This is a genomic window from Ruminococcus sp. AF17-22AC (assembly GCF_003460065.1).
Lineage (GTDB): Bacteria > Bacillota > Clostridia > Lachnospirales > Lachnospiraceae > Blautia_A.
In genome coordinates, this window is the sequence record NZ_QRXT01000001.1 from 55852 (window position 1) to 517224 (window position 461373).

The following is a 461373-nucleotide window of genomic DNA, read 5'->3' on the forward strand; positions in this document are numbered from 1 at the left end:
ATTATTCTGGAAAATGAGACGGACTGGTTATGGGATAACATGACATTTGACGAGTCAGAGATGAAAGACCGGGCCGGACATTATCAGATTAAGCAGGTACAGCCGAAGTACGACACGAAACCACCGGCGCTGTACCTGTCACTGGAAAAACTGGTGCACCCATTCAAAGACGGGAGGGATTCTGGTGGCGGTTAAAATTGGAGATCTGGCCAAGGCTGTCATGAAAGAGCTGGACGATTATGGCGTTGCGGTTGGCCTGGAGGTTGAAAAAGTATCCAAGGAAGTTGCCGAGGATACGGCCAAAATGCTGAATAAAACATCTCCAAGGCTGACAGGAGACTATGCAGCGTCATGGACTTACGGGACAGGAGAGACCAAACGGACAAAGCATACAATGGTTGTCCATGCGGAAAAACCGGAATACGCTCTGACACATCTCCTGGAAAAAGGCCACCAGAAGCGAAGTGGCGGAAGAACCAAGGCCATAGTGCATATTGCACTTGCAGAGGAGGCAGCAGTAGATGAGCTAGAAAAGGAGCTGAGGACGAGACTATGACAAAAGATCAGATTGAGCAGATGCTGGGAGAAATGGGAATCCCGTTCAGATATCATCATTTCACACAGAAAGAGATGCAGGACATCCCGCTCCCTATTGTTGTATGGCTGACACCGGGAACAGATAATTTTTTCGCAGATGGCAAGACATACAAAAAGATAACGAAACTGGATATTGAACTCTACACAGATGACAAAGACTGGGAGCTGGAGAAAAAGTTGGAGGAAATCCTGGACAAACATGACATTGCCTGGGAGCAGACAGCCTCTGAGTGGCTGGAGTCGGAGAAAATGTGGGAGTCGCTATATGAAATGGAGGTATAGAAAATGACTGGAACAGAGAATAAAGTCAAGTACAACATTAAAAACGTCCATGTGGCCAAGCAGACAGAAAAGACTACAGAGGGAACAACTACATACACGTATGATAATCCGAAAAGTATTCCTGGAGCGGTCAGCATCAGCCTGGACGCACAGGGAGAGATTTCCAAGTTCCACGCAGACGGAATCGCGTACTATGTGACAAGCGCAAACAACGGATATGAGGGAGATCTGGAAATGGCACTCATTCCGAGCTGGTTCCGCGTGGAAATTCTCAATGAAGAACAGGACAAAAATGGCGTCCTTGCGGAAAATGCAAACAAAACAACAAATCCGTTCGCTCTGCTGTTTGAGTTTGATGGAGACGTGAAAGCAATCCGCAGATGCTTATATAACTGCACATGCACAAGACCGTCTATTGCATCCGAGACAAAAGAGGAGACAGTAGACCCTGGAACAGAGACACTGACAATCACAAATAGTCCGAGAAAAGACGGTTTGGTAAAAGTACAGACAGGACCGGACACAGCAGATGGAACATATACAGGTTGGTACAACAAAGTATATGAGCCGGTTGCCGCGACAAGCGAGGTGGCACAGGCAGCTGGAACAAAGAAATAGGAGGGATAGATTATGCTGAGAAAAAAGGTGGAAATTGATGGCAGAGAGGTGGAGTTCAAGGCGTCAGCAGCGGTGCCGAGAATCTACCGGATGAAATTCCGCAGAGATCTTTTCTTGGATTTGCAGAAAATCGCAAAGTCTGTGAAAAAGAAAGGCAAAAAAGAGGATAAGGAGTCAAGCGAGATTCCGATTGAGGACCTGGAAATGTTTGAAAATATCGCGTATATCATGGCACAGCACGCGGATCCGGAGAATGTACCGCCGGATATCATGGACTGGCTGGAACAGTTCAACACATTTTCCATTTATCAGATCCTGCCTGCCATTCTGGAACTCTGGAATATGAATGAGGAGACGAAAAGTCAGGCAAAAAAAAACTTAGACCGAGTAGCCGGGAGTTAAATACTCCACTGTTCCTCCTGAGATGCTGTCAGGTCGGAATCTCTATCCGGGATCTTGATCTGCTAACGGTCGGAATGGTCATGGATATGTTTACTGAGCAACAGAATGATTCATACAAATATCCGAAGATGGCAACACAGGAGGATTTTGACAAGTTCTAAGGAGGTGGAACAGGATGGCGGCAGGCCGGAATATCAAAGGAATAACGATTGAAATCGGCGGAGATACCACAGGCCTGCAGAAAGCCCTAAGCGGTGTAAACGACAAGCTGAAAAATACTCAGGCACAGCTGAAAGACGTGAACACTCTGCTGAAATTAGATCCATCAAATACGGTGCTGGTAGCGCAAAAACAGGAATTACTGAAAAATGCGATAGCAGACACAGCAAGCAAATTGGACACGCTGGAGGCGGCACAGAAAGATGTGACAGCAGCTCTGGAGGCCGGAAAGATTGGCCAGGAGGAGTACATGGCTTTCCAGCGAGAAGTTGAGGCAACCAAGGCAACATTGAGCCGATATCAGTCAGAACTGGACGGATTGAACACCGAACAGGACAGACTGGCTACAAATACCGAACGTCTCAGCAAATTATTTGATGCTCTGGGAGCGGACGTGGATGATTATGCGGACGTCCTGGGCAGTAAGTTGGTAACAGCAATCAAAAACGGATCTGCATCATCAGATCAGTTGAAACTAGCCATTGAAAAGATCGGAAGATCAGCCACAGACGGAAAAGCTGACATCAAACAGATGACAGACGCTCTGGATACGGTAGACGATGGACAGGCAATCAAGAACCTCATCCAGGACTTGAAAGAAGCAGGAACACAGGCAGACAACACATCAGAACAACTGGACGAGATGGGGAAAACCCTCTCAGCAGGGGCATTGATGGAGGCTGCCGATCAGCTTTCTGGACTGGGGGATAAAATAACAGAATTAGGAGACAAAGCAAAGGACGCTTTTCTGGAGACACAAGATGCCACAGTAAAAGCGTCCACTTATTTTGGAGAAACCGGGAAAGCGGCTGAGGAAACAGCCGGAGTCATCAAGGACGTATATGCTGAGGGCGTGGGAGATTCCATGGACTCTGTATCAAACGCGGTCATTACGGTCAAAAAGAACCTGAAAGATCTGGATGAGACTACACTGACACATCTGACAGAGCAGGCAATCACGCTGGATGAGCTGTATGGAATTGACATGAATGAGACTCTCCGAGGTGTCAACAGCCTCATGGAGCAGTACGGACTCACGGCACAGCAGGCCATGGACTATATCGTAAAGGGTACACAGAATGGACTGGATAAGACAAACGAGCTGGGGGATAACCTCTCAGAGTATTCTGGAAAGTTCGCTCAGGCCGGTTATTCCGCTCAGGAGTATTTCCAACTATTGCAGAACGGACTGGACAATGGAGCGTATAACCTGGACAAGGTAAACGATGCCATTAACGAAGTCACGACCAGACTGGTTGATGGAACAATAGCGGATTCCCTGAGCAAAATTGATGAAAAGACCGGGGAGGTACAAGCCGGAACCGGAGGCTGGAGCAAAGAAGTTGAGGATGTATTTAAACAGTGGCAGCAGGGCGGAGCTACACAGAAAGATGTTATTGATGCCATTGTGACAGATATTCAAAACACAGAGAACCAGCAGGACAAACTGAACAAAGCAGCGCTGGCATTCGGTACAATGGCCGAGGACGGCAATGCGAAGTTCATAGAATCGCTCACATCTGTGGGAAACACATATGATGACGTGGCTGGATCAGCAGAGAATATGTTCGACCAGTCCACGACAGACTCCCAGACGTTTGAGGCAAGCATGAGACAGCTGGAGCAGAGCCTGATTCCGTTGGGAGAGGCACTGATGAACCTGGCAAACAATATCATTCCACCGATAGCAGCAGGATTGAAACAGGTGGGAGAGTTTTTCGGAAAACTGCCAGAACCGGTACAGAATTTCGTGGTTATACTGGGGGCTGTGATTGCCGCCTTTACCACTCTAGCCCCTGCCATATTGGCCGTGATAAATATCGTAAGTATTTTAGGCGTGGCAACATTGGGGCCGATTATCGGAATCATTGCCGGTGTAGCTGCAGCAATTACCGCAATCATAGCCATCGTGAAAAACTGGGGCGCTATATCGGAGTGGTTCGGAGATTTATGGGTAAAAGTGAAAGAGAAATGCTCACAAGTGTGGGAATCAATCTGCTCATTTTTTACCGAAACGATACCGCAGGCATGGGACAGTCTGGTGTCAAAATTCCAAAGCATTCCGGAATGGTGGTCAGGAATCTGGCAACAGGTCGGAGATTTCTTTTCTCAGATCTGGCAGTCAATCTGTTCATTCTTTACGGATACAATACCGCAGGCATGGCAGAACGTGGTTTCATGGTTCCAGGGCATCCCGGAATGGTGGTCAGGAATTTGGCAGCAGGTGGCTGATTTCTTCTCAGGAATCTGGCAGTCCATGATGGAAAACCCTGTGCTGTCATCAATCGTAACAACCATACAGGAATTGTGGCAGAATGCAGTCACTACGCTGCAGGGCATCTGGTCCGGTCTGACGGAGATTGCATCAGGAGCCTGGGAGTTGCTGAAAAATACGATACTTGCACCGGTGCTTTTGTTGATCGACCTGGTAACAGGAGATTTCACTCAGTTGGCGTCCGATGCACAAAATATCTGGCAGAATATCCAGGACGCTGCATCACAGATCTGGTCTGGAATACAGCAGGTGGTCACATCATTTGCAGAGGGATTGGTCACTCATGTGGTCACTCTGGTTACAGGATTTATGGACACCCTGTCAAGTTTGTGGGACATGATAAAGCAGACGGCGCTCAATACCTGGGAAAATCTGAAAAATTCTGTGGTTCAAACAGCAACAAATTTGAAAGATTCTGCAATCCAGGCGCTCCAGAACCTGAAAGAATCTGCATACCAGAAGTGGCAGGAAATGAAGCAGAACGCACACGACAGCTGGGAGAATTTAAAGAGCAGTGTGGTTCAAACCGCACAAAATCTGAAAGAGTCAGCGGTGCAGGCGTTCCACAACATGGTTTCCGGAATTGGAAACGCACTGAGCAGCCTGGGATCAACTGTGCAGAACGGATTTTGGTCAGCAATCAGCTTTATCACATCACTGCCAAGCCAGGCGGTACAGTGGGGACGCGATTTCATAGACGGAATAGTTTCCGGAATCCGGAACGCCATTGGCAGAGTCAGAGATGCCGTGTCAGACGTGGCATCTACAATCCGATCATTTCTGCATTTCTCAGTGCCTGATGAGGGACCACTGACAGAGTATGAGTCCTGGATGCCGGACTTTATGCAGGGATTAGCTAAAGGCATCGAAAAGAGTAAATCAGTGGTGGCTGATGCAATCGAGGGCGTGAGCAAAGACATGACCATCAATGCAAACGCAATGATGGATCAGAGCAACGCAAAACAGACAAACGCCATCATGAATATCACATCATTGCTGGCTCAGTATCTGCCATACCTGGCCAAGAGCTTAAACATCGAATGGGATACCGGAGGTGTAGCGGCTAAACTGGCAAGAGATATGGATAGAGAGCTGGGTATCCTGGCAGAGGAGGGAGGATTCCTATAATGGACGCAATTACAAACGGAGCCACGATTGAGATCGTGGCCACCGGCGAAAGATTCCACACTCTGAATGACTGGGGACTGGCAATAGGAAACAATGATTATATTGGAGATGTGGAACAGGAAAACTATTATGTGGACGTGCCTGGAGCGGATGGCTTTCTGGATTTCTCAGAAGCCATCACAGGCCGCCGCATATTCAAAAACCGTCCGATCAGCATCGAGCTGGGCGGTAAGAAACCAAGAGACAACTGGGATATTTTTATTTCAGACCTTAGAAACCTTGTAGAGGGCAGAGAAATCAAGGTCATTTTCGACAATGACTCTGGGTTCTACTGGACAGGCAGAGCATCTATCCAGGGATACGACAGAAACAGGGAGATAGGCACATTCACATTGGCCATTCCGAAAGCTGACCCATACAAGTACAATGTGGCGGATTCTACAGAGGACTGGTTGTGGGATTCGTTTGATTTTGAAACCGGAATCATAGACGAGGGTACAGAAATAACGGTCAAGGCCGGAGAGACAAAGACGTACACAATCGTTCCAGATCAGATGCCGTTCGTTCCGACCATATACGTGAGCGTTCTGGGATCAGCGGGACTCAAAATGACAGCAAATGGGGAAACCTACACACTGATGAAAGGAAAGAACCGTTTTGCGGATATCACAGTCAATACAGAGGACGTGGTGCTCAGTTTCACTGGAACGGGCACACTCACGATCCGGTACAGGAGGGGGTCACTGTAATTGTATAAAGTTAAAATGGACGGTCAGACCCTCTACTATCCAGGAGATAAAGAGGCGGTACTGACCAATCCAACGCTAAACCTGCAGACGGGATATGCGGGAACCTTTGAGTTTTCGGTACCGCCAAACAACCCACTGTATGACAAGATCAAGAACCGGAGCAGCATGGTCAGTGTGTTCCGCGATACAAGAGAAATATTTTACGGAGAGGTCCGGAAACAGCCAAAAGTAGACCGCTACAGAAACAAAAATGTCTATTGCGCCGGCGCAATGAGTTTCCTGGCGGACTCCATACAGCCGCAGGCTGAGTACCATGATATGACACCACGGCAGATGCTGGAGACGTTTCTGGATATTCACAACAACCAGGTAGAGGATAGAAAAAAGATCTATCTGGGAAAAGTGACCATTACAGATGCAAACGATTCCTTATACAGGTACACCAACTTTGAGAACACGCTGAAAGCGATCAGAGAGAAACTGGTGGAGAAACTGGGAGGATATCTGAAACTCCGGCATGAGAATGACAAGCTATATCTGGACTGGATCACGCTGGAAGAATACGGAAAGTATTGCAGCCAGCCGATTGAGTTCGGACTGAATATGCTGGACTACTCACTGAGCAGAACGGCGGAAAATATTGTCACAGCGTTGATTCCACTGGGTGCACGTCTGGAGGGAGAGTCAGAGATTGACGCTCTGGAGAAGTATGTGGACATTACCAGCGTAAACGGTGGATCAAATTACATTTATAACCAGAGCGCGGTGGAAAACTTTGGGTGGGTGTGGATAACTAACACCTGGCAGGACGTAACAGAGCCATCAAACCTGCTCAGAAAAGGAAAAGAGTGGCTGGAGGATAACCAGTTTGAGGATTTAACACTGGAACTGACAGCGGTAGACCTGTCAATGATGGATAGTGACTATGATGCTTTTGAGTGCGGAGATAGGATTCAGTGCAGAGCCAAGCCATACGGCATGAACAGAGTTTTTCCGGTCATGGAGATGCAGATTCCTCTACAGAAACCAGACGGAGCAACACTGACACTGGGAGAGAACAGAAAGCTGACCTATACAGAACAGCAGAGCAGAATCTACTCCGGAGTCACAGCAACAGCCGAGGAACGCCGGAAAATCCAGAATCAGGAAGTCCGGGCGGCCATTGATAACCTGACAGCAAAAATGACAGGAACGGCCGGAGGATATCATCTGGAAGAATTTGACGAAAATGGACTCTGGCTCAGAGAGCTATACATGGACGCTCCGAGCAAAGAAAAGGCCACAAAGATTCTGCAGATAAACAAGGAGGGCATCGGAGGCAGTCACAACGGATATGCAGGACCGTACACAGTGGGAATGACACTGGACGGACAGATTATAGGCGAACGGATCACGGCCAACTCTGTCAGCTCAGAAAAGCTGACGGTTGAGTATAAATCCGAACTGGAGGGGAAATTCTCACAGGCCACAAAGAATGCCAATGATTATACAGACAAGCGGGAAACCGCTGTGAAAGAAATTATCACAACTAGCATCAAGTCGATAGAGGACAAGATACAGCTGGCGGTTACGGATCAGAAAAGCATCACGAACCGGTATGATTATATCAAAGGCGGAGACAACCAGAGTCTGGATGTTTCAAAGTTCACGGCATCAACCAATGCCACAGTGACAAAGAGCACAGCCGGGAATATGAACGCCATCCTGATGACAAAAACAGACGGAAACACAGCATCAATCCAGCAGAGCCTGGGAACATTGCCGGCAGGCACCTATGAGATAGAGGTTAAGGTGTACACACCTACTGGAAAGAAACCAGGCTATTGTTATTTTGGCTTTTCCGGAAATACAATCTCACAGTACTTGTCAACGGTAAACTGTGATAAATGGTATACATTGAAAAGAACTGTTACCTACACAAGCGCCGGCACAAGATCCTTCTATCTTTCCATCACGGGATCATCCGGACAGCAAATCTATCTGACGGATATCCGCATACTGAGAAATGTGAAAGAACTGATTGACGATGTGGACGCAAGAATCACGGTAGAGGCCGGAAAGATCACTCAGCAGGTATCTGAGATGTATGAGAGCAACAGTCATAACTACTGTACAAACGGATCTTTTTCCGATAGCGAAGATAAGTTCACTGGCTGGTACCGGTCTAACAATACACAGGTTACACAGAACACGTTTTCCGGAAAATCATGTGCTCAGATCACGAATACGACAAGCACCTATTATCTACGATGGCATCAGAAACCGTTCGACAAAAAGGGAAAAGTCAGAGTAAGGTTCAAAGCGGCCTGTGCATCAGGGCAGGAGAAAACAGCCAGAATCAGAGTGACAATAGATGGAACGTCACACTATACAAATGCAGGAGACTTGAGCACATCCTGGAAAACATTTGAATTTGAGAATGATGCAACACCGCCATATTTTTATACATATTTCTACAATAACGTGGCCAATACAACGGTATACATCACAGACGTGGAAATCATGGGATATGCGGCGGCCTATACTGAGTCTCAGTTGAAACTGACAGCCAACGATATCACGGCGGAAGTCACAAGAGCGAAAAAAGCAGAGGATACACTGAAAAGCAGTATCCAGGTCAATGCGGATGCTATCAAGCTGAGAGTGTCAAAAGGAAAAATTTCCTCAGAGATCAGTGCAGAGTCTGGCTCTATTTCAATTAAGTCGAACAGAATCAGCATCAGTTCCACAAACTTTACGCTCACGGCATCTGGATATGTAACCATGAAAGGTGCAAGTTGTCAGGGAAGTTTCGAGGCGAAAAATGGAGACTGGTGGATAAAAATGAGCTATGGAGAAATCACTGGAGGATACAGCGGTTCGACCTATGGATACATTGATTTCAACGGAGCTTACAACAACACCAACGAACACACGTTGAGAATCATGGGAAACACTTGCGTGGATATCAAAGGAAAGCTGTGTACAGCTACCAGCTGGAACGCTGGAACAGTATACACGACTTACACCGGAACGCGCAGAAAAATCACGAATATAAGAGACATCGGAAACGGAGCTATAGAATGGTCGTGGACAGATGAAACCTATAGAAATGGATTATTGATGGGATAGGAGGAGAATCATGAACGTAGGAGCAATTTTGGATAATGTAGCAGGAGAACTGGACGCACAGGTGCTGGCATATATGCAGGAGTACGCAATTCCACCGAGTCTCATGGATAAGGTGCTGGATAGAATCCAGTCACACATGAGGCAGATGAAGTCAGAAGAATACGCCCAGGAATTGATGAAAACACAGATTGATCTGGCGGTAGCCAATACGGAGCAGACCGGCACAGAAGAACAGCAACCAAAATCAGGAACAGAGGTGGATGATATCGAAGATTTCAAGAAAAAAGTTGGAATAAAGGGAGGAGACAAAAATGCAGACATTCTCAGCGAAGAAAAACAACAGAGCAACAATGATAAGACCGTATGAGTTAGCGCTGTATTGCGTCCAAGGATATGATATCTGGCAAGAGACACCGGAAGAAAAAAGGCTTGCGAGACCAGGACATCCGGAGGATCTGGAAACGGTAGCTCTGGAAGATACAGCCCATACGATGAAGTTAGGAGGTTAAACATGGCAAACGTAAGGAAGTACACGGAACAGATTGCCAGCGCCAAGAAAGGAAAGGACGTCAGAGCTGCGATTGTTTCTGCAATCAATGAGGTGTCTGATGAGAATAATACATACAATCAGACAAAGGCGGACATCCAGGCGGCACAAAAGTCAATCAATGCAGACGTGACAAAAAACCAGCAGACACAGCAGGCATTTAACAGTAATTTGCAGGAGGCCAAGGAAGTCCAGAAAGACCTGACGGCTAAAATGAACAAAGGGACTACACTGGCGGAAAACCTGGAAAAGAAGAACACAACAGCAACCTCCCTGGACAAGAGCCTGGGAGAAAAAAATACAGCAGCCACAAAGACGGTGCAGACATTGGAGGCAGACATCACGGCGGCTAACACGGCGGCCAAGACACTGGAGGCAGATACCGCGGCGGCCAACAAGGCAGCTCAGACATTAGAGGCGGATACCACAGCTGCAGGAAAAGCAAAGCAGAGCCTTGAGGCAGACATCACGGCAGCAGGACAGGCAGAAAGAAGTCTGGAGGCAGATGTGACAGCGGCTGGAGAAGCCAAAACAAAACTGGACGCAAGTATCAAAAAATCCGGAGAAAACATCACAACCATGCAGAATCTGGTCCAGAATGCTGACCAGATCAAAACAGGGCTGGAGACTGACCTGAACAATGCACAGCAGGCGTCAAAAGATCTGAAACAGAATACAGCAGCCAGCGTCACGAAAATTGAAACAGCTGGACAGACACAGATTGATCTGATTAAGCAGAACGGAGGGGGCGTTGAAAATGCACTCTCCAATTATTTTGCACTCAGGAGAAACGGAAAGGTATTCACAACGAAAATTTATAAATGGGAGACCTCCACAAGCCCTGTAGGCGTGAAAATGAATGCCAATGAGAATATGGTTGCGGAGCCATCTGTGGGAAGAACAGAGGGCAGAGATGATTATGCTCAGTATGGCCTATTTCATCATTTTACCTGCAATTTTTCTGTAGACGAGAATGGTTTCAACCATGTAGATGCCCTGGAGGGCCAGATTGGATTTACCAAGTACGGAAAGGTGCAGGTCGGAGAGGTTACAATGAGCGCCTGGTTCGGCATCGAGGACACTACCGAGGCAGCCCTATATCATTATTCTGACAGCCAGACAGAGCTGACACCGTATCCGATGAAAGAATCTATCAATCCGGACGGAACAATCAGCCCATTCATGATACATGCCAAGTATGCGGCGGGAGACATTGATGGAGTGCCGTATTCATCAAAAGGCCTGGCACCGGCCAATGGCTGCCAGGCAACACAGGCGAGAAATCCGGTCAGCTACACCGGAATGATAACCTATATGCACAAGCTGGGCGGTCACTATTGCGGCACGACAAGCTGGGATCTGTTTTATAGACAGCTTATGATGATTATTAAATATGCAACCACACACAGCCAGAGCATCATGGCCGGATGTACCTCATACAGTAATCAGAACCAGAACCTGGTAGAAGAAACCGGAGTGATGAGAGTGGTACTAACAAAGGCACAGGCGGCTGGTTATGTGATCGGCTCATATGTTTCCATCGGAGACGTTGGTTCAAACACAAACAAAGACCGGTATTATTCCTATATGCACAACAAAGCATACAGCGTCAAAGTTACAAAGATTGAGGACGTGGATGACAGCAATGCAGCAGTATATGTGGATGCTCCGGAGGCATTCGATACGACATTGACCACATGGATCACAACAATGCCATGGCACAGTGGAGCAACTGATGAGGTGGCTGGCTCAGACGGATCTCCGAACAGCAACACCAATGGGAAAGATCCGTACAAGATCCAGGGAATTGAGACCTGTATCGGAGCCTATGAGGTTCTGGGGAATGTGGTCATGGATATTGTTACCGGTCCGGACGGGAATCCGGCCAGAGATGTCTATGTATGCGAGGACGCCAGCACACTGTCCAGCAACATTGCGACAGTGCGGGCAAATTATAAAAAGGCTATCGCACAGGTGGCCTATACGGCAGCATCCTGGAAATATATCACGGAAGAAACAACAGATCCAAACCTGGGAATCATGATTCCTACGAAAGTAGGCGGAGGCTCAACCACTGGATTTGCTGATGGACTGTATACAGATACAGGAGCATCTGGACAGAGAGAGTGGCTTGCGCTGGGCTATTTGAGCACTGGCGCGACTGCTGGCCTCTGGTTTCTGCTTGCGTACCTTGGCTGGTCGGGCACGAGCTGGCATATCGTCTCTGGCGTTTCTCCAAACGGCACCAGGGGTGAATGGCAGGCAACAGCCTGACAGAGGGGCTTTCCCATTATAAATAAATAACGGACTTGTAACGCTAAACGGGCGGTTTCCTCTGTGGCTTGCGCTGGGCAATTTGAACAATGGCGCGAATGCTGGCCTCTGGATTCTGAATGCGAACAATGGCTGGTCGAACACGAACTGGAATATCGTCTCTGGATTTTCTTGAAATTTATTTGAATTTCAGCGTTACATTTCGCTCTGTAGGAACGGAGCCACCGGAAAGCAGGTGCGTGGGGCATATCCCCAAAATATGATTGAAGCCACACCGCCCAGCTGGGAGCCGAGGAGCCTGACTGGACGGGCACATGGCGCAGTAGGCCATGATGCGGAGTGAGTAGAAAAACCGGAAACTCCTGTATCAAGAAACGAGGACTCACAGTTGAAACGATACTGTAAAAATATACAACTGGATAAAGACTGGATTATGGCCTGTATGCTGGAATGTTTTTCAGATAAATGGAAACGGCGTGATGTGGCAGGGTTCCTGGCCGGATACCAAACCGGTCAACCACTGTCCGTCAGGGCTGTGAGCAGACTGATCCAGGAGAAAAGGAGCAATGTGGACCCGTTGCTGGAAAGAGCAGCGGAAGATCTGGCAAGGGAAATCAAGGAGCGTGATGTTCATTTCCCGGAAATACACTACTCCATGAGGTATGACGGAAACTCCGGAAAGCTCAGGGAGATAGGCGTGGAGAGTATAAAACAGCAGATATACAATTATGTAGCTGTCAATGCTCTGAAAGAATTATTTGAAAGAAAGATAGGAAAATATCAATGCGCCAGTGTGCCAGGCCGTGGCCAGGTATACGGAAAGAATGCAATAGAGAGATGGATTCGGAAGAATCCGGACAAAACGAGGGCAGGAGCCAAGGCAGATGTGCGGCACTGTTATCCGTCAATCAACACAAGAAAGCTCATGAGATTTTTGAGAAAGCAGGTCAAGAACGATGACCTGCTTTATTTAGTGGAGACGCTGATCGGATCCTATAAACAGGGCCTGTCAATAGGTTCATACCTGAGCCAGTGGCTATGCAATTACTATCTCAGTTTTGCCTACCACTATGCACAGCAAAAGCTCTTTAAGGTGCAGAAAAGACGTGGCCAGGAGAAACGGACAAGACTGTTCTATAAAATTATCTTTTATATGGACGATATCCTGATCCTGGGACCACGAAAGGTAGACGTCAAAAAGGCCATGCTCATGCTGATCCGATTTTTCAGAGAGGAGTTGGGCCTGGAGATAAAACCGAACTGGAAACTGTTCCAGGTTGACTATATCGGAAAAGATGGAAAGCATCACGGAGATTGCATTGATATGATGGGCTACAAAATTTATAGGGACCACACAGAAGTCCGCCGGAGCATATTCCTCCGGGCAAGACGGGCATATCTGAGATTGAGGAAACAGGTGCAGCGGCGTATGGAGATAGCACTAGATCTGGCGTACCGCTGCATTTCATATTATGGGTGGTTCAAAAATTCAGATTCCAATCACTTCAAAAAGAAGTATGGAATAGAGCAACTGATGAAATACGCGAAAAGGAGGGTAAGCATTGAAAGCAAGATTCACAACAGAACAGCCGGCAGTCAGCTGGCAGCCGCTTGATAACGGAATGGTGGACGTGACAATCTGCCTCAATGGGCAGGAAGTTACAGAAGAAAATCAGCAGATGGTAGAAAAAGAACAGTATATCACTGTGACAGATACGTTCTGGGAATATGATTTCCACCAATTCCGGGAAAAAGCGGAAAACGTAAACCGTGAAGCTGTGGAGAAGAATCCGGAGAAATATCTGGAATATGAGCCACAGAAAGAAAAGACACTGGAACAAAAGGTTCAGGAGCAGGAGGAAACAATCAGGATGCTGAAATCATGCCTGCTGGAAATGTCGGAGGCGGTTTATGCGTAAGTTACTAATCAATTTATTTTTATTATGTACAGGAAAGGATGGTATTGCAATGATGGCAATGTTATGGGCACAGGAAATTATGAACCAGGAGACAGTAGAGGATGCAAAGAAAATGTATGAAAGAGTTCCACGTCTCTTAAAGACAAAAGTGAAAGATATTCTGGTTAGATCCGGAATGGGAGAGATCACAGAGGAATGATGACTAAGCTGAGAATTATATCAAGGCTATGGTCGCACATCACGGACTTGCGGTTGTATATCAGAGGACAGAGCAGCAAGACGCTGGAACAGATTGAGGACGAGCTGGATATAACGGAATACTACTGCAGGCCATACGCTGATGTGGACGATGTGGATGATGTATGAGGGCAGAGGGGAGGTGTAGAAAGATGATGAAAGAGCAGTTATGCACCACGGTTGGAATGGTCGGCGGATTCATAGCAGCACTTTTGGGTGGTTGGGATACAGGATTGCAGACACTGATGATTCTGATCGGCATAGACTACCTGACTGGCTTGATTGTGGCCGGAGTGTTCCACAAGTCTACAAAGACGAAAAACGGAGCACTGGAAAGCAAGGCGGGATTCAAAGGACTCTGCAGAAAAGCCGTGATTTTGTTGATCGTGCTGATGGCGTACAGGTTCGATATGCTGATTCATGTGAAATACATACGTGACGCCGTGATTATCGGATTTATTTCTAATGAGGCTATCAGCATCGTGGAGAATGCGGGTTTGATGGGGATTCCGATGCCGCCGCAGATAACAAAGGCAATAGAGATTTTAACAAAGAAATCAGAGGAGGAACATAGAAATGAAGAAAATTGACTGGGTAAGAAAACTGACAAGTAGAAAGTTATGGACTGCAGTTGCATCATTCGTGAGCATGATGATTGTGGCCACTGGTGGAGCTGAGAACACAGCAACACAGGTCACAGCATTGATTATGGCAGGAGCATCCGTGGTGGCGTACATCATTGGAGAGGGACTGACAGATGCAGCGTGCATTGAGGACGAGACAGAAAAATAACAGGAACAGGGGACGGGAAACCGTCCCTTTTTCTTTGATTGGAGGAAGATCATGGACAAAAAGCAGCTTGAAATTTTGACGAATATTATCGGAGCAGTAGAGTCTGGCGGACAGGTATATGGAAAACGAAGATATGAAGCATACGCCGGAAAGGGAGCAAACTCAGCGAATGAAAAAACCTGCACGTTGGGCTGGGCACAGAATTATGGCAATGAGGCCAGAAAACTCTGTCAGATGATTCTGAAAGAAGATCCGGGAGCATTTCGCGGAGCTGACACTGCAGGAATTGAGTCCAGACTGAGCCAGGACTGGGAGGCAATCGGCTGGAATCCATCTGCAACAGAGAAAGCGGCGCTGATCGCAATCATAACGACACCGAGCGGAAAGAAATGCCAGGATGAGCTGTTTGAACAGCTGATGGAGACATACATCAAACAGGCCGTGGCATACGGAGTCAATACTGTACCAGCTCAGATGATGTGGTGCGAGATTGAACACCTGGGAGGCCTGAAACCGACAAAAAGAATTTTCGGACGTGCGGCCAAACCGTACACGCCGGATAGCGTCTATGCATCATTGATCCTGGATCAGCAGGATACATCAAACAACAACCAGGTTGGAGACAAGATGTATCAGTCCAGACATCAGTGCTGTGTGAAATGGATCAAGCAGTATGTAGGAGAAGAAAAGGAGAGCGCAGGAATGACAGAGAATGAATTGAGACAGATGGTAGCAAACAACATGAGGGGATGGATCGGACTGAAACGGTCAGATAGATCACACATGGTCATTATTAACTTATACAATAGCTACCTGCCATTGGCCAGAGGGTACAAAGTACAACCAACAGATGACTACTGTGCAACAGGAGCATCTGCAGCGGGAATCAAGGCCGGACTCACGGACATTATTCCAAGAGAGTGCAGCTGTGGATATATGATTCAGCTGTTCCAGAAAATGGGCCGGTGGGTTGAAAATGATGCATATATCCCAGATACTGGAGATTTCGTGTTCTATTATTGGAAAGATGGAACGAATTATGCAACAACGGATTGCACAAGCTGGCCGGATCATGTTGGAATTGTTCTGAAGGTCAATAAGAACACCAGAGAGATTCTAATAGGAGAGTGCAACATGGGCGGCGGATTGGTCGGAACAAGAAAGATCACAATTAACGGCAGATATATCCGTGGATACGGAATACCTGACTATGCATCCAAAGCAACCGGTAAAGGAAACAGTTCTAATTCTGGAACGAACTCCGGAACGACTTCCAGCGGATCAGCATCCGGAGGAATCAATAAGACTCCGAAGTGGGTGGGAGAAATCACACAGGACAATGTTCCGGTTAAGACCTGGGCAGGCAGCTCCACAAGCATCAAGTCCTGGCCGGTACTGGGAGCAGGAAACCTGGTGGATATTTGCGATACGATCAAGGACAACAGCGGCCATGATTGGTATTATATCCTGATTGCTAAAAAGGTTTATGGTTTTGTAGACTCATCGTATATCAGACAGGCTGGATCAAATTCCGGAAACAGCTCCAGCGAGGCGCTGACCTATAAAGTGGGAACGGTGTACACTCTGCAGGTTGAACTGAAAGTGAGAACAGGAGCAGGAACAGGATGCCCAACCAAGAGCTACAGCCAGCTGACACTGGACGGACGGAGACATGATAAAGATCATGATGGATGCCTGGATGCAGGTACTCAAGTAACGTGCCAGGCTATCAAGAATGTAGGCAGTGATATCTGGATTCTGGTACCGTCTGGATGGATTGCAGCATACTATGATGGAAATGTATATGTGAAATAATATCAGACATGTGACAAACAGAAAGGCCCCGGCAAAATGCCGGGGCCTTTCTGTGATTTCTTTAAATGTTAAGCAACTGGGCCTTTTTGGCTTCAAATTCCTCATCTGTGATTGCTCCAATATCAAGCAACTCTTTAAGTTTTCGTATTTCATCAAGATTAGAGGCTGTAGCGGAACCAGCGGAGCGCTCATGGATATAATTTTCGATATATTCTTTTATTTCAAGGATCAGATGATCCTCTTTTTTAGAGAAAGTGATGGAATTTTCATCTTTTACAGCTCCGGAGACACCGTTTCGTGCATCTCTGCCGCCGATGAGAACAATCTGCAAATATCCAGTGGTAAATCCGGGTTTTTTGTATTGTACACCGGAAACATTATTGAGATCATAGGTCTTTTGCCCGATCAGTCCCTTATTAACAGCATTAGTGAAACCACGCGGCTCTACCGTAAGAAAGTTATCGTGAATAGTTACATTGAATTTTCCGTTGCTTTTCAAATGTATAAGAACGGTATTACTATCAGGGAACTCTTTTTGCTTATCAGCTTTTGTGAATAAATCCATAGTGCATCCTCCTAGATAAATGTGAAAATTATAGTCATGCTGACCTTTAACACAATTATGCTTTTGAAATGTGGTAAAGTCAAGAAAAATTCTGATTATTAACACGTGATAGGGGCGTACCGGATGAAGATATACGCATACAAGGGAAAAGATAACTTGTGCGGGGAACGCATAAGGTTGGCGAGAGCAAAAAACAGAATTACACAAAGTGATTTAGCGGCGCGTATGCAGGTGGCCGGAGTTGCGATAGAACGAGATTCAATAAGTCGCATAGAAAGAGGCACAAGAATCGTAACAGATTATGAATTGAAAATATTTTCTAAAGCACTGGGCGTGAGCATGGAATGGCTGACTGATGAAAGTGGGACACTGTAACAGTATGTTGCGGTGTTTTTTCTTGTAAAAAAATACACCCAATGAGTAGAAAAAGATTGACAAATACACTCAATGGGTGTATTATATAATTGTAGCAAGGGAGCAGCAGGAAAGGAGTTAAAAATGGAGAACGAAATGAGTAAAGCAGATCTGATAGCAATGTTAGTATCAATAAGAGAAGTAGCGAGAACAAACGGAGAAACACATACAGTAGAACATATTGAAAAAATCCTTGAAGAGGTAAGAAAGTAAAATAGAATAAAGGGAACACACGAGGGGCGGATACCTAAACAATCCTGCTAACCGCCCCAAGTGCTATAATGTAAATATAGCAGGAACAAAGCAGAAAATCAAGGGGCGTGATAAAATGACGATTGAAGAAGCACGCAAACAAAAGGGAATGAGTAGGCGTGAGGTGTCAGAGTGGTTAGAAATACCATATAGAACACTGTCGAACTGGGAGACTGGAGTGCGGAGCTGTCCGCATTACATTGAAAAGCTGATAGTAGATAAAATAATACAAGGCAAATGATAAGAAGCACATAACAACCCGCAGGACACCGATGCCTGCGGGTTGTTTTACGAAAGAGGCGGGAGTATGGCAAATCAAAAAGGAAGTAGACAATTAAAACACAGCGATAGAATCAGACTGGAGGCTTTATATAATGCTGGCCATAAAGTTGTGGAAATTGCTGAGATTTTGCACGTACACCGCAGTACAATCTACAATGAACTTAAACGAGGCCAATATGAACACTTAAACAGCGACTATACCACCGAAATGCGATATAGTTCAGATCTGGCACAACGAAAATGTGATGAAAACCTGAAAGTAAGGGGAACACAGCTGAAAATAGGAAATGATATCAAGCTGGCAAATTATATTGAGGATAAAATAATAAATGAGGATTACAGTCCGGATGCAATCATAGGAGAATTGACAGCATCAGGCCGATGGAGCGAGTTCCAGACCAAAATATGCACAACCACTGTATACAGTTATATAGATAAAGGAATTTTTCTGAGAGTAACCAATAAAAATCTGCCTGTAAAAAAGAATAGGAAAAGAAAATATAATAAGGTAAAGAAGCAGAAGAGAGCAGAGGCGGGCGAAAGCATAGAAAATAGACCGGAGATCATAAACAGCAGAGAGGAGTTTGGCCACTGGGAAATGGATAGCGTTCTGGGGCGCCGAGGAAAATCTAAAAATACATTATTAACACTTACAGAAAGAAAAACAAGAGCGGAAATCATATTCAAATTGAATAACCATAGTGCTGAGGAAGTGGTGGCAGCAGTGGACCGGTTGGAAAAACGCTGGGGAGAATTATTCAAAACGGTATTCAAAAGCATAACTGTAGACAATGGGACAGAATTTGCCTATTGTGAAGAACTGGAGAGATCCGCAATAGGAGCAGGAAAGAGAACAAAGATGTATTACTGTCATCCATATAGCAGCTGGGAAAGAGGGACAAACGAAGTCACAAACAAAATGGTGCGGAGAAAAGTCCCTAAAGGAACGAATTTTGATGATCGAACGGCTGAGGACATCCAGGAGGTTGAAAACTGGATAAATCAATACCCACGGCGTATCCATGGGTATAAATCTGCAGCGGAAATGTTTGAGGAGGAATTGCAGAGAATTAGCTAATATATTTCAGCTACAGAATCTCAGACGGCCGGCATGAACCTGGCGGCCTTATTAGAATGCTATCACAAAAGAAAGAGGATATGATAGGAAATAGAAAAGAAACAAATTCTACAAAGAACACGCACCTGTTTTGTGCAAAATAACGATATTGAATTTTTGTCGAAAAAAAGGTTGAAATTTTTAGAATTTTTTAAAAATGCGAAAAAATCTTGACATCAGCGGTTAGAAGATATAAACTTTCGATAGATAAAACAAACTAAAGTTACTAAAGGCAAAACACAGTAACATGAAACGAACTGACCGGATCAGGAGGAGCAAAAATGGAATTACTGCAAGAAGAAATATATGATCATACATCAGATTCTGCTCAGGAATCCTTCCGTAATCAACAGTATCAGAGAAGCAGTATGCAGCGAAGCGTCATTGTGGACAGACTCAGACGTGAGGGATGCAGAATTACAAAACAGAGAAAAATCATACTCGATATCATTCTTCAGGAAGAATGCGCATGTTGTAAGGAAATTTATTTTCTTGCATCGAAGAAGGATCCGAATATCGGAATGGCAACAATTTACAGAATGATCAATCTTCTGGAAGAGATTGGGGCATTGAAAAGAAAGAGTGCTTACCGGCTTTGTGATGAGCAGGCAGGAGTACCGATTTGTTGTGTACAACTGGATGATCAGACGAACATCCGCCTTGATAATGAAAAGCTTTGTAAAATTATTGAAAAGGGTATGGAATCCTGTGGTTATCTTCAGTCGAGAAGAGTAAGTAAAGTACTGGTAGAAAGTGGTAACAAACCGATTTCTGCCGAAAAAAATACAAAGAAGCGAAAACCCTCTGATTTTGGATGATATTGAGAAAATTTCTCATTTGAACAAGTTAGTCTGGACTTTCGTTTTGAAGATTTTATAATATGTGTAATGCCAGAGTGATGAGTCAGTGAAAACGATAAAAAATAAATTATATACAGGAGGAATTTACCATGATTAAATTTGATAAGAAACACAGCGGAGTATTTGCAGCAGGAGTATTATTTGGCACAGCAGGAATTAAACTTCTTTCCAGCAAAGATGCAAAAAAAGTTTACACAAACTGTACAGCAGCAGTTCTTCGTGCAAAAGACTGCGTAATGAAGACTGTATCTAAAGTTCAGGAAAACGCAGAAGACATTTACGCAGAAGCACAGCAGATCAACGAAGACCGTGCAGCAGCTGAGGAAGTATTTGAAGATACTGCTGAGGAAGAGTCCTTTAAAGAAACAGAGGAAACTGCAGCAGAAGAGGAATAAATAAATAAAAGACACCTGTGGTCAAGCACTGCAGGTGTTTTTATAACTAAAGGTGATGATAATATGAGATTTAAAATAGAACATGAGATCAGAGGCAGAGTCAGGCTTCATATCTGTCAGAAACGAATGACCTGCAGACAGGCAGATCAGCTTGAATATTTTTTGACAAATCTTGAGGGAGTAACAACTGCAAAGGTCGTGGAACGAAACCAGGATGCTGTGATCAGCTTTTGGGGAAGCAGAGAAGAAATCCTGAAAGCAGTGCAGGGATTTTCTTATGAAAAGGCAGAGGCACCTGAGAGCTATCTTCAGAATTCCGGCAGAGAAATGAACGGGGAATACTGGGAAAAAATGGTCAACCATGTGGTACTTCATTATGGAAAGAAAATTTTCCTTCCTCTTCCGATCCGTACATTCCTTACCACACTTAAATCCGTAAAATACATCTGGAAGGGTGTCTGTACACTTGCAAAATGCAGAATCGAGGTACCGGTACTGGATGCAACTGCAATTGGTGTGTCTATCTTAAGAGGTGATTTCAGTACAGCATCTTCCGTCATGTTCCTGCTTGGATTTGGTGAGATACTGGAAGACTGGACGCATAAGAAATCTGTGGATGATCTTGCGCGAAGTATGTCCCTGAATGAAAGTAAAGTATGGCTGGTTACGGACGACACAGAAGTTCAGGTCGGCACAGATACGATCAAACCGGGTGATCGGGTACGTATACATATGGGAACTGTGATTCCGTTTGACGGTGTTGTTACAGATGGAGAGGCAACGGTCAATGAGGCTTCCCTGACAGGTGAATCCATGCCGGTTGCCAAACATACAGAAAGCTATGTTTATGCAGGAACTGTTCTCGAAGAGGGCGAACTTACCATCCGTGTAAAAGAAACATCCGGATCTACCAAGTTCGAAAAGATCGTGACAATGATCGAAGAAACAGAGAAACTGAAATCTGCGGTAGAAAGTAAGGCAGAGCATCTTGCAGACAGCCTTGTTCCGTATACACTTGCCGGAACTGCACTTACCTATGCACTTACCAGAAATGTGACGAAGGCACTGTCTATTCTGATGGTTGACTTCTCATGTGCACTGAAACTTGCCATGCCGATTTCTGTACTTGCAGCAATCCGCGAGGCAAATGCGCATCATATCACGGTAAAAGGCGGTAAGTTCATGGAAGCAGTGGCAGAGGCTGATACAATCGTATTTGATAAGACGGGTACGTTGACAAAAGCGCAGCCGACAGTTGCAGATATAGTATCTTTCAACGGCGACTCCAAAGAAAATCTGCTGAGACTGGCGGCCTGCATGGAAGAACACTTCCCGCATTCTATGGCGAAAGCGGTTATGGACGCTGCGAAAGAACGTGGCCTGACACATGAAGAAATGCACTCAAAAGTTGAATATATCGTGGCACATGGTATTTCTACAACTGTAAACGGACGAAAAGCAATCATTGGAAGCCATCATTTTGTCTTTGAAGATGAGAAATGCGCGATTCCGACAGGAAAAGAAGAGATTTTCAAAAACCTTCCGGAAGAATATTCTCATCTGTATCTTGGTATCGAGGGAGAACTGGCAGCGGTAATCTGTATTGAAGATCCGCTCCGCCCGGAGGGACCGGAGGTAATTAAGGCATTAAGAAAAGCCGGATTTACCCAGATCGTTATGATGACCGGCGACAGTGATCGTACTGCAAAAGCAATCGCAGCGAAAGTCGGTGTCGACAAATATTATTCAGAAGTTCTTCCTGAGGATAAGGCAAAATTTGTAGAAGAAGCAAAAGCACAGGGCCGCAAAGTGTTGATGGTAGGGGATGGTATCAATGATTCACCGGCTCTGTCAGCAGCCGATGTCGGTATTGCAATCAGTGACGGGGCAGAACTTGCAAGAGAAATTGCAGATATCACGATCGGTGCAGATGATCTGAGTGTTATGGTAACACTCAAAGAAATCAGTAATGGTCTGATGGACAAGATCCACAAGAATTACAGGCGTATCGTTGGCATCAACGGAAGTCTGATCGCGCTTGGTGTGACCGGAGTGATCCAGCCGACAATGTCTGCATTGCTTCATAATACATCAACGCTTTTGATTGGCATGGATTCCATGAAATCTGTACTTTGATCCGATAATAAACTATAAAAAGTTAATCACAAAAAACTCTTGACAGCACGCGGAAAATATTGTACTATCATACCAGTTAGAAATAACTAACAGATAATAAATTTACGGGTATGGAAACATATCCGTAAATTTAAAACCGATAGTTAGATAAAACTAATTCACAAGGGGATCTGAGGATGTTAGAAGCTGAAATCATAGCACACTGCGCGCCTACGCTGGCAGGAATCAAAACTGCAAACATGTTTACTTACACACCTGAGAACAGGGATGGCTTTTATAAAGAAATTGAAGAGGAAAATAATAAGCTGAATAGCAGAGGTGTTTTTGTGGAAGTACTTAGAATGAGTGAGTACAAAGCTCTTGTTTATGTATACCGCAAGAAAAAACTGCAACAGGATTTAAGCTGTGAAGGTGCCTGCACATTGCTGAATAACTGTGGCTATGAGTGTCAGGAAGCTGACTGCTGTATCAGAAAGCTTCAGGAGCGCTTCTTTGAAAACGACTGTTTCCCTCATGAAGTGGGGCTGTTCCTTGGATATCCGTTGGATGATGTGACTGGTTTTATCGAACAGAAGGGTAAAAATTATAAGTGTTGCGGAATCTGGAAAGTATACGGGGATGAACAGCAGACCCGGATCCTTTTCCGTAAACTGAAGAAATGTTCAGAAATCTACAGACGTTTGTTTGCAGATGGACGTTCAATCCTTCAGTTGACTGTTGCAGCATAAATAGAAAGGATAAGGTAAAGTAAGATGAGTAAAGTAGCAGTAGTTTATTGGAGCTCCACAGGAAACACAGAATCTATGGCAAATGCAGTGGCAGAAGGTGCAAAGGCAGCAGGCGCAGAAGTGACAACTTTTGAAACGTCCGATTTTTCCGCTGATAAAGTAGATGAATTTGATGCAATCGCATTTGGCTGTCCGGCTATGGGCGATGAAGTTCTTGAGGAAGACGAATTTGAACCAATGTTCAGCTCCTGCGAAGCAAAGCTTTCCGGCAAAAAACTCGGACTTTTCGGTTCATATGGATGGGGAGACGGAGAATGGATGCATAATTGGGAAGACAAATGCAAAGAAGACGGTGCAGTTCTTGTATCCGACGGTGTCATTTGCCAGGATGAGCCGGATGACGATGCAGTAGAAAGCTGCAAAGCACTTGGCAAAGCACTTGCATAATCTTATAAAATTGAATATAACGATGCGAAAAGAAGTCGGGAACCGGTATCTGGTTTCCGACTTTTTGACGATTTACCTGAAATTTCCGTAATACGTTCACAAAACCTACATAAATCTCTGCTAAGATAAAGAAAATGTAAAACTATTGATGGAGGTAAGAATAATGGAAGCCCCGAAGATTCTTGTAGTAGATGATGAAAGCCGTATGCGCAAGCTTGTAAAGGATTTCCTTGAGAAGAAAAATTTCCACGTACTGGAAGCCGGTGACGGTGAAGAGGCAATGGACATTTTTTATGAAGAAAAAGATATTGCGCTGTTGATACTTGATGTAATGATGCCGAAGATGGATGGGTGGGAAGTGTGCCGTGAGATCCGCAAAAACTCTAAAGTGCCGATCATTATGCTGACAGCCAGAGGAGATGAGCGTGATGAACTTCTCGGGTTTGACCTGGGCGTGGATGAATATATTTCAAAGCCGTTCAGTCCGAAAATCCTTGTTGCACGCGTGGAGGCAATCCTTCGAAGAACCGGTCAGGATGCCGGTAATGATGTACTTGCCGCCGGTGGAATCGTAATCGACAAATCTGCACACCAGGCGACGGTGGATGGAAAACCTATGGAACTCAGTTTTAAAGAATTTGAACTTCTGACATATTTCCTTGAAAATCAGGGAATTGCCCTTTCCAGAGAGAAAATCTTAAATTCTGTGTGGAACTATGATTATTTTGGTGATGCACGTACCATTGACACCCATGTCAAGAAACTGCGAAGCAAAATGGGCGATAAAGGAGAATACATTAAGACTGTCTGGGGAATGGGATACAAATTTGAGGTAGATGCACAATGAAAAAACCACAGAGATCTGGCGTGAAAGTAAAAAAGAAAAAATTTCACCCACTGCGTCTGCAGATCTCGGTCTGGTTTATCGGGCTTTTACTTCTTTCCATGGTCATAACGACTGTGATCAATGGTCTGTTTCTGGAGCATTATTACATCAGCAAAAAAACGGAGGTGCTGCAGGAAGCGGTCGAGAATCTGGAGGATCTTAAAGTAGAGACTACATCGGATGGAAGCTGCAGTGCAGAAGTTTCAGATGCAATGTTTAAGGACAGTTCAGAGAATAACCTGACCTGGATCGTGATTACTGCGGACGGACAGACTGTATGTGCGGTAGGAAGTAACGAAGATCTTCTGGAGGCGCGGCTGGTAGGATATGTGTATGATCTTGATAAGAAGAACGACCATGCAAAAGTTATCCAGCAGAATGACAATTATGTTATCCAGCAGGTGAGTGACCGCTTTGCAGGCATGGAATACGTGGAGAGCTGGGGAGAGATGGATAACGGTTGTTATTTCCTGATCCGTACACCTCTGGAAAGCATTCGTGAGAGCGTCTCCATATCTAATAAATTCTATTTCTATGTCGGCATTATGATCATCGTTATCAGCGGCCTTGTAATCTGGTTTGTGACGAAACGTATCACGCGTCCGATCAGTGAACTGACGCTTCTTTCTACAAAGATGAGTGATCTGGATTTTGAGGCAAAATACCAGAGCCATTCCGGCAATGAGATCGATGAACTGGGTGAGAATTTTAACCGGATGTCAGAACAGCTTGAAAAGACAATCTCTGAATTGAAATCTGTCAATAATCAGCTCCAGAAAGATATTGAGAACAAAGAACGGATCGATCAGATGAGACAGGAGTTCCTGAATAATGTATCTCATGAGTTGAAGACGCCGATCGCACTGGTACAGGGCTATGCAGAAGGTCTGAAAGAAAATATTTCCGAAGATCCGGAGAGCAGGGAGTTTTACTGTGATGTCATTATGGATGAAGCCGGTAAGATGAACAAGCTTGTCCGTAATCTTCTCACTTTGAATCAGCTGGAATCCGGAAGGGATGAGATGACAGTAGAACGTTTTGATATTGTCAGTGTGATCCGAGGTGTCCTGCAGTCGATGGATATCATGATTCAGCAAAAAGAAGCAAAAGTAAGTTTCAATGCTGATAAACCGGTTTATGTGTGGGCAGATGAATTCAAGATTGAAGAAGTTGTAACGAACTATACAAGTAATGCACTGAATCATCTGGAGGGAGACAGGGAAATCGAGATCCGTGTACTTACGGAAGATGACCATGTGAAAGTTACTGTATTTAATACCGGTAAACCTATACCAGAAGCAGATGTTCCGAATCTCTGGAACAAATTCTATAAGGTAGATAAGGCGAGAACGAGAGAGTACGGCGGAAGCGGCATTGGTCTGTCGATTGTCAAGGCAATCATGGAAGGACTCCATCAGCAATACGGTGTCAAAAACTACGACAATGGCGTTGAATTCTGGTTCACATTAGATAAGAAGAATCAGTAAAACCATACAAAATAGGACAGATGTGAAGAAATAGCTTTGCATCTGTCTTTTTTTGGGTTATACTTGAAGATATTCGATAAAGACAGGATGTGAGAGACAATGATTGGAATTATTGATTATGACGCAGGCAATATTCGCAGTGTGGAAAAGGCACTTTCATATCTTGGAGAGGAGACTGTTGTTTCCAGAGATCCGCAGGTGCTTTTAAAAGCAGACAAAGTGATCCTTCCGGGTGTCGGAAGCTTCGGACAGGCAATGGAGAATCTTCATAGATATAATCTGGTACCTGTAATTAAAGAAATGGTAAAAAATAACACACCGTTCCTGGGAATCTGCCTGGGACTGCAGCTCCTTTTTGAGAGCAGTGAAGAGACTCCGGGAGTAGAGGGGCTTGGTATCCTTAAAGGTCGTATATTAAGGATTCCTCCGTCTGAGGGGCTTAAGATTCCGCATATGGGATGGAATTCACTTCATCTTCAGAATGATGGCAGACTGTTTCGTGGTATTCCGGAAGAGACGTATGTATATTTTGTACATTCTTATTATTTACATGCAGAAGAGCCGCAGATTGTCAAAGCGGTGACAGATTACAGTACAACGATCCATGCATCTGTAGAAAAAGACAATGTATTTGCATGTCAGTTCCATCCGGAAAAGAGCAGTAAATACGGACTGAAAATACTGGAAATTTTTGCAAAGCTTGAAAAGGAGGGGAACTGAGATGTTTACAAAGAGAATCATTCCCTGCCTGGATGTCAACAAGGGCCGTGTCGTGAAGGGAGTAAATTTCGTAGATCTTAGGGATGCCGGTGATCCGGTTGAGATTGCAAAAGCATATGATGCTGCCGGTGCAGATGAACTTGTTTTTCTTGACATTACTGCATCCTGTGAGCAGCGTGAGACGGTAGTTGATATGGTACGCAAAGTTGCTGCCTGTGTATTTATCCCATTTACAGTAGGCGGCGGGATTCGCACGGTTGATGATTTTAAGATGCTTCTCCGTGAAGGTGCAGACAAGATCTCGGTAAACTCCGCAGCAATAGACCGTCCGGAACTGATCCGTGAAGCGGCGGAGAAATTCGGCAGTCAGTGCGTAGTGCTTGCGATTGATGCAAAGAGAAGACCGGATGGAGGCTGGAATATTTATAAACATGGCGGACGTCTGGATACCGGTCTGGATGCCGTAGAATGGGCAAAGAAAGCCGAAGCACTCGGTGCCGGTGAAATCCTTCTTACCAGTATGAACTGTGACGGAACAAAAGCCGGTTATGATATCGAGCTTACACGTGCGATCGCGGATGCAGTCAGCATTCCTGTCATTGCTTCCGGCGGTGCAGGAACACTCGAACACTTTTATGATGCACTGACAGAAGGTGGTGCGGATGCGGCGTTGGCAGCGTCTTTATTCCATTATAAAGAACTGGAGATCCGTCAGGTAAAAGATTATCTGGCAGAGAGGGGAATCTCCGTAAGAAGATAAGAGGTGAAGGAAAATGGCTCCTTTATCAGGAGAATGGCTGGAAGCATTAAAAGGTGAATTTCATCAGCCATATTACACAAAATTATATAAAACCGTCATGCAGGAGTATCAGGCACGGAAGATTTTTCCTCCGGCAGATGATATGTTCAATGCATTTCATTTTACACCGTTAAGCCAGGTCAAGGTCGTGATACTTGGACAGGATCCGTATCACAATGACGGACAGGCACATGGACTTTGTTTTTCTGTAAAAAAGGATGTAGAGATCCCGCCGTCACTGGTGAACATTTATCAGGAGCTTCATGATGATCTTGGCTGTTATATCCCGGATAACGGTTATCTGGAAAAATGGGCGAGACAGGGCGTGCTGATGCTGAACACGGTACTGACAGTACGCGCACATCAGGCCAATTCACACAGAGGAATCGGATGGGAGCAGTTTACAGACGCGGCAATCCGTATCCTCAATGAGCAGGACAGACCGATTGTATTTCTTCTGTGGGGACGCCCGGCACAGATGAAAAAATCCATGCTCAATAACCCGAAACATCTGATCCTGGAAGCACCTCATCCGAGCCCGCTTTCTGCATACAGAGGTTTTTTCGGATGCAGACATTTCAGCAAGACAAATGAATTTTTAGTTCAGAACGGTTTGGAGCCGATTGACTGGCAGATCGAAAATAAAACACAACAGGAAATCAAGGAGTAAACATGGGTCAGAAGAATAATCTTGTAAAAAATGCATCTTTTCTGATGATTGCGGCGATGATCTCGAAGGTCATTGGTCTTCTCTATAAGAGTCCGCTTTCATCGATCGTAGGCAATATGGGAATGGGATATATCAGTCTTGCCCAAAATGCCTATATGATTCTTCTGATGATCGCCTCTTTCAGTATTCCGCAGGCGGTGTCCAAATTGATTTCAGAACGAATAGCTTTAAAAGATTACAAAAATGCACAGAAGATTTTTCACGGTTCCCTGATCTATGCAGCAATCGTAGGCGGAATCGTGGCGCTGGTGTGCCTGTTTGGGGCGAGATTTATTATCCCAAGTAATCAGCCAAATGCGATACTTGCACTTCAGATTTTATCACCGACAATCTTTCTGTCCGGTATACTTGGAGTGTACAGAGGATATTTTCAGGCATATCGTAATATGATGCCGACCTCGATCTCACAGATTCTGGAGCAGATATTTAATGCGGCAGTTAGCCTGATCGCTGCATGGCTGTTTATCAGATATTTTACAGACGGCAGTGACGGAAGTGTGGCAAAATGGGGTGCAGCCGGTTCGACAGTAGGTACGACTGCGGGCGTTGTTATTGCGCTTTTGTTCATGTTGATGGTATATGGTGTTAACCGAAGGGCAATAAGAAGAAGAGTAGACAGAGACCGTGTCCATAAAGAAGAATCTTATGGAGAAATTCTGAAACTGATCATTCTTATTGTTTCCCCGATCATCTTAAGCTCTTTTATTTACAATATTAACGGATATCTGAATGGCGTCCTGTATTCCGAGATTATGGGCAATCATGGTATGGATGCAGATACGATCAGTATGTTATATGCAGAATATGCGACATATTTTATGAGCATTATCAATATCCCGCTGACACTTTCCAGTGCGGCACCGACTTCCATGATTCCGGAAGTTTCCGCATTGTATGCGACCGGGGATATCGATGAGACAAGCAGAAGAGTAGATCAGACAGTACAGCTTTCTATGTTCATTTCTATCCCATGTGCGGTAGGTCTTGCTGTACTGGCACAGCCGATTGTGTCACTTCTTTTTCATGGAACGAATGGTGTGGCAGGACAGCTTCTTATGCTGGGTTCATTTACTATTCTTCTGAATGGTATGTCCAACATTTCAAACGGTGTTCTTCAGGGAATCGGTAAACCGAAGATTCCGATGATAACAGCAGCCGTGGCACTTGTGGTTGATGTAGTTGTCGTGGTAGCACTTCTGATGTTTACGAACCTTGGGATTTATGCACTGCTGGTTGCGATGATCGTTTATGCAATCGTGGTATGTGTGCTGAACGATTTCTTTATGAAAAAATATCTGGATTATAAGAATCCGTGGAAAGCGGCATACGTAAGTCCGATCATTGCATCTGCCGTGATGGGTGTTGTGGCAGCTGGTGTGTATTATGGACTACATGCACTGCTTCCGTCAAATGTCATCTGTCTTGGTGTGTCGATCATTCTGGCAGCTATGGCATATTTTCTGGTATATATTCTCGTGGACAAAACAGCATCCGAGAGACTTTCCAGAATGCCGGGTGGCGCTTATCTCGTCAGAATTGCCCAGAAGATCAGACGATAGGTGGAAGATGACCTGATAATAAGAAAAAATAAGGAATATCTGCTGAACAGAGGGCAGATATTCTTTTTATTTGTAAAGTTTGATAATCAAACAAAGTTATGCCGTGGGATGTGAGACAAATTGTGAAAGTTGGTCATTGTCATTTGTAAAACTTTGTCGTATAATGTTACGGAATTGGATTTTGAAAAATACTTTTAATAAGAAGAAACACGTTATATTCATATCTGAAGATACAGATTTATGACGAGGAGGTCGATTTATTGAATACATACACATTGGGAATTGACATCGGATCTACGACAGTAAAGATCGCGATTCTTGATGAAAATGAAAAGCTGTTATTTGCAGATTACGAACGACATTTTGCAAATATTCAGGAGACACTGGCAGATCTTCTGGAAAAAGCACATGCACAGCTGGGAGAGATGACACTCAGTCCGGTAATCACTGGCTCCGGCGGACTGACGCTGGCAAATCATCTGGAGATTCCATTTGTGCAGGAGGTAATCGCTGTATCTACATCCTTACAGAAGATTGCACCGCAGACAGACGTTGCAATCGAGCTTGGTGGTGAGGATGCAAAGATTATTTATTTTGAAGGCGGAAATATCGAGCAGCGAATGAATGGTATCTGTGCCGGTGGTACAGGTTCCTTTATTGACCAGATGGCATCACTTCTGCAGACAGATGCTACCGGTCTGAACGAATATGCAAAGAATTACAAGGCACTTTATCCGATCGCTGCACGATGCGGCGTATTTGCAAAGACAGATATACAGCCGCTGATAAATGAAGGCGCAACGAAGGAAGACCTTTCAGCATCTATTTTTCAGGCAGTTGTCAATCAGACGATTTCCGGTCTGGCCTGTGGTAAGCCAATCCGTGGACATGTAGCATTTCTGGGCGGTCCGCTGCATTTCCTTTCTGAGTTAAAAACTGCGTTTATCCGTACTTTGAAACTGGACGATGAGCATACGATCGTGCCGGAGAATTCTCATCTGTTTGCAGCAATCGGTTCTGCACTGAATGCAAAAGAAGATGTCAAAGTTTCTCTTATTGAATTGAAAGACAGACTTCGTCATTCTATTAAGCTTGACTTTGAAGTAGAGCGTATGGAGCCGCTGTTTGCGACAGAACAAGATTATGAAGAATTTAATAAGAGACAGTCTTCCTACAAGGTTACGACTGGAGATCTGGCTTCCTATAAAGGAAACTGTTACCTTGGTATTGATGCAGGATCAACGACGACAAAGACTGCACTGGTAGGAGAGGACGGAAGTCTTCTGTATTCATTTTACAGCAACAACAACGGAAGTCCGCTCAAGACTGCAATCCGTTCCATTCAGGAAATCTATTCGATACTTCCTGAAGGTGCAAAGATCGCCTATGCATGTTCTACCGGTTACGGCGAGGCACTGATCAAGGCTGCACTTCTTCTTGATGAGGGCGAGGTTGAGACGGTTTCCCATTATTATGCTGCTGCATTTTTTGATCCGGAAGTAGACTGTATCCTCGACATCGGTGGTCAGGATATGAAATGTATCAAGATTAAGAACCAGACCGTAGACAGTGTACAGCTTAATGAAGCATGCTCCTCCGGCTGCGGTTCTTTTATTGAGACATTTGCGAAATCCCTGAATTACAGTGTACAGGATTTTGCAAAAGCCGCTCTTTATGCAAAACATCCGATTGATCTGGGAACACGTTGTACCGTATTTATGAACTCAAAGGTAAAACAGGCACAGAAGGAAGGCGCAGAGGTATCAGATATTTCAGCAGGTCTGGCTTATTCTGTTATTAAGAATGCTCTTTACAAAGTTATCAAAGTTTCCGATGCGACTGAACTTGGCAGACATATCGTTGTACAGGGTGGTACCTTCTACAATGACGCTGTTCTTCGTAGCTTTGAACGTATTGCCAACTGTGAAGCTATTCGTCCGGATATTGCCGGTATTATGGGAGCTTTCGGTGCTGCACTGATTGCGAGAGAGCGTTATGAGGAAGGCAAAGAAACCACAATGCTTTCCATTGACAAGATCAATGAACTGAAATATACAACATCTATGGCAAATTGTCGCGGATGTACAAACAACTGCCGTCTGACAATCAACAAATTCACCGGCGGACGTCAGTTTGTCAGCGGAAACCGCTGTGAACGAGGCATCGGTAAAGAAAAGAACAAAGATCATGTTCCGAATCTTTATGAATATAAATACAAAAGACTGTTTTCCTATGAGCCGCTCAGTGCAGATCAGGCGACCAGAGGCCAGGTGGGTATCCCGCGTGTTCTGAATATGTTTGAAAACTATCCGTTTTGGTTCACTTTCTTTACGAAGCTGAAATACGAAGTCATACTTTCGCCGACTTCCACACGTAAGATCTATGAGCTGGGTATTGAGTCCATTCCGAGTGAATCTGAATGTTATCCGGCGAAACTGGCACACGGGCATGTGAGCTGGCTGATCAAAAAAGGTGTGAGATTTATTTTCTATCCCTGTGTACCATATGAACGTAATGAGTTCCCTGATGCAGTCAATCATTACAACTGCCCGATCGTCACTTCTTATGCAGAGAACATCAAGAACAATGTAGATGAGCTGAAAGATCCGAGCATTAAATTCATGAATCCGTTCATGGCATTTACGACGGAAGCAATCCTTACAGACCGTCTGGTTGAAGTATTTAAAGATATTCCGGCAGAAGAAGTCAAAGCAGCAGCCCATGCTGCATGGGAAGAACTTGCGCAGGCGCGTAAAGATGTTCAGAAAAAGGGCGAAGAGACCATTCAGTATATGAAAGAGACAGGAAGACGCGGTATCGTACTTGCAGGTCGTCCGTATCACATCGACCCGGAAATTCATCATGGTATTCCGGATCTGATCAACAGCTACGGTATTGCGGTACTGACTGAAGATTCTGTTTCTCACCTCGGGGAAGTAGAACGCCCGATTCGTGTCAATGACCAGTGGATGTATCATTCACGTCTGTATGCGGCAGCAAACTATGTCAAAACACAGGATAATCTTGATCTGATCCAGCTGAACTCCTTTGGTTGTGGTCTGGACGCTGTTACTACAGACGAGGTTTATGAGATTCTTGACAGAAGCGGTAAGATCTATACATGCTTAAAAATCGATGAGGTTAATAATCTCGGTGCGGCACGAATCCGTGTACGTTCCCTGCTGGCTGCACTCCGTGCAAAAGATGCACAGCACAAAGAGCGTGAGATCAGACCGTCCTCTATCGAAAAAGTTGTATTTACCAAACAGATGCGTAAGGATTATACGATCCTTTGCCCGCAGATGTCTCCGTTCCACTTCGGAATCTTACAGGCGGCATTTAATACCTGCGGTTATCACCTGGAAGTACTTCCTAATGACAACAAACATGCGGTAGATGTCGGACTGAAATATGTAAACAATGATGCATGCTATCCTTCTCTGATGGTAGTCGGCCAGGTTATGGATGCCCTTCTTTCCGGCAAATATGATTTGAATAAGACAGCTGTCATCATGTCACAGACAGGCGGCGGATGCCGTGCATCCAACTATATTGCGTTTATCCGCCGTGCATTAAAGAAAACCGGTATGGAACAGGTTCCGGTTATTTCCATCAACTTAAGTGGTCTGGAAAGCAATCCGGGATTCAAACTGACACTTCCGCTTATCAAGCGTATCTGCTATGGAGCAGTATTTGGTGACATTCTGATGAAATGTGTTTATCGTATGCGTCCATATGAGGCAGAGCCGGGAATTGTCAACCGTAAACATAAAATCTGGGAACAGAGGGTAATCTCTTTCCTGGAAGGAAGCAGTGTCAGCCATGGTCAGTTTAAGAAGATGTGCCGTGAGATGGTACATGAGTTTGATATGATCCCGATCACCGGAGAGAAGAAGCCAAGAGTTGGTATCGTCGGAGAGATTCTTGTCAAATTCCTTCCGGCAGCAAACAATCATCTGGCAGAACTTCTGGAAGCAGAGGGTGCCGAGGCAGTGTGCCCGGATCTGATAGACTTTATCAATTACTGTTTTTATAATCAGAACTTCAAATCTGAGTTCCTTGGATTTAAGAAAAATAAAGCAACGATCGCAAACTGGGGAATCAAAGCTATCGAGTGGCTAAGAGGAACTGCAAATGAAGCACTTGCACAGAGCCGTCATTTTACACCGTCTGCAAATATTGCAGATCTGGCAAAACTGGCAGAGCCGATCGTATCACCGGGTAACCAGACTGGTGAAGGATGGTTCCTGACCGGTGAAATGATGGAGCTGATTCACGGTGGTGTACCGAATATCGTCTGCATCCAGCCATTTGCATGCCTTCCGAACCATATCGTAGGAAAGGGAGTTATCAAGGCAATCCGCAGGGAACATCCGGGAGCAAATATCGTTGCGATCGATTATGATCCGGGTGCAAGTGAAGTAAATCAGCTGAACCGAATCAAACTGATGCTGTCCACAGCACAGAAGAATCTGAATAAAGAGGTTTAATATGGCAAAATATATATTAATGAAGACTGAGGGTCGTGCGAAGCGTGCGCAGTTTGAGACTGTGCATGGCACGATTCAGACTCCTGTGTTTATGAATGTAGGAACAATTGGCGCAATCAAAGGGGCGGTTTCTACACAGGATCTTTATGAGATCGGAACACAGGTGGAGCTTTCTAATACGTATCATTTGCATGTCCGCCCAGGCGATAAGATCGTCAAACAGCTTGGCGGCCTGCATAAGTTTATGAACTGGGAGAGACCGATATTGACAGATTCCGGCGGATTCCAGGTGTTTTCCCTTGCAAAACTACGCAAGATAAAAGAAGAAGGTGTGCATTTCCAGTCGCACATTGACGGCCACAAGATTTTTATGGGACCGGAAGAAAGTATGCAGATCCAGTCCAACTTAGGATCCACGATCGCGATGGCGTTCGATGAATGTCCGAGCAGCGTGGCAGACAGAGATTATGTACAGAAATCAGTAGAACGTACGACACGCTGGCTTGCACGATGTAAAAAAGAGATGGCACGGCTCAACAGTCTGCCGGACACCATCAATAAAGAACAGCTTCTGTTTGGTATCAATCAGGGGGCTGTATACGAAGATATCCGTATTGAACATGCAAAAGAGATTGCAAAGATGGATCTGGACGGATATGCAGTCGGCGGACTTGCAGTTGGCGAGACACATGAAGAAATGTATCGTATCCTTGATGCAGTCGTACCGTATCTTCCACAGGATAAGCCAACCTATCTTATGGGTGTCGGAACCCCGGCAAACATTCTGGAAGGTGTCGATCGAGGCATTGATTTCTTTGACTGTGTATATCCAAGCCGCAATGGCCGTCATGGACATGTATATACCAACCATGGCAAGATGAATATGTTCAATGCAAAATATGAACTGGATACCCGTCCGATCGAAGACGGCTGTGGATGTCCGGCATGCCGCCATTACAGCAGAGCTTATATCCGCCACCTTCTGAAGGCAAAAGAAATGCTTGGTATGCGCCTCTGCGTATTGCACAATCTGTATTTCTATAACCATATGATGGAAGAAATCCGTGATGCACTGGATGAAGGCAGATTTGCCGAATATAAGAAAATGCGTCTGGAAGGATTTGCAGCAGGAGAGCAGAAATAAGAGAAAAGCTTTAAATCGTATAAAAAATCGAAAAACACTTGAAGTTACGGGCTTTTTTGTGTATGATGGTATATAGTGTTCCTGAACAGCAGGAATGTAAGTCAGCAGACAGGAGGAATCTGAAATGAACGAAAGTACCGCGAGTATGGGTATGATGATTTTATGGATGGTAGTTATCTTTGGAGTTATGTATTTCCTGATGATCCGTCCTCAGAAGAAAGAGCAGAAGAGACTTCAGGCAATGCTCAACAGCATGGAAGTCGGTGACAGTATTGTCACAACAAGCGGCTTCTATGGCGTGATCATCGATATGACAGAAGAAGATGTGATCGTAGAATTCGGCAATAACAAGAACTGTCGTATCCCAATGAGAAAACAGGCTATTGCAGAAGTGGAGAAAGCAGAACAGGCATCCGCATAACTGCAAATAAGAAAGTAAGTGCTGCGCCAGATGCGGCACTTCTTTTTTTATAAAATTTCTTTGAAATCAGATAATGATTTATGCGCATTTGTAACACGTTCAAACTTTTACGTAGTAAAGGGTTGAAAAGTATAAAAAAGTGCGTTATTATAATAACAATATCCATAAGGAAAGGGCTCTGCGGTTTTTGTGTGGTGCAGAGAGAGGAAATGAAGAAATGGAATACAAGATCGCATTGATTCCGGGAGACGGTATCGGTCCGGAAATCGTAAGTGAAGCAAAAAAAGTTCTTGATAAAGTATGTGAAAAATATCATCATACATTTACATATTCAGAGGTGCTTCTCGGTGGAGCTTCTATTGATGTTCACGGTGTACCGCTTACAGATGAAGCAATTGCAACAGCAAAAGCTTCTGATGCAGTTCTGATGGGTTCTATCGGTGGTGATGCCAGGACATCTCCGTGGTACAAACTTGAGCCGTCCAAACGTCCGGAAGCAGGACTTCTTGCAATTCGTAAAGCATTGAATCTTTTTGCAAACCTTCGTCCGGCATACCTGTATAAAGAACTCGAGGAAGCCTGCCCGATCAAGAAAGAAGTGATAGGGGAAGACGGATTTGATATGATCATTGTCCGTGAGCTTACCGGCGGTCTTTATTTCGGAGAAAGAAAAACAATTGAAGAAGATGGTGTAAAGAAAGCAATCGATACACTTTCCTATAATGAAAATGAGATCCGTCGTATTGCCATCAAGGCATTTGACATTGCAATGAAGAGAAGAAAGAAAGTCACAAGCGTTGACAAGGCAAACGTACTGGATTCTTCCAGACTCTGGAGAAAAGTTGTAGAAGAAGTCGCAAAGGATTATCCGGAAGTAACACTGGAACATATGCTGGTTGACAACTGTGCAATGCAGCTTGTACATGATCCGGGACAGTTCGATGTTATTCTTACAGAGAACATGTTCGGTGATATCTTATCTGACGAGGCCAGTATGGTAACTGGTTCCATCGGAATGCTTTCTTCCGCAAGTCTGAATGAAACAAAATTCGGTCTGTATGAGCCAAGTCACGGATCTGCGCCGGATATTGCAGGACAGAATAAGGCAAACCCAATTGCTACGATCCTTTCCGCAGCAATGTTACTCCGGTACTCACTGAATCTTGATGAGGAAGCAGATGCAGTAGAAGCGGCTGTACAGAAAGTTCTGACAGACGGATATCGTACAGGTGATATCATGTCAGAAGGATGCAAGGCAGTTGGAACAAAAGAGATGGGCGATCTGATCGCAGCAGCCTTATAACGAGAGTTTTAAATAAAGAGGAGACAGAAAAATGAGAAGTGATTCAGTAAAGACGGGTTCACAGCAGGCACCTCACCGTTCCCTGTTTAATGCCCTTGGATTAACAAAAGAAGAAATGGAACGTCCTTTAGTAGGTATTGTAAGTTCTTATAATGAGATCGTACCGGGTCATATGAATCTTGACAAGATTGTTGCAGCTGTGAAACAGGGCGTTGCAATGGCTGGCGGTACACCAATTGTATTCCCGGCAATCGCTGTCTGTGACGGTATTGCAATGGGACATGTCGGAATGAAATATTCTCTGGTAACAAGAGATCTGATCGCTGATTCTACAGAGGCAATGGCAATGGCTCATCAGTTTGATGCCCTTGTTATGGTCCCGAACTGTGACAAAAATGTACCTGGACTTCTGATGGCTGCTGCCAGACTGAACGTTCCCACCGTTTTCGTAAGCGGCGGTCCGATGATGGCGGGCCATATACACGGACATAAGACAAGCCTTTCCAGTATGTTCGAAGCTGTCGGATCTTATGCAGCAGGTAAGATCACAGAAGACGAACTTACAGAATTTGAGAACAAAACATGTCCTACATGTGGATCCTGTTCCGGTATGTATACTGCAAACTCTATGAACTGTCTGACAGAGGTTCTTGGTATGGGACTTCGTGGAAATGGAACCATTCCTGCTGTATATTCCGAGCGTATTCGTCTTGCAAAACATGCGGGTATGCAGGTTATGGAAATGTATCGCAGAAATATCCGTCCGCGCGACATCATGACAAAAGAAGCCATTCTGAACGCACTGACAGTAGATATGGCACTTGGATGTTCTACCAACAGTATGCTTCATCTTCCGGCAATCGCTCATGAAGTCGGTATGGATTTTGATATCAGCTTTGCAAATGAGATCAGTGCAAAGACGCCAAACCTCTGTCACCTAGCACCAGCAGGCCCGACTTATATGGAAGATCTGAATGAAGCAGGTGGTGTTTATGCAGTTATGAACGAGCTGAACAAAAAAGGACTTCTTTATACAGAATGCATGACAGTAACAGGCAAAACAGTAGGCGAAAACATCAAAGACTGTGTAAACCTCAATCCGGAAGTTATCCGCCCGATTGAAAACCCGTACAGTCAGACAGGCGGCCTTGCAGTACTTAAAGGAAATATTGCTCCGGACGGTGGTGTTGTTAAACGTTCCGCAGTTGTAGAAGAGATGATGGTACATGAAGGTCCGGCAAGAGTCTTTGACTGTGAAGAAGATGCGATCGCAGCGATTAAAGGCGGCAAGATCGTAGCAGGAGATGTTGTTGTTATCCGTTATGAAGGACCGAAAGGCGGCCCCGGAATGAGAGAGATGCTGAACCCGACTTCGGCAATCGCAGGAATGGGACTTGGTTCTTCTGTAGCTCTTATTACAGACGGACGTTTCAGCGGTGCATCCCGTGGTGCTTCTATCGGACACGTTTCACCGGAAGCAGCTGTAGGCGGTCCGATCGCTCTGATCGAAGAAGGCGACATTATCAGCATCAATATTCCGGAACTGAAACTGGAAGTTAAAGTTTCTGATGAAGAAATGGAAGCAAGAAAAGCAAAATGGCAGCCACGTGAGCCACGAGTTACAACCGGATATCTTGCAAGATATGCTGCAATGGTTACCTCAGGAAACAGAGGAGCAATCCTTGAAGTTCCGAAAGCAAAATAATATAAAGTAAAGATTCATACAGGAGGAAATACAATGCAGCTTACAGGTGCAGAGATTATCATTGAATGCCTGAAAGAACAGAAAGTAGATACTGTTTTTGGTTATCCGGGAGGTGCGATCCTCAATGTCTATGATGCTCTCTATAAACACAGTGATGAGATCCATCATGTTCTGACATCTCATGAACAGGGTGCTTCTCATGCCGCAGATGGTTATGCCCGTGCTACAGGAAAAGTCGGAGTATGTCTGGCAACCTCCGGCCCTGGGGCAACAAATCTGGTTACAGGTATTGCAACCGCATACATGGATTCTGTTCCGGTGGTGGCAATCACCGCGAACGTAGGAAAACCACTTCTTGGAAGAGATTCCTTCCAGGAGGTTGATATTGCCGGTATCGTAATGCCGATCACAAAACACAGTTTTATCGTAAAAGACATTTCCATGCTGGCTGATACGATTCGCAAGGCTTTTTATATTGCCAAAAGCGGACGTCCGGGTCCGGTACTGGTAGATGTAACAAAAGACGTGACAGCAGCCACTTATGAGTATTCCGTTCGCCGTCCGGCTACGATTAATCGAGAAGTCGAGACGATTCGCAAAGAAGACCTTGAGGTTGCAGCACAGATGATCGAGGAAGCACAGAAACCGTATATCTTTGTCGGAGGCGGTTCTGTTATTTCCGGAGCATCAAAAGAAATCAGTGAACTGGCGCACAAGATTCAGGCACCGGTTTGCGACAGTCTGATGGGTAAGGGAGCGTTTTCAGGAGAAGATCCTCTGTATACCGGTATGCTTGGTATGCATGGAACAAAGACTTCCGACCTTGGCGTGACACAGTGCGACCTTCTGATCGTACTCGGCGCTCGTTTCAGTGATCGTGTAACAGGTAATGCGAAGACTTTTGCAAATCAGGCAAAGATTCTTCAGATTGATGTTGATGCGGCAGAAATCAATAAGAATGTTGTGGTAGATGCGTCTGTGATCGGAGATGTAAGAGAAGTTCTCCGCAGACTTCTGGAAATGATTCCGGAAGAAAAGCATCCGGAGTGGATCGAACATATTCAGGAGATGAAAGCAAAATATCCACTGAATTATGATCATTCACAGCTTACCGGACCATACATTATAGAGAAACTTTATGAAATCACCAATGGCGATGCAATTATTTCAACAGATGTCGGTCAGCATCAGATGTGGGCTGCACAGTACTTCAAGTACAAAGAACCACGTACTTTCCTGACTTCCGGTGGTCTCGGAACAATGGGATACGGACTTGGAGCTGCAATCGGCGCAAAAATGGGCAGGCCGGACAAAACAGTGGTCAACATTGCAGGAGACGGCTGTTTTCGAATGAATATGAATGAGATCGCAACCGCAGTACGATGCCGTAAACAGCTGTTACAGATTGTTTTGAACAATCATGTACTTGGTATGGTTCGTCAGTGGCAGACCTTATTCTATGACCACAGATATTCACATACCGTTCTTGACGACGCAGTGGATTTTGTGAAAATATCTGAGGGCATGGGTGCGAAGGCAATCCGTGTTACGAAGATGGAAGAAGTAGAACCGGCGATCCGCGAGGCGCTGGCTACAGAAGGACCTGTGGTACTGGACTGCTGGATCGATCAGGATCTCAGCGTGTTCCCGATGGTGCCGGCAGGTGCAAGTCTTAATGATGTATTTGACGAGGAGGATATGAAGAACAATGAGCAGAGTGTATAATTTTTCTGCAGGACCGGCCGTACTGCCGGAACCTGTGCTGAAAGAAGTCGCAGCAGAAATGATGGATTACCAGGGAAGCGGCATGTCCGTTATGGAAATGAGTCACAGAAGCCCTGAGTTCCAGAAAATCATTGATGATGCAGAGCAGGATTTAAGAGATCTGATGAACATTCCGGACAACTATAAGGTATTATTCCTTCAGGGCGGTGCATCACAGCAGTTTGCCATGATTCCGATGAACCTTATGAAAAATGGAGTTGCTGACTATATCGTTACCGGTCAGTGGGCCAAAAAAGCTTACCAGGAAGCACAGAAATACGGAAAAGTAAACAAAATTGCATCTTCCGAGGACAAAACCTTCTCCTATATTCCGGACTGCAGCAATCTTCCGATCAGCCCGGATGCAGATTATGTATACATTTGTGAAAATAATACAATTTACGGAACAAAATTCAAAACACTTCCGAACACAAAAGGCAAAACTCTGGTAGCAGATGTTTCTTCCTGCTTCTTATCTGAGCCTGTAGATGTAAGCAAATATGGCATTATCTATGGTGGCGTTCAGAAAAATATCGGACCTGCAGGTATGGTTATCGCGATCATCCGTGAAGACCTCATCACAGAGGATGTTCTTCCGGGAACACCAACCATGCTTACATACAAAACGCATGCAGATGCAGGCTCCCTTTACAATACCCCGAATGCTTACTGCATTTATGTATGTGGCAAAGTCTTCAAATGGCTGAAAGCTATGGGCGGTCTGGAAGAAATGCAGAGAAGAAATATTGAGAAAGCAAAAATTCTCTATAATTTCCTTGATCAGAGCAAACTCTTCAAAGGCACAGTAGAGCCGGCTTCCCGTTCTCTGATGAACGTTCCTTTTGTTACAGGTGACAAAGACATGGATGCCAAATTCGTAAAAGAAGCAAAGGCAGCAGGTCTTGTAAACCTCAAAGGACACAGAACAGTAGGCGGTATGCGTGCAAGTATCTATAATGCAATGCCAAAAGAAGGCGTAGAAGCTCTCGTTGCATTCATGAAAAAATTCGAGGAGGAAAATGCATAATGTTCCAGTATAAATGCCTCAATCCAATTTCCCAGACAGGTCTCGGACTATTTGGAGAAGAATACAAACAGACAGAAGACCTGAACAATGCCGATGCAGTTTTGGTAAGAAGTGCAAAAATGCATGACATGGAACTTCCGGAGCATGTCAAAGTCATCGCACGTGCAGGTGCTGGTGTCAACAACATTCCTGTTGACGCGTGTGCAGAAAAAGGTATTGTTGTATTTAATACACCGGGAGCAAATGCAAACGGAGTCAAAGAGCTTGTCCTTGCAGGTATGCTTCTTGCTTCACGTGATATCGTTGGCGGCATCGAATGGGTAGCACATGAAGAAGATAAAGAACATATCGACAAACTGGCTGAAAAACAGAAAAAACAGTTTGCAGGATGCGAGATCAGCGGTAAAAAGCTTGGTATCATCGGTCTCGGTGCAATCGGAGCCATGGTTGCAAACTCTGCAACACATCTTGGTATGGAAGTTTACGGATATGACCCTTTTATCTCCATTGATGCAGCGTGGAACCTTTCCAGAACCATCAAACACAGCAAATCTCTGGATGAGATCTACAGCCAGTGCGATTACATCACCATCCATGTACCGCTTACCGATAATACTCGCAAGATGATAGACAGAGAGGCTTTCACAAAGATGAAAGACGGTGTTGTACTTTTGAACTTTGCGAGAGATCTTCTTGTAGATGAAGAAGCATTGATCGAAGCACTTGACAGCGGAAAGGTTAAGAAATATGTAACAGACTTTGCAAACCCGCTGGTTGCAGGAAGACAGGGAATCCTTGTAACACCACATCTTGGTGCATCTACAGAGGAATCCGAAGAAAACTGTGCAGTAATGGCAGTGAAAGAAGTAAGAGATTTCCTTGAAAACGGAAATATCAAAAACTCTGTAAACTTCCCGAACTGCGATATGGGAACCTGTGTAGCAGTCGGACGTATTACCATTGCTCACAAAAATATCCCGAACATGATCAGTCAGTTCACAAAGATTCTCGGAAGTGAAGGTCTGAACATTGCCGACATGACCAACAAGAGCCGTGGCGGATATGCATATACCATCATTGATCTGGAAAGTGCAGCATCCAAAGAGGCACTGGATGAACTGAGAGCAATCGAAGGTGTATCCAAAGTACGTGTGATCAAATAATCAAGAGGAGTACCCCGTAGCCATAAAAAGTCCCGGACATAATTGTCCGGGGCTTTTTTGCTGTCTATATAAGTTTTACTTACGGCTTGCAATAAAGTTTTCGACTTCTTCGCGTGTCGGCATGACTCTCAGAGCACCTTTACGTGTGGTGATCAGAGAAGCAGCAGCGTTTGCAAAGGTAAGCAGTTCTTTTAAGTTTTCTTCGGTCAGATCCTCAAGGCCGTGGTCAAGTACATAATTTAAAGTGCTTGCGCAGAAGGTATCGCCTGCGCCGGTCGTTTCAATCGTGTTTTCCTGAAGGAACGGAGCAACTTCTACACGCATATTTTTATAATAAGCACGGCTTCCGTCTTTTCCCATAGTGACAAGAATAAGTGGAATGTTGTATTTTTCCTGAATCATGGCAGCGCCTTTGTCGTAGTCTGTGGTTCCGCACATAAATTCCACTTCGTTATCGGAAATTTTTAAGACGTCGCATTTGGACATGCCATATTCAATCTCTGCTTTTGCATCATCCAGAGATTTCCAGAGTGGCGGACGCAGATTTGGATCAAAAGTGATGATGCATCCGGCATCTTTTGCTAGTTCGATGGCATGGCGTGTAGCCGCGCGCACACCTTCATGAGTTGAAGAAAGTGTACCGAAATGGAAAATACGGGAGGACTGGATCAGATCTCTCTGTACTTCCTCTTTTGTAAGCATCATATCGGCACCCGGATCACGGTAGAAAGAAAAGTCGCGGTCACCGTCCGGATATGTATGAACGAAAGCGAGTGTTGTGTGGTAGTTTTCGTCAAGAATCAGATTACGCGTATCGATACCGACTTCCTCCACCGCCGATTTTAACTGATTACCAAACATATCTTTACCGACTTTGCCGATGAAAGCTGTTTTTTTGCCAAGACGCTCCAGCATGGCAAGTACGTTGCAGGGTGCACCGCCCGGATTGGCTTCCATCAGAGGATTTCCCTGAGAACTTTCTCCATTTTCTGTAAAGTCGATCAGCAGCTCACCGAGAGCTGTTACATCAAACTGTTTTTTTTCCATAGGATTAAAACCTCCTTAAGTAACTGTAGTTTTTCTTTTTAGAAAGAAAGATACTATCATCAATTTATCGTAGTAAGGTTGTTTTGTCAAACTAATTTCGTTCTTTTCTTTATTTTTTACAAAAAAAATGCTAAACTAAAACAGAGGATTGCAATTCAGGAGAAAATCCTGATGAAATAGAGACAGGAGGGACTTTATGGAAAGCAAAGTATATAAATATATGGATTGGCCGGAGATTGAAGCGGTTGTTTACGGGGAAGAGGCAGCACCGCGTGATCTGATGGCACCGCGAATGACAGCCGATGGAGTATTGGTACAGGGATTCTTTCCGGATGCAGACAGTGTGGAAGTACTTGTAGATACAAAGACTTACACGATGGAAAAACAGGATGAGGCGGGATATTTTGCAGTAATGCTTCCTATGCGCAAGATTCCGTCATACCAGTACCGTATCACGAAAAGCAAAGAAGTCCGTACGGTGGCAGATCCATATGCATTTCCTGTACAGATTACCGAGGACGAAGAAAAGGCTTTCTGTGCCGGTGTGTATTACCATGCATATGAAAAACTGGGAGCGCATCCGAAAGAGATAGACGGAGTGACAGGAACCAGCTTTGCTGTATGGGCACCGAATGCACTTCGTGTCAGTGTAGTCGGAGACTTTAATAACTGGGATGGCAGATGCCATATGATGCACCGTATGCCGATGTCAGGAATCTACGAGCTGTTTATTCCCGGAGTTGGGGATGGTGCAGTTTATAAATACGAAATGAAACTAAAAGGTGGTACGATCCAACTGAAATCGGATCCGTATGCAGTATGTACGGAACTCCCGCCGGCATCTGCATCTGTTGTCAAAGACCTGCGTAATTATGTGTGGGATGATGCTACGTGGATGGATGCACGTGAGAAATATAAAGACCGTCATCAGCCGGTATCTATTTATGAGACAAGCCTGACCGCCTGGGAAAATGCGCAGGAACTGGTCGATTATGTAAAAAAACTGAAATATACCCATGTGGAACTTCATCCGGTGATGGAATATCTGAATGAGGATTCCGGAGAGTACAGCACCTTTGCTTACTATGCACCGGATCGTCGGTTCGGAATGCCGGAAGATTTTCAGCAGCTTGTCAATGCACTTCACAAAGAGAATATCGGTGTAATTCTGGACTGGACACCGTCACACTTCCCACGTGAGGAAGGTGGACTCGAACTTTTTGACGGTACACCGCTTTATGAAAATCCAGATCCGTCCATGGCAATTCATCCGATGTGGGGAACTCTGTTATTTAATTTTGACAGCCCTATGGTTAAGGATTTCCTTCTTTCCAATGCGTTTTACTGGATGGAATTTTATCATGCAGATGGTCTGAGACTGGACGATGTCGATTCTATGCTGTATCTTGATTTTGGCAGAGAATATGGACAGTGGAGACCGAATATCTACGGAACAAATGAAAATCTTGAAGCAGTAGAATTTCTGAAACATCTGAATTCCATACTGCAGAAAAAACTGCCGGGAACGATGACTATCGCGCAGGAGGACGGTCTCTGGTCAGAACTGACAGGAAGCGTGGAGGATGATAATATTGGTTTTTCTTATAAATGGAACAACAACTGGGCAGGAGATTTCCTGAATTATCTGTCCAAAGATCCGATTGAGCGCCAGTATGTCCATGACCAGCTGACATTGTCTATGCTGTACACGTACTGTGAGCACTTTGTGCTTCCACTTGGAAGCCGCCAGACCGGCGACCAGGAAAGCTTTATGGCGAAACTTCCTGGGGATAATGCGCAAAAGATGAGTCAGATCCGTGCGGCATATTCTTATATGATGCTTCATCCGGGATGTAAGATGATGGCACCGGATAAAGAAGCACCGGAAGAACTTCAGAAATTTATTCATGATCTGAATGAACTGTACGTTTCACAGCCGGCTATGTATCAGATGGATGGTGATTATGAGGGATTTGAATGGATCCAGCTTATGAAATATGAAGAAAATGTCCTGACATTCCTTCGTAAGACGGAAAACCCGGATGAAACACTTCTGGCAGTTTGCAACTTTGCGGCAGTTCCATATGAAAATTATCAGGTGGGAGTTCCTTTCTATGGAAAATATAAAGAAATCTTCAACAGTGACCGCAAAGAATATGGCGGACAGGGAATCGTTAATCTGCGTGCAAAGACCTGCAAGCAGGCAGAGTGCGATGAGAGAGAGTATTCTGTTACATTTAAGATCCCGGCACTTGGTGTAGCTGTATTTTCCTGCACACCGGGAAAGAAACCAGAGAAGCTTGCAGTAGCTGCGAAGAAGCCGGAAACAGCAAAGAAAACAACCCGAAAAGCAGCCGCGAAGAAAGACAGCACAAAGAAAGCAGCCGCAAAGAAGGTTGCTGCGAAGAAAATACCGGCAAAAAAGACAACAACAGCCCAAAAAACAACAGCGAAAAAGAACATAAAAAAAGATATTGCAGTATAATAAAACAGCCGTCAGTTTGAAACTGGCGGCTGTTTTTGGAAAAAAAATAAAGCTGAAAATGGGACTCGAACCCACGACCCCTTCATTACGAGTGAAGTGCTCTACCAACTGAGCTATTTCAGCTTATGTTTAGACACAAAATATATTATACCGTATTTCAGCAAAATTGCAAGAAAAAGTTTTTCAGTGGGCATGCATTTTTTTCAGTGCTTGCAATGAGTAAAATTTATGTTATGATAGGAGAATATGAATATATTATTTATATAACGTATTAACTCATAAAAGCGTTGCGAAATGAGAAGCATCTACAGAGGGAGATGAGTTGAATGATAGATGAAACCGAGAAATGTATTCTCGAACGAATAGATGCGCACAGAGAACAGATTATTGCATTTGCAGAGGATATTGCTGCACATCCGGAGCCAGGGTTTGAAGAAGTACGGACGGCCGGAAAAACGGCAGAGTTTTTGAAATCTCTCGGTTATAAATTGACAGAGAACCTTGCCTTTACCGGGGTAAAAGGTGAGACGAGGCGAAAAGACGGTCCGACGCTGACTGTGATTGGCGAGCTGGATGCGATCGGATGCCATTCTCATCCGATGGCTGACAGACAGACCGGGGTTGCTCATGCCTGCGGACACCATGCACAGATGGCAGCGATGATCGGCTGCGCGATTGCAATGGCTGATCCGGAAATACAGGAAGAGCTGGATGGCAATGTGAATTTTCTTGCGGTTCCGGCAGAAGAATATATTGATGCAGATAAGCGTACCCGCCTGAAAGAAAAAGGAATCGAATTTTGTTGTGGTAAGAGTGAGATGATCCGAACAGGGGTATTTGATGATACAGATATTGCACTTACGACACATGTGCATATGGTCCCGGTAAAAGAAGATTTTTACCTTGGAAATCCTCCATGCAACGGCTATACGGCAGAGCAAGTGACAGTACGGGGAAAGGCAGCACATGGGGCGATTGATCCGTGGAATGGAGTAAATGCCTTAAGCATCACGACCAGTGCAATCCAGATGATGGGGCTGATGAGAGAGACTTTCCGGGAGGAAGATCATGTGAGACTTCACAATGTGATCCGTAAGGCAGGCGATGTGATCAACAGTGTGCCGGATGAGGCAGTCATTGAGACGAAGGTACGTGCGGCATCATTGGAGCGGATCGAGCAGGTTATGGAGATGGTAAACCGTGCGTATGCCGGCTCAGCCTATGCTTTTGGTGGGAAAATAGAAAGAGAAGTCCTTCAAGGCTATATGCCGATTCTTCCTCGTGAGGCAGATGAAGCGCTGATTGAGGCGGCAAATGATCTGGGACTCGATTATCGCACAGTACAAAAAGGCGATTTCAATAATGCCTGTACCGATGTAGGGGATCTGAGTCACCTTCTTCCGATCGTTAATTTTACTTTTAAAGGATTTGAAGGTAAACTACACGGGGCTGACTTTAAGATCACCGATCCGGAAAAAGCTTATATTTTGCCGGCGAAGCTTCTGGCACTGACTGCATATAAGCTCCTTCGAAATGGCGGAGAAAAGGCAAAAGAAATCAAAGACAGCTACACACCGTTTTTTGATAAAGACAGCTACATACAATATGTAAAGAAAATCACAGAGAAAAAGGCTGATTAATATAATAAGAAAAACAGCAGGAGGACAGACAGAAGAAAAATGACAGAAAAATGTTTGGAATTAAAAGAGATAAAAAAGTCGTTTTCAAAAGAAGAGACCGTATTGAAGGAGATCAGTCTTTCGATTGATAAAGGAGAGTTTATCACGCTCCTTGGATCTTCCGGCTGCGGAAAGACGACAACACTGCGTATTATAGCAGGACTTGAAACACCGGATTCCGGGAGAGTATTCCTTGATGGCAGAGATGTGACCGGCCTGGCACCGGAGGCGCGTGATGTCAATACAGTATTTCAGAATTATGCACTCTTTCCGCATATGACAGTTGCAGACAATATCGGATATGGACTGAAACTGAAAAAAACACCGAAAGCGGAGATTAAGAAACGTGTATCGGAGATGTTGGATCTCGTGCAGCTTCCGGGATTTGAGAAAAGAAAGCCGTCCGAGCTATCTGGAGGACAGAGACAGCGTGTGGCAATCGCAAGAGCACTGGTCAATAATCCGAAGGTCCTTCTTCTCGATGAACCTCTTGGTGCTCTGGATCTCCAGCTTCGCCGTGCCATGCAGCTTGAACTGAAGAAATTACAGAAAAAACTTGGTATTACTTTTATCTATATCACGCATGATCAGGAAGAGGCCATCAATATGTCTGATCGTATCGCAGTTATGAATCAGGGTACTTTCGAGCAGATCGGAACACCGGATGAGATTTATAATCATCCCCAAACGAGCTATGTAGCGACATTCGTTGGAAATGCCAATATCCTGAAAGGTACAGTGGAAGGAAGAGAAGGTGCAGACCTTAAGATTGCCATTGCCGGAGGCAGCGTTCTTGTTGTATCTGAAGGCAGAGAACTTAAGGTGGGTAAGCCAGTTACTCTGGCTGTTCGAAGCGAAAATCTGATCTTTGATGAAAACTGCGGAGAGGGCCTTCCGGCAGAAGTTATTGAAAAAAGTTTTGCAGGTGGTCTTCTTCGTGTGGTACTGAAACTTGCAGACGGAACAGAAGTTGTTGCAAACAGACATGGCATTGATGCAGGTGTGGAGCCGGGACAGAAAGTAACCTGTTCCTTTGCAGCAGAAAATGCGGTTCTGGTTGATCTTCCGGACGAAGCAGAAAGAGGGGCAGAAGTATGAAAAAACAGAAATCCGGCTCTGTCTGGATGATCCTGCCACTGTATATTTTTACGCTGATCTTTGTTGCGGGTCCTCTGCTTTATATGGTTGCCTTAAGTTTTGCACAGCCGAAGGCAGGACATGGTGTAGAATGGATTTTTACCCTTGATAATTATCGTAAAATCCTTGATCCGGTATATATGAAGACATTTACAGGATCCTTTCAGCTGGCGGTAACCAGTACACTCATCATTTGTCTGCTCGGTTATCCGTTTGGATATTTTATGGCAAAGCTGTCTGATAAATGGAAAAAACGTGCGATGATCTTTCTGATGCTGCCGTTCTGGGTAAATTCACTGATACGTCTTTATGGATGGATGATAATCCTGCAGACAAAAGGACTTTTAAATCACGTATTAAAAAGTCTGGGACTGATTGAAAAGCCTCTGAGGATCTTGTACAGTTATCCCGCAATCGTAATCGGTATGACTTATGTACTTTTGCCGTTTATGATCCTTTCTGTATACTCGAGTGCAGAGAAACTGGACTGGTCACTTGTAGAAGCAGCAAGAGATCTCGGCGCAAGTCCGATGAAGGCTTTTTGGACGGTGTCTTTTAAACTGACACTTCCGGGGCTTTTATCCGGGGTGATCCTGACATTTATTCCGTCCATGGGACTGTTTTTTATTGCAGATATCCTCGGAGGCAACAAAATCGTCCTTGTCGGAAGTCTGATTCAGGAGCAGATGACAAAAGGAAATAACTGGCCGTTTGCAGCAGCACTGGCAGTTGTTCTGATGGTTCTGACAACTCTTATGATCATGTTGTATCGTAAAATAACAAATGCAAAAGAATTGGAGGGTGTGGGATGAAAAAGAAAAATTCAAAACTCTCCGGATTTTATCTGGGTCTAATTTTTGTACTGATGTATCTGCCGATCGCGGTCGTCATTGTATTTTCATTTAATGAATCAAAATTCCCTGTAAGATTTACCGGATTTTCACTGAAATGGTATCAGGAACTGATTCATGATGATGCGATGCTGGAAGCACTGGGCAACAGTTTATTCCTTGGTGTGATAAGCTGCTTTGTCTCCGCAGTGATCGGAACTCTGGGTGCGGTCGGCCTTTCCAGAATCCACTGGAAAACAAAAGGCATTTTGGAATATATTTCCATTCTTCCGCTCATGATTCCGGAAATCATTCTCGGTATGGTCCTGATGGCATTTTTCTATATGATGAATCTGCCGTTTGGTATGCTGACACTGTTGATCGGCCATACGGTATTCTGTGTGCCGTATATTCTGATGGAGGTCAAGGCAAGACTTGCGGGTATGGATCCTTCGCTTGAAGAGGCGGCCAGAGATCTTGGAGCCGGACCGTTTCGGGCTTTCTGGGACATCATTCTTCCGCTTATTATGCCGGCAGTTATGTCCGGATCACTTCTGGCATTTGCTATGTCCATGGATGATGTCGTAATCAGCATTTTTATTAACGGACCACGTCTGGCAACTCTGCCGATTAAAGTGTATACGCAGATCAAGACAGGAGTTACACCGGAGGTAAATGCCCTATGTACAATCATGCTTGTCTTTACGGTTCTGATTTTATTCGTTTATACAATGATAGGCAAGGTGACAAAGGGAAACAACAAAAACAGCTAATAAACTCTTTTCAATAAGGGCAAAGTAAGTTATACTGAACATGTCTGGACTTTGTAAAGAGGTTATCTAGAGACAAGAAAGACTAGAAGAGGAGAGACGAATATGAAAAAATTGTTAGTATGTGCATTATGTGCAGCAATGGTAGTTCCTGCATTCAGCGTATCTGTAAGCGCAGATTCCAAGGAACTGGTACTTTACACATGGGAAAACATGTTTCCGCAGGAAGTACTGGATGGCTTCGAAGAAGAAACTGGAATAAAAGTGGTATATTCCAACTTTGATACAGATGAAAACATGCTGGAGAAGCTTTCCATGGCAAAAGGCGGAGATTATGACGTCGTTGTTGCAGATGACTATATTATCGAAACAGCAATCCAGGAAGGACTTGTAGAAAAACTTGATACTTCCAAATTATCCGGATGGGACAACATCAATCCATTGTATCAGGGCCAGTTCTATGATCCGAATGATGAATATACCGCTCCGTACGGCGCAGGAATTCCGCTGATCGTTTATGATCCGGATATGGTAGACATTGACATCAAAGGTTATAGAGATCTCTGGGATGAATCTCTTGAGGACAGCATTGCACTGACAGCAAACTATCGTGTTATCAATGGTATTACAAATTTGGCGCTTGGTCAGGATTTCAACGATCAGAACCTGGATGATATTGCAAAAACAGGCAAAAAACTTCTCGAGCTTGCTCCGAATGTTCGTCTGATCCAGGATGACAATACACAGGATTCTCTCCTTAATGGAGAAGCAAGTGTGGCATTCCTTTATACATCACAGGTAACTGCAGCCCTTCAGGAAAACCCGGACCTTAAGGTCGTATATCCGGAAGAGGGTCTTGGATTTGGTGTAATGGGTATGTTCATTCCGAGTGAAGCACCGGATAAGGATGAAGCATATCAGTTTATGGATTACATCCTTCAGCCGGAAAATGCAGCAAAATGCTTTGATTACATTGGATACTACTGTACAAATAAAGCAGCAGATTCACTTCTGGAAAACCAGAATCTCGTTGTACCGGATTCTGTAACAGAAGGTTCCGCAGTAGAAAATATCAGCGCAGAAGCAGAAGAAGCTTACAATAAGAACTGGACAGAATTTAAGGCAGCCTGCGACTGATAAGAACAAGGGGGAAGCAGGATGGAAATCTATAAAGGTATTGCTACCTTTTCAGGAATAGCCATCGGCAAAGTACTGTATTACAGCAGAGGGGAGTACCAGATACGTCAGTGTCTGGTCAGCAACATTAAAAAAGAAATCAGCGATTTTCAGGAAGCAAGGCTTCAGGCAGTTCATAAATTACACGAACTGTATGAAGCCAGCCGGCTCCTCAATGAGCAGGAGGCACATGTTTTCTTAAGACAGATCAAACTTCTGGAATCAGAAAGTTATCAGAATGCAATCGAAAGCAGCATTGCCCATGAAAAGGTGAATGCTGCTTATGCAGTTATGATCAATAGAGATGAGCTTGTTGAGACATTCCGTAATCTGGAAGAACCGGTCATTCGCAGACGAATCAACGATATGCAGGAGATTTCCAATCGCCTGATTCAGATCCTTGGTGGTGCGGCAATCCGCATCAACCTCGGGGATGAGCCGGTGATCCTTGTGGCGGAGGCGCTGTCTCCGACGGAAATCATGGAAATGGATAAAGATAAACTTCTCGCAGTGGTCATGCACCATGGTTCTACCGTTTCGCATGCATCGATCATGGCGAAGACAATGGAAATCCCGACGCTGGTTGACATTGCCGCTGATGATGAGTGGGATGGAATGACTGCAATTGTAGACGGATATACCGGCACATTTTATCTGAATCCGGATGCGGAGATCCGACGGGAATATGAAATTCGCCTCGAGGCAGACCACAGGGAGCGAGAGGCTCTTCTTGAATTAAAAGCCCAGAAGGATGAGACAAAAGATGGAAGAAAGATCGGACTTTATGCAAATATCGGCAACATGAGTGACCTGAGCAGCGTGCTTTATTACGGTGCGAAGGGTATCGGACTTCTTCGAAGTGAATTCCAGTACCTCGGTCGTGAGAATTATCCGAGAGAAAACGAGTTGTTCCGTGCGTATAAGAAAGTGGCTGAGACGATGGGAGAACGGCTGGCTGTGATTCGTACTGCAGATCTTGGCGCAGATAAGCAGGCACCTTATCTGGACATTCCGCAGGAGACCAATCCGATCATGGGTAACCGCGGAATCCGTCTCTGTCTGGATCGAAGAAGAATGTTTAAGGCACAGCTTCGCGCAATCTATCGTGCCAGTGCTTACGGCAATCTCGCGATGATGTTTCCAATGATCGATTCCGAAGAAGAAATGGATGAGATTGAGATGATTATCGGGGAAGTGAAGGAAGGCCTGCGCGAGAAAGATATTCCATTTAAGGATATCATGACAGGAATCATGATCGAGACACCGGCAGCAGTTATGATCAGCCGTGAACTTGCAATCAGAGTAGATTTTCTGAGCATCGGAACGAATGATCTTACACAGTATACGCTGGCGATGGACCGTCAGAATCCGCTTTTGAAGGACAAGTACAATGACCATCATCCGGCCGTCCTTCGTATGGTGCGAATGGTGGTGGAATCAGCACATAAAGAAGGAAAGCGCGTTGGAATTTGTGGGGAGCTTGCTGCGGATACAGCTCTTACCGGTAAATTCCTTGAAATGGGAGTTGATTTTCTTTCAGTTGTACCGGCGTGCGTACTTCCTGTCCGTAAAGCAATTCGGGAAACAGATCTTAGTGGAGTATCTGCACCGGAAGTAAATGAGGATAATAATGAATAAAAAAAGTAAAGTAATTCTTCTTCCCTGTAGTTCATACAGGGAAGAAATTGTTTATGAGAATCTTGAAATCGGCCTGGAGCTTCTGGGCGGAATTGAGAAGATTGTAAAGAAAGAAGAGTCTATTCTGCTGAAACCCAATCTGCTCAAAAAAGCAGAAGTTGACAAAGCAGTCATCACGCATCCGTCTGTAGTCGGTATGTTTGCCAGATTGATGAGAGAAAAGGGATATCAGGATCTTTCACTTGCTGATTCCTGTGGTAATGGTACGACAACCAGAGTGATTCATGGTACCGGAATCGACAGGTATCTGGAAAAGTATGGGATTACGGCAATTGATTATTCGAAGGGAATACGTGTAGAATATCCGGAGGGGATTCAGACAAAAGAATTTATCCTGCCGAAAGAACTTCTGGAAAAAGACTGTGTGATTTCTCTTTGCAAGATGAAGACGCATGCGTTGGAGAGAATTACCGGCGCAGTAAAAAACAGTTATGGCTTTATCTATGGATTCCATAAGGCGAAAGGACATACCCTTTATCCGAGTGCAGATAGTTTTGCGAGAATGCTTGTCGATCTGAATCAGTATGTAAAGCCAAGGCTTTATATTATGGATGGCATTGTTGCGATGGAAGGGAACGGACCAGGTTCCGGAGATCCGGCACCAATGAATGTGATGTTGATGTCGCAGGACCCTGTAGCACTGGACAGTGTGTTTTGTAACCTGATACATCTTAAGCCGGAAATGGTACCGACCAATTATCATGGCGAAAAGATGGGACTTGGTACCTGGAAAAAAGAAGAGATAGAGATCATGACTCCTGCCGGAATGATCAGTATGGAAGATGCTGTTGCCCAGTATGGAAATCCGTATTTTGATGTAGATCGGCGTGTGGCGCGTTCGGGTATGTGGGAGCGGCTTGCAAAAGCGCTGAATATTTTCCAGAAGAAACCGTACATTGAGCCGGAGCGATGCATTCGTTGCGGAATTTGCGTAAAGAGCTGTCCTGTACCGGATAAGGCTGTGGATTTCCGAAAGGGCAGAGAAAATCCACCAGTTTACGATTACAGGAAATGTATCCGGTGTTTCTGCTGCCAGGAAATGTGCCCGGAGAAGGCAATAAAAGTAAAATAATATAAAAAACCAGGGCATTGTTTCACGGGTGATCGTACAACCATGAAGCAATGCCCTTTAAATGTGAGGCTTATCTTATCGCATCGTGCAGAGCCTTGATGAATGCAGGAGTGGTGCCGCAGCATCCACCGACTACGGAAGCTCCGTTTTCAACCAGAACCTTCATGTGGCAGGCGAAGTCCTCAGCATGCATGCTGTAGACTGCATTGCCGCTGTCGTCGATGACCGGCATACCTGCGTTTGGTTTGGCAATAACCGGAATTGATACATTCTCCTGGATGTTTCGAACGACAGATACAAGCTGATCTGGTCCGACAGAGCAGTTAATACCGACTGCATCTGCACCGGCGGCTTCCAGAGAAATGGCTGCTTCAATTGCATTTCCGCCACTGAAGATACTTCCGTCAGCTTCAACAGTCATGGTGCACATGATCGGAAGATCGCAGACAGAAGCAGCAGCGTCCACGGCTGCAAGAGTTTCTTCGATGTTAATCATGGTTTCTGCTGCAATCAGGTCGATGCCGGAATCAGCCAGAATACGAATCTGCTCCTGATACATATCAAAAGCCTCTGCGTAGGTATAATCACCATCTGCTGTGATAAAGGAACCGGAGGTTGTAATATCACCGGCTACATAGACACCGTTTCCGGCAAGTTCCTTAGAATAACCTACAAGTGTACGGTTGATTTCTTCAATACGGTCAGCGAGACCATGTTTTTCGAGGTTAAGACGATTTCCGCCAAATGTCGGAGCATAAATCACCTGACTGCCGGCCTTTATATAAGCACGCTGCAGATTCTGAATGATATCTTTATGATCAATGACCCATGTCTCTGTGCAGATACCTCGAGGCATACCGCTCGCCATCAGATTGGATCCGGTTGCCCCGTCCAGAATAAGCGTTTGTTCAGTCAGCTTTCGAAATTCTTCTTTTGTCATTAGATAGTTGCCTCCTTGATGAAAAATAAAATACATAAGCAACTTGCCTGTAAGCTTCGCATTCCTGTCGGAAAGTGCTTATTTCAGTTTTTTATTATAACATGTCGCCATCTGCAATGGAAGACAGGATTCGCCAAAACTCGAAATTGCACTTTGGGTGGATCTGTGCTATTTTTAATGTATATTCTATACCGGCGGTTCTGTCGGATGATTTCCCAAATACAATATTTATATAAGTAGTTAATTTTATGGTGCAGGAGGTAGATGAATTGAATTTGTTTGATTATACGTACTGCGGAAATTATAACCGGCAGATACAAAATCTTTCCCGGGTCGTTCCGGAGAAATGGAGTTTTGACGGTGCAGATGATAATGGCATACTGAAAGGATATCTGGAACACACTTTTCAGAGAGTTTATGAAGAAGGAAAAATACTGGAAACAGCTGAATATGCGATTTTTAATACCGGATTATTTAACCGATATTATCAGCCGGTATATGCATATTTTATCCCGAATCTCGTCCCGGACAGGCAGAGATGGTATCTGGAGGGATTTTATACGGAGTATTATTTACTGAAATCAGGAATTGTCAGTCTTCCGAAGCGGGCGGAATATGTCAAAGATCCCGCGGAACTTGTCTTTGATACAACCTTGGATATTCTTCCGCAGTACGAGCATATCTTTGAAGAGGCAGAAAACAATATGCGGCTTCCGGAATGTATCCGCAACAGCGGGATGAAGGTACAGATTTTTGATGGAGCACTTCGCCAGACGAAACATATGCTGGAAGCAGATTATCGTACGGCTGTTCCGCAATATTATAATCACAGCATTCAGTTTCTGGTACCGGTGTGTCTGCAGAATCCTGCAAACGCTGATCTTGCACTTGCCTGTGTAAAGACAGAAGACGGTAGAAAATATCTTGGAAGGACATGCCTGACATTAAAAATGGCATATCATAATGCAAGACTTCTGGCAAAAATACACAGTAGCTGGCTTCATCCATGATAACTTTATGTTAAATATCATAAAACATATTGAAATCAGGAGATTTTTGTGATACAAAAGTAAAGCTACTATTCATATGTTTTTTTACAAAAGAGGGGATTTTTAGGGAGGAACAGCCAATGAGCAATAAGCTGATCGACTTGATCGACATTTCTAAATCTTATGGAATGCAGACCGTCCTGGATGAGTTGAATCTGTACATCAGAGAAAACGAATTCCTGACGCTTCTTGGGCCGAGTGGATGCGGAAAAACAACTACACTTCGTATTTTAGGCGGATTTGAGACACCTGATAAGGGACGTGTGATCTTTGATGGACAGGACATTACGAATCTTCCGCCTAATAAACGTCAGCTTAATACCGTATTTCAGAAATATGCATTATTCACTCATATGAATATTGCAGATAATATTGCCTTTGGATTAAAGATAAAAAATAAAAGCAAGCAGTATATTTATGACAAGATTAAATATGCGCTGAAGCTTGTCAATCTGGACGGATTCGAAAATCGTATGCCGGATTCTTTGAGCGGAGGCCAGCAGCGTATTGCGATTGCAAGAGCTATTGTAAATGAGCCGAAAGTGCTGCTTCTTGATGAGCCGCTTGGAGCACTTGATCTGAAACTTCGGCAGGATATGCAGTATGAGCTGATCAGGCTTAAAAATGAGCTTGGAATCACATTTCTGTACGTTACACATGATCAGGAAGAGGCGCTTACTATGTCTGATACGATTGTGGTCATGAACCAGGGATACATCCAGCAAATCGGTACCCCGGAAAAAATCTATAACGAACCGGAAAACGCTTTTGTTGCAGATTTCATCGGAGAAAGTAATATCATCTCCGCGACTATGGTGCAGGATCGTCTGGTCAAGATACTTGGCGTTAATTTCCCGTGCGTGGATGAAGGATTCGGTCAGAACAAACCGGTTGATGTAGTCATCCGTCCGGAAGATATTGATCTTTTGAAACCGGGACAGGGAAGTATTGATGGTGTTGTCACACATATGATCTTCAAGGGCGTCCATTATGAGATGGAGGTCATGGCGAATAATTACGAGTGGCTGGTACACAGCACAGATATGTTTCCGGTAGGAACGGAAGTCAGTATCCATGTAGACCCGTTTGACATACAGATTATGAAAAAACCGGAATCCGAAGATGAGGAGGCGGTAAATATTGAAGAATAAGCGTATGCTTGCCGGACCTTATCTGTTCTGGTCAGTATCCTTTGTCGTGATTCCATTACTTGTGATCGTGTATTATGCGTTTACGAGTGATGAGGGGACATTTACCTTTTCGAATCTTGCCCAGATTACGACACCGGAAAATCTGAAGGCTCTGGGAATGTCCCTGCTTCTGTCATTTTTGAGTACACTGATCTGTCTGGTTCTTGCGTATCCACTTGCAATGATCCTGAGCCAGAAGCAGGTCAATCAGACAAGTTTTATTGTTCTGATTTTTATTTTACCGATGTGGATGAACTTTCTTCTCCGTACACTGGCATGGCAGACACTGCTTGAAAAAAACGGTGTCATCAACAGTGTACTTGGATTTTTGCATTTGCCGGCACTTGAGATCATCAATACACCGTATGCCATTATTCTTGGTATGGTTTATAACTTCCTGCCATTTATGGTGCTTCCAATCTACAATGTTCTTATCAAGATTGACCGAAACGTGATCAATGCAGCGCGTGATCTGGGAGCAAACTCAGTACAGACATTTTGCAAGGTTATTTTTCCATTGAGTATTCCGGGTGTGATCAGCGGTATTACGATGGTATTTGTACCGGCACTGACAACATTTGTTATTTCCGACCTTCTGGGGGGCGGCAAGATTCTGCTGATCGGAAACGTGATTGAGCAGTCCTTCAAGCAGAACAGTAACTGGCATGTAGGAAGCGGACTGTCTCTTGTACTGATGGTATTTATCATTGCAAGTATGGCACTTGTTGCAAAATACGATAAAGAAGAAGGAGGGTCAGCATTTTGATCAGAAAATATTTACAGAAGATATATCTGACCCTGATTTTTATTTTGTTATATGCACCGATCGTTACGCTTGTCGTACTTTCTTTTAACCAGTCAAAGACGAGGGCTAAGTGGGGCGGCTTTACCCTGAAATGGTATAAGGAATTGTTCCAGAATGAACAGATCATGAGTGCATTCTATACGACGCTGATCATTGCATTTATTTCGGCAGCAGCTGCCACACTTATCGGAACGGCTGCGGCGATTGCGATTCAGGGTATGAAGCAGAAATGGAAGACTATGTATATGGGACTTACCAATATTCCGATGATGAATGCAGAGATCGTTATGGGGGTTTCCCTGATGCTTCTTTTTATCGCGTTTCGTATGACACTTGGATTCGGAACAATTCTGATTGCACATATCACATTTAATATTCCGTACGTGATTTTAAGTGTGGCTCCGAAGCTGAAGCAGACAAATCGCTATACTTATGAAGCGGCACTGGATCTCGGTGCTTCTCCGTTGAAAGCGTTTTTTAAGGTCGTTTTTCCTGATATTGTACCAGGCGTTCTTTCCGGATTTATGATGGCATTTACCATGTCACTGGATGATTTTGTTATCACACATTTTACGAAGGGTCCGGGTATTGATACACTTTCTACCAAAATTTATACTGAGGTACGAAAAGGCATCAAGCCGGAAATCTATGCACTGTCTACGATTATGTTCGTGGCAGTTCTTGTCCTTCTGCTTCTGGTAAACTATTCTCCGAAGGAAGAAGAGGAAGTTCCGGTTCGAAAGAAAGTGCGCAGACCATCCAAAATCAAAAAAGTACTTATTCAGCGTGTGATCCCGGTAGTAATCTGTATCGTATTTATCGGCGGCGGTTTCTACTATGCAAAAGAAGGCGGCGTCATGGGTGGCGAGGAACTGATCGTTTATAACTGGGGTGAGTATATCGATCCGGATGTCCTGACGATGTTTGAAGAAGAAACCGGCATTCATGTAGTTTATGAGGAATTTGAGACAAACGAGATCCTTTATCCGAAGGTAAGCTCCGGCGCAATCGCATATGATGTGGTCTGCCCGAGCGATTATATGATCCAGCGAATGATAGAGAATGATCTGCTTTCCGAGATTAACTTTGATAACATTCCGAATCTGAAAAATATCGGCAAACAGTACCTTGAACAGTCCAGACAGTTTGATCCGGAAAATAAATATTCCGTGCCATACTGCTGGGGAACCGTTGGTATTCTGTACAATAAGACAATGGTTGATGAACCAGTCGACAGCTGGTCTATCCTCTGGAATCCGAAATACAAAGATAATATCCTGATGCAGGATTCTGTGCGTGATGCGTTTGGCGCGACGCTGAAATATCTTGGTTATTCACTGAATTCTACGGATCTTGATGAGCTGAATGAGGCGAAAAATCTGCTAATCGAGCAGAAACCGCTGGTGCAGGCGTATGTTATTGATCAGGTGCGTGACAAGATGATTGGAAACGAGGCGGCTCTGGGTGTTATTTATTCCGGTGAGGCAATTTATACGAAAAAAGAAAATCCGAATCTTGAATATGTGATTCCGAAAGAAGGTTCCAATATCTGGATCGATTCCTGGGTGATTCCGAAGAATGCAGAGCATAAGGAAAATGCAGAAAAATTCATCAATTTCCTCTGCAGACCGGATATTGCACTCAAAAACTTTGAATATATCACTTATTCTACACCGAATGAGGCCGCAAGAGAGCTGATTGAGGATGAATCTATCCGTAACAGTGAAATCGCCTTCCCGGATCTGTCCAGGTATGATAATCTGGAAACATTCCAGTATCTTGGTACCGAGGCAGATCAGGTATACGGTGATCTCTGGAATAAAGTAAAATCATCATAATGTATGTAAGAGACTTTCTATAGAAAATATTTCTGTGGAAAGTCTTTTGGTGCAGAAAAATATCTGCCAGGGGTATCATGCAAAGGACAAAAGTCTGATGATGAAATTATGTAAGGAGAAAAATTTTGAAAGAGGAAAGAGTATCTAATTATATAAAACTCTGCGATGAATGGGCAGAAAAATTTCTCCGGATGGATAAAGCGGAGCTGATGAAAAAACTTCCGGAACTGAAGCAGGAGGACGGCTATCTGAAAATCATACATTTCGGTGTGCCTTTTGGAGTCCGGGAATCAGATGGCAAGATCGAACGGCTGGATGGAAAGACCGAGGCCAATGCGACGGAAATGCTGAATATTTATACATTGTTCGGCTATGTAAAGAAACAAGCTTTTTTTATGGATAAATGGGTGCCGTTTGCGGATCTTCGAAATGCGAGGCCGTTTGCACCGGCATATAAGATTGGTGTGACGGATGTGTTTGCAGAGACTTTTTCCGGACATGCAGAGGAACTTCGGAAAGCGTTTATGAAGTTGAACGGGACAGAACTTCCGCAGGGCGATGTAGGCTATCAGATCAATGCGTTTGCATGTGAACCGATGCGTTTTTATTTCTGGGACAGAGATGAGGAATTTGAAGCACAGGGAAATATTTTGTTTGACTACAGTGCAACCGATTATAATCATGTAGAAAGCGCTGTATCAACAGCAGAGATGGGAGTGCGACGGCTCGCAGAAGTTGCGGGACTTCCGCTTAAAGGAAAATCGTTTGGAATGAACTGAAAGGAGGAAAGGCCGAATGAGGTGTGAGGAAGCAGAACAGTATCTGTACTATGCAATGACAATTGGAGAACAGCTTCTGATCAGTGGTGCAGAGGTTGGTCGTGTAGAAGATACCATACGGCGTATCTGTATGGCATATGGGGCAGAGAGGGTAGATGTATTTTCTATTACTTCCAGTATTGTGACAACGATGTATGGCAATTTTGGCATCTGTACGCAGACAAGGCGCGTGCGTGGAATGGCGAATGATCTTGGCAGACTGGAAGATCTGAATCAGCTTTCGAGATATATCTGTGAATACAGGCCGGAACCGGCGGAAATCGGTTCACGGTTGAGTGAGATAGACCGGAGACCGACATATTCTTTGCGGATGCAGATTCTTATTTATGCTGTTATTTCCGGATCTTTTTCTGTGTTTTTCGGGGGAGACTTTCAGGATATGATTGCGTCGGCTTTGATTGGAATCGTTCTGAAACTTTTGGAATCATTTCTGAAAAAGAGTTCGCTGAATTCGCTGATAACGGTATTTTTGTGCTGCGGAGTGGGTGGCATTCTGGCTAACTTCGCGGTTCTTATCGGCCTGGGACATCGTGCAGATCTGATCAGTATCGGAAATATCATGCTTTTGATACCGGGAATTGCATTTACGAATTCTCTGCGAGATCTGTTTTCAGGTGATACGATCACAGGATTGATACGCTGTATGGAATCCGTATTGCTGGCATTTGTGGTTGGGCTGGGATTCACGGCAGCGAATCTTTTGTTTTAGACAAAGGAGAAAATTATGCATGAGATGATACAATTGCTGGTTTCCTTTACGGGATCGCTTGGATTTGCAGTATTATTTAATATACATGGAAAAAAACTCTGGTTTGCGGCTCTTGGCGGGTGCCTGTCATGGGCAGTTTATCTTATAGTCGGGATATGGACATCCAGTCCATATATCTGTGGTTTCTGGTCAACGGTGACAATTACTTTGTATGCAGAATGTATGGCACGGATTCACAAGACTCCGGTTACAGTGTTTCTTGTCTCGGCAACGATTCCGCTGATTCCGGGAGCTGCCCTGTATCGGACCATGAACTGGATGATGATGCAGGAGTGGGATAAGTTCTGCGCAGATGGAACCTATACAATTCTTTTTGCGGCAAGTATGGCAGCAGGAATGACACTGACGACGATTCTCTTTCGGATGGTCTGGAGCTGGAAATACCGCCAGCGGTGGATGTGAGAGAGGGTGTGGTAAAAAAATCAATTCAGGTCAGCCAAAATGAAGCATTGTACTGAAAATGGATGACCTGAACTTCAATTTATCTCTTTCGGACATGTTTTTCGATGAGATCCAGTGCGGCATACAGCCCCATTGCGATCATGCACAGGATCACGATGGACATGAGCACCCAGGTGAGTTTAAATGTCTGCGAACCGTAGATGATCAGGTAACCGAGTCCCTGTCTTGCACCGATAAATTCTCCGATGATCACACCAACCAGGCAAAGACCGATATTTACTTTCATTACGCTTAAAATAAGTGGAACAGAAGACGGAAGGACAATTTTTGTCAGTTCGTCTTTTTTACTGCCACCGAGCGTTTGGATGAGCTTCTGCTTTTCGGGATCGACTTCACGGAATCCTGTATAAAGATTAATGATGGAGCCAAAGATTGCAACGGAGATTCCGGCGACGATGATCGTTCGTATATTTGCACCCAGCCATACGATGAGGAGAGGAGCAAGTGCAGATTTCGGAAGACTGTTCAGTACCACCAGATATGGTTCAAGAACATGTGAAAGTCTGGGACATGTCCAGAGAAGGACGGCTGTGCCGATACCAAGAAGAACCGTGAATACAAAACTGACGAGCGTTTCGGCAAGTGTGATCCCAATATGTGTAAACAGAGACTGGTCTTTCAGCATCTTAAGAAAAGTTATCCAGATCTCCGACGGACTGCTGAAAATAAAGGAATCAATCCATCCGAAACGGGCGGAAATCTCCCATAAAATCAGAAAGCCCAGAAACAGAAGGATTCTGGACACGTGAATCAGATTTTTTTCACGTTTTACACGGAGAAGATACTGCTTTTGTGCAGGTGAATGCTCAGACATATTGATTCAGCTCCTTCCAGATAAGATTAAAATAAGATTTGAATTGCGGAGCGTTTCGGGAAGAAAGTGGTGTCCGGTCGGTAAGACCGAGATCGATGGTCACAATACGAGCAACAGTTGCCGGACGTTTTGTCAGGATGATCACCCGGTCTGCCATGCTGATTGCTTCAGAAATATCATGAGTGACCAGAATGGCAGGTTTTCCCTCTTTCTTCAAAATCCGTCCAATATCGTCACTGACATTCAGGCGAGTCTGATAATCCAAAGCGGAAAAAGGCTCGTCAAGCAGGAGAAGTTCTGGCTTCAGGGCAAGCGTGCGGATCAGTGCCGCACGCTGACGCATGCCACCAGATAACTGAGAAGGGCGTGCATTTCGAAATTTGTCAAGCCCATAAGTGCAGAGCATTTCTTCAATATATTCCAGCTTTGCGGAAGTGAGTTCCCGACGGATCTCAAGACCGAGGGTTACATTCTGATAGATTGTACGCCATTCGAGAAGATGATCTTTCTGAAGCATATATCCGATTCGTGGATCACCGGGAGAGGGAACTGTATCATTCATCAGTATAGTGCCTTCTTCTGCACTTAAAAGTCCGCAGATCAGATTCAAAAGAGTGGATTTTCCACAGCCGGACGGACCGACAACCGCCAGAAATTCTCCGGGCATCAGATCAAATGTCAGGTGGGAAAGTGCGGGTGTTTCTCCGGCAGATGTATGATAAGAGAGCGAAACGTCTCTGATTTCCAGAAGGGGTTTCATAAATATACCTCCGAGAATCTATATTTTAAGATATGCGAAAAACATTTCATGTGCTATGATATATGACAGGACTTGTAACTGTGAGGGTACTGAACAGTTACGATTTACAGATATCATTGAAAAGAAGGTAACAGAATTGAATAAACGAAATTATCAGAAAGAGCTGGATAAGCTTATCGAAAATATTAAAAAAGAAAAAAAAGTCCCCCGTCTTTTTTTGCACAGCTGTTGTGCACCATGCAGCAGTTATGTACTGGAATACTTATCTCAGTACTTTGAGATTACTGTATTTTTTTACAATCCTAATATCTCATTAGAAGAGGAATACCATAAGCGAGTTGCAGAGATCCGTCGTCTTGTATCAGAAATGTCTTTTACACATCCGGTACACATTGAGGAGGGAAATTACGATCCCCGGATTTTTTATGATATGGCAAAGGGGCTGGAAAAAGTGCCGGAGGGCGGCGAGCGCTGTTTCAAATGTTATAGACTCCGTATGGAAGAAGCGGCCAGACTGGCACAGAAAGGCAATTATGACTACTTTACTACGACACTTTCCATCAGCCCGCTGAAGAACGCCGAAAAGATCAACGAGATCGGGGAAGAACTGGCAGAAATCTATAAGGTTCCGCATCTGCCTTCTGATTTCAAAAAGAAAAACGGCTACAAACGTTCCATCGAATTATCTCATGAGTACGATCTGTACCGGCAAAACTATTGCGGCTGTGTGTTTTCAAAGCGGGAACAGGAAGAAAAAATGAAACAAAAACAGATTTCAGAGAGTTCGGCTATTTGATTTTTCACTGGAATGTGGTAAACTGATAGAAACTTATGCATCTTTGGACGAAAGTTCAGTGGAATGCAAACTTTACCGTACAACAAGGAGGAAATTATGGCACAGTTATGGGGAGGACGTTTCACAAAGGAAACGGACAAACTGGTATACAATTTTAATGCGTCAATTTCATTTGATCAGAAATTTTATAAACAGGATATCCGCGGAAGCAAGGCGCATGTAAGAATGCTTGCGAAGCAGGGAATTCTGACAGAAGAAGAGAGAGACCAGATTCTGGAAGGACTGGATGGTATCCTTGCCGATGTAGAATCCGGAAAGCTGGAGATCACAGCAGAATATGAGGATATCCACAGTTTTGTAGAGGCAAATCTGATCGACCGTATCGGGGATCCGGGTAAGAAGCTTCATACCGGAAGAAGCCGTAACGATCAGGTTGCACTGGATATGAAACTTTATGTACGTGATGAAATCGAAGAAATCGATGCAGAACTTAAGAAACTTCTCGAAGCATTGCAGACTATTATGGAAAACAATTTTCATACATATATGCCGGGATTCACCCATCTGCAGAAAGCACAGCCTGTTACACTGGCACATCATGTCGGGGCATATTTTGAAATGTTCCGCAGAGATAGAAGCCGTATGGCAGATATCCGTAAACGTATGAATACCTGTCCGCTTGGTGCAGGAGCACTTGCGGGAACTACTTATCCGCTTGACAGATTTTATACAGCAGAGCTTCTGGGATTTGATGAGCCGACAAGAAACAGTATGGACTCCGTATCTGACAGAGACTATGTGATCGAGCTCCTTTCCGCAATGTCCACAGTTATGATGCATCTGAGCCGTTTCTGTGAGGAAATCATTCTCTGGAACTCCAATGAATATCGTTTTGTTGAGATTGACGATGCTTACAGTACCGGAAGCAGTATTATGCCACAGAAAAAGAATCCGGATATTGCCGAGCTTGTAAGAGGAAAGACCGGTCGTGTGTATGGCGCGCTGACCTCCATTCTTACTACAATGAAGGGTATTCCGCTTGCATACAACAAAGATATGCAGGAAGACAAAGAGCTGACCTTCGATGCCATCGATACTGTAAAGGGATGTATCGCACTGTTTACCGGAATGGTTTCTACTATGGAATTCCGTAAAGATGTAATGGAGGCAAGTGCAAAGAACGGCTTCACAAATGCGACAGATGCAGCGGATTACCTTGTAAATCACGGGGTTCCGTTCCGTGATGCACATGGCATTGTAGGCCGTCTGGTCCTTACCTGTATTGATAAGGGAATCTCTCTTGATGAGCTTCCTCTGGAAGAATACAAAGAGATTTCTCCGGTATTTGAGCAGGATATCTATGAAGCGATCAGCATGAAGACCTGTGTCGAGAAGCGTGAAACTTATGGTGCTCCGGGACCGAAGGTTATGGAGCAGATTATTGCGGCAAACAAAGAATATCTGAAAAATAATTAAAAACATCTTGCAATTTCTGATGAAGTGGTATAGTATGTACAAGGAAAACAGATGTATGCTGTACAAAGACATATATGAAATAAAAGAATGAGGAGAACATTGTTATGAGCGAAAAACTGAGAGTCGGCATTTTAGGCGCTACAGGTATGGTAGGACAGAGATTTATTTCTCTTCTGGAGAATCATCCGTGGTTTGAAGTGGTTACCCTTGCAGCAAGTCCGAGAAGTGCCGGAAAAACTTATGAAGAAGCAGTAGGCGGCAGATGGAAAATGGATACTCCGATGCCGGAAGCAGTAAAGAAAATCGTTGTTATGAATGTCAACGAAGTAGAAAAAGTTGCATCTACTGTAGATTTTGTATTTTCCGCAGTTGATATGTCTAAAGACGAGATTAAAGCAATTGAAGAAGAATATGCAAAGACAGAGACACCGGTCGTATCCAACAACAGCGCTCACCGCTGGACACCGGATGTACCGATGGTAGTACCGGAAATCAACCCGGAACACTTTGATGTTATCAAATATCAGCAGAAACGTCTTGGCACAAAGAAAGGTTTCATCGCTGTAAAACCAAACTGCTCCATCCAGAGCTATGCACCGGTCCTTACTGCATGGAAAGAATTTGAGCCATATGAAGTAGTTGCCACTACATACCAGGCAATCTCCGGAGCAGGAAAGACATTTAAAGACTGGCCTGAAATGGAACACAACATTATCCCGTACATTGGCGGAGAAGAAGAAAAGAGTGAAAAAGAGCCACTCAGACTGTGGGGCAAGATTGAAGACGGTGTGATCGTACCGGCTACAGAACCTGTTATCACATGCCAGTGTCTGCGTGTTCCGGTACTGAACGGACATACAGCAGCTGTATTTGTAAAATTCCGTAAGAAACCTACAAAAGAACAGCTGATCGAAGCCCTCCGAAACTTCAAGGGACTTCCGCAGGAATTAGAACTTCCGAGTGCACCGAAGCATTTTATTCAGTATCTCGAAGAAGACAACCGTCCGCAGGTAAGCGAGGATGTTAACTATGAAAATGGCATGGGCGTATCTATCGGACGTCTTCGTGAGGACAAAGTTTACGATTACAAATTCGTAGGACTTTCCCACAACACTGTAAGAGGTGCTGCAGGCGGAGCTGTTCTCTGTGCCGAAACATTGAAAGCAAAAGGCTACATCACTAAGAAATAGTATGCTCTGAATAATAAGAAACTGCCCGGGTAGAATTCGCCCGGGCATTTTTTTAGCGCTTTTTCTATCAAAAAAGACATGGAGAAAAAAGAAAAATTATGTTATCATAGATGAAAAGGATTAAGACAGAAAGGAAATTCGGTAAAATGGAAAAGGTATATCTTACAAAACTTGCGCCAAACTGTGGCTGTGCCGCAAAAGTCGGACCGGGAACGCTTGCCGGTGTACTCTGCGGGTTGCCGAAATTTCAGGATCCTCATCTTCTGGTCGGAACAGAAACTTCAGATGATGCGGCTGTATATAAGATTTCAGATGAGCTTGCCATGATCCAGACACTGGATTTCTTTACACCGGTTGCGGATGATCCTTATGATTTCGGACAGATTGCGGCGGCGAATGCCTTAAGTGATGTGTATGCAATGGGCGGAGAACCAAAGACTGCACTTAATATTGTTGCGTTTCCAAAGGACATGGACACAGCAATTTTGGGTGAAATCCTTAAGGGCGGTGCAGACAAAGTTCTGGAGGCAGGAGCAGTACTTGCAGGAGGACATACGATACAGGATGATACACCGAAATACGGGCTGAGTGTGACCGGTTTTGTTCATCCGGATAAATTCTGGAAAAATTATGGCGCACAGACCGGTGATAAACTGATCCTGACAAAACCGCTTGGTGCCGGAATCATCAATACAGCAATCAAAGCAGATCTTGTTTCGGAGAGAGCACGGGAAGCTGTACTGAAATCCATGAAGACTTTAAACAAGTATGCATGTGAGATTCTTAAGAAATATACGATTCATGCGTGTACGGATGTTACCGGGTTCGGTCTTGGCGGTCATGGAACAGAAATGGCGGAAGGCAGCAACAAGACACTTGTGATAGATACACAGGCACTTCCGGTTCTTCCGGATGTGGAAGAATATGCATCTATGGGACTGATACCCGGTGGCGCATATCGTAACAGAGAATTTGCAGCAAAAACAGGCTATGTAAGTACTGCGAAGCTCTGGCTCGAAGACCTTGTGTTTGATCCACAGACTTCCGGCGGACTTCTGGCAGCAGTTCCGGCAGAAGAAGCAGATAAAATACTGAGGGAACTGAAAGAATTATCACTTTCATGTGCAGTGATCGGGGAAGTAATTGACAGGGAAAAGCATACATTACTGATTCGATAACTGACAGTTATCAAAAAGGAATGTAAAATTGTCATAAAAATATCAAACTTCATACTATATGTATTGAGAATTTTTATCGAAAATGATATAATTCAAGAATACAATATGTGGAGGGGACAAACGTATACAAGAAACGATGTTCCCGGGAAAGGGAGGTCTTTTTTATGAATCACGAGGATGTAGAAAAACTGTCAAATGCGGCAATCGCAAAGAGCACTTTATTGAAGAACAATTTCTTCAAGTATTTTGTGCGGGCAATCATGGCGGGCTTTTTTATTGTAGTTGCCATGATCTTTTCCAATGTGGTCGGAAATGTTTTTTCAGGTGCTGAGGAACCGGCATGGGGGAAATTCCTCGGGGCACTGGTGTTTTCAATCGCAGTTCTTCTGATCTCGCTGGTAGGCGGTGAATTGTTTACTGGAAACAATCTTGTTATGGCATTTGGAGCTTATGACAAAAAAGTAAGCTGGGGTGAAGCCGGCAAGGTATGGCTGATCAGCTACATTGGAAATTTTGTCGGATGTCTGATTCTTTCCCTGATTTTTGTGTGGGCGGGAGCATCAGGAACAGGAGATTATTTTGCCGGATTTATCGGAAACAAACTTGCAATTCCGGCAGGACAGATGTTCTTCCGTGCAGTTTTATGTAATTTCTTTGTATGTTTAGGGGTTCTTTGTGGCATCAAATTGAAAAGTGAAGCAGCGAAATTTTTGATGATCGTTATGTGTATTTCCGGATTCGTTGTCAGCGGATTCGAGCACTGCGTGGCAAATATGGGTATTTTTGTTACCGCAGCGTGCCTTGTACCAGGACTTTCCATTGGGGCAATGATCAAGAGCATGGTGATCGTCACTTTAGGAAATATGGTAGGCGGTGCAGTTTTACTTGCATGGCCTCTCAGAAAGATGAGTGCAGATAAGTAATATGGGTAAATCCTTATACATAGCTGAGAAACCAAGTGTTGCTCAGGAATTTGCTAAGGCATTAAAAATTAACGGACAGAGAAGGGATGGCTATCTGGAATCAGAAGATTCTGTAGTGACCTGGTGCGTAGGGCATCTGGTCACTATGAGCTATCCTGAAAAATACGATATCAAGTACAAAAGGTGGAGTTTAGATACCCTGCCTTTTTTGCCGCGTGAATTTAAATATGAAGTGATTCCGGGAGTTCAGAAACAGTTTAACATTGTTAAGGGGCTTCTGAACCGTCCGGATGTAGAGACAATCTACGTGTGTACCGACTCCGGGCGCGAAGGAGAGTATATCTACCGCCTTGTGGCTCAGATGGCAGGTGTAAAAGATAAGAATCAGCGGCGTGTCTGGATCGATTCCCAGACAGAAGAAGAAATCCTGCGTGGTATCCGCGAGGCAAAAGAACTTTCTGCCTATGATAATCTGGCAGATTCTGCGTATCTTCGTGCAAAAGAAGACTATCTGATGGGAATTAATTTTTCCAGAGTACTGACGCTTCGTTATGGGAACAGTGTTTCCAATTATCTGAACAGTAAGCATCAGGCAATTTCTGTCGGCAGGGTAATGACGTGTGTACTTGGCATGGTCGTGCGAAGAGAACGGGAAATCCGATCTTTTGTAAAGACTCCGTTTTACCGTGTACTTTCCAGTATTGCACTGGAGGGAGAGCATTTTGAAGGAGAATGGAGAGCCGTAGAAGGCAGCAGATATTTTCAGTCTCCGTACCTGTACAAAGAAAACGGATTTAAAGAAAAGAAGCATGCCGAGGAATTGATCGGTATGCTTCAGGCGCAGCACCCACTGAGCTGTCGTGTCGAAAAGATTGAACGCAAAAAAGAGAATAAAAATCCTCCGCTTCTATTCAACCTGGCGGAGCTTCAGAATGTATGTTCCAAACTTTTTAAGATCAGCCCGGATGAGACACTTCGGATCACGCAGGAACTGTATGAAAAGAAACTTGTTACCTATCCACGAACTGATGCGCGAGTATTATCGAGCGCAGTAGCAAAAGAAATCTACAAAAATATCTCCGGTCTGCGCCGCTATCCGGCTATTGATAACGCTGCCGAAGAAATTTTACAGATGGGTTCATATAAGTCAATAGCAAAGACCAGATATGTTAATGACAAACAGATCACAGACCACTATGCAATCATTCCGACCGGACAGGGGATGAACGCGCTGAACGGACTTTCTCTGACGTCTCAGAGAGTATATGAGACGATCGTGCGTCGTTTTCTGTGTGTATTTTGTCCGCCGGCAGTTTATCAGAAAGTCAGTCTGACTACGGAGATGCAGGGTGAGAAGTTTTTTTCCAGTTTCAAGGTGCTGCAGGAAGAAGGCTACCTGAAATATGCGACCAACTCTTTTGCGAAGAAATCTCTGGCAGAAAAGGAAACAGAGAAAAACGATGAGGAGGATGTGTCCTGCGATTCACAGCTTCTGAACGCATTGCAGGCACTCAAAAAGAATGATATACTAACGGTAGATGCGCTGAATATCAAGGAAGGCGAGACTTCACCGCCGAAACGTTACAACTCCGGATCTATGATCCTTGCGATGGAGAATGCCGGTCAGCTGATCGAAGATGAAGAACTTCGTGCGCAGATCAAAGGAAGTGGAATCGGAACCAGTGCGACAAGGGCGGAAATCCTTAAGAAACTTGTTTCTATTAAATATCTGTCTCTGAATAAAAAGACGCAGGTGATCACACCTACACTTCTGGGAGAGATGATCTTTGATGTGGTAAACTGTTCAATACGTTCCCTCCTGAATCCGGAGCTGACGGCAAGCTGGGAAAAGGGGCTGACTTATGTTGCGGAGGGAAGTATTACTCCGCAGGAATATATGGACAAGCTGGAACATTTTGTCAGGGTGCGTACAAATCAGGTAGAGCAGAGTAATTATCAATATGCACTGCGACAGTTTTTTGATGCCGCGGCAGCCAATTATACAAAGAAACCGACAACTGTGAAACGAGGAGGAAAAGCATAATTATGTTAAAAGATTTTACAATTTCAAATCTTCTGGATCTGAATGAAACAATTGCAGCAGAATTATTCGAAGGAAAAACATACCCGTGGGAAGTGCTTCCGGAGATCGGAGAATTTATCATGAAAATTGGTCCGACACTCAGCACGTCTGAGTATGAGTGCCATGAAGGCAATATCTGGATCGCTAGATCAGCAACCGTTGCACCGACTGCTTATATTCATGGACCGGCGATCATCGGAAAAGACGCAGAAGTACGTCACTGTGCATTTATCCGTGGCAATGCAATCGTAGGAGAGGGCGCCGTTGTAGGAAATTCCACAGAACTTAAAAATGCGGTACTCTTTAATAAAGTACAGGTTCCGCATTACAATTATGTCGGTGATGCTGTTCTTGGCTATAAATCTCATATGGGTGCAGGCTCTATCTGCTCTAATGTGAAGTCTGACAAGAAACTGGTTGTTGTCAAAGACGGAGAAGAAAAAATCGAGACAGGTCTTAAGAAATTCGGTGCAATGCTGGGTGATCATGTAGAAGTCGGTTGTGGTTCTGTACTGAATCCGGGAACTGTGATCGGCAGAAACAGCAACATTTATCCGCTTTCACCGGTAAGAGGCTGCATTCCGGCAGACAGTATCTACAAAAACGCAGCCGAGATTGTTAAGAAAAATTAAACAGATTGAATCTGCTTTAAGAAAGAAAATACAGGTTCCTTATGATCACGAGAATCGTGATATGTAAAGGATAAAATAAATAGAAGAAATATTTCGCGGCTTTTCCATGGATAAAGCCGCGTTTTCCATTATACATGTTAATAGAAATAAACGCGAAACAGGCCTTCCATTCATAGCTGAGCCAGCAGCTTCCGACGATTGCCTGAGAGACCTTTTCGTTTCGGAGAAGATACATCAGGACAAGAAAGATAAAACCACGCCAGCCGTAATCTGCATGGAGTACGATAGAGATGCCAAGCAGTGCCAGAAGAGAGGCAAGCTGCATCCATGGTGTTTCCCAGAAATATTCCAGCGCACAGAATGCCAGATATCCGAGAAAGAGTGTAAAAAATACATTTTGTTTATCAGTATAATGCCAGGAGTTGGCAAACATATAGTTCCACGGAATTTCGGAAATCAGTGCGAACAACAGGAGATTTCTGCCGTATTTCCGGCGGTCATGTGTATGCAGGAAACCTTCTACAATAAGGAAACAAAAGATTGGAAAGGCGCAACGTCCGATATCGCGTACAATGCGGTATGCGGAGATACCCCTTCCATTAATATAAAATAGATTTGTGAGAGCTGGCTGATATTGGCTGAGGACAATAGCACCGGTATGGTCGATCAGCATGGCGATACATGCGATCACTTTGAGCATACTGCCGCTTAAGATCTGAAAACGTGCCGGAAAAATGCTGGGTGGAAGTTTGCTGGACATCGTTAAAGCTCCTTTGACTTTTTTCTTTGATTTTACCATAAAGACGTCACAACAGCAATTATGTGTATAATAATGTCAAATCTTCGCATTTTTGATTTAAGTTTGACTGGACTAACAGTAGGACTTTGTGAGAAAATACTGTCAGGTTGTTAGTAGTCTATCTTTTTAACAACATTATAAGTAAATCTATACTTGAAAGGAGTTTTAACATGATTTATTCACGCGAAGTAGAAGAAATGTGCCCAGTTGCACAGGGTGTGCATCACGGAGCTGCTCCGATTCCGGAAGAAGCAAAATGGGTTCAGGCTAAGGAAGTAAAGGACATTTCCGGTTTCACACATGGTGTAGGCTGGTGTGCTCCTCAGCAGGGTGCTTGTAAGCTGTCCCTGAACGTAAAAGAAGGTATCATCCAGGAAGCACTGGTTGAGACAATCGGATGTTCAGGTATGACTCATTCCGCAGCAATGGCTTCTGAGATTCTTCCGGGACTTACTGTTATGGAAGCTCTGAATACAGACCTTGTTTGTGATGCTATCAATACAGCTATGAGAGAACTGTTCCTTCAGATTGTTTATGGACGTTCTCAGTCTGCTTTTTCTGAAGACGGACTTGCAGTAGGTGCAGGACTTGAAGACCTTGGTAAAGGACTTCGTTCTCAGGTTGGTACAATGTACGGAACACTCAAAAAAGGTCCTCGTTATCTGGAAATGGCAGAAGGCTATGTTACAGGTATCGCTCTTGACGAAGATAATGAAATTATCGGTTATCAGTTCGTAAGCCTTGGCAAAATGACTGATTTCATCAAAAAAGGTGACGATCCGAACACTGCATGGGAAAAAGCAAAAGGTCAGTATGGCCGTGTTGCAGATGCTGTTAAGATCATCGACCCACGTAAAGAATAATTATACCGATTATAATTTCAGGAGGATAAGTAAATGGCTTTATTTGAATCATATGAGAGACGAATTGACAAAATCAATTCAGTTTTAAACAGCTATGGAATCGCTTCTATCGAAGAAGCAGAAAAAATCACTAAAGATGCAGGTCTTGACGTATACAACCAGATCAAAGGCATTCAGCCGATCTGTTTTGAGAACGCTTGCTGGGCATACATCGTAGGTGCAGCTATCGCAATCAAAAAAGACTGCAGAAGAGCAGCTGATGCTGCAGCAGCTATCGGTGAAGGTCTTCAGGCATTCTGTATTCCTGGATCCGTTGCTGATACACGTAAAGTAGGTCTTGGACATGGTAACCTTGGTAAAATGCTTCTTGAAGAAGAGACAGACTGCTTCTGCTTCCTTGCAGGACATGAGTCTTTCGCAGCTGCTGAGGGTGCTATCGGTATCGCAGAAAAAGCAAACAAAGTTCGTAAAAAACCTCTTCGTGTTATCCTGAACGGTCTTGGAAAAGACGCTGCACAGATCATCTCCCGTATCAACGGCTTTACATATGTAGAGACAGAGTATGATCCGTACAAGAACGAAGTTAAAGAAGTATTCCGTAAATCCTACTCTGAAGGACTTCGTGCAAAAGTTAACTGCTACGGCGCAAACAGCGTTCCGGAAGGTGTTGCTATCATGTGGAAAGAAGGCGTTGACGTTTCTATCACAGGTAACTCCACAAACCCGACACGTTTCCAGCATCCGGTTGCAGGTACATACAAGAAAGAATGTAACGAAAAAGGCAAGAAATACTTCTCTGTTGCATCAGGTGGTGGTACAGGACGTACACTTCACCCGGACAACATGGCAGCAGGTCCTGCTTCCTACGGTATGACAGATACTCTTGGACGTATGCATTCTGACGCTCAGTTCGCAGGATCTTCTTCCGTACCGGCTCATGTAGAGATGATGGGTCTTATCGGCGCAGGTAACAACCCGATGGTTGGTATGACAGTTGCTGTTGCAGTAGCGGTACAGGAAGCTGCAGATGCAGGCAAGTTCTAAATAATCCAGTAAAATCAAGGGTTTAAACAGATGTACAAAGCGGCTGAAATCTTTCGAAAGTAAGCCGCTAGTACATTATTAGTACATTACTTCTACACTTGTATTCCTACACTGAATACAAGTTATTTTTTATTTTTTATAAATTTCTAGTTTTTCAGATACTTTCATTCATCATCTTTTATCCCGGGCTGTTCTGATAACCATTCTACGATTCACACAGGCAATTAATTTTGTGGCAATCCTGATATTTTTATATTTGTAATTTGAAATAACATTTTCATATGAAATATTGAATATTTACAGGCTGAATGTTTTTACGATTGACATTGTCATTTGTACTTGTTATTATTATATTAATTTAGATAAATAACTATTATATAATATGGAAAATGTTATAAATAATATCATTTGGAGGGCAGCTATGAAAAAATTATCTATGACCAAAATGGCTGATACTATAATCAGCAAAAGAAAAGAATTAAAAATGACTCAGGTTCAGCTTGCAGAAGCTACCGGAATTAACAGAGGCATGATCAGCCGCCTGGAAAGCTGTGATTATACTCCTTCTATCGATCAACTTCAGGCTATCGGTGAAGTACTTAATTTTGAAGTTGTTGATTTGTTTGAAGATGATAAAGCGGATTTGCAAAAGTCAGTTATTGATAAAAAGTATAATATTGCTGTTGCCGGTACCGGTTATGTGGGATTATCCATTGCGACGCTTCTGTCTCAGCACAACCATGTAATGGCAGTTGATATTATTCCGGATAAGGTGAATCTTATAAATAACCGAAAATCACCTATTCAGGATGAATATATTGAAAAGTATCTGGCAGAAAAGACACTTGATCTGACAGCAACGCTTGATGGTGAAACAGCTTATAAGAATGCGGATTTCATTGTTATAGCAGCTCCGACCAATTATGACAGTAAGAAAAATTTTTTCGATTGTTCTGCAGTAGAAGCAGTTATCGAGTTAGCTTTAAAAGTTAATCCGAACGCTACTATGATTATTAAATCAACGATTCCTGTTGGATATACAGAATCTGTCAGGAAGAAATATAACACTAAAAATATTATTTTCAGTCCTGAATTCCTTCGCGAATCAAAGGCGCTTTATGATAATCTGTATCCATCAAGAATTATTGTGTCATGTGATGAAGAGTCCAGAGAAAGAGCAGAAATTTTTGCAAAACTTCTTCAGCAGGGAGCAATCAAAAAAAATATCGATACATTATTTATGGGCTTTACAGAAGCTGAGGCAGTTAAACTTTTTGCAAATACATACCTTGCGCTTCGAGTATCTTATTTTAATGAGCTTGACACATATGCGGAATCAAAAGGGTTAAATACGCAGGAAATTATTAATGGTGTATGTCTGGATCCACGTATTGGCTCTCATTATAATAATCCAAGCTTTGGATATGGTGGATATTGTCTGCCAAAGGATACGAAGCAGCTTCTGGCCAATTTCAATGATGTGCCACAGAATATGATCTCTGCTATTGTAGAAAGTAATAGAACCAGAAAGGATTTTATTGCTGATCAGGTATTAAATATGGCAGGATATTATGACTATTATAATAGAGGTGATTTTACTCCGGATCAGGAGAAAGAATGTGTTATCGGTGTATACCGCTTAACTATGAAATCCAATTCAGATAACTTCAGACAATCCTCTATTCAGGGGGTTATGAAACGAATCAAAGCTAAGGGAGCTACTGTTATCATCTATGAACCGACTCTGGAAAATGGTGAAACATTCTTTGGTTCAGTTGTGGTAAATGATCTTAAGAAATTCAAAAAGAAGAGTCAGGCAATTATTGCAAACAGATATGATTCCTGCCTCGATGATGTGAAGGATAAAGTATATACTCGTGATATTTTTAAACGTGACTAATTTCAAAAAGAGATAAAATGGTAAACATAAATCATTTAACTAAGGAGGTTATTATGATTTCTATTATCGTTCCCTGCTATAATGAACAGGAGGCGCTTCCTCTTTTTCACAAAGAAGCAACACGTATCCTGCAGGAAATTGGTGAGGAATATGAGCTGCTGTTTGTAAATGACGGGTCAAAAGATGAAACACTGAAAGAGCTGAAAGCACTTTCTGCAAAAGATTCTCACGTGATTTATCTGTCGTTTTCACGTAATTTCGGAAAAGAAGCTGCGATGTATGCAGGCTTTTGTAATGCAAAAGGTGATTATATTGCGGTTATGGATGCAGATCTTCAGGATCCGCCGGCGCTGTTGCCTGAAATGCTTAAGATACTTAAAACAGGCGAATATGACAGCGTGGCAACGAGAAGGGTGAGCCGTGAGGGCGAGCCAATTATAAGAAGCTGGTTTGCAAGAAGATTTTACAGTATTATGAACAGAATATCTGAATCAGATATTGTGGATGGAGCCAGGGATTTCCGTCTTATGAAAAAGAGTATGGTAGAGGCAATTGTTGCCATGGGTGAGTACAACCGATTTTCCAAAGGTCTTTTTGGCTGGGTGGGATTTCGGACTTACTGGATGCCATATGAAAATGTGGAGAGAGTAGCTGGGGAAACGAAATGGAATTTTTGGAAATTGTTTAAATATGCGATTGATGGAATCATTAATTTTTCACATGTTCCTTTGAGCATAGCGTCCTGGTTTGGAACAACGATGACATTCTTTTCGTTTTTGGCGCTTGCGGTCATCATTATCCGTCGGCTGATATTCGGAGACCCGGTTGCAGGCTGGGCTTCTATCATCTGTGTAGTTATTTTTATCGGAGGAATTCAGCTTTTATGCCTGGGAATTATGGGGCAGTACATATCCAAGACGTATCTGGAGACAAAACACAGACCCCATTTCATTATAGCAGAGACGAATGATGAGTCGGCAATTAAATTAAAATAGAAAACTATAGCAATGTAATTCTGGTACAATCAAACTCCCGGTATGTGGCATTTATTCCAAATTGGACTTTGGATGTGTGGCATATACCGGGAGCTTTTTTGATATAAGTTGTGTTTACAGACGACAACGCACAGCATTAATACATCGTTTTGTCTGTCGTTTGAGATAAGTCACAGGTGTTACAGGTTTGAAAGAGAATGCCTGTGGAGAGAGAGAAAGATAATAGGATTTTTTGCCGAGGCGGAAAATCTTTTCTTTTTTGGTAATTGGGAACTCTGGTTTCCGTTTCAGTTTATGAAACCTGATCACATGGTCTCCGGAAAGCATGCACAATTCAACTGTTGTTTTCGTTTTGAGAAGCTTATACGGAATAGAGGCTGTAAAATATTCTGTTACAGACAATTGGTGTTCATTAAAGGCGGCACCTTTACTGCGGTCTTCCTCTAAATTACAGTCTAAAGTCTGTGTTCCCTTCTCGGAGGTAAGTCGCAGAAATAACTTAGAAGGGGTCGGAAAACGCGTATAGACTTTAAAAAAGCCATGCATTGTCAATTCATTTTCTGCGAAGTCAAGCGCTTCAAGGTTTACAGGAAAAGATCCGCTGGAGCGTGAATCGAGATCACTGTAATGAAAATACTGATCTTCAGCATCCGCATCATAAACAAAAGTACCGGAATCCGGTGCTTTTTTTATACTTAATAAGTAATCACATAATTCCGGAGAAAGATTATGCTGCTCCATGACGATATGATCGTCGATTCGCTGTAACGCACGAAATAACATACTCAGAAAAGATTCTTTTTCATGTGAAGTCATCACATCATCCGGAAATTTTTTCATCCGGAAACGTGCCAGAAGATCATACATGATCGTATACTGAACAAAATCCGGGATATATCCCAGTCGACGCTCAGATTCATCCAGTGCCCAGAATGTATAATATTTAAGGCTGTCAATATACCATTCTTTACGGTGCTTGGAAACATTTAACGCAGAATCCAGCGCATTTCGGGTACGGTACATATAACGGCCGGAAGGTACGATTCCATATTGTGGATAGTCAAGGAGGATATCCATGATCAGTTTTGCATCTTCTGCATATTTTAAAGTTGTGTCAAAAGAACGATCCTGAAGGATTTTGTGTCTGAAAAACGCAGATGAGGCAGACATTTGAACAAATGAATATTCATGGGCAAGATCAATGATACGGGAACTTTCGCATTCGTATTTGTAATTGAGACGGTGACCGAAATCTCTTTTTTCAAAGAAATAAATAGGTACAGATACAAACGGAATATTTGCATCACAGGTGCTGAAAAAGCCATATACATCGGATAAAGTACTGGAAGTCAGTCTGTCATCAGCGTCCATAAAACTGATATACTGTCCTTCGCAATGGCTGATTCCGGTATTGCGGGCACATGCAGCGCCACCGTTTTTTTTGTGTATTACTTTAATATTGTTTGGAAATTTCTGCTGATATTCATCACAGATTGCACCGGATCCATCTGTAGAACCGTCATCTACAAGAACCATTTCCACGGATTCTTCAAAACCGATATCCTGAGCCAGGATGCTTTCAATGGCTTCGGCAAGATATGGTTCAACATTATAAACAGCTGTGACAACAGAAAATTTAAAACGATAGTCAGAAACTGTCTGATTCATATCGATACTCCTTTGCTGATATTGTATTTATCATATCATAAAAAGGGAGTGACAGAAAGTCTTTATTGATCTGTTTACGAAAAACAGGGGTTATGCTATACTGAGACAAAAAGATCTGATCGAGGGTATTTGGATGGAAACATATACAAATAATAATAAAAAAACAGAGATAACAGTCATTATCCCTTCTTATAATGTAGAAGAGTATATTGGAGAATGTCTGGAAAGTCTGAAAAAGCAGACATTTACAGATTTTGAAGTTCTTTGTGTGGATGATGGTTCGGATGACAGAACAGTCGATATCATTAAGGAATATGCAGTATCTGATCCACGTTTTCAATATGTAGGAATGGATCATTGCGGAAAAGCCGGACTGATGAGAAATGAGGGAATCAAAAGAGCAAAGGGAGAATATCTGCTGTTTCTGGACAGTGATGATTTCTTTGAATCGGAACTTATGGAACACAGTCTGAATAAGATCAAAGAAGATCAGGCAGATGTCTGCATGTATGATGCAAGGCTTTATTTTGGTGATACCGGAAAATACAGAAAAAGTAATGTTATACAGAAGAAAGAATATATTCCGCAGACGATGCCGGTAGAAGGAAAGTCATTTCCATACGTTTTCAATATTGGTACGGGATGCCCATGGACAAGCTTGTTTAAAAAGAGCCTGATCGATGAAAATAAGCTTGAATTTATGGCGCTTTCACGTTCGAATGATATTTACTTTGTAAATATGGCACTTGTCCTTGCAAAAAGAATCACGATGATTCAGGAAGTTCTTGTCAATTATCGCCAGAGAAGCACCAGCCTTCAGGCAAATAATACGAAAACTCCATGGGACTGGTATGAGGCATTAAAGGCAATCCGTGATAAATTGAAAGAACTGGACTTATATGATACTGTAGAGACGAGCTTTAAAAACCTTGCTTTTGGAGTGAGCATTTACAATATGTGTTCACTTAAAGCAGGAGAAGCATTCTGCCAGATTTATGAGCGACTGAATAATGAAATATTTGCAGAATTTGATCTGGATGATTTCACGGAAGAAGAATGTTACTCTTATAATGCTGCAAAATATCAGATTTATATGCAGATGAAAGAATGCAGTGCGGTGGAATATCTTTTCAGACAGGCGCAGGAAATGAAAGAATGGCAGTCGAGAGCAAAAAAAGCAGAAAAAGAGCTTAAGAAACTGAAATCCAGCACAACATTAAAAGCCGGTAAAGCATTATTGTATATTCCTAAGAAGCTGAAACATATGGCTGGCAAAAAATAGAAATTCAAGATTACGTGTGATTTTATATGGATGCTATAATAAAACACAAAATGTATTCATAAATTTACACTACAGCAGATACGAGGAATAAATTATGGGGAAGAAATTCAAGGTAAGCAGGAAGACAAAGAAGATCATACTGGGTGGATGCATCGGTGCGATGGTGATCCTGATCGCAGGACTTTTTATTTACCTGTATATTGCAGATACGAATACACTTGGAAGAAAGATTTCTATCTATGGTCTTGATGTTTCCACACTCACTGTTGATAAAGCTGAGCAGAAGATTCTGAAAGATTTCCGTGAACGAAAAGTTGCTTTTCAGGAAGATGGTGAAGTCGTATATAAAACGACTCTTGGAAATCTTGGTTATGATCTGAATGAAGATGCGCTTAAGACACAGCTTACTGAACTTCAGAAGACCAGAGAAGCCAACCGAAAACTGTTTGCGACACAGGAAGATCAGAAGATTCCTTATGAAATCCAGAAGGATGAAGAACAGGAAAAAACAGCACTTCAGAAATCAAATTTTGGGGATAAAGAACGAACTGCATCAGTAGATGCAGCAATTCAGTACAATGAGAATCAGAAGCAGTTTACCCTGATCAGTGATGTACAGGGAAATCAGATTGATGAGTCTCGTTTGCTGGCATATGTTGACCAGTCACTGGAGTCTCTTTTTCCGTCACAGCTTCTTGGAGGCGAAATCAAGCTTGTTATGGGAACAGATGTATATCAGCAGCCATCTGTGACAGTTTCAGATGATATGCAGAACAAGCTTTCTGGACTAAATGAGAAGCTGAATAAATACCGCAGTTCGACAGTTACCTATACACTTGGAAATGAAACTCAGGTGGTTGATACGTCAACGATCGAGTCATGGCTTCAGATATCTTCTGACAGTATCAGTGTAGATCAGGATGCGGTAAAGACATACGTACAGGATCTTGCAACGAAATATAATACGATCTATGTACCTCGTACATTCCATACTTCTTATGGCAATGATGTGACAGTATCAGACAATGAATATGGATTTCAGATCGATCAGGATGGAGAACTACAGCAGCTTCTGAAGGATATTGCCAGTGGCAGTGAAGTAAGCCGTGATCCGGTTTACAGCATCAGTGCCATGCAGCGAAATGGCAGTGATGATCTTGCCGGAAGTTACATAGAAGTAAGCCTTGATAATCAGCATCTTTGGCTTTATAAAGATGGAGCACTGGTGACAGAGACAGATATTGTAAGCGGTGCACCGAAAGCCGGACGAGAAACTTACCGCGGAGCATGGCCGATTGCATATAAGGCAAGCCCGTATAATCTTTCGAGTTCGGAATATGGCTATAATGTAACCGTAAAATACTGGATGCCTTTTGTATATGGTCAGGGACTTCATGATGCATCCTGGCAGTCTTCTTTTGGCGGAAACAGATACAAATCCGGCGCAGGAAGCCATGGCTGCATCAATCTTCCTACAGATCAGGCGGCTTTGATCTACAATACGATAGACGGAGGATATCCGATCATTATTTATTAATTTTGGCAGTCAGGAATCATCAAATCTGATGATATTTGGTTAGTTTGGGAGACTTATGGAAAAATTATATGTGATCATTCCAGCCTACAATGAGGGAATGAATATTGAACAATGTATAGACGACTGGTATCCGATCGTTGAGAGACACAATGGAAATGGTGAGTCAAGACTTGTGATAATCAACGATGGAAGCAAAGACAACACTTACGAGATTATGCAGAAACTGGCGAAAGATAAACCGCTGTTTACACCATTGACAAAAGCAAATGGCGGACATGGAGATACGGTACTGTATGGTTATCGATATGCAATCAGACACGATGCGGATTATATTTTTCAGACAGATTCCGACGGACAAACAGATCCGGCAGAATTTGAAGAGTTCTGGGAAGCAAGGGAAAAGTATGATGCAGTGATCGGAAACCGTATTGAACGTGGAGATGGGAAAGACCGCAAATTTGTAGAGAATATTGTCTGTCTGCTTCTTCGGATGATTTTTGGCGTAAAAATCGAAGATGCGAATGCACCGTTTCGGCTGATGAAGACATCGCTGGTTGAAAAATATATAGGAAAACTTCCGAAAAATTTCAATATTCCGAATATCATGTTTACGACCTATTTTGTGTATCATCATGAAAAAGTCATATTTATTCCGATTACTTTTAAGCCGAGACAGGGTGGCGTGAACTCTATCAATATTAAGAAAATCGTAAAGATTGGATGGAAAGCTGTAGGTGATTTCCACAAACTTCGAAGAGAAATCAATGATGTATAAAACATCTGAAAATTTTATGCTTGCAATGAAAGCTGAGTCTATTTAAGATTCAGCTTTTTCGTCATACTGCCGCATAAAGATTTCCTTTCATTGACAAGTTTTTGGCAAAATAATATAATAATTAAGTATGTAATAAGGAGGATTTTATGGAGCACAAAACAGGACTGGAAGATTTTTATGTAATCAAAAATAATAAAAAACTCCGAATGGGTTATACGACCGGTTCCTGTGCTGCAGGAGCCGCAAAAGGAGCTGCTGAAATGCTTCTTGGCGGCAGTATCATCCGTGAAATTTCTCTTATGACACCAAAGGGAATACTTCTTCATCTGGAATTACATGATATTACCATTGAGAATAATGCAGTGACATGTGCCGTCCGCAAACAGGCTGGGGATGATCCGGACACAACGGATGGAGTACTTGTATATGCAAAGGTTGAGAAGGTTTCAGGAAAGAGAGAATGGATCGTCGATGGTGGTATCGGTGTTGGCAGAGTGACAAAACCGGGACTTTCACAAAAAGTCGGCGAGGCGGCGATCAATCCGGTTCCTCGTTCCATGATATGCAGGGCGCTGGAGGAAGCAGCGGACAGATACCAGTATGAAGGCAATCTGAAAGCTACAATCTCTGTGCCGGATGGAGAGAAGATTGCGGCGAAGACGTTTAATCCGCGGCTTGGAATAAAAGGAGGCATTTCGATTCTCGGAACTTCCGGAATCGTGGAGCCGATGAGTGAGAAGGCACTGGTTGACAGTATACGGGTAGAAATGTCACAGCGTCTTGCACAGGGTGAAAACTACTTATTGGTCACACCGGGAAATTATGGAGCGGATTATCTGAGAGCACATATGGATCTTCCCTTTGAAAAAAATATGAAATGCAGTAATTATGTCGGTGAAACAATTGATATGGCAATCAATATGGGAGCAAAGGGAATTCTCTTTATCTCGCATATCGGAAAATTTGTCAAGGTGGCTGCCGGAATCATGAATACACATTCTCACAATGCGGATGCGAGAATGGAAACACTCTGTGCAGCGGCAATCCGTTGCGGATGTACACTTGAGTGTGCGAGAGAAGTTCTTGATTGTAATACGACAGATGAGGCACTGCAGGTGTTGGACAGTAATCAAATTCTGAAAAAAACGATGGAGGAGATCATGCGGCAGATCCAGTTTTATCTTGATCATCATTCCTATCATCAGATATTGCTCGGAGCAGTTGTTTTTTCGAATGAATATGGATATCTGGGACAGACAGCAGATGCCGGTGAACTGATAAATAAGATAAGCAAAGGAGAAAAATAATATGATTCATTTTGTAGGAGCAGGACCGGGATCACCGGATCTTATCACAGTAAGAGGAAAACAGTATCTGGAAGAGGCAGATGTGATTATTTATGCAGGATCTCTGGTAAATCCGCAGCTTCTGGAATACAGCAAAGATGTCTGCACAATTCATAACAGTGCAAAAATGACACTTGAAGAAGTTATTGCAGTTATGGAACGTGCTGAAGCAGAGGGCAAAATGACAGTAAGGCTTCATACCGGAGATCCGTGTATCTATGGCGCAATCAGAGAGCAGATGGACATTCTGGATGAAAAAGGCATTGCCTATGATTACTGTCCGGGTGTCAGTGCGTTCTGTGGGGCAGCCAGTGCTCTGAATCTTGAATATACACTTCCGGATATTTCCCAGAGTGTGATCATTACAAGAATGGAAGGCCGTACACCGGTTCCATCCAGGGAAAGTATCCAGTCTTTTGCGGCACATCAGGCAACGATGGTTGTATTTTTAAGTACCGGTATGCTGGAAGAACTGAGCAGAAGACTGATCGAGGGCGGATATAAGGAAGACACACCGGCTGCAATCGTTTATAAGGCAACATGGCCGGATGAAAAGAAATTTGTCTGCACAGTAGGCACACTTGCAAAAACAGCAGCAGAAAATAATATCACGAAAACCGCTTTGATGATCATTGGAGATTCTGTGAGTGCGGCACATTATGACCGCTCTAAGCTGTATGATCCGGGATTTACGACGGAATTCAGAGAAGCAACAAAATAAGAATTAAGCTAAAGGAAAAGAAGATGCAAATTTCGATCATCTGTTTCAGTCTGACTGGCTATACTACGGCAGAGCAGCTTCAAAAAGGACTGCTGCAGTGTGGGTTTACGACCAATCTTTTTAAGAAAAGTAAATATCTGGAAGATTCCATTGCAGAGAATACAGCAGTCTGGACAGGACATCATTTCAAGACAGATGACGGACTTATTTTTGTCGGTGCATGTGGAATCGCAGTGCGCAGCATTGCCCCTTATGTTGCAAGTAAGAAATCAGATCCGGCAGTGTTAGTGGTCGATGAATGCGGAAAATTCGTCATCTCACTTTTGTCCGGACATCTTGGCGGTGCAAATGCACTTGCGCTTAAAACAGCAGAAATACTTGGGGCAGAGCCGGTGGTGACAACGGCAACGGATCTCCATGACCGATTTGCGGTGGATGTATTTGCAAAGAATAATCACTGTGCGATCTTTAATATGAAAGCCGCGAAAGAAGTATCTGCGGCAATACTGGCAGGTGAATCTGTCGGGTTTTACAGTGAATTTCCATGGGCAGGGTCACTTCCGAGAGGACTGAAAGTATGCACTCCGGAAGATTCAGGTAAACCAGAGGCAGGGATTGCCGTGACAGTGCATCGTGCATGTCTGCCTTTTACATCTACAGTGCAGATCGTGCCAAAGGCTGTTGTTCTTGGTCTTGGATGTAAAAAAGATAAAGAAGCAGAGATCATCCGGCAGGAAGCGGAAGCCTGTCTGGAGTCAGAAAGTATTTATCAGGAAGCAGTCAGTCAGATCGCAAGTATTTCCCTGAAAAAAGAGGAGCAGGGAATTCTTGCACTGGCGGCAGACTGGAACATTCCTTTTTGTACATTTGGCGAGGCAGAGCTGCAGAATGCAAAAGGGACATTTGAAGAATCAGAATTTGTAAAAAAGATCACAGGTGTAGGAAATGTCTGTGAGAGAAGTGCGGTCCTGGGCGCGGAGCAGGGCAGACTGATAAAAAAGAAAACAGGGCGTAACGGCGTGACTACGGCGCTGGCGCTCCGGGACTGGGAGGTACATTTTGAATAAAATATATGTTGTAGGAATCGGACCGGGAGGCTGTGACCAGATGACCGGAATTGCCATGCAGGCATTAAAAAACAGTGATACCATAATCGGTTATACAGTTTATGTAGACCTTGTAAAAGATACATTTCCGGATAAAGAATTTCTGACGACTCCGATGAAAAAAGAAGTAGATCGCTGCGTTCTTGCTTTTGAAGAAGCAATGAAGGGCAAAAGTGTTTCCATGATCTGCAGCGGAGATGCAGGTGTATATGGAATGGCTGGTCTAATGTATGAAGTTGGTACAAAATATCCGGAAGTTGAACTTGAAATTGTACCGGGCGTAACAGCCGCTCTTGGGGGCGCCGCTGTTCTCGGAGCACCATTGATTCATGATTTCTGCCTGATCAGTTTAAGTGATCTTCTTACTCCATGGGAAAAAATCGAAGCAAGACTGCTTGGTGCATCACAGGCAGATTTTGTGATCTGTCTCTATAATCCGTCAAGTAAAAAACGACATGACTATCTTCAGAAGGCATGTGATCTGATGATGCAGTACAAGTCCCCGGAAACCGTCTGCGGAACTGTCTGCAACATCGGACGTGAAGGGGAAGAATATCATGTTATGACACTGAAAGAACTGCGTGATACAAAAGTTGATATGTTTACAACCGTATTTATCGGTAATTCTCAGACAAAAGAAATTAACGGTAAGATGGTGACACCGAGAGGATATCGCGATGTATAAGGCAATTGTTTTTGCCGGTACAACGGAAGGATATGAAATCTGCCGTTTTCTTTCTGCAAATAAAATTTCTGCCCTTGCGTGTGTGGCAACAGAATACGGTTCTCATTCACTAGAGGCAGGAGATTATCTTAAAATACAGGCAAAGCGTCTGGATGAACAGGAGATGACAGAACTTTTTCATAAAGAACTGCCGGAGTTTATTCTGGATGCGACACACCCCTATGCAACGGAAGTAACAAAAAATATCAAAAGTGCGGCACTTGCATCCGGCATTTCGTATATACGTGTCTTAAGAGCCGAAAGTCAGTCGCAGAATGCTGTTTATGTAGAAACAGCAGAACAGGCGGTAGAATACCTTCGAGACAGAGAGGGAAGAATTTTTCTTACGACCGGAAGTAAAGAACTGGCAGCTTTTACGACGTTACCGGATTATCGGGAAAGAATCTATGCGCGTGTACTTTCACTTCCGTCTGTGGTTGAAGCCTGTCAGAAACTTGGCTTTGAGGGAAAACATCTGATCGCCATGCAGGGACCGTTTTCGAAGGAAATGAATGAAGCAACGCTCCGGCAGTATGAATGTCAGTATCTTGTTACGAAAGATTCCGGTAAAGCCGGCGGTTTTCAGGAAAAAATCGATGCTGCGTTTGCGTGCGGTGTAATTCCGGTGATTATAGGAAGACCGGTGCAGGAGGAAGGTATTTCTCTTACCGAGTGTAAAAGAATGCTTGCAAAATATTTTTTCTGTGAGGGAAATCATCATATTACACTTCTTGGAATTGGTATGGGCAGTGAGGATACGCTTACCATACAGGGAAAAAGAGCTGTAGAAAAGGCGGATCTCATCATTGGTGCCAGACGGATTGCAGATGCAGTGGCACTTCCGGGGCAGGAAGTGTTTTATGAATACAGAAGCAGGGAAATCGTAGATTATATTCAAAATCATCCGGAGTATAGCAATATAGTGGTTGCACTTTCCGGGGATGTTGGTTTTTACAGTGGCGCCAGAAAACTTCTCGAACTATTTGGAGAGGCATCCATACAGCCGGAGATCATTTGTGGGATTTCATCTGTTGTGTATTTTATGTCAAAAATCGGACTTTCCTGGGACAACGCGAAGATCGTCAGTGCACATGGAAAGAACTGTAATCTTATTTCACTGATTTATTCATATGAGAAAACTTTTGCAATTCTCGGAACCGCAGATGGTGTGGCGGAACTGACAAAGAAACTGACCGGATATGGCATGGGTGAGGTTATAGTGTATGTTGGAGAAAAACTGTCATACCCGGATGAGAAGATCTTTGCAAAAATGGCGCGTGAACTGACTGATTACAAGGCAGATCCGCTTAGCGTCGTCTGTGTATACAATCCGGAGGCAGAACCGCTTCCGGCGACACATGGAATGCCAGATGAGGTATTTCTGCGAGGTAAGGCACCTATGACAAAGAGTGAAGTGAGAAGTGTATCACTGACGAAACTGAAATTAGATCAAAATTCTGTATGTTACGATATAGGTGCTGGTACAGGTTCTGTATCGGTAGAAATGGCGCTGAGGGCTTCACAGGGACAGGTTTATGCAATCGAAAAGAAAGAAGATGCACTTAATCTTCTGAAAGCAAATAAAGAGAAATTTGCACTGGATCAAATGCAGATCATAGCGGGAACCGCACCGGAGGCTATGGAAGACCTTCCGGCACCGACGCATGCATTTATCGGAGGCTCATCAGGAAATCTTGATAAGATCATAGATCTGTTACTTACCAAAAATCCACAAGTGCGGATCGTAATTAACTGTATTACACTGGAAACGGTTTCAGAGGCGATTTCCTGTATACGAAAACTTGAGGAATTTGGTGCAGATAAGGAATGGGAATCGGAAGTGGTTCAGCTTGCTGTATCAAGAGCCAAAAATATCGGCAGGTACCATATGATGATGGGAGAAAATCCAATCTATATTATCACAGTACAGGCACACAAAAAGGAGATGAGCTTATGAGAATTCCCAGAATCCTTCTGGCAGCAGGCGCAAGTGGAAGTGGAAAAACGCTGATTACCTGCGGGCTTTTGCAGGCACTGTTAAACAGAAATCTTACTGTGGCATCTTTTAAATGTGGTCCGGATTATATTGATCCAATGTTTCACAGTCGTGTGATCGGTGCAAAATCTGCAAATCTGGATACATTTTTTACATCTCCGGAAGTTACGCGGTATCTTCTTTCAGAAAATGCTGCAAATTGTGAGATCGCGGTGATGGAAGGCGTTATGGGATATTATGACGGAGTTGCAGGAACGACAACACAGGCGAGCGCTTATGATCTCGCTTCTGTTACAGATACGCCGGCTATTCTGATCGTAAACAGCAAGGGAATGAGCATGTCACTCGCGGCTTATATCAAAGGTTTTGCCGAATACCGAAAGGACAGTCACATTAAAGGTGTGATCCTGAATCAGATGTCTCCGATGCTTTATCCGAGAATGAAAGAACTTCTGGAAAAAGAGACCGGACTTTCGGTTCTGGGTTATGTGCCAAAAGTTGAAGACTGTGTAATCGAGAGCAGACATCTTGGTCTGGTACTTCCTGATGAGATTCCGCAGCTTCGTGAAAGATTACAGAAACTTGCAAGAATACTGGAAGATACACTGGAGATTGATGAAATACTAAAGCTTGCCGCAGATGCACCGGAAGTTCAGGCAGCAGAGCCGCAAATTTCTTTTCATCTGGAAAAACCAGTACGAATCGGTGTTGCTGAGGATGAAGCATTTTGTTTTTATTATAAAGATAATTTCCGGCTCCTTAAAAGTATGGGAGCAGAGCTGGTAACTTTTTCACCAATGCGAGATGTACATCTTCCGGAGAACCTTAAAGGGCTGATTTTGGGCGGTGGTTATCCGGAACTTAATGCCAAAGAATTAGAAGCGAATGCGAGCATGCGGGAGGATGTACGCCGTGTATTGAATGATGGAATGCCGTGTCTGGCAGAATGCGGTGGCTTTATGTATCTTCATGATGAGATGGAGGCCATGGATGGAAACAGCTATCATATGGCGGGCGTGATTTCCGGCAGAGCTTATTGTACGCAGAGACTGAATCGTTTTGGTTACGTGACTCTGACACAGAAGAAAGAAGTTTTTGGAATGAATGACATGGGTGGAATACCTGCACATGAATTTCATTATTTCGATTCTGAAAACTGTGGGGACGATTTTGATGCGAAGAAACCACAGAGCCACAGGAAATGGAATTGCATTCATGGCACAGATACCATGATGGCGGGATTTCCGCACCTGTATTTTTATGGCAATCCGAAGGTGCCGGAGGCTTTTCTTCGTAAGTGCAGCCAGTACGGTCGTCAGGATGCCAGATAAAGAACAAACGTAACTGAGAAGGTACTGAACAGTTATGAATAAATGAAAAAGAGCAGAGATGTTTTGGAATATAAAACATCGGGAAGGGAGAAACACTTGATATACCACACCATAGCGCTGGCAGCAGGATTTATACTTGATCTGATATTCGGAGATCCGAGATGGCTGTACCACCCGGTCTGTCTGATCGGTAATCTGATCTCTTTCCTTGAAAAAAGAATTCGAAAGATCTTACCGAAAACAAGCTCCGGGGAACTGACCGGCGGACTGATCGAAGTTCTGCTTGTCTGTATTCTTTCATTTGGAATTCCGGGAGTGATTCTTTATTCATTGTATCCGAAGGTTCCAGGGCTTGCGTTGCTTCTGGAAAGCTTTTGGTGTTACCAGCTTCTGGCAACCAGATCTTTAAAAGATGAAAGTATGAGGGTTTATGATCGCCTGAAATACGGAACGCTGGAAGAAGCACGTAAGGCGGTATCCATGATCGTAGGCCGTGATACAGCGGCACTTACGGAAGAAGGAGTGACGAAAGCGGCGGTTGAGACCGTGGCGGAAAATGCTTCAGATGGTGTCATTGCACCGATGCTTTATATGGCAATCGGTGGTGCGCCTCTGATGTTTCTTTATAAAGGAATCAACACCATGGATTCCATGCTTGGATACAAAAACGACCGTTATCTTTATTTCGGACGATGTGCGGCAAAGCTTGACGACGCGGCGAATTATCTGCCATCCAGAATATCAGGCGGATTGATGGTTCTGGCTGCATATTTTAGCGGCTTTGATGGCTGGAATGCCTGGAAAATTTTTCGGCGGGACAGCCGTAATCACGCAAGTCCGAATTCTGCACAGACAGAATCTGTAATGGCGGGTGCTTTGGATGTCCAGCTTGCAGGTAATGCATATTATTTTGGAAAATTATATGAAAAACCAACGATTGGTGATCCGATCAGATTGATTGAATCGGAGGATATTCGTCGTGCAAACCGACTTTTGTATGCGACAGCAATTACCGGAGTCGTTCTGTTCCTGTTCATCAGAATCGTACTTATCTTGTGCTGGAGCTGAATATTGAATTTGATTTTTATATTTTGATGCCGAAACAGGCAGGAGGAAACTGAAATGACGAAGCACGTACATGGAGGCAATATATATACTTACAAAAACTGCCTTGACTTTTCGGCGAACTGTAATCCGCTTGGAACTCCGGAAAGTGTGAAACAGGCAGTACGTGACAGTCTGGAACAGATAAAAGATTACCCGCAGGTCGGATATCAGCCGCTCAAAGAGGCAATTGCAGCATATGAGGAGGTAGAATCAGAGCATATCATCTGTGGAAATGGTGCGGCGGAAATAGTATTTTCTCTGTGCCATGCGCTGAAACCGAAGAAAGCACTGCTGCCGGGACCGACATTTGCAGAGTATGAGCAGGCACTTGCGAGTGTGGACTGTAAAGTCGAACATGTTCTTTTAAAAGAGGAACATGGTTTTGCGCTGCAGGAAGATTTTGTGAACTGGCTGCACAAAGATCTGGATATAGTTTTTCTGTGTAATCCAAATAATCCTACCGGAATTTCCATAGACCGGGATCTTTTGTTCCGAATTTTACGTATATGCAGGGAGATGGAGATTTTTCTTGTTGTAGATGAGTGTTTTCTGGATTTCATAAAAGAACCGGAGAAACATTCACTGAAAGCCCAGCTATCAAGGTATCACAATCTTTTTCTTCTGAAAGCATTTACAAAGCGTTATGCGATGGCGGGTGTCCGTCTTGGTTACGGAATCTCGGAAAATACAGAATTACTTGAAAAAATGACGATGGTCACACAGCCCTGGAATATTTCTGTGATGGCACAGGAAGCAGGAATTGCGGCACTGAAAGAAAAAGAGTATGTCGAAAACGGTCGGCAGATGGTATTTGAGGAAGCGAAGTACCTCAAGGAAAAATTACAGGAACTAGGAATGGAAGTTTTTCCGTCTGAGGCGAATTATATTTTCTTTAAAGGACCGGAGAATCTGTTTGAAAAATGTGTAGAGCACGGTATTCTGATCCGTGACTGTAGCAATTATTTCGGACTGAAAAGAGGATATTACCGGGTTGCTGTCCGCACACATGAAGAGAATGAAAAGCTTATACAGTCCATGCAGGAGGAATCATAAATGGCAAAAACGATCATGATACAGGGTACGATGTCCAATGCAGGAAAAAGTCTTCTTGCGGCAGGACTGTGCAGGATTTTTCATCAGGACGGGTATCGGGTAGCTCCGTTCAAATCCCAGAATATGGCATTGAATTCATTTATTACGAGCGAAGGTCTGGAGATGGGAAGGGCGCAGGTCATGCAGGCTGAGGCGGCAGGGATAGAACCATCAGTCCTTATGAACCCGATCCTTTTAAAACCAACCAATGATGTTGGCTCTCAGGTAATTGTCAACGGGGAGGTCCTCGGAACGATGAGTGCCCGGGATTATTTCAAATATAAGAAAAAACTGGTGCCGGATATTATGAAGGCATTCAACAAACTGGCAGAGGAAAATGACATTATCGTCATTGAAGGTGCGGGGAGTCCGGCTGAGATCAATCTGAAAAGCGAAGACATTGTCAACATGGGAATGGCAAAGATGGCAAAGTCTCCGGTTCTTCTTGCGGGAGATATCGATCGTGGCGGCGTTTTTGCGCAGCTGTACGGCACGGTGGAGCTTCTCGAAGAAGATGAGCGAAAGATGATCAAAGGTCTGATCATCAATAAATTCCGCGGAGACAAGACTATTCTGGATCCGGGAGTTGCCATGCTGGAAGAGAAATGTGGCATTCCGGTTGTTGGTGTTGCACCGTATATGAACATTCAGGTGGAAGATGAGGACAGCCTTACAGAACGTTTTGAGCGTCCGCAGGAAGTTGGACAGATCGATATGGCTGTTATCCGTATACCACGTATTTCAAACTTTACAGATTTTAATCCGCTGGAAAGTATTCCGGGAGTATCACTTCGGTATGTACAGCATCCATCAGATCTGATGCATCCGGATGTGATCTTTTTACCGGGAACCAAAAACACCATGGAGGATCTGAAGTGGCTTCGCGAAAGTGGCATGGAAACATTAATTTTGAAGGCGGCAGCATCAGGTACGCTTATCTTCGGAATCTGCGGGGGTTATCAGATGCTTGGTGAGACTTTAAGTGATCCGTATGGTGTCGAAGCTGGTGGAAGTATGCGTGGAATGGGACTTCTTCCGATGGATACGGTTTTTGCCGAGAAAAAAACACGCACACAGGTAAATGGAAGATTTTTGGAGATGGATCAGGAATTCGAGACACTTTCTAATGTGGAATTTACCGGTTATGAGATCCATATGGGAGAGAGCAGACGAAAAGACGGTGCGACTGCAAGTACCTTTACCTGCGACAGTGTGACAGGAACAGAAAAAACAGAGGGTACCTTCCGAAAGAATGTATGTGGTACCTACGTGCATGGTATTTTTGATAAAGAAGATGTGGCAATGGGGCTTGTGCGTGCAGTTGGAGAGAAAAAAGGCATCGATGTCTCTGATATGGCAGGAGTGGATTTTGCGGCTTTTAAAGAAACACAGTATGATATTCTTGCTTCGGAGCTTCGCAAACATCTGGATATGAAACGGATTTATGAAATCCTGGAAGAGGGAATCGAGACAGAAGGAGAGGCACAGGAATGAAAGTAGAACTTGAAAATGTAAAGCCGATGGAGATCGAAAAGAGAAGCTTTGAGATCATTACAGAGGAGCTTGGAGATACACAGCTGGTGCCGGGAACGGAGTTGATCGTTAAAAGATGTATCCATACAAGCGCAGACTTTGATTATGCAGAAAACCTCTGTTTTTCTGAAGGAGTCGTGCAGCGTGCGCTTGAGGCAATCAAAGCAGGAGCCTGTATAGTGACAGATACACAAATGGCAAAAGCAGGGATTAATAAACGTGCACTTGCCCGTTATGGCGGCGAAGTATACTGCTTTATGTCGGACGAGGATGTTGCAAAAATTGCAAAAGAGAACGGAACGACCCGTGCGACAGCAAGTATGGATAAGGCTGCTTCCCTGGACAAAAAACTGATTTTTGCGATTGGAAATGCACCGACAGCACTGGTGCGTCTCTATGAACTGATTGAGGACGGTAAACTGGCTCCGGAGCTGATCATCGGTGTACCGGTTGGTTTTGTCAATGTAGTGCAGTCAAAAGAGCTTATCATGGAATCCGGTGCTCCGTATATTGTTGCAAGAGGCCGTAAGGGCGGAAGTAATATCGCCGCCTGCATCTGTAATGCACTGCTTTATATGATTGATAATCGAAGAGATTAATTCAGAATGTTCTTCAGAAGCCGACATGACGGTACAAATTCATCTGTTGCAATCGAAGAGCAGGAAAGCAGAAGTGTAATCGTATCTGCATTTTCTTCGAGAATCAGGATGGATAGCCCGTTCATGCGGGCTTCTTTTTTTAGTTCAAGTCCGGTACGGGTATACGGAACAGTCAGTGCAAGGCTGGTTCCGGCAGCACCGGTCTGAATTGTACAGTTTTCACCAAACATATTTTGAACTACAGTTTTAAGTTCTTTCAGTTTTTGAGCGTATAACTTTTTTAATTTTTTTGTCTGTGACGTCAGATGTCCGTCACGTATAAACTGACAGAGCGCAATCTGTTCAACTTTAGAAGCTGTCTGACTGTATCTTTCTGCGACAGCAGCGTATTTTTCGGACAGAGAAGGCGGCAGGACCATAAAACTTAAGCGAATAGACGGAAGCAGCAGACGGGAAAAAGAGCCTATATAAACTACTCCGTGTCCGCCTGCAAGATTAAAGAGTGAAGGTGTCGGCCGCTGAAAATAGACAAATTCATTTTCATAATCGTCTTCAATGATCAGACTACCTTTTTCGGCAGCATGATGCACCAGTTCCATACGACGGCTGACCGGCATGATTTCCCCCCATTTGGTCATATGTGCAGGAGAAACATAAATGACGTCACAGTTTTTATTGCGGTAACGTACATCAAAATCATAATCTGCAAAGATCGTACTTCCCTGTACGAAAGAAGCGTTCGGAAAAGAAACGGTCTTTTTGTGACGGATAAGAGGGCAGAGAATATTAAGAAGGCTCTGAACTCCGGCTCCGATAACTATATCGTCGGCAGAACAGTTTACATTTCTACGCTGACGGATATAGTCGGCAAGTACCTGGCGCAGATCGGCTTCTCCCTGTGGCTCCCCATAGGAAAGGAGACGTTCACTCTGGCGAAGGGCGCTTTTAAGATAGCGCTGCCACAGATCAAAGCGAAAACTTTCATGGTCTACCCCATTGGAGGCAAAATCATATTTTACCGGTGGAAAACTGGGATGACGAGATACGGGTGATACCGGATCCTGTGAGGCAATGTCGGTCACATAGTATCCACTCTGCGCGCGTGCAATGATGTAGCCGTCGGCAGCAAGCTGCAGATAGGCATTCTCGATCGTGGTACGGCTGAGTTTTAATTCAGCAGCACATTGGCGGAGAGAAGGCATACGGCTTCCGGCCGGAAGACGGTTTTCCATGATAAGATTTTTATAATGATCATATACCTGCAGATACAGGCTTTCTTTATTTGAATGAAATGCTAAGCTCATAAACTGTCCCCTGAAAAATGAGTAAAAGTGGTTATTTTTCTAAATACACTTAGGTGCTATTCTAAACCAGAATGTGACAAAATGCAAGATAAGGAGAATTGAGATTGAAAAAAATTGCGGTGTTAAATGATCTTTCAGGACTGGGAAAATGTTCTCTTACAGCGGCAATTCCGGTGATCTCTGTGATGGGAATCCAGGCATGTCCGCTGCCGACTGCAGTGCTGAGCTGCCAGACAGGTTTTCCGTCCTATTTTTGTGATGATTATACAGACCGTATGGATAAGATTATGGATGAATGGAAGAAACTTGACTTTCAGCCAGACGGAATCTATACGGGGTTTCTTGCGGATGCGGCACAGGCGGATAAGGTTTTGTCGTTTATAGCACTGTTCGGGGGAGAGAATGTGAAGATTCTGGTGGATCCTGTAATGGGAGACGACGGAGAGGAATACCCGATTTATACAGAGGAGCTTTGTGAGAAGATGCGTTTTCTGGCGAAAAAAGCAGCTGTGATTACGCCAAATCTGACGGAGGCGCTGTTGTTGCTTTATGGCAGGGAGCGTGCACATGAAGTATGGACAGAACTTTGTGATTTTGAAGAAAATGATCTGGTGAGATTTGTAGAGGAGACGGGATATAAGCTTGCGAGAGCGTATGAGACGGAAGTAGTCATTACCGGGATTGATCTGCCGATAAAAGATGACGTGCAGGAGATGGGAAATCTGATCTGCAGCCGGGATTCTGTCCAGTGGATAAAAGCACAGAAGCATGGCGGAAGTTATTCCGGAACGGGAGATCTGTTTGCGTCGGTGTTAAGTGCCGGGATGGTGAAAGGAACGGATACGGTGGAGTCTGTCCGAAAAGCAGTAAATTTTCTTGCAAAAGGGATACGCGATGCGGTTGAAGAAGAGACAGACCGCAATGAAGGAATTTGTTTTGAGAAGTATTTGTATGAGTTAGCCCGCTGATTTTAGGCGTTGTTGAAATTACGGAAAGCTTCGTAAGATCTGTTCAATCACAGGCTTCGGAGTCCGGAAGTGAACTCACAGATCGTACGAAGCTTTCCTGTTTTTTCAACAGACAACAAATCAGCCGCAAATTCAAACTAGCGAGGGTGTTCCGCTCGGAGCGAGTCTACTGCGCCTGCGGCTACCGGAATCCTTGTAAGGTATAATGGACAGAAAAGGCTGCATGTGCCTTTCCTGGCTGACTTTTATTATGACAGCAGCTAAGTTCAGCAGTAGATTCAGAAAAAGAACAGGTTCTACGCCGTCAGCGAGGCTTTCGTAGCGAAGAACATGCCAGCTGCGGCCATCAAGCCCATTGTTTGAGCCGCAGGCGAGTTTGGGCGACTGGCAGCAAACAGGCGCATGTTCTGAGTAGAAAACGCAGCTTTGGCACAGAACCTGTCCTTTCTTCTGAATGACTGCGTGAGCAGTCTACTGTCAAAAACTCTGAAGCCTGTGGCAGAACAGATACATGTAGCCTTTTCGTAAATAATACCCTTACAGATTCTTCTTTTTATATATAAACCACGATGCAATCGCAGTAAACACCACGAGATATGCCCCCAGTACGGCGATTCCCGTCATCTGAAGGCCTTCCCCTGCGGAAATACTTCGGATCATATGGCTGGTCTGTGAAAGCGGAAGCGCAGACACAAACTTTCCGAGAATCCCAGGCAGTTTTTCCGTAGAGAAAAACGTATTACAGAGATATGCCATCGGCATAATGATATAATTCGAAAAACGCGGCACATCTGCATGGTTCTTTGCAAGGAAAGAAACCACAACTCCGATTGCAGAAAAGACAGCGCCATTCAAGAACATGATCAGAAAAGACCATCCATTAAAGATCAGACCTGTATCGATCGGAAGTGTCAGAATCAGGATTACTCCACCGGCATAAAAACCACGAAGACTTCCACCGATGATCTGTCCTGCAATAAACTGCCACAGAGGTGTCGGTGAGATCATAACTTGATCAAAAGCTTTTTCATAAAGACGCTGTACATTCAGATTCTGCGCGATTGCATTAAAACTTCCATTCATGGTGGTCAGTGAGACGACACCCGGAATCAGGAAATTCAGATAAGGCTGACCGTGCGAAACCGTCTGGATACCCATTCCAAATACGACAAGATACATCAGGGGTGCAATCATCGCAGCCAGAGTGATCTTATAGAAATCTCTTCGAAATTCTACCCATTTTTCCCATAAAATCGTAATAATTCCCATACTCAGTCCCCCCTATGATGGCATCAGATGTCTGCCGGCACGTTCGACAAAAACATCCTCCAGCGTTGTTTCACGTAAGGAAGCCTGACCGGAAAGACCGGAGAGATAGGCAATCGCTTCTTCACGGGTGTGGAAATAGTGACTTTTTGTTTCATCACCTGAAAATTCATCTACAGTATAATTACCAAGACTGTTTATCAGGGCAGATGGCGTGCTGACCTCTTCGAGTCGGCCATGATCCATCAGTGCTACACGGCTGCAGAGATTCTGTGCTTCCTCCATATAATGTGTTGTGAGCAGGATAGTCAGATTTTTGCCGTTCAGTTTGCGGAGAAGATTCCACATCTGACGACGGGACAATGCATCCATACCGGCAGTCGGTTCATCAAGAAGCAGAATTTCCGGATCTGTCAGAAGTGCACGACAAACCATCAGCTTACGTTTCATACCGCCGGAAAGTTTACGCACAGTACGTTTGCGGAATTTGATCAGATCACAGAATTCCAGCAGCTCTTCCGTGCGTCGTTTGATCTCCTTACGAGGCATAAAATAAAGCCGGCCCTGATATTCCATGATTTCATCCATATTCATATCCTGACGCATGGAATATTCCTGCGTGATCACACTGATCTTGCGCTTCAGATCCGGACGGTTTCGGGTAAGTTTCTGACCATCGATCAGAATCTCGCCCTTTGTAGGAAGCAGGAGGGTTGAGAGAAGACTGATCGTTGTTGTCTTACCGGCACCGTTGGGACCGAGGAGACCGAAAAACTCTCCGGTCTCAATTTTCAGATCCAGAGAATCTACGGCCGTGAAATTGTCAAAAGTTTTTGTCAGATTTCTGGTTTCGATCATTTGTGCTCCTTTGCAATGATCAGAGAATAGTATCCAGCATCATCCGGGATTTCTTCTACGCTGTGGTAAATATGCTCATCCGGCATACCACAGTTTTCAACCATCAGAACATCCTTACCGCTTCGTGACAGGATTTCCTTTACCTGATTCATTTTTTTGCCGGATTTCATCAGAATATAATTTCCGGATTCTGTCAGTTCATTGTCCAGACGGTGAACGGCTGGAATGATATGAAGCTGTTCATTCCACTCGGACAGAGAAATATTCAGGCGAGCTGCGGCTGCACAAAAAGAAGTGATTCCGCTGACAAGTTCTGTATGATATCCGTCTGCTTCCACACGATGCTGCAGATAGGAAAATGTAGAATAAACACATGGATCCCCGAGAGTCAGGAAAACAATATTTTTTCCCTGATCCAGATAAGATTCAAGAGTCTTGGCTCCTTTTGCATGATTGAGTTCCAATTCTTCGGCATCATGGGTCATCGGCATGTAGATTGGAAGAAGTTCCTTATCTGCAAGCTCCGGTACTGCCTGAACAGCAATTTTATAAGCAACGGTTTCTCTGACATCAGCACCCGGTACTGCAATGACCTCGTTTTCACGGATCATACGTACTGCTTTCAGTGTCATTAATTCCGGATCTCCAGGTCCGACGCCAACTCCAAATAAAGTTCCTTTCATTATAAAAATCCTCCTGATAATTTTAAGATTAATTTAAATCACATTCTTTTTATTATACTAGAAGTGTATAGTGTTTGCAATGTAAGATTTGCTGTGTTATATTAGGTGAGAAAATGAGAAAATGGAGTAATAAATTATGAAGAAAAAAATTACCTGGCTGCTTGCGGCGGCATTTACAGGGATTGTAGCTTTTTCCGGTGTATGTCAGGCGGACGGAATGTCAGTCGATAAAGAGGACGGGGAATATTCCATACAGGTAGATCTTGAAGGTGGAAGTGGTAAGGCAAGTGTAACTTCCCCGACGATCCTTACGGTAGAAGACGGGAAGGCATATGCCCAGATTCAGTGGAGCAGTTCCAATTATGATTACATGATCGTGGACGGAGAGAAATATCTTCCGACAAATGAAGAGGGAATGAATTCCGTCTTTGAGATTCCGGTGCTTTCTATGGATGAGGCACTGCCTGTAATCGCAGATACCACTGCAATGGGAGCACCACATGAGATCGACTATAATCTGACGTTTTATTCAGATTCTATCGGATCTAAGAGTCAGCTTCCGCAGGAGGCGGCCAAACGTGTCGTAGCAGTGGCAATGGTGATCATTGTCGGAGGCGGAATCCTTAATTATTTCGTAAACAAAAGAAATCGTTGCTAAAAGTTACAGGAGTAAAAAATGATTATAACAGTAACCATGAATCCGGCAATCGACAAGACGGTGGAGGTTGACAAATTTCAGCCATACGCTCTGAATCGTATCCGGCGGATCGAGTATGATGCCGGCGGCAAGGGAATTAATGTTTCCAAAACGATCCATGCGCTTGGAGGGGAAAGTCTTGCTATGGGGTTCCTTGGAGGAAATACCGGCAAGACAATCGAAAATGTATTAAATGCCCGGAATATCCGTCATGATTTTATCTATGTGGATGGAGATACGAGAACCAACACAAAAATTTTTGACTGTGTCGGAGGTGTGACTGAACTCAATGAACCGGGACCGGCAATTACGGAAAATCAGACAGAAGCACTGATTCAGAAAATCTGTACGTATACAGACAATGAGACACTGGTCGTTCTTGCGGGAAGTGTTCCAGGCGGAGTCAGAAAAACTATCTATGCAGAGATTACAGAATGTGTCCATAAAAAGGGCGGCAAAGTTCTTTTGGATGCAGATGGAGAATTGTTTCGGCTGGCATTAAAGGCAGTTCCGGATATAATAAAACCAAACCGATCGGAACTTGAAGAATACACTGGCACAGATCATGTTCTGACTGTTCACGAAATTATTGAAACCGCAGAAAACTTCCACGAAAAAGGGATACAGACAGTGGTAGTTTCTATGGGAAAAGACGGAGCTGTTTTTGCAGGAGAAAACTATAAGATAAACTGTTCTGCTTTGCCAGTGAAAGCACATTCCACCGTTGGTGCCGGAGATGCGATGGTGGCTGCACTTGCATATGCCCATGACAGAAAGCTTTCTGAAAAAGAAATGGTAAGACTTTGCATGGCTGTGTCAGCAGGTGCTGTAATAACTGTCGGTACGAAACCGCCGGACAGAGCGTTGATAGAACAACTGATGCCGGAAGTCAGGATGCAGATGTTATGACAGAAAGAGATTTAAAACAACGGGAGAAATAATGAAAACATCTTATAAAAGAACGATGTATGCCTGTTTTGTAGGATATATTGTGCAGGCAATCGTCAATAACTTTGTACCATTATTATTTGTAACGTTTCAGAAGACATACCAGATTCCGCTGTCAAAGATTACACTTCTGATCACGATCAACTTTATAATCCAGCTTCTAATTGATCTTTTGTCTGCAGGATTTGTAGACCGAATCGGATACAAAGCATCGGTGACGATCGCACATATTTGTTCAGCAGTCGGCCTTTTGGCATTGACGTTGCTTCCGGAGCTTACAGCAGATCCTTTTGCCGGAATCCTGATTGCTGTTGCCATTTATGCAGTAGGTGGAGGCTTGCTTGAAGTACTGATCAGTCCGATCATAGAGGCATGTCCGACAGATAATAAAGAAAAAGCAATGAGCCTTCTGCATTCGTTTTATTGTTGGGGACATGTCGGAGTAGTACTGATTTCAACTATTTTTTTCAGTATGATGGGAATTGAAAACTGGAAGATCCTTGCACGTATCTGGGCAGTTATTCCGGTTCTGAATGGAATCGTCTTTCTGTTTTCACCAATCTATTCGCTGCATGAAGAGGGTGAGAAAGGGCTTACGATCTGTGAACTTTTTGGTAAAAAGATTTTCTGGGTGGTAATGCTGATGATGACCTGTGCAGGAGCCAGTGAACAGGCTGTCAGCCAGTGGGCATCTACTTTTGCGGAAGAGGGCCTGAAAGTAAGTAAAACTGTGGGAGATCTCGCAGGTCCGATGTCATTTGCTTTTTTGATGGGGCTGGCAAGGCTTCTTTATGGTAAATACGGTGAAAAAATCGATTTGAAGAGATTCATGACATACAGTAGTATACTTTGTGTGATTTCCTATCTTTGTATTTCTTTTGTACCGAATCCTCTGCTCAGTCTGTTGGGCTGTGCAATCTGTGGATTTTCTGTAGGAATTATGTGGCCGGGTACATTCAGTATTGCATCGGCATCGATACGGGGCGGCGGTACAGCAATGTTTGCACTGCTTGCGCTGGCGGGGGATCTTGGATGCTCCGGAGGTCCGACACTGGCAGGATTTGTTTCAAGTAATCTTGGAAATAATCTGCGAATGGGAATTTTTGCTGCAATCGTATTTCCGATTCTGCTTCTGGCGGGAATACAGATCTGCAAAAAGAGTCGGCAGGATACCTGAAATTGAATCAAATAAGAAAAAGACAGAAAAAGGTCTGGATCATCTGATATATTCAGAGTCCGGACCTTTTTGTGTACTGATAATTAATAAAGTGCAGAGATTGCTTCTTTTACATGTTCTACAAAGAGCGCACGTATGCCTGGGTACTCACCGAGACCTTTCAGGACGGGACATACTTCAAAGCCGGCAGAGCTAAACTGACTGACCCATGAATCCGGAGCATCTCCTGCCATGTCATTATGTGCGTGATCTCCTGCAACGATCATAAAAGGTGTCAGATAAATACCGGTTGGATGGAAGGCAGTTACTTCCTTCACAAGATTATGAATAGTCGGATCGGCCTCGACAGTTCCGATAAAGACATTGGAATGTCCAAGTGATTTGAAATGCCGGTCAAGTTCTGCATAAGCAGTATTTATCTGATGAGTGGTGCCATGTCCCATAAGGACAAGAGCGTCCGTTTCTTTTAAGTTTTTAAATTCAGAAGTTACAGCTGCAATCGCACGTGTTTCGTCCTCTGAAGTGGCAAGAAGTGGAGCACCGAAAACAATCTGATCAAAAGAATCTTTATAAGAAAGAACTGCCTCTTTCATAACGTTGTTTTCAATGCCATCCAGAATATGTGTGGGCTGAACGATGAGTGACCGAATGCCATCATGAATCATCTGTTCCATTGCTTCACACACAGTAGGAATGGAAATATTGTCTCTTTTTTTCAGAATAGAGATGATAAATTTACTGGTCCATGCATGATAGATTCTGTGATCGGGAAATGCATCTGCAATATCCTGTTCGATTATTTCTATCGTTGCTTTTCGTGAAGCTTCATAACTGGTGCCGAAGCTGACAACCAGAATTGCTTTTGGGGATTGATGTTCCATAATAAATGTATTCTCCTAAAATAAATTTTCGCGTAATCAGGATTATACTATAGCATCGAAAAAAGTTCAATTTTTTTCCAAAACCTATTGACAATTTATTAAAAATAGAATAACATACTAAACATATCAAAGAGGTATGTTAATAAAACAAGATGAAAATATAGGGAAAGGTGGTAACTATTATGGCAAACATTTATAAAGGAACCCTTGGACTGATCGGCAACACTCCACTGGTAGAAGTAACAAATATAGAGAAAGAGCTTGGACTGGAAGCAACAGTACTTGTAAAGCTTGAGTACTTCAATCCGGCAGGAAGCGTTAAGGACAGAATTGCAAAAGCTATGATCGAAGATGCAGAAGCAAAAGGACTTCTGAAAGAAGGTTCCGTAATCATCGAGCCTACTTCCGGAAATACAGGTATCGGACTCGCATCCATCGCAGCAGCGAAAGGATACAGAATCATTCTTACAATGCCTGAGACAATGAGTATCGAACGTAGAAATATCCTGAAAGCATACGGAGCAGAGCTGGTTCTTACAGAAGGTGCCAAGGGAATGAAAGGTGCTATCGCAAAAGCAGATGAACTTGCAAAAGAGATTCCGAACAGTTTTATTCCTGGACAGTTTGTAAACCCTGCAAACCCGGCAGCACATAAAGCTACCACAGGTCCTGAGATCTGGAATGATACAGACGGTAAGGTAGATATCTTTATTGCAGGTGTTGGTACAGGCGGAACACTTACCGGAACAGGTGAATACCTGAAAGAGAAAAATCCGAATGTCAAGATCGTAGCAGTGGAGCCGGCAACTTCTCCGGTACTTTCCGAAGGAAAAGGCGGACCACATAAGATTCAGGGCATCGGCGCAGGATTTGTTCCGGAAGTGCTGAATACACAGGTTTATGATGAGATTATGCCGATCGATAACGAAGTATGCTTTACAACAGCGAAACTTCTTGCAAAGAAAGAAGGTGTCCTGGTTGGTATTTCCTCAGGTGCGGCTCTCTATGCAGCAATTGAGCAGGCAAAACGTCCGGAAAACAAAGGTAAAACAATCGTAGCTCTTCTTCCGGACACAGGTGACAGATATTATTCAACAGCATTGTTTACAGAGTAATCTTGCTGCGAAGCATTTCATAATGTATATATAGCGGACATAAATAATAATAAAAAACGTAACTATTCAGAAGGTAGTATCCCGCGAGGCGTTTTGGCATATTTTTTGCCAAAATCCCGAGACATATAAGGCAAAATGCCATCACCGAAGGTGATTTGGAATGCATTTTGACTCGTAACTGTGAGGGTACTGAACAGTTACTAAAAAACAGAAAAGAGGATTAGATCCATGGGTGAAAAAATTACAAGAGAAAATAGAAAATTTAAATTCGAAACACTTCAGCTTCATGTAGGACAGGAACAGCCGGATCCGGTTACTGATGCAAGAGCTGTTCCAATCTATCAGACATCTTCATATGTATTCCGTAACTGCGACCATGCAGCTGCACGTTTCGGACTTGCAGATGCAGGTAACATCTACGGACGTCTGACAAACCCGACAGAAGATGTATTCGAAAAGAGAATCGCAGCTCTTGAAGGTGGCAGCGCAGCACTTGCAGTAGCTTCCGGTGCAGCGGCAATCACATACACAATCGAAAACCTTGCACAGAACGGGGATCATATTGTAGCAGCAAAGAATATCTACGGTGGAACAACAAACCTTCTGGAGCATACACTTCCAGCTTACGGAATCACAACAACATTTGTTGATATCTTTAATCTTGAAGAAGTAGAAAATGCAATTCAGGACAATACAAAAGCACTTTACATCGAGACTCTTGGAAACCCGAACTCTGACGTAGTTGATGTTGAAGCATGCGCAGAAATCGCACACAGACATCAGATTCCGCTTGTTGTAGATAACACATTTGCAACACCTTACCTTGTAAGACCGATTGAGTACGGTGCAGATATCGTTGTTCATTCTGCAACCAAATTCATCGGTGGACATGGAACAACTATCGGTGGTGTAATCATAGAAGGCGGTAAATTCGACTGGGAAGCTTCCGGTAAATTCCCGTCCCTGACAGAGCCAAACCCGAGCTACCATGGAATCAGCTTCACAAAAGCATGCGGACCAGCAGCGTTTGTTACAAAGATTCGTGCAATCCTTCTTCGTGACACAGGGGCAACAATCTCTCCTGTAAGCTCCTTTATCTTCCTCCAGGGACTTGAAACACTGTCTCTTCGTGTAGAGCGTCATGTAGAGAACGCACTGAAAGTTGTTCAGTACCTCAACAATCATCCGCAGGTTGAAAAAGTTCATCATCCGTCAGTAACAGATGATGAAAGCCAGAAAGCTCTGTATGCGAAATACTTCCCGAATGGCGGTGGATCTATCTTCACATTCGAAATAAAGGGAGATGCACAGACAGCCAAAGATTTCATCGATAATCTGGAACTGTTTTCATTGCTTGCAAACGTTGCAGATGTTAAATCACTGGTTATCCATCCGGCAACCACCACACACAGCCAGTGCACAGAGGAAGAACTTCTGGATCAGGGTATCAAACCGAACACTATCCGTCTCTCCATCGGAACGGAAAATATCGATGATATCATTCAGGATCTGGATGAAGCTTTCAAGGCAATCCAGTAATTGAAATTCGGTAAAAAAACCAGATATGGTCTCACTGCGTTGGTGGATCTGGCAGCACAGCCGTCCACCACACCGGTAGCCCTGAAAACCATTGCTGAAAGAAATGACATTTCTTTACAGTTTCTGGAACACATATTTGCCTCGTTTCGAAGAACAGGTATCGTAAAAAGTGTCAAAGGCTCGCAGGGAGGATATAATCTGGCAAAAGATGCTGATAAGATCACTGTTGCATCCGTGGTAGAGGCCCTGGAGGGAAGTTATCATCTTGAAGATGAGGATGCTTTGGCGGAAAACAGTTACAAGGGAATCTCCGATACGATCCAGAAACTGGTGGTGGATTCCGTCAATCAGGAACTTGATCAGATTCTGTCAAATCTTACTTTGGCACAGATGACCGGTTATTATGCCGATCATTATGAAAAACAGGAAATGTACTATATCTGAATATGACCGGAGGTTTCAGGCGGCTCTGTCGCTCTGGCTTCCGGTTATTTTTATATACGCAGCGTATGTCTGGCAGAAAGAGGAAATACACATGTCAATCAAAAAAATCGCAGAAAAAGCAGGAGTATCGGTATCAACCGTTTCCCGTATCCTGAATAAGCCCGATTACAGATGTTCCGTACCGGGTCTCAGAGAAAAAGTTTGGTCCATTGCAATGGAGTTGAATTATGTCCCAAATGAAGCGGCACGTAACCTCAAAAAAGGAACACAGGCAAAAGAAAGCAAAATCTGGCATATTCATGTTCTGATGACTAGAACAGATGAGTCCAGAACGGATCCTTTTTTTACAGAGCTTCTTCATATTATAGAAAGTGAAATTCATGGACAGAACTGTATCCTTTCAAAGGTGTGGTACAAACCGTTCTTTTCAGATGACCGAAAATGCCGGAGAGAAAATCTTGACCAGATCATTCAGGGCATGTATACTGAGACAGAAGAAAAAAAGGATGGTCTGATCATTATCGGGCGATGTAATCCGCTTGCCCTGAAAAAACTGAATCAGAAATACCGGAGCGTGGTTTCGGTAAACCGAAATTCAACGAATTATGAAGTAGATGAGGTCCTTTGCGACGGCAAAAAGATTGCCGCGATGGCAGTAGAGCATCTGATCTCACTGGGACATCGTAATATCGGTTATGTGGGTGGATGCAGGAATGAAGACCGTTATAACGGATATCTGGATACATTGAAGCAGAACCATCTGGATGTGATACCGGAATATGTTGTAGAGTCGAACCAGACCGAGATTGAAGGTTTTGAGGCAATGGAGAAACTTCTGAAATCTGAAGACTGTCCAACCGGAATTTACTGTGCGAATGATATTACAGCTGTGGGAATGCTAAAATGTCTGCGGCGATGCAGAAATCTCTATTTTACTCCGTCGATAATAGCGAGTGATGATATTGAAGAGGCACAGTATACGAAACCGATGCTGACAACTGTTGGCCTTCCGAAAGAGGAAATGGGACGTTTTGCGCTGTATCTTCTTCTGGACCGGATGAAGGGCGGACACAGTGGTGTTGTGAGGATGGAACTGTCAGGAAAACTTCTTGTGAGAAACAGCTGTTCACATGTTTCGGAAAGTTTCTGGAGTGATTACTGTATATAGTAGTTACTGTGAACGGAATGAACAGTAACATTACAGCCGGGGAATATGTGAAAAGATAAAGGAAGATTGATATGTGTATAAGAACGATTGAAGAATTAGAAAAGGATACAAGGGAAAAACAGGTAATAGATATCCGTGATAAGGCTGACTTTGAAAAAGAGACTTATCCGGGTGCAGTCAATATATACTGGGAAGAGCTTGAAGAGCATATGGATGAGATTCGCAGGGACTGTCCGGTCTATCTGGTTTGTTATACCGGGCAGAAGAGTGAGGAGATCGCGGAAGAACTGACGGAACAGGGATATGAGATCTACAGTGTCAAAAACGGCTATCGTGCATGGCTGAAGCTCAAACTCGGCAGACTGATGGCAAATCACAATGAAGCAGAGCAGCGTACAAAGGATATTGAACGTAGTATTATCAAGAAATTTCGTAAACCGATCTGGAGACGTTTTACAAAGGCAATCCGGGAATATGAACTGGTACAGGATGGAGACAAGATTGCGGTCTGTATTTCCGGAGGCAAGGATTCCATGCTGATGGCAAAGCTTTTTCAGGAGCTTTCCCGTCATGGAAAGAAAAATTTCGAAGTTGTTTTTCTTGTGATGAATCCGGGTTATAATGAAATAAACTATCAGACTATCAAAGATAATGCAAAGATTCTAAATGTGCCGATTACAGTGTTTGAATCAGACATTTTCAATATTGTAGCCTCTGAGGAGCAGTCTCCGTGTTATCTCTGCGCACGTATGAGAAGGGGATATCTTTATAGTAAGGCAAAAGAACTTGGATGTAACAAAATTGCGCTTGGTCATCATTATGATGATGTGATCGAGACGATTCTTATGGGAATGCTTTATGGCGCACAGGTGCAGACCATGATGCCGAAACTTCACAGTACAAACTTTGAGGGTATGGAGCTGATCCGCCCCCTGTACTTAATCCGTGAGGCGGATATCATTCACTGGGCAAATTATAATGACCTGCATTTTATCCAGTGTGCATGCCGCTTTACAGAGCACTGTGCATCCTGCGGCGGTACAGAAAAAGGTTCAAAGAGGGCTGAGATTAAAGAACTGATCCATGAACTTGCCCAGAAAGATCCGGTTATTGAATATAATATTTTTCGAAGTGTGGAGAATGTCAACCTCAACACCGTTATCGGATATAAGCAGGATGGGGTACGACATAATTTCCTTGATACCTATGATGATGTGAAATAAATACAGGAATATTGAGCAGCTGCTGTCGAAATGACAGCGGCTGTTTTTTTCTGAAATTTCAAGCTGTGCAAACGTTTTCTAATAAACATATTTAAAAGATATGTTTATTGGTATATAATGCCATTAACATAAAACATATCATTTGCGTATGTTATAATAATCTACAGGGAGTGGCACAAATGAAGAAAAAGAAATTTCGAAACCTCTGTCTGGCAGCAGTTCTTGGAATCGCCGGATTTGCCGGCATCTGTTCCTACGATGCCGGAGCAGGAACGAATGTACATATTATTAATGTTTCTTATGATCCGACAAGAGAACTGTATGAATCCTATAATAAAATATTCAAAGAACACTGGAAAGAAAAAACAGGACAGGATGTCGATGTCATCCAGTCACATGGAGGTTCCGGCAAACAGGCACTTGAAGTGATCAATGGACTTCAGGCAGATGTTGTGACACTGGCCCTTGAATATGATATCGATGCAATCGAAAATTCAGGGATGATCAGAGACAGATGGAAAGAGGAACTTCCTGATGACAGCGCATCTTATACATCAACGATCGTATTTCTTGTAAGAAAAGGTAATCCGAAAAACATTCAGGACTGGAATGACCTGATTCGGGATGATGTGGATGTCATTACCCCAAATCCAAAAACTTCCGGTGGTGCCCGCTGGAATTACCTTGCGGCATGGGCATATGCACAGAAACAATACGATGGTGATGAAGCGCAAATGGAAAATTTTATCAAAAATTTATATCAGAATGTTCTTGTGCTGGATTCCGGTGCAAGAAGTGCAACAACCTCTTTTGTAGAAAATGGACAGGGAGATGTCCTGATTGCATGGGAAAATGAAGCTTTTCTCTCTGTGACAGATGATCCGGATGAGTTTGACATTGTGAATCCGAGCATCAGTGTACTTGCACAGCCATCTGTAGCAGTTGTTGACGAAGTGGCAGAAAACCGCGGTACGGAAGAGGTTTCAAGAGAATATCTGAATTATCTGTATTCTGATGAGGCACAGCGCATTGCCGCACAGAATTATTATCGCCCGGTAAATAAACAGGTCTTAAACGAATATAAAGATGTTTTTGACCTCAGCATGGAATTGAAGACCATCAATGATCTCGGAGGATGGCAGGAAGTTCAGCAGAAACATTTTGCAGACGGCGGAGTATTTGACAAAATTTACGGCAACTAAAAGATGAGGAGCGGATACTATGAAAAAAAGTAAAAAAAGAGTGATTCCCGGATTCGGACTGACAATGGGCGTGACGATCACGATGCTGAGTATCATAGTCCTGATTCCGCTGGCAACACTTGTAGTATATTCTTCACAGCTTGGACTGAAAGAGTTTTTCGAAGTAATCACAAGAAAAAGAGTATTGTCCAGCTTTTACGTAAGTTTTATCACAGCACTTGGTGCATCACTGGTCAACGCTGTGATGGGACTGATTCTTGCCTGGGTGCTGGTGCGTTATGAATTTCCTGGCAAACGGATCATGGATGGGATGATAGAGCTTCCTTTTGCACTGCCGACAGCAGTAGCAGGCATTTCGCTCACATCTCTTACAGCAGACCAGGGACTGATCGGAAGTTTTTTTGCAAAATTCGGTATCAAGATCGCTTATACCAAACTGGGTATTACATTTGCATTGATTTTTGTAGGAATTCCGTTTGTAGCAAGGGCAGTACAGCCTGTGCTTGAAAAACTGGATGGTTCTTATGAAGAAGCAGCACGTGTCATGGGTGCAAAACCGGGGCTGATTTTTCGAAGAGTAATTCTTCCGGAACTTCTGCCTCCGCTTCTGACCGGAACAGGGCTTGCATTCGGGCGCTGCCTCGGAGAATACGGAAGCGTTGTGTTTATTGCAGGAAACCGACCGTATGAAACAGAAATCACACCACTGATCATCATGTCGGAACTGCAGGAATTTGATTACCAGAGTGCAACATCCATTGCACTGGTCATGCTCATTGCATCGTTTTTAATCTTATTTCTGATGAATCTGATGCAGGCACGTAATTCAAAAAGATTGAGAGGAGGAGCCATCTGATGGAAAATAATAAAACAGAATCAAAAGCAGTAAAATATCTGCTGATTGGAATCAGCGTCCTCTTTCTTTTCGTGATGCTGGTGCTGCCGTTGTTTGTTGTTGTTACGGAAGCATTAAAAAAAGGCTGGCAGATTTATGTCGAAGCAGTGACAGATTCTTATACAATCGATGCGCTGATGCTGACTCTGAAGGCAACAGTCATTGCAGTTTTATGTAATACATTTTTCGGATTGTGTGCGGCATGGGCAGTGACGAGATTTCAGTTTAAAGGTAAAAAAATCCTGACAACACTGATCGATGTACCGGTTACTGTTTCTCCAATCATCGCTGGTCTGATTTATCTGCTCGTATTAGGAAAACAGAGTATTTTTTATCCGTATCTGCAAAAAGCCGGGATTCAGATTGTATTTGCAGTGCCGGGAATTATTCTTGCCACAGTATTTGTGACGTTTCCATTTGTTTTCCGTGAACTTCTTCCGGTGCTGGAATCCATCGGGACAGATGAGGAAGAAGCAGCAGCACTGATGGGAGCGAAAGGCTGGACTATTTTTTCAAAAATCACATTTCCACATATCAAATGGGCGCTTCTGTACGGAATAGTTTTATGTACAGCAAGGGCAATGGGAGAATTCGGTGCCGTATCGGTATTATCTGGGCACCTCAGAGGTCTGACAAATACGCTGCCACTGCATGTGGAAATTTTGTTTAATGAATTTCAGTATGTGCCGGCATTCGCAGTATCGTCAATTCTTGTGATTATGGCGGTGATTCTTCTGATTATACGAAGCATCATGGAGCACCGGGGCAAAAAGGAGGAAGCATAATGTACGTGGAATTAAAAGATATCAATAAGACTTTTGGAGATTATAAAGCATCGGATCATGTTTCCTTCGGAATTGAGAAAGGAAAACTGATCGGACTTTTAGGACCAAGTGGAAGCGGAAAAACAACGATCCTGCGTATGATTGCCGGATTGGAACAGCCGGACAGCGGAAAGATCGTCATCGACGGAAAAGTAGTAAATAACATTCCGGCAAGTGAGCGCGGCATCGGTTTTGTATTCCAGAGCTACGCGCTGTTTCGTTATATGACTGTTTATGACAATATAGCATTTGGCCTGAAAGTACAGAAAGCTGACAAAACTTATATCAAAAAAAGAGTAACGGAGCTGATAGAACTGATCGGCCTTAAAGGACTGGAAAAAAGATATCCGAGCCAACTGTCCGGTGGTCAGAGACAGAGGGTTGCTTTTGCAAGGGCGCTGGCGCCTAATCCGCAGCTTTTGCTTCTGGATGAACCATTTGCCGCTATTGATGCAAAAATTCGACAGGAACTTAGGACATGGCTGAAAGACATGATTGAAAAACTCGGTATCACCAGTATCTTTGTCACACATGACCAGGATGAGGCGATTGAAGTTGCAGATGAGATCATTATTACAAACAAAGGTCACATTGAGCAGAAGGGAAGTCCGGTGGAAGTATATCAGCGCCCGGAAACTGCTTTCAGCGCATCTTTCTTTGGTCAGGCAGCAATTGTGAAGGATTATCACATTTTCAACTATTTTGAAGATATTGCCGGAGCAGAGCATGCAATCGTCCGTCCGGAATTTGTCAAAGTGACCAGAAAAAATGAAGTGCAGAAATACAAAAGTTCTGCATCAGAAGCGGTGGTAGAACGTGTCGCCTTCCGCGGCAGTTATTTTGAACTGGGACTGAAAGTAGGAGATATTCAGTTGAGCGCGCGAAGGGGACTGGATGAAACGCTTGTACATACAGGGGAGACAGTAGACGTTTTTGTACAGCGCATTTTTGTTATAAAAGAAAACAAAGTTTATGCGTTGGAAAACCGTTCAGCAAGAGAAGATTATCTTGTGATTTGACGATATTACTTGTTTTCCCTATAACCTTGTAGTATAATAGGTATATATGGAGGGATTTACATGAAAATATCAACAAGAGGACGTTATGCACTTCGTGTTATGCTGGATCTTGCAGAGCATAACAATGGAGAATATATTCCATTAATGGACATTGCGAGAAGACAGGAGATTTCAGAAAAGTATCTGGAATCCATTGTATCTGTACTGAGTAAACAGAAGTTTGTAAAGGCATTACGCGGAAAAGGAGGCGGATATCGTCTGGCCAAAACTCCGGCAGAATATACGATCGGCAGTATTTTAAGAATTACAGAAGGCTCAATGGCACCGGTAGCATGTCTTGATGATCATCCGAATCAGTGCGAGAGAGCATCATCCTGCAAGACATTACAGATGTGGGAAAATTTTTACAAGTTGATCAATGAATATTTTGACGGAATCACACTGGAAGATCTGCTTGAACAAAATGCAGATATGGGTGATTATGTAATCTGAGACAGGACGAATTTTGCAAGTATAACGAGTCCGTAAAAGAAGTAAAACAGGACAGATTTGTCATTGAACTGATCTGGTCCTGTTTTTTAATGTTTGTGTTATCCTGAAAAAGGAAAAACTGGAAAAAACATATAATACATATTGACATGGTATGTTTATGGGTATATAGTAATAGCAACAAAAAGAAAGGATATAAGGGAGCACAGGAATGAAAGAATACGGTTTTAATACAACTTTGCTTCATGGGACAGAGGAGACAAATCCTTTTGGCGCGACACAGGTTCCGGTCTACCAGTCCAGTGCATTCCGTCACGATACAGCAGAGGAACTCGAAAAGATTTTTGCAAATAAACGGGCCGGATATTCATATACAAGAATCAACAATCCGACAGTTGAAGCTTTTGAGAAACGAATGACGAAGCTTGAGGGTGGAATAGGAAGTGTGGCATGCGCGTCAGGAATGGCGGCATTGACTATGGCTCTTATGAATATCCTGCAAAATGGTGATCATGTAGTTGCAGCGGCAGGATTGTACGGCGGCACAGTAGAACTTCTGGATGAACTGAAAGCTTACGGGATTACGACAACTTATGTACGAGAGAATACACCACAGGCTTTTGAAACGGAGATTACACCTCAGACCAAAGCTGTTTTTGCAGAAACAATTGGCAATCCGAAACTGGATGTAACGGATATTCAGGGAGTGGCGGAAATTGCACATAAGTATGGGGTTCCGTTTCTGGTAGATAATACAGTTGCAACCCCATATCTGATCAATCCGTTAAAGCTTGGAGCTGACATCGTGATTCATTCCTCCTCAAAATATATAAACGGGAGCAGTGATGCAATCAGTGGAATTTTGATCAGCGGCGGCGGTTTCAAATGGAATGCAGAGAAATTTCCGGGTATGGCAGAATTTAAGAAGTTCGGTCCATTTGCATATCTTGCAAAACTGCGAAACGGTTTATTTCGAAGTATGGGCGCCTGTCTGGCACCGCAGAATGCATTTTTGAATACACTCGGACTTGAAACACTTGGACTTCGAATGCAGCGCCACTGTAGTAACGCCATGGAGCTGGCGGAGTTTTTGAAAGAACTTGGTCATGGAATTACTGTTTCCTATCCCGGTCTTTCGGAACATCCATATCATAAGATTGCGGCACAACAGTTCCATGGTGGGTACGGAGCAATCATTACATTAAGAGCAGGAAGCAGAGAACGTGCTTTCCGAATCCTGAATGAACTGAGGATCCCATGGCTGGTATCAAATATAGGAGATACGAAAACACTTGCGATACATCCATCCAGCACAATTGCGGCACATCTGACACAGGAAGAAAAAGAACTTTCCGGTGTATATGATGATATGATTCGAATCAGTGTGGGAATAGAAGATATTGAAGATTTAAAAGAAGATTTCAGAAGAGTAATAGAAGGAGAGGACAAAAATGGCGAAAGTTGATTACGCAACATTAAAAAAAGGCGGCTTTATGCGTCAGAAACAGAAAAACAATTTTTCTCTGAGACTTGCCTGCGTCGGTGGTGCACTTACCGCTGAAAACCTCAAAAAAATTGCAGAGGTTGCAGAGAAATACGGAGATGGCTACGTACATCTGACATCCAGACAGGGTGTAGAGATTCCTTTTATTAAATTAGATGATATTGATGATGTGACAGTAGATCTTGCTAAGGGCGGATGTCGCCCGGGTGTCTGCGGACCACGCGTTCGAACAGTGACAGCATGTCAGGGAAATGCAGTCTGTCCGAGTGGAAATATCAACAGTTATGATATAGCTGTTAAATTAAATGAAAGATATTTCGGACGTGAGCTTCCGCATAAATTCAAATTTGGTGTAACAGGCTGTCAGAACAACTGCCTCAAAGCTGAAGAAAATGATGTAGGAATCAAGGGCGCTGCACAGATCAGCTGGAAAGAGGATACCTGTATTCACTGTGGTGTCTGTGAAAAAGCCTGCAGGGAAGAAGCAGTTACTTTTCAGGATGGCAAGCTCGTAATCGACACTCAGCTATGTAATTACTGTGGACGTTGCGCAAAATCTTGCCCGGTTGATGCATGGGACGTAAATAAAGCATTTCTTGTATCATTTGGCGGTACTTTTGGAAACCATATCAGTAAAGGAAGAGAATTCCTTCCGCTGATAACATCCGAAGAACAGCTTTTCCGTGTGACAGATGCGGCAATTCAGTTTTTTGCAGATCATGCAAATGCAGGAGAGCGATTCAAATTTACAATTGACAGAGTTGGAGAAGAAAAACTGTACGAAGTACTGAAAGGAGCTTATGATGGCTGATTATAAGATTGATGATACTGTAGATATTACAGATGTTGTCTGCCCGGTAACATTTGTAAAAGCAAAGGTTGCACTTGAGGAACTGGACGATGGACAGATCCTTGCAGTCCGTATGAATAACGGAGAACCGGTACAGAATGTACCGCGAAGCATTAAAGAAGAAGGACATCAGATTCTGAAACTCACTGACAACGGGGATGATACATTTACCCTGATCGTTAAGAAAGTAGAGGATGAATGATATGGCACTCAGAATCAATGCAGAGAACTTTGAAGAAAAGGTGTTAAAAGCAGACAAGCCGGTTCTTGTGGATTTCTATTCTGATAGCTGCATCCCGTGCAAACAGATGGCAGGAATCCTCGGAGACATTGAAGACGAGAATGAAGATAATATTTACATCTACAAAGTAAATGTGAATTATGACAAAGAACTGGCTGAGAAATACAAAGTCATGTCAGTTCCGACAGTGATCTGCTTCGTAAACGGAGAAGCAAAAGGAAAGACTGTAGGACTGAAAGAACAGGAAGAAATAGAAGAGTTGTTTGAAAAATACGTTTGATAAGTTTACATGTGTCAGATAAATATTTCATCGAAGATACGCTCTCGCTGCCTTCGACTGGCAGCAGTACGTAAGAAACCAAAATACGGTTTCTAAGTACTGGCCGTCTCAGAGCATCTTCTCCCGAAATATTTATCCGCACACTGGAAATTATCAAGACGGTGGGTAGCCAGCCTGCCGGCGGGAAGCACGACAATGGTTGAGAAATTCCTGTGAAACGGTTAATTATTCTTGTCAAAGCTGTAAAATTATTTAAGAACTTGTTGGGGATATTCAGGGGATTCATAAACATTTTCACAAGAAGATGATCTGACAACCAATTTCACAAATTTTGAGTATAAAAGGAGATAAGAGATATGTTTATTAAAGTTGAAGGAGAGAAGAAGGAATACCCGGAAGGACTTACCGTAAAGGAACTGATTGAAAAAGAAGACGTAGAGACACCACAGTATGTTACCGTAACAATCAATGACGAATTTATAGAAAGTGGTGCTTTCGAATCTACAGAAGTTAAAGATGGTGATGAAGTTGAATTTCTGTACTTCATGGGAGGAGGCGCAAGATAATGGCATTTACAAACGAACAGTTAGAGCGCTATTCCCGCCACATCATCCTCAAAGAGGTTGGTGCGAAGGGACAGAAGAAGCTTCTGAATTCCAGTGTACTGATCATTGGCGCAGGCGGACTTGGAGCACCGGCAGCTATGTATCTGGCAGCAGCCGGAGTTGGAACCATTGGAATTGCAGATGCCGATGAAGTTGATCTTTCCAATCTTCAGAGACAGGTCATCCATACAACGGCAGACCTTGGTAAGGCGAAAGTAAAATCTGCAAAAGAAACCATGCAGGCAATCAACCCGGATGTCAAAGTTAATACATACCGTAAGTTTATCACATCAGAAAATATCATGGACATCATCAGGGATTATGATTTCATCATCGACGGAACAGATAACTTCCCGGCAAAATTCCTTATCAATGATGCATGTGTCATGGCACAGAAGCCATTCTCCCATGCAGGAATCATTCGTTTCAAAGGTCAGCTTATGACGTATGTGCCGGGAGAAGGACCATGTTACAGATGCGTATTTAAGGATCCGCCGCCGAAGGATGCAGTGCCGACCTGTAAGCAGGCCGGAGTTATCGGAGCCATGGGCGGAGTCATCGGAAGCCTACAGGCAATGGAAGCAGTGAAATACATCATCGGAAAAGGAGATCTCCTGACAGGCAGACTTCTTACTTATGATGCACTGACAATGACTTTCCGTACGATCAAACTTCCTAAGAACCATGACTGCCCGGTATGCGGCGATCACCCGACCATCACAAAACTGATCGACTACGAGCAGGCGGAATGCGACATGCATATGTAATGCTGCGATAGTGGGAAAATGCGAGGACTACGTGTGTTGGATAAGTATTTCATCGAAGACACGCTCTCGCTGCCTTCGACTGGCAGCGGATACTAAGGGATTAAAAAACAATCCCTAAGTACCGGCCGTCTCAGAGCGTCTTCTCACGAAATAATTATCCACACACTGGAAATTGCAGACAGGACGTAACGCAGCCTGACATATGGCATGTACCGGAAAGAAAAGGCTTATATTTGTATATTGCAGAAGTACTTATAGAAATTCTTAAATACAGATACTTGCTGGTTTGCAATTATGAACGTAACTATTACTGCGGCCCACACGACAATTGTACGACGAACATATTTCGAGAAACAGTGTGTGAATAATAATTCATAAGAAGATGCTCTGAGACGGCCAGTACTTAGTGACCGTATTCTGGTCACTTATGTACTGCTGCCAGTCGAGGGCAGCGAAAGCGTATCTTCGTTGAATTGATTATTGCACACACGTAACTTGACAACATCGAGGAGTTTTATTATGAAACTATATTTGAAAAAATCCGATTACACCACCATCCTGGAACACTGTACTGCCGGCCTCCCGAACGAGTCATGCGGCCTCCTCGCAGGAACCAAAGAAGATGAGGAGATCACCGTCACAAAAGTCTATCTCCTCACAAACGTAGATGCCAGCATAGAACACTTCTCCATGGATCCGAAAGAACAGCTTAAAGCACTCAAAGATGCCAGAGCAAACGGATATAAAATCATAGGGAACTTCCATTCCCATCCTGAATCCCCTTCCCGTCCGTCAGAGGAAGACAAACGACTGGCATTTGATCCGACCATCGAATATCTTATCCTTTCCCTTATGGAGGAAGGAAATCCGGTGCTGAAAGCATTTGGAATCGACAAAGAAAAAAATGTTACGACCCACGAAATCGAGATTACAGAATAAAGTCAGGAAGAAAGAACCATGAGCAAACCCTTACAGGTAAAACAGATAGATACAGATGTCCTGATTATCGGCGGCGGTACCGCAGGCTGTTACGCGGCACTTACAATCAGCAGAAATTCAGATGCTTCTGTTCTGGTAGCAGAGAAAGCAAATATCAAACGAAGCGGCTGTCTGGCAGCTGGTGTTAACGCCATCAATGCATATATCGTCAAAGGACGTAAACCTCAGGATTATGTAGACTACGCAACAAAAGATGCAGCAGGCATCGTCAGAAATGACCTGCTTCTGACGGCAGCCGAAGAATTTAACAATGTAACAGCAGACATGGAAAGCCTCGGTCTTGTAATTCTCAAAGATGAAAACGGAGACTATGTGGCGAGAGGTAACCGCAACATTAAGATCAATGGCGAGAACTTCAAACCACTTCTTGCAGATGCTGTATACAAAAGCAAAAATGTAGACGTTCTAAATTACGTAAATATTACAGATCTTCTTACAGAAAACGGAAGTGTTTATGGCGCAGTCGGTTTTTCCATTATGGAAGAAACAGCCTATGTGATTCATGCAAAGGCAGTCCTGATCGCAACAGGTGGCGCTGCAGGCATTTATAAACCAAACAACCCGGGATTTTCCAGACATAAAATGTGGTATCCTCCTTTTAACACAGGAGCCGGATATGCGATGGGAATCCGTTCCGGTGCAGAGATGACAACCTTTGAGATGCGTTTTATTGCACTGAGATGCAAAGATACAATTGCTCCGACCGGAACCATTGCGCAGGGTGTACAGGCAAAGCAGGTTAATTCAAAAGGCGAAGTTTACGAGCATATCTATGGCCTGACAACCAGCCAGAGAGTTTATGGAACAGTCAGAGAAAACCAGCTGGGACATGGTCCGTGTTATCTTCAGACTTCCGGTATCACGTCCGAGCAGGATCGGGATCTTCTGAAAGCATATCTGAACATGGCACCGAGCCAGACCCTTAAATGGATTGAAAACGGCAAAATGCCGAGTGAACAGGACGTAGAGATTCAGGGAACAGAGCCATATATTGTAGGTGGTCATACGGCAAGTGGTTTCTGGGTAGATACAAAGAGAAAAACGACCATTCACGGACTGTATGCGGCCGGTGATGTTGCTGGCGGATGTCCGCAGAAATATGTAACTGGTGCTCTGGCTGAGGGCAAGATTGCCTCTTTTGCAATCATCGAACAGCTGAAAAGTGATTCTGATGAAACAACGTCCACAATCGAAAAACAGGCACAGGTGATTTTGAAAGATTACGAAAAAATCCGCAGTACACAGAACGGATTATTTACAATTGATGATCTGGAAGAAGCCATGCAGAAAGTTATGGACGAATATGCAGGCGGAATCGCAAGCAATTATCAGTTTAATGAAAAACAGTTAAAACTTGCAGAAGAAAAAATCGCGCGTTTAAGTGAACTGGCAGAGCAGATCGGGGCAGAGGATATGCATGAGCTCCTTTTTGCTTACGAGTTAAAAGAAAGACTTCTTGTCTGTCAGGTTCTGATCGAACATCTCAAAAACAGAAAAGAAACACGCTGGCATTCATTTAACGAAAATCTTGATCATCCGGAGACAGATGAAAAATTTGAAAAATATGTAAATTCCAGAATGGAAGACGGCAAGCTCCATATTCTGTTCCGGGATCTGATAAAGGGGGATACTTATGAGCATACAAATTCGTAAAGACCGCTGTATCGGCTGCGGAAAATGTCAGGAAGTATGTCCAGGCACCCTCATTCAGATCATAGATAAAAAGGCAGTCATGAAATACCCGAAGAATTGCTGGGGCTGTGTTTCCTGCGTAAAAGAATGCAGGGCAGGAGCCATTGAATTCTATCTTGGTGCAGACATCGGCGGCATGGGTGGAACAATGAATGTCACACAAAAAGGTGATCTTCTCAACTGGAATATCACCAGAGCAGACGGCAGCGAACTTGTGATCAGTGTTGACCGGAGAAATTCCAATAAATATTAAGACAGGAGACCAAATATGAGCGGATTATCACATTTAGATGAACTGGAAGCAGAAGCAATATATATTATCCGGGAAGTGGCAGCAGAATGCGAAAAACCAGTAATGCTTTATTCCATCGGAAAAGACAGCTCAGTAATGCTTCATCTTGCACTGAAAGCTTTTTATCCGGAAAAACCGCCTTTCCCGTTTTTACATGTCAATACAACATGGAAATTTAAAGAAATGATTGAGTTTCGTGATAAGACAGCAAAAGATCTTGGAATCGAGATGCTGGAATATATTAACGAAGATGGTGTAAAGCAGGGAATCAATCCTTTCGATCACGGTTCAGCTTATACAGATATCATGAAAACACAAGCTCTGAAACAGGCTCTGAACAAATATGGTTTTACAGCAGCTTTTGGCGGCGGCCGTCGTGATGAAGAAAAGAGCCGTGCAAAAGAACGTATTTTTTCTTTCCGCAACGAAAATCATGCGTGGGATCCGAAAAATCAGAGACCGGAAATGTGGAAACTTTATAATACTGAGATCAATAAAGGCGAGAGCATTCGTGTTTTTCCAATCTCCAACTGGACAGAAAAAGATATCTGGCAGTACATACAGAGAGAAAATATTCCGATCGTACCTCTTTATTTTGCAAAAGAACGTCCGGTGGTATATCGTGACGGAAATATCATTATGGTGGATGATGAGCGTATGCGTCTGAAACCGGGAGAAAAACCGGAGATGAAAAAAGTACGTTTCCGTACACTGGGCTGTTATCCGCTGACCGGAGGTATCCTTTCAGAAGCAGATACACTTGATGCAATCATTGATGAGACATTAAGTTCTGTGGAATCCGAAAGAACCAGCCGAATAATCGATTCTGACGGTGGTGCAGCGAGCATGGAAAAGAGAAAGAGAGAGGGGTATTTCTAAATGAGTGGTTTACTGAAATTTATTACCTGCGGAAGTGTGGATGATGGAAAGTCCACACTGATCGGACACATACTTTATGATTCAAAACTGCTTTATGCAGATCAGGAAAAAGCCCTGATCCTTGACAGCAAAGTTGGATCCAGAGGTGGTGCAATCGATTATTCACTTCTTCTCGACGGCCTGATGGCAGAAAGAGAACAGGGTATCACAATCGACGTGGCTTATCGTTATTTTACTACAGATAAAAGAAGCTTTATTGTTGCAGATACACCTGGTCATGAAGAATATACAAGAAATATGGCAGTTGGTGCTTCCTTTGCACAGCTTGCAATCATTCTGGTCGATGCAAAACAGGGTGTTCTGGTACAGACAAGACGCCACAGCCGTATCTGTGCGCTGATGGGAATTCATCACTTTGTATTTGCAGTCAACAAAATGGATCTTGTGGACTATAGTGAAGAGAGATTTAATGAAATTATAAAAGACATTAATGAGCTTTCTGAAAGTCTCGGACTTCAGGATGTTGTGATCGTTCCGGTCAGCGCGACTGAAGGTGACAATGTGACTGTCAAATCTGAAAATATGCCATGGTATACAGGAAAAACACTTCTGGATCATCTGGAAACGGTTGATGTGACAGAGACTGAGAGCGAAGCCGGATTCTATATGCCAGTACAGCGTGTATGCCGTCCAAATCATGAATTCAGAGGATTTCAGGGACAGATTGAAAGTGGCAGGATCAAAGTCGGACAGACCATAACCACACTTCCGAGCAATGAAACTGCAACAGTCAAAACATTACTGAATGGAAGTACATCCGTAGAGGAAGCAGTGACAGGCCAGGCAGTGACAATCCAGCTTGACAAAGAAGTGGATGTCAGCCGTGGATGTGTTCTGACAGATCAGGCACAGCTTTCCGTTGCAAAAAGCTTTACAGCAACGCTTCTCTGGATGGATGACAGCAGACTGACTCTCGGAAAAGAGTATCTGGTAAAACTCGGTACTAAGAGGATTCCGGGATTTATCCGCAGTATCAAATATAAAATCGATGTCAACACAGGAGAACATATTTCTGCTGATTATATCGAAAAAAATGAAATTGCACTTTGCGAAATCGAACTGGCAGAAAAAATTGTGCTGGATGAATTTAAGAAACATAAAACACTTGGTGAAATGATCCTGATCGACCGTGTCAGCCATATGACTTCTGCATGCGGTGTACTGGAAACGGTAGAAAATGACAGCGAAAAACCATATTTCCAGAAGGACGATATCAAAGTCGGCGGTTATGTGTTTGAAGAATTTTACTTCAATCTGGAAAATGCTATGATGTCCAAAACAGGATCTGATAGGAAAACCTATCATGTAGGAGATGAAGTGCCGGTTTCCGGTGACAGCTTCAAATATCCGGAATACTTTGATATTTTGTCCGTTGAGGACGGTGCAGCTGTCCTGATTCGTGACGGTAAAGTTGAAGATATTCAGAAGATTGAAGATTATCGCTACATGGGACTGCCGGTAGTGGATGAGCGTGGAATGGCGCTGCTTGTGAAAAACAGAGCAGAATTGGACAAATTCCTCGAAGAAGCGAAAGCAGCAACTGCAGAAAACAGATCCGAATTGCATAATAAATGGTTCAGATTTGAGTTGTACAGGAAAGTGGTTTGTACGGATAATTTTTGGGTGATCTAAGGGAACTTCCTTAGGAACCTTCGGGGGTGCCCCGAAACCTTGATATTTGAAAAAGATTCTGAGGGGGAAGAGCTCACAGTTGCGAAGGCCGCACTTCCCCCTCAGACTCCCCCTTGTTGGCCACGCGGTCGTATATGAGCATATTATTTATACGTGAGCAAATATTATTTAGTTATAGTATTGTCTTTAAAAGAACAAGACGGGAAATACCAAAGACAGGCAGGAATTTTACAGAATTCTTACCTGTTTTTGTTTGTTTATCAAAAATGAATATGATATATTAGAATATATAGAATACCAGGTGGTTGTAGATAATGGATTTATGACCAGAGAAAGGGCATGGAATGGAACAGGAATTTTGGGATGCGGTGGAGGACAATCCGATCATTGCGGCAGTAAAAAGTATGGATGATCTGGAAGGATGCTGTAAGCTGGAGGACATACGAGTTGTCTTTGTTTTGTTTGGGGATATATGTTCGATTGGAGATATTGTAAAGAAAATCAAGGCTGCAGGCAAGATTGCCATGGTGCATGTAGATCTGGTCGGAGGATTAAGCCCACGCGAGATAGCAGTTGAATATCTGAAAAATAATACCGATGCCGATGGAATTATTACCACAAAACCATCATTGATCAAAAAAGCAAAAGAACTTTCGCTGTATACGGTACTGCGTTATTTCCTACTGGATTCAATGGCTTACGAGAATATTCTGATACAGCAGCATATCGTCCATCCAGATTTTATAGAAGTCCTGCCTGGTGCAATGCCAAAAGTCATTCAGAAACTTTGCTCTGAAATCAAAGTACCCGTAATCGCCGGAGGTCTCATTATCGACAAAGAATCCGTTATGGGAGCCCTCACCGCCGGCGCCACCGCCGTATCCTCCACCAACCACAACGTATGGAAACTGTAATTCCATTCCCTGATAATTTATCTGATTATTATAGAATTGTATCCTGAGAAGTCGATATCCTATTGACTAATTATAAAAGATTTTGTTTAATAAGATAAATAAGAGGAATATAAAAACGATATTATAAAAGAAACTCTTTTATGAGGGAGGCTTTTTATATGCAAAAATATGTAATGGCGCTGGACGCGGGTACCACCAGCAACCGATGCATTTTATTTAATGAAAAAGGTGAAATGTGCAGTGTGGCACAGAGGGAATTTCATCAGTATTTCCCGAAGCCCGGCTGGGTGGAACACGATGCAGATGAAATCTGGGCAAGTATGCTTGGTGTGGCAGTAGAAGCTATGAATATGATTGGTGCAGAAGCACATGATATTTCTGCAATCGGTATTACAAATCAGCGAGAGACTGCAATCGTATGGGATAAAAACACCGGAGACCCGATCTATCATGCAATTGTCTGGCAGTGCCGCAGAACATCCGAATACTGTGATTCACTGAAGGCAAAAGGTCTTACCGATAAATTCCGTATGAAGACCGGTCTTGTGATAGATGCCTATTTTTCTGCAACAAAAGTAAAATGGATTCTCGACAATGTGCCGGGAGCCAGAGAAAAAGCAGAGCGTGGAGATCTGCTTTTTGGAACAGTTGAGACCTGGCTGATCTGGAAACTGACGAAGGGTGCGGTTCATATTACGGATTATTCCAATGCATCCCGTACAATGCTTTTCAATATCAATACTTTACAGTGGGATGAAGAAATCCTTGAAGAATTAGATATTCCGAGATGTATGCTTCCGACACCGAAACCGTCCAGCTGTGTTTACGGTATGGCAGATCCGTCATTTTTAGGCGGTCCGATACCGATTGCAGGTGCAGCGGGAGATCAGCAGTCCGCATTGTTTGGGCAGACCTGTTTTCAGGCCGGTGAAGCAAAAAATACATATGGTACCGGTTGTTTCCTGCTTATGAATACAGGTGAGAAACCGGTGTTTTCCGAGAATGGCCTTGTTACAACAATTGCCTGGGGGCTTGATGGAAAAGTAAATTACGCGCTGGAGGGATCTATCTTTGTGGCAGGGGCTGCAATCCAGTGGCTGCGTGATGAGATGCGCCTGATTGATTCTGCTGAAGATTCTGAATATATGGCAAAGAAAGTAAAGGATACAAATGGCTGCTACGTTGTTCCGGCATTTACTGGACTTGGAGCACCACACTGGGATCAGTATGCGAGAGGTACGATTGTCGGAATCACCCGAGGCGTAAATAAATACCATATTATCCGTGCAACTCTGGAATCTCTGGCATATCAGGTAAATGATGTATTACAGTCGATGAAAGCCGATTCCGGAATTCAGCTTGCTTCACTGAAAGTCGATGGTGGCGCGAGTGCGAATGATTTTCTGATGCAGACACAGGCTGATATCATCAATGCACCGGTAAATCGTCCGCAATGTGTCGAGACTACTGCGATGGGTGCAGCTTATCTGGCAGGTCTTGCAGTAAACTACTGGACGAGCAAGGAAGATGTACTTAAGAATTGGGCGATTGATAAAACCTTTACTCCCCAGATCGCGGATACAGAGAGAGTTAAGCGAATCAAAGGATGGGAAAAAGCAGTCAAATATGCCTATGGCTGGGCAAGAGACGAAGAAGATTAATGATTAGGAGTCACTTTCAAGTGACTGAATTCAAATTAAATATTTAGGCAAGAGAAAAGAGAGCCTGACAGTAAATCCATAAGACATGGGTTTATTTGTCAGGCTTTTTACGATACAGGAGGATATAAATATGAAAAACTATGATGTGATTATTATTGGTGCAGGAGTGACAGGTACAGCAATTGCACGGGAACTGTCACGTTATCAGTGTAAAGTCTGCGTGCTGGAAAGAGAAGAGGATGTCTGCTGCGGTACCTCAAAAGCAAACAGTGCGATCATTCATGCAGGGTATGATGCAGAACCAGGCTCATGGAAAGCCAGATTGAATGTGAGGGGAAATGAAATGATCGAATCACTTTCAAGAGAGCTTGACTTTCCGTTTAAACGGGATGGTTCACTTGTGCTTTGTCTGGATGAAAAAGCTTATCCGGATCTTAAAAAACTTTATGACAGAGGAATCGAAAATGGGGTAAAAGATCTTCAGATCCTGAACAGAGATGAAGTACTTTCGATGGAGCCAAATGTTTCCGATAAAGTCTATGCGGCTTTATATGCACCAACAGCCGGAATTGTATGTCCGTTTCATATGACGATTGCTTTTGCAGAAAACGCATATACAAATGGTGTGTCATTCCATTTTAATACGGAAGTGCAGCAAATTGAACGAGAGGCAAAAGGATGGAAAATCACAACCGGTAAGGGAGAATACAATGCGAAGTGTATTGTCAATGCAGCCGGTGTATATGCGGATAAGATCCACAATATGGTAAGTGAAAAGAAACTTCATATCACCCCGAGAAAAGGAGAATATTGTCTTCTGGACAAAAGTGCCGGTAATCATGTAGGAAGGACGATTTTTACTCTTCCCGGTAAATTTGGAAAAGGCGTTCTAGTGACACCGACGGTTCATGGAAATCTTCTGATCGGACCGACGGCAGTGGATATTGAAAATAAAGAAGGTATAAATACAACACGGGACGGACTACTGCAGGTTCTTGAAAAATCTGCAGACAGTGTAAAAAATATTCCAACACGGCAGGTGATTACTTCATTTGCCGGTCTGCGTGCACACGAAGACGGAGATGATTTTGTTATCGGTGAAACAGAAAATGATTTTATAGACTGTGCCGGAATTGAATCACCGGGACTTTCCAGTGCACCGGCGATAGGTGAAGTTATTGGAAACCTTGTACAGAAAAAATATGATCTGAAAGAAAAAACAGATTTTATTTCCACGAGAACAGGAATGCCTGATCTGAATGCAATGACGATTGAAGAACGAAACGAGCTGATTCAACAGAATCCTGCATATGGAAATATTATCTGCCGTTGTGAGATGGTGACAGAGGGAGAAATTATAGATGCGATCAGAAGACCATTGGGAGGCAAATCACTGGACGGAGTCAAAAGACGGACGCGTGCCGGCATGGGACGCTGCCAGTCAGGATTCTGTGCACCTAAGGTTATGGAAATTCTGGCTCGTGAGCTTGAAAAATCAATGGAAGAAATTACGAAATCCGGCGGGAATTCCAGAATTATAGAAGGAATTAATAAGGATGTATTTTGAGGAGGAAAACAAAATGAAAAATTATGATATTGTGATCATCGGCGGAGGTCCGGCAGGACTTTCTGCAGCTGTGGCAGCCAGAAAAAACGGAACAGAAAGTATCCTGATTCTTGAGCGTGATGATAAGCTTGGTGGGATTCTGAACCAGTGTATTCATAATGGATTTGGCCTGCATACGTTTCAGGAAGAACTGACAGGTCCGGAATATGCCGGAAGATTTATCGCACAGACAGAGAAACTTCGGATAGAATACAAATTACATACTATGGTTATGGATATCAGCGCAGACAAAGTCGTAACAGCAATGAACCAGGAAGAAGGAATGTTTCAGATTCAGGCAAAAGCCGTAATTCTTGCAATGGGCTGCCGTGAACGTTCAAGAGGAGCACTGAACATACCAGGCTATCGTCCGGCAGGGATTTTTTCAGCAGGAACGGCACAACGTCTGGTAAACATTGAAGGGTATCTTCCGGGGCGAAAAGTTGTGATCTTAGGTTCCGGTGACATCGGTCTGATTATGGCAAGGAGAATGACGCTGGAAGGGGCAGACGTGCAGGTGGTTGCAGAGCTGATGCCTTATTCCGGAGGCCTGAAACGAAACATTGTGCAGTGTCTGGATGATTTTGGGATTCCGTTGAAATTAAGCCATACGGTAATTGATATTAAAGGTAAAGAACGTGTGGAAGGAATCACTCTTGCCGAAGTCAATGCAGAGGGCAGACCGATTCCGGGTACGGAAGAAGAATATGAGTGTGATACATTACTTCTTTCTGTCGGGCTGATTCCAGAAAATGAATTATCACGCGGCATGGGTATAGAAATGAATCCTGTGACATCCGGTCCGAAAGTCAATGAAAGTCTGGAGACAAATATAGAGGGTGTTTTTGCATGCGGAAACGTGCTTCATGTACATGACCTGGTTGACTTTGTATCGGAAGAAGCGGCTATGGCTGGACGAAATGCCTCACTTTATGTACAGAATGCATGCAGAAGCCAGGAAAATACAAAAAATCTGACAGAAAAAGAAATCATTCTGTTTTCGGAAAAGGGGGTACGTTATACGGTTCCGTCTGTAATACGTCCGGATCATATGCCGGAAGAACTGACTGTTCGATTCCGCGTCGGAGGTGTATACAAAAACTGCTATATAAGCTGCTATCTCGATGGAGAAAGAATCCTTCACCGCAAACGTCCGGTCGTAGCTCCGGGGGAGATGGAGCAGATCAAACTTACCAGAGAACAGATAATGAAGAATCTTTTATTGCAGAAAATTACATTAAAAATCGAGGAGGAATAGATATGGAAATCAGAAATCTGACATGCATCGGCTGCCCGATGGGATGTCCTCTTACTGTGAAACTTGAGGACACAGAAGTCATAAGTATAGAAGGAAATAGCTGCAAAAGAGGTGCCGTATATGGAAAAAAAGAGGTTACGAATCCGACCAGAATCGTGACAACGACCGTTCGTGTAAGTGGTGGAACGGAACCTGTGGTGTCTGTTAAAACAAAAGAAGATATTCCGAAAGATAAAATTTTTGCCTGTGTTCGTGCAATGAAGGAAATTACTGTACCGGCTCCTGTACATATCGGAGATGTGATTCTGCGTGATGTCGCACACACAGGGGTGGATATGATTGCAACAAAAAATGTAGAGATTTAAAGATATTGTTTTTCTTTCAAAACACACAGGAAAACCCCATGTAAATTTTATTGACAACTTTTCTCGAACATACTATTATTAAAATAGTATGTTTTCCTGAAGGATCCACGCGGATATGGTATATCCCATTCAGGAAAGGATATAGTCAGACAAAGGAGAAACACAATATCATGACAATATCCATGATAGGAATTGATCACGACAGAGCACCCGTAGATATTCGGGCTCTGTTTGCGTTTACAAAGAAAAATGCGGGAGAAGCAATGGAAAGACTTAAAGAGACGGCAGGAATTTATGGCTGTATCATTTTGTCGACCTGCAACCGACTTGAAATATGGACCAGTCACGAAGAAGAACAGGAAATTTCCATGTATGAGTGTCTGTGCCGTCTGAAGGGGATACAGGATACTTCTTACGAAAAATATTTTATCACACGTAAAGATAAAGAAGCTGTAGAGCATCTTTTTTATCTTGCCGGAGGACTGAAATCTCAGATTCTCGGTGAAGATCAGATTCTAACGCAGATTAAGGATGCTCTAAATCTTGCACGTGAGCATTTTACAACAGACAGTGTGCTGGAAGTACTGTTTCGTATGGCTGTAACCGCTGGAAAAAAGATCAAGACAGAAGCTCCTCTTGCACATGGGAATCCTTCTGTTATTCATCAGGCAGTCAGCCATTTGAAAGAACAGGGTTATGATATGTATGGCAAAACATGTATGGTCATCGGAAATGGTGAAATGGGAAAAGTTGCCGCACAGACGCTTCGCGATGCCGGAGCCAATGTAACAGTCACAGTCCGCCAGTATCGAAGCGGACTTGTCAGTATTCCGATTGGATGCAGCCGTATTCATTATGGAGAGCGAATGAGATTTTTGCCGAACTGTGACGTTGTAGTAAGTGCTACAGCCAGTCCGAACTTTACTCTGAGGGATGAACTTTTTCAGGATGTTGTATTGGAAAAACCGCTCCTGCTTCTTGATCTTGCAGTTCCGAGGGACATTGATCCGTCTCTTGGCAGCAGGGACGGAATTACGCTTTATGATATGGACAGCTTCCGTACAGAAAGACTTTCGCCGGAGGCACATGAGAGTCTTATAAAAGCAGCTTCGATCGTAGAAGAACAGATGGCAGAATTTTTTCAGTGGCTGGATGGCCGTGACGTTATTCCGAGAATTCAGGAAATCCGTGCGGAAGCAGTGCAGGATCTGAATCTGCGTATCGAAAAAATTCTCAAAAAAACACCGATGCAGGAAGAAGACAGGGCAAGTCTTCTTGAGGCAGTAGACACCGCAGCTGGAAAAGTTGTTAATAAAATGATTTTCGGTCTTAGGGACAGTCTGAATCAGGAAGCTTTTCTGGAATGTGTTGCAGGATTGGAGAAGGTATATGAAGACTAAACGATATTTTCCAATGTTTATTGATCTGTCAGACAAAAAAATCGTCGTTGTAGGCGGTGGCAATATTGCGACCAGAAGAGTACGGACACTTTTGCAGTTTACAAGAAATATTACTGCAATTGCACCGAAGTGTACGATGGAACTGCAGGAACTCGGAAAGACAGGATATGTTCATCTGATCACACGCACGGTCAAACGTTCGGATTTTGACATGGCATATATGGTGATCGCAGCAACAAATGACTGGAAACTGAATGATGAGATTTACCGTGTCTGTAAGGAAGAGGGCATCTATGTAAATGTTGCCGACGATAAGAGTAAATGCGATTTCTATTTCCCGGGTATTTATATGAAGGATGAAGTGGTTGTCGGAATTACAGCAAGTGGGCTGGATCACAGCCGCGCAAAAAAAGTCCGTATCGCAATTCAGGAAGCAATGGAGGCATCAGATGGTGAAGACAGAAGTGCAGAATAAAGTGATCATTGGAAGCAGGGAGAGCCGTCTGGCAGTTTTGCAGAGTGAGATGGTGCGCGATTACATAAAAACACAGCATCCGGAGCTGGATGTTGAGATTCTGACAATGAAAACGACAGGTGATAAAATTTTAGACCGGACACTTGATAAGGTCGGAGGCAAGGGCCTCTTTGTAAAAGAACTGGATAAAGCACTGCTGGAGGGCAGAACCATGTTGTCGGTTCACAGCCTGAAAGATATGCCGATGGAAGTTCCTGGAGAACTTCCTCTTCTTGCGTTTTCAAAGAGAGAAGATCCGAGGGATGTTCTGGTGTTCCCGGAGGGAGTCGGTGAACTGGATCCTACGAAACCGCTGGGATGTTCAAGCCTTCGGCGTACGCTTCAGCTTAAAGAACTATATCCGGAAATGGAAGTAAAAAGTATTCGTGGAAATCTTCAGACCCGTTTACAGAAACTGGACAATGGAGAATATTCCGGTCTGATTCTTGCTGCAGCAGGCCTGAAACGCCTTGGCTTAGGAAATCGAATCTGCCGGTATTTTTCAGAGGATGAGATTCTTCCGGCTGCAGGTCAGGGAATTCTCGCGGTACAGGGAAGACAGGATCTGACATATGATTATCTGGAAGGCTATCGAGATGAAAAAGCATGGATTGCAGGCAGCGCAGAGCGTGCTTTTGTAAAATATCTGAACGGAGGCTGTTCTTCGCCGGTTGCCGCTTTTGGTGTGGTAGAGGGAGATGAACTCTTTCTTCGCGGACTCTATTACAGGGAATGTGACGGTCGTTATTTTAAAGACAGCATCCGGGGACCGAAATCAGAGGCAGAAAAACTGGGCAGAGATCTTGCCAAACGGATGCAGGATATGTATGACAATATTAAAACAGGAGGGACTTCATTATGAAAAAGGGAAAAGTATGGCTTGTTGGAGCCGGACCTGGAGATATCGGTCTATTTACTTTGAAGGGAATGGAAGTCCTTAAAGCAGCAGATGTTGTTGTTTATGACAGTCTTGTAGGTCAGGGTGTTCTGGCAAAAATTCCGACAGAGGCAAGATTAATAAATGTAGGAAAACGTGCAGATAAACATACGATGCCACAGGAAGGTATTAATCAGTTGCTTCTGGAGGAAGCCCTGAAGGGAAACCGTGTTGTCCGCCTCAAAGGTGGTGATCCGTTCCTTTTTGGACGTGGCGGAGAAGAACTGGAACTTCTGACAGAGAATGAAATTCCTTATGAGATCGTTCCGGGCGTCACTTCTTCTATTGCGGTTCCGGCATACAACGGAATTCCGGTTACACACCGGGATTTCTGTTCTTCGGTACATATCATTACCGGTCACCGGCGAGCAGGCAAAAAATATGACATTGATTTTAAAGCGCTGACAGATACGAAGGGAACGCTGGTTTTTCTTATGGGAATTGCAGCACTTGCAGATATCTGTCAGGGACTGCTTGATGCAGGAATGGATCCGGATATGCCGGCGGCAGTTCTCCAGAAGGGAACGACAGCTGATCAGAAGCGCGTTGTAGCAACCGTTTCCACTCTGAAAGAAGAGGTAGAAAGGCAGGGGATCGAGACACCGGCAATTATTGTAGTCGGTAAAGTATGTAAGCTTGCAGCGGAGTTCGGATGGTATGAAAAGCTTTCTCTTGCCGGATGTAAAGTGCTTGTAACCAGACCGAAGGGACGCAGTTCCCGTACCGCAGATGAACTTCGTAGAAGAGGAGCAGAAGTGCTTGAACTGCCGTCTATCAGAACTGTTGCACTGGATGAGCAGACGGAGCTCTGGCAGGCATTTGACAGAATGGATACTTATCAGTGGATTGTTTTTACAAGTCCGACAGGTGCAGAGATTTTCTTTGAAGAATTAAAAAACGCGCACAAAGATATCCGTAGTCTGGCAGGAATACATATTGCGGCAATCGGTCAGGGAACTGCGAAAGTATTGGAAGAAAGAGGTATTCTCGTAGATCTGATTCCGGAAATTTATGATGGCGATTCACTGGGGGAAGCCCTTGCGGCAAAACTTACAGGCGGAGAGAAAATCCTCCTCCCAAGAGCAAGAAAAGGAAATGAAAATCTTGTAAAGATTCTTAGAACTCATGGTGCCAGGGTGGATGATATTGCAACATATGATACCGTCTATGAAAAAAGCCGTCTGATCAATATCGGAGAAGAAATCCGTACAGGTTCTATCGACTGTGTGGTATTTACAAGTGCATCAACTGTAAAAGGATTTGTCGAAAGTACAGCACTTGCAGATTATTCGGGTGTTGTGGCAGCATGTATCGGCAAACAGACAAAAGCTGCAGCTGATGCATATGGCATGCAGACATTTGTGGCAGAAAAAGCAACAATTGAGGCTTTGATCGAGCTCGTTGTGAAGATAAAAAACAAATAACATTTTTAAGATAAGAAAGAGGTGCAGCAACAATGGATCTTATTCAGAGACCAAGAAGACTTCGCGGAAGTGAAACACTCCGTAAAATGGTGAGAGAGACCAGAATTGACAAATCTTCTCTGATCTATCCGCTTTTTGTAAAAGAGGGTACAGGTGTTGAGGAAGAAATTCCGTCTATGGAGGGACAGTACCGCTACAGCGTAGATCGTCTTCCATATGAACTGGAACGTCTTCAGAAGGCCGGTGTAGGTAATATTATGCTTTTCGGAATTCCGGACCACAAAGATGAATTGGGAAGTGGTGCTTATGATGAAAACGGAATTGTACAGAAAGCTTTAAGAGAAGCCAAAAAACACTTCCCGGATCTTTACTATATTACAGATGTGTGCATGTGCGAATATACTTCGCATGGACACTGCGGTGTTCTCTGCGGTCATGAAGTAGAGAATGATGCAACACTTGAATTACTTGCAAAAACAGCACTTTCTCATGTAGAAGCCGGTGCAGATATGGTGGCTCCTTCTGATATGATGGACGGCCGTGTACGTGCAATCCGTGAATGTCTGGACAAGGCAGGGCATAAAGAAACTCCGATCATGTCTTATGCAGTCAAATATGCATCTGCATTTTATGGTCCATTCCGTGATGCGGCAGGTTCTGCTCCATCTTTTGGTGACCGTAAGAGTTATCAGATGGATTTCCATAACCGCCGTGAGGGAATGAAAGAAGCACTGACAGATATCGAAGAGGGCGCAGACATTATTATGATTAAACCTGCAATGTCTTATCTGGATATGGTTTCGGAAGTTTACCATGCAACAAATGTTCCGATTGCTACTTACAGTGTAAGTGGTGAATATGCAATGGTCAAAGCAGCCGCTAAGATGGGATGGATTGAAGAAGACAGAATTGTCTGTGAGATGGCTGCAAGTGCCTATCGTGCAGGAGCTTCTATTTATCTGACTTACTATGCAAAAGAGCTTGCCCGCTTTATCGATGAAGGGAGAATCGGCTAATGGGAAGATCAGAAGAATTATATGAACGTGCAGTAAAAAAAATTCCGGGCGGCGTCAACAGTCCGGTCAGAGCGTATGGTGCAATCGGAATGGCTCCGAGATTTATCAAACATGCAGATGGCTGTCACATTTATGATGTAGATGGCAATGAATACGTAGATTATATCGATTCCTGGGGGCCTATGATCCTCGGACATAATTTTCCACAGATCAGGGAAGCAGTAGTTGAAGCCTGCGCAGACGGTCTGAGCTTTGGATGTGCTACAGAGATAGAAGTAGAGATGGCGGAATTTATCTGTGAACATCTTCCGCATGTTGAGATGGTGCGTATGGTCAATTCCGGCACAGAGGCTGTCATGAGTGCAATTCGTGCGGCCAGGGGCTATACGGGGCGTGATAAGATCATTAAATTTGCCGGCTGTTATCATGGACACAGTGATGCACTTCTGGTAAGCGCCGGATCCGGTGTTATGACAAGTGGAGTACCGGACAGTGCCGGTGTACCGAAAGGCTGCACACAGGATACGATGACTGCAGTTTATAATGATCTGGACAGCGTAAAAGCACTTCTGGAACAGGCACCGGGACAGGTGGCGGCGGTGATTGTGGAACCTGTTGCAGCCAATATGGGTGTGGTTCCGCCAAAGAAAGGTTTTCTGGAAGGTCTTCGCAGTCTCTGTACCGAGCACGGAACATTACTGATCTTTGATGAAGTTATTACAGGATTCCGTCTTGCATTTGGCGGAGCAGCAGAATATTTTGATGTGATACCGGATATGGTTACTTATGGTAAAATTATTGGTGCAGGTATGCCGGTTGGTGCATACGGCGGCAAAAAAGAAATCATGGAGATGGTTTCTCCGGCAGGCCCGGTTTACCAGGCAGGTACATTGAGTGGTAATCCGATTGCAATGGCTGCAGGTCTGACACAGCTGAAATATCTGTATGAACATCAGGAAGTTTATAAGGAACTGGAAGAAAAGGGCGAAAAACTTTATGGTGGAATCGAACAGATTCTTAAAGAATATAAAAAGCCATACCATGTAAATCATGTTTCATCTTTAGGAAGCCTTTTCTTTACAGAAAATGAAGTGGTCGATTATACAAGTGCAAAAACATCCGATACAAAGGCATTTGCAGATTATTTTCTTGCAATGCTGAAATCAGGAATTCATCTGGCACCGTCTCAGTTTGAGGCAATGTTCCTTTCCACAGCGCATACAGATGCTGTGATTGAAAACACACTTTCTAAAGTACGAGAGTACTTTATGAAGTAAAGTATGTAAGAAAATACACATTCAACGTAGAATGTCAACTTGTTCTTATAAATGGAATGTGCTATAATTAGGACACCAAATGCGGATAGAGCTTTCGCACATATTCATCGAATTTTAGGAGGCAGTATAATGGGGAACAAGAAATATGTGGCTTATGTGGGAACATATACCCATGGCAACAGCAAAGGCATTCAGGTCTATGATGTAGATGTAGAGAACGGCAAACTGATCGAGCGAGGCGAAGTGAAGGTCAGCAATGCATCACACACAGCAGTTTCCAAAAACGGTAAGTTCCTGTATTCCATAGAGGATGAGGGTGTTGCGGTATTCCAGCGTGACGAGCATGGAGACCTCACCCGTATCAACAGTGTGGGAATTGATGGAATGAGAGGCTGTTTTCTTGCCACAGACGTAGACGGCAGATATTTGTATGTAGCAGGATATCATGATGGTAAGGTGACTGTTGTACATACGCATAAAGATGGAAGTCTTGGACGTATTATGGACGGCGTGTTCCATAAAGGACTTGGAAGTGTCGCTGAGCGTAACTTCCGTCCACATGTAAACTGCGTACGACCGACACCGGACAATAAATATCTCTGCGCAGTTGACAATGGTATTGATCAGGTCAAAATCTATCGTATCAATAAGAGACGTCACAAGCTTGAACTGGTTGATATTCTTCGTTGTCCGAGAGAGAGTGGACCGAGGATCATCCGTTTCAGTGCGGATGGCAAATATGCGTACATTTTGTTTGAATTGAGCAACGAGATTAAGGTATACAGGTATGATGGCAGCGGAGTCAATCCGGAATTTGAGCTTTTACAGAGTGTTTCCACGCTGAGTAAAAAGCATGATAAAGATGCGATTCATAATGCAGCTTCCGGTCTGGCTCTTGCACCAGATGGCAAGCATCTGTTCTGTACAACAGCAGGAGAAAATACAGTTTCTATGTATGAGATTGATGCGGAAACAGGACTTCTCGAAAAGAAGTTTACACTGCCAATCAGTGGAGATTATCCGAAGGATCTTGTGATCTTTCCGGATAACCAGCATATTGCTGTCGCAAATCATGCAAGCAATACTATCACTACTTTCAAAGTTGACTATGACAATAACATCATCGTTATGAATGATAAACCCCATAAAGTTGAGACTCCAAACAGCATTCATATGTGGCCTGTACCTCAGGATTTTGAAGCTGTCAAGCCGTTATCTGATGAGGAAGATGATGAGCAGTAATAGTTTGTGCTAAAATATCGATAATTTAAAAAGATCCCTCAGTTTTAAGCTGTGGGATCTTTTTATGGCTATTTTGAGTAAAATTCCTGAATTTTATCAAGTCTTGAAGTCATATTAGCAAATAATGCATCTGTAATGGTGAGGGCACACATGGATTCGACAACAACAACTGCTCTCGGGACAATGACAGGATCATGTCTGCCATGTATTTCAAGGGAAATCTGTTCACCCTGGCTGGTGACCGTCGGCTGAGGCTGACTGATTGAAGGTGTTGGCTTGATGTAGGCGCGAAGGATGATCTCGCTGCCGTCACTGATTCCGCCCATAATACCACCGGCATGATTGGAAGTTTTAGTTATCACGTTGTCTTTGATTAAAAATCCGTCGTTATCTTCTGAACCTTTCATATGAGCAACCTGAATACCATCACCAATCTCAACAGCTTTGACTGCACCGACAGACATGACTGCCTGAGAGAGCATGGCATCAAGCTTTTCAAAAACAGGATTTCCGAGACCGGCAGGGACACCGCCGATGCGGCATTCGATCACACCACCCGCGCTGTCCTGATTTTTCATACATTCCTCAAGATAAGTACCTGCCTTGGCAGCAGCATCTGCATCCGGCATATAGAATGCATTGTTGTTTATTTCTTCAGGGTTATATTCTTTAATAGAGACCGGTCCGATAGATTTCGTGTAGGTGCAGAACGAAATACCCAATGATGCAAGGAGTCTGGATGCAACTGCACCGGAAGCAACACGTCCGATCGTTTCACGGCCTGAAGATCGTCCACCGCCACGGTAATCACGGAAGCCATATTTCGCATCAAAGGTATAATCTGCATGTCCCGGACGATAAGAATAAGCAATATTACCGTAGTCACGGGAGCGCTGGTCAGTGTTTCGCACCATCAGGGAAATCGGAGTTCCGGTTGTTTTTCCTTCGAAGACACCGGAGAGGATTTCTACGAGATCGCCCTCCTTACGTGCGGTTGTATAGCGGCTTTGTCCTGGTTTGCGTCTGTCCAGAAATTTCTGGATATCTTCTTCTGAGAGAGAAAGCCCCGCAGGACAGCCGTCAATGACTGCACCCAGAGCTTTTCCGTGGGATTCGCCCCATGTAGTTACGGTGAAATGTGAGCCGAAGCTGGATTTATTCATAAGTATTGAGTCCTCCCTTATTAACTGTAGTTAATCTTAACATATTAAATATAGAAAGTCTACAATTTGCACTATGTCACTTTAACGTATAAATTGAATGAAATTTTTGTAAATACAATTCAGTTGGAATTGACAAAAATTATACGGCATTTTATAATTGACCATATGACCCAAAAAGAGAGTGGAAGGGGAGTGTAATCGTGGTTAGAATGTTTCGGACATCAGACGGTGCCATTCATGAAATTCAGGAACCGCAGGATGGATGTTGGATTGCCCTTACAAATCCTACAGCAACAGAAATATTTGAAATATCTGAACAGTTCCAGATCGAAGTTGATGATCTGAGGGCTCCTTTGGATGAAGAAGAACGGTCACGTATTGAGGTGGAGGATACTTACACTCTGATTCTGGTTGATGTTCCTATGATCGAAGAGCGAAATGATAAAGACTGGTATGGTACGATCCCACTTGGTATTATTGTTACTGATAAAATGATCTTTACGGTATGCCTGGAGGATACACAGGTTCTGACACGTTTTATGGAGGGCCGTGTACGTAATTTCTTCACTTATATGAAGACACGTTTTATTCTGCAGATTCTTTACCGCAATGCCAGTATGTACCTGCGTTATCTGCGTATCATAGACAAAAAGAGTGAACAGGTGGAGGAGAAGCTCCATTTTTCACCACGAAATCAGGAACTGATAGAGTTACTTGAACTGGAGAAATCACTGGTATACTTTACGACTTCTCTGCGTTCGAATGAGGCTGTACTCGAGAAACTGATCAAGGTTGAAAGTATTAAGAAATATCCCGAAGATACGGAACTACTTGAAGATGTCATTATCGAGAACACACAGGCGATCGAGATGGCAAATATCTACAGTGGTATCCTGCGTAGTATGATGGATGCTTTTGCATCTGTTATCTCGAATAATCTGAACGATGTGATGAAGATACTGTCGGTGATCACGATTGTCATGAGTATTCCGACGATTATTTTCAGTGCCTATGGAATGAATCTTGCTCCGTCAGGTATGCCTTTTTCAAGCACAACACTGGGATTTGCAATCGTAATTCTGATTTCTATCGGTGCGAGTATTGTTGCGGCAATGTTCCTGTCCAAGAAAAAGTATTTTTGATTTATTTGGCAACAAATACAATTCATCTTTCCGGACTGTATAAATCAACAGAAAAAGGAGAAAAGTGTCTTATGAATTGGATCGATAAAATGGAACGTAAATTCAGGGGAAGAGGAATTCCGAACCTGACAGTCTATGTGATTATCTGTTATGTGGTTGGGTATCTGCTGAGTTATATGAATCCTTCGATGCTCAGTATGATGAGCCTTGATGTATCCAAGATTCTTCAGGGGCAGATCTGGAGACTTGTGACCTGGGTCATCTATCCGCCGAGTACCGGTAATTTCTTTTTGTTTGTAATTTCTATTTTGTTTTTCTATTATCCGGTAGGTACGTCACTGGAACGTACATGGGGCAGTTTTCGTTATACCCTGTATATTTTTTCAGGACTTTTGTTTGTGCTGATCGCAGCATTTATTACCTATTTCATTACAGGTGGTTTTGTAGTGATCGATGGTATGACCTATATGATTGGTGGAGGCGTGTTTACGACTTATTATGTCAGTCTTTCCGTCTTCCTGGCATATGCGATGAGTTATCCGGATATGCAGATTTTGTTATGGTTTGTGATTCCGATCAAGATGAAATGGATGGCAGGTGTGTACGGCGCAATTATTCTGTACAACATGATCTCCTATATCCGTGTCGGATTGTGGGTGATGGCAGTGCCGATACTTGCATCACTGCTTAACTTTATTCTGTTTTTCTTCAGCACAAGGAATATGCAGCGTTATAACCCGAAAGAAGTGCATCGCCGCAGAGAATTTAAGAAAGCCATGGCACAGAGTCGGGTGAATCCGGCAACAGGAGGAATTACAAAACACAAATGTGCAATTTGTGGACGCACAGAAAAGGATGATCCGAATCTGGAATTCCGTTTCTGTTCAAAATGTAATGGCAATTATGAATATTGTCAGGATCATCTGTTTACACATCAGCATGTGAAATAATGCTATACGAGGAGATAAATATTATGAAAAAAAAGCCGTTTGTAACACTGGAAAAACTGCAGGAAATCACTGAGAAATTCCCTACACCTTTTCACCTTTATGATGAGAAGGGAATCCGTGAAAACGCCAAAGCATTAAAAGAAGCCTTTGCATGGAATAAAGGATTTAAAGAATTCTTCGCAGTTAAAGCAACACCGAATCCATATCTGATCCAGATTCTTCAGGAGTACGGATGTGGATGTGACTGTTCCTCTATGACTGAACTGATGCTTTCCAAAGCAATCGGCTGCAAAAAAGGTGATATCATGTTTTCATCCAATGATACACCGGAGGCAGAGTTCCGCTATGCAAATGAGATCGGTGGGATCATCAACCTTGATGATATCACACATATTGAAGCTGTAGAGAAAGCTGTCGGTTATATTCCGAAGACGATCAGCTGTCGTTATAATCCAGGCGGACTGTTTAAAATCAGTAACGACATTATGGATAATCCGGGTGATGCCAAATATGGTATGACAACAGATCAGATCTTTGAGGCGTTCCGTACACTGAAAGCAAAAGGCGCCGAAGAATTCGGTATCCATGCTTTTCTTGCAAGCAATACAGTAACAAATGAATATTATCCTATGCTTGCAAAAGTTATGTTTGAACTTGCTGTAAAACTTCAGAAAGAAACCGGAGCCCATATCGGATTCATCAATCTTTCAGGAGGTATTGGTATTCCTTACAGACCAGAGCAGACACCAAATGATATTCGCGTGATCGGAGAAGGTGTACGTAAGGTATATGAAGAAGTTCTGGTTCCGGCAGGAATGGGCGATGTTGCAATTTATACTGAGCTTGGCCGCTTCATGATGGGACCGTATGGATGCCTTGTTACAAAAGCAATCCATGAGAAACATACACACAAAGAATACATCGGTGTAGATGCGTGTGCAGTTAACCTTATGCGTCCTGCAATGTATGGTGCATACCATCACATCACTGTTATGGGTAAAGAAGACAAGCCGTGCGATCATCTGTATGATATTACCGGTTCCCTTTGCGAAAACAATGATAAGTTTGCGATTGACCGCTATCTTCCGGAGATTGGGATGGGAGATCTGCTTGTAATTCATGACACCGGTGCACATGGGTTTGCTATGGGATATAATTACAATGGTAAGCTGAAATCCGCAGAGATTCTTCTTCACGAAGATGGAAGCTTTGATATGATCCGTCGTGCAGAAACACCAAGAGATTATTTCGCAACATTTGACTGCTTCCCGATCTATGAAAAAATGCTTGAAGATGAAGACAAATTATAAAAATAATTTGCAATTATTACATTAAAATGCTTGCAGTGAACTGAAAATTGTGGTAATATAATTTTCGGTTCATTTGCCGCTGTGGCGGAATTGGCAGACGCACTTGACTCAAAATCAAGCGGGAAACCGTGCCGGTTCGAGTCCGGCCAGCGGCATAAGGGTTCTCTGGTTTACAGAGAATCCTTTTTTGTATTTAATTGAACAGGATATATACAGAGCTTTATGAAAAGTTTATAATATTTCATTTTATTTCACAGAAAGAACATTGAATATGTACCATAAAAATGGTATGGTACATGACATAAATGATTTTGGAGGAAACATATAAATGAAGTTTAATCGCAAAAAGCCAGAAAAGATACCAATGTATGTCTATTACATTATTGCAGGTATTATTATTATTATTTTGAATATGCTTGTGGTTCCGGCTGTACAGGAAAGAAGTGTGCAGAAGACCGATTATTCTACTTTTATTGAAAATGTGGAGAAAGGCAACGTCACCAAAGCAACTGTAGAAGAAAGTTATATTTATTATGAAATGAAAGCTGACGATACAGATGGAACTGTTTTATGCAAGACAGTCAAGATGGATGATGCTGATCTGGTCAATCGTCTGCTGGATGCGGGTGTAACTATGGATGAAGTTCTTCCGGAAAGTCCATCAATCCTTATGACACTTCTTTTGAGCTATATCGTTCCGATCGTAATCTTTATCTTTATCGGACGCTGGCTGAGTAAGAAGATGATGTCCTCTATGGGCGGAGGCCCTGGTGGGGCAATGTCTTTCGGAAAGAGCAATGCAAAGGTTTATGTAAAATCCTCCACAGGAATTAAATTTTCCGATGTTGCCGGAGAAGACGAGGCGAAGGAGCTTCTTACTGAAATCGTAGATTATCTGCACAATCCTCAGAAATATACAGAGATTGGTGCGTCTATGCCGAAGGGAGCTCTGCTTGTGGGGCCACCTGGTACAGGTAAGACACTTCTTGCAAAAGCAGTTGCAGGTGAGGCGGAAGTTCCGTTTTTCTCAATCTCCGGTTCTGAATTCGTAGAAATGTTTGTCGGTATGGGTGCTGCGAAAGTACGAGATCTTTTCAAACAGGCAAATGAGAAGGCTCCGTGTATTGTATTTATTGATGAAATTGATACAATTGGTAAGAAACGTGACGGTGCCGGTTTTACAGGCGGAAATGACGAGAGAGAGCAGACCCTGAACCAGCTCCTTACAGAAATGGATGGATTTGATGGATCTAAGGGTGTTGTAATCCTGGCAGCAACCAACCGTCCGGATTCACTTGATCCGGCACTTCTCCGTCCGGGACGTTTTGACCGCCGTATTCCGGTAGAACTTCCGGATCTGCAGGGTAGAGAAGAGATTCTGAAAGTTCATGCAAAGAAAATTAAAATTGCAGATACTGTTCGATTTGATGATATTGCAAAGGCAGCTGCCGGAGCTTCTGGTGCGGAACTTGCCAATATTGTCAATGAAGCAGCACTTCGTGCAGTTCGCGACGGACGTAAATTTGCTACGCAGGCAGACTTTGAAGAAAGCATTGAAGTAGTTATTGCAGGATACCAGAAGAAAAATCGTGTTCTTTCTAATAAAGAGAAACTGATCGTATCCTATCATGAAATTGGACATGCACTTGTCGCAGCCAAACAGACAGAATCTGCTCCTGTTCACAAAATTACAATTATTCCACGTACATCGGGTGCGCTGGGCTACACGATGCAGGTTGATGATAATGAGCATTACCTGATGTCAAAAGAAGAACTGGAAAATAAGATTGCTACTTTTACAGGCGGGCGTGCAGCGGAAGAACTTATCTTTCATTCTATTACAACAGGTGCTTCCAATGATATTGAACAGGCAACCAAGATTGCAAGAGCAATGATTTCACGCTACGGCATGAGTGATGATTTTGATATGGTTGCCATGGAAAATATCAGCAACCAGTATCTAGGCGGAGATTCCAGCCTTGCCTGCTCTTTTGAGACGCAGACACTTCTCGATAAGAAAGTTGTAGAGCTTGTAAAGAGACAGCATGAGAAAGCGCTGCAGATCCTTCAGGACAATATCGGCAAACTTCATGAGCTGGCAAAATATCTGTATGAGCATGAGACGATCACAGGTGATGAATTTATGAAAATACTCGAGGCACCGGAAGAAACTCCGGCTGCTGTAACAGAAGAATAGCAGGACCTTATATATGAAAGAGGTGCTTCCGACGAAACGGTCGTTGTGAAGTACCTCTTTTTGTGCTATACTACAAAGAAGTGAAAACAGGGACAGGAGGAAGAAAGAATGCCGGATATTGAATGCAGAACCGCTGAGAGCATGGTGACCAAATACATCAATCATAGCTTAAGCGTCGATGAACTTGAAGAATTTCTGGATCATATCAGTCATTGTTCGTCCTGTTATGATGAACTTGAGACATATTTTATTGTGCATGAAGCAATACAGCAGCTGGATGAGCCGGAAGATGGTTCTGTACTTGATTTTCGTAAACTTCTGGATCAGGATATCCGAAAATCACGCAGATATATCCGTAAGAAACGGTGGTTTCATTTCCTGACAGGTCTTTTGCTGGCAGTATTTGCGATTCTGTTGCTTATTTTTATTATATTTTTTATCATGGATATAGCGCATTTCCTATAAATAGATACAGGGGGAACACATTTTGAGTGACAAAATTTTACTGATTGATGGACATAGTATTCTGAATCGCGCATTTTACGGACTTCCGGATCTGACAAACTCCGAAGGCAGACATACAGGCGCGGTTTATGGATTCCTTAACATTCTTTTTCGTATCCTTGAGGAGGAGAAGCCAAAATATCTGACGGTTGCTTTTGATCTTCACGAGCCTACATTCCGTCACAAAATTTACAATGCATACAAAGGGACCCGTAAACCGATGCCGGAAGAATTAAGGGAACAGGTGCCGCTGATCAAAGATGTGCTTACGGCAATGGGCATCAAGATTGTTTACAAACCGGGATTTGAGGCGGATGATCTTCTAGGAACACTGGCTGTACGAAGTGAAAAAGCTGGCATGGATGTAACGATTCTGTCCGGTGACCGTGACCTTCTCCAGCTTGCAACAGAAAAAGTCCTGATTCGCCTTCCGAAGACTTCGAGAGGAAAGACAACCATCGAGAACTTCCATACACAGGAAGTTATTGAAAAATATCAGGTAACACCACCGCAGATCATTGAGTTAAAAGCCCTGATGGGAGATTCTGCTGACAATATTCCGGGCATCCCTGGAGTTGGTGAAAAGACAGCAACAAAGATGGTCGTAGAGTTTGGTTCAATAGAAAACGCCTATGCGCATCTGGAGGAAGTGAAGCCGAATAAAGCAAAAGAATCACTGCGTGAACATTATGATATGGCTGTTTTAAGTAAAACACTTGCGACAATCAATACAGATAGTCCGATAGATTATTCTTATGAAGAAGCAGAACTGAAGAACCTCTATACGCCAGAGGCATATCAGCTCTGCAAACGACTTGAATTCAAAAATCTTCTTTCAAAATTTGATACAGCGGTTGTGCCGGAAAATCCAATCGAACAGAACTTCTTTGTCTGCAATGACCTTTCCGGTGCAGATGCATTATTTAAAAAAGCAGCCGGTAAGGCATATGTCGGAATTTCGCTTCTTGCAGATAAAGAAAGTGTTTATGGCCTTGGGATTGCCCTTGAAAAAGAAGAAATATACTATATGCCAGTGGAGGGACTGCTTACCGGGGATTTTCTGTGCGCATCCCTGAAAGATCTGGCAAAAACAACAGTTCTTTGTGCGCTGGATATCAAACAGTTTTTGAAACGTGTGCCGCTCGAAGATGAAACGCAGGTCTTTGACATCGGAATCGGAGCATATCTTCTGAATCCGCTGAAATCCACATACACATACGATGATGTTGCGAAGGAATATCTGGACGGAATACTTCTTCCTACACGGGAGGATCTGCTGGGTAAAGATTCCCTTAAAAAGGTGTGGGAGGGTTCGTCGGACGGTTTGATGCCATATGGCTGTTATATGGCATACACCGCGCTTACTGCACGTATTCCACTCGAAATCTCGATGAAAGACAGTGGTATGTGGCAGGTTTATCGGGAGATTGAACTTCCATTGATTTTTACGCTGGATTCTATGGAGAAATATGGAATCTGCGTAAAAGGTGAAGAATTAAAAACATATGGAAAAAAACTTCAGGTGCGTATTGAAGAACTGGAAAAACAGATTTATGAGGAGGCCGGTGAAAAATTTAATATCAATTCTCCGAAGCAGCTCGGAACGATACTTTTTGAAAAAATGGGACTTCCCGGAGGCAGAAAAACAAAGACCGGTTATTCCACAGCAGCCGATATCCTTGAGAAACTGGCACCAGAGCATCCGATCGTCAAAGATATTCTGGAATATCGACAGCTTGCAAAACTGAAATCTACTTATGCAGATGGTCTTGCGGCAGTCATTGAGCCGGATGGAAGAATCCATTCCACATTTAATCAGACGATTACAGCCACCGGACGAATTAGCAGTACGGAACCGAACCTTCAGAACATTCCGGTACGTATGGAACTCGGTCGTCTGATCCGTAAAGTTTTTGTACCGGAGGACGGATACGTATTTCTGGATGCCGATTACTCACAGATCGAACTCCGGGTACTTGCACATATGTCCGGAGATGAGACTCTGATTCAGGCATACAGGGAGGCGCAGGACATTCACCGTCTGACTGCGTCGCAGGTATTTCATGTTCCGTTTGAAGAAGTAACGTCTCTTCAGCGACGGAATGCAAAAGCGGTAAACTTCGGAATTGTGTATGGAATCAGCTCTTTCGGACTCAGCCAGGACTTAAGCATTACCCGAAAAGAAGCAGCAGAGTATATTGAAAAGTATTTTGAGACATATCCGAAAATAAAAAGTTTTCTGGATGGTCTTGTTGCCGAAGGAAAAGAAAAAGGATATGTGACGACCATGTTCGGACGGAGACGTCCGATACCGGAACTGAAGTCCGGCAATTTTATGCAGCGTTCTTTCGGTGAACGTGTAGCTATGAATTCTCCGATACAGGGAACTGCAGCGGATATTATTAAAATTGCGATGAACCGAGTCTATAAGAGAATCAGGCAGGAAGGGCTGAAATCGCGGCTGGTGCTTCAGGTGCATGACGAACTGCTGATTGAGACAAAGAAAGACGAGCTGGAGATTGTGTCCCGAATTCTGGAAGAAGAAATGAAAGGTGCGGCAAATCTTTCTGTAGAACTTGAAGTAGACATGCATGAAGGCAGCAACTGGTACGAGGCAAAATAAGATGAAAATTCTGGGAATTACAGGCGGTGTCGGCGCCGGCAAAAGCACAGTGCTTGATTTTCTGAAAGAAAAATATCATGCATATGTGATTCAGGCGGATCTGGTCGGACATCTTGTTATGGAGCCTGATGGGATCTGTTATGACAGTGTGGTTGCATTATTTGGAAAACGAGTCATAAAAAATGACAAAACCATTGACCGGAAGATGGTTTCCGATGTAGTATTTGGCAGTGAGGTAATGCGTCAGAGTCTGGATGCGATTATTCATCCGGCTGTTCGCCAATTTATATTGAACCAGATTGAACAGCAAAGGGAAGCCGGCTGTTCTCTGGTCGTAGTAGAGGCAGCGCTTCTTCTGGAAGAAAAGTATGATGCTTTCTGCGATCAGGTCTGGTATGTACATACGGATCAGGAGACACGTATAGAACGTCTTATGAGCAGCAGAGGTTACACGAGAGAAAAAGCTCTGAGCATCATAAAGAGACAGGCTTCCGAGGCGTTTTTCCGGCAGAATACGGATTATATGATTACAAATAACGGTCTGCCAGAGGAAACATGGCGCCAGATAGAAGAAGGGATTAAGAAATTATGAGATTTTGCAGTATTGCGAGTGGAAGTAGCGGAAACTGTATTTACGTAGGCTCAGAGAATACGCATGTACTGGTTGATACCGGAATCAGTGGCAAAAAGATGGAAGCCGGTTTAAACAGTCTTGATCTTACCGGACGTGATCTGGACGGAATCCTGATCACACATGAACATTCCGATCATATCAAAGGGCTGGGTGTTATATCAAGAAAATACGGAATTCCGATCTATACGACAGGAGGCACTGTGGATGCCATGGTCCGTACCAATGCACTTGGCAAGATTCCGGGCGAGATTTTTCATGAAATCAAAGAGGATGAATCGTTTGAAATCGGAGATCTTACGGTAAAACCTTTTTCTATTCCACACGATGCAGCACAGCCGGTCGGTTATAGACTGGAATGTGAAGGGCGTTCTGTGGGAATTGCGACCGACCTTGGAAAATATAACGATTATATCATTGAAAACCTTCAGAATCTGGATGCGCTTCTTCTGGAAGCAAATCATGATATCCGGATGCTGCAGGTAGGCAGATATCCATATTATCTGAAACAACGTATCCTTGGAGAACGGGGACATCTTTCCAATGAAAACGCAGGCAGACTGTTATGCAGACTGCTTCATGACAACATGAAATCGATTTTTCTGGGGCATCTAAGCAGAGAAAATAATTATGAAGAGCTTGCGTACGAGACTGTTTGTTCAGAGGTAACACTGGGAGACAACCCTTATAAATCAAAAGATTTCAGAATTCAGGTAGCGAAACGGGATTTGATTTCCGATGTAGTTACCGTATAAAAGAAAGGATAAAAGTCATGAAAAAAACAATCATTACAGTAGTAGGAAATGACACAGTAGGCATCATCGCAAAGGTATGTACGTATCTTGCAGACAACAATGTAAATATCCTGGATATTTCTCAGACTATCGTACAGGGATATTTTAACATGATGATGGTCGCAGATACCAGCAAATCAGAAAAAGACGCAGCAGCTCTTTCAAAGGAACTTTCTGAAATCGGTGATAAGATCGGCGTAGTGATCCGCTGTCAGCACGAAGATATCTTTAATGTAATGCATCGTATTTAATCGTATCATACAGAAAAGGAGAGTTGACATGATCAATATTTTTGAGGTTAATGAGACAAATAAGATGATCGAGCAGGAAAATCTGGATGTGCGTACCATCACAATGGGAATCAGCCTTCTGGATTGTATTGACAGTGATCTAGATATCATGAATGAAAAGATATACAACAAAATCACAACCAAAGCAAAAGATCTGGTTGCTACAGGAGACAAGATTGCAGCAGAATTTGGTATTCCTGTTGTGAATAAACGTGTTTCCGTGACACCGATCGCTTTAATCGGCGGTGTGGCATGCCATACGACAGAAGATTTTGTATCTATAGCTAAGACGCTGGATCGTGCAGCAAAAACAATCGGTGTGAACTTTATAGGTGGGTATTCTGCTCTGGTATGTAAGGGTATGACACCGGCAGAAGAACTCCTGATTCGTTCTATTCCACAGGCACTTGCAGTGACAGAACGTGTATGCAGCTCCGTTAATGTAGGTTCCACAAAGACTGGTATCAATATGGATGCGGTAAAACTAATGGGTGAGATTGTTCTTGAAACTGCAGAAGCATCCAAAGAGCAGGATTCTCTTGGCTGTGCGAAGCTTGTAGTATTCTGTAATGCACCGGATGATAACCCGTTTATGGCAGGTGCTTTCCATGGTGTGACAGAAGCAGACTGCATTATTAATGTCGGTGTCAGCGGCCCTGGTGTAGTCAAAACAGCACTGGAATCTGTTCGCGGTGCTGATTTCCAGACCTTATGTGAAATGATCAAGCGTACAGCATTTAAAGTAACGCGCGTGGGACAGCTTGTTGCACAGGAAGCGTCAAGGCGTTTGAATGTACCGTTCGGAATTGTGGACCTTTCTCTTGCACCGACACCGGCAATTGGCGACAGTGTGGCAGAAATTCTCGAAGAGATTGGTCTTGAGAGAGTAGGAGCACCTGGAACGACCGCAGCACTTGCACTCTTGAATGACCAGGTCAAAAAAGGCGGTGTTATGGCAGCACAGGCAGTAGGCGGTCTGAGCGGTGCATTTATTCCGGTCAGCGAGGATCAGGGAATGATTGATTCTGTAAATCTAGGTGCACTGACACTAGAAAAACTCGAAGCAATGACCTGTGTCTGCTCTGTAGGTCTTGATATGATTGCAATTCCGGGTGATACAAAGGCATCTACAATTGCGGGTATCATTGCTGATGAATCTGTGATTGGTATGATCAATCAGAAGACAACAGCAGTACGTGTAATCCCTGTTATCGGTAAAGGAGTAGGAGAGACAGTAGAGTTTGGCGGACTTCTCGGATATGCTCCGATCATGCCGGTTAACAAGTTCTCCTGTGATGCGTTTGTAGAGCGCGGTGGACGCATCCCGGCACCGATCCACAGCTTCAAGAACTGATGCGAAACAAGAAAATGTCTGATTTTTACTGGACGATGTTATAATAACGAATCCCCTGAAGGAGATATTTCCGGAAATCCCGGAGAATCCTCTGTCAGGGGATTTTTTGTGCAAAATTATTGAAAATCCTTTATTTAACATAATAAATATGATATAACATTATATATGTTATAATACAATTTCTGAGTTATAAATATATATGGGAGAATAACAGAATGGAATATCTGGAGAAAATGCTTGGTGTGTCAGTGAAATATCATCGTTGGAAAGGTGAATTGGAGTTACCATATTACATTACCGAACGATATGAAATGCGGCTTGTGGAACTTGATAAAATGAAATGTATTTTCCTATGGCCCAAAGATAAACTAAGTCAGATTGGCTCTTTGAAGAAGCAGCTTCGTCGTATCCAAATGGAAGAAGCACTGCCTGTAGTTTTCATTATGGATATGATAGACGCATACAGAAGGACTGCATTCATAAAAGCACATATTTCATTTATAGTGCCGGACAGTCAGATTTATCTTCCGTTTATGGGTACCTGTCTTGAAGAAAAGTATCGAATGGAAATACAAAGTACGGAAACGTTACAGCCGTCCACACAACTACTGCTCTTCTACTGGTACTATGCTAAAGAAAACTGTATCTATATGCATGGTGCAGTAAAAGCGCTGGGGTGTTCTGCAATGACGATAACACGTGCTTTTCGCCAGCTTGAAAAGACCGGGTGTTTTGAAACAGGAAAGACCGGTGTACAGAAATATCTGAAGGGAAAGAGTTCACCGGATGAGATTTTATATAAACTGGAACCGTATCTGATTTCACCGCTGGCAGACATAATTTATCTTGATAAAGATGTTATAAAAGGCGGCATAATAGCAGACACAGAAGAAGGAAAAGGTTATCCATCCTATGCAGTAAATAAAAAGGACTTTCATTATACAGGCGGCCACGAACTTTTGAATGCAGAAACACAGTCGGAAATTCAGCTCTGGAAATACGATCCGGCAATACTTGCAGTCAATGGTCATGTGGATCCTCTGTCACTGGCACTCAGTCTGAAAAAACCTTTGTTCAGTTTTATAAAAAATGATTGACATTCACAATTTCCTGTGGTAAAGTAGAAAACAGCAAAACCGATGAGAAAGAAGAGTAAATAATCCTGAATCATTTCAGAGAGCAGGTAGTGGTGGAATCCTGTATGAGGCAGATTATTGAATGGCCTTTCGAGGGCAGCCCGAAATGATGATCATAAGAGTAGGCGCTGACGGGAACCGAACCCGTTATCAATCAGGAGTGTATGTTTGTACATGAGAAAGTGGACGATACGTCAATTTGAGTGGTACCGCGATAATAAGAAATTATTACCGTCTCAAGCATAGCTTGGGACGGTTCTTTTTTTCTCATGGCACATAAAATGTAGAAAGAGAGAGGAAAAAGACTATGAAAAAAAGAATGTTAGTAATCGCAGCAGCAGTAGCAACCAGTATGATGATGGCTTCCCCGGTAATGGCAGATGATTTTAAAGTAGGCATCTGCAATTATGTAGATGATGCTTCCCTGAATCAGATCGTAGACAATATTCAGTCCCGTCTGGAAGAGATCGGAGAAGAAAAAGGTATTACTTTTGATGTATCTTATGATAACTGCAATGCAGATGCCAGTGTTATGGAACAGATCATTTCCGATTTCCAGGCTGACAATGTAGACCTGATGGTTGGTGTAGCTACACCGGTAGCAATGCGTATGCAGTCTGCAACAGAAGGAACAGATACACCGGTCGTATTTTCCGCTGTTTCCGATCCGGTTGGTTCCGGCTTGGTAGATTCTCTGGAAGCACCGGGAGCAAACATTACCGGAACAAGTGATTATCTGGATACTTCTTCGATTATGAAACTGATCCAGGCACAGAACCCGGATGTAAAGAAAGTCGGACTTCTTTATGATGTCGGACAGGATTCTTCCACAACAGCGATTCAGGAAGCAAAGGATTATCTTGATGAAGAAGGTATCGAATACGTAGAGCGTACCGGAACAACAACAGATGAAGTTCAGCTTGCAGCAGAAGCACTCATCGCCGATGGCGTGGATGCAGTTTTCACACCAACAGATAATACCATTATGACAGCAGAGCTTTCTATCTATGAAAAATTCATTGAAGCAGGCATCCCTCACTACACAGGAGCTGATTCTTTCGCACTGAACGGTGCATTTGTAGGATATGGTGTTGATTATGCAAACCTTGGACAGAAAACAGCTGATATGATCGCAGACATTCTTGTAGATGGAGCAAAACCATCCGAAACAGCTGTAGAAACATTCGACAATGGTACTGCAACTGTAAACACAGAAACATGTGAAGCACTTGGTCTTGATTTTGATACTGTTAAGACAGCATTCAAACCACTCTGCACACAGGTAAATGAGATCACCACTGCAGAGAGCTTTGATGATGTAGAAGCAAAATAAGGTTGTTATAACTAATAAAACCAATTGGAGGAAATCACCGTGACGATTGCAACAATGCTCTCTCTTGGAGAGACTGCCCTGAAACTCGGACTGATCTGTTCGCTGACAGTTCTTGCCTTGTTTCTCAGTTATTCTATGTTAAATGTCTGCGACCTTTCTACAGATGGATGCTTTACCTTTGGCGCCGCTGTGGGAGCGGTAGTAGCTGTTAGCGGACATCCGTTTCTGTCCATTGTAGCAGCAATGGCTGCCGGAGTTCTTTCTGGTTTTGTAACTGCAATCCTGCAGACAAAACTCGGTGTGGACAGTCTGCTTGCCGGAATTATTGTAAATACTGCTTTGTATTCCGTAAATATTGCAGTCATGGGCGGCTCGTCCCTGATCAATATGAACCGTACAACGACGGTATTCAGTATGATGAAAGATACACTTTCAGAAACTCCGTTAAAAGGCAGAGAAGATATCATCATTGCAGCAATCGCGGTGATCCTCGTAATTATATTTCTTGTATTTTTTCTGAAAACAAGACTCGGTCTTGCGATCAGAGCAACAGGAAATAACTCTGATATGGTAAAATCTTCTTCCATCAACCCGGTATTTACAACAGTCATCGGTCTGTGCGTTGCAAATGCTTTTACCGCACTTTCCGGATGCCTTCTGTCTCAGTCGCAGAAATCCGTTGATATCAATATCGGACAGGGTATGGTCACCATCGCACTGGCATCCCTTCTGATTGGAGGTACACTTCTCGGACATGGCGGCATCTTTGCAAGAGCAGTGGGAATGGTACTTGGTTCCTTTATTTTCCGCCTTGTATATACGATCGCGCTCCGGTTTAATATGCCGGCATTTATGCTGAAACTTGTATCTTCTGTTATTGTTGTTCTTGCAATTTCCGGTCCATATCTGAAAAAACAGTGGCCGCAGATCCGACGCAGGATGACACACCAAAAAGGAGGCAGATGATCCATGTTAAAAATCAGCCATATTTCAAAAACATTTAATCCGGGCACTGTAAATGAAAAAAAGGCTCTGGAAGATTTTTCGCTTGAATTAAAAAAAGGTGATTTTGCCACGATCATCGGTTCTAACGGTGCCGGTAAATCTACATTTTTTAATGCGGTCTGCGGGGATTTCCTTACAGATTCCGGCTCGATTATTCTGGATGGAGAAGATATTACATTTACTCCGCAGCATGTACGTGCCAAAAGTATCGGACGCCTGTATCAGGATCCGATGAGGGGAACTGCTCCGGGAATGACGATTGAAGAAAATCTTGCGCTTGCAGCCGGCAGAGGTGTCTGGCTTTCCCATACGACCAAACAGGAAAAAGAGCGTTTCCGTGAAGAATTAAAGAAACTGGATATCGGACTGGAAGAACGCATGAGTCATCCGGTCGGACTTCTTTCCGGTGGTCAGCGACAGGCGCTGACACTTCTTATGGCAACAATGAATCCGCCGAAACTGCTTCTTCTGGATGAGCATACTGCAGCACTTGATCCGGGAACGGCAGAGAAAGTCCTGTCTCTGACCAGACGTATAGTAGAAGAACATCAGCTTACCTGTCTGATGATCACGCACAATATGCAGTCCGCAATTGATCTTGGAAACAGAATTTTAATGATGGATTCCGGTAAGATAGTTCTGGATATCGGTGGCGAAGAGAAAAAGAACATGACAGTTGAGGGACTTCTTAAGAAGTTCAGAAGCGGAGCCGGAAAGGCTCTTGATAATGACAGAATCCTGCTGTCAGAATAATATCAAATAGCAGAACAGCCATCATCGAGAGGGAAGAGATAATATTTCCAAGTCGATGACGGCTGTTTTTGTTTTACATATTTAGTTATAAAATAACTATCTGTTTCTGATATTCGTGAATGAATTTCTGCCCGTTCTTTTTGCAGAGAAGCTTTTCGTAAAGGTTGGATGCTGCTGTTGTCTCGCTCAGGAGGCGTTTCCCTGTCTCATCGAGGAGTGCATCCGAATCGGCAAGTTTTGTAAGCACTGGAAGGGTACTGTTCTTTTTGATTTCTTTCAGAAGTGGACTGCTTTCTTTGCGAAATCCGAGTACGCGTGAATAAGGAACTGACAGAGGAGCTTCGAGTATCTGTAAGATTGAGTGAAGCAGTGCGCGCTGAATGCGTGTCTGGGTAAGCTCTTTTGTTTTCAGAAGAGAAGCGGCCTGTGTGAAACCGGAGATTTCATTTCGACAGTTTATTATGCGCTCTGCAAGATCTCCCGAAACATCCAGATATTGTGAAAGAGATTCTGCGTCTGTATACATGATTCGATAGATAAGAAGATCGTCCAGAACCTCTTCACTCAGGTATCCATTATTTCGCAGAGAAGAAACAAAGAATGCGGAAGCCTCATCCGGAACCTGTGCAGAAATCTGTGCAATTGTTTCCTGCGTGAGAGTGGAAGTTAAAAGTTCACGAATAGCAGAAGCAGAGGCGAAGGGGAGATTTTTGCCGGAAATGTCAGCAGATACGGCATGAGCAGAAGAAGCAACGGTAAGCGTATCGTGATACCCCATCCCCTGGCGTTTCAATGTAACTGGTTTTATATTACTTTTCAGCCGATTTAAAGCCTTACAATATTCAATTCCGAGAATGTTGTTGGGTGAATTTAAAATTTGTGTGATCTGATTCAAAAGCGGAGTCAGAATGCCGTCGAAAGTATCTCCTTCGAAGTTATGAGGGTTTTTGAAATATTCCACCAGTGCCTGACTGCGTGCTGACGGGAAAGAGCAGCCAGCGCTTAAAAATTTTTTCAGAAACAGACGGTATTCTTTGGGCTCACTGACAAGAACAGCAGCCAGTTCCCGCAAAGCAGAAACTTTCCCATATTCACTACCGAAACAGAGATGGTCTATAACACGTAGTCCATCCAGCATAGAGACAGCACCCATAGCAAAGGCTTCCGCACTGGCTGTGCTCACCGATACCGGCAATTCAAGCACGAGATCCGCGCCACATCGAAGTGCCATTTCTGCCCGAGCATGTTTTGAGAGAAGCGCCGGTGTACCTCTCTGTACATAATCGCCACTCATGGCAACGACCACATAATCTGAATGTAGCTCTTTTTTGCAGTAATCTATCTGGTATTTATGTCCTCTGTGAAAAGGGTTATATTCTGCTATGATTCCAGTTACTTTCATATTGCCTTCCTACTTCTTTTTGTATATTTTTGCTGATTTCGATATTGTAACACAGTGTTGGAAGCGTGACAATATTATCACTAAAATACGGAACGCAGAATTTTTCGTCATTCTGTCAGGATTGCACGTCAAAAAATACCACTCTTTGGAAGAATCTCCTTGTCAACTACTTGAAATGCGCGAAAACAGGGGGTATAATGATTCTAGCTGTGAGATCATGTTTCAGACTCTCACGCGGTCATTTGACCGAAATAACGAAAGGAGCCATTTAATCATGGGATTTGTTGATTTACTCAAAGAAAGAGCAAAAAAAAGCATCAAAACTATCGTACTGCCAGAGACAGAGGATATGAGAACTATCGAGGCAACTGATAAGATTCTTAAAGAGGGAGTTGCCAAGATCATCCTCATCGGTAACGAAGAAGAAATCAATAAGAAAGCTGCTGAAGGCGGATTCGATATCTCCGGAGCAACCATCGTTGATCCAGAGACATCTGACAAAACTCAGGCATACATTGACAAATTTGTAGAACTGAGAGCTAAAAAAGGTATGACACCTGAAAAAGCAAAAGAGATCCTTCATACTCAGTACCCATACTATGGTGTAATGATGGTAAAAATGGGTGATGCAGACGGTATGGTATCCGGTGCATGCCATTCTACAGCAGACACACTTCGTCCATGTCTGCAGATTCTGAAAACAAAACCGGGAACAAAGCTTGTATCCGCTTTCTTCCTGATTGTAGTTCCGGATTGCGAATACGGTGCAAACGGTGCATTTGTATTTGCTGACTCCGGTCTGAACCAGAACCCGACTCCGGAAGAACTTTCTGCAATCGCAGCTTCTTCTGCTGAATCCTTCCAGCTTCTTGTTGAGGAAGAGCCGATCGTTGCCATGCTTTCACACTCCACAAAGGGAAGTGCAAAACATGCTGACGTAGATAAGATGGTAGAAGCTACAAGAATCGCAAAAGAAGAGCATCCGGAACTCAAACTTGACGGTGAATTCCAGCTTGACGCAGCAATCGTACCGAGCGTTGGTGCATCCAAAGCTCCGGGCAGCGAAGTTGCAGGTAAAGCAAATGTTCTGGTATTCCCTGACCTTGATGCGGGAAACATCGGATACAAACTTGCTCAGCGTCTTGGTAAAGCAGAAGCTTACGGACCTGTTACACAGGGTATTGCAAAACCGGTCAATGACCTTTCCAGAGGATGCTCTGCAGATGATATCGTTGGTGTTGTTGCAATTACAGCTGTACAGTGTCAGGCTGAAGACAAATAAGATCTACATATCTGAATCATATCGAATAGGAGAATATTAAAATGAATGTATTGGTAATTAACTGCGGAAGTTCTTCACTGAAATATCAGCTGATCAACTCTGATACAGAAGACGTTCTGGCAAAGGGTCTTTGCGAAAGAATCGGTATCGACGGAAGACTGGTTTATCAGAAAGCCGGACTTGACAAAGAAATCACAGAATGTGCTATGCCTACTCATAAAGAAGCTATCCAGTTCGTTCTGGACGCTCTTACAAATGAAAAAACAGGTGCAATCAAGAGCCTTAAAGAAGTAGATGCAATCGGACACCGTGTCGTACATGGCGGTGAGAAATTTGCAGCTTCTGCAGTAATCACAGATGAAATGATCGCAGCAGTAAAAGAGTGCAACGATCTTGCACCTCTTCACAATCCTGCAAACCTGATCGGTATTGATGTCTGCTCCGAACTGATGCCGGGTGTACCGCAGGTTGGTGTATTTGATACAGCTTTCCATCAGACAATGCCTGCAAAAGCATATCTGTACGGACTTCCGATTGAATACTATAAGAAATATAAAGTAAGAAGATACGGCTTCCACGGAACATCCCACAGCTTCGTATCCAAACGTGCTGTTGAATTCCTCGGACTTGACAAAGACAACTCCAAAGTTATCGTCTGCCACCTTGGAAACGGTTCTTCTATCAGTGCTGTAAAGAACGGTAAATGCATAGATACAACTATGGGTCTTACACCACTGGAAGGTGTTGTAATGGGAACACGTTCCGGTAACATTGACCCGGCAATCGTTGAGTTTATCGCAAAGAAAGAAAATCTTGACATCGCAGGTGTTATGAACGTCCTGAATAAGAAATCCGGTCTTCAGGGTATGTCCGGAGTCGGCAGTGACATGCGTGATATCAGAGCCGCAATCGCAGACGGAAACGAAGATGCAAAGAATGCTTATGATGTACTTTGCTATGGCATTGCTAAATTCGTTGGCGGCTATGTAGCAGCCATGAACGGCGTAGATGCAATCGTATTTACCGCTGGTATCGGTGAAAACGTAGGTGCACTTCGTAAAGACATCTGCAACTACTTCGGATATCTTGGTGTTGAGATCGATGACAAAGCAAATGATACGTTCAGCGAAGAAATCGTTATCTCTACTCCGGCTTCCAAAGTTAAGGTTGCAGTTATTCCTACCAATGAAGAACTTGCAATCTGCAGAGATACAGTAGCTTTAGTAAAATAATAAGTTATAAATGGATTAAAAAGGGCTTGTCACTGGCAGGCCCTTTTTTTCACTACTGTCAGTCATATAGTAATATGAAAATAAATCATAATCCGATTGAAAGAAATGGGGGAATTTAAGAAATGAAAGTATTAAATTTTGGTTCTCTTAATCTGGACTATGTGTACCAGGTGGAATCCATTCTGATTCCCGGAGAGACACAGGCATCAAAAAGCAGACAGACCTTTTGTGGCGGTAAAGGTCTGAACCAGTCCATTGCACTGGCAAAGGCCGGGATTCCTGTATATCATGCCGGACTGATCGGAGAAGGCGGCGAACCATTGCTTGAAGTATGTAAAGAGAACGGTGTAAATGCAGAGTTTATCAGGCAGATTCCGGGGCCATGCGGTCATACAGTCATTCAGGTTGACCGGAATGGTCAGAACTGTATCCTCCTTTTTGGAGGCTCAAACAGAAGTATGACAAAGGAATTTGTAGATTCAGTTCTGGATTCTTTTGATGAGGGTGATATCATCCTCCTTCAGAATGAAATCAATGAACTGGATTATATCATTGACCGTGCATACGAAAAGAAAATGATGATCATTCTGAATCCATCACCTTTTGACAGTGCACTTGAAAAATGTGATCTGTCGAAGATAAGTCTTTTCCTGATGAATGAGATCGAAGGATTCCAGATTACCGGAGAAAAAGAACCTGACAGAATTCTTGCGAAAGTGAAAGAACTTTATCCAAAGGCAAAAGTCGTTCTGACACTTGGGGGCGACGGTTCCGTATATCAGGATGAAACAGGAATTTATCGTCAGGGAATCTTTAAGGTAAAAGCTGTTGATACGACAGCAGCAGGCGATACCTTTACCGGATATTTTATTTCTTCTGTTATTGATGGAATGCCTGTTCAGGATGGACTTAAGCTTGCGGCAAAGGCATCGGCCATTGCAGTTTCCAGACCTGGCGCGACTGCATCCATTCCTGTACGGAGCGAAGTTGTGGAGAAATAAAATGACGGAAAAATATAGAAATAAAAATAAAAATTTCGTTGACAAACAGGTACCTTCTATGTATAATTGATAAAGTGTGAATAGGAGAGAACTATGCAGATTCATTTATCAGATATTACAGACAGTGAAGGAAAACACATACAGCTTCAGTTGGATCTTGATTTAGATAAGATTTCATTTCAGATGGGGGATTATCCGATTCTGGAGAAAACACCGATAGAACTTGGTATTACAAACACAGGTAATAAGGTTCTTGAAATGAAAGGAACCGGTGCTGTTGTTGTAGGTATTCCGTGTGACCGTTGTCTGGAACAGGTTGCTGTTAAAATTCCTTATGAGATTGATCAGAAACTTGATATGAAGAAATCTGATACCGAAAGAGTACAGGATCTGGATGAGAACGACTATCTCACTGGCATGGACCTGGATGTGGACCGGTTGGTCTATCTTGAGGTACTGATGAGCTGGCCTTTGAAAGTCCTTTGCAGAGAAGACTGTAAGGGAATCTGCAGCCGATGCGGTAAGAACCTGAACAAAGGTTCCTGCGGATGTGCTGAGGAACCAAAGGATCCCCGTATGGCAGCTATCAGTGATATATTTAGTAAATTTAAGGAGGTGTAACCTATGTCCATATGTCCAAAGAACAAATCATCTAAAGCTAGACGTGATAAAAGACGTGCAAACTGGAAAATGAGCGCTCCGAATCTGGTAAAATGCAGCAAATGTGGTGCCCTGATGATGCCTCACAGAGTTTGTAAAGAATGCGGAAGCTACAACAAGAAAGAAATCGTGAAAGTTGAAGACTAATCACAGATTATGAGAAACAGAATCCTGGTTCGGGGTTCTGTTTTTTTGTAGTCATTTATGCGTTTCAGATGCAGATTGCTTTTCAGACTTACCTCTGTTATACTTGTATAGATGAGGAATTCTTACAAATTATGGAGGGTTTATATGGAACAGAAGAATCAGATCACGGAGGGTGTGATCTGGAAACAGCTTTTGATTTTCTTTTTTCCGATTGTAATCGGAACGTTTTTTCAACAGATATATAACACGGCCGACAGTATTGTTGTCGGTCGTTTTGTAGGTAAAGAGGCACTGGCAGCTGTTGGTGGGTCTGTAAATCAGATCGTAATGCTGATTGTCGAGGTGTTTGTCGGACTGACTTCGGGAGCATCCGTTATTATGGCACAGTTTTATGGCGCCAGAGACAGGCAAAATCTTAATAAAACATTACATACAGCCTATGCATTTGCAATTGTGACAGGTGCAGTGGTCAGTATCATGGGGTTCATGATTTCACCGAATGTACTGGTTATGATGAAAACACCCTCGGAACTAATGACAGATTCCATTACCTATCTGCACATTTATTTCTGTGGTATGATTTTTAATATTATTTATAATATGGGGGCTTCGATCCTGAGAGCAGTCGGTGATTCAAAAAGACCATTATACGTACTGATCATGACCTGTGTGTTAAATATCGCGCTGGATATTCTTCTTGTCGTAATCTTTCATATGGGGGTAATGGGTGTCGCACTTGCAACGGTGACCTGTCAGGGTATCAGTGCAGCTATGGTGACATGGATTCTGATGAAGGGAAATGATCTGTTCCAACTGAGATTTCGGGAAATCCGTTTTTACAGAGTATCCCTCCGGGCAGTTCTTAGAATCGGCATTCCGGCAGCACTGGAAGCAACGATGTACACGATTGCAAACCTGATCATTCAGGTGTTTGTCAACGAACTTGGTACCGATACGGTGGCTGCCTGGGGAACCTTTGCAAAGATCGATGCAGTTTACTGGATGGTTGTCAATGCCTTTGGAATCTCGATCACAACCTTTGTCGGTCAGAATTTTGGTGCAGGGAAAGTGCGCAGGATGCGAAAGAGCGTGGGTGTATGCATGGTGATGGCATATGCAGGAGCGTTTCTGGTAAGCGGTGTCCTGTATGCACTGGCAGGTCCTCTTTACCGTCTGTTTACGACGGACGAGGGAGTTGTTCGGATTGGCGTGGATATGATGCATTTCCTGCTTCCGTCATATTTTATGTATGTTGTGATCGGTATTTTGTCCGGTGCACTCCGTGGAGCAGGACGGGTGCTGGTTCCGATGCTGCTTACATGTGGCGGTGTATGTTTGATCCGTATTATATGGATGTTCGGTGTCTTCCCGACTCATTCCGGAATCAACACGATCATGCTGAGTTATCCGGTTTCGTGGGGAATTACCGCTGTTTTGTTTATTATTTATTATTTTATGAAATTTCCAAAAAAAGAATCACAGATTTAACGGCGAGGAGAAAAAGACATGAATGTTTTAAACCTGGAACATATCAGTAAAATTTATGGAGATAAAGTGATCTTTGATGATATTTCCTGCGGAATCCATCAGGGAGACAAGATAGGAATCATCGGAATCAATGGAACAGGAAAGACAACATTTCTGCGTATCCTTGCAGGACTGGAAGAAGCAGATGACGGTCAGGTGATCATGCAGAATGGCCTGCGTATCAGTTTTCTTTCTCAGCATCCGACTTTCCCGGAAGGGGCTACGATTCTTTCCTATGTGACACAGGGTCAGAGAGAACAGAGCTGGAATCCGGAGACAGAAGCACATATGGTCCTGAATAAACTGGGAATCGAGGAGCACGAAGAAGAGATCGCACATCTTTCCGGCGGACAAAAAAAACGTGTAGCGCTGGCTGCCGTGCTTGTAAATCCCACCGATGTGCTGATCCTTGATGAGCCGACCAACCATCTGGATAATGAGATGGCGTCCTGGCTTGAAGATTATCTTAACCGCTTTAAGGGAATTGTGATCATGGTTACACATGACCGTTATTTTCTTGATCGCGTTACGAATAAGATACTGGAGATCAGCCACGGTAAACTTTACAGTTATGAAGCAAAGTATTCGGAATTTCTTGAATTAAAAGCTCAGCGTGAAGAAATGGAAATGGCTTCTGAGCGTAAAAAACAGAGTATCCTCCGTATGGAGATTGAATGGGCAAAACGTGGATGTCGCGCGAGAAGCACAAAGCAGAGAGCACGTCTTGACCGTCTGGAAGAAATGAAAAATTTGTCAGCACCTGTACGGGATTCCAATGTTGCAATCGATTCTGTCGAGACGAGAATGGGCAAAAAAACAATTGAACTGCATCATATTTCAAAAAGATTCGGTGACCGTGTATGCATCAGGGACTTTGATTATATTGTTCTGAAAAATCAGCGTCTCGGTATCATAGGGCCGAACGGCTGCGGAAAATCCACTCTTCTTAAAATCATAGCAGGAATCATTCAGCCGGACAGCGGAGAGGTTGAAATCGGTGATACTGTAAAGATCGGATATTTTTCACAGGAAATCGAAGATATGAATACTTCGCAGCGCGTTATTGATTATATCAAAGACGTTGCAGAGTTTATTCCGACAAAGGATGGACTGATCAGTGCATCAAAACTTCTTGAGCAGTTTCTGTTTGATGCTGCCATGCAGTATGCACCAATCGAGAAGCTTTCCGGTGGTGAAAAGAAGCGCCTCTATCTTTTGAAAGTACTCGCATCTGCACCAAACGTGCTGCTGCTTGACGAGATTACCAATGATATAGATATTCCTACACTGACGATTCTGGAAGATTATCTGAATTCTTTTGCAGGTATTGTGATCGCCGTATCGCATGACCGTTATTTTCTTGATAATCTTGCAGACCGTATTTTTGAGTTTGACCGAGAAGGAAATCTCACACAGTATGAAGGCGGCTACACAGATTACCTTGAAGCAAAAAAGCGCAAAGGCCTTTTTGAAGAAGCGCCGGCCACAAAATCTTCTGCCTCAAAAAATGTTTCTGCAGATTCTGCAGAAGAGAAAGAATCCGTAAAAACATGGAAACAAAATCGTCCTTCAAAACTGAAATTCAGTTACAAAGAGCAGCGTGAATTTGAAACGATTGATGATGATATTGCAGCGCTGGAGAGCAAAATTGAGAAACTGGATGCTGATATCATGGCTAATGCAACAAATTCCGGTAAGTTAAATGAACTTACACAGCAAAAAGAAGAAGCAGAGGCACAGCTTGAAGAAAAGATGGACCGCTGGGTGTATCTGAATGATCTTGCAGAACAGATTGAAGCACAGAAATAGAAAATTCTATATCTGATATATGGAATCAGCAGAATCAACCAGGAACAGGGTTGATTTTCTGCTGATTCTTTAGTATGATAAAGTTTGAGATTTTTTACAATCATTACAGAACATTTTTAAATAGATACAGAATATACAGGAGGAACAATATGGCAGAATTAGTAAAAGTTGTTGTAGATGCCATGGGCGGAGATCTTGCACCTGTGGAACCGGTCAGAGCTGCAGTGGACGCTGTGAAGGAGCGGGATGATATTCAGGTGATTCTTACAGGACAGGAGGAAGTGATCTATTCAGAACTTAAGAAATACCAGGATTATCCGACAGACAGGATTGAGGTGGTAAATGCAACAGAAGTAATCGAAACAGCAGAACCTCCGGTATTTGCAATCCGTAAGAAGAAAGATTCTTCCATCGTTGTCGGGCTGAAAATGGTCAAAGAACAAAAAGCAGATGCGTTTGTTTCGTCCGGAAGTACCGGAGCAGTTCTTGTAGGCGGGCAGGTGCTGGTGGGCAGAAGCAAAGGCGTTGAGAGACCGCCGCTTGCCCCGCTGATTCCGACCGCCAAGGGAGTCTCGCTTCTGATTGACTGTGGAGCAAATGTAGATGCAAGACCATCTCATCTGGTACAGTTTGCAAAAATGGGTTCCATCTATATGGAGCATGTTGTCGGAATCAAAAATCCACGTGTTGCGATTGTCAATAATGGTGCAGAAGAAGAAAAAGGCAATGCACTTGTCAAAGAGACCTTCCCGCTTCTTAAAGAAGCAGAGGGAATCAACTTTATCGGAAGTATTGAAGCAAGGGATATTCCAGCCGGCTATGCAGACGTTATTGTCTGCGAAGCTTTTGTCGGAAATGTCATTCTCAAACTTTATGAAGGTGTCAGCTCTGAGCTGATCCACAAAATAAAAGAAGGAATGATGAGTACCATGAAGAGCAAGATTGGAGCACTTCTGGTAAAACCTGCACTGAAACAGACTCTGAAGAGTTTTGATGCTACCGAATACGGTGGGGCTCCGCTTCTCGGACTCAAAGGACTTGTTGTCAAGACGCATGGAAGCGCGAAGGCTGTTGAGATCAAACACGCGATTTTCCAGTGTGTGCAGTTCAAACAGCAGAAGATCAACGAAAAAATTGCAGAACGTATTCAGCCGGTTCATTTTGAGGCACCGGATAAAGAATAAAAAAAGAAGGACAATAAAATGGAACAGTTGGAACAGATTATAGGATATACATTTCAGAACAAAAAACTGCTGAGACAGGCGCTGACACACAGTTCTTATGCAAATGAAAAAAAACTCGGAAAACTTGGATGTAATGAACGTCTGGAGTTTCTTGGAGATGCTGTACTTGAACTGATCAGCAGTGATTTTCTTTACAAAAAATTTCCGCAGATCCCGGAAGGTGAGCTGACAAAAAAACGTGCAAGTCTTGTGTGTGAACCAAGCCTGGCATATTGCGCAAGAGAATTTGGTCTTCCGGAATTTCTGCTTCTCGGTAAGGGAGAAAACATGACAGGAGGACGTAACCGTGATTCTATCGTTTCCGATGCGACAGAGGCGCTTCTTGGCGCAATCTACCTGGACGGTGGTTTTTCCAATGCGAAAAAATTTGTTCTGAATTTTATTCTGAATGATATTGAACATAAACAGCTTTTTTATGACAGCAAAACGATTCTTCAGGAGCTTGTACAGGAAAAGGGACTTCAGCCGATTGAATATGTACTTACAGGTGAAGAGGGACCGGATCATGATAAATGCTTTACTGTAGTCGTTCAGGTTAACGGTCAGGTTGTGGGAAATGGCACGGGTCACACTAAAAAGGCAGCAGAACAGGCAGCTGCCTATCAGGCGATTCAGGAAAAGAAATTCTGACAGCCACAAATTAAACGGGCAGGTGAGATATGTATTTAAAGAATATTGAAGTATATGGCTTCAAATCCTTTGCTCAGAAAATCAACTTTGAATTTCACAACGGAATCACCGGAATCGTCGGACCGAACGGCAGTGGCAAGAGTAATGTCGGTGATGCAGTACGATGGGTACTCGGTGAACAGAGCGCCAAGCAGCTTCGAGGCGGAAATATGCAGGATGTCATATTTTCCGGTACAGAAAACAGAAAGCCTTTAAGCTTTGCATCTGTTTCAATCACACTGGATAACAGCGATCACAAACTTCCGGTAGACTATAACGAGGTGACTGTTGCCAGAAGACTTTACCGTTCCGGTGAAAGCGAATATCTGATCAATGGAAGCGGCTGCCGTCTGAAAGACATTCAGGAGATGTTTTATGATACCGGTATCGGTAAAGAAGGTTATTCTATTATCGGACAGGGACAGATTGACAAGATCCTGAGTGGTAAGCCGGAAGAACGACGGGAGCTTTTTGACGAGGCTGCCGGAATCGTCAAATTTAAACGAAGAAAAATAACCACACTCAAGAAATTGGATGAAGAAAGACAGAATCTTGTGCGTGTGACAGATATTTTAAGTGAGCTGACCAAACAGCTCGGACCTCTGGAACGTCAGTCCGAAACAGCCAGAATTTATCTTGCAAAAAGAGACGAACTGAAAGAACTGGATATCAACCTTTTCCTTCTGGATCACCAGCGTACAGGCGAACTTCTGAATGAGCTGGAAACAAAGCTTTCGCAGGCACAGCAGGAACTTGACGAGGCGCAGTCGGCATACGAACAGACAAAGGCAGAGTATGAGCGCCTGGAACAGGAACTGGAAGAGCTGAATACAAAGCTGGATGCGCTGAAAGAGGAACAGCAGGAAAATGCACTTCTCAAACAGCAGTATGAGGGGCAGGTCAAAGTCCTTGAAGAACAGATATCATCCGGCAGACAAAACAGTGAACATTTCAGATCACGTCTGACAGTGTTAAAAGACGATCTTCAGAAGCGAAGCGAAGAAAAAGAAAAGCTGACCGAAGAAAGGGCAGCTCTTTACAATAGATTAAAAGAAACCAGAGACAATCTGAAAAAAGAGACAGAATCTCTCGAAAATATTGTCTCCAATGTAGATGAATGTACACAGGCAGTGGAAGACGGCAAAAATGAGATCATTGAGATTCTCAACAGCCGTGCGACAACCAAAGGTAAAGCACAGCGATTTGATGCCATGATGGAACAGCTTGATATCCGTAAGGCAGAAGTCAGTCAGCGTATCCTTCGTTTGAAGAGTGAAGAAGCAATTCTGGAAAGTGACCGTGAGAAAGCGCAGAAACAATATGATGCGGTGACCAATGTAATTCAGTCAACAAATGCAGAATGTGTACGTCTCGATGAAGAAATCCATCAGATTCAGGAAAAATTAAAGAAACAGAATTCTCAGATGGAAATCGGACAAACTGCATATCACAGGGAGGCATCCCGTCTGGAATCTCTCCGCAACATTACAGAGAGGTATGATGGTTACGGTAACAGTATCCGTCGCGTTATGGAGCAAAAAAGCCGTGAACCGGGTATCCGGGGCGTAGTTGCCGATATTATTCATGTACAGAAAGATTATGAAGTTGCTATCGAGACAGCACTTGGTGGCAGTATCCAGAATATTGTTACAGATAATGAACAGACTGCGAAGCGTATGATCAGCTTTTTGAAGAAGAACCGCTACGGAAGGGCAACTTTCCTTCCGCTTTCCAATATCAGTGGACGTGGTGGCCTTGCGCAGAAAGATGTCCTGCGTGAACCGGGTGTTGTCGGAACAGCAAATACGCTTGTAGAAGCAGATGCTGAGTACAGCGAACTCGTTATGTATCTTCTTGGTCGTGTGCTGGTCGTAGATAATATTGACCATGCGATTGCTATTGGTAAAAAATACCGTCACAGTCTCCGTATGGTTACAATCGAGGGTGAATCTTTAAGCCCGGGCGGTTCCATGACAGGTGGTGCGTTCAAAAATAACAGTAATCTGCTCGGAAGACGACGTGAGATTGAAGAACTGGAGAGAAGCGTCGGAATCCTCAAGAAAGAACTTGAAGAGACGCAGCGTGCGATCGGTGAAAATCGCAGCAGACGTAATGTACTTCGAGATACCATTGCTGATTTCCAGCAGCAGCTGCAACAGAAGTATGTCGAGCAGAATACCGCAAAGATGAATCTTGCCCAGATTCAGGAAAAAGAAGATGAAATTCAGAGCAGTTACCGCCGGATCGAACGCGAACAGGAGGAATTGCGACAGCAGGCAGGCGAGATCCGTCAGGATCACAGCAGCATCGCCCGTGAACTGGAAGATTCCCAGAAAGATGAAAAAGAACTTGAAGTTTTCATCGAGACAAAGCAAAAAGAATTAGAGGAATGGAAGGCAGAAGAGACAGAGAAAAATCATGTACTTGAAAAGATCCGTCTGGAAGAATCATCTCTGGAGCAGCAGAACCATTTCCTTCAGGAAAATATCAGCCGTCTGGAAAATGAGATTGAAGCATACCACAGGGAGTCCGAAGAAATCACTGAAAATCTTTCCAGAAGTGCCGAAGAAATACATAAAAAAGAGGACGGTATTGAAGAACTCAAAAAAGCTGTTACCGAATGTACAGGTAAGGAAGAGGTTCTGGATGCCAGACGTATCGAATGGCAGGAAGAAAAGGAAAAACGCAGTACCAGCCACAAGTCTTTTTTCGAAAAGAGGGATCATCTCTCTGAAAAGACATCGTTGCTTGATAAAGAGTGTTTCCGTCTGCGCAGTCAGGCAGAAAAAATTGAAGAGCAGCGGGAATCCCAGATTTCCTATATGTGGGAAGAATATGAAATCACACCGAACAATGCCCTTCAGTACCGAAAAGAGGAGCTGACAGACCGGCAGACGATCAAAAAAGATGTTCTTCGTATCAAGGATGAAATCCGTAAGCTGGGTTCCGTCAATGTCAACGCAATCGAAGATTACAAAAATCTTCTTGAACGTCATACATTTTTATCCGCGCAGTACGAAGATATTGTCAAAGCAGAAGAAACACTGGAAGGAATCATTCAGGAGCTGGACGAGGGAATGCGCAAACAGTTTACTGAAAAATTCCGTGATATTCAGAGGGAATTTGACAAGGCCTTTAAAGAATTGTTCGGTGGCGGAAAGGGAACACTGGAGCTTGCAGAGGATGAGGATATTCTTGAAGCAGGAATCCGGATCATTTCACAGCCTCCCGGAAAGAAACTTCAGAATATGATGCAGCTTTCCGGTGGAGAAAAAGCACTGACGGCAATTGCCCTTCTTTTTGCAATCCAGAACCTGAAACCATCACCGTTCTGTCTTCTTGACGAGATTGAGGCAGCGCTGGATGATTCCAACGTCGGACGTTTTGCATCTTATCTTCAGAAATTAACAAAAAATACGCAGTTTATTATTATTACACACAGACGTGGCACGATGAATGCTGCGGACCGTCTGTATGGTATCACCATGCAGGAAAAAGGTGTTTCTACCCTTGTATCGGTAGATCTGGTAGAAAATCAGCTGACAAAATAAATTCATAAATAAGGAGGCATGAGTATGTCAGAAGAAAAGAAAGGCTTTTTTAAGCGGCTGGTCAGTGGACTGACCAAAACGCGTGACAATATCGTGGCTGGCTTTGATTCCATTTTTAGCGGATATTCCAGCATTGATGAGGATTTTTACGAAGAACTGGAAGAAATCCTCATCATGGGTGATATCGGAATCAATGCCACTTCATCCATCATTGAGCATCTGAAAGAACAGGTATCCGCCCAGCATATCAAAAACCCGATGGAATGCAAGCAGCTTCTGATCAACAGTATCAAAGAGCAGATGCGGGTTGACAGTACAGAATATGAGTTTGAAAACCGCAAATCCGTAATTCTTGTGATCGGCGTAAACGGAGTCGGAAAAACCACTTCCGTCGGTAAACTCGCCGGTAAACTCAAAGACCAGGGTAAGAAAGTTATCCTTGCAGCAGCAGATACATTCCGTGCAGCAGCAGGAGAACAGCTTGCACAGTGGGCATCGCGTGCAGGAGTAGACCTGATCGGCGGTCAGGAAGGTGCTGATCCGGCATCCATCGTCTATGACGCAGTGGCGGCAGCCAAAGCACGTAATGCGGATGTACTGATATGTGATACAGCAGGACGTCTCCACAACAAGAAAAACCTGATGGAGGAACTTCGCAAAATCTACCGTATTCTTGAGAGAGAATATCCGGAAGCTTATCTTGAAACACTTGTTGTTCTGGATGGAACGACAGGTCAGAATGCGCTTGCACAGGCAAAACAGTTTGCAGAAGTTGCAAATGTAAATGGTATTATTCTTACAAAACTGGACGGGACAGCCAAAGGCGGAATTGCAGTTGCAATCCAGTCCGAGCTGGATATTCCGGTAAAATATATTGGAGTTGGAGAAACGATCGACGATCTGCAGAAATTTGATGCTGATGCATTCGTAAATGCACTGTTTGATATTGACCAGAACGAATTACACACAGAAGAGTAGACCGAGGAAATTACAGGAGGAGCAAAAATGCTTACATTAGAGAGCTTTGAAGAGGCATCAGAAATTGTAAAAAAAGTAACTCAGGAAACCAAGCTGATCAAAAGCAGCTATTTTTCAGATCTCACCGGAAACAAAGTATATCTGAAGCCAGAAAACATGCAGCGTACCGGTGCATACAAAGTACGTGGGGCATATTACAAGATCAGTACCCTGACAGAGGAAGAGCGTGCAAAAGGTCTGATCGCAGCATCAGCAGGAAACCATGCACAGGGTGTGGCTTATGCGGCACACAAATTCGGAGCAAAAGCCGTGATCGTTATGCCGACCACCACACCACTTATCAAAGTAGAACGTACAAAGAGTTACGGTGCTGAAGTTATTCTGAAAGGTGACGTTTATGATGAAGCTTGTGCCTATGCACTGGAGCTTGCAGAAAAAGAGGGATATACCTTTATCCATCCGTTTGATGATCCTGCCGTTGCAACAGGCCAGGGTACAATTGCAATGGAAATTGTACAGGAGCTTCCTCTTGTAGATTACATTCTTGTTCCAATCGGCGGAGGCGGTCTTGCAACAGGTGTTTCCACACTTGCAAAACTCCTCAATCCACATATCAAAGTTATCGGTGTGGAGCCATCCGGAGCTGCATGTATGAAAGCATCGCTTGAAAAAGGTGAGGTCGTGACACTTCCACATGTAAATACGATTGCAGATGGTACCGCTGTACAGACACCGGGAGAGCATATCTTCCCGTATCTGCAGGAAAATCTGGATGATGTGATCACCATTGATGATGATGAACTGATTGTTGCATTCCTTGATATGGTAGAAAATCATAAGATGATCGTAGAAAACTCCGGCCTTCTGACAGTTGCAGCACTCCGTCATCTGAACTTCACCGGTAAAAAGGTGGTATCTATCTTAAGTGGCGGTAACATGGATGTGATCACAATGTCCTCAGTGGTACAGCATGGACTGATTCAGAGAGACCGTATCTTTACCGTTTCCGTATTGATTCCGGACAAACCGGGTGAACTGGTGCGTGTGGCATCTATTATTGCGGAAAATCAGGGTAATGTCATCAAACTTGATCACAACCAGTTTATCAGTACTAACCGTTATGCGGCTGTGGAGCTGAAAGTAACGATGGAAGCATACGGTACAGAACATAAGAAAAAAATTGTACAGGCATTAGAAGATGCAGGATGCAGACCGAAAGTAATCCGCGCAAGCCTGTAAGTATCCCGTTATTCAGAATTCAGACAGAGGTGAATGAGTATGGCATCATTTACAATGGAAGATTATCAGAAAGCTTATAAACTCGGCAAAAAGGATTATCAGGCAAGAATGATGCGGGGGGAATTACCGACACTTCAGGTTCTTGATGATATCCTGCCTCCGAAGGGATCTTATTCTGAAGTTCCACTCGGACTTGTACAGATACCAATCGATCAGATAGTCGGAACAAAAAGTGATGGCAGGAGCAATGCTTTTGCCGGCAATTTTATGCCGATCTTAAGAGAAAACACAGAATTTGCATACAAATGGGCAACCTTAAGCCAGAGTCATATTGATAAAGGAATTCGTGAACCGATCAAAGCTTACGAATACATGAATAAATTTTATGTACAGGAAGGCAACAAACGTGTCAGCGTCCTGAAATATTTTGATGCGGTATCTGTGCCCGGATATGTGACCAGAATCCTTCCTCCGCGGACAGACCAGAAAGAAAATAAACTTTACTATGAGTTTGTGGATTTCTATGCAGTTACCCAGATCAATTATATCTGGTTTACGAAACCTGGAAGTTTTGTTAGACTTCAGGCTGCATTCGGCAAGGGGCCAAAAGATGTCTGGACAGATGATGACCGGTTGCTGTTCAGCTCTGTTTATTCGCGTTTTTCAATAGAATATGAAGCACTTGGCGGAAAGAAACTGTCTATCACGACCGGAGATGCATTTCTTGCATTCCTGACAATTTATAATTATGAAGTGATTGATCAGAAAACTACCAATGAAATGAAAGAACTGGTTGCAAAAACCTGGGAAGAATTCAAACTTCTGGAACACAATCAGAAAATTGATCTCAAGATGGATCCGTCCAGAACCGAAAAGAAATCTCTGCTGGATCGGTTGCTTCCGGCAAGTACGCCGAAGCTGAAGATTGCATTTTTGTATGCAAAGACACCGGCTACTTCTGCGTGGACCTACGCGCATGAACTTGGAAGACTGCATCTGGAACAGACTTTCCCGGAAGAAGTCACAACAGAATGCTATGAAAATCTTACACAGGATCTTGCAGAAAAAGCAATTTACGAAGCCATCCGAAAGGACTGCAACATTATTTTTACAACTACACCGGAGTTTGTAAAAGCAAGTGTGCAGGCGGCTATCGACCATCCAAATGTAAAAATTCTGAACTGTTCGCTGAATACGTCACACCGTTATATCCGTACTTATTATGCACGTATGTATGAAGCCAAGTTTCTTATGGGAGCTGTTGCCGGAGCAATGTCCGAAAACGGACAGCTTGCATACATTGCAGATTATCCGATTTTCGGTACCATTGCGAATATCAATGCATTCGCACTGGGGGCAAAGATGATAAATCCCCGTGCAAGGGTTTATCTGGAATGGTCTACATTAAAAGATGTAGATATCAGGCTTGCCATGGAAAATGTTCAGAAAAAGGGTGTTACCGTTGTTTCTGGTAAAGATATGGTTATTCCGGAAGATGCATCCCGCTATTTCGGGCTGTATCATCTGACAGAAGAGGGACCGCACAATCTGGCAATGCCGCTCTGGCACTGGGGCAAATTTTATGAGCAGCTGATCCGCACGATCATGGATGGTACATGGAAATATGATGACAACAAAGATGAGACTAAAGCAATCAATTACTGGTGGGGACTTTCTGCAGAAGTAATTGATGTGATCTATTCACAGAAACTTCCGATTGGTACACAGAAACTGCTTTCTATGTTAAAACATGCGATTGCGACGGGCGAATATCATCCGTTTTCGGGGATTCTGTATTCACAGGATGGTATGATACAGTCAGATCCGAACAAAATTCTTTCACCGGAAGAGATCATGACCATGAACTGGCTGGCGGATAATGTTGTCGGTGCGATTCCGGCATCATGGGAACTGACTGAGCAGGCACAACCGGTTACGGAACAATCTGGTGTGGAGAAACAGAAGGGATAAGCAGTTTTATGAAAATACTTGCCATAGCAGATGAAGAATCAAAATATCTGTGGGATTATTTCGAAAAGAGCAAGCTTGAGGGAATTGACCTGATCATTTCCTGCGGGGATCTGGATCCGAGGTATCTTTCCTTTCTTGCAACGTTTACTTCGGCTCCCGTTCTGTATGTACATGGAAATCATGATGACAAATATGAACGGATCCCACCGGACGGATGCATCTGCATTGACGATAAAATTTATGTTCATGAGGGTGTCCGCATCATGGGACTCGGCGGTTCCATGAGATATAAGCCCGGGCAATATCAGTATACGGAGTGGCAGATGCGGCACAGAGTATTCAAACTTCTTCCGAAGATACTCTGGAGAAGGGGATTTGATATTCTTGTCACGCATGCGCCGGCTTATCAGCTGAATGATGCCAGAGATCTTCCTCATCAGGGCTTTAAAATTTTTCGTAGCCTGATCGAAAAGTATCATCCGAAATACTTCCTTCATGGACATGTGCATATGTCTTACGGAAGACAGCACAAACGATATGACAAATATATGGATACACATGTGATTAATGCATATGACCGCTGTGTATTTGAGTTTGAAGCGGAAAATCCGGCAGACACTTTATAAAAAATAAAAAAATTCGATGTCAAGAAAAAATACTTGACACACAAATATAAATCATGTATGATAGCCAAGGTGGTTACAAATGGAAAAGTTTGTTGAACAGACATTGTTATACGATTTTTATGGAGAACTGCTTACAGAACGGCAGCAGCAGGTATATGAAAGCGTAGTTCTGGAAGATTACTCCTTAAGCGAAGTGGCTGAAGATCTCGGAATCAGTCGGCAGGGCGTACATGATATGATCAAACGATGTAATCATACGCTGGAAGATTATGAAGCAAGACTTCATCTGGTTGAGAAATTTGTAAATATCCGCAGGCAGGTACAGAAAATTCAAAAGCTTGCCTCAGGGTACGGTGCCAGTGATATTTCAGAAATCTCCAGTGAGATATTAGAGGAGTTATAAAGTATGGCATTTGAAAGCTTGACAGATAAATTACAAAATGTTTTCAAAAAGCTCCGCGGTAAGGGACGTCTTACAGAAGAGGATGTTAAAGTTGCTTTAAAAGAAGTAAAGATGGCTCTTCTGGAAGCGGATGTCAACTTCAAGGTTGTTAAGCAGTTTACGAAGGCGGTTCAGGAACGTGCGGTAGGACAGGACGTTATGAACGGTCTGAATCCCGGTCAGATGGTAATCAAGATTGTAAACGAAGAACTTGTAAGTCTGATGGGAAGTGAGACAACCGAGCTTCCGCTGAAGCAGGGAAACGAAATCACTGTTATTATGATGGCTGGTCTGCAGGGCGCCGGTAAGACAACGACCGTTGCCAAACTTGCAGGTAAATTAAAATCCAAAGGCAGAAGACCGCTTCTGGTTGCCTGTGACGTTTATCGTCCGGCTGCGATCACACAGCTTCAGGTCAATGGAGAGAAGCAGGGAGTAGAAGTCTTTTCCATGGGTGATAAACAAAACCCGGTTGATATTGCGAAAGCAGCCATCGAGCACGCAAAAGCAAATCAGCAGAATGTAGTACTTATTGATACCGCAGGACGTCTTCATGTGGATGAAAACATGATGCAGGAACTTGCAGATATCAAGGCAAATGTCAATGTAGACTGTACACTTCTGACAGTGGATGCAATGACAGGTCAGGATGCAGTAAATGTTGCAAAGACTTTTGCTGAAAAGGTTGGCATTGACGGAGTCATCCTTACCAAGATGGATGGTGATACCCGTGGCGGTGCGGCGCTTTCCATTAAAGCAGTTACAGGAAAACCGATTCTTTATGTCGGTATGGGAGAGAAGCTTTCCGATCTCGAACAGTTCTATCCGGAACGAATGGCATCCCGAATCCTCGGCATGGGAGATGTAATGAGCCTTATTGAGAAGGCTGAGGCAGCTCTTGATCAGGATCAGGCAGCTGAGATGCAGAAAAAGCTTAAAAAGATGGAGTTTGACTTCAACGATTACCTCACCAGTATGGAACAGATGAATAAAATGGGAGGTATCGGCAGTGTTTTAAATATGCTTCCGGGTGTAGGCAGTAAGATGAAAGATCTGGAAGGCATGATTGATGAAAAAGCACTCGACAGAACGAAAGCGATCATTCTTTCCATGACACCTAAAGAAAGAAGTAATCCGGGAATCCTGAATCCTTCCCGCAAAAACAGAATTGCCAGAGGCGCAGGCGTGGATATTACAGAAGTAAACCGTCTGGTCAAGCAGTTCGAACAGAGTCGAAAGCTTATGAAGCAGATGCCCGGTATGATGGGCGGTAAAATGGGTAAAAGAGGCGGCTTCAAGCTTCCTTTTTAATAAATGTAAATACAAACAAAGATATTATAATGGAGGAAAACAAAAATGGCAGTAAAAATCAGATTAAGAAGAATGGGACAGAAGAAAGCACCTTTTTATAGAATCGTAGTTGCAGATTCCCGCAGCAAACGTGACGGAAAATGCATCGCTGAAATCGGAACATATGATCCGAACATCGAGCCAAGTGCTTACAAAGTAAACGAAGAAGAAGCTAAAAAATGGCTTGCTGCAGGTGCTCAGCCTACAGACGTTGTTGCTAAGATCTTCAAAGAAGCAGGAATCGAGAAATAAGAAATACTTCCGAAGCTATTATGTTAGAAGGTATTTCTGTGAAGTCCTTTCATAGACAGTACAGGGAGGTATGTAATGAAAGAATTGGTTGAAGTAATTGCAAAGTCTCTTGTAGAACATCCGGATGAGGTGGTTGTCACCGAAAACGAAAAAGATGATGCAGTTATCATCGAACTGAAAGTAGGACCTTCCGACATGGGAAAGGTCATCGGAAGACAGGGACGTATTGCCAAGGCAATCCGTACTGTAGTAAAAGCGGCTTCTTCAAAGAGCAGCAAAAAAGTAATTGTAGACATTCTGCAATAAAAAGGATCGGAGCTGTGGAGACATAGCTCCTTTTTTAAAGGGAGTTTTTTATGGAAGATTTATTAAAAGTCGGCGTGATCACCACAACTCACGGAGTTCGCGGCGAAATCAAAGTTTTTCCTACAACAGATGACGCGGAACGTTTTCTTGAGCTGGAATATGTACTTCTGGACACCGGCAGGGAACTTCGCAGACTGGACATCAAAAATGTCCGTTTTTTTAAGAACCTTGTCATTTTAAAATTCGATGGCATTGACAACATTAATGACATCGAAAAATACAAAGGAAAAGATCTCTGGATACCGCGAGAAGAAGCACAGGAGCTGGGCGAGGATGAATACTATATTGCTGATCTTCAGGGATTGAAAGTTGTCCTCGAAGACGGAACAGAATTCGGAACGCTTCGCGATGTCATGGAGACAGGAGCAAATGATGTTTATATCATTGACTCAAATGAGCATGGAGAAGTTCTTCTTCCGGCGATCAAAGAATGTATTCTTGATGTAGATCTTGAGAAAAATACCATGACAGTACATTTGATGAAGGGGCTTTTATAAATGAATTTTCACATTTTAACACTTTTTCCGGAGATGATCGAGCAGGGGATGCATACGAGTATCATCGGGCGTGCGATTGCAGGCGGTTATCTTTCTATAAATGCTGTAAATATCCGTGATTATGCTTTTAACAAGCACCAGAAAGTAGATGATTATCCATATGGAGGCGGGGCCGGAATGCTGATGCAGGCAGAGCCGGTCTATCTTTCATATGAAGCTATCAAAGAAAAAATCGGTTATCGTCCAAGAGTCGTTTATCTGACCCCTCAGGGAAAAGTCTTTCATCAGGAGATGGCGAAAGAGCTTGCCCAAGAAAGGGATTTGGTATTTCTTTGCGGCCATTATGAGGGTATTGATGAGCGTGTACTGGATGAAATCGTTACTGACTATGTATCGATCGGTGATTATGTACTGACCGGAGGCGAGCTTCCGGCAATGGTTATGATGGATTCCATTTCCCGAATGGTGCCCGGGGTTCTGAGCAATCAGGAATCCGGTGAGACAGAGTCTTTTGCCGGTAATCTTCTCGAATACCCGCAGTACAGCCGTCCGGAAGAATGGCATGGGCAGAAGGTTCCTCCGGTGCTTCTTTCCGGACATCACGCCAATATCGAGGCATGGAGACGTGAGCAGTCGGTCATGCGAACAGCAAAGAGACGACCGGATCTTCTTAAAAAAGCAGACCTGACAAACAAAGAATGGAGTCAGGTACGTCAATGGAAAAAAGAGTGGAAAGCCGCAGAAAATGAGGCTTCAAAGGAATAAAGGAGCAGTTTATGAAAACATCAGATTTTTATTATGATCTGCCGAAAGAACTGATTGCACAGGATCCGCTGGAGGACAGAAGTTCTTCCAGACTTCTTCATCTTTCAATGGAAGACGGATCTTTTGAACATAGACATTTTACGGACATTCTCGACTATCTTAAAGAAGGAGACTGTCTGGTAATTAATGATACAAGAGTCATTCCGGCCAGATTGTACGGACATAAAGAAGAAACAGGAGCACTTATTGAGATCCTTCTTCTGAAACGCAAAGAAAATGATATCTGGGAATGTCTTGTAAAACCAGGAAAGAAAGCACGCCCGGGAGCAAAGATTACATTTGGTGATGGAATCCTGACAGGAGAGATTATCGATATTGTCGATGAGGGAAACCGTCTGATCCAGTTTCATTATGATGGGATTTTTGAAGAAATTCTCGACCAGCTCGGTGAAATGCCGCTTCCTCCGTATATCACACATAAATTAAAAGACAAAAACCGTTACCAGACTGTTTATGCAAAGAATGACGGTTCTGCGGCAGCTCCGACAGCCGGTCTTCATTTTACGAAAGAATTGATGAAGCAGGTCGAAGAAAAAGGAGTAAAGATTGCGCATGTAACTTTGCATGTCGGTCTTGGTACTTTTCGTCCGGTAAAAGTTGACGATGTAGAAAGTCATCATATGCATTCTGAATTTTATATGGTAGAAGAAGACCAGGCCAAACTGATCAACGATACCAAAAAGAACAGCGGAAGAGTAATTTCCGTAGGAACGACAAGCTGCCGTACACTGGAATCCGCAACTGATGAAAATGGTATTCTCCATGCTGGAAGTGGATGGACAGAAATTTTTATTTATCCGGGTTACAAGTTTAAAATGATCGATGGACTGATTACAAATTTCCATCTTCCGGAATCTACACTGCTTATGTTGGTTTCTGCACTTGCAGGAAAAGAATATATCATGGCAGCTTACGAAGAAGCAGTAAAAGAACGTTACCGCTTTTTCTCCTTTGGGGATGCCATGCTGATCCTCTAAAAACAGGACTACCCTTTTTTACTTCAATTTGCTATAATAGGCATATTGAGGAGAAAAAGGGTTTTTTTATATCTGAAATCTGATCAAAAGAATATACCATCAAAGGAGAAGGACATATGGATACACCAATTATCGCACAGTATTATAGAGAGACCGAACCGAAAAAACGTAAACAACTTCTGGATCAGGCCATTGCATCCGGAGAGGATCAGGAAGCAAATGAAATCCGCCGTGAAATCTATGAGGCACGGTACAAAAATACCACAAATGATGGCGGCATTGCTGACGGTTATCTGAAATTCTGGATGGCTCTTGAGTTTAACCGCAATGCCGGTCACAAAATATTTGGTCCGGGAAAAGCACAGAAGGAAATCCTGAAAGAACTCGATGATGTCAAATTTCGCGAAATTCGTGCCAAAAGTCCGCTTCACGAAGAGCTTCTTTACAGAGAGTGCAAGCATCTCGTGAAATTTTACATGACTCTCTGTGCGCAGGACAAAAACTACAACAGTATTCTTTGTGGGCTTATCACTATCAAAAAAGAAAGTTCCGAAGCCAAAATGAAGAGAGACATTTATGAGACAGCCATCCGTCTTCCAAAGGATCTTAATCTGGAAGAAGAGCTGGCACTTGTCACAAAAGCCGCTCATGAAGTTTATGGGCAGGAATATCCGGAAGAGAGCGGATTCCCGGAATAAATACGCTCTGTTAAGAAATACTATATGTACTATGTAAATCGGAGGCAATAATGAATTTAGACAGTTTAACGGCATATAAATTAGTTAAAAAAGAAAAGCTGAACGATATCCGTTCAACCGGTTATCTGTTTCGACATATCAAAACAGGTGCCAGAGTTATGGCAATCGAAAACGATGATGAAAACAAAGTCTTCAACATTGCATTCCGCACCCCGCCCAAAAACAGCACCGGTGTGGCTCACATTCTCGAACACAGTGTTTTGTGTGGATCGAAGGACTTTCCGCTGAAAGATCCTTTTGTAGAGCTTGTAAAAGGCTCACTGAATACGTTCTTAAATGCAATGACTTATCCGGACAAGACCTGTTATCCTGTAGCAAGCTGCAATGATCAGGATTTTCAGAATCTGATGCATGTCTATCTGGATGCGGTATTTTATCCGAATATTTACAAAAAAGAAGAAATTTTCCGTCAGGAAGGATGGAATTATCATCTTGAAAACACGGAAGGTCCGCTGACTTACAATGGCGTTGTATATAACGAAATGAAGGGTGCATTTTCTTCACCGGATGATGTTCTGGAAAGAGATATCATGAATTCTCTTTTCCCTGATATTACGTATGGCTGTGAATCAGGCGGAGACCCGGAAAATATCCCGGATCTTTCCTACGAAGAGTTCCTTGATTTTCACAGAACTTATTATCATCCGTCCAACAGTTTTATTTATCTGTATGGAAATATGGATATGACAGAAAAACTTGATTTCATTGACAAAAAATATCTTTCTGTATTTGACAGTTTACATGTTGATTCCGAAATTCAGGAGCAGAAACCATTTGATAAAATGCATGATCTTGTCATGGAATACCCTGTTGCCGAGAGCGAGAGTGAAGAAAACAATTCTTATCTTGCATACAGTGTTGTCACAGGAAATGCAATGAACAGTCTCGAATGTACTGCATTTGATGTGCTGGATTATGCACTGCTTGGAGCACCTGGCGCACCTCTTAAGAAAGCGCTTCTGGATGCAGAGATCGGATCTGATGTGTATGGTTCTTATGAAGACGGTATTCGTCAGACATACTTCGATGTCATTGCAAAAGGTGCAGATCCGTCACGCAAAGAAGAGTTCGTTTCCATTATTCGCCGTGTTCTGACAGAAATCGTTCAGAACGGTATTGATCCGAAGGCACTTGAGGCTGGCATCAACTGCATGGAATTTCGTTACAGAGAAGCAGATTTCTCTTCCTACCCGAAGGGACTGATCTACGGACTGGATATTCTGGACAACTGGCTCTATGATGATGAGCATCCATTTGCACAGGTGCAGCTGATTCCTGTGTTTGACAAACTGAAAGAATTAAAAAATCAGCGATATTTTGAAGGACTGATTCAGAAATATCTGCTTGATAATACACACGGCTCGATCCTGACACTGAACCCGTCAAGAGGTCTGACTGCCCGTAGGGCAAAGGCCCTCGAAGAGAAACTTGCTGCACATCTTGCATCACTTAATGATGAAGAAAAGGCAGAGATGGTTCAGAAGACTGTCGAGCTTGAACGATATCAGGAAACTCCGGAAGATCCGGAAACTGCAAAATGCATTCCTATGCTGAAAAGAGAAGACATCCGCAAAGAGATCACTCCATTTACAAATGAAGCGTTGGATATTGACGGAAGTCTGTTCCTTTATCATGAAGTACCTACTAACGGTATCGGCTATCTTGATCTGATGTTTGATGTGAAGGATCTTCCGGCAGAGAAAGTTCCGTATCTCGGACTTCTCAAGTCCGTTCTGGGGTATGTCGATACTGCGCATTATACTTACGGCGAACTCACAAATGAGATCAATGCAGAGACTGGTGGTATCATGTGCGGAGTAGAAGTTTTTGATCATGCAGAATCGATTGATGAGTTTCGGGCATTTTTCTCTGTACGCGGAAAGACCATGTATCCAAAGACAGATGTACTCTTTAAAATGATCCGTGAAATTCTCAATACTTCCAGCCTTGAAGATACCAGAAGACTTCATGAGATTATTTCACAGGTAAAATCAAGAGCCCAGTCGTCTCTTGTAAGTGCCGGACATTCGACCGCAGTTCTTCGTGCTGCATCCTATACTTCTCCGATGGCGGCATTTCAGGATGCGATGGCAGGAATTGCGTATTATCAGTTTATTGAAACACTGGATCGGGAATTTGAAGAACGAAAAGAAACTCTGGTTGCTGAACTTACAGAACTTATGAGAGAGCTTCTTCGTCCGGAATATCTGTGCATCAGTTATACCGGAGAGAGAGAATCTCTCAGTGATGTCCGGAAGCAGGTAAAAGCCCTTCGTCAGACACTTCATCAGGAAGCTGTGGAAATCGGCGAACAGAGCATTACATGCGAAAAGAAAAACGAAGCCTTTACAACTTCCGGTCAGGTGCAGTATGTTGCCCAGACAGGAAACTTCCGTAAAAAAGGTTTTGCATACTCCGGTGCTCTGAATATTTTAAAAGTTGCATTGAGCTATGATTATCTCTGGACAAATATCCGTGTCAAAGGCGGTGCATATGGATGCATGAGCGGCTTTAAACGCAGTGGGGAAAGTTTCTTCGTATCCTATCGTGATCCGCACCTGAAACGTACACTGGATGTATTTAAAGGCATTCCGGAATATGTACGTAACTTTAATGCAGATGAACGAGAAATGACCAAATATATCATCGGAACCATCAGCGGCAAAGATGTTCCGCGTACTCCGAAGATGCAGGGAGCAATTTCCAAAAATGCATGGTTCTGCGGTGTTACAGAAGAAATGGCACAAAAAGAAAGAGACGAGATCCTGAATGCAGATTCCGTATCCATGCAGGCACTTGCTCCACTGATTGAAGCAGTACTTTCAAATGATGCAATCTGTGTCGTGGGAAGTGAGCCGGCAATCAATAAAGAAAAAGAACTGTTTGATACTGTACTTCCACTGATCAATGGTTGAACAAAAGAGAATTTACAGGAGCTGTTAAATGAAAGAAAATTTTAAATCAGGTTTTACTGCAATCATCGGACGACCGAATGTCGGAAAATCCACACTGATGAATCATCTGATCGGACAGAAGATCGCAATTACTTCGAAGAAACCACAGACAACCCGTAACCGTATCCAGACAGTTTATACCTGCGATGACGGTCAGATCGTCTTTCTGGATACACCGGGTATTCACAAGGCCAAAAACAAACTCGGTGAATATATGGTACAGGTTGCCGAACGTACCTTAAAAGACGTTGATGTTATCCTGTGGCTGGTAGAGCCGACAACTTTTATAGGGGCAGGAGAACGTCATATTGCAGAGCAGTTACAGGGACTTCATATTCCGGTCATTCTGGTAATCAACAAAGTAGATACCGTAGACAAAGATGAAATTCTGAAGGCAATCGATACTTATCGCAAGCTTTATGATTTTGATGAGATCATTCCGTGCTCTGCACTTCGTAACCAGAATACCGAAGATATCATTCCGAGTATTCTGAAATATCTGCCGTACGGTCCGATGTTTTATGATGAGGACACTGTGACAGACCAGCCGCAGAGACAGATCGCCGCGGAAATTATCCGTGAAAAAGCACTGCATGCACTTGATGCTGAGATTCCTCACGGAATCGCCGTTGCCATTGACCGAATGAAAGAACGTCCGGGCAAAAACCGTCTGGTTGATATTGACGCGACCATCATCTGTGAACGTGATTCTCATAAAGGTATTATCATTGGCAAACAGGGTGCCATGCTGAAAAAGATCGGCAGCAATGCACGTTATGAGTTGGAGCGTATGCTGGATGCAAAAGTCAACCTGAAACTCTGGGTAAAAGTCAAAAAAGACTGGCGCGACAGCGACTTTATGATCAAAAACTTCGGTTATGACAAGAAAGAAATTTAAAAAGATTAATCTGAAAAAGGGAATCTGAAAGATGAGTGATCTTATTACCGTACAGGGTGTCGTAATCTCGGCAATGCCTGTAGGCGAATATGATAAACGTATTGTACTTCTGACCAGAGAGCGCGGCAAGATTTCCGCCTTTGCAAAAGGGGCCAGACGTCTGAACAGTCCGTTCATGGCGGCTGCGGATCCTTTTGTATTTGGTAATTTTACATTATATGAGGGGCGGACAAGCTACAATCTGAATCAGGTATCAGTTACCCATCATTTTGTAGAACTGGCGACAATGCAGCCGGGAGTCTATTATGGATATTATTTTCTGGAGCTGGCGGATTATTTCGGAAGAGAAGGAACCGACGAAAAAGAGATGATGAATCTTCTCTATGTGACAGTAAAAGCACTGATGAACCAGCAGCTGGATAACCGGCTGATACGCTGTATCTATGAGCTGCGTACGATGGTCGAGCAGGGACTTTGCCCACAGCTTTTTCAGTGCACCGGCTGCGAAAAAGAGATTTCGGACGGCGAAGACTGCTTCTTTTCGCAGGATATGCATGGAATTCTCTGCATATCCTGTGCTCTGGGAAAGAGAGATGCAAGACGTATCTCGCCATCCGCCTTATATGCCATGCGTTACATAGCTACAGCGCCGATGGGGCGGCTTTATTCTTTCCGTGTAGAACCGGAAGTGCTTCTGGAGCTCGAACAGATCATCCATCTGTATACAGCACGAAATACAGACAGAAAATTCAAAAGTCTTCAGATTCTTGAAGTCATGAAGTAAGTAAATCCAATAAAAAAGTTGAAATATATTTTAAATGCGGTATAATGTTGAGAAAACGCAACGAATAAAACAAAGAGGAGAACTATCATGGAAAAAACAATGGAGAAAATCGTTGCTCTGGCAAAAGCCAGAGGATTCGTCTATCCGGGCTCTGAAATTTACGGTGGTCTGGCAAATACCTGGGATTACGGTAATCTCGGTGTAGAATTAAAAAATAATGTAAAACGTGCATGGTGGCAGAAATTTATTCAGGAATCTCCGTACAATGTCGGCGTTGACTGTGCGATCCTGATGAACCCACAGACTTGGGTTGCTTCCGGTCATCTTGGCGGATTTTCCGATCCTCTGATGGACTGTAAAGAATGCCACGAGCGTTTCCGCGCGGACAAACTGATCGAAGATTTCTGTGCAGATCATGACATCGAGATTGAAGGCAGTGTAGATGCATGGTCTCAGGAAAAAATGATGGACTTCATCAAAGAACACGAAGTAGCGTGTCCATCCTGCGGCAAGCACAATTTCACAGACATCCGTCAGTTCAACCTGATGTTCAAGACATTCCAGGGTGTAACAGAAGATGCCAAAAATACAGTTTATTTAAGACCTGAAACAGCACAGGGTATCTTTGTCAACTTTAAGAACGTACAGAGAACATCCCGTAAAAAAATCCCGTTCGGTATCGGCCAGATCGGTAAATCTTTCCGTAACGAGATCACACCGGGTAACTTTACATTCCGTACACGTGAGTTCGAGCAGATGGAACTTGAATTCTTCTGTGAACCGGATACAGACCTCGAGTGGTTTGCATACTGGAAGAAGTTCTGCCTTGACTGGCTGAGTTCCCTTGGCCTTAAAGAAGATGAGGTTCGTTATCGTGACCATGACAAAGAAGAACTGAGCTTCTACAGCAAAGCTACTACAGACGTAGAATTCCTCTTCCCGTTTGGATGGGGCGAACTGTGGGGTATTGCCGACAGAACAGATTATGACCTGACACAGCATCAGAATGTATCCGGACAGGATCTGACATACTTCGATGACGAGAAGAAACAGAAATACATTCCATATGTTATCGAGCCGTCACTCGGTGCTGACCGTATGGTGCTTGCATTCCTCTGCAGTGCATACGATGAGGAAGTGCTTGACGCTGAGAAGAATGATGTACGTACTGTACTTCATTTCCACCCGGTACTTGCACCTGTTAAGATCGGTATCCTTCCGCTTTCCAAAAAGCTGAATGAAGGTGCAGAGAAGATTTATCAGCAGCTCAGCAAGAAATACAACTGCGAATACGATGACCGTGGAAACATCGGTAAACGTTACAGAAGACAGGATGAGATCGGTACACCGTTCTGCGTTACTTATGACTTTGAGTCTGAAAATGACGGAGCTGTTACTGTACGTGACCGTGATACCATGGAGCAGGTACGTATTAAGATTGATGAACTTGATGCATATTTCGCTGATAAGTTTACATTCTAAGTAAATAAAGATTAAACAAATATCACCCACCGGAACTGGTATCTGAAATACAAACAGGCTTCGGAAACCGTCAGTTCTAAGATGTGAATTTCATCGTTAAATGCATATACAAAAATCATAAACTCGCTTCGCTCAGACAGTATGATTTTTGTATATAATACGATTCATGCACATCTAAGAACTGGCTGGTTTCCTGCAGAGCGCTTGTATTCAGATATCAGATCGGTGGGTGTTTTACGTTTTCTTTATATGTACTTAGAAGGGGTAAAGCTTTTCTGCGAAGATATGCTGCGCCGGGCAGGCGCGGGCATCTGGATCGCGGCGGCTCCGCCCGCCGCCAATCTCTCCCCGTCAAGAAACTGTTTATGCAGGAGAGTAGTGTTGAAATTACCGTAAAAGTAAATGTATATAAAAAAATTGCTTCATAATATCACGGCCAGCAGTTATATTCTTGTGATTCTGCGAGCCTGAGATACTTCGTGAATATACTTAACAGCCAGAAATATATGTTGCCCGAAAAAACAGCATTGTCTGAGCGTAAGCGAGTTATGCTGTTTTGCCGGGCGTTTTTAGTATATCTTCTGGCTGGTTAGTATATTAGAAGTCTCTCACATGAGCATAATCACAAGAATACATACTGCGTCCGTGCCCCTGTATAGGCATTTTCTTCTTATATACACTTATCTTTATTTTGCAAATAATACATACTGCACAAATAAACTTGACTATTTATATAATACTTGTTAAAATTATACATTATATGCGACGCAAAGGAGAGAACAGTATGGCAAAAAAACGTAATATCATCGTAGGACAGTCCGGTGGTCCGACATCCGTAATCAACTCCAGCCTTGCAGGCGTATACAAAAACGCCATCGAACGTGGCTTTGATAAAGTATACGGTATGCTCCATGGTATTCAGGGACTTCTGGACGAACAATACATTGATCTTTCTACCCAGATTCATTCTGAACTTGACATTGAATTACTGAAACGGACACCATCTGCATTCCTCGGTTCCTGCCGTTTCAAACTTCCGGAGATTCACGAAGACAAATCCATCTATGAAAAGATCTTTGACATTCTGAACCGTCTGGATATTGATGCCTTTATCTATATCGGCGGCAATGATTCCATGGATACGATCAAAAAACTCTCTGATTATGCGATTCTGACTGGACAGACACAGAAATTCCTGGGTGTTCCAAAGACTATTGACAATGACCTTGCACTGACTGACCATACTCCTGGATTCGGAAGTGCAGCTAAATATATCGGCGCATCAACAAAAGAGGTCATCCGTGATGCACAGGGACTTACCTACAAAAAGAGCATGATCACGATTATGGAAATTATGGGACGCAATGCAGGATGGCTTACCGGAGCAACAGCACTTGCCCGCACAGAAGATTGTGACGGACCAGATCTTATTTATCTTCCGGAGGTTCCGTTTGATATTGATAAGTTTCTTACCAAAGTCAAAGATCTCATTAAGAAAAAATCTTCCGTGGTTATTGCTGTTTCAGAGGGAATCCGCCTTGCTGACGGTCGGTATATATGCGAACTCGGAAGCTCGGGTGATTACGTAGATGCCTTCGGTCATAAACAGCTTGCCGGAACCGCAACATATCTGGCAAACTTCCTTGCAGCAGAATGCGGATGCAAGACGAGAGCAGTAGAACTCTCTACTTTACAGAGAAGCGCTTCTCACATGGCATCCCGAGTAGACATTGATGAGGCATTTATGGTTGGCGGTGCTGCGGTCAAAGCTGCAGATGAAGGAGATACCGGTAAGATGATTGTTATTGACCGTGTATCTGATGATCCATATATGGCCACGACAGGTATTTATGATGTGCACCGCATTGCAAACGAAGAAAAAGTCGTACCGCGCAGCTGGATGAATAAAGATGCCACCTATGTTACAAAAGACTTTGTAGATTATATCAGTCCGCTCATTCAGGGAGATTATCAGCCGATTATGGTAAATGGTCTTCCGAGACATCTTGTACTTAATCTGAAGAAGAGACGCTGATAATACAGCGTACAAATGGGGAAAGTTTTTGCATCATGCTAAAAACTTTCCCCATTTTTTGACAGTTTAACCTTGACTATTTGTACTAAAGTCTATACAATAATTATGTGCGTATAAAACATAGTTTTTATGTGAAAAGAACAATAATTAGGAGGAAAATGTAAAATGGCAAAATGGGTTTACATGTTTACAGAAGGTAACGCTAATATGAGAAACCTTCTGGGTGGTAAAGGTGCCAACCTTGCTGAAATGACAAACCTTGGTCTTCCTGTACCGCAGGGCTTTACAATCACAACAGAAGCCTGCACACAGTACTATGAAGACGGAAGACAGATCAATGACGAGATCATGGCTCAGATCATGGAAGCAATCACTAAAATGGAAGGAGTTACCGGTAAGAAATTCGGTGACAAAGAAAATCCTCTGCTTGTTTCCGTTCGTTCTGGTGCCAGAGCTTCCATGCCTGGTATGATGGATACTATCCTGAACCTTGGTTTAAATGAAGAAGTAGTTAATACTCTTGCTGAGAAATCCAACAACCCACGTTGGGCTTGGGACTGCTACAGAAGATTCATTCAGATGTACTCTGACGTAGTTATGGAAGTTGGTAAGAAATATTTCGAAGAACTGATCGACGAAATGAAAGCTAAGAGAGGCGTTAAACAGGACGTTGAACTTACAGCTGAAGATCTTAAAGAACTTGCAGAACAGTTCAAAGCTGAATATAAAGAAAAAATCGGTGCTGAATTCCCAACTGATCCTAAGGAACAGTTAATGGGTGCTATCAAAGCCGTATTCCGTTCATGGGACAACCCGCGTGCAAACGTTTATCGTCGTGACAACGATATCCCATATTCCTGGGGAACAGCTGTTAACGTACAGATGATGGCATTCGGTAACATGGGTGATGACTGTGGTACAGGTGTTGCTTTCACACGTGACCCTGCTACAGGAGCTAACGGTCTGTTCGGTGAATTCCTGACAAACGCTCAGGGTGAAGACGTTGTTGCCGGTGTTCGTACACCTATGCACATCACCGAAATGGAACAGAAATTCCCGGAAGCATTCGTACAGTTCAAACAGGTTTGCAAAACTCTGGAAGACCACTACAGAGATATGCAGGATATGGAGTTCACTGTAGAGCACGGTAAACTTTACATGCTGCAGACACGTAATGGTAAAAGAACTGCACAGGCTGCTCTGAAGATCGCTTGTGACCTCGTTGATGAGGGAATGAGAACAGAAGAAGAAGCTGTTGCAATGATCGACCCACGTAACCTTGATACTCTGCTTCATCCGCAGTTCGATGCAGCTGCTCTTAAAGCTGCTACACCGATGGGTAAAGGCCTTGGTGCTTCTCCAGGAGCTGCTTGCGGTAAAATCGTATTCACAGCAGATGATGCTGTTGAATGGGCAGAAAGAGGAGAAAAAGTCGTTCTTGTACGTCTTGAGACATCTCCGGAAGATATCACAGGTATGAAATCTGCTCAGGGTATCCTGACAGTTCGTGGTGGTATGACTTCTCACGCAGCAGTAGTTGCCCGTGGTATGGGTGAGTGCTGTGTATCCGGATGCGGTGATATCGCTATGGATGAAGAAAACAAGAAATTCACACTGGCTGGCAAAGAATTCCATGAAGGAGACTTCATCTCCATCGATGGTACAACAGGTAACATCTACGACGGAATCATCCCGACTGTAGACGCTACAATCGCTGGTGAGTTCGGCCGTATCATGGCTTGGGCTGACAAATACAGAACTATGAAAGTTCGTACAAACGCAGATACACCGGCTGATGCTAAGAAAGCAGTTGAGCTTGGTGCAGAAGGTATCGGACTTTGCCGTACAGAGCATATGTTCTTCGGTGAGGGACGTATCGATGCATTCCGTGAAATGATCTGCTCCACAACAGTAGAAGAAAGAGAAACAGCTCTTGCAAAAATTCTTCCATATCAGCAGGAAGACTTCGAAGGACTGTTCGAAGCACTGGAAGGCAACCCGGTTACTATCCGTTTCCTGGATCCGCCACTTCATGAATTCGTTCCTACTGAAGAAGCTGACATCAAGAAACTTGCAGATGCTCAGGGCAAAACCGTTGAAGAAATCAAAACTATCATTGATTCTCTCCATGAGTTCAATCCAATGATGGGTCATCGTGGATGCCGTCTTGCAGTTACTTATCCAGAAATTGCCAAGATGCAGACAACAGCAGTTATCCGTGCAGCAATCAAAGTTAAAAATGCTCATCCGGATTGGGCAATCAAACCGGAAATCATGATCCCGCTTGTTGGCGATATCAAAGAGCTTAAATATGTTAAGAAATTCGTAGTAGAAACTGCAGACGCTGAGATCAAAGCAGCTGGTTCCGACCTTCAGTATGAAGTTGGTACTATGATCGAGATTCCGAGAGCAGCTCTTACTGCTGACGATATTGCTAAAGAAGCTGACTTCTTCTGCTTCGGTACAAACGACCTTACACAGATGACATATGGCTTCTCCCGTGATGATGCAGGTAAATTCCTGAACGCTTACTACGATGCTAAGATCTTCGAGAATGACCCATTTGCTAAACTTGATCAGGTTGGCGTTGGCAAACTCATGAAGATGGCTATCGAACTGGGCAGACCGGTTAACCCGAACCTCCATGTAGGTATTTGTGGAGAGCATGGTGGAGATCCGTCTTCCGTAGAGTTCTGCCATAAGATTGGTCTGAACTATGTATCCTGCTCACCGTTCCGTGTACCGATCGCTCGTCTTGCAGCAGCACAGGCAGCTATCGCAGAAAAGAACGCTTAACAGCAGTTTATAAGGCTATTAAGTTAACCTGATATTTGTGTCCCAACGGAGTAGTACCGACCCTCACTTTACAGGAAACTGTATCGTGGGGGTCTTTTTTATAGTTTTTTCTTTGAAAACCCGTTTGTTAAAGAATTTGACAGCATATTGTTTAAAAGAGTATAATAAATTTGAAATATTTTTAGTGATTTTAGGTAATCATTTCATGGTATTCGGGAGAATTACATATGAATATAGCAGAAACATATACATATATGAAAAGAAAGTTTATACATGAGACTTCAGAAAATGCAGGGCGATATGTTTGAACGTTAATATATATTTTTTTCTGGATGGGAATATGAATATGTATATGGGGAATGGAATTCTTGAAATCAGCAGAATCGAAAGCGGACAGACAAAACTGGACGAAGCTGTCTGCAACCTTGAAGATATCATAAAAAACAGATATTATCATCCGGGATCAGGCGCTGGAAACACTTGCCAACATTATATTTACTAAAGATAAAAAATCCAGCCACACTAAAAAGAGGTTGAAAAACAAAACACAGCCTCGTATAATGGCATATGGAAATTTACGTTACAAAGTGGGGGAGTAGTTTTGAAAAATAACAAATATGAAATTGATATGTGCAATGGATCAATCATGGACAAGCTGATCTCTTTTTCATTGCCTTTGATGCTTTCCGGTATTCTGCAGCTTATGTTTAACGCAGTTGACATTATCGTTGTCGGACAGTTTACCGGAAGCCAGGCTCTGGCTGCTGTCGGATCGACTACTGCATTGATTGCAGTTTTTACCAACTTATTTATTGGTATATCACTCGGTGCAAATGTGCTTGCAGCACGTTTTTATGCTTCCGGCAAATATAAAGAAATGTCGGAGACAGTACATACCTCGATCACATTGGCACTTATTAGCGGTATCATTATGGCTTTTGTAGGACTTCTGTTTTCGAAAGTTGCTCTGGAAATTATGAGTACACCGGATAATGTCATTGACCAGTCCACCCTGTATATGAGAATATATTTTCTTGGTATGCCATTCTTTATGCTGTACAATTACGGCGCCGCCATTTTAAGAGCAGTAGGAGATACAAAAAGACCCTTGATTTTTTTGATCATCTCAGGACTTGCAAATGCAGGATTAAATTTACTTCTGGTCATTGTTTTTGATATGGGAGTTGCCGGTGTTGCGATAGGAACCGTTGTATCACAGTTTATATCCTGTGTGCTTGTTCTTCGCTGTCTGCATCATTCGGAAGGAAGTTATCAGCTCCGCTTTTCAAAACTGACCATCAAAAGCTTCTATCTGAAGCAGATTTTTCAGGTTGGTGTACCTGCCGGAATCCAGAGCACAGTTATCAATCTTTCCAATGCATTATTACAGTCCTCTGTCAATTCATTCGGTTCAACTGCAATGGCAGGATATACAGCAGCCAACAATATCTTCGGCTTTTTATATATTTCTGTAAACTCCATTACACAGTCATGCATGAGTTTCACCAGTCAGAATTACGGAGTGCGGAAGACAAAACGTATGGATAAAATTCTCATTGACTGCATAATCCTATCTTTTGTTTTTTCGTTTACACTTGGGTGTGGCGCATACTTCTTTGGAAATGAACTGTTACGATTATATACCAGTGATCCAAAGGTTATTCAGTGCGGGATTGAAATACTTGCCTATACAACAGTGCCGTATTTCTGCTGCGGACTGATGGATCTGTTTCCGGGTGCACTTCGCGGAATGGGTCATTCCGGTGTGCCTATGATCCTTTCTATCATTGGTACTGTAGGAACAAGAATTGTATGGATCTTCGGACTTTTTCCGAACCACAGATCCCTGTCATTTTTGTTTATTTCTTACCCTGTATCCTGGATTCTGACAATCCTTATGCAGGTAATCTGTTTCTATTTTGTCAGAAAAAAAGTACACAAAACGATATTATCTGCAGATAAAAAGTATCTGTAAGAAAAAGCTCCGGAGAGCTCCTGGTCATTTCAGGAACTTCCGGAGTTTCTTTTCGTTCTTAGGGGTATATGGCTGATACCGTATGGAAAGGTCCGGCCAGGTCTTTTTATTTACAATGCTCTTGTAATGTGTAAAGGTGCGGAAACCTTCTTCGCCATGATATGCTCCCATTCCGCTTTCGCCAAATCCGCCGAATCCCATTTCGGAAGTTGCAAGATGTACCAGTGTATCATTGATACAGCCACCGCCAAAATCACAGCGTTCCATCACTTTGTTTGCAAGTCTTCCTCTGGAAGTAAATACATAAACTGCCAGCGGATGTGCCATGGAATTGATTTTTTCGATTGCTTCATCGATTGAATCATAGGTAACGATCGGAAGAAGCGGACCAAAAATTTCTTCCTGCATGACTGCGTCTTCGAAGGTTACGTTATCAAGTACCGTAGGCTCAATCTGCAGCGTTTCCTCATTATAATTTCCACCGGCAGCAACTTTTTCTTTATTGATCAGTCCGAGCAGCCGACGAAAATGTTTCTCATTGATGATTTTTCCATAATCCGGATTTTTAAGTGGTTCCGTCGTATATTGCCGGTTAATCTGCCGGATGATCTGCCGTACCAGTTTGTCCCTGATTTTACGGTCGCAGTAAATATAATCCGGGGCAACGCAGGTCTGTCCACAGTTCAGAAGTTTACCAAACACGATACGTCTGGCTGCCAGTTTCAAATTGCATCGGCGGTCAACGATACATGGACTTTTTCCTCCTAATTCCAGCGTGACCGGAGTCAGGTGTACAGCGGCCTTTGTCATAACCTCTCTGCCGACATGCTGACTTCCCGTAAAAAAGATATAATCAAATCGTTCGCTCAGAAGAGCTGTATTTTCTTCACGTCCTCCTTCGACCACCGCCACATAAGAAGGATCAAAACATTCTGCAAGAATCGCTTTGACAACTGCGGTTGTGGCAGGAGAGAAGGCACTTGGTTTCAGGATTACCGTATTACCGGCGGCAATCGCGTCGATCAGAGGATCCAGAGAAAGCAGAAGCGGATAGTTCCATGGACTCATAATAAGAACTACACCGTAAGGAACCGGTTTCTTATAACTGTGCGCAGCAAACTGTGCCATCGGTGTCGGTACATCCTGTCTCTCGGCATATTCTCTTACATGATGGAGCATATGTGTAAGTTCACTTAAGACAAGTCCTGTTTCGCACATATAACTTTCGAAAGCACTTTTGCCAAGGTCTTTTTTCAATGCTTCATTAATCTCTGTCTCGTGCTGCAAAACAGCCGTTTTTAATTTACGAAGCTTCTCGATACGTTTTTTTACCGGAAAAGTATCACCGGTATGAAAAAAGTTTCTCTGATTTTCAATCAGCGTTTTAATCTCTGTCTCTGTCATGAAAATTTCCTCTTTTCGATAAGTCTTAAGATTCTTATGTGAATATATAATACAACAATACAGAATAAAAAGTCAATCGTGCCATAATTCTTCAAAAATATTGTATATTCGACAAAAGCATGGTAAACTGTCTATATCTATACAATCATCACAATAAATGGAGGAAAATTTATGATGAATCGTACCAGACAGATTTTAAAAAAGGCTGTTGTTACAGCAATGGGAGCTTCTCTGGTTGTTTCCGGCAGCAGCACCGTATTCGCAGCAGGTTCCTATCAGGAAACAGAAAAAACTGCACTTGCAAATGTAGTAAGTAAATTACCGGAAGCATGGGACGGCTATCTTGAGAATTACCAGAAAGCCTGCAAAGGAACAAAAGGCACATTTACACTGACTGTAGAAGATACTGGACGGGCACTTGCCGGTGCGCTTATGGGAGGCACCGATGTTTCCTGGCTTCAGAGTTTTACTTTTGACAGTGATATTACCATCAAAGATGGTGTGGAAGCCATTGCCAGTGGATTACTTCTGAACGACACCAAACTGTGTGATCTGAATCTCTACATGGATCTTGCAAACATGGCTGAGTATATTCAGATTCCACAGCTGTCCGAGGGATATATTACAGCACCGATTCAGAGTACAGTCACCACCACCAATGGTGTTGCAGAGAACTCTCAGGAAATCATGAGCACCTACATGAATGCACTGTCAGATCTTTCTTCTGCACTTCCGGATTCTGATACACTCGGAACACTTCTTGACCGCTACGGAAATATTATCATTGATAATATCGAAGAAGGATCTTCTGTTGAAGAGTCTGTATCTGTAGATGGCATCAGCGAAGACTGTACTGCATATGAGGGAACTGTTTCTGAAAAAGCTGTTACAGCTATGGCAGAGGGAATCCTGACTGCAGCCAAAGATGATGCTGAGATCAAAGGTTTATTTGAACAGTGGGCAGGTGCCTCCGATGGAGAAAACCAGTATCAGCAGTTTGAGGATGCTGTAGCAGATGCGCTTGACAGTATCGGATCTGCTGACGGAGAAGTTTCCGAAGATCCTGTATTTTCCTCAAAAGTATGGGTAAATGCAGACAATAGAATCGTCGGACGTGAATTTGCCGTCATAGACGGAGCAGAAACTACTCCTGTATTCACATGGAAAGCACCATCTGATGGTGATACTTCCGCATTACTTCTTGAAATTACGGCAGAGGATTCTTCCCTTACACTGACCGGAAGCGGCACAACCAGTGATGGACTTCTGAATGGAGATTATATCTTTGCAATAGACGGAACAGAGGCAGCTGATATTAACGTTGAAAACCTCGAGACCAAACCAGAAAAAGCAGGCTACTATAATGGAACATTAAATGTAACCTTCCCGGCCGCAGAAGCTGATGATACAACCACAGACGAAGAAAGCGAAGCAGCATCCAACCCGCTGGCAGGATTTGGTATGGTGATCAATCTTGAGTCTGATGCGTCTACAGATGCAAGTTCTATAGGTCTGACTGTTACAACATCCGGTGCACCGATCGCTACACTTACAATAAGCAGCGGATATGGAGATGGCGTAGATATTCCGGATCTGACTTCTCTGGATAAGACTTATGATGGTTCTGATGATGCAGCAATGACTGAATATGTAGCAAATATCAACTGGGATACTTTCCTTGCAAATATTAAGGCCGCCGGTGTTCCGGATGAGCTTGCAACACAGCTTGAGACTATCCTTACCTCAGCAGTTGAAAGCATGACCGCAACAGATGAAGATCAGGATACAAGCGCAACAGACAGCAGCGCAGATGGTGAGACAGAAGCAGCAGATGATGCAGCATAAATAAAAGAGAGCCACTTGGACTCTTATATATAAAAACAGTAAAAAGGATACCCTCAGGCAGATGCCTTGAGGATATCCTTTTTTTTGACGTCATATAAAACATATTCCGCATTACACATAACAAGTGCGGCTGCAGTTGGCAATATTGCGATCCATGCACCTTTCAGACCGATCCATGCACAGGAAAGAAAAGCAATTGCAGCTCCTCCATAAAAGCAGATCAGTACCTTTCCGAAATAGATTCCTCTTCGAAGAGATTCTGTATCTTTGCTGCACAGATATTCGGTAAATCCTGTAACACACTGACGCAGATTATTTGTGGAAAAAATACTGGAACTTGCAAAACCGTCGGCACCTTTAAAAGAACACCACTGGAAAGCAGTAGCAAAAAAAATCGGAAACAGTGCAACAAACGGATTCATTTCTGCAGGATAAAAACCAATGACCAATAATACTGCTCCATCAATCAGGATGCTGAGTCTTTTTTGATTTATTTTTGATATCTTATGGGAGATTACTACAGTTGCCGCCATAGAAACAATGTAAATCATCATTGCCAGGACACGGAAAAACCATTGCTCATCCGGATGTCCCACGGCATCCATTGCAAGAGAAAGCATATTTCCTGTCTGGGCAGAGCCAAATACATCATGACGGTTAAGGATTGCATAGCCACCCATAAAACCACCAATCAACGTCATAGTAAGATGCAGATGCCTTTCAAGTGTCGCTTCATCCATTTAAATCATTCCTTTTCTTAAATTCACTGGATTTATTATAATCTTGCATATATATATTGTAAAATTAATATTTTATCTATATAATATAAATTACTTTTATATATGGAGGAATTTTATGAATTACACAGACATACATACCTTTCTTACCATTGCATCCAGCCCGTCCCTTTCTAAAGCGGCTGAGAGCCTGTTTGTATCACAGCCTGCCCTCAGCCATCGTTTGTCTGCGCTGGAAGAAGAGCTCGGAACAGAACTGATCATACGTAAAAAAGGATCACGTACACTGGAGCTTACCGAAGCCGGACAACGCTTTGTCCCAATTGCACGCAAGTGGGAGCAGTTATGGATTGAGACGGGAAAAATCAAATTCGAACAGCCCTCGACACAGCTTCGAGTCGTGAATGTTGACAGTATGAACTTTTATTTTATGCCACAGGTCATTGGAAATTTCCTTGAGGAACATCCAAAATGCAGTCTGCATATCAATACTATGCAGTCGAATCTCTCTTATAAAGCAGTCGAAAATAAAGATGCAGATCTCGGTCTGATCACAAATCCGCATTTTTTTAAGAAAGTACAGACAATCCCTCTTTTTGAAGAACAGCTTGTCTTTGTCTGCGGAGGAGATGCGCCATATCAGGACGGTCTTCTTCCTTCACAGCTTGACAGTGCGGATGAAATCTATATTCCATGGAGCAATACTTTCCTTATGTGGCACGATTACTGGTTTGGTAATGACCCCGAAGTAAAAGTTATGCTGGACAATATAGCACTGCTCAGACAGCTTCTGGATCTGAAAAATACATGGGCGATCATGCCGGCAACTCTCGGCCGAAAACTTGCCGAAAAAGAAAACTGCCGGATCGTTTCCATTGAAAACGGTCCGGAGTATCGTACTTGCTATGCAATTATGAATGACCAGAGAAGTGAACATCCACTGATTGACGATTTCCTGAATGAATTATTGAAGACGGTAGGTAATATCCCGGAAATCCGACTTCTCGATCTTACATTTCGTCGTAAGAATCCGTGAGATCCTCATCGCCCGAATAATCTTCGGATGAATCTTCAGAGTCAGTACCTTCTGAAACTTCGCAGGTATCGTTCCCTTCAGAATTTTCCGTAGATCCGCTTCCGATCCAGGAACTGCGTTCCTGAATCTTCTGCAGGATACGGTCTGCTTCCTCGCCGCTGGCCGGTGTCGGCTGGTAATTATTGTATCCAGAATCGGATGAAATAGAACACGGAATGATATTTGTAACATTGTCAGCTTTTACACCATTTGAATCAATTGTAAAGGTCTGCTGAAAGATCATTGTATCCATATCACTCGGATAGGCATTTCCGCCGAAACAGAAATTGCCGAGACTGTAAACAATGTTTTTGCCTTTGTATTCCTCGATTCCCTGAAGGACATGAGGATGGTGGCCACATACAAGATCGGCCCCGAGATCAATGGCGAGATGTCCGAGTGTAGTCTGATTACTGTCCGGAACTTCTTCTTTTTCGTTTCCCCAGTGGAAGATAACGATGATCAGCTGTGCACCATCTTTTTTGACTTTTTCAATATTTTGTTTCAACTGTTCCTCTCTGCCGAGATGATCATTAAGTTCATAAATACCGACCATACCGACTTTGATACCATTTACCTCAGTGACCGCGGTTTCATCATAGCCAAAATGAATGATACCTGCTGCGTCCAGAGCACTTAAAGTATCATCAAAACTCTGGTCTCCATAATCATGACTGTGGTTATTTGCAGTATTGACTGCTTCAACAGAGCCGGCAGTAAGAATATCAGCATAAGACGCAGGCGCTTTAAATGCAAACTGCTTATCTTCACGATCCTCAGAATCCGTAAGTGTACCTTCAAAGTTTGCAATCGTAAGGTTATCCGCCTCAAAAATATTTTTTACATTTGCAAAGAAATAGTCCGGACCATTGTTATCGTAATATGCATTCAGACTTGTATCATAATCAAATTCTTCATCCGTGCCAAGTGTGCAGTCACCGACAACACTGATTGTAAGTGATACCGGATCCATAGCAGGTTCCGGTGTAACAGTAATCTTTTCTTCAGTCTGTACCTGACCAGACGAAGCCGGTTTCGCTTTACCAGAAGCGCAGCTTCTGATCAGAAGGATCAGTAACACAATAACCAGAATGGCAGCGACACCGAAAATTCTGTATCGAAGCTGTTGTTGTCTGTAATATTGCGATTTTTTTAATATTTTACTCTTTTTGTGCACCGCTTTGTTATGAACCGGACGCTTTTTATGGACAGACTGTTTCATATATTTTCCCCTTCTCCCCTGTAACATATTTTCTCAAAAAATGTCAATATTTGTCATTTAAAGAAAGTATAAGAACTTTGGGGGCTTCCGTCAATAACTTTTCAGAAACTAATAAAGGAGATTTTTTTATGACAACTTTATATATTGGAAACCACACTTCATCTTCAAAAGGATACACTGCCATGGCGAAACAGATGATTGCAAATGGTGGAAATACATTTGCATTTTTTACAAGAAATCCTCGCGGAGGAAAGGCAAAAGCCATCGACGAAAAAGACATACATAAGTTTCTCGAACTTGCAGAATCCTATCACTTCGGAAAAATTGTTGCACATGCGCCATACACATTAAATGCCTGCGCTGCAAAAGAAAATATCCGGGATTTTGCAAGAGAGACATTTGCGGATGATCTTCGAAGAATGGAATACATCCCGGGAAATTATTATAACTTTCATCCGGGCAGTCATGTAGGACAGGGAGCAGAGACCGGAATTCAGAAGATAGCTGAAATCCTCAATGATGTGTTTACCGAAGGACAGACCACTACAGTTCTGCTTGAGACCATGTCTGGCAAGGGCAGTGAAGTAGGGCGGAATTTTGAAGAGCTCAGAGAAATTATTGATCTTGTACATATGAATGATAAAATAGGAGTCTGTCTGGATACCTGTCATGTATGGGATGGCGGCTATGATATTGTGAATGATCTGGATGGTGTTCTTGATGAATTTGATCATATCATCGGACTGGATAAATTAAAAGCTATTCATCTAAACGACAGTCTTAATGACCTTGGAAGCCACAAAGACCGCCATGCACGGATAGGAGAGGGTAAAATCGGTCTGGATGCTCTTGTGCGTGTGATTCGTCATCCAAAATTAAAAGAGATTCCTTTTATCCTTGAAACGCCAAACGATGACGAAGGATGGACAAAAGAAATCTCTTTATTAAGAGAAGCTTACTCAAAATAATTTTTACAAAGATACCTCATTCTTTAATTCCATGTTTGTCCTGAAGGCCTCTGCATTCTTCAGTGTTGTTTCTGCAATATTGGTCAGTGCTTCCTCTGTAAAAAATCCCTGATGAGAAGTCAGTGCAACATTCGGGAAAGAGAGAAGTCTCTGCACTGTAGAGGTCTTCAGGATATATTCCGACATGTCTTCGTAAACAAAATCTGATTCTTCCTCATACACATCCAGCCCGACCGCAAAAAACTTGTGATCACGAATGCCGGCAATCAGATCTTCTGTACAGATCAGGCCTCCCCTGGAAGTGTTTACAAGAATGACTCCCTCTTTCATATGAGAAATAGATTCCCGGTTAACTATATGATGTGTCTCCGGTGTGAGAGGACAATGCAGACTGATCAGGTCACTGGACGAAAAAAGCTGTCCCAGAGAAACATAGGGAAGTCCTGTTTTTTCATTTGGGAACGGATCATATGCCAGAACTTTCATACCAAATCCCTGACATATCCGTGCCATTGCAAGACCGATTTTTCCTGTACCGACGATCCCGGCTGTTTTCCCGTAAAGATTGATTCCCATAAGACCATTCAATGAAAAATTATTTTCACGACATTTAATATATGCTTTATGCGTATGGCGGTTTGCCGTCAGGACAAGTGCCATTGCATGCTCTGCAACGGCTTCTGGTGAATACCCCGGTACGCGCAGCACAGGAATTCCACATTCTTTTGCCTTTGCAAGATCAACATTATTATATCCGGCACAGCGCATCAGAATCAGACGGACTCCCTGATGACGTAGTTCTTCGATTACATCTGCGCTGAGGTCTGCATTTACGAAAGCGCAGATTCCGTCATATCCAGCGGCAAGGGAAGTGGTTTCTTTATATAAGTTGGATTCAATAAATACAAATTCAATATCCGGATATTCCGGCCTCAGTTTGTCAAAAAACTGTTGATCATAATCTTTTGCACCGTAAAATAAAATTTTCATAGATACCTCCTGTACTTTAATACAATAGAAACCGATATTTGAGTTATTTTTAGGATGTCTTCTGAGGCAGGAGAGTATACATTTTCGAAACATAAAAAAACTGTCATCACATTTTCATGCAATGACAGGCTTTATTCTCATTTTATTATTTGCCTAAGCTGTAAAGATCATTATAAAATTCCGGATATGATATATTTACACAGTCTCCATTCAGGATATCCATGGTACCATCACAGATCGTACCTGCAACCGCAAAGGACATTGCCACGCGATGATCCAGATGAGAATCGATAGCTGCGCCATGCATTGGTTTGCCTCCATGGATGATCATCCCGTCCTCAGTGCCTTCAATGTCAGCACCCATACGTTTCAAATTGTCAACCATAACTGTAATACGATCAGATTCTTTAACCTTCAATTCCTGTGCATCACGGATGACCGTTGTACCATCTGCAAACGCGGCCATAACTGCGATCATCGGAATCTCGTCGATCAGAGTCGGGATGATTCCGCCTTCAATCGTTGTTCCCTTCAGATTGCTTGTGCGGATAAGAAGATCCGCTGTCGGCTCACCCTCAGTACTCTCATTAAGGAGTGTGATATCTGCCCCCATATCCATGCAGACCTTCAAAATACCAGCTCTTGTCGGGTTAATGCCGACATTTTTCAGAAGAATCTCACTGCCCGGAGTAAGAAGTCCTGCTGCAATGAAATAAGCAGCGGAGGAAATATCTCCAGGTACCTGAATCTCGCGGCCGTTCAGTGCCGGTTCCGGTACGATGGAAGCAGTAGTTCCTTCGGAAGTAACTTTTGCACCGAAATAGTTCAGCATGATTTCTGTATGGTTACGGGAAAGAAACGGCTCCGTAACACTTGTAATACTATCTGCATACATACCGGCAAGAAGTACACAGGACTTTACCTGCGCAGAAGCGACCGGAGAATCATAGTGGATTCCGTGAAGCGTTTTTCCATCAATAACAAGCGGTGCACAGCCATTATCCCGTTTACTTGTGATATCTGCTCCCATAGAAGTAAGAGGTGTCATGATTCTTTTCATTGGCCGGGTGCGAATAGAATCGTCGCCATCCAGTTCTGAAGTAAAATTCTGTCCGGCAAGAATACCTGAGATCAGGCGGGTTGTTGTACCACTGTTGCCCACATCCAGAATACCATCCGGAGCAGAGAGACCGTGAAGGCCCTTACCGTGTACCAGAATCTCAGAAGCATTTCGTTCGATATCAATACCCATTTTGCGAAAACATGCAATTGTCGACAGACAGTCGGCACCTTCCAGAAAATGTGAAATACGAGTAGTTCCTTTTGCAAGAGAGCCAAACATAACTGCACGGTGGGAGATGGATTTATCCCCCGGTACCATCAGCATACCTCTTAAATTGGTCTGTTTTTTGATTTCCATATAATTACCTACCGTTCATATACAATGTAATTACGTTTTTTGAGAAGTGCACAGCCTTTCTGCATCGCACCCTGTTCGTAGAATTCGATTTTCAGGACACCTTGTTCAAATTCACGGTTATGAATGATGCCGATATTTTTGATACTGATGCCTTCCATAGCAAGGATTGTTGCAATCGTTGCGATGCCACCAGCTTCATCTACAATGTCAATATACAGCACATAGGTCTTGTTGATCAGACCTGAGGATGTTGCATCGATTGAATCACGATAATCTCTGGAACGTGCAAACATATCGTAAAGATTTTCAGCTTCCTGATTATCGATAGAACAACGGATCTGAATCAGCATACGGATATACTCATCAAGCACTGTGGAAATATTTTCGTGATTTTCCACGCAGATCTGTTCCCACATAACCGGGGAAGAAGAAGCGATTCTTGTAATATCTCGGAAACCTCCGGCAGCGATCGTTTTCATATATTCTGCTTCATTATCCAACGTATTGACCAGATTAACGAGAGAAGAAGCAATAATATGCGGAAGATGGCTGACACCTGCAGTAATAAAATCATGTTCTTCTGCAGTAAGGACCATCGGAATGGAACCAAGCGAATCAATCAGTTCTGAAAATTTCGTCAGTTTTTCCAGCGGGACTTCACCGCCCGGAGTCAGTATGTAATATGCATTCTCAAGCAGATGGTCAGAAGAATGTTCAAATCCGGACTGTTCAGAACCTGCCATCGGATGACCACCTATGAAGCAGTGTTCCATGCCAAGCTCCTCAACTGCTTTGTGGATCGGTCCTTTTACGCTGCCGGCATCAGTGATGATGCAGTCATCAGAAATCACATCCTTTAAGTATTTCAGATATTCTATATTGTATTCTACCGGTGCGCAGAGGAAAATATAATCGCAGGTACGGTATCGCTCATCCTTTTCTTCCAGTACAGCGTCGATGGCATTACAGCTGAGTGCTGCAGCCAGAGTTTCTTTGTGTTTTGCGTATGCCAGAATATGATAATCTGGATGAAATTTGCGGATCGTTTTTGCGATAGATCCTCCGATAAGGCCAAGCCCGATAAAACCAATGGTTTTCATGATGTTTTGTATCCTTTCCCAAGTCACATTAATAAAAACTATGTTCTTATTTTAAAAGAATATACTATAAATGTCAAATAAAGCGATAAAATCGGTAAATTCGTTAAAATTATACACAATTCGAATAAAAAATGTTGTTAAAATTATATAAAATACTTGAAAAGTGCAAGAATTTTTAGTAAAATATGAACATATTAGACAAACAGGGAGGTATTACATATGGACGTTTATAGAACTGACCGAATCCGCAATGTGGTTCTTTTAGGTCATGGGGGATCCGGAAAGACCACATTAGCAGAGGCAATGGCTTATCTGGCAGGAATGACTAACCGCCTTGGCAGAGTAGAGGATGGAAATACCGTTAGTGATTTTGATAAAGAAGAGATCAAAAGACATTTTTCTGTTTCAACTACTTTGATTCCGGTACCATGGGATAAAGTAAAAGTCAATGTACTTGACACACCGGGATATTTTGATTTTGTGGGGGAAGTAGAAGAGGCTGTCAGCGCAGCAGATGCGGCAATCATCGTTGTTTCCGGTAAAGCCGGTGTACAGGTAGGTACTCAGAAAGCATGGAACCTCTGTGAAAAATATAAACTTCCGCGTATGTTCTTCGTAACAGACATGGATGTGGATGACGTCAGCTATCGAAAAGTAGTGGAAGAACTGACCGAACTTTATGGCAAAAAGATCGCACCGCTTCATTTCCCGATCCGTGAAGACGGTAAATTTGTCGGTTACGTAAATGTTGTCAAACAGGCAGGTCGTAAATATATTGACAAAGCAGGCAAGGAACCATGTGATGTTCCGGAGTACCTGGATGAATATCTGGAAAAATACCATGATATCCTTATGGAATCTGTAGCAGAGACCAGCGAAGAATTTATGGATCGTTACTTCGAAGGAGATGAGTTCTCCGTAACAGAAGTTTCCGCAGCACTTGCAACAAATGTACAGGACGCAAGCATCGTTCCGGTATGCATGGGTTCCCCGATCAATCTTCGTGGTGTATCCAACCTTCTCGATGATATCTGCGGATATTTCCCGAGCCCGGACAAACGTTCCTGCAACGGTATTTCCCAGAAGACCAATGAAATTTTTGAAGCCAATTATGATTTTGCAAAAACAAAATCTGCATATGTATGGAAGACGATCGCAGATCCGTTCCTTGGCAAATATTCTCTTATTAAGGTTGCCTCCGGTGTTATCAAATCCGATGATACTCTGCTCAACGTAGAAAAGGGTGTTGAAGAACGTTTGAACAAACTATATGTGCTCGAAGGCTCCAAACCGATCGAAGTTCCGGAGCTTCATGCAGGCGATATCGGTGCAATTGCCAAACTTGCAAGCGTGCAGACAGGTGACAGCCTTGCAACTAAATCTGCACCGGTGCTTTATCCGAAAGCAGTAATCTCTACACCGTATACCTATAAGAGATATAAAGCTGTCAAGAAAGGTGACGAAGACAAGATTTCACAGTCTCTTGCAAAAATGGCAAGCGAGGATAAAACCCTCCGTGTAGTAAATGATTCAGCCAACAGACAGACACTCCTTTACGGTATGGGTGATCAGCATCTTGACATCGTAGTCAGCAAACTGAAAGAGCGCTACAAAGTAGAGATTGAACTTTCCAAACCGAAGGTTGCCTTCCGCGAAACCATCCGTAAAAACTCTGACGTAGAAGGCAAACATAAGAAGCAGTCTGGCGGACATGGACAGTATGGACATGTTAAGATGCGTTTTGAGCCGTCCGGTGATCTGGAGACTCCATATGTATTTGAACAGGTAGTAGTTGGTGGTGCTGTACCGAAGAACTACTTCCCGGCTGTTGAAAAAGGTCTGCAGGAATGCGTTCAGAAAGGACCTCTGGCTGCATATCCGGTAGTTGGTGTAAAAGCTACTCTTTATGATGGATCTTTCCATCCGGTTGATTCTTCAGAAATGGCATTTAAGATGGCAACGATCCTTGCCTTCAAGAAAGGTTTCATGGATGCATCTCCTGTACTTCTTGAGCCAATTGTTTCCATGAAGGTAATCGTTCCGGATAAATATACAGGTGATGTTATGGGTGACCTGAACAAACGTCGCGGCCGTGTACTCGGCATGAATCCGGATCACGAAGGTAATACCATCATTGAAGCCGATGTTCCGCAGCTTGAGATTTACGGATATTCTACAACGCTTCGTTCCATGACCGGCGGAAGCGGAGACTTCTCTTATGAATTTGCCCGTTATGAACAGGCTCCGAGTGATATCCAGGCAAAAGAAATCGAAGCAAGAGCAAGTAAAGTTGATGCTGCTGAATAATCTGCATCTATAACATCAAATCACATAGAAAGCCCTTCACTTTAAATTGAGGTGAAGGGCTTTCAGTATATAAAAAAGATCCATCACAGAGATAAGACGCCTCTCCAGTACCGCAACAGAAGCATTGACAAACGGAACGTATTGAATTAGAATTGATTTTTAGATAACAATGTTGGAGGAAACATAGAAATGAAATACATGTTTAAAAAGATCGAGCCCAAGTGGCAGGCAAAATGGGAAGAAAGCAAAGTCTTCGAAGCCAAAGACAACAGCGACAAGCCAAAATTCTATGGTCTTGTAGAATTCCCATATCCAAGTGGTGCCGGTATGCATGTCGGTCACATCAAAGCATACTCAAGCCTTGAGGTTATTTCACGTAAACGTCGTATGGAAGGATACAATGTACTTTTCCCGATCGGATTTGATGCATTCGGTCTTCCTACTGAGAACTATGCCGTAAAGACCGGTACACATCCACGTATCATCACTGACGAGAATATCAAGAAATTCTCCAACCAGTTAAAAAAAGTCGGATTTTCTTTTGACTGGAACCGTGTCATCGATACTACAGACGAGGATTACTACAAATGGACACAGTGGATCTTCCTCAAAATGTTCGAAAAAGGTCTTGTATTCAGAGACAGAACTCTCGTAAACTATTGCCCGCACTGTAAGGTTGTACTTTCCAATGAAGACAGCCAGGGCGGTAAATGTGATATCTGTCACAGCGAAGTTGTACAGAAATCCAAAGACGTATGGTATCTGCGTATCACTCAGTATGCTGATAAGCTTCTGGAAGGTCTGAAAGATGTTGATTATCCTGACAATGTAAAACAGCAGCAGATTCACTGGATCGGCAAATCAAAGGGTGCATTCGTAAACTTTGACATTGATGGCATTGATGAAAAACTTGAAATCTATACAACCAGACCGGATACCCTGTTCGGTGTTACTTTTATGGTAATCGCTCCGGAACATCCGATCATCGACAAATACAAAGACAAAGTCGCTAACATGGACGAGATTACTGCATATCGTAATGAATGCGCAAAAAAAACCGAGTTCGAGAGAACACAGCTTGTCAAAGACAAGACCGGTGTGCGTATTCAGGGACTGGAAGGAATCAACCCTGTCAACGGTAAGAAGATTCCGATCTACATTGCAGACTATGTAATGATGGGCTATGGTACAGGTGCAATTATGGCAGTTCCGGCACATGATCAGCGTGACTATGATTTCGCAAAGAAATTCGGTATTGATATCATCGAAGTTATCAAAGGTGGCGATATCTCCAAAGAAGCTTATACTGGTGACGGAGAAATGGTCAACTCTGAATTTCTTAACGGCTATACAAAGAAAAAGGATTCTATCGAGCGTATGCTTGAAGAACTTGAAAAGAAAGGTATCGGTAAAGCCGGTGTTCAGTACAAGATGAAAGACTGGGCATTCAACCGTCAGAGATACTGGGGCGAGCCTATTCCGCTTATCCATTGCCCGAAATGTGGTGTTGTAGCTGTTCCAGAAGAAGAACTTCCGCTTCGTTTGCCAGATGTCAAAGATTTTGAGCCGGGTGAAGATGGACAGTCACCACTTGCAAAGATTGATTCCTTCGTAAACTGCACATGCCCGAAATGTGGTGCGCCGGCAAAACGTGAAACAGATACCATGCCTCAGTGGGCAGGATCTTCCTGGTATTTCTTAAGATACACTGATCCGCACAACACACAGGCACTGGCTGATATGGACAAACTCAAATACTGGATGCCTGTTGACTGGTACAACGGTGGTATGGAACACGTTACCAGACATATGATCTATTCCAGATTCTGGCATCATTTCCTGTATGATCTCGGTGTTGTCAATACTCCGGAGCCATACGCAAAACGTTCTATCCAGGGACTGATCCTCGGACCGGACGGAGACAAGATGAGCAAATCCAAAGGAAACGTTGTCGATCCGCTTGACATTGTAGAAGAGTACGGGGCAGATACCCTTCGTACTTATGTATTATTTATGGGTGATTATGGCGCAGCAACTCCGTGGAGTGACAGCTCTGTAAAAGGCTGTAAAAAATTCCTTGATCGTGTTGCAGGTCTGACTGATATCCTTTCCGAAGCACCTGTTTCCGACGAACTGGAGATGAAGATTCACCGTACCATCAAGAAAGTTTCTTCCGACATAGAAAACCTGAAATTCAATACTGCAATCGCAAGTCTCATGACTCTGATCAATGAGATCACTGCAGAAGGTCATATCGGCAAAGAAGATTTAGGCATCTTTATCAAGCTCTTAAGCCCGTTTGCTCCGCATCTCTGCGAAGAAATCTGGGAATTCCTCGGTGGTGAGGGACTGCTTGCAGTTGCTCCATGGCCGGTATACGATGAAAGCAAGACTGTTGCCAAGACTGTTGAAATCGGTGTTCAGGTTAATGGCAAAGTAAGAGGAACTATCGTAATCCCGAACGGCTGCGATAAAGAAAAAGCATTCGAGATTGCAAAAGCAGATGAGAGAATTGCATCTTTCATTGAAGGCAAAAACCTGATCAAAGAAATCTATGTTCCAAATAAGATTGTCAACTTTGTTGCCAAATAAAAAGTATCAGGATTTATAAGAGAAGTATCAAAAAAAGCCCTCCGGTTTATGACCGGAGGGCTTCTTTGATGTCTGAGATATCAGGTGCGGCCATAAGAGAGTAGTTTGTATAATAGACTACAAATCCCGGTTTGGCGCCGCCTGGTTTTTTGACGTGTTTTTTCTGAATATAATCAATCTCTACTTTAGGAGCGGTTCTGCCTTTTGAATAGTAGGCAGCAAGACGTCCGGCCTCCTCGAAGGTACGGTCCGGAAGTTCTCCGTCCGGAGTCTTCACAACAACATGGGAACCCGCCATTTTTTTGGCATGAAACCACCAGTCATTGCCGGTTGCCATTTTAAATGTCAGCTCATCATTCTGATAATTGTTTTTTCCTACAAAGATATCAAATCCATCACTGGAAATATAATGGAACGGTTTTGATTTTGTCTGCGCTTTCTGACCTTTTTTATTTGTATAGTGTTTCTTTATATAACCATACTCTGTCAGTTCTTCTTTGATCTGGGCAAGATCGCTCTCTGCACGTGCAATGTCCAGTGCATTTGATATAGATTCCAGATGCTCGATTTCAGCTTCAGTATCCGCGATCTGCTCTGTCAACGCCTCTTCGGTGCGTTTCAGCTTACCGTAACGATCAAAATATTTCTTCGCATTTTCACCCGGTGTCATTGTCTTATCCAGAGGAATTGTTATTTCTTCATTTGTATAATAATTCAGCGCTTTGAATGATTTGCATCCGTCTTCCAGCCCATAACCATACGTATTGATTAACTCTCCGTATACTTTATATTTGTCCTTTTTGGCAGTATCTTTCATTTGCTTCTGCTGGAGAACCAGTTTCTTACGGTTTCGCTCAAGAGCTGTCTGCACGATTCTTCGAAGATCAGAAGATTTCTGACGGATCCTCGTCAGAATCTCTTTCGATGCATAGTAAGTTTCCAGCATTTCTGAAACAGATTCAAATGTCTGGCTGTGATATTCCGGTCCGTACTGCGTGAGTGGAAGAACAGCATATTCTACCGGCTCATCATCTCTGTAAATAATGCTCGGAGTAAAATCTCCCTCCTGCACCTGTTCGATCAGACGGTGGAAAGTATGATAGAGATGTGTTGCTGCATTTTCGTCAAGTGACTGTGCCGCATCACTTCCGTCAATGGAAGCACGATAGCAGATTTCTTCCGCAATCAGAGGACTGATTCCGGTCAGTGTTGTATAGATTGCCTTTGCAATATTACACGGCTTTTTACATACAGATTCTTTAAACATTTCTTCCGTGATCATCAGAGGATCCTGTTTTTCCTGGGTCTGCGGAAGAAAATAATCTCTCCCCGGAAGAACTTCCCGGACGGAACTCATATGCGAAGACACATGCTTGATGCTGTCAAGGATCATCCTGTTCTCATCACAGAAGATGATGTTGCTGTATTTCCCCATCAGTTCAACGATCAGATATTTTTTACATGGATCGCCCAATTCGTTTAAATGTTCCAGTTCAAACTCTACCACACGTTCCAGTCCCGGCTGCATGATTTTTCCGATTCTTGCACTTCCCAGATGCTTGCGGAGCAGCATACAGAAGTTTGGTGCGGTCAGGGGACTTGGTTTGTTTTTGCCTGTAAAATAGATCAACGGGAGAGAAGGACTTGCAGAAATAAATAACCTGCACTGTCCGTTTGCCCCCTTTCCGGTGATCATCAGGGCATCCGCCTCTGGTTGTGCAATTTTGTTAAAACGGCCGTTATCCAGATTTTTATGTAATTCCTGTACCATTGCAGCGATGGTGATGCCATCAAATGCCATTTTATTTCTCCTTTAGTTTGTATCAGATGCTGTGGAATCCCTTACCGATGATTTCGCTTGTATTAGAAATCAACATAAATGCACTCGGCTGGTTTTCTTTAATAAAGTTACGAAGACGTACTGCCTGAGGACGGCTGAGTACGGTAAATACGATATATTTGTCTTTTCCTGAAAAAGCTCCCTGCGCATGAACAATCGTCGCGCTTCGTTTCAGCTCATGAACAAGGAAATTGCAGATCGGTTCCGGCTCATCACAGACAACATTGAAATATTTCGAAAGATTAAATCCCTCAATAAAGTTGTCGATCATAAAAGAGCGGATCGTAAGACCGAGGAAAGAATACAGTCCTGTTTTGATATCAAAAACAAAACATCCCGCAACAGTGATCATAATATCAGTCACAAGAAGTGCCTTCCCGATATCAAAACTGCTGTATTTCTTAAGTATCATTGCAATGATGTCCGTACCGCCGCTTGATGAACCGATATTAAACAGGATCGCAGAACCAAGTGCCGGAAGTGCAATCGCAAAACAGAGCTCCAGCATGGTCTGATCTGTCAGCGGATGATCCATCGGACAGACACGTTCCAGTGTAGAAAGTGCAACTGAAAGAAGAATACTGCAATATGCTGTCTTTGCGGCAAATTTTTTACCAAGTACCACAAATCCGAGTACCAGAAGCAGCATATTTACAATGAAGGAAAAGTCACTGGCAGAAATAGATGTCTTATCTGCAACCAAAACCGCAAGACCGGTGATTCCTCCAAACGTAAAATTGTTTGTAAATTTAAAAAAGTATGTTCCGACTGCCATGATCAGCGTACTTGCAGTCAGAAGCGAAAAGTGTTTTAATTTTTCTTTCATTTTATATGTAATTCCCTTCTGAATGACTCGCTGATATTGTACCTCGTGACATGGCAATGTGTCAATGTAACCATTTAGCATAAGAAAGTGTATTCATACAAAAAAACAACTCCATGTCATAAAAAGAAATTGACTACCTTTTTAGAATGCTCTATAATAAATCTGTATGTAGAAAATGAGACTTGCAAAGAGAGAAAACTTATGATAAAAAGTATGACAGGCTTCGGCCATGCAGAAAAAGTGACAGAACAGTGCCGTATTACGGTAGAAATGAAATCTGTCAATCACAGGTACCTGGATCTGAATATTAAAATGCCACGGCGTTTCAATATGCTGGAGGGTCAGGTACGTAATCTTATGAAGCAGTATATGCAGCGCGGTAAGGTAGATGTATTCATTACTTATGAAGATTATACTTCAAATGATTACACACTCAAATACAATAAAGAACTGGCCGCAGAATATCTTTCTTATCTGAATCAGATGGCAGAAGAGTTTCATCTTGAAAATGATGTCCGCGCGACCACCTTGTCCAGATATCCTGAAGTTTTGACCATGGAAGAACAGTCTGTGGATGAAGAACAGTTATGGAAACTTCTCGAAGAACCACTTAACGAAGCCTGTGTTCGTTTTGTTGAGACACGGACCAGAGAGGGACAACATCTGAAAGAAGATCTTCTTGACAAGCTCACAGGTCTGGATGAAAAGGTAAACCGAGTAGAAGAACGCTCACCGAAAGTTGTTCAGGAATACCGTGAGAAGCTGGAACAGAAGGTACACGAGCTTCTTGAAGATTCACAGATTGACGACAATCGCATCGCAGCGGAAGTTGTTCTTTTTTCCGATAAGATCTGTAATGATGAAGAAACGGTTCGTCTGCACAGCCATATTCACGGAATGCAGAAGATTCTCGAAGAAAAAGAAGGTGTTGGACGTAAGATGGATTTTATGGCTCAGGAAATGAACCGCGAGGCCAATACGATTCTCTCCAAATCCAGTGACCTCGAAGTTTCGGACATTGCAATTGATCTGAAAACAGAAATCGAAAAGATTCGCGAACAGATTCAGAATATAGAATAACGGAGGCAGGGGAGTTTTGGCTAAACTGATCAACATCGGATTTGGAAATGTCGTAAATTCCCGCAAGATCGTTGCGGTTGTAAGTCCGGATGCTGCCCCGGTAAAACGGATGATCCAGAGCATCAAGGGTACACGGGAACTGATCGATGCAACACAGGGACGTAAGACAAAAGCAGTTATTGTAACTTCCGATGATTACCTTGTCCTTTCTGCACTACAGCCTGAAACGATTGCCAGACGTTTTGCAGAAGCATATGATTACGAAGAAAAGGAAGATGAGCATGAGTAAAGGTGTTTTAACAGTTGTTTCCGGCTTCTCGGGAGCCGGCAAAGGTACCGTTATGAAACGTCTTATACAGAAATATGATGATTATGCATTATCAATCTCTGTTACTACGAGAAACCCCCGTGAAGGAGAACGGGATGGCATCGAATACTTCTTTAAAACAAAAGAAGAAGTAGAAGCCATGATCGAGAATGATGAATTTCTCGAGTACGCCAGATATGTAGACAATTATTATGGTACTCCTCGTTTTTATGTAGAAGAAATGCTTGCCAAAGGCAAAAATGTAATTCTTGAAATTGAAATTCAGGGAGCTATGCAGATCAAAGCAAAAAATCCGGAGGCTGTTCTGGTATTTGTTACACCACCGAGTTTCGAAGAACTCCGTAATCGCCTTGTAGGACGCGGTACAGAAACTGCCGACGTGATTGAATCACGTCTCAGACGTGCATCAGAAGAAGCTGAAGGAATGCCTTCTTATGATTATATTTTGGTCAACGATCAGGTAGAGGACTGTGTAGACCGTCTTCACCAGATTATTTTAAGCGAACGTGCAAAGGCACAGCGCAATGAAGAATTCATCAACACGATCCAGCAGGAAGCGCGGATCTTTATGAAAGGAGATAAATAAGATGTTACATCCATCATATTCAGAACTTATTCAGGCAATTAACAATAACGCAGAGGAAGACGACAACACAATGATGCTGAACAGCCGTTATTCTCTGGTACTTGCAACCAGCAAGAGAGCAAGACAGCTCATTGCAGGCGCAGAACCGCTCGTACCAAACGCTGCTGACAAGAAGCCTCTTTCTGTTGCTATCGACGAACTTTACAAAGGTGAAGTTAAAATCGTAGCTGCTGAAAGCGATGAAGAAACGATTGCTCCGGCAACAGAAGAAGCATCAGAAACAGTTTCCGCACCGGAAGAAGATAACGAGTAAAGTTTGTCCAGTATTTATATCAGTTAAAAACCATGATCAGAAGGCACTTGTCTTCTGATTATGTATTGTCAGGAGATTTTATGAAAATATTATTTATATCACTGGGTTGTGACAAAAACCTTGCTGATTCTGAAGAAATGCTTGGACTGCTCACAGCAAACGGACACGAAATTGTCGATTCCGAAGAGGAAGCCGATGCCATTGTCATTAACACATGTTGTTTTATTCATGACGCCAAAGAAGAGAGCGTCAACACCATCCTTGAAATGGCAGAATATAAAAAATCCGGAATCTGTAAGGTTTTGATTGTAACAGGATGTATGGCACAACGATACAAAGAGGAAATCATACAGGAAATCCCGGAAGTTGATGCCGTACTCGGAACAACTTCCTATGGAGATATCGTCAAGGCTTTAAACGAAGTGCAGGCAGGTAATATCTTCCAGGAATTCCGCGATATCAATGAACTCCCGGAAGACTGCGGCCGCAGAGTAATCACCACGGGAGGACATTTCGGCTACCTCAAGATTGCCGAAGGCTGTGATAAGCACTGTACTTACTGCATTATCCCTTCCCTTCGTGGCAAATTCCGCAGCGTACCGGAAGAACGCCTTCTGAAACAGGCCGAATATATGGCATCTCAGGGTGTCAGGGAGCTGATTCTGGTAGCACAGGAAACCACCGTATATGGCACAGACCTTTACGGCAGAAAAACTCTGCACCTGCTTCTTAAGAAACTCTGTCAGATCAAGGGAATCCGATGGATTCGGGTGCTTTACTGCTATCCGGAGGAAATTTACGACGAGCTGATTCAGGTTATGAAAGAAGAGCCTAAGATCTGTCATTATCTGGATCTTCCGATTCAGCATGCAAGTGACAAAATTCTTCGCCGCATGGGGCGCCGTACTTCTAAACAGCAGCTTATTGATATCATCACCAAACTTCGCCACGAAATTCCGGATATTGTGCTCCGTACTTCCCTGATTACCGGCTTCCCGGGTGAAACAGAAGAAGATCATCAGGAACTTATGGAATTTGTTGATGAGATTGAATTTGACCGTCTGGGTGTATTTACGTATTCCCCGGAAGAAGGTACACCTGCCGAGACTATGGAAGGTCAGGTTCCCGAAGAAGTAAAAGAAGCACGCCGTGACGAGATCATGGAGCTTCAGCAGGAAATTTCCTTCGATAAAGGAAATGACCGTATCGGACAGGAAGTTCTGGTTATGATTGAAGGAAAAGTTTCCGGTGAAAGCGCTTATATTGGCCGTACTTATGGGGACGCCCCGAAAGTAGACGGATATATATTTGTACAGACAGGAGAATTGCTTGTTACCGGTGATTTTGCAAAAGTAACCGTTACAGGAGCTTTGGAATACGATTTGATAGGAGAGTTGACTGATGAATACACCAAATAAACTTACAGTTGCCAGAATGATTATCGTTCCGTTCCTTGTTGTTTTTCTTCTTACCGGATGGGGCGGTGATGCAAACCGTTACATCTCACTTGCATTATTTGTAGGTGCCAGCGTTACCGACTGGTTTGACGGATATCTGGCACGCAAAAATAATCTTGTTACAAATTTTGGTAAATTTATGGATCCTCTTGCGGATAAACTTCTTGTCTGCTCTGCGATGATTTGCATGATCGAACTTAACCGCCTGCCGGCATGGTTTGTAATCATCATTATCGGCCGTGAATTTATCATCAGTGGATTCCGTCTGATTGCAGCCGAAAACGGCATTGTAATTGCAGCAAACTACTGGGGCAAGTTCAAAACTGTCTCCCAGATGATCATGATCATTTTACTGATTCTTCACTTTGGCGGAATCTTCGTTATACTGGAACAGATCTTTATCTGGCTGTCACTTGCACTGACCATTATTTCACTGGTCACATATATCTGGCAGAACAAATCTGTTCTCTCCATGCAGGAGTAATACAATCAAAAATACAATGATAAAATCTGTCAGCGGATCATTCGCATAAGGTTAACGATTTTGTCAATTTTGGCTATTTCCTGCGGAGATTTTCCGGTCTTCATCACTTCGAGAACGGCAGAGATTTCATTTTGTGAAAAATTGAGTCCATTCTTCTTACCGGAGGCAGCGGCACTCATAAGAAAAGGAAGCATATCGGAAGCGGATTTTCCGCTTCCTTTTTCTGCGAGTTTCTGAAGCATATCCAGTTTTGCGGCATCAATATCTTCAAGTTTTGGATCCTTCTTCCAGTCTTCATTTCTGTTTTCGGCCATATTTTTACCTTTCTATAAATATCAGGAATCTTTTATTTCTTATATGAATTCTTTTTACTCACTGATCGTTTTTAATAATTGCAGCATTACAAGCATATCTTTGATCTGGTTAAGCTGTTGACGGCTTTTTCCGTAACTGAATTGTCGAATATCCTCCAGCATCTCCAAAGGATCTGTTTTTTCTTTCATGCTGCAGATCTGCACGTCATTCTGCGCGCCACGAAACAGTGCGAGTGTATTCTGCAATTCCGTGAGCTTGGCATACAATGCAAGAAACTGCTGACTTTTGGAGGAAGTATATGGTATTAATGCTTTCAGCATCTGAGACTGTTCACTGCATACAAGCTGATCCAGAGCTGTCTGAGAAATTACACCCTGTTCCATTTCCATCAAACGCCTCCTTTTTCGAAACTATATGCTTTTGCTTAATATTTTATGTCCGGCCACGCTGTTTTGACATATGATAAATTAGACTTCCTTTAGAAAGGCAGAATGATATGGACACTTCAAAAAATGAACGGCTTGTCATAGATGGCAATTCTTTTTATGAAATAGATCTGCAGTGTATACAAAAAAAGCAGAATCAGAAGCAAAAGCCCCAAAAAGAGCGGTCGGACCAGGAACACCAACACCAATCAAAAGGCACGCCACCGGTGAAGCCTCGATATACAATGCAAAAAAGGCAGAGGGATTAACCTCTGCCCGGCATTGGATTTCAGCAGCCACAGCCGTTGTTTCCACATCCACATCCGCCACCGCAGAGCAGGAGCAGTACAATGATGATCCAGCATGAATCATTACCGCAGCCACAGCCATTTCCACAGCCATTGTTTCCACAGAGACACATCAGGCAGATGATCCAGAGAATACAGCTACAGGAATTATCTCCGAAAAGACTGTTTCCATTACCGCATCCACATCCACAGTTATTGTTGCAACCACAGCCGTCATTTCCGCATCCACAGTTTGTAGCAGCTAAATCACTCATGGTAAAATCCTCCAGATTTTGTTCACACTTCATATTATGAAGAGAGACATCTATGTGTGACTGTCTTTTCCTTCAAATGCCAAAATCACCCTTGACAAACATTTTTTCACTTTGTATACTTTTAGAAGTATATTACATAGGCTTTGAAGGGAAGAAGTAGCATAAGGAACACACACAGAGAGTTGCCGGATGGTGAGAGGCGCGTGCAGAACTTTTGTGAATACATCCCGGAGCTTCGCACCGAATTTTTTCAGTAGGCTGCGACGGATCGGCACTCGTTATCGTGCTCAATGAGGTGGGAATCTTTTCCTGCGAATTTAGGTGGTATCACGGGACCCGGTTCTCGTCCTAAGCGGACAGGAACCGGGCTTTTTATACAGGAGGAATTGAATTATGACAGTATGGGAAGAACTTAAGGCGCGAGGCCTGATTGCCCAGGTAACAGACGAAGATGAAATCAAAGAAATGGTAAACAACGGCAAAGCTACTTTCTATATCGGCTTTGACCCTACCGCAGACAGCCTTCATGTAGGACATTTCATGGCACTCTGCCTGATGAAACGTCTTCAGATGGCAGGCAACCGCCCGATTGCACTTCTCGGCGGTGGTACAGGTATGATCGGTGACCCGTCCGGAAGAACAGATATGCGTCAGATGATGACCAAAGAAACCATCCAGCACAACATTGACTGCTTCAAGAAACAGATGTCCCGTTTCATCGATTTTTCTGACGGCAAAGCTCTGATGGTCAACAACGCTGACTGGCTTCTGAATCTGAACTATGTTGATATGCTTCGTGATGTAGGTGCGCATTTTTCAGTAAACCGTATGCTGACAGCCGAATGCTACAAACAGCGTATGGAAAGAGGTTTAAGCTTCCTTGAATTTAACTACATGATCATGCAGAGCTATGACTTCTATATGTTATATCAGAAATATGGCTGCAATATGCAGTTCGGTGGTGATGACCAGTGGAGCAATATGCTCGGTGGTACAGAACTGATTCGTCGTAAACTCGGCAAAGATGCATATGCAATGACCATCACCCTGCTTCTGAATTCTGAAGGCAAGAAGATGGGCAAGACACAGTCCGGTGCCGTATGGCTGGATCCGAATAAGACTTCTCCGTTTGATTTCTATCAGTACTGGAGGAATGTTGACGATGCAGATGTTATCAAATGTATGCGTCTTCTTACATTCCTTCCGCTTGAACAGATTGATGAGATGGCAACCTGGGAAGGCAGCCAGTTAAATAAAGCAAAAGAAATTCTTGCTTATGAACTGACCAATCTTGTACATGGTGAAGAAGAAGCCAAGAAGGCACAGGAAGGTGCGAGAGTACTGTTCTCCGGCGGAGCTGACACAGCACATATGCCCAGCACAGAGCTTACAGAAGAGGATTTCACAGAAGATGATACTATTGATCTGATCACTATGCTGATCAAAGCTGGGCTTGTTCCGACACGTTCTGAGGGACGTCGTGCGATTGAGCAGGGTGGAGTTTCCATCGATGGTGAGAAGATTACTGACATCAAACATACTGTAGCAAAAGACAGCCTTGCAGGTGATGGTGTTGTCCTCAAACGAGGCAAAAAGAAATTCAACAAAGTTTATGTTAAATAAGTATTTGCTACAAAATACTTTTAGGAGGAAATAATCATGAAGAAATACGGAGTAAACGAACTTCGTCAGATGTTCCTTGATTTTATGGAGAGTAAAGGACATCTCGTAATGAAAAGCTTCTCTCTGGTACCACAGGGAGATAAGAGCCTTCTGCTGATCAACGCAGGTATGGCTCCGCTGAAACCATATTTTACAGGTGCAGAGATTCCGCCAAGAACAAGAGTCACCACATGCCAGAAGTGCATCCGTACCGGTGACATCGAAAACGTCGGTAAAACCGCACGTCATGGTACATTCTTTGAAATGCTCGGTAACTTCTCTTTTGGTGATTACTTTAAGACTGAAGCAATCCACTGGTCCTGGGAATTCCTGACAGAAGTAGTTGGTCTCGATGCTGACAGACTGTATCCTTCTGTATACCAGGATGATGACGAAGCATTCGACATCTGGAACAAAGAAGTCGGCATCCCGGCTGAGCGAATCTTCCGTTTCGGCAAAGAAGACAATTTCTGGGAGCATGGCGCAGGTCCTTGCGGTCCATGCTCTGAGATTTATTATGACCGTGGAGAAAAATACGGATGCGGTAAACCAGGCTGTACAGTAGGCTGTGACTGTGACCGTTACATGGAAGTATGGAACAACGTATTTACCCAGTTTGAAAACGACGGAAATGGCAACTATACCACACTGAAACAGAAAAATATCGATACAGGTATGGGTCTGGAGCGCCTGGCAGTTATTGTTCAGGACGTTGATTCTATCTTTGACGTAGATACAATCTGTGCCCTTCGTAACCTTGTCTGTGAAATTTCCGGCAAAGAATACGAAAAGAATTATCAGGATGACGTATCCATCCGTCTGATCACAGACCATATCCGTTCCGCTACATTTATGATCTCCGATGGTATCATGCCAACCAATGAAGGTCGTGGATATGTACTCCGCCGTCTGATCCGCCGTGCAGCACGTCATGGACGTCTTCTGGGAATCAAGGGACCTTTCCTTGCAAAACTCAGTGAGGAAGTAATCAACGGATCCAAAGCCGGCTATCCGGAGCTGGAAGAAAAGAAAGAATTCATCTTCAAAGTCCTGACTAACGAAGAGAATCAGTTTAACAAAACAATTGATCAGGGTCTTCGCATCCTTGGTGACATGGAAGAAGAGATGAAAGCAGTCGGAGAAAAAACTCTTTCCGGTGAAAATGCATTCAAACTTTATGATACTTACGGATTCCCGCTTGATCTCACTAAAGAGATTCTTGAAGAAAAGGGATATACCATTGATGAAGATGGTTTCCAGAAAGCAATGGAAGAGCAGAGAGTCAAAGCGCGTACTTCTCGTGAAGTAACTAACTACATGGGTGCAGATGCTACTGTATATGATGAGATTGATGTCAACGTAACTACAGAATTCGAAGGATATGATCACCTTACCTACGATTCAGAGATTACTGTTCTTACCACAGAAAAAGAAATCGTTACCTCACTGATGGAAGGCCAGAAGGGAACTGTATTTGTAAAAGGAACACCATTCTATGCTACCATGGGCGGTCAGGAAGGTGACTGTGGCGTGATTGAGACTGCAAACGGCAAATTTGTAGTAGAAGATACAATCAAACTTCGCGGCGGCAAATTCGGTCATGTCGGATATATGGAATCCGGAATGCTCTCCACAGGAGAAACCGTTTCCCTTAAAGTCAATGAGCAGGCTCGTCGTGATACAGAGAAAAACCACAGCGCAACACATCTTCTTCAGAAGGCGCTCAAAACTGTCCTTGGCTCTCATGTAGAACAGAAAGGTTCTCTGGTAACACCGGACAGACTTCGTTTTGACTTTGCGCATTTTCAGGCAATGACTCCTGATGAAATTGCAGAAGCAGAAGCTCTTGTAAACAAAGAGATCCAGGCAGCTCTCCCTGTTGAGACAAACATTATGGATATCGAAGAAGCCAAAAAATCCGGTGCTATGGCACTGTTCGGTGAGAAATATGACCAGAAGGTACGTGTTGTATCCATGGGAGACTTCTCCAGAGAGCTTTGCGGTGGTACACATGTAAAAAATACAAGCTCCATCATGCTCTTCAAAATCGTATCTGAGGCTGGTGTTGCAGCCGGTGTACGTCGTATCGAAGCACTGACAGGTAACGGTGTTATCGAATACTATAAGAAACAGGAAGCCATGCTCCATGAAGCGGCCAAAGCCCTCAAGGCACAGCCGGCAGAAGTTGCAGAAAAAATTGCACATCTTCAGGCAGATGTCAAAGCTCTCCAGAGTGAAAACGAATCCCTCAAAAGTAAACTTGCTCAGGGATCTCTCGGCGATGTCATGAACCAGATCGTAGATGTCAAAGGAGTAAAACTCCTCGCATCCAGGGTAGAAGGCATCGACATGAACGGACTTCGTGATCTCGGTGATCAGCTCAAAGAAAAGATCGGAGAAGGTGTTGTTGTCCTCGCAGCTGTAAACGGAGGTAAAGTAAATCTTCTTGCAATGGCTACTGATGCAGCACAGAAAGCCGGAGCACATGCCGGTAACCTGATCAAAGGTGTTGCGGCAATCGTAGGCGGTGGCGGCGGCGGTCGTCCGAACATGGCACAGGCCGGCGGTAAAAATCCTGAAAAAGCTCAGGAAGCAATCGACGCAGCAGCCGGAATTCTGGAACAGCAGATTCACTAAAAATCATGCATTTTTCGGCAAAATAATTTTTTCCTAAATTTAGCCAAAAAATGTTGACGAATGTCACAGCTATGTTATATAATAACACTCGTGCAAGAAAAATACCCAGACAGTTGTATTTTAGCACAATCTACAACTGGAGGGAGGTTAGGTGTGAGTCTATGTCAAACGTTATCGTAAAAGAAAACGAGACTTTAGATAGCGCTCTTCGCAGATTCAAGAGAAGCTGTGCAAAAGCAGGTATCCAGCAGGAAATCCGCAAGAGAGAGCATTACGAGAAACCAAGCGTTCGTCGTAAGAAAAAATCTGAAGCCGCAAGAAAACGTAAATATAATTAATTGTGCGCAAAAATCCCTGACGACAATTCCGTCAGGGATTTTTAAGATTATCAATCGTCACCTATTTAACAATACTGTATAAGTAAACTAAAGGGAATTATATGCATCGAATTATTCATACCTTCAAGAAAATTTTACAGTTATTATTCAATCGAATTTTCTATGTTGCCGTCGCCCTGATGCTTCAGCTCGCATGGCTGATGATCACCGTCTGGAGACTGGCAGCATATTCTAAATATATTTCAAACGCGATTGCTATCATCAGTGTTTTAGTTGTGCTCTGGATCGTAAACAAAAAAATCAATCCGTCCTACAAACTCGGATGGACGATCCTGATTCTCGTTTCCCCTGTTTTCGGCGTTATGCTGTATCTTCTGTTTGGTAAATCACGAATCGCTCAGGCAATTCAGAATAAATATGCTCAGGTACAGAAAGAAAGCATTCCGTTTATGGAGTCTAAAAAAGAAACAATCAGACATCTGGAAGTTGATTCACTGTCTGCTGCAGTACAGTCCAACTACATTCTCCGATATTCCAGTTTCCCGGTACACGAAAATACTACCGCAGAGTATTTTCAGGTGGGAGATGATATGTTTCCTGTTCTTGTCCGCGAACTTGAACAGGCACGGCATTATATTTATATTGAATACTTCATCATCAACGATGGCGTGATGTGGCGTACGATCCTTGATATACTGGAACGCAAGGCATCAGAAGGAGTTGATGTCCGTCTGATTTATGACGGTTTCGGCTGTCTGACCACTTTACCATATCATTACGACCGTTTTCTGAAAGAAAAAGGCATTCAGTGTCGGATATTTAATCCATTCCGCCCTCTGCTCAATATCGTACAGAATAACCGTGATCACCGCAAGATCTGCGTCATTGATGGACATACCGGTTTTACCGGCGGAATCAACCTTGCCGATGAATATATTAATCAGAAGAAGCGTTTCGGTCACTGGAAGGATACTGCCGTCATGTTAAAGGGAGAGGCTGTCTGGAATATGACTGTCATGTTTTTGCATATGTGGAATGTGATCAACAATTCCAGCGAACCGATTGACCATGAAATACACATGCCGCACAGGTTTCATCAGGAGCCATTTGCAGGCAATGGATTTGTGCAGCCATACAGTGATACCCCTCTGGATGGAGAAATCGTAGGTGAAAATGTTTATCTGAACATCATTAACCGTGCACGTAAATATGTCTATATCTGTACCCCTTACCTGATTATTGATAATGAAATGATGACAGCGCTCTGCCTTGCTGCCAAAAGCGGCGTGGATATCCGCATTATGACACCTGGAATTCCTGATAAGAAGATGGTCTTTTTACTCACGCAGTCTTATTATGAGCAGCTTCTGGAAGCAGGCGTCCGCATCTATGAATACCAGCCTGGTTTTCTGCATGCAAAATCTTTTGTGTGTGACGATGAGATAGCAGTCGTAGGAACAATCAACCTGGATTACCGAAGTCTGTATCTCCATTTCGAAAATGGGGTATGGTTCTATAAGAACAAAGTCATTCAGGATATCCTTGATGATTTTAACCAAACTTTAAAATACTGTGATCCGATCAGCATTGACTTCTGTAAGAACAGAAATATTGTTGTCCGGGCATTTCAGAGCATCTTACGGCTTTTTGCCCCTTTACTCTGATCAGTCAGGAAATAATTGCAGAATATTTTTCATGAAGTATATTTCTCATGGAAGATGTTCTGTTTTTGTTTATTCATCCCTATATAAAAGGCATATTTTTTATAAGCTGTCCCTACAATAATAACAAGCAGAATTTTGTGAGGTCACTATGAAAAGAAAACAACTGCGGATCACAGGAATTCTATTGACTATCTGTATGATTCTGGGAACAATATTTCCCGTCTTAGCAGAAACCGAAAATACTTCCCTTGAAATTTCAGCAGCCAGCGGAATTCTGATGGAAGTCGAAACAGGCAAAATCCTTTATGAAAAGGACAGTAATACCAGAAGAAGTCCGGCGAGCGTCACAAAAGTCATGACATTACTTCTGATTTTTGAACAACTCGAATCCGGAAAATTGTCTCTGGACGATATAGTCACCACAAGCGCACATGCAAAATCTATGGGTGGATCACAGGTCTTTCTTGAAGAGGGCGAACAGCAAAACGTTGAGACCATGATCAAATGCATTGTCATTGCTTCCGGGAATGATGCCAGTGTTGCAATGGCAGAACATATTGCAGGGAGTGAGCAGAGCTTTGTGGACCGAATGAATCAGCGCGCTTTGGAACTTGGTATGAAAAACACACATTTTGCCGACTGTTGTGGTCTGACTGATTCTGATGCCCATTATACAACAGCCTATGATATTGCGCTTATGAGCCGAGAACTGATTCGAAATCATCCTCAGATTTTTGAATATTCCTCAATCTGGATGGAAAACATCACCCACGTTACTGCACAAGGAACAAAGGAATTCGGTCTTACAAATACCAATCGTCTGATCCGTACATATCCGGGATGCAAGGGGCTCAAAACAGGCAGCACCAGCAAAGCAAAATTTTGTCTTTCAGCAGTGGCAGAACGTGGCGGACTTTCCCTTCTTTCCATTGTAATGGCTGCTCCGGATTATAAAGCAAGGTTAAAAGATGCCGCATCTCTTCTGGATTACGGTTTTGCCCGCTGCAGTCTGTATATTGATGAGCAGCCGGATCCTCTCCCGGAAATTACAGTACAAAAGGGAATTTCTTCCAAAGTGTCCTTAAAGTATGCAGATACATTTCGATATGTAAGTACAGATGGAGAAAAAATAACAACGCCGGGGAAAGAGCTTAAACTTCCCGATAAGGCTGAGGCACCTCTTAGCGCCGACAGTAAAGCAGGAGAGATAATCTATCTTCATCCCCAAAACGGACAGGAACTCGGTCGAATCCCGATACTATATGCAGAATCTGTTGCACGTTTGCGCTTTTCAGACTGCCTTTTACAAACCTTTGATGCCTTCTGTCTGTAGCGGTTTCGTTACTGTGAACGAAGCGGGCTGTAACGCTGTTTCAGACAGCATCTCGTGCACGCGGAAATATTTTGACAAGATTATGGCATACGAGGTATAATAAAATCTAAATGGTTATTCAGCAGATCATCTGAAGACAGGAGCATGCAGAACAAATGAAAGAAATCAAAACTGAAAATGCTGTGGGGCATGTATTATGTCATGACATTACACAGATCATCAAAGACGAAAAGAAAGGTGTTCTCTTCAAAAAAGGCCACATCGTAAAAGAAGAAGATATTCCACTTCTTCTTTCTGTAGGAAAGGAACATCTCTATGTATGGGAAAAGCAGGAGGGTGTTCTCCATGAGAATGAAGCCGCGGAGATTTTGTACCGCATCTGCGCCGATTCCCACATGCACGGAAGTGATATCAAAGAAGGTAAAATCGAACTGATTGCAGACTGCGATGGACTTCTCAAAATTCGACGAGATGCACTTATAGCGGTCAACAGTCTCGGCGAAATGATGATTGCTTCAAGACATGGTGATTTCCCGGTAAAAAAAGGTGCCAAAATTGCCGGTACACGAATTATTCCACTTGTCATTGAAAAGGAAAAAATGGATCGGGCAGTAGAAGCGGCAGGCGAAGAGTCGATTTTTTCCCTGCTTCCTTTTCATACAAAAAAAGCCGGTATCGTTACAACCGGAAGTGAAGTACAAAAGGGTCTGATCAAAGATACTTTTACTCCGGTACTGAAAGAGAAACTCTCCGAATACAACTGCCAGATGATCGGGCAGACTCTGCCGGGTGACGACCGCCAGACGATTACTTCTGATATTCTTCATTTTATCGAAGCGGGCGCTGATCTGGTTCTGTGTAGTGGAGGTATGAGCGTAGATCCTGATGACCGCACCCCGGGTGCCATTAAAGATACCGGCGCTGATATCGTCACCTACGGAGCACCGGTACTTCCGGGTGCCATGTTACTGCTGGCATATTATCACAAGGATGGCAGAACCATTCCGATCATCGGACTTCCTGGCTGTGTCATGTATGCCCGCAGAACTGTTTTTGATCTGATCCTTCCACGGATCATGGCGGATGATCCCGTTCGTGCAGACGAAATCTGGGCCTATGGAGAAGGCGGCCTTTGCCTGAACTGTGATGTCTGTACTTTTCCGGCCTGTGGATTCGGTAAATAATTTTTTAACAGAGGAGATACATGAAAACATTCAGAACACGCACATATAGCATATCCTGTGCCGGACTTACCGGACATCGTAAAGTTACTTTTGCAGTCCTTGCTGATCTGCACGGGCTTGTATTTGGCAAAAATCATCAGACACTGTACAAAGCAATCATCGATGCAAACCCAGATGCCATCCTTGTCGTGGGCGACATGGTCGTTCACGGATCGACGGAAACTCTCGAAGCAGCAGCAGGGCTTTTTTTGCGTCTGTGCGAGATTGCTCCTGTTTTTTATGTGCTTGGCAATCATGAATACAAGATGTATCTTAATCCGGAAACCAGGAACTTTTATCTGAATTATGAAAAACTGCTGACCAGCGCCGGGATCTGTTTTTTGCACAACGAACATATGGCAGTTGAACTTCAGGGCAGTGACTTTGTTTTTCACGGGCTCGAACTTCCAATCGAATATTATCACAAGCCCAATTCCCCCTCCCTCAGTCTTACCACTATGGAGGAACTCATCGCTATGCCTTCGCAGCCGGGAGTTAATGTACTGCTTGCGCACAATCCCAAATACGGTAATACGTATTTTTCATGGGGTGCCGATCTGATACTATCCGGTCATTATCACGGAGGAATTCTTCGTCTTAATGAAAACCATGGACTTACCTGCCCACAGTATCTTTTTCTTCCGCCTTACTGCTGCGGTAAATTTACCAGAGGCAGTCAGCACATGATAGTCAGTGCCGGACTTGGAGAACACACGATTCCGGTCCGCATCCATAACCCACGGGAACTGATTCTTGTTGATCTTGTTCCTGCCCGGAAGCACACCGGGCATCCACACAAAAACAGAAAGGTACACGGAAATGGCAATTCCCGTTAAAATCAATGTATTTGAAGGACCGCTTGACCTTCTCCTTCACCTCATCGAAAAAAACAAAATTGATATATATGACATCCCGATCGTAGAAATCACCGATCAGTATATGGAGTATCTGCACTCCATGGAAAAAGAAGACCTTGGCACCATGAGTGAATTTATGGTCATGGCAGCAACCCTGCTTGACATCAAATGCAAAATGCTCCTTCCGAAGGAAATCAATGATGAGGGAGAAGAGGAAGATCCGCGAGAAGAACTTGTCCAGAAGCTTCTTGAATATAAGATGTACAAGTACATGTCCTATGAACTTAAAGATTATATGGACAATGCAGCCGGTGTGTTTTTCAGAACTCCCGATCTTCCGGATGAAGTACTGAAATACAAAGAACCAGTGGATCCTTCAGAGCTTCTTGAAGGTCTGACCCTCCAAAAACTGAACAGCATTTATCAGTCTATCCTGAAACGACAGGAGGCTAAAATAGACCCGATCCGAAGCAAATTCGGCACCATTGAAAAGGAAGAAGTCAGTCTTTCAGACAAAATGCTCTCCATGAAAACTTACGCCGCACAGCATCGTAAATTTAGTTTTCGCCAGCTTCTGACCAAACAGTCTTCCCGTGTGCAGGTGATTGTAACCTTCCTGTCCATTCTGGAACTTATGAAAATGGGATATATTCATATTCGTCAGGAAGAACTTTTTGATGATATTCAGGTAGATGTCGTACAGGAGCCGGATACCTGGATGCATCTGACAGAATTTGCCGACGAATAAGAAGAAATTGAGGATAAATATATGGAAATAAAGAAATTGGAAGCCGCGATCGAGGCCATCTTATTTACCATGGGAAATTCCGTTGAACTTGCACAGATTGCAGACGCGATCCAGCAGGACAAAGAAACAACACGGAAAATCCTGCAGAATATGATGGACCGTTACCAACAGGAGGATCGTGGCATTCAGATCATAGAACTTGAGCAGTCTTACCAGATGTGCAGCAAAAAAGAATACTATGAGTGTCTGATACGTCTTGCAATGCACCCCAAAAAGCCCGCACTTACTGACGTCATGCTGGAGACACTGTCTATTATTGCATATAAACAGCCTGTTACAAAAGCTGAAATCGAAAAGATCCGAGGCGTAAAATGTGACCATGCGATCAACAAACTGGTCGAATACGAACTTGTCAAAGAACTTGGACGTCTGGATGCTCCGGGGCGTCCGATCCTTTTTGGTACCACTGAAGAGTTTTTACGTTGCTTCGGAGTACAGGGCCTTGAGGAACTGCCTTCTGTAGATCCGGTACGCCTGGAAGATTTTAAGGCAGAAGCTGAAGAGGAGATTCAGCTTCGTCTGGATGTCTGAACCTTCACAGGCAAATTACTTTATAAAACCGACAAACCCATAAAAAAGAAAGGATGTATCCTATGCCCACTACCTATGCCCATGATTTATTCGGTCAGAAAGCATATGCCTTTCTGAATCCTGAAATCAAACAGGTCATCCGAAAAAACAAAAATCTTTTTCGAATTGGCCTGCACGGACCGGATATTCTTTTTTATGACATTCCAAATGCCAGAGTTACCGGTACCGGAATTGCTATGCACCGCGAAGCAGCAGCTCCTTTTTTCGAAAGAGGCATGACGATTGTACGACAGAAAAAAGACGAAAAACTGTTGGCATATCTTCTTGGCTTTGCATGCCACTATCTGCTCGACAGTACCTGTCATCCATACGTATATGAAATGGCAGAAAAAAAAGTGATCTCACATACGCTCCTTGAAAAGGAATTTGACCGCACCCTGATGCTTGAAACCGGCAAAAATCCTTATCGTTATTATCCGTCATGTGGTGTTATACCACATATCACCTATGCATGCGTGATTCACAGGGCAATTCCGAAGATCCGTACCCGTGAGATCCATACTTCTCTGAAACTCATGAAACTGATCACCAACTGCCTTGTTTATGATAATCACGGCAGAAGGAAAAACTTTCTTACCTTTTTGTCTCGCATTGCAGGCAAAAAGCTTTCTGCTGAAATGATGGAATACTTTATGGAAAAAGATCCCATTCCCGGAAGTGCTGTACCGGTCCATAAATTACACACACTGTTTGATAAGGCACTTCTTGCCGCATCGGAAGAGCTTACTGAACTGTATCAGCTTTCCATACACGATCAGCCACTGTCAGACCGCTGGCATCATACTTATAACGGATAACAGTCTCCGGGAATAAAGTCTGCCTGTCTGCATAAAATAGTCCATATAAGTGAGGTGGACTATGAAATTCAGATGCAGTGTGTTTATCTATGTAATTCTTATATGTAATCTGTGTTGTCAACTTCCGGTTCATGCCGGGTCTCTGGATCATGCAATTCTGATGGTGCCACAGCTTTCGGATGATCTGTATGCACTGTCTGCCGTTCTGATGGATGCAGACTCGGGCAGGATCCTTTATGAAAAAGAGGGAGAACTGCCCCGTCCGAATGCCAGCACAACGAAAGTCCTTACCTGCATTCTTGCACTGGAAAACGGTGATGGTGATGACTACGTACAGATATCTGCCAATGCAGTTTCTCAGCCGCAGGTAAAACTCGGACTTCAAAAAGGTGAGCAGTATTATCTGGAAGACCTTTTGTATTCTCTGCTCCTTCAGAGCCACAATGATTCTGCCGTAGCAATTGCTGAACATATCGGCGGTTCCGTAGAGGGATTTTCCGACATGATGAATGCCAAAGCACGTGAGATCGGATGCATGGATACACATTTCATTACGCCCAACGGACTGGATGCCGAAGACAGTGATGGGACACATCACACAACTGCATCGGATCTTGCCCTGATCATGCGTTATGCCATCAAAAATAAGGTATTCTTAAAAATTGCACAGACAAAAGAGTATTCTTTTTCTGACCTGAGTAAAAAACGGACTTTTTCTGTTCATAATACAAATGCACTATTTTCCATGACAGACGGAGTGCTCGCCGGAAAAACCGGATTTACCGGTGATGCCGGATACTGTTATGTCTGTGCCGTTCAAAAAGATGACCGTATATTTATCATTGCACTTCTTGCCGCCGGATGGCCCGGACACAAAACTTACAAATGGCACGATACACTAAAACTTCTGGATTACGGCAAAAATAATTTTTACTACCGCAGTTTCTGGCAGGAGCCAGATCTGTCCTATATCCCGGTAAAAGGCGGCATCCCGGAGAGTGATTCCCATACAGATGATTTTTTACCGGATGGCACCATCTACATCAGAGGTCAGGTCAAAGCTACTGAAGATGAGAAACAGCAGAAGATTCTTCTGAATAATGATGACCGCCTGCAATATCAGGTACGTCTGAAAAACGAATTGCAGGCACCGGTCAGAAAAGGAGAGCAGATAGGCAGAGTTGTTTATATGCTCAACGGGCAGAAGATTGCATCTTTTCCGATACTTGCCGTACAGAACGTTGACAGAATCACGTTTTTGTATTGCGCAGAACTTGTTTTCAGAAATTTCTTTCATTAATGAACATCCGAAATCCAGAATAGAGCATCGAAAACTTCTCCTTTACCGGGAGAAGTTTTTTTGTAAATATATCGGCAGAAAAGCAAACACTGTACATTAAACGACACAGGAAGTTAAAGTTTTAACAAAAAAACATGAAAAATGTTGAAATCTACTTCAAAAAAGGTTACAATTATAATCGGCTAAAATTTTGGTTATATTTAAAATTTTATAAAATGGAGGGCAAGAAAGAATGAGTAATGCAACACAAAGCTTAGCAGGCACAAGAATCACTTCTTTGCTTGACGCAAACAGTTTTGTTGAAATCGGAAAAAGTGTAACAGCCAGAGCCACTGATTTCAATTTAACTGAAACAAAAGCGCCTTCAGACGGTGTTATCACCGGATATGGTGTAATTGACGGAAATCTTGTATATGTATACAGCCAGGATGCTTCCGTATTAAACGGAACCGTCGGCGAAATGCATGCCAGAAAGATTACCGCTCTGTATGATCTTGCAATGAAGACAGGAGCTCCTGTAATCGGTCTTGTTGACTGTGCAGGTATGCGTCTTCAGGAAGCAACTGATGCTCTTGAGGCATTTGGTTCCATTTACCTGAAACAGACACTGGCTTCCGGAATGATTCCGCAGATCACAGCAGTTTTCGGTACATGCGGTGGCGGTATGGCAATCATCCCGGCACTTACAGACTTTACATTCATCGAATCCAAGAATGGCAAAATGTTTGTAAACAGCCCGAACGCACTGGACGGCAACTACACTGAAAAATGTGATACAGCCGCAGCAGCATTCCAGAGCGAAGAGACAGGTCTTATCGACGGCACAGGTTCTGAAGAAGAAATCCTCGGACAGATCCGCCAGCTGATTGGCCTTCTTCCTTCAAACTTTGAAGACAATGATTCTTTCGTAGAATGCACAGATGATCTCAACCGTACATGCGATGACATCGCAGCATGTGCCGGAGATACATCCATTGCACTTTCCAGAATTGCTGATAATGGTATCTTTTTCGAGACAAAGAAAGATTACGGCAAAGACGTTGTTACAGGTTTCCTTCGCCTGAACGGAGCAACTGTTGGTGCAGTAGCAAACAGAACAGAAGTGTATGATGCAGAGGGCAACAAAGCCGAAGAATTCGACGGAACCATCTCTGCAAGAGGCGCAAGAAAAGCAGCCGGATTTGTAAAATTCTGTGATGCATTTGATATCCCTGTTCTGACACTTACCAATGTTACAGGATTCAAAGCAACTCTCTGCAGCGAAAAAATGATTGCAAAAGCAGTTGGTGAAATGATCCATGCATTTGCTGATGCAACCGTTCCGAAAGTAAATGTTGTGATCGGTAAAGCATATGGTACAGCATATGTAGCAATGAACAGCAAATCCGTAGGTGCAGATCTTGTATATGCATGGGACAACGCAGAAATCGGTATGATGGATGCTTCTCTCGCAGCAAAGATCATGTATCCGGGTGAAGAAGCTTCCGTTCTGAACGAAAAAACAGCTGCATACAGAGAACTTCAGTCCAATGTAGAATCCGCAGCAGCAAGAGGCTATGTTGACACAGTGATCGCTCCTGCTGATACACGTAAATACGTAATCGGAGCTTTTGAAATGCTTTTCACAAAGAGAGAAGACCGTCCATCCAAAAAACATGGCACAGTCTAAGTGAGGTGAGCATATGAATCAGATGTTTAAAAAAGCTTCCTCCGTCCTGACAGCAGTTGTATGTGCCGCATCCATTACATTTTCCGGTGCATCACTGGTTCTGGCAGACGGTGAAATTGACGATCAGACAAAAACAACTATCGAAACAACCGCTGAGGGACTGACCGAAACCATTATTCCGCTGACTGATGAGCAGATTGAAGCATACATGGAATCCGGTGACGACTTTACAGAAAATGCTATGACTGCATGGAATGGTGCAAAAGAAGAACTCGGCGATATGAAAGAGACAGGCTCTGTTGAAATTGAATATTCCAATGATGAATATACAGCAACCGTACCTGTTACTTTTGAAAAAGAAGATGCTGAATTCATTTACGTATTCGACAAGAACCTGACACCTACATCACTTTCTGTAGATGTTAAATATTCTTTTGCTACTACTATGAAAAATGCAGCGCTGAATACAGTTATGGGACTTGGAACCGTATTTGTAATTCTTATTATGCTGATTTTCCTGATCTCCCTGTTCCAGTTTATTCCGGGATCCGGAGCACAGGAAGCGAAAGCAAAGAAAAAAGCGGCAGAAGAGGCAGCAGCAGCTCCGACACCGGCTACGGTTGCAGCAGATCCTGTACAGGAAGCTGACAATTCAGAACTGATTGCCGTGATCGCAGCAGCTATCGCAGCATCCGAAGGAACTTCAACAGACGGATTTGTTGTTCGTTCCATCCGCAAAATTAACCGCAAAAAAAGGTAATTGACAATTAGGAGGATTTAAAATGAAAAGTTATACAATCACTGTAAACGGAACAGCATATGAAGTTACTGTAGAAGAAACAGGCAGCGTTTCCGCTCCGGCAGCAGCACCAGTTGCAGCTCCTAAGGCCGCTCCGGCAGCAGCACCAAAAGCAGCAGCTCCGGCAGCAGGTGCAGGCGCAGTCAAAGTTACCGCTTCCGTACCGGGCAAAGTTCTCAAAATCGTAGCATCTGCCGGCCAGGCAGTAAAAGCCGGTGACAATATCATCATTCTGGAATCCATGAAAATGGAAATCCCGGTTGTTGCTCCACAGGATGGTACAGTAGCCAGCATCGATACATCCGAAGGTGCATCCGTAGAAAACGGAGATACTCTGGCTACAATGAACTAGGACGGGAGGTAATCAAATGTCTTATGTAACAGAAACCTTGTCCAACCTGATCCATCAGACAGCATTCTTCAACCTTACATGGGGAAACTACCTGATGATTGCGGTGGCGTGTGTATTCTTATTCCTTGCTATCAAGAAAGGATTTGAACCGCTTCTTCTGGTTCCAATCGCTTTTGGTATGCTTCTGGTAAACATCTACCCGGACATTATGGCAAATCCGGAAGACATGTCCAACGGTGTTGGTGGTCTTCTGCATTACTTCTACCTGCTTGATGAGTGGAGTATCCTTCCATCCCTGATCTTCATGGGTGTTGGTGCGATGACAGACTTCGGTCCGCTGATTGCCAATCCGAAGAGTTTCCTTCTCGGAGCAGCTGCACAGCTTGGTATCTATGTTGCTTACTTCCTTGCAATCTTCCTTGGATTCAACGGAAAAGCAGCAGCGGCAATTTCCATTATCGGCGGTGCAGATGGTCCTACCTCCATTTTCCTTGCCGGAAAACTCGGACAAACCACATTAATGGGACCGATCGCGGTGGCGGCATACTCTTATATGTCACTGGTTCCAATCATTCAGCCACCGATCATGAAACTCTGTACTACAGAGAAAGAACGTAAAATCAAAATGGATCAGCTTCGTCCGGTAAGCAAACTGGAAAAAATTCTTTTCCCGATCGTAATCACTATCGTCGTATGCTTACTTCTTCCTACAACAGCTCCGCTGGTAGGTATGCTGATGCTCGGTAACCTGTTCCGTGAATCAGGTGTTGTTAAACAGCTTACAGAGACTGCATCCAATGCCCTGATGTACATCGTAGTTATCCTGCTTGGTACATCTGTAGGCGCTTCCACAAGTGCAGAAGCATTCCTTAATGTTGATACTCTGAAAATCGTTGTTCTCGGGCTTGTAGCATTCGCATTCGGTACGTTCGGTGGATGTATGCTTGGTAAACTGATGTGCAAACTCTCCGGTGGAAAGATCAATCCTCTGATTGGTTCCGCAGGTGTATCTGCCGTTCCTATGGCAGCACGAGTTTCTCAGAAGGTCGGTGCAGAAGCAGATCCTACAAACTTCCTGCTGATGCATGCGATGGGACCAAACGTAGCCGGTGTAATCGGTACAGCCGTTGCAGCCGGAACATTCATGGCAATCTTTGGAGTTTAATTTGATGAACTGAATGAAGACGAGCCTTTGGCGAAGTCTGAATTTATTGATTCAAACTTCCGTATAAAAAATACAAGGAGAAAACATAATGGCTGAATTAGAAAAAAAACCTGTAAAAATTGTGGAAACTGTTCTCCGTGATGCGCATCAGTCTCTGATCGCAACTAGACTTACCACAGAACAGATGCTCCCAATCGTTGATAAAATGGATAAAGTCGGCTACCATGCAGTAGAGTGCTGGGGTGGAGCTACTTTCGATGCTTCCCTTCGTTTCCTCAAAGAAGACCCATGGGAAAGACTTCGTAAATTACGTGACGGCTTCAAAAACACCAAACTTCAGATGCTGTTCCGTGGACAGAATATCCTTGGATATCGTCCATACGCAGACGATGTAGTAGAGTACTTCGTACAGAAATCTGCTGCAAACGGAATCGACATCATCCGTATTTTTGACTGCCTTAACGATATGCGTAACCTTCAGACAGCTGTCAAAGCTGCCAACAAAGAAAAAGCACATGCACAGGTTGCTCTTTCTTATACATTAGGTGATGCATACACACTTGATTACTGGGTAAACATCGCAAAACGTATCGAAGAGATGGGTGCAGATTCTATCTGTATCAAAGATATGGCAGGTCTTCTGCTTCCATACAAAGCAACTGAGCTTGTTGGAGCACTCAAAGATGCTGTCAGCATTCCGATTGATCTTCATACACATTACACATCCGGTGTTGCTTCCATGACATACCTGAAAGCAGTAGAAGCAGGCGTTGATATCATCGATACAGCAATGTCTCCATTTGCTCTCGGTACATCACAGCCGGCAACAGAAGTTATGGTTGAGACCTTCAAAGGCACACCATACGACACAGGATTTGATCAGAAACTCCTCGCTGAGATTGCTGATTACTTCCGTCCGATCCGTGATGATGCACTTGACAGCGGACTTCTCAATCCGAAGAACCTTGGTGTAAACATCAAGACTCTTTTGTATCAGGTACCAGGCGGAATGCTTTCCAACCTGACATCTCAGCTGAAAGAACAGCACGCAGAAGACAAATTCTACGATGTTCTGGAAGAAGTTCCGAAGGTACGTAAAGACCTCGGTGAGCCACCGCTCGTTACTCCGTCTTCCCAGATTGTTGGTACACAGGCTGTATTCAACGTACTCATGGGCGAGAGATACAAAATGGTTACAAAAGAGACAAAAGACATTCTCTTAGGAAAATACGGTGCAACTGTTAAGCCATTCAATCCGGAAGTACAGAAAAAATGCATCGGTGATGCTGAACCGATCACATGCCGTCCGGCTGATCTTATTGACAATGAGTTGGACAAACTCGAAAAAGAAGTTGCTCCTTACAAAGAGCAGGATGAGGACGTATTATCCTATGCACTGTTCCCACAGGTAGCTACGGATTTCTTCAAGTATCGTCAGGCACAGGAGAAAAAAGTAGACGAAAAAGCAGCAGATACAAAGAACGGAGCATATCCGGTATAAAACAAAGGTACAGGCCCGTCAGATTATCTGACGGGTCTGTTTTGCAGAAAGGGCATTTATGAACAAAGTAATCATTGTAGGTGGCGGCGCAGCCGGAATGCTGGCTTCCATCATATCAGCAAAAAACGGCTGTGCAGTTACTCTATTCGAAAAAAACGAAAAGCTCGGAAAGAAAGTATATATTACAGGTAAGGGAAGATGTAATGTTACAAATAACTGTGATCCCGAAGAATTACTTCAGGCTGTTATGAGTAATCCAAAATTTCTTTACAGTGCATTTTATTCTTTTACCAGTCAGGATATGATGCAATTACTGGAAGATGCCGGGGTTTCCCTTAAGACAGAGCGGGGCAACCGTGTTTTTCCGGTATCTGACCATTCTTCGGATATTATTCATGGACTGGAACAGTTGATGAAAAAATACAGTGTACAGATCCATCTTCGAAGCGAAGTTAAAAATCTTCTTACAGAAAATGGAATAGTAACCGGAATACAGCTTACGGATAATAAAGTATATACTGCCGATGCAGTGATCGTTGCAACCGGAGGTCTATCTTATCCGACTACCGGCTCGACCGGAGACGGATATCGTTTTGCTGTTGAAACAGGACATACAGTTACAGAATGTATGCCGTCTCTTGTACCACTCACCACAAAAGAAGCATATATTCCTCTGATGAAAGGCCTTTCTCTGCGAAATGTAGAACTTACTATCAAACGTGACAAAAAGACAGTTTATCAGGATTTTGGTGAAATGATGTTCACTCATTTCGGAATTACCGGACCGCTTGTTCTGTCAGCCAGTGCCAAAATCGGTAAATTTCTCCAAAAAGGAGAGGAACTGAGTGCTTATCTGGACCTCAAACCGGCATTATCACACGAACAGCTTGACGATCGCATTCTCCGCGAGTTTTCTTCTGCACAGAATAAACAGTTCAAAAATGTGATCGGTGTACTTTTCCCATCGTCACTCACACCTGTGATCATCGGACTCGGTCCGATTCCGGAAGATAAAGTCATTCACGACATTTCAAGAGAAGAGCGCTTGGCCTTCGGTGCCCTGATAAAAGCTTTTCCATTTACCATTACCGGTCTTGGCGGCTTTTCGGAAGCGGTCATCACCCGTGGCGGAGTATCTGTCAGAGAGATCCAGCCCGGAACTATGGAATCAAAAAAAATAAAAAACCTGTATTTTATCGGAGAAGTGCTTGATCTTGATGCTGTGACCGGCGGTTATAATCTTCAGATTGCATGGTCAACCGCATATCTCGCAGCAACAGATGTATGCAGGAATAAACAGGAGGATACACAATGATCTACAATATTGCAATTGACGGACCGGCAGGTGCCGGCAAAAGTACGATTGCCCGACGTGTGGCAAAAGAACTATCATTTATTTATGTAGATACAGGAGCCATGTATCGAGCCATGGCACTTTATCTTCTGCGCAAAGAAGTCAATAGAGACGACACAGAGCAGATCGGAAACATCTGTCAGGACGCAGAAATTTCTATCGAATATCAGAATGGAGAGCAGATCGTGCTTCTGAACGGAGAGAATGTAAATTCATACCTGCGTACAGAAGAAGTCGGAAATATGGCATCTGTAAGTTCTGCAGTTCCGCGTGTACGCGAAAAACTGCTCAGTTTGCAGCGCAAACTTGCAAAAGATATGAGTGTTGTTATGGATGGCCGCGATATCGGTACAACGATTCTTCCGGACGCAGATGTAAAGATCTATCTGACCGCAAGTTCCCTTACCCGTGCCAAGAGACGTTATCTCGAACTTCAGGAAAAAGGAACTGTCTGTAATCTGGATGACATTCAGAAAGATATCGAAGAAAGAGATCAGCGTGATATGAGCCGTGAGATTTCCCCTCTGCGCCAGGCCGAAGATGCTGTGCTTGTAGATTCTTCCAATCTTACAATCCAGCAGGTCGTAGACCGTATCCTTCAGATTTTCAGATCAAAAACAACAGGAGAAGATTCTCATGAAAGTTAAAGTTGCCAGAACTGCCGGTTTCTGTTTCGGTGTCAAAAGAGCAGTAGATAAAGTATATCAGCTTATCGAGCAGGGTATACAGCCGATCTATACACTCGGTCCGATCATCCACAACGAAGAAGTCGTATCTGATCTTGCCGCAAGAGGTGTTCAGGTAATCGAAGAAAAGGACCTTGATACTCTTTCCGAAGGAACAGTTGTGATTCGTTCCCACGGTGTAGGCAGGGAAGTTTACGATAAACTGGAAACAAATCATCTGGACTATGTTGATGTTACCTGTCCTTTCGTACTCAAGATACACCGAATTGTCGAAAAGCAGAGCCAGGTCGGAAAACACATCGTTATTTTCGGTGATCCGGGTCACCCCGAAGTCAAGGGAATCTGCGGCTGGTGTGAGGGCGCATACACCGTTCTGAAAAACAAAGAGGACACAGAGCAGTTTCTTCCACCGGAAGGCAAAGAAATCTGTGTTGTTTCACAGACGACATTTAATTACAACAAATTTCAAGAATTAGTTGAAATTCTATGCAAAAAGAGGTATGATAATAGTGTTTTAAATATGGGCGATATTTTAAACACTATTTGTAATGCTACTGAAGAACGGCAGAAAGAAGCGCAAAACATAGCCGGAGAGGTAGACACTATGCTTGTCATTGGTGGCAGACATAGTTCCAATACTCAAAAGCTGTTTGAAATATGCAAAGAGGAATGTGGAAATACTTACTATATACAAACACCTGTAGACTTGGATTCTGAAATGTTCCATCGCAGTAGTTATGTAGGTATCACAGCAGGGGCATCCACCCCAAAGAAAATTATTGAGGAGGTTCAAGAACATGTCAGAATTGAGTTTTGAACAGATGCTGGAGGATTCCGTAAAAACAATCAGAAATGGAGAGATCGTACAGGGTACAGTCATTGATGTTAAAGATGATGAGATCATCCTGAATATCGGTTATAAAGCAGACGGTATTATCACTAAGAGTGAATATTCCAATGATGCTTCACTTGTACTCACAGATGCAGTTCATGTTGGTGACAGCATGGAAGCAAAAGTACTGAAAGTCAATGACGGTGAAGGACAGGTTATCCTGACTTACAAGAGACTCGCTGCAGAAAAAGGCAACAAACGTCTGGAAGCTGCTTTCGAATCACAGGAAGTACTGAAAGCACCTGTAACACAGGTACTGGATGGCGGACTTTGTGTAAATGTAGAAGAAGCAAGAGTATTCATTCCTGCAAGTCTTGTTTCCGACACATACGAAAAAGACCTTTCTAAATATGCAGATAAAGAAATCGAATTCGTTATCACAGAATTCAATCCAAGAAGACGCCGTATCATCGGTAACCGTAAACAGCTTCTTCTTGCAGAAAAAGCAGAAAAACAGAAAGAACTTATGGAGAAAATCCATGTTGGTGATACTGTAACCGGTACTGTAAAGAATGTTACAGATTTTGGTGCTTTCATCGATCTTGGTGGAGCAGACGGACTTCTTCATATCTCCGAAATGTCCTGGGGCAGAGTTGAAAACCCGAAGAAGGTCTTCAATGTAGGTGATGAAGTAAAAGTGCTCATCAAAGAAATCAATGGTGACAAGATTGCACTTTCCATGAAATTCCCGGAAGAGAATCCATGGCTTTCCGCAGCTGAAGATTTTGCTGTAGGTAATGTTGTTACTGGTAAAGTTGCTCGTATGACAGATTTCGGTGCTTTTGTTGAACTTGCACCTGGAATCGATGCACTTCTTCATGTATCTCAGATTTCCAGAGAACATGTTGCAAAACCATCTGATGTACTTTCCATCGGACAGGAAATTCAGGCTAAAGTTGTTGACTTCAACAGCGAAGACAAGAAGATCAGCCTTAGCATGAAAGCTCTGGAAGCTCCGACTGAAGAAGCTACAGAAGAATAATTTTAGAATTTTGAAGCCCCGGCAGAATTGCCGGGGCTTTTTCACATTGCAGATTAAGGAGACGCCGGAGGCGTGTCCTCTGATTATTTATTAAAATTATCAAGAAAAAACGAGAGCGTGTGTGTCAGATAGTGCATTTGTTTTGCTGGATCGTTTAAAAAACTTTCGTCACATCGGAACCAGGTATAGCAAGTCTGTGGTGTTGCTGCAAAGCGAAGACTTTTATCCATATATTTGCTGATGGATTTTGGCATTGCCGTATCTTCGCCCGGAATATATTCATAATCTTTATAATTCCGATAATACTGACGCAGTTTTCCGTGATTCAGATGTACAAGGATTTTTGCCTCCTGCTCAGATACCGTCAAATAAAAGGAAGTATTTCCGCATGAAACACTTATCGGAACTGCCACAGGAAGTTCCAGCGTCATTTTCAGTTCCTGATCGATTACTTCACAATGCTTCGGATGATATTCACCATCATAAAGCTTCCGAAAGGAGAGCAGCGGAAAGATTTTTCCAATCCCCAAAAGATCTTCTTCATTATGTCCCATAACTTCCTCAGCGATTTTCGACTGCCTTTTTTTTATGAAATTCCTGTAAAGACGGATACATTGGCCTCCATCTACGTATTTTCTGTTATGAATTCCTACAATTTTTTCCAGGTCTGGCTGTTTCATTCTGGTCAGTTTGAGTAAACTCTGACATGGTTTTAACAACTGATAGATATCTACAGATGGTTTTTCTACAAACGGAGAGTCCATTTTGTATTTCCGATAGCGTTCTTCCAGAAAAGGCTGGTCAAAACGATTTCCATTATACTGTATCGTATACCCCACATTTTCCAAAAATACAGAAAATTCCTGTAAAACAGCAGCTTCTTCCTCTTCATTTTCAGCCATCCACTGGTAAAGCATCCACTGATTTTTCTCATAATGGACCGCACCGATCAGATAAACAGAAGCAGTATATCTTGATAGTCCTGTTGCCTCAATATCGTAAAAAATCGCATTATTGTCTGATAATTCATTTTTGACATTCGACAAATAATTAACGGTATCAGGAGCTGGAAATCCTTGTAAAATAGGTATTTTTTTAACAATCATAGTCTTTTATCCCTTTCGTGATTGTATTTAATTATACACAATATTTTGAAAATTCGATAGTGAATTTTTCTCCAAAAAGATGTATAGTATAGTCAGAGTTACTGTTAATATGAACAAAACTGACAGTGACCGGACATGAAAAAGAAAAAGAATATAAGCAGAACTGATGCTTATAAAATAAGGAGGAAAAATATATGGGAAAACTGACCTTTAGGGGCGGAATCCATCCTTACGAAGGTAAGGAACTATCCAAAGACCATCCGATTGAGAAGTATCTCCCAAAGGGTGATCTGGTCTATCCACTTTCTCAGCACATTGGTGCTCCATCGGTTCCATGTGTAAAAAAGGGTGACACAGTTCTTGCCGGACAGAAAATTGCGGATGCAGGCGGATTTGTTTCTGTACCGCTGCATGCATCTGTATCCGGTACCGTAAAAGGCATTGAGAAGCATCTGAATGCTACCGGATCTATGGTCGACTGCATCGTAATCGAAAACGACCAGCAGTATCAGGAAGTTGAGTACCAGGAGACTCGTCTGGAAGATCTGACAAAGGAAGAAATCCTGAACCGTATCAAAGAAGGCGGTGTTGTAGGTATGGGTGGTGCCGGCTTCCCGACACACGTTAAACTTGCACCGAAGGATCCTTCCAAGATCGAATATATTCTTGTAAACGGAGCAGAGTGCGAACCTTATATCACCAGCGACTATCGCCGTATGATCGAAGAACCGGAAAAAGTCGTAAAAGGACTTCAGGTTATCCTGACTCTTTTTGATTCCGCAAAAGGTTATATCTGTATCGAAGACAACAAACCGGACTGCATCGCAAAAATGAAAGAACTGGTCAAAGACATCGACCGTATCGAAGTAAAAGAAGTCATGACCAAATACCCACAGGGTGGTGAGCGTACCCTGATCTATGCAGCAACAGGACGTGAGATCAACTCCAGCATGCTTCCTGCCGATGTAGGATGCGTAGTAGACAATGTTGAAACTGTAATCTCCGTATATAAGGCTGTTATTCTCGGAAGGCCGGTCAACAGCCGTGTTGTTACCATGTCCGGTGATGGCATCAAAGAGCCAAAGAACCTTCTCGTTCTTTCCGGCACCGATATGTCCGAACTGGTAGATGCTGCCGGTGGACTGAAAGCAAAAATTGCAAAAGCAATTTCCGGTGGTCCTATGATGGGATTTGCTTTATATGACCTTCATGTACCATGTACAAAAACAACTTCTGCATTCCTGTTCCTTGAACATGATGCTGTATCCGAAGCACAGGAAATCCAGACAGCCTGCATCAACTGCGGACGCTGTGTAAGTGTCTGTCCCGGCCACGTTCTTCCAGCCCGTCTTGCCAAACTGGCAGAGCGTGGTGATATGGCAGGTTTTGAAGCAATGGATGGTATGGAATGCTGCGAATGCGGCTGCTGCAGTTATATCTGTCCGGCAAAGAGACCGCTGACCCAGAGCATCAAATCCATGCGTAAAATGGTTCTTGCCAGCCGTAGGAAGAAATAAGGGGGAGGAAAAGAAATGGAACAAATGTATAACGTATCATCTAATCCCCATGTCAGGGACAAAATGACAACCAGCCGAATCATGCAGCTCGTTGTGATTGCGCTGCTTCCAACCACACTGTTTGGTATCTGGAACTTCGGCTTCCGTGCACTTCTTGTTGTACTTGTGACGGTTGCATCCAGCGTTTTCTTTGAATGGCTGTATAACCGTCTGATGCATAAAAAGAACACCATCAACGATTTCAGTGCAGTAGTAACAGGCCTTCTGCTTGCACTCAACATGCCACCGCAGATTCCGCTGTGGATGCCGGTACTTGGCAGTGCTTTTGCAATCATCGTAGTAAAACAGCTTTTCGGCGGTCTCGGTCAGAATTTCATGAACCCGGCACTTGCTGCAAGATGTTTCCTGATGATTTCTTTTGCAGGCAAAATGACCAATTTCGCAGTGGACAAGCTCAGCGGATACCACTGTATCGATACCGTTACAGGTGCGACCGCACTTGCCGAACTCAAAAACAGCGGATTTACAGCAGATTCTATTCCTGTCAAAAATCTGTTTATTGGTAATGTTCACGGAACAATTGGTGAAACTTCTGCAATTGCGATCCTGATCGGTGCAGTGATCCTTCTTGCTTTTAAAGTAATCGATTTTAAAGTACCGCTTACATACATCGGAAGCTTTGCTGTATTTGTAATCCTTTACATGCTCGGCTCCGGAATGGGTTTTGACATAAATTACCTGCTCAGCCATCTTTTCGGAGGCGGTCTGATGCTCGGTGCATGGTTCATGGCAACTGATTATGTCACCACACCGATCACGCCAAAGGGCCAGCTCGTATATGGCTGCTGCCTTGGTATTGTAACTGCCGTTTTCCGTCTCTTCGGCGGTTCCGCAGAAGGTGTTTCCTATGCGATCATTTTCTGCAACCTTCTGGTTCCGATCATTGAAAAAGCAACTAAGCCGGTTGCCTTTGGAAAAGGAGGTAAAAAAGCATGAATACAATCTTAAAAAACACCATTTCCATTACCGTGATCACTCTGGTTGCAGGTCTTGCCCTTGGTGTCGTACAGGACATCACAGCCGGACCGATTGCGGCTCAGGCCGAAAAATCCAAAGAGGAAGCTTACAAGACTGTTTTCGAAGATGCTTCCGGTTTCAGCGAATATTCTCTTGATGACAAAGGTCAGGCAGAAGATCTTGTTGGATATCTTAATGATAACGGATTCTCTGCTCAGACGATCGATGAGATCATGGTAGCAGAAGATGCTTCCGGCGAAACTCTCGGATATGCATTTACAATTACTGACTCTGAAGGCTACGGCGGTGACATTCAGTTCGCAATGGGTGTTCAGAATGATGGAACACTGAATGGAATTTCCATCTTATCCATCAGTGAAACCGCCGGTCTTGGTATGAAAGCTACCACAGATGATTTCAAGAATCAGTTTAAAGACAAAAACGTAGAAAAATTCACCTACACAAAAACAGGCGCTTCTTCTGATGACGAGATTGATGCCATCAGCGGCGCAACCATTACAACAAATGCCATGACAAACGGTGTGAACGCCGGTCTTTGTGCATTTCGGTATGTGGAAGGAGGAGCAGAGTCATGAAAGCAAACACACCTGCCGAACGTCTTGTAAACGGTATTATTAAAGAAAATCCTACTTTTGTGCTGGTATTGGGCATGTGTCCTACACTGGCTGTTACAACATCTGCAATCAACGGTATCGGAATGGGACTTACCACTACGGTAGTTCTGGCAATGTCCAACCTGATGATCTCTCTTCTTAGAAAATTCATTCCGGACGGCGTACGTATGCCTGCATTTATCGTTGTCGTAGCATCTTTTGTTACCATCGTACAGATGCTCCTGCAGGGCTTTATTCCGAGTCTGTATTCCGCACTCGGTATTTACATCCCGCTGATCGTAGTAAACTGTATCATCCTTGGCCGTGCCGAAGCATATGCTTCCAAAAATCCTCCGATCCCATCGCTCTTTGATGGTATTGGAATGGGTCTCGGATTCACCTTAAGTATCACCTGTATCGGTGCAGTCCGCGAACTTCTCGGCGCAGGCCAGCTCTTCGGACAGCAGATTCTTCCGCTTGCCGCTGACGGCAAAATGGGATATGAGCCGATCACAATTTTTATCCTTGCTCCTGGCGCATTCTTCGTACTTGCCATGCTTGCTGCACTTCAGAACAAATTCAAAGTCGGTGCAGCAAAACGCGGAATTGATCCAAGTGAAGGATGTGGCTGCTGTTCAGGCTGTGATTCCTGCAACAATACCATGTGTAAAGGAGGCAAACAGGCATGAAAGAATTATTGATTATCCTTGTCAGCTCTGCCATTGTCCATAACGTAGTACTGAGCCAGTTCCTTGGTCTCTGTCCTTTCTTTGGTGTTTCCAAAAAGACCGAGACTGCAGTCGGAATGGGTGGAGCCCTTGTATTCGTTATTACATTGTCTTCCTTCGTTACCGGACTGATCTACAAATTCATCCTTGTTCCTTCAGGTATGGAGTATTTGCAGACAATCGTATTTATCCTGATCATTGCCGCACTGGTTCAGTTTGTAGAGATGTTCCTCAAAAAATGTGTTCCATCTCTTTATAAGGCACTTGGTGTATACCTTCCTCTGATTACAACAAACTGTGCAGTTCTTGGTGTTGCACTTACAAACGTACAGGACGAATACAATATTCTTCAGGGTACCATCAACGGATTTGCCACCGCTGTAGGTTTTACGATTTCCATTACACTCATGGCCGGTATCCGCGAAAAAATTCAGTATAATGATATTCCGGAAGCTTTCAAAGGATTCCCTACTGTACTTCTTACAGCAGGTCTGATGGCGATTGCATTCTTCGGATTTTCAGGATTAATTTAAGGAGGCATCGTTATGAATATTGGAGCAATTATTACCGCAACCGTAGTTGTTGCAGCCGTCGGCCTCTTTATCGGTATTTTCCTGAGCGTTGCCGGCAAGAAATTTGCTGTTGAAACAGATGAACGTGAAGTTGCAGTTCGTGAAGCCCTTCCGGGAAACAACTGCGGTGGCTGCGGATATCCCGGCTGTGACGGTCTGGCAGCTGCAATCGCAAAAGGCGAAGCACCTGTCAATGCCTGTCCGGTAGGCGGAGAAGCAGTCGGCAAAGTGATTGCAGGAATCATGGGACAGGAAGTTGTAGAATCCACCCGTATGGCTGCATTTGTAAAATGTACCGGTAGCTGCGAAAAGACAAACGACAATTACACTTATACCGGTGTAGAAGACTGTGAAATGATGGCATTTATCCCAGGCGGCGGATCCAAAGCCTGCAATTACGGTTGTATGGGATTCGGAAGCTGTGTAAAAGCCTGTCCGTTTGATGCGATCCATATCGTAAATGGTGTTGCAGTCGTTAACCGAGAAGCCTGCAAAGCCTGTGGTAAATGTATTGCCAAATGTCCGCATCACCTGATCGAACTTGTGCCATACGAACAGCAGACATTCGTAGGATGCAGTTCCCATGCAAAGGGCAAAGCAGTAACTACCGCCTGTGAGATCGGATGTATCGGATGTAAAAAATGTGAGAAGACCTGTCCAAACGGTGCGATCACTGTTACTGACTTCTGTGCACATATTGATTATGACAAATGTACAAATTGCGGTGCATGTAAAGAAGCATGCCCAAGACACGTTATTCTTTAAATACAGTTTGGATGATCCGGCGGAGGAGTTTTCCCTTCGCCGGATTTTTGCATGCTGGCGCGTCCACCGATTTATTCGAATAGATGTTTGCTTTTTACAGTTTCCTATGTTATCATTGGAAGAGTAAGTTTTACGGATTTTATAAATCACAGGAGAGACAGCATGATTTCATTTATTCGCGGTCTTGTAGCCGATACCACCGAAAATTCTGTTATTCTGGAAGCCGGCGGAATTGGATATGAGATTTTTATGACAGGTTCATCTATCGAACAGGCCTCACGTTCAGAGGGGGAAGTTAAGATTCATACATATTTTCATGTAAGAGAGGATGCCATGCAGTTATATGGTTTTCTTTCCAGAGATGATCTGGAAATGTTCCGGCTGCTTCTGAACGTCAACGGTATCGGCCCTAAGGCAGCTCTCGGAGTACTTGCCGGGCTCACTGCAGATGAACTTCGTTTTGCTGTCCTTTCCGATGACATTAAGACAATTTCCCGGGCACCTGGCATTGGTAAGAAAACCGCCCAGAAACTGATTCTGGAACTGAAGGACAAGCTGAAACTTGAAGATGCTTTCGAGAAAAAGCTTGCCCACGAACAGGAAGCTACGAACCTTTCCGGTTCTGTCCTTCATGATGGCAGACAAGAAGCAGTAGAAGCTCTGGTTGCTCTCGGTTACAGCAGTACAGAAGCTATGAAAGCCGTCCGTAAAGTCACGGATGTCTCACCTGACGACGTAGAAGGTCTTTTGAAAGCCGCCCTGAAACTCTTCTGATTGGAGTAAAGATTAGCAATGGATAAAAGAATGATCACCACCGATGTGACCGAAGAAGATCTTCCTCTAGAGGGAAATCTTCGACCTCAGACACTAGATGAATACATCGGTCAGGAAAAAACTAAAAAAACACTTAAAATTTATATAGAAGCAGCAAAACAACGGCACGATGCGCTGGATCATGTACTGTTTTACGGTCCTCCCGGACTTGGTAAAACCACCTTATCCGGCATCATTGCCAATGAGATGGGTACACACATGAAGGTCACTTCCGGTCCTGCAATCGAAAAGCCCGGTGAAATGGCAGCTATTCTAAACAACCTTCAGGAAGGTGACATTTTGTTTGTCGATGAAATTCACCGTCTGAACCGCCAGGTAGAAGAAGTTCTTTACCCTGCGATGGAGGACTTTGCAATTGATATTATGATCGGCAAGGGCGCTTCTGCCAGATCCATCCGTCTCGATCTCCCGAAATTTACGCTGGTCGGTGCCACGACAAGGGCCGGTTTGTTATCAGCGCCTCTGCGTGACCGTTTTGGTGTCATGCATCATCTGGAATTTTATGATCAAAAAGAGCTACAGACGATCATACTTCGTTCTGCGGAGGTTCTCGGAGTGGAAATTGATACACGGGGAGCTGCCGAAATCGCCAAACGCTCCAGAGGTACCCCTCGTCTTGCAAATCGCCTTCTCAAGAGAGTGCGTGATTTCGCACAGGTAAAATACGATGGACGGATCACTTACGAAGTAGCTGTATTTGCACTCGATCTTCTGGAAGTAGATCAATACGGTCTCGACAAGATTGACCGCCGCATTCTGCAAACTCTGATCGTCAATTTTCAGGGTGGCCCTGTCGGTCTGGAGACACTGGCAGCCGCCATCGGAGAGGATGCCGGAACTCTGGAAGATGTGTATGAACCGTATCTTTTGCAGAATGGATTTCTGAACCGTACGCCGCGTGGCCGTACCGCGTCTGCACTGGCTTACGAGCATCTCGGATTTGAGAAACCCGTTCAGGATTAATACAGAATACATTTTTGAAAACAATTCGTAAAAATTCCTATACATTTCTACAAAATTCGATTATAATGGTTGGAAGAAACTACAAATTTACGGGAGGCTTGTTATGGCAGTCAAAAATACGGCGCAGGTAGTAATCGGAGGCAAGATCTTCACTCTGGGAGGTTACGAATCTGAGGAGTATTTCCAGAAAGTTGCATCTTATATAAATAATAAAATGGCAGAATTAAGCGAAATGCCGGGATATTCCCGTCAGTCCGCCGAAACAAAACATACATTACTGAGTCTGAATGTCACAGATGACTATTTCAAAGCAAAAAAACAGGCTGAGATCTTCGAACAGGATCTCCAGCAGAAAGATCAGGAAATGTACGAACTGAAGCACGAACTCATCGCGCTTCGCATGAAGATCGAAGAAACAGAGAAAAAGCAGCAGGAAGCCCAGCATCAGAAAGAGCTTCTCGAAGATAAAGTCAAGGATCTGAATGAGGAAATTGACAAATTGCTTAAGTAAAGCAGGAAGGGGATTGCTTCGGTAGTCCTCTTTATTTGTTTAAATCCATTTTTTAGAAAAGGATGATATATTTTGAATATAACACACGAAATCGAACTTCTTGCACCGGCAGGTTCTTATGAAGCTTTTGAAGCAGCCCTTGGCGCAGGTGCCGATGCCGTTTATGTTGGTGGCCCTGACTTCGGTGCAAGAGCATATGCGCGCAATTTTACACAGGAAGAGCTGATCCGTGCAATTCATACGTCTCACATTCATGGAAAAAAGCTTTATCTGACTGTAAATACACTTCTCAAAAACAGAGAGCTCAAAGAACGTTTATATGATTCCCTTCGCCCTTTATACGAAGAAGGACTTGATGCGGTCATTGTACAGGATTTTGGCGTATTTCAGTTTATCCGAAATAATTTTCCAGAGCTTCATCTTCATGCCAGTACACAGATGACTGTGACCGGCCCTGAGGGAATGAAATTCCTGGAAAACCAGGGTGCTACCCGTGTGGTTGCTGCCAGAGAACTGTCTCTTGAAGAACTTTCTGCCATGCATCAGGCAAGCTCTATTGAAATCGAAGCATTTATTCATGGTGCACTTTGTTACAGCTTTTCAGGACAATGTCTTATGAGCAGTATGCTTGGTGGCCGAAGTGGAAACCGTGGGCGCTGTGCACAGCCGTGCCGCCTTCCTTACCAGGTACGTACCCCTGACGCCCGTCATTACAAAACACAAAAAGATTTTTGTCCTCTAAGTCTCAAAGATATGTGTACCCTTGATCTTTTACCCGAGATCATAAATGCGGGTGTTACCTCTCTAAAGATTGAAGGCCGTATGAAACAGCCGGGATATACAGCTGCTGTCACCGGAATGTATCGGAAATATCTGGATATACTGCTTAATAATAGCGAACCATATCATATAACAGATCAGGATCGTCAGTATCTCCTTGATATTTTCAGCCGCGGAGGCTCCTGTCAGGGATATTACAGACAGTCAAACGGGCCTTCTATGATGGCATTTACAAACGACAAAAAATCAAATGGGATTCCTGAAGCACTTCCTTCACGTAAAGAACCTGTCAGCGGAACTTTGATCCTGTATCCGGGTGCTCCGGCGATGCTCGATATTTCCTGCCGTGACGCTCATATCACCGCAACTGCTGAAGAAGTACAGTTCGCCAAAGATCAGCCTATGGCCGAGACACGAATCAGGCAGCAGATGGAAAAGCTCGGAAACACACCATTTATCTGGAATTCTCTGAATATTGAGATGGGAGAGCAGATTTTTGTTCCGATCCGTGTACTGAATGAACTTCGAAGAAATGCAATACAGCTTCTCGAAGAAAGACTTTACAGCAGGCAGAAGCGTATTGTTTCCGGTCAGATCCGATACAGTACAGCTAAGAATGCTGTTCCTTCCGAACAAACACTTAGGTTCCGGGTTTCCTGCGAAACCAGAGAGCAGGCAGCAGCACTCTGCAAAAATCCTGAGATATACGGACTGTATGTATATTATGATGCACTGAAAGAATTGATAAATTCCGACATATATAAAGAAAAAGAGCTGTATCTTTCACTTCCTTATATCACCAGAGGCAGCGCACCAAAAGGACTTTTTGATAGCTGTCGTTTATGGCTTTCTGATGGCAGATTGAAAGGCTTTCTTGTACGGAATCTCGAGACTTACGGAATGCTCAGAGAACTTGGATTGCAAAAATACTGCATTCTGGACGCTTCCATGTATACATGGAATGATGAGGCAATTTCATTCTGGGAAAACGAAAATATTCTCAGAAATACACTCCCTTATGAGCTCAACGAGAAAGAACTTCTTCACCGTAACAATATCGGCAGCGAAATGATTCTATATGGCAGTATTCCTCTGATGCTTTCCGCACAGTGTGTACGCAAGAACACGCAGGGCTGTGACTGCAACGAACAGTCCATGGTTTTGAAAGATCGTTACGATAAGGAATTCTGCAGCATCTGTGTCTGTCACCCATGGAAAACCGGAACTACAGCAAAAGAAAAGCATTGTTATAATATCCTTTATAACAGCCTTCCACTTGGACTTCTGCAGGAAGCAGATAAGGTGCGAAATCTCGGAATTCGTAATTTCCGTCTGAATTTTACTACAGAAGCACCAGCTCAGGCAGCTAAAATCCTTCAGGAATTTCTGGATGTCTACCTTCATCATAAGATTCCGGCAGAGAGAAATTATACAAAAGGACATTTTAAAAGAGGAGCCGAATAGGGCATATGATTAATGTAATAGTAGAACTTTCCAAATATATCATCCTGACGTTGATGATCATTTATACTTTTCACTGTTTTTATACAGTACGCCAGTCTGATGAGGAAGAGCGTAATGAACTTTTACGCCAGCAGCTTCTGTTGATCTTTTTCATTGATTTTACTGCATTTCTGATAATCTATCTGAAAACCTTTAACTTTCAGGTTGTCGAATTTTATGCGGAGATGCTGTTGTTTTTTGCTGCAATCCAGATTTTGTATCGTCTCTTTTACAAAAAAGCATCCATACTTCTTCTGAACAATATGTGTATGCTTTTAAGCGTCGGTTTTATCATGCTGTGCAGACTGGATATCTCCGCAGCACAGAAACAGCTTCTTATCGCAGCCGGAGCCAGTGGCATTGCACTGATCATTCCCGTAATGATCCGCAAGATGCGTTTCTTACGTAAGCTGACATGGGTCTATGCCGGTATTGGTATTGTCCTGCTTGGCGCAGTTTTCGCTCTTGCAAGGACAAGCTACGGTGCGAAGCTGTCTCTTATGGGTGTACAGCCCTCCGAAGCGATTAAAATCACTTTTGTATTTTTCATGGCATCCTTTTTATCAAGAGATACCAGTTTCCGTGCCATTGTGCAGGTGACAGTCGTTGCTGCACTTCACGTCGGGATTCTTGTACTTTCCAAAGACCTTGGAAGTGCCGTGATCTTTTTTGCCGCATACCTTATTATGGTTTATGTTGCCACAAGAAATGTCGGCTACCTCGGACTTGGTATTGTCGGAGGTTCCGGTGCATCTGTTGTTGCTTATCATCTTTTCGGACATGTCCGTCAGAGAGTAAGCGCCTGGAAAGACCCGATGGCTGTTTATCAGAACGAAGGTTACCAGATCGTACAGTCACTTTTTGCAATCGGCACCGGCGGATGGTTTGGCATGGGACTCTGTCAGGGATCACCGGAATCTATCCCAGTCGTCAAAAACGATTTTATTTTCAGTGCGATCTGTGAGGAACTTGGAGGCATTTTTGCCATCTGCCTGATCCTTGTATGTATGAGTTTTTTCCTTATGATCGTAAATATTGCACTACGTATCATCAATCCTTTTTACAAACTGATTGCGCTGGGACTTGGTACTGAATATGCATTTCAGGTTTTCCTTACGATCGGCGGTGCAACCAAATTTATCCCTATGACCGGTGTAACGCTCCCTCTCGTAAGCTACGGCGGAAGTTCATTATTGTGTACAATACTGATGCTTGCGATTATTCAGGGACTTTATATTTTAAGAGAAGACGAGGACGAGGAATTTGAGAAACGAAGACAAGAGGCAATACAGAGAATCAGAGAGAGAGAGGAAATTGGAAGAACGCGCCAGATCTAAAAGACGCCGTGCCAGAAATCGAAGCTATACCTGTGTGTCTGTATTTTTCATGGCTATTTTTATGGGGTTGATCGCTTATCTTATTTATTTCAACGCCATAAAAAGTGATGACTTTATCAACAGCCCGTATAACACACGTCAGGATACCTTTTCTGACCGGGTAGTCCGTGGCAGTATTCTATCTTCCGACGGGGAAGTACTTGCCCAGACAAACGTCTCTGAAGATGGAACAGAAGAGCGTTCTTATCCTTATGGAAATACATTTGCACACGTAGTCGGATATGACACCAACGGAAAAAGCGGTCTTGAATCCGAAGCAAACTTTCAGCTGCTTTCTTCGCACGAATTTTTCCTGAATCAGATCCGTAATGAATTTATGGGAACCAAAAATACCGGTGACAGCGTAGTATCTACTCTGAGTGCTGACCTTCAGACCACTGCATATAATTCTCTCGGTGACAGAAGAGGGGCCGTTGTTGCACTTGAGCCATCTACCGGCAAGATACTTGCAATGGTCAGCAAACCGGATTTCGATCCCAACACCATTTCCGAAAACTGGGACAGTCTTGTAAATGACGAAACCAACAGCAGTCTGCTCAACAGAGCCACCATGGGGCAGTATCCTCCTGGATCGACTTTTAAAGTAGTCACTGCACTTGATTATTTCCGCACACACGGAAGTTTTAACGGATTTTCTTTTGACTGTCAGGGAAGCATCACAAAAGAAGGACATACTATCCAGTGTTACAATGGAAACGTGCATGGTACCGAAGATTTTTATACGGCATTTGCCAATTCCTGCAACTGTGCCTTTGCTGAGATCGGTACAGAACTCGGCGGCGCATCTCTGTTAAAAACAAGCGAAGATCTTCTTTTTAATAAAAAACTGCCACTTAATTCTTATCGTAAGAGCAGTTTCTCACTGGACGGAAGTTCTGGCATTCCATTGATCATGCAGACTGCCATCGGTCAGGGAAACACTCTTGTTTCTCCAATGCATATGTCACTCATCACAAGTGCTATCGCAAACAATGGTGTCCTCATGAAGCCATATCTGATTGATAAAATCGTCAATGCAAACGGAGACACTATCCAAACAACTGAGCCAACTACGTACAAACGTCTGATGACAAGCAACGAGGCTGCAATCCTCGGTAAACTGATGAAAGGTGTTGTAGAAAGCGGCACCGCTTCCGCCTTAAATGGCAGGGGGTATACAGTAGCCGGTAAGACTGGTTCTGCAGAATATGACGAAAATGGCTCCAGTCATTCCTGGTTTATCGGATATTCTAACGTTGATGATCCTGATCTTGTTGTTGCTGTAATCGTTGAGGGTGGTGGTACCGGAAGCGAAGCAGCCGTACCGATCGCAGCAGATCTTTTTGACGCTTATCATTTTGATCAGCAATAATTGATAAACAGTTGCCAGTCGACCAAAAAAGAGTTATACTATATGCAGTTCAAGATATGAAACTCACACGCATTACAGGAGGAAATTGCAAAATGATAGAAGCAACAAGCTGTGGCGGTGTGGTAATTTATCGAGGTAAGATACTGGCACTTTATAAATCTTATAAGAACCGTTATGAAGGTTGGGTGCTCCCAAAAGGAACCGTAGAACCGGGCGAGACACACATTGAAACTGCCTTACGCGAGGTACATGAAGAAGCAGGAGTAAGGGCTACTGTCGTAAAATATATCGGCAAAAGCCACTATAATTTTACTGTACCTGAAGATATCGTTACAAAAGAAGTACATTGGTATCTGATGACGGCTGATAATTATCATAGCAGACCTCAGAGAGAAGAATTTTTTGTAGATTCCGGATATTACAAATTCCATGAAATCTATCATCTTCTCCGTTTCTCCAACGAGAAACAGATTGTAGAAAAAGCATATCAGGAATATCTGGAAATGCGGAGTCAGGGACTCTGGGGGAAACAGCGCAGAGTATAACTGCTCTGCATAAAATGTATCCATAACAGGGTTGCAGCATTCGCAGCCCTGTTTATTTTTCGTTTAAATTTTATAAAAGGGGGCATCCTTTTATAAACACTATTTTCTGCACAGAAGGAGCCAGGAACCAGTATGCTGAAATGGCACAAAAACTATTATATCGGACCGGGAATCAAAAATATTTCCCGTATCCGCCGCCGTCTGGAACACGGAAAGCCTGTCCCGGGCATTTATCTGATCACATTATCAGAGAATCCCTGCAATCTTCTCGAAATACTTCCTGCACTGACCCTCATTCAGGAAAGCGCAGCAGATATGTGTCCGGAAATTGTAGGTATTGCCAAAGGAAAAGAGGACGCAATGGATCTTGTTACAGAAATGATTCAGACAATTTTCTCTGAAACCGGCGGATTTGAAATAAAAGAATATTGGAAAAACAGGTGACTTTATGCTACATATTCTGTGGATACTGATAAAATTCATATTGGTGCTTCTTGCAATTCTGCTGGGGCTTGTCGTATTGGCACTTCTTCTTATACTGTTTTGTCCGGTACGCTATCAGGCCAGCGCAGCCAAAGAAGAGGGTTCATTTTTCGATGCATCTGCAAGTGCAAGAATCAGCTGGCTTTTCGGAGGAATTTCATTCCGGCTTGATTACAAAGATCGAACCGCCGGATATGAACTGCGAATATTGGGAATCCCATTATTGAGATTATTGAACTATTTTAGAAACCGTAAGAAGAAAAAGCAGCAAACATCTGATACCTCTAAACCTCAAATACAAACACTTACGCAAAAAGATGTCATAAATGCAGAAACACATAAATCATTATCAGATTCTCAATCTCTCGCAGACACTTCTCGTACCGAGGATTCTGTCTCCAGAGAAGAATCCCACACATATTCTTCGACAGACGAAACTTTAGACGAAACAATCTCCGAAGATCAGCAGCGTCTGATCCGGAAGATTGAAAATCTGTGTTACAGTCTGGGATATAAGCTTCGTGCATTTTTTGAATCACTCAGAAGATTTTGGCAAAAGTTATGCGGAATACCAAAAAACATCGAAAATTTCACATTAACAATCAAAAATATCTGTGATAAAATAAATATGTTTCGAGATTTTCTCGAACATCCACGGGTCAAAGCAGCGATCACTCTCGTAAAGGATCATTTCATAAAGCTGCTCCGTCATGTATTTCCGACAAAAATAAAGGGGAATCTTACTTTTGGAAGCACAGATCCCTCCATCACAGGAAGCGTACTGGCAGTTCTCGGTATGACCATTCCACTTCACAAAAACTGTATTGCCGTAACTCCTGTATTTGAAGATAAAAATATACTCAAAGGAAATATCAGCCTGAAAGGACGGATCTATGGAGTATTCCTCATAAAGACCGCTCTGGAGCTGTATTTTAATAAGAATATCAAATATGTCATCAGACGATGGAAACATAAACATAAGGAGGACTGATTATGTCAGGCGAAAACAATTTCAAAGATACTGTAAACTCTCTTTTTAAAGGACTGGATGCATTCATCTCCGCAAAAACCGTAGTGGGCGAGGCAATTCATGTAGGTGACACTATCATCCTTCCACTGGTAGATGTTTCTTTTGGTGTAGGTGCCGGTGCATTCGAAGGAGACAAAAAGAGCAACGGCGGCGGCGGAATGACCGGAAAGCTGACACCAAGTGCCGTACTTGTAATCCAGAACGGTTCCACAAAGCTTGTAAATGTCAAAAATCAGGATGGACTTACCAAAGTTCTGGATATGGTTCCGGATTTTGTAGACCGTTTTGCAAGTGGATTCGGCAAAGATGATACAACTGCGGACAGCAGTACCAAGGCCGGGAGCGAAGAAGCATAAACCATATACAGAAATCTGTATTCCCGAAAGTTTTCCTGCATATAATATTATAAGCTCTTAAGATGAGGTTCGGATTGTGGGAAGACTTTTGGGTCTGATGCTTTTTTGCATTGGAATCGGTATGGTGATCGGTATGCTGATTTCTGAAAATGTGATCATTGTTATTTCCGCCGGACTTTGCCTTCTGTGCGGATACCATATGTTTTGCAGATGAGGGCCGGAGAGCAGATGATGATTCTCCGGTTTTTGCAACGAATAAAGGCACGGGATCAATCTTCCCGTGCCTTACTTATCGTTCATAATCATGAAATCTTATGCTCTTTCTACTTTTCCGGATCTCAGACAAGAAGTACATACATACATCTTCTGTGCACCGCCAGTAGCGGTTTTAACTCTAACGGATTTCACGTTAGATTTCCACATTTTATTAGATCTTCTATGTGAATGACTTACATTATTTCCGAAATAAGCACCTTTTTCACAAACTGCGCATTTAGCCATGATAGCACCTCCTTGACGCTTTTTTTCAACAGGTCTTATTTTAACAGATGAATTTACCTTTTGCAAGTAAAAAATAGAAATTCTCAAAATTAATATTCCTTTTTGTACAAAAAAAGGTTATAATACATGCATACTAAAAAATTGGAGGTACCTATATGAGTGGACGTATAGATTCCGGATTGGGGCAGATCGTCATTGATACAGACGTAATTGCCACCTATGCAGGAAGTGTAGCAGTGGAATGTTTCGGTATTATCGGAATGGCCGCAGTCAGCGTAAAGGATGGCCTTGTCAAACTGCTTCGCAAAGACAGCCTGAAACATGGTATCAGTGTAACTATCACCGACGAAAACAAGATCCGTCTGAATTTCCATGTTATTGTTGCTTATGGCGTAAATATCAGTACAATTGCAGACAATCTTGTCAGCAACGTCAAATATAAAGTTGAAGATTTCACTGGCATGGAAATCGAAAAAATCAACATCTATGTGGAGGGCGTTCGCGCCATAGATTAAGAAATCAGAGGAGGAACTTGTGGTGAACATGAAAACCATAGATGCCAAAGTACTTTCCAGAATGTTTCTGGCCGGTGCCAAAAATCTGGAAGCAAAAAAAGAATGGATTAATGAATTAAACGTATTCCCTGTTCCTGACGGGGATACCGGTACAAATATGACAATGACGATCATGTCAGCAGCCGCTGAAGTCGGCGCCCTGACAGATCCGGATATGGAAACACTTGCAAAGGCAATTTCTTCCGGCTCCTTACGTGGTGCAAGAGGAAACTCCGGTGTTATTCTTTCCCAGCTTCTTCGTGGATTTACAAGAAGCGTAAGAAAGTCTAAAGAACTGGATGCACTTTCCATTGCAGCCGCCATGGAAAAAGCAGTTGAGACTGCCTACAAAGCAGTTATGAAACCAAAAGAGGGAACTATCCTGACTGTTGCAAAAGAAGCTGCTCTCAAAGCATCCGAGATTGCACCGGAAGCAGAAGAACTTGAGCCGTTTTTTCATGAAGTATTCGAGCACGCAGAATATACTCTTTCCCGTACACCGGAAATGCTCCCTGTACTGAAAGAAGCAGGTGTTGTAGACTCCGGCGGACAGGGTCTTCTGGAAGTTCTGCGAGGAGCAATCGATGGTTTCCTCGGCAAAGAAATCGATTATTCCGATTTCGAAAAACCGGGTGCAGCCGCAGTCACAAAGATCTCTCAGCAGGCAGAAGCCGATATCAAATTCGGTTACTGCACTGAGTTTATCATTCTTCTGGACAAACCGATGCCGATCGAAGAAGAGCGTTCTTTCAAGGAATTCCTTACTTCCATCGGAGATTCCATCGTTCTTGTTGCAGATGATGAAATTGTAAAAGTACATGTGCATACAAATCATCCGGGACAGGCATTTGAACGTGCACTGACATACGGAGCACTTTCCCGCATGAAAATCGATAATATGCGTGAAGAGCATCAGGAAAAACTGATCAAAGACGCAGAAAAGCTTGCCAGACAGCAGACCGAAGAAGAGAAGAAGCAGACACCGCCGAAAGAGACCGGATTTATTGCTGTTTCCGCAGGTGCCGGTCTTACTGATATCTTCCGTGAACTCGGTGTTGATTACCTGATTGAAGGCGGTCAGACTATGAATCCGAGTACTGAGGACATGCTGAATGCCATTGATAAAGTAAATGCAAAGACCATTTACATTTTACCAAACAACAAAAACATCATTCTTGCAGCAAATCAGGCTCGTGACCTGACAGAAGACAAAAAGATCATTGTCATCCCGACCAAAACAATTCCTCAAGGTGTAACTGCTCTGATCAGCTTCGTCCCTGAAAAAACAGATGATGAAAACACAGCCGAGATGACAGATGCGATTACCCGTGTTCAGACAGGCCAGATCACTTATGCCGTTCGTGATACCCGAATCGATGCCAAAGAAATCCACGAAGGAGATATCATGGGTATCGGCGACAAAGGAATCCTTGCTGTAGGCAGTGGCAAAGAAAACGTTGCAGTTGCTACCGTAGATGCCATGATGACCGATGATGCTGAAGTAATCAGTATTTATTACGGTGCAGATGCTTCTGAAGAAAAAGCAGAAGAACTTGCTTCCACACTGGAAGAGAAGTATCCTGACTGTGAAGTTGAAGTCAACAACGGCGGTCAGCCAATTTACTATTACATTATTTCTGTAGAGTAGGAAAATGAGACAGAGTTTACAGACCTTAAAAGGTGTCGGAGAAAAAACGGAAAAACTTTTTTTTAAACTCGGTATCTATGATACCGAAGATCTCCTTCACTATTATCCAAGAAATTATGACGCATTTGAAGCGCCGGTGGATATCGCAGACCTTGAAGAGGGGACGGTGAAAGCCGTCTCTGCTGCGGTATGTTCCGGCGTTTATGTTCGTTCAACGGGCGGAAAACAGATCATCACCGCAACAGTTGCCGACCAGAGTGGAAAACTTTCCGTCATATGGTTCAACATGCCATACTTGAGAACAATTCTCAAAAAAGGCAGTACTTTCGTATTACGTGGACGGGTCATCAAAAAACAAAACCGGATTCAGATGGAACATCCGGAAGTTTTTACCCCGGCAGCATACGAAGAGATTCTGCACAGCCTGCAGCCAATCTACGGCCTGACAAGCGGACTTTCCAACAAAACCATTACCAAAACAATCCGGCAGCTTCTTGAAAATCTTCCTATGTACAGTGAATTTCTTTCGGAAGATATCCGACAGCGTTACCAGCTTGCAGACATTAATTATGCACTGCGCACTATTCATTTCCCGCTCAGCATGGAAGAACTGCTTGTTTCCAGAAAGCGTCTTGTTTTTGATGAATTTCTGCTGTTCATCCTGTCCATCCAGATGATGAAAGAAAAAAATGAAGAAACTCCCAATTATTTTCCGATTCAGAAAACCTGGATTACCGAACAAATCATTGAAAACCTTCCTTATTCTCTGACAAACGCCCAGCTAAATACCTGGTATGAGATTGAACGTGATATGTCCGGACAGGCACTTATGTCGCGTCTGGTACAGGGCGATGTAGGAAGCGGAAAAACGATCATCGCTTTTCTTGCCATGATTCTTTCCTGCGAAAACGGTTATCAGTCTGCATTGATGGTTCCGACAGAAGTCCTTGCAAAACAACATTATGAAAGTTTTATGAGATTATTAAAACAGCAGGGGCTTGATTTTTGTACAGTACTGCTCACAGGTTCCAATACTGCAAAAGAAAAGCGTGAAATTTATGCAAAAATTGCTTCGGGCGAAGCACAGATCATCATCGGTACACACGCACTGATTCAGGAAAAAGTAATCTACAAAAATCTTTCACTTGTCATCACTGATGAGCAGCACCGCTTCGGTGTCAAGCAGCGCGAATCGCTTGCTGAACGCGGAAACCCGCCCAATGTTCTCGTCATGAGTGCAACACCGATTCCAAGAACTCTGGCAATCATTTTGTACGGAGATCTCGATATCTCTGTGATCGACGAGCTTCCTGCCAAAAGACTTCCGATCAAAAACTGTGTTGTAGATATTTCTTATCGCCCAAAGGCATATTCCTTTATCCAAAGACAGGTGCAGGAGGGAAGACAGGTATATATCATCTGTCCGATGGTAGAAGAGAGTGAGGGACTCGACGCAGAAAATGTCCTGGATTATACTGCAAAAATCAAATCTGTCTTTCCGTCAGATATTCAGATAGAATATCTTCACGGCAAAATGAAAGCCTCCGAGAAAAATCAGATCATGGAGCGTTTCGCGGCCAACAAGATACAGATTCTGGTTTCAACTACCGTTGTTGAAGTCGGTGTTAACGTGCCGAATGCTACAGTCATGATGGTTGAAAATGCAGAGCGTTTCGGTCTTGCACAGCTTCACCAGCTCCGCGGACGTGTCGGCCGTGGAGAACATCAGTCATATTGTATTTTTGTACAGGGAAATAAAGAAGACACAACCTCAAAACGACTGGAAATTCTTAATAAATCCAACGATGGATTTTATATCGCCGGTGAAGATTTAAAACTCCGCGGACCGGGAGATCTGTTTGGCATCCGCCAGAGCGGTGTGATGGAATTTCGCATCGGGGACATTTATAATGATTCCTCCATTCTGAAATCTGCCAGTGAGGCAGCTTCAGAAATCCTTTCACTGGATCCTGACCTGACGCTTCCGCAGAATCAGCTTCTGAAAGAACAGTTGCAAATTCTGACAAATCGTAGTATTCTAGTACCGTAAAAACATAATCATCTTGTAAGGAGGCTATTATGGCTACAAGAACCACAACAAAAAAAGCAGAACTCAAGACATCTACTGCGAAACCGGCTACTGAAAAAGAGGCTCCTGCAAAAAAGACAACTACTGCAAAAGCTGCAGTTAAAGCAACTGTTAAAAAAGCAACTACCAGAAAGACTACTGTCAGAAAAACTGCTTCCAAAAAAGCTGTTTCTTTAAATACCGAAGTATATGTACAGTGGCTTGGTAAAGAAGTATCCGAAAAAGATATTGTAGACAGCATCAAAAAAATCTGGACAGAAGAAATGGGCAAAAAAGAAGCCGATCTTACAGATCTTAAGATTTATATCAAACCAGAAGACAATGGTGCACATTACGTAATCAACAACGATATTACCGGCTTCATCGGTTTATAATTTTATGACTTCAATATTATTTTTTCAATCAGGTTCAGATGATCTTTATGGTCATCTGAATTTTTTATTTCCAGTTAAACCAGTAAGTTCCAGTTTATTTTTCTGTATCCTTCATATACTAGCACTGTAACATCCAATTAAACGAAAACCAAGGAGGAAATAATCATGACAAAAAATACTTCTTCTAACAGAGCAGTTGTACCAGAAGCAAAAGGCGCTCTTGATCGTTTTAAATTTGAGGTTGCAAACGAACTGGGAGTACCGCTTACAGATGGATATAACGGAAACCTGACTTCCAAACAGAACGGAAGCGTCGGCGGCTATATGGTCAACCCCATATTCACGGAACGAAGCACTACATTTTACAGAGCTTTACGCAGCTTTCCGGGACACAAAGAGCCCGTAAAATACACATATTTCTTTGCTTTTTGATTAATTACTAAAGAGTAAATTTTAAGGAGCGAAACCGCAGTAATAATGATTGAGGAACGAAGCATGAAAGCATTAGGAGATAGTCATACCGCATATGATGTAATGAGAGAATACATGATTATAGGAGCAGAACTGGACGGAAAATATCAGATACCGATGTTAGATAGATACACAGGACATCCGGGAGAAGATACGATTGATTTCAAGGATAGTTTCAGCTTGAAGATTAAGAATCACCGCAAGCTGACGGTGAATTTCTACATCCACGACTACGAATTTGAAAAAATTTGGAATAATCCAGATAGATACCTGGAACATTTAAAATGTTTCCATAGCGTGATCGGCCCTGACTTTTCTATTGCAGTGGGAGAGAATGGAATGCCATTTGCAATGAATATCTATCAGAAGTACCGTAATCATGCATTGTCTCATTATCTCAGCATGAACGGAATTAAAGTTATTCCGAACGTAAACATACCGCCAGAGTATTGCTATGACTGGGCTTTTGATGGTGTGCCAAAAAGAAGCACCATAGCATGTTGCACCAATGGAAGAATTAAATCCAGAGTATCCAGAGAAGAATTCTGTATAGGCTTTAAAGAAATGGAAAGGCGCATAGAACCGCTTCGAGTTATCGTTGTAGGGAAAATACCACCTGAACTCAATACGGACGTGGAAATCATCAATTTCAAGACCAGAAGTCAGAAGATCAAGGATAAGGAGGGAAAATATGGGGTATAGTACTGGAAACTCATTAAGAAAGAAATCGAAGACCAGAAAACAGGAAGAACGAGAACAGAGGATGAAAAGTGGAACCGCAATAAAGAAGAAAAGAAGCACTGGTAAAGTAGATCATCTAAATAAATTGAAATAATTTTACATTTTACACAGTCCCAGAATAGATGCTATAAAAATATTTGTACAAAATTACAAATAAATAAAAATTATAAAATGACCCGTATCCATGGAAAAATGATTTTTTTCGTTCAAAATCCATGCTTCGGGTCTTTTTGAATGTCTATGAAAATTAGCACTCGTCAGGCTTCATAGTAAAGTGATTATGCATCAAGGAATATACCCGCGGCAAAACATGCCGCCATCCGATATACACGATCATACTAGAAACATTGTAATTAATTGCATAATTGCGCCTAAAATCAATTCTAGCGTCATAAACCTATACTTTATCGAGTGACGATATAAAACGGCTTAAAAGTCAAAATACAGCGTTAAAACATTATGAAGCAGTAAACCGGTATATAATACAATAACCCGATGCCATTATAAAACCCGTAAACATGCCTAAAATCAATTTTGCATTTACAGTTGATAAATTACACATTTAAGCATACAAACAGCCGTAAAACGCCAAATAGACGCTTGCAAGGATAACGAAACCGGCAACAGCTGCATAAACTGGACAGAATCTAAGTCGGCAGTTATCCACATTGACATATATAATCATAATACGCCTGTTATATTTTGCCGTCAATCATTTTGGTTGATTGCATAAAACTGCCTAGAAACGATTTTACAGCCGTATGCGGTAAAATGTGCTACAAGCCAGTTAAAAGCCGTTAAAAGCCGTATAAAAGGCACTACAGCAGGAAGCCCGGCACAGGTCACGAACCAACGCCGCCCGAAGCGGATACAAGGAAGGGGAAAAAAGAGCAGCGTTTTACTGCTCTAAATAATTTATATTTGTCGCGCTTTTCTCCTTACTACAAGTCGAATTTTCACTTGATTTTTTGCGCACCATGGTGTATGATACACATATCAGCTAGCAACAGTTGCTGGTTCTCGTGCGAACCATGATTTCACCGAGAGTCGCCCCGATCAATGGCGGGACGTTGAGTTAAAATACATTTTTATATGGTTGCTAAGTGAGCAAGGAAGGGGAAGCGTGATAAAAAATCACGCTTTTTCTTTGGCTTTTTTTAGAATCTCACGGTAAATTCTTGCGCCTCCGTCCCATTCGTTTCTATCGGCTAAATATTCCTCGGCGGTTTCTTCCCGGACTTCGCCCGAATTTTCGAAATATGCAATTTTCCCCGTACTTTTTTGAACAACTTCAGTTGCTGACAAGGTGTAGAAGGGGCTGCAACTTTCGCGGAATTTTTCGGCACGCTCCATTAAGTCTATCATTTTTTCGAGTTGCGGAATTGAAAATGCTTTCAAATCCTCATCGGTAAGTACGTTTTTCACGTACCACTGAATATTTTTCACAGCTTCTGATTTTTTGAATAATAGTTCTTCTTTTCTCATGTTTTTTGTCCTCCGTTTTTTTGTTATTATACCAGCTTTTCAACTGATATAAAAGGCGTTGCCGGGAATCGAACCCGGCGGAAACCATTACGCCTAATTTAAACAAGCATTTATTTTCTTTTTCAGATGTGGGAACGCTTCACAAATTTCTTGCACGCTGTCCGCGTAATAATCACCAACTATTTTACCAAAAATTCTTATATTACCAGAATAAAAACAGCCAAGATCGTTAAATTGAATATCCAGCCCGGTTGCCTGTTCCTTTTTGTCGTTGTACCACATATCAATTTTAATCATTTTCAACCCTCCTGTTTTAACATGCCTTTTTAGCTGTACATACTTCCACACTTTCGCATCCGCAGCACGGTGTATTTTTATTGCAAAAGCAACTGTCTAATATGCTCTCAATATTTCTGTCCCATTCATCATAGTTAATATAACTATGATCGTAGTACCATTTATTTTTTTCAAGTTCGTTTTTTCGCTCCGGGAACAGTTCTGCAAGAGATACAGTTATCCGGTTAACTTTTTCACGATCTGCCATGTTTACACCTCCACCGGGAATATTATTCTAATTTTGTATCAACGTAAATATTGAGCATATATCGAAAACAGTTCAATTCGTCGACTAAGAAACCGCCGTCATTAATATGAAATATTGCGTGTTCTCCATACTCTTCATTGATGTCCTGAACGAAGTTGTAGAACTCCTCAAACCGTTCCAGGCGGTCAAAGTCTAAAATATACCATTTATGATCTGCCGGAAGAGTTTTTATAAAGTCTTCCGCGTTGCTTGGATAACTGAAAGCCCCAGCAACGTTGATCTTGCTTTTTTGGTCGTCCTGTGTGGAACGGTCAATCATTGTAAAGACCGCCCAATTAAGATATTTTAAATATTTGTTATTCATATCAACACCCCCATTAGAAAGTTAAGTCTTTCTTTCTCTTTACATCTTCCACAGTGCACGGAAATTTTGCCATCATAGCGTAAGCTTTTCCGTTATCTTCTGGCACTTCATAACCTTTATTGCGCAGCAGATTGGCGGCAGTGGTCAAGAAGTGGTTATCATATCCATAACAGATATCAGAGATAACAACTTCTTCCTCGTTAACTACGGCCTTTACAACGTGGTAAGTATTGCCAAAAGATTTCTGAAACCATCTTTTGGCGCTGATTTCTAATGTATTAATTTTTTTCATTGCTTTTTACCTTTGCCCCTGTTATAATAGGGCTACCTTTCTTTTTTTGATTGGTGCCCGGTTTGGTTTGGAAGTCTGCCGGGCTTTTTTATTTTTCTGTAAATGGAACTAGAATTTTTCAATTAATCGAATCGGCTTTCCTATGTCCTCATTGGCTTGAGTGGTTCGGGGCGTTCGGTTGTTTGTTTCTTTTGTTCCTTTCGTTGATATTATAATAGCATATATAACGCACATATACAAGATGTAATATTAACCAAATAACGCACATATATAGCAAGGCAAATTGTATATATTGTATAACGCACATATATGTATTGACAATATAACGCACATACATTATAATAGAAGAAAAACAGGAACGGGAGGCAATTGAATTATGGCAACAGAAGCACAGCGAAAAGCGATTAGAACTTATGAAAAAAATAACTATAGACTTAATATAGTATTCCCAAAAGACACTAAAAAACGAATTGAAAATTTGCATCTTAACAAAAGTAATAGCGCATTTATCAGGGATACGGTTCTTGCAGAGCTAGACAGACTTGAAAAAATATTGAAATAACGCACATATATGTATTGACAATATAACGCACATATGTACTACAATAACACTTGCAAATAGGCGCAAAAATAAGCCCCTTGGATTTTACCATAGGGCTTTTATAATGCTTTTTGTGGCGGTTTTTGGAGAGATAGCGCATAATATACGCCCATTAACAGCCAACCGCCGAAGCTGTTATAATATAACTAACACAACAAATCGCATTTTGTCAAGAAATTTTTTTATTTTTTCTGCTTGACTTTTTCCAGATCGTTGCGCTATACTCACACCAACGACGGCCGCGGGGAACTCATGGAGGGATAGTTTGAGCAGCTGACGCGAAAAAAATAACGATAATTTGCAGCCAGATCATGCCGGATCAGATGCCGGAAGGTCTGGCTTTTTGTGTGCCTAATAGAACTATATATATTATATATTAATAGATTATCAGTACACTACTGTATGTTAATATCTTTTATATCCCTCCATAGATTCCATAAGGTTAGAGTTGATTAATAATAATATTATATATAATTATATACAGTATATAGAGATATAGTATAATAATATATATAGATATAGTATATGGCGTTATATGAGATTGACTAAAAATTTTAAATAAATAGTTGACAGAACAACAACTTGTATGTTAATACTGTTAATAGACACGAAAACGAAATATATTTTTTAACGCATTTTGCACAGGATAACAGGAGCCGGAACAATGGCTCACATGTTTTTCTGTGCTTTTTTATTTGCAATATTTTTATAGATTAACGTTGTAAAGTGAGGTGATACAGTGAAAGATAATGCTATAAAAACAGAAAAGGAAACAGAAGTATATTTAAGCAATATTAATATATATGCTGATGAATATATTAATACAGTGTTATGTGTATCACCTGATAGTGAGAACTACAGAAAAGAAGTAGCTGACAGTTTTGTTGATATGATTTTTTATATCGCTGATCACATACAGAAACCTAGTAACGATGATATAGAATTATTAGATCATATGTTTAGCGTGTTTGTAAGGTTGTGCAGTAAGTATCATGTTTTGCCAACTCTGGAAGTATTTAGCTTTCTGGTAGGAATTAACCGTTCAACGTTTAGCGATTGGATGCGTGGGGATTATAGAACTGCCACAGCACATAGCAACACGGTGAAAAAATGGTTCGATATTTGCAAAAACTGTACGCTTAATAGATTGCATAACCAGCCCGGAACAAATGCAAACTTAATTTTCGTAGCAAAAGCTGCTTACGGCATGGCAGAGACGGCACCAATTCCAGCAGGACAGCAACAGGGCATACCACAGCAGACAGCGCAGCAGATCGCAGACAAGTACAAGGATGTTCTGGAGCTTCCAGAGATGGAAAAGCCGGAGTTATAACAGCGTGGAACGTACACAAGATTGTTGAAATGTACGCAGATGGCGAACAAACAGACCGAAAAGCGGTAGACATGGCAGTATTTAGTAAATATGCACATATATAACAGTTGAATTTGTGCATGATGTATAGCAGTCTATTTAAAAAACAAGTGTTTATTAAATAGATGTAATATTCTGAAAATTGATACGCATTATAATTCCCTTGATTACCGCCGAAGGTATCCGAAAAACAGCGTTAAGACCGGGACAACGGGAACCCATGGGGCAAAGGGTTGCCCGGTCAGCGTCACCAGAGACAGACCCGGGAGGGGGGTGTATATGGATGCCCCGAACGGCCTAATGAGTGCCCCGACCGCCCCAAAATTTAAAAAACGCCCTTTTAACAACAATCCCTCAACATGGCAGAGATAGTGATTGCAACATAACAAGCCGTAAGCCTTAACGATTGATAATCACTGACATCCGCAGAAAGGAAGGCACAAGATGGAAAAAATAGTAAACAACGATGGTTATCTTCGGTCAGGCTTAATGGATATTGCCAGACAACTACTGAATGTCTGTAGTGAAACTGGAGTTTCCAATATTCAGATAGTCACATCTCCTTGGAAAGAGGGTAAAGGCATTACTCTTTTAGCGAAAACTGATGACAAACCGATTCTTTCAGTAAAGATGGATACTGCCTATGAAAAATAATAATCCTCAAGGCGAATCCATCCGCATCCGGTTGCCGTACCAGCTAGAACGAAAACTCATAGCTGAGAAAAACCGAACCGGCAAGAGTGTATCACAGGTCACTCGTGAAGCATTGGAACAATATTTTCGAAAGAGGTAGACAGATGTCTTTGCTTGAAAAATTTTTCAAAAATAAAAAAGGCTTTCAGGAAAAACTTGAGATGCATCCGCTTGAAAAACCTTTAATGCATGACAAGGTATATGAGTATCATCACAAGAAAGCTGTTCTGGAGGACGGAAGACTGTACGATACAGAATCGGCAAAAAAGGTTTTTACGGACGAATCAAGCTTGAAATATATCTCGTTTGGAGTAAGCACGCAAAGGGTTTATTTCTTAACTCCGAATAGGCATTGGTTCTCAGCTGAAGAGAGAATCGAAACTGAAAGTGGAATAACTGATGTTGGCGAATGCCGTATACAGGTTACTAAAACAATTTTTGTGTATAGCAATCTTCGAATGGAAAAAACACACAGAGTCAAAGATCTGATTGGCAAAAACGATTATGAATTATACAAGAAATATTTTGGGGAGGCAGAGGAAGCATGAATAGTAACAAGAAAGTTTATTATGTATACACTGAGAATGGAAAAGCAGTTATTACAGAGGAAGCACCGGACTTCGATAAAGTTCACGATTACATGCTAGTGAAAGCGGATGGAATCGAGCTTTTTATGGGAGTACATAAAAACCAGGACGATTTAATGCTCCCAGATGAACCGATTGATGTAGCGACTATGTTGATTGATGCCGAAGCAAGTGTTGATTTAGTGGATAAAGGACCATTAACTTGCCCGAAATACGACCCAAATCAGCTCAGAGAGATTGCAGAACATCTTCTGGCATATTGCAAAGCACAGGAAAGGGGATTCAAAGATGCCTGTTGTAAGAATTGTGAACCCTAAACCGTATGATTGGAGAGGGACGCAGTATTTTATTGATGGGAATAAAGTCCCAAGAGTAAAGTCTGTTGATTTCCATGTTGCTGTTGACGAGGTTCCGACATTTGTATTCGAGATGGTGGCGGAGCCGGATATTGAAATGGAGTGTCTGGCACAAATTAGTTTCACTTCTCAATCAATTACTGATGCAATTTCAGTTTTAAGGCACGAATTGCTCCAACATGGGGAAATTTACCACGGATTCAAAGCAAGCCTAAAATCGGCTTTAATTGCTTATAATTCATGCGGCTTGCCATTTGAGCCGGAAGAAGAAATCGCAGAGAAGATACTTAATTTTATGATTGGAGAGGAAAAATGAGATTACCATTAACGATCATTGCTGTAGCAATCAACATAATAGTGTTCACAACGTTGGCTGCATTCCTCATGACGCAAATTAACGAGCAGAAAATACCGATGTTTTCTATTTTCTTCTTTACAATGATGGAATTAGGAATCATTCTGAATACCATATTAATCTGCACAGCGAGGTAAAAATATGCTTTTAGCATTTCCTACGAGGATTATTCCGTTTTTTATCATAGAACGGGTTAAACCTATAATTAAACCGGAAGGATACGCTTACCCGATTGTGGAGCGGTACGCAAGCAAATATTCTTTACATCCGATTTAGTGTAAAAAAATTTCTGTAGTCGATTATATTAAATTCGATTTCCTCCACATATATTGTTTGCATTACAGAAATAGTAATTATATCACACACAATTCTTTCTCCTGCTTTTGTGATGGTGCGGAGTGGGAGAAAGATTTTAGGGCTATCACCAAAAAGGTAAGGTAACGGACTTTGATTCCGCCATGTGTGGGTTCGAATCCCACTAGCCCCGTTTGCTAGGTTGCGCATGTACCTGGCAATGGTTTATTTCACATAGACCCTCCGATACCCATCTAGCTCAACGGAGCTGTCTAAAGGGGCTTCAAACGTCCCGGATGGGATTCCCGTATAGGTGACAGCAAAACCAAAATAGGGAGCCTTTGTTGCGACTGGTGGCAAAGAATCGCAACAGTAGAAAATATAGCTTTGAGGTGCTGGTAATATTTTCTACTCAGGAAATTTAGTTCAGTGGTTAGAACGCCCGGCTCATAACCGGGAAGTCCTGAGTTCGAATCTCAGAATTTCCATTTCTTCCGTATGCTACCCATCCGTTTTATGGGAAGAAAAAACTTTCGGATGAGCGTATGTGAATCAGAATGAGCAAAGATATGTAACGGCATAGGCTTGTGTTTGATCTGATTTCCCGTCCGATAAATGTTTCTTAGTTTCAATAAGCCATCACAAGCGCGCATTGATGGCAAGGGAGTTTTCAAGAAACATAAAGTCAAAAGGCATAATAATATCCGAAACAACTTCGTGGGGCTGGCACGGCATAAAACAGCCTAGTGGAAAGCATAACACGATAAACATATTGCTAACCCGGGGTGTCCGGGTTATGTGGAATGTACGCTAGTGGCAAACTGACAGAGTTGCGCTCTGGTCTCCGGTTCGATTCCGGGCGTTCCGCTTTTGGGAGAATATGTTATAGTCTGATAATTTCAATGAAATGGAGTGACATTTTGAAAACTGCAAAAGTAGACTTATTGTCAAAAGATCAGTTAGAAGATATTGTAAAATCTTCTAGGACACTACAGGAAGTATTGAAAAAGATTGGATATAGCTCAGTCAGCGGAGCAAATAGAAAAACTGTTCAAAAGAGAATTGACAAATATCAAATTTCAACAAATCATTTTACAAAAGGCGTTGGAATCGGAACTAAAAGAACTGAAGAAAATGTTTTTTGCAACAGAGTCTATCAGCTTTGATGTGATTGAGAGGTAATGCATAGACAACCTAAAAGAGGATATCAAAGAACTGAGAAAAATTATAAAAGAAATGAGAGGTGAATAATATGGCAGATGCATTAAATGTAAAGAAAATCAGCGCATTCACTAACAACACGGCACCGGCAGATACAGATTTTTTCTTGACAGCTACGGGAAATGTGGCAAAGAAAACAACCGTTGCGCAGGTAAAAGGGCTTTTCGGTGTATCTTCAGGATTGAAATTATTAGAAGCCACAATGGTCAAATTCAAAGTTCCATCTACTACAAGCGGAGCGTCTACAGGCACCATAACTACGGCATTTAATGTTGCTGATGGAGCAACTGTATTCGTTCCGGTGTATCTGGCAAGTGGATGGCTTACACCTGCAAGCTGTTCGGCTGTTGCTGGCAAACTCAATGTAAGTTTTATTAATACTACAGCTGCAACACACAGCACCGATGCAACATTTATTGTCTTGCAGTTCAGTGAATTTTAAGAAGGAGTGATGATATTATGGCAGAAATCAAAGGTATTGACGTATCATCTTTTCAAGGGAAACCTGATTGGACGAAAGTTAAAAATTCTGGAATCAAGTTTGCGATATTGAGAATTCATCAGAAATCTGGAATTGATACGTCTTTTGAACATAATTACAAAGGTTGTAAATCCAATGGAATTCTTATTGGTGGATACAAGTACAGCTACGCTTTGACACCGGCACAAGCGATTGACGAAGCTGAGGACGTACTTTCCGTTCTTGGTGGTCGTGGACTTGATTTTCCAGTATTCTATGACCTCGAATGGAGTCAACAGAGAAGCTTTGGAAAACAGGCTATCGAGAATATTGCAGTAGCATTTCTGACCAGAATTAAAAAAGCCGGTTATAAAGTTGGCATCTATTGCAATCTTGATTGGTACAATAACGTTCTGTCAGATGCTTTGAAGCAGTATGATTGTTGGATCGCTCGTTACCCGGCTAACGACAACGGTTCTGTACAGGAAAGATTACGTCCGAATGTTGGTGTAGGCTGGCAGTATTCCAGTAAGGGAAAAGTCTCAGGAATCAGTGGAAATGTTGATATGGATGTGTTCTATACAGATTATCGGACGGAACAGAAAGGAGAAGTAACAGTGGCAAAAACAAAATTACAAAAATTCACAGAACTCGGTGATTATTACGCAAACAATGGCAGCAATAAACCGTATCTGGAAAAACGGACAAACGCTTATCTTGATGATTTCCAGAAAAATGCCGGATATAACAATTACACCAAATTTGCCCGTGATGTAGATAATTGGGGACAGCCGGGATGTCAGGGGCAACCATGGTGCGCGGAATACCAGTTCTGGAAGTTGGTAAAAGTTCTCGGAATCACTAAAGCATTAAAAATCATGGGCGGTGGATTCTACAATTGCCAGAGCATTACAAGACACGCTAAAGCCAATGGAACATGGCACAGCACACCAAAAGACGGAGCTTTGATTATTTTCCGCAATGGTTCACATGTTGGAAGCGTACGGAGTTTCGACTTCTCGAAGGTTCATACCAATGAAGGAAATACTTCTAGCGCAGCGGGCGTAGTAGCAAATGGTGGAGCTGTTCGCAATAAATCCTATGCTATCAGCGATCCGGCAATTGACGGTTATGTTTGGATTGACTGGGGAGAAGAGAAAACTGTCGTAGAAACATGGAAAGCAATAGGCACAGCCACATCAACAGTAGACGATTTATATGTTCGTGAGACACCGAACGGATATGTTCTCGGACAGATCAACAAGGGAAATCGCGTAGAAATTAACGGTGAGAAATCCGGTATGTGGACGAAGGTCAAAGTTGCAGGAATCGGCATCGGATGGGCGGCAACTAAGTATTTGCAAGTTGACAGAGCTAAAAGTAAACCGACTACAATCACCAATAAGCAGAACAAGACGCAACGTCTCTTTGTTGGAAAAGTAACGGCAACATCTACGGATGTTCGCACGTGGGCCGGTGGCAACTATCCGTCTATTAAGAAATGGCCTAAGCTTGTGAGAGGCAACCTTGTTGACGTGATGAATTTCACTCAGAAAGCAACAAACGGTGCTTCATGGCACTATGTCCGCATTGCAGGCAAGTACTACGGATTTGTGGCTGCAAAAGATATTTGCAAAGTGTAACAAGTGTGATATAATAAATATACCATAATTCAACTCCTCCCCAGAGTTTAAGCATGGACTCAAAAAAAGAGATGGTCTGTTTCTTCCTTGACAGACCATCTCTTTTGCTTCACTTAATAATGTATTCCCAATATTGATTTTTAATATCCGCATATCCGTTCTTACGAATCAACACTTTATCCCCGGAAAACATCGTAAAATCAGAATCCAGCTTTTGCACATAATCCATGTTTACAACAAATGACTTATGGCAACGCAAAAACCGTTTATCAAGGTAAGGCTCAACCGACTTTAAAGTTGCATACATACTGTGCATAATCCCGTTCGTGCAATGAACAAAAACTTGCTTATCCCGTGCTTCGAGGTACTCGATTTTGTTCAATGGAATCCTTATAATGCAATCTCTGTGTCTGATTGTGAGCATCTTGTGTTTCATATCACTCAAGGTATTGTCAATCATAGAAAACATTCTTCCGTGTTCATTTCCCTTGATGATATAATGCGTAAATTCAACATCCAACGCATCAAAAACAAAATCCTTGTGAGCTGTCCAGAAAGCAATTTTGCCCTTATATCCACACTCTCGGAGTTCTTTGGCAATATCCACGCCATTTTCGTTTTTAAGTATTACATCCAAGACAATCATATCAAACCATTTTCCGTCCTTAACATCATCTATCAAGGGTTCCCCACTGAAATAACCGTCTATCGTATAATTCCGGTCACCGTTTTGCTTCAAAAACGGTTCAATCCGATGCTTAAAATACTCAACCTGTAGTTCACAATCGTCACAAATAGCAATTTTCATAGTAATCACCTTCCGTTTATCGCCTACGCTTCAACTTTCATCAGATTATCCTCATCTAATCAATTAATTATGGTAATATAGTAGCACTGAAACGGAAATGTGTAAATAGTTCAGCAGAAGTTCGAAAAAAATCGAAATCTTAATACGTTGGTACAGCCTGCCAGATTACTCTGGGGAGGAGATGTGATCGTGAATGCAGGTTTTGCCATAAAAAGAGCCGGGGAGTAAAATCCTCGGCTCGTTGCTGTTTATCCTTTGAAAATACGACCGCAACTTTTACATTGGTATTTTGTGGAGAACAATCCTTTACTAACGATCTGAACATTAGCACTACGACAAGTAAGAGCAGGGCATTTTATCTTTTGAGTCACTTTATCTATTTTCTTTCTTTTCCTCATTTAACATCCCTCACGTTTTCGATATATTTTGGCATAAACCACGCTGAATTGTGACCGCTCCAATAGTCGATACCATAATCAATAATTTCCCCATAAAGTGTCAAGTAAGTCCCTGGAACATAGTCTGTATTTTTGAAATCATAATCATTGGAGTATAGAATACCCACGTCATTGCCGCTTCCGTAGCTGTCGGTATCTTTTGAATAAATGCCAACAAGACTGCAATTACTGCTAAGATTATACTTTTCAGTCTTGTCGGAGATCATTAAATCATAAGGGTCTATTGTTGCAGTGCCTTCAACGTAAAGATCTATTTTGACAAACTGACCTTCCAGACTTTTCTTTGAGAAAGTAATATCTTCATACCACATTTCGGTACATTTTTTCTTGTATTCTTCCTCTGATAAAGAATTCATGTCTGTTTCTTCTTGAGTCATTTCAGCGTCTGCATAGACTTCTATGGGGCAAGCGCATAAAATTCCTGACAGCATTGCAACTATAAGTTTTCTTCTCATGGTGCATTCCTCCTTGGTAAAATTTGCATATATTATACCGCAAGAATCGACAATAGCATAGTCAAAACCGAAATATTTTTCATATTTTTATCCATTAAAAATGCAGTTTTATCGTTTTGCCCGATTAATTTGCACAAAAAGTGGTATAACTAAGTACATAAATTATAGACTAAAGAGGTATATATTATGAGGAAGATTGAGAGATTGCTGATCACAGCAGGAGTAATCTTCTTTGCAAGCTACATCATTCACTTGCCGATGTGCAATCAAGATTATTTACGTAAAAGCTTCATCCGCTTGGCAGAGGATATGTGCAAGCATTCAACTTTAAGCCAGAGCATAAAAGAGATTCTAAGAACGAACGATATTGTAGAAATCACAGAAAATCCGGTAAAAACGAACTTTATATTTGTGAAAGTAAAGGTCATATTTGAAATCACAAATATTCCAGTCTATCTCTGGCAGTTTGCAAGGGCGAATATTAATCCATGTGTCCTGTTTCATTGGATCTGCGGAAAATATGATAAAAATAAATGTTCGAATGCATATTTTCTACTGTCCAGACATATACTGTAGTAAAGTTTCATTCGGGAGGGTTATTTATGGATTATAAGAAAGAAATTATAAAAATAATAGATGAAATTGAAAGTCAAAAGATTCTGCGATACATTTATATTATTATAGCTGATATTTACAACGATTTACGGAGGTAGGACATATGAACAAAGATTTATTATATTCCGAAGAAGAGCAAAAGAAAATAATCGCAAAAATGGAAGACCCATCAAATAAAACGGGTCTTCCACCGGCATCGCTTATATACGCATTAATCGACATGGTTGGAGTTCAGACAAATATGATTCAATCATTACAGGAATCTATTCAACGGTTGGAGACAAAAATCCAATAGGTCTTTTTGGACGATCATTTTCTTTCGGAACTGACATGAGTAAAAAGTTCAGCTGACTAATGTGCTGAATAAGTGTTGACATCTTTCCATTAACATATCCTTTAAAAATCATAAGTACGGACTTCTCGTATCCGATTTCAGTAACATGCATAGTAACTGACTGACCAAAATTGGTAAGTAGAAGTCCTACTTCATGTTCAGAATCAAGTTTTGATTCAAATTCTTTGATATATTTGCAAAGAATCTCGAACTGTGTGTCTGAATATGAATATGTTAAAGGGATTGGCTCAATATTATCAATTTGTTTCATAGCAGTTTCGTAAATGGTTTTAGTATCTAACATAGCGTACCTCACTCGCTTAAAAGATTAATCAATTCAACAATATGTTTCTTTTTGGCATCGGACAACCCGAAGTATTTCCTTAATGCATCGGAAAGTTCGGTGTCTTTTCTTATCTGTGCAATCAAATGTGCAGATTCATCGGAAAAATCTTGTTCCGGCTCTTTCCCTGTCATCAGATAATCTACGGATACGTGGAAGAAATCTGCGATTTTTCGCAAATTTTCAGCATTAGGAGTGCTTTTGTCCAGTTTGCTTGCGTATCCCTTTGCGAAACCACATTCAGTTTCTAACGCATTTAATGAAGTTTTCTGTTCTTTACAAAGTATTTTAACTCTTTCTCGTAATGTCATTTTTTGTTTCCTTTCGATACTGAAAAAAACGCAAAAATAATACTTGACATTCTGAAAATATCGCTTATAATGTAACTATCGACACTGAAGATATCGCAACAAAATAAGGACATAAAGAATGCCCAAGTTTATTTTTTATGATTTTGTGTGGTAGCTTGATTATAGAATATATTCAGAGGTATGTCAACAATGTTGTGATATTTTCAGTAAAAATATGAGAGGAGGTATCGAATGATGATTTACGACAGGGTGAAAGCCTTGGCAAAAAAGCGAAATGTTTCCATTCGCAAAATCGAAATAGATTGCGGATTTTCGCAAGGTAGTGTTTGTAAATGGAATGAAGTTTCTCCATCTGCCGAAAAAGTGAAAAAGGTCGCTGATTATTTAAAAACTTCGGTAGATGAAATTTTGAAATCCGATTAACAAGAAAAGGAGATATATGAACGAATTACAGATTTTTAATTCAGAAGAGTTCGGGGACATCCGAACAGCAGAAATTGACGGTAAACCGTACTTTGTTGGCACTGATGTTGCCAAAGCTCTTGGATACAGTAATCCAAGAAAAGCCATTCTTGACCATTGCAAGGGAGTAACAAAACGTGACACCCCTACATCTAGTGGCGTTCAGTCAATGTCATATATAAATGAGGGGGATTTGTACCGTTTGATTATGAAGTCGAAGCTTCCGTCAGCAGAGAAATTTGAATCATGGGTTATGGATGAAGTCCTTCCGGCAATCCGTAAGACAGGTTCTTATCAGAAGCCAATGACCGTAGCAGAGCAAATTCAGTTGCTGGCTCTTGGCAATCAAGACCATGAGGAGCGAATCGAGAAACTTGAGAATACCATGACTATTGATTACGGTCAGCAGAAGTACATCAGTGACCTAGTTTCCAAGGTGGTGATCGAGGTTCTGGGTGGAAAGAAATCCAATGCTTATGATGAGATTGGAAAGAAAGTATTTGCAGAATGCAACAGGGATGTAAAGACTTACTTCGATGTAAATGCCAGAAATAACATTCCGAAATTGAGATACCAGGAAGCAGTCGAATACATCAAAGGATGGACACCGTGTACCAACACAAAGATGATGATTCGCGACTGCAATGCCCAGATGACAATGTAGGAGAGAGATATGGAAGAAACTAATGCATTACTCAAGCAGATTTTGGAAGAACTTAAAGCCATTCGAAAAGAGATTGTACCTACAAGAACAAAAAAAGTAACGCACACAGCAAATATCTCCGGGAAGACAATTACCGAATGCGTTACAAGCGGAGTTAGTTCTGCGATTCAGAAATCCATTCGTGATATTGACGAAGCAGATTCATAGCGATTGAAGTAGACAATCACATCGAAAAAGAAGATATGGCTGCAATTCTTGGAATTGAGTTCAAAGAAAGGAAAAATAAAAATGCTGTGTTATAAAGGGTTCGATAAAGATTTGAAATGTCAAGATTTCCAGTACGAAACCGGGAAAAAATATTCAGAAGAAAGTGCTGAAATTTGCGAAAAAGGATTTCATGCGTGTGAATTTCCATTAGATGTATTTAGATATTATGCACCGTCAGATTCAAGATACTGTGAAGTAGATTTGGATGCAAACGATCAAAAATCAAATGATAGCAAGAGAGTTGGAAAAAGTATTTCGATCAAAGCTGAGATCGGGATTGCTGGAATCGTAAAAGCCGGTGTTGAATATATCAAGAACCAAGTTGATTGGAACAATGATAAAAAAACCAACACCGGAGACTGTTCAGCGGCAACCAACACCGGAGACTGTTCAGCGGCAACCAACACCGGAAACCGTTCAGCGGCAACCAGCACCGGAAACCGTTCAGCGGCAACCAACACCGGAGACCGTTCAGCGGCAACCAACACCGGATACCGTTCAGCGGCAACCAACACCGGATACCGTTCAGCGGCAACCAACACCGGATACCGTTCAGCGGCAACCAACACCGGATACCGTTCAGCGGCAACCAACACCGGATACCGTTCAGCGGCAACCAACACCGGATACCGTTCAGCGGCAACCAACACCGGATACCGTTCAGCGGCAACCAACACCGGATACCGTTCAGCGGCAACCAACACCGGATACCGTTCAGCGGCAACCAACACCGGATACCGTTCAGCGGCAACCAACACCGGATACCGTTCAGCGGCAACCAACACCGGATACCGTTCAGCGGCAACCAACACCGGATACCGTTCAGCGGCAACCAACACCGGATACCGTTCAGCGGCAACCAACACCGGATACCGTTCAGCGGCAACCAACACCGGATACCGTTCAGCGGCAACCAACACCGGATACCGTTCAGCGGCAACCAACACCGGATACCGTTCAGCGGCAACCAACACCGGATACCGTTCAGCGGCAACCAACACCGGATACCGTTCAGCGGCAACCAACACCGGATACCGTTCAGCGGCAACCAACACCGGATACCGTTCAGCGGCAACCAACACCGGATACCGTTCAGCGGCAACCAACACCGGATACCGTTCAGCGGCAACCAACACCGGATACCGTTCAGCGGCAACCAACACCGGATACCGTTCAGCGGCAACCAACACCGGATACCGTTCAGCGGCAACCAACACCGGATACCGTTCAGCGGCAACCAACACCGGAAACTGTTCAGCGGCAACCAACACCGGATACCGTTCAGCGGCAACCAACACCGGATACCGTTCAGCGGCAACCAACACCGGAAACTGTTCAGCGGCAACCAACACCGGAAACTGTTCAGCGGCAACCAACACCGGATACCGTTCAGCGGCAACCAACACCGGATACCGTTCAGCGGCAACCGTAGAAGGAAAAGAGAGTGTTGCAATGGCAATTGGATACGGTTCCAAAGCAAAAGGGTCTATTGGATGCTTTATTGTACTTGCTGAATGGAAGAAATTTGAAGACGAAACATACCATATTGTAGACGTGAAGTCCGCAAAAGTAGACGGGACAAAGATAAAACCAGATACATTTTATAAACTTGTAAACGGAGAATTTGTTGCAGAAGAGTAGTTTGGCTCCACGGGTACGGCAAATACCACGCAGAGCCACGTATCTAACTTAATTGGGTAAGTTAAATACAGGTAAAGTATAACACACCTTCCTGTATTTGAAAAGAAAATTTATACCAGGAGGGCATTTTTTATGTCTAAAATCACAAAACACACCGAAAACGTAACTAAAAACCAGAGCCTTGCAAGCGAAATCATCGCAGATCAGGCGGCAAAAACAAAACGTCTGAAAGTCGCAGTTGTAGCGCTGTCAGTAGCTTTACTTGCAACAGCAGCAACAAAAAGAAAGAAGTGAGGGATATGAGGAAAAGAATGTATTTTATCGGAGTAATGGCACAGGTTGGAACATTTTCCACGATTGCATTATTACTCTGGTGGATGACGAAAATGGATGTACTTAAACTGTTCTGCATAAGTGCGGTGGTGTCTTCAATGATATCCCTCCCTATTTTAATGCAGATAGAAAGGTGGGTAAACGGAGTTGAATAAACTTTTAGAAAACAATCAGGCAACACTGATTGGGACAATTGAATCCAAGTTTGAATTTAGCCATGAAATATATGGAGAAAAGTTTTACACAATGCAGGTATCGGCAAAACGACTGAGCGATACAAAGGATATTCTTCCAGTTATGGTATCCGAAAGGCTTATTGATGTAACACAGGACTATACCGGAGAAATGGTTGAAGTTTACGGACAGTTCCGTTCTTACAACAAGCACGATGACAAACACAGTAAATTAATTCTCTTTGTTTTCGCAAGAGAAATTAAATTTGCAGAGGAAGGTACATATCACACCAATAATATTCTTTTGGACGGATTTATCTGTAAACCGCCAGTATACAGAAAGACACCAAACGGAAGAGAAATCGCAGATATCCTTCTTGCAGTAAACCGCCCACATGGAATATCTGACTACATACCGTGCATTTGCTGGGGAAGAGATGCCAGATATATTAGCGGTTGCGAAGTTGGAGATAACATTCTTTTGCAAGGAAGAATACAGAGCCGAGAATACACAAAAAAAGTTGAAACTGAGGTTGAAAAAAGAACGGCTTATGAAGTTTCAGCATATTGGTTGGAGGATAAAACAGCATGAAAACAGTAGAATTGAAACAGATTAATATTGAAAACTACAAGAAGTTTGAGTCTGCGGAGTATCAGTTTGCACCACGAACAATGGTGTCCGGCAGGAACCGTCAGGGTAAAACAACATTGATGGACGCATATTTTGATGCGCTGACCGGAAAGCTTGCAGACGGTACATCTCCGAATAATGTCAGAAGAAAAGAAGACGGAGAAGAAGTTGAGGGTGTCGTATCCAGAGAACTCACACTTCTGATTGATGGAGAAGAAACCGTGATCCGTAAGGAAACGAAGAAGGGTAAATCTTCCAGCACCACAAAATATCAGGTTGATGGGTTTGATTACAACCAGACAAAATACAAAGATTTCTTAAAAAGAATTGCAGACCCAGAAACCATTATGATGTGCAGCAATGCCAGAGTATTCCTGAATGAACTTCGAAAATCAACAGCAAGTGCCAGAGCAACGCTTGAAAAGATGGCAGGGTTCAATGCGGATAAAGTATTGCAGGACAATCCAGAAGTTTCGGAAATCATCAAGAATCATTCTGTCGAGGAAGTTGTGAAAAAACTCAACAAAGACAGAAAAGATATCCAGAAGAAAATTGACGTCAAAAAGGTTGAGATTGATACCTTAAAGGAACAAGGAATACCAGACGCAGCAGTTCTTGAAGAAAAGAGAGAACAAGTTTTAAATCATTTGATCGTGCTGAGGCAGAAAGAACAACAGCTGAGTGATTCTGGAAAAGCATACGATGAACTTTCCTATGAAATTGTAGGTCTTAAGAAGTCCAGATATGCGATTATTTCAAATGCAGCAGAAGCATTACAGGAAGAAAAGAGAAAAATCGTTTCCTTGTTAAATGACAGGCGATTTAAGCAGAAACAGGAAGAAGACAATCTCCGTGTTCTGGAAAATTTCCTTACTACTGCCGAAAAACCGGAACGTATTCAGCAGAGAATTACGGTTTTACAGGAGAAATACAAACAGACGTATGCGTCTACATTTGATGAAACAGCTTTAAATGCCATACAGAACGAAAAATTTGACCCTGAATCAGCTATTTGCCCGACCTGTGGACAGCATTTGCCAGAAGAACAGGTTGAACGTCTTAAAACTGAATTTGAACAGAAGAAACAGGAAAGAATCCATGCAGAACTTGCGAAAAAAGAGCAGTTTAAAGCAGACAAACAGCAGAAACTTAAAGACATTACAGAAGAAGGCAATTCCGAAGTAGCCAGAAGAAAAGAAGTTGAGGAAAAGCGCAAAGACATCGAATCGCAGATTGAACAGACAAAGAAAAATATTTCTGCTCTGGCATCTGAGATTGCGCAGAAAAATCAGGAATTAGAGAAGCTTCCGGCAGAGCCAGATATGTCTGGAAACGAAGAGTATCAGGCAGTTGTAGCAGAAATCCAGAAGAAACAGGAACAGCTTGACGGACTGACTAATAATTCTGAGGAAAATGCAGCAGTTCAGGCAGAAAGAATGTCTGCTGAAAAGGAACTTACAGGAATCGAAACAAAAATCGAGATGGCAAAACAGGGAGTTCAGAAACAGGCAGAAACGCTCGAACAACTAAATACGGACAGAAAGAAATTAGGTCAGGAAGATTCCGATATTCAGCAGAAACTTGACATGTTGAAAGAATTTTCCATCAAAAAGAATCAGAAGCTTGCGGAAGCTATCAATCCACATTTCAAGCACTTTCAGTTTCAATTTTTGGACTATACGCAGGACGGTGAGCCGGTGGAAACTTGCAAGATGATTTGTGATGGAATCGGATATTTTGATGGATTAAATCACTCTGATCAGATTCTTTGCAACATTGACCTCGTGACTGGTTTGCAGGAATTGAACGGCTTGAATTTGCCGATTTGGGTTGATGATGTTGAAAGTGTGAATGCTGACAGAATACCAGATACAGGCAGACAAATGATTCTACTTAAAGTTTCCGACGATGAATTAAAAGTGGAGGGAATTTAATATGGCGACAACTACATATAACATTCCAGAAGCAATCAAAGCACAGGACTGGTACTGCAAAACAAAGATATTACCACGTTTTGCACCGGGCAATGGTATCTGTTGGTCTTGCCACCAGAATATCTATTCTGAGGAAGGACGGACACGGTACGGAAAAGAAACACACGGGTATTCCGTTGAAAGTGCAGCAGGGCAGTTAATTACAGTGTGCCCATTCTGTAGTAGAAGTTATTGTGATTAAAACGCAATAGGATTAGCATAGTCAGCTTTGAAACGGCAAAGCGAAGCAATGACAAGCGAGGCAAGGGATATGCATAGAACAGATATGAAATGCCACGGCATAAAAGCACACTGCTGAGAATCGCAAAGGAGAAGTGTAGAAACGCACAGAAAAGCCAAGGCGAGGTTAAGCGACGCAAGGTTTGGAAAGGAAAAGGAATAGCGTAGAATTGAATTGCAGCGGAGGAGCATGGTCTTGACAAGCAAAGCATTAAGCAAAATATAAAAATCGGAGGAATACGAGATGAAAGAAATGAAAGTCAGATTAACATTTTTAGAGGAAGTTCTGGGAACAGCAAATGCGGAAAAAGATATTCATGAGAAGTTTATTGCATCAAAAGCACCAGATGCACCTTCCAGAGAACAGGAAGTTGAAGCTTTAGGAGTTGAAGAAGTTATTGAAAAAGGTCGAACAGTATTTCCGAAAGATGATAACGGCAATCCGTTCCTTTGGGACTACCAGATCAGAGGATTCTTTAAGTCAGCTGCACAGGCCGGTTCCTATATCGGAGGAGCAAAGAAACTTGCAGCTTATAAGAAAAAAATTGACTTACTGGTATTTGTAAACGAACGCAAAATTCCTTTTATTCTTCCAGAAGGTACAGAACTTTCTGATTGTCAGAGACCACTGAGAGCGCAGACAGCACAGGGCGAACGAATTTCGTTGGCAGATAGCGAAACAGTTCCGGCAGGTTCGACAGTAGAGTTCACAATCAGAGTACTGGATGATTCACTGATGAAATATGTAATCGACTGGCTTGATTATGGTGCATTCAATGGCATTGGTCAGTGGCGAAACTCAGGCAAAGGCCGTTTCAAATGGACTGAAATCACAAAATAAGTTACGGCATGGCTGAATGTAGTTATGATAGGCAAAGCAAAGGCGCAGAATTGCTGGGTAATGATTTGCTTCGGCGAAGCGTAGCAAAGTAATGTATCGGAGTGGTACTGAGAGGTGCAGAAGGGCAAAGTTATGGAATTGAAAAGAGTTGATACGTTTTGGCAAAGTAAAGAGAGGTTTCGCATAGTGAGGTAGCGGAAAAGCGCAGCAGAGCAATGTGATGTAAAGAAATGTAAAGCATTGGCGAAGTAGGGCAGGGCAAAGATACGTATAGGCGAAGCACGGAATAGAAAAGTAAAGTATAGCAAAGGCACAGAGTAGAGAAGATGAGCAAAGGATAGGCAGAGCGTAGCTCGGTTATGATTTGTTTTGGTGAAGTGTAGAACTGAACAGAAATGCAAACAAAAACGAGTTGATTAATATAAGAAAAGGAGAATTAAAATGGCAGAAAACACACAGGTAGCAAATTTTAACACACAGCTTTCCTACTACACAAATCGTTATGTCGATTTAATGGAAAGAGATTTGACTTCAAGAGGAATGGAATTTGATTCCTACTCAAAAGATTGCGTAGTAGCGGCAATGGGATCTATTTTCCAGATGGTGCATGAGAGCGGTGTGAGTTTTGAAGCAATCAACGGTTCTAATCTTAAATTTATCCTGAGTAAAGTCGCAGCATTAAAGCTGAACGCAAATGCACAGCCGAGAGAATGCTATTTCCAGATCAGAAACGTAAACGTAGCAGCGAAAGGGCAGAAACCTCAGTGGGAGAAGAAAATCGAATTTGCGATTGAGGGAGATGGAAATGACGCACTTGTGAGTAGATATGGTGTCAATGTATCTAAAGTGTTCCCGTATTGGAAAGTCAGAGAGGGAGATAAGTATATCCCACCAAGACACAGAGGCGTGGAAATCACACCGCCAGAATGGGAAGAATCCGGTGTGGGCAAAGTAGTTCGCGTCGTATATCCGATTCAGTACAAGGACGGACATATTGAATATCTTTCTTGTGAAAGAGCAGATGTACTGAAAAATCTTGCAGCACATATCAAGAATAATCTTCAGAATGAAACTTTTGGCATCTGTGCAGATAGATATAAAGCTACAGATGCACAGAAAGCTCAGATTGAAGCAAAGAAAAAAGAAGTTATGAAAAAAGTTGCTGAAATCGGAGAGCTGGAAGCAATTATTGATTGTGAAGAATTAAGACCGTATATTTCACCGTCTTATTACGAAACACAGTCGAGAGAATCTATGATTGTTCGTAAAATGCGTAACAACATTATGAAGTCCATTCCCAAAAAATGGGATAATCCGGTGCAGGCTTATGAATATAACACAATGGATGCTACGTATAGAGAAGTACAGGAAGAAATCGAACAGAATGCCAACAAAGAGGAATTCATCCCAGAACCAATGGCAATTGAAGAACAGCCGAAGCAGCCAACAGTCGCAGAAGTTGTACAGCCAGCTGAGAAAGAACCAGTCCCGGCAGCAGTTAAAGAGCCAGAGATTCCGGATTTTATGAAACAGGAGGAAATGTGATATGAACAATAAAGAAATTTTAAAGAAAGCCAAGGAACTGGTTGAACTTCTGGAAAAGCAGGAAGAAACTGACAAGGTTTTACTGTCAACACTGAAACGTGGAGATGTTTTTCAGACCACTGGAAAGCGTAAATACAAGGTTCTGGAACAGTATGGAGATACAACGAAAATTATTTCACTTGATCTGGTGAAAGAAAATGTAAAATTTGGTGATACCTCAGATTACAAAACATCAAAAGTAAAGAAACTGTGTGACACTGAAATTCTGAAAGACTTCGAAAAAGAATTCGGGGCAGAAAATATCGAAACACACACAGCAGATATTATCACTGCGGATGGACAGAAATTGGGGACTGTTGATTGTAAAATTCGACCGATTACGTTTGATGAAGTACGCAGATATACAGATATCACACCGAATCCATGTTTAAACGATTGGTATTGGACATTATCGCCATGGTCAACGAAAGAACGTGGATGTGAGAAAGCCTTTGCCGTTGTTTCCCCTTCGGGCATTATCGGCAACGGCAATTGCAACTACGGGTATGGTGTTCGCCCAGTTTGTATCTTAAAATCTAATATCTTTGTATCTAAGGCGGAGGAATGATTATGAAGAAAAATCTGAAATATTTTGAAGATGAATTATCCCGATTAAGTAAAGAGTTCACGGAATTCAAGAAAAAGCACATCGGTAAGCCGGAAATCGGAAAAGCTATTGAACTTGCAGGTATGGAATGGCTGATTCTTGATAAGACAGAAAAAGGATATTTTGCCATTTTGAATGGATTTGATGGAAAAGAAAGAACATTTGATTCAGATTCAAATAACTGGATTTTGAGTAAACTGAGAAATGAGTTAAATACTCGTTTTCTTAAAAAAATTACGGACGAGTTTGGAGAAGATGCAGTTATTGAGTTTGATCGAGATTTGCTTTCTTTGGACGGCCAGACAGAATACGGACATTGCGAAGATAAGATTTCACTTTTGACTGTGGATGAGTACCGGAAATATCGTAAATTACTGCCGAACATGCCGAAATGGTGGTGGTTGATTACGCCATGGAGTACACCAGTAAATGATTACAGTACAACAAGTACCGTTGTTTCCCCTTCGGGCTATTTCAGCCGCCTCAATTGCAGCAGCAACGAACTTGGTGTTCGCCCAGCTTGTATCTTTTCTTCTTCAATCTTTGAATCAGGAAATGATAATTGATGGCGAATGAAGATTTAAAGGTAATGCCATAGTATGGATTTAGAAATTGAAAGGAGAATGAAGTGAGATTAATTAGTCAAAGCGGAGAATTTGATGTTCCTTATGAAATCGCAGCATTAAGTAGAACAGAAAATATCATAAGAGTATATGTGCCAATAGTTGGTGAAAAAGGAACAGTCATGGCTCGTTATTCGACAAATGAAAAAGCCAAAAAAGCTATGAAAGCGTTGCACAAAGTGTATGCAGGAATGTTTCTTGCACAAAACGTTGAAATGAGCGATGACGATTGCGAAGAATGCATAAAAATGGCTGCAAGAGGTTTTGGAATCATCAAAACAATGGTTAACAGCCCAGATATGAAATTCGAACCGGCAAACATCGTGTTCAGATTCCCGGAGGAGGATGGAGTATGAGAGAAATAAAAGAAATAGACTTAAACCAAAACGTCAAAATTGATATTACTTTAAAAGAATTGGACGTCATTAGAGTATGTTTAGCGGTGGCGAACGATTCTGAAATAGAGTCAGTTTTTGAAAGTGGCAATATAAAATATGAATCTCAAGAAAAATATACATTGATAAAGGATTGCCGAAATATTTTAGAAAGTTATGGGGTTCTAAGAAAGAGTGATGAAGCATGAAGAGAGTAGACAGCAAGAAGGACTGGGAACATGTAATAACCATTGAACTTACGTTGAGGGAACTCAAATTAATGCGAGATAGCATGTGCAAAGTAAGTTATGCGGAATTAGAGAGTCTAAATAGAGGAAAAGACATACCATATGCCTATTCCGATTTAGAGAAAGCCATAGATGAAGTTGAAAATATCTTAGAAGCATAAATGCAATGCACAGAAAGCGAGGTGATGCCATTTGTTCATGCGAGTAATTTCAACAGGAAGTACTAAAGGAAATTGTTACGCTTTGCAGTCAAGTACAGGCGAGATTGTTCTCCTTGACTGCGGATGTAACTACAAGAAAATCCTTAGAGGGATTGACTACCAGATAAGCAATGTTGAAGCTGTACTTCTTTCACATGAACACGGTTAAGGCGATCACACCGAAGCATTCAAGGAAATAATGAATGCAGGCATTCAGATTTACACCAACGACGAGACAGTTGAGGACATGAACATCCAAACAGGTGAACTGATGAAAGGTGTTCCAGAAAGATACCCATTTAGAGTTGTTTCGTTTATCGTGACTCCATTTGAGCTGCCGCATACGACATATGATAAAGAGGCAAAAATACTTATCCCGTGTCCGAATTACGGCTATCTGGTACAGCATGAAGAAATGGGAAAGCTTCTGTATATGACCGATTTTGAATATTGCAACTATAGTTTCCACAGAATGCAAGTTGAGCATATGGTAATTGAGTGTAACTACTGTGAAGAATTGGTGGACAAAACAGAAGCTAACTACAGCCATAGATTAAAAGGGCATTGCTCTTTATCAACTTGTAAGCAATTCATTAAGGAAAATTTCACAGAATCGCTTCGAACGGTAACACTGGTACATTTGAGCGGTCAAACGTCAGATTCCCGTAAAATACAGAAAGAAATACAGGAAGTCGCAGGAAGTAATGTTCTGGTTCAGATTGGACGGGCTGGACTGGAAGTTGATTTGAATTTGTGCCCGTTCTGAAAGGAGAAATTTCATGGAAATGACAGACTGTAGCAAATGCAGATTCCGTAATTGTTGTACGTTAGCATGGGATTACGGTTCACTTTACTGCAATGATTATGAGGAGGAAGATATATGAAAAAATGGTCAGAAAAATCTCTTGCCGCAGAGGGATATAAACTTATGAATGCCGAAATCACATGTGTATCATTGAATTTCAGAGACCACGGAGTACTTACACTTGACTTATCTCTTTCCGGTGGTGGATGGGGATGCGTATACGGCGGATATGTACTTGGAAAGGGTTATCTCGGAGCAAGAGAATTTAAAGGTTCTGCATCTGGGCTTGAAGCAATCATGCGAAGTATGGACATAGTTGGAGTCGAGGATTTGATTAATCTCAAAGGAAAACATGTTAGGGTTGCTATGGAAACTGTGATATTTGTAGAAGAGAATACCATAAATTGTACATTCCGTTAAGAATTGCAGAGAAGCAAAAAGAACTAGGATTACCGGTCACACGAAATAAGGAGGACACAAAATGTTAATCAGAAGTCAGAACAAAAAGTATCTTGTAAGCACTAACAATATCACCTTTTATGTAATGGATAGCGAAGTTATCTGCTTTGGTATATCTGGTATTGAAGATAGCGACTATATAATTCTTGGACATTACGAAACGGAAGCAAAAGCCATGAAAGTACTGGATATGATTCAGGAAGTCTATGAAGAATACAAAATTACTTGTACTTTTTTGACAGGATTTACAGGACATCGAGCAATTGTAGAGTCAAACGATATTCGCGTCAATGGTTTCGAAGAACTTATAAAAAGTTTTAAAAAGAATATGGTCTTTCAGATGCCAGAAGATTTGGAGGTAGAAGTATGAGGTACAGAAAAAAACCAGTTGTAATTGACGCAGTGCAGTGGACTGGTGCAAATCATCGAGAAATGTTCGATTTCCTGACGGACTATCAGTGTGTAGATCAGTACATGTCGGCAGAAGGTAAGAATTTCTATATTGACCATTGGAAGGTTCAGGGCGGATTGGTTATTAAGACACTAGAGGGTGAACATTTGGCGAATATTGGTGATTATATCATCCGCGGCGTTCACGGTGAATTTTATCCGTGTAAACCAAATATATTCAGAGAAACTTATGAGGAGGTGGAAGCATGAGCGATAAACATAAAATATACGATTACATAAAAAGGACAATAAACCCTTATGGAAGACCTTTCGAGGGAACAGCTTACGAGTTGGGACTTAAAATCATGGATTATATCGAAAATATGGATGACGAGAAAGAAAATGGTTGGATTCCGGTCAGCGAGAGATTACCGGAAAATGAAAAAGAATATCTTGTAACACTTGAAAAAGTCTATGGAACACCTGATACATTTTTGGGAATTGCGAATTATTTAAAATTTGGTGATGCCGGATACTGGAATGAAAAGAAATATGGGTATCTTGAATGGGATAAATATTCAGATGGATATGGAGGAACAATGATGTATAAAGTTATTGCCTGGATGCCACTTCCAGAACTATATAAGGAGGATTAAATATGATTGAATATATCAATAAAGACGTCAAAGAAATTGGAGATGCCCTGAACACGTTGGTTCAAAAATGCGTAGAAGCAGGGGGCAGAGAGCTTGAATGCACTATGTGTTACGATGGCGATCTGGAGCTTGATTGTTATTTTACTTTCAAGGTGCACGAGGAGGATGAGCCATGATTACATTTTTATTAGGATTCGCCCTTGGAATCATAGTCGGAGTGGTTGGTATTGTATGCGTAGCAATCATGTACGACAAGCACCACCCAGACAAATAGAAAGGAGAACGACATGCTGACAAGGAATAAAAAGCTGAAAGACTACGGTATTCCAGCAGAGGACATTGAAAAACTGAATACGATGCTGAAAGACTTCCCGGTAGAGTACGGATACCTGCTTTCCGGTGCTGCCTTGTCAGCTTGTCCGAAAAACACGGTGATAGCGGATATGGTTATCGAGAATATCCTACACCGGAAAAGTTACAGGAAAATCAGCAAAGAAAAATACATTCCAATGAACCCGAAGGACTTCTACGGATACAGACGCAAGACCGTCGCTGTACTGTATGAGAGAATGCGGTTATTGGGAGTGTGGGAGGATGAATAAATGCGTTTAATTGATGCAGACAAAATAATTGACTCTCTTGGAAATTCGGATATGGATTTTGCAATAGGTGCAGTTATTGACGAACAGCCGACAGCTTTTGATGTGGACAAGGTTATCAACGAATTGAAAAGAGATAAATTCATCGAATCCGAATGTATCTTATCTGATGTACATCAAGGATACAATGCTGGACTGAGCAGGGCGGTAGAAATCGTGAAAGGCGGTGGAGTTGAATGAGCAAATGGCATGTAAGTGTCGGAATGAGCTTATCAATTGATTATGACGATATTGAAGCCGATACAAAAGAAGAAGCTGAGAAAATAGCAAAAAGTAAAGCATTGGAAGACATTGATTACAACAATTGTGATTGTGATACTGGCTATCCAATAGTGTATTGTTGTCTTAAGGAGGAATTATGAGTAAATCAGTATTAGTGATAAATACGCCAAAATATTGTGCTTTATGCGTTTTACGCAGTGGAGTGTCTCACCCGTTCTGTAGAGTAAACAATAGAGATATTACAGATTTGAGTATTAGACCTGAATGGTGTCCATTGAAGCCATTGCCAGATAAAATGAAATTAACAGGAGTGTACGGAAGAGAGTATTTTCAAAGCAATGGGAAGATGCCTAGTTACAAGATTGGTTGGAACCAGTGTATTGATGAGATTACAGGAGGAGAATGATGCATGGCAATAAATATAAGCGAAACTGTGAAAAAGTGTAGTGTTTGTGGCAAATGGAAAATCACAGCGTATGAACCGGATTATCCGATACTTAATGATAGCCGTTTTAGGTATCCGAAAGCAATTTTTATTTGCGAAGAATGCGCGAAAAAGCGCGAAGAAAAGAATATATTTTTGTGAGGTGAAATAGATGATTGATTTAAGAAACACATGTGTTCTGGTTAGAACAAAAGAAGAAAATGAAATGCTTCTCAAAGAAGCTGAGAAACAGGAATTTCATTGGTATAGAAAAGACCATTGCGAGCCATTACAAACACAATATTTTCCAGACATTTTAAAATTTTATGAATATGATATAACTTATGCGGCAAGTGTCAGATCAGACTTTGCTTTCTATGAGGCATCAGAACTTCTCGGGACAAAAGAAATGACAGTAAGAGAGTTTATTGAGCGGATTGCAGATGTTTGTAAATGCATCGAATCTGGCGGTGGAGAAGTTGAAAGAGGTGAAGTAAATGGAGAGATTAACGGAAAGATATGATATTACGCCAGACGGAGAATCAGATGCCTGGGTTAAACAGCACGATTACATTTCAGCGGCGCAAAAGCTTTGCGATTATGAAGATTTAGAAGAACAGGGCTTGCTTGTGAGATTGCCGTGTAAGATTGGAGACACGGTTTATAGAGTGAATGCCGGAGCCAAGCAACCGATTATTCCAATGACTGTTTCAGAAATTCATTTTCTCTGTTACAAAAATGAACGTGCTGTAAGGTTTGACGCAATAGGTAAAGAAGATATGGGAGAAAGTTGCTACCGTTTAGAAGATATTGGAAGAATAGTATTTCTCACACGTGAGGAAGCTGAGAAGAAGTTGGAGGAGATGAAGAATGAATAAATGTTGCGCTAGTCAAGACGGTATATCTAGAAACACTATTCTATTCGGAACTAAATGTGACGGGTACAAAGAAAGATGCACACTGAGGCCGGCTTATAGCACTCTTGAACGAACAGTGAAAAATTATCAGCATAGTTTAAGAAAAATGTTTGGAGCGGAGGATTAACAAAATGGAAAAAGCAAGTATTCCTGTTGAAGTCGAAAAGGAAATTGTAACGGAATTAGAACAGATTTTTAGAATCGTAGATGACAAGCCATATTTTGAATTAAAATATAAGAAAGTTGGCGAGGATTATTACCACGTAGGATATAGTTCGTTCGATTTTCATAATGTTCTAAAATGGAAAGAAGATTGTTTTGAATTAGTGAAGGAGGAATATTGTGGATGAGAGAGAAGCTATTGAAAGATTAACAGATCATTTTAGAATACATTATGATGATAGACCGACTCCATATCTCGATAAAGCAGTTGCAATAGCAATGAATGCATTACATAAGCAGATTCCAAAGAAGCCTAAAAATATAAAGACTATCCTTGACTTTTCAGGCAGATATTATACGACAAAAGGTGATTGTCCGGTTTGTAATAGAGAGGGACTTTATAAGTCGGATTTTTACTGCAATAAGTGTGGTCAGAAATTAGATTGGGGTGAAGAAGATGACAAATGACATTGACGAAAGCGTTATTGCTAGAAGCGTTGACCATTACGGAGCAGAAATTTAGGCAACCGTCTGTATGGAAGAATGTGCGGAACTGATACAAGCAATCAGTAAGGAAAAACGTGGAAAAATCGACCGTGATAATATGACAGAAGAAATTGCAGATGTGTTGATCTGCATCGAAATGCTAAAGCAAATGTATATGATTTCCGAAGATAAAATTAATAAGTGGATTGAGAAGAAACAAGCGAGAGAAGCAGAAAGGATGGAAAAGAATGAATAAGAAAGAAATCGCAGAAATTAAGAAACAGTTTACTCCAGCCAATTGCACAATCACACGCATTTGTGGTTGTTATGTAGACGCAGAAAAGAATAAGAAAACCAAAATTAAAGAAGCATTCCTGTCTCTTCCAGAGGAAGAAATGTTTAAGTATTTTGACATTTTCAAGAAAACCATTTCTGGCAGACTTGGAAAAAACCTTATAAACCTTGATTTTCCATTATCACAGGAAAAAGAGGGTGGAACACAGGAATTTCTTATGCGGATCAGAGCAAGTAAGCTTAAAAATGATGAACTTTTGGACGAATTCTACGACAAAATCATTGAAAATTATGATTACGGTGAGAATTATTATATAATCCTGATCCACGCTGTTTATGACATTCCTGGTAAATCTTCCGATGGTCAGGAAATGTTTGATGCATCCGATGAGATCTACGACCACATTCTCTGCAGCATTTGTCCAGTAAATCTTTCAAAGGCTGGGCTTAGCTATGATGTGGCTGAAAATAACATCAAAGACAGAATTCGTGATTGGGTAGTCTCAAGACCAGAAACAGGATTCTTATTTCCTGTATTCAATGACAGAAGCACTGATATTCATGGAACCTTGTATTTCAACAAAAACATAAAGAATATTCATCCCGACTTCATTGAAAATGTTCTTGGCACGCCAATTCCCCGTATACCCGGCAACGAGATCAATGTCTTTTCAGATTTTATCATGGACAATTTCGAAGGAAATACAACATTCAATTTCGCGGAAAGTCTGGTTGAATCTTTGCAGGAAGTAAGAGAACAGAAGAAAGACAGCCCGGAGATGGTAACCGTGTCATGTGATGAAATGGAACAGATTTTTGGATATTGCGGAGTTCCAGACGAGAAGTTGTCGGATTTTAAAGAAAACTGGGAAATGTATTTCAGCAATGAGCCTGTTACTCTTGACAATATTCATAATTCAAAAACTGCAAAAATTGTAACACCAGATGCAACAATCTGCATCCAGCCAGATAAAATTGCTCTGATTGAACTGAAAGAAATAAACGGCATTCCATCTCTTGTAATTCCGGTAAATGGAGAAGTGAAAATCAATGGAATTGAAGTTGAATTAAAATAAACACTTTTGAAAAACCAGGAATTGGAGAAAGGAATTTTAGAATTGGCACAGAAACGAATGTTTACGATGAAAATTGTTGACAGTGACGCATTTTTGGATATGCCGGCAACAACGCAATGCTTATATTTCCATTTGAATATGAGGGCTGACGATGATGGATTTATTGGAAACCCAAAAAGGATAATGAAAATCACAGGAGCAAGCGAAGATGATCTGCGATTATTGATTGCAAAAAGGTTTGTTCTTACGTTTGAAGACGGTGTAATAGTAATCAAACACTGGCGAATGCATAACACATTGTCAAGAGATCGGTATGTTGAAACGTCATATACAGACGAAAAGAAAATGTTGCTTTTAAAGGATAACGGTAGTTACTCTTTGACGGGTGGGAATCCGATTGATGATACTCGGCTGATAGAACGTTCTGGACGGCAGACGCAACAAAGGCGCAACAAAGACGCAACAAAGACGCACTCAGATAAAGGTTTAAATATAGATAAAGATATAGATAAAGAGAAAGATAATAAATTAATAGTATCTTTAGATACTATATGTCAGACTGATGTCCGACGTGTCATCGAGGAATGGAACAAATTACAGGAAGTTGGCATCAATCCGATACGTGATATCAAACCATCATCAAAAAGATATCAGTTACTCAAAGGGCGAATCCGCGAATACGGAATTGATGAAGTTCTTAATGCAATCAACAACGTCCGTAACAGTGATTTTCTTCGAGGAGAGAATAACAGAGGTTGGATGATAACATTTGACTGGTTTGTTAAACCAAATAATTTCCTTAAGACGTTGGAAGGAAACTACAACAAGGAGGGGCAACATGGAACCACTAGAACAGCTCAAAGACATGTCAAACCGCTTATCCCATTTGAACAATGCGGAGGAAGCAAAATCTCAGACACTCCATTTGCAGACTGATTGTCCTGATTGTGGCGGTTCTGGTTGGATATGGTCAAGGGATGATAATGGCATTCCATATTGCGAAGAATGCCATTGCGGAATCAGAAAGAAGATGATTTTGCAGAACCAGCTGCAATTTGCTGAAATGCCGGATATGTACAAGGAATGCAGATTTTCAAATATGAAAAGCAGCGTGTATCAACTTCCAGAAAGTAAGGAAATATTCATACAGGCGGCAAAAGCTGTTAAATATTGGCTCGAAAATATCCAACAGATGCAGAAACAGGGAATTGGGCTGTACATATATTCAAATACTAAAGGCTCTGGAAAGACAAGGCTTGTATGCAGCATGGCAAATGAGATGATAGAAAAGCATCAGAAATCGGTAAAATTTACAACATCCCTAAAAATTCTCGATGAGATAAAGTCAACATGGGGAGAACGAGGAAAAAACGCAGAGAATAAGCTAATTAGTGATTTGACCTATGCGGATATTCTAATTATTGACGATTTTGGTGCGGAATCTGGGAAAGATTGGATTAATGAAAAATTCTACGGAATCATCAATGGTCGGTATGTGGACAAGAAAACCACAATTTTCACCAGTAATTATCCTATTTCCCGATTGAAATATGATGACCGCATTACGAACAGAATTTTAGAGCGATCATTGGAAATCCCTTTTCCTGAAGAATCAGTCAGGGAACACATAGCGGACGCAATGAAACAGGAACTTATCAAAAAGATTCAAGGCGGTGAAAATGGAAAACAAGCGTAAACCGTGGAAAAAATTGACACCACAAGAAATTCAGAATTTGACTAATCGTCAGTGCATAGATTGTAGGTTCTATCCGAAATCAAACGGTACATCAGGGAAAATGCAACCGTGCGATTATATTTTTGTGGTCGGCCATAGTCGAGGATGTGACCCAAGAGATTGCATAAAAGAAGGCAAATTTGAATATGCAGCAACAAAGAAAAGGAGAAAAGTATGGAGGGCAAAGACGAAAAGTTAGATATCACGCCAGAACTGGTGCTTATATGTAGGAAAGTAATACGACAATACGCAAAGCAAATTGGTAGGCATGATTGCCACAAATGCATCATATATACAGAATGCGAGCATGACTTTGCCAGATGCCCGGAATTATGGAAGGACATCAGCCTATGAGAAGAATCAGCGAAATGTACAAGCGTTCGGGCGGTACGAACTATGAACATCAATGCTTTGAATGCGCGATGTTTAAAAACGTCAAAAGATGCAAATGCTTAAATTACGAATTGGATACTGACTGGAATCCAAATTGGACAGCCTGCAAATTTTTTACAAAAGATGAAATAGAAGAAATACAAGGACAGATGAATATTTTTGATTTTGTGAATTAGGAGGGATGTCATGTGACCGATAAGATAGTCATGCTGATTATAAATAAGAGATTATATGATGAAGGTATAATAAGTCGAGAAGTATATACAAAAATCATCACGCAAATAAATAAATGTTAAAAAGCATTGAGCGAAATCATTGTATGGAGTATAATATAAATGGTTTCGCTCCTTTTTGAAGGAGAATCGAAATGAACATATACCATACAAGAGAAAGGCTAAGAACCCGTTCTATTTATGATTTGAATTTACGAGTTGCTTTTTACGCTCGTGTAAGTACAGATTCCGAAGACCAGCAGGTATCCATTGAACACCAAACCCAGTATTATAAAGAATTCATTAAAAGCAATAGAAACTGGAAGTTTGCTAAAGGATATATTGATAATGGCATATCTGGCATACAAACCAAACATCGTGAGCAGTTCAAAGAAATGCTTGAAGATGCAAAGAACGGGAAATTTGATATGCTTATCACAAAAGAGATCACGCGTTTTGCCAGAAATACACTTGACAGTATCCAGTATACCAGGCAAATGCTTTCTTGGGGCGTATGCGTGTGGTTTCAGAATGACAACATCAACACCATTGATGAAGACAGCGAACTTCGATTGACGATCATGGCTGGCGTCGCACAAGATGAAGTCCGAAAGCTTTCTAACCGTGTTAAATTTGGACACAAGCAATCTATTAAAAACGGGGTTGTCCTTGGGAACTCTAGGATTTACGGGTACGACAAAAAAGACGGAAAACTCACGATAAATGAATCTGAAGCTCAAATGGTTAGAATGATTTTTGAAGACTATGCATCCGGTGAATGGACAACGCCTCAATTAGAAAAAAAATTATACAACATGGGCTATCGCAATTACAAAGGCGGTAAAATCGACAGGAATGTTATTCGCCACATTATAAGAAACCCAAAGTATAAAGGATATTATGCCGGTGGTAAAGTTAAGATTGTTGATATGTTCACCAAAAAGCAGGAGTTTCTTCCAGAATCAGAATGGGTGATGTTTAAAGACGACGGAAGCCATGTTCCACAAATCGTTGACGAAGAAGTGTGGAAAAAAGCAAACGAATATATTGATGCACGTGGCGAGATTGTAAAAACCCGTAGAACATCTATCAAAAAGAGTGAAAATGTGTTCACAGGGATGCTTATTTGCGGAAATGACGGCGCATCATATTGGCTTAAACAAAGAACACTTCGAGGAAAAGAAGATGTTAAATGGGTTTGCAGTAAGAAAATAAAAGAAGGTGCTGCAAGCTGTGATTCTTTTTACATTGATGACAGAGAACTTCGAGAAGTTATTGCGAAATTAATTCGTGAATCTTCTGGTGATATTGAACAAATTGCCGAAAAGTTCATTAAAATATATCATTCATCCATGAACCAGGCAGATGCATCAACTGAAATTAAAAGACTCGAAAAGCAAATAAATGTCGCTGAACGCAAAAGTGATAAGCTACTGGAATACAATCTGGACGGAGCTATTAGTGATGCTGTATTCATTGAAAAGAGCCAAAAACTAGAAGCTCAAATTGAAGAATACAAGAAGCAAATCGAAAAACTGTCAACCATACAGGATGATATTGTTCCGATAGAAAACCAAATCAGAGCAATTGCACATTCCATAAAACAGCTTGATGGAATCAGCCCGGACGACATAACCAAGACAGTTGTAGACAGTTTTTTGAAAAAAATAGTTGTTAATCCAATAGGCGAAAAAGAAGCAAAGCTGGTATTTTATTTGAAAGATGGAATTACGACAGAAATGTCATTTGTTAGTGGAAAAAGTATGCGTTGTTCGGTGAACTTATTTAAAAAGATGATCGAACAGCAGGAACGCCAGATGTCCGGAAGTTCCCAGAACGAACAGTACTGAGCATTCTGATCAATAACCTAAACTCCTGAATTATTCAGGATAAAGACAGTGCAGCTCCAAAATCTGTAATCAGATTCCGGACTGCACTGTTTTTTTGTATAAATTTTCAAGAAATAATTGCCAATTTTTTGTTGACTTGTTATAATATATGAGAATAGCTATATTATAACTAAAAAACCAGTAATGTATTGGTGAAAATGGAGAGATGAACGATGAATTTAGGAATCATTGCACACAACAGTAAAAAAGTACTTATCGAAGATTTCTGTATCGCATACAAGAATATACTCGCCAAGCATGAGGTTTATGCCACAGGAACTACCGGTCGTCGAATTGAAGAAGCCACAAACCTTCATGTGCATAAGTTTCTTGCAGGAAGCATTGGCGGAGACAAACAGTTTATGGAAATGGTAGAGCGTCAGGATCTTGATATGGTCATTCTTTTTTATAATCCTGTTATGATGGATCCAAAAGAACCTGATATTCAGGCTATAGTCATGCGCTGTGACCAGTATAATATCCCGGTTGCTACCAATATCGCAACCGCTGAACTTCTGATTCTCGGACTTGCCCGTGGTGATCTGGATTGGAGACTGAATTTAAAATGAGAGTAATAGCAGGAACAGCCAGACGGCTTAATCTCAAAACCGTACCTGGCATGGAAACACGACCGACAACTGACCGTATAAAAGAAACACTGTTCAATATTCTGCAGCCTGAAATGCCTGACTGCCGCTTTCTTGATCTTTTCAGCGGAAGCGGAGGAATTGGCATTGAAGCATTAAGCCGTGGCGCTGCATATGCTGTATTCGTAGAAAAGAATCCAAGGGCCTGCAACTGTATCCGTGACAATCTTTCATTTACAAAGCTTGCCGAACATGGTAAACTTCTGAACATGGATGTTTTACAGGCACTTCGTTCCCTTGAGGGCGGAGGAGCCTTTGACTGTATTTTTATGGATCCGCCATATAATCACGATCTGGAACGTCAGGTTCTTGAATACCTGACAGACAGCTCACTTGCTGATGAACACACACTGATCATCACAGAAGCTGATCTGCATACGGATTTTTCCTATGTGACCGATCTCGGATATGAACTGGCACGCTCTAAAGAATACAAGACAAACAAACATGTATTTTTGTATAAAAGAAAGTGAGATCACACATGGTAACAGCAGTATACCCCGGAAGTTTTGATCCGGCGACCTATGGTCATCTGGATGTCATCCGGCGTGCAAGCGTCTCTTTCGACAGAGTAGTAGTCGGAGTTTTGTATAATTCTTCAAAAAGTCCGTTGTTTTCTGTGGAAGAACGTGTTAATATATTGGAAAAGGCGACAAAAGACATACCAAATGTAATCATTAAACCATTTGACGGTCTTTCTGTTAATTTCGCAAGAGAGAATCACGCACAGGTAATCGTGCGTGGTTTGCGTGCTGTCACGGACTTTGAGTATGAACTCCAGATGGCACAGACAAATCGAGTTCTTGCTCCTGATGTAGATACTGTATTCCTCACTACTAGTCTGGAATATGCTTATGTCAGTTCCACCATTATGAAGGAAGTCGCCCGCTTCGGAGGAGATTTGTCAAAATTTGCGCCGCCGGAGATCACCACGACATTACGCACGAAACTTCAGCAGGTAAACGAGAAAAATTAAAGAGAATGGAGAATATACTATGAGCAGCAGAATCGAACAGATTATTGATGAAATTGACGAGTTTATAGAGAGCTGTAAATTCCAGCCTTTATCCGCAACAAAGATCATTGTAAACAAAGAAGAGATCGAAGAGCTCTTAAGAGAGCTTCGTCTGAAAACGCCGGACGAGATCAAACGTTATCAGAAGATCATCAGCAATAAGGATGCCATTCTGGAAGATGCACAGTCCAAAGCAGACGGTATCATCGCGGATGCACAGGCAAAGGCCCAGGAACTTGTCACACAGCATGAGATCATGCAGAAAGCATACGCACAGGCAAACGATACCATCAATGCAGCCAACAAGCAGGCACAGGAAATCCTTGATTCCGCCACTCAGGATGCAAACAGTATTCGTCTGAGCGCCATCACTTATACAGATGATATGATGGCAAACATCGGTTCTGTACTGACTCAGACTCTTGAAGATGCCGGCGGCAAATACAAAGGATTTATTGATTCTCTTCAGAGCTGCCTTGATGTTGTAAACCACAACCGTCAGGAACTGGCTCCGCAGACTGCACAGGCTGCAGCCATGACAGGATCTTATCATGAGGATCTTAGTAAGGCACCGGAAGAAGACAGTCTTTTAGACGATCTTGGTGACGAATAAGAATAAAGCCACAGCAATTACACCATTCAGAAGTTTTGCCACAATATAGAATTTTACGGACAGTTCTTTTGTCACAAGACTTCTGGTCTGGGCAGTTATACAGATTCCGCCACATGCAGTAAGGAAAACTGCCAGCATACCTTTTGTTATGTCCGGCAGTACCAGCAATTGCAGACGATATAGACCGGTAGTCAGTTCCAGTATTCCGGTCAGCAAATATCCCGGAACACTATGTGGTATATACCAGCGGCTGATGCAGGCGGACCAAATTGAAAACATAAGAATGTATCCACCCAGCCGGGTAATTGTTTCAAACCCATTCATAATGGAGACATCCAGAAAAGCTCCTGGTGAGCTTATGACGGGTGTCTCTTTTTTCGTAAATGTTTCTTCACGGAAATAGTTTTTCTTTCTGAAAACTATAAAACGAAAAAACTGTGCTGTCATCCATTCAGACACAAGAAGAATCAACAGCATTCTGCAAAATGGAACACTGCCATTCAGACAGATCTGACACAGATATGTACGAACAAATACCGGGCTTGGCTGATTCACAAAGGTAAGTAGATATTCTGCTTCATTTTTGGTAATCTCTCCATTTTCATAAAGATCCGATGTTGTTTTTGCCCCCATAGGATAACCACACAGCATTCCGACCAGAACTGCATATGCACCGGCAGGAGAAATACCCAAAACAATTTTCCATAGTTTTTTAAGCGGTGCCAGTAACCGACTAATCTGGTCTGTCTGCACCAGTATTCCGGTAAGGATAAGAAAAGGCAGGAGTGTCGGAATCATGACATTCAGCCACAGATTCAAGCCTTCTCTGGCTGCTTTAAGCGCTTCCGCCGGATACACAAGTATAAAACCAATCTGCATGACGCAGAATATTGTAAAAAAAAGTCTTTTCATATTCATATTTTTTATATGCTTTGCTTTACTTTATGCCACATATCAGACAGATATGTCGATAAAATATAACAAATAATGATTGTTATCATTTATTTCATGGAGGAAATCAATATGAGAGTATTAGAAAATTGCGAACCGAAAAAAGTCTTTTATTATTTTGAGGAAATCTGCAAGATCCCGCATGGTTCCAGAAACACCAGACAGATCAGTGATTATCTTGTAGATTTTGCAAAAGAGCATGGCTTCAAATATGTTCAGGATGAACTGAACAACGTCGTTATCTACAAACCCGCGACCCCAGGATACGAAAATGCTCCGACCGTTATCCTTCAGGGACATATGGATATGGTCTGCGAAAAAAGACCTGATGTAGAGCATGACTTTACAAAAGACGGTCTGAACCTTTCTGTCAAAGACGGATACGTATCTGCAAACGGAACCACTCTCGGCGGTGATGATGGCATTGCAGTTGCTTACTCCCTTGCACTTCTTGACAGCACAGACATCCCTCACCCAGCATTGGAGGTTCTGGTTACTGTAGATGAAGAGATCGGTCTTCTCGGAGCTTTCGGACTGGATTGCAGCGTACTCAGCGGCAAACGCATGATCAATATGGATTCTGAAGCAGAAGGAAGTCTCTGGATCAGCTGTGCCGGAGGTCTTTCCGCAGTCAGCCACATTCCGGTTCAGCGCGTTGCAGCAGAGGGTGAAAAACTTCAGATAAAAGTCTGTGGACTTATGGGCGGACATTCCGGTTCTGAAATTGATAAAAAACGCGCAAATGCCAACATTGTTATGGGAAGATTTCTCTATGCTCTCAAACAGGACACCGATTATGAAATCATTTCTTATGAAGGTGGTCAGAAAGACAATGCCATCACAAGAGAAGCCGTATGTGAAATCCTTGTTGCCAGAGAAGATATCGAAGCAGTAAAAGCCTGTGCCGCCAAAGCAGAAAAAGGGATACGTGAAGAATACGCAGGTACTGATAGCAACATCACTGTCCAGATTACAGAAGAAGGATATGCAGAAACTGATGTGCTTCATCCGACCAGCCGTGAAAAAGTATTATTCTACCTTGTACAGATTCCGTTTGGCATACAGAAAATGAGCGGCAACATTGAAGGTTTAGTGGAAACATCTACAAACATCGGTATCGTCAAGCTGTCCGACGATGAATTCTTCGCCAGTTCCAGTGTCAGAAGCTCCGTAGAAGCAGCCCGAGATGCTCTTTCTGATAAAATCCAGTATCTGACCGAATTCCTCGGTGGAGAATTTGAAATTCAGGGTGCTTACCCGGCATGGGAATACCGCAAAGATTCCCCTCTCCGTGACAAAATGGTATCTGTTTACGAGGAAATGTACGGACAGAAACCGGAAGTTGTTGCCATCCATGCAGGTCTCGAATGCGGTCTTTTCTACAAAAAGATTGAAGGTCTTGACTGTGTATCTCTCGGACCAAACATGAAAGGCATCCACACCTCTGAAGAGGTTCTCGACATTGCCTCCACAGAACGTGTATGGAACTACATTGTCAAAGTTCTGGAACAGTTAAAAGACTGATTTTGAAGCAGCTTTTTAAATCAGATCATCTATCTGCCCTGCAAAAAGATCCCTCACTTCGATGGGATCTTTTTGCATATATTATGAAAAGACCTACGAAAAAGGATTATTTCTGTATGAAATCATCCCGTCTGTTTTTCCTCCTCATTTTATTTATTATTAACTGCTTCATCCTGGTCTGGCTGATTCAAGACAGAAGCCATGCCTCAGGTCTGACAGCAACAACCTGTAATTCTGATGAATTCCGGGAACAGTTTCTGCCTCCATCTCTCTACAAAGAGCTGTCTGAAACATCTGATTTCGGTCATCCATTTGCCGAACTTCTCACCACAACCATGCTTGATGGAGATTTCCACCCCAAAAACGTCTCTGCAAATGCAGCGCCTTATCTGAAATACAAAAGAGAAGAATTTCTTCTTCTGAAAAAATGCTATGAAATGATCTGGTCGGATCTGGAATACTTTCCTGTTGCAGATACAGCAGTCTTTTTTGAAAACAGCTGGCTGACACCACGCAGCTACGGAGGAGAACGCAGGCACGAAGGTACCGATATTTTTGCTTCGCGCAACATTTCGAACTATTATCCAATCATCAGCATCACCGATGGCATCATCGAACAGAAAGGCTGGCTTCCTCTCGGCGGTTACCGAATTGGAATCCGTTCTGAATCCGGTGCCTTTTTTTATTATGCGCACCTTGCCTCTTATGAACCGGATCTCACAGTCGGTGATACTGTTTCTGCCGGAGACATACTTGGATTTATGGGAAATACCGGCTACGGAGAAGAGGGAACCGTCGGAAAATTCCCGGTTCATCTGCATCTGGGAATTTATATTCCCACCTTATACACTGACGAGATGAGTGTAAATCCCTACCACATCCTGGACATTCTTCGAAAAAACACAAGAAAGTATACATATTCTTAACATAATATCTGCAATCTGTGTTATAATGTACGAGAAGTTTTGTCTTCCGGTACTATGGAACATTTCTTCAATGCAACAACTCGTCAAGGAGCGATTTATATGGAAATACAGTTATGGAGAAGTATTTTATGTCCATATGAGCTTGCCGTCAGAGAACTGATGGTAAAATTTGAACATATTATAGATGAACATAAGCAAAACGACCTGTATTCTCCGATAGAGCAGGTCAGCGGTCGTGTAAAAAGTCTTCCAAGCATTCTGGAAAAAATGCAGCGCAAGCATATCCCGATGGATAAAATGGAAGAAGAAATAGAAGACATCGCCGGAATCCGTATCATATGTCAGTTCGAAGAAGATATTGATACTGTTGCCGCGATTATCCGAGACCGCAGCGATATGGTGATAAAAAGTGAAAAAAATTACCTCAAACACATCAAACAGAGCGGATACCGAAGTTATCATCTGATTATTTATTATACTGTAGATACGATCAGCGGTCCGAAGAGACTTCAGGCAGAAATCCAGATTCGTACTATGGCAATGAATTTCTGGGCAACGATTGAACATTCCCTGCAATACAAATACAAAGGTGAAATGCCTTTGCATGTAGCAGAACGACTCAGCAATGCAGCCGACGCTATCATTGCACTGGATCATGAAATGTCCTCTGTCCGCAATGAGATCATGGATGCGCAGAATTCTTCTCAGATGCAGTCCAATCTTGTCAAAGATATCCTTCTCAGCATCGAAAATCTTTACAAGATTTCCAACAAACGGGAAGTCGAAAAAATTCAGGACGAATTTTTACGTGTCTTCCGCACGAAGGATCTGCAGCAGCTTGCACGTTTTCACCGTCAGCTTGATATTATTGCCGAGGGCTATCGTGCACAGTCCGTATCATTTTAGGAGTAACGCATGCAGGATTTTTTACCAATAAACAAAAAAGATATGCAGAAAAGAGGATGGGACTGCGTGGACTTTGTCTACGTTACCGGTGATGCCTACATCGACCATCCTTCTTTTGGTTCCGCGATCATCAGCCGGCTGCTGGAGAGCAGAGGATATCGGGTCGGAATCATTGCACAGCCTGACTGGCGCAAAAAAGAAAGTATTCAGGTATTTGGTGAGCCACGTCTCGGATTTCTTGTTACGGCCGGAAATATGGACTCGATGGTAAACCATTATACCGTATCACGTAAACACCGTCAGAAAGATGCATATTCGCCGGGAGGACAGATGGGGCTCCGACCGGATATGCCAACGGTTGTTTACAGCAATCTTATCCGCCAGACCTACAAACATACACCGATCATTCTCGGCGGCATCGAGGCAAGTCTTCGTCGTCTGGCACATTATGACTACTGGAGTAACCGTGTGCGCCGCAGCGTCCTTATGGATTCCGGTGCCGATCTGATTTCATATGGAATGGGAGAGCATTCCATCATCCAGATTGCAGAAGCTCTTCAGAGCGGAATTCCGGTCGAGGAAATCACCTATATTCCGGGGACCGTCTTCAAAAGCAAAGAACTTTCCCGTGTTTATGATCCGATTGTACTTCCATCTTTTGAAGCCGTCACTGCAGACAAAAAAACATATGCCGAAAGTTTCAATATACAGTATCGCAATACAGATCCGTTCACTGCACATCCGCTTGCAGAAGATTATGGTAACAGAGGATATGTCATACAGAATCCGCCGGCGCTTCCTCTGACACAGCAGGAGATGGACGATGTCTACGATCTTCCGTATCGTGAGACATGGCATCCGGTCTATGATTCCATGGGCGGCATTCCTGCTCTGGAAGAAATCAAATTCAGTCTCACAAGCAACCGTGGTTGTTTTGGCGGCTGTAGTTTCTGTGCGCTGACTTTTCATCAGGGAAGGATTCTGCAGACCAGGAGTCATGAATCTATACTCAGAGAAGCCATAAAAATGACACAGGATCCGGATTTCAAAGGTTATATTCATGATGTCGGCGGACCTACCGCAGATTTCCGTCAGCCTTCGTGTCAGAAACAGCTGACCAAGGGTGTCTGCCCGAACAGGCAGTGTCTGTTTCCTGAGCCCTGCAAAAACCTCAGAGCGGATCATTCAGACTACGTTTCTCTGCTTCGGAAGCTGCGTGAAATTCCAGGTGTCAAAAAAGTATTTATCCGTTCAGGCGTCCGGTTTGATTATGTAGTTGCAGACAAAAGTCCTGTTTTTTTGAAAGAACTTGTAAAGCACCATATCAGCGGTCAGCTCCGCGTTGCACCGGAACATGTTTCCAATCAGGTACTTCATTACATGGGCAAACCGAACCATCAGGTCTATGAAGCTTTCATCAAAGCTTATGACAAAGAAAATCAGGCTACCGGCAAAAAACAGTACGCGGTACCTTATTTTATGTCATCCCATCCGGGGTGTACGCTCAAAGACGCGGTTAAACTTGCTGAATATGTACGTGATCTCGGTTTCACACCGGAACAGGTACAGGATTTTTATCCGACACCATCTACGCTGTCTACCTGTATGTATTATACCGGCATTGATCCGCGAGACGGAACACCAGTCTATGTGCCAAGGGATCCTCACGAAAAAGCAATTCAGCGTGCACTGATGCAGTACAAAAATCCCGCCAACCGCAAGCTGGTCCTTGAAGGACTCAAAAAAGCAGGTCGGATGGATCTGGTTGGCTTTGGACCGAAATGCCTGATCCGTCCGGAGCGAGACAGCAAAGACAACAACCAGCGTACAGAGCGTACTTCCACTGGTCATAAAGCATCCTCCGGAAAAAGGACCGGTCGAACGATCCGTAATACCCACAAGAAAAAGACTCGAAAATAACAAAAGGAGCGTTTCATGAGCAAAATAAATATATTTTCCAACAGAAGCAAGGGCGATTTCGGATACCTTTCCTCAGAGAAAAAAAGGCGTATTCTCATCACATCCATTTTGTTTGCTGTACCATTGTTGATTTTTTTCACTGCATTATTATATTTTCATACAAGACTGACGATCTGGACTGTCGTAGCAGTTGTCGGCTGTCTGCCTGCATGTAAATCACTGGTCAGCCTGATCATGATCTTTCGTGCCAGACCACTGGATGCTTCTGTTTATAAAAAAATCAGCCAGCATGCTGGAAAGCTTACCATGTCCTACGAAATGTACATGACCTTTTATGAAAAAAGTGCTTCCATCGACGCATTTGCAATCTGCGGAAATGTTGTCGTCGGCTACAGCAGCGATCCCAAAATCAATCTTGCATTTATGGAACAGGAAGCGCAGAAGATTCTCCGCGGAAACGGTTTCAAAGTCAATGTAAAGATATTTACCAGACTGGAGCAGTTTCTGGAACGTCTTGATTCTATGAATGAACATAAAGAATCTCTGGAAGAGGGCATCAAATTCCGTCCGGATGAAAAATACCCGGATCTGTCAAGAGATGAGCTGATCAAACACACCATCCTTGCGATCTGCCTGTAAAGGAGCTATATGAAAGAATTTCAGATTACAGATAATGAAGCGGGGCAGCGCTTTGACAAATATCTTGCAAAACTGCTGGGAAATGCACCCAAAAGTTTCTTTTATAAGATGCTCCGCAAGAAAAACATCACCTTAAACGGCAAAAAAGCAAGTGGAAACGAAAAGCTTCAGACCGGAGATCAGATAAAACTTTTTTTAGGTGATGACACTTTTGCAAAATTCAGCCAGCAGAAACAGACTGCGAGAGCAGTGACAGATCTTGATATTCTCTACGAAGACAGTGATATTCTTTTAATCAACAAACCTGTCGGCATGCTTTCTCAGCCTGATGATACAAAAGAACCATCACTCGTAGAATATCTGATCGGATACCTTTTAAATAATGGTTCAATTACAGAAGAAGGACTGCGTACTTTTCATCCATCTGTATGCAACCGCCTGGACAAAAATACAAGCGGTATCGTCGCAGCAGGAAAGTCCCTCGCCGGACTTCAGGAATTGTCCTCCCTGTTTCACGACCGCACGATCCATAAGGATTATCTCTGCATTGTCAAAGGTATCCTGACCGAAAAGGAACAAATCCGCGGATATCTTTACAAAGACACAAAGCTTAATAAAGTAACTATATCAAAAACAAAAATAAAAGATTCCCAGCCCATAGAAACACGCTATGAACCGCTGGGGCATACAAGTCATATGACGCTTCTGCGTGTGCGTCTGATCACCGGACGGACACATCAGATCCGCGCCCATCTTGCCTCCGAGGGACATCCCCTTGCCGGCGATATGAAATACGGTCAAAAAGAATTTAACCGTTATTTCCATGAAAAATATCATCTGAATCATCAGCTGCTTCATGCACACCGGCTGACTTTCCCTGAGCTTACCGGAAAGTTCGCCACATTGTCCGGCAAATGTTTCCTTGCACCTTTGCCAAAGCAGTTTTTAACCATATTAAAAGAAGAACACTTAGAGGAGAGTTATTATGAAAATCTGGAATGAAATCTGGGATTATATAAAAATGATCATTATTGTTGTTGTCGTTGTTCTTGTGGTAAACAACGTAGTTCTTATCAATGCAAAGATTCCTTCTGAATCTATGGAAAACACGATCATGACCGGTGACCGTATCTTCGGATTTCGTATGGCATACGGACTTAACTTTGATCTTTTCGGCAAACATATTTCACACCAGACAAAAGACCCGGAACGTTTTGATATCATCATCTTCAAGTTCCCGGATGACGAAAGCCAGCTGTTTATCAAACGTCTGATCGGACTCCCGGGCGAGACTGTTGAAATCCGTGACGGAAAAGTCTACATAAACGGTTCCGATGAACCTCTGGATGACAGCTTTGTACCAGAAGTACCGACCGGAAATTATGGTCCGTACACAGTGCCGGAAAACAGTTACTTCATGCTCGGAGACAACCGTGAATATTCCAGAGATTCCAGATTCTGGAAGAACACCTTTGTTTCCTTTGATGAGATCGTAGGAAAAGCAATCGTTCGCTATTATCCATCCATCAAGCTTCTGAAATAAGAGGAATATATATGGCAACATGGAACAGCAGAGGCCTCCGGGGTTCTACCCTGGAGGATCTCATCAATCGTACAAACGAACAATACGCCGAGAAAAAGCTTGCCCTGATCCAGAAGATTCCCACACCGATCACACCGGTCCGCATGGACAAAGAAAACCGGCATATCACACTTGCTTACTTTGAACAGAGAAGTACCGTCGATTACATCGGTGCTGTACAGGGAATTCCTGTCTGCTTCGATGCCAAAGAATGCAGTGTTGATACATTCCCATTAAGCAATATCCACCCACACCAGGTCGAGTTTATGAATGCATTCGAACAGCAGGGGGGCATTGCTTTTTTTCTTATCTTTTTCAGTCATGCTGATTTATTTTATTACCTGCCATTACGTGATCTGATAATTTTCTGGAACCGCATGAAAGAGGGCGGGCGCAAAAGTTTTCGACGTGAAGAATTAAATAACAGTTATTATCTTCAGAAGAAAAATGGATTCCTGATTCCGTATCTTGATGGAATCCAGACAGATTTGAAATTGCGGGATTGACAATTTCTGCTTTTCCTATTATAATTTCCTTGTTTTATATAGTAGCATGGTAGCACGTTAAAGTGTTTCTCATATAATGAGGAGGAAACGATTATGCAGCGAATTTTTCACACGCCGGAAGGTGTACGCGATATTTACAACGGAGAGTGCAGTCAGAAGCATCATCTTCAGACAGGAATCCGCACAGTATTTGATTCCTATGGATATGAGGAGATTGAAACTCCTTCTTTTGAATATTTTGAAGTTTTCAGCAGAGAGGTTGGAACGATTCCATCCAAGGATCTTTATAAATTTTTTGACCGTGAAGGAAACACTCTGGTATTACGTCCGGACTTTACCCCGTCTGTTTCCAGAGCCTGCGCCACTTATTTCAATCCAGAGCAGGAAGTTGTCACACTGTCCTATACAGGAAACACTTTCATTAATAACTCCAGTTATCAGGGACGTCTGAAAGAAACGACACAGATGGGTGTCGAGCGTATCGGTGATGATTCTGCCGAAGCAGATGCGGAACTTCTTGCCATGACTGTAGAATGTCTTCTTAAATCCGGTCTGAAAGAATTTCAGGTCAGTGTCGGACAGGTGGATTACTTCAAATCACTTCTGCAGGACGCAGGATTGGATACCGAAGCAGAAGAAAATCTCCGTTCTCTGATTTCTCAGAAGAATTACTTTGGCGTAGAAGATCTTGTCCACAGCCAGAATATCCCGACAAATCTGGAAAAAGCTTTCCTGGAACTGCCTCATCTCTTTGGCTCTGCAGAAGTTCTCGCAAAAGCACGCAGTCTGACAGACAATATCTGTGCGATCAAAGCCGTAGAACGTCTGGAAGAGATTTATGAGATTCTTAAAATCTACGGATACGAAAGATATATCAGTTTTGATTTTGGTATGCTCAGCAAACTGCAGTATTATACCGGAATCATTTTTCAGGCATACACCTATGGAACCGGTGAACCGGTCGTAAAAGGCGGCCGCTACAATGAACTTCTGAAACATTTCGGAAAGCCTGCTGCCTCCATCGGTTTCGGACTTGCTGTAGATAATCTGCTCATGGCATTGTCCAGACAGAAGATCAGCCTTCCGAAAAAGACAGCGCCAGTCATCCTGACTTATACTGAGGCAAACCGCTGTGAAGCCATCCGGGAAGCTCAGGAACTCAGAAGCAAGGGTACATCCGTTGCCCTGCGCCGCGAAAAGGAGGACTGCTGATATGAGATATCTTACTGTTGCACTTACAAAAGGACGACTTGCCCAGAAAACCCTGGACATGTTTGAAAAAATCGGTATCACCTGTGAGGAGATGCGTGATAAAGATACGCGTAAACTTATTTTCGTCAACGAAGAACTGAAATTACGTTTTTTCCTTGCAAAAGGTCCTGACGTACCTACCTATGTTGAGTACGGTGCCGCTGATATCGGCGTTACCGGCAAAGACATCATCCTTGAAGAAGGACGCAAAATGTATGAAGTCATGGATCTCGGTTTCGGAAAATGCCGTATGTGCGTCTGCGGACCGGAAAGCGCCCGTGAACTTCTGCAGAATAATCAGCTGATCCGCGTAGCAACCAAATATCCGAATATTGCAAAAGATTATTTCTATAACAAAAAACATCAGACCGTAGAAATCATCAAACTGAACGGTTCCATCGAACTTGCTCCGATTGTCGGACTGTCCGAAGTGATCGTCGACATTGTAGAAACAGGAAGCACACTCCGTGAAAACGGATTGAATGTTCTCGAAGAAGTCTGCCCGCTTTCTGCAAGAATGGTTGTCAATCAAGTCAGCATGAAAATGGAAGATGAACGAATCCGCAATCTGATCCGTGATCTTCGAAATGTAATTGATAAATAAAAACAGAAGGGATGAGCACAATGCGTACAGTAGCACTTACAAAAGAAAGCACAAAAGATATTCTGGAAAGTCTCCTGAAACGAAGCCCAAATAACTACGGCAAATTCGAATCTGCCGTTGATGAGATTCTTCACAAAGTAAAAACAGAAGGTGATTCCGCCCTTTTTGCCTATACTAAAGAATTTGACAAAACTGAAATTACCGCAGATACGATCAAAGTCACCGAAGAAGAGATCAAAGAAGCTTATGAAGCTGTGGATCCGGTGCTGATCGATGTCATCCGTAAAGCACTTGTCAATATCAGAAGCTATCACGAAAAGCAGAGACAGAACAGCTGGTTTACCAGCGAAACAAACGGAACCATGCTCGGTCAGAAAGTAACTGCCCTTGAAAGAGTCGGTGTATATGTACCGGGTGGCAAGGCAGTATATCCTTCCTCCGTTCTTATGAACATCGTACCTGCCAAAGTTGCAGGTGTTGACCAGATCGTTATGACCACCCCTCCGGGAAAAGACGGTAAAGTAAATCCGTCCACACTTGTTGCCGCAAAAGAAGCCGGTGCTGATGAAATCTACAAAGTCGGCGGTGCACAGGCGATCGGTGCTCTTGCCTACGGTACAGAAAGTATCCCGAAAGTTGACAAGATCGTAGGACCTGGCAATATTTTTGTTGCTCTCGCCAAAAAAGCCGTATATGGATATGTCAGCATTGATTCCATTGCAGGACCAAGTGAGATTCTTGTTCTTGCCGATGAAACTGCTAATCCGAGATATGTAGCTGCAGACCTTCTTTCTCAGGCAGAACACGACGAACTTGCTTCCGCAATCCTGATTACCACAAGCAAAGAATTTGCGGCAAAAGTCAGCGAAGAAGTTGATGGTTTTGTCAAAGTTCTTTCCCGAAAAGAGATCATCCAGAAGTCTCTCGACAATTTTGGCTATATCCTGATTGCCGAAGACATGGACGAGGCAATTGATGCAGCAAATGCCATTGCTTCTGAACATATGGAGATCGTGACTGCAAATCCGTTTGAAGTTATGATGAAAGTACGTAATGCAGGTGCCATCTTTATCGGAGAAAACAGTTCTGAACCTCTCGGTGATTATTTTGCAGGACCAAACCACGTCCTTCCGACAAACGGAACAGCAAAATTTTTCTCCGCACTTTCCGTAGACGATTTTGTCAAGAAGTCAAGCATCGTATATTATTCAAGAGAGGCACTGCGTAAGATTCACAAAGATATCGAACAGTTTGCTACATCCGAACAGCTGACCGCACACGCAAATTCCATTGCGGTACGGTTCGAAGACGAAGAACAGTAGGAGGAGAAGCCATGGCAAGAGAAGCTTCTGTAGAACGAAACACCAAAGAAACTGAAATCAAATTAAAACTAAATCTCGACGGAACCGGTTACTCAGATATTGAGACCGGTGTCGGATTTTTTGATCATATGCTGGATGGTTTTACCCGCCACGGACTTTTTGACCTGGCCATACGGGTACACGGTGACCTCCAGGTAGACGATCATCACACGATCGAAGATACCGGTATTGTGCTTGGTTCCGCGATCAAAGAGACCATTGGGGACAAAAAAGGCATCCGCCGCTACGGAAGCTGTATTCTGCCTATGGATGAAGTTCTGGTGCTGTGTGCTATTGATTTATCCGGACGCCCTTATTTTTCATGGGATGCAGAATTTACATCTGAAAAAATCGGAGATATGTCCACCGAAATGGTAAAAGAATTTTTCTATGCCATTTCTTATTCCTGTGGAATGAATCTGCATATCAAAGTTCTTACCGGTGGCAACAGTCACCATGTCGCAGAAGCAATGTTCAAAAGCTTTGCAAAAGCTCTGGATCAGGCGGTTTCTTTTGATCCGCGTATTACAGACGTACTTTCTACTAAGGGAAGTCTTGCATAAGGAGGAAATTCAGCCATGGCAGATAAATTATTGATTCCCTGTCTGTATCTGCAGTCAGGAAAAGCAGTCACCGGTTTTGGTCAGAGAAATCTGTTCGGTGACGGAAACATAGAAAATCTTGTCCGTTTTTACCGAGACAATGGCGCTGATGAACTTCTCATTTTTGATATTTCTTCCGGAGACACAGAGCATGAACAGGCCATCTCCAACATTAAGAGCATCTGTTCTGCTGCCGAAATTCCTGTTATGGCAGCAGGTAATATCAATCGCATGGAAGATGTCAAAAAACTTCTTTATGCCGGCTGTGCAAAGGTCGTCCTGAATTTTTCAAAAGCCAATAATATTTCGCTTCTTGAAGAAGTATCCAGACGTTTCGGCAAAGAAAAAATGGCAGTCTGTATTTCTTCTACGGAAGAATTCACCGCAAACCAGGCATTGATCGAGTCATTTGCAGATGAAGTCCTTGCACTTGATACCATTCAAGATGAAATTCATGCATGTTCCTCTATCAAAATCATCCTTCATACAGAAGTAAGCAAGACTGCCGCACTTAAATCTCTGCTTCAGAAGAATTCTGTGTATGCTTTAAGCGGTGCCTATATCAGCTCTCTTGATATTTCTCTTCAGGATTTCAAGACAGACTGTAAAGCAGACGGAATTCCTGTTGTTACCTTTGAGAGTGCCATTGCATGGGCTGATTTTAAACTGAACAGTGACGGACTGATTCCGGTAGTCGTTCAGGATTATAAAACTGATCAGGTACTTATGGTCGCATATATGAATGAAGAAGCTTTTAATAATACACTCAAAACAGGAAAAATGACATACTGGAGCCGCAGCCGCCAGGAGCTCTGGCTTAAGGGACTTACGTCCGGCCATTTCCAATATGTCAAGTCACTTGCTCTTGATTGTGACAACGACACGATCCTTGCAAAAGTAGATCAGATCGGAGCGGCCTGCCATACCGGCAGCAGAAGCTGTTTCTTCAAACCTCTGGTTCAGAAGGAATCCAACGACACCAATCCGCTTCATGTATTCCAGGATGTATATGATGTCATCGCCGACCGCAAACTTCATCCGAAGGAAGGCTCCTATACCAACTATCTCTTCGACAAGGGCATTGACAAGATACTCAAAAAAGTTGGCGAAGAGTGCACAGAGATCATCATTGCTGCCAAGAACCCGGACAAAGAAGAAATCAAATACGAGATTTCTGATTTTCTGTACCACGCCATGGTCCTCATGGTCGAAAAAGGAGTCACCTGGGAAGAGATCACCAACGAACTTGCCAGAAGGTAGGTAATTGCCAATGAACAATTTTGACTATCATCTGCTCGCCAATTTTCAGGATTTTTTTATCCGACACAGAGGAGTGTATATTTATCTGATCATCATAAATCTTGTTACGTTCGCTGTGTTTGGAATTGATAAGTTTAATGCGATACATCATCGTTCAAGAATACGGGTTTCTACACTTTTCAGACTTTCTCTGATCGGCGGCTCCATCGGCGGACTGGCTGCCATGTACCTGTTTCGCCATAAAACACAAAAGCTTAATTTTACATTGGGTATCCCCCTCATCCTTTTTGTACAGATAATTATATTGTTTTTTGCAGCAAACACCGGATGGTAGATCTGACCTTATTGCATCTGGCAAATTGTTCCTTTATGTGATAAAATAAAGCAAAAACAACGAGGGAGGATTAATGATGACCTATACAGAAAAAAAGCGTTCCATGTTTCTTGGCTTACCATGGACTTTTACCTCTTATACCGTTACAGATGAGATCATAACAATAAACAACGGATTATTGAGAAAAGAGGAGAATGACTGTTACCTTTATAAAGTAATTGATGTACGTCTGGAGAGTACTCTGCTGGAGCGTATGCTGGGACTCGGAACCATTCATTGCTTTACAGGCGATGTTACAGACCCGGATCTCAAACTGTGCCATATCAAACATTCCAAAGAAATCAAGGACTTTATCCTGAAACAGTCCGAGGAAGAGCGGATGAAAAGAAAAACATTAAACATGCAGCATCTGGACGGCAATCCAGCCATGAGCCAAATGGCAGAGACCGACAGCTGCAGATAAAATCTCACTCAAAAGGGCAGGTCTGCTACAGGTCTGTCCTTTTTGCTTACAATTGATTGCTTTTTATCTGCTGAGAAATATTTTCGAAAACCGTCAGATACTTACCAACGGGTATATAGCAAATAAAAGATACATAAATTTTATAAAATCATAAAGGATAATCATCAAATATGATTTCACTCACCCTTTGTATGATCGTAAAAAATGAAGAAGCTGTGCTGGAAAGGATATTAAACCCTGTTTCGGAGATTGTGGATGAAATTCTGATTGCAGATACCGGTTCTTCGGACAGAACGAAAGAGATTGCCGGACAATATACCTCTCAGGTATTTGATTTTCCCTGGTGTGATGATTTTTCTGCTGCAAGGAATTTTCTTGTAGAAAAAGTACGCACGGATTACTGGATGTGGCTGGATGCGGACGATGTTATGGATGAAAAGAATCTGGAGAAACTTAAACTGCTGAAAGCATCCCTTGATAAAAAAGTCGATGTAGTGATGATGGAATATGCTGCTTGTTTTGACAGCACTGGAAAGGTGACATTCTCTTACTACAGGGAAAGAATTCTTAAAACTTCAGAAAATTTCCGGTGGAGCGGAAAAGTTCATGAGGCGATAACGCCAACGGGGAACATTTTTTATTCAGATATAAAAATCCAACATCGAAAATGCACTCAGAGAGATCCGGATAGGAATCTTCGAATTTATCAAAAAATGCTGGCTGAGGAGGAAAAGCTGGAACCACGACACCAATTGTATTATGGACGAGAATTGTTTTATCATCAAAAGTATCAGGAAACCGCAGATGTACTCGAAGCTTTTCTGGAAGAGCCGGGTACATGGATTGAGAATCGCATAGATGCCTGTATGATTCTCGGACAGTGTTATAACAAACTAAAAAAAAACGATGCTGCACTCGAAGCTTTTCTGTACAGTCTGACGCTGGATATTCCCAGAGCTGAAATCTGCTGCGAGATTGGAAAAATCTTTCTGGAAAGAAAGTGGTACAGACAGGCCGCTTACTGGTACGGTCAGGCACTTACCGCTCCTTCTGAAAAAAAGAAGGGTGGTTTTTTTATGGCAGAATGTCATGGCTTTGTACCATATATGCAGCTTTGTGTCTGCTATGACAGAATGGGATGTCATGAGCAGGCTTTCTTTTTTCACAAAAAAGCAAGCAAAGAAAAACCGGATGATCCGGGAGTAAAATATAATACGAATTATTTCAGAGAAAAGTATGGATTGGAATGATAAAAAAATTATAGCATTCCTGCTGTAAGCAGTAACAATAGCATTATCCTGTGTGCACAGTTAGATTCTGTTGCTCATATACTGTATGGAAAGTTATTTGCAGTATGAGGTGAATATAGTATGTTGTTGAGACGCCGCAAACAGAATGAGCTGGAGATGCAGCAGGACAGACATGATGATGTATCCTGTACATCGTGTTTTGGAAATAACAATCACTGCGAATGTAACAGAGGCTGTCCGGGGCCGACAGGACCAAGAGGATGCCCGGGAGTACCTGGTCCTATAGGCCCACAGGGACCGCAGGGCGAACCTGGAATTCAGGGATATACCGGTGCTACTGGACCTACCGGTGCTACCGGACCTGCCGGAGAGCAGGGAGCTACTGGTTCAACTGGAGCAACCGGGGCTACTGGACCTGCCGGAGAGCAGGGAGCTACTGGTTCAACCGGCGCTACGGGGGCTACTGGAGCTACGGGGGCTACCGGACCTGCTGGAATAGTGACACCGGCAACTGCCGTGGGGGATGCCAACAATCTGGACGACATTGTAGAGGACTTTAATGCACTGCTTGCAAATCTAAGAGATGCCGGCATACTTGAACGTTGATTTTCCTTTATCTGTCACACTAATTATTGCTTGAATTCCCCATGCAAACCATATATAATAGGAATACTGTGAAGAAATATCATTATGTCGCGGGATACTACTTGTGAACAGTGGCAGATATCTCTTCATGTAACCTGTTATATATGAACCTTTGAAAGGAAAAATATGAGAAAACTAGCATTACGCGATGAAATACTCCTGCAGATCGACAAGGCCGCCCGTTACATCGGCGGTGAAGTCAATGCAGTTATGAAAAACAAAGAGGACGTGGATATCCGGTTTGCGATGGCATTCCCGGATGTCTATGAAATCGGTATGTCAAACCTCGGCATGATGATTTTATATGATATGTTTAACAAAAGAGACGACGTATGGTGCGAGCGTCTTTTTTCTCCGTGGACAGATCTTGACAAAATCATGAGAGAAGAACATATTCCTCTGTTCACTCTGGAATCTCAGGACCCGGTAAAAGATTTTGATTTTCTCGGCATTACTCTCGGATATGAGATGTGTTATACAAATGTCCTTCAGCTTCTGGATCTCAGCGGAATCGCACTTTTGTCAGCTGACCGCGAAGAAAATGATCCCGTCATAATCGGTGGTGGTGCCTGTGCATACAATCCGGAACCTCTGGCAGAATTCTTTGACCTCTTTTATATTGGAGAAGGCGAAACCGTTTATGATGCGCTTTTTGATGCATATAAAGCAAACAAAAAAGCCGGTGGCAGCAGATCGGATTTTCTTCTGAAAGCTGCACAGATTCCTGGAATCTACGTGCCATCACTTTATGAAGTCACCTATAAAGAAGACGGTACGATCGAATCTTTTCATCCGACATGCGAAGGTGTACCGGAAAAAGTAGAAAAACAGCTGATCATTGACATGGATAAGGATTACAACAATCTGGAGGCTCCGGTCGTTCCTCATATCAAGGCAACACAGGACCGTGTCACTCTGGAGATTCAGAGAGGATGTATCCGTGGATGCCGTTTCTGCCAGGCAGGTATGATCTACCGTCCAACAAGAGAGCGTGATGTGGAAAAACTGAAAAAAGCTGCAAGAACCATGCTTCAGAAAACAGGACACGAGGAAATTTCCTTAAGTTCTCTAAGTTCCAGTGATTACAGTCATCTGAAAGAAATCGTAAATTTTCTGATTGATGAATTCCGTGATGAGGCAGTCAATATTTCCCTGCCGTCACTCCGAATTGATGCATTTGCACTGGATGTCATGAGTAAGGTACAGGATGTCAAAAAAAGCAGTCTTACTTTTGCACCGGAAGCAGGTTCCCAGAGGCTTCGTAACGTTATCAACAAAGGACTTACGGAAGAAGATATCCTTCACGGTGCCGGAGAAGCCTTCAAAGGCGGATGGAATCAGGTAAAACTTTATTTTATGCTCGGTCTTCCTACAGAAACAGAAGATGATATGAAGGGGATTGCACATCTTGCTCAGAAGATTGCAGAAACTTACTACGAAACCGTTCCAAAGGAACAGCGCAAAGGGAAAGTCCAGATCAATGTCAGTACCTCATTCTTTGTACCGAAGCCTTTCACTCCATTCCAGTGGGCTCCTATGTTCCGTGAAGAAGATTTCATCGAAAAGGCAAAAATTGTCAAAAATGAAATCCGCTCTCAGTTAAATCAGAGAAGCATACGCTACAACTGGCACGAGCCGGACGTTACTGTACTCGAAGGTTTTCTCGCAAGAGGTGACAGACGCTGCTCCAAAGTTATTCTTAAAGCATACGAAAAGGGTGCTCTTTACGATGCCTGGTCCGAAAGTTTCCACTACGATATCTGGAAAGAAGCTTTCAAAGAGACAGGTGTTGACATCGAATTTTATACACTGCGTGAACGCAGCACAGATGAAATCCTTCCATGGGACTTCATTGATGCAGGTGTGACCAAAAAATTCCTGATTCGTGAATGGGAGCAGGCCAAAGCAGAAACTGTAACGCCAAACTGTCGCCAGAAATGTTCCGGCTGTGGTGTTCTCAAATACAAAGGAGGTGTGTGCTGTGAAAGTAAGAATTAAATTTGCCAAAACCGGACATATGAAATTCGTCGGTCATCTGGACACCATGCGTTATTTCCAGAAAGCAATTCGCAGAGCAGAGCTTCCAGTCGCGTTTTCAGGTGGATACAGCCCACATATGATCATGTCCTTTGCAGCACCACTCGGTGTAGGAACTACCAGTCTCGGAGAATATTTTGATATGGAACTGACAGACACTGTTCCGACAAAGGAAATCGAGGAACGACTGAATGCTGTCATGGCAGACGGTGTTTCCGTATGTTCTGCCCGTCAGGTAGAAGACGGCAAAGCAAGCACCGCCATGGCCCTGGTAGCAGCAGCAGACTATTTTGTACAGTTTCGTGATGGAAAAGAACCTGCTGCATCCTGGAGAGAGAAACTGGACGGATTTCTTGCCCAGAAAGAGATCATCGTGACCAAGAAAACAAAGCGCAGTGAAAAGACCATAGATATCCGTCCATATATTTATGAGATGCGTCTCGATGGCGAAGGTATTTTCATGCAGCTCGCTTCCGCAAGTTCCAACTACACCAAACCGGAACTTGTCATGGATACATTCCTTCGATGGATGGGCGAGGAGCCGCTTCCGTTCGCATATATGATCGAACGCCGCGAAATCTATGCCAACAAAGGCGATGAAGAACATCTGAAACTTGTTTCTATGGAAGCATTAGGTGAGAAAGTTGAATAAGCTTGTAATTACAGAAATGTATCTTCGCGAAGTTCTGTGTACTGTCTGCGCAGTTGTAAAAGATCAGAAAGTCATTGAACTTCGTCTGGAACCTTCCGGAAAGAAAAATATCTTAAATAATATTTACGTAGGACAGGTAGAAAAAATTGCAACCAACATTCAGGCAGCATTTGTCCGCCTGAATGATTCTGTCAATGGTTATCTGCCACTGAACCAATGTGAACATGCCATATTCGCAGACGGTCACAGGGAAGGACAGCCGCTTCGTCCCGGTGACCAGATTCTGGTACAAATAAACCGGGATGCCATGAAGGGCAAACTCCCGGCGCTTACCGCCAATCTGAATTTTTCCGGCAAATTTCTGGTTCTTACCACAGGCAATCGCAAAATCGGAATTTCCAACAAACTTTCCAAAGAGGAAAGCAGCAAATTGAGTAAATGGCTAGATGATGAAAGAAATATTCCTGACCGTGGATATGGACTTATCGCCCGCACAAATGCCGCCGATGCTTCCAAAGAAGAATTTTTTCATGAACTGGATATGCTTAAGAAACAGTACGAAAAGGTTGCCGTATATGGAAGAAACCGCACCTGTTTCAGCCTTCTGTATGAGTCCGAGCCTTTTTATCTTTCTGCTGTGCGCGACATTTACGGCAGAGATCTGGATGAGATTGTTACAGATATTTCGGAAATGCACACAAAAATTTCTGATTATCTGAATGAATTTCAGCCTGAAAAACTGGCAATACTTAATTTGTATCAGGACAAACTCCTTCCATTATATAAGCTGCATAGTCTGGAAAGCGCCATCGATGAAATCTGCCATGAAAAAATATGGCTGAAGAGTGGAGGTTTTCTCGTGATCCAACAGACAGAAGCATTTGTATCCATTGATGTCAACAGTGGCAAATACACCGGTAAGAAAAAAGCAGAAGAGACCTACCGCAAAATCAACCTCGAGGCAGCAGCAGAAATTGCCAGACAACTTCGCCTTCGGAACCTTTCCGGCATCATCCTGATTGATTTTATCAACATGCAGAATACCGACCACCAGGACGAACTTTTCCATGTTTTACAAAAACATCTGCGTAAGGACCCCGTCAAATGCACAGCAGTTGATATAACCCCACTTCATATCCTCGAGATGACCCGCCAGAAAGTCCGCCGCCCCGTAATCGAAGACATCCACAGCCTTTCAACCATTTAGCTTCATTTTAGCGTCCAATCTTTTGAACAACTAACACTTTCTCCATATTTAATCTTCTTCCCCATACCCGCCATTCGCTTTTCAGCGGTGGCCAAAAAGGGGGAGCGCGAGGGGGAGATTCGGCCGTTCGCAACTCCGAGATCCTCCCCCTCGCAATCTCTTTTCCATTTTTTCATTCTTTTTTACAAAAAAAGAAAAATCTCTCTTGACGCATTCCAAATCCCATGCTATTATATAGCAGATGCCGCACAGAGAGGTTTAAGCGCATGAGATTTTATCATAAATCCTCATCCACCATATCTGGCGAGTAAAGATTATAGGAGGTGCCACAGATGTACGCAATTATTGCAACAGGTGGTAAACAGTACAAAGTTGCCGAGGGCGACGTAATCAGAGTTGAAAAGCTCGGTGTTGAAGCTGGTGAAACCGTTACTTTTGATAACGTTCTTGCAGTTAGCAACGAAGGTTTAAAAGTTGGAGCTGATGTAGCTAATGCCAGTGTTACCGCTTCTGTAGTTGAAAACGGAAAAGCTAAAAAAGTTATCGTTTACAAATACAAAAGAAAAACTGGATATCACAAGAAAAACGGTCACAGACAGCAGTTTACAAAAGTTAAAATCGAAAAGATCAACGCTTAATCTGGTGTTTGCATGATTACAGTGACAGTCAGCAAGAAAAATAATTCCTATATCAGTTTTGTTTCTGAAGGACATGCCGATTATGCAGAAGAAGGGCAGGACATTATATGTGCCGCTGTTTCCGCTCTGGTAATCAATACCGTCAATTCTCTGGAACAGCTGACTAAGGATTCCATTAAAGCAAAAGAAAAGGACGGTTTTGTTTCTTTTACTTTTACAGCTCCGATTTCGGAGGGTGGAACACTTTTGATGAATTCATTACTTCTTGGTCTGACAGAAATTGAACATAGTTATTCAAAACGTTATTTAAAAGTAAAAGTCAGGGAGGTGTAACGACATGATGAAAATGAACCTTCAGTTATTCGCACATAAAAAAGGTGTTGGTTCTACAAAGAACGGCCGTGACTCCGAATCCAAGAGATTAGGTGCCAAAAGAGCAGACGGACAGTTTGTTAAAGCTGGAAACATCCTTTACAGACAGCGTGGAACCAAGATTCATGCAGGTGAGAACGTAGGCTGTGGTAAAGATTATACATTATTTGCACTGACAGATGGTGTAGTAAGATTCACCAGAAAAGGACGCGATAAGAAACAGGTTTCTATCGTTCCGGTAGAGGCAGAATAATCAAGTTCAGCGTGAGGCTTCAAATCGTTCAGGTTTGGAGCCTTTCTTTGAATCCAAAAATAATAAGGAGCGACATATGTTTGCAGACAGAGCAAAAATTATCATCCGTTCAGGAAAAGGCGGAGACGGACATGTAAGCTTTCGCCGGGAGCTTTATGTACCCAATGGCGGTCCTGACGGCGGCGACGGCGGACGCGGCGGCGATGTGATCTTCGAAGTAGATGAAGGCCAGAACACACTCGGCGAATACCGTCATAAACACAAATTCAAAGCACAGGATGGACAGGAAGGCGGCAAGAAACGCTGCCACGGTGCAGACGGAGATGATATCATCCTGAAAGTACCTGAAGGAACTGTCATTATGGAAGCACAGTCCCGCAAGGTTATTGCCGATATGTCCGGTGAAAACCGTCGCCAGATTGTCTTAAAAGGCGGACGTGGTGGTAAAGGAAACCAGCATTATGCAACTCCTACCATGCAGGTTCCGAAATATGCACAGCCAGGACAGCCTGCGCAGGAGCTTGAAGTGCTTCTTGAGTTAAAGGTAATTGCAGACGTAGGTCTTGTAGGTTTTCCAAATGTCGGAAAATCCACATTCCTGTCCCGTGTTACCAACGCCCAGCCCAAAATTGCCAATTATCACTTTACAACATTAAGCCCGAATCTTGGTGTTGTTGACACCGCAAACGGCGGTTTTGTTATCGCAGATATCCCGGGACTGATTGAAGGAGCTTCTGAGGGAGTCGGTCTGGGACATGAATTTCTTCGTCATATCGAACGTACCAGAGTGCTGGTACACATTGTAGATGCAGCATCTACCGAAGGCCGTGATCCGATTGATGATATTTACAAGATCAATCACGAACTCGAAGCATACAATCCGGAAATCGCAGCCAGACCTCAGCTTATTGCCGCTAATAAAGTGGACTGTATTTTTGACGGCGATGATGAAAACCCAATAGAGAAATTAAGAGCAGAATTTGAACCAAAAGGAATCAAAGTCTACCCGATCTCTGCAGTAACCGGACAGGGCATCAAAGAACTTCTCTTTGCGATCAAAGAGCTTCTTCAGAGTGTTCCTGCCGAGCGTATCGTATTCGAACAGGAATTCTTCCCTGAAGACGAATTGTTTACAGAGAACCTTCCATTTACAGTCGAAAGGCTTCCTGAAGATCCTGAAATTTTTGTTGTGGAAGGTCCGAAGATTGAAAAAATGCTTGGCTATACCAATCTGGACTCCGAAAAAGGTTTTGCTTTCTTTCAGCGTTTCCTCAAAGAAGGCGGTATTCTTGAAGAACTCGAAAAAGCAGGAATCGAAGAAGGCAATACTGTCCGCATGTACGGTTTTGACTTTGATTATTACAAATAACAGAAAGGTCGTAAAAATATGACAAGTAAACAGAGAGCATATCTGAAAAGCCTTGCGATGAAGATGGATCCGATCATGCAGCTCGGAAAGGGCAGTGTGACACCGGAAAATACCGCTTCCGTTGACGAAGCTCTTGCAGCCCGTGAACTGATCAAGATCAGCGTTCTCCAGAACTGTCTGGACGATCCTCGCCAGATGGCAGAAGTCCTTGCAGAAAGAACACATTCTGAAGTTGTTCAGGTAATCGGAAGAAAAATCGTTCTTTACCGCGAAGGTAAAAAAGACAAAAAGAAAATCATTCTTCCATAAACCGGCATATATTGTCCAAAATATATTCAGGAAGGAAGTAAAACCAGCATGGATACCAGACGAAAAAAAATCGGGATCATGGGCGGAACTTTTGATCCGATCCATATAGGCCATCTGATTCTGGGAGAAAAAACATATGAACAGCTTGGGCTGGATAAAATATGGTTTATGCCCGCTGGCAATCCGCCTCATAAACGTAACCGCGCCGGCCGTGCAACCGATGAGCAGAGAGTTGCCATGGTAGAGCGGGCGATTACCGGAAATCCCCATTTTGAGCTTTCTCTGATTGAGATGCATGACCATGGTTTATCTTACACGTATCACACACTTGAGAATCTCAGAAAGCAGAACCCTGATACCGATTACTACTTTATCATCGGTGCAGATTCCCTATACAGTTTCACCACCTGGATGAAGCCCGAGAGAATCTGTGCTGCATGTACGATCGTAGTTGCCACGAGAGACCATACACCCGTAAAAGAGCTGTCTGAAGAAATGGAACGTCTGACACAGCTTTATCATGGTCATTTTGTACGGCTGGACACCATGAATATTGATATTTCCAGTCAGCTGCTGCGCCAATGGCATCAGGAGGGCAAAAGCCTTCGTTATTATGTACCAGACGCAGTTGCCGACTATATCAATGAACACCATATTTATCATATTACGGAAGGAGCATCCGAAACGAATGGCTGATTACGATTTTATAAAAATGCAGAAAAAACTTTCCAAATATCTCGATGAAGATCGTTTTGAGCATACGCTCGGTGTTATGTTTACCTGTGCCTCGCTGGCAATGGTCCACGGATATGACCTCAAAGATGCCCAGGCTGCAGGGCTGCTCCATGACAGCGCAAAATGCATTCCAAATAAAAAGAAACTAAAAATGTGTGCAGAACACAATATCCCGGTTACTCCATTTGAAAAGGAACATCCTTTTCTTCTTCATGCCAAACTCGGAGCTTATATTGCACGTGCAAAATACGGAATCACTGATGAAGAAATTCTTTCTTCCATCACATTCCATACTACCGGTAAGCCAGAGATGAGTACCCTCGAAAAGATTGTTTATATTGCAGATTATATTGAACCGGCGAGAAATAAAGCACCGAACCTGACTGAAGTCCGTAAGCTTGCTTTCGAGGATCTGAATGAATGTATGTATGCAATTCTCCGGGATACCCTGACTTATCTTGACAAAAATCCGGATGATGTCGATTCTGCAACAAAAGATGCATTCGCCTATTATGACACCTTACATAAGGAACGGCAGGAGAGCAGATAACATCTGATTTTCTGTCTGACCGGAAAGGATGAGATAACTATGAATAAAGAACAGGAAATGGTACGTATCGCCTGCAAGGCGATCGATGACAAAAAAGCAATTGATATCAAAGTAATCGACATTCACGAAGTATCTGTAATTGCTGATTATTTCATTATCGCAAGCGGAAACAACCTGAATCAGGTACAGGCAATCGTCGATAATGTAGAAGAACAGCTCGGAAGAGCCGGTTATGAGCCCAAACAGGTAGAAGGAACCCGTGGTTCCAACTGGATCCTGATGGATTACGGCGATGTGATCATCCATGTTTTCGATGAAGAAAACCGCCTTTTCTATGATCTGGAACGAATCTGGAGAGATGGAAAAGAACTGGATAGTGCTGATTTTTTAAAATAAGTTTACAATAATAAAATTATGTAAATCAAATCAACAAAAAAGACATGCCCGCAGAGTCATACAAAGACTTACGGACATGTCTTTTGATTTTTCATATGCAAATTTCAGCAGTATGATCTGCTGATTACTGATAAAGGCGGAACACACCAAATACCTTTCCAAGTATCTGAATATCACCATGTACCAGAATCGGATCCATAGAATCATTTTCCGGCTGAAGACGATAATAGCCATCCTCTTTATAAAAAGTCTTCACTGTAGCAGAATCTTCTACCAGCGCTACGACAATATCTCCGTTAGATGCCGAAGCCTGCTGCTTTACCAGCACCTGATCACCATCAAAGATTCCTGCATTTACCATACTTTCTCCCTTAACTTTCAGCATGAAGCTCTGTGCATTCGGCATGTATTCTGCCGGCACCGGGAAATAACCTTCGATATTCTCTACTGCCAGAATCGGCTGGCCGGCCGCAACCGTACCTACAAGCGGCACATTGACAACCTCTCTGCGTACTAAATTAAAATTATCATCGATGATCTCGATTGCTCTGGGCTTTGTGGCATCTCTGCGGATATATCCATTCTTTTCCAGTGCTTCCAGATGTGAATGAACTGAAGAAGTGGATTTCAGATTAACCGCCTCACAGATCTCACGTACTGCCGGTGGAAATCCACGGTTCAGAATTTCGTTTTTTATATAATCAAGAATTTCCTGCTGTTTTTTACTGATTCGACCGTATGACATAGGTTCACCTCCAAGAAATATGAACATTATTTTTTAAAAAAAGTATAACATACCCTTTCAGAAATAGCAAACAGATATTCGGAAAATATGTTCGTTTTCCATATATATTTGTTTTCTGCCTTAATTATTTTGCCTTTTTCTTGTCAGATACCCCACAAAATGTTACAATACTTGTATTGTCTTTTTATATGATTTTTAATGAGAATTAGAAAATAAAGGAGGCATTTTTTTGCCTGTTAATAATAAACAAAACGGATCCGGTTCCGGCATCCTCAAAAAACTTAAAAACTTATTCGGCATGAATATCGGAACCATGCTGTTTGGCGTATTGTTTATTTATATGCTGTTCAGTATGATTCTTTATCTGACTTCCTCAAACATCGAATCCTATCTGGTAATTGCAGGACCACTTTCCCGAAACGAAACGTATACCGGTCTTGCTATACGTGAGGAGACCGTTCACAAAGCGGAGACCGGCGGTTATGTTAATTATTATGCCCGTGAAGGTTCCAAGATCAATGCAAACGGTGTAGTATACGGCATCAGCAGTTCCAAAAAAACAGAAGGCACGACAGAATTAAGTAATGAAGAACTTTCCAGCATCCGAAGCCAGCTCCAGAGCTTTTCAAAAGGCTTCAATGCCAGCAAATTTAACACTACCTACAGTTTTAAGTACAATCTGGAAGGCAGCATTCTTCAGTATGCCGGTGTTACCGGAGGAACTTCTTCATCAGATTCTTCCGATTCCACATCCAGTGTGGTTTCTTATGGTAATCAGACCTTAAGTAAAGCAGAGCAGGACGGCATCGTTCTTTACTCTATGGACGGATATGAGAACAAGTCTGTATCCTCACTGAGCACTGAAGATTTCGACCAGAATGCGTACCATGAAACAGACTTAAAGACGCAGAATTCAGTGTCAGCCGGTGACAGCTTGTATACACTGATCTCTAATGAAAACTGGAGTCTTATGATTCCGCTCAGTGCCAAACAGGCCGCAAAACTTGCCGACCGCAGTACTGTGCGTGTAAAATTTCTGAAAGACGATATGACACAGACCGGCGATTTCAGCATTGTCGAAATTGACGGTTCCAAATACGGTAAGATTGATTTTAACAAAGGTTTAATCCGTTATGCAGCAGATCGTTTTCTGGAAATAGAGCTGGTTACCAATACTGTGACCGGTCTTAAGATTCCACTTTCCTCCATTGTGACCAAGGAATTTTATCTGATTCCTTCCAAATATTCAACAAAAAACGAAGACAGTCAGGATATCGGTTTCATGGTGCAGGGCAAAGACAATAACGACAGTCTTTCCTTTGTCAAGGCTTCCATCTATGCCAGCATTGAGGAAGACACTGCTGATAATGCGGACAAACCTGAAGACCAGAAATCATATATTTATTATGTAGATAAGAAGTCATTTGCCGAGGGTGATGTAATCGTCAGCCAGAAGGACCAGAGTAAATACGTTGTAAGTGATGTAGGTGTACTCGAAGGTGTTTATTGCATTAATCAGGGATATGCGGTATTCCGCCGGATTGAAATCCTTGATCAGAACGAAGAATATGCCATTGCATCCAAATCCACCTCATACGGTCTTTCCCGTTATGACCATATCGTCCGAAATGCAGACAAAGTAAATGAAGAAGAGATTTTATACTAGATATATACGAATCAGGAGGCTTAATCTATTATGGTAGCAGAAAATCTTGAACAGGTAAGAAAAAACATTGAACTTGCATGCAGAAAAGCAGGGCGTGACCCGAAAGAGGTTACATTGATCTCTGTCAGCAAAACCAAGCCTGTGTCTATGCTTCAGGAAGCATATGATGCCGGTTCCAGGGATTTCGGAGAAAACAAAGTACAGGAGATCATGGATAAGGTACCGCAGCTTCCGTCTGATATCCGCTGGCACATGATCGGACATCTGCAGCGCAACAAAGTCAAATATATTGTAGATAAAGTGGCTCTTATCCATTCCGTGGATTCTCTGCGTCTTGCAGAAACGATCGAGCATGAAGCAGCCAGGCATAATGTTACTGTTCCGGTTCTTATCGAGGTAAACGTGGCGCAGGAGGAGAGTAAATTCGGTCTGAAAACCGAAGAAGTTCTTTCTCTCGTGGAATCTGTCGCAGTCTTTCCGCATATACATATAGAAGGGCTTATGACGATTGCTCCATATGTAGAAGATCCAGAAGAGAACCGCGGCATTTTCCGTCAATTAAAGAAATTAAGTGTTGACATTGCTGCCAAAAACATTAATAATGTTAATATGAGTGTTTTGAGCATGGGTATGACCGGAGATTATCAGGTAGCCGTGCAGGAAGGCGCTACAATGGTTCGCGTCGGAACCGGAATTTTCGGTGAAAGAAATTATGCAGTCTGACGCGCAGAACAATAAGATTGGAGATTAAAATGAGTGTTTTAGATAAACTTTTAGATGCTGTAAAACTGAATGATGACTACGATGAGGATGATTATTTAGATGATGATCTCCTTGACGGTGATGACGATGATTTTCTCGATGAAGACCGGGAAGACAAGCCAGTCAAGAAGTTCTTCCAGAAATTCTCCAAAAAATCCGAAGAGGATGACTATGATGATTTCGATGATGAACCGGAGACTCCTGTTTCCAAACAGTCCGCATCCAAATCCATCTCTGTTCCGAAGACAACATTCAAGCAGGACAAGCCTGCACGTACTTCTTCAAAAATCACACCTATGAGAAGCAGCCGCAAAGGCTCACAGGCAGCTAACATGGAAGTCTGTGTTATTCGCCCAACCTCTATGGAAGATACACGTGAAATTGCAGATACACTTGTTGATAACTCTACCGTAATCCTGAATCTTGAGGGAATCGATATGGAACTTGCACAGCGTATCATCGACTTTACTTCAGGAGCATGTTATTCTCTGGGTGGAAGTCTTCAGAAAGTATCCAGTTATATCTTTATTCTTGGACCATATAACGTAGATATTACCGGAGACCTTCAGAATATTCTCGGTGGTAATTCCATTCCGTCCGTAAGAGCAGGATACTAAGATCAATGAACAAAGACGAATTCTTTATCAAGAGGATCCGGGAACTGGCAAATCTCTCTTATCAGAGAGATATTGTCACCTTTTCGGATTTTCTTAATTTAAACGAACAAAATATTGTAAATGAACAAAAGAATCAGATGCCGGGCGTAATCACAGAATGCTCAGGCGGTTATGAGCAAGCAGAGCGTCAGATGGTGGCATTTCATCCTGATGCTCTTTTGTTTCCGTGGGAATACCCGATCACATGTCTAAAAATCGAACCTCTGGCAGCCAAATTTTCTGAATCACTGACACATCGTGACTTTCTGGGAGCTGTCCTCAATCTCGGTATTGAGCGTTCCGTGATCGGGGACATCCTTGTGCAGGAACACACGGCCTGGATATTCTGCCACAATAAAATTTCGGATTATATTATTGAAAATCTCACCCGGGTACGTCATACCACTATGAAAATTTCCAGAGTTGACAATCCGGAGCACTTCCCGACACCGCAGTTTGAAACGATCAGCGGTACATGTGCATCTGTTCGTCTGGACAGTCTGATCGGGCTTGCTTTTCAGAGTTCCCGCAGCAGCATGGTTTCCTTCATTGAAGGTGGTCAGGTCTTCGTAAACGGCAAACTGATTACTTCTAATGGATATGAACCCAAAGACGGTGATATTATTTCCGTCCGCAGCAAGGGACGCTTTCGCTATGAGGGGGTTTTCGGTCAGACGAAAAAAGGTCGCTACAGCATAAAATTATCACGCTACAAATAGATGAGGAGGACCATATTATGAAAACAGAACCATTACAGGTAAAGCGCAGCGGTGATTTTTATTATCCGATATATTTCGAAGAGGGATTTGGTTCCCTTGCAGATGCCATCCGTACAGAAGGGCTAGACAGTCGCAAAATGTGTATTGTTTCTGATACCAACGTTGCACCCTTGTACGCGAATTCTCTGAAATCTGCCCTTTCTTCTGTTGCCTCGTCTATTTCCCTTTTTGTTTTTGAGGCAGGCGAAAAAAGCAAGCATCTTCATACCGTACAGAATCTGTACGAAAAACTGATCGAATCTGAGCTGGATCGTAAAAGTCTGATTGTTGCACTTGGAGGCGGTGTCGTTGGTGACCTCGCAGGATTCAGTGCAGCAACTTACCTTCGCGGAATCGATTTTATTCAGGTACCAACCACACTTCTCGCTCAGGTGGACAGCAGTGTCGGAGGCAAAACCGGTGTAGATTTTAACCAGTACAAAAATATGGTCGGAGCATTTCATCAGCCACGTCTTGTCTATATGAATCTTCAGACACTGAAAAGCCTTCCTGATACGCAGTTTGCATGCGGAATGGGTGAAGTCTTAAAAACCGGGCTGATCTGTGATGGTGATTTTTATCACTTTGTGTGTGAGCATCAAAAGACCATTCAGAATCTTGATCCGGAACTTCTTGCCCAGATGATCCGGCGTTGCTGTGAGATCAAAGCCGGCGTCGTAGAACGTGATCCGAAAGAGCAGGGTGAACGTGCTCTTTTAAACCTTGGGCATACTATCGGACATGCTGTCGAAAAGCTGATGGATTTTCAGCTTCTTCACGGACAGTGTGTTGCAATCGGTCTTGTTGCCGCAGCTTTCATCTCTATGAAGCGTGGCCTTCTTACCGAAAACGAGTATCAGCAGATCAGAACCGGCTGTGAACTTTATCGTCTTCCAGCTCATGTAAATGGTCTGGATCCGCAAAAGGTGCTTGCCGCTACCAAAAAAGACAAAAAGATGGAACAGGGCACCATCAAATTCATTCTGATGAACGGCATCGGCAAAAGCTTTATTGACCGCACCGTGACAGATGAAGAACTTCTTTCCGGTATTCAGGAGATTCTTCAATGAAAAAAAAATCCCAACAGAACAGCCAGATCTGGTATATGCTACTCTGGTTCGGAGGAATTACCATCCTGACTGTCATTGATCAGCTTACCAAACATCTGGCAGTAAAATATCTGAAGGAGACATCCGGAATCATACTAATTCCGGACGTTCTTGAATTTCAGTACGTAGAAAACCGCGGCATGGCTTTTGGATTGCTTCAGGGGCGCCAGATCCTGTTTTTAATCCTTTGCGTTGCCTTCTGCGCAGGAATTCTCTATTTATATGCCAGAATTCCTAAAAACGGCTATTACGCGCCTCTGAGCATCATTGGCGGAATTCTTTTCAGCGGCGCACTCGGCAATTTTATCGACCGCGCATTTTACGGTTATGTCACAGACTTTATTTATTTTTCTCTGATTGATTTTCCGGTATTCAATATTGCCGATATCTACGTTGTCTGTGGCGGCATTCTGCTGGCGGTGTTTGTTATTTTCCGCTACAAAGATGAAGATTTTTATTTTATTAATCATAAAGGATAACACATGGAAACATTAGAATTTAACGTAGATGCATCCGCAAACAATATACGGATCGACCGTTATCTTGCGGATCAGTGCCCGGAGCATTCCCGTTCTTATATTCAGAAACTTCTCAAAGAAGAACAGGTGCTCGTAAATGGCCGCGTCATCAAAGCCAATTATAAGACTCAGTCCGGAGATTATATCGAGTTTCATATCCCTGATCCGGAAGTTCTGGATATCCTCCCGGAAAATATTCCTCTGGATATTCTGTATGAAGATGACTATGTACTTGTCGTAAACAAACCAAAAGACATGGTCGTACATCCCAGTGCCGGACATACTTCCGGCACACTTGTCAATGCCGTTATGGCACACTGTGGAGAACATTTATCCGGTATTAACGGAGTGCTTCGCCCAGGTATTGTACACCGAATTGACAAAGATACCACCGGTGCGCTTCTGATCTGCAAAGATGATGTCGTACACCGTGACCTTGCCGAACAGCTCAAAGAACACAGCATCAAACGCCGTTATCGCGCGGTTGTGCAGGGAAACCTCAAAGAAGATGAAGGAACTGTCAATGCACCTGTCGGCCGTCATCCTACAGACCGCAAAAAAATGGCAATCAACCATAAAAACGGCAAAGAGGCAATCACACATTATAAAGTACTTGAGCGTTTTGGACAGGCAACTTATATTGAATGCCGTCTGGAAACAGGTCGTACACACCAGATCCGTGTTCATATGGCAAGCCTCGGACATCCGCTTCTCGGAGATACTGTATATGGTTCTTCCAAAAATCCTTATCACCTTCAGGGCCAGGCATTACATGCAATGATTCTTGGTTTTGTTCATCCGATAACGGGAGAATATCTGGAGTTCGAAGCTCCTTTGCCTGAATATTTTTCAAAACTTTTAGAAAAATTGAGAAAATAGTTGGATTTTCTTTGTATATATTGTATAATGTCAATATGATTCTTGCAGAAGGGAGTGTCTATTATGAACAATACTAGTTCAATTATTACAATCGGTCGTGAATATGGAAGTGGTGGCAGACAGATCGGACAGGAGATTGCCAATTATTTCGGCATTAAATATTATGATAAAGAACTGTTGGAGCATGCAGCAAATGACAGCGGTATCTGTAAAGAACTTTTTGAGCATCACGATGAGAAACCAACAAACAGTTTTCTTTATTCACTCGTGATGGACACCTATTCATTTGGTTATTCCTCCGCAGGTTTTTCAGATATGCCTATGAATCACAAGATTTTCCTTGCACAGTTTGATGCTATCAAGAAGCTTGCAGGAGAAGGTCCGTGTGTAATGGTTGGCCGTTGTGCTGATTATGCTCTTGCTGACTGGAAAGACTGTTTCAGTGTTTTCGTACACGCAGATTTTGACTGGCGAATCAACCGGATTGCCGCCAAATACAATAAAACACCTAAGGAAGCACGCGATATCATCACCAAAACCGACAAGAGCAGAGCAAGTTATTATAATTATTACACGAATAAAAAATGGGGATCTGCCAAGAGCTACAATCTCTGCATTGACAGCAGCAAGTACGGAATCGACAATACCGTCAAAGCGATTATCGAATCTATTAAAATTTTTGATTCAACAAAAGCATCTCGTTAAAGCTACATATTCTTGAATTTACAGCTCCGATTCATCAAACTGCATCTGGCAGGATTACTGAGTCGGAGCTTTTTTTCTTTGTCCAAACATGCTATAATAGATGTATTGTCTGAAATATTTAAGTTTAAATAAAAATAATCGGAGGAATATTTATGCGTCTGGTCATTCAGCGTGTACTTCATGCGGAGGTACAGGTAGATGGAAATACAATCGGAAAAATAGGGAAGGGACTTCTTGTTTTTGTCGGAGCCGGTCAGGACGATACAAAGGAAATTGCAGATAAATATCTTCGCAAACTTCTCGGTCTTCGTATCTTTGAAGATGAAAATGGTAAGACCAATTTATCATTGAAAGATGTAGATGGTGAATTGCTAATTGTGTCGCAGTTTACCCTATATGCAAACTGTAAGAAAGGAAATCGGCCAAGCTTTATCGAAGCCGGAGAACCACATATGGCGGAAGCTTTGTATGAATATATGATCGATGAAGCAAAGAAATCTGTTCCGGTTGTTGAGCATGGCGAATTTGGTGCAGACATGAAAGTGTCCCTTCTTAACGACGGACCGTTTACGATCATTTTAGATGAAAAGATTTTATAACAACGATGAATAGGATATTTTATGAATACAATAGATCTATACGACAAACCCGAGTTTTTCAAATAGATGTATAAGGAGTTTTTATTATGCCCGTAAATACCTCAAGAACCACTTACCGTGAACATACCGATACCGAAAATATCTTAAAGCTTCGGCAGGTTCTTTCGACGCTGCCTGCGTTTTGCAAAGATTATTTTCGTGCCATTGATTCTACGACAACCACAAAGACACGAATTTCTTATGCATACGACATACGAATTTTTTTTCAGTTTCTTCTTGATGAAAATCCGGCATTCAAAAATTATGCAATGACTGATTTTTCTGTGGCTGTCCTTGATCAGATCAAAGCCGTCGATCTTGAAGAATACATGGAATATCTCAAGGTATACCAGAATGGTGACAAAACCGAAACCAACGGTGAACGTGGATTAAAGCGCAAAATTTCTGCTCTGCGCAGTTTTTATGCTTATTATTATAAACGTGAAATGATCCACACAAACCCGACTGTCCTGATTGATGTCCCGAAAATCCATGACAAAAGCATTATCCGCCTGGATACAGATGAAGTTGCGTTGCTTTTGGACTATATCGAGCACTGTGGAGACAGCCTGACCGGTCAGAAACGTGTATATTACGAAAAAACAAAGGAACGTGACCTGGCAATCGTCACGCTTCTTCTCGGCACCGGAATCCGTGTATCTGAATGTGTCGGTCTTGATATTGAAGATGTAGATTTTAAAAATAATGGAATTAAAGTCACCCGAAAAGGTGGCAACGAAATGGTTGTTTATTTTGGTGAAGAAGTTGAAAAAGCTCTGAAACACTATCTGGAGATACGCGAAGGTATCACTCCTCTCGCCGGACATGAACATGCTCTCTTCTACTCTGCTCAGCGCAAACGTATGGGCGTGCAGGCAGTCGAAAACATGGTCAAAAAGTACTCCCGCCAGATCACAACTACCAAAAAAATAACGCCCCATAAACTCCGCAGTACATATGGCACAGCCCTGTATCAGGAAACCGGCGATATTTACCTTGTAGCGGACGTTCTGGGGCATAAGGATGTCAATACTACCAAGAAACATTACGCAGCCTTAGACGATGCCAGACGGCGTCAGGCAGCCACAGCAGTCAGACTTCGTGAAGATTAAAGATGAAGTACCTCGATCAAAAAAATCCAGCTCAGTCCATAGTAGGAAATAACCGCAACCAGGTCATTTACTGTGGTGATCAACGGTCCGGATGCAACTGCCGGATCGATATGGATCTTTTTGAAAAACAGAGGAATACAGGTTCCCACCGCACTTGATATCAGCATTGCCAGAAGCAGGGAAAGACCAACACAGCCGGAGACCGCATATGCAAATACCAGCGTTTTTCCCTTAAACAGCCAGATATATAGACCAATCAGTACGAAGGATAAAATACCAAGTACCCCACCGTTACAGAGGCCAATTTTCATCTCTTTCAGTACAAGTTCCAGTTTCTGTCCGCCGGTAAGTGATTCATCCATAAGGACACGGATTGTGACAGCCAGAGACTGTGTGCCGACATTTCCTGCCATATCAAGAATCAGTGACTGGAAGCACATGATAATCGGCAGATTTGTAACAACTTTTTCGAATACCCCAACAACAGAAGAAACTACCATACCCAATCCCAAAAGAATGATCAGCCATGGCATTCTTTTTTTCATACTTTCTTTCAATGGTTCCTGCAGATCTTCCTCCGCAGTCAGACCAGCCAACTTCGCATAGTCCTCTCCCATTTCATCATCAACAAGATCTACGATATTCGCCGAAGTAATAACGCCCAGAAGACGGTTATCATTATCCAGCACCGGAATCGAATCTTCGGAATAATCTTTCAGATTTTCGATACAGTCATCAATCAGTTCCGTTCCATAAACATATGGATAAGAAGTAACGATCAGTTCCTCCAGCGGATGATTCTGTCTCGCGATAATGAGGTCCTTAAGATCAATTGCTCCATAAAATTCTTCAGCATCATTGATTACAAAAATCGTTGAGATATTATCATTCTCTGCCGCCTGTGTGACCAGCTGACTCATTGCCTCTTTGACACTGATGTTTTCATGTATCACAATATAATTCGTTGTCATACGACTACCGATCTCATCGTCATCAAATGACGTGATCAGTTCAATATCGTGTCTTACTTTATCATCAAGAAGCTCAATTAAAATCTTTCTTTTGGAGCGTTCAAACTGCTGAAGTACATCTGCCAGTACATTTGTTTCCATCTTTGACAGTATTGCTGCAGCTTTTTTTACCTCCATTTCTTCCAGATACTTTACTACGGTATCTTCATCCGTATACTCAAAAATATCGGACAGCATATCCATATCCAGTACACGATAGAGCTTACAGCGTTCTACTACAGACAGTTCTTCCAGAACATCTGCAAGATCATTTTCGTGGAAATCCTGAAGTCTCTTTGCCAGAACTGCCGGAGAAACATTGCTTCTCACAACATTCAGGATTTCTTTTCCATAATCCTGTACCCTTTTTTCCATTCTGTATTTCCTCCTTTTTTCCCATAATAATCGTACAAAAAGGCATAGCCATAGAAGCTGCCATCAATAAACATGGCAACACAAAAAAAGCATGTCTTTCTGCAAAACATGTCAAATATCTGATTTGAACTTAATTGTGTTCAGGGATTTTTACAGAACAGAAAATTATCTGGAAATGAAAAATAGAATAATAACCAAATTAAAACAGAATGTAGTAACTGTACTCACAGACTGCTTTTAATTTCTGTCCTGTGTAACTACTTCGCCCGTGAGAATCACAATTATCCATTCTGTTCACCTGCCTTTACTTTAGAATTCTTTTTTGACGTACACATTATAACGTATGCCTTCTTAAAAGTCAACGCTTGATCAACCATACAATTTGCACAATATAATTGCACAAAAAGAGGATCCTGTCCCCCAACAGAATCCTCTCTGATTACCCCATCATATGTACCTTATATGGTTTAAAAAGACTAATCCCGAATTTCTTTTTTACGGTTTATAATGCTGTAATAATCTTGTCCTGTAAGGAAGCAGGAACTTCTTCTTTGTCAAGAGACATACTTACAACAAATTTTACGTTGAACTTCTCGCCAACTGCACTTAACTGCTCTAATGCATTTGTAACATCCTGTCCCTCAAGTTTCGCTGTTGTCAGGAAACTGTCAAGATAAATCTGCTCAAGATCATGATCCTGAGAAATAATACCACAAACAAATCCTACAAACTCGTCTGCATTCTTAATCGGATATCCAGATACATCGATCAGACGAACTTTATTATTTAATTCATACATATGTTTTGCACTTTTATCTAAGTAAACAATGCTGCCATTGGCTTCTTTAATTGCGCCGTTCACTTTGTCTAACAGTACTTTTGTTTTGCCCTTACCTTTCTTACCTACGATCAGTTCAACCATCCTGTTTTCCTCCTTAGACACAATATAATATTAATTTTGAACAAAAACGATAATTAATATGTTTGTATTATAGTGCATTTTATCTCAAATTTCAATAGATAAATGTAACTTTTTGTGAAATTTTAAGCCTTTACTGTAAACAGTTGAACAGTAAAGGCTTTTGTCTATTGTATCTACTGATTTATTTTTTCAAGGAGTGATGTCATCTGCTGGTAAAGAAGCTCTTTACTTGATGCTCCCATAACAATCGAAATATATGGAGAGCCATAAGAATTCTGGCTGAGTAACGCCAGGCAGTTACCCGCACTGTTTGTCGTACCGGTCTTTCCTCCAAGAACTGTAACACCTTTCGGCACATTTGCCTCGCCCGTCAGATAATGGTCCGTTGCAGTCAGTGCCACACTGTCCTCTGATCCGTCACTGTGTGTAAATGTAACAGTATAACTCGGCATCTGTGTAATCTCTGTAAATTCCGGATAATTCAATGCCTCTTTCAACATCAGATAAATATCATATGGTGTTGTATAATGGTTTTCATCCTGCAACCCATGTGGATTCGTAAAATGAGTTCCTGTACATCCAAGCTGAGCAGCATACTCATTCATCATGGAAACAAAATTCTCTGTCGTGCCACCTACGTGTGTCGCAATTGCAGATGCAGCATCATTTCCGGAATAAACAAGAAGACAATGTACCAGCTGATCCATTGTCACCTGATCACCTTCCTGAAATCCTACTACCTGAGAACCCTCCTCTAATGTAATGTTTTCCTGTGAAATTGTCACTACATCATCCATGTTGCTGTTCTTAAACGCAAGGAGTGCTGTAATGATTTTTGTGATGCTGGCCGGATATACACGCTCATATGCACTTTTGGCAAATAACACGGATTTATCTTTCAAATCCAGCAAAACGCCCTCCTGTCCATCTTCCAGCGATACAGAATCCATTGGCTGATCCCCGTCTACCACACAGAGATCCGCCGCAAATGCTGATGCTCTCTGACTGGTTCCTACAAGACTCTGATGCTGAAATTCTCTGGTAATATCATATGCCTGCGCCGGAGTGGAAATACTGCCTCCTCTGAGGACATAAAAGCCACCAAATGCACCAGCAAAAACAACTAACAGAAAAAGTACCAGTATAACCGTACTTTTTATACGTTTCCGGCGCATTTTGCGTATTCTCGGAGTTCTTCTCGGATTTCTGCGCGCCTGCAGACGTGCCGTTTCAGGAGCTTTTCTGGTCAATTGCTCCGGTCTTGCTGTTTTGCGTCGCTGTCCCTGTCCTGCTGTATTTCTTTTTTGCTGTCTTTCTGTCATAAATAATCCTCTTTCTTATCGATCGTGTTCTTGCGGATTTCTTTATTGTAGGCGCTGCTCTGAAGTCCTACATTCAATACCAGTCCCATACCAATATAAAGACTCACAAGAGACGTAAGTCCATAACTGACAAAAGGAAGCGGTGTACCGGTATTTGGTACAATTCCTGTCGCCACACAGATATTCAGGAAACTCTGGAGTGATACAATACTTGCCATACCGCAGCATATAATCTTCCCCGACAGGTCTTTTGCCCTGAGGCTCATCCGAATACATTCTACCGAAATTGCCAGCAGCAGAAGGACGATTGCACAGCATCCCATAAAACCATATTCCTCACCGGCCACAGCAAAAATAAAGTCTGTCTGATTCTCTGATACGAAGTTACCCTCATTTACAGAGGCCACTTCTTTATCTCCGGAAAGTTTTTTGCCAATCAGTTCACCCGAAGCAATTGCTGTCTTGGAGTTATTCTGCTGTTCAATATCGTCGCCGTATTCTTCGTTCTCTGGATAAAGGAAAGCCATAATACGTTTTCTCTGATAATCTTTGATCAGATTCTGATCTGGCTGAACAACGATTGATAAAAAAATAATAGAAAGCGGGATTATGATCAGAAACATTCCGCCAATGACCTTATAGCTCAATCCTGCAATATAGATCAGAATACAAAATACAGCAAGCATCATCAGTGTATTTTTCATATCCGGCTGTTCATAAATAAGAATCAGCGGGATTGCCAGAAGAATTACAGATTTTGCCAGTGTCCGAACCGTATTCAGGTCTTCCTCATGATCCATAAAAAATCGTGCAAAAAACAATATTATTATAATCTTTGACAGCTCAGTCGGCTGAAATCGAATAAAACCAAAATCGATCCATCTTGCCGCACCGTTAGCCGAATCACCAAACAGACGCACAATCAGAAGCAAAACGATATTAGCGACGTACATAATCCACTGAAAATTTGAAATCCATGAATAATCCATCAATGAAAGGATTACCATAATAATAAAACCGATAATAACTCCGGCAAGCTGCTTGGTCATCAGATCCTCTCTTGCGCTTCCGACCAGTATAATACCAAACGTACTGATTGCCAGCAAAAATATTACCAGTCTGAAATTGTAAAATCTTAATTTATATTGTTTTATCATTTTCCTGTATTCCTTTATTTTCAGACCGTACCGGTATCTTTGCATGAATGATCGGAGGTTCCTGTGTAATACAGATATTAACCCCCTTCTCATCCACTGGAATATATTTTTTTACGGTACGGATCAAATCGTTTTTCAGCATATTTATCATTTGCGGAGAGCAGTCAAGCCGTTCCGACACAAGAAGAAGTGTCATCCTCTTTCTTGCGTATTCTGCCGAGCGGCCTTTTATCTTGTTGACAGATTTCACAGGGAACACCCTCCTTTAACGAAGCTTAACGGAAACAGAATCAACTGTCTATTTATGAAAGATATCGCTTAATCTCCTGAACATACCTTTTTTCTGTTTCAGCTCCGCAAACGGTACTTCCTCCCCGAGAATTCTCCGGCAGATATTCTTATATTCTTCTTCTGCCTGAGAATTCTGTCCGGACAGCGGCTCTCCCTGATTGGCAGCCACAACAATCTGCTCATCATCAAGAATAGTTCCGATCAGATCCACAGCAAGAATTTCTGTTACATCATCCACAGACATCATATCACCCCTGGCAATCATATCTGGTCTTAAGCGGTTTATGATCAGATGGATGTCTCGAAGGTCCGATGCCTCCAGAAGTCCGATAATTCGGTCTGCATCACGAATTGCTGACACTTCCGGAGTGGTCACTACGATTGCCTTATCAGCTCCCGCTATCGCATTCCGAAATCCCTGCTCTATCCCTGCAGGGCAGTCCAAAAGAACATAATCAAAATCTTCCCTGAGTTCATCTGTCAGTTTGATCATCTGCTCCGGTGAAACAGCAGACTTATCCTTCGTCTGAGCTGACGGAAGCAAAAACAGATCCGGATAGCGTCGGTCTTTGATCAATGCCTGTTTCAGTCTGCAGCTTCCGTTGATGACATCCACCAGATTATATACAATCCTGTTTTCCAGACCGAGAATAACGTCCAGATTACGAAGTCCGATATCGGTATCTACTACGACTGTTTTTTTGTTCAGCATGGCAAGGCCTGTTCCAAGATTCGCAACTGTTGTTGTTTTACCAACGCCGCCCTTGCCGGATGTTACTACTATGACTTCTCCCATTTTTGTTCCCTCCTGAAAATATGTTCCAGACTTCTGGTATTCTCCTGCGTAGCTTTTTCTGCCATTTCCGGAAAGATCTCTTTCGGAAGACACATCAGTCATTTGATGTATTACTGGTATCACTGGAGGCATAGCCTGTCAGAATGGTATCTTCATCTGCCAGATTGTAAATATATTCTAATATATCATTTGCTGTCAGACATGCATTACCGGAAGAATAGCCGTTCGCAATTCTGACTGCAATAGAATATTCCGGTTCATTTGACTCGGATGATGTAGTATATCCGATAAAGAGACCATGGTTCGGATGATAAATATCAAGCTCTGCCGTACCTGTCTTACCGGATAATGTCACTCCCAGCCCGTTAAACTGCTCATGAGTTTCTACCACTCGACGCATACCGTCATGAATATCTTCCCATACATTACTCGGAACGTCACTCATCTCATTTGCAACTGACGGCGCATATTCTTCAATCGTTTTGCCCTGTGCATCAGTTACCTTATCAAGCAGTGACAGATCATAAACTGTTCCGGAAGTGGCAAGTGCTGTTGCATAACGGGCAAGCTGTGTTGTTGTAAACAGATGGTTACCCTGTCCAATATAAGACGGTACCGCTTTACTGTCTGAAACATGTGGTGATGCCTCAGAAATCTCGATCCCGCTCTTTTTGTCCAGATAAAACTCTGATGCATATTTCTGAAGTTTCGTAAGACTTAAGTTTTCAGAAAAATTTCCGTCTGAATTCTTGCCTGCAAGAAAGCCGACCATATTAAAAAAATAGTTACAGGACTGTTCGATTGCCCCTCTGATTTCAAGTGATCCATGTCCCTGCTTATTCCAGCACCAGATAGATGGTGTTACCAAATCGAATTCACCTGTACAGTCATAATAAGTGCCATCGTCAATAATGCCTTCCATCATACCAGTGACTGCGGACAGAAGCTTCAGAGTAGAACCAGGTGCTGTTGTCTGCTGTGTCGCCTTATTAAAGAACGGACTCGACTGATCAAGTGCAAGTTTCGTGTAATAAGATGTATCCATGTTATTACTGAGACGGTTGTTGTCATATCCCGGATAGGAAACGCATGCAAGTACCTTACCGGTCTTTGCATCTGTAACTACCGCAGATGCAGAACACGGAGTCAGTGCAAGCTGTGCCGGTTCAATCTCAAGATTGGAAATCTTATTGATCATAAAATCATATGCCGACATTGCACCGGAAGCCAGATTTTCATAACAGTTGTCTTCTTTTGACAGAACGCCCTGTTCATACAGCACCAGACAGATCTGCTGCCCGGAGATCTGATCATTCATAAGCAGATATTTATACAGAAGTTTTGAAAATCCAGTATCTGTCTTCAGATAATCTATCACATAATCCGTCAGCGCCTGATAAATTTCCTGAGAATCCAGATATTCTCCTTTTGGAGAGATTACCGAGATATTGATCCAGTTCTGGCTCGCTGCATAATTCAGATAATCTTTCAGGCTGATACTCTGGTCATTCGCCCATGCCTGATAAGTCGCATCAGAAGAATCTACAGCATTTTTGTCAATGACACCAAGTGTATCTCTCAGAACCGTATCACAGATATAACTTAAATATTCCTGTACTTCTTTACTTTCATCTTTGTAGGCTGCCGGATTTGAACTTGTCAGCCTGTTAGTTATTGTATCAAAAACTTCCTGCTGCTTTTGTTGAAATCTGGCATAAAGATTTTTTTCTGTATCGGAGGCCTTCTCGTCACTGAATTTATCAATATCAATTACACTGTTTGAAATCAGTGCATTGTAAACATCATAAATCGGAACGATGATCTGGCTGGCATCATTTACCCCTTCATAATCATATTCTTTGACTGCCTCGATCTTATTCAGAAGGATACCTGCCACACGCTGTTTCAAAATCTGATAAATAGCACTCTGCCAGTCAGAATCTACGGAAAGATAGACGTCGTTTCCGGCAACCGGTTCTACGGTTGTATTATTGTCAATCTTAAGTACTTTACCAAGGTTATCGACCGTAACTGTTTCCTGGCCGTCTTTGCCCTGTAACTGAAGTTCCATATACTGTTCGATGCCGGCTTTACCAATGATCGCATCATTGGAATAATCTGAATTTTGTTTTTTGAGACTTTCCAGCTCTTCCGCGGATGCACGTCCGGTATAACCGAGAAGAGGTCCCATGCTGTCATCATCTACATACTGACGGACAGAATCTTCCAACACATCAATACCCTGTAATTCATTCTGATTTTCCATTACAGCAGCAACTGTACTTTCACTGACATTGGTCGCAATCGTAACTGCCATGTATTTCTGGAAACTGTTTGTGCTGAGTTCATAACGCATGATTGCAATATTCAGGATTTCCTGCTTCGTAAGTTCTTTTGGAAGGCCGTATTGCTTCAACTCTGCATCTGTGTAAGCATTATCTCCATAAAGAACAATAGAAAATCCCTTATTTCCGGTAAGATAACTCATCATCTCATCCGCCGTTGCATCTGCCTCATCTTCCGTCAGATCATCGATCAAAGCATGACCGTAAATATCCGCCCGAAATCGGTTCAGTGTAAATCCTTCATCTACATCAAAACTGTAATTTCCGTCTTTATCCAGCTGAATATGGAAAGAATTCGACAGCGAATCTCCGTTGGATGCAAGGATCTTTAATACTTTATATGCAACCCCGTTCAATGTGAGGTTCTTTTCCCTTGTTGTATCATATGTTCCGTTGTCCTCAAATGTAAGAGAATACGACAGAACATTTGACGCGATGAGTTTATTATTTTTGTCATAAATATTTCCACGGGTACTCTTAAGCACACGTGTCTTAGTCGTTCTTGTCTGAAACTCATTTATATAGTTTTCTCCCTGAATGATCTGGAGATTAAATAACTGTCTGATCAGTACAAATGCCATAAGAAAAAAGACAAGAAGAAGTACAGACGTTCTCTTTAACTGAATTTTTTTGAATAGTTTTTTTATTTTAGTACCCAAATAGACTCACTTTCTTTCCTTGTTGCGCTCATGAAATGATAGTTAATATAGTGAAAAATCCGATACACGATCACAGTAAGGAACACTGTGTAAAAAACTTCCGGAACGATGATTCTTGTAAAATATGTACCCAGTCCCAGTCTTCCCCGAAGCAGAAACTGCAGTCCATATACTGCAAGATTGTAAAATGTATCCATGATCACTGTCAGCATGATCGGCACTTTAATGTCATCATCATAATAAATACGAAATGCATAACCGCTGAAAAAGCCGACATACATATAGATCAGTGCATAGAAACCAAATACAGATCCATAAAACAGATCTATCAGAAGACCGCTGAAAAAGCCTGTCCATAAGCCCACCTTACGCCCCCGCATAAGTCCCATGGAAACACAGAGAATCAGCAGCAGATTAGGTGTGATCGAACCAATAGATATCAGATGCAACACAGTCGACTGAATCATAAAACAGACAACTGTCGTCACAAGCAGCACAATCTTGCTTCTCATCACTGTTCTCCTTCCTCTATGGAATCCTGTTTATTTACGGTAATGACAAACACATCTTTGAGATGCTGAAAATCAACAGGTGTAACAAGTGTACCTGTCTTTGTCAAATTGTTGGAATCCAGTGAAATCTCACTGACATATCCGATAAAAAGTCCTTCAACATATTTCTCACTGATATTTGAAGTAACAACCCGTTCTCCTGCTGTTACTTTATCTTCTTTATCATAGAGCTGTGTAAAACGCAGTTTACCCTCATCGATCAGTTCCAGATCTCCTTCGACTACGCAGGTATCATCGGTACCGACAGTCATTGCACTTACATTGCTGCTGTCGTCAATGATCGAACGGACAGTTGCCCAGTTACTGCCGACTTCTGTGACAATACCAACCAGGCCTTTTCCGGCAATAACGTTATTGTCTACACGTATTCCGTCTTTGCTGCCCTTATTGATCATAAATGTATCATACCAGTTGCCCGGATCTTTAGAAATGATTCTTGCCGCAACCTTCGGATAATCGGAATACTCCTCATCCAGCTTGTACAGTTCCTGAAGCCGCGTAAGCTCAGACTGGTTCTGAATCAGAATATTATTCTGCTCCGTCAGTGTATCTACTGTATTCTGAAGTTCCTCATTTGCATCTACAAGATCCTGTTTGTCCTTGAATGCCTTGTGGAGATCAGTAAGCCATACACCAATCGTATTAATGCTTTTTTCAAAAGGAACTACAATTGTTCCCGCTGCCTCCTGAAACGGTACTGTCGTAATCCCGGAAGCAAGCGTAGCAACAATGGTACTTCCGCAGAAAAGCGTCATAATAACAAGCAGATGTTTACTTTTTAAATGTAGACGAAACTGAAACTTTTTTTTCAGGTTTTTCATGTATCATACCCCTAAAAGATCATAATTTACGTTGTTTTACGGGCTGAGCCCACTTCATCAGGTCACGGTCACGGATGATTTTTTCCAGACCTGTGACAGTTGCCTTTTCGTAAAGATCTGAAAGCTTAAACGAAAAGCCGGTGTAACTTGCAAGATAATTATCTATGTATGGAATCTTTGTACTGCCTCCTGTAAGAAAAATCCCCTCACGGGCAATATGGTAGGAAATCTGCGGCGGAATACGCTCAAGAAATGTCTTCATCTCTGCCGCAATATCGTTGACGCAATTCATGATTCCCGCATTGACTACATATCCGGAAATTACTTCTTCTCTCGGAAGGCCGGATATTCCGTCGATACCAACGACTTTACGCGCATCCTTGCGCTGGTCATTCAAACGTCCCATCGCAAGTTTCAAACGTTTTCCCGTACGCGTACCGATCTGAAGATTGTAACGCTTACGTATCTCATTGCAGATTGCTTCATTCATCTGTCTGCCACCGATTGGAATTTTCCTGGCAATGATGATCTTGCCGTCAGTAATGACCGAAAACTGCGTGCTCTGTGCGCCGATATTAACAATCATGCTTCCCGCATTTTTATTAAGATCCACTCCCATGGCAATCGCATCTGCGATCGGGGCTTCCACCATATATACTTTGTTCTGACGGAGCCAGTGTCCGTTCGCCACATGGTAGTATGCCCTTTTTTCGATAGCCGTCATATCAAGTGGTACCGAAAAAAACATATCGGAACCGATACCGAGAAAACGGTCAATTTTTTTCATCATACTGTACAGTGCAATTTCCTGCAGTTCCAGATTGGCAATCATACCAAAAGCCATCGGCGAATTAACTACGATATCAGCAGGTGCTTTTTCAAACATATCGTACGCTTCATTGCCCACGGCGATGATCCTGCGTCCTTTTGACGCAAGCATGTTCTTTTCCATATAACTTTTGTTTTTAAAAAAGGAATAGACTTTAATGCTGCTGCTTCCCAGATCTATTCCGTATGTTTTTCTTAAAAGCATAAAACAATCCCTTCATACCGGATATTCGTCCAACAATCCCTGTTCTCTAAAACTTACGTATCTCTGATCACCGATGATAATATGATCCAGCAGACAGATGCCAAGCATCTCACCCGCCTGACTGATCCTCTCCGTAATTTCTCTGTCGCATACACTGGGGGATGGATTTCCTCCCGGATGATTGTGAATCAATATCAGGTTGACCGCATGATAACGCAGAGCTTCCAAAAAAACTTCCCTCGGAGTGATCAGCGTCGCATTGACGGTTCCTTTAGACAGCACTGTATCACCAAGCAGATGGTTCTGATTATCCAGCATCATGCAGATCATCACTTCCTGCTCCTGATGGCGAAGCTGTTCCATATAATACGCAGCGATCGAATCCGGATTTTTAAAATCCAGCATAGACCTTGCGGCCTCACTGGCGATTCGCTTTGACAGTTCCCCAATGCATTTAAGCTGTACTGCCTTGACGACACCTATTCCATGAATCCTGCGCAGTTCAGGCAATGAACTGTGAATGATCCCCGGAAGTCCCGGATAAGAAGACTGCTCCATGTGTTTTAAAATATCATTTGCCAGAGTCAATGAATTACTTCCTCTGGTCCCTGTCCGAAGTATCACTGCCAGAAGTTCGCTGTCACTTAAAGAGCCTTCGCCTTCCCGTATGCATTTCTCATAAGGTCTCTGTGATTCCGGCATTTCTTTGATCGTATGGTTCATTTGATTTACCTGTCCGCTCTCTGTGACAGATTCCCAAAAGAATCAAAGATTATTTTAGCATAAAAAGAGGGAGATGTACACTCCCTCCTAGAAATTCTTAAATTTTTCACATATGAACTCAGCGATTTTTATCCCGTCCATAGCCGCAGAAGTAATACCTCCCGCATATCCTGCGCCTTCGCCGCAGGGGTAAATTCCCTCGATATTTGCACATCCCTGTTTGTCCCGCACAATACGCACAGGCGAGGATGTACGGCTTTCGATGCCGCTTAAAAGTGCATCCGGACGGTCGAAACCTTTTATTTTTCTGCCGAATGCAGTCACGCCTTCTTCGATGGAATCTCCAATTACTTTCGGAAGAATCGAACGTACATCTGCAAGGACATATGCCCCTTTCATCTGTGGCATAACCTCACCAAATTCCATACTTTTCCTGTGTTCTTTGAAATCTCCGAAAAGCTGTACCGGGATTCTGCCTTTTCCAAGTTCCCATGCTGCCTTTTCCAGATTCCTCTGAAAAGCAATACCACCCAGAGCCCCCTGCTCCGGAAAATCCTCCGGTGAAACAGTAACGATCAGCGCACTGTTGGCATTTTTGCTGTCACGTGCCTGATAACTCATCCCGTTGACTGCAAGCATACCCGCTTCTGAGGATGCATTGACTACATAACCTCCCGGACACATGCAGAACGAATAAATGCCTCTGCCATTCTCACAGGTATACGTCACCTTATAGCTGGCTGCTCCCAGCACTTTGTTTTCTTCTTCACCATAAAGATCCATATTGATCATCTTCTGCGGATGCTCCATACGAAGCCCTACTGCAAATGATTTCGGCTGCATAAAGATTCCACGTCTGTGCAGCATGGAAAAAGTATCACGGGCACTGTGTCCAAGTGCAAGTACACAGACTTCTGCCGGTATTTTTTCTTTGTCATTAATTTCCACAGCACAAAGCCGTCCTTTTTCCATACAAAGGTCTGTTACTTTTGATTCAAAACGGAACGCCCCGCCCATTTCTTCAATCTGATGACGCATGGTCTCAACAATCCCGATCAGCACATCCGTTCCGAGGTGCGGTTTCTGCTGATATACGATTTCCTGTGGTGCTCCCGCCTCCACAAAACGTTTCAGCACTTCATGATTACGTCCGTTCGGATCTTTTACTAGCGTATTCAGCTTTCCATCAGAAAACGTTCCTGCGCCGCCTTCTCCAAACTGTACATTGGACTCCGGATCAAGAATCCCGTCTTTCCAGAAACGATCAACCGTTTCCTTACGCTTCTGCGCTTCCTGTCCGCGCTCCAGTACCAGCGGCCGATAACCCGCTCTTGCCAGATACCATGCACAGAAAAGACCTGCCGGTCCGCTTCCGACAACTACCGGAGGATTCTTCAGAATCTCTTCGCCCGATTTCGGGAAACAATATTCTTTTTTCTCAAAGAAAGTCACATTTTTATCTCTGTTTTTGCGAAGCAGCTTCTTTTCTGCCGGAGTACTCACGTCTACTGTATAGACAAATTTTTTATCGTCTTTATGGCGGGCATCCAGTGACTGACGTACGATTTCATAAGAAAAAGTATCTTCCCCGCATTTCAGAATTCTGGCTATTTTTTTTCGTAACTGCTCCTGCCTGTGATCAACAGGAAGTTTTAACTGTGTAATACGTATCATAACTTCTCCCTCGCACTGTGTAAGCCGGCTACCGCGCCACTTGACCATGCCCACTGCAGATTATATCCACCGCACGGACCATCAATATCCAGAAGTTCTCCTGCAAAATAAAGCCCTTTATGAATATGTGATTCAAGTGTTTCTGTATTTACCTGAGTTGTGTCAACACCGCCGGAGCAAACCTGGGCCTGTTCCAGTCCAGTGCTTTCTTTGACCGTCAGTCTGTATGAAGTCAGCGTCTGAATCAGATCCTTTTGTTTGCGGAAAGCACGGATCAGTTTATCCGGCAAGAGTCCTACAAGGAGTTCCGCTGCCGACTGATACGGACAAAGTTCTCGGCGTTTATCCAGCAGTTTTGTCAGTTCTTCCGTCGTATACTCCGGGAAAAAATTAACAGAAAGTTCTGCTATTTTGCCTTCTGCCAATGCACGGACTGCATATCTGCTTAGCTGAAAGACCGGAATTCCCGAAATGCCATAATCCGTAAGCTGAAGTTCGCCCCGTTCTTTACAAAACGGCTTTCCATCCAGAAGCAGGGTCACTTCACCCTCCGTACGCACGCCTGCCCAGGCAGAAAAAGCATTTCCCCTGCAGCGCAGTCCTGTAAGAGCCGGCAGTGGTCTGATGATCCGATGTCCGAGGTTCTCCGCGATTGCATATCCGCTTCCGTCAGAACCAGGAACCTGTGATGCACTGGAACCATTCGCCAGTATCACCCTGTCGCATTCATAAATCCATCCTTCTGTCCGGACTTTCCATCTGCCGTTTTCCTTATAAATGTCCTTCACTTTTTCTCTTGTTTTGATTTTTACTTTCAGAGAATGTGCTTTTTGAACCATCAATTCCGGGATACATTTTGCCTGATTGCTTCTGGGATATACCCAACCATTGCGGTCGACAAAAGCCACACCTATCTGTCCAAAAAACTCCAGCGTATCTTCCATGGAAAACTGTTTCAGGACGCTTTGCACAATTTCCGGATGTTCTCCCCGAAAAATCTCCGGCTGCATATTTTTGTTGGTCAGATTGCAGCGGCCGTTTCCGGTCACGCAAATCTTACGGCCCGGATTTTCGTTCTGTTCAAGAACAGTTACTGTTGCACCATTCTGTGCCGCCACAACTGCTGCAGTCAGTCCGGATGCGCCGCCGCCAATCACGATCACCTGCAGATTTTCACTCATACTTTCTCCCTTTTTCCCTGATCAGGGAAGTGTCACAATCTTTGCGTCAACAAGTTTCTGTAAAGACATCAGTACACCGAGTTTTGCATGTTCCCATGTGAGTCCGCCCTGGAAATAAACTGCATATGGCGGTTTGACCGGACCGTCTGCAGAAAGTTCGATTGAAGATCCCTGCACAAAAGCACCTGCCGCCATGATTACCTGACTGTCATATCCCGGCATATCCCACGGTTCCGGATCTACATAGCTGTCTACCGGTGCCGCTGCCTGAATGCCCTTGCAGAATGCAATCAGCCCTTCCGGCGTACCCAAAGTCACTGCCTGAATGATATCCTGACGTGGTTCACTTCCGTTCGGAACAACCGGGAAACCAAGTTTTTCATAAATATTTGCTGCAAACACAGCACCCTTTAACGCGCCCTTCGTCACCATTGGCGCAAGGAAAAATCCCTGATAGAAAGAGCGATTTACACCAAGAGATGCTCCGACTTCCATGCCAAGTCCAGGACAGGTCATACGTGTTGCTGCATTTTCCACGCATTCTTTTGTTCCTGCAATATAACCACCGATCGGTGCAAGTCCGCCTCCCGGATTTTTGATCAGAGAACCAACGATCATGTCTGCACCTACATCACTCGGTTCTACTGTATCTACAAATTCTCCGTAGCAGTTGTCAACCATACAGATCACATCCGGCTTGATACTCTTGACAAAAGAGATCAGTTCTCCAATCTGTTTTACAGAATATGACGGTCTTGTCTGATAACCTTTTGAACGCTGAATTTCGACAAGTTTTGTTTTTTCATTGATAGCTGCACGAATCGCATCATAATCGAATGTTCCGTCTTCTTTCAGATCAACCTGTCTGTAGGTTACACCATATTCTGCAAGAGAACCTCTGGACGGACGGATTCCAATTACCTCTTCCAGAGTATCATATGGTTTTCCTGCCGGTGCAAGAAGTTCATCACCCGGACGGAGATTTCCAAAAAGTGCAATTGCAAGTGCATGTGTACCACAGGTAATCTGTGAACGGATCAGACAGGCTTCTGTATGGAAGGTGTCCGCATAGACTTTCTCCAGGGTATCTCTTCCAAAATCATCATATCCATAACCGGAAGAAGACTGAAAACACTCTGCGCTTACTTTATTTTTCTGCATTGCCATCAGCACTTTAAGCTGATTGTATTCTGCTGTTTTATCAAACTGCTCAAAACGTTCCTTCAGAGATTCTTCGATCTCTGCCCCAAAATCATATACCTGAGAAGAAATCCCAAGCTGTTCATAAAGTTCTTTCATACTAAACGATCTTCCTTTCCTCACAAATGTGTTTCATATATTTCAGGATTTCTTTTTCATCCCAGTCAAATTTCTCTTTATCTACCCAGATCACATCAGACTCTCTTCGGAACCAGGTAAGCTGCCGCTTCGCAAAATGTCTGGTGTCGCGTTTCAGAATGCGCACTGCTTCTTCCAGCGGATATTCTCCTTCCAGATACGCAAGGATTTCCTTATAACCAAGTCCCTGCATGGAAACCATTCCACGATGGCAGCCTTCTCGCTTAAGCTCTTCGACTTCTTTTACCAGACCTTCTTCCAGCATCTGATCCACGCGCCTGTCAATTCTCTCATATAAAATTTCACGTGGAGCATTCAGCACAAAATAGGCAAGATTATATGGGCTTACCTGTTTTTTCTGTTCTTCATTATGTTCAGAAATCGGTGTTCCGTTCTGATGATAAAATTCCAGTGCCCTGATCACACGTTTGACATTATTGGCATGAATCGACTCTGCACTCGCCGGATCGACCTCGCGAAGACGCTCATGAAGATACTCGGCACCTTTTTCTTCTGCCAGCTTTTCCAGTTCGGCACGGTAGGTATTTTCCTGCTGCGCCTCTGTAAAATCAATATCTCTTGTTACTGCCTGAATATAAAATCCAGTTCCGCCGACAAGAATCGGTACTTTTCCTTTTGCATAGATTTCTTCCATGGCAGCTTTTGCCATCTCCTGAAACTTCACAATATGAAATTCCTCTTCCGGTTCAAGTACATCCACCAGATAATGCTCCACGCCCTGCATTTCTTCCTTACGGATCTTTGCCGAGCCGATATCCATTCTTTTATATACCTGCATGGAATCCGCAGAAATAATTTCCCCGTTCACCGCCTTTGCAAGTGAAATAGACAGGCTTGTTTTTCCCACTGCCGTCGGTCCGGTAAGGACAATTAAAGGTCTTTTCATAACTGCTCCTGTATTTTTATACAATTCTTTTAAATTTCTTTTCCAGTTCTGTGCGCGTCATCGCAATGATTGTCGGACGTCCGTGCGGACAATGATACGGATTATCCAGTGTCAGAAGCTCGTCGATCAGCTTTTCCGCTTCTTCAAAAGACATCGCATGATTGCCTTTTACTGCTGCTTTGCATGCCATAGTCGCGAGTTTTGATGCAAAAATATCCAAAGCATCTCTGCTGTTATTTCCGGAAAGATTGTCAAGCATTTCCAGAAACAGATCTTCTTCTGTCAATCCATAAAGGTTCGACGGAACAGCGCTGATCCGATACTCACGGCCACCGAAATTCTCAATTTCAAAACCGAATTGTTCAAAATAGTCTTTATTTGAATTCAGTACTTCTTCTTCCTGCATACTTAAAGTAACGATCATCGGCGGACTCAGATACTGCGAATCGATGGAATGTTCACGGAACTGTTTCACCATACGCTCGTAATATACTTTTTCGTGTGCCGCGTGCTGATCGATGATATAAAAATTATCTTCAAACTGCACCAGCCAGTAAGTATCAAAAATCTGTCCAATCACGCGGATACGGCTTCTGGATTCCGGTGCAAGAAGTTTCTCTTCAAAAAGCTCCAGCTGCTGCGGAGGCGCCTGTTTCTTTTCCGGCTCTTCTGTCGGCTTTAACTCTGTCGACTTTAATTCTGTCAGCTTCTTCTCTTCATCCAGTTTCTGGTTTTCACGAAGTGTACCACTGAACATTTCTTCCTCTGCCTTAGAGAATGCAGGTCTGTATTCTGCTGCCGGTTCACGGACAAGTGTTTTGGATGGGGTACTCTGTGAAAGAGGTTTTCGTATTTCCGTTCTTGCGTTTAAGCCATCCCTTGTTTCCGGCTTTGGATTTAAACTTGCCTGTACTTCTGGCTTTCTCACCGTGTTCGGGTACATTTCTTCACGGCGTTTCGTTTCAAACGGTTCCGGTACCGCAGCACGGGTGATTTTTTCTTCTTTTGTTTCTGTTCTTGCAGGAGTACTGTCTACAGATACTTTCGGTATCATTTCCCTTCTGGTCAGTGCACTGCGTACCATATCATATACTGCATCATAAACTTCCTGTTCTCTGGCAAAGCGTACCTCTCTTTTCGCCGGGTGTACGTTGACATCGAGATCATTTCCCTCCATCTCCATGCGCAGCGAAACAAATGGAAATTTATGCTGCATCAGAAAGCCTCTGTAAGCATTTTCAATAGCCTTTGTGATGATATTGTTTTTTACATAACGGCCATTGATATAATAATTCTCAAAACTGCGGTTTCCTCTGGCGATCTCCGGTTTTCCTACAAATCCTTCTACTTTCATAAAAGAATTTTCATAGTTTACATCCAGAAGAGCTTTTGCAATTTCCCTGCCATACACGCTGTATATTACATCTTTCACACTGTAATTTCCGGATGTATGCAGTTTGACCTGTTTGTTCTGAATATATTTAAACGAAATCTCCGGGTGGGACAGGGCAAGCTGTTCCATCAGTGTATGGATATAATTTGCTTCTGTCATATCTGATTTCAGGAATTTACTCCTCGCCGGTGTATTATAAAAAAGATTTCGCACAAGAAACGTCGTTCCTTCCGGCGCACCGAGCTCTTCCAGCGCAATTTCCTTCCCACCTTCAATCACATAACGGGAACCGCTGATATCTGAAGGAGTCTTTGTGATCAGTTCTACCTGCGAAACAGCTGCAATACTGGAAAGTGCCTCCCCGCGGAAGCCCAGCGATGCAATGTGCTCCAGATCTTCGACCTTTTCAATTTTACTTGTCGCATGACGCAAAAATGCAAGCGGGATCTGCTCAGATTCCATTCCGGATCCATTATCTGTGATACGGATCAGCTTTTTTCCGCCATCTGTGATCTCCACAGTCACAGCCGTTGCGCCGGCATCTATGGCATTCTCTACCAGTTCTTTTACAACCGAAGACGGACGCTCCACTACCTCTCCGGCAGCAATCTTGTCAATTGTATTCTGATCTAAAACTGCGATTTTTTTCAAAGCACCTCACCCTGCCCTTTTACCAGCGATTTTTGATCTTGTTCTGTAAATTATATAAAATATTCATAGCTTCCATCGGTGTCAGATGTGTCATATCAAGATCACGGATTTCATCTACGATATCATTGTCCTGCACGGTGTCAAAAAGTGACATCTGTGCCATGTCTACCTGATCATACATGATTTTCTGCTTTTTCTTCGGAGCGGTCAGATCCTTAACAGCAGCTGTAATGTCTGCGTCGCTCAGTTCCTCTACCAGCTCTTTTGCGCGGCTGATAACAGAATCCGGAACACCTGCCAGCTTGGCAACCTGAATACCATAACTCTTGTCAGCACCGCCTTTGACAATCTTTCGAAGAAAAACAATATCATCGCCCTTTTCTTTGACTGCAATACAGTAATTATTCACTCCCGAAATCTTACCTTCCAGCTCGGTCAGTTCGTGATAGTGTGTCGCAAAAAGAGTCTTCGCGCCGCAAAGCTTTGTATTGCTGATATGTTCGATCACTGCCCAGGCGATGGCAAGTCCGTCAAATGTACTTGTACCACGTCCGATCTCATCGAGGATCAGAAGGCTCTTTGCAGTAGCATTACGGAGAATATTTGCAACCTCTGTCATCTCTACCATAAAAGTACTCTGACCGCTTGCAAGATCATCAGACGCACCCACACGGGTAAAGATACGATCCACGATACCGATATTTGCTTTTTCTGCCGGAACAAAGCTTCCGATCTGTGCCATCAGAACGATCAGTGCCGTCTGGCGCATGTAAGTAGATTTACCAGCCATATTCGGTCCCGTAATGACAGAAACACGCTTTTTCTGGTTGTCCAGATATGTATCGTTCGCAATGAACATGTCATTTTCAATCATCTGCTCAACGACCGGATGGCGTCCGCCTTTGATGTCAAGGACACCATTTTCGTTGATCTTTGGTTTCACGAAATTGTTGCGTTCTGCCACAAGTGCAAGTGAAGCAAATACATCGAGTGCCGCAACTGCTTTTGCAGTCTTCTGGATACGTACAACTTCCTGACCGACCTTTTCTCTTACATCTGCAAACAGTTCATATTCCAGGGCATAGAGACGGTCTTCCGCACCAAGGATCAGATCTTCCAGGTCTTTCAGTTCCTGTGTAATATAACGTTCTGCATTTGCCAGGGTCTGTTTACGGACATAGTTGTCCGGAACCTGGTCTTTGAATGAATTAGTCACTTCCAGAGAATAGCCGAATACACGATTATATTTGATCTTGAGGTTCTTGATACCGGTACGTTCTTTTTCTCTTGCTTCAAGTTCCGCCAGCCATTTCTTGCCGTCTGTACGGGAACGACGGTATTTATCAACATCTGCATTAAAGCCCTCCCGAATGATACCTCCGTCTTTCTGTGCAAGCGGCGGATCTTCTACAATCGCACGTTTGATCAGATCCGTCACATCTTCCAGCGGATCCATATCTTCATAGATCTGCTTCAGGACAGGCGCTTCGAAATCTTTCAGGATCTGACGAATAAACGGAAGCATTTCAAGCGAAGATGCAAAAGAAACCATATCTCTCGGATTTGCGGACTGATAGCTGATACGGCTGACCAGTCGCTCAAGATCATAGACAGGATTTAAGTATTCTCTGATTTCTTCGCGGAGCATCGGTTTTTGTGTCAGTTCCTCAACTGCTGCCAGCCTCCGGTTGATCTCCTGGGCATCGATCAGTGGCTGCTCTACATAACCACGCAGTGTACGGGCGCCCATCGCAGTCTTTGTCTTATCCAGAACCCACAGAAGAGATCCACGTTTCTGTTTTTCGCGAAGTGTTTCTACAAGTTCAAGATTTCGTCTTGTAGAACTGTCGATCAGCATAAATTTATCTGCGGTATACGGGTGGATCGTTGCCATATGTGACAGCGCTGTTTTTTGCGTCTCGTTGAGATACTGGAACAAAGCACCTGCTGCGATCACGCCGCTGTCATAATCCTGCAGTCCCAGTCCTTCCAGTGTATTTACATGAAAATGTTCTTTCAGAGTACGCTGGCAGAGGCTATCATCAAAATACCAGTTATCCAGCGGAAAAATGCAGATTCTCAGGCGTTCTTTTAAATCTTCTGTATCAACTCCGCTCATAAAAAAGGCGTCATTACAGATAATTTCTGCCGGAACGAATTTGTTGATCTCGTCAAGCAGTTTCTGTGGTCTGTCTACCTCAGTGAGGAAACAGTCACCAGTCGTAATATCTGCAATGGCACAGCCAAAATGGTCTTCGAGTGAAACGATCGACATCAGATAGTTGTTTTTGGATTCATCCAGTGATGTGGCATCCAGCGTTGTTCCCGGTGTTACCACACGGATAACTTCACGCTTTACAAGTCCCTTTGCTTTCTTCGGGTCCTCGACCTGTTCACAGATTGCAACCTTATGCCCTTTTTCGATCAGGCGTTTGATATACACTTCGGATGCATGAAACGGAATCCCGCACATCGGCGCACGTTCTTCCAGTCCGCAGTCCTTTCCGGTCAGTGTCAGTTCCAGTTCTTTAGATACAAGAAGCGCATCATCAAAGAACATTTCATAAAAGTCACCCAGCCTGTAAAAAAGCACACAATCCTTATATTTTTCCTTTGTTTTGCAGTATTCCTGCATCATCGGTGACATTGCCATCGTTTTATAATTCTCCTCTATTGTTTGCTTTATTATCACTCATAGTCAATTAATTATAATATCATGTTTAAAGGTTCGTTGCAAGATGACTGTTTTCAAGATCTTGAGAAAAATCCTCCACTGGTAGAATTTTCTTTACAAAAACAGAGAAAGTCATGTTATACTTATATCAAATGATTATTCCACATAAAAGAGGTAGTTTTTATGAGATACTGAGACGAAGTTCATATCGCACTCATGGCCCTTATCTTTTCCTGCACCATGTTTGCAGTTTATGCAGTTGTTCCAAAGGATGCCGCCGTTGCTGCCAAAGCAAAAGCCATCGTCAAAGAAGCTCCGGAAACAGCTGCCGAAGCGGAAGCGCTCCGCTCCAGTCAGGATACGGATGCTGGATTCAACATCTACACAGAGGAAAGCAATTATAATTATGACGACACTTCTGATTCCACAGATGATACCGCAGCTTCCGATCAGACCACATATAATCCGGGAACATATTCTTCTGACGATACGACAAGCAGCGACGTTGCGGACGAAGGGACTGCCGAAGATGGAAGCTACGACTCGTCAGACCAGATTGACTATCCATCCGATGACAACAACGGTGACACTCCAGATGACAATAACGATTATGATTCTTCGCAGGATAATGGTGATTACTCCGACGATACCAGCGAAGAGGGGTCTTCTGATAATACAGATAGTGCATCATTTGATATTGTTACCCAGGATAGCAACTATTAAAAACAACAAAAAGAAAGGTGATGAGCAGTTCAAACTACTCAAAGCCTTTCTTTTGAGAGCGTTTCAAGTTTTGTGTAAACAGAAAAAACTGATATAAAATATGTCATTAGTTATCGAGGACAGAACCCGTTTTTCAGGGTTCTGTCCTTGTTTGTATTATAATGCAGTTTTAGGGCATGTCAAGCAGGACTGGCTGTGCCAGCCCTGCCTAGCATGCATTCTGCTTATAACCTTTCCAATCTTTCTTCGAAGAAAATTTCCAGCTGAGAATGGATCTGTCCCCAATCCTGACGGTGTCCCGTCCATTTCTTGGTGATATCTATCATGGCCAGATACAGCATTTTCAAGAGACTGTCATCGGATGGAAATACCGTCTTGGATTTGGTGACTTTCCGGAGCTGGCGGTTAAATCCTTCAATCGTGTTCATGGTATAGATCAGACGTCTGACAGCTTCCGGATACTTAAAATACGTTGAAAGATTTGCCCAGTTATCTTTCCATGACTTTGCAATCTTAGGGTATTTCCCGCTCCATTTTTCGTCAAAGCTGTCCAGTTCTGCCAATGCAACTTCTTCTGTAGGAGCTGCATATACACGCTTCAGATCTGCCATAAATGGTTTGATCTCTTTGTAAGAAACAAATTTCGTGGTGTTCCTGATCTGATGGATTATGCACTGCTGGATCTCGGTCTGGGGAAATACTGCTTCAATTGCCTGTAGAAAACCGGTCAGTCCATCCACACACGCAATCAATATATCTTCTACGCCCCGGTTTTTCAGGCCATTCAGGATGGAGAGCCAGAAGATCTGCCATAAGTGGTTTGATTTCTTTGTAAGAAACAAATTTCGTGGTATTCCTGATCTGATGGATTATGCACTGCTGGATCTCGGTCTGGGGAAATACTGCTTCACGATCCCAATCGCAATGTAAACAGCACGTTTTACAATCCGCCCCTCATTACGGGCATGGAAATGGATCGCATCCATAAATACAACAGCATACACACTTTCTAATGGCCTTTCCTGCCATTCTTTTACTATTGGCAGGATCTTATCAGTGATCCGGCTGACAGTACTGTCGGAGATCTCAATATCGTATAATTCACGCATGTGGCTTTCTATATCGGCAGTAGTCATTCCTTTTGCGTACATGGAAATGATCTTTTCTTCCATGTCCTGCGTAATCGAATTCTGATACTTCTTTACAACCTGTGGTTCGAAGTCACCTTTCGATCCCTTGGAATATCAATCTCCATATCTCCGTAACTGGTATGTAACGTTTTCTGGGAATGTCCATTCCTGGAATTATCGGTTTCTTTATTTCGATAATCATACTTGGAATATCCCAGTTCTTCATCCAGTTCCTGATCAAGGGCACCTTCCAAAATGATAGACATCATATCCCGCATAATGGAATTAACATCTGTTCCATCTTTTACTTTTACATTGTTTTCTTTCAGGTAGTTTTCCATAAGTTCTCTAAGCGCTGCTTTTTGTGGTGAATCCTTTTTTCTTGCCATAAAATAAACCTCCAAACTGAGTAATTCTATCTTACATCAGTTTGGAGGTTTACACAAACTTTGGGATACTCCCAAGAAGCTCTTAATCCAAAAGATTTTTGGAATAATACACCTATTTTATCTGATCCAGAATTCACATATCATCTCCCCATTCTTTGTCTGCAAGATATCGGTGATATAACCATGGATTTGCAAGCTGTATTAGACGGTAGAGAGGATTATTTATGTTATCCCGCTCCTGACACCGATCGTTTTTACCTTCCTTTTAATGAATGGCTGGAGCGATATATTGTATGCCAAGGACATGAACTTTGGTTTTTCTTAAATCCGTAACTACCAAAATACTTTCTCTCTATTTTTTATAAAAAAAATATATGTTTATAAAAACACTCTGACTACTAATAAGTTGGAGTGTTTTTATAATTCATATTATATTTATAGATTTACTCTCAGTGCTACACATTCCGGGGGTTGAGGCCGTCCCCAAAGTGCGTTTTGATATCCAAACGCTATGCTTGCCAGATACTTCCGAACACTTTTTAAGGAAACCATACCATCCGTCCAACCATTTTATATTAATTCTCATCCATATTATCTTTCTTCTCCATCAGCTGTTTCAGCTTTTTATTTATTTTACTTCTATTCTCCTCCTGTAATTTTCCGCAGAATAGATAGCAAAATTTCAGTGCAAACCACCAGATATACAAAGCTTTAAAGCTCTGGAATGCCTGATCATCCAGTATTCCATGTGCCACATTGTTGCGCATGTTAAATCCAAATTTTGAACAGAAAATCGTATTTAAAGCAAATATAAGGTCTTCATCCAGGCTTTCTTTTACTCCTTCCAATTCTAAGACAGCGTGCATTGGTTTTACTTCTTCAATCCCTTCTTCATTCATGTTGTAAACAGGTTCTCCACATTCCACTGCCAGATATCTTACTGCATTTTCTATCTGTGGAATCAGGATACTTAGCGCCGTCAAAAAATCTCCTGAAAAGCCAAACATAAGACCCTTGGTATACGATTCTTTTCTCCCCTCTGGAATCGCACAACTTACATCTACAATCTTTTTTACATCACTCTCTTCGATCACAAATCTGGAACGAATATATTCAAACGTATTTCTCACCAGAATCTGTGCAAAATAATCCATCTCCATGGCTGCTGTCCGCTCCATATTATCCTTAAGCGCACCTTCATCGATTGTTCCATCAGGCTTTTTCACAGGCCTGCTTTTAGCAATTAATTTTCCTCCTTTTCCAAGGATTGCCGCTGGAAATATCGTGTTCAGGATCCCAGTCCTATTTAATACTTGATTCTTTACCTTTTCTCTTACCGGAATCGGAAGAAATGAAGCAAAATAACATAATGCCTCTTCTTTATCAAGATCTTCCAGTTGGCGGAACAGTTCTTTTACAATGCCGCTGGCATCCTGTTTATCACTCCATACCATCATCTCCGAAAGGGAAGCTTCTTCTATCTGTGCTATTTCCTGCAACAGTGCCTTTCTTTCTTCTTCCGTACCCTGTATGGTCTTTAACAACTGAATAACCTCTTTCAAATAGTGAATCTTTCTCATTAAATTTCCTTTGGAAGAGGCCCCGGCATATTCAGCCTCCATCCGGATAGCCTGAATCTTACGTCTTCGTATCGCAATCAGTTTAGGTTCAGTAATACACTTTTTCTTCTGCCAGTTATTTTTTCTGCAATAGAGTTCTTCCAACAGATCACAAAACTTACCAATGAGCGGTGCATCACAGCTATTATCATCGTAAGTTTTCAAGATATTTTCCACATAAGGGATCAGATATCCTGTATCCACTTTTTCCTCCATGGCAGTTTTTATCAAATATCCAATTTTTGCGTGGCTGCTGTTATCATACTCTTCTAATACTTTTATCAGCAGATTCTTTCGCACCTCTTCATTGATTTCCTTGCTTCGGATTTTTTTAGAGATAAACAAGATCCGGTTTATAGCCATGATATGATCTGCAAATGCACCGGTGTTCTTCAAGTGTTCGTAATAAGCCGTTTCTGCTATTTTAGCATTTGAAAAATCATTTTCCACAACCCATAAAAAATCCGATATCTTTGCCTTGTTGATCGGTGCGATGGGATAGCTTCGGATTTCCTCCAGCAATGCCTGATACTCTTCTCTATTTATATCTTTCCGATTCCAAATGCTGCGGGCATAGGAAAACGGTACGTCTTTAGGCGTATCAATCCATCGTTCCACAATAATATCCACCAGAAGATTCCTGAATTCCCCATCCATCGGTCCGCAGAAATCTGTCAGTGCTTTCTCTGCCGTTTGAAAATTAGGTTCTTTTAAAATCTCTGCGATCCGTTCTGCCATTTTTTCTGCCATACATATTCCTCCAACCTTTTTCTATAGGAAAAGTATAACGTATTTTTCTTTTTCCTGTAAAGCAGAAAGACCTGAAAATCCAGGTCTTTCGGTCATCATTGATTAGAAATTGAAATTCACACTCTATTTTATATCCTTGGAACCCATAGAAGCCGCCCATCCAGCCTGAATCCTTTGTATTACGCTTCCATCCCGTGCATCGATCGTAAGGAGTGGAACACCTGCATCATCCATCGTCACGTCTCCTATGACCGGTCCATCATCCCCATTTCCGTACTCATACTCTGGCTCTTTGGATGTCCAGGTTCCATAAAAATCCCACACCGGGATCAGGACTGCTTCGGTATCGCTGCCTTCACTGTCTGGCATGCACATATAACCTAGCTGTACCTTTGTTATGGTTATCTCCGCACTCTGTGCATCAATGGACGGATAACGGTAGTGGCTTCCTCCATCGACAGAGATCAGACGATTCTTGTCTTCTGTCATGACCTGCAAAGTGATCGTTTTTTCAAAGATATCCTTGACCTCATCAAAAGGAAGTAGGAACAACCTTTCATCGGAAGCATTCGATGCTTCTATGGGATTTCGGTGCAGAAAACTCTGAAGTGTCCCACTGCAAAAGTCCATCGTCAGTACTTCATTTTCCCATCCTTCAGACTGTCCTTCATGAAGTGTTCCATCTTCGTTTTCCCATTCAAGAGCCTGCTCATTAACAGGCAGAGAGGTTTCCCTCACATAATTAACCGGAACCCCGTCTATCATCCGTTCAAAAATGAAATCATCTTTTTCCAAGGTAGTGCTTCCTTCAGTAAGTGCTTTTGAGGAACTTTCAAATATCTCCCAGTTTCCGGACACAAGACCTGAAACCTTCTCCTTTGCTTCCTTTTCAGATACTTTCCCGCTTCCTGCCTTTATATAATTTTGAAAGCGTTCTTCCCTTTCTTTTTTCTCACTCGATTCCAGGGTCATGTCTCCACAATCGTCAAAGATAAACTTCGCTATCCCAAATCCGAGTTCCTCCACATCCGATACCTGCTCACTCTGTGTATAAGAATACCGATAGGTCAGTCCATCTACTTTATATGTCCCCGCCTGTTCGTTCTCATTCTTCTCTTCCTGCATGGGCTGTCCTTTTCCGAATGTGTCTTTTATTTTATTCTGTTCTTCTTCAGGAATCGCCACCCTTTTTACTTTTTTTAAACAGATTGCATCTACATCCGGGACTTTTACCGGTGCATCCGCTGTCAGGGTAAAATTCATCGGGGTTTCTTTATCCTCCCGGTCCGCTGATCTTAGATCTGCTTGGATCGTTGTCTGGTATGTTTCCGGTGCCTGTACCTGTTCGGCAACGGTTTTCTGAACTGTCTCCTTTTTCTCTTCTTTTTTCTGTTCTGTCTGATCCTTTTCTTCCACAACAGCAGACTGGACAACACGGTCACATCCGGATAATGTCAAAAGATTCATACACAGAACGGCTCCCATAAACATTTTTATTTTCTTCATCCTTTTTCCATCCTTTCCTTTCGGTATTAAAAAAGGTACCCTCTTCTTATGAGAAAAGAGTACCATATTGCTTTGCCGATGTATTCATCAAGATGTAAACAAATTGTAAATCAGAAGATGGCTCTTACCGTGGTCCCCTCTCTCTGTCTGCTTTCGATTTTCAAGCATCCGCCATGGATTTCAGCCACCTTCACACAGAGTGCCAGCCCAAGTCCGGATCCGCCTTCTTTTCGGCTTCGTGATTTGTCCACCATATAGAATGCATCTGTGATCTTTCCCAGTTCTTCCTCCGGGATCCCCATTCCGGTATCCGACACCTCAAAGATCTTTTTTCCAGCTTTCTCATAAGCCTTTACCCAAATGCTTCCACCGGCATCCGTAGCCTTTAGGGCATTGTCGATCAGGTTTATCAGAAGGCTTTCCATCAAGGCCGGATCTATTTTCATGGAAAAGGCTTCACATTCCATCTTGAGGTGCACCGCTTTCTTTTCTGCCTGTTCTTTTTCCATGTCTATGACATGGTTTAAAAGGTCACCTGCCATGGTCATTTCCATCTGTATGGCATGGTTCTGATAAAGCCCCAGCATCTGCAGCATCTTCCCAGAAAGAGCCTCCAGGCGTTTTCCCTCCCGGTTGATATGTTCCAGTGCCCGGTCTTTCTGTTCATCTTTCAGCTTTACATGGCGCAGGGTATCCGAATACCCGATAATGGACGTTAACGGGGTACGCATTTCATGGGAAAGTGCCCCCATGAGCAGCTCCTGTTTCTCTGCCACTTCCTGTAGCTTCTCCATCTGTTCCACAGTTCTTCGCATCATCATATAAATAAAAAGGCCGGCGATCAGGAACACAGCCAGATAAATTCCCAAAAACCAGACAGCGGTCTGTCTCAGCTCTGCAAAAAGCCCTGTGACTTCCCGGACAGAGAGGACTTCGTATCCTTCCGGTCTGGATAATGGTTCCAGCTGGAGAAGGAGGTATTTCTGTCCCAGTTTCTGTATCTTGTAGGCATACGGATCTCCTTCATCTTTTAAGCCTAAGTTTTCGAGCCCCACCACTTTATAATCTGTCAGGTTTTCAATGACGGCATTGCTTTTTCGGTCGATCAGGGCCATGCCTTCCCCACAGCATCGCTGGAACTGAAAGCCCATATAAGCCTGCTTTCCAGTCTCGGACATCTGCTCATATTTGCTGTTATCCCAAAATTGTTCCAGGAGTATCTTGCCATTTCCCAGCTGTCTTCCGTAGGTCTCTGCAGCATTATTGAGGCTTCGTTTTCCTGTGATATAAAGACTTAGCGTTCCCACTGGGATCAGGGCACATAATAGCGTTACCAGCATAAGAAGTACCGTTCGTTTCCACAGCTTCATCCTTATTCCTCCAGACGGTATCCAAGTTTCGGGATCGTCCTGATCTCATCATAAAGTTCCAGCTTTTTTCTGAGCTGTCCGATATGGACATCCACCGTCCTGCTTTCTCCCAGGTAGTTTTCTCCCCAGACCCGTTTTAACAGTTCTTCCCTTCCAAGCGCAATGTTCTTATTTTGCAGGAGCAGCACAAAGAGGTCATATTCCATTGGCTTTAGGCTTACCGGAAGCCCGTCTTTGTAGACCTGATGGCTTTGCATGTCCACCAGGATGTTCCGGACCGTTAAGACTTTCTTGGCCCGTCCCGTCCTCTCCAGCACCTTCTCAATGCGTACCAGAAGTTCCAGCATCTCAAAAGGTTTTACCATATAATCTTCCGCACCCAGCTTTAATCCCTTCACCTTGGAAGCCACATCATCCTTTGCAGTCAGGTAGAGCACCGGAAGCTCCTTCTTTTTAAAATCCTCCATCAATGCAAACCCGTCTTTTCCCGGCAGCATGATATCCACTACTGCCAGGTCCGCGTCCTCCTGCCATAAGAGCAGCCTCTGGGCTTCTTCCCCATCATACGCTGCCACAGTCTCATACCCTGCTGCCTCCAGGTTCATGCACAGCAATTCTGAAATTGCACGGTCATCTTCTATCACCAAAATTTTATTTTTCATTCCCGTTGCCACCTCTAACGCTTTTCTATAGTATAGTTTTTTATATCCCAAGTCTACATTGCATTTGTTCTTGTTTTCTCATCATTTATACGCATCAGGGCACGATAATGTGACCAGCTCAATTCAGGGCACAGTGTGTCTCGAATTAGAAAAGTACAATAAAACTGAAATTATAGATTTTTGTCCCTTTTCTTTTTTGCCATTACGAATCCAAACATTAAAATCAAGTTCATAAACAGTACAACTATGCTACCTTCAATTTTACAGCTGCCACCCGACAAAATTGAATTTCCACTAATTACCATGTTGAACAAATGCGGATAATCTTCTGCTAATGATACTCCACCCAAAATAATTGCACCAACTCCATTCCATAAAAAATGGATTACAATCGGAGCAACTAAGGATTCCGTGTATTCCAAAACTGCCGTCACGAAAAGACTCATCGTTATAACATTTAGTACAGGAAGTATTCCTGCCTCAAAAGCCCCACCATGTGCAAATGTAAATAATCCGGTAGATATAAGGACAGCGACAACTATGTTGTAATTATTTTTTATCATCTGATATAAGTAACCACGAACTAACACTTCCTGCATAACGCTATTGATAAAAGCTGAAAATAACCATAACCAAAGCATAGAAATTTGGTTTCTGCCATTAATATGTATGACCCCTGTTAAAGATAATATTACAACAGATACTCCTAACCAAATAGCTCCTGTGATACACCCAAGTACGATATTATAAACAGGTTTTCCAGTCAGATGTAATCGTATGTTTCTTTTATCTATTAACCAGAAAATAATTGTAAAACCAATAACTGACAATAATGGAATCAATTCTGCCCAAAATCTCCAGACTGCCGCACTTTTTGTATCTGGTATAGGCAAAATTGAAACACATATAGCCCAGCCTACAAAAAAGGCAAACGTTTTTAATGATACCAATACTAATTTCTTCATGTAATATTTTCCTCTACAATCCAGATTTTCTTAATTTCACAAACTTGAATCCGTCGATTCCTTTATTATCTAATCTGTTAGCAATTTATCCAACAGCATCTGCCTGTTGTTTATGAACATTTCTGTTATCCGATAGCTCTCTGTTTCTTCATATTCGCATAAATGTATTCGTCCATCATCAAAACAATAGATATCTGCATCAGGTATTCCTAACAAAATTGGCGAATGCGTAACTATAATAAACTGTGCTCCCTCTTTTGCACAACTATATATTTGCATCAACAATGTAAGCTGTCTCTGTGGGGATAATGCAGCTTCAGGTTCGTCAAAAAGATACAAGCCATTTGGACGCAGATTATTCTGTGCCAATGCGAGAAAACTCTCTCCATGTGATTTTTCATGATATTTAGCGGAAGGATGTGTGAGATCCGCATATTCTTCTTCCTTCGTTGCAACATTATAAAAACTTTCAGCCCTAAGAAAATAACCCCACTTTTCCTTCCGATAGCCTTTGGAAATTCTTATCGCATCACACAATTCTGAATGTGTATCATGCGTAGAAAAAACATAATTCTTTGTTCCACCCTCCGGATTAAAACCATGTGCTACAGCAAGTGCCTCCAATAAAGTCGATTTACCACTGCCATTTTCTCCGACAAAAAAGGTAATTGGTTTATTGAAAACAAGTTTTTCAATCCCTTTAAAAGCCTTAATTCTCTTTAAATAACTATCGTTATCAATTCTATTCCAATCGAATAATACTCCTTGTAAGAATTGATCATTCATCTAATCACCTGCCTGTAAAAAACACTTTCTAATCTACCTTTTCTTGCTCTTTGGACAAGAAGCATCATTCGCTCTAAGTAGCTCGGTCAACTGGAATTTATCTTCTAACTCAAATCCGAGTTCTTTCAATTCTTTTTCGTTTCTGACATCTTCTTCCGTTTTCTTTCCAGTAATGGCACTGTAGGCTTCTTTGATTCCATTTTTCACTGCCCATTTGATGACGAAATACAGCGCAATCAAAATAATAATTGCGGTTCCCCCGCTTAAGCCTAATTCATTCCACATAATCATTAACTCCTCCGATTTCGTGACTTTCAATTTATTTTCAATTTTGCAGGCTGGAATTTATCATTGAATAAAACACATCCATACTCCAACTGCTATAAGCAATATGCCTGATATTCTTCCTGCGAATTTTGACTTTTGATATCCTAGAAAATTAATTGTTTCAGGAGTTGTAAATGGCAATAAAACAACATCTATACCCATTACTACAATCCCAATTCCTATTATAAAGACATTATTGTTAGAAATAATGCCATAAAACATAACTAAGAATCCCAAAATAATGCCTAATGTAAAATACTTGATTTTATGGCTGTCTTTATCCATCATCTTTTCATAACAATTTTCACATTTACTGTTACAAAATTCAAAATTATCATTGAGTTTTTTGCCACAATATTTGCATTTTTTCACACTCTATTCCTCCATAATTTTCGTTTTGTCACTAACATGATATCATATTTTTTCCTCAATTACATCCACCTAATTTTAATACACTGCCATTCGTTTTGCTTCTGTAACCAGCATCCTCTTGATCTTCTCCTGCAAGGGTTCCTTTGCATCTTCATCAATCGAATAGATCTCATTTATCTCGATTTTTTTCGCTTACCGGTCAAAATGGTCAAAGACTTCTTTCCATATCTGGACGGAACATACACACTTTTCTTCCATGAAAATATTGCTGATAATTATAAAAAAACAGAAGACCATTTAAGATCTTCCATTTTATAAACAAACCTCTATATAAAACTATATATACTGCCCATTTTTAATAAAAACAGACAATCGGCACACTTTCGTCTATCCTATTATAAAGTTCTGCCGCTTTGTCTGCCGGAAGATTAATGCATCCATGGGATCCACCACCTTCCCGGAAACGATTTCCTCCAAAGTATGGCTGCCATGAAGCATCATGAAATCCAATCCCCCCATTAAAAGGCATCCAGTAAGTTACTGGTCTTTCATATTCATATTTCCCATTTTCCAACATCTTTCCTTTCAGCACAGATGGACTTTTCTTGTAATACAATTGAAAAATTCCCGGTGGTGTCTGCCGTTCTACATACTGCATATCTCCTGACACAATATCCGATTCCAAAATGATAGAACCATCCTGATAATAATATAAATGCTGTGCAGACAGGTCTACTTCAATATACGTGTTGCCTATATCATTCATACCCCGTGCATTCGCCCGCATAGCGTACACCGGTTCCCGGTTTATCTGTACTCCTGCAATCATTTCCTGCATAATGGTTTCTATTTCTTTTTCCTGATCGATCTTCCATCCATAAACAGAACTATACACCTGAACAGTACGTCCGCTTGTTGTACAAAATTCCCTCTCTGTATTTACTGTATCATGTGTGGCAGCCAGCTGTGCCACATATTCTGCTACACACTGTCTCAGCTCATCCTCATTTTTTTGCAGCTGTCCTCTCTCATCAAAAATCAGCCAGTTTCTGATTTCCTCTCCATCCAATGTTACCGTTTCTTCTCCAAACACGTACACGATTTTGGTCTGGATCAGATTTTGACATTCTTCCAATGAATTTTTAAGATCTGAATCATCTTTCATTACTGCCGCTTTTACATAAACAGCCGGACAGCTATTCAGATCAATGGTTCTTTTTTTGCCAGCAACTGCTTCTGACAGTGCCTGATAGGCTCCATTGAAATCCAGAGTATTCCCTTCTGTTTCCGGTACGATTTCAAACTTCGAATCTTTATAAGCTACATACGCATCTTCTGGTGCTATCTGATTCTCTTTTTTTACACATTCCAGTTTTTCCAGCTGTTCTTTTAACTTCACTTTATCATAGATCATGTTTTCCTTGGCTGTATAATTTTGCTTCTCCCAAAATCCCTGAACCCATTTATATGGTTTTTGTTCATCCAGATATTGGGAAATACTGCCATCCGAAACATAACGATATCCGATCAATTTTCCATTGATACTCTGTGATTTCAGATTTCTTGCCTTTACTTCCAGCAGATAATCCTCTGCTTTTTTTGCAACCGCCTGTTCTGCCTCTTCCGATGTTTTTCCAGAACAGTTAATTCCATTGATCGTTGTTCCCCGAAAAAATCTGTCTGAATAGTAATAAGACATTCCTGCATAGCCAGCCATAGCAAAGAACACTATGATGACAGTGATTATTATCCACATTTTTTGCTTTCCATTATCCTTACTGGTTATCTCTTTTCTTTTTCCCATCCATGCCCCCTGTTTTTAACGATAAACAGCATTCAGACAAATTTTTTAAATCGTCTGATTTTAATATCTCCGATTTAATAAAAAATAACCAAGGCTGCTGGAAAAAACATTTTCTTTTCAAGCGCTTTTTCTGAGAAACGTTCAGGAACTCCTGCCAAGCAAAACGGCAACTCTAAGTTGTATTTTTCCAAGGGTTTCCGGTTCCATAAAATGTCCCGCACAGATCCATCCGCTACCAATTTCCCTTGATTTAAAACCAATACCCGGTCACAGGTTTCCAGTAGCAGATCCAGATCATGGGTTACAATGATCTTTGTTGTCAGAAGCTTCTGCAGGATTCGTATCAGCCGTCTCCGGTTCTTTGGGTCTAATGCTGTTGATGGTTCATGGAAAAGTACAGCTTTACATTCCAACAGAACAGGCCGGCGATGGCTATGACTACATTAGCTGGGCCGGCGTGGCAAAGACAGGAGGAATGGTATATTATAGCATCTCTGAAAATTATGGCAACGGTGGAAACTACATTTCCTCTATAAAACCAGGCGAAAGTGTGCAGCTGAACATGGCCTGGATCGTAAATGAAAGCGACCTTAAAAATCTGTATCTGAATGTGACTGGGGGCGGAGCTTCGTATGAGTTCTCTGAACATATACTAAAAAAGGGACTGCTAGATATTCGCCAATAATGTGTCATCGTTTATAATCCCATTTTTTATATGTCATATATAAAAAAAGCGTTTTTCGATTCCTTTTGGTTTCGAAAAACGCTTTCTTTTATTCTGTATAGATGTTCCCATTCTCATCCGTCCAGGTGCCGTCACCATTGTCTGTGTATCCGACCCCATCTGCGTCACAATAATAATAATCTCCGTTTGTTGTTTCTATTACATTAACAGTACCGTTACTGCCCTGAAGTTCATGCTGTTCCAGTTGGTTTCCGAAATGATAACCTTCGTCATTCCAGGTACGATATGAATTTCCATTGGCATCTGCCCAGTTTCCATCTCCCTGATAACTGTATCGGCTCCCATAATAATCAGAATAGGTCCCATCTCCGTTATCGTAAAGAACTCTGGATTCTTCATCTCCTCCACCCGGTGCTACAATTGATGCTACACCGGAAGTAGTACTGAATCCACTGGTATATGGTACGCCTGCTGGCAGATTTTCATAAGATGAAACAGACCCGTTGTTGTCAGAGGTAATTCCATCATCGGTCGTTTCACTTACCTGTCCGCTGTTTTCCATGGCAGGTTCATCGTTTGTTTCCGCATCTGCTTTTTCCTCTTCGTCTACAGAATCCTCTGTATCTGTATTCTCTGTCACTCCTCCTTCGTCCTGGGTTTCAGCAGCTTTCTGCATAGTTACCATTTCAGAAAATGGTGCATAATCCGGTACATTATTTTTCTCTGGATCTGCATTTTTTTCAATACCAGACTTCTCCGTCTCTACTGAAACTGTATCTGTCCCGGCAGAGACATTAAATACCAGATTACCGCCTGCAAGCAGCAGCGTCACAAGAATTCCCGGAAGAATTCCTTTGCGGAGTTTCCGAATGTTCACCATATACAGAATCCGATCTTTAAACACCATTTCGCTGTCATTAAGACTTGCTGTCACATATGGAATCTGATTTTCCATGGCTACTGTCCTGAGAAGCAGCTGTCGATATAATTTATGTTCCTTTTTATTAACTCTGCGAACAACTGCTGTATCACACAGATTCTCAATATCCTTATCCGCTTCTTTCAGCATGATAAGAAGAAAGGGATTGAACCAGTATATCGATGCACAGATTCGAAGGAGCATCTTATACCAGAGATCCCGATGGCAATAATGTGTAAGTTCATGGTAAAAGATAAGTTTTCTTTCTTCTGCTGAATACCCGGTTGCTGGTAGATACAATTTTGTATGTAAAAGTCCTGCAAGAAGCGGTGTGGTAAGACCTGCGTTTTGCCTGAGTTCCGGTATTCTGCGTACGTGCTTCTTTTGACACGCTGCACGGTACATCTGAATACTCACCGTATCACTTACCTGCAGACTCATCCGTTCCAGATTCCTTATAGAAAAATAATATGCCAGCAATTCTCCCGTCAGTTTAAGTACCGCTACGCTCAGCCAGACAGCAGCAAAAATCAAAGCCACAATTCCCAGCCATTTATCTGATTCGTACCTGACAGTTCTCTTTTGTTCCGGGATTTCTGTCAGATTTTTCATGTCTTTGCTCGCAGATGATACGTTTTCTGTTATCTTCTGACTTTCCTCTGGTCTGACTGCGTAATCCGTTATCTTCGGGCTTTGCGTATTCTGTTGACTGCTTCTAAGTACTTTGAAATCCACCAGTGCCAGATTCGCCGGAAGGCGCACCGGAACACAAAGGCTTATCGTAATCAACAGCCAGATAAGGTACTTCCATCTCGCTGATACACGTCCTTTAAACAGAGTCGCAAGCACTTTTACCAGTAAAATTACTACTGCTGCAATAACATTCAGTTTCAGAATGTGTAGAATGAAAACCTCCATAATTCGCTATTCCTCCCTGTCCTCCAGGTTCTTAAGAAATTCACTGAGATCCTGGACTTCTTCCGAGCTGATCTTCTTTCCATGATAAAGTGAAGTTACAAACTTTTTTAGTGAATTCCCATAAAGTTTCTCAAGAACACTCTGGCTTTCATGTGCCTGATAATCTGACTGCGAAACCAGGGGTGTATACAGATTCATTTTTCCCTGTTTCGTCACTTCCACGAAATTTTTGTTCTCCAATCTGGTCAGCAATGACAAAATTGTTGTTGATGCAAGTTTTTTCTTCATAGTGATCACTTTCTCAATCTCCGGTCTGGTCATCGGCGGAGTATTATTCCAAAGAACGAGCATAATATCCAGCTCTGATTCCGGAAGTCTCTGGTAAGTTTTTTTCACTTTTTCATACCTCCTGTTACATATTTTCTACAAATGTAGGAATAACTCTATTTTACCACGGTTCACGGAAATGGCAAGGGCTTTTGCACAATTTGCAAATGCCCTTGCCATTCCTGCAGCTACTGACCACTATCAGTCTATTTCTGTATAACTGCTGCCATTTTCATCACTCCATGTCCCGTCTCCATTGTCCGTAAATCCTGTACCATTTTCGTCCTGGAAATAATAATCACCATTTGTAGTTTCCGTAACCGTCACAGTATTACCGTTTGCATCCTGAAGGTCATGCTGTTCCAACGTATGTCCCAGATGATGAGTATCATCATTCAGAGCTGAGTAGGTATTTCCATTTTCGTCGGTATAAGTCTCATCCCCATTATCGGTATAGTTCATTCCATCATCTCCACGATATTCACAAGAATAATCTTTGTGAAGAATGTAATTAATCTCAATGGTATTTCCATCACTGTCAACTAATGTCATTGGTGAGGTAGAAAGGATATCGGAATCATCATTGCTGTCCGAGGATTTTGCAGAAGCATTTTCTTCTGTATCGGAGGAATCTGAATCTCCTCCTGACTTCTGACTGGCAGTATCTGTAGTTGCCTTATCAGAATCATCAGAAGAATCATCGGTCTGGTTTTCATTCTCCTGTCTGGTAAGTGAAGGATTTCCAGGATACGAAATATATTCTACAAATTTTCTGACGTCACTGATGTCATCTGCATCTTTTGCATATCCCACTGCCATATACAGGCTGTTTCCCTCTGAATAAATTGTCTGATAGCAGGCATCGTATGTGTCATTGCATTTGGCAATCCCTGTTTTGACATCCTCCAGTGAATATTTATAGATATTTACATAATCATTTCCGTTCGTATAGCTTGCATAGGTACCTTCCGTATCTGCTTTTTCCCATTCAGATCCAGCCGGCGGCTGTGTATAGAAATCGTTATTTCCTGCTGCCATAACCGTTGCAGCTGAAAAAATCCCAAGTGTTGCTACCGTCATAAGTGTCATAAATTTTGTCTTCATCGTGGATTCTCCTAGAATTTTATTTTCTACATCTGTAGAAGTTAATTGTATTCTACAACTGTAGAATACAATTGTCAATTCTTTTTTTATATTTTTTTACCATCTCAGTTTAATTTCTATTTTTCCTTCCACTGGGCTATATAAATCCAGAGGATATTGTGGCCATAAATGATGTTCTTGTCATCAGAAAAATCGGCATTGTTATCGGAATCCAGGAAAATCGCCCCTGCCACATGTTCTGTCTTCTTAAAAGTATGTGTCAGGTAATAGGAGTCATCGTTTCCCTGGACTACCGGGTAATCAATGCTGGTATCTGGGATCCGGATCCATGCAATGATATCCGGATTGATCTTTTTTAATGCCTTAAAATCAACCACGGTCTGTTTTCCATCGTTTCCATCTGTTCCTTTGGTATGATCATCCTCATCCGTTTCCTTGACGTATGTACGCAGGTCCTCATATTCCTGCACACCTTCATGTAAAGTAAATACCAAAACCGGTACATACGCAAAAGCTGAGTGCCATCAGGCAGACTGCCACGATCATGATTTCTTTAATGTGTCTCATACAAACCTCCGATTATTCTTCCTGGAAAAAGGGCTGCCGGTAAATCGAGCAGCCCTGAACCGTATTCATTAATTTTCTTTTTTTATGCAATAAAAAAAGACACAAAAAGAATCTTCTGGTTTTAACTATATATTGTGTTATTGCGTGAGTTATCTTTATTATTTTGCTACATGTTGTGACAGGCGGCATGATACCGCCTGTCTATTTCATCCGTCTGCATAAGTGCATGTATCTGAGGGGAATAGGTAATCTGTACATGCACTATGAAAACGTCTTACTCAGCGTTTGGATCTGCCGGGGAAATGTTTTTGGCAAGGCTGCGCCCGTTGGCATCCGTCCCTGCTTCAAAAAGGACTGGCTGGCCACCGCTTAATTTCCGGTATCCATCCATCTGGATCTCCGAAAAATGGGCGAAATAATCAATCCCGTCTTCACCGGTGATAAAACCGTATCCTTTCTGTGCGCTGAACCATTTCACGGTTTCCTGTAATGTTTCTGACATATTCTTCTCTCCTTTGCTGTATTTCCCACAATAGTCTTTTGCGGAAACAGGGCAGCATGGAATCGAACCATGCCTGGTGCTCCCCTCCCTGCTATAAAAGGGATCCCTTCCTCTTATATTTCTTCGTTTCCCAAAAAAGTCCCGTTATTGAGTGCTGCATCCACCCGGCGGATTCCTACCAGCTTCTTTTCATTTATGCCAAAATAAAACCGGTAGCGTTTTCCCTCCAAAACTTTTACGTTTTTATCCAGCAAAAGTTCACTCTGCCGGCCGGCCGGATCACTTACCCGGATCCTCCGCAATCTTGCAAAGGGATTTTTCCCGTCTATCCCGGTTACCAGCCCTTCCACGATTTCATAGGTCTTTTTATCCGCGGTGCGGAAAATAAGATATGTTCTTATAAACCCGATAATCCCAAGCTGGAAAGACCAGAAAACAAAAGTTTTGTCTTTATCCATGTTCCCATAAATGCTCCAAAAAGCAGGATAAAAAGAGACAGGATACCATATCTCTGGATCCTGTCTTTAAAAAAATCCGGTATATTCTGATAATGTGTTCCAAAATCTTCCAAGCATCTATACAGCCTGTGCCAATACGGATGTTCCGTTTGCTTCAAGGCAGTCCTCCCTTCTTATGTTATCGATCACAAGCTGTTTCTTATAGTAAAGCTGTGCTACGCGGCTTATAAATTCCCGTTGTATCTGTTTCTGGAGGGAATCTGCTAAATGGGGTTCCCTGCTTTTTGCCTCTTCTTTTAAACATTTCAGGTGACAGGAAACATCCCCTTCTCTTTGAAGATAGGAAAGTAGCTGGTATTCCTCTTCTGTAAGCAGCGGCTTTTTAAAGGCCCTCAGTGAAAACTTCAGTCCTTTTCCCATCAATCCGTTCTTCAATATATTTTACCGTCATATCTTCGTCTGCAGTGATATCTGTATGAAGCACGTCAAATTCTATATCATGATTGTTTACCAGTTTCGTAAATATCACAGCCAGTGCATCTTCATCCGTCGGCCCTTCTACAAGAAACAGAATAACTTTTTTAGTCATTAGCACGTATCCTTCCTGCCCGCCTCATAGCAAGCTTCATCTCATATATATTTGTTTCATTGTAGAGTTTTTCTTTTTGCCCGCCAAGCTTGATCGTCCGCAAATAGGATAACCGGGTATTTTGCGTATTTTTGATATTATATAGCAATTCTCAGAATTCACAGTCGTATAAAGCAGAGAATCGTTTTCAAGGATTTCCAATGGGCATAAGTTATGTGATGTAAAGATCAATTGTCCTTTAGCTTTATCCTGCATAACTTCCAGGCATTCTCCCAATAAATACTCATAAATACCAGAATCCAGCTCGTCTACCACAAGGCAATAAGACTCCCTATTATAGCAGGCAACTAAATTGCTGCAAATAGAGATCAGCTTCTTTATTCCTGCGGATTCATATAAAAGCGGAATCCGATTCTCTCCACGCATGGCAATGATTTCAAACTGCACTCCGTCTTTTCCATCCTTCAATAGCTTATCAAACGCATTATAAATTTCTATATTGATCTCAGGTATTAATGATTTCATTACAATATTAATCTGCTTGATTGTATTTGCTACATAAGGAAAAGCTTCTTTTGGCACCACATTTATATCTGTGAAACGTAAGAAGATGCCTTCACCTTTTTTGGGTATCGTGTTCGGCCAGTCAATATTAACTGGCATACTTTCCAGATTTAAGGATAAGTAACCGTATTGTGCGTTTTCAACAACAGCAAGATCATAAATTCCATATTTCCGAAAACACTGACTCAGTAGAGCAAGCAATGCAGCTTCACCTTCGGCTTTTTCAAAGACTTCCTGCGCTTTTCTTGAAAATAAAAAGGAACTTACCTCTGGAACGCCCTTTTCTTCATTATAGTTCTGTGTTGCGCTGACCAGACCAATGCGACTTTGCTTGCCTATGCCAACAGAAAAATTGAAGAACTGGACACCCGACGCCAGACCATTTCGAAGACGATCGCCGAATTGCTATATATTATGTTAAATTCCTGAAAGTATTTTCTTTGCGTTCTCCAGATTATTTTTTCCATTTATTTTTAGATATACTTTACTGATCTCAGAAGGCTCTCCTATTTCTCTGCAGAGATCCTGTGCCTGGGAAATGGGTATGTAGATTTCGTTGCCTTCTATTACTACAGCGGCTTTACAGGGCATATATGAGGTCTGCGGTTCTCTTGCGGAATTGCCGGATAAAGTGGTAAGATCATCCATGGCTTTGGAAGTATCCTTCTCTTTTTCATCCAGGGAATAAAAAATATTCAGGTTTTCACCCATCTCTAAAAATTTTTCCTGTTGTTTTTTTGAAATGGCATGATTATTATAGTCTTTCATATCCCGTAGGGAACCATTTCCCAGCAATAACAACGGCATCTTCCCCAATTCATTCTGAGTTGGATTTTTTCCAAACGCATTCATATCAATTCCTGAAAAAGTCGTTGTTTCCGTATAATCTTCAATTTTGATGACAACCGGGACTTCTATGACTGGCCAGATTTCTTTTATACCTTTTATCTTCTTCGCTTTCTGCAAAAAATCTTCATCATAAGCCAGATCTCCAAGTGGGAGCAACACAGTAAATTGCCGTTTTTCTTCTTTCATGCCTGCCAGCAGCATTCCTAATAATGTAAGTATCAATGCCAGCAGAAGTATGACTAATAAGGTAAAGCTGTCTATTTTTTTTCTTTTCAATGAGAAGCCGCCTTCCTCGCTTCTTCAAGAAGGATATTTTTCTTATGAAGCTTTCTGACCAGAATCAGGATTATGGAAATAAGCAGTACTGCAACAACTGCAGCTATGGAATACCACCAGTTATTGGTTTTCTCCTGGTCATCTTCAACCTTTAAAGTTTTTATCTGGGTTTCTTTGATTTCAGAATCAAATTTTATTTCTTCCTCATATGATTTGCCATCTGCATCCTCATACGTAAGAATTAATTGACCTGCACATTTTCCTGTTTTTCCTTTTACATATATGCGAAGACTTCCCTGGGATAAATCTCCGGCCTCTATGGTCCCTAAGAATGCAGTATCGTTTGAGCTTAATTCATCAGCCTTTAAGCTGACACTTGCATTGTATATTTTGTCTCTTCCGAGATTCATTGCTTTTACCGGGATCTCTACTGTATCCATAGTGTATAAAACAGATGGAATATCTGAAGCTTCCAGCTTAACACGAACCGGTTGGATGATCTGAAAAGACAGTAATTCTGTACCGGTAGTTGCCGTTGCTTTCGAATCTTCATAATCCAGAGAAAAAGTAATGACAGCCTGGCCAGGATCACAGTTTTCTGTTATAGTAATCATCTGTTCCAAAGTAATTGCTTCACCAGGAGCCAGGACTTGTACATAAAAAGAGTTTTTCTCAAATTCGATTCCTTTGTTCTCTGTAGAAAGGGAAATTTTTAAACCAAATACATTTTGACTGCAGCTTTTATTTCGAAATGTCAGAGACATTTCTGTTGTAGAACCAGCCTCCAATCGTCCACCTGAAAGATTGCTGTCTTCTAATAATACCTGCGGTTTATGTAATATTTTTTCACTTGATGAGTCTGATGTTGAATTACCTCCTCCCTCACCGCCCGAGTACCCTCCGCTGTCTATAACCGGATCTGTTATCTGAGGGGCGTTATCGTCCTCCGGATTATCACTGTCTATTACAACATGAAAAGGATTCGATTTAGAACCATCACCAAAGTCATCTCCTGATGTAAAAATATCCGGATCCGGATTTTCTTTATCGGTATCAGCTTTATCAGGAATCTTTTCATCCTCTGCCGGAGGTTCGGTACTCGTAGATTCATCCTCTTTTACATCAAGGGTTAACGAGTTGTCATTCTCATATGATACTGACGGATCTGAGTCCGTAAATCCTTCTTCAGCAGATGTAATCTCCGTGTTTTGAGGCTCTGTGGCAAAAACGGTAGCCGGAAGAAATATTATTGTCGTACACAATACTAATGCCGTTTTTACAAATAAATTTCTCATTATCGGGCAGTCCTTTCTCTTAAAACTCCTCCATCCATTTCATATACGTGGTCACATAAGATTCTGATATCCTCTTCATTATGGCTTGCCAGCAAAATGGTTTTTCCTGCTGCTTTTAAATCCAACAGTAGTTCTCTTATCTCTTCCACGCCATGTTTATCCAGTCCATTAAACGGCTCATCCAGGATCAAAAACAGAGGATCTTCCATAATGGCCTGTGCAATACCAAGGCGCTGACGCATTCCAAGGGAATATTTTCCGACTGGTTTCTTCATGTCCGGATCCAATCCTACCCTTTTTAAGACTATGCGGATATCGGCCTTCGAGATCCGGCCATTCATGTCTGCCAGGATCTCCAGATTTTTAAAGCCCGTATATTGTGTAAGAAAACCGGGAGTCTCGATAATAACTCCAAGACTTTCAGGAAAATCCACATCATGGCCTATTTTTTTTCCAAATACAAAAATAGCGCCCGTAGTTACAGGAAGAAACCCACAGATGCATTTCATAAGGACGGTCTTTCCTGAACCGTTATTTCCAACAATCCCATAGACGTTCCCTGTTTTCAGGGAAAGATTTACTTCCTGTAACACGATGTCTTCACCGAAACGTTTGGTCACGTGTTCTATTTTTACGCAGGTGTTCTGCATCATTCCACTTGCTCTTTCCAGATCACAGGCCAGATTAAATGTCCCTTCAGATTTCTTCCAATCTTCCATATAAAACACCTCCCAGAATTCCCAGCATTACTAATAAAAACAACAGTAGAAATAGCCAAACTCCTATTTTGTCCGGTCCCCAATTTTCATCAGCCAGTATCCATTCTACTGGATAAAACCATATCTGATTCTTAAAATAGCGGTCATGAAGGATAATTCCGAAATAAAAGCTTACAAAAGGGATTCCATATGCCATGTAAGCAGAATCCCATAAAATCCCGCAGCTTCCACCGAAAGTACTTATGATACTTCCGATAAGTCCTGTCCGAAATGCCTTCATGAGTAAGTCCAGAAGTGCTTCTTTCTGAATAGCACCCTTTATCTCCAGCGGATAGAACACAATAAAATTGATAAAAAGTACCGTTAGTATAGATAACGTCCAGACCATAAAACCAGATACCATAATGGAAAAAACTTTACCTTCGATATACTGTCTGCGGGTCGTTCTGGGAAGTATCTCCTTTAAAAATCCACTTTTATATTCTTGCAGAATGGAATCACTCCATGGCAATACGGCTGCTACCGGAATGGCAAAAGATACTGCCTGACTTTTTAAGGAACCTTCCAGTATACTGATAAAAGTACCACATGTCAGTGCTTTTTTTAAGCTGGGATAAGTCTGTCCAATGGCGATGGAGATGCAGGCTATCAGCCATGCTGCCAGAAAATTCTTATTAAAAAACATACGTTTTGTTTCACCCCACATAGGTTTTCCCCCCTTCCGATCATGTCTTTTCTCCAAGAAATTCAAAGGTATATTTTTTCATCCGGTTAATTGCAAAAACTGCAAGAAGAACTAAAATACCCAGAAAAAACATATAGGAATGCGGGATTTTCGGGAGCAATGGATCATAACCCAAGTTATGTTTTCCGTATACTGCCTGGTTCAGAGGACTGATCCAGCAGATTAATACATTTACCTGATACATTTCGTATTTTTCTTTATGTAAAATTGCAGCCAGTACTTTCGGGTCCAATAAAAAACCAAAGACACTGTAAAGAAGGCCAAAAATCATCCCCTTAGTCTTCCCTTTATAGAGATTTCCTACAAGGATTACAAAGCTTAAGGTCAGCGAATAACAAAACAGAAGGAAGAAAACCTGCAGCATACAGCCATAGGGTGAGATACTTTCCATGACCCTTACTGTAGAAGGGACCTGCAGGTTTTTTCCTAATTCTGAATAACCAAGCATAGCCGCAGTTTCGCTCCACAGGTTACCTGGATAACTCTTTTTCATACACAGCACGGCCGTAAACAGCAGCATCAAAACCGTATATAAAACAGTTACAAGAATAACATAAATGAATTGACCTAAAAGCCATTTCCTCTTGGTTGTCCGGGTCAGCTGGTATGGAGTAATAGGTGTCATCTTCGGCAGGTCAGAAAACATAAGAAGCAAGAGCAGCGAACTGGACAGTACTGCTATCCCATCCCCAAATGTCCAGATAAATGGTTCAATGGCCTGTACCGGTGTATCGTAGGTCTCCATTACAACCATGATTCTGCCTGTAAGCAGGAAACTAAGTACAAATTCTAACAGAAATATAAAAATAACTTTGGGATTGCGTAGAAATCCGAAGAAATTGTACCTTACAATTCCAAATACCTGTCTCATGTCAGTAACCCAGATTCCGGTCTATGATACTGCCATCCACGGCATTAATGGTAAGGAAACTTTCATTCGGATCTTTACTGGTATTTGATTCTGTTTCTCCGTTATATTCACTTTCTGAAGTCATGCTGCCGAAAAAATCCCAGACGGGAATCAGAATACCTGTGTGTGCGTCAGTAGACGGCTCATATATTCTGGCATAACCAAGAACGATCCGATCAATATTATAGACCCTGGAATTTTCATATTGCATATTATCAGCGTTTGTTACCACCATCATTTTTTCATAAATCTTCATAATCTCGCTGAATGAAAGAAGATTTAAATTCTCTGTCTTTATGTTACCAATTGTGTAGGGATTTGAATAAGTCATGCTTTCTATGCCATCTTTATCGACATAGAAACAGAGACTTTCATAAGACCATGTTTCCATTGTACTGTCCATATCTTCCAATGCCCCACCGTCTGCAATTGTCTGAGTTACCGGCACACCATTTATGGTACGTGCATAGTCAATTCTATATCCATTTCCAAAATCACCTGAACTATTATCGCCTTCAAAACTTTTGTACACCGCGTAATTCCAGTTAGAAAACTGCAAATCTGTGATGCCCATTTTTTCAACTTTTTCCTTTACAAGTTTTTTTGCTTCATCCAGAGACAGCCCGATAGATTCTTCTGTGGGTTTTTCTTCCTCTTCAGAATATCCATAATCACACCACATTGCATCCTCCGGTATTTTTTCCCCGCCCTTGTTTGCTGCTTTCTTGATCTTGACTGACAAGGTATCGGAGCCATCGGAAGATATCATATAGTAGTATTGTGAATCGTCTGGCATTTGTGCAATACAACTGAAATAATTTCCGGCAACAGGTTTTGCCTCTGTCAGGGTTTTCTTTTCCGGAGCAGTTTCGTATTCCTGTTCCCATGTCTCAATATCTTCATAGATATCATAGACATAATTCCCATCATCGTCTGTTCCATAGTTATACGGATCCAGGTTTCCGTTAGCAACGTCTTCTTTTAGTTCATCCAGAGTTTTTTTAATTTCATCCTTTGTCTTCACATAATAACTATCCAGGGTATAAAGTTTTGCCTCTGAGAAGAATGCGTTTGTAATACGGTCGAGAAGCTCCTGGGTAACTTCTGCCGCAGTGACAGAAATAGCAGATATCTTTTCCACTTCCGGAATTTCTACGCTTGCATCTGTATTTACCACGAGCTTGGCACTGTCATCTTCCACATGGCTTTTATAATTTTGAGGAGCATCAATGAGATTCCTGATGGTTGTCTTTGACTCTGAACCGTCATCGTTCTTGCTTTCAGATGCTTCTCCTTTAGAACCGCTAACATCATCCGCTTCCGTATAAGCATCTACAGCCTTGCTCCCCTTCGGCTTTACCAAAGAAGAATCCGGGGTCTGTGCGCATCCTGTAAACATTCCAATACAAAGCACTATTCCTGCAAACTTTTTTATGTTTTTTCTCATTTCTGGTAATATCTCCTTTCTAAGGTTGTTATAAGTATATCATCGAGCATTACACCAAATCTTTCGCGATTTGTAACTGATATGTAAACGTTAGTGTGATTACCAGAAAACAGAGACGGTAGTTCCTTTTCCCGGATTGCTTTCAATCTTCAGTTGGAAATCGTGCAGTTCTATAATTTTCTGACATAAAGAAAGACCGAGCCCTACACTTCCTTTTGCCCTGGAACGAGATTTGTCTACCATATAAAATGGTTCCGTCACCATTTCCAGATCCTCTTTCGGTATTCCCTTTCCAAAATCCTGAACCATCAGATGGTCTGGGGTTGCCTCAAGCACAATTTTAGATTCTTTCCTGGAAGCTTTGACTGCATTATCAATTAGATTTGTCACTACACTTATCATTAAGTCCTGATCAAACTTCTTTACCAATTCTTTTGGTTCACAAAATACATCAAGAGAGATGTTTTTTTCTTGAAGCCTGCAATCAATGAGTTCTTTTACTTCTTTCAGGAAGTTATCCACCTGTATTTCAGCTGGATTGAATGAGTCTTCCGAAGCTTCGTAGAGTCCGGTTAATTCCAGCATTTTCATAGAAAGTCTTGAAAGCCTGCGACATTCATTTTCAATATAAATCAGAGCCTTCTCCTGCCTTTCCGGGGTCAGGCGCACAGTAAGCAATGTATCTGCATAGCCTATGATTGCAGTCATTGGGGTCTTCAGCTCATGAGCCAGACTTCCAATAAGCTGTTTTTGTGTCCGGTTTATGTTAGAAAGACTTTCAATTTGTTCTTTTATTTTACCTGTCATAAAATTAAAGGTTGCACCTACCTGCGCAAGTTCTGTATTGCCCTCTGACGGTACTTTAAAATCATAAATACCTTCAGAAACAAGAAGCGTAGCTTCTCTTAGGCTTGTAAGCGGTGCTGTGATTTTTCGAAGGCTCAAATAAAGGATAATTCCCATCACCACGATCAAAGATAAAGTAAATCCACCCGTCTGAAAAAACAGCAGATGACTTTTTTCTATTACATCTGTTATATCTTTATAAGTAACAATCTGATATCCCATATTTACATTGCCATAGTAGAATAACAAAAGTGTCCTTCCATTTATCTGACTGATCATAGGGCCATGACCTTCACTGTTGCTGCCATGATTCATCAAGTTTGCCTTACTTTCACATAATTCCCTTAACCTTTCTACATCGAATTCATAAACAGTTCCATTATAGGTCATTTTTCCATCAAGATATAAAACAGCACTGTCATGAAAAACCTGCCGAAAAGCATAAGTAACTATTTGTGGTCGCATTTCGTTGTCGGTATTCTGTTTCTGATCGTCGGAACGGCTTGTTTTATTTTCAAACTGTAAGATATTTGTTCTGAATATACTGCTTTCATAACTGTCGATATTCTGTATACTCTGATTTTTCCAACAATAAGTGGTATAGAGAAAGATCCCTGACGATACCAACAAAATGATACATGTAGTCTGAGAAAAGATCTTTATTAAGAGTTTCATAAATCCACCTCAAGTCTGTAACCGATTCTGGGAATTGTTTTAATCTTATCCTGCCAGCCAAGCTTTTTCCTGATACGACCCACATGTGCATCCACAGTTCTTGTTTCTCCGCAGAACTCTTCATTCCACAGTTCCTGCAGAATCTGATTCCTGGTCAGTGCTTTATTCGGATTTTTGGCGAACACCATGAGGCAGTTATATTCCATTGGCTTTAAATAGATTTCCATGCCCATTTTTGTAACAGTACGACTAGCAGTATCAATGATGACATCACCAATTTGAATCTGTTCTTGTACAGTGCCATTGCGTTCCAGTACTTTTTCAAGACGGACCATCACTTCCAGCATTTCAAATGGTTTTACAATATAATCTTCTGCACCGTCTTTTAATCCCTTTATCTTGCTCGCGATATCTCCCTTTGCGGTAAGAAATATTACGGGGATTTCATACTGCTTCAGTTTCGGTAACAGGCTATATCCGTCTCTTCCGGGAAGCATGATATCTACAAGTGCACACTGAAACGCATGATCTTGAATAATTGCTTCATATGCCTCATTTCCATCCAGATATCCTACTGTTTCATACCCTGCAATCTCCAGATTCATACATAGCAGGTCATTGATTGACATTTCGTCTTCTATCACAAGAATTCTTGCCTTCATGATTATTACCTCACATGTTTTTATAACTATCTTTTCACAGGTTAATTATACATTAAATTCTATAATGCAGTTGTAACTGATTTGTAACAGCAAAAAAGGAAACCAAAACCATTCTGTGAGAATAGTTTTGATTTCCTGTATAAACCGATATGCTGATTTTATACACATGCTCCCATTTGGAGCAGTCCGTATTTTCGGACAGATCATAGTATCCGCCTGTAGAATTTGCTGTAATGTACATGTCACTCCATATCATAGGCTTTAATTCTAATTTTCTGCAAATATCTACGACCCTGTTACAATGTTCCCTGATTATCAGTGACCCTTTTTTATATCCATTTTCTTTTAGATAATTTCCAAGTTCCAGCATGACAGCCTCATCCATTCCAAGATGTACCCTATTAGTAGAAAAATCCTCTTTTACTGAGCTGAGCAGCTTTTCAATAAACTGATAAGTTTCCTCTTTTTCAGGCTGGAGAATGTCCGCAGAATCCCGAATCTTATCCATTCCCGGCCACTTCAGCACATTGTAAAGATGAGCCAGTGTCTGAATACACGGAACAAGCTCTACCCCAAACATTGAAGCGTAAGCATCCAGCTCTTTTATTTCGTCTTTGGTGTATTTTCCGCGATAGGCTCCAAAATAAGGCTGCCCCTCTACTTCATAGGTATCTTCTGTATAAAGCATAAGTACATTCATTCCAAGTTTTGCCAGTGTCCTGATCAGGAATTTCACCTTTTCAACTGTAAATACAGCATTTCTGGAACAATCCAGCATAAGACCGTTTCTTTCAAAACAGACATGCTCTTGATATTGAAATTCATCCTCTTCCATATGATGTATGGCATAATTAAGTGCGCGGTAATAATGAGATATTTCCCGACAGATGATATGAATCTCTTTCTTTAGGAATCCTGCTCTTCTTAACAAATCAATCTTTTTGGCAGAGCATCCCCTGTCAATGTTCTATTTTATCCGTTTGTAAATAATCGGCTCATCATAACCAAAAGTTCTTTTCCCATTTACTTCCATGGACTCTGATACTTCCAATTGATTTTCAGTGAACTTTTCATGCAGAGAAAATTTCAATACGGGAGAAAACATACTTACACTTCCGCCTTCCCATGTATCACCTGATTTTCTGAAAAATGCAGGAGTAAATTTTGCAGAACACTTTAGCTGATCATAGTCGGCACCTTTGAACATTTTGTAAGTAAAATTCTTTTTATCATATCCTTCCGGTATCTCATAAGAAATAAATTTTATTGAATTGCTTTCTTCCATGAAAAGAAACAAATGTGAAGAGGAACGGGTAGTTCCCTGTACAGAATAATAGCTCTCTTCAATCATAAATACGCCTTCGAAACCATTTGGGAGATTTGCAATTTTGGAATTACATATTGTATTGATATGCTTTGCATATGGATACTGTGGATTTGTCTTACTTATTTTCTCAAATTGATCCTTATTATCAAATTTTCCATTCAACAGCGTAACAAAATTTATCAAGTCAGCCATGATCTTATGCCTCCATAATCTTTATCATATAGTTTTTATCCACTATACACCTTCCATATAAAAGAGTCCATGTACAAAATAAGGGAATATATAAACAAAATGCATCAGTTAATAAACATCGGCAGAGGGTGCATATCATTATCCAATTGATATGCACCCTCTTTGTCTGGATTACTGTTCCATTTTATAAATTTACGCATAATATTTCGTACCACACCCTGTTTCTATGGCTGAAATAAGAACGTCACTGTTAATTGTGTTTGTATCTACTTAAGGCACGAATCAGTTTTTCTGACTCCAGTGGTTTGGTAAGATAATCGTCCATTCCAGACTTCAGTGCTTTAGTCTTATCTTCTGTAAAAGCATTGGCGGTCATAGCTATGATCACAACAGCAGATGCATCACTTCTGTTCATTGTACGTATTTCTCTGGTAGCTTCCAGGCCATCCATAACTGGCATCATAATATCCATCAGAATTACATTGATCTCACCAACACCTGATTTTGCAAATGCTTCAACAGCTTCCTTGCCGTTTGAAGCCTTTATAATTTCTGCTCCTGCATTTGTCAAAAGAAATTCCGCAATTTCCATATTCAATTCATTATCTTCGGCCAAAAGGATTTTCATGCCTTCAATTGATACATCATCTTCCTGGCTTTCTGCCTGCTTCATATCAGCAGAAATAAGGAATGGAAGCTGTACCATGAATGTAGTTCCTACATTTTTCTCGCTTTCAAATTTAATCGTACCGCCCATTTTCTCTATTAGTTTTTTTGTAATTGGCATACCAAGACCTGTTCCTCCATAAACAGATCTTGCACCGCCTGTTTCCTGAGTAAATGGCTCAAAAATATGGTTCTGAAATTCTTTACTCATTCCAACTCCGGTATCCTTGCAGTGAAACTCAAACAGTATATGCCTGTCATCCACCTGTGTTTCATAATAGCTGAGCAGTATCTCTCCTTTTTCTTTGTTATACTTGACAGCATTACTTATGATATTCATAAGGATTCTTTTTAAATGGACCGGACTCCCATTCAAATATCTGTATTCCAGATTGTATTCTTTTTCAGATAAGCTGATTCCACGTTCATATACCTGTTTTTCTATCACTTCTCTTATTTCGTGCAGTAGTTTGTTAATATCAAAATCCTTATTTTCCAGCACGATTTCCTCTGACTCTAATTTGCTCATATCAAGCACTTCATTAATAAGCTCCAAGAGGTATCCTGAAGCATCCCATATTTTCCTGCGGCACTCATCTTGCTTTTTTAAATCATCTTTATAATAATCAGCCACTTCGATCATGCCACGGATTCCGTTAATAGGAGTTCGGATATCATGACTCATTCGCTGCAGAAATTCTGTTTTTGCATTATTTGCCATATCAGCTCTTTGAGCTTCTTGCAAAAGTTTCTGCTTATAAGCTTCTTCCTGCATCATCTGAATCTTCAACAATTGTGCTTTTGATCTCCTGCGGAAGGCAAATACGGAAGCAGCCACAAATATATACAACAGCAACACGACCAACAGGTTTTTAAAAACAGAAGCAAACGCCATCTGCTCATCTATAAACATATAAACATAGTAATCGCGTCCCTTAGTCATTCTGCCAATATATCTGCATTTTTTGTCTGATACACGGACCAGTTTGTTAGCTGGTTTCTGTTTTACCTGTTGGATAATATTAATATCTCCAGAGCTCTGTCCGATCAGATCTTCGTCATTTGAAGCAACCACATTTTTTCCATTTGTTACAACGATCATTCCGCTGGAATATGTATCATAGCCACTAAGAAGGCTCTGGACCGTAAGATTATAGTTTCTGGCATACTCAGCTGATGTATGATAAAAAGTGATAATTATGCCTTTTTCGTCAGAGCGTCCATATGCAGCCAGATCCACCTGTGACCCATCCTCAAGAACGATACTTGCAGCGTATGTTTTCCGGGGATGTGCTGCTACATCAAGTACGGTTTTCTTTTGAATCTCATCCTGTAAAGCCCAGGAATTAAGATCGTCTGTACTGTATTCACATTTTACCTTTCCGTTTGCATCAAGTATAATAATTCCGGTAAGTCTCTGTTCCTCCGCATATGTTTTCAGCTTATCCTCCGTAACTTCATCCTTTATATACGTCAGATTACGATTAACCTGCTGGGCATTTTCAATTGCACGCATTAAACCTTTTGTTTGGGATGCTTCATTATATCTGTTATAAATATAACATTGTTCTTTCACATATTTCAGAGTCTCGTCCATTTGCCTGGCAACTGCTTTTATGTCAGTTTTTACAGAATAAACTATAGTTATCAGAAACAGAATCAGTCCCGCCGTGATAACGATGATTTGAGTCTGCCGTCTGGACAGTTTAGTTATTTTCAATTTTATCCTCCTCCAGATATCCACTGGTTTCGGGAAGATATTTTTTTAGAATTTTCTCTTCACTTCCATCTTTTCTCATTTCTTTAAAGACTTCTGTGAGTTTTTCCGGAAGTTCACTATCCGTGTTTTTAGGAAAAGCTACCCCGATTCCTGTAGTCAGGATAGCTTCATCCAGGATTCTTATCTTTGCCCCATAATCTTTTATATACTGTTGTATGGAAGTTTCATGAGCTGCTATAGCATCAACATAACCTTTTCCAAGAGAGGTAAAAAGCAGTTTTCGGTTTTCTAAGCTATACACATCTTTTACCAATGGAATAGCAGGATTCGTCCTGTCAAGAAAGATATCCTCAGGCTTTGTGGAAGCCTGTACTGCAATTACTTTTCCCGACAGATCACTAAGCTTCTTTATAGTACTGTTTTCATTGACTGCGACGACCTGCCGGCTCACCATATATGGACCTGCCCACTTATAATCATTCTCCCGGCCATCCATGGAAAAGCACCCCCATAAACAGTCTATCTCCTTATTTTCCAGATCTTTATCTTTATCATCCCATACAATCTTTGTAAATACCGGCTTATAACCAAGGCGTCCCAGAGCTTCATTTGCAATGTCAACATCAATCCCTGCCGGCTCTCCATTTTCATCGGAATAATTAAAAGGTGGAAAATCGTCACTTCCAATGATTATCTCTGGCATATTTTCCTGTGAAGATGTACTTTTCTGTGTTGTAATTGAACATCCTGATATCAGTAATACCCCAAAAGCAAACAAAAACGGTATTACTGCCATGTACTTAGATTTCATGCTATGTACCTCAACAATTTTCTCTGATTTTTTTGGATTTTACGTCATTATAATAACTCTGTTTATACTGAATTTACATAAAAGATATAATACAAAACATGCACAAAATTTTATATTTTTAAAAAGAACAGGTGATTTTTGGGATTATGTTATATGAACTTCATCCGGAGTGATGTTGCATCACTTTTAATCTGAAACTCCATCTTCATTTTTACTTTTGCCAGTTTAACTGTGCCAGTACTCCTTCAGAAATGGGTATAAAATACGCCATAGATTTTTCCAATGCCTACGGCGTGTAGATATAGGGAAAAGCTGCCTTTTTTATCGGCAGTGGAGTGTTTTCTGTTATTGCATATTGTTGAATTGGTATAATTACTATTCCTCTTCTTCCACCTCAGTAATAACTCCTAATTTTTCTCAAAAAGGCTCAAAAATAGAACGTATAGTTTGTTCCTATACGCTCTATCTCAAATTTCCTATTAAATAATGCAACCATGCTCAATCATCTTCTGCTGTCTGGTGGTTAGAATAGAATATTCCAGACTTTCCCTGTCTTGATATAAGTAAAAGCAAACAGGTTCCCTTAATTTACTTTTTTTTGGAACAAGCTCAAAGGCAAATTTCTCACTGTCAAACTGGACACCATCAAAGTATCCATGAATAAAGCGTTCTTCCGTATTCCCACTATGTAGCAATTCATCAATCATTACTACACCGATATAGCGTCTTTCCCTTAACAAAGCCTCAATTTCTGCAAGATAATCAAAAGGAGGCTCGCTAGTCTTCATAACCACAAGAATATTTTCTTTTTTTTCACTTATCACAATCATATCAAAGTTATTCATCTAACTTGCTCCTTTCTTCTGATTTTTAAATTACTTCATAATATTCATCAATAATCGCCAATGCTCTTTTAATCAAATCATGGGCACCTTTTATATCCAGCATCTTTGTAGTATCAATTGGTGCTGTAGGATCATCCCAATGATCTATTGGATGGCGATTGCTGTTATAAAACGTATAAATATTTCCAATATACTTTACCTGCTCAGGCTTTGCATTTCCATATCTATCCGGTTTCAGCTTATATTTTGCACCTATTTTATCAAACATATCAAAATAATTTTCTTTGATGTACTGTGCATTTGGTATAATACCACATTCCATTAATGCAATTTTTAATTGTGCTTCTACAACACGAATTGCCGGCTGAGCCAAATATGTTCCATCAAACATATCGCCTGTAACCTTTAAATTATATACAGCTTGATGAAGAGATCTTTCCATTTTTTTAGACGGTATCTTATCATAAGCATTTGGCATATAAAACTGAAATTCAGAGAGAACCTCGTCTTTATCTATATTAAGATTATATGTATCATTAAAAATTTTAGGAATTTCTTCTACTTCTATTAATTCAGTAATATATCCAATAATAGTAGAAAATAACACTTCTGGTCTTCCCTGTATTACTACTTTATTATGCTTTTGATAATGTGTCACAACTACTCTATCTTTACTTTTGTTACATTTTAAAGAAACTGCTTTTCCATAAGCAACCTTTTTTTCATCTATAATCAGATTGTCTTTCCCAATTTCCTCAACAACAAGTTCTATAACTGTAGACAAATCTTCATCTGAAATTCCCTCAACTGTAAACCAAAAATCGCCTCTTTTAACTTTAGGAATCCCATTCCCTTCTGTTAAAGCAGTTTTGGCTAATTTATCTGCTTCTTCATTATAAAGGTCTCCAGAATGAGCTTTTACCTTTTGATAAGAAATTTTTAGAATGTCTGCTTTACTCTTCATAAAATTTGCATATTTCTGAGTAAGTGTATTCTTTGCCTTCCATTCGCCCTGAGCCCACTTTTCAATTCCTTCATAGTCATAACGAAGTTCTAAGTTGCGGTAACCATTCTTAATTGCCCATTGTACTGCATACATAGCACCAAGCATTTCACCAGCAACATTTCTAATTGCTAAAGAATCTGGTTCATTTCCATTTCCTGATTCTCTAATAGTTTCTCCTCTTGGTGTAAGAATAATACACCCAAAAGCATATTTTCCTATTTTCTCATCAAAACTACCATCCACATATGCAACTAGCTGATTATTTGCCTTCTCTTCTATTTTGGGGACTTCTTGTTCCTTATTTTCCAAATAGTTTTTTGCTTTCTCTTCGGTTTCAAAACCTTGATACTCAGCTCCTGAATATCCGATAACCGATTCTTTGCACGCATCCCATGAATAAAACAATCCAGTTTGTTTACCTTTTTTTACAGCATAAACTTTTTTCTTTGCCATGTACGCTCCTTCAAGATTTGGAATTATAACATAATCCAACCTGTTCGTCAAGAATTTTATGTTTACATATTTACATTACACTTTAACGATATTTGTCTATTTAGCTACTTTTATTTGCTGTTTCTTATTTTATTATACATGTCCCGTCAAAACCAGTCAATGTATTTCACCAAAGGGTGATCATGTGCCAATCTGATATTGTTGACAATGAAGGACAGGAGCCAACTGCATTACTACTTAGCTCCTGTCCTGTTCATCTTGAATATGGAATTAGTAAAAACAGATTATCGGGACATCATACTGAATAAGACTATAAAGCTGTCCGGCATTTTCTGGTGGAAGATTAATACATCCATGAGAACCACCTGTAAGATATCTGTCACCACCAAAGTACGGCTGCCAGTCTGCATCATGAAAGCCAATTCCTCCATTGAATGGCATCCAGTACGTTACCGGCTGTTCATAAGAATAGGTTCCATTTGCTGTCATTTCACCTCGCAGCACGGACGGACTGCTCTTTGAATTCAATGTGAATATTCCAGGGGGTGTTTTTCTATCCGGATCGCTTGGCAGTCCGGATACGATTTCTGATTGGAAAATAATATTTCCATTCTGATAATACCACATATACTGCTCTGTAAGATCTACCTCTATATATGTATCTCCGAGATCATTGATCCCGTGTGCATTTGCCCTCATAGAATACACCGGTTCCCTGGTTGTCTGGGTTCCTGACTGAATTTCCTGCATGAGCTGTGCTACTTCCTTGTCCTGATCAATCTTCCATCCATAGGCTGAGCCATATACATACACTGTCCTTCCGCTTGTGGTCTGAAATTGTCTTTCAGTGCCAACTGTATCATGATCTGCTGCAAGCTGTGCCACATAATCCACTACATGCTGCCGGAAGGCTTCATCATTCTGGAGCAGCTGCCCTTTCTCGTCAAACTGCAGCCAGTTTTTGATGGTATTCCCATCGAGTGTTACCGTTTCGTCTCCAAATGTATATGTGATATTTGCTTTTGTCAGGTTCTTATATGTATTTACCATATTCTGAAGTTCTGAACTTTCTTTCGTCACATCTGCTTTCTTATAAGCCTTTGGATCACTTTCCAGATTTACCTCTGCCGCATCGTTATCGATTGCCCTGCATATCATCTGATAAGCTTCTTTGGTATTTAATTCGTTGCCTTCCGTTTCTGGCACAATAGTGAATTCTGAGTTAACAAAACTTACATACGCATTTTCCGGTGCTATCTGATTCTCTTTTTTCACACAATTTAATGAATTTACCTGTTCTTCCAGTTTCTCCCGGCTGAAAAAAGTCTCTTCTTGAACCATATAGGTTTTTGTTTCAAAAGGACTGCCGATCCATTCCCATGATTTCTGAGTTTTCAGCAGCTGGAGAACCGCACCGCTGGATACGTATTTATAATCAATGTCTTTTCCTGTAATGGCCTGCGGGTCCTGCATTCTTGCCCTTACCTGAATAGTATAGTTATCCTTTTTCCCAGCAATCTCCTGCTCAACCTCATATGCTGTCTTATTTGAACTGTCAATCCCATTGATGGTCGTCCCATAAAAGAAGTGATATGAGTAATAATAAGATATACCTGCATAAATACAACAGCCTATAACAAAAATCATCAATATAATCAATATTACAATTTTCTTAATTTTATTTTTCTTCTTTTCTGAAAATATAATAGATCTGAATTCCGATTTATCCATCGGCACATAAACAACTGAACCTGGTCTTGCCGATTTTGTGGTTCTCATTGACTGCCCTATCACTTCTTTTTGTCTCATATCCTACTTATCTTTCTTTGAATCACTTAGTTTTTTGCACTGTCTCACTGTCATTATCAAAATGTAATGTCTTATGATATTTCGCATTATCCTCCAGAAGTTTTTTCCATTTCTGTCCGTCTTCTTTCGTAGGATTATCAAAATTCTGCTGCCCCTTCAGTTCATCCATATACTGGATATAATCCAGGAAATAAATATCTACTGTCGAAATATCCCTGTCCTGAATTGCGAAGTTATTACAGTTTCCAGTAGACTCATTATATGGAAGTGTGTTTCCGTTGGCATCAAGAGCTACCATGAAGCAGTCACTGTTGGATCCTTCCTTATAAAGTTCATTTACCGTCAGTTCATACGGAGAACGAATTACGGATTTGAGTCCGATACCAGCATCGTTTGTATCATTCAGTTCCAATACTTCTGTCCGGGAATCATCTACTGTAACCGGGATATCGAAACTCCAGTTACCTTCATATTTGTAGTAGCCGGCATCCCTTCCATAGTTTTCATCATCCGCTTCTGACCACTCATAGTCTGCTTCCAGCCCTCTTACCTTCGAGATATCCAGATGCAGATTAAAAGTATCCGGAATCTCAATATCTTTAATATATTTCTGATATGCTCCACCACGCTCAGATACTTTATTGATAAACTCTTCCAGCAGTGCATAACCTTCATCCGTCTGATCATCTAAGTCCGCCTGAGTTATTCCCATCTCATCCATTACCTGCTGTGTCATTTCATTGTATTTCTCATTATATTCCGTATAGTCTTTTGCCGCCTGAGCAAGATCATAACGGAAAATGCATGCATAGGTGTTGTCATCCAGAAACTGTCCTTCCACATGACCGTCGATCACCCGACTAGCTTCTGAATCAAAGTCCACACCTCCAGTCATATCCAGATCAATGACCGGTGTTCCACTTTCCGCCCTGGTTGACGTTTCTGGAAATGGCTTATCACTCTTAAACTGCATAGTTATATAGACTGCCTGGCTGTTGGCATATACCTCAGAACATGTAATTGTCAGCCCATCTGCTGTTTTAATGTAAGCATTCTCACTAGTGGCATTACCTGTCTTGTCCCCATCTGCTTCACTGCCATCTGCCGTTGTTCCATCAACGGATTCCAAGGTTGTTGCATAATCCGAAAAATCACCAAAGAAACTTACATTATCCTGCAAGATTTCAAAAAGCCCTCCTACAACCGGGATATTCTTTGCCATTACTGGATTGGTTGCACAGAATATAAATCCGACCGCCAGTACCGCTGCCATACCTCCTGCTACCCTGCCTCCGATTTTCATCCAGTGGAATGGATCCCTTGGTGCTTTTTTCTGTAACACAGCATTATTTTCAATCAATCGATATGCCTGATTGATACGTTCATGCACGATTGCCGGCATTTCTGTATCCTTTTGAAGTTTTTCCTGGAAGTCTTTCTCATTATTATTTAAAGTCATCATTAAACACGTCCCTCCTTAACCTTATATCCATACATCTCTGCAATCTGTTTTCTACCACGATGAAGACGAGATTTCACAGTGCTTTCCTTCATATCCAGAGCGTCACTGATCTCCCGGACACTAAACCCTTCCATATAGTACAAAAGAACAACCAAGCGATATTTGCTATCCAATGTTTCTAATACTTGTGCCCATTCCATTGCCGCATATTCTTCTTCGTGAAAAGGTGTTTCCGGCATCTGATCCGTATAAGTAACCAGCTTTTTCTTCTGTATCATGTCCTTACACTTGTTGATCAAGATTCGAATCATCCAAGTTTTAAAATATCTGTTCTGTTTCAGACTTTTCAGATTTTCATAACAGGAAAGAATCGTATCCTGTATTGCATCCGCAACATCTTCATCATTTTTCAGATATGCTGCCGCAATCTTATACATACTCTGTACATTCTCATCCATAAGTCGGCAGAAAGCATCTTTGTCGCCTTTCTTCGCTTTTCGTATCAAAACCTCATTCATTGTAGTTCCGGCTCTCCTATCTCAGACTAGTCATCCGTAGTATACTATAGAAGCTTCATTTATGTGCTTCTACTTATTAGACGTGCGAATCCCTAAAAAGATTGCAAATATTTTTAAAAAAATTATCCCAGATAAAAACACCCCCGAAATCGTTCAAAATTTTTATGATCATCAGGTCCTATTAGGGTATAAAAACAGCCGTACCATGTGCGTTTTACATGATACGGCTGTCAATAATTCTCATACCCTCAGGATAGATTAATTGAATCGCCAACTAAGACTCTCCATTTTTATTTATGTAATAAAGTTTGATCCAGCATGTTTTTAATTTCATCCGGAAGACTGTCTATCATTGCATTTTCATCCAAAAACAGTAAAGTTGTATATTTTTTCGCATCATTCGGTGCTGAGAAAATATGAGTTACTGTATATGCTGTTCTACTTTTAGAAAAACAATCTTCATCTCGCAGTGATTCTACTACGAAGCAATCGCCTTTTTGCTGTCCCTGATCATCATACTCTTTATTTAAGCATAGAGTAAAATTAAGATCTGTTGTGCCAAACTTATAAGTTCTCGTATCTGTAACAATCTCTTCCAACATAAAGCCTTCTGATCCAGCCAGCATTGCAATCTGTCCGATATGCTTAATTTTACGCTTACACAATGAAAAAGGGTGCTGCGGTGTAAAAAATATCTGCGAAGCCTGAAGCAGCTTTTTTGCTGCATAACTATAAAACTTTTTTGCGGAAAGGTTTGTGGCCACACCTGTTAAGTGCCTGAAATTGGCAGCTTTATAAAGCACCTCAATATATCTGCCTTCAAATACATATAAAAACCTTTTACCTACCAGATGCTTCCTGTACAGATCGGCAGCTATTTTAATCTCCTGTACGATTTTCTCTCTATCCTGTTGTTTTCCCATCTATCTTTTCCCAATCATCACTATAATATAAAAACAGCACCGGACAACTTTTTGTTATCCAGTGCCCATAATCTTAAAAAGCGGTTTTATGCTGGCTGTCAGCCGCGACATCCTTCCGAACGTCTAAAATGTCGCCGGTATCATTAAGTCCCCGGCGCGGACTCACCGTATCTCCCTGGTGTGGGCGTAATACCCTTCCGAGTATCAAATAGTCCCAGTAATTACCCTGCCCGGGCACAGTACAGCTTTTACGTGCCGCTACACGAAACCTTTTGGTTTAACTATATTATATGCGATACCCTAAGAAATATCAATAGTTTCTGGCAAAATCGATTGGCTGTATTTTATTGTACCCCATTACTTACCACTGTCTATGATTTCCAGGTCCTCAGGACAGATCAATCAAAAATCATATCCTCTGTCCCATCAGGTCTTAAAAATACTGTTTTTGAAATTCCATTACATTCCAACGTTACTTTCTGCTCACAGGAAGAACAGAGGCGAACCCTGTGTATCCTGCCATCTCTCCATTCAAAATCAACTGTGATGGCACCCTGTGCCTTCATTCCCCGGACATTTCCGTCTTTCCATTCATCCGGAAGTGCCGGAAGTAACAGGATATACCCTTTCCTGCTCCGGATAAGCATCTCTGCAACCGCAGCTGCAAAGCCAGAGTTCCCATCGATCTGGAACGGTGGGTGTGCACACAGCATGTTGGGATAAATGCCGCCTCCCACACAGAAAATGTTTTCTTCCCTGGTATAACGGAGCTGGTTTTTCAAAAGCCCCAGTGCATGTTCCCCGTCCCGGAGTCTGGCCCAGAGGCAGGCCTTCCATGCCATGCACCATCCGGTTCCCTCGTCCCCGCGCCTTTCCAGAGCCACCCGGCAGGCTTCCAGAAGCTCCGGGGTGTTTTCTGTGATCAGGTTTCCTGGATAAAGGCCATATAGATGGGATACATGACGGTGATGGATCTCTGTTTCCGGATAATCCAGGAGCCATTCCCGGATCTGTCCAAAGCTTCCCGTCTTAAATGGTGGCAGTTTTGAAAGTACCCGTTTTACATCCACTGTCTCTCCCTCTATGCCCAGGATGTTACAGATTTTCAGGTAGTACCCGAACAGTTCTTTCAGAATGCTGGTATCCATGGTGGATGCCATTCCCACACTGTGGGGTTTTCCATCTTCTCCACAGAAACGGTTTTCCGGAGAAGTGGAAGGCCCGGTAACATAGTATTCCCCATATGGGAACAGGAACCCAAGATAGAACTTTACGGCTCCCTCGATCATTGGTTTTCACGCACCAGCATCGTTGACTGTTTCTGCAGGAAATCATTCCGCTGATTGGTTACTTTCTCATACACTCTTGCCACCCTGATCCGCAGCTTCTCGCGGTTATGGGAATCTTTTTGTTTTCGGGAAAGCCTGCGCTGTTCTCTTATGAGTTTTCGCATTGAGCGTTCCAGATATCTGGGATTTGATACCGTATTTCCATTACTGTCGGAGTAGAACGCTTTGATTCCGACATCAATCCCTATCGTTCCGCCAGCATTTAAGCGTGGTTCCGGTTCAAAATCAACATTTAAAACCGCAAAATATTTTCCAGCCGGTGTGTGCTCAATGATCACGTGGTTAATCTTTTCCACTTCCATCGACTGCCGTATTTTAACAAATCCAAGTTTCGGAAGTTTGATATATCTTCCCACAATACGAATATTATCTTTTTGATTTACCGTTCTGTATGACTGGAACCGGTTATGTTTACTTTTGAAGGTTGGATAGGAAGCCCGTTACATCTGATTTGCTTTTCCCGATCAGCTTATTCTGTCTCCAAAGTGAATGCAACATTTTTGTGAGATAGTCTGTTTCGCTACCGCTGGAAAACATCGCCTGTATGCGTGCAATTTGATATTCCGCTAGCCTGTTTCTCAGGTACATATCCAGGAAAGCTGCTATGGGCGCGGTCAAAAACACAGCCCAGATTCCACAGATAGTTCTTTTCTTTCTGACAGTAAATTTCAGATTTCCAGCATCATATTGCATTTTCCCATTCATAATCTTCTAAGATAAGGCCTTCAAGATTAAGCAAACAACTCGTAGTTTTACTATGATTCCATTTATTAGCTCCCGTGTTTACTGTAAAAAACACATTCTTTTTTGCTCTTGTAATTCCAACATATAAAATACTCAGTTCTTCTTTAAATGCTTTTTTTAATGATTGAGCATATGTAAATTTGCAATAATCAAATCCTTCATTGCAACTATTTGCTTCCTTACAAGATCTGCACATATGAGAACTTGGAAAAGCGAAACCATTTAATCTAGGAATAATTACATATTCCCATTCTAGGCCTTTCGCCGCATGTATAGTAGTTAAAACAACTTGTTCGTCTACAAATTCCATCATATGTTTTAATCCTTTGTTTCCTAAAATGAAATCAATATAGTCATATTTATCTCTTGAAGTTCCACTCACTTTTTTCGATTCTACAAATAAAATTTCTAATAATTTATACATTGATTCAAATATATATTTTTTTGATTCTTGTTGATATATTTCATTTCTTCTGGCATCAACAGCCAATAAACAATTCTTTAGATTTCGCTGAACAGCTTTGCCTAAAACATTATTATGAAATTCTTCTAATGCTATATTATAAAAAGAAATATATTCGGGATCAGTTTCTTTAAATAACGCATTAAAATACAGAATGCCTTTTTGATCTAAAATTTGAGCAACTGAATTGCCTTGCTATCCTGCTCGTACCAGAACCGCAACCTTATCTTCTTTAGTTGAAACAATCTTTTCTATTCCCTTTACAATAAAATCATCTTCTTCATGATCGCTCTGTAAATTTTTCACAAGAACTGAGGCTTTTAAATTCGATGGCTGAAAATTTTCTACACAATCCCTTATAAATAAATCTAAGGCTTTCATTCGATTGTTTTCTCTAAAACGATAATTATTACAAAATTTAATCTCTATAACTGGACAGGTTTCAATGATTAAATTGAAAATACCATTTACAGCACCTAAAAAACCATATATTTTTTGAACATCATCACCCAAAAAAATAATCATATTATTGCCAATTAATTTTTTTATCAACAAATACCCTAACAGATTTGTATCCTGAAACTCATCTATAATAATCATCTGATAATATTGTTTATAAAAAGAAGATATTTGCGTTTCACGCAGTAATTTAATTGCAGATATTAAAATTCCATTATATGTAATTACATGATTTGTTATTAGCTTTCTGTTTAAAATATCCCAGTAATCATCCAATGCAGCAATCAGTTCCTCTTTATTTGAGGCTTTAACCGCATCATTTACTTTTTTCAATTTATCACTATCAGCACTTGTAATAAATGTATTCAAAAGAGGACTATCTTCGTCTACAATTTTGAAGTCCGATAAATGAGTGAATTCACCATTAAGACAATATCCATGTTTAAAGAGAATTCTCATCGCAAAATTGTGATAATTGGCAACATCCACTTTAGCTAAATATTTTTGGATGTTTTCCACCAATTCTGGTAAAAGTGCTTTTAATGAATCTTTTATTTTCATTGCCGCATTTACACTAAATGTCATTGCTAAAATTTTCTTATTCGACAAAATATGTCCATTACTTAATTCTCTAGCAATTTTACTCACCATTGCTGTTGTTTTTCCACATCCAGCTGGTGCTGTAACAATTATTCTATTTTCATCCGAGAAGATGAACTTTAATTGCTCGATATCTCCTGCATGTTTTTCTTTAATAACATTTTCTGCCTGCATTATTTTACCTCTTTTATTAATTTATTGATGATTTTCTCAAAAGCAGGCGGAATAACTGTAACATATCCCGCTAAAACTGCACCTTTAGCCGCATTTTTAGATTGCTTTAATTTTTGAAGCTCTCTATCTTTATTCTCCACCATAATTTTCATTTGTAAAGTATCATCTATTTCAATATTTGCTGGATTTTCTACAAATTGTCCAGGATTAAAATTTAATCCCTCCCTTCTCAAAATCGGAATATATGGTTCTACTCCTGACAATTCTTTACAGCTTTTTAAATAATCAGTCAATTTAAAATTGTCATATACATCTTCTTCATAATCATTCGCTTTTGTAAAATAGATATCTGGTTCAGAACTATAACTTTCTTTCTTATCCTTGTCTATTAGCGCGATAGATTTTATTCCAAAAGATTTGTAAAGTGCCATACATCTTTTTACACTGTCTGCTCCATCTAGCTTGATAACTCCGATTCCTCTCTCATCCATATCGAGGCCCATACGTTCAGCAAATACCGGAATTGCCCCATTTTCAGTGTCTCCTTCTACAAAAATAATACATTTGCTAAACATAGCCTCTTTTAAATATATAAAATTATGAAGCATATGCTTATATAATTTATCATCAATCACAACATTCATACCTGAAACAATTTTTAATTGCGAATCAGTTCCTGTACTTTTATATAATCTTATAAATTGTCTGTAGTTGTCCAATAAAATATTCGGTGAATGTGTAGCTATAAAAATCTGTCCTGTTAATCCATCTATATCAAACAAATCCTTTAATAAATTTAAAAATTCTTGATTATTATTTTCAATCAATGCCTTAATTTTTCTAATCAAACTTCGCTGCCTATATGGATGCTGATGAACTTCTGGCTCATCTAATACTAAGAATAAAGGAAAGAGTTTTTTTCCATCTCTGTTTATTAATCGTTCTTCAAAATCTTCAGGTTTCCTTGTCACCTTAACGTTATAAATTATTTCAATAATTTGTAACAAAATATTAAATGCATATTGAACCCCTTCGCCCAGTGAGCTTAATTCTCGTCCATTCTCATCTCCCAAGCCTAACAATCTACATACAAGTTTATCTACTTCTGTTTCAACATAAGCACTTACACTATCCCCTGTAATCGTATTTATTTTTTTTATTTGTATGTTCACATTTTTAACAATATTCTTAAGCTTTGTTTTCTTAAGAATATCTTTTTCTTGTATTTCAGATTGTTCCAAGCTATGTTGAATAAGATAATTCAATACTTTTCCTGAACCGCTTGTTTTTCTAAAGTCTACTTCCTTTGATGGCATCCTTTGTGCATAATAGTACAATATATTCATAGTCCGTATGGTTGCCATACCAATTTTGGTTTGATTTGGCGTATCGTGATAATAATTTATCCTTTCATCGACAGAATCTTGCACTGCAACTAAAGTAATTGAATTACTGTCATCTACATCAAAATTATCTTCAAAATATCCGATTTCTTCATTTGAATATTTAACTTTGAATTTAATTTTAATTGGTAATGTGATATCCATAAAATCGGTTTCTGCAAATTTCCCGATTGCCAAGCAGATGTTTATCAATTCTAATATATTGGTTTTACCAATATTATTTTCGCCAATAAGAAAATTTAAAGTATCATTAAACGTTATTGTCTTTCCGGTCAAATTCCGATAATTATTAATTTCTACTATTTCACTTATATACATGACATTATTTTGATGTTTTAAAATTTAAACATCTTTTCCTTCCTTTAATCTTCAGTTTTCTGATTCCCATTATAGATTTATAATCATATATTATATCCTATTTGATGGACGTAGAAAACATAAAGGAATAAAAAGTATTCACAAAAACCTTATATTTTTAATATAAGGAAAGATCTCCATGCTTTGTCCAGCTGTTTGCAGGTCTCTTGCGCTGTCTGTGACGGAAGTTGTCTGTACCACAGATCTCCTTTATGCTCTTTTTTCTGATAATACCAGTCAGGATACTTTTCCCGCCCCAGTTCTTTATAATGACGACGTTCATAGTTGCAGACATTCCAGAGTTTGGATGTTGCATAACACATATGCACTATGATATTGGAATATTCTGGCAGGATTTTTGCATATGTTCTGCGTGACAGCAACATTCTTACTTCGAACATGTAGCAAAAAATCTATCATACCAGATAAGGAATGTCAAAACTGTCCAGATTTTACGGCTGTTATCTGCCTTTTTCTCTTTATGGTCTTTCAGAAGCTGAAGCAGTTCCTCTGTATGAAAAAACTCTTCTGCTTCTTTCGAGGTAAATAACTCCTTTACCATCTGATACCAGTCATCCTGCCGCAGCCACACACGGATTGGAATTGGAAAACCAAGTTTCTTACGTTCATCGGTTTCCTGTGGAAGAAATTCTGAAACAGCTTTACGGAAAATATATTTGGTTGTACCCGCTGCAATCTTGGCTTCTTTCGGAAGCTTTGCTGCAAAGTCAAAAACTTCTTTATCCAGAAATGGTACCCTGACTTCCAATGAATGTGCCATGCTCATTTTATCTGCTTTCTGCAAAATATCGCCAGGAAGCCAGTAGCTCAGATCTACAGACTGCATTTTTTCCATGTCTTGAAGTGATTCTCTGTTTTCTGACTCAAGTTCTTCAAAAAATGGTCTTAAATATTCCTGTGTGGAAGGTCCTGTTACTTTATTTTTCAAAATCTGCGCTTTCTCTTTTTCACGGTAAATATATGCATTTCCGATGAAACGTTCTTCCACTTTCATTCCTGCACGGATAAGGAAATCTCGTCCCTTCACATCCGGCAGCTTTGCAGCCAGTTTTCCAATTATACGTCTGACGCCAAATGGAATCCAGTCAATTTTTTTCAAAGATTCCGGTTCTCTGTAAATATTATATCCACCGAAAAGCTCGTCTGCTCCTTCTCCGGAAAGAACAACCTTGACATGACCTGCAGCCTCTTTTGAGAGAAAATAGAGTGCAACGGCGGAAGCATCCCCAAGGGGCTCATCCATATGATACATAACATCTGGAAGGGCATCCCAGAATTCCTGCTTGGATATGATTTTCACATGGTGTTTCAAACCTGCTTTTTCTGCCACTTTGGCAGCTTTGTTTACTTCACTATATCGGTCTCCCTCATCGAATCCCACTGTAAATGCCTGATCTGCACCAGAGGAAGAAGCCAGATAACCGGAATCCACTCCCCCGGATAAAAACGCGCCGACTTCCACATCACTTAACATATGGTGCTCCACTGAATCCTTTAAATTCTCTGCAAGCTCATTCCGCAGCTGCTCCATATTCGTCTTACGGTCCCATTGGCCTGGTGCAAGCTTTGTTTTGAAATAAGTCTTTATCTCATAGTTTCCGTTTTTATATAAAAGCATATGACCTGGCATAAGCTTATAAATCCCCCTGAAAAAAGTTTCTTCCAGAGGGGAATATTGAAATGACAAATACTGCTCCAGTGCCTTCTGATTTACTTTCCTTTCATAGCCTGGAAATGCAAGGATACTCTTAATTTCAGAAGCAAATACAAAGTGTCCATCTATTTCGGCATAGTACACAGGCTTAATTCCGAAGAAATCCCTTGCAAGCATCAAACTCTGCTCCTGTTCATTCCATACAGCAAACCCAAACATTCCCCTGAGCTTATTCAGTGCCTTCTCCCCATACAGCTGAATAGTATTTATCAGAACCTCCGTGTCAGAATGGGTACAGAAAGAAATGCCGAAAGCCTCAAGTTCTGCCCGCAGTTCCTTATAATCATAGATTTCTCCATTAAAAACAATATGAAGGTTTCCGTCCGCACTTTCCATAGGCTGCTGCCCATCTTCTAAATCAATAATACTAAGTCTTCGAAAGCCCAGCGTGATCTTCTCCCTGCAAAAAGAGCCCTCACTATCCGGGCCCCTATGCTCAATGGCTTTCATCATCCTTTCAATTACTGTCTTCTGATCCTGTCTGTAACCTGTAAATCCACAGATTCCGCACATTTTATCCTCCGTATCTATTTGATGTAGTTTATACGCTGCAACAACTTTTTTACCACAAGTGAATCCCACATGGTCACATCGTAATCATAGTGGTCTGTGAGTCTGCGCCTCAGCTTGTGTTTTCCCTTCTTTTTCTACTTTTGTAGAAATCATCTCTAATTCTACATCTGTAGAATTAGAAAGTCAATCTTATTTTCTACAATTGCAGAATCTATGTCATATATTTGATTACCCGTCATGACATACCCCAATGACTCAGATCTTACAGATTTTCAAACGGTGTGAATGCCTCACTACTGATAAAATGAAAAGCCGGAAAAACGGTCTTTTGTTACAGAACCATTTTTCCGACTGTATGATTACCTATATTTAGTCAACTACCCATCACCTAAAGGTAATGGGCTTGGCAGACTTAGCCAAAAAGAACCGATATCAGTCTTGCAAAGACCTTGTATCGGTTCTTTTTGTATTTTCTCATTATCTAATTATGGGAGGATTTTTCTGTATCACCGAAAAAACTTTTATTCCCGCACTTCAAGCCACTGGTCAATGTTCCCAAAATGTACCGCCTGCAGGTTATCTACATCAACCAGTTGCGGAAAGCTGTTTCTGATGATCAGGACACCATTTTCCTTATCCTGTTTTTCTCCACCGCCAGCGATGCCTCCCATGGTCAGATCAAGTGTTAAAACCGTTCCATCTTTATAACGCACCTGGTCAATACTAGTTCTGGCATAAAGATCCATGCCATAGTCCGTACCTGTGTACTCAAACTTGTTTTTCTCATCTTCATACACCTTCATAGCTTCATCATAATCAAGATATAATGACCATAAAAGGGGCGTTACTTCCATTTTTTTCACTGTGATTTCATAACCTCCAAAATCACATTTCCGGTTCACTTCCAGAGTTGTCGAAGGCTTTACTGCACCCAGAGTCCATTTAAAATCCCATGTTCCATCTGTAATAACAGTCGTATCATAATCTCCTTCCTCCGTAAGATTCTTTAATGTGATTTCTACTGTTTTATTACTCAGATCATAATCACCGTCATAAGATATACAGGCGTTAAAATATTTAAGATGTGTAGAATTTTGATCTGTTTTCAGTAACACATCCTGTCCTACCCCAGTATTGAAACTTCCAAATCTGTTATCGTCCACTGCATATACTTCTTTTCCATCGATCTTAAAATGTGTCATCTCCTCAAAAGAAGTATGATCAGTCATAGAAATACTGTCCTCTGTTTTCACTTCAAAAAAAGCATACAGGAATCCCTGATCCTGAATAGAATCTGTCAAGGTAACCGTCACACCATTTTGTGTTACAGACTGGTCTATATTCTGAATATAAGTTGATTCCTGCAGTGTCTCCTGCTGTTCCTCCGATGGATCCAGTCTTTTCACCAGGTAATCATTCCATTTAAAGAACTCTTTTGCAGCCACAGTAACAGCCATACCAGTACAGATTACTGCTGCTGCAATCAATAATCGTCCACTGATTTTTTTTCTTTTATATTTTTTATCAACTGAATCCGCCTGTTCAATCTGTTTTAGTGTATCTTCAAATTTATTATGAAAATCCTGTGGTACTTCCGGTGCGATATTATTCCATTTCTTCTCTAACATGACATTTTCCCCTTTCCTGTTATTCTCTTTAATTGCTTACTGTTTTTCCCAGTTGCCGGTCTTTTCTCTTCTTCGGATAACTGCACCTTCAAAAACTCTCTTGCACGTGAAAGTCTGCTTTTGATCGTTCCTTCCGGAATATCCAGAGCCTCACTGATCTCTTTCAATGAAAATCCTTCTAAATAATACAATGTTACCAAAACCCTCAGATCCTCCGGAAGTTCCATAATCGCCATATACAAATGACTGTATCTGTCCTCCTCAGTCATTTTCATATTGTCCATATATTCTTCATATGGAATAACATTTTTTCTTTTCCGAAGAATCCCTTTGCATTCATTGATCAATATCCTTGTGATCCATGTTCGGAAATATTTTTCTTTCTTTAAAGTGGGAAGTTTTTCATATGCCTTAAGAATTGTTTCCTGCACAGCATCCCCACAATCAGAGTCATTCTTCAGAATGGACTTCGATATATGATACAGCATGGCTTCTGCATCCCGAACCTCCTTAATAAATACATCTTTTGTCATAACTTTGTCTTCTCCTTTTGTCCAGCTGGATTACTATTCATGTTTACTTTTACACTAATTAGATGCATCGGAAAGGAAATCGGTTCTCATAAAAGTATTTTTTTCCGTTGGCTCTTCTATTGCCAACGAAATATCCGATTTTTTAATCTCTGTTCTGTTTGTGTTTATATTTTTTATGTAATTCCGTAATATATTCCTCAAGCTTCTCTTTGTCTTGCTCTCCACAAGCAACTAAACCAAAATACTGCTTAGATCGATCCTATATGCTTTCGCTGTTTTCTGACCCAGTTTCTCTGTATATGTGCAATAATTCCAGAAACGGTGCTATTTTATCCGGTAGTCTCATTTTTCGTTCTCCCCTACGTTTGCGGTAATCCCTGTTACCATTGTTCTTAGCAAACTCTAGTATACAGGTAAATCCACGTTGCTACAAATGTGGGGTCACTTCATATTATCTAAAACATATTTCGATAAGTCAAAATTACAATTTTCACACTTTAATTGATATAATATTCAATAACTAAACAAGGAGGCCATTTAACCATGAATAATGTAAAAATTCTATGTATCGCAGGCAGTATCGTACTCGGTAGTATATTGCTATCCGGACAAGCTTTTGGCAAAGCCCCCTCAGATCTAATCACCCTTTCCGCCCCTAAGGAGCCTGAGGGGCAATATGTATCTTATGATATAGATGGTTCCGGCTCTTATTATGATAGTGATTCAGATATAACTTACTATTTTGTCAAGGGGATTGTCACTTCTTATTCTAATCATGCAAAAACCTTTTCGCTGACTTCTGACGCCGGTGAAACTTATGAGTTACCGGCAGATACGGATATTAATATAACCGACTATCTCAACACAGAAGCACATATATGGTACTCAGTAGACTCTCAAAAAAACTTAAAATTACTTGCGTTCTCTCCTCAAATTTTTTGGGAACATATTAATGAGCTGGAATCAGATGAACAAATTCTGGATGGTGCCACAGAAATTGATGGGACTCTTTCAAAATATATCTCTTTCTGGTTAACAGAAGATAAAATAGATGTTACTCTCTTATTTGTTGAGGACAACGATGGAAACACTCATATATATGCAGAGGATAACACCAAAACAATCGAAGACTATATCAAGTTATATGAAGATATGCATTTAAATTCTCAAGTATATGATGATTTTAATGTTGCATATCTTATATCAGAAGCATCATCTTGACTTACCCAAATGTCTGGTTGAGAACCTGATGTTTTTTACATCAAACATATCATATATTTTAAATGCCGCAGCCAATATTTTCAAAGGCTGCGGCATTTTTGACTTAATTTTTCTTTCAAACATGTTGCTTCTTCTTTTGACTGCTGCAAATATGTTTATGTCACAAATTCAAGCAATAATTCAGCACTTACTATTTATGTAAAAAATCATTTCAGAAATTGATATATTTTTTCTTTTCTCTGTTTACATATTGACGGCTAAAGTGTAAGAAAGATGCGATTTCACTATCTGACCACCCTAAAATCAAGTATTTTAAAATATCCCTTTGGTTTGAAGTCATTTTTAAGGTTATATTTTTCAGATCAAATGCTAATTCCACAGATGAATAATCCGCTCTATAGCTTTCTTGTAAATCACCTTCATTATCCATATATGCACATTCGTATTTTTCTTTTTTTAAGTTTTTTTTGCATATGATTTTACTAAAGGTTCCATTATGCAAAGTAAGCTTTGCATATATTTTGAATCATTTTTCGCCTGTATAACCAAATCTTTATATTCCTGCATCATATACCCTTTTATTTTTTAAAGAGTATCTGGGCATAAAAATGTAAACTTATTTTTTGTTCAGAATCAAAGGTTTCTTATATCTATAAAAAAAGGAATATTGTATTTAAACAATATTCCCCAGACTGTAGACAAACTTGGTGTTGGGTGTTATACCCAGCACCAAGTTTGTCTACAGTCTGAGGCGCTGCATATGCAGTGCCTTTTCCGAGAAAATCTAATATTCACTGGGAGGGGTATCTTCAAAATCTTCGTTTTCCGATTCACTCACATCAGGTACATATTCGTCGGCCATTTTCTGCGCTTCCTCTAATGTACTGGAAGGTAAATATTCCTCCCCATCACTCGTAAGCATGATTACTATATTAACGTTATTCTGACTATAATACTCCAGGTCAACATTCAGTCCGGATCGTACAGCACTCCCATTAGCTATATTCAGGACGGCGTTTTCTATATTAAAAACCATATTATAATAATTTCCTGATTCGCCCACTTCTACTGTTATCGTATTTTCATCGGAATACAGAATATTACCAGTGATATATTGGGTATCATAAGTTTCTTCCTGTGCAGATTCCTGATCTGCGGGATCTCCCTGGCTTTGGTAAATTTCCGCTTCTGCGTTATTTCCAGACTGTTGATTCTGCACACTGTCTCCTGGATTTGCTGCCACAGCTGTGGGCGTTGGCTTCCTGGTAACAGCCGTAGTAAGATTTGGAATAAACTTTACAGCATCCTTACCACTTTCGCTTTCCGTTTGCGCGGATTCGTTGCTTCCTGACAATTCACATCCTGTCAGGGTCACCGTGATACCTGTCAATATCACAAAAAACACTTTCAGAATCTTTTTTCTCATTTTTTTATCCTTTCTTTTTTACTGGTAGTGTCAAATTACTACCTGATTTTTATTGTTTAAACCTTGATTTTATGGGAGTTCGCAATAAAAAGAGCAATGACCTCTTTTTTGGTATAATGCAATCACCACAAGCAACACTACCAAAGGAGACATTGCTCATGGACATTATACTCTATTTACTTCAATTCATTCAATACCAACATAAACAAATTTGCTGGCTTATTAACCTTATCTGTAGATATATCCCTCTTAAGCAGTGGGCTTTCGATGATTCCCATTCTCCAAAGTACCAGAAGTTTAAGATTGATGAACTTCCCAAAGTCATATCCTATCAGCAGGACTGGAACTGGAAAGACCTTATCTCTTACTACCAGCAACGCTACCACAAGACCATTCGCCCTATATTTCGTCGAGTTGAGTGCGATATACCCAAACACTGCACTTGCCCTGCCTGTGATGTGCCTGTGGACTATCTGATGTGGAACGATGGCAGGAAGAAAAGTCAGGTTCTATGCAAGGTCTGCCAAACGCTTTTTTCTCCAACCAAAGATAATCGTTTTTCCAAAAACACCGTCTTGAGATGTCCTCATTGCAACCACAGCCTGGTGCATAAGAAAGACCGTAAACACTTTATCATCCACAAATGTGTGAATCCCAAATGCCCTTACTATCTCCACAACTTGAAGAAAGTGGATAAGAAACATCTGGACGAAGACTATGGCAAAAACAAATACAAACTCCACTATATCTACCATGAATTTACGATAGATTTCTTTAAACTGGACTTAAACTCCCTGACGAAGAACGCTTCTTCCCTAAAATTCACCAAGTTTGATTCCAACACCATGTCCTTATGCCTAACTCTTCACGTAAATCTTGGTCTATCTCTTAGAAAAACGAAACAGGCTCTCAAAGATCTGTACAACATCGATATCTCACACCAGAGCATTGCTAACTACTGCAAATCCGCCGCTATGTGTATCAAACCCTTTGTTGTCAACTATGACTACGGAACTGGCAAGGTATTTACTGCTGATGAAACCTACATCAAAATCCGTGGTGTAAAAGCTTATATCTGGTTCATCATGGATGCTTCCAAACGTTCCATCATTGGCAATCAAGTCTCTGATAACCGCGGCGTTGGTCCCTGCATTCTAGCCATGCGAATGGCTTTCCGGCACTTGAAAAAGCTTCCTGAAAACTTCCACTTTATTGCAGATGGTTACAGCGCCTATCCATTAGCTGCACAACAGTTTTTCCGTGAGTTCGGTGATAAGTTTAAGTTTGATATCACTCAAGTAATTGGACTTACCAACGACGATGAAGTATCAAGAGTATTCCGACCATACAAACAGATGATCGAAAGATTAAACCGTACATACAAGGTTTCTTACAGACCTACAAACGGCTTTGATAACATCGACGGTGCCAACTATGACCTGGCTCTATGGGTCGCCTACTACAACTTTCTCAGACCTCACAAGCACGCAGGATGCAAAGTTCTAAATAAAGTAGAGATGTTGGAAGGTGCAGAAAATATGCCAGGTAAATGGCAACTGTTGATTTTCCTTGGTCAGCAAACTATCTTAAATCTACAAAATCAGGCATCTGCATAACTGGAGCGGAACCGTTGTCAGGAGAACCGTGGAATACCGCAGCACCTGTGGTGCGAGGATATGCCGCGAAAGTCTCTTGACATAAGGTTCACGGATTATCCTATTTCAGCAGAAAAGGGGGCAACTGCGCCCTTTTCCTGCCTTCCGGCGAGGATGGGTTCGGGCAAAGCCCGAATCTGGGTCAAGGGACGAGTCCCTTGCGGGTACTTAGGGCAGCGCCCTAAGCCCTCGGAGAGCTTATTGTTATCAATATCTACAATTTTCAAGGTTCGTTTGAGCCTTATTTTTGGGCTCAGTTTTTTCATAAATCATTTGACACTATCACGTTTTTTAATTCTCCGTATCATACTACTACTTCACCAGAATATTTTCAGAAATTTTATATACAAAAAAGACAGGGTATAGAAATATATCATACCCCGACTGTAGTTGCTTCATGAAATATTTTATTTGTTCTCACCAATATTTTATGCTTTTAAAAACTCTTCTATCGCCGTTAAAAACTCCTTTGCCCTATCAGCCTGTTCACGGGCATCTTCAAATGATACTACAAAAAAATCGGCATAGTCCGTATTGTTTCTAATCTGAAATGCCTGACTCAAATATTTTGAATATTTCTTTTCGAATTTTTGTGTTTTAATATACTCTCGCTGGAAATAGGAAATTACTCCTGCATGTTTTGAATAATCAACGCCATCTTTTGCAAGCAATGCGCGAACTGCAGTAAACATGGCATAATAAGATCTTCCGATAGAATCTTTATAACTTTTCGATGCAAGCAATACTTCTGCCGAATTTAAACGCTCTCTTGCACTTTCCAGTCGATATTTTATCAGTTCCCTTCGATTATCAGGCACTAATTACCACTCCTTCCTGTGAAATGTTACGATAATATGGAAGAACTGTCTGGTATTGTTTAAACTCTTCATACGGAATTACGGTCGGAGAAAGAATTGTATCGTACTCTAACTCCAGCTCGCAAGAGGAATCCCATACCTTTTTCAACTGCTGCTGCAATGTTTTCCTGTCACCATGCACGATTGCAACAACATCTACATCTGAATCCGTATGATAATCTCCTCTTGCATAAGAGCCGTATAAAATTACCTGAACAAGATTTTCTCCATATACTGAGCGATAAATCTGTGTCAACTTTTGTAAAATACTATTCAGTTCATTTTTTGTGCACATATCATCCCTCCTGTTTTCTGGCATCTTTTTGCCTACAAGAATCAAAGCACTTGTCATCCATCATTTCAATGTTTCTATAATAATTTTAACTCAAATAAGCGAAAATCACAAGCAAATGTCCTATTTTTGCTTTTGGCTTTTTACAATAAAAAAAGGCAGTAACACCCTTTTGGCCAGGATATTACCGCCCTTTCACACTTCGAATACTGCGTATTCTCTAATTGAAGCCCTGCTTCATTCCCCGCAATCCATTTTCATACTGTATTCTTGAAAAATACCAGATTTTACCCTGGATTTTTCTACAGATATGATTTTCAAATAAATAGCATTCACTGCACAATTCTGGATTATCCCGTCTCCATCCGCTTTTTTCCAGAAATTCCTCTACATCTTCATATACTTCAATGCAGCTTTCTGCAAGCAGTATTTTTTCCACCTCCTGCTCCTTCAGATAAAGTCCAAATTCTTTGGCAAGCAGAACTCTGAATCCATAGCGGACCAGTGAATTTCCCCGTATTTCATTTAAATTAATTTCCAAACCTTCACCCCTTTGATTTTTTTACAAAAAGATCATCTACTTTCATGACCGTATTACCAGTACTTGTCCGCTTTTTATTCTTTGTTTTTGAACAGCCCCATTTACAGTCAGTAGTTCTTGCACGTCATTTTCTTTTATCGGACTCTCATTTTTTCCAATGGAGCCGAAGCTTCATATACCTGCTCATCCAGTATCTGAAATTCCTGCTGCTGTTTTTCCCACTTTCGATACCAGTCCGGAATATGATCCACAACCTTTTCCATCTTCAGTTTTCCGGCATCTGCATGTTCCGTATAATCCATTTTTTTAAACCGAAGCACATTGTGTCCTCGGATGATTAGGATTCCCTGATCCAGCGGATAACGAAGGATTTCATCTGGCAAAAGGAGCTGCCGTTTTCCAATGGAACGTGATTCCGAATATTCCGGCACATAATCTGTGGCACGGATCGTAAAAAAGTTCTTTCGGATAGAAGCAACTGAAACTGTAATCTCACCGGTCCGGTCACTGTAGTAGGTAGCGGTTGTCATATCATTACAGCCAAGAAAGATCGAGAAATCACAGCCGCCAAGGATCTCTTCCCACTGGTTATCCGGATAACGGTTCTGAAGCTGTGGAATATTCTGAAACAGGATGCTCATGCCTATCCGCCGGGATCTGGCCGTAGCCAGTTTCTTTTTAAAATCCGGAACAACACCGATATTTGGAAATTCATCCAGTATAAAACTTACCGGTACTGGTAGGACACGTTCTTCCGTTCTGTCAGCCAGACGAACCAGCTTGATACTTAAAAATGACGTAAACAGCGTAGCAAGCATATCGTATGTAGAATCCTGATCCGAAGTAATACAAAAATACGCGCACTTTTGCTTTCCCGGCAGTGACAGGTCTATATCTGTATGGCTCGTAATCTGCTGCACCATCTTATTCTGCAAAATCTGCAGACGGGTTCCAAGACCAAGCACAGCATTTCCTTTTACTTTTTCTGCCTTCGAAAATAACTGATAGGGACCTTTTGCCGGATGATCCGTTGGAAGCCTTTCAAAAATGGAATCCAGCATTTCCACACTTTTATTCAGCAATAATTTATAAGCTTCCGGAAAAGTTTTCTGCTCTTGTGGATACTCTTCAAAAACATATAAGCACAGAGCTTTTAAGAGATCCATTTCCACATTGTCATAAAAATGATCAAACTTATCCGTTGTGTTACGAATCACGACATCACAGAACACATCAATCAGCTCCCCTTCTTCAATCTCTGCGAGACAGTTCCATGCATCTGAATGGGTAAGCTGAATCAGATTCAGCTGCTTTACAACATATCCCTCATCCTTGAGATACGCACAAAGATCCTCATAAAGTTCTGATTTTGGATCCGTAATATACATACTCTCACCCCTGCGCACACACTGTAATGCCATCACTCTTGCGAAAGCCCTGGATTTCATGGAACCTTGCGAACCGCATACCGCGATATTTCGGTTCAGTCTTGAATCCACCGGAAGACTTAATATATTTCCATTAGACAACTCCCTTCCGAAAATAATCCCCTTTATATGCTCCATTCCACGGTCTGCCTGCAGTATCTCTTTTTGTTCCTGTGTTCCCATAAATCCTGCCGTTCCATAAGTTCCCTGATCCGAAATCTCAAAATTCCGTTCATCATGCAATGGATTGTCTTTTCCCCGCCAGATTACCAGTACCGTTAAAGCCAAAAGCAGTACCACAGCTGCCATTGACCATTTTCTTCCTGACGAAGTACCACACCCTGCATACAGACATTGCAGAGGACTTAAGCATACTTCTGATCTGGAAAACAAGATTTCAAAAAAGCCACCCACATATGCTGCTAACAAAACCATTCCGCATCCGGTCACGATTTTTTTCCAGTTTTCTGTTCTCAATCCGTTTCCTCCATTTCTCTTCTGGTTTCTTCTGCCAGATGGAAATGATAGCGGTTCCCGTAGTAGCTGTTTATTGTATTGACAGAATTGTATAATGCAGTCAGGAGCACCGCTCGGATATTTCTGGCCTTTGTATTATTTTCTCATCTATCTGATATGCAAAACTTAAAAAAAGCCTAATGTTTGTAGCATTGATAACATATAAATTATTCTCATAAACTCCAGTTAATAACGATGTATTACTTTGAGGATTAATGGTTTCAAATTTTATATCTAAATCGATGAGTTTATCTATCATCTGATCAGTTGCACAATCTGAATCTATTAAGAAATCCTCTTGATTTGAAATAAAATATGAAAACACTTGTTCTTCATTCATTTCTGTCAACACATCAATAGAACAATATGCAACTGAATATAAACTATATAAAAATAAAAACTCCTTTGATAACTTTCTCCCCTTATACGCATACGAAAAAAAGCCTGTCCACTGTTTATTAAGCCAACGAACAAACTCTACTCTTTTTTCGTTTAAAGCAAAATATTGTGAGATAAACTCCAGTTGCATTTTTTCTTGTAATTGAATTGCCAAATTTCCAAGATATTCTTTATTATTTTCACTGCCTAAAAGATATTCTAACAAATCGAAATTCAACGTTTCTTCCTGTAGAAAATCTTCCGGTATCAAATTTGATACTACTAATAAAGGAGAATCTAAGTTGTACGAATATTCTTTCGCTTTCTTGTCATTAACCGATCTTAAAAATGTCTTGTCATTCAAAGTAAGACTATTTTCATAGAAATAAGTCATATAATCGCTATACGACTCATCAATATACCCGTTTCTAATTAAATATTTCAAAAGATTGAAATACTCACTTTTCTTAATTTGATTATAATCTGTTACATCGCCCAATTCATTTGTTGTGGTAATCTGAAAAATCATATCTATATTGTCTCGATTAATAATTTGAGAAATTGACCATCCTGAAATTCTTTTTTTCTGTTTTTTCAATTCCTTCAGCTGCTTTTCCAACAACTGTTGAGTATCTATAGCACGATCTTCAACTGCTTGTTTACGAATCGGAAGCTGCTCTTTTTGCCATTTTGTGAAAGACTCATCCGGGTTAGAGTAGAAGTTTCCACATGCTCGTTTATATTTTGCCTCACGAATGTCATCTAATTCCTGTGATGAAATGGACAGCTCATCTTCGCTATTTTTAATTCGCTCTTCAAGTTCTTGAATCTCATTATTAATTCTTTCAATTTCTTTACAGCAAAACTTTTCTTTATTTGAAAAAATAGCATGAACAAATCCCTTGTTTAGTTGGAGATCTGCAAAATCTCTGGGAAATAAATTTTTATATGTAACAAGCGCAAGCATTCTATTTGGATCAAGATCAATTTTTTTCAGTCGTTCATAATAGATTACAAATTCATTATAGATATTCTTTAGTACTCTTATATCATCAATATAAAGTGCCAATCCTTTCAAAAATCGATCATTTAATTTTTCTTCAACTGTCGATCCTACAAAAAATTCTTTAATCTTATTATAAGAATTCGAACTATCCAGAACAGGAACAACCGGTAAAATGTAATCAAAAAATTTCGCTCTATCTTTTGTAATAAAGATATCATCTTTGAGTAGATAAAAAAAACGAAGTACCTTTTCTTCCTCTTCATGTTGCTGCAATCTGCAGTTTGTTAACATATTTATTTCTCTGAGTCTCTCAAATATCTGAACATTTTCAAAGCGATCAATATCCTCAAAAACAATTACATCTGCTTTAGAATTTTCAAATAAATAAAGAACTTCATTTAAATACTTATCAAAATATGAATTCTGTGAATCTTCAAAAATTTCTATTTCATTTCCCTGTACACTTATCTTTTTAAAAATATTCTTATTGGTCTGAATATTTAATAGGTTATATAATCCCAAGCATGCAATTACTACTATACACAACACACTCAAAACCCATCCAAAAGGAGATGCTAAAAAGAACATAAATTTTCTTAGCCACTCATAATTCCATACCGCTGAATTCATTTCGTTAATCCAAGTACAATATTTACCATAATTCAAAACAAACAACAACATACCAATAAAAGCAACTATTCCCATTGCCCAATATCCATTATAATTGGTTCCTGTAGTTCTTTTTATCCTAAAATTACTTTGGGGTATATTTTCAATCGGTATTTGCTGAATTAACTGATTTAGGATTTTCCCCTCAATAACTGTTTCACTATCCTCAATTTCTTTTTCTTCGTTGTCTTTATTTTCATTTGTAAAATGAGCAAGTGAAATATGAATAAAAGTTTTTTGAGGGTGTTTCTTTTTATAACTTTCTAATAAGCTGCTTTTTCCAGAACTATATGGACCGGAAACAGCTATGTTTCGGATATCATCATTACTAAATATGAATTCGAATCCCTCTTCATAGGCATTTAAATCTACATTACTGGTCGGTGTCAATTTTTGAAATCTTAAATCACTCAATCTATCACCTCTTTAATATCATATTTTTAAATACTACATCGTATAATAAAAAATGGCGAGATGCTTATCGTAACACCCCGCCAAACATCCAATTACACAACATTTGAATAATCAGATTCTGTTCAATCTTTTATACTGTCAACAATTCAGCATTTTTTATGATATCTTTTATCTTTTTTTCGTCCATTTCAGCTACATCCGCGATCTGAGCAGCTGTATAACCTTTGTTGTACATTTTCATAATCATTTCCCGTTTACCCATCTCAATTCCGGTTTCAATTCCAGTCTCTTTAATTTTCTGGCTCAAATTACACATAATACTCACATCCTCTCTAAAATCCTTTTCCATTGGAATTGCATATTCATTTCCAATGATATCCAGTTTTTCGTTTGCTGTTAAATCCTGAGATAACAATGCTCCCAGTAATCTATGTAATTCATATTTCTCCTCATGCTTCGGAAGTTCTTTGGCAAGTCCGATCATTACGATATTAACCAAGTCCAGTTTGCCTTTCCATGCATGGGAATTTACAATACTATCTTTCACCAGGTGAATGTGTTCCAGACTATTTTCCGGCATATTCATACATACCCAGATGGAATAGACTCGCTTGATATCATTATAATTTGAATTTGAAAAATCTCTTTCTTTTTGTGAAGAAATCATTCGACTCACATAAAAGATTGCCCGATTCAATATATCGTACCCATTCGGTTCGTCCTTTTGGGCTTCTACATTAATAATAATCTGCGACAATCCATCCCTCATCCTGACATAGAATATAATGTCAAATCGTATCATTCCCTCATGAAGTTCCGGGTTTTCAGAATTAAGACCAACCACAAGAGATTCATCATTTTTAATAACAGTATTAGTAAAACCTGTTTCTATTGGAACAGTGTTAATAAATGGTTCGCCTTCAATATAAGGAACCACATCTTTCGGATCCATCCCTGCAAATTCATCAACAGTCTTTACTAATATATGGGCCAGGATACTTTTCTGGCCAAGTAATCGTTTCGCACTTTCATCATATTGTGCGTCTTTATCTGTCGTAAGAATCGTATTTTTGATTTCTGTATTCAAAGTCTTTCTCCTTTTCTACAGCACTTTTAAAACTATTCTTCGGCTATATATTATTATACTCTAAATCTGCATTTTCAACAACATCCAATTACCTATAGATTTTGTGAATATCCACTTTAGGTTCTAATACGTAAAAATCTTTTATAATATAAACAGTATCTCCTTGCTTACATCATAAAAGATTTCTCCAATAGTCTATATTAATTTTAATCATTTACTACTAAAAAAATAGATAATTGCAAATTCGTTTCCCAGTGCCATGCAATCATCAGAAAAAAATGTCTAGGTTGTTTTATGACCACATTTTTACCCAGTTTTTGTTACTACTTGAGCGTATTCCTTACCACTGAGTACCATTTACTGATAGAAGTTCATGAGTCGCTAAGCCGCATATTTTCTGTATTTATGCGGGTTTCCAGAGATACTGAAATTTCACTGCCACATTTTCGGACTCATTGCCATTGTGTTTGTAATCTCCTTTTAATGTGAGGCTATATACCTCTTTATCTTAAGTATGACCATGTCTTTTCACAGTAATGATCATTTGGAAAACTGTGTGAAACATGGTCAGGTAGTTGTTAGTTGTATTTTTGAAACTTTTTAATTTTAACATAAATAAACAGGGGGTTCAAGGTGCGGTGATGAGAAAATTTCTATAAAGTGTAGCAGTCATACCGGATTGCCTTTCCGTTTAAGGTGTAGGATGGTTTTCTGCCGGCGAGGAATTCACTCTTCAACGGCCTTTTTACAATGATTTTTTCCGGATTTGCCCTGATTGCCGCATCGAACAGATCCGTCTCTTCGGAGCACGGCGGCTCAAGCTTCTGGATCAGCTGAAGTTTTTTGTTGATCAGGCTTGATTTCTGTCTTGCCGGGAACATCGGATCAAGATAGATCACATCTACCGAATCAAGCTGTTTCGCCAGGCATTCTACACTGTTGCCCTCAATCAGTTTCATTCGGGCCGCAATATCTTTTAAAACCATATGTTTCTTTGCACGACGCAGCGCATCTTTCAGAAGTGCCGCGATCACCGGATTCTGTTCATACAATGTCACCTCATAGCCCTGCGTTGCCAGAAGAAATGCATCTTCACCCATACCGGCAGTCGCATCAATTGCCTTACGACCGGGTTTCTCCGACTTGGCCGCACGAACCAGCATTTCATGCTGCAGTCTGCCATTCGTGACACGGTGGAGCATATTTTCGAAATCTCCTTGATAAGTCAGTCCGAAACCTGTCAACGATACTCCTTTTGCACTGAAAAGAACTGTCAGATATTCTCCCTGTTTTTCTACAATGCGATAGCCTGTGCGTCTGGCAAAGGCTTCCGCCATATCTCTCTGTCCGCCTTTTTCGAGGCAGATAACAACTTTATCACTCATTTTTTTCTTTCACTTTCCTGGAATAGTCCTATTTTACAATGGAACGCAAAATATTGCAATTGTGGTAGAATTTTCTTTACAAAAACAGCTGCGAACATGATATACTATGAAAAAGATTAAACACATAAGCAAAGAGGGATATCTATGAAATACAGAGACGAAATACACATTGCCATGATGGCGCTCGTTTTTTCCTGCGCCATGTTTGCTATTTATGCAGTAGTACCGAAGGACGCTGTCGTAGCTGCCAAAGCCCGTGCCACAGTTACAGAAGCACCAGAGACAGCAGCAGAAGCTGAGGCGATCCGTTCCTCACAGGAAGACGATGCCGGATTTCCGATTTATACTCAGGACAGCAATTATGATTATGACGATTCTTCGGATAATTCCGACAGTTATGACCCGTCTTATGATAACAGTTCAGATACCGGCACGGATAATTCCGACACGGATAATTCCTATGTCAATTCATCCACTGACAACAATTCTAATGACGGTTCCAGTGATAATGTAGTTGATGAGGGTGTTTCACAGCCGGGTGATTACGATTATCCTGACAGCACCGACGATGGCGGTGACGGATTCACCTATTACGAACCGGATAACACCGGCACAGATGACACCACATCCTCCGATAACGGCGACTATGTAGAAGAATGATTGCTTTCTATTAATACAAAGAAGCACGAAAGGAAAGGGACGCTTTAACGTATTCCCTTTCCTTTTCTTTTACTGTCCGGCTGTAATATTGAACGGACAATTTGCGAACAATTCGTTCACCGCACATTCATACACCGCACATTTTTCACTTTTTTTGATCTTTTTAATATATTTTTTGCTGTCAGTAAACATCGGTGCCAGATAAAACCAGAGTTCTTTCATTTTGAAAAGGACATTTCTGTCTCCTGATACTTCCTGACAGTATGTATGATATACAATATCATGGAACTTACGTATCTCATCTTTATCAGCAGTCTTTCCGCCTCGAATCTCTCTTGCAAGAGAAGGCAGCGCCAGTACACCGCGTCCCATCATAAAACAATCTACAGACGAAAAGCGTTCCTGCACTTTTGCAAAATCTTCTGCTGAGAAAATATCCCCATTGTAGCAAAGCGGATTTTTACTCTTTTGAACTGCATATTCAAAAGCTTCCAGATTCGGAACATTTTTATAAAAGTCTTTCTGAACTCTCGGATGAACGATCAGTTCTTCCAGTGGAAAGCGGTTATAAATTTCCAGTAAATCTTCAAATTCCTCCGCATCATCCATACCCAGTCGCGTCTTTATGGATATTTTCAAATCGGTATTTGCAAAAATATGATTCAGGAAACGTTCCAGTTCATCCGGCCTGTCAAGGAAACCAGCACCGCAGCCCTTCGTAACTACAGTCTTGGACGGACAACCCAGATTCAGATTGATCTCCCGATATCCGAGTCCGGCAAGCTGTGATGCCGTACGCAGAAAATCATCTGCATTTCTGGTCAGGATCTGCGGAACCGCATACATTCCCTGATTGTTTTCCGGATCAATGTCTTTTTTTTCTCTGCCGCTGAAATTCAGATTCTGTTTTGCCCTGATAAAAGGAATGAAATATTTATCAAAACCTCCGAAACATTCATAAAGAGCTTTGCGATAAATATGATTCGTGATTCCCTCAAGTGGAGCAAGATACAGCTTCATAAATTATAAATTTCCAAGGTCTACTTTGTATTCGTCAGAACCTTCCTGATTTACTGTGTAGTATGCAGCACGTCTCTCAGCGTTAATGTAGATGCTGACATCTCCTGTCAATCCTTTATCTGCAACTGCTTTTTTGACTGCTTTCTCTACATCTTTCATAGAAACGTTTGTTTCGAAGATTTCAAGAGATACTTCTTTTACTCTTACGCCAGCTGCTTTGCGAACAGTCTTGGTTGCTGTCTTTGTAGCAGTCTTAACTGTTTTTTCTGCTTTCTGAACAACTTCCGGAGCTTTGTTTACGACTTCTTTTACAACCTCTGCTGTCTTCTCAGCCGGTGCGGAAGCCTCAACTTTTTTGGCTGCTGTTTTTACAGTCTCTTTTACTTTTGCTGCTGTTTCAGCAATTGCTTCTGTTGACTTAACTGTTGTTTTTGCATTTCTTTTTCTCATAATAATTTTCCTCCTGAGCATGTATAAATACACTACTTTCTTCTCCGTTACAGTACCACATTCATCCAAAGCTGTCAAATCTGCCCTTATTCTTCGACAAGAGAGCCCATGTAATAGAAGCCGTGACACTCATCAAGGCTGACTTTGACATACTTACCAAGAAGATCGGCACTGCCCGGGAAATGTACAAGAAGATTATATTCGGTTCTTCCTGTAAAAATTCCTTTTTCTTTGCTTTCTTCCTCTACCAGTACTTCCTGGATGGAACCTTCAAATCTGGAAGAACGTGTACGGCCCTCCTTCTGTACCAGTGCAAGAAGACGGTTGAAACGCTCTTTTGCCACATCCTGCGGAACCTGATTCTCCATAGCGGCAGCAGGCGTGTCACTTCTCTTTGAATAAAGGAACGTAAATGCAGTATCATAACCACATTTTGCCACAACATCCAGAGTTTCCTGAAAATCCTCTTCAGTCTCTCCCGGGAAACCAACAATGATATCTGTAGTCAGGGAAATATCCGGGATTGCCTTGCGGATCTTTTCGACCAGATTCAGATATTTTTCCTTATCGTAGCGTCTGTTCATGATCTTCAGGATACGGCTGCTTCCGGACTGAAGCGGCAGATGAAGATGATGACAGATTTTTTTACTTTTTGCCATTGTTTCGATCAGTTCATCAGAAAGATCCTTCGGATGAGAAGTCATAAAGCGGATACGCTTCAGGCCTTCCACACCTTCCAGCATTTCCAGAAGCTGTGCAAATGTAACCGGATGTTCCAGTGTTTTTCCATAAGAGTTTACGTTCTGTCCGAGGAGCATGACTTCTGAGACACCATCTGCAACCAGACGTTTTACCTCTTTTACGATTGCTTCCGGTTCACGGCTTCTCTCACGTCCGCGTACGTATGGTACAATACAGTAACTGCAGAAATTGTTGCAGCCAAACATGATATTAACACCTGACTTAAATGTATAATTACGTTCTGTCGGAAGATCTTCTACGATCTGGTCTGTTCCTTCCCAGATATTGATGATCTGCTGATCCGACTGCAGCATCTCATAGAAAAGCTCTGCAAATTTAAAGATGTTGTGTGTTCCGAATACAAGGTCTACAAATGGATAAGACTTCCTAATCTTGTCAACCACATGCTGTTCCTGCATCATACAGCCAAAAAGAATAATCTTCATATCCGGATTGCGGTCTTTCAGACTATGCAGATGGCCAAGTCTTCCGTATACTTTGAGGTTTGCATTCTCGCGGACAGTACAGGTATTGTACAAGACCACATCTGCCTCTTCATTATCCTGTCGTACATATCCGATTTCGTCCATAATTCCCGCTACGGCCTCAGACTGCTTTTCATTCATCTGACAGCCGAATGTCGTCAGGCAATAAGTAAGCGGACGGCCTGCTGCATTGGATTTCTGTGCAGTTAATGCCTGAGCAAGTTCTATAAATGAGCGCTGTCGCAGAGTTTCTTCTGCGCTTGTAGTCTTTTTCTCTTTAGAGGATTCATTTGTCATTTCGTACTGACTCCTTCGTTATAATAATCATTTATAATGGTAAATTAATTAATTGCATCTTATAATCATACCGTAATTTCAGGGCTTGTGCAAGCGTTATCTCCCCTGTACCATCGATTTGTACTTCCGATTACAGTGAAAAAATATATTCCAGCGGCAGTGTATGAATTTCTCTGTATTCTGTCTGTTTTTCAATCGAAGCAGCATGCGCAGCATTTTCACAGGGCACTTCGATACGAAACGCCGGCTGATGGCAGATTTCTGCGTAAAATTGTTCAGGAGAACCATACCCCTGACGGCCTGCAGGTTCCACATCTTCGAGATGGAAATTCTTTTTGTCCATGTCGGATGCACTGCATTTTTGCAGATGTCTTGCCATACGGTATGATTTCTGGTTTGCGCTGAATGCCTGTGGCTGCCGAAAATAAACGATTCTTTTGCCGGCATATCCAAAGGAAAGGAGCCCCCGCCCCGGATCATCCTGAAACATTCTTACCAGCGCTTTTGTTTCATTTTCACTTGCAGGCTGCTGGTGGATCTGCTTTCTTCGGTAATAACCGGTAGGAAAATTTTTTCTGAGTTCTGTTCCCCGCGCATTGCCGGTAAATTCTTTGCAGGAGACTTCCTGCATACGTAGCATCTGCCGATAGATGGGATTACGTATGGCAAAGAAATCATTCTCATAAATTTCATAGCCATCCGGATTCAGAAGCGGAACAAAACAGATTGTCCACTTTTCAAACAAATCTCTAAGATCATAGATTTCTTCAAGTTTCCAGCCACATTCCCAGGCTCTTGTGTATTCTTTCATCATCTCCACCAGATAACCCGGCATATATCTGTCTGTGCCGATCATTCCGGCGATACAAAAGACTGTCTGAGTGCCATTTCCCACCCATACTGCCGGTATCAGTCGTTCATCATGAGAACTTCCGATCACCTGAAAGCGTGTAATCCTGCTGTAGCGTCCTGCCGTTTCCCACATTTCGTAATAAAGTTCTTCATATGTACAGAGTGTGTTGTTTGTTTTGATCATATCTTCATTCCTGCTATGTATGAAAAAAGTTATTTGTTCCTCTATCAGTATATGAAAAGAGACAGGTCAAAAGACCTGCCTCTTAAAAATATTTCTTATGTAAAATCAGATTTCTTCTTTTTTGCGTTTGCGGACTACTACATAACCGCCTGCAAGAAGTGAAAGTGCTGCGAGTACAGACATCGTACCGATTGGAGATTCGTCGGCTGTAGATACCGCAGATTTGGATTTGGAGCCTGCATCTTTTGCAGATGCTGCTGCCGTTGCAGTCAGTTCTGCATCTGTACCGCCAGCTCCGCTGCCATTGCCACTGCCATTGCCACTGCCATCATTGTCGCCGTCTGTGTCATCTGTTATATAGCCATTATCTCTCAGCCACTGTTTTTCTTCTTCATCCGTGTAGCTGGCTATAGTGAATTTTTTCGTGAAATACTCCACTACATCTGTATCCTGCCATGTACTTCCGTTATAAACCTGTTTCTCACAGTAAACCTGAATTGTAAAGTCCTGTGTAGAAGCTCCTTTTGACGGCTGAATACCCTTTCCGTTTTTACCGCCTATGCTCCATGTAGTATGAGTGCTGTCACTTCCCGGGAATTTCCAATATACAGGGATCCATCTCTCATCACCTTTTACATATGGTGCACTGTCCTCCGTTCCTGCACCAATCGCAGTGAATGAAACATATCTCTTAGAAAAGAACTTGATTTCTCCATCCAGACCTTCTACCCTTGCACCATCTGTTACTGTATGGGTACGGGCTGTCTGAGTGTTATTGTTATTATTGTCATCTTCCTTTGGTTCTGTCGGACGCGCTTTTTTCATTTTTGCCGTTGCTAGGCTACACGAAATTGCCTTAGGTTTCGTGTCACTTGAATTTCTTCTTGTAAGAACGATAAACCTGGGCGCTGTTTCCGGGACATTTTCCGCAACTACAGTAAATTCCGTATTGGCTTTTACAGCTGTAAATTTAAGCTTGCTCTTCATTGCTTTGTATGTCGAATTAATTGTTGCACTATCTGCCGTAGCATCTACAAAGAAATATGTCCACTCACAGTCTCCTGTAACTGAATATTTTGCCTGTACAGAGGTATGGCTGAGCCATTTTAATGAGCCTGTTTTATAAGACAGTGTATAATTTGCCGGCTTCTCCGGCTCCGGATCCTTCTTTACCTCTTTCAGAGAAACAGAAAGACCATTTGAAGCTGTAGAATATTCATATTTTGATGAATTTTCGTAGCTGATATTTTTCACAGCTGCCGTAAAAACATCTTTTGAGACATCTTTTCCAGACGCATCTTTTCCAGCCTTAATTACTTCCAGATCTGGCTTCTCTTCTTTATGGCTGAATGAAGATTTGCCAGTCAGTGCTCCTGTAACAATCAGTTTTGCAGAACCGTCCAGAGTTATGTTTTTGTTCCCGTCATTTTCGGTAACACTTGCATCACCTTCTATGGACACATCTTTATTACTGTATACTGCACCTTTATCACCAACTGTATTACCTGTAACCTTGCCACCGGTAAAAACGATTGTACCGTTGTTACAATTAATTGCAGCACCACCTGCTGCATAATCATTTTCTGTCAGCGTTACATTCTGGTTCAAACCAAATATTGCGCTGTCCGAAACCTCTACAATCGCCCCATCTGCAGGTACAGCACCATCTTCTGAGCATTTACCAGAAACTGTAAGAGTCGAATCTGTAGTACCGTCTGCAAAAAACTGAAGCTGTCCACCTTCTCCACTTACAGAGAACATAGTTCCTGTAAAAGTACCATCTTCTTTTCTGGAAATTGTAACTCCGGCTTTCGCAGCACGAATATTCACTTTTCCACTCACTGTAATTGTTTTATCAAGTTCAATAGATTCTGTAAGCTGAATATATACTGCTGCATCTGGATGTGCTGCTGAATAAGCTTCTGCACCGGCAACGGCTTCCTCTAAAGTTGTATAGGACATTGCTTTACCATCCTGATCCAGAATCTGATTGCCTTCGGCATCAGCAAGTACAATCCCTGCTGTCTCCGTCGGAGTCTCGCCTTCCTGCTTATCCACTTCTTTATTTTCGTCAGTCTGCTCCTGTGTCTGAGCCTCTTCTGTCGGTGTCGCATCCGCAGCGGCATCTCCTGTCGCCGGAGTCTCATCAGTCGTTGTGTTATCCGCCGCCGGGGGTTCATCTGTCGTTGTATTATCCGCCGGTGGTTCATCTGTCGTTGTATTATCCGCCGGGGTCTCATCTGTTGCTGCATCTCCGCCATCTGTTACAGGTGTTTCTGCATCGCTGCTTCCGTCTTCGCTTCCTGCTTCTTCGAAACCGGCATCACCGGTGCCTTCTTCTGACATGGCCGCCATATCGCTCTCAGCGGCAAATACTGCTGCCGGAGCGCTTCCTGCTGCAAGTGCCCCTGCAAGAATTATTGCAAATAACTGTTTTCGTCTCAATTTAATGTTCCTCCATTATGAGTCTGTAAGCTGTAACTAATTATACACACGCACACTTTAAATGTCAAATCAACACATGCGCTCTTTTGTCCAATATTACCTGCGAATCTGTCCGTTTCCATAGATGATATATTTCGTTGTCGTCAGGGCAAGCAGTCCCATAGGTCCTCTGGCGTGAAGCTTCTGGGTACTGATGCCGATCTCTGCACCATAACCGAACTCAAATCCGTCAGTAAATCTCGTAGAGGCATTTACATATACTGCCGCCGCATCCACTTCATCAAGGAACTTCTGGGCATTGGTATAATCATTGGTGATGATAGCCTCAGAGTGTCCTGTGTTATAACGGTTGATATGCGCAATTGCCTCGTCTACAGAATACACCACTTTGATTGACAGTATGTAATCCAGATATTCTGTGCCCCAGTCTTCTTCTGTGGCATCTACAGAACCCGGCATCAGTTCATGTGCTTCTTTATCTGCACGCATTTCCACATGCTTTTCTTTCAGCTTCTTTGCAAGTACCGGAAGAAGTTTTTCCTTAATATTGCCATGTACCAGAAGTGATTCACACGCATTGCAGACACCAACACGCTGTGTCTTGGCATTAAGAATAATATTTACTGCCATATCCAGATCTGCACTCTCATCTACATAAATATGACAGTTTCCCGTACCGGTCTCAATTACCGGAATCGTACTCTGGTTCACGACCGCTTTGATCAGGCCCTTACCGCCTCTCGGAATAAGTACATCCACATACTCATTCATTTTCATAAATTCTGCTGCGGTCTCTCTGGAAGTATCTGCAATAAGCTGAATCGCATTTTCCGTAACACCGCATGCTTTCAGAGATTCACGGATACAGTCCACAATTGCTGCATTAGAATGGATTGCGTCACTACCGCCTTTCAGGATCACCACATTGCCTGTTTTAAAACAGAGGCCAAATGCATCGGCTGTCACATTTGGACGCGCCTCATAAATAATACCGACCACACCGAGCGGCACACGTTTCTGCCCGATAAGGAGTCCATTCGGACGTTTTTTCATACCGGTGACTTCACCGATCGGATCTTCAAGCGCCACTAGCTGTCTGAGTCCTTCTGCCATGCCTTCGATTCTCTCCGGGCTCAACATAAGACGATCTACCAGACCTTCCGGCATGTGGTTCTGCTTCGCATTCGCCACATCGACTGCATTCGCTTCCAGTAATTTGTCTGTCGATTCGACCAGATGACCGGCAACCGCCGCAAGCACCTGATTCTTCTGGTCTGTCGTGATCGTGCGCATGGTATTTTCTGCTTCTTTTGCGTTTATTCCAAGTTCTAACAGCATTTTATTCATTGCATGACCTCCCCGGGGCTTCTGCCCGTTTATTTAAGATGATAAGCTGATTTTTCTGTAACAATGATCTCCGGTGAAATATCCGTGGGTTCTGTCGGTACTTCCGGAAGCATCTGAAATTCAAATGCCACTGCCACACGTCTGATACAAGGATGTTTTTCAAGGAAGCGGTCATAAAAGCCACCGCCATAACCGACCCGGTGATTTTCTCTGTCAAAAGCCACTCCCGGCATGACCATCATAGCATCTTCCCACTGAACAATCTCGCCTCCTGCCGGCTCCGGAATCCCGAAATAACCTTTTTCAAGCTGTGCAAAATCTGTCAGTTTATAAAATATCATATCCTGGCCTACGACCTTCGGCACAGCAACTTCCTTACCATCCCGCCATGCCGCTTCGATAATAAACCCGGTCATAACTTCATGGTTATAATCTGCATAAGCAAGAATACGCTTCGCATCCTTATATTCCGGAAGTGTGGTCACCCGATCAGCAATCATCCGGCTCCAGTCTTCAATCTGTGCATCGGTATGTGCTTTTCGTGCTGCAAAAATCTGTTTTCTAATTTGCTTTTTTTCTTCCATATTTTTCACCCAGATTTGTAACTGAACCATCTTTTTCTTTGACATCGATGTTGTTGAGCTGTGCTTTCAGATTCTGACGTACAGCCGCAAGATATTCTTTCCTGAGTTCTGCCTGTTCTTTCTTTTCTTCTTCTGTCAGACCTACACTCTTTGCCTTATGCGCAAGTGTGTTGATGCGGTCGATTTTTTCATTGTCCATCATATCAGTTTCCTCCTAGAGAAGCTTTTCTATATAGTCGATCAGATAAAATTCTTCTTTTTTGTTACCGGCAAACAAAGTACCGTATTTTCTGCCTTCGATGATCTTGTGGATGACATGGAAATCTCTGCCGTTGGCAATGATCATATCTGCTCCCGCGGATGTCGCAATCTCGGCAGCAGTCAGCTTCGTCGCCATACCGCCGGTTCCGACCTTACTCTTCGGACCTTTGCCCATGCTGAGCAGACGGTCATCCAGTTTCTCCACGGTATCAATAAACTCTGCATCCGGATTGGTGTTCGGGTCATCGGTAAAGAGACCGTCAATGTCTGAAAGCAGGATCAGAAGATCCGCACCGATCAGTCCTGCGATCACTGCTGACAGTGTATCGTTATCACCGAAAGATTCCAGCATTTCCAGCTCATAACTTGAAATCGAGTCGTTTTCATTGACAACAGGAATTGCCCCGAGTTCAAGCAGTTCTTCAAATGTATTTCGGGCATTTATGCGGTTCAGATTATTGACCATTGTGTTTTTGGTCATCAGAATCTGTGCCGCCATCTGATTATATTCTGAAAAAAGTTTCTGATAGATCATCATCAGACGTGCCTGTCCGACTGCAGAGCAGGCCTGTTTTTTCTTTAATTCCACGGGTTTTTCATGCATTCCGAACGCAGATGCGCCGACTGCCACCGCACCGGAAGTAACCAGTACGACATCTTTGCCCTGATTGTGAAGATCGCTTAATTCGCGTACAAGAACCTCCAGCTTGCGAAGATCCAGTTTGTTGGTTTCTTTGTGGATCAGTGACGAAGAACCGACCTTGACCACGATACGTTTTTTGTCTTTCAGTAATTCACGGTAATTCATGTTATCTATTCTCCAGTATATTAATCTGTTTATCTGGTGATTCCCAGATCTTCCAGTGCTTTTGCCTGTTTCGCCTCCATCACTGCTGCCTCGTCCGGTTCCATATGGTCATATCCGAGAAGATGAAGCATGCTGTGTGCAAAAAGAAAGCTGAACTCTCTTTCGGTACTATGTCCGTATTCTTCTGCCTGTGCATAAACCTTGTCTACGGAAATCATCACATCGCCAAGAATCAGTTCTTCTGTATCGAGATCAAAATAACTGTCATCACCTTCAATAACTGAATAATCTGCCGGTGTCTCAAACGGGATCATCGGGAAAGAAAGCACATCCGTCGGCGCTCCGATCGAGCGGAATTCTGTATTCACACGCTTGATCTCCTCATTGTCCGTAATCACAAGGTTTACGCAGACATCATACGGGCAATGTTCTGTCTCAAGGATATGCTCAGCTACTTTTGATGCCAGTGTCTCGTAATCTATGTCAAGTTTTCGTTCTGCTTCATAATCAATCTGTATGGTCATTCTTTTTCCTCCGGACTGTCCTTGTACTTCCCGTAGCGCGGGATGGTTTCTGTTTCTTTTCATAATCGTCATAAGCCTGGACGATCTGCTGCACAAGCGGATGTCTCACAACATCCTTGCTGGTAAGCTGGCAAAAGCCGATGTCATCAATCTTTTTGAGTACTTTTGCCGCTACATCAAGACCGGATACTGCATCACGCGGAAGGTCTTTCTGTGAAGCATCACCGGTCACGACAACTTTTGAGCCAAAACCGATACGTGTCAGAAACATCTTCATCTGTGCCGGTGTCGTATTCTGCGCCTCATCCAGAATGATAAAGGCATTATCCAGTGTACGTCCTCTCATATAGGCAAGCGGTGCGACCTCGATCAGTCCACGCTCCATGTTTTTTGCAAAGCTGTCTGCACCCATAATCTGATACAGTGCATCATACAGCGGACGAAGATATGGATCCACCTTACTCTGCAGATCACCGGGCAGGAAGCCAAGCTTTTCACCTGCTTCGATTGCCGGTCGTGTCAGAATGATACGGCTGACCTCTTCATTTCGAAATGCAGTGACTGCCATCGCCATTGCAAGGTATGTCTTACCGGTTCCCGCCGGTCCGATACCAAAGACGATCATTTTTTTGCGGATCTGCTCTACATAATCCTTTTGTCCTAAAGTCTTCGGCTTAATAGGACGTCCCTGTATCGTATTGCAGATAAAATCTTTATCTATCTCTGTAAGTACCTGGTTGCGTTCTTCCATCGCAAGCGATAATCCGTAACTTACATTCTGTCTCGTAATGGTGTTGCCCTTTCCGGCAAGCCCCACCAGTTCTTCTATCAGTTTTTTTGCCTGAGTGGCACTCTGCTCTGTACCGAGAATCTTCAACATCCCATCCCTTGAGATCAGTGTGACATTCAGTGTCCGTTCAATCAGTTTCAGGTGTTCGTCAAATTGTCCGAACACGTTTCCCTCCAGATCTGCAGGAACCTGCGTATATAGCTCAATAATGCTGTTCGCCATCCTCTGTTGTCCTTTCTGCAGGCTGCTCCGGTATTTCTACAGGAGTCTCCCTTCCGATTTTTTCTATAATTTCCAGAAAACCCTTGCTTATACAGGTCTTGTGGTCAACCTCTATTTTAACATTATTTGCAGATATTTGAACCCCTTTTTCAATTAATTTTTCCTCGTAAAGCTGTAAAGTGCGCCACGCAAGCGCGCGAACCTCTTTTTCCGTGTATTCTCTGGTCACTGTTTCGTAGTATTTCCGGGTGATTTTACCCACTGTGAACGGCAGCCGAAAACTGTCTGTCAGCCGGAGAATCTGCTCCTCGACAGTGTTCTGCCAGTTTTTTTTGGCACTTTTTCCAAATTCCAGATAAGTATTTCCTGTTTTAAAAAAATAGCTTTTTCGTTCCCTTCCATCATATTCCTCTGACTGGTATTGCAGAGGAATTTCCCGATAATAAGCTTTTTTTCTCTTTATATAAATATCAGCATCAGCATGAACACCTTCGTATCTTACCACTTCCTGACTGTCATTTTTCAGCTCCAGACAGCCGGAAACCAGCACATCTCCGATATGGCATTCCTCACCGACATGAAGTTTCGGATATCCGGCCCGCGTGATCATACGGACAATCACACCATTCTGATCTGCGGTCAGATTACAGGGAGTATTTTCCTCCTTTTCCACTGCATCTGTAAAAACTCCCTCCTTGACTGTAAGCACAAGCCGCGTTCCTTCTATTCTGACCGACACCCACGTAATATCATTATAATTTTCCCTGATTGTCGCAGCAATAGCATTGCAGCTGATCTTACTCCGCTGCATCCCATGCACAATACCCTCCTCCTTAAGAAAATCCAATATCTCCTGTGTACTGTTCCGCGCATTTCCTGACACATCAATTTCCCAGATCCGCCCCGATAATCCCAGCAAAAGCAACGCACAAACAAAGATACCGATAAAAAAAGCCTTTCTCTTTTTACTTCGGTAAAAAAAGAAGGGCAGTCCATGTTTTTCAAGAATATGTATTTTTACACCTGTTTTTCTGCGAATCGGTGAAAGCCGCAAAAAATCCTGTATTCCAAAATCTCCCTCCAGGCTTTGTTCCCCGGTTCGATCCAGACTTGAAATTTTTATTTTACGGGCTTTACAGAGATTAAGAAAGCGCTCTGTCTGTTCTCCCTGAACCCGAATTCTGACGATGCCTTTTCGAAATCCGGTCAGATCTCTCATAGCAGCCTCCTGACGTTCTATTATAATTATCCTATTACAATTATCCCATTACAATTTCTGATATCATCCCCTCTATCTGCATTTCCTCCGGTGTATATTTCGGAATCATGAGTCTTTTCCCCCGGATGGCTATCTTTCCATGAAATCCCAGCACAATGATTTCTTCCTGCTGATACCGGAGAATGCTTTTGTAATTGCAGATTATCGCATGGCTTCGCCCGGTAAGTGTCACTATGGTTTCTTTCATAGCAAGATCACCTGGAACCTCCAGTGAAGTGACCAGATTTCCTCGCCAGTTCTTTCGCTCTTTTTCTTTTTTCATAAAAAGAACCTCTCCGGTCTTTATCACTACTTTATGCCAGAGAGGTCTTCGTTATGTAATATTTATGCTGCCCGGTACAGGACCATAGAAAACCAGAGAATGGTATTTCCGCCCAGATTATATTCCATGTGTTCTTTCTCAACAATCTCGCTCACCACAACACCATGACTTTCCAGACAGGGATGCATCCTTTCCGGAAATCTGCACGGTTCGCCCTGTGTATAGGCACAGGTTTCACAGATATCGCAGGACTCCGTCGACAGAGTAAATGTATCAAATCCCTGTTCTTTTAAAAATCCGGCAACTTCGGTAGTCAGATCTTCATGCGCATCCCTTGTAGAAAGCATTTCCTGCATATTCATAAGATCTGAAACCTCTGCAACACTGGAAAAAAACACAGCCTTCCCATAGCTGCGGATTCTTTTTTCGCACTCCTCAAGCGTACCGACAGCCGGAGGACAGGCCCATGTACTTCCATATCGTTCACATTCCTGCCTGCAGATCTGACGTACTCTTGTTTCTACAGAAAGATCAGATGTGTCCAGAATGCGATATTCATATATCGGATACGCGGAAATAAATTCTTCGAATTTTGCAGTATCCAGTTCAGCCATGTGTACTTCCTCCGTTTCGCTTATTAGTCCAGAATGATCAGTGCCATGAAAACAAGGTCTTCATCGCCGGTATTTGTCATTCCATGCCCCTGGCCGTCCGGTGTAAAGGTCACATCACCGGCTTTCACCATACGCAGTGTGCCGTTGTCGCTGTAGATGCCTTTTCCTGAAAGGATATAATAAGTTTCGCTTTCGTTGTGATGTTCGTGGTATCCCAGAGAACATCCCGGCTCCAGTGTTACTTCTGCATACAGGCCACATTTACCGTTTAACTGTTTTTCATTGAGAAGTCTTTTGATCAGTACGTGTCCCTGGCCGCCTGCCATGTTCTCTATTCTTTCTGTTGTCATATCACTTATCCTCCTTTATGGAATCCTTTATTACAAACCGGACTGTCCGGAATGTATCTTTATTGCTGCCGTCATTTGTGGTACGGTTCGTTGTTCATGATCCGATAGCTCCGATAGATCTGTTCGAGTAGAATCATCTGCATAAGCTGATGTGGAAAAGTCATTTTTGAAAAACTGAGCTTATAATCTGCTCTCCTAAGCACTTCATCTCCAAGTCCAAGCGAACCGCCGATCACAAAAGCGATCGAACTTTTGCCCTCGACCCCCAGACGGCTGATTTTTTGAGAAAGTTCTATGGAATCCAGCATCTTGCCATCAAGTGCAAGTGCGATCACATAATCCTGTTCACGGATCTGCTTCATCAGGCGCTGAGCTTCTGTATTTTTGATCTGTTCGTTCAGTGCATCCGAAGCTTTGTCCGGTGTCTTTTCATCCGTAACCTGGCAGAATGTAAGCTTACAGTAACGGCTGAGACGTTTCGCATATTCTGCAATTCCGTCATTCAGATATTTCTCTTTAATTTTTCCAACTGTTACGATTCTTATCTCCATCAGCCGTTTTCCTCTAAGTAATTTTCAAACTGTTCCTGCGACATCAGTACTTTACGCGGTTTTGTTCCTTCTTCCGGACCTACAACTCCTGCATCACACAACTGATCCATGATCCTTGCTGCTCTGTTAAATCCGATTTTGAACATTCTCTGAAGCATCCCGATAGATGCCTTTTCTTTCTCGATGATAAATTTACCGGCATCCACAAAGTAAACATCTCTGTCATCTCCCGAAGAAGCACCTTCTGCAGACAGACTGACCGTATTTACCTGCTGTTCGATCTGTGCATTGTACTGCGTTCCCGGGTTCTTATCTGCAAGGAAGTCAACAATTGCACTGACTTCTTCATCCGATACAAAAGCTCCCTGTAATCGTGCCGGTTTCTGGTATCCCTGCGGATAAAACAGCATATCACCTTTGCCCAGAAGTTTCTCAGCACCATTCATATCCAGAATCGTTCTGGAGTCCACACCTGAAGAAACGGAGAACGCAATTCGGGATGGCATATTTGCCTTGATCAGACCGGTAATAACGTTTACAGACGGACGTTGTGTTGCGATGATCAGATGAATACCTGCCGCACGCGCAAGCTGTGCCAGACGGCAGATCGCATCTTCAACTTCGCCCGGTGCAACCATCATAAGGTCAGCAAGCTCGTCTACCACGATTACAATCTGCGGCATACGTTCCGGTCGTTCTTCTCCTTCCGGAATACGCATATCATCGACCTTTCGGTTGTATTCCTGTAAGTTGCGGACACCAAACTCCGCAAAAGTATTGTAACGGCCCATCATCTCCGTAACAGCCCAGTTCAGTGCACCGGCAGCCTTTTTCGGGTCGGTCACTACAGGGATCAACAGATGTGGAATTCCGTTGTATACACTCAGCTCTACTACTTTCGGGTCGATCATGATAAGTTTGACTTCTTCCGGCTTCGCTTTATATAAAATACTGACGATCAGCGTATTGATACATACAGATTTACCGGAACCGGTTGCTCCCGCAATCAGAAGATGCGGCATCTTTGCGATATCCGTAACGACCGGTTTGCCTGCGATATCTTTACCGACAGCAAACGCCAGTTTTGATTTTGCAGTCTGGAATTCCTGTGACTGCAGCAGTTCTCTCAACATGACCGCATGGTTTTCTTTATTCGGCACTTCAATACCGACAGCAGCCTTGCCCGGTATCGGTGCTTCGATACGAATATCCGGTGTCGCAAGGTTCAGCTTGATATCGTCTGCAAGATTTACGATTTTACTTACCTTTACGCCCATCTCCGGCTGGAGTTCATAACGGGTAACTGTCGGTCCACAGCTTACATTTGTGACTGTGACATTCACCCCGAAGTTATGCAGTGTATCCTGCAGTTTCTTCGCTGTTTTGCGAAGATGTTCGTCAGAATCTCCCTGTGATTTACCGTCACCACGCTTCAGAAGCTTCAGCGGCGGATAATGATATTCCTTTTTGACCACTTCATTCTTCTGTATAATTTCTTTTTGGATGTTCTGAATTCCGTTCTCGATCTCCTTCGGAGAAGATTTTGGATTCTTAGCAGGCTGTGAAGGGACTTTTTCCGCAACAACAGTCGGCTGAGATTCTGACGCATCGACTGTCGCATCTGATTTATACACTGTTTCGCTCTGTGCCGGCTGTGGGTCGTAATCCGACTCTGCCTCAGGATAAATCTCTTGTGGTGCACCGTAATCGCGATGCAGCTCAGTCACATAGTTATCCTGCGGTTCTTCATAAGGCATCTCCTCTTCTGGTTCAACGCCCTGCTCCTCATGCACTTCTGGTTCTTCGTATACGGGTTCTTCATATACAGGTTCTTCATATACCGGCTCTGCACGATGGATTTCAAAGTCTGCTTCCTGCAATGGCACAGGAGTCCCCATATCTTCGGTTTTATTTTCACAAGGCGCCAGCTTCGTACCTTCAAGAAATCCTGTACGTTTCTTTTTCGATGCCGATTTTTTAGACGCTTCCGTTTCTCCTGCATTCTCTTTTTCTGCCTTTGCTGCAGCATTTTCATCTTCTGCATCTGCATCTTCTGCCAGTGCTTCCTCCAGTTCACGGATACGCTGTGCCTGACGTTCTTCTCTTCGCTGACGGCGTTCCTGTACGCGAAGTTCTTTTCTCAGGTCACGTTCCGGCTGACCTTCCATATACATATCGCGGCCATCACGTGCAAGCGCACAGACAGCATCCCACACACGGAACACAAATCCGAAGAAAGATTTCTGCGTTACAAGGATCAGAGAAATCAATAATACAAGAACAATGATCACATAACCACCCGCCACACCAAATGCAGAGGTAGTCGAAATACAGATTGCGCCGCCGATCACGCCTCCACCGGTATGATAAACTGAACTTACAGAATAATAATCAGCCAGTGTCATACTCGGCATATATCCTTCCGTCAGAAGCTGGATCATTCCACACAGAAAGATACCAAATACCAGTACCGCAAGCGCCTTTTTGTATGCCAGCGGGTTCCTGCGGTTCGATACCAAAAAGACCGCACATCCGAAGATCAGAAGCGGAAACAGATACGCAAGGATGCCCATCACGCCAAAAAATGCCGCGCTGATCGTTGCACCGACAGTGCCTCCCATTCCAAGGTTACTGAAAATCAGAATGATCGAAGCTGCCAGAATTATAAGCAGAATAATTTCTGTCTGAAATCCACTGGTTACACTCTGTTTCGCTGTCGTTTTCTTTTTTGTATTTTTACGTCCGGAAGAAGACCTGCCGGTCCCTTTTCGGTTGGTCGGTTTCTTTGTTGCTGCCACTCTGGCACCCCTCCTAAAATTTCAAGCTTTATAATGCAGAATTCGTTATCAGGGCAATAAATCCTGCAAGGAAACAATAATAAGCAAAGTAGCGGAATTTTCCTTTATGCACCAGGCGCAGGCAGGTACGTATCGCAAACATGCCGACCACTGCCGCAATGATCATGCCAAATACATAGGCAAATCCAAGTCCTACTGTCATGTCTGCGGAGCCGAACTGACCAAGCTCCATGATCATCGCACCGATGATTGCCGGGATTGATAATATGTAAGAATATTTAACCGCAAATGTGCGTGAAAATCCACTCATTAATCCCGCACTGATCGTAAGTCCACTTCTGGAAAGTCCCGGAAATACAGAAAGTCCCTGACAGATACCGATCCACATTGCATCAGAAAAATGGGCATCTTTCGCTGCCTTCGTACCACCAACACGGCTCAAATCAATAACCAGCAAAAGAATACCTGTCACAAGAATTCCGGCCCCCGGAATCAATACGGACGTAGCGGATACCGAAACCAGTCGTCTTGCAACATAACCCAGAAATACAGTCGGAATCATAGATACAAGAAGCAAAACCACAAACTTCCGATATACATTACTGATAATGCGTGTATAATGAAGCTGATCTCCTGTCCTTCTGTTGTGTATGTACAGATTTGCATTTCCGATCAGATCCATAAACATGTCCAGCGCTTCGAACGCAAGGTGTCGTATGTCCTTCTGGAATGTCATAAAAATTGCTGCCAGTGTTCCCAGATGCAGCATGGTCTCAAGCAGGACACCCGATCCGTGCTCCATACCGAGAAAATTCTGCAGAAAACAGAGATGTCCGAAACTGCTGACCGGTAAAAACTCTGTAATTCCCTGCACAATGGCAAGTAAAATGATGTATAAAACCGTCATAATTTTTCCCTTTTCTTTTGATTTACGTGTGCTTTTCCGATAATAAGGCACATTACCAGTGGTCAGTATAACACATTTTCCAGAAAAAAAAAAGCCTTTTGACCGCATCCCATCCGCGGTCAAAGGCTTCTTCGCATAAGCATTGCTTATTATTTGTTTTTCAGATATTCGTCAATACCTTTTGCACCAGCTTTACCTGCTCCCATAGCAAGGATAACAGTAGCTGCACCAGTAACGGCATCACCACCGGCGTAAACACCGTCTTTGGATGTCTTACCTGTTTCTTCTTCGGCAACAATACATCTTCTCTTGTTGATTTCAAGACCTTTTGTAGTGGAAGAAATCAATGGATTCGGAGAAGTACCAAGGGACATGATGACTGTATCTACATCCATGTCATACTCAGATCCCGGAATCTCTACCGGACGTCTTCTTCCGGATGCATCCGGCTCGCCGAGTTCCATCTTGACAACTTTCATGCCATGTACATGACCGTTTTCGTCAACAAGGATTTCCTTCGGATTTGTAAGAAGATCAAAGATAATACCTTCTTCTTTTGCATGATGAACTTCTTCAGCTCGTGCCGGAAGCTCTGCTTCACTTCTTCTGTAAACGATATGTACTTCTGCACCAAGTCTCAGAGCAGTTCTTGCTGCGTCCATAGCTACGTTACCACCACCGACAACGGCAACTTTCTTGCCTGCTGCGATCGGTGTATCATAAGAATCATCGAAAGCTTTCATCAGGTTGCTTCTTGTCAGGTATTCGTTTGCAGAGAATACACCACTTGCGTTCTCACCCGGGATTCCCATAAACATTGGAAGACCTGCACCGGAACCGATAAATACTGCCTCAAATCCTTCATCCTCGATCAGCTGATCGATCGTTGTGGATTTACCGATGACAACGTTTGTTTCAAATTTAACGCCAAGTTCTTTGACTTTTGCGATTTCTTTCTTAACGACTTTCTGTTTTGGAAGACGGAATTCCGGAATACCATAAACAAGAACGCCGCCGAGTTCATGAAGTGCTTCAAATACAGTTACATCATAACCTGCTTTTGCAAGATCACCTGCACAGGTAAGGCCGGACGGACCGGAACCGATAACTGCGACTTTGTGTCCGTTCTTCACTTCTGCGCCGGCTGGTTTGATATCATGCTCCAGAGCGTAGTCAGCAACAAATCTCTCCAGTTTACCGATAGAAACAGCTTCGCCCTTCTTACCACGGATACACTGTCCTTCACACTGGGACTCCTGCGGACATACACGACCACAGATAGCCGGAAGTGCGGAAGAAAGTCCGATTACTTTGTAAGCTTCTTCCATGTTGCCTTCTTTGATCTGCTCGATGAATCCAGGAATATCGATAGATACCGGACAGCCCTCTACGCATTTAGGTTTCTTGCAGCCCAGACATCTCTGAGCTTCTTCCATTGCTTCTTCCTGATTATATCCAAGACAAACTTCTTCAAAGTTTGTTGCACGTACCTTCGGATCCTGTTCTCTTACAGGTACTTTTTTTAACATTTTTGCATCTGCCATTACTTGTCACCTCCGCACTGTCCGCATCCACCGTGGTGGGTATCGCCTTCCTGAAGCTTCAGTAATGCACGACCTTCTTCAGTCTTGTACATCTGGCTTCTCTTCATAGCCTGATCGAAATCTACAAGATGTCCGTCAAATTCCGGTCCGTCTACACAGGCAAATTTAATCTCATCACCAACCTGAAGACGGCATGCTCCACACATACCTGTTCCGTCTACCATGATCGGGTTCATGCTGACGATTGTATGGATGCCCAGCTTCTTAGTAAGAAGACAGACAAATTTCATCATGATCATAGGTCCGATTGCAACACAGACATCATACTGTTTGCCCTCGTTTGTAACGAGATCTTCCAGAGTCTTTGTAACCATACCGGAACGTCCGTAAGATCCGTCATCTGTTGTAACATAAAGGTTGGAAACTGCTGCAAGTTCTTTTTCAAGAATAACCATATCTTTAGTCTTGGAACCAAGGATTACATCTGCAGTAATACCATGTTCTTTCAGCCATTTTACCTGTGGGTAAACCGGTGCGGTACCAACACCTCCGGCAATAAATACCATTTTCTTTTTCTTTAATTCTTCAATATCCTCGTTAACAAATTCAGAAGGACATCCCAGAGGTCCTACAAAATCACGGAAAGAATCTCCTGCTTTTAATTCGGACATCCTGATAGTAGATGCACCAACTTCCTGGAATACGATTGTTACTGTGCCTTCTTCACGATCATAGTCACAGATTGTAAGCGGAATTCTCTCTCCCTTTTCATCCATTTTTACGATGATAAATTGTCCTGGCTGACAGTGGCTTGCAACACGCGGTGCGTGAACGACCATAAGATGGATCTTAGCTGCCAGTGTCTCAGCTTTTAAAATCTTATACATTGTTTCCCTCCTAGCGTATATTCATTCAATCCCTTAATAATAATACGCTAAAATCTTTCCTATTACAAGGAAAAGATTTATAAACATGCATAAAACCGACTATTTTTTCATATTACTTTCCTGCCTTCAGCTTTTTTTCTTCAATCATCTGATGCAGCCGTGCAAGCGCCTCCCGTATTCCGCCGATCTCATCAATCAGCCCTTCCTTGACTGCTTCTCTTCCTTCAAGCATCGTTCCTACATCTTTGACAAGCTGACTGGTATCCAGCATCAGTTCCTCGAGCCGTTCCTGTGTCGTATCGGAATGTGCCGCAATAAAACCAGTAATGCGGTCCTGAATTTTCTCGATATTCCGGTAAGACTGCGCCACACCGATAAACATTCCGCTGGAACGCACCGGATGAATCACCATCGTTGCACTCGGCACTGCAAAAGAATAATCTGCCGACACCGCCATCGGCACTCCGATCGAATGCCCGCCTCCCAGCACAAGAGAAACTGTAGGAATACTCAAAGATGCGATCATTTCCGCGATTGCAAGTCCCGCCTCAACATCTCCCCCGACTGTATTCAAAAGGATCAACAGTCCATCCACGTCTTTATCATCCTCAATCAATGCCAGTTTCGGAAGGACATGTTCATACTTCGTTGTCTTACTCTGTGAAGGCGCACTGTCATGCCCTTCTACCTCGCCAATGATCGTCAGAAGTTCAATCCTGTGTTTCCTTTTGTTCTGATCAAGCGTAAGCTGTCCCGTCTCCCTGATCTGCTCATCCTGTTCTTTCTGTGTATCAATTTCCTGCTGTTTTTCATTTTTGTTTTCAGACATAAAAATACCTCCATGTACATTCATGAAGGTATTTTGTGTAAAACTATGGATTCATATACATCAGGACTGCATCCAGCTTCTCCATCAGGCTCAAGTGATTCTTTCTTAATCCGGCAAGCAGAAGTACCCTTACTTATACAAATCAATTTTATTCAGATGTATCTTTTCAAATTAATTTCTGATAAATCATTCGTCCCAGTTTGTCCAAACGTCTGTAACATCATCGTCTTCATCGAGAAGATCCAGTGTTCTCTGAAGATTCTTAACATCCTGTTCATCTGTCAGTTCTACGTATGTCTGCGGAACCATGGCAACCTGTGCTTCTACCATCGGAATTCCTGCTTTTTCCAGAGCTTCACGTACTGCACTGAAATCGTCCGGAGCGGTAAGGATCTCAAAGCTGTCTTCTTCTTCATTGAAGTCCTCAGCACCAGCATCAAGAGCAGTCATCATAAGCTCATCTGCATCCATATCGCCGCATTCATCTTCCAGTTCTTCTTTATCAATGATAATCTGACCTTTCTGGTCGAACATGAAGGATACACACCCCTGTGTTCCGATGCTTCCGTAACCTTTTGTAAATGCATTTCTTACATTACTTGCTGTACGGTTCTTGTTGTCAGTCAGAGTCTCAACGATGATTGCAACACCATTCGGGCCATAGCCTTCATATGTAGCATGCTCATAATTATCTGCGGAGTCTGCTCCTGCAGCTTTCTTGATACCACGGTCGATTGTATCGTTCGGCATGTTGTTTGCTTTTGCTTTTGCAATGACATCACGAAGTTTGCTGTTGTTGTTCGGATCCGGGCCGCCGGCCTTTACAGCCATAACGATCTCACGGCCGATAACGGTAAAGATCTTACCTTTTTTGGCGTCATTTTTTTCCTTTTTGTGCTTTATGTTTGCGAATTTTGAATGTCCTGACATGTTTCACTCTCTCCTTTTGTTTCTTTGTCATTTATTTTCTCGGCTCTGACCCTGCCGATCGTCCGGTTGCCCAGCGAAAGGATCTTAAATCTGTAGCCGTTTGCAACAATGTCTCTGTTGAGATCATCCTGGGTAGGAATGTGTCCCAGATGCTCCGTCAGATATCCGTTGAGCGTCTCCATCTCAACATCCCCGAAATCAATATCCAGTTCCTGCTCCACATCCGTAAGACTTGCAAGTCCGTCAATAATGATGCTGTTGTCCACCTGTGTCCGGAATGTATCTTTGCTCTCGTCATACTCATCAAAAATATCGCCGACGATCTCCTCCAGAATATCTTCCATCGTCACGATACCCGCTGTCTGACCATATTCATCCACCACAACTGCCATATGTACCTGTCTTGCCTGCATGGTACGAAAAAGCTGACCGATGTGTCTGGTTTCCGGAACAAAAGTCACTTTACGTATCAGTCCCGGCAGTTCTTTCAATGGTTTGAACTTCGCCCATGAATTCTGTGTAAAGAATTTCAGCGCATCCTTATAATGGATCAGGCCCCGGATATCATCCATATCCTCTCCACAGACAGGATAGCGGGAATTTCCCTCTTCCATCATATGTTCCACCACATCTTTGAGCAGATCTTCCAGTGCAAACGCTGCCACATGGCTTCGATGCGTCATGACCGCTCCCACTTCCTTATCTTCAAAAGCAAAAATATTCTGGATCATCTCTGCCTCATCTTTGTGAAGGACACCTTTCTCATGTGCCTCATCCACCATGGAAATGATTTCTTTCTCGGTCACTGCCTCCTGCTGTTTCCCATGAAAAATATGTGTCAGTTTATCAAATATCCCTGATTTTTTCTTTGAATGCCCCTCCTCAAGGGGCAGGCGACTGCCATCGTCCATTTTGTTTCCTTTTCCTTCCACGATCTGTCTTACTGATTTCAAATGTAAAATATACGTAACTGTGAATGTACTGAACAGTTACAAATCTGCATAATTACTGATAAAATATAGCACTTTCACTTACGTTCGTCAAGGATAACACCTTTAAACAGCTAAAAAGTAAGCTCCAGACTGATCTCAAGTGCATGATTTACCCGGTCCAGCATCACCTGATCCAGATGACAAACCTTATCTTTCAGACGTTTTTTGTCAATGGTACGCAGCTGTTCCAGCAAGATTACAGAATCCTTTTCGATTCCATATGCAGATGCATCGATCTCTATGTGCGTCGGCAGCTTTGCCTTATTCATCTTTGATGTAATAGCCGCGCAGATCACCGTAGGGCTGTGACGGTTGCCGACATCATTCTGTATGATCAGGACCGGACGCACACCGCCCTGTTCACTTCCGACAACCGGTCTTAAATCTGCGTAAAAAATATCCCCTCGCTTAATTACCACACAATCACACTCCGATTCTTTTTTCTCTGGAATTAGTATTTCCATTTTTCTTCTGTGTATACATGCGTGGTATTTTCACTGCATCCTTTTCAGTCTGCAGGGATCTTTCCGGGCTGTCCCCACAATCCGGAAGTTTATTTAAAGAAGGTCAGATCTCCCCATTCTCTGCCGTCTTTTATATAGACTCTCGGTACACGTTTGCTGATGTCACATGCAAATTCATAAGAAAATCTGCCTGACAGATCACCAAATGTCTCAATACTGATAAATTCATCTCCGTCTTTTCCGATTAGAGTAACTTCATCTCCGTGTTTTACATCCGGAATGTCTGTTACATCTATCATAAACTGATCCATGCAGACTCTTCCGATGATCGGAGCTTTCTGTCCGTGGATCAGAACCCAGCCTTTATTAGAAAGGCTTCTCGGATATCCGTCTGCATAACCTACCGGAATTGTTGCCACACGCAGGTCTTTTTCAGATGCAAATGTACCGCCATAACTGATCGGTGTACCTGCCGGAAGATCTTTGACGTATGATACGTGGCTCTTTAATTCCATTGCAGGAATCAGTTTTACAATGTCTCTCTCTACTTCGTTTGACGGATAAATGCCATAGATCGTAATACCGGCTCTTACTGCGTTCAAATTTGCCTCCGGAACGCGGATGATACCTGCACTGTTGGAACAGTGTTTCATCGGGATCTCCACTCCTGCTTTTTCAAGAAGCTCTGCAAATGCAAGATAACGGTTCAGCTGTGTGATTGCAGGAGAACGGTCCGTCTCATCTGCTCTTGCAAAATGTGTAAACATACCTTCGATCTCTACATTCGGAAGATCCGCGATCTTTTTGATCGTCTCTACACTTTCCGGTACATCGGCAAATCCTATACGGCTCATTCCCGTATCCAGTCCGATGTGTATATGTACCTGCTTGCCCTGACGGACAGCTTCCTCGGAAAGTGCCGCAGCCATCTCATATTCACAGACGGTCATACGTACTTCATGTGCGATCAGTTCTTTATAATATTCTTCAAAAACAATTCCAAGAATAAGAATCGGTTTGTCAATTCTGGCATCTCTTAACTGGAGCGCTTCCTCCGGTGTAGCTGTCGCAAATCCCCAGATGTATTCATAGTCTTCGATCAGACGCGCGATTGCTTCCGCACCATGGCCATAACCATCAGCCTTAATGACAGCTACAATCTTTGTTCCCTCTGCTATATTTTTTTTCATTTCTTCGAAGTTGTGTGCAATTGCATCCAGAGAAACAACTGCCTTCACTCTGTCAAATTTTTTCATGATAAAGCTCTCCTTTGTATTTCAAAACTTTTATTTCTTAAAGTTCTGTTGTTCTTTTAAAATTTCCGCAACACCACAGGCTACATCTCCGGCCTTCATGCCAGCCATGCCTTTTCGCAGCGCAGCCTGATCACCACCTGCGCCATGAAGCAGGACGCCAAGCGCCGCATAAAATCCGGCATCTTTCTCCTCAATTGGTGTTTCCAGATACATTGCCTGCATACCGGCAAGCACCCCGGACAAAACATCTCCACTTCCTGCGGTTGCCATACCCGCATTTCCCAAAAGATTGATCCATGCACGTCCATCCGACGCCGCTGTCACTGTACACGCATCTTTCAGTACGCATACCGCCCCGGTCTCCGCCACAAGTGCACGTGCCGCACCTGCCCGGTCACTCTTTAATTCTCTGATTGATTTACCGGTCAGACGGCTCATCTCACCCATATGCGGTGTCAGAATCACATGACTGCCCAGATATTTTTTCCATTCCGGATTCTCTGCCAGAAGATTCAATCCATCCGCATCCAGCACAACCGGCTTTCCCTCCTGCTTTGCTTTTTTAAGGAAAAAATGCACTTTATCGGCCGCCCTCACCGACATTCCGATTCCCGGCCCGATCACCAGCACATCACTCCAGTTAAAATCATTTTCCCAGTCTCCGGTGCATGAAATCATCGCCTCCGGAAGCATGGTCTGAAGCGGAATCCGGTTTTCCTCAGGTGTTATAATTTTTACCATTCCGGCTCCTGTTGCAAAGGCTCCCGAAGCACTTAAGAATGCTGCGCCACACATTCCCGGGCTCCCGGCAACCACAAGTACTTTTCCAAAAGTACCTTTGTTTCCCTCTGCCTCTTTCTCCGGCAATTCACGCAGATCCGATTTTTCCATCGAAAACAGCTTCGGTTCTGCCCCGTCTTCTCTGTAGATGCCAACATCCGCGACTACAATCTGACCGGCAAGCTTTCTTCCCGGATACAGGCAAAGCCCTGCCTTACGAAAAGCAAACGTCACCGTAAGGTCTGCGCAAAATGCAATTCCAAGCTCAATACCGGTATCGCCATCCACTCCCGAAGGCAGATCAACAGATACTTTCCATCCGGACATCTCATTCAGTTCAGCGATCAGTTCACGATATTCGCCCTTTACCTCTCTGGTCAGTCCAACGCCGAAAATGGCATCTACTATAGTAGTATATTCCTCATTATGCAGGTTATTCACAACAGGTACCTGATAATTTACGGCAATCTGGCACTGCCGCTGCATTTCTTCCGTCCTGTGATCCGGATTTCCTGCCAGATAAATTGCGCTCTGATAGCCGTGCTGATGCAGGATTCTCGCAATAGCCACACCATCTCCGCCATTATTTCCACTTCCACAGACGCACAGGATCTTTTGCTTTATATTCTCTGTTGTAAATCTTTTTTCCAGTTCTTCTACAACTTTCAGAGCCGCCCGCTCCATAAGCACACAGGACGGTACTCCCATCTTCTCAATCGTGTAACTGTCACAGGATTTCATTTCCTGGCAGGTCACTACCTGTTTCATCCGGTCACCTCCTGCTTATAACAACAGACAGGCTATTACACAGCATCTCCTGAAAAGGAGCCATGCAACAGCCTGTCCTGAATTATTTCTCATCATCCACATGTTGCTGCCGATACTGGCTGAGATTATATGACAATGTCATCAGACTTTCAGAAAGATGAACGTTCTCTACAATTACACCGTCCGGTGTATCCAGATCCACATGTGCAAAATTCCAGATTGCCTTGATTCCATTTTCGATAAGGATATCCGCCATATCTATCGCTTTGTTTTTCGGCAACGTCAAAATCGCGATCTCCACATTATTTTCCTTAAGGAAGAATGGCAGATCACTGATCATCTGAATTTCAATTCCCCGTACCGCGATGCCCTCGAGCACCGGGTTTACATCAAAAATACCAACAAGTTTGAATCCACGTTTCTCGAATTCTACGTAATTGGCAAGCGCCTGACCGAGATTACCGGCACCGACAATAATCATCGGATGTACCGTATCCAGACCAAGGATCTTACCAATCTCTGTATATAAATATTTTACGTTATATCCGTAACCCTGCTGTCCAAATCCCCCAAAGTTATTTAAGTCCTGTCTGATCTGTGATGCCGTTACACGCATTTTCTTACTAAGGTCATTTGAAGAAATACGCTCTACATTATCCTCCAGAAGTTCACCCAGGTATCTATAGTAACGCGGCAGTCTTTTGATCACAGCTTTTGAAATCTGTTTTGCTTCCACCGTTGTCCCTCCTTACACTTTCCCGTTAATTATAACGAAATGACATTTTATTGTCAATCTTTGTTGTGAAATACGTACAATTTTTGCGGTTTTTCTTTACAAAAAAAGTTTTTACTTTTATAATCATTACGGTATATTTACAATGGAGGAAAGATTATGATTTTATCATGTCAGGGCATCTCGAAATCCTTTGGTGAAAAAGTGATTCTGGAAGATGCCTCATTTCATATAGAAGAACGGGAAAAAGCCGCTCTGATCGGCAATAACGGCGCAGGCAAAACGACTCTTCTCCGCATCATCATGAACGAGCTGCATGCTGATTCCGGTCAGGTCGTCCTCATGAAGGACAAGCAGATCGGTTATCTCGCACAGTATCAGGATGTACAAGGACATCGTACCGTCTACGAAGAGCTGCTCAGCACCAAACAATACATCATCGACATGGAAGAACGCATGCGTTCCATGGAGCTTGAGATGAAACATGCTTCAGGCGAAGAGCTCGATCGGCTGATGAACAGTTACACCCGCCTGACCCACGAATTTGAACTTGAAAACGGCTACGCTTATAAGAGTGAGCTGATGGGTGTCCTGAATGGTCTTGGTTTCGCCGAAGAAGATTTCAACAAACAGGTGGCTACTCTTTCAGGTGGTCAGAAAACGCGTGTCGCACTCGGTAAACTGCTGATTTCCAAACCGGATATCCTGCTTCTCGATGAGCCGACCAACCACCTCGATATGGAAAGCATCGCCTGGCTGGAAACTTATCTTCTGAATTATCCGGGCGCTGTATTCATCGTTTCCCATGACCGTTATTTTCTCGATAAAGTTGTAACCAAGGTCGTTGAAATCGAAGCCGGTCACGTCCGCATGTACAGCGGAAACTATTCCGCCTACGCAGAAAAGAAGGCGCAGCTCCGTGATGCACAGTACAAAGCCTACCTGAACCAGCAGCGCGATATCAAGCATCAGGAAGCTGTCATTGTCAAATTGAAATCTTTCAACAGAGAAAAATCTATCAAGCGTGCCGAAAGCCGTGAAAAAATGCTGAACAAAATTCAGCGTATCGAAAAACCTCTCGAAGTTCAGAGCCAGATGCGTCTCTCTCTCGAACCACGTGTAGTCAGTGGGAACGACGTTCTGACTGTCAAAGAACTTGCCAAGAGCTTTCCGCAGCAGAAACTTTTTTCCAATATTTCCTTCCAGATCAAACGTGGCGAACGTGTCGCCCTGATCGGCAACAACGGTACCGGCAAGACCACAATGCTCAAAATCCTCAACGGACTTCTCGATGCCGATGCCGGAAGTTTCTCACTCGGAGCAAAAGTACAGATCGGATATTACGATCAGGAACATCATGTCCTGCATGCCGAAAAAACTATTTTTCAGGAAATTTCCGATACGTACCCGACTCTCACAGAAACAGAGATCCGCAATATGCTGGCTGCATTTTTGTTTACCGGAGATGATGTATTTAAAGAAATCTCCGCACTTTCCGGTGGTGAGCGCGGTCGCGTTTCCCTCGCGAAGCTGATGCTCTCCGAAGCAAACTTCCTGATTCTCGATGAGCCGACCAACCACCTCGACATTGCTTCAAAGGAAATCCTTGAAGAAGCACTGAACAGCTATACAGGAACCGTTCTCTACGTATCACATGACCGATATTTCATCAACCAGACCGCAACACGTATTCTGGATCTGACTAATCAGTCTGTTGTAAATTACATAGGTGATTACGATTATTATCTTGAGAAAAAAGAAGAACTGACTGAGAAGTATGCACCTTCTGCTGCTGAAACTTCCGTTGAATCCAAAGACGAGGCACCTTCTGAAGGAAAGCTCACCTGGCAGCAGCAAAAAGAAGAACAGGCACGCAAACGCAAGCAGGAAAACGAGCTGAAAAAAGTCGAAAAACGTATCGAAGAACTCGAGACCCGCGATAAAGAAATTGACGATACCCTTGTTCTGCCGGACGTATGCACCAATGTCGGACGATGCGCTGAACTGAGCCGTGAAAAAGACAAGATTCAGCAGGAACTTGAGGAATTATACGAAAAATGGGAGACTCTTGCATAAGTCTCCCACTTTCAAAAGATATGAGCCATTGTATCATCATCCGGTACAATGGCTCTTCTTGTCTTAGTTATAACATTTTTTCCAGTTCTTCTCTGATAGCAAGGATGAAGTCACGGCTGTTCAGTACAGTCGGATTTTCGATACTGGTGATCAGTGCAAGGTCTTTTGTCATCTTGCCGTCTTCGATCGTAGAAAGAGTTGCTTTTTCCAGTTTGTCCGCAAAATCAGAAAGCTCCTGATTGTTGTCCAGTTCGCCACGTTTACGGAGTGCTCCTGTCCATGCGAAGATAGTTGCTACAGAGTTGGTAGAAGTCTCTTTGCCTTCAAGATGACGATAATAATGTCTCTGAACAGTTCCATGTGCAGCTTCATATTCATAATAGCCCTGCGGAGAAACCAGTACGGAAGTCATCATCGCAAGTGAACCAAATGCAGAAGAAACCATATCACTCATAACGTCTCCGTCATAGTTCTTACATGCCCAGATAAATCCACCTTCTGCTTTCATAACACGTGCAACGATATCATCAATCAGGCTGTAGAAATATGTCAGACCTGATTCTTCGAATTTATCTTTAAACTCTGTATCAAAGATCGTCTGGAAAACTTCCTTAAATTTAGCATCGTATGTCTTGGAAATGGTATCTTTCGCACCAAACCACACATCCTGCTTTGTATCAAGTGCATAGTTGAAGCAGCTTCTTGCAAAGCTTTCGATGGATGCAGTCATATTGTGCATACCCATCGCAACTCCCGGTGCCTTAAATTCCTGTACAAGGGAACGTTTCTCTTCACCGTCTTCTGATGTATAGACAAGCTCAACTTTACCCGGTTTGTCAATGTACATTTCGGTATTTTTATAAATATCACCGTATGCATGACGCGCAAGTGTGATCGGCTTTTTCCAGTTACGTACGCATGGCTCGATTCCCTTTACAACGATCGGCGCACGGAAAACAGTTCCGTCAAGGATTGCACGGATCGTACCGTTCGGACTCTTGTACATCTTCTTCAGATCGTATTCATCCATACGTGCATGATTCGGTGTGATTGTCGCACATTTTACTGCAACGCCATATTTCTTCGTAGCTTCTGCAGCATCGATCGTTACCTGATCGTCTGTCTCATTACGATAATTCAATCCAAGATCATAATACTCTGTGTTCAGATCAATAAATGGAAGAAGGAGTTCGTCTTTAATCATCTTCCAGAGGATTCTGGTCATTTCGTCTCCGTCCATTTCTACCAGCGGTGTCGTCATTTGAATTTTTTTCATAATACTTCTCCCTTGCTTGATATCTGATTTTGTAAATGTTTTACTTTTCACAATTCCAATTTTCCTATTATTCTATCCGAAAAAAGGATTTACGTCAATACTTTCAGTCTTTACTATAGTAAAATTTTATAGCAACCTTTTATAGCGCCAGAAATTTTTGACAGTTAAATTTTCCCCAGCCCTGCTGATTTCTCGGCAGTCCCATATCCTCCGTACTCTCCCGCAGCATCATTTTGATCTCAAGATTTGTGAGCAGTGGATCTTTTTCCAGTGCAAGTGCAATCGTCCCGGATACCAGAGGCGTCGACATGGACGTGCCGCTTTTCATACTATAGAGATTGCCTGCACCGGGCGAACAAGCCATGATGTTTTTCCCCGGTACCACCAGATCCGGTTTACACACACATTCAAATGTCGGTCCTCTCCCAGACACAGCACGTTTACCGGAAAGCATGTCACTGGAACCAACTGTGATGATTTTCTTGCTGCAGCCCGGTGCTGTAACGCTTCCCGGATCCGGTCCCTGATTACCGGCAGCAGCAACTACTACAAGACCTTCGTCCCACAACTTTTCCACGCCCTTTACAAGTACATCCTGCTCACTCCGTGTCCGATATGTCGTCCCAACAGAAATATTCACGATCCGAATATTATATCGCTGCCGGTTACGCAAGATCCAGTCAAATGCTTTCAGTACATCTTCTTTATTTCCGTTGCCAAACCGATCCAGCACTTTCAGCACTGCAAGATGACACCCCGGTGCCGCACCTTTATATTTTCCCATCGATGCAGCACCGCTTCCGGCAAGAATCCCTGCCACACAAGTTCCATGCCCGTTGTCGTCATATGCCATTTTTTTATTTGAAATAAAATCCACAAAAGCACAGATTCTGCTGTCAAAATCAATATGCTGATAAATTCCCGTGTCAAGAATTGCCACTCCGATGCCTTTTCCAGTATAAAATGGCTGATTCATGCATATACTCCAAAAAGAGGATTTATAATACTATATTCCACTTCACTCTAAAGGGGGTGTCTTTTTTGATCATAGTTGTACTTATCGTGTTTTTCTGCCTGCAGGGATTTGTACTGTTTTGCTGCCTTGCCGCCGGCGATGATTCCGGCTCACAGGAAGTCTCTGATCAGGAACAGATGGAATATATTGAAATGTGGATGGAACAAAAAAAGAGGAAAGCCTGATGACTTTCCTCTGGTGATACATATTTATTACGGAGCTACTACGTCTGTATCTATCTCTCCATCTTCTTCCGGAAGTTCACGATATACGACTGCAACCGGACCGCCTGCTGAATGGAAAGATGCAGTGATCTGATTGTCAGAACCTTCTACAGCCTCTGTCGCAAGGATCTCCCATCCGTGTTCTTCGCAATGATGGAGAATGAATGGCTCAATCTTGTCTGTAAGATTGTTTACTGTAAAGGTAACTTCTACTGGTTCTTCCTCTGTCGGCTCTCCATCGATTGTCAGATTCATCACACGTGAAAGGAATTTGTAGTCTTTCAGGATTGCTTCCTCAACAATATTTACATCCTTATCATAAACATTGATCACCGGCACTTTATCAGCACCATAAACTCCTTCAAATGCAGCCTGTAAAGTAGTCTCTGCATCGCAGTCGTTCAGGATATCTACTTCCCTCTGCAAGTCTTTCTCAAAAGTATCTGCCTCAACATTTTCAAGTTTGACACCAACTGTTTCTGTAGAAAGCACTTCCTTCTCTCCTACAATCTTTCTGGATGTCTGTGTGGCAGAAACGTTATTTGTATCTACCGCATTTGTAATGCTACCTGCTGCCATTGCATTCACTGACATTGCAAGAACTGCTGACGCTGCCAGAACTGTTGTCATAAGTTTTTTCGCTTTCATACCTGTACCTCCATGTATAAAATTATAATTATATTCATCTTTTCTCGATAGGAAACATTATAGCACATTTATTTTTATGCATCAATTGCTTTTTTCTTCTTTTTCAACCAGATATGCCTGCACAAGGAATCTGCCCTCCGGATCAGAATCATCATGTGTGGACAATGTAAGAAGCTTTGAATCTGCAGTCACCTGAGCATTTTCGTCAATCTGAGCCCCCATTGTCCTGTTGTCCATAATACTTTCCAGGTAAGCTTTGCGGTTTGCTTCTTCTTTGCCTGAATTAAACCGTTCCATGATATGCCTGGAATCTGATTTATATGCAGCAAAAACTTTATATTTATACTCTGCATTGTCAAAGGTGATATAGATCCATGCATGTTCTTTCATATATGCATCATCTGCATATTGATACAGCCCTCCAAACATAGAACCATCCTGATTGTCATTTCCATATATCACCGTAAGCGGATCATCGAAATTTGTGTGATTGTAGTTCTCCGTATAAAGTGCTCCTGCCGGATTTTCCTCTCCCTCCGCGTCATGCGCTGCATAAAAGGAATTGTCTTCCGAATGCTGCAGAACCGGTGCATCTATATCCGTTCCCGGAATGGAAATCCACGCATATACATCCGGATTTTCCTGCTGCTCCTGCGAATGAAAAAGATATATTCCTGCAATTGCTCCCACAATACAAAGCAGAAGCACCAAAAGTCCCGCTGTGATCATCGTCCTTATTTTCATCCTATCTCAACCTCCGTATAGAATGTTTTAAGAATCAGATCATATAATGCATCCTCGTCGATATATACTTCGTCATAGACGTCTCCGATCTTTGTTTCTCCCTGCAATACAGTCAGGCTGTCCTCGCCGAAGCTCATTTCCGTTGCTTCTGTAACCAGATAAACTGCATCATCCAGACCAATGCTGGTCACCATTTCTGAAGAAAAATCCTGATACAGTTTTCCCGGAAGTGAAACATCTTTCTGCACCGCCTTCACAGCCCCGGAAAAGAAATTGATCAGATACTGCTTCTGACGCGCAATTCGCAGATTATTGCTGCCCTCTACAGATGTATCTCGATATCTTACAAAAGAAACCGCATCGTCCCCGTTTAGAGTCACTGTCTCACCGGATTTCAGCTTATCTGATATATTCTCACCCTCCGGAACAGTTACCGTCACACCTCCGACAGCATCATTCAACTGCGAGATTGTCTCCATATTAAACGCGACATATCCATTGATCGGAATTCCATAAAACAATTTGGATACTGCATCAACCATATACTGACAGCTTTTTTCCTTACCATCACCAAAAGCATATTCCAGACCAAGATGATTTAAAGAATCTCCGATATAATTTCCTTTCGCATCGTATGTTGCTATTTCAGTCATTGTATCTCGGGATATCGCAAGTACGCTTAACTGTTTTTGGGTCGGGTTCAATACAGCCAGAAAAATACTGTCCGCCTGACCACTTTCTCCAGAAACATCCTCTTTTTGTTCAATTTCTTCAGTCTGCTGGTCAATACCCATACACAAAACCGTAATGATTTCATCATTGAAACGGTAGGCTTTTCCATCACGCCAGATCAGGTCAGAACTTCCCGCCTTCTTTACGTCTGACTGCATTTTCAGTTCAGCATTGCTGACATTCTCCTGCATGTTTTTTTCGCCACCGACACGGAGGACATGATATGTCCCGAAAACTGTCGTCACAAAAATTACAACCACAAGGCACAGGCTAAACGCTACACGCAAAAGAATACCAAGCGGTTTCTTTTTACCTTTTGTTTTCTGCCATGCATAAGTCAGCAGACCGCCCAGTGTTCCGCCTAATGCTGCACAGATCATCTCTTCCGGTGAAAAAATGCCCATTTTGGCGATATACTGAAGCAGTTCTGTCAAAAGGCCAAAACCAAAAGAGAACATCATTGTCCACACAACAGGCTGCTCACTCGTGCACTGTGCCATAAACAATATTCCCAGCGGAATAAATATAATAAAATTCCCCAGATCACCAAGCAGTTCTGTTTTAAGCAATGCTGCATCTTTCAGTCCATATAAAGGCAGCAGACGGAGCTGATACCCCTGCCCCGGGTCTCTCATAACAAACATAATACCCAGAAGCGCAAACACATAGAGTACGATTGCCACCCATACAGCGGTCTTTCTGAATCTATTTTTAGAAGAGGTTCTCCAATGTAACCCCGGAACAACAAGCCATGACATAATAAGTGCGGCTATGCATAAAATAAACACCACAACAAATGCCAGACCTGAAATCGTATTCAGGGTTGAAGATAATTCTCCAACCCCTTTAAACATCCTACCTATATTCTGCATACGTTCTCCTCGCTATTTCACGATCAATGTCAGTGTCTCCGGCAGTGAAGTATGTCCGTCACTGTCCGTCGCCACATACTGAAGTGTATACTGTCCAGGCGTATACAGATTATAATCTCCTGTTACATGAATATTGCGAAACAGAGAACTTCTGTCATCCTTATCATCCGTAATATCTGCAACAGGTGAAATTACAGAAAAAGAACTTCCCGCCGTAATCTCAATCGTATCACTCGTTAAAGTAAGTACCGGAATCGCCGGATCCACCGGTTCCGGTGTCGGTGTCGCACTTAGTTCCGGCTCTGCCTGAGGTTCAGGCGTCGGTGTCGGTGTAACCTTCGCCGCCTCCAGACGTGCCGTCTGTATTTTTTTTGCAGTTGCAATATTATTCTGCACGTTATCAAATGATTTCAGCGCTGTTGTAACTGATCCGGCACATAAAATCAAGAGAAAAAACGTCACTATTAATTTATTTTTCATACCGATCTCCCCCTCTTACAGAGAATCTTCTGTATTCATTTCTTTTTCGGCTGTCTTGATATAACGTTTGTATTTGCCGTAATGACCATAGTGGCCATACTTTGAATATCCATATTTTCCATATTTGCCATAAGACGATAAAGATCCATGGCTCTGGTTGATCACATATCCAAACAGCTTGTTATTCTGAATAAAGGAAGACATTCCTTCCTGAATTTCCTTCACAGAAGCGTGATCGTATCTTACCACATATAAGACGGTATCTGCATATTTTGCCAGAATATCCGCATCAGAAAACAATCCTGCCGGCGGAGTATCAATAACAATAAAATCAAAATTTCTGCGCAGGTATTCCATCAGATCCTGCATTTTACTGTCGGAAATGATTCCTGAAATACCACCATTCTTTGTACCGGCGCTGATCACTGAAAGATTTCCGCTTTTGATCATGATTTCTTCTACATCGGCTTTTCCTTCAAAATAATCACTTAACCCGAGAGACTGTCCCTCAAAGCCAAACATTCTTCCGACAGATGGATTTCTCATATCACCATCAATGATCACAGTCTTTTTGTCATTCTGCAGTGCTGCAAGTGCAAGGTTTACAGATATATGGCTTTTACCTTCCTGAGGAAGTGTACTGCTGACAAGAAGAACTTTCTGTCCGTTTTTCTCCATCTGCATATCAAGTCTGGACTGTACAGAAAGAAGGGACTGCTTATACCCCCAGTCAATTCTCTTGTTACTAATAAGCAGCTGGGATTTCGTACTCTTGCTGCGCTTTTTGATTTTTACATCAGGAATCACAGCAACACAGCTTCTCGATGTAACTTTCCGCATGTCCTTCTCTTTGCGGACAGTATGAAGTGTCTGTACATAAAGTGTTGCCAGACATGCCACAATTACCAGTCCTGCCAGAATTCCTTTTACCAGATAATCGATCAGAGAATATTCATTTACCGGGGTTGCTGAAGCATTGGTAATATCAACAATTTCCAGATCCACCGAACCATTGGACTTATCCACCCATGAAGGATATATTTTCTGGAATGCATCCAAAAGTTCATCCACATACTTATATTTTCCTGAATTCACAGAAATAGTATATAAGTTTGCTCCATCTGTGTACTGCGAACTGAACCAGAATGACTTTTCCGGAACAGAATCCGCCATATTTGCAGAAAGTTCATCTCTGAATTCCGGAGCATCTGTAATTGTTCCGACCGAACTGCTGAGTCTCCTTGTCAGAGAAGAATCTACCGATGTATCTCCTGTCTTTTTGACTGCATAAGTGATCTTCGCAGAATAAACCGGCGAATATGTATAATTCATATAAGTAACGGTCGCTGCCGCTACCGTAATAAGAACCAACAGTAACTGAAGCCAGTATTTTTTCAGACAACGCAGATAATCCTCAAGCATTTCCATCAGATCTATCTGATCCTGCCCATTATATGTTCTTGTTATTTCACGTGTTTCGGACTGCATATTTTCTCTCCTGCCTTACCGTTTGTAAAATATCTTATTTGCTTTTGTCGCCATAACCATAATAATATTTTCCGTATCGTTTGTTGCGGCTGACACTGTTTTTGTCACCGAAAGCCATATTCAGGACACAGCCAAGCACAGTAACACCTGTTTCATCCAGTACATCTACCGCATCATTAATTTCCGATGCATGTGCAAGATCCTGACGGATTACAAGTAATACAGAATCTGCTGCCGCCGAAATAATTTCCGCATCGCGGACAATACCAAGCGGAGGCGTATCAAGAATCACATAGTCCATACGGGAAGCAATTTTGCAAAGCAACGTCTTAAATGCCTCATCTTCCAGCAATTTATCCGGTTCCGCGATTGCTTTATTCTGAAAAACACATCTGAGATATTTATAACGGCTGTCTCTGCGCATAACATCTTTCAGTGTGCTGTCTCCTGCCAGAAGATCCGAAAGACCTGTTCCTTCTTCTACCTCTGCATCAAAAATCTTCGCAACAGCAGGACGACGCATATCACAGTCAATCAGCATTACTTTTTTTCCACGTCGTGAAAGATTCAATGCCAGATTTACAGTAATCGTAGATTTTCCTTCATTTTCACGAATCGAAGTAACCATCAGCACTTTCTGATCATTTTTATTCATCTCTGATTCTACGCGCGTTGTAAGGCGGTCAAGCTCTTCCTCATAATCACCGGTCGTCGCACTGTCAGAAATCAAAATTGCTTTCTGATTTTTCTTTTTGCGGAAATAGTGTATCGTATTTAATACCGGAATATCCAGCACCATTGCAGCCTGCTGGCGATTGTAAACTTTATCCGTAGACATACACAAAAAGACAGTCAGACCAACTCCACCTGCGAGTACAAGCAGTGCTGCCAGTGCTGCATAATATAACGGGCGCGCATCCTGTTTCTGAATATTATCTGCTGATAAAGCGGTCAGATTACGGAACATATAACCGGACTCAAAATATCCGGTCAGTGTCGGATAACTCTCAAGCGCAGATTTCAGCAGCCGAAGAGCCTCTTCTGCCGAAGATGCCGTCGCATTCAAAGTAATCATATTCGTATCTGCCACCTGAGAAGCACTGATCGTACCCGGAAGGCGCTCTATCTGAGAATCTTTACAGATCTGTTCTGCCAGCATATCACTGTTCAGCACATTCAGGTTACGGGTAATTGCTGTATTCAGACTTCCGTCATTGAGTCTTGTTCCCGAATTATCCCTTGCTATAACTGAAAGATTCATCGATGCAGTGTAAGAACTGCCCATATACATATCCAGTCCCACAAATGCCGCAATCCCGACAATGCAGGCACTCATAAGTATCACAAAAATATTTTTCCAGAGGTGTCTGCATATATATGGCAGATCTACCGGCATACTACTGGCCTGTGACGGCCGGTTCATTTCCTGATTCATTACATTCTCTCCCATATTATTCAACTACTACTGTCAGTCGCGTATCTCCCTGATAGCCATTATCTGCTGAGGTATAAGAATACACTACTGTGTAGACCCCTTCCTGATTAATGTCAACATTTGAATTTACCGTGATCTGTGAAATGTTGACCCAATTTTCCTTGGAACCATTTGCAATCTGCTCAGTCACTTCTTCGGTCTCACCTTTATTGTTTCTGACAGAAACCATTTCACCATAATCGATTTTACAATATCCCTGATCTTCCACATGATCGATCAGTTTACGAAGATCCAGATCTTCACCTTTTTTATGATATATCAGATAATCTGTCAGCACAACATACGGGCGAAATGATCTCGCTTCATAGCTGTCTTCGTAAATTTCTACCTGAAGCGGCAGCTGCACAGTATCTCCGACACTGTTGGTAACAGAAACCGTGCAATCATAAATACCGGCAGACGGTTCCTGCTGAAGATTTTCCTCTCCATCAACAATAATAAACGGGCTTACATCACCATCAATACAATCTTCTGCCGTAATGTAATCCAGCAATGAAACTGCCTGGTTCTCCGGAAAACGAAGTTCCTGTGAAAGTGCAAAATGTGTTTTTGTATAATCGGTATATACCAGATTTCGTTTCAGTCTTCCCGAATTACTGGATTTATCAAAACCGACATAAGTAATTTCAAACTGATTTTCATTACCACCGACTTTTTTGGTAATGTTCTCAATGATGATACTGTCTGAAACATTGCCGTCTTTTTTGTCCTCAGCAACCACATCCTTTGTCAGTTCATCTTCTGTCGCATTGATACTCACTTCAAGAGTGTCTGACGCTGCTTCCAGCTTCGGTCCCTCTGTGTCTATATTTTCCCGGCTTTTCTGTACGTAATAACCACAGCCAACCGCTGAGATCACACACAGGATTCCAAGAATAATCCTTGCTTTCTTCATGTATTTCTACTCCTCTTTTCCCTCTTCATACTCCTGTCGGAGAATGTCATAACCTTTTAAGATTCTGCTCGGATTTTCCGATAACAGCATCTTCATTACTGAAAAACCATAATTCTGTGTAAGATAATGCATCAGTTCCTGAATATCCGGAGAACGGTATTCTGTATCATGCGCATCTGTCGCGATCACACCCGCTATCCCTTCTCCCATCAGCCGCTCAGATGCCTGACGACACCTGCGTCCAAACATCCCAAGCAGACTTCCTCCATTAACCTGAAGCGTACAATCCTGCTCATACAAAAAGAGTGCCAGCTCGGGATCTTTCTGCACAGCAATATATCGCTCCGGATGTGCCACAACCACACGATATCCCATCTTCTGCAGCTTCTGGATACGCCTGATCATATTTGACGGCATTTCTCCAAAATCAAACTCCACCAGAAGATAATTCGTATGATTTAATGTAAGAAGTTCTCCTCGCTCCAGGTGCAAAAAAGCATCATCATCCAGAAAAATTTCCATTCCAGAATACAATTTCAATGGAATCTTATGCGCTGTAATCGCTTCCTGTAATCTGTGAAATGCATCTTTATACTGTTCTATCGTATAGGGATAATAATTTCCGTGACTGGTCGCCGCCATATGATATATTCCGGATTCTGCTGCAATCGACGCCATCCGAAGTGCTTCTTCCACAGATTCAGCGCCATCATCCAGCCCCGGCAGAATATGTGCATGTATATCGACCATATTCTTTGCATTCGTCCTTTCTACAATACAGACATAAATCTGCATCGTCGCCTTTTACGGTGTTTAATTATAGCAAGAAAAAAGGTTCATGGCAATGATTTTCACTTAAATCATCATACCATGAAACCTTTTTTCCGAAAAGTATACGAAACTTTATAAATTTCGAATCACTTCTTCTCTTTAAACTGTGTCAGCATGTCCATATAGACTTCCAGCATCTGTTTCTTCGATTCTGAACACTTCCGGTATTGCGAGATCAGCATTCTTTCCCTGTGGTTCAGTCCTGTCCTCACCGCTCTGTCCTCATCCTCCACCATCAACTCCAGTATCGAAATATCTAATGCATTGCAAATTTTATAAACTGTATACAAATATGGTCTGGTTTTTCCCGACATCAACGCATGCAGCGTAGATGTAGAAATATCAGCTTCTCTCGCCAATGCATAATAAGAAACTGAGTTTCTCTCACAATGCTCCTGAATATGCCGAATCAGTTCACTGCATCTCTGATCAGGGTTGTATCGTTTCGTTTTCACTATGTCATTAATTGTACTGTCTGCTGTTCTTTTCTTCATTCGTAACTCTTCTCCCCATCGTATTATTTGACAGGCTAAAAACCTCTCTATAATAAATACGTAAAAAATCGAGAAAAATCACTCTGGGGAGGGGAAGTTTTTTATTTTTTGTTTAATTATCTTATCATACCATTCTTCTTTTTCTTTCCCTGTAAGATCAGCAAATTTTACATTATATTTGCTTGAATCGGAATCATCACAATTATTGTGCCATACATTCATTGTATTTACCATATAAAAAAAACAGTCTCGATTGTCTTATTTGCTGTCCTTAATTTAGCTCTTCTTTTAATACTTCCGTGCAATCTAAAACATATTCATTATTCAGATATCTCACTCGTATTTTTTCGCCAACATTCTTTTTTAAATACTTTTTGCTTAATATCTTTTTCTCAACCAGTTCGTTGTCTTCATTCTTATATTTGCAGTTATATATTTTGTAACCCATAACTTCAAGAACTACATTCACACAAAAATAATTATGTTTGATGCAGAGCCAGCCAAATATAATAAAAAACACCAAAAATAAAACAGCTCCCTGATGATTTGTAAAATCAAATGCAAACATCGGAAAAATAAAAGACATTAAAAACTCTGCCACAAGGAACTTTTCTTCCTGTACTTCTTCCAGACATATACATTTCACATTATCACTGTTTTTAGAATTCAATTTATTTCTCATTCGCCGCACTGCAATAACCATGAAAAACAGAATCAGCACAATACTGATATATTCTGTTACCAAATATTTGTCATTGTCACATATGCTGAAAATATCTGTCAAAAATACCAAAATCCAAAGTGGTGCAAATGAAAGATAATACATGCTCATCTGAAATATCATCACAGCCCCCGTATCACTGCCAGCTCTTGGCCGCAGCCACTTCCACTGGTAAATCATTCAATGGATCCAGCATCGCCTTATTGCAGAGAAATTTTACCAGTCGTGTAGCTGTTTTCTCATCGTTTGTATCGATGTTGCTGCCACTTAATTTAAGATTAAACATCTTCGCCAGTTTTTTCCTTTTACTTACATTTTTCATAGCCTCAAGCCGAGACTGATTATATGCCACAAATCTTCTTGGATTTTGACCAGATGTTGCAATTTTCTGAAATACTGCCTCATCAGTTAGAAAGCCACATTCTATAATTTCATTTACTTTATTATTACAAACTGCTTTGTACGCTCTTTCCATCGCAAATAAGTTTTCACCTGCAAGCGTGAGCATGTATATTGTATCTTTCAAGATAACTACATCTATAGATTTTTTTAAATTTAATATAGGCTCATCAATTTCCCTGAACGCGTTCCTTTCAATCTTAAACCAAAATTTATTTTTCATATTCATCATTGGCGATTGCATCGAAATAAACTTTATCGGAACAGTCTCAGAGCCAAGCTCTACTTCTCCAAGAAGCATATACGCATTGAATTTTGTATCGTTAATTCGCCCCTCTGTATCAGGATTTGCAAGTTCCTTACGCAATTGTCCATACGCTTCCGAAATCAGTGCGTTTTCTCCCTCAAGTTTGTAAATCACATTTCCTACAATATCCCCTGTATACTCATCCACGCTGGCATATTTGCCATCTTCTATTGCTTTTGAATATTTATCTGCTAATTCATGTGCAAACGAACCAATTTTTCCTGGCGGTGTCAACTCACACTCTCTGGTATAATTGGTACCCTATCCCTCAACCATTACCCGGCACTCTTTCTTATAGCATGCAATTCCATATCTGATAATAGTCCGCATACCATCTTCCTGCAATCTGGCTGTATATTGTTTTTCTTCAATTTGTTTTATTGCTTTTGTGCAGGCAGTATCCATGTCACCATTTTCTGCATATTTCACTTCAATGACAATTCCGATTCGCTTTGACGGTGCTTCGATCAGAATATCACTATACCCATTTCCTGATTCTGCATTGGATTTTATAAGCCAGTCATTTCTATACCCCAAAAGGCCAAGTAAAATACCATGATAAAAGTTTTCTTTTTTTGACTCAAAAACAGCCGTATCGCGAATACTGATTGTATTCCACAAATATTCCCCCAGCAGTTCTTCAATCAGCTCTGCATCTTTCTTCAGAAAAGCCTCACAAAGATTGTCCAGCTTCCGACGATCATTCCCCACTGATTCTTTAAACCATTCACGAATCTGTCTGATAAAAAGATTCCTGATTTCCCGATTTGGAATAGCCAGATGAAATCTGCCGTTTTCAATTTCACCACGCTGCGTCAGGTATCCGGTTGTAAAAAGGACACTCCAAAGATTTTCAATATTGGCATCCAGTTCATTGTATGTCAGCTCCGGATGGATTTCCTTAATAATCTCCCTGCCTTCAATCAACTGTTCAATCTCACTACGCGTCTGCAAATTCGCCTTATCAATAAACCGTCGTACAATCGCATTTCCACTCGTATTCGACCAATAATCTTCCGGCTGTGCATTTGGATCTGAACACAATTTGTCACAATAGCTAATCACATCCCATGGACAATATATGTCTACCTTTCCAAACTGATATCCATCATACCAGGATCTGACAGCATCATACTTCTGCATCAGTCCATAGTATTCCAGAATCCCCCGTACATCTGCATCCGTAAAACCAAAATATTCATCAAATCTGACATCCGTAATCGTCAATACTTTAAAGTTATTCAAACCGGTAAATATACTTTCTTTCGAAACTCTGAGGCATCCCGTCAGAACAGCAAAATATAAATTAGGATTTGTTTTTAATACATTTCCAAACAGATTACGGACAAGTGATACCATTTCATCATAGTATCCGTATTGAAAAGCTTTATCCAACGGCACATCATATTCGTCAATCAGCAGAATCACCTGTCTGCCATAATGTTTCGCCAATAATGCAGACAGATTCAGAAGGCTCTGCTGTAAAATCCCCTCCGACATTGCATAAACGTCAAGATT

The 461373-nt window shown here is 42.4% G+C and carries 465 protein-coding genes, 4 tRNA genes, 4 pseudogenes and 2 other annotated features (2 of these 475 cut by a window edge); of the genes and pseudogenes, 319 read left to right on the top strand and 154 right to left on the bottom strand.

Annotation, left to right across the window (positions count from 1 at the left end):
- From DWW86_RS00340 to DWW86_RS00415, 18 genes are all read left to right on the top strand, one after another.
- Nucleotides 1-195 carry the final stretch of a hypothetical protein gene (locus tag DWW86_RS00340; RefSeq protein ID WP_117684551.1) on the top strand. It extends 234 nt beyond the left edge of the window, so 195 of the gene's 429 nt are visible here — the last part of the coding sequence; the start codon falls outside the window, past its left edge; it ends in the stop codon at nucleotides 193-195.
- Nucleotides 185-556: an HK97 gp10 family phage protein gene (locus tag DWW86_RS00345; protein ID WP_117941938.1), complete on the top strand. Its 372-nt coding sequence runs from the start codon at nucleotides 185-187 to the stop codon at nucleotides 554-556. The genes DWW86_RS00340 and DWW86_RS00345 overlap by 11 nt, the downstream gene beginning before the upstream one ends.
- On the top strand, nucleotides 553-879 hold the full coding sequence (locus DWW86_RS00350) for a hypothetical protein (RefSeq protein WP_117684548.1): 327 nt from the start codon (nucleotides 553-555) through the stop codon (nucleotides 877-879). Before DWW86_RS00345 ends, DWW86_RS00350 begins: the two co-directional genes overlap by 4 nt.
- A 3-nt stretch (nucleotides 880-882) precedes the next feature.
- Complete coding sequence (locus tag DWW86_RS00355) at nucleotides 883-1497, top strand: major tail protein (protein WP_117941939.1); 615 nt, start codon at nucleotides 883-885, stop codon at nucleotides 1495-1497.
- Between the two features lie 12 nt (nucleotides 1498-1509).
- Complete coding sequence (locus DWW86_RS00360) at nucleotides 1510-1899, top strand: hypothetical protein (RefSeq protein WP_117941940.1); 390 nt, start codon at nucleotides 1510-1512, stop codon at nucleotides 1897-1899.
- A gap of 175 nt (nucleotides 1900-2074) precedes the next feature.
- A complete protein-coding gene (locus DWW86_RS00365; RefSeq protein WP_117941941.1) occupies nucleotides 2075-5521 on the top strand; it encodes a phage tail tape measure protein in 3447 nt (1148 codons plus the stop codon).
- Entirely contained in the window at nucleotides 5521-6270 is a 750-nt protein-coding gene (locus DWW86_RS00370; protein WP_117941942.1) for a phage tail family protein, read from the top strand. The genes DWW86_RS00365 and DWW86_RS00370 overlap by 1 nt, the downstream gene beginning before the upstream one ends.
- The gene (locus DWW86_RS00375) at nucleotides 6271-9381 is read left to right on the top strand and encodes a phage tail protein (RefSeq protein ID WP_117941943.1); all 3111 of its coding nucleotides are present in this window, start codon (nucleotides 6271-6273) and stop codon (nucleotides 9379-9381) included.
- A 10-nt stretch (nucleotides 9382-9391) separates the two neighbouring features.
- Nucleotides 9392-9748, top strand: coding sequence for a hypothetical protein (locus DWW86_RS00380; RefSeq protein ID WP_117684535.1), 357 nt, complete (start codon nucleotides 9392-9394; stop codon nucleotides 9746-9748).
- Complete coding sequence (locus tag DWW86_RS16995; RefSeq protein WP_147327411.1) at nucleotides 9693-9890, top strand: hypothetical protein; 198 nt, start codon at nucleotides 9693-9695, stop codon at nucleotides 9888-9890. Before DWW86_RS00380 ends, DWW86_RS16995 begins: the two co-directional genes overlap by 56 nt.
- A 2-nt stretch (nucleotides 9891-9892) precedes the next feature.
- Nucleotides 9893-12202, top strand: coding sequence for a hypothetical protein (locus DWW86_RS00385; protein WP_117941944.1), 2310 nt, complete (start codon nucleotides 9893-9895; stop codon nucleotides 12200-12202).
- A 388-nt stretch (nucleotides 12203-12590) separates the two neighbouring features.
- Complete coding sequence (locus DWW86_RS00390) at nucleotides 12591-13817, top strand: reverse transcriptase domain-containing protein (protein WP_117941945.1); 1227 nt, start codon at nucleotides 12591-12593, stop codon at nucleotides 13815-13817.
- Entirely contained in the window at nucleotides 13765-14121 is a 357-nt protein-coding gene (locus DWW86_RS00395; RefSeq protein WP_117684531.1) for a hypothetical protein, read from the top strand. Before DWW86_RS00390 ends, DWW86_RS00395 begins: the two co-directional genes overlap by 53 nt.
- Nucleotides 14114-14320 carry a CD1375 family protein gene (locus DWW86_RS00400; protein ID WP_117684529.1) on the top strand — a complete coding sequence of 69 codons (207 nt, stop codon included), beginning with the start codon at nucleotides 14114-14116 and terminating at the stop codon, nucleotides 14318-14320. The genes DWW86_RS00395 and DWW86_RS00400 overlap by 8 nt, the downstream gene beginning before the upstream one ends.
- On the top strand, nucleotides 14317-14487 hold the full coding sequence (locus tag DWW86_RS17000; RefSeq protein ID WP_158553870.1) for a hypothetical protein: 171 nt from the start codon (nucleotides 14317-14319) through the stop codon (nucleotides 14485-14487). The genes DWW86_RS00400 and DWW86_RS17000 overlap by 4 nt, the downstream gene beginning before the upstream one ends.
- 23 nt (nucleotides 14488-14510) lie before the next feature.
- Nucleotides 14511-14948 carry a phage holin family protein gene (locus DWW86_RS00405; protein ID WP_353652660.1) on the top strand — a complete coding sequence of 146 codons (438 nt, stop codon included), beginning with the start codon at nucleotides 14511-14513 and terminating at the stop codon, nucleotides 14946-14948.
- Nucleotides 14935-15150: a hypothetical protein gene (locus DWW86_RS00410; RefSeq protein ID WP_117684527.1), complete on the top strand. Its 216-nt coding sequence runs from the start codon at nucleotides 14935-14937 to the stop codon at nucleotides 15148-15150. The genes DWW86_RS00405 and DWW86_RS00410 overlap by 14 nt, the downstream gene beginning before the upstream one ends.
- 51 nt (nucleotides 15151-15201) lie before the next feature.
- The gene (locus DWW86_RS00415; RefSeq protein WP_117941946.1) at nucleotides 15202-16965 is read left to right on the top strand and encodes a hypothetical protein; all 1764 of its coding nucleotides are present in this window, start codon (nucleotides 15202-15204) and stop codon (nucleotides 16963-16965) included.
- 61 nt (nucleotides 16966-17026) lie between these two features.
- On the opposite strand, the gene DWW86_RS00420 is transcribed toward DWW86_RS00415, so the two are convergent.
- Nucleotides 17027-17530, bottom strand: a complete 504-nt coding sequence (locus DWW86_RS00420) for an SHOCT domain-containing protein (RefSeq protein ID WP_117684523.1) — start codon at nucleotides 17528-17530, stop codon at nucleotides 17027-17029.
- 123 nt (nucleotides 17531-17653) lie between these two features.
- Between DWW86_RS00420 and DWW86_RS00425 the strand changes: the two genes are divergently transcribed.
- From DWW86_RS00425 to DWW86_RS00530, 23 genes are all read left to right on the top strand, one after another.
- Nucleotides 17654-17905, top strand: a complete 252-nt coding sequence (locus DWW86_RS00425; protein WP_117684521.1) for a helix-turn-helix domain-containing protein — start codon at nucleotides 17654-17656, stop codon at nucleotides 17903-17905.
- Nucleotides 17906-18028: 123 nt separating this feature from the next.
- Nucleotides 18029-18157 (top strand): hypothetical protein, encoded by a 129-nt coding sequence (locus DWW86_RS17240; RefSeq protein WP_256299960.1) that lies wholly within the window; start codon nucleotides 18029-18031, stop codon nucleotides 18155-18157.
- Nucleotides 18158-18272: 115 nt separating this feature from the next.
- Nucleotides 18273-18437, top strand: coding sequence for a helix-turn-helix domain-containing protein (locus DWW86_RS00430; RefSeq protein ID WP_117684727.1), 165 nt, complete (start codon nucleotides 18273-18275; stop codon nucleotides 18435-18437).
- Nucleotides 18438-18503: 66 nt separating this feature from the next.
- Nucleotides 18504-19556 carry an IS30 family transposase gene (locus DWW86_RS00435; protein WP_117941947.1) on the top strand — a complete coding sequence of 351 codons (1053 nt, stop codon included), beginning with the start codon at nucleotides 18504-18506 and terminating at the stop codon, nucleotides 19554-19556.
- 320 nt (nucleotides 19557-19876) lie between these two features.
- The gene (locus tag DWW86_RS00440) at nucleotides 19877-20413 is read left to right on the top strand and encodes a Fur family transcriptional regulator (RefSeq protein ID WP_117941948.1); all 537 of its coding nucleotides are present in this window, start codon (nucleotides 19877-19879) and stop codon (nucleotides 20411-20413) included.
- Between the two features lie 131 nt (nucleotides 20414-20544).
- Entirely contained in the window at nucleotides 20545-20850 is a 306-nt protein-coding gene (locus tag DWW86_RS00445; RefSeq protein WP_072521366.1) for a DUF6110 family protein, read from the top strand.
- Nucleotides 20851-20913: 63 nt separating this feature from the next.
- Nucleotides 20914-22986 (top strand): heavy metal translocating P-type ATPase, encoded by a 2073-nt coding sequence (locus tag DWW86_RS00450; protein WP_117941949.1) that lies wholly within the window; start codon nucleotides 20914-20916, stop codon nucleotides 22984-22986.
- A gap of 176 nt (nucleotides 22987-23162) precedes the next feature.
- Nucleotides 23163-23714, top strand: coding sequence for a DUF3793 family protein (locus DWW86_RS00455; protein ID WP_072521364.1), 552 nt, complete (start codon nucleotides 23163-23165; stop codon nucleotides 23712-23714).
- A 24-nt stretch (nucleotides 23715-23738) separates the two neighbouring features.
- Nucleotides 23739-24161 (top strand): flavodoxin, encoded by a 423-nt coding sequence (locus DWW86_RS00460; RefSeq protein WP_117941950.1) that lies wholly within the window; start codon nucleotides 23739-23741, stop codon nucleotides 24159-24161.
- A gap of 163 nt (nucleotides 24162-24324) precedes the next feature.
- Complete coding sequence (locus DWW86_RS00465) at nucleotides 24325-25008, top strand: response regulator transcription factor (protein ID WP_072521362.1); 684 nt, start codon at nucleotides 24325-24327, stop codon at nucleotides 25006-25008.
- Nucleotides 25005-26534 carry a sensor histidine kinase gene (locus tag DWW86_RS00470; protein ID WP_072521361.1) on the top strand — a complete coding sequence of 510 codons (1530 nt, stop codon included), beginning with the start codon at nucleotides 25005-25007 and terminating at the stop codon, nucleotides 26532-26534. Before DWW86_RS00465 ends, DWW86_RS00470 begins: the two co-directional genes overlap by 4 nt.
- A 99-nt stretch (nucleotides 26535-26633) precedes the next feature.
- The gene (hisH, locus tag DWW86_RS00475) at nucleotides 26634-27254 is read left to right on the top strand and encodes an imidazole glycerol phosphate synthase subunit HisH (protein ID WP_117941951.1); all 621 of its coding nucleotides are present in this window, start codon (nucleotides 26634-26636) and stop codon (nucleotides 27252-27254) included.
- A 1-nt stretch (nucleotide 27255) separates the two neighbouring features.
- Entirely contained in the window at nucleotides 27256-28014 is a 759-nt protein-coding gene (gene hisF / locus DWW86_RS00480) for an imidazole glycerol phosphate synthase subunit HisF (protein ID WP_117941952.1), read from the top strand.
- Nucleotides 28015-28027: 13 nt separating this feature from the next.
- Nucleotides 28028-28723: a uracil-DNA glycosylase gene (ung, locus tag DWW86_RS00485; RefSeq protein WP_117941953.1), complete on the top strand. Its 696-nt coding sequence runs from the start codon at nucleotides 28028-28030 to the stop codon at nucleotides 28721-28723.
- 2 nt (nucleotides 28724-28725) lie between these two features.
- Nucleotides 28726-30342: a putative polysaccharide biosynthesis protein gene (locus tag DWW86_RS00490; RefSeq protein ID WP_117941954.1), complete on the top strand. Its 1617-nt coding sequence runs from the start codon at nucleotides 28726-28728 to the stop codon at nucleotides 30340-30342.
- A 260-nt stretch (nucleotides 30343-30602) separates the two neighbouring features.
- Entirely contained in the window at nucleotides 30603-34832 is a 4230-nt protein-coding gene (locus DWW86_RS00495; RefSeq protein ID WP_117941955.1) for a 2-hydroxyacyl-CoA dehydratase, read from the top strand.
- A gap of 1 nt (nucleotide 34833) precedes the next feature.
- The gene (gene tgt, locus DWW86_RS00500; RefSeq protein WP_117941956.1) at nucleotides 34834-35976 is read left to right on the top strand and encodes a tRNA guanosine(34) transglycosylase Tgt; all 1143 of its coding nucleotides are present in this window, start codon (nucleotides 34834-34836) and stop codon (nucleotides 35974-35976) included.
- A 124-nt stretch (nucleotides 35977-36100) separates the two neighbouring features.
- Entirely contained in the window at nucleotides 36101-36397 is a 297-nt protein-coding gene (gene yajC / locus DWW86_RS00505) for a preprotein translocase subunit YajC (protein WP_072521354.1), read from the top strand.
- Between the two features lie 217 nt (nucleotides 36398-36614).
- Nucleotides 36615-37700: a 3-isopropylmalate dehydrogenase gene (leuB, locus tag DWW86_RS00510; protein WP_117942247.1), complete on the top strand. Its 1086-nt coding sequence runs from the start codon at nucleotides 36615-36617 to the stop codon at nucleotides 37698-37700.
- A 31-nt stretch (nucleotides 37701-37731) separates the two neighbouring features.
- Nucleotides 37732-39405, top strand: a complete 1674-nt coding sequence (gene ilvD / locus DWW86_RS00515) for a dihydroxy-acid dehydratase (protein ID WP_072521352.1) — start codon at nucleotides 37732-37734, stop codon at nucleotides 39403-39405.
- Between the two features lie 33 nt (nucleotides 39406-39438).
- Complete coding sequence (gene ilvB / locus DWW86_RS00520; RefSeq protein WP_072521351.1) at nucleotides 39439-41130, top strand: biosynthetic-type acetolactate synthase large subunit; 1692 nt, start codon at nucleotides 39439-39441, stop codon at nucleotides 41128-41130.
- Nucleotides 41114-42196, top strand: coding sequence for a 3-phosphoserine/phosphohydroxythreonine transaminase (gene serC / locus DWW86_RS00525; RefSeq protein ID WP_117941957.1), 1083 nt, complete (start codon nucleotides 41114-41116; stop codon nucleotides 42194-42196). Before ilvB ends, serC begins: the two co-directional genes overlap by 17 nt.
- Complete coding sequence (locus DWW86_RS00530) at nucleotides 42196-43359, top strand: phosphoglycerate dehydrogenase (RefSeq protein ID WP_072521349.1); 1164 nt, start codon at nucleotides 42196-42198, stop codon at nucleotides 43357-43359. Before serC ends, DWW86_RS00530 begins: the two co-directional genes overlap by 1 nt.
- A gap of 75 nt (nucleotides 43360-43434) precedes the next feature.
- Here the strand turns inward: DWW86_RS00530 and DWW86_RS00535 are convergent, their stop codons facing one another.
- Entirely contained in the window at nucleotides 43435-44406 is a 972-nt protein-coding gene (locus DWW86_RS00535; protein ID WP_117941958.1) for a carbohydrate kinase family protein, read from the bottom strand.
- Between the two features lie 196 nt (nucleotides 44407-44602).
- Here DWW86_RS00535 and glgB point away from each other — a divergent pair, with 196 nt between their 5' ends.
- Nucleotides 44603-46891, top strand: a complete 2289-nt coding sequence (gene glgB, locus DWW86_RS00540; protein ID WP_117941959.1) for a 1,4-alpha-glucan branching enzyme — start codon at nucleotides 44603-44605, stop codon at nucleotides 46889-46891.
- Between the two features lie 50 nt (nucleotides 46892-46941).
- Here the strand turns inward: glgB and DWW86_RS00545 are convergent.
- A tRNA-Thr gene (locus tag DWW86_RS00545) sits at nucleotides 46942-47014 on the bottom strand.
- 203 nt (nucleotides 47015-47217) lie between these two features.
- Here DWW86_RS00545 and DWW86_RS00550 point away from each other — a divergent pair.
- The 7 genes from DWW86_RS00550 (at nucleotide 47218) to DWW86_RS00580 (ending at nucleotide 55253) form a co-directional block, all read left to right on the top strand.
- Nucleotides 47218-48531, top strand: coding sequence for an amidohydrolase (locus DWW86_RS00550; protein ID WP_117941960.1), 1314 nt, complete (start codon nucleotides 47218-47220; stop codon nucleotides 48529-48531).
- 39 nt (nucleotides 48532-48570) lie between these two features.
- Nucleotides 48571-49668: an ABC transporter ATP-binding protein gene (locus DWW86_RS00555; RefSeq protein ID WP_072521346.1), complete on the top strand. Its 1098-nt coding sequence runs from the start codon at nucleotides 48571-48573 to the stop codon at nucleotides 49666-49668.
- Nucleotides 49665-50519, top strand: a complete 855-nt coding sequence (locus DWW86_RS00560; RefSeq protein ID WP_072521345.1) for an ABC transporter permease — start codon at nucleotides 49665-49667, stop codon at nucleotides 50517-50519. The genes DWW86_RS00555 and DWW86_RS00560 overlap by 4 nt, the downstream gene beginning before the upstream one ends.
- The gene (locus tag DWW86_RS00565; protein WP_117941961.1) at nucleotides 50516-51310 is read left to right on the top strand and encodes an ABC transporter permease; all 795 of its coding nucleotides are present in this window, start codon (nucleotides 50516-50518) and stop codon (nucleotides 51308-51310) included. The genes DWW86_RS00560 and DWW86_RS00565 overlap by 4 nt, the downstream gene beginning before the upstream one ends.
- 102 nt (nucleotides 51311-51412) lie before the next feature.
- Complete coding sequence (locus tag DWW86_RS00570; protein WP_117941962.1) at nucleotides 51413-52444, top strand: polyamine ABC transporter substrate-binding protein; 1032 nt, start codon at nucleotides 51413-51415, stop codon at nucleotides 52442-52444.
- Nucleotides 52445-52465: 21 nt separating this feature from the next.
- Nucleotides 52466-54121, top strand: coding sequence for a phosphoenolpyruvate--protein phosphotransferase (gene ptsP, locus DWW86_RS00575; protein ID WP_072521342.1), 1656 nt, complete (start codon nucleotides 52466-52468; stop codon nucleotides 54119-54121).
- Complete coding sequence (locus DWW86_RS00580; RefSeq protein WP_117941963.1) at nucleotides 54114-55253, top strand: DUF362 domain-containing protein; 1140 nt, start codon at nucleotides 54114-54116, stop codon at nucleotides 55251-55253. Before ptsP ends, DWW86_RS00580 begins: the two co-directional genes overlap by 8 nt.
- A gap of 70 nt (nucleotides 55254-55323) precedes the next feature.
- Here DWW86_RS00580 and DWW86_RS00585 read toward each other — a convergent pair whose 3' ends face one another.
- Entirely contained in the window at nucleotides 55324-56193 is an 870-nt protein-coding gene (locus DWW86_RS00585) for a homocysteine S-methyltransferase family protein (protein ID WP_072521340.1), read from the bottom strand.
- A gap of 269 nt (nucleotides 56194-56462) precedes the next feature.
- On the opposite strand from DWW86_RS00585, the gene DWW86_RS00590 reads away from it, so the two are divergent.
- The 7 genes from DWW86_RS00590 to DWW86_RS00620 all read left to right on the top strand — a co-directional run bounded on the left by DWW86_RS00590 (nucleotide 56463) and on the right by DWW86_RS00620 (nucleotide 63085).
- Nucleotides 56463-57203, top strand: a complete 741-nt coding sequence (locus DWW86_RS00590) for a DUF3825 domain-containing protein (protein WP_072521339.1) — start codon at nucleotides 56463-56465, stop codon at nucleotides 57201-57203.
- 119 nt (nucleotides 57204-57322) lie between these two features.
- Nucleotides 57323-58393: an ABC transporter ATP-binding protein gene (locus tag DWW86_RS00595; RefSeq protein ID WP_117941964.1), complete on the top strand. Its 1071-nt coding sequence runs from the start codon at nucleotides 57323-57325 to the stop codon at nucleotides 58391-58393.
- 4 nt (nucleotides 58394-58397) lie between these two features.
- The gene (locus DWW86_RS00600) at nucleotides 58398-59198 is read left to right on the top strand and encodes an ABC transporter permease (RefSeq protein ID WP_353652667.1); all 801 of its coding nucleotides are present in this window, start codon (nucleotides 58398-58400) and stop codon (nucleotides 59196-59198) included.
- Entirely contained in the window at nucleotides 59195-61075 is a 1881-nt protein-coding gene (locus DWW86_RS00605; protein ID WP_117941965.1) for an extracellular solute-binding protein, read from the top strand. The genes DWW86_RS00600 and DWW86_RS00605 overlap by 4 nt, the downstream gene beginning before the upstream one ends.
- A 125-nt stretch (nucleotides 61076-61200) precedes the next feature.
- On the top strand, nucleotides 61201-61854 hold the full coding sequence (locus DWW86_RS00610) for a DUF3786 domain-containing protein (protein WP_117941966.1): 654 nt from the start codon (nucleotides 61201-61203) through the stop codon (nucleotides 61852-61854).
- Between the two features lie 16 nt (nucleotides 61855-61870).
- The gene (locus tag DWW86_RS00615; protein ID WP_072521334.1) at nucleotides 61871-62623 is read left to right on the top strand and encodes a threonine/serine exporter family protein; all 753 of its coding nucleotides are present in this window, start codon (nucleotides 61871-61873) and stop codon (nucleotides 62621-62623) included.
- A gap of 15 nt (nucleotides 62624-62638) precedes the next feature.
- On the top strand, nucleotides 62639-63085 hold the full coding sequence (locus tag DWW86_RS00620) for a threonine/serine exporter family protein (protein WP_117941967.1): 447 nt from the start codon (nucleotides 62639-62641) through the stop codon (nucleotides 63083-63085).
- Between the two features lie 79 nt (nucleotides 63086-63164).
- Here DWW86_RS00620 and DWW86_RS00625 read toward each other — a convergent pair whose 3' ends face one another.
- On the bottom strand, nucleotides 63165-63959 hold the full coding sequence (locus tag DWW86_RS00625; protein ID WP_072521332.1) for an ABC transporter permease: 795 nt from the start codon (nucleotides 63957-63959) through the stop codon (nucleotides 63165-63167).
- Nucleotides 63952-64719: an ABC transporter ATP-binding protein gene (locus DWW86_RS00630; protein WP_072521331.1), complete on the bottom strand. Its 768-nt coding sequence runs from the start codon at nucleotides 64717-64719 to the stop codon at nucleotides 63952-63954. Before DWW86_RS00630 ends, DWW86_RS00625 begins: the two co-directional genes overlap by 8 nt.
- 136 nt (nucleotides 64720-64855) lie before the next feature.
- Here DWW86_RS00630 and DWW86_RS00635 point away from each other — a divergent pair, with 136 nt between their 5' ends.
- From DWW86_RS00635 to DWW86_RS00665, 7 genes are all read left to right on the top strand, one after another.
- On the top strand, nucleotides 64856-65515 hold the full coding sequence (locus DWW86_RS00635) for an epoxyqueuosine reductase QueH (protein ID WP_072521330.1): 660 nt from the start codon (nucleotides 64856-64858) through the stop codon (nucleotides 65513-65515).
- Between the two features lie 96 nt (nucleotides 65516-65611).
- Nucleotides 65612-66991: an argininosuccinate lyase gene (gene argH / locus DWW86_RS00640; RefSeq protein ID WP_117941968.1), complete on the top strand. Its 1380-nt coding sequence runs from the start codon at nucleotides 65612-65614 to the stop codon at nucleotides 66989-66991.
- Nucleotides 66992-67095: 104 nt separating this feature from the next.
- Nucleotides 67096-68181, top strand: a complete 1086-nt coding sequence (gene asd, locus DWW86_RS00645) for an aspartate-semialdehyde dehydrogenase (RefSeq protein WP_072521328.1) — start codon at nucleotides 67096-67098, stop codon at nucleotides 68179-68181.
- A gap of 146 nt (nucleotides 68182-68327) precedes the next feature.
- Nucleotides 68328-69359, top strand: coding sequence for a selenide, water dikinase SelD (gene selD, locus DWW86_RS00650; RefSeq protein WP_117942248.1), 1032 nt, complete (start codon nucleotides 68328-68330; stop codon nucleotides 69357-69359).
- Between the two features lie 164 nt (nucleotides 69360-69523).
- Nucleotides 69524-70282 carry a formate/nitrite transporter family protein gene (locus DWW86_RS00655; protein WP_117941969.1) on the top strand — a complete coding sequence of 253 codons (759 nt, stop codon included), beginning with the start codon at nucleotides 69524-69526 and terminating at the stop codon, nucleotides 70280-70282.
- Between the two features lies 1 nt (nucleotide 70283).
- A complete protein-coding gene (locus DWW86_RS00660; RefSeq protein ID WP_117941970.1) occupies nucleotides 70284-72326 on the top strand; it encodes a DNA topoisomerase in 2043 nt (680 codons plus the stop codon).
- A gap of 2 nt (nucleotides 72327-72328) precedes the next feature.
- Nucleotides 72329-72997 carry an LbetaH domain-containing protein gene (locus tag DWW86_RS00665; RefSeq protein WP_015542491.1) on the top strand — a complete coding sequence of 223 codons (669 nt, stop codon included), beginning with the start codon at nucleotides 72329-72331 and terminating at the stop codon, nucleotides 72995-72997.
- A 16-nt stretch (nucleotides 72998-73013) separates the two neighbouring features.
- On the opposite strand, the gene DWW86_RS00670 is transcribed toward DWW86_RS00665, so the two are convergent.
- Nucleotides 73014-73757: a TraX family protein gene (locus DWW86_RS00670; RefSeq protein ID WP_072521323.1), complete on the bottom strand. Its 744-nt coding sequence runs from the start codon at nucleotides 73755-73757 to the stop codon at nucleotides 73014-73016.
- 209 nt (nucleotides 73758-73966) lie between these two features.
- On the opposite strand from DWW86_RS00670, the gene DWW86_RS00675 reads away from it, so the two are divergent.
- The 4 genes from DWW86_RS00675 (at nucleotide 73967) to DWW86_RS00690 (ending at nucleotide 78598) form a co-directional block, all read left to right on the top strand.
- Nucleotides 73967-74659: an iron-sulfur cluster assembly scaffold protein gene (locus tag DWW86_RS00675; protein ID WP_005422272.1), complete on the top strand. Its 693-nt coding sequence runs from the start codon at nucleotides 73967-73969 to the stop codon at nucleotides 74657-74659.
- A 33-nt stretch (nucleotides 74660-74692) separates the two neighbouring features.
- Nucleotides 74693-75703, top strand: a complete 1011-nt coding sequence (locus DWW86_RS00680) for a GGGtGRT protein (protein WP_015542493.1) — start codon at nucleotides 74693-74695, stop codon at nucleotides 75701-75703.
- A 421-nt stretch (nucleotides 75704-76124) separates the two neighbouring features.
- Nucleotides 76125-77603 (top strand): nucleotide sugar dehydrogenase, encoded by a 1479-nt coding sequence (locus tag DWW86_RS00685; protein WP_072521322.1) that lies wholly within the window; start codon nucleotides 76125-76127, stop codon nucleotides 77601-77603.
- A gap of 53 nt (nucleotides 77604-77656) precedes the next feature.
- Nucleotides 77657-78598 carry a glycosyltransferase family 2 protein gene (locus DWW86_RS00690; protein ID WP_072521321.1) on the top strand — a complete coding sequence of 314 codons (942 nt, stop codon included), beginning with the start codon at nucleotides 77657-77659 and terminating at the stop codon, nucleotides 78596-78598.
- 114 nt (nucleotides 78599-78712) lie between these two features.
- Here DWW86_RS00690 and DWW86_RS00695 read toward each other — a convergent pair whose 3' ends face one another.
- Nucleotides 78713-80266 carry a glycosyltransferase family 2 protein gene (locus DWW86_RS00695; RefSeq protein ID WP_117941972.1) on the bottom strand — a complete coding sequence of 518 codons (1554 nt, stop codon included), beginning with the start codon at nucleotides 80264-80266 and terminating at the stop codon, nucleotides 78713-78715.
- Nucleotides 80267-80399: 133 nt separating this feature from the next.
- On the opposite strand from DWW86_RS00695, the gene DWW86_RS00700 reads away from it, so the two are divergent.
- The 13 genes from DWW86_RS00700 to DWW86_RS00760 all read left to right on the top strand — a co-directional run bounded on the left by DWW86_RS00700 (nucleotide 80400) and on the right by DWW86_RS00760 (nucleotide 95415).
- A complete protein-coding gene (locus tag DWW86_RS00700) occupies nucleotides 80400-81548 on the top strand; it encodes a glycosyltransferase family 2 protein (protein WP_117941973.1) in 1149 nt (382 codons plus the stop codon).
- A gap of 94 nt (nucleotides 81549-81642) precedes the next feature.
- Nucleotides 81643-83085: a L,D-transpeptidase family protein gene (locus DWW86_RS00705; RefSeq protein ID WP_117941974.1), complete on the top strand. Its 1443-nt coding sequence runs from the start codon at nucleotides 81643-81645 to the stop codon at nucleotides 83083-83085.
- A gap of 55 nt (nucleotides 83086-83140) precedes the next feature.
- Nucleotides 83141-83860, top strand: a complete 720-nt coding sequence (locus DWW86_RS00710) for a glycosyltransferase family 2 protein (protein ID WP_072521317.1) — start codon at nucleotides 83141-83143, stop codon at nucleotides 83858-83860.
- Between the two features lie 146 nt (nucleotides 83861-84006).
- Nucleotides 84007-85167: a cobalt-precorrin-5B (C(1))-methyltransferase CbiD gene (cbiD, locus tag DWW86_RS00715; protein ID WP_117941975.1), complete on the top strand. Its 1161-nt coding sequence runs from the start codon at nucleotides 84007-84009 to the stop codon at nucleotides 85165-85167.
- 1 nt (nucleotide 85168) lies between these two features.
- On the top strand, nucleotides 85169-85927 hold the full coding sequence (gene cobM, locus DWW86_RS00720) for a precorrin-4 C(11)-methyltransferase (RefSeq protein WP_072521315.1): 759 nt from the start codon (nucleotides 85169-85171) through the stop codon (nucleotides 85925-85927).
- A gap of 23 nt (nucleotides 85928-85950) precedes the next feature.
- Entirely contained in the window at nucleotides 85951-86994 is a 1044-nt protein-coding gene (locus DWW86_RS00725) for a cobalt-precorrin 5A hydrolase (protein ID WP_072521314.1), read from the top strand.
- Complete coding sequence (gene cobJ, locus DWW86_RS00730) at nucleotides 86987-87718, top strand: precorrin-3B C(17)-methyltransferase (protein WP_072521313.1); 732 nt, start codon at nucleotides 86987-86989, stop codon at nucleotides 87716-87718. Before DWW86_RS00725 ends, cobJ begins: the two co-directional genes overlap by 8 nt.
- A complete protein-coding gene (gene cobK / locus DWW86_RS00735; protein ID WP_117941976.1) occupies nucleotides 87711-89714 on the top strand; it encodes a precorrin-6A reductase in 2004 nt (667 codons plus the stop codon). Before cobJ ends, cobK begins: the two co-directional genes overlap by 8 nt.
- Nucleotides 89711-91084 (top strand): cobyrinic acid a,c-diamide synthase CobB, encoded by a 1374-nt coding sequence (locus DWW86_RS00740; protein ID WP_117941977.1) that lies wholly within the window; start codon nucleotides 89711-89713, stop codon nucleotides 91082-91084. The genes cobK and DWW86_RS00740 overlap by 4 nt, the downstream gene beginning before the upstream one ends.
- Before the next feature lie 63 nt (nucleotides 91085-91147).
- Nucleotides 91148-92152, top strand: a complete 1005-nt coding sequence (cbiB, locus tag DWW86_RS00745) for an adenosylcobinamide-phosphate synthase CbiB (RefSeq protein WP_417182301.1) — start codon at nucleotides 91148-91150, stop codon at nucleotides 92150-92152.
- 54 nt (nucleotides 92153-92206) lie between these two features.
- Nucleotides 92207-93244: a threonine-phosphate decarboxylase CobD gene (cobD, locus tag DWW86_RS00750; protein WP_117941979.1), complete on the top strand. Its 1038-nt coding sequence runs from the start codon at nucleotides 92207-92209 to the stop codon at nucleotides 93242-93244.
- On the top strand, nucleotides 93245-94777 hold the full coding sequence (locus DWW86_RS00755) for a cobyric acid synthase (protein ID WP_072521309.1): 1533 nt from the start codon (nucleotides 93245-93247) through the stop codon (nucleotides 94775-94777).
- A complete protein-coding gene (locus DWW86_RS00760) occupies nucleotides 94774-95415 on the top strand; it encodes a precorrin-8X methylmutase (RefSeq protein WP_117941980.1) in 642 nt (213 codons plus the stop codon). Before DWW86_RS00755 ends, DWW86_RS00760 begins: the two co-directional genes overlap by 4 nt.
- Here DWW86_RS00760 and pdxR read toward each other — a convergent pair.
- On the bottom strand, nucleotides 95412-96719 hold the full coding sequence (pdxR, locus tag DWW86_RS00765) for a MocR-like pyridoxine biosynthesis transcription factor PdxR (protein WP_117941981.1): 1308 nt from the start codon (nucleotides 96717-96719) through the stop codon (nucleotides 95412-95414). The two genes, DWW86_RS00760 and pdxR, sit on opposite strands and share 4 nt — an antisense overlap.
- 104 nt (nucleotides 96720-96823) lie before the next feature.
- On the opposite strand from pdxR, the gene DWW86_RS00770 reads away from it, so the two are divergent.
- The gene (locus DWW86_RS00770; RefSeq protein ID WP_117941982.1) at nucleotides 96824-97687 is read left to right on the top strand and encodes a pyridoxamine kinase; all 864 of its coding nucleotides are present in this window, start codon (nucleotides 96824-96826) and stop codon (nucleotides 97685-97687) included.
- A gap of 537 nt (nucleotides 97688-98224) precedes the next feature.
- Here the strand turns inward: DWW86_RS00770 and DWW86_RS00775 are convergent.
- The 3 genes from DWW86_RS00775 to cobI are packed head-to-tail and all read right to left on the bottom strand — an operon-like array spanning nucleotide 98225 to nucleotide 100494.
- Nucleotides 98225-98956 carry an ABC transporter permease gene (locus tag DWW86_RS00775; RefSeq protein ID WP_117941983.1) on the bottom strand — a complete coding sequence of 244 codons (732 nt, stop codon included), beginning with the start codon at nucleotides 98954-98956 and terminating at the stop codon, nucleotides 98225-98227.
- A 12-nt stretch (nucleotides 98957-98968) separates the two neighbouring features.
- Nucleotides 98969-99811: an ABC transporter ATP-binding protein gene (locus DWW86_RS00780; RefSeq protein WP_117941984.1), complete on the bottom strand. Its 843-nt coding sequence runs from the start codon at nucleotides 99809-99811 to the stop codon at nucleotides 98969-98971.
- The gene (gene cobI / locus DWW86_RS00785; protein ID WP_072521303.1) at nucleotides 99808-100494 is read right to left on the bottom strand and encodes a precorrin-2 C(20)-methyltransferase; all 687 of its coding nucleotides are present in this window, start codon (nucleotides 100492-100494) and stop codon (nucleotides 99808-99810) included. Before cobI ends, DWW86_RS00780 begins: the two co-directional genes overlap by 4 nt.
- Nucleotides 100495-100630: 136 nt before the next feature.
- Between cobI and DWW86_RS00790 the strand changes: the two genes are divergently transcribed.
- The 3 genes from DWW86_RS00790 to DWW86_RS00800 are packed head-to-tail and all read left to right on the top strand — an operon-like array spanning nucleotide 100631 to nucleotide 103316.
- Nucleotides 100631-101152, top strand: coding sequence for a hypothetical protein (locus DWW86_RS00790; protein ID WP_117941985.1), 522 nt, complete (start codon nucleotides 100631-100633; stop codon nucleotides 101150-101152).
- Between the two features lie 18 nt (nucleotides 101153-101170).
- Nucleotides 101171-102100 carry a 1-phosphofructokinase gene (gene pfkB / locus DWW86_RS00795; protein WP_117941986.1) on the top strand — a complete coding sequence of 310 codons (930 nt, stop codon included), beginning with the start codon at nucleotides 101171-101173 and terminating at the stop codon, nucleotides 102098-102100.
- A 31-nt stretch (nucleotides 102101-102131) separates the two neighbouring features.
- Entirely contained in the window at nucleotides 102132-103316 is a 1185-nt protein-coding gene (locus DWW86_RS00800; protein ID WP_117941987.1) for an MFS transporter, read from the top strand.
- A gap of 83 nt (nucleotides 103317-103399) precedes the next feature.
- Here the strand turns inward: DWW86_RS00800 and DWW86_RS00805 are convergent, their stop codons facing one another.
- Nucleotides 103400-104197, bottom strand: a complete 798-nt coding sequence (locus tag DWW86_RS00805; protein WP_117941988.1) for a sirohydrochlorin cobaltochelatase — start codon at nucleotides 104195-104197, stop codon at nucleotides 103400-103402.
- Between the two features lie 182 nt (nucleotides 104198-104379).
- Here DWW86_RS00805 and cysK point away from each other — a divergent pair, with 182 nt between their 5' ends.
- From cysK to DWW86_RS00970, 33 genes are all read left to right on the top strand, one after another.
- A complete protein-coding gene (cysK, locus tag DWW86_RS00810) occupies nucleotides 104380-105312 on the top strand; it encodes a cysteine synthase A (RefSeq protein ID WP_117941989.1) in 933 nt (310 codons plus the stop codon).
- Between the two features lie 228 nt (nucleotides 105313-105540).
- On the top strand, nucleotides 105541-106851 hold the full coding sequence (locus DWW86_RS00815) for an O-acetylhomoserine aminocarboxypropyltransferase/cysteine synthase family protein (protein ID WP_072521298.1): 1311 nt from the start codon (nucleotides 105541-105543) through the stop codon (nucleotides 106849-106851).
- Nucleotides 106852-107295 carry an Rrf2 family transcriptional regulator gene (locus DWW86_RS00820; protein WP_117941990.1) on the top strand — a complete coding sequence of 148 codons (444 nt, stop codon included), beginning with the start codon at nucleotides 106852-106854 and terminating at the stop codon, nucleotides 107293-107295.
- Between the two features lie 91 nt (nucleotides 107296-107386).
- Nucleotides 107387-108463, top strand: coding sequence for a LacI family DNA-binding transcriptional regulator (locus DWW86_RS00825; protein WP_072521296.1), 1077 nt, complete (start codon nucleotides 107387-107389; stop codon nucleotides 108461-108463).
- Between the two features lie 71 nt (nucleotides 108464-108534).
- Nucleotides 108535-109686, top strand: a complete 1152-nt coding sequence (locus tag DWW86_RS00830) for a PP-loop family protein (RefSeq protein ID WP_072521295.1) — start codon at nucleotides 108535-108537, stop codon at nucleotides 109684-109686.
- A gap of 179 nt (nucleotides 109687-109865) precedes the next feature.
- Nucleotides 109866-110888, top strand: a complete 1023-nt coding sequence (locus DWW86_RS00835; RefSeq protein ID WP_117941991.1) for a sulfate ABC transporter substrate-binding protein — start codon at nucleotides 109866-109868, stop codon at nucleotides 110886-110888.
- Nucleotides 110889-110907: 19 nt separating this feature from the next.
- On the top strand, nucleotides 110908-111744 hold the full coding sequence (gene cysT, locus DWW86_RS00840) for a sulfate ABC transporter permease subunit CysT (protein WP_117941992.1): 837 nt from the start codon (nucleotides 110908-110910) through the stop codon (nucleotides 111742-111744).
- Nucleotides 111744-112568: a sulfate ABC transporter permease subunit CysW gene (cysW, locus tag DWW86_RS00845; protein ID WP_117941993.1), complete on the top strand. Its 825-nt coding sequence runs from the start codon at nucleotides 111744-111746 to the stop codon at nucleotides 112566-112568. The genes cysT and cysW overlap by 1 nt, the downstream gene beginning before the upstream one ends.
- The gene (locus DWW86_RS00850) at nucleotides 112568-113626 is read left to right on the top strand and encodes a sulfate/molybdate ABC transporter ATP-binding protein (protein WP_072521291.1); all 1059 of its coding nucleotides are present in this window, start codon (nucleotides 112568-112570) and stop codon (nucleotides 113624-113626) included. Before cysW ends, DWW86_RS00850 begins: the two co-directional genes overlap by 1 nt.
- 60 nt (nucleotides 113627-113686) lie before the next feature.
- Complete coding sequence (locus DWW86_RS00855) at nucleotides 113687-114118, top strand: RrF2 family transcriptional regulator (RefSeq protein ID WP_072521290.1); 432 nt, start codon at nucleotides 113687-113689, stop codon at nucleotides 114116-114118.
- A gap of 208 nt (nucleotides 114119-114326) precedes the next feature.
- Nucleotides 114327-115580, top strand: a complete 1254-nt coding sequence (locus DWW86_RS00860) for an O-acetylhomoserine aminocarboxypropyltransferase/cysteine synthase family protein (protein WP_072521289.1) — start codon at nucleotides 114327-114329, stop codon at nucleotides 115578-115580.
- Complete coding sequence (locus tag DWW86_RS00865; protein WP_072521288.1) at nucleotides 115567-116430, top strand: ferredoxin-like domain-containing protein; 864 nt, start codon at nucleotides 115567-115569, stop codon at nucleotides 116428-116430. The genes DWW86_RS00860 and DWW86_RS00865 overlap by 14 nt, the downstream gene beginning before the upstream one ends.
- Nucleotides 116423-116671: a sulfurtransferase TusA family protein gene (locus tag DWW86_RS00870; protein WP_015542534.1), complete on the top strand. Its 249-nt coding sequence runs from the start codon at nucleotides 116423-116425 to the stop codon at nucleotides 116669-116671. The genes DWW86_RS00865 and DWW86_RS00870 overlap by 8 nt, the downstream gene beginning before the upstream one ends.
- A gap of 1 nt (nucleotide 116672) precedes the next feature.
- Nucleotides 116673-116990 carry a thioredoxin gene (gene trxA / locus DWW86_RS00875; RefSeq protein WP_072521286.1) on the top strand — a complete coding sequence of 106 codons (318 nt, stop codon included), beginning with the start codon at nucleotides 116673-116675 and terminating at the stop codon, nucleotides 116988-116990.
- 356 nt (nucleotides 116991-117346) lie between these two features.
- The gene (gene thiS, locus DWW86_RS00880) at nucleotides 117347-117556 is read left to right on the top strand and encodes a sulfur carrier protein ThiS (RefSeq protein WP_072521285.1); all 210 of its coding nucleotides are present in this window, start codon (nucleotides 117347-117349) and stop codon (nucleotides 117554-117556) included.
- The gene (locus DWW86_RS00885) at nucleotides 117556-118362 is read left to right on the top strand and encodes a HesA/MoeB/ThiF family protein (protein WP_015542537.1); all 807 of its coding nucleotides are present in this window, start codon (nucleotides 117556-117558) and stop codon (nucleotides 118360-118362) included. Before thiS ends, DWW86_RS00885 begins: the two co-directional genes overlap by 1 nt.
- A gap of 519 nt (nucleotides 118363-118881) precedes the next feature.
- Entirely contained in the window at nucleotides 118882-119301 is a 420-nt protein-coding gene (locus DWW86_RS00890; protein ID WP_117941994.1) for a M67 family metallopeptidase, read from the top strand.
- A gap of 18 nt (nucleotides 119302-119319) precedes the next feature.
- Entirely contained in the window at nucleotides 119320-121014 is a 1695-nt protein-coding gene (locus DWW86_RS00895; protein WP_117941995.1) for an adenylyl-sulfate reductase subunit alpha, read from the top strand.
- Nucleotides 120995-121306, top strand: coding sequence for a 4Fe-4S dicluster domain-containing protein (locus tag DWW86_RS00900; protein ID WP_072521281.1), 312 nt, complete (start codon nucleotides 120995-120997; stop codon nucleotides 121304-121306). The genes DWW86_RS00895 and DWW86_RS00900 overlap by 20 nt, the downstream gene beginning before the upstream one ends.
- 15 nt (nucleotides 121307-121321) lie before the next feature.
- A complete protein-coding gene (cysD, locus tag DWW86_RS00905; RefSeq protein ID WP_072521280.1) occupies nucleotides 121322-122224 on the top strand; it encodes a sulfate adenylyltransferase subunit CysD in 903 nt (300 codons plus the stop codon).
- Nucleotides 122225-123916, top strand: coding sequence for a sulfate adenylyltransferase subunit 1 (locus tag DWW86_RS00910; protein ID WP_117941996.1), 1692 nt, complete (start codon nucleotides 122225-122227; stop codon nucleotides 123914-123916).
- Between the two features lie 344 nt (nucleotides 123917-124260).
- Nucleotides 124261-124830, top strand: a complete 570-nt coding sequence (locus tag DWW86_RS00915; protein WP_117941997.1) for a glycerol-3-phosphate responsive antiterminator — start codon at nucleotides 124261-124263, stop codon at nucleotides 124828-124830.
- A gap of 158 nt (nucleotides 124831-124988) precedes the next feature.
- A complete protein-coding gene (gene glpK / locus DWW86_RS00920) occupies nucleotides 124989-126491 on the top strand; it encodes a glycerol kinase GlpK (protein WP_072521277.1) in 1503 nt (500 codons plus the stop codon).
- A gap of 130 nt (nucleotides 126492-126621) precedes the next feature.
- Entirely contained in the window at nucleotides 126622-128058 is a 1437-nt protein-coding gene (locus DWW86_RS00925; RefSeq protein WP_181985274.1) for an NAD(P)/FAD-dependent oxidoreductase, read from the top strand.
- A gap of 13 nt (nucleotides 128059-128071) precedes the next feature.
- Nucleotides 128072-129355, top strand: coding sequence for an NAD(P)/FAD-dependent oxidoreductase (locus DWW86_RS00930; protein ID WP_286187625.1), 1284 nt, complete (start codon nucleotides 128072-128074; stop codon nucleotides 129353-129355).
- A gap of 2 nt (nucleotides 129356-129357) precedes the next feature.
- Nucleotides 129358-129720, top strand: coding sequence for a DUF1667 domain-containing protein (locus DWW86_RS00935; protein WP_072521274.1), 363 nt, complete (start codon nucleotides 129358-129360; stop codon nucleotides 129718-129720).
- 170 nt (nucleotides 129721-129890) lie between these two features.
- Complete coding sequence (gene hemA, locus DWW86_RS00940; protein ID WP_117942000.1) at nucleotides 129891-131120, top strand: glutamyl-tRNA reductase; 1230 nt, start codon at nucleotides 129891-129893, stop codon at nucleotides 131118-131120.
- Nucleotides 131110-131595 carry a precorrin-2 dehydrogenase/sirohydrochlorin ferrochelatase family protein gene (locus DWW86_RS00945; RefSeq protein ID WP_117942001.1) on the top strand — a complete coding sequence of 162 codons (486 nt, stop codon included), beginning with the start codon at nucleotides 131110-131112 and terminating at the stop codon, nucleotides 131593-131595. The genes hemA and DWW86_RS00945 overlap by 11 nt, the downstream gene beginning before the upstream one ends.
- The gene (gene hemC, locus DWW86_RS00950; protein ID WP_117942002.1) at nucleotides 131570-132496 is read left to right on the top strand and encodes a hydroxymethylbilane synthase; all 927 of its coding nucleotides are present in this window, start codon (nucleotides 131570-131572) and stop codon (nucleotides 132494-132496) included. Before DWW86_RS00945 ends, hemC begins: the two co-directional genes overlap by 26 nt.
- Nucleotides 132493-133995, top strand: coding sequence for a uroporphyrinogen-III C-methyltransferase (cobA, locus tag DWW86_RS00955; protein WP_117942003.1), 1503 nt, complete (start codon nucleotides 132493-132495; stop codon nucleotides 133993-133995). Before hemC ends, cobA begins: the two co-directional genes overlap by 4 nt.
- Before the next feature lie 32 nt (nucleotides 133996-134027).
- Nucleotides 134028-135011 carry a porphobilinogen synthase gene (gene hemB / locus DWW86_RS00960; RefSeq protein WP_117942004.1) on the top strand — a complete coding sequence of 328 codons (984 nt, stop codon included), beginning with the start codon at nucleotides 134028-134030 and terminating at the stop codon, nucleotides 135009-135011.
- A complete protein-coding gene (gene hemL / locus DWW86_RS00965; RefSeq protein WP_117942005.1) occupies nucleotides 135011-136288 on the top strand; it encodes a glutamate-1-semialdehyde 2,1-aminomutase in 1278 nt (425 codons plus the stop codon). The genes hemB and hemL overlap by 1 nt, the downstream gene beginning before the upstream one ends.
- Before the next feature lie 129 nt (nucleotides 136289-136417).
- Nucleotides 136418-137530: a lactonase family protein gene (locus DWW86_RS00970; RefSeq protein WP_072521267.1), complete on the top strand. Its 1113-nt coding sequence runs from the start codon at nucleotides 136418-136420 to the stop codon at nucleotides 137528-137530.
- A 68-nt stretch (nucleotides 137531-137598) separates the two neighbouring features.
- Here the strand turns inward: DWW86_RS00970 and aroC are convergent, their stop codons facing one another.
- Nucleotides 137599-138693 carry a chorismate synthase gene (aroC, locus tag DWW86_RS00975; RefSeq protein WP_117942006.1) on the bottom strand — a complete coding sequence of 365 codons (1095 nt, stop codon included), beginning with the start codon at nucleotides 138691-138693 and terminating at the stop codon, nucleotides 137599-137601.
- A gap of 200 nt (nucleotides 138694-138893) precedes the next feature.
- On the opposite strand from aroC, the gene DWW86_RS00980 reads away from it, so the two are divergent.
- From DWW86_RS00980 to DWW86_RS01050, 15 genes are all read left to right on the top strand, one after another.
- Entirely contained in the window at nucleotides 138894-139835 is a 942-nt protein-coding gene (locus DWW86_RS00980; protein WP_072521265.1) for a magnesium transporter CorA family protein, read from the top strand.
- Between the two features lie 71 nt (nucleotides 139836-139906).
- The gene (locus DWW86_RS00985; protein ID WP_072523326.1) at nucleotides 139907-140785 is read left to right on the top strand and encodes a rhomboid family intramembrane serine protease; all 879 of its coding nucleotides are present in this window, start codon (nucleotides 139907-139909) and stop codon (nucleotides 140783-140785) included.
- A gap of 23 nt (nucleotides 140786-140808) precedes the next feature.
- Nucleotides 140809-142095: a diaminopimelate decarboxylase family protein gene (locus DWW86_RS00990; protein WP_072521264.1), complete on the top strand. Its 1287-nt coding sequence runs from the start codon at nucleotides 140809-140811 to the stop codon at nucleotides 142093-142095.
- A gap of 75 nt (nucleotides 142096-142170) precedes the next feature.
- Nucleotides 142171-142250: transfer RNA gene (locus DWW86_RS00995), tRNA-Leu, on the top strand.
- Between the two features lie 173 nt (nucleotides 142251-142423).
- On the top strand, nucleotides 142424-144292 hold the full coding sequence (ftsH, locus tag DWW86_RS01000; protein WP_072521263.1) for an ATP-dependent zinc metalloprotease FtsH: 1869 nt from the start codon (nucleotides 142424-142426) through the stop codon (nucleotides 144290-144292).
- Between the two features lie 108 nt (nucleotides 144293-144400).
- The gene (locus DWW86_RS01005; protein WP_072521262.1) at nucleotides 144401-144757 is read left to right on the top strand and encodes a zf-HC2 domain-containing protein; all 357 of its coding nucleotides are present in this window, start codon (nucleotides 144401-144403) and stop codon (nucleotides 144755-144757) included.
- Between the two features lie 22 nt (nucleotides 144758-144779).
- Nucleotides 144780-147419, top strand: coding sequence for a DNA polymerase I (gene polA, locus DWW86_RS01010; protein ID WP_117942007.1), 2640 nt, complete (start codon nucleotides 144780-144782; stop codon nucleotides 147417-147419).
- Between the two features lies 1 nt (nucleotide 147420).
- Nucleotides 147421-148011: a dephospho-CoA kinase gene (coaE, locus tag DWW86_RS01015; protein WP_117942008.1), complete on the top strand. Its 591-nt coding sequence runs from the start codon at nucleotides 147421-147423 to the stop codon at nucleotides 148009-148011.
- Nucleotides 148008-148805, top strand: coding sequence for an MBL fold metallo-hydrolase (locus DWW86_RS01020; RefSeq protein ID WP_117942009.1), 798 nt, complete (start codon nucleotides 148008-148010; stop codon nucleotides 148803-148805). The genes coaE and DWW86_RS01020 overlap by 4 nt, the downstream gene beginning before the upstream one ends.
- Before the next feature lie 17 nt (nucleotides 148806-148822).
- On the top strand, nucleotides 148823-149095 hold the full coding sequence (locus DWW86_RS01025; protein WP_072521258.1) for an ACT domain-containing protein: 273 nt from the start codon (nucleotides 148823-148825) through the stop codon (nucleotides 149093-149095).
- 28 nt (nucleotides 149096-149123) lie between these two features.
- Complete coding sequence (locus DWW86_RS01030; protein WP_117942010.1) at nucleotides 149124-150488, top strand: PFL family protein; 1365 nt, start codon at nucleotides 149124-149126, stop codon at nucleotides 150486-150488.
- A gap of 215 nt (nucleotides 150489-150703) precedes the next feature.
- Nucleotides 150704-151585, top strand: a complete 882-nt coding sequence (locus DWW86_RS01035) for a hypothetical protein (protein ID WP_072521256.1) — start codon at nucleotides 150704-150706, stop codon at nucleotides 151583-151585.
- A 33-nt stretch (nucleotides 151586-151618) separates the two neighbouring features.
- Nucleotides 151619-151866 (top strand) — a binding site (T-box leader).
- A 65-nt stretch (nucleotides 151867-151931) separates the two neighbouring features.
- Nucleotides 151932-152957, top strand: a complete 1026-nt coding sequence (locus DWW86_RS01040) for an ABC transporter substrate-binding protein (protein ID WP_117942011.1) — start codon at nucleotides 151932-151934, stop codon at nucleotides 152955-152957.
- Nucleotides 152958-152996: 39 nt separating this feature from the next.
- A complete protein-coding gene (locus DWW86_RS01045; protein WP_330421867.1) occupies nucleotides 152997-153923 on the top strand; it encodes an ABC transporter permease in 927 nt (308 codons plus the stop codon).
- A 3-nt stretch (nucleotides 153924-153926) separates the two neighbouring features.
- A complete protein-coding gene (locus DWW86_RS01050) occupies nucleotides 153927-154715 on the top strand; it encodes an ABC transporter ATP-binding protein (protein ID WP_117942012.1) in 789 nt (262 codons plus the stop codon).
- Nucleotides 154716-154800: 85 nt separating this feature from the next.
- Here the strand turns inward: DWW86_RS01050 and DWW86_RS01055 are convergent, their stop codons facing one another.
- Entirely contained in the window at nucleotides 154801-156117 is a 1317-nt protein-coding gene (locus DWW86_RS01055; protein WP_117942013.1) for a tRNA(Met) cytidine acetate ligase, read from the bottom strand.
- A gap of 274 nt (nucleotides 156118-156391) precedes the next feature.
- Between DWW86_RS01055 and pta the strand changes: the two genes are divergently transcribed.
- The 30 genes from pta to DWW86_RS01205 all read left to right on the top strand — a co-directional run bounded on the left by pta (nucleotide 156392) and on the right by DWW86_RS01205 (nucleotide 192444).
- Nucleotides 156392-157399 carry a phosphate acetyltransferase gene (gene pta, locus DWW86_RS01060; protein ID WP_015542567.1) on the top strand — a complete coding sequence of 336 codons (1008 nt, stop codon included), beginning with the start codon at nucleotides 156392-156394 and terminating at the stop codon, nucleotides 157397-157399.
- 41 nt (nucleotides 157400-157440) lie between these two features.
- Nucleotides 157441-158631: an acetate kinase gene (locus DWW86_RS01065; RefSeq protein ID WP_117942014.1), complete on the top strand. Its 1191-nt coding sequence runs from the start codon at nucleotides 157441-157443 to the stop codon at nucleotides 158629-158631.
- Between the two features lie 122 nt (nucleotides 158632-158753).
- The gene (locus DWW86_RS01070) at nucleotides 158754-159632 is read left to right on the top strand and encodes a ribokinase (RefSeq protein ID WP_117942015.1); all 879 of its coding nucleotides are present in this window, start codon (nucleotides 158754-158756) and stop codon (nucleotides 159630-159632) included.
- A gap of 93 nt (nucleotides 159633-159725) precedes the next feature.
- A complete protein-coding gene (locus DWW86_RS01075; RefSeq protein ID WP_117942016.1) occupies nucleotides 159726-160253 on the top strand; it encodes a YceD family protein in 528 nt (175 codons plus the stop codon).
- Between the two features lie 3 nt (nucleotides 160254-160256).
- A complete protein-coding gene (gene rpmF, locus DWW86_RS01080) occupies nucleotides 160257-160439 on the top strand; it encodes a 50S ribosomal protein L32 (RefSeq protein ID WP_005425421.1) in 183 nt (60 codons plus the stop codon).
- Nucleotides 160440-160583: 144 nt separating this feature from the next.
- Nucleotides 160584-161927 carry an MATE family efflux transporter gene (locus DWW86_RS01085; protein WP_117942017.1) on the top strand — a complete coding sequence of 448 codons (1344 nt, stop codon included), beginning with the start codon at nucleotides 160584-160586 and terminating at the stop codon, nucleotides 161925-161927.
- 18 nt (nucleotides 161928-161945) lie between these two features.
- The gene (locus DWW86_RS01090; RefSeq protein WP_117942018.1) at nucleotides 161946-163775 is read left to right on the top strand and encodes an ABC-F family ATP-binding cassette domain-containing protein; all 1830 of its coding nucleotides are present in this window, start codon (nucleotides 161946-161948) and stop codon (nucleotides 163773-163775) included.
- A gap of 149 nt (nucleotides 163776-163924) precedes the next feature.
- On the top strand, nucleotides 163925-164959 hold the full coding sequence (gene plsX, locus DWW86_RS01095) for a phosphate acyltransferase PlsX (protein WP_117942019.1): 1035 nt from the start codon (nucleotides 163925-163927) through the stop codon (nucleotides 164957-164959).
- Between the two features lie 18 nt (nucleotides 164960-164977).
- Nucleotides 164978-165649 carry a ribonuclease III gene (rnc, locus tag DWW86_RS01100; protein WP_072521246.1) on the top strand — a complete coding sequence of 224 codons (672 nt, stop codon included), beginning with the start codon at nucleotides 164978-164980 and terminating at the stop codon, nucleotides 165647-165649.
- A 29-nt stretch (nucleotides 165650-165678) separates the two neighbouring features.
- Nucleotides 165679-169239 carry a chromosome segregation protein SMC gene (gene smc, locus DWW86_RS01105; protein ID WP_072521245.1) on the top strand — a complete coding sequence of 1187 codons (3561 nt, stop codon included), beginning with the start codon at nucleotides 165679-165681 and terminating at the stop codon, nucleotides 169237-169239.
- 24 nt (nucleotides 169240-169263) lie between these two features.
- Complete coding sequence (gene ftsY, locus DWW86_RS01110; protein WP_178705574.1) at nucleotides 169264-170217, top strand: signal recognition particle-docking protein FtsY; 954 nt, start codon at nucleotides 169264-169266, stop codon at nucleotides 170215-170217.
- Nucleotides 170218-170244: 27 nt separating this feature from the next.
- The gene (ilvA, locus tag DWW86_RS01115; protein ID WP_072521243.1) at nucleotides 170245-171456 is read left to right on the top strand and encodes a threonine ammonia-lyase; all 1212 of its coding nucleotides are present in this window, start codon (nucleotides 170245-170247) and stop codon (nucleotides 171454-171456) included.
- A gap of 39 nt (nucleotides 171457-171495) precedes the next feature.
- Entirely contained in the window at nucleotides 171496-173427 is a 1932-nt protein-coding gene (locus DWW86_RS01120) for a BMP family ABC transporter substrate-binding protein (RefSeq protein ID WP_072521242.1), read from the top strand.
- An 8-nt stretch (nucleotides 173428-173435) separates the two neighbouring features.
- A complete protein-coding gene (locus tag DWW86_RS01125) occupies nucleotides 173436-174053 on the top strand; it encodes a metallophosphoesterase family protein (RefSeq protein WP_072521241.1) in 618 nt (205 codons plus the stop codon).
- 79 nt (nucleotides 174054-174132) lie between these two features.
- Entirely contained in the window at nucleotides 174133-174456 is a 324-nt protein-coding gene (gene ylxM, locus DWW86_RS01130; RefSeq protein WP_015542587.1) for a YlxM family DNA-binding protein, read from the top strand.
- A gap of 3 nt (nucleotides 174457-174459) precedes the next feature.
- Nucleotides 174460-175806 (top strand): signal recognition particle protein, encoded by a 1347-nt coding sequence (gene ffh, locus DWW86_RS01135; RefSeq protein ID WP_072521240.1) that lies wholly within the window; start codon nucleotides 174460-174462, stop codon nucleotides 175804-175806.
- A gap of 45 nt (nucleotides 175807-175851) precedes the next feature.
- Nucleotides 175852-176097 carry a 30S ribosomal protein S16 gene (gene rpsP, locus DWW86_RS01140; RefSeq protein WP_015542589.1) on the top strand — a complete coding sequence of 82 codons (246 nt, stop codon included), beginning with the start codon at nucleotides 175852-175854 and terminating at the stop codon, nucleotides 176095-176097.
- Nucleotides 176098-176172: 75 nt separating this feature from the next.
- Entirely contained in the window at nucleotides 176173-176403 is a 231-nt protein-coding gene (locus tag DWW86_RS01145) for a KH domain-containing protein (protein ID WP_015542590.1), read from the top strand.
- 50 nt (nucleotides 176404-176453) lie between these two features.
- Nucleotides 176454-176960, top strand: a complete 507-nt coding sequence (rimM, locus tag DWW86_RS01150) for a ribosome maturation factor RimM (protein WP_072521239.1) — start codon at nucleotides 176454-176456, stop codon at nucleotides 176958-176960.
- The gene (gene trmD, locus DWW86_RS01155) at nucleotides 176961-177725 is read left to right on the top strand and encodes a tRNA (guanosine(37)-N1)-methyltransferase TrmD (protein WP_072521238.1); all 765 of its coding nucleotides are present in this window, start codon (nucleotides 176961-176963) and stop codon (nucleotides 177723-177725) included.
- 11 nt (nucleotides 177726-177736) lie between these two features.
- Nucleotides 177737-178762: a tRNA preQ1(34) S-adenosylmethionine ribosyltransferase-isomerase QueA gene (queA, locus tag DWW86_RS01160; protein WP_072521237.1), complete on the top strand. Its 1026-nt coding sequence runs from the start codon at nucleotides 177737-177739 to the stop codon at nucleotides 178760-178762.
- A gap of 116 nt (nucleotides 178763-178878) precedes the next feature.
- Nucleotides 178879-179460, top strand: a complete 582-nt coding sequence (locus DWW86_RS01165) for a DUF6553 family protein (RefSeq protein ID WP_072521236.1) — start codon at nucleotides 178879-178881, stop codon at nucleotides 179458-179460.
- Nucleotides 179461-179510: 50 nt separating this feature from the next.
- Nucleotides 179511-182435: an insulinase family protein gene (locus DWW86_RS01170; protein WP_072521235.1), complete on the top strand. Its 2925-nt coding sequence runs from the start codon at nucleotides 179511-179513 to the stop codon at nucleotides 182433-182435.
- Between the two features lie 28 nt (nucleotides 182436-182463).
- A complete protein-coding gene (era, locus tag DWW86_RS01175; RefSeq protein ID WP_015542596.1) occupies nucleotides 182464-183372 on the top strand; it encodes a GTPase Era in 909 nt (302 codons plus the stop codon).
- Between the two features lie 31 nt (nucleotides 183373-183403).
- A complete protein-coding gene (gene recO / locus DWW86_RS01180) occupies nucleotides 183404-184156 on the top strand; it encodes a DNA repair protein RecO (RefSeq protein WP_072521234.1) in 753 nt (250 codons plus the stop codon).
- Between the two features lie 87 nt (nucleotides 184157-184243).
- Complete coding sequence (locus tag DWW86_RS01185; protein ID WP_072521233.1) at nucleotides 184244-185638, top strand: glycine--tRNA ligase; 1395 nt, start codon at nucleotides 184244-184246, stop codon at nucleotides 185636-185638.
- Between the two features lie 784 nt (nucleotides 185639-186422).
- Nucleotides 186423-187673, top strand: coding sequence for a 6-phosphofructokinase (locus tag DWW86_RS01190; RefSeq protein ID WP_072521232.1), 1251 nt, complete (start codon nucleotides 186423-186425; stop codon nucleotides 187671-187673).
- Nucleotides 187674-187838: 165 nt separating this feature from the next.
- Nucleotides 187839-190469, top strand: coding sequence for a pyruvate, phosphate dikinase (ppdK, locus tag DWW86_RS01195; protein ID WP_072521231.1), 2631 nt, complete (start codon nucleotides 187839-187841; stop codon nucleotides 190467-190469).
- Between the two features lie 340 nt (nucleotides 190470-190809).
- Complete coding sequence (locus DWW86_RS17005; protein WP_159431346.1) at nucleotides 190810-190971, top strand: hypothetical protein; 162 nt, start codon at nucleotides 190810-190812, stop codon at nucleotides 190969-190971.
- Nucleotides 190972-191070: 99 nt separating this feature from the next.
- Entirely contained in the window at nucleotides 191071-192444 is a 1374-nt protein-coding gene (locus tag DWW86_RS01205) for an MATE family efflux transporter (protein ID WP_330360645.1), read from the top strand.
- Nucleotides 192445-192468: 24 nt separating this feature from the next.
- Here DWW86_RS01205 and DWW86_RS01210 read toward each other — a convergent pair whose 3' ends face one another.
- Nucleotides 192469-193848, bottom strand: a complete 1380-nt coding sequence (locus DWW86_RS01210) for an aldehyde dehydrogenase (protein ID WP_072521229.1) — start codon at nucleotides 193846-193848, stop codon at nucleotides 192469-192471.
- A gap of 171 nt (nucleotides 193849-194019) precedes the next feature.
- On the opposite strand from DWW86_RS01210, the gene DWW86_RS01215 reads away from it, so the two are divergent.
- Complete coding sequence (locus DWW86_RS01215) at nucleotides 194020-195693, top strand: hypothetical protein (protein ID WP_117942020.1); 1674 nt, start codon at nucleotides 194020-194022, stop codon at nucleotides 195691-195693.
- A 53-nt stretch (nucleotides 195694-195746) separates the two neighbouring features.
- Here DWW86_RS01215 and DWW86_RS01220 read toward each other — a convergent pair whose 3' ends face one another.
- On the bottom strand, nucleotides 195747-196433 hold the full coding sequence (locus DWW86_RS01220) for a YoaK family protein (protein ID WP_117942021.1): 687 nt from the start codon (nucleotides 196431-196433) through the stop codon (nucleotides 195747-195749).
- A gap of 115 nt (nucleotides 196434-196548) precedes the next feature.
- Between DWW86_RS01220 and DWW86_RS01225 the strand changes: the two genes are divergently transcribed.
- Nucleotides 196549-197466 carry a LysR family transcriptional regulator gene (locus DWW86_RS01225; RefSeq protein ID WP_015542604.1) on the top strand — a complete coding sequence of 306 codons (918 nt, stop codon included), beginning with the start codon at nucleotides 196549-196551 and terminating at the stop codon, nucleotides 197464-197466.
- On the opposite strand, the gene DWW86_RS01230 is transcribed toward DWW86_RS01225, so the two are convergent.
- Nucleotides 197441-198727, bottom strand: a complete 1287-nt coding sequence (locus DWW86_RS01230; RefSeq protein WP_117942022.1) for a CapA family protein — start codon at nucleotides 198725-198727, stop codon at nucleotides 197441-197443. The two genes, DWW86_RS01225 and DWW86_RS01230, sit on opposite strands and share 26 nt — an antisense overlap.
- Before the next feature lie 128 nt (nucleotides 198728-198855).
- Here DWW86_RS01230 and DWW86_RS01235 point away from each other — a divergent pair, with 128 nt between their 5' ends.
- Nucleotides 198856-199695: a deoxyribonuclease IV gene (locus DWW86_RS01235; RefSeq protein WP_117942023.1), complete on the top strand. Its 840-nt coding sequence runs from the start codon at nucleotides 198856-198858 to the stop codon at nucleotides 199693-199695.
- Between the two features lie 3 nt (nucleotides 199696-199698).
- On the opposite strand, the gene DWW86_RS01240 is transcribed toward DWW86_RS01235, so the two are convergent.
- From DWW86_RS01240 to DWW86_RS01250, 3 genes are all read right to left on the bottom strand, one after another.
- Nucleotides 199699-200685, bottom strand: coding sequence for a 2-hydroxyacid dehydrogenase (locus tag DWW86_RS01240; protein ID WP_072521223.1), 987 nt, complete (start codon nucleotides 200683-200685; stop codon nucleotides 199699-199701).
- Between the two features lie 145 nt (nucleotides 200686-200830).
- Complete coding sequence (gene aroA, locus DWW86_RS01245; protein ID WP_072521222.1) at nucleotides 200831-202105, bottom strand: 3-phosphoshikimate 1-carboxyvinyltransferase; 1275 nt, start codon at nucleotides 202103-202105, stop codon at nucleotides 200831-200833.
- 8 nt (nucleotides 202106-202113) lie between these two features.
- Nucleotides 202114-203205, bottom strand: coding sequence for a prephenate dehydrogenase (locus DWW86_RS01250; RefSeq protein WP_117942024.1), 1092 nt, complete (start codon nucleotides 203203-203205; stop codon nucleotides 202114-202116).
- A 219-nt stretch (nucleotides 203206-203424) separates the two neighbouring features.
- On the opposite strand from DWW86_RS01250, the gene DWW86_RS01255 reads away from it, so the two are divergent.
- Entirely contained in the window at nucleotides 203425-205512 is a 2088-nt protein-coding gene (locus tag DWW86_RS01255) for an elongation factor G (RefSeq protein WP_117942025.1), read from the top strand.
- 189 nt (nucleotides 205513-205701) lie between these two features.
- A complete protein-coding gene (leuS, locus tag DWW86_RS01260; protein ID WP_117942026.1) occupies nucleotides 205702-208104 on the top strand; it encodes a leucine--tRNA ligase in 2403 nt (800 codons plus the stop codon).
- Between the two features lie 46 nt (nucleotides 208105-208150).
- Here leuS and DWW86_RS01265 read toward each other — a convergent pair whose 3' ends face one another.
- Both DWW86_RS01265 and DWW86_RS01270 read right to left on the bottom strand, forming a co-directional pair.
- On the bottom strand, nucleotides 208151-209905 hold the full coding sequence (locus tag DWW86_RS01265; protein ID WP_117942027.1) for an Rqc2 family fibronectin-binding protein: 1755 nt from the start codon (nucleotides 209903-209905) through the stop codon (nucleotides 208151-208153).
- Between the two features lie 22 nt (nucleotides 209906-209927).
- A complete protein-coding gene (locus tag DWW86_RS01270; protein ID WP_072521217.1) occupies nucleotides 209928-210770 on the bottom strand; it encodes a YitT family protein in 843 nt (280 codons plus the stop codon).
- Nucleotides 210771-210971: 201 nt separating this feature from the next.
- On the opposite strand from DWW86_RS01270, the gene DWW86_RS01275 reads away from it, so the two are divergent.
- From DWW86_RS01275 to pgsA, 6 genes are all read left to right on the top strand, one after another.
- Entirely contained in the window at nucleotides 210972-211850 is an 879-nt protein-coding gene (locus DWW86_RS01275; RefSeq protein WP_117942028.1) for a YicC/YloC family endoribonuclease, read from the top strand.
- 16 nt (nucleotides 211851-211866) lie between these two features.
- Nucleotides 211867-212139 (top strand): DUF370 domain-containing protein, encoded by a 273-nt coding sequence (locus tag DWW86_RS01280; protein ID WP_072521215.1) that lies wholly within the window; start codon nucleotides 211867-211869, stop codon nucleotides 212137-212139.
- Nucleotides 212132-212764, top strand: coding sequence for a guanylate kinase (gmk, locus tag DWW86_RS01285; protein WP_117942029.1), 633 nt, complete (start codon nucleotides 212132-212134; stop codon nucleotides 212762-212764). The genes DWW86_RS01280 and gmk overlap by 8 nt, the downstream gene beginning before the upstream one ends.
- A 1-nt stretch (nucleotide 212765) precedes the next feature.
- Entirely contained in the window at nucleotides 212766-213077 is a 312-nt protein-coding gene (gene rpoZ, locus DWW86_RS01290; protein ID WP_015542616.1) for a DNA-directed RNA polymerase subunit omega, read from the top strand.
- Nucleotides 213078-213157: 80 nt separating this feature from the next.
- Entirely contained in the window at nucleotides 213158-214495 is a 1338-nt protein-coding gene (gene rimO / locus DWW86_RS01295) for a 30S ribosomal protein S12 methylthiotransferase RimO (RefSeq protein WP_072521212.1), read from the top strand.
- Complete coding sequence (gene pgsA, locus DWW86_RS01300; RefSeq protein ID WP_072521211.1) at nucleotides 214479-215018, top strand: CDP-diacylglycerol--glycerol-3-phosphate 3-phosphatidyltransferase; 540 nt, start codon at nucleotides 214479-214481, stop codon at nucleotides 215016-215018. Before rimO ends, pgsA begins: the two co-directional genes overlap by 17 nt.
- 29 nt (nucleotides 215019-215047) lie before the next feature.
- Here the strand turns inward: pgsA and DWW86_RS01305 are convergent, their stop codons facing one another.
- The 3 genes from DWW86_RS01305 to DWW86_RS01320 form a co-directional block, all read right to left on the bottom strand.
- Nucleotides 215048-215332: a hypothetical protein gene (locus DWW86_RS01305; RefSeq protein WP_072521210.1), complete on the bottom strand. Its 285-nt coding sequence runs from the start codon at nucleotides 215330-215332 to the stop codon at nucleotides 215048-215050.
- A gap of 54 nt (nucleotides 215333-215386) precedes the next feature.
- A complete protein-coding gene (locus DWW86_RS01310) occupies nucleotides 215387-215722 on the bottom strand; it encodes a hypothetical protein (protein WP_083585464.1) in 336 nt (111 codons plus the stop codon).
- 325 nt (nucleotides 215723-216047) lie between these two features.
- The gene (locus DWW86_RS01320; RefSeq protein WP_072521208.1) at nucleotides 216048-216320 is read right to left on the bottom strand and encodes a hypothetical protein; all 273 of its coding nucleotides are present in this window, start codon (nucleotides 216318-216320) and stop codon (nucleotides 216048-216050) included.
- Nucleotides 216321-216454: 134 nt separating this feature from the next.
- Nucleotides 216455-216674 (top strand) — a binding site (T-box leader).
- A gap of 39 nt (nucleotides 216675-216713) precedes the next feature.
- Here DWW86_RS01320 and tyrS point away from each other — a divergent pair.
- From tyrS to rpsA, 20 genes are all read left to right on the top strand, one after another.
- On the top strand, nucleotides 216714-217943 hold the full coding sequence (gene tyrS / locus DWW86_RS01325) for a tyrosine--tRNA ligase (protein WP_072521207.1): 1230 nt from the start codon (nucleotides 216714-216716) through the stop codon (nucleotides 217941-217943).
- 36 nt (nucleotides 217944-217979) lie between these two features.
- Nucleotides 217980-220619, top strand: coding sequence for an alanine--tRNA ligase (alaS, locus tag DWW86_RS01330; protein WP_117942030.1), 2640 nt, complete (start codon nucleotides 217980-217982; stop codon nucleotides 220617-220619).
- Between the two features lie 161 nt (nucleotides 220620-220780).
- Complete coding sequence (rpsU, locus tag DWW86_RS01335) at nucleotides 220781-220957, top strand: 30S ribosomal protein S21 (RefSeq protein ID WP_004222305.1); 177 nt, start codon at nucleotides 220781-220783, stop codon at nucleotides 220955-220957.
- A 101-nt stretch (nucleotides 220958-221058) separates the two neighbouring features.
- Nucleotides 221059-222621, top strand: coding sequence for a cardiolipin synthase (gene cls, locus DWW86_RS01340; RefSeq protein WP_117942031.1), 1563 nt, complete (start codon nucleotides 221059-221061; stop codon nucleotides 222619-222621).
- A gap of 148 nt (nucleotides 222622-222769) precedes the next feature.
- Nucleotides 222770-223954: a D-alanyl-D-alanine carboxypeptidase family protein gene (locus DWW86_RS01345; protein WP_117942032.1), complete on the top strand. Its 1185-nt coding sequence runs from the start codon at nucleotides 222770-222772 to the stop codon at nucleotides 223952-223954.
- A gap of 155 nt (nucleotides 223955-224109) precedes the next feature.
- Complete coding sequence (locus DWW86_RS01350; RefSeq protein ID WP_117942033.1) at nucleotides 224110-225138, top strand: molybdopterin-binding protein; 1029 nt, start codon at nucleotides 224110-224112, stop codon at nucleotides 225136-225138.
- 20 nt (nucleotides 225139-225158) lie between these two features.
- Nucleotides 225159-226013, top strand: a complete 855-nt coding sequence (locus tag DWW86_RS01355) for a metallophosphoesterase (RefSeq protein ID WP_072521202.1) — start codon at nucleotides 225159-225161, stop codon at nucleotides 226011-226013.
- Nucleotides 225997-226782 carry a segregation and condensation protein A gene (locus DWW86_RS01360; RefSeq protein ID WP_117942034.1) on the top strand — a complete coding sequence of 262 codons (786 nt, stop codon included), beginning with the start codon at nucleotides 225997-225999 and terminating at the stop codon, nucleotides 226780-226782. Before DWW86_RS01355 ends, DWW86_RS01360 begins: the two co-directional genes overlap by 17 nt.
- 21 nt (nucleotides 226783-226803) lie before the next feature.
- The gene (scpB, locus tag DWW86_RS01365; RefSeq protein ID WP_072521200.1) at nucleotides 226804-227373 is read left to right on the top strand and encodes an SMC-Scp complex subunit ScpB; all 570 of its coding nucleotides are present in this window, start codon (nucleotides 226804-226806) and stop codon (nucleotides 227371-227373) included.
- 62 nt (nucleotides 227374-227435) lie between these two features.
- Nucleotides 227436-228230: a zinc dependent phospholipase C family protein gene (locus DWW86_RS01370; protein ID WP_117942035.1), complete on the top strand. Its 795-nt coding sequence runs from the start codon at nucleotides 227436-227438 to the stop codon at nucleotides 228228-228230.
- A gap of 61 nt (nucleotides 228231-228291) precedes the next feature.
- Complete coding sequence (locus DWW86_RS01375; protein ID WP_117942036.1) at nucleotides 228292-229530, top strand: D-alanyl-D-alanine carboxypeptidase family protein; 1239 nt, start codon at nucleotides 228292-228294, stop codon at nucleotides 229528-229530.
- A gap of 232 nt (nucleotides 229531-229762) precedes the next feature.
- Nucleotides 229763-231199, top strand: a complete 1437-nt coding sequence (locus DWW86_RS01380; RefSeq protein WP_072521197.1) for an acyl-CoA carboxylase subunit beta — start codon at nucleotides 229763-229765, stop codon at nucleotides 231197-231199.
- 13 nt (nucleotides 231200-231212) lie between these two features.
- The gene (locus tag DWW86_RS01385; RefSeq protein WP_072521196.1) at nucleotides 231213-231959 is read left to right on the top strand and encodes an OadG family transporter subunit; all 747 of its coding nucleotides are present in this window, start codon (nucleotides 231213-231215) and stop codon (nucleotides 231957-231959) included.
- Between the two features lie 22 nt (nucleotides 231960-231981).
- Entirely contained in the window at nucleotides 231982-232350 is a 369-nt protein-coding gene (locus tag DWW86_RS01390; RefSeq protein WP_015542636.1) for a biotin/lipoyl-binding carrier protein, read from the top strand.
- A gap of 16 nt (nucleotides 232351-232366) precedes the next feature.
- Nucleotides 232367-233515, top strand: coding sequence for a sodium ion-translocating decarboxylase subunit beta (locus DWW86_RS01395; RefSeq protein ID WP_005424527.1), 1149 nt, complete (start codon nucleotides 232367-232369; stop codon nucleotides 233513-233515).
- An 88-nt stretch (nucleotides 233516-233603) separates the two neighbouring features.
- Nucleotides 233604-235016, top strand: coding sequence for an oxaloacetate decarboxylase subunit alpha (locus DWW86_RS01400; protein ID WP_117942037.1), 1413 nt, complete (start codon nucleotides 233604-233606; stop codon nucleotides 235014-235016).
- 58 nt (nucleotides 235017-235074) lie between these two features.
- The gene (locus DWW86_RS01405; protein ID WP_117942038.1) at nucleotides 235075-236331 is read left to right on the top strand and encodes a BaiN/RdsA family NAD(P)/FAD-dependent oxidoreductase; all 1257 of its coding nucleotides are present in this window, start codon (nucleotides 235075-235077) and stop codon (nucleotides 236329-236331) included.
- Nucleotides 236328-237017, top strand: a complete 690-nt coding sequence (cmk, locus tag DWW86_RS01410) for a (d)CMP kinase (RefSeq protein WP_117942039.1) — start codon at nucleotides 236328-236330, stop codon at nucleotides 237015-237017. Before DWW86_RS01405 ends, cmk begins: the two co-directional genes overlap by 4 nt.
- Nucleotides 237007-237873 carry a 4-hydroxy-3-methylbut-2-enyl diphosphate reductase gene (ispH, locus tag DWW86_RS01415; protein ID WP_117942040.1) on the top strand — a complete coding sequence of 289 codons (867 nt, stop codon included), beginning with the start codon at nucleotides 237007-237009 and terminating at the stop codon, nucleotides 237871-237873. The genes cmk and ispH overlap by 11 nt, the downstream gene beginning before the upstream one ends.
- Entirely contained in the window at nucleotides 237854-238930 is a 1077-nt protein-coding gene (gene rpsA / locus DWW86_RS01420) for a 30S ribosomal protein S1 (protein ID WP_072521192.1), read from the top strand. The genes ispH and rpsA overlap by 20 nt, the downstream gene beginning before the upstream one ends.
- A gap of 83 nt (nucleotides 238931-239013) precedes the next feature.
- Here the strand turns inward: rpsA and DWW86_RS01425 are convergent, their stop codons facing one another.
- Nucleotides 239014-240036, bottom strand: a complete 1023-nt coding sequence (locus DWW86_RS01425) for a ribonuclease H-like domain-containing protein (RefSeq protein ID WP_117942041.1) — start codon at nucleotides 240034-240036, stop codon at nucleotides 239014-239016.
- Between the two features lie 194 nt (nucleotides 240037-240230).
- On the opposite strand from DWW86_RS01425, the gene rsxC reads away from it, so the two are divergent.
- The 17 genes from rsxC (at nucleotide 240231) to DWW86_RS17010 (ending at nucleotide 255216) form a co-directional block, all read left to right on the top strand.
- The gene (gene rsxC, locus DWW86_RS01430; protein WP_072521190.1) at nucleotides 240231-241553 is read left to right on the top strand and encodes an electron transport complex subunit RsxC; all 1323 of its coding nucleotides are present in this window, start codon (nucleotides 240231-240233) and stop codon (nucleotides 241551-241553) included.
- A gap of 15 nt (nucleotides 241554-241568) precedes the next feature.
- Complete coding sequence (locus DWW86_RS01435; protein ID WP_117942042.1) at nucleotides 241569-242549, top strand: RnfABCDGE type electron transport complex subunit D; 981 nt, start codon at nucleotides 241569-241571, stop codon at nucleotides 242547-242549.
- Nucleotides 242546-243166, top strand: coding sequence for an RnfABCDGE type electron transport complex subunit G (locus DWW86_RS01440; protein WP_072521188.1), 621 nt, complete (start codon nucleotides 242546-242548; stop codon nucleotides 243164-243166). The genes DWW86_RS01435 and DWW86_RS01440 overlap by 4 nt, the downstream gene beginning before the upstream one ends.
- A complete protein-coding gene (gene rsxE / locus DWW86_RS01445) occupies nucleotides 243163-243873 on the top strand; it encodes an electron transport complex subunit RsxE (protein ID WP_015542646.1) in 711 nt (236 codons plus the stop codon). The genes DWW86_RS01440 and rsxE overlap by 4 nt, the downstream gene beginning before the upstream one ends.
- On the top strand, nucleotides 243870-244445 hold the full coding sequence (rsxA, locus tag DWW86_RS01450; protein ID WP_117942043.1) for an electron transport complex subunit RsxA: 576 nt from the start codon (nucleotides 243870-243872) through the stop codon (nucleotides 244443-244445). The genes rsxE and rsxA overlap by 4 nt, the downstream gene beginning before the upstream one ends.
- 12 nt (nucleotides 244446-244457) lie before the next feature.
- Nucleotides 244458-245249, top strand: a complete 792-nt coding sequence (locus DWW86_RS01455) for an RnfABCDGE type electron transport complex subunit B (protein WP_117942044.1) — start codon at nucleotides 244458-244460, stop codon at nucleotides 245247-245249.
- A gap of 162 nt (nucleotides 245250-245411) precedes the next feature.
- On the top strand, nucleotides 245412-246023 hold the full coding sequence (gene ruvA, locus DWW86_RS01460) for a Holliday junction branch migration protein RuvA (protein ID WP_072521185.1): 612 nt from the start codon (nucleotides 245412-245414) through the stop codon (nucleotides 246021-246023).
- 18 nt (nucleotides 246024-246041) lie between these two features.
- The gene (gene ruvB / locus DWW86_RS01465; protein ID WP_072521184.1) at nucleotides 246042-247046 is read left to right on the top strand and encodes a Holliday junction branch migration DNA helicase RuvB; all 1005 of its coding nucleotides are present in this window, start codon (nucleotides 246042-246044) and stop codon (nucleotides 247044-247046) included.
- A 103-nt stretch (nucleotides 247047-247149) separates the two neighbouring features.
- A complete protein-coding gene (locus DWW86_RS01470) occupies nucleotides 247150-247557 on the top strand; it encodes a cell division protein ZapA (protein WP_072521183.1) in 408 nt (135 codons plus the stop codon).
- A gap of 72 nt (nucleotides 247558-247629) precedes the next feature.
- Nucleotides 247630-249801 carry a peptidase U32 family protein gene (locus tag DWW86_RS01475; protein WP_286187627.1) on the top strand — a complete coding sequence of 724 codons (2172 nt, stop codon included), beginning with the start codon at nucleotides 247630-247632 and terminating at the stop codon, nucleotides 249799-249801.
- A gap of 5 nt (nucleotides 249802-249806) precedes the next feature.
- Complete coding sequence (locus DWW86_RS01480) at nucleotides 249807-251177, top strand: FtsW/RodA/SpoVE family cell cycle protein (protein WP_072521182.1); 1371 nt, start codon at nucleotides 249807-249809, stop codon at nucleotides 251175-251177.
- A complete protein-coding gene (locus DWW86_RS01485; RefSeq protein ID WP_353652661.1) occupies nucleotides 251104-252588 on the top strand; it encodes a peptidoglycan D,D-transpeptidase FtsI family protein in 1485 nt (494 codons plus the stop codon). The genes DWW86_RS01480 and DWW86_RS01485 overlap by 74 nt, the downstream gene beginning before the upstream one ends.
- A gap of 92 nt (nucleotides 252589-252680) precedes the next feature.
- A complete protein-coding gene (locus DWW86_RS01490) occupies nucleotides 252681-253133 on the top strand; it encodes an NUDIX hydrolase (protein WP_015542680.1) in 453 nt (150 codons plus the stop codon).
- A 132-nt stretch (nucleotides 253134-253265) separates the two neighbouring features.
- Nucleotides 253266-253577 (top strand): hypothetical protein, encoded by a 312-nt coding sequence (locus DWW86_RS01495; protein ID WP_072521181.1) that lies wholly within the window; start codon nucleotides 253266-253268, stop codon nucleotides 253575-253577.
- A 4-nt stretch (nucleotides 253578-253581) separates the two neighbouring features.
- Nucleotides 253582-254607: a DUF2953 domain-containing protein gene (locus tag DWW86_RS01500; protein WP_117942045.1), complete on the top strand. Its 1026-nt coding sequence runs from the start codon at nucleotides 253582-253584 to the stop codon at nucleotides 254605-254607.
- Nucleotides 254608-254609: 2 nt separating this feature from the next.
- Nucleotides 254610-255002, top strand: a complete 393-nt coding sequence (locus tag DWW86_RS01505) for a GerW family sporulation protein (RefSeq protein WP_072521179.1) — start codon at nucleotides 254610-254612, stop codon at nucleotides 255000-255002.
- A 76-nt stretch (nucleotides 255003-255078) separates the two neighbouring features.
- A complete protein-coding gene (locus DWW86_RS17010) occupies nucleotides 255079-255216 on the top strand; it encodes a hypothetical protein (protein WP_159431345.1) in 138 nt (45 codons plus the stop codon).
- A 98-nt stretch (nucleotides 255217-255314) separates the two neighbouring features.
- On the opposite strand, the gene rpmB is transcribed toward DWW86_RS17010, so the two are convergent.
- Nucleotides 255315-255503, bottom strand: coding sequence for a 50S ribosomal protein L28 (gene rpmB / locus DWW86_RS01510; RefSeq protein WP_072521178.1), 189 nt, complete (start codon nucleotides 255501-255503; stop codon nucleotides 255315-255317).
- Nucleotides 255504-255658: 155 nt separating this feature from the next.
- Here rpmB and DWW86_RS01515 point away from each other — a divergent pair, with 155 nt between their 5' ends.
- From DWW86_RS01515 to DWW86_RS17015, 7 genes are all read left to right on the top strand, one after another.
- The gene (locus DWW86_RS01515; protein ID WP_072521177.1) at nucleotides 255659-256018 is read left to right on the top strand and encodes an Asp23/Gls24 family envelope stress response protein; all 360 of its coding nucleotides are present in this window, start codon (nucleotides 255659-255661) and stop codon (nucleotides 256016-256018) included.
- A gap of 22 nt (nucleotides 256019-256040) precedes the next feature.
- Nucleotides 256041-257705 carry a DAK2 domain-containing protein gene (locus DWW86_RS01520; protein WP_072521176.1) on the top strand — a complete coding sequence of 555 codons (1665 nt, stop codon included), beginning with the start codon at nucleotides 256041-256043 and terminating at the stop codon, nucleotides 257703-257705.
- A gap of 4 nt (nucleotides 257706-257709) precedes the next feature.
- Nucleotides 257710-259755, top strand: a complete 2046-nt coding sequence (gene recG, locus DWW86_RS01525; protein ID WP_117942046.1) for an ATP-dependent DNA helicase RecG — start codon at nucleotides 257710-257712, stop codon at nucleotides 259753-259755.
- Between the two features lie 29 nt (nucleotides 259756-259784).
- Nucleotides 259785-260168 carry a DUF6465 family protein gene (locus tag DWW86_RS01530; RefSeq protein WP_072521174.1) on the top strand — a complete coding sequence of 128 codons (384 nt, stop codon included), beginning with the start codon at nucleotides 259785-259787 and terminating at the stop codon, nucleotides 260166-260168.
- A 165-nt stretch (nucleotides 260169-260333) separates the two neighbouring features.
- Nucleotides 260334-260600, top strand: coding sequence for an alpha/beta-type small acid-soluble spore protein (locus tag DWW86_RS01535; RefSeq protein WP_117942047.1), 267 nt, complete (start codon nucleotides 260334-260336; stop codon nucleotides 260598-260600).
- 63 nt (nucleotides 260601-260663) lie between these two features.
- The gene (locus DWW86_RS01540; RefSeq protein WP_181985275.1) at nucleotides 260664-261341 is read left to right on the top strand and encodes a DUF4417 domain-containing protein; all 678 of its coding nucleotides are present in this window, start codon (nucleotides 260664-260666) and stop codon (nucleotides 261339-261341) included.
- Nucleotides 261331-261474, top strand: a complete 144-nt coding sequence (locus DWW86_RS17015; RefSeq protein WP_181985276.1) for a hypothetical protein — start codon at nucleotides 261331-261333, stop codon at nucleotides 261472-261474. The genes DWW86_RS01540 and DWW86_RS17015 overlap by 11 nt, the downstream gene beginning before the upstream one ends.
- A gap of 1040 nt (nucleotides 261475-262514) precedes the next feature.
- Here the strand turns inward: DWW86_RS17015 and DWW86_RS01545 are convergent.
- The 5 genes from DWW86_RS01545 to DWW86_RS01565 form a co-directional block, all read right to left on the bottom strand.
- On the bottom strand, nucleotides 262515-262865 hold the full coding sequence (locus DWW86_RS01545; protein WP_117942049.1) for a hypothetical protein: 351 nt from the start codon (nucleotides 262863-262865) through the stop codon (nucleotides 262515-262517).
- A gap of 93 nt (nucleotides 262866-262958) precedes the next feature.
- Entirely contained in the window at nucleotides 262959-263162 is a 204-nt protein-coding gene (locus DWW86_RS01550) for a hypothetical protein (RefSeq protein WP_117942050.1), read from the bottom strand.
- Between the two features lie 16 nt (nucleotides 263163-263178).
- Nucleotides 263179-263409 carry a hypothetical protein gene (locus DWW86_RS01555; protein WP_117942051.1) on the bottom strand — a complete coding sequence of 77 codons (231 nt, stop codon included), beginning with the start codon at nucleotides 263407-263409 and terminating at the stop codon, nucleotides 263179-263181.
- A 22-nt stretch (nucleotides 263410-263431) separates the two neighbouring features.
- Nucleotides 263432-263773, bottom strand: a complete 342-nt coding sequence (locus tag DWW86_RS01560; RefSeq protein WP_117942052.1) for a hypothetical protein — start codon at nucleotides 263771-263773, stop codon at nucleotides 263432-263434.
- A 13-nt stretch (nucleotides 263774-263786) separates the two neighbouring features.
- Complete coding sequence (locus DWW86_RS01565; protein ID WP_117942053.1) at nucleotides 263787-264065, bottom strand: hypothetical protein; 279 nt, start codon at nucleotides 264063-264065, stop codon at nucleotides 263787-263789.
- 376 nt (nucleotides 264066-264441) lie between these two features.
- Here DWW86_RS01565 and DWW86_RS01570 point away from each other — a divergent pair, with 376 nt between their 5' ends.
- From DWW86_RS01570 to DWW86_RS01620, 12 genes are all read left to right on the top strand, one after another.
- A complete protein-coding gene (locus DWW86_RS01570) occupies nucleotides 264442-264627 on the top strand; it encodes a hypothetical protein (protein WP_117942054.1) in 186 nt (61 codons plus the stop codon).
- 778 nt (nucleotides 264628-265405) lie between these two features.
- On the top strand, nucleotides 265406-265999 hold the full coding sequence (locus DWW86_RS01575) for a hypothetical protein (protein WP_117942055.1): 594 nt from the start codon (nucleotides 265406-265408) through the stop codon (nucleotides 265997-265999).
- Between the two features lie 483 nt (nucleotides 266000-266482).
- Entirely contained in the window at nucleotides 266483-266692 is a 210-nt protein-coding gene (locus DWW86_RS01580) for a hypothetical protein (protein WP_117942056.1), read from the top strand.
- 143 nt (nucleotides 266693-266835) lie between these two features.
- Nucleotides 266836-267279, top strand: a complete 444-nt coding sequence (locus DWW86_RS01585) for a hypothetical protein (RefSeq protein WP_117942057.1) — start codon at nucleotides 266836-266838, stop codon at nucleotides 267277-267279.
- The gene (locus DWW86_RS01590; RefSeq protein WP_117942058.1) at nucleotides 267276-267635 is read left to right on the top strand and encodes a hypothetical protein; all 360 of its coding nucleotides are present in this window, start codon (nucleotides 267276-267278) and stop codon (nucleotides 267633-267635) included. Before DWW86_RS01585 ends, DWW86_RS01590 begins: the two co-directional genes overlap by 4 nt.
- Nucleotides 267607-267990 carry a hypothetical protein gene (locus DWW86_RS01595; protein ID WP_147338105.1) on the top strand — a complete coding sequence of 128 codons (384 nt, stop codon included), beginning with the start codon at nucleotides 267607-267609 and terminating at the stop codon, nucleotides 267988-267990. The genes DWW86_RS01590 and DWW86_RS01595 overlap by 29 nt, the downstream gene beginning before the upstream one ends.
- Nucleotides 267987-268166, top strand: a complete 180-nt coding sequence (locus DWW86_RS01600) for a hypothetical protein (protein ID WP_117942060.1) — start codon at nucleotides 267987-267989, stop codon at nucleotides 268164-268166. The genes DWW86_RS01595 and DWW86_RS01600 overlap by 4 nt, the downstream gene beginning before the upstream one ends.
- A 278-nt stretch (nucleotides 268167-268444) precedes the next feature.
- A tRNA-Gln gene (locus tag DWW86_RS01605) sits at nucleotides 268445-268516 on the top strand.
- Between the two features lie 222 nt (nucleotides 268517-268738).
- Nucleotides 268739-268811 (top strand) — tRNA-Ile (locus tag DWW86_RS01610).
- 432 nt (nucleotides 268812-269243) lie between these two features.
- The gene (locus DWW86_RS16940) at nucleotides 269244-269489 is read left to right on the top strand and encodes a hypothetical protein (RefSeq protein WP_147338106.1); all 246 of its coding nucleotides are present in this window, start codon (nucleotides 269244-269246) and stop codon (nucleotides 269487-269489) included.
- Between the two features lie 86 nt (nucleotides 269490-269575).
- On the top strand, nucleotides 269576-269986 hold the full coding sequence (locus DWW86_RS01615) for a hypothetical protein (RefSeq protein ID WP_117942061.1): 411 nt from the start codon (nucleotides 269576-269578) through the stop codon (nucleotides 269984-269986).
- Nucleotides 269987-270003: 17 nt separating this feature from the next.
- Nucleotides 270004-271647 (top strand): GH25 family lysozyme, encoded by a 1644-nt coding sequence (locus DWW86_RS01620; RefSeq protein WP_117942062.1) that lies wholly within the window; start codon nucleotides 270004-270006, stop codon nucleotides 271645-271647.
- A 109-nt stretch (nucleotides 271648-271756) separates the two neighbouring features.
- Here the strand turns inward: DWW86_RS01620 and DWW86_RS01625 are convergent, their stop codons facing one another.
- A complete protein-coding gene (locus tag DWW86_RS01625) occupies nucleotides 271757-272455 on the bottom strand; it encodes a LytR/AlgR family response regulator transcription factor (RefSeq protein ID WP_117942063.1) in 699 nt (232 codons plus the stop codon).
- A 394-nt stretch (nucleotides 272456-272849) separates the two neighbouring features.
- Nucleotides 272850-273368, bottom strand: coding sequence for a hypothetical protein (locus DWW86_RS01630; protein WP_117942064.1), 519 nt, complete (start codon nucleotides 273366-273368; stop codon nucleotides 272850-272852).
- A gap of 186 nt (nucleotides 273369-273554) precedes the next feature.
- Between DWW86_RS01630 and DWW86_RS01635 the strand changes: the two genes are divergently transcribed.
- Complete coding sequence (locus tag DWW86_RS01635; RefSeq protein WP_117942065.1) at nucleotides 273555-273944, top strand: hypothetical protein; 390 nt, start codon at nucleotides 273555-273557, stop codon at nucleotides 273942-273944.
- A gap of 142 nt (nucleotides 273945-274086) precedes the next feature.
- The gene (locus DWW86_RS01640; protein ID WP_117942066.1) at nucleotides 274087-274278 is read left to right on the top strand and encodes a hypothetical protein; all 192 of its coding nucleotides are present in this window, start codon (nucleotides 274087-274089) and stop codon (nucleotides 274276-274278) included.
- Here the strand turns inward: DWW86_RS01640 and DWW86_RS01645 are convergent.
- Nucleotides 274247-274621 carry a DUF6173 family protein gene (locus tag DWW86_RS01645; RefSeq protein ID WP_117942067.1) on the bottom strand — a complete coding sequence of 125 codons (375 nt, stop codon included), beginning with the start codon at nucleotides 274619-274621 and terminating at the stop codon, nucleotides 274247-274249. The two genes, DWW86_RS01640 and DWW86_RS01645, sit on opposite strands and share 32 nt — an antisense overlap.
- A gap of 8 nt (nucleotides 274622-274629) precedes the next feature.
- Nucleotides 274630-274971, bottom strand: coding sequence for a helix-turn-helix domain-containing protein (locus DWW86_RS01650; protein WP_117942068.1), 342 nt, complete (start codon nucleotides 274969-274971; stop codon nucleotides 274630-274632).
- A 231-nt stretch (nucleotides 274972-275202) separates the two neighbouring features.
- Between DWW86_RS01650 and DWW86_RS01655 the strand changes: the two genes are divergently transcribed.
- The 42 genes from DWW86_RS01655 (at nucleotide 275203) to DWW86_RS01845 (ending at nucleotide 298886) form a co-directional block, all read left to right on the top strand.
- Nucleotides 275203-275394 carry a helix-turn-helix domain-containing protein gene (locus DWW86_RS01655; protein ID WP_117942069.1) on the top strand — a complete coding sequence of 64 codons (192 nt, stop codon included), beginning with the start codon at nucleotides 275203-275205 and terminating at the stop codon, nucleotides 275392-275394.
- Between the two features lie 16 nt (nucleotides 275395-275410).
- Nucleotides 275411-276097 carry an ORF6C domain-containing protein gene (locus DWW86_RS17020; protein ID WP_181985277.1) on the top strand — a complete coding sequence of 229 codons (687 nt, stop codon included), beginning with the start codon at nucleotides 275411-275413 and terminating at the stop codon, nucleotides 276095-276097.
- Nucleotides 276098-276106: 9 nt separating this feature from the next.
- A complete protein-coding gene (locus DWW86_RS01665) occupies nucleotides 276107-276304 on the top strand; it encodes a hypothetical protein (protein ID WP_117942070.1) in 198 nt (65 codons plus the stop codon).
- A gap of 81 nt (nucleotides 276305-276385) precedes the next feature.
- Nucleotides 276386-278005, top strand: a complete 1620-nt coding sequence (locus DWW86_RS17650) for a DUF7666 domain-containing protein (protein ID WP_502696629.1) — start codon at nucleotides 276386-276388, stop codon at nucleotides 278003-278005.
- A 132-nt stretch (nucleotides 278006-278137) separates the two neighbouring features.
- Entirely contained in the window at nucleotides 278138-278299 is a 162-nt protein-coding gene (locus DWW86_RS17035; RefSeq protein WP_181985280.1) for a hypothetical protein, read from the top strand.
- Nucleotides 278300-278304: 5 nt separating this feature from the next.
- Complete coding sequence (locus DWW86_RS16945) at nucleotides 278305-278493, top strand: hypothetical protein (protein ID WP_147338107.1); 189 nt, start codon at nucleotides 278305-278307, stop codon at nucleotides 278491-278493.
- Nucleotides 278486-279103 (top strand): single-stranded DNA-binding protein, encoded by a 618-nt coding sequence (locus DWW86_RS01675; RefSeq protein WP_117942071.1) that lies wholly within the window; start codon nucleotides 278486-278488, stop codon nucleotides 279101-279103. Before DWW86_RS16945 ends, DWW86_RS01675 begins: the two co-directional genes overlap by 8 nt.
- Nucleotides 279100-281076, top strand: a complete 1977-nt coding sequence (locus DWW86_RS01680) for an AAA family ATPase (protein ID WP_117942072.1) — start codon at nucleotides 279100-279102, stop codon at nucleotides 281074-281076. The genes DWW86_RS01675 and DWW86_RS01680 overlap by 4 nt, the downstream gene beginning before the upstream one ends.
- Before the next feature lies 1 nt (nucleotide 281077).
- Nucleotides 281078-281317 carry a hypothetical protein gene (locus DWW86_RS01685; RefSeq protein WP_117942073.1) on the top strand — a complete coding sequence of 80 codons (240 nt, stop codon included), beginning with the start codon at nucleotides 281078-281080 and terminating at the stop codon, nucleotides 281315-281317.
- 282 nt (nucleotides 281318-281599) lie between these two features.
- The gene (locus DWW86_RS01690) at nucleotides 281600-282196 is read left to right on the top strand and encodes a hypothetical protein (protein ID WP_117942074.1); all 597 of its coding nucleotides are present in this window, start codon (nucleotides 281600-281602) and stop codon (nucleotides 282194-282196) included.
- Between the two features lie 441 nt (nucleotides 282197-282637).
- Nucleotides 282638-283741 carry a hypothetical protein gene (locus DWW86_RS01695; protein WP_117942075.1) on the top strand — a complete coding sequence of 368 codons (1104 nt, stop codon included), beginning with the start codon at nucleotides 282638-282640 and terminating at the stop codon, nucleotides 283739-283741.
- A 1-nt stretch (nucleotide 283742) separates the two neighbouring features.
- Nucleotides 283743-284348, top strand: coding sequence for a hypothetical protein (locus tag DWW86_RS01700; protein WP_117942076.1), 606 nt, complete (start codon nucleotides 283743-283745; stop codon nucleotides 284346-284348).
- A gap of 2 nt (nucleotides 284349-284350) precedes the next feature.
- Entirely contained in the window at nucleotides 284351-284953 is a 603-nt protein-coding gene (locus tag DWW86_RS01705; protein ID WP_117942077.1) for a DUF6273 domain-containing protein, read from the top strand.
- 62 nt (nucleotides 284954-285015) lie between these two features.
- Nucleotides 285016-285366 carry a hypothetical protein gene (locus DWW86_RS01710; RefSeq protein ID WP_117942078.1) on the top strand — a complete coding sequence of 117 codons (351 nt, stop codon included), beginning with the start codon at nucleotides 285016-285018 and terminating at the stop codon, nucleotides 285364-285366.
- Nucleotides 285363-285593: a hypothetical protein gene (locus DWW86_RS01715; protein WP_117942079.1), complete on the top strand. Its 231-nt coding sequence runs from the start codon at nucleotides 285363-285365 to the stop codon at nucleotides 285591-285593. Before DWW86_RS01710 ends, DWW86_RS01715 begins: the two co-directional genes overlap by 4 nt.
- Nucleotides 285590-285793 carry a hypothetical protein gene (locus DWW86_RS01720; RefSeq protein WP_117942080.1) on the top strand — a complete coding sequence of 68 codons (204 nt, stop codon included), beginning with the start codon at nucleotides 285590-285592 and terminating at the stop codon, nucleotides 285791-285793. The genes DWW86_RS01715 and DWW86_RS01720 overlap by 4 nt, the downstream gene beginning before the upstream one ends.
- Nucleotides 285794-285830: 37 nt before the next feature.
- Nucleotides 285831-286001 carry an MBL fold metallo-hydrolase gene (locus DWW86_RS01725; RefSeq protein WP_117942081.1) on the top strand — a complete coding sequence of 57 codons (171 nt, stop codon included), beginning with the start codon at nucleotides 285831-285833 and terminating at the stop codon, nucleotides 285999-286001.
- A 30-nt stretch (nucleotides 286002-286031) separates the two neighbouring features.
- The gene (locus DWW86_RS01730; protein WP_117942082.1) at nucleotides 286032-286598 is read left to right on the top strand and encodes an MBL fold metallo-hydrolase; all 567 of its coding nucleotides are present in this window, start codon (nucleotides 286032-286034) and stop codon (nucleotides 286596-286598) included.
- A gap of 114 nt (nucleotides 286599-286712) precedes the next feature.
- Entirely contained in the window at nucleotides 286713-287057 is a 345-nt protein-coding gene (locus tag DWW86_RS01735; RefSeq protein WP_117942083.1) for a hypothetical protein, read from the top strand.
- Between the two features lie 61 nt (nucleotides 287058-287118).
- Nucleotides 287119-287466: a hypothetical protein gene (locus DWW86_RS01740; RefSeq protein ID WP_117942084.1), complete on the top strand. Its 348-nt coding sequence runs from the start codon at nucleotides 287119-287121 to the stop codon at nucleotides 287464-287466.
- Nucleotides 287463-287756 (top strand): hypothetical protein, encoded by a 294-nt coding sequence (locus DWW86_RS01745; protein ID WP_117942085.1) that lies wholly within the window; start codon nucleotides 287463-287465, stop codon nucleotides 287754-287756. The genes DWW86_RS01740 and DWW86_RS01745 overlap by 4 nt, the downstream gene beginning before the upstream one ends.
- The gene (locus tag DWW86_RS01750) at nucleotides 287753-288142 is read left to right on the top strand and encodes a DUF551 domain-containing protein (protein ID WP_117942086.1); all 390 of its coding nucleotides are present in this window, start codon (nucleotides 287753-287755) and stop codon (nucleotides 288140-288142) included. Before DWW86_RS01745 ends, DWW86_RS01750 begins: the two co-directional genes overlap by 4 nt.
- A gap of 2 nt (nucleotides 288143-288144) precedes the next feature.
- Nucleotides 288145-288318, top strand: coding sequence for a hypothetical protein (locus tag DWW86_RS17040; protein ID WP_181985282.1), 174 nt, complete (start codon nucleotides 288145-288147; stop codon nucleotides 288316-288318).
- Nucleotides 288319-288429: 111 nt separating this feature from the next.
- Nucleotides 288430-288744 (top strand): hypothetical protein, encoded by a 315-nt coding sequence (locus DWW86_RS01755; RefSeq protein WP_117942087.1) that lies wholly within the window; start codon nucleotides 288430-288432, stop codon nucleotides 288742-288744.
- Nucleotides 288745-288981 carry a hypothetical protein gene (locus tag DWW86_RS01760; RefSeq protein WP_117942088.1) on the top strand — a complete coding sequence of 79 codons (237 nt, stop codon included), beginning with the start codon at nucleotides 288745-288747 and terminating at the stop codon, nucleotides 288979-288981.
- A complete protein-coding gene (locus DWW86_RS01765; RefSeq protein WP_117942089.1) occupies nucleotides 288978-289163 on the top strand; it encodes a hypothetical protein in 186 nt (61 codons plus the stop codon). Before DWW86_RS01760 ends, DWW86_RS01765 begins: the two co-directional genes overlap by 4 nt.
- Nucleotides 289160-289429: a hypothetical protein gene (locus DWW86_RS01770; RefSeq protein WP_117942090.1), complete on the top strand. Its 270-nt coding sequence runs from the start codon at nucleotides 289160-289162 to the stop codon at nucleotides 289427-289429. The genes DWW86_RS01765 and DWW86_RS01770 overlap by 4 nt, the downstream gene beginning before the upstream one ends.
- A gap of 3 nt (nucleotides 289430-289432) precedes the next feature.
- Nucleotides 289433-289609, top strand: a complete 177-nt coding sequence (locus DWW86_RS17045) for a hypothetical protein (protein WP_181985283.1) — start codon at nucleotides 289433-289435, stop codon at nucleotides 289607-289609.
- Nucleotides 289610-289619: 10 nt separating this feature from the next.
- Complete coding sequence (locus tag DWW86_RS01775) at nucleotides 289620-289970, top strand: hypothetical protein (RefSeq protein WP_117942091.1); 351 nt, start codon at nucleotides 289620-289622, stop codon at nucleotides 289968-289970.
- Entirely contained in the window at nucleotides 289945-290325 is a 381-nt protein-coding gene (locus DWW86_RS01780) for a hypothetical protein (RefSeq protein WP_117942092.1), read from the top strand. The genes DWW86_RS01775 and DWW86_RS01780 overlap by 26 nt, the downstream gene beginning before the upstream one ends.
- Nucleotides 290326-290495: 170 nt before the next feature.
- Entirely contained in the window at nucleotides 290496-290714 is a 219-nt protein-coding gene (locus tag DWW86_RS01785) for a hypothetical protein (protein WP_117942093.1), read from the top strand.
- On the top strand, nucleotides 290707-290994 hold the full coding sequence (locus DWW86_RS01790) for a hypothetical protein (protein WP_117942094.1): 288 nt from the start codon (nucleotides 290707-290709) through the stop codon (nucleotides 290992-290994). Before DWW86_RS01785 ends, DWW86_RS01790 begins: the two co-directional genes overlap by 8 nt.
- A 67-nt stretch (nucleotides 290995-291061) precedes the next feature.
- Nucleotides 291062-291268, top strand: coding sequence for a MazG nucleotide pyrophosphohydrolase domain-containing protein (locus tag DWW86_RS01795; protein WP_117942095.1), 207 nt, complete (start codon nucleotides 291062-291064; stop codon nucleotides 291266-291268).
- Complete coding sequence (locus DWW86_RS01800) at nucleotides 291261-292382, top strand: DUF4317 domain-containing protein (protein ID WP_117942096.1); 1122 nt, start codon at nucleotides 291261-291263, stop codon at nucleotides 292380-292382. The genes DWW86_RS01795 and DWW86_RS01800 overlap by 8 nt, the downstream gene beginning before the upstream one ends.
- A gap of 42 nt (nucleotides 292383-292424) precedes the next feature.
- Nucleotides 292425-293318, top strand: coding sequence for a hypothetical protein (locus DWW86_RS01805; protein ID WP_207661394.1), 894 nt, complete (start codon nucleotides 292425-292427; stop codon nucleotides 293316-293318).
- On the top strand, nucleotides 293221-294078 hold the full coding sequence (locus DWW86_RS01810; protein ID WP_117942097.1) for a DnaA ATPase domain-containing protein: 858 nt from the start codon (nucleotides 293221-293223) through the stop codon (nucleotides 294076-294078). Before DWW86_RS01805 ends, DWW86_RS01810 begins: the two co-directional genes overlap by 98 nt.
- A gap of 389 nt (nucleotides 294079-294467) precedes the next feature.
- Nucleotides 294468-294686 carry a hypothetical protein gene (locus tag DWW86_RS01820; protein ID WP_117942099.1) on the top strand — a complete coding sequence of 73 codons (219 nt, stop codon included), beginning with the start codon at nucleotides 294468-294470 and terminating at the stop codon, nucleotides 294684-294686.
- A 191-nt stretch (nucleotides 294687-294877) separates the two neighbouring features.
- Nucleotides 294878-296572: a recombinase family protein gene (locus DWW86_RS01825; RefSeq protein WP_117942100.1), complete on the top strand. Its 1695-nt coding sequence runs from the start codon at nucleotides 294878-294880 to the stop codon at nucleotides 296570-296572.
- Nucleotides 296573-296784: 212 nt separating this feature from the next.
- Entirely contained in the window at nucleotides 296785-297180 is a 396-nt protein-coding gene (locus DWW86_RS01830; protein WP_015542690.1) for a methylglyoxal synthase, read from the top strand.
- Nucleotides 297177-297731 carry a 16S rRNA (guanine(966)-N(2))-methyltransferase RsmD gene (gene rsmD / locus DWW86_RS01835; protein WP_072521172.1) on the top strand — a complete coding sequence of 185 codons (555 nt, stop codon included), beginning with the start codon at nucleotides 297177-297179 and terminating at the stop codon, nucleotides 297729-297731. The genes DWW86_RS01830 and rsmD overlap by 4 nt, the downstream gene beginning before the upstream one ends.
- Nucleotides 297732-297739: 8 nt before the next feature.
- Nucleotides 297740-298234, top strand: coding sequence for a pantetheine-phosphate adenylyltransferase (gene coaD, locus DWW86_RS01840; RefSeq protein ID WP_117942101.1), 495 nt, complete (start codon nucleotides 297740-297742; stop codon nucleotides 298232-298234).
- A gap of 19 nt (nucleotides 298235-298253) precedes the next feature.
- Entirely contained in the window at nucleotides 298254-298886 is a 633-nt protein-coding gene (locus DWW86_RS01845; protein ID WP_072521170.1) for an ATPase, read from the top strand.
- Here the strand turns inward: DWW86_RS01845 and DWW86_RS01850 are convergent.
- Nucleotides 298863-299804, bottom strand: coding sequence for a hypothetical protein (locus tag DWW86_RS01850; RefSeq protein ID WP_117942102.1), 942 nt, complete (start codon nucleotides 299802-299804; stop codon nucleotides 298863-298865). The genes DWW86_RS01845 and DWW86_RS01850 overlap by 24 nt on opposite strands.
- A gap of 105 nt (nucleotides 299805-299909) precedes the next feature.
- Here DWW86_RS01850 and DWW86_RS01855 point away from each other — a divergent pair, with 105 nt between their 5' ends.
- The 28 genes from DWW86_RS01855 (at nucleotide 299910) to rsfS (ending at nucleotide 324128) form a co-directional block, all read left to right on the top strand.
- The gene (locus DWW86_RS01855; protein WP_117942103.1) at nucleotides 299910-301361 is read left to right on the top strand and encodes an aminoacyl-histidine dipeptidase; all 1452 of its coding nucleotides are present in this window, start codon (nucleotides 299910-299912) and stop codon (nucleotides 301359-301361) included.
- A 116-nt stretch (nucleotides 301362-301477) separates the two neighbouring features.
- Entirely contained in the window at nucleotides 301478-302287 is an 810-nt protein-coding gene (locus tag DWW86_RS01860; protein ID WP_117942252.1) for a M23 family metallopeptidase, read from the top strand.
- 99 nt (nucleotides 302288-302386) lie between these two features.
- Nucleotides 302387-303193: a GTP pyrophosphokinase gene (locus tag DWW86_RS01865; RefSeq protein WP_117942104.1), complete on the top strand. Its 807-nt coding sequence runs from the start codon at nucleotides 302387-302389 to the stop codon at nucleotides 303191-303193.
- Nucleotides 303194-303202: 9 nt separating this feature from the next.
- A complete protein-coding gene (locus DWW86_RS01870) occupies nucleotides 303203-305113 on the top strand; it encodes a YgiQ family radical SAM protein (protein WP_117942105.1) in 1911 nt (636 codons plus the stop codon).
- A gap of 15 nt (nucleotides 305114-305128) precedes the next feature.
- Entirely contained in the window at nucleotides 305129-305752 is a 624-nt protein-coding gene (locus DWW86_RS01875) for a hypothetical protein (RefSeq protein ID WP_117942106.1), read from the top strand.
- A 9-nt stretch (nucleotides 305753-305761) separates the two neighbouring features.
- A complete protein-coding gene (locus DWW86_RS01880) occupies nucleotides 305762-306754 on the top strand; it encodes an RluA family pseudouridine synthase (RefSeq protein ID WP_117942107.1) in 993 nt (330 codons plus the stop codon).
- Entirely contained in the window at nucleotides 306738-307295 is a 558-nt protein-coding gene (gene lepB / locus DWW86_RS01885; RefSeq protein WP_117942108.1) for a signal peptidase I, read from the top strand. Before DWW86_RS01880 ends, lepB begins: the two co-directional genes overlap by 17 nt.
- Nucleotides 307296-307306: 11 nt before the next feature.
- Nucleotides 307307-307840, top strand: coding sequence for a Holliday junction resolvase RecU (locus DWW86_RS01890; RefSeq protein WP_117942109.1), 534 nt, complete (start codon nucleotides 307307-307309; stop codon nucleotides 307838-307840).
- Between the two features lie 93 nt (nucleotides 307841-307933).
- A complete protein-coding gene (gene hisZ, locus DWW86_RS01895; protein WP_117942110.1) occupies nucleotides 307934-309052 on the top strand; it encodes an ATP phosphoribosyltransferase regulatory subunit in 1119 nt (372 codons plus the stop codon).
- 1 nt (nucleotide 309053) lies between these two features.
- Entirely contained in the window at nucleotides 309054-309695 is a 642-nt protein-coding gene (gene hisG, locus DWW86_RS01900; protein WP_015542703.1) for an ATP phosphoribosyltransferase, read from the top strand.
- Nucleotides 309696-309715: 20 nt separating this feature from the next.
- Entirely contained in the window at nucleotides 309716-311017 is a 1302-nt protein-coding gene (hisD, locus tag DWW86_RS01905; RefSeq protein ID WP_117942111.1) for a histidinol dehydrogenase, read from the top strand.
- 11 nt (nucleotides 311018-311028) lie between these two features.
- Nucleotides 311029-311619, top strand: a complete 591-nt coding sequence (gene hisB, locus DWW86_RS01910; RefSeq protein ID WP_072521158.1) for an imidazoleglycerol-phosphate dehydratase HisB — start codon at nucleotides 311029-311031, stop codon at nucleotides 311617-311619.
- A gap of 15 nt (nucleotides 311620-311634) precedes the next feature.
- The gene (hisIE, locus tag DWW86_RS01915) at nucleotides 311635-312918 is read left to right on the top strand and encodes a bifunctional phosphoribosyl-AMP cyclohydrolase/phosphoribosyl-ATP diphosphatase HisIE (protein ID WP_117942112.1); all 1284 of its coding nucleotides are present in this window, start codon (nucleotides 311635-311637) and stop codon (nucleotides 312916-312918) included.
- 10 nt (nucleotides 312919-312928) lie between these two features.
- Nucleotides 312929-313252 carry a DUF1294 domain-containing protein gene (locus tag DWW86_RS01920; RefSeq protein ID WP_072521156.1) on the top strand — a complete coding sequence of 108 codons (324 nt, stop codon included), beginning with the start codon at nucleotides 312929-312931 and terminating at the stop codon, nucleotides 313250-313252.
- Nucleotides 313253-313325: 73 nt separating this feature from the next.
- A complete protein-coding gene (locus DWW86_RS01925) occupies nucleotides 313326-313715 on the top strand; it encodes a PH domain-containing protein (RefSeq protein WP_353652662.1) in 390 nt (129 codons plus the stop codon).
- A gap of 170 nt (nucleotides 313716-313885) precedes the next feature.
- Nucleotides 313886-314965 (top strand): tetratricopeptide repeat-containing glycosyltransferase, encoded by a 1080-nt coding sequence (locus DWW86_RS01930; protein WP_072521154.1) that lies wholly within the window; start codon nucleotides 313886-313888, stop codon nucleotides 314963-314965.
- A gap of 120 nt (nucleotides 314966-315085) precedes the next feature.
- Entirely contained in the window at nucleotides 315086-315571 is a 486-nt protein-coding gene (locus DWW86_RS01935; RefSeq protein ID WP_117942113.1) for a collagen-like protein, read from the top strand.
- Between the two features lie 165 nt (nucleotides 315572-315736).
- Nucleotides 315737-317608, top strand: a complete 1872-nt coding sequence (locus tag DWW86_RS01940; RefSeq protein WP_117942114.1) for a TIGR03960 family B12-binding radical SAM protein — start codon at nucleotides 315737-315739, stop codon at nucleotides 317606-317608.
- On the top strand, nucleotides 317592-318299 hold the full coding sequence (locus tag DWW86_RS01945) for a TIGR03936 family radical SAM-associated protein (protein WP_072521151.1): 708 nt from the start codon (nucleotides 317592-317594) through the stop codon (nucleotides 318297-318299). The genes DWW86_RS01940 and DWW86_RS01945 overlap by 17 nt, the downstream gene beginning before the upstream one ends.
- Nucleotides 318283-319506, top strand: a complete 1224-nt coding sequence (locus tag DWW86_RS01950; RefSeq protein WP_072521150.1) for a ribonuclease E/G — start codon at nucleotides 318283-318285, stop codon at nucleotides 319504-319506. The genes DWW86_RS01945 and DWW86_RS01950 overlap by 17 nt, the downstream gene beginning before the upstream one ends.
- A 332-nt stretch (nucleotides 319507-319838) precedes the next feature.
- Complete coding sequence (gene rplU, locus DWW86_RS01955; protein WP_005422792.1) at nucleotides 319839-320144, top strand: 50S ribosomal protein L21; 306 nt, start codon at nucleotides 319839-319841, stop codon at nucleotides 320142-320144.
- Between the two features lie 12 nt (nucleotides 320145-320156).
- The gene (locus tag DWW86_RS01960) at nucleotides 320157-320477 is read left to right on the top strand and encodes a ribosomal-processing cysteine protease Prp (RefSeq protein WP_072521148.1); all 321 of its coding nucleotides are present in this window, start codon (nucleotides 320157-320159) and stop codon (nucleotides 320475-320477) included.
- 4 nt (nucleotides 320478-320481) lie between these two features.
- On the top strand, nucleotides 320482-320769 hold the full coding sequence (rpmA, locus tag DWW86_RS01965) for a 50S ribosomal protein L27 (protein WP_015542711.1): 288 nt from the start codon (nucleotides 320482-320484) through the stop codon (nucleotides 320767-320769).
- Nucleotides 320770-320845: 76 nt separating this feature from the next.
- Nucleotides 320846-322138: a GTPase ObgE gene (obgE, locus tag DWW86_RS01970; RefSeq protein WP_117942115.1), complete on the top strand. Its 1293-nt coding sequence runs from the start codon at nucleotides 320846-320848 to the stop codon at nucleotides 322136-322138.
- Between the two features lie 18 nt (nucleotides 322139-322156).
- Complete coding sequence (gene yhbY, locus DWW86_RS01975) at nucleotides 322157-322447, top strand: ribosome assembly RNA-binding protein YhbY (RefSeq protein WP_015542713.1); 291 nt, start codon at nucleotides 322157-322159, stop codon at nucleotides 322445-322447.
- 48 nt (nucleotides 322448-322495) lie between these two features.
- Nucleotides 322496-323143, top strand: a complete 648-nt coding sequence (gene nadD, locus DWW86_RS01980; RefSeq protein WP_072521146.1) for a nicotinate-nucleotide adenylyltransferase — start codon at nucleotides 322496-322498, stop codon at nucleotides 323141-323143.
- Nucleotides 323136-323732 carry a bis(5'-nucleosyl)-tetraphosphatase (symmetrical) YqeK gene (gene yqeK, locus DWW86_RS01985; protein ID WP_072521145.1) on the top strand — a complete coding sequence of 199 codons (597 nt, stop codon included), beginning with the start codon at nucleotides 323136-323138 and terminating at the stop codon, nucleotides 323730-323732. The genes nadD and yqeK overlap by 8 nt, the downstream gene beginning before the upstream one ends.
- Nucleotides 323733-323771: 39 nt before the next feature.
- Nucleotides 323772-324128, top strand: a complete 357-nt coding sequence (gene rsfS / locus DWW86_RS01990; protein ID WP_072521144.1) for a ribosome silencing factor — start codon at nucleotides 323772-323774, stop codon at nucleotides 324126-324128.
- Between the two features lie 124 nt (nucleotides 324129-324252).
- Here rsfS and lexA read toward each other — a convergent pair whose 3' ends face one another.
- Nucleotides 324253-324873 carry a transcriptional repressor LexA gene (gene lexA, locus DWW86_RS01995; protein WP_072521143.1) on the bottom strand — a complete coding sequence of 207 codons (621 nt, stop codon included), beginning with the start codon at nucleotides 324871-324873 and terminating at the stop codon, nucleotides 324253-324255.
- A gap of 229 nt (nucleotides 324874-325102) precedes the next feature.
- On the opposite strand from lexA, the gene DWW86_RS02000 reads away from it, so the two are divergent.
- From DWW86_RS02000 to DWW86_RS02045, 10 genes are all read left to right on the top strand, one after another.
- Nucleotides 325103-326539, top strand: a complete 1437-nt coding sequence (locus DWW86_RS02000; RefSeq protein WP_072521142.1) for a biotin/lipoyl attachment domain-containing protein — start codon at nucleotides 325103-325105, stop codon at nucleotides 326537-326539.
- Nucleotides 326540-326569: 30 nt separating this feature from the next.
- Nucleotides 326570-327262: a YggS family pyridoxal phosphate-dependent enzyme gene (locus DWW86_RS02005; protein ID WP_072521141.1), complete on the top strand. Its 693-nt coding sequence runs from the start codon at nucleotides 326570-326572 to the stop codon at nucleotides 327260-327262.
- Between the two features lie 29 nt (nucleotides 327263-327291).
- Entirely contained in the window at nucleotides 327292-327918 is a 627-nt protein-coding gene (locus DWW86_RS02010; protein WP_072521140.1) for a cell division protein SepF, read from the top strand.
- A 5-nt stretch (nucleotides 327919-327923) separates the two neighbouring features.
- On the top strand, nucleotides 327924-328676 hold the full coding sequence (locus tag DWW86_RS02015; protein ID WP_072521139.1) for a YlmH family RNA-binding protein: 753 nt from the start codon (nucleotides 327924-327926) through the stop codon (nucleotides 328674-328676).
- A gap of 17 nt (nucleotides 328677-328693) precedes the next feature.
- Nucleotides 328694-329785, top strand: coding sequence for a 3-dehydroquinate synthase (aroB, locus tag DWW86_RS02020; RefSeq protein WP_117942116.1), 1092 nt, complete (start codon nucleotides 328694-328696; stop codon nucleotides 329783-329785).
- Nucleotides 329782-330303: a signal peptidase II gene (gene lspA, locus DWW86_RS02025; RefSeq protein WP_083585463.1), complete on the top strand. Its 522-nt coding sequence runs from the start codon at nucleotides 329782-329784 to the stop codon at nucleotides 330301-330303. The genes aroB and lspA overlap by 4 nt, the downstream gene beginning before the upstream one ends.
- Nucleotides 330304-330306: 3 nt before the next feature.
- Nucleotides 330307-331221, top strand: a complete 915-nt coding sequence (locus DWW86_RS02030; protein WP_072521137.1) for an RluA family pseudouridine synthase — start codon at nucleotides 330307-330309, stop codon at nucleotides 331219-331221.
- Between the two features lie 63 nt (nucleotides 331222-331284).
- Entirely contained in the window at nucleotides 331285-331926 is a 642-nt protein-coding gene (locus DWW86_RS02035) for a cytidylate kinase-like family protein (protein ID WP_072521136.1), read from the top strand.
- A 152-nt stretch (nucleotides 331927-332078) separates the two neighbouring features.
- A complete protein-coding gene (gene dtd, locus DWW86_RS02040; RefSeq protein ID WP_072521135.1) occupies nucleotides 332079-332525 on the top strand; it encodes a D-aminoacyl-tRNA deacylase in 447 nt (148 codons plus the stop codon).
- 86 nt (nucleotides 332526-332611) lie between these two features.
- Nucleotides 332612-333676 (top strand): tyrosine-type recombinase/integrase, encoded by a 1065-nt coding sequence (locus DWW86_RS02045; RefSeq protein WP_117942117.1) that lies wholly within the window; start codon nucleotides 332612-332614, stop codon nucleotides 333674-333676.
- On the opposite strand, the gene mgtE is transcribed toward DWW86_RS02045, so the two are convergent.
- The 17 genes from mgtE to mutS all read right to left on the bottom strand — a co-directional run bounded on the left by mgtE (nucleotide 333673) and on the right by mutS (nucleotide 355499).
- On the bottom strand, nucleotides 333673-335061 hold the full coding sequence (gene mgtE / locus DWW86_RS02050) for a magnesium transporter (RefSeq protein WP_117942118.1): 1389 nt from the start codon (nucleotides 335059-335061) through the stop codon (nucleotides 333673-333675). The genes DWW86_RS02045 and mgtE overlap by 4 nt on opposite strands.
- Nucleotides 335062-335563: 502 nt before the next feature.
- A complete protein-coding gene (locus DWW86_RS02055; RefSeq protein ID WP_072521132.1) occupies nucleotides 335564-335983 on the bottom strand; it encodes a twitching motility protein PilT in 420 nt (139 codons plus the stop codon).
- A gap of 173 nt (nucleotides 335984-336156) precedes the next feature.
- A complete protein-coding gene (locus tag DWW86_RS02060) occupies nucleotides 336157-337305 on the bottom strand; it encodes a D-alanyl-D-alanine carboxypeptidase family protein (protein ID WP_083585462.1) in 1149 nt (382 codons plus the stop codon).
- A complete protein-coding gene (locus tag DWW86_RS02065) occupies nucleotides 337302-338462 on the bottom strand; it encodes an FtsW/RodA/SpoVE family cell cycle protein (RefSeq protein WP_117942119.1) in 1161 nt (386 codons plus the stop codon). Before DWW86_RS02065 ends, DWW86_RS02060 begins: the two co-directional genes overlap by 4 nt.
- Nucleotides 338446-338712 carry a cell division topological specificity factor MinE gene (locus DWW86_RS02070; RefSeq protein ID WP_072521130.1) on the bottom strand — a complete coding sequence of 89 codons (267 nt, stop codon included), beginning with the start codon at nucleotides 338710-338712 and terminating at the stop codon, nucleotides 338446-338448. Before DWW86_RS02070 ends, DWW86_RS02065 begins: the two co-directional genes overlap by 17 nt.
- Nucleotides 338713-338760: 48 nt before the next feature.
- Nucleotides 338761-339549, bottom strand: coding sequence for a septum site-determining protein MinD (minD, locus tag DWW86_RS02075; protein WP_117942254.1), 789 nt, complete (start codon nucleotides 339547-339549; stop codon nucleotides 338761-338763).
- Between the two features lie 94 nt (nucleotides 339550-339643).
- Nucleotides 339644-342553 carry a penicillin-binding transpeptidase domain-containing protein gene (locus tag DWW86_RS02080; protein ID WP_117942120.1) on the bottom strand — a complete coding sequence of 970 codons (2910 nt, stop codon included), beginning with the start codon at nucleotides 342551-342553 and terminating at the stop codon, nucleotides 339644-339646.
- Nucleotides 342538-343065 (bottom strand): rod shape-determining protein MreD, encoded by a 528-nt coding sequence (gene mreD / locus DWW86_RS02085; protein WP_117942121.1) that lies wholly within the window; start codon nucleotides 343063-343065, stop codon nucleotides 342538-342540. The genes DWW86_RS02080 and mreD overlap by 16 nt, the downstream gene beginning before the upstream one ends.
- The gene (mreC, locus tag DWW86_RS02090; protein ID WP_117942122.1) at nucleotides 343065-343946 is read right to left on the bottom strand and encodes a rod shape-determining protein MreC; all 882 of its coding nucleotides are present in this window, start codon (nucleotides 343944-343946) and stop codon (nucleotides 343065-343067) included. The genes mreD and mreC overlap by 1 nt, the downstream gene beginning before the upstream one ends.
- A 19-nt stretch (nucleotides 343947-343965) precedes the next feature.
- Nucleotides 343966-344979 (bottom strand): rod shape-determining protein, encoded by a 1014-nt coding sequence (locus DWW86_RS02095; protein ID WP_072521127.1) that lies wholly within the window; start codon nucleotides 344977-344979, stop codon nucleotides 343966-343968.
- A gap of 12 nt (nucleotides 344980-344991) precedes the next feature.
- On the bottom strand, nucleotides 344992-345702 hold the full coding sequence (radC, locus tag DWW86_RS02100; RefSeq protein ID WP_072521126.1) for a RadC family protein: 711 nt from the start codon (nucleotides 345700-345702) through the stop codon (nucleotides 344992-344994).
- A gap of 87 nt (nucleotides 345703-345789) precedes the next feature.
- The gene (locus tag DWW86_RS02105) at nucleotides 345790-347376 is read right to left on the bottom strand and encodes an NAD(P)/FAD-dependent oxidoreductase (protein ID WP_117942123.1); all 1587 of its coding nucleotides are present in this window, start codon (nucleotides 347374-347376) and stop codon (nucleotides 345790-345792) included.
- Nucleotides 347373-348557, bottom strand: coding sequence for a BaiN/RdsA family NAD(P)/FAD-dependent oxidoreductase (locus DWW86_RS02110; protein WP_117942124.1), 1185 nt, complete (start codon nucleotides 348555-348557; stop codon nucleotides 347373-347375). The genes DWW86_RS02105 and DWW86_RS02110 overlap by 4 nt, the downstream gene beginning before the upstream one ends.
- Before the next feature lie 21 nt (nucleotides 348558-348578).
- Complete coding sequence (locus DWW86_RS02115; RefSeq protein ID WP_015542738.1) at nucleotides 348579-349856, bottom strand: methionine gamma-lyase family protein; 1278 nt, start codon at nucleotides 349854-349856, stop codon at nucleotides 348579-348581.
- A gap of 1 nt (nucleotide 349857) precedes the next feature.
- Nucleotides 349858-350802 (bottom strand): tRNA (adenosine(37)-N6)-dimethylallyltransferase MiaA, encoded by a 945-nt coding sequence (gene miaA, locus DWW86_RS02120; protein ID WP_072521123.1) that lies wholly within the window; start codon nucleotides 350800-350802, stop codon nucleotides 349858-349860.
- A 16-nt stretch (nucleotides 350803-350818) separates the two neighbouring features.
- Complete coding sequence (gene mutL, locus DWW86_RS02125) at nucleotides 350819-352846, bottom strand: DNA mismatch repair endonuclease MutL (RefSeq protein WP_117942125.1); 2028 nt, start codon at nucleotides 352844-352846, stop codon at nucleotides 350819-350821.
- Nucleotides 352847-352865: 19 nt separating this feature from the next.
- The gene (gene mutS, locus DWW86_RS02130; RefSeq protein WP_286187628.1) at nucleotides 352866-355499 is read right to left on the bottom strand and encodes a DNA mismatch repair protein MutS; all 2634 of its coding nucleotides are present in this window, start codon (nucleotides 355497-355499) and stop codon (nucleotides 352866-352868) included.
- Between the two features lie 237 nt (nucleotides 355500-355736).
- Here mutS and DWW86_RS02135 point away from each other — a divergent pair, with 237 nt between their 5' ends.
- Entirely contained in the window at nucleotides 355737-356243 is a 507-nt protein-coding gene (locus DWW86_RS02135; protein ID WP_117942126.1) for a hypothetical protein, read from the top strand.
- A 224-nt stretch (nucleotides 356244-356467) separates the two neighbouring features.
- On the opposite strand, the pseudogene DWW86_RS17515 reads toward DWW86_RS02135, so the two are convergent.
- The 3 pseudogenes from DWW86_RS17515 to DWW86_RS17520 form a co-directional block, all read right to left on the bottom strand.
- Nucleotides 356468-357046: pseudogene (locus tag DWW86_RS17515) on the bottom strand (IS256 family transposase); the annotation flags it as partial.
- A 37-nt stretch (nucleotides 357047-357083) separates the two neighbouring features.
- A pseudogene (locus DWW86_RS17655) lies at nucleotides 357084-357128 on the bottom strand (hypothetical protein); the annotation flags it as partial.
- Between the two features lie 23 nt (nucleotides 357129-357151).
- Nucleotides 357152-357762: pseudogene (locus DWW86_RS17520) on the bottom strand (IS256 family transposase); the annotation flags it as partial.
- Between the two features lie 60 nt (nucleotides 357763-357822).
- Here DWW86_RS17520 and DWW86_RS02145 point away from each other — a divergent pair.
- Nucleotides 357823-358095, top strand: coding sequence for a hypothetical protein (locus tag DWW86_RS02145; protein ID WP_117942127.1), 273 nt, complete (start codon nucleotides 357823-357825; stop codon nucleotides 358093-358095).
- Nucleotides 358096-358337: 242 nt separating this feature from the next.
- Here DWW86_RS02145 and DWW86_RS02150 read toward each other — a convergent pair whose 3' ends face one another.
- From DWW86_RS02150 to DWW86_RS02200, 9 genes are all read right to left on the bottom strand, one after another.
- Nucleotides 358338-360131, bottom strand: a complete 1794-nt coding sequence (locus tag DWW86_RS02150; protein WP_117942128.1) for a DUF4209 domain-containing protein — start codon at nucleotides 360129-360131, stop codon at nucleotides 358338-358340.
- 123 nt (nucleotides 360132-360254) lie between these two features.
- Nucleotides 360255-361637: a DUF6034 family protein gene (locus DWW86_RS02155; RefSeq protein WP_117738846.1), complete on the bottom strand. Its 1383-nt coding sequence runs from the start codon at nucleotides 361635-361637 to the stop codon at nucleotides 360255-360257.
- Nucleotides 361638-361747: 110 nt separating this feature from the next.
- Entirely contained in the window at nucleotides 361748-363007 is a 1260-nt protein-coding gene (locus DWW86_RS02160; protein ID WP_117942129.1) for a sensor histidine kinase, read from the bottom strand.
- A gap of 2 nt (nucleotides 363008-363009) precedes the next feature.
- Entirely contained in the window at nucleotides 363010-363669 is a 660-nt protein-coding gene (locus DWW86_RS02165; protein ID WP_015525013.1) for a response regulator transcription factor, read from the bottom strand.
- A 170-nt stretch (nucleotides 363670-363839) separates the two neighbouring features.
- Nucleotides 363840-364634, bottom strand: coding sequence for a CPBP family intramembrane glutamic endopeptidase (locus tag DWW86_RS02175; RefSeq protein ID WP_117942130.1), 795 nt, complete (start codon nucleotides 364632-364634; stop codon nucleotides 363840-363842).
- Between the two features lie 69 nt (nucleotides 364635-364703).
- Entirely contained in the window at nucleotides 364704-365420 is a 717-nt protein-coding gene (locus DWW86_RS02180) for an AAA family ATPase (protein ID WP_117593977.1), read from the bottom strand.
- Nucleotides 365421-365453: 33 nt separating this feature from the next.
- Nucleotides 365454-365705, bottom strand: a complete 252-nt coding sequence (locus DWW86_RS02185; RefSeq protein ID WP_015542760.1) for a DUF6019 family protein — start codon at nucleotides 365703-365705, stop codon at nucleotides 365454-365456.
- 63 nt (nucleotides 365706-365768) lie between these two features.
- Entirely contained in the window at nucleotides 365769-366119 is a 351-nt protein-coding gene (locus tag DWW86_RS02190; protein ID WP_092072149.1) for a DUF2116 family Zn-ribbon domain-containing protein, read from the bottom strand.
- Between the two features lie 355 nt (nucleotides 366120-366474).
- Nucleotides 366475-367923: a L,D-transpeptidase family protein gene (locus DWW86_RS02200; protein WP_117942131.1), complete on the bottom strand. Its 1449-nt coding sequence runs from the start codon at nucleotides 367921-367923 to the stop codon at nucleotides 366475-366477.
- A gap of 313 nt (nucleotides 367924-368236) precedes the next feature.
- Between DWW86_RS02200 and DWW86_RS02205 the strand changes: the two genes are divergently transcribed.
- On the top strand, nucleotides 368237-368608 hold the full coding sequence (locus DWW86_RS02205) for a hypothetical protein (RefSeq protein WP_181985284.1): 372 nt from the start codon (nucleotides 368237-368239) through the stop codon (nucleotides 368606-368608).
- A gap of 88 nt (nucleotides 368609-368696) precedes the next feature.
- Here the strand turns inward: DWW86_RS02205 and DWW86_RS02210 are convergent, their stop codons facing one another.
- From DWW86_RS02210 to DWW86_RS02385, 36 genes and pseudogenes are all read right to left on the bottom strand, one after another.
- Nucleotides 368697-370445: a M56 family metallopeptidase gene (locus DWW86_RS02210; RefSeq protein ID WP_015542764.1), complete on the bottom strand. Its 1749-nt coding sequence runs from the start codon at nucleotides 370443-370445 to the stop codon at nucleotides 368697-368699.
- 6 nt (nucleotides 370446-370451) lie between these two features.
- Complete coding sequence (locus DWW86_RS02215; protein WP_059085781.1) at nucleotides 370452-370841, bottom strand: BlaI/MecI/CopY family transcriptional regulator; 390 nt, start codon at nucleotides 370839-370841, stop codon at nucleotides 370452-370454.
- Between the two features lie 132 nt (nucleotides 370842-370973).
- Nucleotides 370974-371876, bottom strand: a complete 903-nt coding sequence (locus DWW86_RS02220) for a hypothetical protein (protein ID WP_015542765.1) — start codon at nucleotides 371874-371876, stop codon at nucleotides 370974-370976.
- A gap of 116 nt (nucleotides 371877-371992) precedes the next feature.
- Nucleotides 371993-372346: a class B sortase gene (locus DWW86_RS02225; protein ID WP_181985285.1), complete on the bottom strand. Its 354-nt coding sequence runs from the start codon at nucleotides 372344-372346 to the stop codon at nucleotides 371993-371995.
- Nucleotides 372347-372717: 371 nt separating this feature from the next.
- Nucleotides 372718-372945 (bottom strand): cold-shock protein, encoded by a 228-nt coding sequence (locus DWW86_RS02230; RefSeq protein ID WP_015542767.1) that lies wholly within the window; start codon nucleotides 372943-372945, stop codon nucleotides 372718-372720.
- 113 nt (nucleotides 372946-373058) lie between these two features.
- Complete coding sequence (locus DWW86_RS02235) at nucleotides 373059-373403, bottom strand: hypothetical protein (RefSeq protein ID WP_117942133.1); 345 nt, start codon at nucleotides 373401-373403, stop codon at nucleotides 373059-373061.
- 117 nt (nucleotides 373404-373520) lie between these two features.
- Nucleotides 373521-373823 (bottom strand): hypothetical protein, encoded by a 303-nt coding sequence (locus DWW86_RS02240; RefSeq protein ID WP_015542769.1) that lies wholly within the window; start codon nucleotides 373821-373823, stop codon nucleotides 373521-373523.
- On the bottom strand, nucleotides 373786-373992 hold the full coding sequence (locus DWW86_RS02245) for a hypothetical protein (RefSeq protein ID WP_015542770.1): 207 nt from the start codon (nucleotides 373990-373992) through the stop codon (nucleotides 373786-373788). The genes DWW86_RS02240 and DWW86_RS02245 overlap by 38 nt, the downstream gene beginning before the upstream one ends.
- A 36-nt stretch (nucleotides 373993-374028) precedes the next feature.
- A complete protein-coding gene (locus tag DWW86_RS02250; protein WP_286187629.1) occupies nucleotides 374029-374655 on the bottom strand; it encodes an AAA family ATPase in 627 nt (208 codons plus the stop codon).
- 318 nt (nucleotides 374656-374973) lie between these two features.
- Nucleotides 374974-375681 (bottom strand): hypothetical protein, encoded by a 708-nt coding sequence (locus tag DWW86_RS02255; protein ID WP_286187630.1) that lies wholly within the window; start codon nucleotides 375679-375681, stop codon nucleotides 374974-374976.
- Entirely contained in the window at nucleotides 375678-376976 is a 1299-nt protein-coding gene (locus DWW86_RS02260; protein ID WP_117942134.1) for a COG1361 family protein, read from the bottom strand. The genes DWW86_RS02255 and DWW86_RS02260 overlap by 4 nt, the downstream gene beginning before the upstream one ends.
- The gene (locus DWW86_RS02265; protein ID WP_502696632.1) at nucleotides 376976-377626 is read right to left on the bottom strand and encodes an ATP-binding cassette domain-containing protein; all 651 of its coding nucleotides are present in this window, start codon (nucleotides 377624-377626) and stop codon (nucleotides 376976-376978) included. The genes DWW86_RS02260 and DWW86_RS02265 overlap by 1 nt, the downstream gene beginning before the upstream one ends.
- 46 nt (nucleotides 377627-377672) lie before the next feature.
- Nucleotides 377673-378401, bottom strand: coding sequence for an ABC transporter permease (locus DWW86_RS02270; protein ID WP_227190740.1), 729 nt, complete (start codon nucleotides 378399-378401; stop codon nucleotides 377673-377675).
- A gap of 19 nt (nucleotides 378402-378420) precedes the next feature.
- Nucleotides 378421-379311, bottom strand: coding sequence for a hypothetical protein (locus DWW86_RS02275; RefSeq protein ID WP_055056197.1), 891 nt, complete (start codon nucleotides 379309-379311; stop codon nucleotides 378421-378423).
- A 1-nt stretch (nucleotide 379312) separates the two neighbouring features.
- Nucleotides 379313-380797: a DUF6034 family protein gene (locus DWW86_RS02280; protein ID WP_117942136.1), complete on the bottom strand. Its 1485-nt coding sequence runs from the start codon at nucleotides 380795-380797 to the stop codon at nucleotides 379313-379315.
- Between the two features lie 99 nt (nucleotides 380798-380896).
- Nucleotides 380897-382318, bottom strand: a complete 1422-nt coding sequence (locus tag DWW86_RS02285; protein WP_117942137.1) for a sensor histidine kinase — start codon at nucleotides 382316-382318, stop codon at nucleotides 380897-380899.
- Nucleotides 382315-382980, bottom strand: a complete 666-nt coding sequence (locus DWW86_RS02290; RefSeq protein WP_005423065.1) for a response regulator transcription factor — start codon at nucleotides 382978-382980, stop codon at nucleotides 382315-382317. The genes DWW86_RS02285 and DWW86_RS02290 overlap by 4 nt, the downstream gene beginning before the upstream one ends.
- Before the next feature lie 52 nt (nucleotides 382981-383032).
- Nucleotides 383033-383911 (bottom strand): family 20 glycosylhydrolase, encoded by an 879-nt coding sequence (locus DWW86_RS02295; RefSeq protein ID WP_243280028.1) that lies wholly within the window; start codon nucleotides 383909-383911, stop codon nucleotides 383033-383035.
- Between the two features lie 36 nt (nucleotides 383912-383947).
- Nucleotides 383948-384499 carry a hypothetical protein gene (locus DWW86_RS02300; protein WP_117942138.1) on the bottom strand — a complete coding sequence of 184 codons (552 nt, stop codon included), beginning with the start codon at nucleotides 384497-384499 and terminating at the stop codon, nucleotides 383948-383950.
- A gap of 250 nt (nucleotides 384500-384749) precedes the next feature.
- Nucleotides 384750-386885, bottom strand: a complete 2136-nt coding sequence (locus DWW86_RS02305) for an ATP-binding protein (protein WP_117942139.1) — start codon at nucleotides 386883-386885, stop codon at nucleotides 384750-384752.
- Nucleotides 386872-387696 (bottom strand): substrate-binding periplasmic protein, encoded by an 825-nt coding sequence (locus DWW86_RS02310; protein ID WP_117942140.1) that lies wholly within the window; start codon nucleotides 387694-387696, stop codon nucleotides 386872-386874. Before DWW86_RS02310 ends, DWW86_RS02305 begins: the two co-directional genes overlap by 14 nt.
- Nucleotides 387697-388175: 479 nt before the next feature.
- Nucleotides 388176-388541 (bottom strand): type II toxin-antitoxin system RnlB family antitoxin, encoded by a 366-nt coding sequence (locus DWW86_RS02315; protein WP_117942141.1) that lies wholly within the window; start codon nucleotides 388539-388541, stop codon nucleotides 388176-388178.
- A gap of 25 nt (nucleotides 388542-388566) precedes the next feature.
- Nucleotides 388567-390000, bottom strand: a complete 1434-nt coding sequence (locus DWW86_RS02320; protein WP_117942142.1) for a type II toxin-antitoxin system RnlA family toxin — start codon at nucleotides 389998-390000, stop codon at nucleotides 388567-388569.
- Between the two features lie 270 nt (nucleotides 390001-390270).
- Nucleotides 390271-391809 carry a L,D-transpeptidase family protein gene (locus tag DWW86_RS02325; RefSeq protein ID WP_055056192.1) on the bottom strand — a complete coding sequence of 513 codons (1539 nt, stop codon included), beginning with the start codon at nucleotides 391807-391809 and terminating at the stop codon, nucleotides 390271-390273.
- A gap of 22 nt (nucleotides 391810-391831) precedes the next feature.
- Nucleotides 391832-393271 (bottom strand): DUF4179 domain-containing protein, encoded by a 1440-nt coding sequence (locus DWW86_RS02330; RefSeq protein ID WP_117942143.1) that lies wholly within the window; start codon nucleotides 393269-393271, stop codon nucleotides 391832-391834.
- Nucleotides 393271-393789 carry an RNA polymerase sigma factor gene (locus DWW86_RS02335; protein WP_005423085.1) on the bottom strand — a complete coding sequence of 173 codons (519 nt, stop codon included), beginning with the start codon at nucleotides 393787-393789 and terminating at the stop codon, nucleotides 393271-393273. Before DWW86_RS02335 ends, DWW86_RS02330 begins: the two co-directional genes overlap by 1 nt.
- A 290-nt stretch (nucleotides 393790-394079) precedes the next feature.
- Nucleotides 394080-394712, bottom strand: coding sequence for a PBECR4 domain-containing protein (locus DWW86_RS02340; protein ID WP_055056190.1), 633 nt, complete (start codon nucleotides 394710-394712; stop codon nucleotides 394080-394082).
- Between the two features lie 398 nt (nucleotides 394713-395110).
- Nucleotides 395111-396001, bottom strand: coding sequence for a glycosyl hydrolase family 95 catalytic domain-containing protein (locus DWW86_RS17245; RefSeq protein WP_233435676.1), 891 nt, complete (start codon nucleotides 395999-396001; stop codon nucleotides 395111-395113).
- Nucleotides 395998-396435 (bottom strand): annotated as a pseudogene (locus DWW86_RS02350) (RNA-guided endonuclease InsQ/TnpB family protein); the annotation flags it as partial. The gene DWW86_RS17245 and the pseudogene DWW86_RS02350, both read right to left, overlap by 4 nt.
- A gap of 308 nt (nucleotides 396436-396743) precedes the next feature.
- A complete protein-coding gene (locus tag DWW86_RS17215; protein WP_207661395.1) occupies nucleotides 396744-397295 on the bottom strand; it encodes a 3'-5' exonuclease in 552 nt (183 codons plus the stop codon).
- Between the two features lie 168 nt (nucleotides 397296-397463).
- Entirely contained in the window at nucleotides 397464-398501 is a 1038-nt protein-coding gene (locus DWW86_RS17220; RefSeq protein WP_207661396.1) for a UvrD-helicase domain-containing protein, read from the bottom strand.
- Nucleotides 398501-400222, bottom strand: coding sequence for an ATP-dependent nuclease (locus DWW86_RS02365; RefSeq protein ID WP_055056188.1), 1722 nt, complete (start codon nucleotides 400220-400222; stop codon nucleotides 398501-398503). Before DWW86_RS02365 ends, DWW86_RS17220 begins: the two co-directional genes overlap by 1 nt.
- 149 nt (nucleotides 400223-400371) lie before the next feature.
- Nucleotides 400372-400662: a transposase gene (locus tag DWW86_RS02370; RefSeq protein ID WP_015542785.1), complete on the bottom strand. Its 291-nt coding sequence runs from the start codon at nucleotides 400660-400662 to the stop codon at nucleotides 400372-400374.
- Entirely contained in the window at nucleotides 400650-402509 is a 1860-nt protein-coding gene (asnB, locus tag DWW86_RS02375) for an asparagine synthase (glutamine-hydrolyzing) (protein ID WP_117942144.1), read from the bottom strand. The genes DWW86_RS02370 and asnB overlap by 13 nt, the downstream gene beginning before the upstream one ends.
- 521 nt (nucleotides 402510-403030) lie before the next feature.
- On the bottom strand, nucleotides 403031-404137 hold the full coding sequence (locus tag DWW86_RS02380) for a DUF4179 domain-containing protein (protein ID WP_117942145.1): 1107 nt from the start codon (nucleotides 404135-404137) through the stop codon (nucleotides 403031-403033).
- Nucleotides 404131-404670: an RNA polymerase sigma factor gene (locus DWW86_RS02385; protein WP_055056185.1), complete on the bottom strand. Its 540-nt coding sequence runs from the start codon at nucleotides 404668-404670 to the stop codon at nucleotides 404131-404133. Before DWW86_RS02385 ends, DWW86_RS02380 begins: the two co-directional genes overlap by 7 nt.
- A 543-nt stretch (nucleotides 404671-405213) precedes the next feature.
- On the opposite strand from DWW86_RS02385, the gene DWW86_RS02395 reads away from it, so the two are divergent.
- Nucleotides 405214-405891, top strand: a complete 678-nt coding sequence (locus tag DWW86_RS02395) for a hypothetical protein (RefSeq protein ID WP_117942146.1) — start codon at nucleotides 405214-405216, stop codon at nucleotides 405889-405891.
- A 211-nt stretch (nucleotides 405892-406102) separates the two neighbouring features.
- On the opposite strand, the gene DWW86_RS02400 is transcribed toward DWW86_RS02395, so the two are convergent.
- Complete coding sequence (locus DWW86_RS02400) at nucleotides 406103-406321, bottom strand: helix-turn-helix domain-containing protein (RefSeq protein WP_005424142.1); 219 nt, start codon at nucleotides 406319-406321, stop codon at nucleotides 406103-406105.
- A gap of 354 nt (nucleotides 406322-406675) precedes the next feature.
- Nucleotides 406676-407317: a hypothetical protein gene (locus DWW86_RS02405; protein ID WP_005424144.1), complete on the bottom strand. Its 642-nt coding sequence runs from the start codon at nucleotides 407315-407317 to the stop codon at nucleotides 406676-406678.
- Nucleotides 407318-407475: 158 nt separating this feature from the next.
- On the opposite strand from DWW86_RS02405, the gene DWW86_RS02410 reads away from it, so the two are divergent.
- Nucleotides 407476-408933, top strand: coding sequence for a DDE-type integrase/transposase/recombinase (locus DWW86_RS02410; protein WP_015542790.1), 1458 nt, complete (start codon nucleotides 407476-407478; stop codon nucleotides 408931-408933).
- Nucleotides 408934-409400: 467 nt separating this feature from the next.
- Here the strand turns inward: DWW86_RS02410 and DWW86_RS02420 are convergent, their stop codons facing one another.
- The 7 genes from DWW86_RS02420 to DWW86_RS02455 form a co-directional block, all read right to left on the bottom strand.
- Nucleotides 409401-409790 carry a HEPN domain-containing protein gene (locus DWW86_RS02420; RefSeq protein ID WP_022388711.1) on the bottom strand — a complete coding sequence of 130 codons (390 nt, stop codon included), beginning with the start codon at nucleotides 409788-409790 and terminating at the stop codon, nucleotides 409401-409403.
- Nucleotides 409783-410124 (bottom strand): nucleotidyltransferase domain-containing protein, encoded by a 342-nt coding sequence (locus tag DWW86_RS02425; protein ID WP_015542791.1) that lies wholly within the window; start codon nucleotides 410122-410124, stop codon nucleotides 409783-409785. Before DWW86_RS02425 ends, DWW86_RS02420 begins: the two co-directional genes overlap by 8 nt.
- A gap of 217 nt (nucleotides 410125-410341) precedes the next feature.
- On the bottom strand, nucleotides 410342-410662 hold the full coding sequence (locus DWW86_RS02430) for a hypothetical protein (protein ID WP_117592288.1): 321 nt from the start codon (nucleotides 410660-410662) through the stop codon (nucleotides 410342-410344).
- A 134-nt stretch (nucleotides 410663-410796) separates the two neighbouring features.
- The gene (locus DWW86_RS02435) at nucleotides 410797-412566 is read right to left on the bottom strand and encodes a VirD4-like conjugal transfer protein, CD1115 family (protein WP_286187631.1); all 1770 of its coding nucleotides are present in this window, start codon (nucleotides 412564-412566) and stop codon (nucleotides 410797-410799) included.
- A 100-nt stretch (nucleotides 412567-412666) separates the two neighbouring features.
- Nucleotides 412667-415072 (bottom strand): YobI family P-loop NTPase, encoded by a 2406-nt coding sequence (locus DWW86_RS02445; RefSeq protein WP_117942147.1) that lies wholly within the window; start codon nucleotides 415070-415072, stop codon nucleotides 412667-412669.
- A 130-nt stretch (nucleotides 415073-415202) separates the two neighbouring features.
- Nucleotides 415203-416159, bottom strand: coding sequence for a PD-(D/E)XK nuclease family transposase (locus DWW86_RS02450; RefSeq protein ID WP_117942148.1), 957 nt, complete (start codon nucleotides 416157-416159; stop codon nucleotides 415203-415205).
- Between the two features lie 653 nt (nucleotides 416160-416812).
- Nucleotides 416813-417544: a class I SAM-dependent methyltransferase gene (locus tag DWW86_RS02455; RefSeq protein WP_117942149.1), complete on the bottom strand. Its 732-nt coding sequence runs from the start codon at nucleotides 417542-417544 to the stop codon at nucleotides 416813-416815.
- A gap of 144 nt (nucleotides 417545-417688) precedes the next feature.
- Between DWW86_RS02455 and DWW86_RS02460 the strand changes: the two genes are divergently transcribed.
- Nucleotides 417689-418204 (top strand): hypothetical protein, encoded by a 516-nt coding sequence (locus DWW86_RS02460; protein WP_117942150.1) that lies wholly within the window; start codon nucleotides 417689-417691, stop codon nucleotides 418202-418204.
- Between the two features lie 69 nt (nucleotides 418205-418273).
- On the opposite strand, the gene DWW86_RS02465 is transcribed toward DWW86_RS02460, so the two are convergent.
- From DWW86_RS02465 to DWW86_RS02595, 27 genes are all read right to left on the bottom strand, one after another.
- Complete coding sequence (locus DWW86_RS02465) at nucleotides 418274-419224, bottom strand: tRNA dihydrouridine synthase (protein WP_117942151.1); 951 nt, start codon at nucleotides 419222-419224, stop codon at nucleotides 418274-418276.
- A gap of 3 nt (nucleotides 419225-419227) precedes the next feature.
- On the bottom strand, nucleotides 419228-419674 hold the full coding sequence (locus DWW86_RS02470; protein WP_072521118.1) for a DUF6465 family protein: 447 nt from the start codon (nucleotides 419672-419674) through the stop codon (nucleotides 419228-419230).
- Between the two features lie 86 nt (nucleotides 419675-419760).
- Nucleotides 419761-421197 carry a tRNA (N6-isopentenyl adenosine(37)-C2)-methylthiotransferase MiaB gene (gene miaB, locus DWW86_RS02475; RefSeq protein WP_117942152.1) on the bottom strand — a complete coding sequence of 479 codons (1437 nt, stop codon included), beginning with the start codon at nucleotides 421195-421197 and terminating at the stop codon, nucleotides 419761-419763.
- A 130-nt stretch (nucleotides 421198-421327) separates the two neighbouring features.
- Nucleotides 421328-422233, bottom strand: a complete 906-nt coding sequence (locus DWW86_RS02480) for a M14 family zinc carboxypeptidase (RefSeq protein WP_117942153.1) — start codon at nucleotides 422231-422233, stop codon at nucleotides 421328-421330.
- Between the two features lie 105 nt (nucleotides 422234-422338).
- Complete coding sequence (locus DWW86_RS02485; protein WP_117942154.1) at nucleotides 422339-424678, bottom strand: hypothetical protein; 2340 nt, start codon at nucleotides 424676-424678, stop codon at nucleotides 422339-422341.
- Nucleotides 424679-424774: 96 nt separating this feature from the next.
- Entirely contained in the window at nucleotides 424775-426025 is a 1251-nt protein-coding gene (locus tag DWW86_RS02490) for a glutamate-5-semialdehyde dehydrogenase (RefSeq protein ID WP_072521114.1), read from the bottom strand.
- 29 nt (nucleotides 426026-426054) lie between these two features.
- Nucleotides 426055-426609: a 5-formyltetrahydrofolate cyclo-ligase gene (locus DWW86_RS02495; RefSeq protein ID WP_117942155.1), complete on the bottom strand. Its 555-nt coding sequence runs from the start codon at nucleotides 426607-426609 to the stop codon at nucleotides 426055-426057.
- Entirely contained in the window at nucleotides 426587-426811 is a 225-nt protein-coding gene (locus DWW86_RS02500; RefSeq protein ID WP_502696630.1) for a DUF896 domain-containing protein, read from the bottom strand. The genes DWW86_RS02495 and DWW86_RS02500 overlap by 23 nt, the downstream gene beginning before the upstream one ends.
- Nucleotides 426812-426823: 12 nt before the next feature.
- The gene (proB, locus tag DWW86_RS02505; RefSeq protein WP_072521112.1) at nucleotides 426824-427678 is read right to left on the bottom strand and encodes a glutamate 5-kinase; all 855 of its coding nucleotides are present in this window, start codon (nucleotides 427676-427678) and stop codon (nucleotides 426824-426826) included.
- A gap of 29 nt (nucleotides 427679-427707) precedes the next feature.
- Nucleotides 427708-428202: an rRNA maturation RNase YbeY gene (ybeY, locus tag DWW86_RS02510; protein ID WP_072521111.1), complete on the bottom strand. Its 495-nt coding sequence runs from the start codon at nucleotides 428200-428202 to the stop codon at nucleotides 427708-427710.
- Nucleotides 428186-429214, bottom strand: a complete 1029-nt coding sequence (locus tag DWW86_RS02515; protein ID WP_117942156.1) for a PhoH family protein — start codon at nucleotides 429212-429214, stop codon at nucleotides 428186-428188. The genes ybeY and DWW86_RS02515 overlap by 17 nt, the downstream gene beginning before the upstream one ends.
- On the bottom strand, nucleotides 429195-430433 hold the full coding sequence (locus DWW86_RS02520) for a sporulation protein YqfD (protein ID WP_117942157.1): 1239 nt from the start codon (nucleotides 430431-430433) through the stop codon (nucleotides 429195-429197). Before DWW86_RS02520 ends, DWW86_RS02515 begins: the two co-directional genes overlap by 20 nt.
- A 40-nt stretch (nucleotides 430434-430473) precedes the next feature.
- The gene (locus DWW86_RS02525) at nucleotides 430474-430755 is read right to left on the bottom strand and encodes a YabP/YqfC family sporulation protein (protein ID WP_072521108.1); all 282 of its coding nucleotides are present in this window, start codon (nucleotides 430753-430755) and stop codon (nucleotides 430474-430476) included.
- A gap of 62 nt (nucleotides 430756-430817) precedes the next feature.
- On the bottom strand, nucleotides 430818-431369 hold the full coding sequence (locus tag DWW86_RS02530) for a DUF2284 domain-containing protein (protein WP_117942158.1): 552 nt from the start codon (nucleotides 431367-431369) through the stop codon (nucleotides 430818-430820).
- Between the two features lie 23 nt (nucleotides 431370-431392).
- Nucleotides 431393-431719: a cupin domain-containing protein gene (locus DWW86_RS02535; RefSeq protein WP_072521106.1), complete on the bottom strand. Its 327-nt coding sequence runs from the start codon at nucleotides 431717-431719 to the stop codon at nucleotides 431393-431395.
- Between the two features lie 71 nt (nucleotides 431720-431790).
- Nucleotides 431791-432270 carry a 23S rRNA (pseudouridine(1915)-N(3))-methyltransferase RlmH gene (gene rlmH / locus DWW86_RS02540; protein WP_072521105.1) on the bottom strand — a complete coding sequence of 160 codons (480 nt, stop codon included), beginning with the start codon at nucleotides 432268-432270 and terminating at the stop codon, nucleotides 431791-431793.
- Nucleotides 432270-435068 (bottom strand): FtsK/SpoIIIE family DNA translocase, encoded by a 2799-nt coding sequence (locus DWW86_RS02545; RefSeq protein WP_353652664.1) that lies wholly within the window; start codon nucleotides 435066-435068, stop codon nucleotides 432270-432272. Before DWW86_RS02545 ends, rlmH begins: the two co-directional genes overlap by 1 nt.
- A gap of 28 nt (nucleotides 435069-435096) precedes the next feature.
- Entirely contained in the window at nucleotides 435097-435975 is an 879-nt protein-coding gene (locus DWW86_RS02550; protein ID WP_117942261.1) for an undecaprenyl-diphosphate phosphatase, read from the bottom strand.
- Between the two features lie 149 nt (nucleotides 435976-436124).
- Nucleotides 436125-437519, bottom strand: a complete 1395-nt coding sequence (gene gltA, locus DWW86_RS02555) for an NADPH-dependent glutamate synthase (protein ID WP_072521104.1) — start codon at nucleotides 437517-437519, stop codon at nucleotides 436125-436127.
- A complete protein-coding gene (locus tag DWW86_RS02560) occupies nucleotides 437519-438406 on the bottom strand; it encodes a sulfide/dihydroorotate dehydrogenase-like FAD/NAD-binding protein (RefSeq protein ID WP_072521103.1) in 888 nt (295 codons plus the stop codon). The genes gltA and DWW86_RS02560 overlap by 1 nt, the downstream gene beginning before the upstream one ends.
- Nucleotides 438407-438518: 112 nt before the next feature.
- Nucleotides 438519-439235 carry a ClpP family protease gene (locus DWW86_RS02565; RefSeq protein WP_072521102.1) on the bottom strand — a complete coding sequence of 239 codons (717 nt, stop codon included), beginning with the start codon at nucleotides 439233-439235 and terminating at the stop codon, nucleotides 438519-438521.
- Nucleotides 439236-439421: 186 nt separating this feature from the next.
- Nucleotides 439422-440165 carry a YebC/PmpR family DNA-binding transcriptional regulator gene (locus DWW86_RS02570; protein ID WP_117942159.1) on the bottom strand — a complete coding sequence of 248 codons (744 nt, stop codon included), beginning with the start codon at nucleotides 440163-440165 and terminating at the stop codon, nucleotides 439422-439424.
- Nucleotides 440135-441076, bottom strand: a complete 942-nt coding sequence (locus DWW86_RS02575; RefSeq protein WP_117942160.1) for a hemolysin family protein — start codon at nucleotides 441074-441076, stop codon at nucleotides 440135-440137. The genes DWW86_RS02570 and DWW86_RS02575 overlap by 31 nt, the downstream gene beginning before the upstream one ends.
- A gap of 152 nt (nucleotides 441077-441228) precedes the next feature.
- Nucleotides 441229-441576 (bottom strand): type II toxin-antitoxin system PemK/MazF family toxin, encoded by a 348-nt coding sequence (locus DWW86_RS02580; RefSeq protein WP_181985286.1) that lies wholly within the window; start codon nucleotides 441574-441576, stop codon nucleotides 441229-441231.
- Nucleotides 441577-441710: 134 nt separating this feature from the next.
- Nucleotides 441711-442877, bottom strand: a complete 1167-nt coding sequence (alr, locus tag DWW86_RS02585; RefSeq protein WP_117942161.1) for an alanine racemase — start codon at nucleotides 442875-442877, stop codon at nucleotides 441711-441713.
- A gap of 30 nt (nucleotides 442878-442907) precedes the next feature.
- Nucleotides 442908-444425, bottom strand: coding sequence for an NAD(P)H-hydrate dehydratase (locus tag DWW86_RS02590; protein ID WP_117942162.1), 1518 nt, complete (start codon nucleotides 444423-444425; stop codon nucleotides 442908-442910).
- 82 nt (nucleotides 444426-444507) lie between these two features.
- Nucleotides 444508-445161, bottom strand: a complete 654-nt coding sequence (locus tag DWW86_RS02595; RefSeq protein ID WP_117942163.1) for a redox-sensing transcriptional repressor Rex — start codon at nucleotides 445159-445161, stop codon at nucleotides 444508-444510.
- A 156-nt stretch (nucleotides 445162-445317) separates the two neighbouring features.
- Between DWW86_RS02595 and DWW86_RS02600 the strand changes: the two genes are divergently transcribed.
- Entirely contained in the window at nucleotides 445318-447234 is a 1917-nt protein-coding gene (locus tag DWW86_RS02600) for an ABC-F family ATP-binding cassette domain-containing protein (RefSeq protein WP_117942164.1), read from the top strand.
- Between the two features lie 67 nt (nucleotides 447235-447301).
- On the opposite strand, the gene DWW86_RS02605 is transcribed toward DWW86_RS02600, so the two are convergent.
- A complete protein-coding gene (locus tag DWW86_RS02605) occupies nucleotides 447302-448510 on the bottom strand; it encodes an NADP-dependent isocitrate dehydrogenase (RefSeq protein WP_117942165.1) in 1209 nt (402 codons plus the stop codon).
- A gap of 139 nt (nucleotides 448511-448649) precedes the next feature.
- Nucleotides 448650-449486 carry a S8 family peptidase gene (locus DWW86_RS02610; protein ID WP_117942166.1) on the bottom strand — a complete coding sequence of 279 codons (837 nt, stop codon included), beginning with the start codon at nucleotides 449484-449486 and terminating at the stop codon, nucleotides 448650-448652.
- A gap of 65 nt (nucleotides 449487-449551) precedes the next feature.
- On the opposite strand from DWW86_RS02610, the gene DWW86_RS17050 reads away from it, so the two are divergent.
- The gene (locus tag DWW86_RS17050) at nucleotides 449552-449710 is read left to right on the top strand and encodes a hypothetical protein (protein ID WP_181985295.1); all 159 of its coding nucleotides are present in this window, start codon (nucleotides 449552-449554) and stop codon (nucleotides 449708-449710) included.
- Nucleotides 449711-449737: 27 nt separating this feature from the next.
- Here the strand turns inward: DWW86_RS17050 and DWW86_RS02615 are convergent, their stop codons facing one another.
- From DWW86_RS02615 to DWW86_RS02670, 12 genes are all read right to left on the bottom strand, one after another.
- Nucleotides 449738-450397, bottom strand: a complete 660-nt coding sequence (locus tag DWW86_RS02615) for a hypothetical protein (RefSeq protein WP_117942167.1) — start codon at nucleotides 450395-450397, stop codon at nucleotides 449738-449740.
- An 81-nt stretch (nucleotides 450398-450478) separates the two neighbouring features.
- A complete protein-coding gene (locus tag DWW86_RS02620) occupies nucleotides 450479-451141 on the bottom strand; it encodes a class B sortase (protein WP_072521092.1) in 663 nt (220 codons plus the stop codon).
- Complete coding sequence (locus tag DWW86_RS02625) at nucleotides 451138-452745, bottom strand: LCP family glycopolymer transferase (protein ID WP_117942168.1); 1608 nt, start codon at nucleotides 452743-452745, stop codon at nucleotides 451138-451140. The genes DWW86_RS02620 and DWW86_RS02625 overlap by 4 nt, the downstream gene beginning before the upstream one ends.
- Before the next feature lie 12 nt (nucleotides 452746-452757).
- Complete coding sequence (locus DWW86_RS02630) at nucleotides 452758-453225, bottom strand: immunoglobulin-like domain-containing protein (RefSeq protein ID WP_072521090.1); 468 nt, start codon at nucleotides 453223-453225, stop codon at nucleotides 452758-452760.
- Nucleotides 453226-453240: 15 nt separating this feature from the next.
- Nucleotides 453241-454713 (bottom strand): polysaccharide biosynthesis tyrosine autokinase, encoded by a 1473-nt coding sequence (locus tag DWW86_RS02635; protein ID WP_117942169.1) that lies wholly within the window; start codon nucleotides 454711-454713, stop codon nucleotides 453241-453243.
- Between the two features lie 34 nt (nucleotides 454714-454747).
- Nucleotides 454748-456148, bottom strand: a complete 1401-nt coding sequence (locus DWW86_RS02640; protein WP_181985287.1) for a polysaccharide biosynthesis tyrosine autokinase — start codon at nucleotides 456146-456148, stop codon at nucleotides 454748-454750.
- 16 nt (nucleotides 456149-456164) lie between these two features.
- Nucleotides 456165-457103 carry a hypothetical protein gene (locus DWW86_RS02645; protein WP_072521087.1) on the bottom strand — a complete coding sequence of 313 codons (939 nt, stop codon included), beginning with the start codon at nucleotides 457101-457103 and terminating at the stop codon, nucleotides 456165-456167.
- 6 nt (nucleotides 457104-457109) lie between these two features.
- On the bottom strand, nucleotides 457110-457898 hold the full coding sequence (locus tag DWW86_RS02650; protein WP_117942171.1) for a tyrosine-protein phosphatase: 789 nt from the start codon (nucleotides 457896-457898) through the stop codon (nucleotides 457110-457112).
- A gap of 122 nt (nucleotides 457899-458020) precedes the next feature.
- Nucleotides 458021-458428 (bottom strand): helix-turn-helix domain-containing protein, encoded by a 408-nt coding sequence (locus DWW86_RS02655; protein WP_117942172.1) that lies wholly within the window; start codon nucleotides 458426-458428, stop codon nucleotides 458021-458023.
- A 271-nt stretch (nucleotides 458429-458699) separates the two neighbouring features.
- Complete coding sequence (locus DWW86_RS17660) at nucleotides 458700-459329, bottom strand: KwaA family protein (protein WP_502696631.1); 630 nt, start codon at nucleotides 459327-459329, stop codon at nucleotides 458700-458702.
- Nucleotides 459286-460089, bottom strand: coding sequence for a Kiwa anti-phage protein KwaB-like domain-containing protein (locus tag DWW86_RS02665; protein ID WP_117942173.1), 804 nt, complete (start codon nucleotides 460087-460089; stop codon nucleotides 459286-459288). Before DWW86_RS02665 ends, DWW86_RS17660 begins: the two co-directional genes overlap by 44 nt.
- A gap of 27 nt (nucleotides 460090-460116) precedes the next feature.
- On the bottom strand, nucleotides 460117-461373 hold the 3' portion of the coding sequence (locus DWW86_RS02670; RefSeq protein ID WP_117942174.1) for an AAA family ATPase. The gene runs 450 nt beyond the window's last position; 1257 of the gene's 1707 nt are visible here — the last part of the coding sequence; its start codon lies beyond the right edge, outside the window — the gene reads right to left on this strand; it ends in the stop codon at nucleotides 460117-460119.

Bases quoted from the DNA above. Each gene is read 5' to 3' on its own strand.
- DWW86_RS00350 (WP_117684548.1), top strand. From the start codon at position 553: ATGACAAAAGATCAGATTGAGCAGATGCTGGGAGAAATGGGAATCCCG.
- DWW86_RS00355 (WP_117941939.1), top strand. From the start codon at position 883: ATGACTGGAACAGAGAATAAAGTCAAGTACAACATTAAAAACGTCCAT.
- DWW86_RS00360 (WP_117941940.1), top strand. From the start codon at position 1,510: ATGCTGAGAAAAAAGGTGGAAATTGATGGCAGAGAGGTGGAGTTCAAG.
- DWW86_RS00365 (WP_117941941.1), top strand. From the start codon at position 2,075: ATGGCGGCAGGCCGGAATATCAAAGGAATAACGATTGAAATCGGCGGA.
- DWW86_RS00370 (WP_117941942.1), top strand. From the start codon at position 5,521: ATGGACGCAATTACAAACGGAGCCACGATTGAGATCGTGGCCACCGGC.
- DWW86_RS00380 (WP_117684535.1), top strand. From the start codon at position 9,392: ATGAACGTAGGAGCAATTTTGGATAATGTAGCAGGAGAACTGGACGCA.
- DWW86_RS16995 (WP_147327411.1), top strand. From the start codon at position 9,693: ATGCAGACATTCTCAGCGAAGAAAAACAACAGAGCAACAATGATAAGA.
- DWW86_RS00385 (WP_117941944.1), top strand. From the start codon at position 9,893: ATGGCAAACGTAAGGAAGTACACGGAACAGATTGCCAGCGCCAAGAAA.
- DWW86_RS00400 (WP_117684529.1), top strand. From the start codon at position 14,114: ATGCGTAAGTTACTAATCAATTTATTTTTATTATGTACAGGAAAGGAT.
- DWW86_RS17000 (WP_158553870.1), top strand. From the start codon at position 14,317: ATGATGACTAAGCTGAGAATTATATCAAGGCTATGGTCGCACATCACG.
- DWW86_RS00405 (WP_353652660.1), top strand. From the start codon at position 14,511: ATGATGAAAGAGCAGTTATGCACCACGGTTGGAATGGTCGGCGGATTC.
- DWW86_RS00410 (WP_117684527.1), top strand. From the start codon at position 14,935: ATGAAGAAAATTGACTGGGTAAGAAAACTGACAAGTAGAAAGTTATGG.
- DWW86_RS00415 (WP_117941946.1), top strand. From the start codon at position 15,202: ATGGACAAAAAGCAGCTTGAAATTTTGACGAATATTATCGGAGCAGTA.
- DWW86_RS00420 (WP_117684523.1), bottom strand. From the start codon at position 17,530: ATGGATTTATTCACAAAAGCTGATAAGCAAAAAGAGTTCCCTGATAGT.
- DWW86_RS00425 (WP_117684521.1), top strand. From the start codon at position 17,654: ATGAAGATATACGCATACAAGGGAAAAGATAACTTGTGCGGGGAACGC.
- DWW86_RS17240 (WP_256299960.1), top strand. From the start codon at position 18,029: ATGGAGAACGAAATGAGTAAAGCAGATCTGATAGCAATGTTAGTATCA.
- DWW86_RS00430 (WP_117684727.1), top strand. From the start codon at position 18,273: ATGACGATTGAAGAAGCACGCAAACAAAAGGGAATGAGTAGGCGTGAG.
- DWW86_RS00435 (WP_117941947.1), top strand. From the start codon at position 18,504: ATGGCAAATCAAAAAGGAAGTAGACAATTAAAACACAGCGATAGAATC.
- DWW86_RS00440 (WP_117941948.1), top strand. From the start codon at position 19,877: ATGGAATTACTGCAAGAAGAAATATATGATCATACATCAGATTCTGCT.
- DWW86_RS00445 (WP_072521366.1), top strand. From the start codon at position 20,545: ATGATTAAATTTGATAAGAAACACAGCGGAGTATTTGCAGCAGGAGTA.
- DWW86_RS00450 (WP_117941949.1), top strand. From the start codon at position 20,914: ATGAGATTTAAAATAGAACATGAGATCAGAGGCAGAGTCAGGCTTCAT.
- DWW86_RS00455 (WP_072521364.1), top strand. From the start codon at position 23,163: ATGTTAGAAGCTGAAATCATAGCACACTGCGCGCCTACGCTGGCAGGA.
- DWW86_RS00460 (WP_117941950.1), top strand. From the start codon at position 23,739: ATGAGTAAAGTAGCAGTAGTTTATTGGAGCTCCACAGGAAACACAGAA.
- DWW86_RS00465 (WP_072521362.1), top strand. From the start codon at position 24,325: ATGGAAGCCCCGAAGATTCTTGTAGTAGATGATGAAAGCCGTATGCGC.
- DWW86_RS00470 (WP_072521361.1), top strand. From the start codon at position 25,005: ATGAAAAAACCACAGAGATCTGGCGTGAAAGTAAAAAAGAAAAAATTT.
- hisH (WP_117941951.1), top strand. From the start codon at position 26,634: ATGATTGGAATTATTGATTATGACGCAGGCAATATTCGCAGTGTGGAA.
- hisF (WP_117941952.1), top strand. From the start codon at position 27,256: ATGTTTACAAAGAGAATCATTCCCTGCCTGGATGTCAACAAGGGCCGT.
- ung (WP_117941953.1), top strand. From the start codon at position 28,028: ATGGCTCCTTTATCAGGAGAATGGCTGGAAGCATTAAAAGGTGAATTT.
- DWW86_RS00490 (WP_117941954.1), top strand. From the start codon at position 28,726: ATGGGTCAGAAGAATAATCTTGTAAAAAATGCATCTTTTCTGATGATT.
- tgt (WP_117941956.1), top strand. From the start codon at position 34,834: ATGGCAAAATATATATTAATGAAGACTGAGGGTCGTGCGAAGCGTGCG.
- yajC (WP_072521354.1), top strand. From the start codon at position 36,101: ATGAACGAAAGTACCGCGAGTATGGGTATGATGATTTTATGGATGGTA.
- leuB (WP_117942247.1), top strand. From the start codon at position 36,615: ATGGAATACAAGATCGCATTGATTCCGGGAGACGGTATCGGTCCGGAA.
- ilvD (WP_072521352.1), top strand. From the start codon at position 37,732: ATGAGAAGTGATTCAGTAAAGACGGGTTCACAGCAGGCACCTCACCGT.
- ilvB (WP_072521351.1), top strand. From the start codon at position 39,439: ATGCAGCTTACAGGTGCAGAGATTATCATTGAATGCCTGAAAGAACAG.
- serC (WP_117941957.1), top strand. From the start codon at position 41,114: ATGAGCAGAGTGTATAATTTTTCTGCAGGACCGGCCGTACTGCCGGAA.
- DWW86_RS00530 (WP_072521349.1), top strand. From the start codon at position 42,196: ATGTTCCAGTATAAATGCCTCAATCCAATTTCCCAGACAGGTCTCGGA.
- DWW86_RS00535 (WP_117941958.1), bottom strand. From the start codon at position 44,406: ATGGAAAAAAAACAGTTTGATGTAACAGCTCTCGGTGAGCTGCTGATC.
- glgB (WP_117941959.1), top strand. From the start codon at position 44,603: ATGGAAAGCAAAGTATATAAATATATGGATTGGCCGGAGATTGAAGCG.
- DWW86_RS00550 (WP_117941960.1), top strand. From the start codon at position 47,218: ATGATAGATGAAACCGAGAAATGTATTCTCGAACGAATAGATGCGCAC.
- DWW86_RS00555 (WP_072521346.1), top strand. From the start codon at position 48,571: ATGACAGAAAAATGTTTGGAATTAAAAGAGATAAAAAAGTCGTTTTCA.
- DWW86_RS00560 (WP_072521345.1), top strand. From the start codon at position 49,665: ATGAAAAAACAGAAATCCGGCTCTGTCTGGATGATCCTGCCACTGTAT.
- DWW86_RS00565 (WP_117941961.1), top strand. From the start codon at position 50,516: ATGAAAAAGAAAAATTCAAAACTCTCCGGATTTTATCTGGGTCTAATT.
- DWW86_RS00570 (WP_117941962.1), top strand. From the start codon at position 51,413: ATGAAAAAATTGTTAGTATGTGCATTATGTGCAGCAATGGTAGTTCCT.
- ptsP (WP_072521342.1), top strand. From the start codon at position 52,466: ATGGAAATCTATAAAGGTATTGCTACCTTTTCAGGAATAGCCATCGGC.
- DWW86_RS00580 (WP_117941963.1), top strand. From the start codon at position 54,114: ATGAATAAAAAAAGTAAAGTAATTCTTCTTCCCTGTAGTTCATACAGG.
- DWW86_RS00585 (WP_072521340.1), bottom strand. From the start codon at position 56,193: ATGACAAAAGAAGAATTTCGAAAGCTGACTGAACAAACGCTTATTCTG.
- DWW86_RS00595 (WP_117941964.1), top strand. From the start codon at position 57,323: ATGAGCAATAAGCTGATCGACTTGATCGACATTTCTAAATCTTATGGA.
- DWW86_RS00600 (WP_353652667.1), top strand. From the start codon at position 58,398: ATGCTTGCCGGACCTTATCTGTTCTGGTCAGTATCCTTTGTCGTGATT.
- DWW86_RS00615 (WP_072521334.1), top strand. From the start codon at position 61,871: ATGAGGTGTGAGGAAGCAGAACAGTATCTGTACTATGCAATGACAATT.
- DWW86_RS00620 (WP_117941967.1), top strand. From the start codon at position 62,639: ATGCATGAGATGATACAATTGCTGGTTTCCTTTACGGGATCGCTTGGA.
- DWW86_RS00625 (WP_072521332.1), bottom strand. From the start codon at position 63,959: ATGTCTGAGCATTCACCTGCACAAAAGCAGTATCTTCTCCGTGTAAAA.
- DWW86_RS00630 (WP_072521331.1), bottom strand. From the start codon at position 64,719: ATGAAACCCCTTCTGGAAATCAGAGACGTTTCGCTCTCTTATCATACA.
- argH (WP_117941968.1), top strand. From the start codon at position 65,612: ATGGCACAGTTATGGGGAGGACGTTTCACAAAGGAAACGGACAAACTG.
- asd (WP_072521328.1), top strand. From the start codon at position 67,096: ATGAGCGAAAAACTGAGAGTCGGCATTTTAGGCGCTACAGGTATGGTA.
- selD (WP_117942248.1), top strand. From the start codon at position 68,328: ATGGAAAAGGTATATCTTACAAAACTTGCGCCAAACTGTGGCTGTGCC.
- DWW86_RS00655 (WP_117941969.1), top strand. From the start codon at position 69,524: ATGAATCACGAGGATGTAGAAAAACTGTCAAATGCGGCAATCGCAAAG.
- DWW86_RS00660 (WP_117941970.1), top strand. From the start codon at position 70,284: ATGGGTAAATCCTTATACATAGCTGAGAAACCAAGTGTTGCTCAGGAA.
- DWW86_RS00665 (WP_015542491.1), top strand. From the start codon at position 72,329: ATGTTAAAAGATTTTACAATTTCAAATCTTCTGGATCTGAATGAAACA.
- DWW86_RS00670 (WP_072521323.1), bottom strand. From the start codon at position 73,757: ATGTCCAGCAAACTTCCACCCAGCATTTTTCCGGCACGTTTTCAGATC.
- DWW86_RS00675 (WP_005422272.1), top strand. From the start codon at position 73,967: ATGATTTATTCACGCGAAGTAGAAGAAATGTGCCCAGTTGCACAGGGT.
- DWW86_RS00680 (WP_015542493.1), top strand. From the start codon at position 74,693: ATGGCTTTATTTGAATCATATGAGAGACGAATTGACAAAATCAATTCA.
- DWW86_RS00685 (WP_072521322.1), top strand. From the start codon at position 76,125: ATGAAAAAATTATCTATGACCAAAATGGCTGATACTATAATCAGCAAA.
- DWW86_RS00690 (WP_072521321.1), top strand. From the start codon at position 77,657: ATGATTTCTATTATCGTTCCCTGCTATAATGAACAGGAGGCGCTTCCT.
- DWW86_RS00695 (WP_117941972.1), bottom strand. From the start codon at position 80,266: ATGAATCAGACAGTTTCTGACTATCGTTTTAAATTTTCTGTTGTCACA.
- DWW86_RS00700 (WP_117941973.1), top strand. From the start codon at position 80,400: ATGGAAACATATACAAATAATAATAAAAAAACAGAGATAACAGTCATT.
- DWW86_RS00705 (WP_117941974.1), top strand. From the start codon at position 81,643: ATGGGGAAGAAATTCAAGGTAAGCAGGAAGACAAAGAAGATCATACTG.
- DWW86_RS00710 (WP_072521317.1), top strand. From the start codon at position 83,141: ATGGAAAAATTATATGTGATCATTCCAGCCTACAATGAGGGAATGAAT.
- cbiD (WP_117941975.1), top strand. From the start codon at position 84,007: ATGGAGCACAAAACAGGACTGGAAGATTTTTATGTAATCAAAAATAAT.
- cobM (WP_072521315.1), top strand. From the start codon at position 85,169: ATGATTCATTTTGTAGGAGCAGGACCGGGATCACCGGATCTTATCACA.
- DWW86_RS00725 (WP_072521314.1), top strand. From the start codon at position 85,951: ATGCAAATTTCGATCATCTGTTTCAGTCTGACTGGCTATACTACGGCA.
- cobK (WP_117941976.1), top strand. From the start codon at position 87,711: ATGTATAAGGCAATTGTTTTTGCCGGTACAACGGAAGGATATGAAATC.
- DWW86_RS00740 (WP_117941977.1), top strand. From the start codon at position 89,711: ATGAGAATTCCCAGAATCCTTCTGGCAGCAGGCGCAAGTGGAAGTGGA.
- cobD (WP_117941979.1), top strand. From the start codon at position 92,207: ATGACGAAGCACGTACATGGAGGCAATATATATACTTACAAAAACTGC.
- DWW86_RS00755 (WP_072521309.1), top strand. From the start codon at position 93,245: ATGGCAAAAACGATCATGATACAGGGTACGATGTCCAATGCAGGAAAA.
- DWW86_RS00760 (WP_117941980.1), top strand. From the start codon at position 94,774: ATGAAAGTAGAACTTGAAAATGTAAAGCCGATGGAGATCGAAAAGAGA.
- pdxR (WP_117941981.1), bottom strand. From the start codon at position 96,719: ATGAGCTTAGCATTTCATTCAAATAAAGAAAGCCTGTATCTGCAGGTA.
- DWW86_RS00775 (WP_117941983.1), bottom strand. From the start codon at position 98,956: ATGGGAATTATTACGATTTTATGGGAAAAATGGGTAGAATTTCGAAGA.
- DWW86_RS00780 (WP_117941984.1), bottom strand. From the start codon at position 99,811: ATGATCGAAACCAGAAATCTGACAAAAACTTTTGACAATTTCACGGCC.
- cobI (WP_072521303.1), bottom strand. From the start codon at position 100,494: ATGAAAGGAACTTTATTTGGAGTTGGCGTCGGACCTGGAGATCCGGAA.
- DWW86_RS00790 (WP_117941985.1), top strand. From the start codon at position 100,631: ATGAAGAAAAAAATTACCTGGCTGCTTGCGGCGGCATTTACAGGGATT.
- pfkB (WP_117941986.1), top strand. From the start codon at position 101,171: ATGATTATAACAGTAACCATGAATCCGGCAATCGACAAGACGGTGGAG.
- DWW86_RS00800 (WP_117941987.1), top strand. From the start codon at position 102,132: ATGAAAACATCTTATAAAAGAACGATGTATGCCTGTTTTGTAGGATAT.
- DWW86_RS00805 (WP_117941988.1), bottom strand. From the start codon at position 104,197: ATGGAACATCAATCCCCAAAAGCAATTCTGGTTGTCAGCTTCGGCACC.
- cysK (WP_117941989.1), top strand. From the start codon at position 104,380: ATGGCAAACATTTATAAAGGAACCCTTGGACTGATCGGCAACACTCCA.
- DWW86_RS00815 (WP_072521298.1), top strand. From the start codon at position 105,541: ATGGGTGAAAAAATTACAAGAGAAAATAGAAAATTTAAATTCGAAACA.
- DWW86_RS00825 (WP_072521296.1), top strand. From the start codon at position 107,387: ATGTCAATCAAAAAAATCGCAGAAAAAGCAGGAGTATCGGTATCAACC.
- DWW86_RS00830 (WP_072521295.1), top strand. From the start codon at position 108,535: ATGTGTATAAGAACGATTGAAGAATTAGAAAAGGATACAAGGGAAAAA.
- DWW86_RS00835 (WP_117941991.1), top strand. From the start codon at position 109,866: ATGAAGAAAAAGAAATTTCGAAACCTCTGTCTGGCAGCAGTTCTTGGA.
- cysT (WP_117941992.1), top strand. From the start codon at position 110,908: ATGAAAAAAAGTAAAAAAAGAGTGATTCCCGGATTCGGACTGACAATG.
- cysW (WP_117941993.1), top strand. From the start codon at position 111,744: ATGGAAAATAATAAAACAGAATCAAAAGCAGTAAAATATCTGCTGATT.
- DWW86_RS00850 (WP_072521291.1), top strand. From the start codon at position 112,568: ATGTACGTGGAATTAAAAGATATCAATAAGACTTTTGGAGATTATAAA.
- DWW86_RS00855 (WP_072521290.1), top strand. From the start codon at position 113,687: ATGAAAATATCAACAAGAGGACGTTATGCACTTCGTGTTATGCTGGAT.
- DWW86_RS00860 (WP_072521289.1), top strand. From the start codon at position 114,327: ATGAAAGAATACGGTTTTAATACAACTTTGCTTCATGGGACAGAGGAG.
- DWW86_RS00865 (WP_072521288.1), top strand. From the start codon at position 115,567: ATGGCGAAAGTTGATTACGCAACATTAAAAAAAGGCGGCTTTATGCGT.
- DWW86_RS00870 (WP_015542534.1), top strand. From the start codon at position 116,423: ATGGCTGATTATAAGATTGATGATACTGTAGATATTACAGATGTTGTC.
- trxA (WP_072521286.1), top strand. From the start codon at position 116,673: ATGGCACTCAGAATCAATGCAGAGAACTTTGAAGAAAAGGTGTTAAAA.
- thiS (WP_072521285.1), top strand. From the start codon at position 117,347: ATGTTTATTAAAGTTGAAGGAGAGAAGAAGGAATACCCGGAAGGACTT.
- DWW86_RS00885 (WP_015542537.1), top strand. From the start codon at position 117,556: ATGGCATTTACAAACGAACAGTTAGAGCGCTATTCCCGCCACATCATC.
- DWW86_RS00890 (WP_117941994.1), top strand. From the start codon at position 118,882: ATGAAACTATATTTGAAAAAATCCGATTACACCACCATCCTGGAACAC.
- DWW86_RS00895 (WP_117941995.1), top strand. From the start codon at position 119,320: ATGAGCAAACCCTTACAGGTAAAACAGATAGATACAGATGTCCTGATT.
- DWW86_RS00900 (WP_072521281.1), top strand. From the start codon at position 120,995: ATGAGCATACAAATTCGTAAAGACCGCTGTATCGGCTGCGGAAAATGT.
- cysD (WP_072521280.1), top strand. From the start codon at position 121,322: ATGAGCGGATTATCACATTTAGATGAACTGGAAGCAGAAGCAATATAT.
- DWW86_RS00910 (WP_117941996.1), top strand. From the start codon at position 122,225: ATGAGTGGTTTACTGAAATTTATTACCTGCGGAAGTGTGGATGATGGA.
- DWW86_RS00915 (WP_117941997.1), top strand. From the start codon at position 124,261: ATGGAACAGGAATTTTGGGATGCGGTGGAGGACAATCCGATCATTGCG.
- glpK (WP_072521277.1), top strand. From the start codon at position 124,989: ATGCAAAAATATGTAATGGCGCTGGACGCGGGTACCACCAGCAACCGA.
- DWW86_RS00925 (WP_181985274.1), top strand. From the start codon at position 126,622: ATGAAAAACTATGATGTGATTATTATTGGTGCAGGAGTGACAGGTACA.
- DWW86_RS00930 (WP_286187625.1), top strand. From the start codon at position 128,072: ATGAAAAATTATGATATTGTGATCATCGGCGGAGGTCCGGCAGGACTT.
- DWW86_RS00935 (WP_072521274.1), top strand. From the start codon at position 129,358: ATGGAAATCAGAAATCTGACATGCATCGGCTGCCCGATGGGATGTCCT.
- hemA (WP_117942000.1), top strand. From the start codon at position 129,891: ATGACAATATCCATGATAGGAATTGATCACGACAGAGCACCCGTAGAT.
- DWW86_RS00945 (WP_117942001.1), top strand. From the start codon at position 131,110: ATGAAGACTAAACGATATTTTCCAATGTTTATTGATCTGTCAGACAAA.
- hemC (WP_117942002.1), top strand. From the start codon at position 131,570: ATGGTGAAGACAGAAGTGCAGAATAAAGTGATCATTGGAAGCAGGGAG.
- cobA (WP_117942003.1), top strand. From the start codon at position 132,493: ATGAAAAAGGGAAAAGTATGGCTTGTTGGAGCCGGACCTGGAGATATC.
- hemB (WP_117942004.1), top strand. From the start codon at position 134,028: ATGGATCTTATTCAGAGACCAAGAAGACTTCGCGGAAGTGAAACACTC.
- hemL (WP_117942005.1), top strand. From the start codon at position 135,011: ATGGGAAGATCAGAAGAATTATATGAACGTGCAGTAAAAAAAATTCCG.
- DWW86_RS00970 (WP_072521267.1), top strand. From the start codon at position 136,418: ATGGGGAACAAGAAATATGTGGCTTATGTGGGAACATATACCCATGGC.
- aroC (WP_117942006.1), bottom strand. From the start codon at position 138,693: ATGAATAAATCCAGCTTCGGCTCACATTTCACCGTAACTACATGGGGC.
- DWW86_RS00985 (WP_072523326.1), top strand. From the start codon at position 139,907: ATGAATTGGATCGATAAAATGGAACGTAAATTCAGGGGAAGAGGAATT.
- DWW86_RS00990 (WP_072521264.1), top strand. From the start codon at position 140,809: ATGAAAAAAAAGCCGTTTGTAACACTGGAAAAACTGCAGGAAATCACT.
- ftsH (WP_072521263.1), top strand. From the start codon at position 142,424: ATGAAGTTTAATCGCAAAAAGCCAGAAAAGATACCAATGTATGTCTAT.
- DWW86_RS01005 (WP_072521262.1), top strand. From the start codon at position 144,401: ATGCCGGATATTGAATGCAGAACCGCTGAGAGCATGGTGACCAAATAC.
- coaE (WP_117942008.1), top strand. From the start codon at position 147,421: ATGAAAATTCTGGGAATTACAGGCGGTGTCGGCGCCGGCAAAAGCACA.
- DWW86_RS01020 (WP_117942009.1), top strand. From the start codon at position 148,008: ATGAGATTTTGCAGTATTGCGAGTGGAAGTAGCGGAAACTGTATTTAC.
- DWW86_RS01025 (WP_072521258.1), top strand. From the start codon at position 148,823: ATGAAAAAAACAATCATTACAGTAGTAGGAAATGACACAGTAGGCATC.
- DWW86_RS01030 (WP_117942010.1), top strand. From the start codon at position 149,124: ATGATCAATATTTTTGAGGTTAATGAGACAAATAAGATGATCGAGCAG.
- DWW86_RS01035 (WP_072521256.1), top strand. From the start codon at position 150,704: ATGGAATATCTGGAGAAAATGCTTGGTGTGTCAGTGAAATATCATCGT.
- DWW86_RS01040 (WP_117942011.1), top strand. From the start codon at position 151,932: ATGAAAAAAAGAATGTTAGTAATCGCAGCAGCAGTAGCAACCAGTATG.
- DWW86_RS01050 (WP_117942012.1), top strand. From the start codon at position 153,927: ATGTTAAAAATCAGCCATATTTCAAAAACATTTAATCCGGGCACTGTA.
- DWW86_RS01055 (WP_117942013.1), bottom strand. From the start codon at position 156,117: ATGAAAGTAACTGGAATCATAGCAGAATATAACCCTTTTCACAGAGGA.
- pta (WP_015542567.1), top strand. From the start codon at position 156,392: ATGGGATTTGTTGATTTACTCAAAGAAAGAGCAAAAAAAAGCATCAAA.
- DWW86_RS01065 (WP_117942014.1), top strand. From the start codon at position 157,441: ATGAATGTATTGGTAATTAACTGCGGAAGTTCTTCACTGAAATATCAG.
- DWW86_RS01070 (WP_117942015.1), top strand. From the start codon at position 158,754: ATGAAAGTATTAAATTTTGGTTCTCTTAATCTGGACTATGTGTACCAG.
- DWW86_RS01075 (WP_117942016.1), top strand. From the start codon at position 159,726: ATGCAGATTCATTTATCAGATATTACAGACAGTGAAGGAAAACACATA.
- rpmF (WP_005425421.1), top strand. From the start codon at position 160,257: ATGTCCATATGTCCAAAGAACAAATCATCTAAAGCTAGACGTGATAAA.
- DWW86_RS01085 (WP_117942017.1), top strand. From the start codon at position 160,584: ATGGAACAGAAGAATCAGATCACGGAGGGTGTGATCTGGAAACAGCTT.
- DWW86_RS01090 (WP_117942018.1), top strand. From the start codon at position 161,946: ATGAATGTTTTAAACCTGGAACATATCAGTAAAATTTATGGAGATAAA.
- plsX (WP_117942019.1), top strand. From the start codon at position 163,925: ATGGCAGAATTAGTAAAAGTTGTTGTAGATGCCATGGGCGGAGATCTT.
- rnc (WP_072521246.1), top strand. From the start codon at position 164,978: ATGGAACAGTTGGAACAGATTATAGGATATACATTTCAGAACAAAAAA.
- smc (WP_072521245.1), top strand. From the start codon at position 165,679: ATGTATTTAAAGAATATTGAAGTATATGGCTTCAAATCCTTTGCTCAG.
- ftsY (WP_178705574.1), top strand. From the start codon at position 169,264: ATGTCAGAAGAAAAGAAAGGCTTTTTTAAGCGGCTGGTCAGTGGACTG.
- ilvA (WP_072521243.1), top strand. From the start codon at position 170,245: ATGCTTACATTAGAGAGCTTTGAAGAGGCATCAGAAATTGTAAAAAAA.
- DWW86_RS01120 (WP_072521242.1), top strand. From the start codon at position 171,496: ATGGCATCATTTACAATGGAAGATTATCAGAAAGCTTATAAACTCGGC.
- DWW86_RS01125 (WP_072521241.1), top strand. From the start codon at position 173,436: ATGAAAATACTTGCCATAGCAGATGAAGAATCAAAATATCTGTGGGAT.
- ylxM (WP_015542587.1), top strand. From the start codon at position 174,133: ATGGAAAAGTTTGTTGAACAGACATTGTTATACGATTTTTATGGAGAA.
- ffh (WP_072521240.1), top strand. From the start codon at position 174,460: ATGGCATTTGAAAGCTTGACAGATAAATTACAAAATGTTTTCAAAAAG.
- rpsP (WP_015542589.1), top strand. From the start codon at position 175,852: ATGGCAGTAAAAATCAGATTAAGAAGAATGGGACAGAAGAAAGCACCT.
- DWW86_RS01145 (WP_015542590.1), top strand. From the start codon at position 176,173: ATGAAAGAATTGGTTGAAGTAATTGCAAAGTCTCTTGTAGAACATCCG.
- rimM (WP_072521239.1), top strand. From the start codon at position 176,454: ATGGAAGATTTATTAAAAGTCGGCGTGATCACCACAACTCACGGAGTT.
- trmD (WP_072521238.1), top strand. From the start codon at position 176,961: ATGAATTTTCACATTTTAACACTTTTTCCGGAGATGATCGAGCAGGGG.
- queA (WP_072521237.1), top strand. From the start codon at position 177,737: ATGAAAACATCAGATTTTTATTATGATCTGCCGAAAGAACTGATTGCA.
- DWW86_RS01165 (WP_072521236.1), top strand. From the start codon at position 178,879: ATGGATACACCAATTATCGCACAGTATTATAGAGAGACCGAACCGAAA.
- DWW86_RS01170 (WP_072521235.1), top strand. From the start codon at position 179,511: ATGAATTTAGACAGTTTAACGGCATATAAATTAGTTAAAAAAGAAAAG.
- era (WP_015542596.1), top strand. From the start codon at position 182,464: ATGAAAGAAAATTTTAAATCAGGTTTTACTGCAATCATCGGACGACCG.
- recO (WP_072521234.1), top strand. From the start codon at position 183,404: ATGAGTGATCTTATTACCGTACAGGGTGTCGTAATCTCGGCAATGCCT.
- DWW86_RS01185 (WP_072521233.1), top strand. From the start codon at position 184,244: ATGGAAAAAACAATGGAGAAAATCGTTGCTCTGGCAAAAGCCAGAGGA.
- DWW86_RS01190 (WP_072521232.1), top strand. From the start codon at position 186,423: ATGGCAAAAAAACGTAATATCATCGTAGGACAGTCCGGTGGTCCGACA.
- ppdK (WP_072521231.1), top strand. From the start codon at position 187,839: ATGGCAAAATGGGTTTACATGTTTACAGAAGGTAACGCTAATATGAGA.
- DWW86_RS17005 (WP_159431346.1), top strand. From the start codon at position 190,810: ATGAATATGTATATGGGGAATGGAATTCTTGAAATCAGCAGAATCGAA.
- DWW86_RS01210 (WP_072521229.1), bottom strand. From the start codon at position 193,848: ATGACAGAGACAGAGATTAAAACGCTGATTGAAAATCAGAGAAACTTT.
- DWW86_RS01215 (WP_117942020.1), top strand. From the start codon at position 194,020: ATGATGAATCGTACCAGACAGATTTTAAAAAAGGCTGTTGTTACAGCA.
- DWW86_RS01220 (WP_117942021.1), bottom strand. From the start codon at position 196,433: ATGGATGAAGCGACACTTGAAAGGCATCTGCATCTTACTATGACGTTG.
- DWW86_RS01225 (WP_015542604.1), top strand. From the start codon at position 196,549: ATGAATTACACAGACATACATACCTTTCTTACCATTGCATCCAGCCCG.
- DWW86_RS01230 (WP_117942022.1), bottom strand. From the start codon at position 198,727: ATGAAACAGTCTGTCCATAAAAAGCGTCCGGTTCATAACAAAGCGGTG.
- DWW86_RS01235 (WP_117942023.1), top strand. From the start codon at position 198,856: ATGACAACTTTATATATTGGAAACCACACTTCATCTTCAAAAGGATAC.
- DWW86_RS01240 (WP_072521223.1), bottom strand. From the start codon at position 200,685: ATGAAAATTTTATTTTACGGTGCAAAAGATTATGATCAACAGTTTTTT.
- aroA (WP_072521222.1), bottom strand. From the start codon at position 202,105: ATGGAAATCAAAAAACAGACCAATTTAAGAGGTATGCTGATGGTACCG.
- DWW86_RS01250 (WP_117942024.1), bottom strand. From the start codon at position 203,205: ATGAAAACCATTGGTTTTATCGGGCTTGGCCTTATCGGAGGATCTATC.
- DWW86_RS01255 (WP_117942025.1), top strand. From the start codon at position 203,425: ATGGACGTTTATAGAACTGACCGAATCCGCAATGTGGTTCTTTTAGGT.
- leuS (WP_117942026.1), top strand. From the start codon at position 205,702: ATGAAATACATGTTTAAAAAGATCGAGCCCAAGTGGCAGGCAAAATGG.
- DWW86_RS01265 (WP_117942027.1), bottom strand. From the start codon at position 209,905: ATGGCATTTGATGGCATCACCATCGCTGCAATGGTACAGGAATTACAT.
- DWW86_RS01270 (WP_072521217.1), bottom strand. From the start codon at position 210,770: ATGAAAGAAAAATTAAAACACTTTTCGCTTCTGACTGCAAGTACGCTG.
- DWW86_RS01275 (WP_117942028.1), top strand. From the start codon at position 210,972: ATGATAAAAAGTATGACAGGCTTCGGCCATGCAGAAAAAGTGACAGAA.
- gmk (WP_117942029.1), top strand. From the start codon at position 212,132: ATGAGTAAAGGTGTTTTAACAGTTGTTTCCGGCTTCTCGGGAGCCGGC.
- rpoZ (WP_015542616.1), top strand. From the start codon at position 212,766: ATGTTACATCCATCATATTCAGAACTTATTCAGGCAATTAACAATAAC.
- rimO (WP_072521212.1), top strand. From the start codon at position 213,158: ATGAAAATATTATTTATATCACTGGGTTGTGACAAAAACCTTGCTGAT.
- pgsA (WP_072521211.1), top strand. From the start codon at position 214,479: ATGAATACACCAAATAAACTTACAGTTGCCAGAATGATTATCGTTCCG.
- DWW86_RS01305 (WP_072521210.1), bottom strand. From the start codon at position 215,332: ATGGCCGAAAACAGAAATGAAGACTGGAAGAAGGATCCAAAACTTGAA.
- DWW86_RS01310 (WP_083585464.1), bottom strand. From the start codon at position 215,722: ATGGAAATGGAACAGGGTGTAATTTCTCAGACAGCTCTGGATCAGCTT.
- DWW86_RS01320 (WP_072521208.1), bottom strand. From the start codon at position 216,320: ATGAGTGATTTAGCTGCTACAAACTGTGGATGCGGAAATGACGGCTGT.
- tyrS (WP_072521207.1), top strand. From the start codon at position 216,714: ATGACAGTATGGGAAGAACTTAAGGCGCGAGGCCTGATTGCCCAGGTA.
- alaS (WP_117942030.1), top strand. From the start codon at position 217,980: ATGAAGAAATACGGAGTAAACGAACTTCGTCAGATGTTCCTTGATTTT.
- rpsU (WP_004222305.1), top strand. From the start codon at position 220,781: ATGTCAAACGTTATCGTAAAAGAAAACGAGACTTTAGATAGCGCTCTT.
- cls (WP_117942031.1), top strand. From the start codon at position 221,059: ATGCATCGAATTATTCATACCTTCAAGAAAATTTTACAGTTATTATTC.
- DWW86_RS01345 (WP_117942032.1), top strand. From the start codon at position 222,770: ATGAAAAGAAAACAACTGCGGATCACAGGAATTCTATTGACTATCTGT.
- DWW86_RS01350 (WP_117942033.1), top strand. From the start codon at position 224,110: ATGAAAGAAATCAAAACTGAAAATGCTGTGGGGCATGTATTATGTCAT.
- DWW86_RS01355 (WP_072521202.1), top strand. From the start codon at position 225,159: ATGAAAACATTCAGAACACGCACATATAGCATATCCTGTGCCGGACTT.
- DWW86_RS01360 (WP_117942034.1), top strand. From the start codon at position 225,997: ATGGCAATTCCCGTTAAAATCAATGTATTTGAAGGACCGCTTGACCTT.
- scpB (WP_072521200.1), top strand. From the start codon at position 226,804: ATGGAAATAAAGAAATTGGAAGCCGCGATCGAGGCCATCTTATTTACC.
- DWW86_RS01370 (WP_117942035.1), top strand. From the start codon at position 227,436: ATGCCCACTACCTATGCCCATGATTTATTCGGTCAGAAAGCATATGCC.
- DWW86_RS01375 (WP_117942036.1), top strand. From the start codon at position 228,292: ATGAAATTCAGATGCAGTGTGTTTATCTATGTAATTCTTATATGTAAT.
- DWW86_RS01380 (WP_072521197.1), top strand. From the start codon at position 229,763: ATGAGTAATGCAACACAAAGCTTAGCAGGCACAAGAATCACTTCTTTG.
- DWW86_RS01385 (WP_072521196.1), top strand. From the start codon at position 231,213: ATGAATCAGATGTTTAAAAAAGCTTCCTCCGTCCTGACAGCAGTTGTA.
- DWW86_RS01390 (WP_015542636.1), top strand. From the start codon at position 231,982: ATGAAAAGTTATACAATCACTGTAAACGGAACAGCATATGAAGTTACT.
- DWW86_RS01395 (WP_005424527.1), top strand. From the start codon at position 232,367: ATGTCTTATGTAACAGAAACCTTGTCCAACCTGATCCATCAGACAGCA.
- DWW86_RS01400 (WP_117942037.1), top strand. From the start codon at position 233,604: ATGGCTGAATTAGAAAAAAAACCTGTAAAAATTGTGGAAACTGTTCTC.
- DWW86_RS01405 (WP_117942038.1), top strand. From the start codon at position 235,075: ATGAACAAAGTAATCATTGTAGGTGGCGGCGCAGCCGGAATGCTGGCT.
- cmk (WP_117942039.1), top strand. From the start codon at position 236,328: ATGATCTACAATATTGCAATTGACGGACCGGCAGGTGCCGGCAAAAGT.
- ispH (WP_117942040.1), top strand. From the start codon at position 237,007: ATGAAAGTTAAAGTTGCCAGAACTGCCGGTTTCTGTTTCGGTGTCAAA.
- rpsA (WP_072521192.1), top strand. From the start codon at position 237,854: ATGTCAGAATTGAGTTTTGAACAGATGCTGGAGGATTCCGTAAAAACA.
- DWW86_RS01425 (WP_117942041.1), bottom strand. From the start codon at position 240,036: ATGATTGTTAAAAAAATACCTATTTTACAAGGATTTCCAGCTCCTGAT.
- rsxC (WP_072521190.1), top strand. From the start codon at position 240,231: ATGGGAAAACTGACCTTTAGGGGCGGAATCCATCCTTACGAAGGTAAG.
- DWW86_RS01435 (WP_117942042.1), top strand. From the start codon at position 241,569: ATGGAACAAATGTATAACGTATCATCTAATCCCCATGTCAGGGACAAA.
- DWW86_RS01440 (WP_072521188.1), top strand. From the start codon at position 242,546: ATGAATACAATCTTAAAAAACACCATTTCCATTACCGTGATCACTCTG.
- rsxE (WP_015542646.1), top strand. From the start codon at position 243,163: ATGAAAGCAAACACACCTGCCGAACGTCTTGTAAACGGTATTATTAAA.
- rsxA (WP_117942043.1), top strand. From the start codon at position 243,870: ATGAAAGAATTATTGATTATCCTTGTCAGCTCTGCCATTGTCCATAAC.
- DWW86_RS01455 (WP_117942044.1), top strand. From the start codon at position 244,458: ATGAATATTGGAGCAATTATTACCGCAACCGTAGTTGTTGCAGCCGTC.
- ruvA (WP_072521185.1), top strand. From the start codon at position 245,412: ATGATTTCATTTATTCGCGGTCTTGTAGCCGATACCACCGAAAATTCT.
- ruvB (WP_072521184.1), top strand. From the start codon at position 246,042: ATGGATAAAAGAATGATCACCACCGATGTGACCGAAGAAGATCTTCCT.
- DWW86_RS01470 (WP_072521183.1), top strand. From the start codon at position 247,150: ATGGCAGTCAAAAATACGGCGCAGGTAGTAATCGGAGGCAAGATCTTC.
- DWW86_RS01480 (WP_072521182.1), top strand. From the start codon at position 249,807: ATGATTAATGTAATAGTAGAACTTTCCAAATATATCATCCTGACGTTG.
- DWW86_RS01490 (WP_015542680.1), top strand. From the start codon at position 252,681: ATGATAGAAGCAACAAGCTGTGGCGGTGTGGTAATTTATCGAGGTAAG.
- DWW86_RS01495 (WP_072521181.1), top strand. From the start codon at position 253,266: ATGCTGAAATGGCACAAAAACTATTATATCGGACCGGGAATCAAAAAT.
- DWW86_RS01500 (WP_117942045.1), top strand. From the start codon at position 253,582: ATGCTACATATTCTGTGGATACTGATAAAATTCATATTGGTGCTTCTT.
- DWW86_RS01505 (WP_072521179.1), top strand. From the start codon at position 254,610: ATGTCAGGCGAAAACAATTTCAAAGATACTGTAAACTCTCTTTTTAAA.
- rpmB (WP_072521178.1), bottom strand. From the start codon at position 255,503: ATGGCTAAATGCGCAGTTTGTGAAAAAGGTGCTTATTTCGGAAATAAT.
- DWW86_RS01515 (WP_072521177.1), top strand. From the start codon at position 255,659: ATGAGTGGACGTATAGATTCCGGATTGGGGCAGATCGTCATTGATACA.
- recG (WP_117942046.1), top strand. From the start codon at position 257,710: ATGAGACAGAGTTTACAGACCTTAAAAGGTGTCGGAGAAAAAACGGAA.
- DWW86_RS01530 (WP_072521174.1), top strand. From the start codon at position 259,785: ATGGCTACAAGAACCACAACAAAAAAAGCAGAACTCAAGACATCTACT.
- DWW86_RS01535 (WP_117942047.1), top strand. From the start codon at position 260,334: ATGACAAAAAATACTTCTTCTAACAGAGCAGTTGTACCAGAAGCAAAA.
- DWW86_RS01540 (WP_181985275.1), top strand. From the start codon at position 260,664: ATGAAAGCATTAGGAGATAGTCATACCGCATATGATGTAATGAGAGAA.
- DWW86_RS17015 (WP_181985276.1), top strand. From the start codon at position 261,331: ATGGGGTATAGTACTGGAAACTCATTAAGAAAGAAATCGAAGACCAGA.
- DWW86_RS01545 (WP_117942049.1), bottom strand. From the start codon at position 262,865: ATGAGAAAAGAAGAACTATTATTCAAAAAATCAGAAGCTGTGAAAAAT.
- DWW86_RS01550 (WP_117942050.1), bottom strand. From the start codon at position 263,162: ATGATTAAAATTGATATGTGGTACAACGACAAAAAGGAACAGGCAACC.
- DWW86_RS01555 (WP_117942051.1), bottom strand. From the start codon at position 263,409: ATGGCAGATCGTGAAAAAGTTAACCGGATAACTGTATCTCTTGCAGAA.
- DWW86_RS01560 (WP_117942052.1), bottom strand. From the start codon at position 263,773: ATGAATAACAAATATTTAAAATATCTTAATTGGGCGGTCTTTACAATG.
- DWW86_RS01565 (WP_117942053.1), bottom strand. From the start codon at position 264,065: ATGAAAAAAATTAATACATTAGAAATCAGCGCCAAAAGATGGTTTCAG.
- DWW86_RS01570 (WP_117942054.1), top strand. From the start codon at position 264,442: ATGGCAACAGAAGCACAGCGAAAAGCGATTAGAACTTATGAAAAAAAT.
- DWW86_RS01580 (WP_117942056.1), top strand. From the start codon at position 266,483: ATGGAAAAAATAGTAAACAACGATGGTTATCTTCGGTCAGGCTTAATG.
- DWW86_RS01585 (WP_117942057.1), top strand. From the start codon at position 266,836: ATGTCTTTGCTTGAAAAATTTTTCAAAAATAAAAAAGGCTTTCAGGAA.
- DWW86_RS01590 (WP_117942058.1), top strand. From the start codon at position 267,276: ATGAATAGTAACAAGAAAGTTTATTATGTATACACTGAGAATGGAAAA.
- DWW86_RS01595 (WP_147338105.1), top strand. From the start codon at position 267,607: ATGCCTGTTGTAAGAATTGTGAACCCTAAACCGTATGATTGGAGAGGG.
- DWW86_RS01600 (WP_117942060.1), top strand. From the start codon at position 267,987: ATGAGATTACCATTAACGATCATTGCTGTAGCAATCAACATAATAGTG.
- DWW86_RS01615 (WP_117942061.1), top strand. From the start codon at position 269,576: ATGGCAGATGCATTAAATGTAAAGAAAATCAGCGCATTCACTAACAAC.
- DWW86_RS01620 (WP_117942062.1), top strand. From the start codon at position 270,004: ATGGCAGAAATCAAAGGTATTGACGTATCATCTTTTCAAGGGAAACCT.
- DWW86_RS01625 (WP_117942063.1), bottom strand. From the start codon at position 272,455: ATGAAAATTGCTATTTGTGACGATTGTGAACTACAGGTTGAGTATTTT.
- DWW86_RS01630 (WP_117942064.1), bottom strand. From the start codon at position 273,368: ATGAGAAGAAAACTTATAGTTGCAATGCTGTCAGGAATTTTATGCGCT.
- DWW86_RS01635 (WP_117942065.1), top strand. From the start codon at position 273,555: ATGAGGAAGATTGAGAGATTGCTGATCACAGCAGGAGTAATCTTCTTT.
- DWW86_RS01640 (WP_117942066.1), top strand. From the start codon at position 274,087: ATGAACAAAGATTTATTATATTCCGAAGAAGAGCAAAAGAAAATAATC.
- DWW86_RS01645 (WP_117942067.1), bottom strand. From the start codon at position 274,621: ATGTTAGATACTAAAACCATTTACGAAACTGCTATGAAACAAATTGAT.
- DWW86_RS01650 (WP_117942068.1), bottom strand. From the start codon at position 274,971: ATGACATTACGAGAAAGAGTTAAAATACTTTGTAAAGAACAGAAAACT.
- DWW86_RS01655 (WP_117942069.1), top strand. From the start codon at position 275,203: ATGATGATTTACGACAGGGTGAAAGCCTTGGCAAAAAAGCGAAATGTT.
- DWW86_RS17020 (WP_181985277.1), top strand. From the start codon at position 275,411: ATGAACGAATTACAGATTTTTAATTCAGAAGAGTTCGGGGACATCCGA.
- DWW86_RS01665 (WP_117942070.1), top strand. From the start codon at position 276,107: ATGGAAGAAACTAATGCATTACTCAAGCAGATTTTGGAAGAACTTAAA.
- DWW86_RS17650 (WP_502696629.1), top strand. From the start codon at position 276,386: ATGCTGTGTTATAAAGGGTTCGATAAAGATTTGAAATGTCAAGATTTC.
- DWW86_RS17035 (WP_181985280.1), top strand. From the start codon at position 278,138: ATGTCTAAAATCACAAAACACACCGAAAACGTAACTAAAAACCAGAGC.
- DWW86_RS16945 (WP_147338107.1), top strand. From the start codon at position 278,305: ATGAGGAAAAGAATGTATTTTATCGGAGTAATGGCACAGGTTGGAACA.
- DWW86_RS01680 (WP_117942072.1), top strand. From the start codon at position 279,100: ATGAAAACAGTAGAATTGAAACAGATTAATATTGAAAACTACAAGAAG.
- DWW86_RS01685 (WP_117942073.1), top strand. From the start codon at position 281,078: ATGGCGACAACTACATATAACATTCCAGAAGCAATCAAAGCACAGGAC.
- DWW86_RS01690 (WP_117942074.1), top strand. From the start codon at position 281,600: ATGAAAGAAATGAAAGTCAGATTAACATTTTTAGAGGAAGTTCTGGGA.
- DWW86_RS01695 (WP_117942075.1), top strand. From the start codon at position 282,638: ATGGCAGAAAACACACAGGTAGCAAATTTTAACACACAGCTTTCCTAC.
- DWW86_RS01700 (WP_117942076.1), top strand. From the start codon at position 283,743: ATGAACAATAAAGAAATTTTAAAGAAAGCCAAGGAACTGGTTGAACTT.
- DWW86_RS01705 (WP_117942077.1), top strand. From the start codon at position 284,351: ATGAAGAAAAATCTGAAATATTTTGAAGATGAATTATCCCGATTAAGT.
- DWW86_RS01715 (WP_117942079.1), top strand. From the start codon at position 285,363: ATGAGAGAAATAAAAGAAATAGACTTAAACCAAAACGTCAAAATTGAT.
- DWW86_RS01720 (WP_117942080.1), top strand. From the start codon at position 285,590: ATGAAGAGAGTAGACAGCAAGAAGGACTGGGAACATGTAATAACCATT.
- DWW86_RS01725 (WP_117942081.1), top strand. From the start codon at position 285,831: ATGCGAGTAATTTCAACAGGAAGTACTAAAGGAAATTGTTACGCTTTG.
- DWW86_RS01730 (WP_117942082.1), top strand. From the start codon at position 286,032: ATGAATGCAGGCATTCAGATTTACACCAACGACGAGACAGTTGAGGAC.
- DWW86_RS01735 (WP_117942083.1), top strand. From the start codon at position 286,713: ATGAAAAAATGGTCAGAAAAATCTCTTGCCGCAGAGGGATATAAACTT.
- DWW86_RS01740 (WP_117942084.1), top strand. From the start codon at position 287,119: ATGTTAATCAGAAGTCAGAACAAAAAGTATCTTGTAAGCACTAACAAT.
- DWW86_RS01745 (WP_117942085.1), top strand. From the start codon at position 287,463: ATGAGGTACAGAAAAAAACCAGTTGTAATTGACGCAGTGCAGTGGACT.
- DWW86_RS01750 (WP_117942086.1), top strand. From the start codon at position 287,753: ATGAGCGATAAACATAAAATATACGATTACATAAAAAGGACAATAAAC.
- DWW86_RS17040 (WP_181985282.1), top strand. From the start codon at position 288,145: ATGATTGAATATATCAATAAAGACGTCAAAGAAATTGGAGATGCCCTG.
- DWW86_RS01755 (WP_117942087.1), top strand. From the start codon at position 288,430: ATGCTGACAAGGAATAAAAAGCTGAAAGACTACGGTATTCCAGCAGAG.
- DWW86_RS01760 (WP_117942088.1), top strand. From the start codon at position 288,745: ATGCGTTTAATTGATGCAGACAAAATAATTGACTCTCTTGGAAATTCG.
- DWW86_RS01765 (WP_117942089.1), top strand. From the start codon at position 288,978: ATGAGCAAATGGCATGTAAGTGTCGGAATGAGCTTATCAATTGATTAT.
- DWW86_RS01770 (WP_117942090.1), top strand. From the start codon at position 289,160: ATGAGTAAATCAGTATTAGTGATAAATACGCCAAAATATTGTGCTTTA.
- DWW86_RS17045 (WP_181985283.1), top strand. From the start codon at position 289,433: ATGGCAATAAATATAAGCGAAACTGTGAAAAAGTGTAGTGTTTGTGGC.
- DWW86_RS01775 (WP_117942091.1), top strand. From the start codon at position 289,620: ATGATTGATTTAAGAAACACATGTGTTCTGGTTAGAACAAAAGAAGAA.
- DWW86_RS01780 (WP_117942092.1), top strand. From the start codon at position 289,945: ATGGAGAGATTAACGGAAAGATATGATATTACGCCAGACGGAGAATCA.
- DWW86_RS01785 (WP_117942093.1), top strand. From the start codon at position 290,496: ATGGAAAAAGCAAGTATTCCTGTTGAAGTCGAAAAGGAAATTGTAACG.
- DWW86_RS01795 (WP_117942095.1), top strand. From the start codon at position 291,062: ATGGAAGAATGTGCGGAACTGATACAAGCAATCAGTAAGGAAAAACGT.
- DWW86_RS01800 (WP_117942096.1), top strand. From the start codon at position 291,261: ATGAATAAGAAAGAAATCGCAGAAATTAAGAAACAGTTTACTCCAGCC.
- DWW86_RS01810 (WP_117942097.1), top strand. From the start codon at position 293,221: ATGGAACCACTAGAACAGCTCAAAGACATGTCAAACCGCTTATCCCAT.
- DWW86_RS01820 (WP_117942099.1), top strand. From the start codon at position 294,468: ATGAGAAGAATCAGCGAAATGTACAAGCGTTCGGGCGGTACGAACTAT.
- DWW86_RS01825 (WP_117942100.1), top strand. From the start codon at position 294,878: ATGAACATATACCATACAAGAGAAAGGCTAAGAACCCGTTCTATTTAT.
- DWW86_RS01830 (WP_015542690.1), top strand. From the start codon at position 296,785: ATGAATTTAGGAATCATTGCACACAACAGTAAAAAAGTACTTATCGAA.
- rsmD (WP_072521172.1), top strand. From the start codon at position 297,177: ATGAGAGTAATAGCAGGAACAGCCAGACGGCTTAATCTCAAAACCGTA.
- coaD (WP_117942101.1), top strand. From the start codon at position 297,740: ATGGTAACAGCAGTATACCCCGGAAGTTTTGATCCGGCGACCTATGGT.
- DWW86_RS01845 (WP_072521170.1), top strand. From the start codon at position 298,254: ATGAGCAGCAGAATCGAACAGATTATTGATGAAATTGACGAGTTTATA.
- DWW86_RS01850 (WP_117942102.1), bottom strand. From the start codon at position 299,804: ATGAATATGAAAAGACTTTTTTTTACAATATTCTGCGTCATGCAGATT.
- DWW86_RS01855 (WP_117942103.1), top strand. From the start codon at position 299,910: ATGAGAGTATTAGAAAATTGCGAACCGAAAAAAGTCTTTTATTATTTT.
- DWW86_RS01860 (WP_117942252.1), top strand. From the start codon at position 301,478: ATGAAATCATCCCGTCTGTTTTTCCTCCTCATTTTATTTATTATTAAC.
- DWW86_RS01865 (WP_117942104.1), top strand. From the start codon at position 302,387: ATGGAAATACAGTTATGGAGAAGTATTTTATGTCCATATGAGCTTGCC.
- DWW86_RS01870 (WP_117942105.1), top strand. From the start codon at position 303,203: ATGCAGGATTTTTTACCAATAAACAAAAAAGATATGCAGAAAAGAGGA.
- DWW86_RS01875 (WP_117942106.1), top strand. From the start codon at position 305,129: ATGAGCAAAATAAATATATTTTCCAACAGAAGCAAGGGCGATTTCGGA.
- DWW86_RS01880 (WP_117942107.1), top strand. From the start codon at position 305,762: ATGAAAGAATTTCAGATTACAGATAATGAAGCGGGGCAGCGCTTTGAC.
- lepB (WP_117942108.1), top strand. From the start codon at position 306,738: ATGAAAATCTGGAATGAAATCTGGGATTATATAAAAATGATCATTATT.
- DWW86_RS01890 (WP_117942109.1), top strand. From the start codon at position 307,307: ATGGCAACATGGAACAGCAGAGGCCTCCGGGGTTCTACCCTGGAGGAT.
- hisZ (WP_117942110.1), top strand. From the start codon at position 307,934: ATGCAGCGAATTTTTCACACGCCGGAAGGTGTACGCGATATTTACAAC.
- hisG (WP_015542703.1), top strand. From the start codon at position 309,054: ATGAGATATCTTACTGTTGCACTTACAAAAGGACGACTTGCCCAGAAA.
- hisD (WP_117942111.1), top strand. From the start codon at position 309,716: ATGCGTACAGTAGCACTTACAAAAGAAAGCACAAAAGATATTCTGGAA.
- hisB (WP_072521158.1), top strand. From the start codon at position 311,029: ATGGCAAGAGAAGCTTCTGTAGAACGAAACACCAAAGAAACTGAAATC.
- hisIE (WP_117942112.1), top strand. From the start codon at position 311,635: ATGGCAGATAAATTATTGATTCCCTGTCTGTATCTGCAGTCAGGAAAA.
- DWW86_RS01920 (WP_072521156.1), top strand. From the start codon at position 312,929: ATGAACAATTTTGACTATCATCTGCTCGCCAATTTTCAGGATTTTTTT.
- DWW86_RS01925 (WP_353652662.1), top strand. From the start codon at position 313,326: ATGATGACCTATACAGAAAAAAAGCGTTCCATGTTTCTTGGCTTACCA.
- DWW86_RS01930 (WP_072521154.1), top strand. From the start codon at position 313,886: ATGATTTCACTCACCCTTTGTATGATCGTAAAAAATGAAGAAGCTGTG.
- DWW86_RS01935 (WP_117942113.1), top strand. From the start codon at position 315,086: ATGTTGTTGAGACGCCGCAAACAGAATGAGCTGGAGATGCAGCAGGAC.
- DWW86_RS01940 (WP_117942114.1), top strand. From the start codon at position 315,737: ATGAGAAAACTAGCATTACGCGATGAAATACTCCTGCAGATCGACAAG.
- rplU (WP_005422792.1), top strand. From the start codon at position 319,839: ATGTACGCAATTATTGCAACAGGTGGTAAACAGTACAAAGTTGCCGAG.
- DWW86_RS01960 (WP_072521148.1), top strand. From the start codon at position 320,157: ATGATTACAGTGACAGTCAGCAAGAAAAATAATTCCTATATCAGTTTT.
- rpmA (WP_015542711.1), top strand. From the start codon at position 320,482: ATGATGAAAATGAACCTTCAGTTATTCGCACATAAAAAAGGTGTTGGT.
- obgE (WP_117942115.1), top strand. From the start codon at position 320,846: ATGTTTGCAGACAGAGCAAAAATTATCATCCGTTCAGGAAAAGGCGGA.
- yhbY (WP_015542713.1), top strand. From the start codon at position 322,157: ATGACAAGTAAACAGAGAGCATATCTGAAAAGCCTTGCGATGAAGATG.
- nadD (WP_072521146.1), top strand. From the start codon at position 322,496: ATGGATACCAGACGAAAAAAAATCGGGATCATGGGCGGAACTTTTGAT.
- yqeK (WP_072521145.1), top strand. From the start codon at position 323,136: ATGGCTGATTACGATTTTATAAAAATGCAGAAAAAACTTTCCAAATAT.
- rsfS (WP_072521144.1), top strand. From the start codon at position 323,772: ATGAATAAAGAACAGGAAATGGTACGTATCGCCTGCAAGGCGATCGAT.
- lexA (WP_072521143.1), bottom strand. From the start codon at position 324,873: ATGTCATACGGTCGAATCAGTAAAAAACAGCAGGAAATTCTTGATTAT.
- DWW86_RS02005 (WP_072521141.1), top strand. From the start codon at position 326,570: ATGGTAGCAGAAAATCTTGAACAGGTAAGAAAAAACATTGAACTTGCA.
- DWW86_RS02010 (WP_072521140.1), top strand. From the start codon at position 327,292: ATGAGTGTTTTAGATAAACTTTTAGATGCTGTAAAACTGAATGATGAC.
- DWW86_RS02015 (WP_072521139.1), top strand. From the start codon at position 327,924: ATGAACAAAGACGAATTCTTTATCAAGAGGATCCGGGAACTGGCAAAT.
- aroB (WP_117942116.1), top strand. From the start codon at position 328,694: ATGAAAACAGAACCATTACAGGTAAAGCGCAGCGGTGATTTTTATTAT.
- lspA (WP_083585463.1), top strand. From the start codon at position 329,782: ATGAAAAAAAAATCCCAACAGAACAGCCAGATCTGGTATATGCTACTC.
- DWW86_RS02030 (WP_072521137.1), top strand. From the start codon at position 330,307: ATGGAAACATTAGAATTTAACGTAGATGCATCCGCAAACAATATACGG.
- DWW86_RS02035 (WP_072521136.1), top strand. From the start codon at position 331,285: ATGAACAATACTAGTTCAATTATTACAATCGGTCGTGAATATGGAAGT.
- dtd (WP_072521135.1), top strand. From the start codon at position 332,079: ATGCGTCTGGTCATTCAGCGTGTACTTCATGCGGAGGTACAGGTAGAT.
- DWW86_RS02045 (WP_117942117.1), top strand. From the start codon at position 332,612: ATGCCCGTAAATACCTCAAGAACCACTTACCGTGAACATACCGATACC.
- mgtE (WP_117942118.1), bottom strand. From the start codon at position 335,061: ATGGAAAAAAGGGTACAGGATTATGGAAAAGAAATCCTGAATGTTGTG.
- DWW86_RS02055 (WP_072521132.1), bottom strand. From the start codon at position 335,983: ATGGTTGAACTGATCGTAGGTAAGAAAGGTAAGGGCAAAACAAAAGTA.
- DWW86_RS02060 (WP_083585462.1), bottom strand. From the start codon at position 337,305: ATGACAGAAAGACAGCAAAAAAGAAATACAGCAGGACAGGGACAGCGA.
- DWW86_RS02065 (WP_117942119.1), bottom strand. From the start codon at position 338,462: ATGATAAAACAATATAAATTAAGATTTTACAATTTCAGACTGGTAATA.
- minD (WP_117942254.1), bottom strand. From the start codon at position 339,549: ATGGGAGAAGTCATAGTAGTAACATCCGGCAAGGGCGGCGTTGGTAAA.
- mreD (WP_117942121.1), bottom strand. From the start codon at position 343,065: ATGAGAAGCAAGATTGTGCTGCTTGTGACGACAGTTGTCTGTTTTATG.
- mreC (WP_117942122.1), bottom strand. From the start codon at position 343,946: ATGAAAAACCTGAAAAAAAAGTTTCAGTTTCGTCTACATTTAAAAAGT.
- DWW86_RS02095 (WP_072521127.1), bottom strand. From the start codon at position 344,979: ATGCTTTTAAGAAAAACATACGGAATAGATCTGGGAAGCAGCAGCATT.
- radC (WP_072521126.1), bottom strand. From the start codon at position 345,702: ATGAACCATACGATCAAAGAAATGCCGGAATCACAGAGACCTTATGAG.
- DWW86_RS02105 (WP_117942123.1), bottom strand. From the start codon at position 347,376: ATGATACGTATTACACAGTTAAAACTTCCTGTTGATCACAGGCAGGAG.
- DWW86_RS02110 (WP_117942124.1), bottom strand. From the start codon at position 348,557: ATGAGTGAAAATCTGCAGGTGATCGTGATTGGCGGCGGCGCATCCGGA.
- DWW86_RS02115 (WP_015542738.1), bottom strand. From the start codon at position 349,856: ATGAAAGAACTTTATGAACAGCTTGGGATTTCTTCTCAGGTATATGAT.
- miaA (WP_072521123.1), bottom strand. From the start codon at position 350,802: ATGAAAAGACCTTTAATTGTCCTTACCGGACCGACGGCAGTGGGAAAA.
- mutS (WP_286187628.1), bottom strand. From the start codon at position 355,499: ATGGCAATGTCACCGATGATGCAGGAATACTGCAAAACAAAGGAAAAA.
- DWW86_RS02135 (WP_117942126.1), top strand. From the start codon at position 355,737: ATGGCCCTTATCTTTTCCTGCACCATGTTTGCAGTTTATGCAGTTGTT.
- DWW86_RS02150 (WP_117942128.1), bottom strand. From the start codon at position 360,131: ATGGCAGAAAAAATGGCAGAACGGATCGCAGAGATTTTAAAAGAACCT.
- DWW86_RS02155 (WP_117738846.1), bottom strand. From the start codon at position 361,637: ATGAAGAAAATAAAAATGTTTATGGGAGCCGTTCTGTGTATGAATCTT.
- DWW86_RS02160 (WP_117942129.1), bottom strand. From the start codon at position 363,007: ATGAAGCTGTGGAAACGAACGGTACTTCTTATGCTGGTAACGCTATTA.
- DWW86_RS02165 (WP_015525013.1), bottom strand. From the start codon at position 363,669: ATGAAAAATAAAATTTTGGTGATAGAAGATGACCGTGCAATTTCAGAA.
- DWW86_RS02175 (WP_117942130.1), bottom strand. From the start codon at position 364,634: ATGAAGAAATTAGTATTGGTATCATTAAAAACGTTTGCCTTTTTTGTA.
- DWW86_RS02180 (WP_117593977.1), bottom strand. From the start codon at position 365,420: ATGAATGATCAATTCTTACAAGGAGTATTATTCGATTGGAATAGAATT.
- DWW86_RS02185 (WP_015542760.1), bottom strand. From the start codon at position 365,705: ATGTGGAATGAATTAGGCTTAAGCGGGGGAACCGCAATTATTATTTTG.
- DWW86_RS02200 (WP_117942131.1), bottom strand. From the start codon at position 367,923: ATGGGAAAAAGAAAAGAGATAACCAGTAAGGATAATGGAAAGCAAAAA.
- DWW86_RS02210 (WP_015542764.1), bottom strand. From the start codon at position 370,445: ATGGAGGTTTTCATTCTACACATTCTGAAACTGAATGTTATTGCAGCA.
- DWW86_RS02220 (WP_015542765.1), bottom strand. From the start codon at position 371,876: ATGAAGACAAAATTTATGACACTTATGACGGTAGCAACACTTGGGATT.
- DWW86_RS02230 (WP_015542767.1), bottom strand. From the start codon at position 372,945: ATGTCAGAAACATTACAGGAAACCGTGAAATGGTTCAGCGCACAGAAA.
- DWW86_RS02235 (WP_117942133.1), bottom strand. From the start codon at position 373,403: ATGGATAAAGACAAAACTTTTGTTTTCTGGTCTTTCCAGCTTGGGATT.
- DWW86_RS02240 (WP_015542769.1), bottom strand. From the start codon at position 373,823: ATGGGAAAAGGACTGAAGTTTTCACTGAGGGCCTTTAAAAAGCCGCTG.
- DWW86_RS02245 (WP_015542770.1), bottom strand. From the start codon at position 373,992: ATGACTAAAAAAGTTATTCTGTTTCTTGTAGAAGGGCCGACGGATGAA.
- DWW86_RS02250 (WP_286187629.1), bottom strand. From the start codon at position 374,655: ATGCCAGTTAATATTGACTGGCCGAACACGATACCCAAAAAAGGTGAA.
- DWW86_RS02260 (WP_117942134.1), bottom strand. From the start codon at position 376,976: ATGAGAAATTTATTTGTAAAAACGGCATTAGTATTGTGTACGACAATA.
- DWW86_RS02265 (WP_502696632.1), bottom strand. From the start codon at position 377,626: ATGCAGAACACCTGCGTAAAAATAGAACACGTGACCAAACGTTTCGGT.
- DWW86_RS02270 (WP_227190740.1), bottom strand. From the start codon at position 378,401: ATGTGGGGTGAAACAAAACGTATGTTTTTTAATAAGAATTTTCTGGCA.
- DWW86_RS02275 (WP_055056197.1), bottom strand. From the start codon at position 379,311: ATGAGACAGGTATTTGGAATTGTAAGGTACAATTTCTTCGGATTTCTA.
- DWW86_RS02280 (WP_117942136.1), bottom strand. From the start codon at position 380,797: ATGAGAAAAAACATAAAAAAGTTTGCAGGAATAGTGCTTTGTATTGGA.
- DWW86_RS02285 (WP_117942137.1), bottom strand. From the start codon at position 382,318: ATGAAACTCTTAATAAAGATCTTTTCTCAGACTACATGTATCATTTTG.
- DWW86_RS02290 (WP_005423065.1), bottom strand. From the start codon at position 382,980: ATGAAGGCAAGAATTCTTGTGATAGAAGACGAAATGTCAATCAATGAC.
- DWW86_RS02300 (WP_117942138.1), bottom strand. From the start codon at position 384,499: ATGGCTGACTTGATAAATTTTGTTACGCTGTTGAATGGAAAATTTGAT.
- DWW86_RS02310 (WP_117942140.1), bottom strand. From the start codon at position 387,696: ATGAAATCTAAGTACATGGCAGTAATACCGTTTTTGTTTGCTTTTGGG.
- DWW86_RS02315 (WP_117942141.1), bottom strand. From the start codon at position 388,541: ATGAATAACTTTGATATGATTGTGATAAGTGAAAAAAAAGAAAATATT.
- DWW86_RS02320 (WP_117942142.1), bottom strand. From the start codon at position 390,000: ATGGCAAAGAAAAAAGTTTATGCTGTAAAAAAAGGTAAACAAACTGGA.
- DWW86_RS02325 (WP_055056192.1), bottom strand. From the start codon at position 391,809: ATGAGACAAAAAGAAGTGATAGGGCAGTCAATGAGAACCACAAAATCG.
- DWW86_RS02330 (WP_117942143.1), bottom strand. From the start codon at position 393,271: ATGATGACTTTAAATAATAATGAGAAAGACTTCCAGGAAAAACTTCAA.
- DWW86_RS02335 (WP_005423085.1), bottom strand. From the start codon at position 393,789: ATGAATGAGGTTTTGATACGAAAAGCGAAGAAAGGCGACAAAGATGCT.
- DWW86_RS02340 (WP_055056190.1), bottom strand. From the start codon at position 394,712: ATGGGAAAACAACAGGATAGAGAGAAAATCGTACAGGAGATTAAAATA.
- DWW86_RS17245 (WP_233435676.1), bottom strand. From the start codon at position 396,001: ATGATCGAGGGAGCCGTAAAGTTCTATCTTGGGTTCCTGTTCCCATAT.
- DWW86_RS17220 (WP_207661396.1), bottom strand. From the start codon at position 398,501: ATGCAGGCAGAAAATGTTATTAAAGAAAAACATGCAGGAGATATCGAG.
- DWW86_RS02365 (WP_055056188.1), bottom strand. From the start codon at position 400,222: ATGTATATAAGTGAAATAGTAGAAATTAATAATTATCGGAATTTGACC.
- DWW86_RS02370 (WP_015542785.1), bottom strand. From the start codon at position 400,662: ATGTTCGAAGTAAGAATGTTGCTGTCACGCAGAACATATGCAAAAATC.
- asnB (WP_117942144.1), bottom strand. From the start codon at position 402,509: ATGTGCGGAATCTGTGGATTTACAGGTTACAGACAGGATCAGAAGACA.
- DWW86_RS02380 (WP_117942145.1), bottom strand. From the start codon at position 404,137: ATGTTAGAGAAGAAATGGAATAATATCGCACCGGAAGTACCACAGGAT.
- DWW86_RS02385 (WP_055056185.1), bottom strand. From the start codon at position 404,670: ATGACAAAAGATGTATTTATTAAGGAGGTTCGGGATGCAGAAGCCATG.
- DWW86_RS02395 (WP_117942146.1), top strand. From the start codon at position 405,214: ATGAATAATGTAAAAATTCTATGTATCGCAGGCAGTATCGTACTCGGT.
- DWW86_RS02400 (WP_005424142.1), bottom strand. From the start codon at position 406,321: ATGGATAATGAAGGTGATTTACAAGAAAGCTATAGAGCGGATTATTCA.
- DWW86_RS02405 (WP_005424144.1), bottom strand. From the start codon at position 407,317: ATGAGAAAAAAGATTCTGAAAGTGTTTTTTGTGATATTGACAGGTATC.
- DWW86_RS02410 (WP_015542790.1), top strand. From the start codon at position 407,476: ATGGACATTATACTCTATTTACTTCAATTCATTCAATACCAACATAAA.
- DWW86_RS02425 (WP_015542791.1), bottom strand. From the start codon at position 410,124: ATGTGCACAAAAAATGAACTGAATAGTATTTTACAAAAGTTGACACAG.
- DWW86_RS02455 (WP_117942149.1), bottom strand. From the start codon at position 417,544: ATGAGTGATAAAGTTGTTATCTGCCTCGAAAAAGGCGGACAGAGAGAT.
- DWW86_RS02460 (WP_117942150.1), top strand. From the start codon at position 417,689: ATGAAATACAGAGACGAAATACACATTGCCATGATGGCGCTCGTTTTT.
- DWW86_RS02465 (WP_117942151.1), bottom strand. From the start codon at position 419,224: ATGAAGCTGTATCTTGCTCCACTTGAGGGAATCACGAATCATATTTAT.
- DWW86_RS02470 (WP_072521118.1), bottom strand. From the start codon at position 419,674: ATGAGAAAAAGAAATGCAAAAACAACAGTTAAGTCAACAGAAGCAATT.
- miaB (WP_117942152.1), bottom strand. From the start codon at position 421,197: ATGACAAATGAATCCTCTAAAGAGAAAAAGACTACAAGCGCAGAAGAA.
- DWW86_RS02480 (WP_117942153.1), bottom strand. From the start codon at position 422,233: ATGATCAAAACAAACAACACACTCTGTACATATGAAGAACTTTATTAC.
- DWW86_RS02490 (WP_072521114.1), bottom strand. From the start codon at position 426,025: ATGAATAAAATGCTGTTAGAACTTGGAATAAACGCAAAAGAAGCAGAA.
- DWW86_RS02495 (WP_117942155.1), bottom strand. From the start codon at position 426,609: ATGGAAGAAAAAAAGCAAATTAGAAAACAGATTTTTGCAGCACGAAAA.
- DWW86_RS02500 (WP_502696630.1), bottom strand. From the start codon at position 426,811: ATGATGGACAATGAAAAAATCGACCGCATCAACACACTTGCGCATAAG.
- proB (WP_072521112.1), bottom strand. From the start codon at position 427,678: ATGAATTACCGTGAATTACTGAAAGACAAAAAACGTATCGTGGTCAAG.
- ybeY (WP_072521111.1), bottom strand. From the start codon at position 428,202: ATGACCATACAGATTGATTATGAAGCAGAACGAAAACTTGACATAGAT.
- DWW86_RS02515 (WP_117942156.1), bottom strand. From the start codon at position 429,214: ATGGCGAACAGCATTATTGAGCTATATACGCAGGTTCCTGCAGATCTG.
- DWW86_RS02520 (WP_117942157.1), bottom strand. From the start codon at position 430,433: ATGAGAGATCTGACCGGATTTCGAAAAGGCATCGTCAGAATTCGGGTT.
- DWW86_RS02525 (WP_072521108.1), bottom strand. From the start codon at position 430,755: ATGAAAAAAGAAAAAGAGCGAAAGAACTGGCGAGGAAATCTGGTCACT.
- DWW86_RS02530 (WP_117942158.1), bottom strand. From the start codon at position 431,369: ATGGCTGAACTGGATACTGCAAAATTCGAAGAATTTATTTCCGCGTAT.
- DWW86_RS02535 (WP_072521106.1), bottom strand. From the start codon at position 431,719: ATGACAACAGAAAGAATAGAGAACATGGCAGGCGGCCAGGGACACGTA.
- rlmH (WP_072521105.1), bottom strand. From the start codon at position 432,270: ATGGAGATAAGAATCGTAACAGTTGGAAAAATTAAAGAGAAATATCTG.
- DWW86_RS02550 (WP_117942261.1), bottom strand. From the start codon at position 435,975: ATGACGGTTTTATACATCATTTTACTTGCCATTGTGCAGGGAATTACA.
- gltA (WP_072521104.1), bottom strand. From the start codon at position 437,519: ATGGCAGATGCAAAAATGTTAAAAAAAGTACCTGTAAGAGAACAGGAT.
- DWW86_RS02560 (WP_072521103.1), bottom strand. From the start codon at position 438,406: ATGTATAAGATTTTAAAAGCTGAGACACTGGCAGCTAAGATCCATCTT.
- DWW86_RS02565 (WP_072521102.1), bottom strand. From the start codon at position 439,235: ATGTCTGAAAACAAAAATGAAAAACAGCAGGAAATTGATACACAGAAA.
- DWW86_RS02570 (WP_117942159.1), bottom strand. From the start codon at position 440,165: ATGTCAGGACATTCAAAATTCGCAAACATAAAGCACAAAAAGGAAAAA.
- DWW86_RS02575 (WP_117942160.1), bottom strand. From the start codon at position 441,076: ATGGACGATGGCAGTCGCCTGCCCCTTGAGGAGGGGCATTCAAAGAAA.
- alr (WP_117942161.1), bottom strand. From the start codon at position 442,877: ATGAAAAAATTTGACAGAGTGAAGGCAGTTGTTTCTCTGGATGCAATT.
- DWW86_RS02590 (WP_117942162.1), bottom strand. From the start codon at position 444,425: ATGAAACAGGTAGTGACCTGCCAGGAAATGAAATCCTGTGACAGTTAC.
- DWW86_RS02600 (WP_117942164.1), top strand. From the start codon at position 445,318: ATGATTTTATCATGTCAGGGCATCTCGAAATCCTTTGGTGAAAAAGTG.
- DWW86_RS02605 (WP_117942165.1), bottom strand. From the start codon at position 448,510: ATGAAAAAAATTCAAATGACGACACCGCTGGTAGAAATGGACGGAGAC.
- DWW86_RS02610 (WP_117942166.1), bottom strand. From the start codon at position 449,486: ATGAATCAGCCATTTTATACTGGAAAAGGCATCGGAGTGGCAATTCTT.
- DWW86_RS02615 (WP_117942167.1), bottom strand. From the start codon at position 450,397: ATGAAAGCGAAAAAACTTATGACAACAGTTCTGGCAGCGTCAGCAGTT.
- DWW86_RS02620 (WP_072521092.1), bottom strand. From the start codon at position 451,141: ATGAAAATAAGGACGATGATCACAGCGGGACTTTTGGTGCTTCTGCTT.
- DWW86_RS02625 (WP_117942168.1), bottom strand. From the start codon at position 452,745: ATGCAGAATATAGGTAGGATGTTTAAAGGGGTTGGAGAATTATCTTCA.
- DWW86_RS02630 (WP_072521090.1), bottom strand. From the start codon at position 453,225: ATGAAAAATAAATTAATAGTGACGTTTTTTCTCTTGATTTTATGTGCC.
- DWW86_RS02635 (WP_117942169.1), bottom strand. From the start codon at position 454,713: ATGCAGTCCGAAACACGTGAAATAACAAGAACATATAATGGGCAGGAT.
- DWW86_RS02640 (WP_181985287.1), bottom strand. From the start codon at position 456,148: ATGAATCAGGAAATGAACCGGCCGTCACAGGCCAGTAGTATGCCGGTA.
- DWW86_RS02645 (WP_072521087.1), bottom strand. From the start codon at position 457,103: ATGAAGAAAGCAAGGATTATTCTTGGAATCCTGTGTGTGATCTCAGCG.
- DWW86_RS02650 (WP_117942171.1), bottom strand. From the start codon at position 457,898: ATGCAGATTTATGTCTGTATTGTAGAAAGGACGAATGCAAAGAATATG.
- DWW86_RS02655 (WP_117942172.1), bottom strand. From the start codon at position 458,428: ATGAAGAAAAGAACAGCAGACAGTACAATTAATGACATAGTGAAAACG.
- DWW86_RS17660 (WP_502696631.1), bottom strand. From the start codon at position 459,329: ATGATTTACCAGTGGAAGTGGCTGCGGCCAAGAGCTGGCAGTGATACG.